The 461,373-nt window shown below is 39.9% G+C and carries 407 protein-coding genes, 20 tRNA genes, 6 rRNA genes, 14 pseudogenes, 4 riboswitches and 1 other annotated feature (2 of these 452 only partly in view); of the genes and pseudogenes, 126 read left to right on the top strand and 321 right to left on the bottom strand.

Annotation, left to right across the window (positions count from 1 at the left end):
* Positions 1–1,157, top strand: partial view of a solute symporter family protein gene (locus tag BSM4216_RS05135; protein WP_048622969.1) — the 3' portion only. It extends 370 nt beyond the left edge of the window; 1,157 of the gene's 1,527 nt are visible here — the last part of the coding sequence; the start codon falls outside the window, past its left edge; it ends in the stop codon at positions 1,155–1,157.
* 510 nt (positions 1,158–1,667) lie between these two features.
* On the opposite strand, the gene BSM4216_RS05130 is transcribed toward BSM4216_RS05135, so the two are convergent.
* The 13 genes from BSM4216_RS05130 to BSM4216_RS05070 form a co-directional block, all read right to left on the bottom strand.
* Positions 1,668–2,525, bottom strand: a complete 858-nt coding sequence (locus tag BSM4216_RS05130) for a TIGR03943 family putative permease subunit (protein ID WP_048622968.1) — start codon at positions 2,523–2,525, stop codon at positions 1,668–1,670.
* Positions 2,526–2,539: 14 nt separating this feature from the next.
* Positions 2,540–3,541 (bottom strand): permease, encoded by a 1,002-nt coding sequence (locus tag BSM4216_RS05125; protein ID WP_048622967.1) that lies wholly within the window; start codon positions 3,539–3,541, stop codon positions 2,540–2,542.
* A 332-nt stretch (positions 3,542–3,873) separates the two neighbouring features.
* Entirely contained in the window at positions 3,874–4,824 is a 951-nt protein-coding gene (locus tag BSM4216_RS05120; protein ID WP_048622966.1) for a CobW family GTP-binding protein, read from the bottom strand.
* Between the two features lie 495 nt (positions 4,825–5,319).
* Positions 5,320–6,168, bottom strand: coding sequence for an iron chelate uptake ABC transporter family permease subunit (locus tag BSM4216_RS05115; protein ID WP_040341361.1), 849 nt, complete (start codon positions 6,166–6,168; stop codon positions 5,320–5,322).
* On the bottom strand, positions 6,114–6,821 hold the full coding sequence (locus tag BSM4216_RS05110; protein ID WP_003354222.1) for a metal ABC transporter ATP-binding protein: 708 nt from the start codon (positions 6,819–6,821) through the stop codon (positions 6,114–6,116). The genes BSM4216_RS05115 and BSM4216_RS05110 overlap by 55 nt, the downstream gene beginning before the upstream one ends.
* Positions 6,822–6,913: 92 nt before the next feature.
* On the bottom strand, positions 6,914–7,843 hold the full coding sequence (locus tag BSM4216_RS05105) for a metal ABC transporter substrate-binding protein (protein ID WP_048622965.1): 930 nt from the start codon (positions 7,841–7,843) through the stop codon (positions 6,914–6,916).
* Between the two features lie 223 nt (positions 7,844–8,066).
* Positions 8,067–8,336, bottom strand: a complete 270-nt coding sequence (gene rpsN / locus BSM4216_RS05100) for a 30S ribosomal protein S14 (protein WP_048622964.1) — start codon at positions 8,334–8,336, stop codon at positions 8,067–8,069.
* A 634-nt stretch (positions 8,337–8,970) separates the two neighbouring features.
* Positions 8,971–9,744, bottom strand: coding sequence for a Cof-type HAD-IIB family hydrolase (locus BSM4216_RS05095; protein ID WP_048622963.1), 774 nt, complete (start codon positions 9,742–9,744; stop codon positions 8,971–8,973).
* Between the two features lie 619 nt (positions 9,745–10,363).
* Entirely contained in the window at positions 10,364–11,041 is a 678-nt protein-coding gene (tenA, locus tag BSM4216_RS05090; RefSeq protein WP_040341359.1) for a thiaminase II, read from the bottom strand.
* Complete coding sequence (locus BSM4216_RS05085) at positions 11,041–12,336, bottom strand: acetylornithine deacetylase (protein WP_048622962.1); 1,296 nt, start codon at positions 12,334–12,336, stop codon at positions 11,041–11,043. Before BSM4216_RS05085 ends, tenA begins: the two co-directional genes overlap by 1 nt.
* A gap of 101 nt (positions 12,337–12,437) precedes the next feature.
* A riboswitch (TPP riboswitch) is annotated at positions 12,438–12,543 on the bottom strand.
* Positions 12,544–12,750: 207 nt separating this feature from the next.
* Positions 12,751–13,365, bottom strand: a complete 615-nt coding sequence (locus BSM4216_RS05080) for a nitroreductase family protein (protein ID WP_048622961.1) — start codon at positions 13,363–13,365, stop codon at positions 12,751–12,753.
* A gap of 135 nt (positions 13,366–13,500) precedes the next feature.
* Positions 13,501–13,695 carry a YezD family protein gene (locus tag BSM4216_RS05075; RefSeq protein ID WP_048622960.1) on the bottom strand — a complete coding sequence of 65 codons (195 nt, stop codon included), beginning with the start codon at positions 13,693–13,695 and terminating at the stop codon, positions 13,501–13,503.
* Between the two features lie 462 nt (positions 13,696–14,157).
* Entirely contained in the window at positions 14,158–14,487 is a 330-nt protein-coding gene (locus tag BSM4216_RS05070; protein ID WP_244878045.1) for a hypothetical protein, read from the bottom strand.
* 276 nt (positions 14,488–14,763) lie between these two features.
* Here BSM4216_RS05070 and BSM4216_RS05065 point away from each other — a divergent pair, with 276 nt between their 5' ends.
* On the top strand, positions 14,764–16,179 hold the full coding sequence (locus BSM4216_RS05065; protein ID WP_048622959.1) for an MFS transporter: 1,416 nt from the start codon (positions 14,764–14,766) through the stop codon (positions 16,177–16,179).
* 626 nt (positions 16,180–16,805) lie between these two features.
* On the opposite strand, the gene BSM4216_RS05060 is transcribed toward BSM4216_RS05065, so the two are convergent.
* From BSM4216_RS05060 to BSM4216_RS16670, 4 genes and pseudogenes are all read right to left on the bottom strand, one after another.
* Complete coding sequence (locus tag BSM4216_RS05060) at positions 16,806–18,008, bottom strand: GTP-binding protein (protein WP_048622958.1); 1,203 nt, start codon at positions 18,006–18,008, stop codon at positions 16,806–16,808.
* Positions 18,009–18,195: 187 nt separating this feature from the next.
* Positions 18,196–19,088 (bottom strand): annotated as a pseudogene (gene folE2, locus BSM4216_RS05055) (GTP cyclohydrolase FolE2).
* Between the two features lie 126 nt (positions 19,089–19,214).
* Positions 19,215–19,364: a 50S ribosomal protein L33 gene (gene rpmG, locus BSM4216_RS05050; RefSeq protein WP_048622957.1), complete on the bottom strand. Its 150-nt coding sequence runs from the start codon at positions 19,362–19,364 to the stop codon at positions 19,215–19,217.
* Between the two features lie 15 nt (positions 19,365–19,379).
* Positions 19,380–19,526, bottom strand: a complete 147-nt coding sequence (locus BSM4216_RS16670; protein ID WP_156179221.1) for a hypothetical protein — start codon at positions 19,524–19,526, stop codon at positions 19,380–19,382.
* Positions 19,527–20,416: 890 nt separating this feature from the next.
* Between BSM4216_RS16670 and BSM4216_RS05040 the strand changes: the two genes are divergently transcribed.
* Genes BSM4216_RS05040 through BSM4216_RS05030 form a run of 3 tightly spaced genes read left to right on the top strand, consistent with a single transcriptional unit; the run spans position 20,417 to position 22,848 of the window.
* A complete protein-coding gene (locus BSM4216_RS05040) occupies positions 20,417–21,145 on the top strand; it encodes an ABC transporter ATP-binding protein (RefSeq protein WP_048622955.1) in 729 nt (242 codons plus the stop codon).
* Positions 21,142–22,170: an ABC transporter permease gene (locus BSM4216_RS05035; protein WP_048622954.1), complete on the top strand. Its 1,029-nt coding sequence runs from the start codon at positions 21,142–21,144 to the stop codon at positions 22,168–22,170. The genes BSM4216_RS05040 and BSM4216_RS05035 overlap by 4 nt, the downstream gene beginning before the upstream one ends.
* Positions 22,171–22,182: 12 nt before the next feature.
* Entirely contained in the window at positions 22,183–22,848 is a 666-nt protein-coding gene (locus tag BSM4216_RS05030; protein ID WP_048622953.1) for a TetR/AcrR family transcriptional regulator, read from the top strand.
* Between the two features lie 194 nt (positions 22,849–23,042).
* On the opposite strand, the gene BSM4216_RS05025 is transcribed toward BSM4216_RS05030, so the two are convergent.
* Together BSM4216_RS05025 and BSM4216_RS05015 are read right to left on the bottom strand one after the other, a co-directional pair.
* On the bottom strand, positions 23,043–23,678 hold the full coding sequence (locus BSM4216_RS05025; RefSeq protein ID WP_048622952.1) for an FMN-dependent NADH-azoreductase: 636 nt from the start codon (positions 23,676–23,678) through the stop codon (positions 23,043–23,045).
* A 555-nt stretch (positions 23,679–24,233) separates the two neighbouring features.
* Positions 24,234–25,439: an MFS transporter gene (locus tag BSM4216_RS05015; RefSeq protein WP_048622950.1), complete on the bottom strand. Its 1,206-nt coding sequence runs from the start codon at positions 25,437–25,439 to the stop codon at positions 24,234–24,236.
* Positions 25,440–25,869: 430 nt separating this feature from the next.
* Between BSM4216_RS05015 and BSM4216_RS05010 the strand changes: the two genes are divergently transcribed.
* From BSM4216_RS05010 to BSM4216_RS04995, 4 genes and pseudogenes are all read left to right on the top strand, one after another.
* Entirely contained in the window at positions 25,870–27,048 is a 1,179-nt protein-coding gene (locus BSM4216_RS05010) for a CaiB/BaiF CoA transferase family protein (RefSeq protein WP_048622949.1), read from the top strand.
* A 115-nt stretch (positions 27,049–27,163) separates the two neighbouring features.
* Complete coding sequence (locus BSM4216_RS05005; protein WP_048622948.1) at positions 27,164–27,628, top strand: DinB family protein; 465 nt, start codon at positions 27,164–27,166, stop codon at positions 27,626–27,628.
* Positions 27,629–28,008: 380 nt separating this feature from the next.
* Positions 28,009–28,539, top strand: a pseudogene (locus BSM4216_RS05000) (YfiT family bacillithiol transferase).
* A gap of 615 nt (positions 28,540–29,154) precedes the next feature.
* Complete coding sequence (locus BSM4216_RS04995; RefSeq protein WP_048622947.1) at positions 29,155–30,687, top strand: glycine betaine uptake BCCT transporter; 1,533 nt, start codon at positions 29,155–29,157, stop codon at positions 30,685–30,687.
* A 126-nt stretch (positions 30,688–30,813) separates the two neighbouring features.
* On the opposite strand, the gene BSM4216_RS17075 is transcribed toward BSM4216_RS04995, so the two are convergent.
* From BSM4216_RS17075 to BSM4216_RS04980, 4 genes and pseudogenes are all read right to left on the bottom strand, one after another.
* Complete coding sequence (locus tag BSM4216_RS17075; RefSeq protein ID WP_244878044.1) at positions 30,814–31,053, bottom strand: oxidoreductase; 240 nt, start codon at positions 31,051–31,053, stop codon at positions 30,814–30,816.
* Positions 30,992–31,885, bottom strand: a pseudogene (locus tag BSM4216_RS17070) (aldehyde dehydrogenase family protein). Before BSM4216_RS17070 ends, BSM4216_RS17075 begins: the two are co-directional and overlap by 62 nt.
* A 22-nt stretch (positions 31,886–31,907) precedes the next feature.
* Entirely contained in the window at positions 31,908–32,144 is a 237-nt protein-coding gene (locus BSM4216_RS17215; protein ID WP_174521021.1) for an aldehyde dehydrogenase family protein, read from the bottom strand.
* Positions 32,145–32,480: 336 nt separating this feature from the next.
* A pseudogene (locus tag BSM4216_RS04980) lies at positions 32,481–32,918 on the bottom strand (class II aldolase/adducin family protein); the annotation flags it as partial.
* A 546-nt stretch (positions 32,919–33,464) separates the two neighbouring features.
* Between BSM4216_RS04980 and BSM4216_RS17065 the strand changes: the two are divergent.
* From BSM4216_RS17065 to BSM4216_RS04965, 4 genes and pseudogenes are all read left to right on the top strand, one after another.
* Positions 33,465–34,130 (top strand): alkaline phosphatase family protein, encoded by a 666-nt coding sequence (locus tag BSM4216_RS17065; RefSeq protein ID WP_244878043.1) that lies wholly within the window; start codon positions 33,465–33,467, stop codon positions 34,128–34,130.
* Positions 34,121–34,792 (top strand): hypothetical protein, encoded by a 672-nt coding sequence (locus BSM4216_RS17060; protein WP_244878042.1) that lies wholly within the window; start codon positions 34,121–34,123, stop codon positions 34,790–34,792. The genes BSM4216_RS17065 and BSM4216_RS17060 overlap by 10 nt, the downstream gene beginning before the upstream one ends.
* A 430-nt stretch (positions 34,793–35,222) precedes the next feature.
* Positions 35,223–36,478: pseudogene (locus tag BSM4216_RS04970) on the top strand (MFS transporter).
* Positions 36,479–36,923: 445 nt separating this feature from the next.
* A complete protein-coding gene (locus BSM4216_RS04965) occupies positions 36,924–38,141 on the top strand; it encodes a cytochrome P450 (RefSeq protein WP_048622945.1) in 1,218 nt (405 codons plus the stop codon).
* Between the two features lie 119 nt (positions 38,142–38,260).
* Here BSM4216_RS04965 and BSM4216_RS17210 read toward each other — a convergent pair whose 3' ends face one another.
* From BSM4216_RS17210 to BSM4216_RS04890, 14 genes are all read right to left on the bottom strand, one after another.
* Positions 38,261–39,835: a glycine betaine ABC transporter substrate-binding protein gene (locus BSM4216_RS17210; RefSeq protein WP_048622944.1), complete on the bottom strand. Its 1,575-nt coding sequence runs from the start codon at positions 39,833–39,835 to the stop codon at positions 38,261–38,263.
* Entirely contained in the window at positions 39,832–40,959 is a 1,128-nt protein-coding gene (locus tag BSM4216_RS04955) for an ABC transporter ATP-binding protein (RefSeq protein ID WP_003354191.1), read from the bottom strand. The genes BSM4216_RS17210 and BSM4216_RS04955 overlap by 4 nt, the downstream gene beginning before the upstream one ends.
* A 571-nt stretch (positions 40,960–41,530) precedes the next feature.
* Positions 41,531–42,169: an NAD(P)-dependent oxidoreductase gene (locus BSM4216_RS04950; RefSeq protein ID WP_048624403.1), complete on the bottom strand. Its 639-nt coding sequence runs from the start codon at positions 42,167–42,169 to the stop codon at positions 41,531–41,533.
* A 101-nt stretch (positions 42,170–42,270) separates the two neighbouring features.
* Positions 42,271–42,708, bottom strand: coding sequence for an Rrf2 family transcriptional regulator (locus tag BSM4216_RS04945; protein WP_048622943.1), 438 nt, complete (start codon positions 42,706–42,708; stop codon positions 42,271–42,273).
* A gap of 1,171 nt (positions 42,709–43,879) precedes the next feature.
* A complete protein-coding gene (locus BSM4216_RS04935) occupies positions 43,880–45,148 on the bottom strand; it encodes an insulinase family protein (RefSeq protein ID WP_048622941.1) in 1,269 nt (422 codons plus the stop codon).
* On the bottom strand, positions 45,135–46,352 hold the full coding sequence (locus tag BSM4216_RS04930; RefSeq protein ID WP_048622940.1) for an insulinase family protein: 1,218 nt from the start codon (positions 46,350–46,352) through the stop codon (positions 45,135–45,137). The genes BSM4216_RS04935 and BSM4216_RS04930 overlap by 14 nt, the downstream gene beginning before the upstream one ends.
* A complete protein-coding gene (locus BSM4216_RS04925; protein ID WP_048622939.1) occupies positions 46,345–47,625 on the bottom strand; it encodes a hypothetical protein in 1,281 nt (426 codons plus the stop codon). The genes BSM4216_RS04930 and BSM4216_RS04925 overlap by 8 nt, the downstream gene beginning before the upstream one ends.
* Complete coding sequence (locus tag BSM4216_RS04920) at positions 47,618–48,340, bottom strand: ATP-binding cassette domain-containing protein (RefSeq protein ID WP_048622938.1); 723 nt, start codon at positions 48,338–48,340, stop codon at positions 47,618–47,620. Before BSM4216_RS04920 ends, BSM4216_RS04925 begins: the two co-directional genes overlap by 8 nt.
* The gene (locus BSM4216_RS04915) at positions 48,337–48,516 is read right to left on the bottom strand and encodes a hypothetical protein (RefSeq protein WP_048622937.1); all 180 of its coding nucleotides are present in this window, start codon (positions 48,514–48,516) and stop codon (positions 48,337–48,339) included. The genes BSM4216_RS04920 and BSM4216_RS04915 overlap by 4 nt, the downstream gene beginning before the upstream one ends.
* Positions 48,517–48,527: 11 nt before the next feature.
* Positions 48,528–49,871: a subtilosin maturase AlbA gene (locus BSM4216_RS04910; RefSeq protein WP_048622936.1), complete on the bottom strand. Its 1,344-nt coding sequence runs from the start codon at positions 49,869–49,871 to the stop codon at positions 48,528–48,530.
* A 390-nt stretch (positions 49,872–50,261) separates the two neighbouring features.
* A complete protein-coding gene (locus tag BSM4216_RS04905) occupies positions 50,262–51,545 on the bottom strand; it encodes an IS110 family RNA-guided transposase (protein ID WP_048622726.1) in 1,284 nt (427 codons plus the stop codon).
* 268 nt (positions 51,546–51,813) lie between these two features.
* Positions 51,814–51,945 (bottom strand): subtilosin A family bacteriocin, encoded by a 132-nt coding sequence (locus BSM4216_RS04900; protein ID WP_048622935.1) that lies wholly within the window; start codon positions 51,943–51,945, stop codon positions 51,814–51,816.
* A 1,385-nt stretch (positions 51,946–53,330) separates the two neighbouring features.
* Complete coding sequence (locus BSM4216_RS04895; protein ID WP_048622934.1) at positions 53,331–53,729, bottom strand: GNAT family N-acetyltransferase; 399 nt, start codon at positions 53,727–53,729, stop codon at positions 53,331–53,333.
* Between the two features lie 292 nt (positions 53,730–54,021).
* Positions 54,022–55,527: a malate:quinone oxidoreductase gene (locus BSM4216_RS04890; protein ID WP_048622933.1), complete on the bottom strand. Its 1,506-nt coding sequence runs from the start codon at positions 55,525–55,527 to the stop codon at positions 54,022–54,024.
* 1,788 nt (positions 55,528–57,315) lie between these two features.
* Here BSM4216_RS04890 and psiE point away from each other — a divergent pair.
* Positions 57,316–57,731: pseudogene (gene psiE / locus BSM4216_RS04875) on the top strand (phosphate-starvation-inducible protein PsiE).
* Between the two features lie 827 nt (positions 57,732–58,558).
* Positions 58,559–59,953: an APC family permease gene (locus BSM4216_RS04870; protein ID WP_048622930.1), complete on the top strand. Its 1,395-nt coding sequence runs from the start codon at positions 58,559–58,561 to the stop codon at positions 59,951–59,953.
* Positions 59,954–60,214: 261 nt separating this feature from the next.
* Here BSM4216_RS04870 and BSM4216_RS04865 read toward each other — a convergent pair whose 3' ends face one another.
* Entirely contained in the window at positions 60,215–60,910 is a 696-nt protein-coding gene (locus BSM4216_RS04865) for a Type 1 glutamine amidotransferase-like domain-containing protein (protein ID WP_048622929.1), read from the bottom strand.
* Positions 60,911–61,850: 940 nt separating this feature from the next.
* Between BSM4216_RS04865 and BSM4216_RS04860 the strand changes: the two genes are divergently transcribed.
* Entirely contained in the window at positions 61,851–62,510 is a 660-nt protein-coding gene (locus tag BSM4216_RS04860; protein WP_048622928.1) for a cupin domain-containing protein, read from the top strand.
* A 163-nt stretch (positions 62,511–62,673) separates the two neighbouring features.
* On the opposite strand, the gene BSM4216_RS04855 is transcribed toward BSM4216_RS04860, so the two are convergent.
* From BSM4216_RS04855 to BSM4216_RS04845, 3 genes are all read right to left on the bottom strand, one after another.
* Positions 62,674–63,258 carry a transposase gene (locus BSM4216_RS04855; protein WP_061778487.1) on the bottom strand — a complete coding sequence of 195 codons (585 nt, stop codon included), beginning with the start codon at positions 63,256–63,258 and terminating at the stop codon, positions 62,674–62,676.
* A 129-nt stretch (positions 63,259–63,387) separates the two neighbouring features.
* Positions 63,388–63,918, bottom strand: a complete 531-nt coding sequence (locus tag BSM4216_RS04850; RefSeq protein ID WP_048622927.1) for a GNAT family N-acetyltransferase — start codon at positions 63,916–63,918, stop codon at positions 63,388–63,390.
* A 345-nt stretch (positions 63,919–64,263) separates the two neighbouring features.
* Positions 64,264–64,581, bottom strand: coding sequence for an IDEAL domain-containing protein (locus tag BSM4216_RS04845; RefSeq protein ID WP_169799162.1), 318 nt, complete (start codon positions 64,579–64,581; stop codon positions 64,264–64,266).
* Between the two features lie 1,149 nt (positions 64,582–65,730).
* On the opposite strand from BSM4216_RS04845, the gene BSM4216_RS04835 reads away from it, so the two are divergent.
* Positions 65,731–66,195 (top strand): DUF4879 domain-containing protein, encoded by a 465-nt coding sequence (locus BSM4216_RS04835; RefSeq protein WP_053083221.1) that lies wholly within the window; start codon positions 65,731–65,733, stop codon positions 66,193–66,195.
* Positions 66,196–66,206: 11 nt separating this feature from the next.
* Positions 66,207–66,551: a hypothetical protein gene (locus BSM4216_RS04830; protein ID WP_048622924.1), complete on the top strand. Its 345-nt coding sequence runs from the start codon at positions 66,207–66,209 to the stop codon at positions 66,549–66,551.
* A 338-nt stretch (positions 66,552–66,889) separates the two neighbouring features.
* Here the strand turns inward: BSM4216_RS04830 and BSM4216_RS04825 are convergent.
* The 7 genes and pseudogenes from BSM4216_RS04825 to BSM4216_RS04795 form a co-directional block, all read right to left on the bottom strand.
* Positions 66,890–68,359 (bottom strand): annotated as a pseudogene (locus tag BSM4216_RS04825) (4-hydroxyphenylacetate 3-hydroxylase family protein).
* 14 nt (positions 68,360–68,373) lie between these two features.
* A complete protein-coding gene (locus BSM4216_RS04820) occupies positions 68,374–69,168 on the bottom strand; it encodes an ABC transporter permease (RefSeq protein WP_048622923.1) in 795 nt (264 codons plus the stop codon).
* Between the two features lie 13 nt (positions 69,169–69,181).
* Positions 69,182–70,174, bottom strand: a complete 993-nt coding sequence (locus BSM4216_RS04815) for an aliphatic sulfonate ABC transporter substrate-binding protein (RefSeq protein WP_048622922.1) — start codon at positions 70,172–70,174, stop codon at positions 69,182–69,184.
* 62 nt (positions 70,175–70,236) lie between these two features.
* On the bottom strand, positions 70,237–70,977 hold the full coding sequence (locus BSM4216_RS04810) for an ABC transporter ATP-binding protein (protein ID WP_048624400.1): 741 nt from the start codon (positions 70,975–70,977) through the stop codon (positions 70,237–70,239).
* Positions 70,978–71,374: 397 nt separating this feature from the next.
* The gene (sfnG, locus tag BSM4216_RS04805) at positions 71,375–72,448 is read right to left on the bottom strand and encodes a dimethylsulfone monooxygenase SfnG (protein ID WP_048622921.1); all 1,074 of its coding nucleotides are present in this window, start codon (positions 72,446–72,448) and stop codon (positions 71,375–71,377) included.
* A gap of 135 nt (positions 72,449–72,583) precedes the next feature.
* The gene (gene ssuE, locus BSM4216_RS04800) at positions 72,584–73,141 is read right to left on the bottom strand and encodes an NADPH-dependent FMN reductase (protein WP_048622920.1); all 558 of its coding nucleotides are present in this window, start codon (positions 73,139–73,141) and stop codon (positions 72,584–72,586) included.
* A gap of 324 nt (positions 73,142–73,465) precedes the next feature.
* Entirely contained in the window at positions 73,466–73,945 is a 480-nt protein-coding gene (locus BSM4216_RS04795) for a hypothetical protein (RefSeq protein WP_048622919.1), read from the bottom strand.
* A gap of 323 nt (positions 73,946–74,268) precedes the next feature.
* Here BSM4216_RS04795 and BSM4216_RS04790 point away from each other — a divergent pair, with 323 nt between their 5' ends.
* Positions 74,269–74,598 (top strand): GlpM family protein, encoded by a 330-nt coding sequence (locus tag BSM4216_RS04790; RefSeq protein WP_082142255.1) that lies wholly within the window; start codon positions 74,269–74,271, stop codon positions 74,596–74,598.
* A gap of 563 nt (positions 74,599–75,161) precedes the next feature.
* Here the strand turns inward: BSM4216_RS04790 and BSM4216_RS04785 are convergent.
* The 3 genes and pseudogenes from BSM4216_RS04785 to BSM4216_RS17035 all read right to left on the bottom strand — a co-directional run.
* Positions 75,162–75,458 (bottom strand): hypothetical protein, encoded by a 297-nt coding sequence (locus tag BSM4216_RS04785; protein WP_048622918.1) that lies wholly within the window; start codon positions 75,456–75,458, stop codon positions 75,162–75,164.
* 1,142 nt (positions 75,459–76,600) lie between these two features.
* A complete protein-coding gene (locus tag BSM4216_RS04775) occupies positions 76,601–76,888 on the bottom strand; it encodes a hypothetical protein (RefSeq protein ID WP_048622916.1) in 288 nt (95 codons plus the stop codon).
* Positions 76,889–77,109: 221 nt separating this feature from the next.
* A pseudogene (locus BSM4216_RS17035) lies at positions 77,110–77,292 on the bottom strand (GNAT family N-acetyltransferase); the annotation flags it as partial.
* 140 nt (positions 77,293–77,432) lie between these two features.
* Between BSM4216_RS17035 and BSM4216_RS04765 the strand changes: the two are divergent.
* A complete protein-coding gene (locus BSM4216_RS04765) occupies positions 77,433–77,984 on the top strand; it encodes a glutathione peroxidase (protein WP_003353609.1) in 552 nt (183 codons plus the stop codon).
* Positions 77,985–78,161: 177 nt separating this feature from the next.
* Positions 78,162–78,234 (top strand) — tRNA-Val (locus BSM4216_RS04760).
* Between the two features lie 921 nt (positions 78,235–79,155).
* Here BSM4216_RS04760 and BSM4216_RS04750 read toward each other — a convergent pair.
* Complete coding sequence (locus BSM4216_RS04750) at positions 79,156–80,433, bottom strand: IS110 family RNA-guided transposase (protein WP_026678786.1); 1,278 nt, start codon at positions 80,431–80,433, stop codon at positions 79,156–79,158.
* Positions 80,434–80,688: 255 nt separating this feature from the next.
* On the opposite strand from BSM4216_RS04750, the gene BSM4216_RS04745 reads away from it, so the two are divergent.
* Complete coding sequence (locus tag BSM4216_RS04745) at positions 80,689–81,093, top strand: endonuclease domain-containing protein (RefSeq protein ID WP_174521043.1); 405 nt, start codon at positions 80,689–80,691, stop codon at positions 81,091–81,093.
* A 527-nt stretch (positions 81,094–81,620) separates the two neighbouring features.
* Here the strand turns inward: BSM4216_RS04745 and BSM4216_RS04740 are convergent.
* Both BSM4216_RS04740 and BSM4216_RS04735 read right to left on the bottom strand, forming a co-directional pair.
* Positions 81,621–82,673 (bottom strand): 2,3-butanediol dehydrogenase, encoded by a 1,053-nt coding sequence (locus tag BSM4216_RS04740; protein WP_048622912.1) that lies wholly within the window; start codon positions 82,671–82,673, stop codon positions 81,621–81,623.
* Positions 82,674–82,986: 313 nt separating this feature from the next.
* Positions 82,987–83,958 (bottom strand): phosphotriesterase family protein, encoded by a 972-nt coding sequence (locus tag BSM4216_RS04735; protein WP_048622911.1) that lies wholly within the window; start codon positions 83,956–83,958, stop codon positions 82,987–82,989.
* A gap of 745 nt (positions 83,959–84,703) precedes the next feature.
* On the opposite strand from BSM4216_RS04735, the gene BSM4216_RS04725 reads away from it, so the two are divergent.
* The 3 genes from BSM4216_RS04725 (at position 84,704) to BSM4216_RS04715 (ending at position 86,461) form a co-directional block, all read left to right on the top strand.
* Complete coding sequence (locus tag BSM4216_RS04725) at positions 84,704–85,432, top strand: alpha/beta hydrolase (RefSeq protein WP_048622909.1); 729 nt, start codon at positions 84,704–84,706, stop codon at positions 85,430–85,432.
* 89 nt (positions 85,433–85,521) lie between these two features.
* Positions 85,522–86,034 carry a YjcG family protein gene (locus BSM4216_RS04720; protein WP_003353623.1) on the top strand — a complete coding sequence of 171 codons (513 nt, stop codon included), beginning with the start codon at positions 85,522–85,524 and terminating at the stop codon, positions 86,032–86,034.
* A 4-nt stretch (positions 86,035–86,038) separates the two neighbouring features.
* Entirely contained in the window at positions 86,039–86,461 is a 423-nt protein-coding gene (locus BSM4216_RS04715; RefSeq protein ID WP_048622908.1) for a GNAT family N-acetyltransferase, read from the top strand.
* Between the two features lie 554 nt (positions 86,462–87,015).
* Here BSM4216_RS04715 and spoVIF read toward each other — a convergent pair.
* From spoVIF to BSM4216_RS04690, 5 genes are all read right to left on the bottom strand, one after another.
* Positions 87,016–87,279, bottom strand: coding sequence for a sporulation-specific transcription regulator SpoVIF (gene spoVIF / locus BSM4216_RS04705; RefSeq protein WP_003353626.1), 264 nt, complete (start codon positions 87,277–87,279; stop codon positions 87,016–87,018).
* A 144-nt stretch (positions 87,280–87,423) separates the two neighbouring features.
* Positions 87,424–87,588 (bottom strand): YjcZ family sporulation protein, encoded by a 165-nt coding sequence (locus tag BSM4216_RS16175; protein WP_061778486.1) that lies wholly within the window; start codon positions 87,586–87,588, stop codon positions 87,424–87,426.
* Between the two features lie 84 nt (positions 87,589–87,672).
* Positions 87,673–88,029 (bottom strand): stage V sporulation protein AE, encoded by a 357-nt coding sequence (gene spoVAE, locus BSM4216_RS04700; protein ID WP_048622906.1) that lies wholly within the window; start codon positions 88,027–88,029, stop codon positions 87,673–87,675.
* 161 nt (positions 88,030–88,190) lie between these two features.
* A complete protein-coding gene (gene spoVAC, locus BSM4216_RS04695; protein ID WP_003353629.1) occupies positions 88,191–88,661 on the bottom strand; it encodes a stage V sporulation protein AC in 471 nt (156 codons plus the stop codon).
* A gap of 16 nt (positions 88,662–88,677) precedes the next feature.
* Complete coding sequence (locus tag BSM4216_RS04690) at positions 88,678–89,151, bottom strand: YhcN/YlaJ family sporulation lipoprotein (RefSeq protein WP_082142254.1); 474 nt, start codon at positions 89,149–89,151, stop codon at positions 88,678–88,680.
* A gap of 463 nt (positions 89,152–89,614) precedes the next feature.
* Here BSM4216_RS04690 and BSM4216_RS04680 point away from each other — a divergent pair, with 463 nt between their 5' ends.
* Positions 89,615–90,235, top strand: a complete 621-nt coding sequence (locus tag BSM4216_RS04680) for a MerR family transcriptional regulator (RefSeq protein ID WP_048622904.1) — start codon at positions 89,615–89,617, stop codon at positions 90,233–90,235.
* A 1,093-nt stretch (positions 90,236–91,328) separates the two neighbouring features.
* Here BSM4216_RS04680 and BSM4216_RS04675 read toward each other — a convergent pair.
* The 4 genes from BSM4216_RS04675 to fabI form a co-directional block, all read right to left on the bottom strand.
* Positions 91,329–91,589, bottom strand: coding sequence for a hypothetical protein (locus BSM4216_RS04675; protein WP_048622903.1), 261 nt, complete (start codon positions 91,587–91,589; stop codon positions 91,329–91,331).
* A gap of 131 nt (positions 91,590–91,720) precedes the next feature.
* A complete protein-coding gene (locus BSM4216_RS04670) occupies positions 91,721–91,963 on the bottom strand; it encodes a hypothetical protein (RefSeq protein WP_048622902.1) in 243 nt (80 codons plus the stop codon).
* Between the two features lie 597 nt (positions 91,964–92,560).
* A complete protein-coding gene (locus BSM4216_RS04660; RefSeq protein WP_048622900.1) occupies positions 92,561–92,794 on the bottom strand; it encodes a hypothetical protein in 234 nt (77 codons plus the stop codon).
* A 118-nt stretch (positions 92,795–92,912) separates the two neighbouring features.
* Complete coding sequence (gene fabI / locus BSM4216_RS04655; RefSeq protein WP_048622899.1) at positions 92,913–93,683, bottom strand: enoyl-ACP reductase FabI; 771 nt, start codon at positions 93,681–93,683, stop codon at positions 92,913–92,915.
* 273 nt (positions 93,684–93,956) lie between these two features.
* Here fabI and prpE point away from each other — a divergent pair, with 273 nt between their 5' ends.
* Positions 93,957–94,697, top strand: coding sequence for a bis(5'-nucleosyl)-tetraphosphatase PrpE (gene prpE, locus BSM4216_RS04650; RefSeq protein WP_048622898.1), 741 nt, complete (start codon positions 93,957–93,959; stop codon positions 94,695–94,697).
* 20 nt (positions 94,698–94,717) lie between these two features.
* Here prpE and BSM4216_RS04645 read toward each other — a convergent pair whose 3' ends face one another.
* From BSM4216_RS04645 to BSM4216_RS04630, 4 genes are read right to left on the bottom strand one after another with little or no spacing between them, the layout of a single operon-like run.
* Entirely contained in the window at positions 94,718–95,635 is a 918-nt protein-coding gene (locus tag BSM4216_RS04645) for an RluA family pseudouridine synthase (protein ID WP_244878041.1), read from the bottom strand.
* A gap of 17 nt (positions 95,636–95,652) precedes the next feature.
* Positions 95,653–96,450, bottom strand: coding sequence for an NAD kinase (locus tag BSM4216_RS04640; RefSeq protein ID WP_003353645.1), 798 nt, complete (start codon positions 96,448–96,450; stop codon positions 95,653–95,655).
* Entirely contained in the window at positions 96,447–97,118 is a 672-nt protein-coding gene (yjbM, locus tag BSM4216_RS04635; protein WP_048622897.1) for a GTP diphosphokinase, read from the bottom strand. The genes BSM4216_RS04640 and yjbM overlap by 4 nt, the downstream gene beginning before the upstream one ends.
* A 56-nt stretch (positions 97,119–97,174) precedes the next feature.
* The gene (locus BSM4216_RS04630; RefSeq protein ID WP_082142253.1) at positions 97,175–97,549 is read right to left on the bottom strand and encodes a UPF0738 family protein; all 375 of its coding nucleotides are present in this window, start codon (positions 97,547–97,549) and stop codon (positions 97,175–97,177) included.
* 101 nt (positions 97,550–97,650) lie between these two features.
* On the opposite strand from BSM4216_RS04630, the gene BSM4216_RS04625 reads away from it, so the two are divergent.
* The 7 genes from BSM4216_RS04625 (at position 97,651) to BSM4216_RS16865 (ending at position 103,542) form a co-directional block, all read left to right on the top strand.
* Entirely contained in the window at positions 97,651–98,229 is a 579-nt protein-coding gene (locus BSM4216_RS04625) for a CYTH domain-containing protein (RefSeq protein ID WP_048622895.1), read from the top strand.
* A gap of 20 nt (positions 98,230–98,249) precedes the next feature.
* A complete protein-coding gene (locus BSM4216_RS04620; protein ID WP_053083219.1) occupies positions 98,250–98,882 on the top strand; it encodes a lytic transglycosylase domain-containing protein in 633 nt (210 codons plus the stop codon).
* A gap of 350 nt (positions 98,883–99,232) precedes the next feature.
* Positions 99,233–99,628, top strand: a complete 396-nt coding sequence (locus tag BSM4216_RS04615; protein ID WP_003353650.1) for a globin domain-containing protein — start codon at positions 99,233–99,235, stop codon at positions 99,626–99,628.
* A complete protein-coding gene (locus BSM4216_RS04610; RefSeq protein WP_003353652.1) occupies positions 99,628–100,482 on the top strand; it encodes a ClpXP adapter SpxH family protein in 855 nt (284 codons plus the stop codon). The genes BSM4216_RS04615 and BSM4216_RS04610 overlap by 1 nt, the downstream gene beginning before the upstream one ends.
* A gap of 328 nt (positions 100,483–100,810) precedes the next feature.
* Positions 100,811–101,467: a 5-bromo-4-chloroindolyl phosphate hydrolysis family protein gene (locus BSM4216_RS04605; RefSeq protein WP_048622894.1), complete on the top strand. Its 657-nt coding sequence runs from the start codon at positions 100,811–100,813 to the stop codon at positions 101,465–101,467.
* Complete coding sequence (locus tag BSM4216_RS04600; RefSeq protein WP_048622893.1) at positions 101,464–102,648, top strand: toxic anion resistance protein; 1,185 nt, start codon at positions 101,464–101,466, stop codon at positions 102,646–102,648. Before BSM4216_RS04605 ends, BSM4216_RS04600 begins: the two co-directional genes overlap by 4 nt.
* A 717-nt stretch (positions 102,649–103,365) precedes the next feature.
* Positions 103,366–103,542, top strand: coding sequence for a hypothetical protein (locus BSM4216_RS16865; RefSeq protein WP_003353655.1), 177 nt, complete (start codon positions 103,366–103,368; stop codon positions 103,540–103,542).
* Between the two features lie 151 nt (positions 103,543–103,693).
* Here BSM4216_RS16865 and pepF read toward each other — a convergent pair whose 3' ends face one another.
* From pepF to BSM4216_RS04470, 23 genes are all read right to left on the bottom strand, one after another.
* Entirely contained in the window at positions 103,694–105,511 is a 1,818-nt protein-coding gene (gene pepF / locus BSM4216_RS04590; RefSeq protein ID WP_003353656.1) for an oligoendopeptidase F, read from the bottom strand.
* A 112-nt stretch (positions 105,512–105,623) separates the two neighbouring features.
* Positions 105,624–106,826 (bottom strand): competence protein CoiA, encoded by a 1,203-nt coding sequence (locus tag BSM4216_RS04585; protein WP_048622892.1) that lies wholly within the window; start codon positions 106,824–106,826, stop codon positions 105,624–105,626.
* A 124-nt stretch (positions 106,827–106,950) separates the two neighbouring features.
* Positions 106,951–107,610: an adaptor protein MecA gene (gene mecA / locus BSM4216_RS04580; protein ID WP_003353659.1), complete on the bottom strand. Its 660-nt coding sequence runs from the start codon at positions 107,608–107,610 to the stop codon at positions 106,951–106,953.
* A gap of 395 nt (positions 107,611–108,005) precedes the next feature.
* Entirely contained in the window at positions 108,006–108,671 is a 666-nt protein-coding gene (locus BSM4216_RS04570; RefSeq protein WP_048622890.1) for a YcnI family copper-binding membrane protein, read from the bottom strand.
* Between the two features lie 15 nt (positions 108,672–108,686).
* Positions 108,687–110,336, bottom strand: a complete 1,650-nt coding sequence (locus BSM4216_RS04565) for a copper resistance CopC/CopD family protein (RefSeq protein WP_048622889.1) — start codon at positions 110,334–110,336, stop codon at positions 108,687–108,689.
* Positions 110,337–110,364: 28 nt separating this feature from the next.
* On the bottom strand, positions 110,365–110,937 hold the full coding sequence (locus BSM4216_RS04560) for a DeoR family transcriptional regulator (RefSeq protein ID WP_048622888.1): 573 nt from the start codon (positions 110,935–110,937) through the stop codon (positions 110,365–110,367).
* A gap of 919 nt (positions 110,938–111,856) precedes the next feature.
* On the bottom strand, positions 111,857–112,513 hold the full coding sequence (phoU, locus tag BSM4216_RS04555) for a phosphate signaling complex protein PhoU (RefSeq protein ID WP_003353664.1): 657 nt from the start codon (positions 112,511–112,513) through the stop codon (positions 111,857–111,859).
* A gap of 57 nt (positions 112,514–112,570) precedes the next feature.
* Entirely contained in the window at positions 112,571–113,344 is a 774-nt protein-coding gene (gene pstB, locus BSM4216_RS04550; protein WP_003353665.1) for a phosphate ABC transporter ATP-binding protein PstB, read from the bottom strand.
* Between the two features lie 25 nt (positions 113,345–113,369).
* Positions 113,370–114,173 carry a phosphate ABC transporter ATP-binding protein PstB gene (gene pstB / locus BSM4216_RS04545; protein WP_048624395.1) on the bottom strand — a complete coding sequence of 268 codons (804 nt, stop codon included), beginning with the start codon at positions 114,171–114,173 and terminating at the stop codon, positions 113,370–113,372.
* Between the two features lie 75 nt (positions 114,174–114,248).
* The gene (gene pstA / locus BSM4216_RS04540; RefSeq protein ID WP_048622887.1) at positions 114,249–115,133 is read right to left on the bottom strand and encodes a phosphate ABC transporter permease PstA; all 885 of its coding nucleotides are present in this window, start codon (positions 115,131–115,133) and stop codon (positions 114,249–114,251) included.
* Positions 115,130–116,035: a phosphate ABC transporter permease subunit PstC gene (pstC, locus tag BSM4216_RS04535; RefSeq protein ID WP_048624394.1), complete on the bottom strand. Its 906-nt coding sequence runs from the start codon at positions 116,033–116,035 to the stop codon at positions 115,130–115,132. The genes pstA and pstC overlap by 4 nt, the downstream gene beginning before the upstream one ends.
* 83 nt (positions 116,036–116,118) lie before the next feature.
* Positions 116,119–117,027, bottom strand: coding sequence for a phosphate ABC transporter substrate-binding protein (locus BSM4216_RS04530; RefSeq protein WP_048622886.1), 909 nt, complete (start codon positions 117,025–117,027; stop codon positions 116,119–116,121).
* 215 nt (positions 117,028–117,242) lie between these two features.
* The gene (gene pnpS, locus BSM4216_RS04525) at positions 117,243–119,021 is read right to left on the bottom strand and encodes a two-component system histidine kinase PnpS (protein ID WP_048622885.1); all 1,779 of its coding nucleotides are present in this window, start codon (positions 119,019–119,021) and stop codon (positions 117,243–117,245) included.
* A 240-nt stretch (positions 119,022–119,261) separates the two neighbouring features.
* Positions 119,262–119,657, bottom strand: a complete 396-nt coding sequence (spxA, locus tag BSM4216_RS04520) for a transcriptional regulator SpxA (protein ID WP_003353672.1) — start codon at positions 119,655–119,657, stop codon at positions 119,262–119,264.
* A 425-nt stretch (positions 119,658–120,082) separates the two neighbouring features.
* Positions 120,083–120,790: an amino acid ABC transporter permease gene (locus BSM4216_RS04515; RefSeq protein WP_003353673.1), complete on the bottom strand. Its 708-nt coding sequence runs from the start codon at positions 120,788–120,790 to the stop codon at positions 120,083–120,085.
* 46 nt (positions 120,791–120,836) lie between these two features.
* On the bottom strand, positions 120,837–121,490 hold the full coding sequence (locus tag BSM4216_RS04510) for an amino acid ABC transporter permease (protein WP_003353675.1): 654 nt from the start codon (positions 121,488–121,490) through the stop codon (positions 120,837–120,839).
* Positions 121,491–121,561: 71 nt separating this feature from the next.
* The gene (locus tag BSM4216_RS04505) at positions 121,562–122,368 is read right to left on the bottom strand and encodes a glutamate ABC transporter substrate-binding protein (protein WP_048622884.1); all 807 of its coding nucleotides are present in this window, start codon (positions 122,366–122,368) and stop codon (positions 121,562–121,564) included.
* A 22-nt stretch (positions 122,369–122,390) separates the two neighbouring features.
* On the bottom strand, positions 122,391–123,119 hold the full coding sequence (locus tag BSM4216_RS04500) for an amino acid ABC transporter ATP-binding protein (protein WP_048622883.1): 729 nt from the start codon (positions 123,117–123,119) through the stop codon (positions 122,391–122,393).
* Positions 123,120–123,944: 825 nt separating this feature from the next.
* Positions 123,945–124,880, bottom strand: a complete 936-nt coding sequence (locus BSM4216_RS04490) for an ABC transporter ATP-binding protein (RefSeq protein WP_048622881.1) — start codon at positions 124,878–124,880, stop codon at positions 123,945–123,947.
* A 4-nt stretch (positions 124,881–124,884) separates the two neighbouring features.
* The gene (locus BSM4216_RS04485; RefSeq protein WP_048622880.1) at positions 124,885–125,949 is read right to left on the bottom strand and encodes an ABC transporter ATP-binding protein; all 1,065 of its coding nucleotides are present in this window, start codon (positions 125,947–125,949) and stop codon (positions 124,885–124,887) included.
* A gap of 20 nt (positions 125,950–125,969) precedes the next feature.
* Complete coding sequence (gene opp3C / locus BSM4216_RS04480; protein WP_048622879.1) at positions 125,970–126,998, bottom strand: oligopeptide ABC transporter permease; 1,029 nt, start codon at positions 126,996–126,998, stop codon at positions 125,970–125,972.
* Positions 126,995–127,927, bottom strand: coding sequence for an oligopeptide ABC transporter permease (opp3b, locus tag BSM4216_RS04475; protein WP_003353683.1), 933 nt, complete (start codon positions 127,925–127,927; stop codon positions 126,995–126,997). The genes opp3C and opp3b overlap by 4 nt, the downstream gene beginning before the upstream one ends.
* A 148-nt stretch (positions 127,928–128,075) precedes the next feature.
* Positions 128,076–129,716, bottom strand: coding sequence for a peptide ABC transporter substrate-binding protein (locus BSM4216_RS04470; protein ID WP_048622878.1), 1,641 nt, complete (start codon positions 129,714–129,716; stop codon positions 128,076–128,078).
* Between the two features lie 401 nt (positions 129,717–130,117).
* Between BSM4216_RS04470 and BSM4216_RS04465 the strand changes: the two genes are divergently transcribed.
* Both BSM4216_RS04465 and trpS read left to right on the top strand, forming a co-directional pair.
* Positions 130,118–130,489 (top strand): DUF3899 domain-containing protein, encoded by a 372-nt coding sequence (locus tag BSM4216_RS04465; RefSeq protein ID WP_048622877.1) that lies wholly within the window; start codon positions 130,118–130,120, stop codon positions 130,487–130,489.
* A 48-nt stretch (positions 130,490–130,537) separates the two neighbouring features.
* Positions 130,538–130,777, top strand: a binding site (T-box leader).
* Positions 130,778–130,840: 63 nt separating this feature from the next.
* Complete coding sequence (gene trpS, locus BSM4216_RS04455; RefSeq protein WP_156179217.1) at positions 130,841–131,836, top strand: tryptophan--tRNA ligase; 996 nt, start codon at positions 130,841–130,843, stop codon at positions 131,834–131,836.
* 123 nt (positions 131,837–131,959) lie between these two features.
* Here the strand turns inward: trpS and BSM4216_RS04450 are convergent, their stop codons facing one another.
* The 10 genes from BSM4216_RS04450 to BSM4216_RS04405 form a co-directional block, all read right to left on the bottom strand.
* Positions 131,960–132,709 (bottom strand): YjbA family protein, encoded by a 750-nt coding sequence (locus BSM4216_RS04450; protein WP_048622875.1) that lies wholly within the window; start codon positions 132,707–132,709, stop codon positions 131,960–131,962.
* 93 nt (positions 132,710–132,802) lie between these two features.
* Positions 132,803–133,015 (bottom strand): YuzI family membrane protein, encoded by a 213-nt coding sequence (locus BSM4216_RS04445; RefSeq protein ID WP_003353688.1) that lies wholly within the window; start codon positions 133,013–133,015, stop codon positions 132,803–132,805.
* Between the two features lie 248 nt (positions 133,016–133,263).
* Positions 133,264–134,040 (bottom strand): DUF2268 domain-containing putative Zn-dependent protease, encoded by a 777-nt coding sequence (locus BSM4216_RS04440; RefSeq protein ID WP_048622874.1) that lies wholly within the window; start codon positions 134,038–134,040, stop codon positions 133,264–133,266.
* A 225-nt stretch (positions 134,041–134,265) separates the two neighbouring features.
* Positions 134,266–135,363: an ABC transporter permease gene (locus tag BSM4216_RS04435; protein ID WP_048622873.1), complete on the bottom strand. Its 1,098-nt coding sequence runs from the start codon at positions 135,361–135,363 to the stop codon at positions 134,266–134,268.
* The gene (locus tag BSM4216_RS04430) at positions 135,360–136,613 is read right to left on the bottom strand and encodes an ABC transporter permease (RefSeq protein ID WP_048622872.1); all 1,254 of its coding nucleotides are present in this window, start codon (positions 136,611–136,613) and stop codon (positions 135,360–135,362) included. The genes BSM4216_RS04435 and BSM4216_RS04430 overlap by 4 nt, the downstream gene beginning before the upstream one ends.
* Before the next feature lie 15 nt (positions 136,614–136,628).
* A complete protein-coding gene (locus tag BSM4216_RS04425; RefSeq protein ID WP_048622871.1) occupies positions 136,629–137,561 on the bottom strand; it encodes an ABC transporter ATP-binding protein in 933 nt (310 codons plus the stop codon).
* Between the two features lie 235 nt (positions 137,562–137,796).
* On the bottom strand, positions 137,797–138,426 hold the full coding sequence (locus tag BSM4216_RS04420) for a response regulator transcription factor (RefSeq protein WP_048622870.1): 630 nt from the start codon (positions 138,424–138,426) through the stop codon (positions 137,797–137,799).
* Complete coding sequence (locus BSM4216_RS15895; protein ID WP_061778467.1) at positions 138,404–139,525, bottom strand: sensor histidine kinase; 1,122 nt, start codon at positions 139,523–139,525, stop codon at positions 138,404–138,406. The genes BSM4216_RS04420 and BSM4216_RS15895 overlap by 23 nt, the downstream gene beginning before the upstream one ends.
* Before the next feature lie 189 nt (positions 139,526–139,714).
* Entirely contained in the window at positions 139,715–140,956 is a 1,242-nt protein-coding gene (fabF, locus tag BSM4216_RS04410) for a beta-ketoacyl-ACP synthase II (RefSeq protein ID WP_003353693.1), read from the bottom strand.
* Between the two features lie 37 nt (positions 140,957–140,993).
* A complete protein-coding gene (locus tag BSM4216_RS04405; protein ID WP_040341178.1) occupies positions 140,994–141,926 on the bottom strand; it encodes a beta-ketoacyl-ACP synthase III in 933 nt (310 codons plus the stop codon).
* Positions 141,927–142,170: 244 nt separating this feature from the next.
* Here BSM4216_RS04405 and BSM4216_RS04400 point away from each other — a divergent pair, with 244 nt between their 5' ends.
* Complete coding sequence (locus tag BSM4216_RS04400; RefSeq protein WP_048622869.1) at positions 142,171–142,413, top strand: hypothetical protein; 243 nt, start codon at positions 142,171–142,173, stop codon at positions 142,411–142,413.
* Positions 142,414–142,537: 124 nt separating this feature from the next.
* Here the strand turns inward: BSM4216_RS04400 and BSM4216_RS04395 are convergent, their stop codons facing one another.
* The 4 genes from BSM4216_RS04395 to BSM4216_RS04380 form a co-directional block, all read right to left on the bottom strand.
* The gene (locus BSM4216_RS04395; protein ID WP_003353696.1) at positions 142,538–142,723 is read right to left on the bottom strand and encodes a ComZ family protein; all 186 of its coding nucleotides are present in this window, start codon (positions 142,721–142,723) and stop codon (positions 142,538–142,540) included.
* Positions 142,724–143,701, bottom strand: coding sequence for a BMP family ABC transporter substrate-binding protein (locus BSM4216_RS04390; protein ID WP_048622868.1), 978 nt, complete (start codon positions 143,699–143,701; stop codon positions 142,724–142,726).
* A gap of 228 nt (positions 143,702–143,929) precedes the next feature.
* Positions 143,930–144,763, bottom strand: coding sequence for an NAD-dependent epimerase/dehydratase family protein (locus BSM4216_RS04385; RefSeq protein ID WP_048622867.1), 834 nt, complete (start codon positions 144,761–144,763; stop codon positions 143,930–143,932).
* A 178-nt stretch (positions 144,764–144,941) separates the two neighbouring features.
* Complete coding sequence (locus BSM4216_RS04380) at positions 144,942–145,679, bottom strand: hypothetical protein (protein ID WP_048622866.1); 738 nt, start codon at positions 145,677–145,679, stop codon at positions 144,942–144,944.
* 189 nt (positions 145,680–145,868) lie between these two features.
* Between BSM4216_RS04380 and BSM4216_RS04375 the strand changes: the two genes are divergently transcribed.
* Positions 145,869–146,051 (top strand): YjzD family protein, encoded by a 183-nt coding sequence (locus tag BSM4216_RS04375; RefSeq protein WP_003353700.1) that lies wholly within the window; start codon positions 145,869–145,871, stop codon positions 146,049–146,051.
* A 114-nt stretch (positions 146,052–146,165) separates the two neighbouring features.
* Here the strand turns inward: BSM4216_RS04375 and clpB are convergent, their stop codons facing one another.
* From clpB to BSM4216_RS04355, 4 genes are all read right to left on the bottom strand, one after another.
* A complete protein-coding gene (gene clpB, locus BSM4216_RS04370) occupies positions 146,166–148,763 on the bottom strand; it encodes an ATP-dependent chaperone ClpB (RefSeq protein WP_048622865.1) in 2,598 nt (865 codons plus the stop codon).
* Between the two features lie 104 nt (positions 148,764–148,867).
* The gene (locus BSM4216_RS04365; RefSeq protein ID WP_040341183.1) at positions 148,868–149,047 is read right to left on the bottom strand and encodes a YjzC family protein; all 180 of its coding nucleotides are present in this window, start codon (positions 149,045–149,047) and stop codon (positions 148,868–148,870) included.
* Positions 149,048–149,405: 358 nt separating this feature from the next.
* Positions 149,406–149,717: a metal-sulfur cluster assembly factor gene (locus BSM4216_RS04360; RefSeq protein WP_048622864.1), complete on the bottom strand. Its 312-nt coding sequence runs from the start codon at positions 149,715–149,717 to the stop codon at positions 149,406–149,408.
* A 75-nt stretch (positions 149,718–149,792) separates the two neighbouring features.
* Positions 149,793–150,554 (bottom strand): alpha/beta fold hydrolase, encoded by a 762-nt coding sequence (locus BSM4216_RS04355; protein ID WP_048622863.1) that lies wholly within the window; start codon positions 150,552–150,554, stop codon positions 149,793–149,795.
* Between the two features lie 362 nt (positions 150,555–150,916).
* Here BSM4216_RS04355 and BSM4216_RS16860 point away from each other — a divergent pair, with 362 nt between their 5' ends.
* A complete protein-coding gene (locus tag BSM4216_RS16860) occupies positions 150,917–151,066 on the top strand; it encodes a hypothetical protein (protein WP_169799155.1) in 150 nt (49 codons plus the stop codon).
* A 277-nt stretch (positions 151,067–151,343) separates the two neighbouring features.
* Here the strand turns inward: BSM4216_RS16860 and BSM4216_RS04350 are convergent, their stop codons facing one another.
* On the bottom strand, positions 151,344–152,198 hold the full coding sequence (locus BSM4216_RS04350) for a YitT family protein (protein WP_048622862.1): 855 nt from the start codon (positions 152,196–152,198) through the stop codon (positions 151,344–151,346).
* 127 nt (positions 152,199–152,325) lie between these two features.
* Between BSM4216_RS04350 and BSM4216_RS04345 the strand changes: the two genes are divergently transcribed.
* The 3 genes from BSM4216_RS04345 to BSM4216_RS04340 all read left to right on the top strand — a co-directional run bounded on the left by BSM4216_RS04345 (position 152,326) and on the right by BSM4216_RS04340 (position 154,087).
* The gene (locus tag BSM4216_RS04345; protein ID WP_048622861.1) at positions 152,326–153,195 is read left to right on the top strand and encodes a DegV family protein; all 870 of its coding nucleotides are present in this window, start codon (positions 152,326–152,328) and stop codon (positions 153,193–153,195) included.
* A gap of 111 nt (positions 153,196–153,306) precedes the next feature.
* Positions 153,307–153,438, top strand: coding sequence for a DUF3941 domain-containing protein (locus BSM4216_RS16165; protein ID WP_003353709.1), 132 nt, complete (start codon positions 153,307–153,309; stop codon positions 153,436–153,438).
* Between the two features lie 157 nt (positions 153,439–153,595).
* The gene (locus tag BSM4216_RS04340) at positions 153,596–154,087 is read left to right on the top strand and encodes a YajQ family cyclic di-GMP-binding protein (protein ID WP_003353710.1); all 492 of its coding nucleotides are present in this window, start codon (positions 153,596–153,598) and stop codon (positions 154,085–154,087) included.
* A gap of 290 nt (positions 154,088–154,377) precedes the next feature.
* On the opposite strand, the pseudogene BSM4216_RS04335 reads toward BSM4216_RS04340, so the two are convergent.
* Positions 154,378–155,793: pseudogene (locus tag BSM4216_RS04335) on the bottom strand (sigma-54 interaction domain-containing protein).
* Between the two features lie 434 nt (positions 155,794–156,227).
* On the opposite strand from BSM4216_RS04335, the gene BSM4216_RS04330 reads away from it, so the two are divergent.
* On the top strand, positions 156,228–157,589 hold the full coding sequence (locus BSM4216_RS04330; protein ID WP_048622686.1) for an IS4 family transposase: 1,362 nt from the start codon (positions 156,228–156,230) through the stop codon (positions 157,587–157,589).
* A gap of 106 nt (positions 157,590–157,695) precedes the next feature.
* Positions 157,696–159,843 (top strand): YhgE/Pip domain-containing protein, encoded by a 2,148-nt coding sequence (locus BSM4216_RS04325; RefSeq protein WP_048622860.1) that lies wholly within the window; start codon positions 157,696–157,698, stop codon positions 159,841–159,843.
* A 246-nt stretch (positions 159,844–160,089) separates the two neighbouring features.
* On the opposite strand, the gene asnB is transcribed toward BSM4216_RS04325, so the two are convergent.
* Entirely contained in the window at positions 160,090–161,940 is a 1,851-nt protein-coding gene (gene asnB, locus BSM4216_RS04320; protein ID WP_048622859.1) for an asparagine synthase (glutamine-hydrolyzing), read from the bottom strand.
* 155 nt (positions 161,941–162,095) lie between these two features.
* Between asnB and BSM4216_RS04315 the strand changes: the two genes are divergently transcribed.
* The gene (locus tag BSM4216_RS04315; protein WP_048622858.1) at positions 162,096–162,656 is read left to right on the top strand and encodes a DUF2777 family protein; all 561 of its coding nucleotides are present in this window, start codon (positions 162,096–162,098) and stop codon (positions 162,654–162,656) included.
* Between the two features lie 237 nt (positions 162,657–162,893).
* Here BSM4216_RS04315 and BSM4216_RS04310 read toward each other — a convergent pair whose 3' ends face one another.
* The 3 genes from BSM4216_RS04310 to BSM4216_RS04300 form a co-directional block, all read right to left on the bottom strand.
* Positions 162,894–163,277, bottom strand: coding sequence for a YisL family protein (locus tag BSM4216_RS04310; protein WP_048624391.1), 384 nt, complete (start codon positions 163,275–163,277; stop codon positions 162,894–162,896).
* Between the two features lie 196 nt (positions 163,278–163,473).
* Entirely contained in the window at positions 163,474–164,376 is a 903-nt protein-coding gene (locus BSM4216_RS04305) for a fumarylacetoacetate hydrolase family protein (RefSeq protein ID WP_048622857.1), read from the bottom strand.
* 27 nt (positions 164,377–164,403) lie between these two features.
* A complete protein-coding gene (locus BSM4216_RS04300; RefSeq protein WP_048622856.1) occupies positions 164,404–165,570 on the bottom strand; it encodes a DUF418 domain-containing protein in 1,167 nt (388 codons plus the stop codon).
* A gap of 240 nt (positions 165,571–165,810) precedes the next feature.
* On the opposite strand from BSM4216_RS04300, the gene BSM4216_RS04295 reads away from it, so the two are divergent.
* The 6 genes from BSM4216_RS04295 to BSM4216_RS04270 are packed head-to-tail and all read left to right on the top strand — an operon-like array spanning position 165,811 to position 167,707.
* Positions 165,811–166,032, top strand: a complete 222-nt coding sequence (locus tag BSM4216_RS04295) for a spore germination protein (RefSeq protein WP_003353720.1) — start codon at positions 165,811–165,813, stop codon at positions 166,030–166,032.
* Positions 166,033–166,045: 13 nt separating this feature from the next.
* Positions 166,046–166,273: a spore germination protein GerPB gene (locus BSM4216_RS04290; protein WP_048622855.1), complete on the top strand. Its 228-nt coding sequence runs from the start codon at positions 166,046–166,048 to the stop codon at positions 166,271–166,273.
* Between the two features lie 15 nt (positions 166,274–166,288).
* The gene (gene gerPC / locus BSM4216_RS04285) at positions 166,289–166,909 is read left to right on the top strand and encodes a spore germination protein GerPC (RefSeq protein ID WP_048622854.1); all 621 of its coding nucleotides are present in this window, start codon (positions 166,289–166,291) and stop codon (positions 166,907–166,909) included.
* On the top strand, positions 166,884–167,063 hold the full coding sequence (locus BSM4216_RS04280) for a hypothetical protein (protein ID WP_003353724.1): 180 nt from the start codon (positions 166,884–166,886) through the stop codon (positions 167,061–167,063). Before gerPC ends, BSM4216_RS04280 begins: the two co-directional genes overlap by 26 nt.
* A gap of 7 nt (positions 167,064–167,070) precedes the next feature.
* On the top strand, positions 167,071–167,487 hold the full coding sequence (locus BSM4216_RS04275) for a spore germination protein GerPE (protein WP_048622853.1): 417 nt from the start codon (positions 167,071–167,073) through the stop codon (positions 167,485–167,487).
* Between the two features lies 1 nt (position 167,488).
* Positions 167,489–167,707 (top strand): spore germination protein, encoded by a 219-nt coding sequence (locus BSM4216_RS04270; protein WP_003353726.1) that lies wholly within the window; start codon positions 167,489–167,491, stop codon positions 167,705–167,707.
* Between the two features lie 87 nt (positions 167,708–167,794).
* On the opposite strand, the gene addA is transcribed toward BSM4216_RS04270, so the two are convergent.
* Both addA and addB read right to left on the bottom strand, forming a co-directional pair.
* Positions 167,795–171,565: a helicase-exonuclease AddAB subunit AddA gene (addA, locus tag BSM4216_RS04265; protein ID WP_048622852.1), complete on the bottom strand. Its 3,771-nt coding sequence runs from the start codon at positions 171,563–171,565 to the stop codon at positions 167,795–167,797.
* Entirely contained in the window at positions 171,565–175,047 is a 3,483-nt protein-coding gene (gene addB, locus BSM4216_RS04260; protein WP_048622851.1) for a helicase-exonuclease AddAB subunit AddB, read from the bottom strand. The genes addA and addB overlap by 1 nt, the downstream gene beginning before the upstream one ends.
* Before the next feature lie 515 nt (positions 175,048–175,562).
* Here addB and BSM4216_RS04255 point away from each other — a divergent pair.
* Both BSM4216_RS04255 and BSM4216_RS04250 read left to right on the top strand, forming a co-directional pair.
* Positions 175,563–176,567 carry a transposase gene (locus BSM4216_RS04255; protein WP_156179197.1) on the top strand — a complete coding sequence of 335 codons (1,005 nt, stop codon included), beginning with the start codon at positions 175,563–175,565 and terminating at the stop codon, positions 176,565–176,567.
* Positions 176,568–176,664: 97 nt separating this feature from the next.
* Entirely contained in the window at positions 176,665–177,147 is a 483-nt protein-coding gene (locus BSM4216_RS04250; protein WP_156179199.1) for a hypothetical protein, read from the top strand.
* Positions 177,148–177,431: 284 nt separating this feature from the next.
* Here the strand turns inward: BSM4216_RS04250 and BSM4216_RS04245 are convergent, their stop codons facing one another.
* The gene (locus BSM4216_RS04245; RefSeq protein WP_048622850.1) at positions 177,432–178,163 is read right to left on the bottom strand and encodes an FUSC family protein; all 732 of its coding nucleotides are present in this window, start codon (positions 178,161–178,163) and stop codon (positions 177,432–177,434) included.
* A 132-nt stretch (positions 178,164–178,295) separates the two neighbouring features.
* Positions 178,296–178,919 (bottom strand): TVP38/TMEM64 family protein, encoded by a 624-nt coding sequence (locus BSM4216_RS04240; RefSeq protein WP_003353731.1) that lies wholly within the window; start codon positions 178,917–178,919, stop codon positions 178,296–178,298.
* 253 nt (positions 178,920–179,172) lie between these two features.
* On the opposite strand from BSM4216_RS04240, the gene BSM4216_RS04235 reads away from it, so the two are divergent.
* Positions 179,173–179,565, top strand: a complete 393-nt coding sequence (locus BSM4216_RS04235) for a YhjD family protein (RefSeq protein ID WP_048622849.1) — start codon at positions 179,173–179,175, stop codon at positions 179,563–179,565.
* A 187-nt stretch (positions 179,566–179,752) separates the two neighbouring features.
* Here the strand turns inward: BSM4216_RS04235 and BSM4216_RS04230 are convergent, their stop codons facing one another.
* Positions 179,753–180,310, bottom strand: a complete 558-nt coding sequence (locus BSM4216_RS04230; RefSeq protein ID WP_048622848.1) for a competence protein ComK — start codon at positions 180,308–180,310, stop codon at positions 179,753–179,755.
* Positions 180,311–180,502: 192 nt separating this feature from the next.
* Here BSM4216_RS04230 and BSM4216_RS04225 point away from each other — a divergent pair, with 192 nt between their 5' ends.
* Positions 180,503–180,733 carry an IDEAL domain-containing protein gene (locus BSM4216_RS04225; protein WP_048622847.1) on the top strand — a complete coding sequence of 77 codons (231 nt, stop codon included), beginning with the start codon at positions 180,503–180,505 and terminating at the stop codon, positions 180,731–180,733.
* 376 nt (positions 180,734–181,109) lie between these two features.
* On the opposite strand, the gene BSM4216_RS04220 is transcribed toward BSM4216_RS04225, so the two are convergent.
* From BSM4216_RS04220 to hemE, 9 genes are all read right to left on the bottom strand, one after another.
* Positions 181,110–182,381 carry a M48 family metallopeptidase gene (locus BSM4216_RS04220; protein WP_048622846.1) on the bottom strand — a complete coding sequence of 424 codons (1,272 nt, stop codon included), beginning with the start codon at positions 182,379–182,381 and terminating at the stop codon, positions 181,110–181,112.
* 361 nt (positions 182,382–182,742) lie between these two features.
* A complete protein-coding gene (locus BSM4216_RS04210; protein WP_048622844.1) occupies positions 182,743–183,408 on the bottom strand; it encodes an enoyl-CoA hydratase-related protein in 666 nt (221 codons plus the stop codon).
* Positions 183,409–183,984: 576 nt separating this feature from the next.
* The gene (locus tag BSM4216_RS04200; protein WP_048622842.1) at positions 183,985–184,899 is read right to left on the bottom strand and encodes an NAD(P)/FAD-dependent oxidoreductase; all 915 of its coding nucleotides are present in this window, start codon (positions 184,897–184,899) and stop codon (positions 183,985–183,987) included.
* Between the two features lie 413 nt (positions 184,900–185,312).
* A complete protein-coding gene (locus BSM4216_RS04195; RefSeq protein WP_048624390.1) occupies positions 185,313–186,050 on the bottom strand; it encodes an MBL fold metallo-hydrolase in 738 nt (245 codons plus the stop codon).
* Between the two features lie 357 nt (positions 186,051–186,407).
* Positions 186,408–188,789 carry a YhgE/Pip domain-containing protein gene (locus tag BSM4216_RS04190; RefSeq protein WP_048622841.1) on the bottom strand — a complete coding sequence of 794 codons (2,382 nt, stop codon included), beginning with the start codon at positions 188,787–188,789 and terminating at the stop codon, positions 186,408–186,410.
* Positions 188,790–188,854: 65 nt separating this feature from the next.
* Complete coding sequence (locus BSM4216_RS04185; RefSeq protein WP_048622840.1) at positions 188,855–189,427, bottom strand: TetR/AcrR family transcriptional regulator; 573 nt, start codon at positions 189,425–189,427, stop codon at positions 188,855–188,857.
* A 168-nt stretch (positions 189,428–189,595) separates the two neighbouring features.
* Positions 189,596–191,017, bottom strand: coding sequence for a protoporphyrinogen oxidase (gene hemY, locus BSM4216_RS04180; RefSeq protein ID WP_048622839.1), 1,422 nt, complete (start codon positions 191,015–191,017; stop codon positions 189,596–189,598).
* 23 nt (positions 191,018–191,040) lie between these two features.
* Positions 191,041–191,973 (bottom strand): ferrochelatase, encoded by a 933-nt coding sequence (gene hemH / locus BSM4216_RS04175; RefSeq protein ID WP_048622838.1) that lies wholly within the window; start codon positions 191,971–191,973, stop codon positions 191,041–191,043.
* Between the two features lie 69 nt (positions 191,974–192,042).
* On the bottom strand, positions 192,043–193,080 hold the full coding sequence (gene hemE, locus BSM4216_RS04170; protein WP_048622837.1) for a uroporphyrinogen decarboxylase: 1,038 nt from the start codon (positions 193,078–193,080) through the stop codon (positions 192,043–192,045).
* Positions 193,081–193,495: 415 nt separating this feature from the next.
* Between hemE and BSM4216_RS04165 the strand changes: the two genes are divergently transcribed.
* Both BSM4216_RS04165 and BSM4216_RS04160 read left to right on the top strand, forming a co-directional pair.
* Complete coding sequence (locus BSM4216_RS04165; protein ID WP_048622836.1) at positions 193,496–194,014, top strand: antibiotic biosynthesis monooxygenase family protein; 519 nt, start codon at positions 193,496–193,498, stop codon at positions 194,012–194,014.
* Positions 194,015–194,269: 255 nt separating this feature from the next.
* Positions 194,270–195,661 carry a membrane protein gene (locus tag BSM4216_RS04160; protein ID WP_048622835.1) on the top strand — a complete coding sequence of 464 codons (1,392 nt, stop codon included), beginning with the start codon at positions 194,270–194,272 and terminating at the stop codon, positions 195,659–195,661.
* Between the two features lie 136 nt (positions 195,662–195,797).
* Here BSM4216_RS04160 and BSM4216_RS04155 read toward each other — a convergent pair whose 3' ends face one another.
* Positions 195,798–197,018 carry an ABC transporter permease gene (locus tag BSM4216_RS04155; RefSeq protein ID WP_053083217.1) on the bottom strand — a complete coding sequence of 407 codons (1,221 nt, stop codon included), beginning with the start codon at positions 197,016–197,018 and terminating at the stop codon, positions 195,798–195,800.
* Entirely contained in the window at positions 197,015–197,752 is a 738-nt protein-coding gene (locus tag BSM4216_RS04150; RefSeq protein WP_048624388.1) for an ABC transporter ATP-binding protein, read from the bottom strand. The genes BSM4216_RS04155 and BSM4216_RS04150 overlap by 4 nt, the downstream gene beginning before the upstream one ends.
* A 1,122-nt stretch (positions 197,753–198,874) precedes the next feature.
* On the opposite strand from BSM4216_RS04150, the gene BSM4216_RS04145 reads away from it, so the two are divergent.
* Both BSM4216_RS04145 and BSM4216_RS04140 read left to right on the top strand, forming a co-directional pair.
* Positions 198,875–199,297, top strand: coding sequence for an HIT family protein (locus BSM4216_RS04145; protein WP_003353755.1), 423 nt, complete (start codon positions 198,875–198,877; stop codon positions 199,295–199,297).
* A gap of 116 nt (positions 199,298–199,413) precedes the next feature.
* A complete protein-coding gene (locus tag BSM4216_RS04140) occupies positions 199,414–199,932 on the top strand; it encodes a tryptophan transporter (protein WP_048622834.1) in 519 nt (172 codons plus the stop codon).
* A gap of 170 nt (positions 199,933–200,102) precedes the next feature.
* Here BSM4216_RS04140 and yhzF read toward each other — a convergent pair whose 3' ends face one another.
* On the bottom strand, positions 200,103–200,291 hold the full coding sequence (yhzF, locus tag BSM4216_RS04135; RefSeq protein WP_003353757.1) for a membrane protein YhzF: 189 nt from the start codon (positions 200,289–200,291) through the stop codon (positions 200,103–200,105).
* Positions 200,292–200,485: 194 nt separating this feature from the next.
* On the opposite strand from yhzF, the gene BSM4216_RS04130 reads away from it, so the two are divergent.
* Complete coding sequence (locus BSM4216_RS04130) at positions 200,486–200,842, top strand: YtxH domain-containing protein (protein WP_048622833.1); 357 nt, start codon at positions 200,486–200,488, stop codon at positions 200,840–200,842.
* A 322-nt stretch (positions 200,843–201,164) separates the two neighbouring features.
* Entirely contained in the window at positions 201,165–201,740 is a 576-nt protein-coding gene (locus BSM4216_RS04125; protein WP_082142248.1) for an HTH-type transcriptional regulator Hpr, read from the top strand.
* On the opposite strand, the gene BSM4216_RS04120 is transcribed toward BSM4216_RS04125, so the two are convergent.
* Together BSM4216_RS04120 and BSM4216_RS04115 are read right to left on the bottom strand one after the other, a co-directional pair.
* Positions 201,737–202,072, bottom strand: coding sequence for a DUF1878 family protein (locus tag BSM4216_RS04120; RefSeq protein WP_003353760.1), 336 nt, complete (start codon positions 202,070–202,072; stop codon positions 201,737–201,739). The genes BSM4216_RS04125 and BSM4216_RS04120 overlap by 4 nt on opposite strands.
* Before the next feature lie 257 nt (positions 202,073–202,329).
* Complete coding sequence (locus BSM4216_RS04115) at positions 202,330–203,442, bottom strand: RNA-guided endonuclease TnpB family protein (RefSeq protein ID WP_003353982.1); 1,113 nt, start codon at positions 203,440–203,442, stop codon at positions 202,330–202,332.
* An 87-nt stretch (positions 203,443–203,529) separates the two neighbouring features.
* Here BSM4216_RS04115 and BSM4216_RS16160 point away from each other — a divergent pair, with 87 nt between their 5' ends.
* Positions 203,530–203,670, top strand: a complete 141-nt coding sequence (locus BSM4216_RS16160) for a ribbon-helix-helix domain-containing protein (RefSeq protein ID WP_003352379.1) — start codon at positions 203,530–203,532, stop codon at positions 203,668–203,670.
* A gap of 415 nt (positions 203,671–204,085) precedes the next feature.
* Entirely contained in the window at positions 204,086–204,271 is a 186-nt protein-coding gene (locus tag BSM4216_RS04110; RefSeq protein WP_003353770.1) for a hypothetical protein, read from the top strand.
* Positions 204,272–204,313: 42 nt separating this feature from the next.
* On the opposite strand, the gene BSM4216_RS04105 is transcribed toward BSM4216_RS04110, so the two are convergent.
* Both BSM4216_RS04105 and BSM4216_RS16155 read right to left on the bottom strand, forming a co-directional pair.
* Positions 204,314–204,400, bottom strand: a complete 87-nt coding sequence (locus tag BSM4216_RS04105) for a YjcZ family sporulation protein (RefSeq protein WP_040341153.1) — start codon at positions 204,398–204,400, stop codon at positions 204,314–204,316.
* A gap of 37 nt (positions 204,401–204,437) precedes the next feature.
* Positions 204,438–204,524 carry a YjcZ family sporulation protein gene (locus BSM4216_RS16155; RefSeq protein ID WP_061778555.1) on the bottom strand — a complete coding sequence of 29 codons (87 nt, stop codon included), beginning with the start codon at positions 204,522–204,524 and terminating at the stop codon, positions 204,438–204,440.
* Between the two features lie 438 nt (positions 204,525–204,962).
* Between BSM4216_RS16155 and BSM4216_RS04100 the strand changes: the two genes are divergently transcribed.
* Positions 204,963–205,838, top strand: a complete 876-nt coding sequence (locus BSM4216_RS04100; protein ID WP_048622832.1) for a peptidylprolyl isomerase — start codon at positions 204,963–204,965, stop codon at positions 205,836–205,838.
* A gap of 205 nt (positions 205,839–206,043) precedes the next feature.
* On the opposite strand, the gene BSM4216_RS04095 is transcribed toward BSM4216_RS04100, so the two are convergent.
* The 4 genes from BSM4216_RS04095 to BSM4216_RS04080 form a co-directional block, all read right to left on the bottom strand.
* Positions 206,044–206,238 carry a sporulation YhaL family protein gene (locus BSM4216_RS04095; protein WP_003353772.1) on the bottom strand — a complete coding sequence of 65 codons (195 nt, stop codon included), beginning with the start codon at positions 206,236–206,238 and terminating at the stop codon, positions 206,044–206,046.
* A gap of 283 nt (positions 206,239–206,521) precedes the next feature.
* Entirely contained in the window at positions 206,522–207,460 is a 939-nt protein-coding gene (gene yhaM, locus BSM4216_RS04090) for a 3'-5' exoribonuclease YhaM (RefSeq protein WP_003353778.1), read from the bottom strand.
* Between the two features lie 241 nt (positions 207,461–207,701).
* Entirely contained in the window at positions 207,702–210,662 is a 2,961-nt protein-coding gene (locus BSM4216_RS04085; protein ID WP_048622831.1) for an ATP-binding protein, read from the bottom strand.
* The gene (locus BSM4216_RS04080; RefSeq protein WP_048622830.1) at positions 210,649–211,893 is read right to left on the bottom strand and encodes a metallophosphoesterase family protein; all 1,245 of its coding nucleotides are present in this window, start codon (positions 211,891–211,893) and stop codon (positions 210,649–210,651) included. Before BSM4216_RS04080 ends, BSM4216_RS04085 begins: the two co-directional genes overlap by 14 nt.
* Before the next feature lie 261 nt (positions 211,894–212,154).
* On the opposite strand from BSM4216_RS04080, the gene BSM4216_RS04070 reads away from it, so the two are divergent.
* A complete protein-coding gene (locus tag BSM4216_RS04070; RefSeq protein WP_003353781.1) occupies positions 212,155–212,340 on the top strand; it encodes a YhzD family protein in 186 nt (61 codons plus the stop codon).
* Positions 212,341–212,489: 149 nt separating this feature from the next.
* Here the strand turns inward: BSM4216_RS04070 and BSM4216_RS04065 are convergent, their stop codons facing one another.
* The 7 genes from BSM4216_RS04065 to BSM4216_RS04030 all read right to left on the bottom strand — a co-directional run bounded on the left by BSM4216_RS04065 (position 212,490) and on the right by BSM4216_RS04030 (position 222,621).
* Positions 212,490–214,007 carry a coproporphyrinogen III oxidase gene (locus BSM4216_RS04065; protein WP_048622828.1) on the bottom strand — a complete coding sequence of 506 codons (1,518 nt, stop codon included), beginning with the start codon at positions 214,005–214,007 and terminating at the stop codon, positions 212,490–212,492.
* Positions 214,008–214,219: 212 nt separating this feature from the next.
* Positions 214,220–215,089 (bottom strand): Cof-type HAD-IIB family hydrolase, encoded by an 870-nt coding sequence (locus tag BSM4216_RS04060; protein WP_048622827.1) that lies wholly within the window; start codon positions 215,087–215,089, stop codon positions 214,220–214,222.
* A gap of 593 nt (positions 215,090–215,682) precedes the next feature.
* Positions 215,683–215,798, bottom strand: a 5S ribosomal RNA gene (rrf, locus tag BSM4216_RS04050).
* Between the two features lie 76 nt (positions 215,799–215,874).
* Positions 215,875–218,807 (bottom strand): 23S ribosomal RNA (locus BSM4216_RS04045).
* 260 nt (positions 218,808–219,067) lie between these two features.
* Positions 219,068–220,622: ribosomal RNA gene (locus BSM4216_RS04040) — 16S ribosomal RNA — on the bottom strand.
* Together the 16S, 23S and 5S rRNA genes form the textbook arrangement of a ribosomal RNA operon.
* A 352-nt stretch (positions 220,623–220,974) precedes the next feature.
* The gene (locus BSM4216_RS04035) at positions 220,975–221,325 is read right to left on the bottom strand and encodes a YlbF/YmcA family competence regulator (RefSeq protein ID WP_003353176.1); all 351 of its coding nucleotides are present in this window, start codon (positions 221,323–221,325) and stop codon (positions 220,975–220,977) included.
* 159 nt (positions 221,326–221,484) lie between these two features.
* Positions 221,485–222,621 (bottom strand): DUF445 domain-containing protein, encoded by a 1,137-nt coding sequence (locus tag BSM4216_RS04030; protein WP_048622825.1) that lies wholly within the window; start codon positions 222,619–222,621, stop codon positions 221,485–221,487.
* A gap of 132 nt (positions 222,622–222,753) precedes the next feature.
* On the opposite strand from BSM4216_RS04030, the gene BSM4216_RS04025 reads away from it, so the two are divergent.
* The 6 genes from BSM4216_RS04025 to BSM4216_RS04000 all read left to right on the top strand — a co-directional run bounded on the left by BSM4216_RS04025 (position 222,754) and on the right by BSM4216_RS04000 (position 227,633).
* Positions 222,754–223,293, top strand: coding sequence for a hypothetical protein (locus tag BSM4216_RS04025; protein WP_048622824.1), 540 nt, complete (start codon positions 222,754–222,756; stop codon positions 223,291–223,293).
* On the top strand, positions 223,194–224,099 hold the full coding sequence (locus tag BSM4216_RS04020) for a YheC/YheD family protein (protein WP_082142246.1): 906 nt from the start codon (positions 223,194–223,196) through the stop codon (positions 224,097–224,099). The genes BSM4216_RS04025 and BSM4216_RS04020 overlap by 100 nt, the downstream gene beginning before the upstream one ends.
* 56 nt (positions 224,100–224,155) lie before the next feature.
* Positions 224,156–225,532 carry a YheC/YheD family endospore coat-associated protein gene (locus BSM4216_RS04015; RefSeq protein WP_048622822.1) on the top strand — a complete coding sequence of 459 codons (1,377 nt, stop codon included), beginning with the start codon at positions 224,156–224,158 and terminating at the stop codon, positions 225,530–225,532.
* Positions 225,516–226,703, top strand: coding sequence for a YheC/YheD family endospore coat-associated protein (locus BSM4216_RS04010; RefSeq protein ID WP_048622821.1), 1,188 nt, complete (start codon positions 225,516–225,518; stop codon positions 226,701–226,703). The genes BSM4216_RS04015 and BSM4216_RS04010 overlap by 17 nt, the downstream gene beginning before the upstream one ends.
* A gap of 217 nt (positions 226,704–226,920) precedes the next feature.
* Positions 226,921–227,109 (top strand): hypothetical protein, encoded by a 189-nt coding sequence (locus BSM4216_RS04005; RefSeq protein WP_048622820.1) that lies wholly within the window; start codon positions 226,921–226,923, stop codon positions 227,107–227,109.
* A 305-nt stretch (positions 227,110–227,414) separates the two neighbouring features.
* On the top strand, positions 227,415–227,633 hold the full coding sequence (locus BSM4216_RS04000; RefSeq protein ID WP_048622819.1) for an alpha/beta-type small acid-soluble spore protein: 219 nt from the start codon (positions 227,415–227,417) through the stop codon (positions 227,631–227,633).
* A 141-nt stretch (positions 227,634–227,774) separates the two neighbouring features.
* On the opposite strand, the gene fumC is transcribed toward BSM4216_RS04000, so the two are convergent.
* The 18 genes from fumC to BSM4216_RS03910 all read right to left on the bottom strand — a co-directional run bounded on the left by fumC (position 227,775) and on the right by BSM4216_RS03910 (position 249,058).
* Positions 227,775–229,148 carry a class II fumarate hydratase gene (fumC, locus tag BSM4216_RS03995; protein ID WP_048622818.1) on the bottom strand — a complete coding sequence of 458 codons (1,374 nt, stop codon included), beginning with the start codon at positions 229,146–229,148 and terminating at the stop codon, positions 227,775–227,777.
* A 248-nt stretch (positions 229,149–229,396) separates the two neighbouring features.
* Positions 229,397–230,260: an aminodeoxychorismate lyase gene (gene pabC, locus BSM4216_RS03990; protein WP_048622817.1), complete on the bottom strand. Its 864-nt coding sequence runs from the start codon at positions 230,258–230,260 to the stop codon at positions 229,397–229,399.
* Positions 230,257–230,856, bottom strand: a complete 600-nt coding sequence (gene pabA / locus BSM4216_RS03985; protein WP_048622816.1) for an aminodeoxychorismate/anthranilate synthase component II — start codon at positions 230,854–230,856, stop codon at positions 230,257–230,259. Before pabA ends, pabC begins: the two co-directional genes overlap by 4 nt.
* A complete protein-coding gene (locus BSM4216_RS03980; RefSeq protein ID WP_048624386.1) occupies positions 230,853–232,253 on the bottom strand; it encodes an anthranilate synthase component I family protein in 1,401 nt (466 codons plus the stop codon). Before BSM4216_RS03980 ends, pabA begins: the two co-directional genes overlap by 4 nt.
* Positions 232,254–233,099: 846 nt before the next feature.
* Entirely contained in the window at positions 233,100–233,702 is a 603-nt protein-coding gene (leuD, locus tag BSM4216_RS03975) for a 3-isopropylmalate dehydratase small subunit (protein ID WP_048622815.1), read from the bottom strand.
* A gap of 13 nt (positions 233,703–233,715) precedes the next feature.
* Positions 233,716–235,128, bottom strand: a complete 1,413-nt coding sequence (gene leuC / locus BSM4216_RS03970; RefSeq protein WP_048622814.1) for a 3-isopropylmalate dehydratase large subunit — start codon at positions 235,126–235,128, stop codon at positions 233,716–233,718.
* Between the two features lie 102 nt (positions 235,129–235,230).
* The gene (gene leuB / locus BSM4216_RS03965) at positions 235,231–236,331 is read right to left on the bottom strand and encodes a 3-isopropylmalate dehydrogenase (RefSeq protein ID WP_048622813.1); all 1,101 of its coding nucleotides are present in this window, start codon (positions 236,329–236,331) and stop codon (positions 235,231–235,233) included.
* Positions 236,332–236,349: 18 nt separating this feature from the next.
* On the bottom strand, positions 236,350–237,894 hold the full coding sequence (locus tag BSM4216_RS03960) for a 2-isopropylmalate synthase (protein WP_003353196.1): 1,545 nt from the start codon (positions 237,892–237,894) through the stop codon (positions 236,350–236,352).
* Positions 237,881–238,906: a ketol-acid reductoisomerase gene (gene ilvC / locus BSM4216_RS03955; RefSeq protein WP_003353197.1), complete on the bottom strand. Its 1,026-nt coding sequence runs from the start codon at positions 238,904–238,906 to the stop codon at positions 237,881–237,883. Before ilvC ends, BSM4216_RS03960 begins: the two co-directional genes overlap by 14 nt.
* A gap of 17 nt (positions 238,907–238,923) precedes the next feature.
* Entirely contained in the window at positions 238,924–239,445 is a 522-nt protein-coding gene (gene ilvN, locus BSM4216_RS03950; protein WP_048622812.1) for an acetolactate synthase small subunit, read from the bottom strand.
* Positions 239,442–241,157 carry an acetolactate synthase large subunit gene (gene ilvB, locus BSM4216_RS03945; protein ID WP_048622811.1) on the bottom strand — a complete coding sequence of 572 codons (1,716 nt, stop codon included), beginning with the start codon at positions 241,155–241,157 and terminating at the stop codon, positions 239,442–239,444. The genes ilvN and ilvB overlap by 4 nt, the downstream gene beginning before the upstream one ends.
* A 355-nt stretch (positions 241,158–241,512) precedes the next feature.
* Positions 241,513–243,180, bottom strand: coding sequence for a dihydroxy-acid dehydratase (gene ilvD, locus BSM4216_RS03940; RefSeq protein ID WP_048622810.1), 1,668 nt, complete (start codon positions 243,178–243,180; stop codon positions 241,513–241,515).
* Between the two features lie 19 nt (positions 243,181–243,199).
* Entirely contained in the window at positions 243,200–244,102 is a 903-nt protein-coding gene (gene ilvE, locus BSM4216_RS03935; protein WP_003353203.1) for a branched-chain-amino-acid transaminase, read from the bottom strand.
* 459 nt (positions 244,103–244,561) lie between these two features.
* The gene (locus tag BSM4216_RS03930) at positions 244,562–244,786 is read right to left on the bottom strand and encodes a hypothetical protein (RefSeq protein ID WP_061778483.1); all 225 of its coding nucleotides are present in this window, start codon (positions 244,784–244,786) and stop codon (positions 244,562–244,564) included.
* Positions 244,787–244,897: 111 nt separating this feature from the next.
* Complete coding sequence (locus BSM4216_RS03925) at positions 244,898–246,847, bottom strand: transglycosylase domain-containing protein (RefSeq protein ID WP_053083216.1); 1,950 nt, start codon at positions 246,845–246,847, stop codon at positions 244,898–244,900.
* Positions 246,848–247,332: 485 nt separating this feature from the next.
* Positions 247,333–247,998, bottom strand: a complete 666-nt coding sequence (gene modB / locus BSM4216_RS03920) for a molybdate ABC transporter permease subunit (RefSeq protein WP_048622808.1) — start codon at positions 247,996–247,998, stop codon at positions 247,333–247,335.
* Entirely contained in the window at positions 247,999–248,811 is an 813-nt protein-coding gene (gene modA, locus BSM4216_RS03915) for a molybdate ABC transporter substrate-binding protein (protein WP_048624385.1), read from the bottom strand.
* Positions 248,812–248,857: 46 nt separating this feature from the next.
* Entirely contained in the window at positions 248,858–249,058 is a 201-nt protein-coding gene (locus BSM4216_RS03910; protein WP_048622807.1) for a twin-arginine translocase TatA/TatE family subunit, read from the bottom strand.
* Positions 249,059–249,287: 229 nt separating this feature from the next.
* Here BSM4216_RS03910 and BSM4216_RS03905 point away from each other — a divergent pair, with 229 nt between their 5' ends.
* Positions 249,288–250,073 carry an arylamine N-acetyltransferase family protein gene (locus tag BSM4216_RS03905; RefSeq protein ID WP_048622806.1) on the top strand — a complete coding sequence of 262 codons (786 nt, stop codon included), beginning with the start codon at positions 249,288–249,290 and terminating at the stop codon, positions 250,071–250,073.
* 347 nt (positions 250,074–250,420) lie between these two features.
* Here the strand turns inward: BSM4216_RS03905 and BSM4216_RS03900 are convergent, their stop codons facing one another.
* The 7 genes from BSM4216_RS03900 to BSM4216_RS03870 all read right to left on the bottom strand — a co-directional run bounded on the left by BSM4216_RS03900 (position 250,421) and on the right by BSM4216_RS03870 (position 257,311).
* Entirely contained in the window at positions 250,421–250,609 is a 189-nt protein-coding gene (locus tag BSM4216_RS03900) for a 4-oxalocrotonate tautomerase (protein ID WP_048622805.1), read from the bottom strand.
* 19 nt (positions 250,610–250,628) lie between these two features.
* Positions 250,629–251,420: a 2-keto-4-pentenoate hydratase gene (locus BSM4216_RS03895; protein ID WP_048622804.1), complete on the bottom strand. Its 792-nt coding sequence runs from the start codon at positions 251,418–251,420 to the stop codon at positions 250,629–250,631.
* Positions 251,421–251,432: 12 nt separating this feature from the next.
* Positions 251,433–252,443: a 4-hydroxy-2-oxovalerate aldolase gene (dmpG, locus tag BSM4216_RS03890; protein WP_048622803.1), complete on the bottom strand. Its 1,011-nt coding sequence runs from the start codon at positions 252,441–252,443 to the stop codon at positions 251,433–251,435.
* Positions 252,444–252,456: 13 nt separating this feature from the next.
* A complete protein-coding gene (locus tag BSM4216_RS03885; protein WP_048622802.1) occupies positions 252,457–253,341 on the bottom strand; it encodes an acetaldehyde dehydrogenase (acetylating) in 885 nt (294 codons plus the stop codon).
* 19 nt (positions 253,342–253,360) lie between these two features.
* Entirely contained in the window at positions 253,361–254,146 is a 786-nt protein-coding gene (locus BSM4216_RS03880; RefSeq protein ID WP_048622801.1) for a 2-keto-4-pentenoate hydratase, read from the bottom strand.
* Positions 254,147–254,403: 257 nt separating this feature from the next.
* On the bottom strand, positions 254,404–255,777 hold the full coding sequence (locus BSM4216_RS03875) for an IS1380 family transposase (protein WP_048624384.1): 1,374 nt from the start codon (positions 255,775–255,777) through the stop codon (positions 254,404–254,406).
* Positions 255,778–255,868: 91 nt separating this feature from the next.
* On the bottom strand, positions 255,869–257,311 hold the full coding sequence (locus tag BSM4216_RS03870) for an aldehyde dehydrogenase (RefSeq protein WP_048622800.1): 1,443 nt from the start codon (positions 257,309–257,311) through the stop codon (positions 255,869–255,871).
* A 263-nt stretch (positions 257,312–257,574) separates the two neighbouring features.
* Here BSM4216_RS03870 and BSM4216_RS03865 point away from each other — a divergent pair, with 263 nt between their 5' ends.
* The gene (locus BSM4216_RS03865) at positions 257,575–258,339 is read left to right on the top strand and encodes an IclR family transcriptional regulator (protein ID WP_048622799.1); all 765 of its coding nucleotides are present in this window, start codon (positions 257,575–257,577) and stop codon (positions 258,337–258,339) included.
* 67 nt (positions 258,340–258,406) lie between these two features.
* A complete protein-coding gene (locus BSM4216_RS03860; RefSeq protein ID WP_048622798.1) occupies positions 258,407–259,210 on the top strand; it encodes an IclR family transcriptional regulator in 804 nt (267 codons plus the stop codon).
* Positions 259,211–259,451: 241 nt separating this feature from the next.
* Here BSM4216_RS03860 and BSM4216_RS03855 read toward each other — a convergent pair whose 3' ends face one another.
* The 6 genes from BSM4216_RS03855 to BSM4216_RS03830 form a co-directional block, all read right to left on the bottom strand.
* Positions 259,452–259,751 carry an MFS transporter gene (locus BSM4216_RS03855; protein ID WP_048622797.1) on the bottom strand — a complete coding sequence of 100 codons (300 nt, stop codon included), beginning with the start codon at positions 259,749–259,751 and terminating at the stop codon, positions 259,452–259,454.
* Between the two features lie 161 nt (positions 259,752–259,912).
* Complete coding sequence (locus BSM4216_RS03850; protein ID WP_048622796.1) at positions 259,913–260,662, bottom strand: MFS transporter; 750 nt, start codon at positions 260,660–260,662, stop codon at positions 259,913–259,915.
* A gap of 48 nt (positions 260,663–260,710) precedes the next feature.
* Positions 260,711–261,286: a transposase gene (locus BSM4216_RS03845; protein WP_244878040.1), complete on the bottom strand. Its 576-nt coding sequence runs from the start codon at positions 261,284–261,286 to the stop codon at positions 260,711–260,713.
* Positions 261,287–261,402: 116 nt separating this feature from the next.
* The gene (locus tag BSM4216_RS03840) at positions 261,403–262,152 is read right to left on the bottom strand and encodes an ABC transporter permease (protein WP_048622795.1); all 750 of its coding nucleotides are present in this window, start codon (positions 262,150–262,152) and stop codon (positions 261,403–261,405) included.
* On the bottom strand, positions 262,149–262,904 hold the full coding sequence (locus BSM4216_RS03835; RefSeq protein WP_048622794.1) for an ABC transporter ATP-binding protein: 756 nt from the start codon (positions 262,902–262,904) through the stop codon (positions 262,149–262,151). The genes BSM4216_RS03840 and BSM4216_RS03835 overlap by 4 nt, the downstream gene beginning before the upstream one ends.
* A 232-nt stretch (positions 262,905–263,136) precedes the next feature.
* Positions 263,137–264,558, bottom strand: coding sequence for a SpoVR family protein (locus BSM4216_RS03830; RefSeq protein WP_048622793.1), 1,422 nt, complete (start codon positions 264,556–264,558; stop codon positions 263,137–263,139).
* A gap of 369 nt (positions 264,559–264,927) precedes the next feature.
* Between BSM4216_RS03830 and BSM4216_RS03825 the strand changes: the two genes are divergently transcribed.
* The 4 genes from BSM4216_RS03825 (at position 264,928) to BSM4216_RS03810 (ending at position 267,497) form a co-directional block, all read left to right on the top strand.
* Positions 264,928–265,176 (top strand): YhdB family protein, encoded by a 249-nt coding sequence (locus tag BSM4216_RS03825; protein WP_048622792.1) that lies wholly within the window; start codon positions 264,928–264,930, stop codon positions 265,174–265,176.
* Positions 265,177–265,609: 433 nt separating this feature from the next.
* Positions 265,610–266,038: a disulfide oxidoreductase gene (locus BSM4216_RS03820; RefSeq protein WP_003353225.1), complete on the top strand. Its 429-nt coding sequence runs from the start codon at positions 265,610–265,612 to the stop codon at positions 266,036–266,038.
* The gene (locus tag BSM4216_RS03815) at positions 266,035–266,505 is read left to right on the top strand and encodes a thioredoxin family protein (protein ID WP_048622791.1); all 471 of its coding nucleotides are present in this window, start codon (positions 266,035–266,037) and stop codon (positions 266,503–266,505) included. Before BSM4216_RS03820 ends, BSM4216_RS03815 begins: the two co-directional genes overlap by 4 nt.
* Before the next feature lie 83 nt (positions 266,506–266,588).
* On the top strand, positions 266,589–267,497 hold the full coding sequence (locus tag BSM4216_RS03810; RefSeq protein ID WP_048622790.1) for an RluA family pseudouridine synthase: 909 nt from the start codon (positions 266,589–266,591) through the stop codon (positions 267,495–267,497).
* Positions 267,498–267,528: 31 nt separating this feature from the next.
* Here the strand turns inward: BSM4216_RS03810 and BSM4216_RS03805 are convergent, their stop codons facing one another.
* On the bottom strand, positions 267,529–268,362 hold the full coding sequence (locus BSM4216_RS03805; RefSeq protein WP_048622789.1) for an aldo/keto reductase: 834 nt from the start codon (positions 268,360–268,362) through the stop codon (positions 267,529–267,531).
* A 195-nt stretch (positions 268,363–268,557) separates the two neighbouring features.
* Between BSM4216_RS03805 and BSM4216_RS03800 the strand changes: the two genes are divergently transcribed.
* From BSM4216_RS03800 to BSM4216_RS03780, 5 genes are all read left to right on the top strand, one after another.
* Positions 268,558–269,175: a DUF47 domain-containing protein gene (locus BSM4216_RS03800; RefSeq protein WP_003353229.1), complete on the top strand. Its 618-nt coding sequence runs from the start codon at positions 268,558–268,560 to the stop codon at positions 269,173–269,175.
* Between the two features lie 16 nt (positions 269,176–269,191).
* On the top strand, positions 269,192–270,190 hold the full coding sequence (locus BSM4216_RS03795) for an inorganic phosphate transporter (RefSeq protein WP_048622788.1): 999 nt from the start codon (positions 269,192–269,194) through the stop codon (positions 270,188–270,190).
* A gap of 522 nt (positions 270,191–270,712) precedes the next feature.
* On the top strand, positions 270,713–272,014 hold the full coding sequence (locus BSM4216_RS03790) for an NCS2 family permease (protein ID WP_048622787.1): 1,302 nt from the start codon (positions 270,713–270,715) through the stop codon (positions 272,012–272,014).
* Positions 272,015–272,458: 444 nt separating this feature from the next.
* Positions 272,459–273,574: an IS4 family transposase gene (locus BSM4216_RS03785; RefSeq protein WP_048622499.1), complete on the top strand. Its 1,116-nt coding sequence runs from the start codon at positions 272,459–272,461 to the stop codon at positions 273,572–273,574.
* A gap of 225 nt (positions 273,575–273,799) precedes the next feature.
* Entirely contained in the window at positions 273,800–275,194 is a 1,395-nt protein-coding gene (locus BSM4216_RS03780) for a peptide MFS transporter (RefSeq protein ID WP_048622786.1), read from the top strand.
* Between the two features lie 674 nt (positions 275,195–275,868).
* Here BSM4216_RS03780 and BSM4216_RS03770 read toward each other — a convergent pair.
* From BSM4216_RS03770 to BSM4216_RS03725, 11 genes and pseudogenes are all read right to left on the bottom strand, one after another.
* Entirely contained in the window at positions 275,869–276,729 is an 861-nt protein-coding gene (locus BSM4216_RS03770; protein ID WP_048622784.1) for a DUF421 domain-containing protein, read from the bottom strand.
* Positions 276,730–276,762: 33 nt separating this feature from the next.
* Positions 276,763–276,969 carry a DUF1657 domain-containing protein gene (locus BSM4216_RS03765; protein ID WP_048622783.1) on the bottom strand — a complete coding sequence of 69 codons (207 nt, stop codon included), beginning with the start codon at positions 276,967–276,969 and terminating at the stop codon, positions 276,763–276,765.
* A 195-nt stretch (positions 276,970–277,164) separates the two neighbouring features.
* Complete coding sequence (spoVAD, locus tag BSM4216_RS03760) at positions 277,165–278,178, bottom strand: stage V sporulation protein AD (RefSeq protein WP_048622782.1); 1,014 nt, start codon at positions 278,176–278,178, stop codon at positions 277,165–277,167.
* A gap of 236 nt (positions 278,179–278,414) precedes the next feature.
* Positions 278,415–278,621: a DUF1657 domain-containing protein gene (locus BSM4216_RS03755; RefSeq protein ID WP_003353240.1), complete on the bottom strand. Its 207-nt coding sequence runs from the start codon at positions 278,619–278,621 to the stop codon at positions 278,415–278,417.
* A 1,030-nt stretch (positions 278,622–279,651) separates the two neighbouring features.
* Positions 279,652–281,136: a PH domain-containing protein gene (locus BSM4216_RS03750; RefSeq protein ID WP_048622781.1), complete on the bottom strand. Its 1,485-nt coding sequence runs from the start codon at positions 281,134–281,136 to the stop codon at positions 279,652–279,654.
* 16 nt (positions 281,137–281,152) lie between these two features.
* The gene (locus tag BSM4216_RS03745; protein WP_003353243.1) at positions 281,153–281,653 is read right to left on the bottom strand and encodes a PH domain-containing protein; all 501 of its coding nucleotides are present in this window, start codon (positions 281,651–281,653) and stop codon (positions 281,153–281,155) included.
* Positions 281,654–282,104: 451 nt separating this feature from the next.
* Positions 282,105–282,358, bottom strand: a pseudogene (locus BSM4216_RS16660) (DUF444 family protein); the annotation flags it as partial.
* A 797-nt stretch (positions 282,359–283,155) separates the two neighbouring features.
* Positions 283,156–284,316, bottom strand: coding sequence for a sporulation protein YhbH (gene yhbH, locus BSM4216_RS03740; protein WP_048622780.1), 1,161 nt, complete (start codon positions 284,314–284,316; stop codon positions 283,156–283,158).
* Between the two features lie 528 nt (positions 284,317–284,844).
* Entirely contained in the window at positions 284,845–285,825 is a 981-nt protein-coding gene (locus tag BSM4216_RS03735) for a polysaccharide biosynthesis protein (RefSeq protein ID WP_048622779.1), read from the bottom strand.
* Positions 285,826–285,939: 114 nt separating this feature from the next.
* Positions 285,940–286,569 (bottom strand): DUF1796 family putative cysteine peptidase, encoded by a 630-nt coding sequence (locus BSM4216_RS03730; RefSeq protein WP_048622778.1) that lies wholly within the window; start codon positions 286,567–286,569, stop codon positions 285,940–285,942.
* A 416-nt stretch (positions 286,570–286,985) separates the two neighbouring features.
* The gene (locus tag BSM4216_RS03725) at positions 286,986–287,891 is read right to left on the bottom strand and encodes an NAD-dependent epimerase/dehydratase family protein (protein ID WP_048622777.1); all 906 of its coding nucleotides are present in this window, start codon (positions 287,889–287,891) and stop codon (positions 286,986–286,988) included.
* 573 nt (positions 287,892–288,464) lie between these two features.
* On the opposite strand from BSM4216_RS03725, the gene BSM4216_RS03720 reads away from it, so the two are divergent.
* Positions 288,465–288,806: a hypothetical protein gene (locus tag BSM4216_RS03720; protein WP_048622776.1), complete on the top strand. Its 342-nt coding sequence runs from the start codon at positions 288,465–288,467 to the stop codon at positions 288,804–288,806.
* Positions 288,807–289,011: 205 nt separating this feature from the next.
* Here BSM4216_RS03720 and BSM4216_RS03715 read toward each other — a convergent pair whose 3' ends face one another.
* From BSM4216_RS03715 to BSM4216_RS03705, 3 genes are all read right to left on the bottom strand, one after another.
* Positions 289,012–289,953, bottom strand: a complete 942-nt coding sequence (locus BSM4216_RS03715) for a hypothetical protein (RefSeq protein ID WP_048622775.1) — start codon at positions 289,951–289,953, stop codon at positions 289,012–289,014.
* Positions 289,928–291,181 carry a glycosyltransferase family 4 protein gene (locus BSM4216_RS03710; protein WP_048622774.1) on the bottom strand — a complete coding sequence of 418 codons (1,254 nt, stop codon included), beginning with the start codon at positions 291,179–291,181 and terminating at the stop codon, positions 289,928–289,930. The genes BSM4216_RS03715 and BSM4216_RS03710 overlap by 26 nt, the downstream gene beginning before the upstream one ends.
* A gap of 296 nt (positions 291,182–291,477) precedes the next feature.
* Positions 291,478–293,373: a PrkA family serine protein kinase gene (locus tag BSM4216_RS03705; protein ID WP_048622773.1), complete on the bottom strand. Its 1,896-nt coding sequence runs from the start codon at positions 293,371–293,373 to the stop codon at positions 291,478–291,480.
* 446 nt (positions 293,374–293,819) lie between these two features.
* Between BSM4216_RS03705 and BSM4216_RS03700 the strand changes: the two genes are divergently transcribed.
* The gene (locus BSM4216_RS03700) at positions 293,820–294,026 is read left to right on the top strand and encodes a hypothetical protein (protein WP_048622772.1); all 207 of its coding nucleotides are present in this window, start codon (positions 293,820–293,822) and stop codon (positions 294,024–294,026) included.
* Between the two features lie 97 nt (positions 294,027–294,123).
* Here BSM4216_RS03700 and nfsA read toward each other — a convergent pair whose 3' ends face one another.
* The 6 genes from nfsA to BSM4216_RS03670 form a co-directional block, all read right to left on the bottom strand.
* The gene (nfsA, locus tag BSM4216_RS03695; RefSeq protein WP_048622771.1) at positions 294,124–294,873 is read right to left on the bottom strand and encodes an oxygen-insensitive NADPH nitroreductase; all 750 of its coding nucleotides are present in this window, start codon (positions 294,871–294,873) and stop codon (positions 294,124–294,126) included.
* Between the two features lie 398 nt (positions 294,874–295,271).
* Positions 295,272–295,745 carry a tRNA (uridine(34)/cytosine(34)/5-carboxymethylaminomethyluridine(34)-2'-O)-methyltransferase TrmL gene (gene trmL / locus BSM4216_RS03690; RefSeq protein WP_003353261.1) on the bottom strand — a complete coding sequence of 158 codons (474 nt, stop codon included), beginning with the start codon at positions 295,743–295,745 and terminating at the stop codon, positions 295,272–295,274.
* A 56-nt stretch (positions 295,746–295,801) separates the two neighbouring features.
* Positions 295,802–296,665: an amidase domain-containing protein gene (locus BSM4216_RS03685; protein ID WP_048622770.1), complete on the bottom strand. Its 864-nt coding sequence runs from the start codon at positions 296,663–296,665 to the stop codon at positions 295,802–295,804.
* A 65-nt stretch (positions 296,666–296,730) separates the two neighbouring features.
* Complete coding sequence (gene queG, locus BSM4216_RS03680; protein WP_048622769.1) at positions 296,731–297,864, bottom strand: tRNA epoxyqueuosine(34) reductase QueG; 1,134 nt, start codon at positions 297,862–297,864, stop codon at positions 296,731–296,733.
* 112 nt (positions 297,865–297,976) lie between these two features.
* Positions 297,977–298,050 (bottom strand) — tRNA-Gly (locus tag BSM4216_RS03675).
* A gap of 162 nt (positions 298,051–298,212) precedes the next feature.
* Positions 298,213–299,556 (bottom strand): ISLre2 family transposase, encoded by a 1,344-nt coding sequence (locus BSM4216_RS03670; protein WP_048622768.1) that lies wholly within the window; start codon positions 299,554–299,556, stop codon positions 298,213–298,215.
* A gap of 286 nt (positions 299,557–299,842) precedes the next feature.
* On the opposite strand from BSM4216_RS03670, the gene BSM4216_RS03665 reads away from it, so the two are divergent.
* From BSM4216_RS03665 to BSM4216_RS16140, 3 genes and pseudogenes are all read left to right on the top strand, one after another.
* Positions 299,843–300,175 (top strand): nuclear transport factor 2 family protein, encoded by a 333-nt coding sequence (locus BSM4216_RS03665; RefSeq protein WP_048622767.1) that lies wholly within the window; start codon positions 299,843–299,845, stop codon positions 300,173–300,175.
* A gap of 262 nt (positions 300,176–300,437) precedes the next feature.
* Complete coding sequence (locus BSM4216_RS03660; RefSeq protein WP_048622766.1) at positions 300,438–300,944, top strand: GNAT family N-acetyltransferase; 507 nt, start codon at positions 300,438–300,440, stop codon at positions 300,942–300,944.
* 410 nt (positions 300,945–301,354) lie between these two features.
* Positions 301,355–301,560 (top strand): annotated as a pseudogene (locus BSM4216_RS16140) (IS1595 family transposase); the annotation flags it as partial.
* Positions 301,561–302,007: 447 nt separating this feature from the next.
* On the opposite strand, the gene BSM4216_RS03650 reads toward BSM4216_RS16140, so the two are convergent.
* From BSM4216_RS03650 to BSM4216_RS03585, 17 genes and pseudogenes are all read right to left on the bottom strand, one after another.
* Positions 302,008–303,351, bottom strand: coding sequence for an APC family permease (locus BSM4216_RS03650; RefSeq protein WP_048622764.1), 1,344 nt, complete (start codon positions 303,349–303,351; stop codon positions 302,008–302,010).
* 319 nt (positions 303,352–303,670) lie between these two features.
* On the bottom strand, positions 303,671–304,306 hold the full coding sequence (locus tag BSM4216_RS03645; RefSeq protein WP_048622763.1) for a LysE family translocator: 636 nt from the start codon (positions 304,304–304,306) through the stop codon (positions 303,671–303,673).
* Positions 304,307–304,442: 136 nt separating this feature from the next.
* Positions 304,443–305,075: an FMN-binding negative transcriptional regulator gene (locus BSM4216_RS03640; RefSeq protein ID WP_048622762.1), complete on the bottom strand. Its 633-nt coding sequence runs from the start codon at positions 305,073–305,075 to the stop codon at positions 304,443–304,445.
* 152 nt (positions 305,076–305,227) lie between these two features.
* A pseudogene (locus BSM4216_RS03635) lies at positions 305,228–305,788 on the bottom strand (nucleotidyltransferase family protein).
* A gap of 405 nt (positions 305,789–306,193) precedes the next feature.
* Positions 306,194–306,868: a CoA transferase subunit B gene (locus BSM4216_RS03630; RefSeq protein WP_048622761.1), complete on the bottom strand. Its 675-nt coding sequence runs from the start codon at positions 306,866–306,868 to the stop codon at positions 306,194–306,196.
* Positions 306,869–306,906: 38 nt separating this feature from the next.
* The gene (locus BSM4216_RS03625) at positions 306,907–307,596 is read right to left on the bottom strand and encodes a CoA transferase subunit A (RefSeq protein WP_003353279.1); all 690 of its coding nucleotides are present in this window, start codon (positions 307,594–307,596) and stop codon (positions 306,907–306,909) included.
* Between the two features lie 1,032 nt (positions 307,597–308,628).
* The gene (locus BSM4216_RS03620; protein ID WP_048622760.1) at positions 308,629–309,819 is read right to left on the bottom strand and encodes an MDR family MFS transporter; all 1,191 of its coding nucleotides are present in this window, start codon (positions 309,817–309,819) and stop codon (positions 308,629–308,631) included.
* A gap of 93 nt (positions 309,820–309,912) precedes the next feature.
* Positions 309,913–310,221 (bottom strand): hypothetical protein, encoded by a 309-nt coding sequence (locus BSM4216_RS03615; RefSeq protein WP_156179215.1) that lies wholly within the window; start codon positions 310,219–310,221, stop codon positions 309,913–309,915.
* A 48-nt stretch (positions 310,222–310,269) separates the two neighbouring features.
* Positions 310,270–311,658: an amino acid permease gene (locus BSM4216_RS03610; protein WP_048622758.1), complete on the bottom strand. Its 1,389-nt coding sequence runs from the start codon at positions 311,656–311,658 to the stop codon at positions 310,270–310,272.
* Between the two features lie 212 nt (positions 311,659–311,870).
* A tRNA-OTHER gene (locus BSM4216_RS16655) sits at positions 311,871–311,948 on the bottom strand.
* Positions 311,949–312,162: 214 nt separating this feature from the next.
* Positions 312,163–313,866 carry an AlwI family type II restriction endonuclease gene (locus BSM4216_RS03605; RefSeq protein WP_048622757.1) on the bottom strand — a complete coding sequence of 568 codons (1,704 nt, stop codon included), beginning with the start codon at positions 313,864–313,866 and terminating at the stop codon, positions 312,163–312,165.
* Positions 313,867–313,884: 18 nt separating this feature from the next.
* A complete protein-coding gene (locus BSM4216_RS16965) occupies positions 313,885–314,964 on the bottom strand; it encodes a DNA adenine methylase (protein WP_218016367.1) in 1,080 nt (359 codons plus the stop codon).
* Positions 314,939–315,781, bottom strand: coding sequence for a DNA adenine methylase (locus tag BSM4216_RS16960; protein ID WP_218016366.1), 843 nt, complete (start codon positions 315,779–315,781; stop codon positions 314,939–314,941). Before BSM4216_RS16960 ends, BSM4216_RS16965 begins: the two co-directional genes overlap by 26 nt.
* A gap of 297 nt (positions 315,782–316,078) precedes the next feature.
* Entirely contained in the window at positions 316,079–317,245 is a 1,167-nt protein-coding gene (locus BSM4216_RS03595; RefSeq protein ID WP_048622577.1) for an IS256 family transposase, read from the bottom strand.
* A gap of 912 nt (positions 317,246–318,157) precedes the next feature.
* Entirely contained in the window at positions 318,158–318,355 is a 198-nt protein-coding gene (locus BSM4216_RS17025) for an ATP-binding protein (RefSeq protein ID WP_244878039.1), read from the bottom strand.
* A complete protein-coding gene (locus BSM4216_RS16650) occupies positions 318,301–318,489 on the bottom strand; it encodes a hypothetical protein (protein WP_156179213.1) in 189 nt (62 codons plus the stop codon). The genes BSM4216_RS17025 and BSM4216_RS16650 overlap by 55 nt, the downstream gene beginning before the upstream one ends.
* 730 nt (positions 318,490–319,219) lie before the next feature.
* Positions 319,220–319,302: transfer RNA gene (locus tag BSM4216_RS03585), tRNA-Leu, on the bottom strand.
* Positions 319,303–319,516: 214 nt separating this feature from the next.
* Between BSM4216_RS03585 and BSM4216_RS03580 the strand changes: the two genes are divergently transcribed.
* Positions 319,517–320,560, top strand: a complete 1,044-nt coding sequence (locus BSM4216_RS03580; RefSeq protein WP_048622401.1) for an IS30 family transposase — start codon at positions 319,517–319,519, stop codon at positions 320,558–320,560.
* Positions 320,561–320,899: 339 nt separating this feature from the next.
* Here BSM4216_RS03580 and BSM4216_RS03575 read toward each other — a convergent pair whose 3' ends face one another.
* From BSM4216_RS03575 to BSM4216_RS03440, 28 genes are all read right to left on the bottom strand, one after another.
* Positions 320,900–322,075 carry an amidohydrolase gene (locus BSM4216_RS03575; RefSeq protein ID WP_048622755.1) on the bottom strand — a complete coding sequence of 392 codons (1,176 nt, stop codon included), beginning with the start codon at positions 322,073–322,075 and terminating at the stop codon, positions 320,900–320,902.
* The gene (locus tag BSM4216_RS03570) at positions 322,062–322,601 is read right to left on the bottom strand and encodes a GNAT family N-acetyltransferase (RefSeq protein WP_156179211.1); all 540 of its coding nucleotides are present in this window, start codon (positions 322,599–322,601) and stop codon (positions 322,062–322,064) included. The genes BSM4216_RS03575 and BSM4216_RS03570 overlap by 14 nt, the downstream gene beginning before the upstream one ends.
* 23 nt (positions 322,602–322,624) lie before the next feature.
* Positions 322,625–323,395, bottom strand: coding sequence for an amino acid ABC transporter ATP-binding protein (locus BSM4216_RS03565; protein WP_048622754.1), 771 nt, complete (start codon positions 323,393–323,395; stop codon positions 322,625–322,627).
* Positions 323,392–324,090, bottom strand: coding sequence for an amino acid ABC transporter permease (locus BSM4216_RS03560; protein ID WP_048622753.1), 699 nt, complete (start codon positions 324,088–324,090; stop codon positions 323,392–323,394). Before BSM4216_RS03560 ends, BSM4216_RS03565 begins: the two co-directional genes overlap by 4 nt.
* A gap of 27 nt (positions 324,091–324,117) precedes the next feature.
* Positions 324,118–324,822 carry an amino acid ABC transporter permease gene (locus BSM4216_RS03555; protein ID WP_048622752.1) on the bottom strand — a complete coding sequence of 235 codons (705 nt, stop codon included), beginning with the start codon at positions 324,820–324,822 and terminating at the stop codon, positions 324,118–324,120.
* A 34-nt stretch (positions 324,823–324,856) separates the two neighbouring features.
* A complete protein-coding gene (locus BSM4216_RS03550) occupies positions 324,857–325,696 on the bottom strand; it encodes an amino acid ABC transporter substrate-binding protein (protein ID WP_048622751.1) in 840 nt (279 codons plus the stop codon).
* A 332-nt stretch (positions 325,697–326,028) separates the two neighbouring features.
* Entirely contained in the window at positions 326,029–326,289 is a 261-nt protein-coding gene (locus tag BSM4216_RS03545) for a glutaredoxin family protein (RefSeq protein ID WP_048622750.1), read from the bottom strand.
* A gap of 13 nt (positions 326,290–326,302) precedes the next feature.
* Positions 326,303–327,643, bottom strand: coding sequence for an LLM class flavin-dependent oxidoreductase (locus tag BSM4216_RS03540; RefSeq protein WP_048622749.1), 1,341 nt, complete (start codon positions 327,641–327,643; stop codon positions 326,303–326,305).
* A complete protein-coding gene (locus tag BSM4216_RS03535) occupies positions 327,633–328,664 on the bottom strand; it encodes an LLM class flavin-dependent oxidoreductase (RefSeq protein WP_048622748.1) in 1,032 nt (343 codons plus the stop codon). The genes BSM4216_RS03540 and BSM4216_RS03535 overlap by 11 nt, the downstream gene beginning before the upstream one ends.
* A 144-nt stretch (positions 328,665–328,808) precedes the next feature.
* Complete coding sequence (locus BSM4216_RS03530; protein WP_048622747.1) at positions 328,809–329,714, bottom strand: LysR family transcriptional regulator; 906 nt, start codon at positions 329,712–329,714, stop codon at positions 328,809–328,811.
* A 656-nt stretch (positions 329,715–330,370) separates the two neighbouring features.
* A tRNA-Leu gene (locus BSM4216_RS03525) sits at positions 330,371–330,453 on the bottom strand.
* Positions 330,454–330,461: 8 nt separating this feature from the next.
* Positions 330,462–330,535 (bottom strand) — tRNA-Cys (locus BSM4216_RS03520).
* A 5-nt stretch (positions 330,536–330,540) separates the two neighbouring features.
* Positions 330,541–330,615, bottom strand: a tRNA-Gly gene (locus tag BSM4216_RS03515).
* Positions 330,616–330,618: 3 nt separating this feature from the next.
* A tRNA-Gln gene (locus BSM4216_RS03510) sits at positions 330,619–330,690 on the bottom strand.
* A gap of 16 nt (positions 330,691–330,706) precedes the next feature.
* Positions 330,707–330,782 (bottom strand) — tRNA-His (locus tag BSM4216_RS03505).
* A 10-nt stretch (positions 330,783–330,792) separates the two neighbouring features.
* A tRNA-Trp gene (locus BSM4216_RS03500) sits at positions 330,793–330,866 on the bottom strand.
* Between the two features lie 5 nt (positions 330,867–330,871).
* A tRNA-Tyr gene (locus BSM4216_RS03495) sits at positions 330,872–330,956 on the bottom strand.
* A 5-nt stretch (positions 330,957–330,961) separates the two neighbouring features.
* A tRNA-Thr gene (locus tag BSM4216_RS03490) sits at positions 330,962–331,034 on the bottom strand.
* Positions 331,035–331,038: 4 nt separating this feature from the next.
* Positions 331,039–331,114: transfer RNA gene (locus BSM4216_RS03485), tRNA-Phe, on the bottom strand.
* Positions 331,115–331,124: 10 nt separating this feature from the next.
* A tRNA-Asp gene (locus BSM4216_RS03480) sits at positions 331,125–331,200 on the bottom strand.
* Between the two features lie 59 nt (positions 331,201–331,259).
* Positions 331,260–331,333, bottom strand: a tRNA-Met gene (locus BSM4216_RS03475).
* A 10-nt stretch (positions 331,334–331,343) separates the two neighbouring features.
* A tRNA-Val gene (locus BSM4216_RS03470) sits at positions 331,344–331,419 on the bottom strand.
* An 8-nt stretch (positions 331,420–331,427) separates the two neighbouring features.
* Positions 331,428–331,499 (bottom strand) — tRNA-Glu (locus BSM4216_RS03465).
* 9 nt (positions 331,500–331,508) lie between these two features.
* Positions 331,509–331,600 (bottom strand) — tRNA-Ser (locus BSM4216_RS03460).
* A gap of 3 nt (positions 331,601–331,603) precedes the next feature.
* Positions 331,604–331,678 (bottom strand) — tRNA-Asn (locus tag BSM4216_RS03455).
* Between the two features lie 8 nt (positions 331,679–331,686).
* Positions 331,687–331,802, bottom strand: a 5S ribosomal RNA gene (gene rrf / locus BSM4216_RS03450).
* Positions 331,803–331,948: 146 nt separating this feature from the next.
* Positions 331,949–334,881: ribosomal RNA gene (locus tag BSM4216_RS03445) — 23S ribosomal RNA — on the bottom strand.
* Positions 334,882–335,141: 260 nt separating this feature from the next.
* A 16S ribosomal RNA gene (locus BSM4216_RS03440) occupies positions 335,142–336,696 on the bottom strand.
* A gap of 344 nt (positions 336,697–337,040) precedes the next feature.
* Here BSM4216_RS03440 and BSM4216_RS03435 point away from each other — a divergent pair.
* Complete coding sequence (locus BSM4216_RS03435; protein WP_048622401.1) at positions 337,041–338,084, top strand: IS30 family transposase; 1,044 nt, start codon at positions 337,041–337,043, stop codon at positions 338,082–338,084.
* 215 nt (positions 338,085–338,299) lie between these two features.
* On the opposite strand, the gene BSM4216_RS03430 is transcribed toward BSM4216_RS03435, so the two are convergent.
* Entirely contained in the window at positions 338,300–339,163 is an 864-nt protein-coding gene (locus BSM4216_RS03430) for a nucleotidyltransferase-like protein (protein ID WP_048622746.1), read from the bottom strand.
* Positions 339,164–339,296: 133 nt separating this feature from the next.
* Between BSM4216_RS03430 and BSM4216_RS03425 the strand changes: the two genes are divergently transcribed.
* A complete protein-coding gene (locus tag BSM4216_RS03425) occupies positions 339,297–339,653 on the top strand; it encodes a YgzB family protein (RefSeq protein ID WP_003353819.1) in 357 nt (118 codons plus the stop codon).
* Between the two features lie 36 nt (positions 339,654–339,689).
* Here the strand turns inward: BSM4216_RS03425 and perR are convergent, their stop codons facing one another.
* The 5 genes from perR to BSM4216_RS03400 form a co-directional block, all read right to left on the bottom strand.
* Positions 339,690–340,130, bottom strand: coding sequence for a peroxide-responsive transcriptional repressor PerR (gene perR, locus BSM4216_RS03420; protein WP_003353818.1), 441 nt, complete (start codon positions 340,128–340,130; stop codon positions 339,690–339,692).
* A gap of 105 nt (positions 340,131–340,235) precedes the next feature.
* Positions 340,236–340,787, bottom strand: coding sequence for a cob(I)yrinic acid a,c-diamide adenosyltransferase (locus tag BSM4216_RS03415; RefSeq protein ID WP_003353817.1), 552 nt, complete (start codon positions 340,785–340,787; stop codon positions 340,236–340,238).
* Positions 340,788–340,789: 2 nt separating this feature from the next.
* Positions 340,790–341,734: a D-2-hydroxyacid dehydrogenase gene (locus BSM4216_RS03410; RefSeq protein ID WP_048622745.1), complete on the bottom strand. Its 945-nt coding sequence runs from the start codon at positions 341,732–341,734 to the stop codon at positions 340,790–340,792.
* A 298-nt stretch (positions 341,735–342,032) separates the two neighbouring features.
* Positions 342,033–342,503 (bottom strand): thioredoxin-dependent thiol peroxidase, encoded by a 471-nt coding sequence (gene bcp / locus BSM4216_RS03405; protein ID WP_003353815.1) that lies wholly within the window; start codon positions 342,501–342,503, stop codon positions 342,033–342,035.
* A gap of 157 nt (positions 342,504–342,660) precedes the next feature.
* Positions 342,661–343,059 carry a potassium channel family protein gene (locus tag BSM4216_RS03400; RefSeq protein ID WP_003353814.1) on the bottom strand — a complete coding sequence of 133 codons (399 nt, stop codon included), beginning with the start codon at positions 343,057–343,059 and terminating at the stop codon, positions 342,661–342,663.
* Between the two features lie 186 nt (positions 343,060–343,245).
* Between BSM4216_RS03400 and BSM4216_RS03395 the strand changes: the two genes are divergently transcribed.
* Complete coding sequence (locus BSM4216_RS03395; protein WP_048622744.1) at positions 343,246–344,547, top strand: glutamate-1-semialdehyde 2,1-aminomutase; 1,302 nt, start codon at positions 343,246–343,248, stop codon at positions 344,545–344,547.
* A 536-nt stretch (positions 344,548–345,083) separates the two neighbouring features.
* On the top strand, positions 345,084–346,169 hold the full coding sequence (locus BSM4216_RS03390) for an FUSC family protein (protein WP_003353812.1): 1,086 nt from the start codon (positions 345,084–345,086) through the stop codon (positions 346,167–346,169).
* Between the two features lie 82 nt (positions 346,170–346,251).
* Here the strand turns inward: BSM4216_RS03390 and BSM4216_RS03385 are convergent, their stop codons facing one another.
* The 6 genes from BSM4216_RS03385 to fabL form a co-directional block, all read right to left on the bottom strand.
* Positions 346,252–347,997 carry an ABC transporter ATP-binding protein gene (locus BSM4216_RS03385; protein ID WP_048622743.1) on the bottom strand — a complete coding sequence of 582 codons (1,746 nt, stop codon included), beginning with the start codon at positions 347,995–347,997 and terminating at the stop codon, positions 346,252–346,254.
* Between the two features lie 389 nt (positions 347,998–348,386).
* Entirely contained in the window at positions 348,387–349,664 is a 1,278-nt protein-coding gene (locus BSM4216_RS03380) for an IS110 family RNA-guided transposase (RefSeq protein WP_026678786.1), read from the bottom strand.
* Positions 349,665–349,847: 183 nt separating this feature from the next.
* Positions 349,848–350,393, bottom strand: a complete 546-nt coding sequence (gene ntdP / locus BSM4216_RS03375; RefSeq protein ID WP_003353809.1) for a nucleoside tri-diphosphate phosphatase — start codon at positions 350,391–350,393, stop codon at positions 349,848–349,850.
* Between the two features lie 134 nt (positions 350,394–350,527).
* Positions 350,528–350,788, bottom strand: coding sequence for a YgaB family protein (locus tag BSM4216_RS03370; RefSeq protein WP_048624381.1), 261 nt, complete (start codon positions 350,786–350,788; stop codon positions 350,528–350,530).
* Between the two features lie 211 nt (positions 350,789–350,999).
* A complete protein-coding gene (locus tag BSM4216_RS03365) occupies positions 351,000–351,296 on the bottom strand; it encodes a gamma-type small acid-soluble spore protein (RefSeq protein WP_048622742.1) in 297 nt (98 codons plus the stop codon).
* A 70-nt stretch (positions 351,297–351,366) separates the two neighbouring features.
* Positions 351,367–352,116, bottom strand: a complete 750-nt coding sequence (fabL, locus tag BSM4216_RS03360; RefSeq protein WP_048622741.1) for an enoyl-[acyl-carrier-protein] reductase FabL — start codon at positions 352,114–352,116, stop codon at positions 351,367–351,369.
* A 308-nt stretch (positions 352,117–352,424) separates the two neighbouring features.
* Between fabL and BSM4216_RS03355 the strand changes: the two genes are divergently transcribed.
* Positions 352,425–352,628: a hypothetical protein gene (locus tag BSM4216_RS03355; protein WP_048622740.1), complete on the top strand. Its 204-nt coding sequence runs from the start codon at positions 352,425–352,427 to the stop codon at positions 352,626–352,628.
* Positions 352,629–352,715: 87 nt separating this feature from the next.
* Here the strand turns inward: BSM4216_RS03355 and mutY are convergent, their stop codons facing one another.
* On the bottom strand, positions 352,716–353,801 hold the full coding sequence (mutY, locus tag BSM4216_RS03350) for an A/G-specific adenine glycosylase (RefSeq protein ID WP_048624380.1): 1,086 nt from the start codon (positions 353,799–353,801) through the stop codon (positions 352,716–352,718).
* Between the two features lie 277 nt (positions 353,802–354,078).
* On the opposite strand from mutY, the gene BSM4216_RS03345 reads away from it, so the two are divergent.
* Positions 354,079–355,065, top strand: coding sequence for a metal-dependent hydrolase (locus BSM4216_RS03345; protein WP_048622739.1), 987 nt, complete (start codon positions 354,079–354,081; stop codon positions 355,063–355,065).
* Positions 355,066–355,239: 174 nt separating this feature from the next.
* The gene (locus BSM4216_RS03340; protein ID WP_048622738.1) at positions 355,240–355,407 is read left to right on the top strand and encodes a small, acid-soluble spore protein K; all 168 of its coding nucleotides are present in this window, start codon (positions 355,240–355,242) and stop codon (positions 355,405–355,407) included.
* 718 nt (positions 355,408–356,125) lie between these two features.
* Here the strand turns inward: BSM4216_RS03340 and BSM4216_RS03335 are convergent.
* Positions 356,126–356,452 (bottom strand): YfhH family protein, encoded by a 327-nt coding sequence (locus BSM4216_RS03335; RefSeq protein WP_003353800.1) that lies wholly within the window; start codon positions 356,450–356,452, stop codon positions 356,126–356,128.
* Positions 356,453–356,761: 309 nt separating this feature from the next.
* Positions 356,762–357,568, bottom strand: a complete 807-nt coding sequence (gene recX, locus BSM4216_RS03330; RefSeq protein ID WP_048622737.1) for a recombination regulator RecX — start codon at positions 357,566–357,568, stop codon at positions 356,762–356,764.
* Between the two features lie 133 nt (positions 357,569–357,701).
* On the opposite strand from recX, the gene BSM4216_RS16125 reads away from it, so the two are divergent.
* Both BSM4216_RS16125 and BSM4216_RS03325 read left to right on the top strand, forming a co-directional pair.
* The gene (locus BSM4216_RS16125; RefSeq protein WP_082142242.1) at positions 357,702–357,821 is read left to right on the top strand and encodes a YfhE family protein; all 120 of its coding nucleotides are present in this window, start codon (positions 357,702–357,704) and stop codon (positions 357,819–357,821) included.
* A gap of 163 nt (positions 357,822–357,984) precedes the next feature.
* Positions 357,985–358,176, top strand: coding sequence for a YfhD family protein (locus tag BSM4216_RS03325; protein WP_048622736.1), 192 nt, complete (start codon positions 357,985–357,987; stop codon positions 358,174–358,176).
* Positions 358,177–358,315: 139 nt separating this feature from the next.
* Here the strand turns inward: BSM4216_RS03325 and BSM4216_RS17205 are convergent, their stop codons facing one another.
* The 15 genes and pseudogenes from BSM4216_RS17205 to BSM4216_RS03260 form a co-directional block, all read right to left on the bottom strand.
* Entirely contained in the window at positions 358,316–358,447 is a 132-nt protein-coding gene (locus BSM4216_RS17205; RefSeq protein ID WP_255288016.1) for a hypothetical protein, read from the bottom strand.
* 148 nt (positions 358,448–358,595) lie between these two features.
* Positions 358,596–359,372: a yteA family sporulation protein gene (locus BSM4216_RS03320; RefSeq protein ID WP_048624379.1), complete on the bottom strand. Its 777-nt coding sequence runs from the start codon at positions 359,370–359,372 to the stop codon at positions 358,596–358,598.
* A gap of 304 nt (positions 359,373–359,676) precedes the next feature.
* Positions 359,677–359,961, bottom strand: a complete 285-nt coding sequence (locus BSM4216_RS03315) for a dihydrodipicolinate synthase family protein (protein WP_255288017.1) — start codon at positions 359,959–359,961, stop codon at positions 359,677–359,679.
* A gap of 18 nt (positions 359,962–359,979) precedes the next feature.
* The gene (locus BSM4216_RS03310) at positions 359,980–360,390 is read right to left on the bottom strand and encodes a DUF3021 domain-containing protein (protein WP_048622734.1); all 411 of its coding nucleotides are present in this window, start codon (positions 360,388–360,390) and stop codon (positions 359,980–359,982) included.
* Positions 360,387–360,845, bottom strand: a complete 459-nt coding sequence (locus tag BSM4216_RS03305; protein WP_003354722.1) for a LytTR family DNA-binding domain-containing protein — start codon at positions 360,843–360,845, stop codon at positions 360,387–360,389. The genes BSM4216_RS03310 and BSM4216_RS03305 overlap by 4 nt, the downstream gene beginning before the upstream one ends.
* A 780-nt stretch (positions 360,846–361,625) precedes the next feature.
* On the bottom strand, positions 361,626–362,198 hold the full coding sequence (locus BSM4216_RS03300) for a GGDEF domain-containing protein (RefSeq protein ID WP_053083214.1): 573 nt from the start codon (positions 362,196–362,198) through the stop codon (positions 361,626–361,628).
* Positions 362,199–363,455: 1,257 nt separating this feature from the next.
* Positions 363,456–364,838: a 23S rRNA (uracil(1939)-C(5))-methyltransferase RlmD gene (gene rlmD / locus BSM4216_RS03295; protein ID WP_048622733.1), complete on the bottom strand. Its 1,383-nt coding sequence runs from the start codon at positions 364,836–364,838 to the stop codon at positions 363,456–363,458.
* Between the two features lie 360 nt (positions 364,839–365,198).
* A complete protein-coding gene (gene yknW, locus BSM4216_RS03290) occupies positions 365,199–365,858 on the bottom strand; it encodes a YknW family membrane protein (protein WP_048622732.1) in 660 nt (219 codons plus the stop codon).
* Between the two features lie 18 nt (positions 365,859–365,876).
* The gene (locus tag BSM4216_RS03285; protein ID WP_048622731.1) at positions 365,877–367,073 is read right to left on the bottom strand and encodes an ABC transporter permease; all 1,197 of its coding nucleotides are present in this window, start codon (positions 367,071–367,073) and stop codon (positions 365,877–365,879) included.
* Entirely contained in the window at positions 367,070–367,750 is a 681-nt protein-coding gene (locus BSM4216_RS03280; protein WP_048622730.1) for an ABC transporter ATP-binding protein, read from the bottom strand. The genes BSM4216_RS03285 and BSM4216_RS03280 overlap by 4 nt, the downstream gene beginning before the upstream one ends.
* Positions 367,747–368,949: an efflux RND transporter periplasmic adaptor subunit gene (locus BSM4216_RS03275; protein WP_048622729.1), complete on the bottom strand. Its 1,203-nt coding sequence runs from the start codon at positions 368,947–368,949 to the stop codon at positions 367,747–367,749. The genes BSM4216_RS03280 and BSM4216_RS03275 overlap by 4 nt, the downstream gene beginning before the upstream one ends.
* A gap of 73 nt (positions 368,950–369,022) precedes the next feature.
* Positions 369,023–369,237: pseudogene (locus BSM4216_RS16115) on the bottom strand (helix-turn-helix transcriptional regulator).
* A gap of 112 nt (positions 369,238–369,349) precedes the next feature.
* A complete protein-coding gene (locus tag BSM4216_RS03270; RefSeq protein WP_048622728.1) occupies positions 369,350–369,973 on the bottom strand; it encodes a YIP1 family protein in 624 nt (207 codons plus the stop codon).
* 200 nt (positions 369,974–370,173) lie between these two features.
* A complete protein-coding gene (locus tag BSM4216_RS03265) occupies positions 370,174–370,653 on the bottom strand; it encodes a stage II sporulation protein M (RefSeq protein WP_082142239.1) in 480 nt (159 codons plus the stop codon).
* A gap of 637 nt (positions 370,654–371,290) precedes the next feature.
* Positions 371,291–372,574 (bottom strand): IS110 family RNA-guided transposase, encoded by a 1,284-nt coding sequence (locus BSM4216_RS03260; RefSeq protein ID WP_048622726.1) that lies wholly within the window; start codon positions 372,572–372,574, stop codon positions 371,291–371,293.
* Between the two features lie 488 nt (positions 372,575–373,062).
* Here BSM4216_RS03260 and BSM4216_RS03255 point away from each other — a divergent pair, with 488 nt between their 5' ends.
* Entirely contained in the window at positions 373,063–374,232 is a 1,170-nt protein-coding gene (locus tag BSM4216_RS03255) for an ISL3 family transposase (protein ID WP_048622725.1), read from the top strand.
* Between the two features lie 461 nt (positions 374,233–374,693).
* Here the strand turns inward: BSM4216_RS03255 and BSM4216_RS03250 are convergent, their stop codons facing one another.
* Both BSM4216_RS03250 and BSM4216_RS03245 read right to left on the bottom strand, forming a co-directional pair.
* Positions 374,694–375,737: an IS30 family transposase gene (locus BSM4216_RS03250; protein ID WP_048622401.1), complete on the bottom strand. Its 1,044-nt coding sequence runs from the start codon at positions 375,735–375,737 to the stop codon at positions 374,694–374,696.
* A gap of 529 nt (positions 375,738–376,266) precedes the next feature.
* Positions 376,267–377,628 (bottom strand): IS4 family transposase, encoded by a 1,362-nt coding sequence (locus BSM4216_RS03245; protein WP_003353499.1) that lies wholly within the window; start codon positions 377,626–377,628, stop codon positions 376,267–376,269.
* 454 nt (positions 377,629–378,082) lie between these two features.
* On the opposite strand from BSM4216_RS03245, the gene BSM4216_RS03240 reads away from it, so the two are divergent.
* Entirely contained in the window at positions 378,083–378,283 is a 201-nt protein-coding gene (locus BSM4216_RS03240; RefSeq protein WP_003354701.1) for a helix-turn-helix transcriptional regulator, read from the top strand.
* Between the two features lie 994 nt (positions 378,284–379,277).
* Here BSM4216_RS03240 and pdaA read toward each other — a convergent pair.
* From pdaA to cax, 5 genes are all read right to left on the bottom strand, one after another.
* A complete protein-coding gene (pdaA, locus tag BSM4216_RS03230) occupies positions 379,278–380,066 on the bottom strand; it encodes a delta-lactam-biosynthetic de-N-acetylase (protein WP_003354699.1) in 789 nt (262 codons plus the stop codon).
* Positions 380,067–380,234: 168 nt separating this feature from the next.
* On the bottom strand, positions 380,235–381,791 hold the full coding sequence (locus tag BSM4216_RS03225; protein WP_048622724.1) for a fumarate hydratase: 1,557 nt from the start codon (positions 381,789–381,791) through the stop codon (positions 380,235–380,237).
* Between the two features lie 280 nt (positions 381,792–382,071).
* Positions 382,072–382,251, bottom strand: coding sequence for an SE1561 family protein (locus BSM4216_RS03220; RefSeq protein ID WP_003354697.1), 180 nt, complete (start codon positions 382,249–382,251; stop codon positions 382,072–382,074).
* Between the two features lie 156 nt (positions 382,252–382,407).
* Positions 382,408–383,208 (bottom strand): YfkD famly protein, encoded by an 801-nt coding sequence (locus tag BSM4216_RS03215; protein ID WP_048622723.1) that lies wholly within the window; start codon positions 383,206–383,208, stop codon positions 382,408–382,410.
* Between the two features lie 223 nt (positions 383,209–383,431).
* Positions 383,432–384,484, bottom strand: a complete 1,053-nt coding sequence (cax, locus tag BSM4216_RS03210) for a calcium/proton exchanger (protein WP_048622722.1) — start codon at positions 384,482–384,484, stop codon at positions 383,432–383,434.
* Between the two features lie 544 nt (positions 384,485–385,028).
* On the opposite strand from cax, the gene BSM4216_RS03205 reads away from it, so the two are divergent.
* Complete coding sequence (locus tag BSM4216_RS03205) at positions 385,029–386,993, top strand: heavy metal translocating P-type ATPase (protein WP_048622721.1); 1,965 nt, start codon at positions 385,029–385,031, stop codon at positions 386,991–386,993.
* A gap of 229 nt (positions 386,994–387,222) precedes the next feature.
* Here BSM4216_RS03205 and BSM4216_RS03200 read toward each other — a convergent pair whose 3' ends face one another.
* Both BSM4216_RS03200 and BSM4216_RS03195 read right to left on the bottom strand, forming a co-directional pair.
* On the bottom strand, positions 387,223–387,588 hold the full coding sequence (locus BSM4216_RS03200; protein WP_048622720.1) for a hypothetical protein: 366 nt from the start codon (positions 387,586–387,588) through the stop codon (positions 387,223–387,225).
* A gap of 12 nt (positions 387,589–387,600) precedes the next feature.
* Positions 387,601–387,873, bottom strand: coding sequence for an arsenate reductase/protein-tyrosine-phosphatase family protein (locus BSM4216_RS03195; RefSeq protein WP_425304157.1), 273 nt, complete (start codon positions 387,871–387,873; stop codon positions 387,601–387,603).
* Between BSM4216_RS03195 and BSM4216_RS03190 the strand changes: the two are divergent.
* Both BSM4216_RS03190 and BSM4216_RS03185 read left to right on the top strand, forming a co-directional pair.
* A pseudogene (locus BSM4216_RS03190) lies at positions 387,873–388,118 on the top strand (arsenate reductase/protein-tyrosine-phosphatase family protein); the annotation flags it as partial. The gene BSM4216_RS03195 and the pseudogene BSM4216_RS03190 sit on opposite strands and share 1 nt — an antisense overlap.
* A 192-nt stretch (positions 388,119–388,310) precedes the next feature.
* Entirely contained in the window at positions 388,311–388,532 is a 222-nt protein-coding gene (locus BSM4216_RS03185) for a DUF1128 domain-containing protein (RefSeq protein WP_040341556.1), read from the top strand.
* 15 nt (positions 388,533–388,547) lie between these two features.
* Here the strand turns inward: BSM4216_RS03185 and map are convergent, their stop codons facing one another.
* The 6 genes from map to BSM4216_RS03155 all read right to left on the bottom strand — a co-directional run bounded on the left by map (position 388,548) and on the right by BSM4216_RS03155 (position 392,567).
* The gene (gene map, locus BSM4216_RS03180; RefSeq protein WP_048622719.1) at positions 388,548–389,321 is read right to left on the bottom strand and encodes a type I methionyl aminopeptidase; all 774 of its coding nucleotides are present in this window, start codon (positions 389,319–389,321) and stop codon (positions 388,548–388,550) included.
* A 210-nt stretch (positions 389,322–389,531) separates the two neighbouring features.
* Positions 389,532–390,047 carry a type 1 glutamine amidotransferase domain-containing protein gene (locus BSM4216_RS03175; RefSeq protein ID WP_003354688.1) on the bottom strand — a complete coding sequence of 172 codons (516 nt, stop codon included), beginning with the start codon at positions 390,045–390,047 and terminating at the stop codon, positions 389,532–389,534.
* A gap of 76 nt (positions 390,048–390,123) precedes the next feature.
* The gene (motB, locus tag BSM4216_RS03170) at positions 390,124–390,876 is read right to left on the bottom strand and encodes a flagellar motor protein MotB (protein WP_048622718.1); all 753 of its coding nucleotides are present in this window, start codon (positions 390,874–390,876) and stop codon (positions 390,124–390,126) included.
* Positions 390,863–391,666, bottom strand: a complete 804-nt coding sequence (gene motA / locus BSM4216_RS03165; RefSeq protein ID WP_048622717.1) for a flagellar motor stator protein MotA — start codon at positions 391,664–391,666, stop codon at positions 390,863–390,865. Before motA ends, motB begins: the two co-directional genes overlap by 14 nt.
* 185 nt (positions 391,667–391,851) lie before the next feature.
* Positions 391,852–392,244, bottom strand: coding sequence for a DnaJ family domain-containing protein (locus BSM4216_RS03160; protein ID WP_048622716.1), 393 nt, complete (start codon positions 392,242–392,244; stop codon positions 391,852–391,854).
* Between the two features lie 80 nt (positions 392,245–392,324).
* Positions 392,325–392,567 (bottom strand): hypothetical protein, encoded by a 243-nt coding sequence (locus tag BSM4216_RS03155; RefSeq protein WP_003354683.1) that lies wholly within the window; start codon positions 392,565–392,567, stop codon positions 392,325–392,327.
* 602 nt (positions 392,568–393,169) lie between these two features.
* Here BSM4216_RS03155 and BSM4216_RS03150 point away from each other — a divergent pair.
* Positions 393,170–394,039 carry a YitT family protein gene (locus tag BSM4216_RS03150; protein ID WP_048622715.1) on the top strand — a complete coding sequence of 290 codons (870 nt, stop codon included), beginning with the start codon at positions 393,170–393,172 and terminating at the stop codon, positions 394,037–394,039.
* A 114-nt stretch (positions 394,040–394,153) separates the two neighbouring features.
* Here BSM4216_RS03150 and hmpA read toward each other — a convergent pair whose 3' ends face one another.
* Positions 394,154–395,365 carry an NO-inducible flavohemoprotein gene (gene hmpA / locus BSM4216_RS03145; protein WP_048622714.1) on the bottom strand — a complete coding sequence of 404 codons (1,212 nt, stop codon included), beginning with the start codon at positions 395,363–395,365 and terminating at the stop codon, positions 394,154–394,156.
* A 198-nt stretch (positions 395,366–395,563) separates the two neighbouring features.
* Here hmpA and BSM4216_RS03140 point away from each other — a divergent pair, with 198 nt between their 5' ends.
* Entirely contained in the window at positions 395,564–396,010 is a 447-nt protein-coding gene (locus BSM4216_RS03140) for an RrF2 family transcriptional regulator (RefSeq protein WP_003354680.1), read from the top strand.
* On the opposite strand, the gene BSM4216_RS03135 is transcribed toward BSM4216_RS03140, so the two are convergent.
* Positions 396,011–396,370, bottom strand: coding sequence for a DUF488 domain-containing protein (locus BSM4216_RS03135; RefSeq protein WP_048622713.1), 360 nt, complete (start codon positions 396,368–396,370; stop codon positions 396,011–396,013).
* Positions 396,371–396,501: 131 nt separating this feature from the next.
* Here BSM4216_RS03135 and BSM4216_RS03130 point away from each other — a divergent pair, with 131 nt between their 5' ends.
* The gene (locus BSM4216_RS03130) at positions 396,502–397,761 is read left to right on the top strand and encodes an aminopeptidase (RefSeq protein ID WP_048622712.1); all 1,260 of its coding nucleotides are present in this window, start codon (positions 396,502–396,504) and stop codon (positions 397,759–397,761) included.
* 188 nt (positions 397,762–397,949) lie between these two features.
* Here the strand turns inward: BSM4216_RS03130 and gltC are convergent, their stop codons facing one another.
* Entirely contained in the window at positions 397,950–398,852 is a 903-nt protein-coding gene (gene gltC, locus BSM4216_RS03125; RefSeq protein WP_048622711.1) for a glutamate biosynthesis transcriptional regulator GltC, read from the bottom strand.
* Between the two features lie 335 nt (positions 398,853–399,187).
* Between gltC and gltB the strand changes: the two genes are divergently transcribed.
* Both gltB and BSM4216_RS03115 read left to right on the top strand, forming a co-directional pair.
* Positions 399,188–403,804 carry a glutamate synthase large subunit gene (gene gltB / locus BSM4216_RS03120; protein ID WP_048622710.1) on the top strand — a complete coding sequence of 1,539 codons (4,617 nt, stop codon included), beginning with the start codon at positions 399,188–399,190 and terminating at the stop codon, positions 403,802–403,804.
* Positions 403,805–403,824: 20 nt separating this feature from the next.
* Entirely contained in the window at positions 403,825–405,297 is a 1,473-nt protein-coding gene (locus tag BSM4216_RS03115; protein WP_048622709.1) for a glutamate synthase subunit beta, read from the top strand.
* Positions 405,298–405,356: 59 nt separating this feature from the next.
* Here BSM4216_RS03115 and argF read toward each other — a convergent pair whose 3' ends face one another.
* Complete coding sequence (argF, locus tag BSM4216_RS03110; protein ID WP_048622708.1) at positions 405,357–406,310, bottom strand: ornithine carbamoyltransferase; 954 nt, start codon at positions 406,308–406,310, stop codon at positions 405,357–405,359.
* 267 nt (positions 406,311–406,577) lie between these two features.
* Between argF and BSM4216_RS03105 the strand changes: the two genes are divergently transcribed.
* The 7 genes from BSM4216_RS03105 to BSM4216_RS03080 all read left to right on the top strand — a co-directional run bounded on the left by BSM4216_RS03105 (position 406,578) and on the right by BSM4216_RS03080 (position 416,069).
* Positions 406,578–407,084, top strand: coding sequence for an acyl-CoA thioesterase (locus tag BSM4216_RS03105; protein ID WP_048622707.1), 507 nt, complete (start codon positions 406,578–406,580; stop codon positions 407,082–407,084).
* A gap of 550 nt (positions 407,085–407,634) precedes the next feature.
* Complete coding sequence (gene mreBH, locus BSM4216_RS03100) at positions 407,635–408,639, top strand: rod-share determining protein MreBH (RefSeq protein WP_048622706.1); 1,005 nt, start codon at positions 407,635–407,637, stop codon at positions 408,637–408,639.
* Between the two features lie 277 nt (positions 408,640–408,916).
* Positions 408,917–409,020, top strand: a riboswitch (SAM riboswitch).
* Positions 409,021–409,102: 82 nt separating this feature from the next.
* Positions 409,103–410,965, top strand: coding sequence for a bifunctional homocysteine S-methyltransferase/methylenetetrahydrofolate reductase (locus tag BSM4216_RS03095; RefSeq protein WP_048622705.1), 1,863 nt, complete (start codon positions 409,103–409,105; stop codon positions 410,963–410,965).
* Positions 410,940–414,392: a methionine synthase gene (metH, locus tag BSM4216_RS03090; RefSeq protein WP_048622704.1), complete on the top strand. Its 3,453-nt coding sequence runs from the start codon at positions 410,940–410,942 to the stop codon at positions 414,390–414,392. The genes BSM4216_RS03095 and metH overlap by 26 nt, the downstream gene beginning before the upstream one ends.
* A 51-nt stretch (positions 414,393–414,443) precedes the next feature.
* Positions 414,444–414,620, top strand: coding sequence for a hypothetical protein (locus BSM4216_RS16855; protein WP_003353850.1), 177 nt, complete (start codon positions 414,444–414,446; stop codon positions 414,618–414,620).
* Positions 414,621–414,832: 212 nt separating this feature from the next.
* The gene (locus tag BSM4216_RS03085; RefSeq protein ID WP_048622703.1) at positions 414,833–415,399 is read left to right on the top strand and encodes a beta-class carbonic anhydrase; all 567 of its coding nucleotides are present in this window, start codon (positions 414,833–414,835) and stop codon (positions 415,397–415,399) included.
* Between the two features lie 265 nt (positions 415,400–415,664).
* Positions 415,665–416,069, top strand: coding sequence for a thiol-disulfide oxidoreductase DCC family protein (locus tag BSM4216_RS03080; RefSeq protein WP_048622702.1), 405 nt, complete (start codon positions 415,665–415,667; stop codon positions 416,067–416,069).
* A gap of 219 nt (positions 416,070–416,288) precedes the next feature.
* Here BSM4216_RS03080 and BSM4216_RS03075 read toward each other — a convergent pair whose 3' ends face one another.
* The 11 genes from BSM4216_RS03075 to BSM4216_RS03025 form a co-directional block, all read right to left on the bottom strand.
* Positions 416,289–416,471 carry a hypothetical protein gene (locus BSM4216_RS03075; RefSeq protein ID WP_048622701.1) on the bottom strand — a complete coding sequence of 61 codons (183 nt, stop codon included), beginning with the start codon at positions 416,469–416,471 and terminating at the stop codon, positions 416,289–416,291.
* Positions 416,472–416,827: 356 nt separating this feature from the next.
* On the bottom strand, positions 416,828–418,177 hold the full coding sequence (locus tag BSM4216_RS03070) for an oligosaccharide flippase family protein (RefSeq protein ID WP_003353856.1): 1,350 nt from the start codon (positions 418,175–418,177) through the stop codon (positions 416,828–416,830).
* A gap of 305 nt (positions 418,178–418,482) precedes the next feature.
* Positions 418,483–419,412 (bottom strand): SDR family oxidoreductase, encoded by a 930-nt coding sequence (locus BSM4216_RS03065; protein ID WP_053083212.1) that lies wholly within the window; start codon positions 419,410–419,412, stop codon positions 418,483–418,485.
* A gap of 75 nt (positions 419,413–419,487) precedes the next feature.
* Complete coding sequence (gene rraA / locus BSM4216_RS03060) at positions 419,488–419,967, bottom strand: ribonuclease E activity regulator RraA (protein ID WP_048624374.1); 480 nt, start codon at positions 419,965–419,967, stop codon at positions 419,488–419,490.
* A 102-nt stretch (positions 419,968–420,069) separates the two neighbouring features.
* A complete protein-coding gene (locus BSM4216_RS16645) occupies positions 420,070–421,212 on the bottom strand; it encodes a PucR family transcriptional regulator (protein WP_061778485.1) in 1,143 nt (380 codons plus the stop codon).
* A 3-nt stretch (positions 421,213–421,215) separates the two neighbouring features.
* On the bottom strand, positions 421,216–421,956 hold the full coding sequence (locus BSM4216_RS16640; RefSeq protein WP_048622699.1) for a XylR N-terminal domain-containing protein: 741 nt from the start codon (positions 421,954–421,956) through the stop codon (positions 421,216–421,218).
* A 17-nt stretch (positions 421,957–421,973) separates the two neighbouring features.
* Complete coding sequence (locus tag BSM4216_RS03045; RefSeq protein WP_048622698.1) at positions 421,974–422,237, bottom strand: 2Fe-2S iron-sulfur cluster binding domain-containing protein; 264 nt, start codon at positions 422,235–422,237, stop codon at positions 421,974–421,976.
* A 360-nt stretch (positions 422,238–422,597) separates the two neighbouring features.
* On the bottom strand, positions 422,598–423,518 hold the full coding sequence (locus tag BSM4216_RS03040; protein WP_048622697.1) for a catechol 2,3-dioxygenase: 921 nt from the start codon (positions 423,516–423,518) through the stop codon (positions 422,598–422,600).
* A 21-nt stretch (positions 423,519–423,539) separates the two neighbouring features.
* Positions 423,540–423,977 carry a GlcG/HbpS family heme-binding protein gene (locus tag BSM4216_RS03035; protein ID WP_048622696.1) on the bottom strand — a complete coding sequence of 146 codons (438 nt, stop codon included), beginning with the start codon at positions 423,975–423,977 and terminating at the stop codon, positions 423,540–423,542.
* Positions 423,978–424,192: 215 nt separating this feature from the next.
* Positions 424,193–424,672, bottom strand: coding sequence for a flavin reductase family protein (locus BSM4216_RS03030; RefSeq protein WP_048622695.1), 480 nt, complete (start codon positions 424,670–424,672; stop codon positions 424,193–424,195).
* Positions 424,673–424,709: 37 nt separating this feature from the next.
* Positions 424,710–426,218 carry a 4-hydroxyphenylacetate 3-hydroxylase family protein gene (locus BSM4216_RS03025; RefSeq protein WP_048622694.1) on the bottom strand — a complete coding sequence of 503 codons (1,509 nt, stop codon included), beginning with the start codon at positions 426,216–426,218 and terminating at the stop codon, positions 424,710–424,712.
* Positions 426,219–426,641: 423 nt separating this feature from the next.
* Between BSM4216_RS03025 and BSM4216_RS03020 the strand changes: the two genes are divergently transcribed.
* Positions 426,642–427,085 (top strand): ferritin-like domain-containing protein, encoded by a 444-nt coding sequence (locus tag BSM4216_RS03020; RefSeq protein WP_048622693.1) that lies wholly within the window; start codon positions 426,642–426,644, stop codon positions 427,083–427,085.
* A gap of 207 nt (positions 427,086–427,292) precedes the next feature.
* Here BSM4216_RS03020 and metA read toward each other — a convergent pair whose 3' ends face one another.
* From metA to BSM4216_RS02965, 11 genes are all read right to left on the bottom strand, one after another.
* Positions 427,293–428,201 (bottom strand): homoserine O-acetyltransferase MetA, encoded by a 909-nt coding sequence (gene metA / locus BSM4216_RS03015; RefSeq protein ID WP_003353864.1) that lies wholly within the window; start codon positions 428,199–428,201, stop codon positions 427,293–427,295.
* A 211-nt stretch (positions 428,202–428,412) separates the two neighbouring features.
* The gene (locus tag BSM4216_RS03010; RefSeq protein WP_048622692.1) at positions 428,413–430,587 is read right to left on the bottom strand and encodes a DNA topoisomerase III; all 2,175 of its coding nucleotides are present in this window, start codon (positions 430,585–430,587) and stop codon (positions 428,413–428,415) included.
* A 348-nt stretch (positions 430,588–430,935) separates the two neighbouring features.
* Positions 430,936–432,828 (bottom strand): PTS fructose transporter subunit IIABC, encoded by a 1,893-nt coding sequence (locus BSM4216_RS03005; protein ID WP_048622691.1) that lies wholly within the window; start codon positions 432,826–432,828, stop codon positions 430,936–430,938.
* 12 nt (positions 432,829–432,840) lie between these two features.
* A complete protein-coding gene (pfkB, locus tag BSM4216_RS03000; protein WP_048622690.1) occupies positions 432,841–433,755 on the bottom strand; it encodes a 1-phosphofructokinase in 915 nt (304 codons plus the stop codon).
* A complete protein-coding gene (locus BSM4216_RS02995) occupies positions 433,752–434,504 on the bottom strand; it encodes a DeoR/GlpR family DNA-binding transcription regulator (protein ID WP_003353868.1) in 753 nt (250 codons plus the stop codon). Before BSM4216_RS02995 ends, pfkB begins: the two co-directional genes overlap by 4 nt.
* A 264-nt stretch (positions 434,505–434,768) precedes the next feature.
* Positions 434,769–435,527 carry a class I SAM-dependent methyltransferase gene (locus BSM4216_RS02990; protein WP_048622689.1) on the bottom strand — a complete coding sequence of 253 codons (759 nt, stop codon included), beginning with the start codon at positions 435,525–435,527 and terminating at the stop codon, positions 434,769–434,771.
* A gap of 70 nt (positions 435,528–435,597) precedes the next feature.
* Positions 435,598–436,125, bottom strand: coding sequence for an NADPH-dependent FMN reductase (ssuE, locus tag BSM4216_RS02985; protein ID WP_048622688.1), 528 nt, complete (start codon positions 436,123–436,125; stop codon positions 435,598–435,600).
* 162 nt (positions 436,126–436,287) lie between these two features.
* Complete coding sequence (locus BSM4216_RS02980; protein WP_003353872.1) at positions 436,288–436,716, bottom strand: acyl-CoA thioesterase; 429 nt, start codon at positions 436,714–436,716, stop codon at positions 436,288–436,290.
* A 235-nt stretch (positions 436,717–436,951) separates the two neighbouring features.
* A complete protein-coding gene (locus BSM4216_RS02975) occupies positions 436,952–438,319 on the bottom strand; it encodes an ISLre2 family transposase (RefSeq protein ID WP_003355652.1) in 1,368 nt (455 codons plus the stop codon).
* Between the two features lie 367 nt (positions 438,320–438,686).
* Entirely contained in the window at positions 438,687–440,027 is a 1,341-nt protein-coding gene (locus tag BSM4216_RS02970) for a glycosyltransferase family 2 protein (RefSeq protein ID WP_048622687.1), read from the bottom strand.
* 371 nt (positions 440,028–440,398) lie between these two features.
* Positions 440,399–441,760, bottom strand: coding sequence for an IS4 family transposase (locus tag BSM4216_RS02965; RefSeq protein WP_048622686.1), 1,362 nt, complete (start codon positions 441,758–441,760; stop codon positions 440,399–440,401).
* A 322-nt stretch (positions 441,761–442,082) separates the two neighbouring features.
* On the opposite strand from BSM4216_RS02965, the gene BSM4216_RS02960 reads away from it, so the two are divergent.
* Positions 442,083–445,214: a sensor domain-containing protein gene (locus BSM4216_RS02960; protein ID WP_048622685.1), complete on the top strand. Its 3,132-nt coding sequence runs from the start codon at positions 442,083–442,085 to the stop codon at positions 445,212–445,214.
* A gap of 348 nt (positions 445,215–445,562) precedes the next feature.
* Here BSM4216_RS02960 and BSM4216_RS02955 read toward each other — a convergent pair whose 3' ends face one another.
* The gene (locus tag BSM4216_RS02955) at positions 445,563–446,174 is read right to left on the bottom strand and encodes a flavin reductase family protein (RefSeq protein ID WP_048622684.1); all 612 of its coding nucleotides are present in this window, start codon (positions 446,172–446,174) and stop codon (positions 445,563–445,565) included.
* 475 nt (positions 446,175–446,649) lie between these two features.
* Here BSM4216_RS02955 and BSM4216_RS02950 point away from each other — a divergent pair, with 475 nt between their 5' ends.
* The 3 genes from BSM4216_RS02950 (at position 446,650) to BSM4216_RS02945 (ending at position 448,169) form a co-directional block, all read left to right on the top strand.
* On the top strand, positions 446,650–446,931 hold the full coding sequence (locus tag BSM4216_RS02950) for a hypothetical protein (protein WP_048622683.1): 282 nt from the start codon (positions 446,650–446,652) through the stop codon (positions 446,929–446,931).
* A gap of 445 nt (positions 446,932–447,376) precedes the next feature.
* Entirely contained in the window at positions 447,377–447,757 is a 381-nt protein-coding gene (locus tag BSM4216_RS16095; protein ID WP_082142237.1) for a YmaF family protein, read from the top strand.
* Between the two features lie 338 nt (positions 447,758–448,095).
* A tRNA-Pro gene (locus BSM4216_RS02945) sits at positions 448,096–448,169 on the top strand.
* 302 nt (positions 448,170–448,471) lie between these two features.
* Here the strand turns inward: BSM4216_RS02945 and BSM4216_RS02940 are convergent.
* Both BSM4216_RS02940 and BSM4216_RS02935 read right to left on the bottom strand, forming a co-directional pair.
* Positions 448,472–449,923, bottom strand: a complete 1,452-nt coding sequence (locus BSM4216_RS02940) for an amino acid permease (protein ID WP_048622682.1) — start codon at positions 449,921–449,923, stop codon at positions 448,472–448,474.
* Positions 449,924–450,088: 165 nt separating this feature from the next.
* Positions 450,089–450,276, bottom strand: a riboswitch (Lysine riboswitch).
* 466 nt (positions 450,277–450,742) lie between these two features.
* Complete coding sequence (locus tag BSM4216_RS02935; RefSeq protein ID WP_234395458.1) at positions 450,743–451,240, bottom strand: competence protein ComK; 498 nt, start codon at positions 451,238–451,240, stop codon at positions 450,743–450,745.
* Positions 451,241–451,461: 221 nt separating this feature from the next.
* Positions 451,462–451,565: riboswitch (TPP riboswitch) on the top strand.
* Between the two features lie 111 nt (positions 451,566–451,676).
* Here BSM4216_RS02935 and BSM4216_RS02930 point away from each other — a divergent pair.
* The 5 genes from BSM4216_RS02930 (at position 451,677) to BSM4216_RS02910 (ending at position 456,576) form a co-directional block, all read left to right on the top strand.
* The gene (locus tag BSM4216_RS02930) at positions 451,677–452,408 is read left to right on the top strand and encodes an ABC transporter ATP-binding protein (RefSeq protein WP_048622681.1); all 732 of its coding nucleotides are present in this window, start codon (positions 451,677–451,679) and stop codon (positions 452,406–452,408) included.
* Complete coding sequence (locus BSM4216_RS02925) at positions 452,401–453,168, top strand: ABC transporter permease (protein WP_048622680.1); 768 nt, start codon at positions 452,401–452,403, stop codon at positions 453,166–453,168. Before BSM4216_RS02930 ends, BSM4216_RS02925 begins: the two co-directional genes overlap by 8 nt.
* A 16-nt stretch (positions 453,169–453,184) precedes the next feature.
* Positions 453,185–454,186, top strand: coding sequence for an ABC transporter substrate-binding protein (locus tag BSM4216_RS02920; RefSeq protein ID WP_048622679.1), 1,002 nt, complete (start codon positions 453,185–453,187; stop codon positions 454,184–454,186).
* Positions 454,187–454,742: 556 nt separating this feature from the next.
* The gene (locus tag BSM4216_RS02915; protein ID WP_048622678.1) at positions 454,743–455,627 is read left to right on the top strand and encodes a permease; all 885 of its coding nucleotides are present in this window, start codon (positions 454,743–454,745) and stop codon (positions 455,625–455,627) included.
* 97 nt (positions 455,628–455,724) lie between these two features.
* On the top strand, positions 455,725–456,576 hold the full coding sequence (locus BSM4216_RS02910; RefSeq protein ID WP_048622677.1) for a TIGR03943 family putative permease subunit: 852 nt from the start codon (positions 455,725–455,727) through the stop codon (positions 456,574–456,576).
* Between the two features lie 95 nt (positions 456,577–456,671).
* Here BSM4216_RS02910 and BSM4216_RS02905 read toward each other — a convergent pair whose 3' ends face one another.
* Positions 456,672–458,033, bottom strand: coding sequence for an amino acid permease (locus BSM4216_RS02905; protein WP_156179209.1), 1,362 nt, complete (start codon positions 458,031–458,033; stop codon positions 456,672–456,674).
* A gap of 721 nt (positions 458,034–458,754) precedes the next feature.
* On the opposite strand from BSM4216_RS02905, the gene BSM4216_RS16090 reads away from it, so the two are divergent.
* Positions 458,755–458,907 carry a YpzG family protein gene (locus BSM4216_RS16090; RefSeq protein WP_081473049.1) on the top strand — a complete coding sequence of 51 codons (153 nt, stop codon included), beginning with the start codon at positions 458,755–458,757 and terminating at the stop codon, positions 458,905–458,907.
* Between the two features lie 187 nt (positions 458,908–459,094).
* Here the strand turns inward: BSM4216_RS16090 and BSM4216_RS02895 are convergent, their stop codons facing one another.
* The 3 genes in view from BSM4216_RS02895 to pxpB are tightly spaced (each overlapping or abutting the next) and all read right to left on the bottom strand, a layout consistent with a single transcriptional unit that may run on beyond the window.
* Positions 459,095–459,850 (bottom strand): LamB/YcsF family protein, encoded by a 756-nt coding sequence (locus tag BSM4216_RS02895; RefSeq protein WP_048622674.1) that lies wholly within the window; start codon positions 459,848–459,850, stop codon positions 459,095–459,097.
* Positions 459,843–460,814: a 5-oxoprolinase subunit C family protein gene (locus BSM4216_RS02890; protein WP_048622673.1), complete on the bottom strand. Its 972-nt coding sequence runs from the start codon at positions 460,812–460,814 to the stop codon at positions 459,843–459,845. Before BSM4216_RS02890 ends, BSM4216_RS02895 begins: the two co-directional genes overlap by 8 nt.
* Positions 460,781–461,373 carry the 3' portion of a 5-oxoprolinase subunit PxpB gene (gene pxpB / locus BSM4216_RS02885; protein WP_048622672.1) on the bottom strand. The gene runs 133 nt beyond the window's last position, so 593 of the gene's 726 nt are visible here — the last part of the coding sequence; the start codon falls outside the window, past its right edge; its stop codon occupies positions 460,781–460,783. The genes BSM4216_RS02890 and pxpB overlap by 34 nt, the downstream gene beginning before the upstream one ends.

The following is a 461,373-nucleotide window of genomic DNA, read 5'->3' as shown; positions in this document are numbered from 1 at the left end:
CCATTGCCATTGTGATCTTTTATATGATCGCTCAACTTGTCGGAGCGGGAGCACTCATCCAATTATTGCTCGGCATTGATTATTGGATCGCCGTTTTAATTGTCGGCATCATGATGACAATTTACGTGCTGTTCGGCGGAATGACCGCCACAAGCTGGGTGCAAATCATCAAAGCCGCCTTGTTAATGCTTGGAACGGTCATTATTTCTTTCTTAGTTTTAATGAAATTTCATTTTAATCTGTTCAATATGTTTACTGAAGTTAAAAACGCTACACCTCATGGCGAAAACTTTTTGCATCCTGGAATTAAATATAAAGATCCGATCGATACGATTTCGATTACGCTGGCATTAGTTCTTGGAACAGCAGGCCTTCCTCATATTTTAATGCGCTTCTTCACCGTAAAGGACGCAAAAACGACCCGCAGTTCTGTCGCTGTGGCCACATGGGTCGTGGGATTGTTTTACATTTTGACCATCTTTCTTGGCTTCGGCGCCGCTGCCTTTGTCGGGTCCGAAAAAATCATTCAAGCGAACGCAGCGGGGAATATGGCCGCTCCGTTGCTGGCGCAAGTGTTGGGCGGAGACTTCCTCATGTCTTTCGTATCTGCCGTCGCTTTTGCAACGATTTTAGCGGTTGTAGCCGGGCTCGTTTTATCGGGGGCTTCCGCTTTTGCACATGATATTTACGGGCAGATTATCAAAAAAGGAAACATAACGGAAAAACAACAAGTGTCAGCTGCTCGTTATTCTTGTATTTCCGTCGCTGCATTATCCATCATTTTAGCTTTATTTGCTCAAAAAATGAATGTGGCCTTTCTTGTTTCATTAGCATTTTGCGTGGCAGCCAGCGCAAACTTGCCCGTCATTCTATTTACGATTTACTGGAAAAAGTTTAATACGGCAGGAGCCATTACAGGAATGCTTTCCGGTCTGGCTTCATCCCTTATACTCGTCATCATAAGTCCAAACGTGATCGCTCCGGAACCAGGCGCCGCGATTATAGTCGGAAAACCGCTTATTTCATTAACCAATCCTGCCATCATATCCGTGCCAATCGGATTTTTAGGAGCTTATTTAGGTACCGTTTTGTCGCCAAAACGAGATGACAAAAAATTCGCTGAAGTGACGGTCAAAGCCAATACAGGCTTAAAATAATTTTCTTTCATCTATAGGAAAGTCATCAATCCGTCACCAGAAGCTGTTCCTGTTTTGCGGCATTTCTTCCTTTGCTTTCGGAAAATCTATTTTCAAACGGATCTATATCTCGGTAAAAAGAAAACACGCAACCCTCTTCTTTTCTCTATACTTGAATCGACCTGAAGCAAGCAATAAAGAATGGGGTTGCGTGCAGTACGATTTTTACATGACTCTTCCCTGATTAAAAGATGGTCCAGTCATTTTGATAGAATGAACAAATTTCGGAGGATATACTTTCATTTCTGCGTTTCATACAAATAGTGCTTATGGACTCATCGAAAAGATGGAATGATGTGATTCATTATATCAAAATTCAAAATTCCATGAAAAAGAACAAAATAAGACATAGCAACGGGGAAGCAAATTCGCTGCAGCGCACCTATTGCCCAAACCGCCTCCTGAATGGTCTTATCATGATGTATTACACAGATTAGATTTTTAACCCAACACAACCATGAAATGGAAAAATCATTCAATTTGCTTATATGTTTCGTAAACATAAGGATTTTTCGGTCGAGGAACAACGTGAATATCTTCTAACTTTAACTTAGGCAATATATTATTTTGATAATTCACTTTAGATAAAATACCGGTTACTTTGACCCATGTATCTTTTTTATATTTGGCCAGATTGTCTCCCTCTACCAATAATCCATAGACAGAAGCATCGGCTATGCAGCAAGAAACAACAAACCGGGCAACCACTAATTGATTGGGACGAAATTGTTCTTCGCGATACACAAATCCTGTTATTTCCACTTTTCTCCCTACCATATGATCCAGGTTCTCATCGATCATACTGAGGGTGTCAACATAATGGGCATCATTTACAACGATTGTACTTTTTCCTGCTGATCCATCGTTTGAACCGTTTAAATCCCCACTCTCGTTCTTTGCAGAATGGGCACTGCTGCTGCCGGAAAGATTTTTAGAATCATCTTTTTGCTTCACCAAGCTATACTGGATGCCTTTATTCTTCACAGCGGAGCTTTCCATAACATGGTTTGAAAAAACAAATCCTATAAGAAGAGGAAAAAACATCATGGAATACAGACCTATATTTTGGGCAAACGAAGAATTTTCTTGATGATCAATACCACACTGGCAATGATAATTTGTCTCCTCATCAGAAGTGCTTCGTACAATTTGAATAATGCCTAAAATCAAAAATAATAAGGTGGAACATGAGATTAAAGGTAACATTCTGGGAGAAATATAATTCAATATTTGATCGGTTAATAACAATTTCAGCCATAATAAAGCAAATCCTATTAAAATCAGCCCTCGAAGATAAGCATGAAATCTTTCGCTAAAAACGTTTTTCAAGCTCCTTCTCTCCCCTATAAATACGCTGTTTGTAAATAAAGAACGGAAAGATAAACCACTGCAACCATAAACAGAATGAGAGTCAAAACAAACGGTGTTTTAAAGTAAGAAAATAACATCAGAGTATTCTTCAAATCTAACATCGGTCCAAATACTAAAAAGGCCAGAATCGAACTATAAGAAAATGTATTCACAAACGTTTTGGCTACAAAGGCATCAGACTCTGAACAAATAGAGAGAAGATAGGCCATTCCCATCATGATAATAGGAGACGCATGATCATGGTGGCTCAACGATAACAGCCAATCTCTTTTCACGAAAGATTGAAAAATGACGACGCATAAAGATCCAATGATCACATATTTGCTTGTTTCAAAAAACTCATCTATTGCATGATATAAAAACTGTTTTCCTTTATTAGGATAATCCTCTATCTTTTCCTCCCCTTGTACGACTACCTCTCTCCTATTTCTTATAGGGTTGTAGCGGCGAAAACAGATAAACATCAAAATGCCAAGGACAATGGAAATGAAAAAAGCCAGTCCCATTCGGAGGTATACGATTTCTCGTTGACCTTGAAAAGCATAATAGGTAGAAAAGAAAACAATCGGATTTATAATAGGAACTGCCGTTAAAATCGTGACTCCGATATACGGCGGCATCCCCTTCTGAATGAATCGCCGAATGACCGGGATGATGGCACATTCGCATATTGGAAATACTAGACCTAATAGTGCAGCCGGCAATAACATGAAAAGTCCTCGTTTATGAAATATCCTTTGGATGACCTTTTCAGGAATAAAAATTTGTATCAAAGCGGAAAAACAGACGCCTATAAGAATAAAAGGAAAGGATTCCAACAAAATACTCAGAAAAATTGTCATTTGATTTTTGATAGAATCCGGCAAGGCAATGTCGATTTTGGATGGGTCATGAATAAACAAATAGATCAGACAAATAAATAACAAAAAACCAATAATATTTCTTACGAAAGTGTACAAATAGGAAACGATCATTGTTTTTCCTCCGCCAATCTTGATCACTTTTTTAATAGTCTATGAAAAATCGGATAAAAAATGACAGAAACTAATAGAAGATTCCCTATCAAATCAAACATAGCTTTTCCCCAAGGAATAGAGCAAAAGACGCAAAACGATCAACCCATTTCAACGGACGGAAAAACCCATTTAAATTTTATATATTGGTGTATGGAAATGTTTCCCTTGCCACCTCTCAAAAAAGACAAACCCAACTTGAGAAGATGAGTTTGTCGACATTTAGAAGAAAACCTTTTTAGGCAAAAGAAACCTCCAAATAGCTTCTCTTCCTATATGACAAAAAGTTATGGTCATGAAGAGAACTCATGTTCAAACTGTTCTTTTATTTTTTGAATAGCGAAATGTCCTATGAAAATCATACTCGGAATCATATTTTGATTTCTTGTACGAATAGAGTACATTCTCACGTTTTTAGGTGAATATTGTACTTGATAGAAATCTTCTTTCCCCTCTAATCTGACAATTCCTTTGGCGCGATACAACTCATCGGGAAGAGAGTTCAGCCATTTCACCAACGTTTTTTTAGATGCAGCAGACACATTTTCAATTCTCACTGCTTCAATGAATGCATGATGATGAACGTGTTCATGAACATCACCTTTTCTGTCATGAGACAAATGATTGATCGTAAAACGCTTCATAAATACTTCAGTAATAGGAATTTTTCCAAAAGTAGTAAAGTGAATGGGAACTTCTTCTGACACCAATTGATGAAGCTTTTCTTCGATTTTATGAAGTTTATTTTTAGACACTTGGTCTAATTTATTCATAACAATATAAGTTGCACATTGAACTTGATCTTTCAGAAGCTGAATTAACTCTGAAGACGAGGAGAAAATGCTAAGATGGGATAAAAAGTTTCCTGCATCAATGACGCTAATAATGGAGAAAATGTCAAATACTTTACTATATGTTGGCTGTAACAGAACTTCCATTAATTCAATCGGATTTGCTACTCCTGTTCCTTCAATGAATAAAACATCAAACGTTTCCCGTTCTTTCATTAGCTGATCTAATGTTTCTTTAAAATTGGATTGAATGGTACAACAAATACATCCGTCTAATATTTCAATGACACGCTGATCTTCGAATAAATGGCTTTCGACATTGACCGACCCCAGTTCGTTCAGAATGATAGCCGGTTTTTGATTTCTTTTTTTGCATGCTTCCATTAGATTCAGAAGAACTGTAGTCTTTCCGCTTCCTAAAAATCCAATCATAATATAAACGGGTTTTTTCATTTTGCTGCTCCTTTTCCAATAAAGATTTAAATCGCATTGAGATTAGATGTTGATCGCAATACTTTCTTAAACTGAAAAAGTCTTCAACAAAGCAGTTTTAAATCGGAATGATTACTATTTACCGAACCTATTACTATATATATTCTTTTTTGCGGCTGACAGAACGAAAATAATCAATGAAAAACAATGTAAAGATTGAATGAAGAAAGCCATTTCTATATAAAACATTTTGTTTTTTCAGAAAATATTAAACAAGATTAAGTTAAACCTATCGGGCTTCTTCCATCCTTCTAATCAAACGGAGGTCTTGTCATCTACATCTTTATAACTAATATCTCTCAAAAGAGATAGCCAGGCAGAATGCGAGCATAAAGTATAAAAGCTTAAGCAAGAGTCCTTGCTTAAGCTCCTTGACACATACCATACTTGATCTTTCAAATATTTGAACAGAAAAAGTTGGAAAGAACGTAATGAATTCATTTTGTTCTAGGAATATCAGGAATCCATATTTTTAGGTTGATGTGTTATGAATCTCTTTATTTGTAATAATAATTTTTGAATCACAAATCCAACCAATAAAATGACAACAAGCAATAATGTAATCGTCGCCCCGGGTGGAGTCCCCAGCTTATAGGATGAAATAAGTCCGGAAAAGATGCTGATTCCTGCTACTGCAATCGCTGTGATGAACACCATTTTAAATCCCTTTGCCATTCTGATAGCAAAAGCAGCGGGCAGAACCAATAGTGCTGAGACTAGAAGCACTCCAACCATGGGGATAATAATTGAAATGCACAATCCTGTCATAACGCTAAAAGACAGCGATAAAAGGTTCGTATTCACCCCACTGGTGAAAGCAGTATCTTCATCGAATGTAAGCAAATATAAAGGCCTTCTTAAAAAAAGAAAATAAAGCAACAAGAGTATTGTGACTCCTATCATTTCATATAACTGCCGATCCGTAATGGTCACAATCGAGCCAAACAAATATTGTTCAATATTTGTGGTCATTCCGCCTTCTGTCAAGCTTAACAGGAACAAAGCGAATGACAAACCTGCTGCCATTAAAATAGCGATGGATACTTCTGAGTAGGTTCGATACGCCCTCCTCATATATTCAATTCCAATGGCTCCTGCGATAACGACTAAAATACTGGACAGTATAATAGGCGAATGGATGAAATATCCAATGGCTACCCCGGCTAGAGAAATATGAGATAATGTATCAGCCATTAAAGCTTGTCTCCTTAAAACAAGGAAAACTCCGAGCATTGGAGCGATAATGGCAATTAATCCGCCAGCCCAAAACGCCCGTTGCATGAATTCCAGGTTAAACATTTCCATCCGCCTTGCTCTCCCCTTTCTAAATGGATGATTTTATCTAAATACGGTTCTACTTCATTCTGCTCATGAGTCACCATAATGACCGTGCGATGATGTTGTTTGACTTGGTGATGCATAAATTTATAAAAACCTTGCCGGCTTTCATAGTCCATTCCTGTTGTAGGTTCATCCAATACGAGTAAATCCGGATCAGATGCCAATACTCGTGCAATACAAATTTTTTGTTTTTGACCACCTGATAAATCCCCGATTTTATGATGGCGAAATTCCCACATTCCCACCATTTTTAACGCATTTTCTACTTTTTTATGATCGGTTTGACTCAATCTCTTTAACCACTTCCCGCGTCGAAACCTTCCCGATTGAACTAACTCTAATACGGTGCTTGGAAAACCAACATTAAAAGAGGCGATTTGTTGAGGCACATATCCGATGGTTAATCGTTTTCCTTGAATATTTTGTTTGCTGATGGTAACCGTTCCTTCCCAAGGCTTTAGCAAACCTAGCATCACACGCAGCATCGTTGATTTAGAAGCTCCATTTGGTCCTGTAATTCCTACAAATTCCCCGCTATGAATCTCAAAGGACACTCCATTTAAAACGGGAGTATGCGAATATCCAAATACAACATGATCTAAAGATACTAATTTCAACAGCTTCTCCCCCTTTCCTATAGAACAAATAAAAAGTGGGCGCCTATTTTTCAAAGACGCACACTTATAAAATTAATGACTTCTGCACAAAATTATGGATTCATTAATGATTTTTTCAAAGAGTCTAGATTTCTTTTCATGATTTTCACATAATTAAGACCTTTATCTTGCTCTTCTTTGGTTAAACCTTCTAAAGGACTTAATACCTCCGTTTTCGCACCTACCTCATTCGCCAAAGTCTGAGCTACTTTAGGTGAAGCAATCTCTTCAAAATAAATGATTTTCACCTGATGCTTCTGGGCAAATTTTTTGAGTTCCGCTAATCGTGCCGGACTAGGCTCTTGTTCAGGAGTAAGTCCCGAAATGGGAACTTGTTTCAGCCCATACTCTTTAGCTAAATAACTAAAAGCAGTATGTTGTGTAATAAATTCCTTTTTTGGTGCTTTTTCAAGTGTCGTGCGGTATAAATGATCAAGTTGTTTCAGTTGCTGAATGTATTCTTGACTGTTTTTTTCGTAATAGGCTTTATGTTCAGGATCTTTTGCCACAATGGCTTTCGTAATGTTTTCCACTTCTTTTTGAGCTAATACCGGATCCAGCCATACGTGAGGATCTAAATGAGATCCTTTATCTCCTTCTTCTTCCTCTTTAGCCCCTTTTATCAAAGAAATCCCTTTACTAGCATTCACAAATTTTACATTATTTATACTTTTTTGGAGATCAGGAGCCCATGTTTCCAGCTCAGGGCTGTTATAAATCAGCAGGTCTGATTTTTGAATTTTTTCGATATCTTTAGGAGATGGGTCCCAATCATGCGGCTCTACATTGGCAGGAATTAAAAGATCTACTTGCGCTTTGTCTTTTGTAATGTTTTTCGTAAATTCATACATAGGGTAGAATGTAGTCGCAATATGTAGCTTAGAATCTTTCGAATTAGTTCGGCTTTCATTGTTGCTACATCCTGCAATCGCTAATGAACACATCAGCAATGCCAAGAAAACCTTGAATCGGAAGCGTTTCATCCTCTTTTCTCCTTTTTTATCGATTTATCTTAAATGGAATGGATATTCGCAAATCAAAATGATTACGATTTTGTCGTGTTAGAATAATACTATTAGAACTACAGTGTAGTCAAGTAAAAGTTCTATTCTTTATTCTTTTACTTTCTTGAAAAAGAAAAGAACACGATTATTCATTGCAAAAATGATTTCACTTCTAAATCTTAGTCCATTGAATCAAAGAAAATTACCAGCTTGATTTTTTCACGCCCGGAATCTGACCTTTATGAGCATACTCACGAAAAGCAATGCGGGACATTTTAAATTTTCTTAAGTATCCACGTGGCCGCCCAGTTATTTCGCATCGATTTCTCAATCGCGTTGGAGATGAATCACGCGGTAACTTTCGCAATGCCTCATAATCTCCTTTTTCCTTTAATTCCTTGCGCAGGGCGGCATATTTCTCAACCATTTCTTGACGTTTTTTTTCTTTTACGATCTTTGATTTTTTAGCCATTTTTTTCATCCTTTTAAAAAAATAAGCCTTTTCATCATCCAACATTCATCAATTGATAATTATAATCATTACGATTTACTAGATAAGCTGCTTATTTGCTTATTATGAAAGTATACATACATAATGATCGTTTCAGAACCAGTGCATTGAATCCCTCCTTTTTGTTATAAATCGTAATGATTACGATTTATAACGTATTATAAACGAACTTTGCTGCCATTACAATATATTCTCAAGAAAGATTTTTACGCATACAAACGTAAAGACAATAGAGAAAATGTCTTCCCTCTTATTATTGAAACGTCTTGGCTATTGAATAGCCTAATGGAAAACAACATCATGATTCTTACAAGGAAACAATGACACGTTTAAGATAAAACTTTTATTCATTGTGAATTAACCAATAATAAAAGGCTTGCAGACTGTCAAGCAATTTTGACTTTGTCGACAAGCCGTCATTTTAAAAACCAGATCGAATTCTGCTTTAAACTGTAAGTATTTTTTTAGTTTGAACCCTTTTCTTCTGAAAAAAATTGCTTCTTTAGAGGGCAATGTATAGCGTCTGACAAAAAAGCCGTTCAATATTCCCCTATAAAATGGTAAGAAATACACACCGATTGAACTCATCGTACCGTTAAATCAGCTCTAAATACTCCAGCCCGTATCGAATACCCCCATCATTCACGTGCTTGGTCATGAAATCAGCAAAAGGCTTTACCTCTTCATGGGCGTTTCCCATCGCAATGCCCATTCCAACATAAGAAAGCATTTCTTTATCGTTTAAACCGTCTCCGAATGCTACCGCGTCATCAGGGGATAGTTTCAAGTGCTGCAGCATAGCTGCAATCCCTTTTGCCTTCGATAAATCGGAAGGAAGCACATCCATCGACAACGGATGCCAACGAATAAAAGAAAGATCGTTAAATTTCTCAAGGTAATGAGTCTCTTCATGTTCTTGGCAATAGAGCAATGCTTGATAGATACTAGTATCCTTCCAATAATACGGTTGGAAACCAGGCGACTCCAGCTTGAGAAATTGAAAACTTTCGACTACATGGGGATGCTGTTTTTTGTTCGCATAGCATTCTTTATGGCTCAAATAAACGATGGGATGGTTGAATCGATGGGAATATTGCTCCAATTGTTCCAAACTGGCGGGATGAATCGGTTTTTCAAAGATGACTTTCCCTTTATATACAACGTACGAACCGTTAAAGCTTACAAAAGAATCAATTCCTAATTCTTCAGCAATATGACGAAAATGAAATGGGGCTCTACCAGTCGCAAAAGACACTTCAATGTTTCGCTCTTTCAGCTTTCGAATGGCCTCTTTTGTGTCAAGAGGTATGGTCGAATCTTTATTGACTAATGTGCCGTCAATGTCGAAAAAGACGATTTTATAAGACATAGTCTCTCTCCCTACATATTTTTTGAAAATGGCATTTTTTCACCCAATCACGATTTATCCGACCATTTTCATGGCTTAATTCAATCATCCCGCGAACAGAAGCTCCTTCCATTCATTTTATAACAAGAACGCAGCAAGAATGTCCAAACACGACACAAAATTGCCCGTATAGGACTTGTATGTATGTAACCTTCCATTTTAAGCAGGTGCCTATAAAAAGAGTTTAATTAATGCTTTGTCATTTTGATGATGAGGAGGATTCAATGTCATTATACGCATGAAAAATGACTTGGGTAAGGTTCCTCTAAGCCTATCCAACATATTCGCCACTGTATTGAAGATCTCCTTCATATTTAAAACTTTTCTTTATCTATAAACCTCCCGCTTTTCCCGGGAGGCTGGAAATGGTTTGCTGAATGCGTTCTAAAACGAAAAAATCCTTTGAAACGTCAACTTTCATCAACACCAATCATCGTTCGGGATATCTATAGCTGTCATTTCAGCTATCATTTTCGGCATAATCCATAAAATTTTTTACACCATCTATTTCATATATAAAATAGTACTCATCGCACAGCGTGAGGGTTTTATGATATTCCGGCAAGTCGTCAGTACTTTATCATTCCCGTTCAGTTGGCCACATTTCCTCGTTGTAAGCCATCTCCCAAAACATGTATTCAAATCGAGTCGTGTTCAAGAAAATTTCTTCCAGTCTCGCAAGTTCTGATTCTTGTTTTCCTGCTGCAAGATCATCGAGAAGATGGATACACCATTGAGCGAGTTCTCCAAATTCCTCCGAGCTGTACATTTGAATCCATTCTCCATAAAGTTCATGATCACTAGCCCCCGGCAAACGGCTTAATTCTTTACCAATCTCCCAATAGCTCCACATACAAGGAAGTATAGCGGATACAAGTTCCGCAAGCGTACCATTTTGGCCGACATGCAGCATATAATGCGTATAAGCCAGTGTAGTGGAAGAAGGTTTGGCTTTTTCAAGCTCCTCTTCGCAAATGTCAAATCGTTTCGCATATTGGCGGTGAAGAGACATCTCCTCATTGATGGTGGAATGCAAAAGCGCTGAAAATTTCCCCATTGTTTCTACATCATCAGCCTTAACGGCACCCAATGCAAATAATTTGGAATATTGAATCAAGTATAGGTAGTCTTGAATCATATAAAATCGAAATTTTCTTGGATCAAGAGAGCCATCTCCCATTTCCTGTACAAAGGGATGAGAATGATTCTTTCTCCAAATAGGTTGTATTTTTTCGTATAATCTTTTACTAAATTTCATCATAGCCACTCCTTTTTTCCATCGGATTTCGTATGACACCATTGATAAATAAAGGTCAACATGACTTTCGTATAATCGACCAATTGATCAATCGATATATGTTCATTCACAGCATGAGCGTTGTGCAAATCACCCGGTCCATAAATCGCTGTAGAAATACCGGCTTCACCTAGCCATCCACCGTCAGTGACTGTTTGGGACACATCTATGATAGGATCGGTTTTACAAACGTCTCGGTGCGAACGGGCTAACAATTGTACTCCGGGATGCGTAGGATCCACTTCCAGCGATGGAAAAATTTCACCGCGATCTTCAATCATGGAAGTGCCCCCCCATTTAAAAGTGGGGGGATTTTCTCTTAACCACACATCTCCTTGAGCTACCATTTTTAGATGCTCCTCGATTTCTTTTGCAACCTCTTCATAAGATTCATTCGGATAATAATGGACCGTGATCCATAATCGGCATTCATCCGCAATAAAAGCGGCATGTCTTCCGCCCTCAATCACTGCCGGGTTAATGGTATTGGATCCCGGAGGGAATCCCGGATAACTTTTCGTTACAGCCCAATGACGTTCCAGCTCCTGTAACCCCTCTATTACTTTCATCATTTTTTCAATCGCGTTTGCGCCAAACAATCTCCCACCGGCATGGATCATGTTTCTTCTCATTGCATCGTGAAACGTTTCTTTACTTTTAACAGTGATCCAGCCGGTAATAACACCGCCTTGTCCTTGAATATGTAAGTCGCTTGTATCTACAACAACTGCAAAATCAGCCTTGTACCCGCGTTTACAGCATTGCAGCGTTCCTGCTTCGCCTACTTCCTCCCCAATAACCGATTGAAAGATGAGATCCCCTGGCAATTCAATCTCTGCTTCACGAAGCAATTGAATAGCAAACAGTGCTCCGGCTAGCCCGCCCTTCATATCTGCAGCACCACGCCCCACTACTACTCCGTCTTTCACTACTGGTTTAAAAGGATTCACTTCCCAGTCCTCATTTTCATCCACTTCTGCGACGTCAATATGACCATTTACAATCAGACTCTTATAATTTTGGGAGTTCTTTCCTTTTAAAACTCCCACCACATTAGGATCACCGGGATAAACATCCCACATATCAATCTTAAAACCTAGGTTCTTCAAGAATTCTGCCACAAATGATTGCGCTTCTTTTGTATTTCTGGCCGGCGGGGCAGGAGTTCTAAAAGAAATAAGCTTTTTCAATAGATCAATCAATTCTTGTTTTCGTTGATCGACTTGTTCAACAATCCGATGTAAATTTTGGCTCACCGAATACTCTCCCCCTTATATGCATAAAAAAACCACTTCTTGTTCAAAGAAGTGGCGACGGCATCATCCAATCGAAAAACAAAGCATGTCTTTCGAAAAAGATGACGACAACACCGCTTCCCTACGCTAGTATTACCTAGTTCAGGTGATAAGGGTTAAGGCCATTATGCCTCTCTCAGCTTTTCAAAAGCACCCCTAGTGGTGTATAACGATTCGATTTTATAAAAATTTTCCCGAAAATCGTAATAATGACTATTTTTGTTCATTTTAACATATCAAGACTACTTGTTCAATTGCACAGGAGGATTCGTATGACCTAGCAGCCCCAATATTTTTCCAATAAGCAAACTCTACTCTGATTTAGAATGAAATCCACACTGAAATGGATTATAGAAACCCTTCATCTTAAGAATTTTACGAGCTCACTTTCCCTTCAAAAACCAATTCTTTTAAAGGTTTTCTCGTATTTGGATTTTCACGCTTCTGCAAGTTTTCATCAAGTATTTCTTTTTCGCCTTGATAACCAATAGCAATCACGGCATGTAGATCAAAATTTTGCGGAATATTTAACAATCTGCGAGCCTCCTCTCGATCAAATCCTCCAATGGCATGTGTTACAAGACCGAGCAAAGTGGCCTGAATTGCTAAATATCCCCAAGCAGCGCCAGTGTCGAACGCATGTGCACCATTAGGATCACCATTCTCTCTTTGTTTGTTTGAAGCAACTAGAACAAGAACGGGAGCTTTTTCTGCCCAAGTTCGATTAAAAGGATGAAGAAATTGGTGGAAAGTTGTTAATTGCTCAGATGTTTTCGCCACAATAAAACGCCAAGGCTGGTCATTATAGGAAGAAGGGGCCCAATGAGCTGCTTCAAGTACACTATACAAATCTTCATCAGAAACTTTTCGATCGGAAAATGCGCGAGGAGACCAGCGATTTAAAAATAAAGGATTAACGGAATGCGCAGCTTTTCGAAATTCTTTCACTTCATTGTATAGCTGTTCGACAGGATTTACAGTTAAACTCATTTAATATACCCCTTTTCAAATTTAAATGATGATTACGAATCTTCGTTTCTGTTTCGTTCTAAAGCCGTTATAAACTGTCTATTCTTTCAGTCGGCCTATCCGTGCTTAAAAGGCTTAAGGTTCGATAAAAAATTTTTACCGGAATGATCTTTTAGAGGCTGATTTTTGAATATCAGTGACTCGATTTTTTGTAAGAGGAAATCTCTTTTTCTCCGTAATATCCAATTGGGTAATCTCTCCTTCATGTATCGTAATTAATATGGATCCATAATCTAAATTATTAATTGCTGCAAGAATTTCGTTTAGCTTTGAATCGTTATAAGTAGACATAAGGTTCCTCCTCATTCATTATAAATTCTATTATTCTTATTAATTAACTCGCCTTTAACGTAATAAAAGTGAAAACATTCTCTCTTAAGAATAAACCGTTGTCGAATAACCAAAGTCTTGCGGGCGTTCTTTCGCAAATTCAATTGAGATAATAGAATCTTCTAACGATCGTTTGCTATAGGGAGTTTGAAAATGGGTCGTATAGCGGCTTCCACACTTCCGCAGGAAGAAAATAATTGAAATTTCCGTAAACGAAAGACATCTACGTTTTCACTTTTTAAAAAAGAAAACCCCCTATGTTGCCATTCTGATCCTTGCGGCAAATTATAGGAGGTTCTGGTTGTCCAGTCACCTATCAATAGAAAAAATGAAAATAATAAGGATTCTTTTCTGTTTATGGCTTGAAATCGGCCAGTGATTTCTTTTAGAAAATGCCAGTTGTGTCTTGATATCTCGCTTGAATTATTTAGTATGAAAAAATTCAATCAATTTTTTTGTAAGTCCCCCATTTCCAAAACGGATAAATTTATGCTGCCCGGATCCATTTTCTGTCTCCCTGACAAATTTAAGAAAAGCTAATATATAGATTCGTCGAGAAATAATCTCTTCCAACCCATGTTCATAAAACCAGTGATCAATGGTGTTATAGACCCCTCTATTGATGCCGTATTGTTGATGGCACCAATGAAAAAAACTCAAATCCGGCATATTTAAATACTTGTTCTCCCTTAGGGAGTTTTTCTTTTCTTTTCGAACGGGTGGCTCCCAATAGATTAGATTGTTATTTGGCATATAGATTTCCTCCCTAATGTAGTGATTAATAAGCTAAAGAGATTCAAATACGCCTTGTAAAAAGGAACTCAGATGTTATGCTGGAATACTATAATCAATACTATTCTTATCGGAATTAATTGATTTATTTTTCTAAATATTAGCAACAGGCCATTTAAAAGTCAATACCTTAAAGTTTTATTTTCATTTTTTCCATTCTATATTAAAAACCAACTTGATTTATAGGAATAATGCGTTTAAAATAAATCTCAAACTTTATTGGAAAGGAGTAAGGAGATGAGTATTCGGGAATACAAGATTCATTCCAGACAGGATATTATTGACTTTGTCAATTCCAATCCCGTCACCCCAAAAGGAAAGAAAATTATTTTAGTCGCATTAGGAGGGATTTTTGTAGATGCCTATGATTTCACTAGTCTGGGCATTGGAACAGATCAATTAAAAGAGCAATTTCATCTCTCCCCCACGGAACTGGGGAGTCTTACGGCGATCATGGCTTTAGGTGCTTTGTTAGGCGCTACACTCGGAGGATATTATACAGATAAGTTTGGAAGAAATAAGATGTTTCTTATAGACTTGTTTTTTATGGTATTTTCTGCTTTAGGAGCAGCACTTTCCCCTAATTTATTCTGGCTCGCCATCTTCCGTTTTTTGATGGGGATAGGCGTCGGGTTAGATGTGCCAGTTGCTTTAAGCTTTATTGCTGAGTATAGCAATTTGAAGAAGAAAGGACAGTATGTAAACTTGTGGTGCCCGTTATGGTACTTAGCCGCCACCGTTACAGGCTTCGTTGTTTTCCCTTTTTATTTTTTTGAACAACAAGAAGACCTTTGGAGATGGTCGGTTGGTTTTGGAGCAGTAGCCGCTCTTATCGTCTTGATCACAAGATATCTGTTCATGAATGAAAGTCCGATGTGGGCAGCCTATCACTTGCCTCTAAAGGATGCAGCAAATGTTTTGGAGAATACTTATAAAATAAAAGCTGTGATTGTTCCCAATAAGGACCAAAACCTTGAAATTCCTGCAAAAAAACTATCGTATAAAGCGATTTTCCATGGAAAATATAAAATACGTACATTATTAGCCTCTGTAATAACTTGCACACAAAGCATGGAATATTTCGCTGTTGGTTTTTATATCCCTACCATTTCTTCTATGATTTTTGGAAAAGATTTGATTTACGCCATTATTGGGACGATATTTTTTAATATATTTGGGGTCATAGGGGGATTTACTCAATCATACCTTACAGAAAAATTAGGAATTCGAAGACTTGCGATTATAGGTTACGTTATCGCTGCGGGCAGTTTATTGACCTTAGGTATAACGGGTAATCAATTCTCTGTCATATTACCTACAATTTTTCTCGCTTTATTTATATTTGGTCACTCTTTTGGTCCAGGTTCACAAGGAATGGCGATGGCGACTCTTTCCTATCCTACGGAATTGCGTGGTTTAGGAACGGGCTGGGGACAAGGTACAACCCGTGTCGGAAGTATATTAGGCTTTTTTATATTTCCTGTCGTCCTGTCTTTGGTAGGTTTTCAAACTACCATCCTTTTCTTGACAATTATCCCCACGATTGGATTGATCGCAACCGTTTTAATAAAATGGGAACCTATCGGAAGAGATATCGAAAAGGAAGCAGTTGAAAACACAATCTTACCACTAAGTGAAGGGAAAGCTTTTTAAAGGAAGTATCTAGTTTTCATAATACCAGCAGATCGGCATTGTCTCATTTGCAGACAGATAATTAGGAATATTCCGTTTTTTAAGCGATATTATGATGACGCTCACTAGTGTTTGAGGTGCTGAGGCTGTATAACATTTGGGGAATGGAAGATTCACGTTTTAGATTTAGGATGGACATCAAGATATCCATTCCCCTTAGCGTAAAGTTTCTCATTTGCTTTATGACCATATTATTTCAAACAAAAAAATATATATAATCCCATGTTATTGGCTTATCCTTGTTTTTTACAATAAAAAAAGCATGTAGACAAAGCTTTAAGTGCTTCGCTTTGTCTGCATGCTGATCTGTCCGTCATATGGATGCATTTGTAGGACTAAAACTTCTTCTCATTTATTCGTCTTGCAAGAAAGCGTTTTTCTAAATTTGTCCCTATTCTTTTCTAATTGTTCTAATTCTCTTTCCTTATATTGTTTTTAGATTCTTCCATGAATCTTTCATAAGAAACAAATTTTCTTAACAGCATAACTTCTCCTTTCTATGTATTATATGAATATAAGAAAGAGTGAACCGATCATTGCTCATAAAATTCTATAAACTGTCTATTTGGCAAAAAAACACATTCTTTTTATCGCTGCTGCAAATTCCAATGAAATGGATCTTCCAATAATTTCCGATCACGATCAAACTCATCAGGAGTTAGAAGGCATTTATCTAAATCTTCTATCAATTCAGGTGGGTTTAAATCTCTACCTATGAAAACAAGTTTCGTATGTCTATCTCCAAACTGAGTATCCCAATCATCTAATAGTTGAGGCTCTTCTCTAAAAATCTGTTCTTGTTCCCGCTTAGGCAGGGAGGCTACCCAATAAGAAATAGGTTCTATGGATACAGAAGGACCCGCCTGCGACAGCAGCAATGCCAAATCATTTCGAGTTGCACACCAGGCAATCCCTTTCTCTCTCACGATATTTTTGGGCATAGAGTGTATCCAATTGTTAAATCGTTCTGAGTGGAAAGGAAGACGCCTTGCATATACAAAAGAAGAAATGCCATATTCCTCTGTTTCCGGTGTGTGATTTTGATGTCCACTTGTTAATTCTTTTATCCAACCAGCGGAAGAACTTGCTTTTTCAAAGTCAAATAGACCCGTATTTAATATCTCATTTGGTCTGATTACTCCATTGATCGTACGGATGATTTTAGCATCCGGTTGGAGAGTTTTCAGTACATTTTCAAGTATGTCCAAATCCTCTTTCGTCACAAGATCACATTTATTGATGATCAGAACATCACAAAATTCAATTTGATCAATCAGTAAGTCTGCGATTTCTCTCGTATCGTTTTCTCCTACCGCTTCCTTGCGATCCAGTAAACTGTCGCCTGATTGAAAATCGTGCCAAAAACGATAAGCGTCTACTACTGTTACCATAGTATCTAATCGGCAAAATTTAGTTAAATCAATTCCCATTTCTTCATCAATATAAGAGAAAGTTTGGGCAACTGGTACAGGCTCACTAATCCCGGTAGACTCGATGAGAATATAGTCGATGTTTCCTTCGTTAGCGATTCTCTCAACCTCTATTAATAGATCTTCTCGAAGTGTACAACAAATACAGCCATTAGACATTTCAACAAGCTTCTCATCCGTTCGAGACAACCCTCCACCCTGCTTTACCAGATCTGCATCTACATTAATTTCGCTCATATCATTTACTATTACGGCAACTCTTAAGCCATCCCTATTGTTCAAAATATGATTGAGTATCGTGGTTTTGCCAGAACCTAAATACCCGCTCAATACTGTAACCGGTATTTTCTTTTTATTCATCATCATTCCTCCTGAACATTGAAAATGATTTGAAGCGTTCTTTTCGACCAATAAATTCAAAGAAACGAATACTTTATTTTACATTTCGTCGCAAGAACTGTTTATTGATAAGGAGATTACCATTGTTGCCGTTTTAATTTATAAATGAAAACGCGGGATTTTTTCTAAACCATTAATCCGTTTATCATTATTTTTGAACGGTAATGGAAGCTATAGCATCATGCAGATGAATAGATTCCTCATTTCTGCATTCGATTGTAAACGATTCCATCCACTCTATTTCGTAAAGATCTGCCGCCACAAGACGTACCATATCTTCTACAAAACGCGGATTTTCATAAACTTGTTCGGTTACTATCTTTTCATCTGTTCTCTTCAATACAGGATGAATACATGCACTCGCATTAGATGCTGCTGCATGTAATAAAACTTTCTTCCAGTCCGTTTCATCTTGATAACGAGGTGAAAGTTGAACCTCATGGCCACATATCCCCGCTGATTATGGGCCCCGTACTCACTTATTTCTTTTGAACAAGGGCATAACGTTGTAATTCCGCAAGTTAATGCCGCTTCATTTGTAAAGCCCGATTGCTGATGGTATTGAGTCACCATTTTTGCATGGGCATGGTTAAGACCTGTTCACTCCGAAGAAGGTCCTGTACGTTCATAAAACCACGGGAAACTCACTTCTATTTTCGTATCTTTTTGCTCTATTCGTTGTGACAACTCTCGTGCAAAATCATGTAAAGTAGAAAAATTCAACGTAAATCCTTTATGCCTGTATTGTTCTAACTGTTCCATAAACCGACTCATGTTGTTCCCTTTCTGGTTATGCGGTAGACTGGAAGTTAAAGAAAACGTCGCTATGGTCGTTTGTTGTTTCGGAGACAGTAGACTATTTACGTTAACAGGCAGTTTTACGTTGCTGATACCAACTTGATCGATAGAAATTAAGAAATGATTCTTTTGACTTTGTATATCTACCATCTCGTGTTTTTGAGTTGGTTTTATTTTTGTACCCGGTGAGACAGATCCAAACAATCTATGCCTTTCTTTTTTTGGCGGAAGTTGAAAATTCATGTTTTCACCCTGTCTTGCGATGATGGTAAAGCGATGTCGTCTTTTCATATAATTCCCACATAAAGAAACATCCTAGCGATAAGAGAATCGATACTACGTTCATTTCTTGAAAAACTGAGTTTGACGTTATTTCGTTTCCCGATGCAATGTATATCTTTTTAAACGCGGTGAATACTTTCTTAATTCTAAACGCTCTGGATGTGTACGTTTATTTTTCGTAGTAATATAATTTCGATCTCCAGTTTCTGTGCAAGCTAATGTAATTTTGACTCTCATTTTCTCTCCTTTAGGTTAATAAGATGCTAAAAATGGTGGAATTGGATCCTTAAATAAAGACCAATCTTGTTGACTCTCTTCTTCCGTTAGCAAACACTGATCCAACGATTGTTCAATGGCTAATTGGTTCATATGAATACCAATCATGACCAATCCCGTCATTCGATCACCTTATGTTTCACCCCAACTTATTTGAATACTTTCTCCATAATTGTCCCATCCACTACGTAGAAATACTCTTTTTGATAATCGAAATCATTACGATTTAATGATTGTCACGATACCCCCAGTTTGCTGAAAATACGGTTTTGCCTCCGGCTCTGCCAAATTCCCCTGCTAATCAAAAATTTTAAAAGAAACATCTCTTCGATCCGATCGTTCCTTATCTAAGTAAATGCGGCTTTCTGTTGCCTTTAGCTGTATGAATGAATTTTATCTATTTGAGACTCCCCCCTCTTTTTATCCAGCAACCATTCCCAAAATCACAGTATCGCCAAGTAAATGTTTATGTATTTGGGCACTTATTTTTTCCAAACGATACTTCTATCTTTGGAATGTTTTCATTGGACTAACCTGTTTATTCCACCAATAGATAATTGATCCTTACTAGCACATTTTAAAACGTAATGATTCCGATTTGCAAGATAAAAATGAAAAAATGTGAAAAATTTCATAAAAAGGTATGGTACATCTATAAGATCGGTTCCACTTACATAAAAGATATGATCATTAAAAAATGAATTTCTTTCAACGAAGAGATACGATTTCGATTCCGTGGATCGAATACTTTTATGAAGCATATAACGTTCTATTTCTACCACTCCTATTTTCCTATCGTTTTGAAGCAGCTGCTCACCTGTCTTATGAACAGAATAAATATAATTTTCCAAATTCATACTATTAACGTTTTCCCCTTCTAAACCATATCAAAAAAGGAAAAGATACTGCCAACAGTGAATGGTCATTAATAATGAGTGATTACTCACTTTACAAAATCCTTTTTTCCGTTTAGTATAAAAGTGAGTAATCACTCAAGAAAGGAAGGAGACTCTATGCCCGAAAAACCGTGTATTTCTTTGGAACACGTGTCTAAACGTTTTGGGAAAAAGAAAGTCATTGAAGATGTATCATTAGAAGTTTTCAGAGGGGAAATTTTTGGAATGCTTGGACCTTCTGGGGCTGGAAAAACGACAATTGTCAAAATGATCGCTGGAATCGATGAACCTACCGAAGGAACGATCGATGTGTTGAATACAAAAATGCCAAACCTTCATGTCATGAAACAAATTGGTTTTATGGCACAGTCTGATGCCTTATACAATGAATTAACAGCCCTTGAAAATTTACAGTTTTTCGCTTCTATTTATGGATTAAAAGGGAAAAAGCAAAAGCAGCGTATCAACGAAGTCATGCAGCTGGTGAATTTAACAGATCATTTAAAAAAGAGCGTCAGCCAATTTTCCGGTGGGATGAAGCGGCGTTTGTCACTTGCCGTTTCTTTATTACATGAGCCGGAAGTTTTAATCCTAGACGAGCCAACAGTCGGAATTGACCCATTGCTTCGCCAAGCCATTTGGGATGAACTGGACCGAATTCGACAAAACGGAACAACGATTGTCGTAACTACTCACGTCATGGATGAAGCAGACAAATGTGGACGTCTTGCCATGATTCGCGACGGTCGCCTCATCGCGTTAGGCAGTCCGGAGGAATTAAAGAACCGGACGAATTCTCGAACCATTGAAGAAGCATTTTTATATTTTGGAGGTGCACGACAATGAGAGTCCGCGCGATCGTCATTCGTATCATTCGCCAATTTTTCCGAGACAAACGTACACTTGCGCTCATGATTGTGGCTCCCATGTTTATCCTTTTTTTAATGAATCTTGTGTTTAATGGAAAAGATTATAAACCAACGATTGCGGTTGATCCCAACGTTCCTGAAGTTGTTGTTGAGAAGTTAGCCAAACATGATGCGGATGTTAAAGAAATGACAAAAACGACCGCTCATCATCAATTAAAAACGCAGCAAGTGGATGCTTTTATGGAAATGGATAAGGGAGCTCCAAAGATGACGTTAGAAGGAAGCGATCCCAATGTGAATAAAGCTGTCCTTTTGACGGTGCAAAAAGCGATGCAAGAATTAGCTCCTCAAACACCATCCATGCATTTAAAAACGTCTTATTTACACGGTTCAGAAGATATGGCGTTATTCGATTATTTCGGACCGGTGTTAATCGGCTTTTTCATATTCTTTTTCGTATTCTTAATCGCAGGTGTTTCTTTCCTTCGCGAGCGCACAGGAGGAACATTGGAACGAATACTAGCCACTCCTTTAAAACGTTGGGAAATCGTAGTAGGGTATGTCATCGGATTTGGGATTTTTACCACTTTTCAGGCGAGCTTAATCTCTTGGTTTGCGATTGATATTCTTGACATGATAATGGAAGGCTCATTCTTATACGTCCTTTTTATTACATTTTTATTGGCCATGACCGCTTTAACTTTGGGAACGTTGCTGTCTGCCTTTGCTAATAATGAACTGCAAATGTTTCAATTTATACCGTTGGTCATTGTCCCGCAAATTTTCTTTTCCGGGTTGTTTAACCTAGAAACCATGCCAGAGTGGCTTCGTTCATTAAGCGTTGTTATGCCTCTCACATACGGAGCGGATGCGCTTCGGGAAATTATGATTCGCGGCAACGGCTGGAATGAAATTGCCCAAGACGCCTATGTATTACTTGGCTTTTCCGTTTTGTTTATGATATTAAATGTGATAGCATTAAAAAAATACCGAAAACTGTAAGGGGTAGTATGAATGAACGAGCAACAGTGGATCAAAGAGCTGTTGAAAGTGAACGGTGAAGATGTCAAACTGAGCGAAAAGCAAATAAAAATTTTAGAAGCGGCCATTGAAATTTTCGCTGAAAAAGGATATGCCTCTACTTCGACGAGTGAAATCGCCAAAAGGGCAGGCGTGGCTGAAGGAACGATTTTTCGCCATTATAAGACGAAAAAAGACTTATTATTAGCGATTGTGAATCCAACACTGATTAAATCCGTTGCTCCGTTTTTGGCAAAGGAATTTGTGAAAGAAGTATTTGAAAACGAATATCAACATTTCGAAGATTTTATTCGAGTGCTTCTCAAAAATCGTTATGATTTTGTTAAGAAATATTTGCCTGCAATTCGTGTATTCTGGCAGGAAATTGCATTTCTTCCTGAAATCAAGGAGCAATTGCAGTTTATTTTTACGAAACATGTGTATGAGAAGTTTAAAAAAATTATTGAACATTTCCAAAAAAAGGGAGAGATTGTCATGATCCCTCCAGAGTCTGCCATTCGGATGATCATTACAACCATAGTTGGATTTTTCATCACTCGGTTTATCGTATTGCCGCATCACAACTGGGATGATGAAACGGAAAAAGCAGAAATTGAACGAACCATTCAATTTTTGATGCATGGGCTTCAGCAAAAATAAAAGGACCGTGAAAGTTTATCACAAATGACAAAAACAAAATCTTTTCACTTATGACGATCCTTCCATTCTTATTTAAAATCAAAAGAAAAACGGATCTTGCATAAAGAAAGGCTGGTTCAACATCGCTAAAAGAGTATTGAACCAGCCTGTTTTTTCATATATCGGGTGTGGAAGCAAAAGCCTGATGGTTGAAATTAGAATGTATGAGCTAAATCTTTTGCACGAGCAATGGCTTTTTCTTTGATTTCTTGCGCTTTTTCAGGCATAGCATTTTGTCCTTCAATAAATAAACCTTCAAAAGAAGGAACACCAAAGAAATTCATTACCGCTTGCAAATAACGATGACCCATTTCCATATCGGCTGCAGGGCCTTCTGAATAAATACCGCCCCGTGCTTGGATATGTAGTGCTTTTTTGTCTGTTAGCAAACCGATAGAACCTTCTTCGGTGTATTTAAATGTTTTTCCAGCTACTGCAACCGAATCAATGTATGCTTTCATAACGGGCGGGAAAGAAAAATTCCACATTGGAGTGACGAACACATATTTATCAGCGGCTACAAATTGGTCGCATAACTCAGCGAGGCGTCCCACTTTTGCTTGTTCATCTGCAGAAAGTTCTTCAAATTTTTTTCCAGAGCGAAGTTTTTCCCATCCGTTTAATACATCCGCATCAATTTGTGGGATATTTTCTTTGTAAAGGTCAATGTGTATAACTTCATCATTTGGATTTACTTCTTTATAAGTGTCGATAAACGCTTTTCCTGCAGCCATGCTGAAAGATTTTGTTTCATCAAATGGATGTGCAGTAATGTATAAAACTTTTGCCATTATGTTTCCGCCTTTCTTTTGTTGTGATATTATTAAAGATATTTTATTGTTGTCTTAATGACAACAACATCATACAAAAGATTTTTTCTTTAAATTAAATATCTTTAATTCGAGATTATAATACCTTAATTTCATTTTTTTGTCCACCAATTTTTATTCAAAAAATGATCATAATCCATTGACTATTTACAAATACTAATTCCATCATGATGGAAGTGAAAACAGCCAGTAAAGATTGTCACGAACCAAACAAAACAGGTGATACAAATGAAAATTTTTTTGCCAATAGTTGCCCATATCCTAACAGCTTTCTTAACTATATTCGTGAATAGACGAAAAGAAAAACACCAAGATCGAAAACTCTATGTATGTTTAATGATTGGCGGATTTGTCTGGTCACAACTTCAAACTGAATACTTGATTTGGCGTATTAATAAAAAGATCGAGCAGGATTGTAACAAGTGAACCGATCAGAAAGAATTGGCCGATGGCGTTATGAAAACGATACGTGACCATCTTAATTCCTAACTCTTTCTTCCTCACTTTGAATTCGTATCAAATGGATGTATTTTTCTTGGCCATTAGAGCTAGAACAGCAGAAATAATATTTAATCCAGCAGTGAAAATATAAACAAATTGAACTGTGCAATGATCAGCGATCCAACCCATTAAAAGAACAGAACATCCATACGATACAAATGTAAGGGTTCCAAAAGCAGCCAATACCTTTGGCAGCCATTCTGCGGTTGTATGAGACTGTAAAAGAGTTCTTTGTGCAATGTTTCGTAATTGATAAGGCGGCCCCATTAATAAAGCTATTGCTAATGCAAACCAAGGATTGGCGGATAAAGCAAATATCATCGTCAATACGCCGATTCCTAAAGATCCGATCAACATACTGAATATGATCCAATTTTCAATCTTTTTTGACATCTTCCAAATAAGTACTCCTCCGAGAATGGTTCCCGCAAAATGACTGGTATTGATAAATCCCCACCAATCCTCCCCCTTATGCAATACTCCTTTTACGAATACTAAAATGATGGATCCAGCCCATATACTTTCTCCAAGACCACTGATTATCTCCATTAAGGATAACGTACGAAGGAGGGGATTCGTCAAAATTATGCTCCATCCTTCTTTCATACGATCCCATGGTTTTGGCTTTTTTTGATTGGATGGAACGATCTTGGAAGGGTCTTTCACAAAGAAAAGAGCCAGCGCCGAAAGGAACATCATGATGGTAGTAATCCCTAACACTTGAAGAATTCCCAATCCGGCAACCAAAATCCCGCCCAATGACCAACCGACTAGTAATACCATTTGATCCGAAGTGGCTAGTAAACTGTTGGCCTTCATCAATGAATCAGGTGGAACTAATCGAGGGGCAAGTGCATTTCTTGCCGGAATCCCCCATCCATGAAGAATTGAAATACCTAATACTAAAAAAAGAACCGTTGGAATCAGCCAGTGAGAAGGTAAGGCAATGAATAGAACACACATGAACCCGAAACAAATAGCTTGCCCCATTTCGGACATCCATAAAAGAAAATCAAGCCGAAAACGATCCATAAGCAGAGGCGCCGAAAATCCGCTCAGCGCTTGTGCACATACCCGCAAAACAGGAAACAGTCCTGCAAAGGCAGCTGAACCCGTACTATTATAAATGAAAGTTACTATAGCTAAGATATACAATGAATCTCCCAAGTTAGCAATGGATTGGCTAATCCAAAGCAACCGGAACGATGAAAGTTGATTCACTTCGCTCCCTCTTTCAATAGAATTTTGTTTAGTACTACTACATAGCTACCGTAGGAAGATTGTCGCCATTCTTAATCCCAAACATCAGTGAAAAGCACTACACTCTACTGTTGTATCAAGAGTCTTTGATGGAATAAGAACCGTTTGACCATCTACCTTCAAGATGAATACATTCGTTTCCCAAATTATAGGATCTATCGCGATTCCTATTTGTTGTTTTCTTCTTATTCAACCAGCTGGAGCCATTCCATTGATCATTCTTATTCGTCAGAAAAACAAACGAATTATCATATGAAAAGGGGTTCTATATGATTTTCCTTTAAAGTAAAATATTTACATACAAAAGAGGGTCTTTTGGAAGAAGTTTTTTCACTTACCGTCTTCAGTTTTAAGATCATTATAATGAAATATTCAAAAAGTTGGTGTTAGAATGACTCTTTTGCATGATTTAAAAATACTAGATTTTTCAAGTCTACTGCCTGGACCCTATGCATCCATGATGTTAGCAGATTTAGGGGCTGATGTGTTGCGAGTCGAGTCTCCAACAAGGCATGATTTGATAAGGCAATTTCCTCCAATGGATGGTGAACAATCAACATCTCACAGTTATTTAAATCGTTCGAAGCGCTCGATCGCACTGGATTTAAAAAAGCAAGAAGCTGTGGAGATAGTAAAGCGCCTAGTGAAAGAATATGACATTATCATTGAACAATTCAGGCCAGGTGTGATGGATCGGTTAGGTGTTGGATATGAAGCTTTAAAGAAAATTAATCCCCGAATCATTTATTGTTCCATTACAGGATTTGGGCAATCAGGCCCTTACAAAGATCGTCCTGGACATGACAACAATTATCTATCTCTATCAGGTGTAGCCGACGGTATGAGAAGAAATGGAGAAAAACCAATTGCTTCAGGTATACAAGTAGCGGATGTTGCGGGCGGGTCGCTGCATGCCGTCATTGCCATTTTAGCAGCCGTTTACTATCGAGAAAAAACCGGGGAAGGTCAATGGCTGGATATAAGTATGACGGCTGCTGCATTCGCCTTAAATGCCATTTATGGTTCAGGAGTTTTGGCAGGAGGTGTGGAAATAAAACCAGAATCAATGCTGTTAAATGGTGGGACTTTTTATGATTATTATGAAACAAAAGATGGCCGCTATTTTTCAGTTGGGAGTCTTGAACCACCGTTTCGGAAAGCATTATGTGAAGGGATTGGGAGACCTGATTTAATCCATCTTGCAATGAGCGAAAATCTAGAAGACATTCATGTTTTCAAAGAAGAGGTTCAAAAGACATTTCAACAAAAAACGTTTAACGAATGGTGTGATATTTTCTACGACTTTCAAGCATGCGTAGAACCAGTCCTTACCTTTTCTGAAGCAAGTGAACATCCCCAATTGAAAGCGCGAGAAATGATCGTAGAAGTTCCTAAAAAGGATGGAACGACTCAAAAGCAAATCGCATGCCCGATCAAATTTTCAGCTGGAAAAGCCCAATATAAACATGTAGGGAGTCTATTAGGAGAACATACAGAGGAAGTATTAGAAGAGTTAGGTTATACGAGAGAAGAAGTGCTTAAGTTAAAAGATAAAGGAATTTTTGGCTAATTTATAAAAAAGTTGAATAGTGTTTTAAATATGCTTACATGTGTTTCAAACTAATTTTTTTGCAAAAAACTTTTTCATGGAAGCAATATGCTTTCTCTCAAGGAGGAGTTAAACTGTGAACCGCACAAGCCAGCTTGTTCAATATTTTTTGGCCCATCGCAGCGTTACAGCGGAACTAGTGAACAAAATCGAAAAGGAACATTATGACTATAAACCAACGCCGACCTCCATGTCAGCAAAAGACCTCGTTACACATATACTTGTGACATTTTATAAACTTGCAAAAGTCGCAAAGAGCGGCAATCCAGCAGTGCTCAAAGAAAAAATCGAGGAAACCGAATCAGACTTGCGCAAAATGGCAGAAATCTATACAGAAAAAACTAAAAGCTTATTAAAATCGCTTACAGATGAAGAATTAGACCGCATCCTTGACCTTACGGAAAGTTTTGGCATGAAAATCCCTGCCCATCAATTTCTTCAAACAGCGATGGATCATGAAATTCATCATAAAGGGCAGCTTTTCGTGTACGTACGTGAAATGGGACATACCGAACTTCCTCTTTTTGTGAAACGAGGTTAAAACAGTTGAAAAAAGGGCTGACTAAACATCTCCTTTTTCGATGTAGAGTCAGCCCCTCATTATTATAGTGACAAGTTATTTGCCACGTGATTCACTCTGCAATAATACGGATTAGCCCAATTTCGGTTCGGATTTCCGTCACCATATCTTTGCCTAGAACCCTGTTGACTTTCGAATCATTTCCAAGCATGCTTTTATCTTCTGCTCCTAATAGCGGGATAGATCCGTTTATTTCATCCAATTCGGGAAAGCAGAGATTCATTTGATTATCATTTTATCTCTTTTGATCATGACTATTTAATAGAAATGATGGTGGGTTATTTTTTTGTTTATGATATTATTTTTTATATTTTAAAAAATTAAGAAATGGAGGATCCAAAATGGAAAATTTACGATATCCGATCGGACGATTTGAATTGCCGCAACATTTCGATCAAGAAATAAGAAAGCATTTTATTCAAGAATTAAAAGAATTTCCAAACGTCTTGAACCAAACTGTCAAAGATTTAAATCCTGAGCAATTAAATACTCCTTATCGGGACGGCGGTTGGACAGTGCGGCAAGTCATCCATCATCTAGCAGACTCCAATATAAACGCATATACTCGGTTTAAATTCGCTTTAACAGAAGATCAACCAACGATTAAGCCTTTTAACGAAAAAAAGTGGGCAGAACTTCCTGACAGTTTGTAAACAGATCCTACTGTTTCCATCACCTTGCTGAAAGCCGTACATAGCCGCTGGGTTGATTTGCTTCTCTCGATGGATGAAAAAGATTTCTCACGTTGTTTTATACATCCAGAAAATGGAAAAACGGATTTAAACCAAGCCCTTGCATTATATGCTTGGCATTCGAAACATCATCTGGCTCATATAACTTCTTTACTGGATAGAATGGATTGGAAAAAATGAATATTAGTATGCTTTTATCCCTTATTCTTGAAAAAATTATTCATCATACTTTATCTTCCTAGAACCCTGTTGAAAATAGGGTTCTTTTTCTCTTTGGTTGATTTTTTCCTTTATAAAATTAAAGTGATTGGTTCCTATCAACAAGATGGATTGGCCATGTACATAACTTGATAGTGTTTCAGACGCTTTAATTTTCATGGGCAAATACGAATAAAAGAGAAATAAACTATACAGTTTTTCTTCCTCATGACTTACGTGTGTTTGATAAGTTTATGGCAAACGAAAAATGTACAGTTTTGGCCATTACATCCTACATCTCTATAACTATAACTTGATACGGAGTGGTGGTCATGACAGCCGCTTTCCTGCAAAATGATGTAATTTTCTCTTTTTCCACAAAATCATGGCCATAGAAGTCCCTGTCAAGAAGCGTGGTGATATATATATTCAGTCGAACGAATTCTCTTATTTGCCGTTTAGTATATTGTTAAACAGCCAAGTAGATTTGAATTATGATAGAAAGTATGTTTACAATAATAAAGGGGTGATGTTAAAAATAAACAATAAATTTTAATTTGTCTTATTTCATTTTGAATTTTTTAAAGGGGGAAGATCGTGAAGAAAACAACAAACATTTTTTGGATTTCGCTGATCATTGGAGTTTTTTTTGTCCTTTGGGGAGTCGTCACTCCAGACAATTTAATACGTGTGATGACAACAGTACAAAGTTATTTACTTGACCGTTTTGGCTGGTTCTATGAATATACGGCTACTTTCTTTTTAATTTTTTCTTTACTCCTAGCTTTTAGTCGTTTTGGAAATATTAAACTTGGAAAACAAGACGAAAAACCTGAATTTAGTACTCCCTCATGGTTTGCTATGTTATTTGGTGCTGGAATGGGAATTGGACTTTTATTTTATGGAGTGTCAGAGCCCATCTCACATTATGCAAATCCTCCATTTGGAAAATCTCAAACAGCTGAATCTGCAAAAATAGGCTTACAATATACGTATCTGCACTGGGGTTTTCATGCATGGGCCATCTATGCAGTCGTAGCGCTTGCCTTGGCTTATTATAAATTCCGAAAAAATTCTCCCGGTTTAATGAGTGCAACTTTATATCCTCTACTTGGCAATAAAGTCAACGGTCCAATTGGATATATAGTGGATATTGTGTCAGTATTTGCTACTGTATTTGGTGTTGCTGCATCTTTAGGGTTAGGGGCAGCACAAATCAATAGTGGATTGCACTATTTACTTGGATTACCTATTAACTTTAAAGTTCAATTGATTATTATTATGATCACAACTTTCCTTTTTATAACCTCTGCAGCGACAGGAGTTTCAAAGGGAATTAAATATTTAAGCAACATAAATATGATCTTGGCAGTTATCTTGTTTCTATCTATCCTATTCATAGGCCCGTCACAATATTTAATAGAGTTATTCACCACAACTTTCGGTGCATATCTTCAAAATCTGCCAAGCATGGGATTGCGTTTTGCACCATTTAATTCACAACACAATCAATGGGTAAAAGACTGGACAATTTTTTACTGGGCTTGGTGGATTTCATGGACGCCATTCGTTGGAACTTTTATTGCTCGTGTATCCAAAGGACGTACGGTTCGTGAATTTATTATTGGCGTATTAATCGTCCCAAGTTTGGTTTGTTCACTATGGTTTGGAGTAATGGGTGGAACTGGCATTTACTATGATTTTATAAAAGGATTAGATGTTGCAAAACAAAGTTTAGAAACTTCTTTATTTTTTGTATTACAACAAATGCCTTTTGGAGGACTTCTTTCCGTCCTTTCAGTCATTCTAATTATGATCTTTTTTGTTACATCCGCTGATTCCGCTACATTTGTTCTTGGAATGCAAACGACGAATGGAAGTTTAAACCCTCCTTTCCTCGTTACATTTACTTGGGGAATCATTTTAGCTGCAGTTTCTGCAATTTTACTATGGACAGGGGGTCTAGTTGGTATGCAGGCCGCCATTATTGTGAGTGCTTTACCGCTAGCGATTATTCTTCTGTTTATGTGTTATGGACTAGTCAAATCTTTTCGTCAGGAATATTCTACAATAAAAGAAAAAAAACAGTATCAAAATTCGGTTGAAACACCAAAACAAAAAACCTCTTAAATTTTTTCCGATTATCGTTCCTATCTGTTTAAGGAACCTTGGTCAATTCAGATAATAAGGAAGCTGGGTTTCCTACCCCAGTTTCCTTTTTGATTCTTTTATACTATTTTCCTGCCAATGATCATATTAGGTTTCAAAATCCTTTATTTTGGCATTTGGGTGTAAAAATTTTTCTGGTACAAATTCTTTCAACGTTTCACCGTTTTTCACTTTGTTCACCCAATCACTATTTGCAAGGGCATCACGACCAATGGTAACGACATCCGCTTCTCCTTTTTCGATCATTTCATTTGTTTTTTCAGGATCATGAAGATTCCCATTGGCCATTACAGGCAATTGGCCATATTTCTTTGCTAATGCCAGCAAGGGTAGGACCACCATTTTCTTTTCCTTCTCCATCAGAAAATGCAGGGGTCCATGCCACATCTGAAAGGATCGTAGGAGCAATGACATTCCCCTCAACTTTTCCTCGTAAAGCGTATCGTGCCCCTTGTTCAATGCTTTGGTCAATTAAATTTTGGATCACCTCTACTTGTTTATGGTTAATAAGTGGACCTACCACTACATCTTTCTTTCTTGGGTCTCCATATTTAATTTGAGAGGCTTTATCCACAAAAGCTTTTATAAATGCATCATATACCGGGCGTTCGACAATGATCCGATTCAAGGCCATACATATTTGTCCACTGTTTAGAAATTTGCCAAATGCCGCAGAACTAGCAGCTCTTTCAACATCCGCATCTTTCAGTACAATCATGGCGTCATTTCAGCCCAGTTCCAATGCCACACGTTTAAGATGTCTTCCGCAAAGTTCCCCAATATGGCGTCCCACACGTGTGGAACCTGTAAACGAAATAATCTGAGGGATAGGATGTTCGACAAAAGCATCTTTAATTTCTGAAGAACTACAAACAGCGATATTGAGCAACCCTTTCGGAATTCCTGCATCCTCAAAAAATTTGCCTATAAACAATCCGCCAGAAATCATCGTTTGCAAATCCAGCTTTAGCACAACGCCATTCCCTGCTGCCAAGGCTGGAGCAAGAGAGCGCATGGTTAAATGAAACGGAAAGTTAAAAGGACTAATAATCCCTACCACTCCTGCAGGGTCGAGATAAATTCGATTTTCTTTTCCCGGAATCACAGAGGGCATGATTTTTCCCTGCATACGAAGAGGAAATGTTGCGGCTTCTTTCATAATGCCGATTGCTGCATCAATTTCAATATTCGCTTTTGTATGGGTCGTTTTCTTCCACTAAAATTTTCACCAATTCTTCTCTTCGTTCTTTCACCAATTCTATCGCTTTCTTCATGATGGCTACCTTTTGGTAAGCATTGACCTGTTTCCATTCTTGTTGCGCTTTTTGAGCCGAACGATAAGCTTCATCAATATCCTCAACACTAGCCAATCGAATCTCAACTAGGGTTTCTTCAGTTATATGGATTTTTATCTGCATAAACGGTTTTACCTTTTCCCTCTCTCCATTGACCATTTATAAATTGTTTATTCCATTGTTCATACATGTCCTATCTTCCTTTCGGTGTGTTTCTATGTTGAGTTTGTGCTAGTAGGAATATTGGTTAAAATCACAATATTCCTAACTTAGGTGACACTCATTATACACCAGCTTTTCTTATTATCAAAGGAAGAAGCCTTATACCTCAGAGGCTTTCTTGGAAATGTTTTATTTTTATCTATTGAAACCCTCCCATTGTTATAAGTAAAAGAAATAGAAATGAATATCATTAAACATCAGAAGACACTTCTTATGGAGCCTTAATATGATAGTCATCTACGACATTGGAACTTGTGAAACAACTCGTCCTTCAATTCGATCAAAAATGTCATCCAAATTATGACCTGTAATCGTAAGACCATGATTTTTTAGCCCGATGATAGCTCTAGATGGATCATCTGCCTTCCTTACTAAATCGGCTACCGTTTCAGCTAATTGAATGGTACCACAGGGGTAATTAATTTCGGATGCCTGTACTCTATCCATCCAAGCATGTATGTGAACGATGGCACCTACACTTGGATGCTCTTTATAGATCATCCAATGCTCAATCGCATCAACCGAAGCCCTTTTGGGAGAAAATATTAGGCGGCACACTAATTTCCATCGTGGTTTTCTCGGGATTAAATCCCTTTATAAACAAAATATCCCACCCAATCATCCGCATATCAGCTTTATTAATTCCACTGTCATCCAAAAGCTTTTATCATCGTGGTTTTTATGATGTTAAAAACCATTAATTTTTGTTCATTTCTTCTAAAGCCTCTTCATAATCAAATTCAACTAATGCCACGATCATTTTTCTTATTTCTTCCACAATATCCTTTATCATTTGCACCATGACTGTTTTGAAAAACTCCTTTCTTATATTTATACATAAAGCGATATATACATCCCATAAGAAAAAGGAATAGGTAAAAAATAATTTACTCAAAAGGTTTTTTTACTATGCAGCTTTTTTTGACAGCTGCCTTTTTCCTTAAAACAAAATTAGGAAGTGTATCCAAACGTTGATTGTCCCGTAAACGAATAGTTAGGTTGTCATTTGCCATACTATAACTTGAATTAAACGAAACAGATAACTATAAAAAGGGTTGAGTCACTTTGAAAATAATCACTTTAATACTATCGGTAACTGGATTGATTCTCCTATTATTTTTCTTGTTTTCAAACAACTCCTCTAACTCCAATTTTACAAAAGTTGAAAACCAGGTTACACAGCCTAAAAGACCTGTCATTTTCTTAATGATTGACTCTTTGATGGATGAACCTTTACAGAGAGCGATGAAAGAAAAACGGGTTCCGGCACTTGAATTTCTTATACGGAATGGACAGTATTACCCAAATGTGGTTAGTTCCTATCCCACCATGTCCGTCACGATCGACAGTACATTGCTGACCGGAACGTATCCGGACCATCATAATATCCCCGGGCTCGTCTGGTATGACGAAAAAGAAAAACGGATTGTCAATTATGGCAGCGGAAAAAAAGAAATTGTTGCTCTTGGTACCAAACAGGTTTTAAAAGACATTTTGTATCATTTAAATAATCAACATTTAAGCAAATTGGTTACAACGATTCATGAAGAGTTGGAAAAGAATAAAAAACATTCTGCTTCGATTAACGGTCTTATATACCGCGGCGATTATGAGCAAACTCTTGACGTTCCAAAACCTATTTCCTTCTTTCGTTTATTGCCTAAACAATTAAAGACAAATGGACCGATCTTGTTTTCGTTCGGACGGTTTTCACAATTTGATCCGAACAACCGTTATAACCATTTCTGGCAAAATGTTGGATTTAATGATCACTTTTCCGCACAAGAAGTCAAATACCTGATTCAAAAAAAGAAACTTCCTGCTTTTACAATTGCCTATTTGCCAAGCAATGACCATACTGTTCATAAAATGGACCAATGGCTATAAAGGGAATTGAAAAAGCCGATAAACAGCTTCAAAACATTTTAAATTCTTATGACTCGTGGGACGAAGCGCTCAAAAAAGCAGTGTGGATTGTCATGGGAGACAGCGGTCAATCCCCAATTGGAAAAGACAAAAACCAATCCCTCATTTCATTAAACTCCTTATTACAGAATTACCGAATTTCTAAATTGGGTGAACCCATCAAGGAAAATGATCAAATTGTCCTTGCTGTGAATGAGCGGATGGCTTTTATCTACACATTGGATCACAACATTTCTTTTTCTGAGATTGCTTCTAAATTAAAACACGATTCAAGGATTGGTTTTATTGCGTGGAAAGAAAATGATTGGATTCATGTGGCGAATGAAAAAGCGAAAGATACCTTTCAATTCCGCCCTAACGGCAAATTTACGGATCCGTATAACCAGTCTTGGACGTTGGAAGGGGACGCTTCGATCTTGGATCTGGCGATAAAGGAAAATGACATCCAATACGGAAATTATCCGGATGCCCTTGCCCGCCTTTATAGTTCTTTTCATTCCCACAATGGACGATATCTGATTGTTGATGCAAAACCGGGGCACGAATTCATTAGCGAAAAATCTCCTACCCATATTGGCGGAGCCGCACACGGTTCGTTACACAAACAAGTTTCGGTTTCCTAGATATTTTTTTGAATCTTACCTGTTTCTCGAAATTTTAATATCATATCATTCAAAAAATTTAAGAGTTCCGTATTTCTTTTTCTTACCGCCATAACATAACTACTTTCGGCACATTCTCTTTTTCATTCTGGAGGTAGATAGCTCCATTAAAATAAGTATGTTTTAGAGAAATCTGTTTTTTTACTGTATATTCCTGGAACAACATTGACATCTCCACACTTTAAGGCAATAATCACATCTCAAAGGTTAGAATTATATTCCATTGATAACATTTACATTGGAGTTTTTTTACATTTTGTCAGCAACACAGGAGAATCCCAAATTAAAAAATTTATTTTTTTGTAAAGAATGTTAAATTTTAAATCTTATGTCTTTTCAAACGAATTTTTAAGTAAAATGTGAGATAGGTAGGGCTTACTTGGGGGGCAAAATGATGAAAAAGTTTACAACAGAAGAGAACAGCTGGGTTTTCTATGATTGGGCAAGCTCTGCTTATTCTCTTATCATTACGACAGCTGTCTTTCCTTTATATTATAAAGCGGCTGCCCAAAATGCCGGCGTCAGCGCTGCTGATTCTACGGCTTACTTAGGCTACACCATCTCCATTTTCACCTTTATTATAGCCATGTTAGGGCCTATTTTAGGGACCATTGCCGATTATCAAGGATTGAAGAAACGGTTTTTTGCGTTCTTTTTTGCCCTAGGTGTATCCTTTACGGCTTTATTGGCTTTTATCCCAAGTGATCAATGGCTTATCTTGTTAATCATTTATACCCTGTCTGCCATCGGATCGAACGGGGCCACTGTGTTTTATGATGCTTTTCTTGTCGACGTAACCACAGATAAACGCATGAATCGTGTATCTGCTCGCGGCTTTAGCTTTGGCTATATCGGCAGCACAATCCCGTTTATCGTAAGCATCGCGATCATTATTTTAGCTCAAAGTAAAATAATTCCGCTTTCCACCGCATCTGCAAGCAAAATAGCCTTCCTTATGACCGCCATCTGGTGGGGATTATTCACCATACCGATGTTTCGAAACGTCCGGCAGCCTTTTATATTCAACGTGAAGCGAATCCCATTGCAGAGAGCTTTAAACGGCTTCTGAAAACACTAAAAGAAATCAAAAAGTACCGCACTCTGTTTTTATTCTTACTCGCGTATTTTTTCTATATTGACGGTGTCGGTACCGTCATTACGATGTCCACAGCGTATGGAACGGATTTAGGCATCCGTTCTTCCGATCTGTTAGTGATTTTGTTTGTCACCCAAGTCGTTGCTGCTCCGTTTGCCATTCTGTTCGGGAGATTGGCCGAAAAATTCACAGAGAAAAAGATGCTTTATGCAGGCATTTTCGTCTATATCATCGTTTGCATCTATGCCTACTTCTTAAAAACAACGTTGGACTTCTGGATATTAGCGATGCTTGTTGCGAGCTCTCAAGGAGGCATTCAATCGTTAAGTCGCTCATATTTTGCGAAGCTTGTTCCCAAAAAGAACGCCAATGAATTTTTCGGATTTTATAACATCTTCGGAAAGTTTGCTTCTATTTTAGGTCCATTATTAGTCAGTTTCACAGCACAGCTCACAGGAAACACCAATGCAGGTGTGTTTAGCCTTGTTATTCTCTTCATCATTGGCATGATCATTCTTGCCCACGTTCCTGATACCAATGTTTCCAATTGAAGAAACCAAGAAGCACGTAAGTAAAACTACGACTATTAAGATGAGATTATATTCATTCCTTCATACCGCTGAATAAAAGTTTCATTATATATCTTTCGTTTTTAAAATCCCTCAACTTCTATATTACATTTCAAGTAAATCCTCTTTTTCCTTCCTTTATTGGCTGTCATATAGACTAACTAAATTTATAGTGGTTCAACTTGATAGATTTTAGTTGGAACGCAAAAAAGCGCCATAAACGTTATGCAAATGGAACCAACCTCCACCATGGTAAGTAGAAAGACCAATAGGAGATATGGATCAAAACCAAATTTTTAGGCATTTTGATTGATTGACATTTTTTGCATAATATGTCTGTTGATAGTAATTTTTTAGAATGTTATGGTAAAAAGGAAAAACATTACTGGCGAATATTCCCGATAAAAATTAAAAGAGAGATGAAATCATGGCCACTGCAAAGAAAACCTCCTACGAAACAAAACGTTACGCAAATCTGATTCCTATGAAAGAGATTCAATCTGTACAAGATCAGTTGTTTCCTTTTACTATTTATAACACTTTGCGAAAAAAAACACCGGTAAGATATGACCCCATTCGAGAATGTTGGGATGTATTTCGATACGAAGATGTTCATTTCATCTTAAAAAATCCTGCATTATTTTCCTCTAATCGTGGGATCGGCGACAAAAGAAACAGTATATTGATAATGGATCCGCCCAAACATACAAAAATGAGAAATCTTATTAATAAAACGTTTACTCCCAAAGCTGTCAACGAGCTCTCTCAACGAATTCAGGACGTTACAACCTCCCTGTTGGACCAAGCAAAGGAAAAAGAAACATTGGAAATGATTCGTGATTTTGCCGCTCCGCTTCCCGTCATTATCATTGCGGAAATATTGGGAGTCCCGGCAAAAGACAGGGAACTTTTTAAAAACTATTCTGATATTCTTGTGTCTGGAGCCGAGGATGATTCGGACGAGGCCTTTAATATGATGATGAAAAGAAGACGTGAAGGAGCCAAGTTTCTGAATGACTATTTTAAAGAAATCATACAGGAGCGACAAAGAAGCCCAAAAGATGATTTAATTTCTTTATTATTGGCAGCAGAAGTGGACGGAGAAAGACTAAAGGAAGAAGAGTTGCTCAAATTCTGTATTTTATTATTAGTCGCGGGTAATGAAACGACAACGAATCTCATTGTGAATGCTGTTCGATATATGGTAGAAGATACAAATACTCAAGAAACAGTCCGAAAAAATTTTTCTTTGGTTCCCAACTTAATTGAAGAAACTCTTCGATTCTATCCTCCAATCCAAGCAATTGGACGTACTGCGACGGCAGATGTCGAAATTGGAGGCCATACGATTCGCAAGGGATCTCAAGTGATTAGCTGGGTAGCGGCAGCTAATCGGGATGAGCAAAAGTTTGAACAACCGGATCGTTTTATGCTGGAACGCCACCCAAATCCACATTTAGGTTTTGGATATGGCATCCATTTTTGTTTAGGCGCTCCTTTAGCTCGACTGGAAGCAAAAGTTGCTCTTTCTGTATTATTAACCACTTTCTCTAAACTAGAACTAGCAAAACATACAGAACTTGAGCCCATTCAAAGTCCATTTGTATTTGGCGTGAAAAGTTTCCCAATACAATTTAGTCTCTAATTTTATAGCATTTTTTATCCAGTTGTGAATCAACTTAAAAGGCCCTCTCATAAGCCGGTTTAACCGACTTATGATAGGCCCCATTTTCATTCCTCTCTACATTTTTTCTCATAAGAGGATTACTTTTGAATCAGCCCCTCCTCCTTTAAAAATTGTTCAGCCACGTCATCATAATCTTTCTTTTTCAAATCTACTTCTGCATTTAATTGTTGCATTTTTTCATTTGTGATCTTTCCGGCAAGCAAATTGATCACTTTTTTCAATTCAGGATGCTTTTTAAGAACTTCTTCTCTTATAACGGGCGCTGCATTATAAGGAGGAAATTGATGTTTATCATCTTTTAACACATATAAATGGAATGCTGGTATGCGTCCGTCAGTTGTAAAAGCATCAATAACATCTACTTTATGATTTTTTAAAGCACTATACATAATTCCCGGATCCATGGACATGGTATTTTTAAACTTAATTCCATATTTCTTTTGTAAACCAGGATATCCATCTTTTCGTTCTAAAAATTCAGGATCGGAAGCAAGAGTTAATTGGGGTGCTTTTTTCGCAAGATCCGAAATGGTTTTTACATTCCATTTTTTCGCATCCTCATTGCGAATGGTAAGTGAATACGTATTATTAAATCCAATTGGTTTTAACCAGATTAAATGATACTTTTTCTCATACTGTTGTTTTACATGATGATAGACTTCATTTGGATCTGTTGTATGGATTTTTTCTTTTAGGATGTTCATCAATCCAGTTCCAGTGTATTCAACAGCTAAATCATAATCGCCCTTTCGCATTCCTTCAAATACCGGCACCGTTCCGCTAATAAAAGACTTATATTGAACATGCAAATTGGTGCGATCTTCTATCAATTTTCCATACATATGAACCAAAATTTCTTGTTCCGTAAAATTTTTTCCCGTAATCACAATTGTATTTTCTTTTTGTTTTGCTTGATAAATTCCGAACCCTGATACGGCTGCAATCACAAGGACTAGAATGGAAACAAGAGAAATTTTGGCGCCTTTCGACCATTTTTTTCTTTTTATTCCAGGTTTTGCTCGATTTTCAACTCGTTTTAATATTTGGTCAAATACAATCGCAATAATCGCTGAAGGAATAGCACCGGCTAAAATAAGAGCGGAATTATATGTTTGCAATCCTCTAAAAATGAAATCACCTAATCCGCCAGCTCCAATTAAACCTGCCATCGTCGCTACACCAATGACCAATACGGCTGCTGTACGGATTCCTCCCATGATAACACTTAGGGCGAGAGGCAATTGAACGATCCATAATACTTGTCTGCTGGTCATTCCCATTCCTATACCAGCTTCAACGATACTGCGATTTACCCCTAATATTCCTAAATACGTATTGCGAAGTATGGGAAGAAGTCCGTATATCGTCAATGCTACAATAGCGGGCGGCTTTCCGGTTCCAATAAAGGGAACTAAAAATACTAACAAAGCCAGACTTGGTATCGTTTGTATGGCCGAGGCGATGCCCATGATAGGATCGGCCAACTTTTTATGCCTTGTTAAATAGATCCCTAGTGGGACAGCAATGATAATGGCAAGCGCAATCGCCACTAGCGACAAATACATGTGCTCTAATAACAGTCTCCCAATGTCATTCCATTTGTTTACAAATACATCTGCTGTTTCTTTCCAAAGACTATTAATGCAAATCACTCTCCTTTATTCATCGCCAATTGACTGACAACATAACTGACAATGCTTGAGCGATTTATGATCCCTTTCACTTTATTTTTTTCATCTAAAACAGGTACAAATCCCGTTTTGGATTCGTTCACCATTTGCAGTGCTTTTTCTGGAGAATCGCTGGTTTTCAAAGTAGGAAAGTCCTTCTGAACGATATCAATAAGATGCAATTGTTCATCTTTATAAGCTTTTCTCATATCCCAAATATTCACGACGCCGTAATATTGATTGTATCGATCGACTATCACCAAATGGTCTACCCGTTTGTTGCGCATATATTTTAACGCTTCCGCTAATCCTCTTGTCGGATAAGCTGTAATGGGCGGAATCATCAATTCTTCTAAATCAGGTATATTAGAGGCATCTTGCAAACGTTCCTCTCCAATAAATTGGCGGACAAATTCATTGGCAGGGTGGCGTAAAATGACCTCCGGCCGATCTAATTGAACAATTTCTCCATCTTTCATGAGACAGATGCGATCCCCGATTTTGATCGCTTCATCCATGTCGTGAGTCACAAAGACAATCGTTTTTTTTAATTCTTGCTGAAGTCTGGTCAGCTCCTCTTGCAATTGTTCACGACTGATTGGATCGAGGGCGCTGAACGGTTCATCCATTAAAATCACTTCAGGATCGGCAGCCAATGCCCGTATTACACCAATTCTTTGTTGCTGCCCGCCCGATAATTCATCCGGATAACGGTCCCCCACTTCCTTAGGATCTAAACCAACCATTTCAATTAATTCATCCACTTTTTTCATGTAGCGTTTTTCGTCCCATTTTTTTAGCTTTGGAACGAGAGCTACATTTTCGCGAATGGTCATATGCGGCATTAATCCGATTTGCTGAATGACATAGCCAATATTTCTCCTCAGCTTCACCGGATTTTTCTTTGCAATGTTTTCGCCATTGATGAAAATCTCACCGCTTGTAGGCTCAATCAAACGATTCATCATTTTCATCGTCGTCGTTTTCCCGCTGCCGCTAGGACCAATCAACACAAACAATTCGTGGTCATGAACGGTCAAGTTAAGGTTTTTAATGGCGACAAAACCGTCCTCATACTTCTTTGTCACATTCTTAAATTCAATCAACAACAACACCTCCCCTTTTTCTATACCCTTCTAACAGGTAGATTAAACGACAAATTTTTTGCTGTTCCCCCATTCACGAAAACCAGTTGCTATTATTTTTCGACATTCGTATGGTCCGCATGTATGAAATTGTCATGAATCTTTTTCGAAAGAGCGCCTATTTCAAATTTTTGATCAAATCAACATCATCGAGATCGGAATTGGAGTGGTCTGAATGACAAGGGCACTTGCAATGAATAGGGGAGCCTATTTAAGACAATGAAGAATCATCACAGCGGACTTTCTTGATCGGGATTAAAAAACAAAACAGTAATAGCACCACCAGTCGCCATTTGCGGCCATTCTCCCGCTTTCATTCACTGTCCATTGTCATTTGCTTGTGGTCTGCCCATTCTTCCACCTATTTTTTGCATTTGTATGCTTCTCTTGAAGAATTGGTGCTGAGCTTGATTGATGTGCATCGAGGGAAGAAATGCAAATAGGCGCCTGTCCTTTGTTGGGACAGACTCTTTAATGATGATCGATTGTCTATTTCCAAACTTCTTATTTCAAATGCAAACATTAACCCTGATTATTCAGATTCCGAAACTACCGTAAATCTTTCATTGATATGTTGCGGATTTTCAATTTCATCTACAAGCGCAATGGCAAAATCAGCATAACTTACATAACTTTTTCCTTTGGAATTGAAAATCAAATGATCTTTTCCTTTTTGATAGCTGCCTGTTCTTTTCCCTTCATAGTCAAATTCAGCAGCCGGGCTGATAAACGTCCATTTAATAGAATCCGTTTGCTGCAAAATTTCCAAACTTTTCGCTGCGTTTTCAGCAGTAGGATAAATAAAGTCCGGGAAATCAGGAGTTTTGTATAATGGAGTGGTTTTTTCTTCATCTACATATAAGCTACCTGCGCCGCCGATCACTATTAATCTTGTATTCGGAGCGTTTTTCAAAACTTCAATCAAAGCGTTGGTTGCATCAATATAAAGATGTTCTTGTCCAATGGGTGCAGCAAATGCATTGACAACGACATCATATGCTTTCAAATCTTCTGTAGTAAGATCAAAAAGATCTTTTTCAATCACGCTCACATTTTCTTTCACTTTCGATGCATTTCTAACAATGGCTGTCACATCATGGCCTCGATTTAAAGCTTCTTTCAAAATAAGGTTCCCTGCTTTTCCAGCTGCCCCAATAATACCAATTTTCATTATATTTTCTCCTTTCAAGTCGTTTTTTTGTTTTTCTTTATTCCAACGATGAAGGTCAAACTTTAGATGTAAACAATTTGGATACAACTTAATTAAAAAAATTAGCATGAATCAGCGCTAATTTTTTTCCCCAGTTCTTCCGTTAATTCCTTTAAAGTGGTTCGTGCCAGTTCTTTTTCCATGGCTAATTGGGCTTTCCTTACATGGGAACGAAAAACCGATTCCACATGCGCTCCGACTTCACAATTCGGATTAGGATGTTCGTGAAAATGAAACAGTTCATTCTGTTCTACTACCTCAACAGCATGATAAACATCCAGCAACGTAATGTCATCGACATCCTTTAAAAGATAAGTGCCACCCACACCGGGCCGCACATCAATCAATCCCGCTTTTTTTAATTTCGATTGGATTTTTCGGATGAAAGCTGGATTTGTATTCACACTGCCCGCAATTTCTTCAGAAGTAAGCATAGGATACCGATGCACCAACAACAAGATGTGCACCGCCACTGAAAAACGGCTGCTGATTCTCTTCATGATTGTCCCTCCATCGTCGTTGTAACCATTATAAATACAACATGGCGATTGTGTCAACCAATAGGTTTTTATTTCCAAATTTTAATAGAAAAGTAAACTTAAGCATTCTTAAGTAGAGTTAAGTCCAAAATAAGAAAAGAGCCATGTTGCTTCCCAATTGGTAGAATTAACAGTGAACCGTTGATTACAAGAAAGAGATTTTTTGCTTAAACCAACAGAAAAAAGTGATTTCATTTGCCGAAAAAATTTTAAAAAAACAGACGAAAATGAGCAACACTATTTCGACTGTTTCGGCAGAGGTGGGGACTCGTTCGTTTAGACGCGTTCCTGCAGGGAAAGGCTCATTAAAGCTCAATACACGTGTACTCAGCAACTCATATATACCATTTCTAATTTTCAATTGCCGAATGTCAAATATGTCCTAATGGACTAATGAAGACTTTCCCTTACTATAGAAATGACTCCATTTATTTAACAAAATGCTGCCAGTTAGCTGAATGAGCAGTAAGGCTATAAGAAATATAATTTCACTGGGTCGAAACGTAGTTAACCAGGATATACTTATCATGAAGAAAGCTAAACTTAAAATCTTTTGCATATTCCGTTGTTTTTTTAACATTTTTATCAGGTATGTCCTAAATTGAGTTGCAAGGATAATCATTAAAATAAACAATAATAGCCATTTTATATATGGGATCGATCCAATAATCATAAATGAATGATCATCAAATTGTATGTGATTAACAATGCTAATGAAAAAGCCGAACACTGCTACTTGATATAAGATTGCTCCTATCGCGATGGTTTGGTTGACATTTTTATAATTTCTGCGTAAATTTTGCAAGTCTAGAAAATATTTTTCACAGTAATATTGTTCATGTGGACGGCAGCAGTTTTCATGCTCTTGTTGAATGATTCGAAAAGATTCTGTCATCTTTTTTATAGACTTTTGAAGGCTATATAAATATAAAGAAGCAGGTAAAAGTACAATAGAAGTGCATAAAGCTAGTGATAAAATTATTAAATAATCATTCTTCAAAAACTGAAAATAGAAAGCTACCATTTTAACCGCATGTTGAATTAATCCAATATATTCTAATAACATATACAAAAACATCAGGGACGCAATGACTATAAGGGTCTCTTTCTTTATTTTCAAACTTTACCACCTCTATGTATATGAGATATAAACTTTTTTCGCTTCAATAAAAAAGTGCATCAGTCGTAAAAAATCATCATCCCGCATGTTTTCAACGATTTGATATACCTTTAAAAGAGAGCAATCATAGTACGCATAGTCAGAAATCCAATCAAATAGCTTTCGTAAATAATCACTCTCATAAATAATGTTATTTAAGAAAACTTCTTTTCCATAGGAAAGCCATTGAGATACCTTTTTCCTGTCATTCAGAATATTAGCATTCCATGCTTCAAACAATATTTCTGACTTCTCGCCTTGTAAATCCAATATTATAAAACTTACATCTTCAGTAAAATGGGTATGCATTGCTAGATTTTGAAGAAATATTTTGTTAGATTTCTGCAGCTCCTGAATAAAGGGAGAACCTATGTGGAATAAAGCCCGCAAAAAAATTTCCCAGTATACCTTCTGTTTTAACAATAGTTCATTGTCTTTGGAACGGGGCAGTAGAACTCCTATCATAAATCCCGAGATTCCTATGTTGCTTTTATAATTTTGAAAAACATCCTTTGAAAGCAAGTCGCAATGGGGTTCCAAATGTCTGCTTAAGCTGCAATGCTCCTGATTATTTTCATAGCTTTCAAGTTTATGAGAAATTATATCATCTAACTCTTCTCTTCCGCCTATTATAAATAATTTCATATTTTTCGGTTGATAAAATGTTTGATAAGCAGTTTTTAATTCTTTCGTTGTCAGCGAATCTATATCACTGTGATTACCCGCCGGGTATATACTTACAGGGGATCCATTGCACAATAAGTGCAGCATTCTATAATGTTTGTCTACCCATTGATCCATTTTGGCTGTGTCGATTTCATTCTTTATAACTCGCTTTTCCTGCTCAACTATTGCATCATTCAGTTGGTGCTGGTTTAAAATCGAAAACAATTCCTCTAAATTTTCAGAAACAAACTCAGGCCTTGTATTGAACATGAAATTTGTATCTGTATATGTGGTAAATGCATTTAAAATTGCATTTCTTTTAAAGAAATCCTCATACACATTATGATTGCCTTTCCAAAACATTAGATGTTCAAGAAAATGGGCTGTACCATAAGGTAAATATTGGATATTATTCTGCGATTTTAGCATATAATCTCTGCTTCCAAAGTTCACTTGAATGTTAACCAATCTCATATATGAATTCGGATATTTTATTCGATAGATAGTCAATTTGTTTCTTAAAAACGCTTTTTCTGTCATAGACTCTAATTTATGAAAAAAATCAAATTTCCCCAATTTTACTCCCCCTTAAAACATGTGTACCAATGTATTCCACATTATCACAAAAAAAATTGGATAAGCTTTCACATGTAATTTTTGAGAGTTCTAGTTCAATATCATCTAGTGAAACAGCGAATGTTTTTATCATATTTAAATAGGACACTGTCCCTTCAGGTGTATCAAGCAAATAAAAGACTTCATTCTTAAAAAACTGTTTTGTCTTTTCTAAGTAGGCAGAATCGATTTCAAATCTTAATATATTTTCTATCATTTCATCTACTGTTTGTTTTTCGTATTTACAAGGTACGCAGACAGAGACAAGTAGGACGTTGCACATCATATCGTAACGACTTATAACATGATAAGGTGCTATATTTTTTTTCCTTAATCTTTCAAATAATTTGGAATGACCATATTTACCAAGCATCCCGTCAATTAATTGCATGTTTAAATAATCTTGAAAACATTCTATATTGACACAAGAAAATCCTAACGTAATAATCGTCTGGTTGATAGAATCTTTTCGAACCTCAGTTTCGTAAAAATTGCTATTGACTATTACTGGTTTAGAATGAAGAAATCTGTCTTCTTTTTGAAATGTCGATCCATTTAAACGGAGATTCCCCAAAATAAAAATATGTTTGTCTTGTTGTTGGAGAAAATCCAGATATTCCTCTGCTTTTCGCAAAAAAGAGAAATCAAGATTTTGATAAATATCTATGTTACCGAAAACATCTGTTCCGTACCTTTTATTTTGAAAGGCAGTTTCCAAAAGACGAGCCGTAGAATATGCGAACGGATTTGCAAATTGTCTTTGGATTTTTGCAATTAGATCTTGCTTAGCTTTTCTCATTAAATCCTCTGTTAAATCCTTCGTATGAATCAAAACATTAACAAGTTCATCAACAATGTTTTCTAAATCTTGATCATAACAGTCAGAATACTTAGGATGAATGATTCTTGTTCCATATGTTTTAAGCTGATTATTAAAAAAAAGGCTTGTCGAGCAAACAAATCGTTCAGCAACATCAAAACCAAACTTTTCAACCAGTATTTTCTTTTTCAAGGAACTAAACCAATAAAAAAATAGAGTATTTTCTTCAAACTTTACTGAGTCCTGAAGCTTATCATAGAAATAGACTGCAATAGACACAGTTGAAAATTTTTTTGTCGGAAACAAACTGATTTTCCACTCTTTATCTAATTGTATCTTATCCAATAAAATCACCTTCTTGCTTGTTTAGCATATACCAAATGAATATCGTCAGGATCGGGATGGATATTAGAGAAAAAAAAGTTCCAACTATTGCTGGCAAAAACAGAGGGAAACAATAAAAATACGACCGGTATTTCTTAAAGTCACTCCATAATTTTTGTTCTGTCTCCCAATCGAAATTTGGTCTATATTCATCTGCTTTTAGACGGATAAATGCTCCCGCTAGAAGCAATTCTACACATTGAGCTATACTCCAAAATGAAATAAGTGTTTTAAATAATATGGAAAAAACTAAGATAATTGAAACATATCCAGTCAGCAGCAATCCTATGTAGAAAGCATATTTCTGCCAAAATAGTGACCATTTCTTAATAGGCAATGCTAATAATAGTTTTCTATTATGTTTTTCAATCGAATAAAGCAATGCAATTGGTGAACAGGTTAACAATAATGCAACAGCAATGAAAAAAACCGTAGCCGATCCAACCATTTTTAATTTCATTAGGTTATAGGAGAAGAAAACAATAAAAGCAACCATTACGGCATAGTTTAAAATCATTGCTTTAGATGAAAGAAATCTGTTCCATTCCCTTTTATAAAAGGAAAATTCGATATGTCGTGATTTTGAATTTTTATCAGACTGGTTGGAAACCTGCAAGAATTTTGGAAAATCTACAACGATCACCCAGCCTATATGGATGATGCATACCAATATATACAATATTGGCAAACGGTACATGGAGCAAAACACAAGCAGCAGAGCTGCAATATGAGAGAACATATACAGTGTTTGTTTTCTATTCAACAAATTTCCTAATGCAATGCCAATCACAATAGAATATATGGTTAAAAACAAAAATTTGCATAACCAAACCAATAAATCGTTTGCAGATAGATGGTGGTCAACAAATAAAACAATAGGGAGTATAATGAAAAACAATGTTCTTCTTAAACACATATCAATATAAAGAAAAAGTATTTGCGAAGTCCAAAAAACACGTGGCCGAATAGGCATGATGCAAATGACATCCATAAATTTTTCTTTCCACTGCGTATTTACAGATAGAGAAGTGATATATACGTTTATAAAAAGAAGAGCTCCCACAATATAACCTTTTAATAAAATACTTTCGTTTAAATGCGCCTGTTTGATTAAACCAATTTCAAATAGAACAAGAATGCCAAGACCAATTATTGTTTGGATGAAATCTTTTCTCTTATATTTTCCATAGTACTGTTTAATGAATAAATGAAAGATGAGCAAGAAATCAGTCATTTCGGATTACCTCAAAAAATTCCTTATGTAAATCTAAATTTTCATTTATTTTTACTACAGAAAGGATTTTCTTATTATGCAAAATAATTGCATAGTCACAAAACCTCTTTACGATTTCAAGAAGATGGGATGAAAAGAGAATAGTTCCTCCATTCTTACAATACTTTTTCATTTTTTGATGAAATACTTCTATGGACTCTACATCTAAACCGACAAGTGGTTCATCGAGAATAAAAAGAGGAACTCTCAGCAACAGACCTGTTATTAGAACAACCTTTTGTCGATTTCCAAGCGATAATTCAGAAATACGTCGGCTAACATATTTCGTAAAATGAAACTCTTCAGCTAATTGAAGAAATTCTTCTTCTTTATATATTTTTTGATAAAGCTTATGAACGAATTTAACATATTCACGAGCAGACATCTCTGTGAACAGCATTGGATAATCAGCGGCAAAATATCGTTTTTTTTTAGATTCATGCCATTGATGTAATTTTGCATCAGGCTCCACTTTTATATCATCCATTTTAAAAAAGCCACTAAAAGAACGATTTATTCCGGTTAAAGTATTTAACAAAGTTGTTTTTCCAGCGCCATTGACTCCTAGCAATCCGTAAACATACCCCTGCTTCAAAGAAAGATTGATATCCTCCAAAACAAAGTTGTTTTTTTCATACCATACGGATAGATGTTGAATGTCTAAAATAGGATTCATCGTTTCACATCCTTTGTTGCTCGAACGACAAACACAATGGCTATGATTAGAGAGAAAACGGCTAAACCCCAATTACCTTTTACGAAATAAGTAATAGCTGCCGCAAAAAAGATCAATGAAATAATATATTGAAATACCCTCCGTTGACTTCCGCGATTTTGTCGATTTTCTGACATGAAAAACCCTCCTAAACAAGCTGGAGAATATCCTCCAGATTCTCATTTTTTGCCCAAGAACAAGTATTTGTACGATGATGTTTGTTAGCATTTAATCCTTTCAAATAGCAGCCTCCACAATATCCATTAAAAGGACAGCCTTTCTTACAATGTTCACTAAATTTGGGAGACTGTAATTTCCATAATTTGTGGACAATTGGCGATTTAAATATATTTTCATATGAATCTGTTAAAATATTTCCTAAAGAGAATGTTTTCGGAAATAAGGCACATGGCCGAACATTGCCATATGGATCTACCACTATAGAACGCCATCCAGCTCCACAATTACTTACCCTTTTTCTTTCATATGGAATAATCGGAATTAAATCTTTGAATTCTTCAAGTAGTTCCTTTTCATAGGATAAGAACTTTTGATATACATTTGCGTTCACAGTGGGAAGTTCTATATTTTTTCCTCTACCAAAATCATTCACCCAATTATAAGTAAATAACTTAGCTCCCAGTTCTTTTACTAAACTGGCCATTTCACGTATTTCCCACATATTATCTTCAAAAACAGACATAGCAACTCGAACAAAAATGCCATTATCGCTGAGTAACTTAATCGTTTTACAAGTCTGTTCAAAGGCATGCTTTTTTCCCCTGAAACGATTATGTACTTCCGGCCGGACACTATCTAAGGAAATGCCCACAATGATCTTATGTTTATATTTTATTAAAAGATCTGCACTTTCTTTCCTTAATAATGTTCCATTTGTTAAGATCGCTACCTTTTTAAATTTGTTTAATGCATATGCTAGAATCTCGTTTGCTTTTGGATGGACAAATACTTCCCCACCGGTAATTTCACAGGTTAGTACACCGTTTTTATATAACATATCTGTAACTTTCTTAAATTTTTCTAAAGAAATTGTCCCTTGTGCTTGAGGGGAACTTTCTAGATAACAATGTTCACATTTTAAATTACATTTGTGTGTTAGTTCAAATGTAGCATGTAATGGCATTGGATATTCATTGCTTCCGCTTACTTGTATAAGTTTGTATTTAGCCTGATCCATTATTTTTATAACTTGCTTTTTCAAAAGCATATGGATCATATCATAATACCATCCCTCATGGTCATGTATATTTTCATTGTATTTATCACATTGTGCTTGTAAGATTTCTTCAATCGTTTTGGTGCCATCCATACGCATGCAAATCTCATAAGCAGTTTGATTTAAATCTAGATACTCAAAATCCGAAGCGGAAACATCTTCTCTTAAATAATCGATTTCAAGAACACCGCCTGATGGTAGTTTATGAATTCTTATATGATCCCCTATATAGGGATATTTATTTTTTAAGGCCATTTCCATCCCTCCCTCTATAAACTTTAATTTTCTTCAAAATTCTCGCGTTTTCTTTAAATTTCGCTAACACATAATAGCTTCTTCACCTCAAATGAGTGTAAATTTCTTGTATTTATTCAATATATTTACATGGTAAGGTGCATCCTATAATACAGATTTACAATATCTGTAATATCATGTATGACCGTGCAAGAAGTCTCCACACTTCTCATGGTCGCTCACCCTCCCATGTATCACTGGATTTTAAGATCCACACATTCCTTCGTCCTGCGTACCCATGAGGTGGAGGTTGGATATGCTCCTTTACAGGGTCTAATGCCCGAATGGTGAAAATATACTCCAACTCTGCACTATTGGTGTTTGTCAGAATAACAAGTCGTTTGAAAGCTTTTATGCAGCCTGTAATGCTTTTATTTGAGGTAATCCCTTTAATAGCTTTAATCCATCAAACTCACACTGTTTCTTACCAATGGCAAATAACACACGTAATAATTTACAACACAAGGCAATCAGAGACTGTTGTTTTTTTAACGGCCTGTCTGGCCGATTGGTATAGTAATGATGCAAGGCTTTAAATACAGGATTATGGGCAACCAATGGTCGAATGGCCAGGTATAATGCTTTTCGTAAACGTCTTCGACCCCTTTTGGTTATGCGTGTTTGCCCTTTATACTTTCCTGAACTGTGTTCTCTTAAAGAAAGCCCTGCCAGATTGACTAATTGTTGCGGATGATTGTACTTGGTTAAATCTCCTACTTCCGCAAAGAACAAAGCAATGGTAGTGTAACTAAGTCCCGGGATATTGGTCATTTGTTTCGCACCTGGTATGCTTTCAACAACACCTTCTAGTTCTTCATCTAGTTGTGCTAACTGTTTCTTGTAAAGCTCATATTGATCCAATAGGCAATCCAATTCTCTTTTTGCGAACTGGATTCCTGTCTCAATCCCAACGCTCTTTTTCGCTACTTCTACGAGTCGGGTTGCTCGTTTCAGCCCAACCCCACGCTGTACATACGGTTTCCATTTTTGCAGCACTTCTTCTGGTGACAACTTTTGAATATGAGAGGGAAATGGAAACATGCGCAAGGTATAAAAGGCTGCTTTACCTTTCCAATCTCCAAACACATCGAAAAACTCTGGGAAAAAGCGCTGAATGACGTTTTCAATCCGCCCTTCAATGATCATAAGCTGTTTGATGAGCTGATCTCGTAATTTGACGCCTTCCCTTAGTTCAGCGTATACGCCCTCTAATAGGTTCGGTACGGAGTATCGCCCATCTTTCATTAACTGTGCAATGACACGAGCATCTTTTGTATCGTTTTTTGTAGGCGAATTGTCATCAAGCTCTTTACTTTTTTTGACGTGCATGGGATTCACTAGCACTACATCATATCCTTTTGCCTTAAGAAAGTAAGCAAGATTTAGCCAATAATGACCTGTTGGCTCCATTCCAAAAATCACGTGGTCCTTATGATTTTCTTTTTGAATATGATTAACCCAATCTAATAAGGTTTGAAAGCCGTGTATACGATTTTCAAAGATCAATCTCTTGCCAAATTCTAAGCCTCGGTCATCTTGAAAACGGGCAACGTGCTTTTCTTTAGCTACATCAATACCTACAATGAGAGTTGATGGTGTAATTTGAGAGATTTTTTGATTTTGTGTATAATTCATTTTGAGTCCTCCTTGGTTTATTGAAATTCGGGGTCAACGCGCATTGACACCCTGTACTATACCAAGGGGACTTTTTTTTATCAAACCTCAAATTTCCTCATTACAGGAATGCTCCTTATAAAAAATTTATTTTTATATTCTGTATTGTACAATTTACAAGGGGGGCGTCCCAATGATGTCTGAGCCTTAACAAATGCATGAACTGGTAAATTAAATATTTTATTCATTGTGAAGGCTTGACACCTATTTGGAACAATCCCCTAAAATTTTACCCCACAAGCCCGAAAGTACCAGAAATAGCAGCAACCTCAAAATCAGGTACCGGTCCATCAGCTAGACATAATGCACCAATGGAACATGCTGAGCATCCTTTGTTCTCTACAATTACTCCCCTTTTCATAACACATTTCCTCCTTTTGTTATATTAGTTAATTTCAGTAATACCCGGGTACAATTTAATGGTAAATTACCAAAATTGTTAATTCAATATAATAATTTGAAAAATCTGTTAATGATGTTTGACTTTTCTGTTAACAACGTATTGATGATGCAAAAAATAATAAAATGTATTCATATCAAGCGGGATAGAACAGACTGGTAGAGTTAAATTGTTACATAAGTGACAACTATACGAAAGGGAGCAAGTGCTAAAGAAGAGGTATTGTGAAAATGGCAAAGTATTCAAAAACATGGAGAAAATCATTTTTGTCTAGAGAATTGCTTGACACAAAAGGAAAAAGAAACAACACAAAAATAGCTTCCACTTTTGTACGAAATATCTCAACAACCAGGATTTTATTAACGAATACACAAAGTAATAGGGTTTCATAATGATTCCGATTGGTCTCGAACCAGCAGCCCCACCCTGTCATGGCTAATAATCTACGATTGATAATGAACAAGTAGGTTAAAATCCAAGGTTTCCATTTTTCAATATAATAGTTTCTGTTCAAAAATGAAGATTGTTAATTGTTTTCATCAACAATCCCGTCAAAACTGAAAGATGGAATATAATTCTAGTAATTACTTTATTATACCATAAATGAGATGTATAATAATTACAATACTGTAACTATTTGTAGGATAGGGATCCTAAAATGAGCAAAAAGAGATAATACTATAGCGATGCCATAATTGCCCTTATACTTGTCGCAATCCTTTGTCTAGTCATTTTATCAATACCGGTTTCAATCTTTTTCTTTGGTTTGAAATTTTTAAATTCCCTTCCTGAAGTGAACATTGAAAATGGAGGATTCATAAAAAATTTATGGTTCACCCTGAATTTTATCGGTTATGTGACCGCGTTTTTTCTCGTTGCAGAACTATTGTCTAAAAATTTAAATGAAATTAAAAATAAGTTCTTATCTACAGTTGTTAAATATGCTTTCACATTCACTTTATGTTGGTTATTTGCCGCTATTTACACACTGTTCTCCGAGAAGTTGTCAGCAAGCAATCTAGGCGTCTTGTACATAGCCATATTCTAATTCGCACTTGGGATAATAGTGGAAATACTATACTTCTTTGTTTACCAGTTACCTAATAAAAAAAGTAATTTAAAAATTTAGAGCTCTTTTAATATAGATCATCATATTGAATGAATGAAAGGCTCTAATGTCAATCCGTTGGGTGCACTATCGAGCGCCCTCTTTTTTGTAGTTGACTGGATGACATAAAGCTTTTCAAGGTGCAGCTTCGGGCTGTCGGGCTGAATAAATCGGCTTTTATTTTTGATAAAGCCGTATTAAATGATCTTGTGGATTTTTACAAACAAAATCACAGCCATCAACGCTTACGGCGAATAATAAAACCATTATCAACCTTATCAAAACCAACTTTTGGATAATAATCCATTGCACTTGGTGCCGATAACAGGATAAGGGCGACCTCTTCACCGATAATTTCCCTTATCCTCTCTATGAGTTCCTTGCCAATCCCGCTTTTTTGATAATCTTGATCGACAGCCAAGTCAGAGAGGTAACAACAATAACTGAAATCCGTTAAAGCGCGGGCGATTCCAACCAATCGATTATGGTCCCAAGCTGTCAGAATAAGATTGGCATGGTCCAACATCTTCTGAATCCGCTCTTTTTGACCAATCGGGCGAGTAATGCCACTATTCCTAAATACTTGTATAACGTCTTCCGCTTTTACCGGTTCATTGTATTTATAAACTATTTCCATTTAAATATACCCCCTTAGACAGCATTATACGAAATATTCAAGCAGTTAGAATCACGCCGATTTTTCATTATACCTTTCTTTTGTTGCATTATTTTTTTCAAGCTGCGATCAATACTGATTGCAAAATCCCTTTCTTGCCCACTAGTTACATCGTTAAGTCACCTATTAACCCCTTCTTCTGTCATCAATTGACTTCTGTCGACTAAACCAATCAAGGTACTTGAAAAAACGAAAGGAAGCATCCATTGCTAAAACGGCAAATGATGCTTCCTTTCATATACGGTTTTTTCGGTTACGCCGGATTTGCTTGTTTTTTTTCCTCTAATCCAAGCGTCCGCGCTGTATATGCATGAATTTCATGAATAAGTTCTGGTTTTTGCAAGAGTGACAAGCCATAAGAAGGAATCATTTCTTTTATTTTCGGTTCCCACGCATTTAGATGTTGCGGGAAGCATCTTTTGATCACATCAAGCATAACGTGAACGGCAGTAGAAGCACCCGGAGAAGCACCGAGCAATGCAGCGACCGAACCATCAGCGGCGCTAACAACTTCTGTACCAAATTGAAGCGTTCCTTTGCCGCCGGTCTCCGTATCTTTGATCACTTGTACACGTTGACCCGCTACTACAATATCCCAATCTTCGCTTTTGGCGTTCGGGACAAACTCTCGCAACTCTTGAATCCGCTTTTCTTTCGATAACATAAGTTGTTGGATCAGGTATTTTACCAATGACATATTTTTGACGCCTGACGCCAACATCGTTACGAGATTATGCGGTTTTACGGAAGCAAATAAATCCAGATTTGAACCGGTTTTTAAGAATTTTGGCGAAAAGCCGGCAAACGGTCCAAAGAGCAATGATTTTTTGTTGTCGATATATCGTGTATCAAGATGCGGAACAGACATTGGAGGAGCACCAATTGCAGCTTTGCCGTATACTTTTGCATGATGCTGCGCTACAACCTCCGGATTGTTACATACCAGGAATAATCCGCTTACCGGAAATCCTCCAATATGCTTACTTTCAGGAATGCCGGTTTTTTGCAGTAAAGGCAGACTTCCGCCGCCGGCGCCGATAAAGAGGAATTTTGCAGTATGGAGTTCGACAGTACCGCTATCGAGATTTTTTACTTTCAATTCCCATAATCCGTCGCTGGTACGTTTAATATCTTGGACTTTATGTTTGTAGTGGATATCGACGCCTTGATTCTTTAAGTGGTCAAACAACATACGCGTTAATGCGCCAAAGTTGACGTCTGTTCCGGATTCGATTCTTGTTGCCGCTATCGGTTTATTGATTGTCCGGTCTTTCATCATAAGTGGAATCCATTCCTTCAGTTTTCCCGGATCATCGGAAAATTCCATCCCTTGAAACAGAGGATTGCCGGACAATGCTTCAAAACGTTTTTTCAAAAACTGTACGTTTTGTTCCCCTTGTACGAAACTGATATGGGGCAATGGCCGGATGAAGTCCTGAGGATTACGAATTAGATTGTTTTTTACAAGATAAGACCAAAATTGTTTTGAAACCTGAAACTGCTCATTAATTCTGATAGCCTTGCTGATATCTATGGATCCATCCGGTTTTTCGACAGTGTAGTTCAACTCGCACAATGCAGAATGTCCTGTTCCCGCATTATTCCATTCGTTAGAGCTTTCCTCACCTGCCTTGTCGAGCTTCTCAAAAACTGTAACTTCCCAATCCGGTGCTAATTCTTTCAGCAGCGTTCCCAACGTCGCACTCATGATGCCTGCACCAATTAAGATAACGTCTGTTGTAGTATGTCTGTTACTCATATTTAAAGTCCCGTCCTTATACCCTAAGATTTACAGAAAAGATGTATGCGCTCACAACAAGCCATAAAGCAGCCGTGTCACACATCTTTTCTGGATCAAATATAACCAATTATAGTGTATCACTATTATCAAAAGATTAAAATATTTATTTACAATTATATGATTAGTTATAACCTATTTAAAAGCTGGTAAATTTCAATGGTGACATACTGTGTTGCCGCTAAGAAGCGATAAGCAAGGCACCGGGAAACACAAAAACCAAGGCTTTAAACCAGCTTTATTCATAGGCTGAGTTTTGGTGTGCTGTTACCATTGAACCGACATTCTTGTAGTTCCTTAATTGCGCTATACTGGTTTATTTTGCACATGAAAAATGATCTCTTTTCCGACAGCAGGTTTTTCGATACCAATTTATTAAGCTTTCGAGCAATTGGTAGCTTTTCGAGGATAACAAAGAACAACCCTTTCGCAATCTGATTCGATTAAAGCCGTATTTAGAGTGTTTCTTGTATTCTTCCAACGAGATGTTCTTTTTTCGCCCACGTTTTGTACCCGCTTTCATAAATTGGCGTGTCGCTGTCAAAGCTACACCGATATGCCGCAAAGGAACCAAGCTGCTTGCCGCATATTGAAACCAACGCCTTCTTGGTCCGTCCGATATGTTTTTTGAAGCAGCAATTCCATCAATATAATATTTCTTCTATTTCATATCTTTATAGCTGCGCCATCAACATCTTTGTAAATTATGAATCCGTTTTAATCCAGCCTTTATTGGGGTTGACAGAGTTTTTCTTCTAACAGGTGCAAAGAAAAAAATCGCTTATTTTCCAAAAATATTTTACCATCAACCCCGTCCATTGGAAACCGAACCGTACAAAGCGGTTCAATCATCAGTTCATCATTTTCCAATTTATTGCATTCCTATTAGGAGAACTGATCCTTCTCGAGCATCAGGGTCTGAAAAAATAACCGCAATCCGTATTGTCGCGGGGATAATATCCAAAGAATTCCATTGAAGAATCAGCATATATTCATAAAAATCAATGCTCCCTTTTATTGATTCTTTCTCTCTTGTAACCAAATAAACAATTAACATCTAGAAGGACATAAATAATAAACCCCGTTATCTAATTGCATTTCATTCAAAAAAACCACCTTCTTGCTTGTTTAGCATATACCAAATGAATATCGTCAGGATCGGGATGGATATTAGAGAAAAAAAAGTTCCAACTATTGCTGGCAAAAACAGAGGGAAACAATAAAAATACGACCGGTATTTCTTAAAGTCACTCCATAATTTTTGTTCTGTCTCCCAATCGAAATTTGGTCTATATTCATCTGCTTTTAGACGGATAAATGCTCCCGCTAGAAGCAATTCTACACATTGAGCTATACTCCAAAATGAAATAAGTGTTTTAAATAATATGGAAAAAACTAAGATAATTGAAACATATCCAGTCAGCAGCAATCCTTTTTATTTCGATCGTCATTTATTAAGGAGAAAACACTCTTCATATTAGATAGATAAAACAGGATTCTCCTTATATCATTCTTACATTAAAAAAGGAGGGATATGTATGTTAAGTTTTTTACCTTGCAATCGAAAAAAGGGGAAAAGAACGCTATCCATTCCAAAAAATGCGGAGTACAAATCACGAGTTGCAACAGTGTAATCAAATCTTTCAACTTTGACTATCCAGGATGAAAAAGTGAAGCAGGTCCACAAAGATGGATTACATATCATAATGATTTAGGCAACAGCAAAAATGTTATGTTGGAGGTGTATAAATGAGACAATTAAATCCAAAAAAATATTCCAATTCGACGATCCCGGCAATTTTTCAAGCTATCCTAAATATAGCATTGATTTTACTTGCCGTTGTTTTATGTTTTTTGCTTGGTAAGGAGATCGTTTATTCTATTCGTTTTGTCGTCTTTAATCAAGGAGTTGAAATCCACTATCATCTTCTTGAACGCTTCCTGATATTCTTCTTGTATTTCGAATTCATTTCGATGATTATAAAAATTTCCAAGGGAATTATCACTTCCCGCTGCGCTACTTTGTATATATTGGCATTACTGCCATGATACGCTTGATCATTGTATGTCATGAAAATCCCATGAATACATTTTTGTACACTTTATCTATTTTAGCTTTAGTGATCAGTTACTATATTATTAATTCTAAAAGAAAAACGGATTGAAGTGATTGATAGGGAGATGACACTCTTATAATCTTTTAACCGCAAGCCAATCGAACTATTTGAAAAGTTTTATTTGGATGGAGAATGAATTCCTGCCTTGTTGGATCAGAAAATCGACCGTGTTTTTAAGATCACTAAGTTTAGCTTTCACACTATAAACAGAATGATGGCTTTCTTGTCCATTCATCCGCTTTAGTGGCGGCATTCCCCTGTAACAACTCAACTACACAACTAAACCTGTTCATTTTTGTGAATAATTTCACATAACGATCTCATAGCCACACCCTCTCCTCTGACATCCTATACACATGAATGAAAGATTCAGTAGAAATGAAAATAAGCATTGCATCAGCTTTTTTCTTAGTCATGTCAGTTAAAGCTGATTTAAGCGTTCCGTTTTGACGGAACGCTTTTGTGATTTTTCGGCCCTTTTTACTTTACGCAACAGCATTTCATGCTTATCAATGAAAGACAGATGGATCACGCTTTTAAAGCCCAATAGTTGACTATTCATATCAAGGGCAATCTATTGACCTCGTAAATGTTGAAATTGTATCAAGATACGATTCTAATCATTTTGTCCACTGTTGGGAAAATCTTTATTTAACTTTTTTCTGAACGGAGTGTAAATAAACACAAGACTGCCGGTGAGTTTATGAAAATTGAGGGCTTTATAATAAAGAACATCCTACTAAAAAACAAAATTAACAAAATAATTATAATTGATGAAAAAATATTATTTTAATAAAATGAGTTGCATAATTATTCTACCCTATGTATTATTAATCGTATCTATTACATGAATCACTAAGAAAGGGTAAACAGCAATGACAGAAAAAAAGAAGATCGGTGTATTGGGTTTAACGATCATCAGTACAAATACCATATTAGGTTTAAAAAATATTCCTTTTGCGGCTACGGTTGGACCGTCTGCTATCATATTTTGGGTCTTAGCCGCGTTCTTATTCTTTATTCCGATTAGTTTAATCGTGGCGGAGTTGGCGACAACCTATCCCGAACAAGGTGGAGTGAGTGCGTGGGTAAACCGTGCTTTTGGCCAAAAAGCAAGCTTTTTATGCAGTTGGTTTTATTGGGTGGCAAATTTCACTTATTATCCATCCCTATTACTTGGAATCATCGTGAATATTGCTTATGCCATCAATCAACAGCAAATGATCCATAACAAAATATTAACAACAGTGATATCCCTAACTATTTTCTGGGTTATTACGTTATTGACATTGCGTGGCACCCGAATGAGCGAGAAATTGGCGGCCATCGGAACCCCGCTTGGATTAATTGTGCCAGTCATCTTAATTTTCGGCTTTGGATTCGCCAGTATTTTAAGCGGACATCATTCAGCAACAGAATTTTCAGTACGGACGATGACGCCTAATCATCTTTCATTAGATACAGTGATGTTTTTGTCAACATTGATGTTCGCCTTTGCAGGAATGGAAATGCTGGGTACCATCGCTGGCGACGTAAAAAATCCGCAAAAAACATTTCCAAAAGCCATTTTGATTTCTTCAGTCATCATTGGAGGAATCTATATTCTTGGGACCATCGCTTTTCAATTTGTGTTTAACATCAAACCGGATCAAACGGCGACGGCTTTATTCTTATTTGCGGATCAAATGACAAAACAGTTCCATTTACCGTTTTCATTATCGCAAATGCTTGGGATTTGTTTTGCCATTTCAACGATGGGTGCATTGTCTTTTTTAATTTTGAATCCGAGCGTCATGTTCTATAACAGCGGAAAAGCGATTCTGCCCCCATTTCTAACAAAAATGAATAAAACAGATATGCCCGCCAACCTGATTCTTTGGCAAGCTGCAGGCGTATCCGTTATATTAGTGCTTTCCGGTTTTGTTCCGACTATATCGAAAGCTTTGAACATGCTGGTCCTTATGGCCACTCTTGCCTTCTTTATTCCTTATCTCTTTTTAATTTGTGCTTATATCAAATTGCGCAAGACGGACCAGGCAACAGTCAGACCGTTCAAAATAAAGAAAAATGCATTAGCTTATGTGGTTGCAGGCATTGGATTGATTTCCGTTACAGGAACCATCATATTAACTTTGATTCCCGCTCCGGACACGACCGTATCACAATATGCACCGCTTATAGTAGGACCTATATTCTTTGCCGCTTTAGGTTTTTGGTTTTATCGAATCGGAAGAAAAGAAAAAAAGGAAGTCTTGAAAAAAGCGAGTTAATATCCAACTTCCATTTATTTGCATGATATTGCATATTCATGCTCCATTATGAAATAAAATAGATCTTTCCTTCATAGAGAACACTGTAAAAGGAGATGATGTTTTCAATCATCTCCTTTTTGAATGAGCGAACTCTTCCTTCCCATTCGGCCATTGATCATCATAGAAAACACGGATTTAAATGCTCGCCAGTTGAACCTACTATGACAAAGAATCTCTATCGTCGAATCATCTTTCTATATATTTTATACCGTGTTTTAGTTATGACAATTTTAATATCTCATTCCCCGAAACTTTATAAACTCCGCTTCCAATAATGGACATATGATTATGATCGTCCAACCTAATGGCAGAGAAATCCGAAATGCAATATAATTCGTTATCAATCTTTCCAGCAATATTTAAAACCATTTGTTCGTGGATTTTATTGCTGTGTTCGAAATGGACCTCGACACTGAAACTTACTAAATCGAGACCATTATATAGGTGCACTTCTTCTACTTCATGGATAGGTGTAAGGATTGCTTTTCTGCACATATTTATGGCACCAGCACTGATTCCGATTACGACTCCTTTAAATTCTTTTAAAACGGATTGAAGATTGTGATGAACGATAAAATTATACTGCCGCAAGGTATTTCCACCCATTAAATATAGAACTGAAGCACCCTTTATTTCTTTTGACATTGCTTCTGGATCCATATCACTGTATAAAGTGACTGATTTTTTAAAATGAATTTGGGCTTTTTCAAAAAACCGTAAAGTTTCTTCAACATATTTTTGAGTGGTTATCTTTTCATCAGGTGATGTTGGAATGAATACTATTTTCTCTTCTTTTATATCTCTTTTCATGAAATCAGCCAGTTTTTCATCAAAATGATGATGAAAATCGATCTTGCTTAATAAATACCTAATCACTAAATCACCATCTTTTTCGACAATACCGTAAAAATACAAAATTCCTTTCTCTACGAATCTTTCGTCATCAAACTAGATATTAGCGAAATGGATATCTTCTATAAAATTGTACCTTTTTCTCATGATAACTGTCGTTTCAAAAGGACTTGCTTTTGCATGTAATATACTACAAACATTAGAAGGTGTTTCATAGATGCATCATCGTCCTAGACCTATTGTGTGTCCGCCAATACATCGTGTCCGAGATCATTTTGTCCCTCGCCAAGTGCCCTACATTCATCCAGTCGTAAATGTCAATAGATACAACATCGTCAATGTACCTAAACATATTTACAGGCCTGTTACAAGAAATGTGGTTGTTGACCCTGGTTACCCTAATAAATGCTGCTATTAATGCAGCAAACTGCCTTCTTTTTGTAGTAGGGCATTTTCATAATATCTCATAAGTGAAAAAAAAAAAAACGATCCACGATCTTAGACATATGCTCTAGCTTTCCGCACTGCCAACGCGTTTTTCGCACCCATGTGGCGGTATCGAAACTATCTTACCCGCCTATCCTTTACGATAAAATTTGCATTTTAAATAAGGACAACTTCATCAATATCTATACAAGATTTTCCCTAAGGCAAGACGATTCTGGCATGTCGGAAAAGATCTTGGCGTTTTTATTTTTTGGATATAATACAATATTTGTAAATAAAACCATTATTTTATCATCGACATTAATAAACCAAAACTGATATCATTCTTCTCGGGCTTTGATTGGTAAAAATTCAAAGCTCTGCCAACACAGCCACTTTTGGGCACCGATTTTATATCGGTGCCTTTTCATTTAATGATTACTGAGTTTCGTATCATCAAGTGCTGTGTTGCAAACTTTTTGAGTTCTTCCATCATGATAGGTACACGCACTGCTTAATACGCATTGACATAAATTAGTTTGTAATCACGATATTCAAATAAAAGGATGAATGAACCATGGTTTTGTATATGGATTACACATCACCTCACACTCAATTCACTTTCGATGTAAACAAAAGCAATGCGTTCACAAAAGATAAACACAACTTTATCAATGTATTAGGGATCGAACAGTTAAACACATTAGAAAATATTTCTTTATTGGATATTTTCTTAAGCAAAAATAATGTGATCGAGCCACATTATCATCAAAATGCGGCAGAGCTGGTTTATTGTATTTCAGGAGCTGCCGTCGTTTCCTTATTCAATCCATTTACCAAACAAATCCATAACTATCCCATAAAACCAGGCCAAGTGGCCAATGTTCCACAAGGATGGTGGCATTACGAAGTAGCGACGAAAGATCATACACATCTTCTAGCCATATTTAACGCACCGACTCCTGAAGTGATTTTAGGTTCAGATCTTTTGAAATTTACCCCACCAAATATCATAGCCCACACCTACTGCCTCAATGAAAATGATTGGAAAAAAACGATCGCTCCTATTCAACCCAATACCTTTATAGGACCATACAAAAACTGTCATCGCGAGCAATATCAAAAGGAACAAACTAGATTGGCCCATCATAGCCAGAACGAAATCCGTCATTCCTCTCATTATCCATACTATCAACCATATCAGCAGCCTCATCATTCGGGACACAACGAATATTGAAGCACCAACGGAATTCCCGATTCATGCTTTTTATCCGTATGGATTTAAGGGGGAAGCAAATTTCTCCCTGTTCTGTAGAATTTTCTAATATTTTTCCGGTTTGACCACTTTAATGATTAAAATGTTTGTTTTATAAGTAAACATCTATTAATTAGTTACAACCTCAACTTTCGCACACAGAAATATGGAGACAGTCCTTGATATAACGAGGTAAAGAAGTAATCCAATTGGACAGTTGACACTGAAAAATGTCCATACTCAAATAAACCTTAGCTTCAGCCAAAGTTTGGAAAAGAGAAATCAATTGTAGTAAAGCCGTTTTAAAGTCCATCTCCTTTACTTCGTCACATAGAAACAAGAATAAGTTGCCCATGGTCTTCGGATCCTCTTCTTTCCGAAGTTGCCAAGCAATCAAGATATACCGAGTGAAGACAATGGTAGTATGGCTAATCATCATGTCATAGGAACGACCTTGAAACTCTTTGGCTAAATGTAAAAACGATTTACTGAATTTAAAAAAGGTTTCAATGTCCCAACGCATCCCATAGATTCGAACGATTTCTTCATTAGACAGCGTGGTATCTGTACTCAAAATGGCTAGCCATTCACTTTTTTCGTTATCATAATGGTGACACCTTTCTTTCTTTGGTTTTTTTGGTTTGGTCACCAATAGTTTACCAAAAGAAAGAGGTGTCTTTTTGTTTTTTAGACGAATTTTTTCAGTGTCAAGTGAATATGAGATACCCAAAGAAACCTATCAAATCAAGGATTATTCATAAATTTTTCACTGCGAAAGTTGAGTTACAACCTAATTCTGCTGCTAATCCCGCACCACAGATGGAAGTCCAGCTCTTCCTTCACAGTGTGCATCAAGAATTCATTTTTGATCAAACCACTCCTGTTCTAAAATGCTCATCTCCCATAAGCTCCAATAATCATTTCCTGTTTTTCTGCAATCTCTGAGCAATCCTTCTTTTTTAAAACCAACCTTTTCATAACAAGCGATCGCAGATTTATTAAAGTCAAATACGCCAAGACTAACTCTATGCAATTTTAGTTCTTCAAATGCTATTTTCAATAGTTCTTTTACCATCAATGAACCTATCCCTTGACCTCTTAAATTTTTTTCTCCCACTAAAACTTTCCCTATTCTTGCTGATTTATTTTTCCTGTCTATTTTCCCCAGAGAAATATGGCCGATCACATTCCCTGTTTCTTTATGTATCACTTTATAAACCAAAGTATCAGAGGTATCACGATTTGCATTCTCAATGTACTTTTCTAATTGACTTTCGTTCAGCGGGTAATCAAATTGAGGTCCTCCCCACTGAAGTAAAAATTCCGGTGAATCAATCCAACGAATCAGCTGATTAAAATCTGGACGTTCAAAATATTCAAGTTCAATCATTACACCGCTCTCCCCCTTCAACTAATTTATTATCCTTAACATCTAGAGACGATTAAGGATTTCTTATTCACTAACTCTCCCCATGCGTTTTTTTGTCTTTCAGCAACTGCCGCCTTTCCCTATCAGTTCGACAATCTTTGCTATAATTCCTTTTCTATATAAACTCTTTGCCTTGTACAAAGATCATTAGGAGAATCTATTTATCCATACATTACATTAAATGTAGACGCGCCTCACAATGGACAAAAAGCCCTTACTCAATGGAAGAATAAGGGCGCTTTTTTAAGCAATTTCGCTTTTTTTAAAAATTAACTTTTAAGGAAGGAGTCATTTCTTTCATCCTATTCATGGTCTCGTCTGCTTGTACAGTTTTGTTAGAGTCCTGTTTTTCTTCTTCATTAGTTCCTCGAACCATTGCCGGTCATGTTGATCTAATGCCATATCAATCAATTCTTTTAAATCTTCAGGGTGAATCATATCCGGAATAAGGTTTATTTCATATAGCGAATAGGTTCCCAGTCGCTTTTCGATTGGCTCTATTTCACCATTTCGGACACAAATCGTTTTTTGAATTTCCACTGAATAATCAAAAATCCACACTACATAACCGATCACATCATATTCAGATAAACGCACCTTCACCCAATCTCCTACTCGTACCATGATCCATTCTCTTCCCCTCATTCAGTTTTCATTCTCACCATCTAAAGCAATGCCTCACTTCTAAATAATCCAGATCCTAAATCACTCCGATACGCTCTTCCGTAACACCCATCGCCAACAATAAATGTAACTACTTACATTTACTCTCGCTTTTCAAAAAAATACTCATCACGACAACACACATTGATATTCGAACTTACAAACCACCATTTCATTTTGCAGATGTAGTCTCTTTACAAGTACAGCTAAATAAATTCTCACTAAAAGTAGCCGTTTTATGGTTTCGTCATTATTTTGGCTTTAAGCTCGTCCATAAAGAAAACATCAAAAACGACAAAACGTTCCAGTCCCGAATCACGTTTTGGACAAAGGAGCTTTTCTAATTTCAAAATAGTGATTTTGTTTCTTAAATACGCAACAAACCCGGAATTTTCGATTCCAACCTCCTCTTCAGCAAAAAAACCGTTTGAATTGTCCCATTTCACCAGCTGAGTAAAGACATTTAAATCTGAAGCAGTAGAATTCTTTTTGATTTATTTAGTTTATGTTTATGAAATGTTTGATGTTTGTGTCGTTGTGACTGTCTGCTTTTTATACTTGCCTTAAGACCTTAGGAACCCCCACCTAGCCGCGTTCATCGTGTTATTTTTTAACCTGTTGTTGTTTTCAGAAAAGGGAAAGATTGTATAAATGATAAAAAAATTTCTGATGAAAGAGGAACTTGAAAATGGATTGGTTTTGTTAGTGGATTGACAAATTGAGCCCAATTTTTATGGATCCGTAAATAAAATCATGGATCAAAAAAGATATGGCATTCAGGAAAGCGGATAGTGGGCAGAACGGACTAACAACGTAGTTCCATTCATATCCGGATGAAATGAATATAAAAGACTTTTTCCTGCCAGTATGGTGTTAGAATCAAAAACTGTTATCCAAAACTTTGCAAACTACAACTCTATTAAACATATGGATGCGGCCCTTCATGAGCTTTTATTGGAATTATTAGAGATTAACTTTTCAAAGAATTAACAAAACATAAATATAGTACTTTTTCCCTTTTTTTAGTACAAAAGGTTCAATTTTTTAAATTTTTCGTATAAAATAATTATAGTTGGTTGTTGGAAAAACTATAAAGGGGAGGAAATATTTATGAAAAAGGTACTATCCGTATTCTTAGTAAGTTTACTAGCTATTCCATTTATGTTTAGTGGAACAGCACATGCAGCTCCAGCCCCAGCGTTAACAAACATTCAATTTATTGGGGTAACATCAGACGGAGAAAATGGAAATTGGGAAAAAATTGGTTTTAACCAACAGTCTGCGAGTATACCGATGAGTGGCGAAAATGGATATATTGCAGTCTATGTTGAAGGAACCATTCAAGCTGGTACATTAAGAATATATAACAACGGTAATAATATCACATCTAGTACATTCCAGGCATTACCAGATGATTATGTAACGGATTCAAACAATATCGTTATAGGGACCATAAAATATATAGGTATCCCACTTTCGGCAGTTTCATCGGGTACCTTTACTGTATCAGCAAATAATTATTATCCACCTAATAATACAATTTATGATAATCTATTCATTACAGTTAATAAATAGGGGGTAAAAAAATGCAAATCAAACCAAATGACCCAAATTTTGCTGCCTATACTCGATTGACATTATTTGCTGAATTTCAAAAAAGCATAAAGGATGGAACTGAATTTGTCGGTGGAAAATCGAAGGATATTTCTTTTGAGCAATTTAACGAACTTTTGAATGAAAATAAAGTTGTAAACAAGGAAAACGCCGGAGAAATGTCTAAATTTCATAAAGATGCGCTTCAAATACAAATGAATTATAGTAAAGACCCTGAATTTACATTAAAAGTAAAAGATATTATATCCAAGGCATTTCAATTAGGCCTTGTCGACAAGGATGAAACTTTAATAAATAAAATCGATACAAAAGCATAAGAGGAATTTACATTTTTTTGCTATATAATAGCCATTAGACATTGGTGATGCAAAAATCAATTAGAAAAAAGCTTTCATTATTGGAAATGACATCACATATCAGAAAATGCTGGTCTGTAATGAATGTTCATTTCACGAAATTGCCCTTACTAGGGGCTTTTCTTTTTTAACAACTACAGTACTTGTACTTATGTTCATAAAAAAGGAAAACGCCTAGGGAGAGTCGCTCCTCTCAGACTTTTCTTGATTCTCTCCATCCTGCGGGGGAGCTTACTCTCCCTTATGTGCGGGATAAAGCGAAACTTCCTTCAGAGAGCTTTTAGTGCATCAGCCCGTTCTCATGATCGTGATCCATTTTTGACGTGAGACTTACTTTGCAAAAACTCCCAAACCGGCTTTGTATATTGCTGTTTTTCCGCATTCGTATATATATTGGCCAAGGCTCTTACAGGATCTCCTGCATAATATCTTTCGTATAATTCGTGTCTGGAACCCAATTGGCTCCCAAACAAGTCCCAAGCCAGCTTAAACAGTTTGACTTTTTCTTCGGCTCCCACGGTTGCTCCGGCAAAATATTTATGCATTAATTCTGAAATGGGCCCGTTTATTTCTTCCAATGTAGACGGAACTTGAACGAAGCCCCCCGCACCGATTTGCTGTAAAATTTCGATCGCACGCGGATAATATTGAGATCCTAGAATGCGCGCTGTATCAATTGGTTTAAGAGCAGGAATAAACGTGCCGGTCTCGTCCCTTTTAGCTTGCGCCTCCGAGGCAACCAACAGCGAATGAATCGTTTCGACTTGGGTAATGAGTTCCCCCAATTTTTCTTGAATATGCAAATATCCGGAAACCCCAATCGCTTATGCAATGGCGATGGCGACACCGGTCACAAACTCAAGTTTGCTTAACAGCCTCACGACCGTTTGATGAAAAGCGAGAGAATTAGCGGTCCGATTCATCCGAAACTTCCATACTGCTTCCGCATTCCCGTGAATGAGCACTCTTTCCCAAGGAACTAGAACGTCGTCAAAAAATAATACAGCATCCATTTCGTCGAAAGAAGCGCTCAAAAGATGATCTTGTTCACGATCAGAAATGAACGGTTCCCGGCATACGATATGCAGTCTCGGCGAATTGGCGGGAACGATCAAGGCATGTGCATGTTTCGCATATTCCTCTTTGATTTTATGAAAAGGGAATATAAGAAAATCGTGTGCATAAGGAGCGGCGGTAGCTATCATTTTGGCACCCCTTAAGATCAAACCGTCCTCCGTTTCTTTAACGATATGCAGAATGCGATCGGCCGCATCGAAATCTTCCAATCCTTTGGAACGGTCTACCTGTGGATCGAGCAATGCATTGGCTACAAACAAATCATTGTCCCGTGCCTTCTCGTAATAATCCGCAATCTTATAAGCAAACCGCGGATCCAACTGGGCCAGCTGCTCTCTGGCAGCATACCACCCGGTTACGAGTGAGCGGGCGTATTCCGAAAGACGGCTCATCACTCCATGCGTTTCATCCGCCCAATATTTAAAAGCGATGCTTCTCTTCCGCAAATCGTCTTGATTTCGAGGTACAAGAAATGAACTATGGACATATGTGTCTGAACCAGGCGGTTGAAAGCCGACCAATTGCTTCTCTTCCGGATGATCGAGCATATTGAACAACCGCTCGATGGTAGACAGCGTTCCCGTAAAGGCGGGGTGCGTAGTGACATCCTCCACGATGCTCCCATTCAGCCACACGTTCCTTCCATCTTTCAAACTGTCCAAATACTTTTTGCCACGTGTCTTGTTTATCATGCTATTCTTATTCATTAAACGTTTCCCCTTTCCAAAGATTGGTAGATGTCTTGCCAAGCAAGAATTCGACGTCCTACCAGCTCCAAGAAATAATCGGTGCATTTCCCAAACAAAGCAAACAATAAAATGCTGGCCACGATAATAGCTGGTCGCCCTGTCGTTTGACCATCCATCATAAGAAAGCCTAATCCCTTGCTTGCCCCCATGATCTCCGCCGCTACAACAAACATCCATCCCAATCCAAGCCCGCTTCTCAGTCCTACAATGAACGAAGGCAGAGCCGCAGGCAGAAAAAAATGACGAATCAATCTCCAGCCATGATAACCGTGCACTAATCCTACTTCCAGTAAACGTCGGTCCACTCCTTGAATACCAGACACTAAATTAAGATAAACCGGGAAAAAAACACCTAAAGCAATCAAGGATATTTTGGAAGTCTCGCTTATGCCCATCCATAAAAGAAATAACGGTACCCAAGCCAAGGAAGGGATATTTCGCAAGGCTTGGATAAGCGGATCCAACAAATACCGAAACGTACGAAAATATCCGTTCAATACCCCAAACAATAAAGCAACAGCCGTTCCAAGCAAAAATCCCACGCTTACCCGATATAGTGTAATTCCGACGTGTTCCATGAGCTCTCCTCCCCGAAACAAATCTACGATGGTGGAAACAATCTTCAAGGGAGAAGGCATAATATTAGGGGGAATCAAACCGTTAATAGAAAGGGTTTGCCACAAGATGATGATGAATATTGGAATGATCAGCCCCATACCTGTGATAAAGAAATGTTTCTTCCATTGACGCAACCGCTTGCCTCCTTTACTTCTTGTTGATGTTTTCGATATACTCCGGATCAATTAAGTTGTCGGCCGTTTTCTTAATATCGACGGATTTTTCCATTGCACCGCTTTTCAATAACACTTCTCCCGACGCTTCAATGGTCCGTTTGTGAACCTCCCCAATGACCGGATTGGTCAAATCTGTCCGGTGGATCACTTTTGCGGCGACTTTATCGTTTTGTTTACTTTCTGCTGCCACTAATTTCTCAAACTCGTCCGGATTTTCTAATGCCCATTTTCTAGCCTTTTCATAAGCTTTAAGCACTTTTTTCACAATCTCGGGATGGTCTTTTGCAAACTCTTCCCTTACATTAAGAAATCCGTACGTATTCCAATCCGGGTGGCGGAAAAACAATTTTGAGTGTTTCTCTATCTCTGTTTGCGCCATATACGGATCGAGTCCTGCCCATGCGTCTACATCCCCTTTTTCTAAGGCCGTTTTACCATCGGGGTGTTGCAGTTGCACGATTTCTACATCTTTTTCGCTCAATCCCGCAGTACCCAATGCCCGCAGCAAAAATATGTAAGGGTCCGTTCCTCGCGTAACAGCTATCTTTTTACCTTTCAAATCTTTTACTTTTTTTATAGGAGAATCGGCACGAACAACTAAAGCTGTCCACTCTGGCTTAGAAAAAACATAAATCGATTTGATTGGGTTTCCATTTGCCCTTCCGAGTAAAGCCGAAGCTCCAGATGTTGATCCAAAGTCAATGCTCCTGCTATTTAAAAGCTCCAGCGATTTATTACTACCGGCGCTAAAAATCCATTCAACTCCGATTCCATCCTTCCGTAAATCATCTTCCAACCATTTCTTTTCTTTCAGAACTAGACTCACCGGATTGTAGTAAGCATAATCCAGTTTGACAGTTTTCACTTCGGATTCTTGGGAAACGGAGTGACTACAGCCATCAAGAATCCATACCAGCGTCATAACGAAAATCATAACGGCCATTTTATACGTTTTTGAGATCATCCGAAAGATCCCTCTTTCAATGGATTGAATTAGAATAAAAAATATTCAACATTTATAAACTATTATTTGGAAGAGAACATAAACGCAGATTCTAAAGTCTCTTTAGTCACTTTTCCCATAAGACGATCCAGAATGAGCTTTTCATAATAGGCAAAGCCAGTATTTCTTTCTCTCGGACGGGGTAAATCTACCGGTATATCAAGAGAGATAGCCCCATTTTCGATCAAGACGATACGATCTGCCAAAGCGACGGCCTCGCTGACGTCGTGTGTGACCAAAACGGCAGAAAATCGTTGCTGATGCCAAATTCGTTCAATCAATTCTTGCATTTCGATACGTGTCAGAGCATCTAATGCGCTAAGTGGTTCATCCAATAACAGGAGGCGCGGATTACCCGCCAACGCCCTCGCAAGAGCGACACGCTGGCGCTGTCCGCCGGATAATATGCCGGGCCATTCTTTCGCTTTATGTTCCAACCCTACGAGCTGTAGTGCTTCCTCTGCTCTGTCTTTGTCTCCGTTTCTTGCACCGATTTGTACATTTGCTATCACTCTTTTCCAAGGAAGCAATCTAGCATCTTGAAAAAGTATTCGCGTATCGGGATGAACTCCTTTGACTCTTTTATTGTCAAGAAGCACTTCCCCTTCTGTCGGAACATCGAGTCCAGCAAGAAGCCGCAGCAGAGTGCTTTTGCCGCAGCCGCTGCGCCCAATAATAGCAACAAATTCCCCAGGTTCGATTTCCAAATTTAAATGATTCAATACTTGGACATTATTAAATCGCTTGCTGACCTCTTTGACCATTAAATGGAAACCTATTGACCCTACCCCCAATCCTCATTCCTCCCTATATCAACAACCAATTTTACGAATATTCATAATTATAGTGATGTAGATTTGTCCGTCTAAATATTCCATCATCCCGCTGCTGTTTATCAAGGATTTAGAAAATACCGCAGAAATGCCCCTTTCTTTGTATAATGGAGCACTTACAAATGCAATCCCAGCCGCATCCATCCCGTTTTAGCGAGCATTTAAAGATTTGGAAACACATTGTTTTAATCAATGATTTTGGTAATTGGTCGAATATCTTTTTCAACAATAGAGGGGGATTCTTCTCGCAAGTCTTCTTTCTACATTTAGTTGTACATAACCATTCCTTGCTACGTTCAACATCACACTTTTCATAAAAAGTCCATTTTTATACAGCATCCACGTTTAAGATGGCTTCCTTTTCTCGAACCAATGGAATCACTTTTTCCCCGAATAATCGGATTTCTTCGTCATAATGAAGGAATCCGGTTAAGATAAGGTCGACTCCGATTTTTTTGAGTTCGATTATACGATCCGCCACCTGTTCCGCCGTACCGATCAATCCGGTTTTAAAACCGTCGTTGTATTGAACCAAATCGTTGAAATCCGAATTTGCCCACATTCCTTCTCTTTCCGGAGAAGCTTTGCCGGCAAAGCGTACTTGGCTGCGGAATCCTTCCACAGCTTCGCCATCCGCATAAGCAATAATGTCACGAAGCACCTGTTTAGCTTCCTCTTCTGTATCTCTCACAATCACAAATGCGTTGACGCCGAATTTCAGCTTACGGTTATTTGCAGCCGAGAGCGAATTCACCTCATCAATTTGTGCTTTAATGCCTTCGATGGTATTTCCGTTCATGAAATACCAGTCAGATACTCTGGATGCCATCTTTCGTGCGGCGAAAGAATTTCCTCCTTGGAAAATCTCCGGAACTCTCAAAGGCTTCGGCTTTAAAGGAGCGCCGTTTATTCGGTAAAAATCACCGCGAAAATGGGTTTCCTCCTCCGTCCACAATTTTCGAAGCACATTGATAAACTCCTCGGATCTCCGATATCTTTCGTCATGGTCTAGCCATGGTTCGCCATATGCGTTAAATTCTCCTTTAAACCACCCGCTCACAATATTAATCGCAGCACGTCCATGGCTGATTTGATCAATGGTGGAAATCATTTTGGCTACCGTCCCCGGATGCCATAAGCCGGGAAGCACCGCCGAAATCAATTTTATCTTCTTCGTTACCGCCGCTAAAGCGGATGCCAACGTGATAGCCTCCAATTGATTTTCCGCACCATAGCTTGCCAGAAATCTCGTTTGAAGCAACGCATATTCAAATCCTGCTTCTTCAGCTATTTGAGCGTATCTGGCATTATCCTCAAAGGACCAGCCTGTTTTTTGAGGAATTTTGGAAATCACCAATCCGCCGCTAACATTCGGAACCCAATAAGCAAACTTCAAAGACATTTTCTTCACCCCTGTTTAAAAATGGATCGCGATAGAGTTAGATCTCTTCTAGAAAATGAATAAGTTTATTTTTAATATTCAGAAATATTTTTGTATAAAACTAGCTGCTTTCTTGCTTCGTTAGCCTTTGACGGTTTACTTGACCTTTTCCGGCAATCCGCTTCTTAATTCTATTTCTTCTAGCAATTCTGCGACTGCTTCATCTAATCTGCGAATCAATTCTTCCGATAGATGATAGCCGTTGTTTCCGTTTCGGGTTATCCAAGTATCCACTGCATACACTCCACCGATAATGTGCCTTGCGCCCAAAGTGGATAGTACCGGCTTCAGCGCATAATCGATGGACAAAAGATGAGCGATTGAGCCGCTGATAAACAGTGGCAGAATGATTTTTCCAGATAAAGCTTTTTGCGGAAGTAAATCGAGGTAGGTCTTTAATACTCCCGTATACGACGCTTTATATACCGGACTCGCGATGATGATCACCTTCGCTTCCTCTACTTTTAGATTCGCTTTCCGTATAGCGTCGCTGTCAAAATTGGCTTTGATCAAATCGTCCGCCGGCAATTCCGCAACTTGTATATGTTCAATATCAACCCCTTCTCGCAGCAACTTTCGTTCAACATATTGAATGATTCCGTTCAGTCTCGATGTCAGCGAAGGATTCCCGTTAATAATCGCGATTTTCCCCATTTAAACTCCCCCTTATTTTTCTAAATAATAGCATTAATTTTATTAAACTTATAAATCATACCTGTTTAGTTTGATTTATTGTATATTATCACCGTCCCTACTAAGTGTCAATATCAAAAAGAAAAAAAGTCGCTATATTCCGTCAATTTGTCGGATGGACGAACTGAAACCATTCCAAATCTTTTTGTTTTCGATATGAAAAATTCACTTAAATGATAAAGCCGATAAAACTTTGAAGAAGATCACTATTGCGCTTTTAAAAAAATGCTTTTGCAAAGACAGTGCTTAACGACTGGAAAAAATTTGTACCCCAACAAAAATCATTCATCGGATATAAGGTGATTTTCTTTTTTCTACAAATAATCCTTCAATTTCTTCCACACTCTCAATGACACGATTGGAAATTTCATTACTCACAAAATACATATAATAATCGTAGCCAAAATGTATTTCAAAATAATCATCCGAAACTAATTTACACCAAATGTTTTCCCTAAGAATCATTTTCATTACTTCGTTTAAATTTAAGGACCCTATACTATCTCCCTCTTTTAGATTCAGGTTTAGATCTTCAGAATATATCTCTAGATCACGAATTTTTAAGTTCTTGATATTCTTTTCTTTTAAAATTGTTTTTACAGCTTTTATATATTTCTCCTCTACAAGTAAATATTCATTTAAGGAAAATAACTTACCTTGAAACACTTTATTAATATCTGAAAAACTAGTCCACTCTTCTCTAGTGTACACATCGTTCGTATCTCTGTACTGAGGATTGTATTTAGTCACTCGAATCGAATCCATACTTAAATCTCCCATTCTATTTCAATATTCATCATAAGTGCCAGGATCTTGTAATTCTCTTTCCTAAGTTTTCATCACTCTGCTGCCTTCCAGCACATACACTATACAAAAACGACATATCTTTGCACGTGCTTTTTTAAAAATAGCCTACTCATTCCAGCGGAAGTTTATCTCATCAGTTAAACGTATTTTTTAGTATTTCTAAGAAACACCATTGGTTATGATATATTCATAAAATAAACAAATGATCATTTTCAAGAGTTTACTTCCAATTTTTTTATGTCATAATTACTTAAAACGCAATTTTTTAGGAGTGCCATACAATGTTGGAATATGTTTCAAAGTTTATCTTAGGCGGCTGCATCCTTGCATTTGCGACTTATTTCAGCAAATCCAAAAATTTGTTTATATCTGGTTTGATCACTGTACTTCCACTCATGACATTGGCCAACATGACGCTGCAAATGAAATTCATGAGTTCAAAGGAGTTTCATACAGCTCAAAAAAGTGGTATTTTCGGTGCGCTCGGTTTAGCCCTTTTTGTATTTTGTGTTTTTCTCTTGACTTATTGGATGAAGCCGTCTTATGCCGTTTTGCTTTCCGTATTCATTTATGCTGCTTACCTCTTCATGTCTAAAATAATGATAGCTTAATTTACCTAAAAACCTACTAGAGACTTTTTCTAGTAGGTTTTTGATTAGAATTATATGGATCCGTTTGGACCAACTTTTTTATCACTTCTGGATGTATGTAACTAGGTTGAACCTGTACGAAGATTTCAAGACGCTTTCTCTTCATTTTAAAATCTAAAGGGTGAACCTTGATGTCTGCAATAAAGTCAATCGTCCAAAGTGAAATTTAGGAAAAGAAGATCTGACAATGCGCTTACAATCATTTCAACTAATACCCAGCTTTCATTTTCCTGCGGAATGAAATGGGGATCTTTTTAACTTTATGATGAAACATTTGTCATTCAATTGCTTATCTCCACTCTTTTCTTCAAAAAACCGTCTTGCCCTTTTTTGTTACTTTCAATATTCATAATGGAACCCCTAATCATTCTTCGACTCTTGCAAACCAATGTTCACCTTCTCATATGTTTGCCATATTTGTTTTGTCTAATCAATGACTTTCTTGAAATCATTGCCATATTCCACCTTCATCATCTCTATCGCTGGACAATTTTTTCTTCATCCTAGTACTCGCGGCGCCGTTCTTATCGTTTCTTATGCACATTCTTTTTCCTTGTTAGTTCCTCGAACCATTCTCGATCATAATGATCTAATGCCATATCAATCAACACGGGTAAATCATCTGGATGAATCGTTTCAGGGATCGGTTTTAATAAACCTAGTGAATATTTCACCGGATCCTCCCGAGTGATCATGATGATCCCGTCTCGAACATAAATCGTTTTCTGAATAACGGCTGAATAACCGTAAGTCGCAATGACAAACCCAATCACGTCATAATCCTTTAAACACACCTTCACCCAATCCCCTACTCGCACCATAATTCGTTATCCTCCCCGCTCATTCAATAAAATTCTGGCCACCGCGAGCAAATGGAGTATCATACCATCATCCACGTTCTGAACCAGCTTCCCGGTTTCTTTTATCATTCTAGATGTATAAATTCCAAATGGACGTTTCATATTTGCATGCTTCAATCGTTTTGCAGAAACTTTTTTCCGACAGATTCAATCGGACTTCTGATGCTGCAATCCCAATCTTATGGTGATGTGATCATACTGAAGTTCTTTTTGACTGATCGATCTGCGACCAATTTTACCAATGCTGAAATGGACATTCCGCTGTTCGGCTTCTTTCTAAATAAGTCCGAATTTTACTTAGCTAAAACTTCTTTTTTGAATTCATCCTCTTCTGCAACAGCAAACTCGCTTAAGCAGTCCCAAATTATCAAGTACTTGGTCTTTTGAGATTCCATCTCTCGCTGAGAATAAACAAACAGATCTTTTGTGAAAGAACGGTTGAAATCAACCGCAGTAGAATGAATTTTTTATTTAGTTTATGTTTATGAATGGGTTAGTGCTTGTGTTGTTGTGACTGTCTGAAAGATCTTGGTGTTGATGACAAGATTCATGTCTTCATTCCAAATGCCGCAAGCCATTTAGATTTCAGCTTCATACAGATATCGGCCAGCCGGTATTATTTTTTGTGTTTAATTCCCTTTTGTCACGTCTGCAAAGCTTCGGAAAGGAAAAAAATCCTGATGGAGGAACGCGATGAGAAACCTGGAGGTAAGGTTAGTTAATAAAATACTACTTTATGAATAAACAGACTTGATTATTTCACGCCATAAGCCAATGATCTATGCTTTATCGAGGTGCTTTGAGAATGGGGAGTTTTTTGAACGTGGAAAAAAATTATTCTTATTGGCAGACTGGCTTCACACCAAAAGAAAACCAAATAAAAACCAAAAAACAGACTCCATTATTGCAGGAAAAATCGTCAACAAATATCTCGATCTTCCTGTATCAGCAGATAAAAAAACACACCCTATTTGGTGTGATATACAATTCAAATATATATGTAAACGATCATCTACAGATTCTCTTCCATGCAGAGTGGTAATAGATAAGTTTTTTACTATTATACCTTTTCATTTTGCATGTTTCTGTAAGGGAGCTTACCATTATAATGAATTCTTTAACTCAAAATTATATTTTTTATTAATTTTCTTTGCGATTGCCCCCAGGAAATCTTCAACATTCATTTTTTCTACTTCGTTCGTATACCAAGCAAGTTTGGCTCCTTTATCTTCTCCGTCATAATGAACTTCTAAAGGCATGTAACGATTCATCGAATAAGTAAAGTCAAATTTAATATACAGTTCTTTGCCTTTTGGGCTCTCCAGCTTTACTTTATAAACAGGATTTTTATATTCCGGTTCTAGTTTAACCTTTTTTATCTTTGTTAACATGATCATAACTCCTCGAAAAAATTTTTTATTAAACACTATTTATATCGGAGGAATTAGGAAAAGGTTTATTCTTTTTAGAGTAGACACTCCGCTTACTTCCATTTCCTCTGATGCAAGTTCTGGAGGTCATTCACTCCATTGGTATCACTGAAACAGTTCGATTGAAAATTTACTATCTCTTATCCTTAGAATTATAAAGATCACCATTCCATTCGTATCGCTTACGGTCTTGGATACAAACCTTTTTGACAGTCCTTATCATTCTTCTGTTTTCTATGAAACTCATAGTTATTCTGTAAATGATCTTCCCACTTTCCGTTAATCTTCACGTTCTGCTTGGAAAGCCCCTCTTTATGGAATCCTGCCTTCTCTAAAACTCGAATCGACCCGATATTTTGCGGCATTTAGGCAGGCACTCTCTTTCAAATGTTTTGATTTATGGGCAGGCATTTCCAAACATGCCATTGTGAGCAATTTTTTTGCCTATCTGTATTTTTATATTATAATAATTATTAAATAATAATAGATGAAAGAGGTGTTCCCCATGTCCATTTATCAATTTGAAGTAGAGAATGCATACGGTGATAAAGTTTCTTTAGAAGAATTTAAAGGAAAAGTGCTCTTAGTGGTGAATACGGCTAGTAAATGCCGCTTTACATACCAATTTGAGGAATTGCAAAAGCTGTATGAAAAATATCAAAAGCAAGGTTTCGAGATACTGGGATTTCCATGCAACCAGTTTGATCAACAAGAGCCTGGAACAAGCGACCAAGCGGCTTCTTTTTGCCAATTAAAATACGGCGTCACGTTTCCGATGTTTGCAAAAATCGATGTAAACGGAAAAGACGCTCATCCTTTGTTCCATTATTTAAAACAAGAGGCGCCGTTCCAAGGATTTGATGAATCGAATATGACAGAAAAGCTATTAAAAATAAAACTGGCAAATGACTATCCTGAATGGCTGGTCGGCGATGATATTAAATGGAATTTCACCAAATATTTAATTAACAAAAACGGTCAAGTCGTGGATAGATATGAACCATGGGAAGAACCGGTTGATTTCGAGCAAAACGTTCAGAAATTATTAGAAGAGTAAAGGGAACATAAGACAGCAAAACCCTGTCATTAAATAAGTGCTTTTCATGCATAAAATGGAAAACCTTTGATTTTACAGATATAAAAATACGAATGCAAAAAAATAGGATAAAAAGTATTGACTATTTTTTATGCATCCAATAAAATAAGACATGTCAGTTAAACGATACTGATTGTCGATTCCGTAGCTCAGCTGGGAGAGCGCCACCTTGACAGGGTGGAGGTCGCTGGTTCGAGACCAGTCGGAATCATTGAACGAGCGTCAAGCCGTGACTTTCAATGGTTTGACGCTTTTTTGTTTACGTTGACATAAGCGCAAACTCGTCCGAAAGGTTTCACCCTACTTAACCCGGTATGTTGCACGCTTCGAAAAGGAGCGTGTTTTTTCATGCGAAACAATGAACGAACATGTCGTGAGGAAAACCGCGATCAACCTAGACGATCTTTCCGAAACGTTCTTTGCAATCAAAAAGGCGGAAGATCAAGCGCCTAACACTCTAAAAAAATACCGCGACAACTATTCGTGTTTTACCGAGTATTTAGATAAATGCGGAATTCCACGATCAATTAACGAAATTACTCGTGATACTATTCGATTTTTCTCACAAATTAATGAAATTTTTTCTATATCCTCTTTTTATGGACTGAATTTCACCCTTGTTTACTTTATCTAATAAAGGTCTATATATTTTCTCATAATTACCAAATTTTTCTTACATACCAATTATTGTAAAATTTATTGTGTTGCTTCTTTCAATGTCACGTTAAATTCTTGCGACATGATATCTTCCCTCCCTCTATAAATGTTGATATATCAACGGTTTAACCCGTTGGTGGGGTGTCAAAAAAATAATTTTCGACACGCATACTAACAATATTTTTATATTATGTGAAACTATTCCATCCTATGGGTACGCTACGCGGCCACTACTGGGTAATAATGGTAAGTAGTGCTAGAGAATGATGGGATGCACAATGGATCTCTGCGTAACTTATGATGACGTACCCTCCCATGTCTCTTGGCATCTGTGTGCCTACATTCCTTCGTTCGGTCTAGTCATAAGACAGAGGCTAGCGAAGCTCCTTAAGGGACTCGAGGTCGAATGGGAAAAAATAATGCCAGCTTCTCCGTGTCATCCTGTTGTCTAGGTCTGTTAAGAAGATGTAGAACTTTACATAGCCTCTGCGAGACTAGGGATATCCTTCATCATTCGCTGTGCGTCGAACACTTTGTGCTTGGTACAGATTCCATGTAACACTTTTAATAGCTTTCCGCATAGAACCACAATGGATTGCTTCTTGCGTAACGGATTCACCTTACGGTTTGTGTAATAATCATGTAGCTTTTTAAAGGCTTCATTATGGCGAATCATCGGCATCATCACTCGGAAAAGGAGGGAACGTAGCTTTCTTCTTCCCCGTTTGGAAATACGCTTTTGGCCTTGATGCTGACCAGAGGAATTTTCACGTAATGTTAATCCCGCGAGTTTTATTAGTTGGCGTGGATCTTTATAGTGTGAAAAGCTTCCGATTTCAGCTAAAAGATCGACAATGGTCGTATCCCCTAATCCTTGAACTGTTGTAAGCCATTCATATTCTACAGATGTTTTGACAAGTTCAACTAATTTCTGAGTAATGCTTTCGATTTCTTGTTCTAACTGGTGGTAACGACGAACGAGTGTGGCGATTTCAAAACGGGCCATCTCACGTCCTTCTGTTACTCCAATTGATTGAGCCGCGACTTGAATGAGTTGTGTCGCTTTTGGTCTTTGAGGAGATTTTAACCCCTCTACCTTTCGGTAAATGTCCAATACCTCATCAGGTTGTTTCTGGTGAAGATCACTCGGGAATGGAGTACATTCGAGTACGGCCAAGGCCATTTTTCCGAATGACGGAAAAACTTGAGTGAACTCAGGAAAATAGCGATCCAACCATCGGATCATCATGTTTTTGACCGAACCTAGCTCCTCTGTCAATTTCCCTCGAAAAGTAGATCCTACTCGGAGTTCAGCTTCTTTTTCTTTTAAAATACGTGGATAGCTAAAGCGTCCATCTTTTAAGAGTCTTGCGATCACTAATGCGTCTTTACGGTCATTCTTCGTTTGAAGATTGTCATCTAATTCCTTAGAACGTTTGACATGCATTGGATTTGTTATAACGAGGGGTATCCCACGCTCCTCCAAGAAATAAGCGAGATTGAGCCAATAATGACCTGTTGGTTCTATTCCAACTAAGACTTCTGTTTTGTCATGATCCTTCATGGCCCTTAATATTCGTTGATAGAAGGACTCAAATCCATCCCGAGATTGGGATACAGAGAATGATTTTTGAAGCACACGACCACGATCATCCACAAAACAAGCGAAATGTGTACGCTTCGCAATGTCGATACCGACGACAAGTGTTTTTTCAGTGACTTGATTAATTTTTTGATTTTCTATACAATCCATATGGAGTCCTCCTTGGTTAACAAATTAGGGGTCAATTCTAGCAGATTGACACCCCGCATCATACCAAGAGGGCTCTTTTTGTTCAAGTCCCCGAAAACCTTCTAACAGGAATGCTCCTTATTAGTAGTTATCTTCCCAATTTGTTTTCTATATAGTTCTCGAAAAACCTTCAAAGATTTTAAAAAGAACCCGCGTATAAATTGCCTGTTCCCGGAAAGATAAAAATGGACATACTAATACATTGAGGTGATTAACATGGTAGATTACATCGTATTTTTCGGCCTTATAAGCGTTGGTCTTGTCTTTTATATCCTCGCCTTAAAACTCGAAAAAGATTATTCGGTCATCGGCGATCTTGATCGTCAAAAATGCGAAAGTCCTATCGAATTGCGACTTTACGATGCGCTGTCCCTAAACGGCTATTATGTAAAAACGCAAGTGCCATGTGGTAAATACCGGATCGATCTTGCGCTGCCAACGTATAAAATCGCTATTGAATGCGACGGTAAAGCGTATCATTCAACACCCGAACAAAAAGCACATGATCGACGTAAAAACGCTTATTTGCGGAAAAACGGCTGGAAAGTGATGCGGTTTAGCGGCCGGATGATTCACCGAGATTTAGCGAAAGTACTCGAAAAGATTAAAAGCGAAATATAAAAAACTTCTGCTTATACTTACATTGTTCCATAATAATTTCCATTGAATTAACAATGTTGCTTTCGTATCAGACCCCCAAAGTTTTTTCTGTGCGCACGTCTGAAACCCATAAAATTCACAGAATTTCCAGACGTCTTTTCGAGAGGCATGCGGTCACAAAAAATCCGGCCATTACATTAATGATTGTACGTTTATAACGAAATTTAGCGCGTTTATCATGATGTAGACACTTGAACTTATGAGGAATTTTTTAAAATGATAGAATTTTCATACCTTTAAATGCGTACTAATTGGATTTTTGCAGCTCCTATCCAGTGAATCAAATGATTCGAGGAGCTTCTTCCCGTATTTTTACTGATTGCAAGAACATATTAAAATAAGTAGAATGATAAAATATAAAAAAAGAAAGGCGCGCGACCTCCGATGTTGGGAGCATCAGAGGTCTGACACCTCTCACGAAAACGTCTGATCAAAGGGTAGCGCAAGATAACTGCTTTCTAAGGGGATATTGCTGCAAGTTTCAGAATTTATTCTGGTTTGACTAAAATTTTCACTTGATCTTTTTCTTTGATGAGTTTTTCAAATCCTTCTTCTACAATTTGATCCAGTTTAATTTTTTTCGTTACAAGCTTTTCAGCTGGGAAATAACCTTGTTTCATTAAATTCATGACTGCCGGGAAGATATCGCGGTATGCAATGACTCCCTTTACGTTTCTTTCTTTTAAAACGATGTTATTGGGCAAAAGGTTCGCTTCTTTTTCCCAAATACTAACGATCACTGTTTCTCCTTCGAACGCCGTACTGTCAACGGCTTGTTGTAAAACAGCCGGCACTCCTGTTACTTCAAAGGAAACATCGACGCCTCCATCGGTCAGTTCGAGAAGCTTTTGGACGGGATCTTCATTTTTCGGATTGATGACAACAGTTGCGCCGAGTTCCAACGCTTTTTGAAGACGTTCTTCGGAAACTTCTACGGCATATATTTCGGAAGCACCGGCTGCTTTTAAAGCTTCAATGACAAGAAGCCCGATTGGACCTGTTCCAAAGACAGCCGCTTTATCACCGGCCTTAATTTTGCTCGATCTTACGGCGTGTAAAGCTACAGCTGCCGGTTCCACAAGTGCCCCTTGTTCGAAAGAAAGGCCTTCTGGCATTTTATGAACCATGTATTCATCTACTACAGTATATTCAGAGAATCCACCGCCTCCTCCGGCTAAACCGTGGAATCCTAAATTTTCGCAGAGATTGTATTTTCCTTGTTTACATGCAGGACATTTTCCACAGCGAAGAATGGGTTCTACAACGACAGGATCTCCTACTTTTACTTTCGTAACTCCTTCGCCCACTTCCACTACTCGTCCCGAAAATTCGTGTCCCATAATGATAGGAGCTACATCTTTACTGATAGGATGAGGTTCTTTGACAGGAATAAAAATAGGACCGGCAACGTATTCATGCAAATCACTGCCGCAGATTCCTGCCCATTCCACTTGGATTTTTACTTTTCCTTTTTCTACTTTCGGTTCTTCCACTTCCTCCACTCGAATGTCGCGAACGTTATGCCATCTTGCACCTTTCATGAGGATTCCCCCCTCTTTATTTTCTTTACACGTTCATTGTATCATCAAAACTCCTTTTATTTTTATCTATTCAATAAATTTCAAAAATAGTTCAAAAATACTAGAATTGGATTCTGTCATTTTCATCGTGCGCCGATGAAACAGGGTTTATATTAGGAAAGACCTATCCATTTCCATATAAAAGAGAATGACTCCATTCGAACTGCTAAATGGGGATGAAACCACCATTACAGGAGCCATTCTCTATGAAAAGGATGAATATAATAAATTGCCCAATGACAACAACCTCTTTTTAAGAAGTGATATTTATGATTTAGGAGAATACTCTTTGAATATTTCGTACAAAAATTTTATCGATTTGTTCATCGGTTAATCCGCCTTGCTTCATTTTCGGAAGGATATTTTCGAAAAGATGTCCGGGCTGCCAGTTTTTCAGAGCTTCTTTCATTTCCGGAGGCATTTGCGGCGGTCGTCCCAGCCAAACGTTGACTGTGTCGTGCGAGAGGAACAAACGGTCTTCAAATCCGAGCGCAATCAATCCCATAAACGTTCCAATCCGGCGGTCATCCGTTGGAGCTCCAACCAAATTTTGCAGTCCAAAGCGGTCAAAGGCAACGTTGACTCCATAATCCAGCGTCCGAAGTTGGTAATCGATATCGTTGTTCCCACACATGTGTCCGATGATAATTTTTTCCGGAATGCCGCCGTTTTCGACTAGAAGTTTGGCTTGCTCCGGTCCCATTGTGCCCTCTTGTGTATGGGTGACAATCGGGACGCCGGTTTCTTTTTGAACTTGCGCCGCTGCTACAAAGAACATTCGTTCATAAGGTGTGATTTGATCCTTGCTGGAGGCAAGTTTGATCACCCCTGCTTTTATACCCGATCCTTCAATTCCTTCCGTCACTTCGGTTTTCAGCAAGTCGTAAATTTCTTGTTCGGCTGTGCCAAGCGCTTGGCGGAATTTAAAATACGCCGGACCGCCTTCCCCTTCATAGTAATAGCCTGATGCACAAATAATGTGAATGCCGGTTCTTTCTGATAACGCTTTCAAAATTGTCGCATCACGTCCGCAATCACTAGGTGTCGGGTCAATTACCGTCTTCACGCCGTGTTTTTTCATAATCGCTGCCGCACGGGACGCTTCTTCCAACAGCGTTTCTATTGATCTCCCCACCAACGTCCGGTCTCCTTGAAATCCCGCGTAATCAAAAAAGAAATGTTCATGCATCAACGTTTTTCCCAACTGTTCAGGAGCCAGCTCTCCTGTTACTGTTTGAATGCCCATTCCCCTGATCCCCCTCTTTTTAAATCGCTTTCATTCCATTTTACTGACCAATTGACAGGTTTATTCGAACAAGACAAAAACTCGTCCGTTTGCTGAGTGATAATTTTCCGCCCAGGAATCATGGGAGTTCTATGAATTGCAATCTTTTTTAAAAGATCTTTGGAAAAAAATACAACCTCAGCTTCATTGACAATCGAACAAACGTTCTATATAATTCTCCACAAGGAGGTGCGACCAAATGGAATCCCTTTTCAGAAGAAGCATGCGGGAGCGGTTCCCCATTACGATCATTTACGAATCCAAATACGGAAAGTTTTCTCAGCGAACCATTCTTGTCCTCAACCTAAATGAACACTCCATTCTCGCCTACTGCTTTATGCGCCAAGACTTGCGAAGATTTTCCATCGACCACATACTGTCCGCGTTACCAGGCCGTTTCCCACAAATGAAACGTTCAAAAAGACGGTCAGCCGGCTGAAGCAGATCATCCCCTTTTCTGACAAAAATTCGTTGACGATATAACGAACTAGAAGAAACTTTTCTTTTTTCCCATCTGCAGGAATAAAACTTATAAGAAAATTTTGCATTTTTATGGTAAACTAGATAGGCAAACGTTTAGCCAATGGGTTGTTTTCGTCATCTTCCCTCATCCGGTGGCCATTGTTCCAGAGAACCAAAACAAATACGGGACCCAAAGGAATGCCCCGAAAAAAATGCTTGACTTTATTTACTGGAGGGTTGACAAATGTCTCAACAACGCGGAACGGTTACAGAACATACTATTTTTTCAAAAGAATTGAACGAAGAAATCCCTGTTCTTGTCTATTTGCCCCCCTCTTTTTCGCCGCTTTCCAAATATTCTTTGCTAATCACACAAGATGGCAAAGATTATTTTCAATTAGGAAGAATTCCTCGTTTAGCCGATGAGCTGCTTGGGAAAAAAGAAATTGAAAACATTATTATCGCGGGTATTCCTTATCGAAATGTTCAGGATCGTCGGAGGAAATACCATCCGGATGGGGAACAGAATGCGGCTTACATCCGCTTCCTTGCCCATGAATTGGTACCTTTCCTCGACGATGCTTACCCCACTTACCAAATGGGCATGAGCCGCTGTTTAGCCGGAGATTCTTTAGGGGCAACGGTTTCTTTAATGGCAGCGCTTCAGTATCCGAATATTTTTGGAAAAATCATCCTTTATTCTCCATATGTGGACGAAAAAGTTTTGAAAACCGTTGAGAACAACGACCAAATGCATCTTTTGGATATTTATCATATCATCGGCCAACAAGAAACAGCGGTGAAAATGACAAACGGACAGGTAAAGGATTTCTTAAGCCCGAATCGGGAGCTCCATTTGCTGATGGAAAGCAAGGGATTAAATCCATTTTATGATGAGTTCGATGGGCACCATTCTTGGAAATATTGGCAGCCTGATTTAAAAAGAGCTCTTCGGAAAATGTTTGCCATTTGAATTTTCAAACTATAAGTTTTGAATCATTCGAAAATTTGTTATAATAAACTACATATGTCTAATGAAGGCATAGCGAGGAGGATGAAAATATGAAATATGGAATTGTGATATTCCCGTCGAAAAAACTCCAAGATTTGGCCAATTCCTATCGAAAAAGATATGATTCCCACTATTCGTTAATCCCTCCGCATCTGACTTTAAAAGATCCATTTGAAGCGGATGAAGCCAAAATTAGCGAAATCGCACAAAAACTAAGCGGGATTGCCAAAAAATCAAAGCCCCTAACGTTGCATGTCTTCAAGGTAAGCTCTTTCCAACCGGTTAACAACGTCGTATATTTTAAAGTAAAACCGACGGAAGAATTAGAAAAACTGTATCAAGATATTCATGAACAATTTCCTGACGATGATACGAAATACGCTTTTGTGCCTCACATTACGATCGCGCAAGATTTATCGAATGATGAGCATTCCGATGTTTATGGATCGCTTAGGATGCTTGGCATTGATCATACAGAAACAGTAGACCGATTCCATTTACTGTATCAACTGGAAAACGGACAGTGGACAGTGTATGAAACATTCTTATTAGGAAAGGAATAAGCCCATGCAAGTGAAAGTCGTCGAAACAAAACATGAGCTTGAACAAGTCTTTCAAATTAGAAAAAAAGTATTTGTGGAAGAACAACATGTACCAATAGAAGAGGAAATCGACCAATACGAAAAGGAAGCAGTCCATTTTCTCCTTCTTCATCATGGAGATCCGGCAGGCGCCGGAAGGTTCAGGATAGTGGATGGCAAAGGAAAAGCAGAGCGGATTTGCGTTCTTCCTGAAACGCGCGGATCAGGTGTCGGAAAAGCGATTATGGAAGCCATCGAGGAATACGCTAGAAGCCAAAACGTTCCGGCATTAAAGCTTAATGCCCAAGTCCATGCCATCCCTTTTTACGAAAAGCTTGGATATAAAGTTGTCTCCGAAGAGTTTATGGATGCCGGAATCCCTCATAAGACAATGCTGAAAGAATTCTGACCTGATAAGTTGTGTCAAACACCCTATCCGAGCACTGCAATCGCTTCCTTCTTCATTTCAACGCACAAAAAGTGAATACTATCTATAGTATCCACCTCCCATTATGTGCAGCGCCCTCTAAACGGGTGCCTCGTTTATGTATGATGTCAATGAACGTCATGGATGTCCGGCATTTTACCAACGTAAATCGATCTTTTTTCTCATATCTTGTTCTTTTTCTGTCATGGTACTAGAATGTTTTTTCTTTTTTGGCAACGGTAGTTTTTTATCAAGCATCTTCTGAAACGGGGATTTCATTTTTATAGGATGAATGCTTTGAATTTGATAAGGCCGTGCCATTTGATTTCTAATCCGTTCATGATACTGGATAGTATGAAACGAAAGATTAGGATTGATATAGCCCACAATCATTCACTTCCTTTTCTATAGTGGGTGCCGCAAATCCATAAAACGGGGGATGCTGCCCCCGTCTATGTTCGATCACTGTTTATATATAACATTCCAAAAATTCAATTATTTTTCAATGTTTTCATCACTTAGTGGCAGTCAGCAAGTTATTTCCCTGACTTTTTGTTCATCATTTGGGAAATTGTATTGAAATCTAATTTTTTCCCATCTTTTATAATCGTTCGAACAATTTTATCCTCCATTTCTTTGGAAACAGGTTTGTTCGCGATTTGTGAAACTCGGCGGATGACATGGCGAACGGTTTTTTCATCTCGAAAATCAGCATTTTGTAGAGAATTTGCCAATTCAAAGACATCCTTCATATTGACGCCTGTTTTCTTTTCGATATTCTTAAAAAATTGATTATCCATTTTCTCTACCGACCTCCTTTTGGCTACTGCTATCATATTCAACCCTTAGCGTTTCGTGCACCAAAAGAAAGCCTGAATTCCTCAACAATTGAAAAAGCAGAGAGCCAGTTGCCCTCTGCCTTTCCATATAGGTGAACCCATTAATTAGCAGAAACTTGCGCCAACTATGATTAATAAGATGAAAAGCACGACGATTAGCACAAACGTAGAGCCGCCAAAAAAACCACCGTAGCCATAGCCGCCGTAGCCGCCACAACCGCAGCCACCAAAGCCGCCGTAGCCACCGTATCCTCCAAATCCGAAGCCCATGATCGTCACCTCACTTTGTGATTTCATTAATAACATATGTGGAGGTGTACGTTCTTGTATAGGCTTTTGCCACGAAAGTTTTGATTATCCCTTTGGTTTAAATAGCAGTGCACCGATAAATCCAAAAATGACGGCAGCGGAAATTCCTGAACTCGTTACTTCAAACATTCCTGTTAATACCCCTACAATGCCGTGACGTCTTGCCTCTTGCATCGCTCCTTGTACAAGTGAATTGCCAAAACTGGTAATCGGAGTAGTGGCACCCGCACCGGCAAAATCGATCAACGGTTCATACAGTCCAAATCCGGACACAATAGCACCTAAAACAACCAATAAACTCATCGTATGACCCGGCGATAATTTTGCAACGTCAAAAAGAAGCTGACCGAGAACACAAATCGCTCCACCGACGACAAAAGCCCAAAAGTACATGGCGATCATATGGATCACTCCTTTTCTGTTCAATTTGTTATGTCGCTTTCATCGGCCAACGCCTCTTACGGCATTTGTGAACAATGAAATCGTATGGTTCATCTTTATTTTTGCGGTGTAAAGGCGCCTAAAAATAGGCAGATCTATCGAACTTGAATGTTTCATCCTTATTACAAAACGCCGAATTTGAACAAAAGTGTTTTAATTAAAGCGATCACAAAGGCTGAAAAAACACCGAACACAATGACCGATCCGGCCAATTTAAACATATTGCCGCCTACTCCTAGAACGAATCCTTCAGTTCGGTGCTCAATGGCTGCAGAAATAACTGAATTTCCAAATCCTGTAACCGGAACCGCGCTTCCTGCGCCTGAAAATTGACCGATTCTATCATAAACCCCAAATCCCGTCAGGAGCATCGACAGGAATACAAGGGTAGCAACGGTCGGATTTCCCGCTGTTTGTTCTGTAAAATCGAAGAAGTAAATATAAAAATACGTGATCGCTTGTCCGATGGCGCATATCAGCCCTCCTACGAAAAAAGCCCGCACGCAATTTTTTAACACTGGTCTTTTCGTTTCATATTTTTTTTCAATTTCTTCATATTCCTGTTGAACCATGGTTTTTTGCTGTTTCGGCATTTGAATACTCCTTTCTTTATGTAAGTTCTTTTGACAGTTTTATTATTTTCCGAAAACGCTTGTTGGCTTCTTTTTTGGATATTTTTCCTGCATCTAAATCTTCCTTCAATCTAACGGATTCCAAAAATATTTTATAGTCGCTTGAGACAACGAAATGATCGTGTGGATATTGTTTCTCAAGTCTCTCTTTTAAATTCTTTTCGATGGTTTTCATTTTAAATCTCGACAAATGCCTTACTTTATAAGCAACCAGTATATCCTTTTTCCCTTCCACCACAGAAACATCATAAATTTCATTCATCCGGCTGACTTCTTTTTTAATGACAGCTACTTTCTTAGAGGAAGAGTCGGATAATTTTATCGGTTCGGGATCCGTCGTTTTCATCAACGCCAATTGACTGTCTTTTGTGTGATTGCTGCCCATGCCGCCGCATCCGGAAAGACAAAGGAAAAGAACAAATATGGCCATAATTCCTTTTACGATGTTCATAACGTCATCTCCTCAACATTGCTTGTTAACTAAGTCTTATTTTTTTCCAAACCCGTTATTTTATAATGGAAATGGTTAACAACTATAAGATCCGCATCTTGTAAAAGCCATGTTCTCCCATCACGACTAACAATGAGTGCACTGTGGTTGTTCAAATAATCCAATTGATCATAAAAAATGGTTTTGAATTCAGTTCACTTACATGACAAAATCCATGATTGGATCCTGGCTCATTAAATAATGGATAACTCAATGGCTAAATTCATTAATGAGGATGAGCTACTTAGTTTTATTATGAACAAAGAAAAAACTGTTTTCGTTCTAGGCGAGAAAAACACACAATTAAAACATGAATTGTATAGATTACAAATGAGTTGGATAAAGGTTGAAACGAGATTGTGTGATGACTTTGAAGGACACGATATGACCCGTGTTGAATATGTGTATCCGAGGGGATTGGGACATGAATAGCGATAATGTAGGGAAAGAATACAGTACTAAAGATATAGCGAATATGGTCGATATAGCGGAATCGACGGTAAGAAAATATGCACAAGCATTGGAAAAAGCAGGTTATAGATTCAGGAAAACCGAGAATGGATCCAGGATCTATACGGATAACGATGTGTTTGTTTTCAAAGAAGTAAAGAGTTTATCTAAAAAAAGTGCTGTGCCAGTGGAACGTATGGCGAAAATGATCGTAATCAATCAGAAACAAAAAATACAAAGTGAAGCGGAAGGCGAAACACTTAAACAAGTCCAGTCAAATCAACAAGAATCAAGCGATATAACACAATATGATAACCGATTCAATGAGTTAATGAATCAATTGGATAAACTCAACATGATGGAAGATATAGTAAAAGAGCTTCGAGAACTCAATGAGCTCAATAGACAATTAACGGAACGATTTCAAGAACAAGAAATATTCATCAAAGAGTCATTGGAGAAACGTGATCGACAACTCATGAAATCATTGAATCAAGCTTTAGAAATCAGGAAAGCTAGAATCGAAGCCGCCATGGCAGAAAAAGAGAAACAAAAAGGTTTTTTTTCACGTTTGTTTTCCAAAAAACGGAAATAAAAATAAGAAGACCGAACTGATTGTGAATCGACATTCAAAAATTTAAGAAATATGTGTCTTAAATGAGGAACACAAGCGGGATTTTCTTTCGTTATGTGTATAAATGACTTGCTAAATGCAAAAATTCCGCTTCATTTTTGGGGACAGATTCGGGGATCTACCGCTCAAAATCAGAAGGAAAAATTTCTTTTGCTCATTTTAAACGTTGAATAATGAGGTTGCCAGGGCAACAGTATGCTGCTCTTCAACCTCTTTTTCAACACTGCCAAAATAATCCCTTGAGTTATTGGAAACAATAACTATATATTATAGACGATTTTGTTCCAATCCAGCGCCAATAAAAATGAGTTTTTAATTTATTAGATATGTGACACTGCCTTCTTATTGAATGTTTGGTAGCACTCTCATTTTAAAGGAGATCCTTCGTGCAGGGCTATTTTTATGCTGATCTCATTTTATCTGGCACCACGGGTGATTTAATATTTTTTTATTGGTTTTTTATAACTCACTCTCAAGAAGATCAAAACGTTTACTCCAAAATTTCTCAAAAAAAGCAGCCGTTCTGTAGCTTGAAATAATGATGCGGTATTTAAGCAACACGTGTGAGTTTTTCCATTTACAATCTTATGGACTAATTCGCTCGCTCTAAAATCTTCACTTGTTTTGAAATAGAAGCCAAAAACAGATCAAACGGTTTCGCTAGTAGCTGTCCTACTTTCAGAAACAGCTAATGCATAAAACTTTCATTTAAATGATCATCTTTATTATGGTTAACCAATTAGTTAAATATAACAGATATCACACCTATATTAAACCATTTGGTTAAAGAGAAAGAATTCATTCTTTCAAATTCAAACAGCTTTCTTCAGATACAAAAAGATAGTTAGGTTTAGGTTCAAATTTGCATTAATTGTCGAAATGATAGACTGATAGCAATATTATTTTTCGAATATTCAAATAAACGCTTCGGCAAAAAGCCGCATTACGTTCAAAAGTCGTATCAAACTAAATGATCCCATTACCCAAAAATAATCTCTAACCATACTTCAGTAAATCATGATTTCTTTTCTCCTTCATGATTCACCCTTTCTTTTTATTTTAAAAACACAGCGCCAATCCATAAAAGGACGGTGGCACAAATATCCATGATCATCTCTTTCTTTTTGTTCGTTATCACCGCCACCATTAAGTCTACCAGCGCCACTAGCGACAATAAAAATAGTTGAATAGAGATACTGACTCTTAAAAGCCCGCCAATGAAAAGAATAAGCGCGCACACAATCCCTATGTTATATTCGTCGTATTTCTTTAAAAGTTTGCTTTCTTTTATCTTTTTATCCATCTTTTTATCCATTATCCTTCTCTCCATTTTCTGCTTGCTTATTGCCTGAGGAGCTGTTATTCCTCTAAATATTTCCCTTTTCCTATCGTGCCTTTTTCAATTGAATCATGATCATATGCCACAACAAAAAACTTTAGTAGGGATCAAACCGCCATTGCAAAAATATTCGTAACGAACACCTTTTTCATCTTTGTAGGAAACAACCATATAATAAGTCCCTTTTTACTGTCATAAACCATCTTTTTAGATCCTATCCGGTCGGCATATCCTTTTTCCTCGATATGATCCATTATGGTTTTTTGTGCTGCAGCTTTTTGAAAGTAAAACTTGTCCGTTAGAAAACCTCCTCCGATCAGGATGAGAAGCACGAGCATAAGGCCCTTCATTTTTGCTCTCCATCCAAAAATATCCTTTTATTCCAAAATAAAATAATATTATCATTTTATTATAAAGCAAAAAACGAATAGGAGATAAAAACGAAACTACTATGTATGCTTTTTCTTTTTCTTATTCTTTTTATGTTTTTAGAGTTCTTTTAACGAATTCTCCGTTTCTGCCTATTCAGACTTATCTTCAAAACCTTTTAATTTCTCAAATAAAAAAGATTCACCCGGCGGCGAATCATCGCATGATTGATTCCTTATTTTTTGCTGCGTCTCAAATCTCCCATTCTTAAGATATAAGCCAGTAGATTTTTTCTTGCATGCCGCTTCATATGATTTTCCTTATTTCTCCATAAAAAAGCCTCCTCAATCGTAAACAGAATCATTTGTTTTCTTTTTCTGTCTACCTTGAGGGGATCCAAACAGACAGGTTTTTATTTCGATTTATCTTGATACTTTCGATCCTTTTTTAATAGAGTGCTCCGGTAAAGGATTCTACTATTTTCAATGAATGAATGCTGACTGAAAATTTTTAAGTAGGCTATCTGCTCCATTGGACGATTCCTCATTTGATTACTTTCGTTTGATGTCTGTGTGGCATCATCCGCTATGATGATTAGAATCGTCTTTATGGTCATCCAATTTGTCCGCTTTAACGAAGGTATTGTCCTGTTCTTTTGCCGCGTTCAAGATAGGTGGTTCTGCAACAGTCTCGTTCCTCTGTATTTCCATCGTGTACTGCTTTTGCATCGGAGTGTTCGGCAGGGGAAATTTAGGCTGACTGATATACAATAATGGCGGTCTCGACTGTTTGATTCTTTGGCTTTGTTCCATTCTCAACCCTCCATTCTGATCGAACCTTTCTTATTGTATGCTGCGACCGCCCATTTGTTGATAAATAAAAAAGCTGGCTTGAAAAGAGCATCCTTTCCAAGCCAGCCCATCGACTCGATTAAAGCGCCGTAATATGAAAACCAGAATCCACATGTATATTTTCGCCGGTGATTCCACGTGACATGTCGCTGAATAAAAATACAGCCGTGTCGCCAACTTCTTCTTGTGTAGTAGTTCTTCTAAGCGGCGAGCGTTCTTCAATAACTTTTAAGATCGAGTTAAAGTCGCTGATCCCTTTTGCCGATAGCGTACGAATAGGTCCTGCCGAAATCGAATTGACACGGATTCCATATTTCCCTAAATCCGCAGCCAAATATCTCACGCTTGCCTCCAAAGCTGCTTTAGCCACACCCATCACATTATAGTTGGTTACCACTCGTTCACCGCCTAAATACGTCATTGTGACGATGCTTCCACCGTCTGTCATCAACTCTTTCGCTTCTCTGGCGACGGCGGTTAATGAATAAGAAGAGATATTTTGAGCGAGAAGATATCCATCTCTGGAAGTGTCCACATAGTCTCCGCTTAAATCCTCTTTATTGGCAAAGGCAATGCAATGCGCAAGACCATGAATGACCCCGACGCGATTTTTTATTTCCGCGAAACATTTTTTAATATCTTCGTCATTGGTGACATCACACGGCAAAACAAGCGAGTCCTCGTTTAAAGATTCTGCCAGTTCCTTCACGCTTTTTTCCAAACGTTCTCCTGCGTATGTAAAAATAAGACGCGCCCCAGCTTGATGAAGGGAACGAGCAATGCCCCATGCGATGCTCCGCTTATTCGCGACCCCCATCACCACAAACGTTTTTCCTTTTAAAAGATCCATGTTCCGTTTCCTCCTAATACAAGTTATTAGAACCTGATAAAAAGTTTAGCATGTTTCCATACAGAAAAAAAGCCCTGATAAAAAGGCTTCCGGATTCTGCATGTGAATCAAAAAACACTGCGTTCTATCCGTTTTCCTTATTGCTTTTTCAATTCCTTTCTTTTTCCACGTATTATGTTTTATTTTGAATAATGAAAAAAGACGAAATATGTACTTCTCAATGGACAAAAAGGAAAGAATAAAAAGAAACACGACGACTTGGGGGAATTGAAAATGAACATCGATATTATTGGAGACATTCATGGGTGCTTTCAAGAATTGGTAGAGCTGACCGAAAAACTTGGATACGACTGGAAAAAAGACATTCCTGTCCATCCAAAGGGAAGGGTGCTTTCATTTGTTGGAGATTTGACGGACAGGGGGCCTCAGTCTCTGAAAGTGATAGAAACAGTCTACCTGCTTTGGAAACAAAAACTTGGTTATTATTCGCCAGGCAACCACTGCAACAAGCTCTATCGCTACTTTCTCGGAAATCGTGTTCAAATTTCCCATGGGTTGGAAACGACTGTAGCCGAACTGAAGGCTCTCCACGAAAAAAATGCCGCCCATTATCGGCGCATGTTCATGGAACTCTATGAAAATGCCCCTCTTTATCAAATTCTAGACGAAAGCCAATTGATCGTCGCTCATGCCGGCATTCGTGAACAAGATATTGGAAAAAACAATCAACGCGTCAAAACTTTCGTCTTGTACGGCGACATTACCGGTGAAAAACATGCGGACGGAACTCCCGTTCGCAGAGACTGGGCCAAATATTATCGAGGAAAAGCCTGGATTGTTTACGGACACACTCCTGTAAAAGAACCACGAATTCTTAACCGAACTGCCAATATCGATACAGGGGCTGTATTTGGCGGAGCCCTCACCGCTTTTCGTTGGCCCGAACTCGAAACGGTGAGCGTTCCTTCGACGATGCCCTTCGTCCCCGAAAAATTTCGAGAAACGCTGGATTAACTCTTGAGATTCCACTGAGACTAGAGGTCGATCTTAGTATGGAAAGCAAGAATTTGTTTCATATCCAACGGCAACGGTTCACTAAACTCCATATCCTTTTGGAATACAGGATGGTGAAATTGAAGATTGGCGCAATGGAGCGCCTGTCTTGAAATGAAGCTCGTATTCCCGCCGTAAAGATCATCCCCCAACAGCGGATGGCCGATAAAAGACAGATGGACGCGAATTTGGTGCGTCCGCCCGGTGTCCAGTGTCAACTGGACGTGGGCGAATTGGTCGTATTGCCTAAGTACTTTGTAATGTGTACAGGCATACTGGCCATCTTCTCTTACAGTGCGTTCAATAATGCTCGACTCTTTTCTTCCAATGGGCTGTTCGATCGTTCCTTGTTGGTTTAAAAAAATCCCTTCCGCAAGGGCTTGATACGTTCTTTTCACCCCCTGCCTTTTTTGCATTTCGCTGAAAAGATGATGAATATGGCGGCTTTTCACCGCCAGCACCAAACCAGACGTATGGCGGTCAAGCCTTGTCACAATATGGGGAGCCGCCTGAATCCCTTTCTTTTCATAATACCCCAATAGTGCGTTTGCAAGGCTTCCCGATGGATGCTCCCGGGAAGGAATCGTATTCATTCCTGCAGGTTTGGAAATCACGAGTAAGTATGGATCTTCATACACAATCGAAAGCGGAATGTTATCTGCCTGCAAACTTTCAGATGGCGTTTCCGGGGGAAATACGACAATCAGTTGCTCCCCTTTTTTCAAGCGATAGCGAACATTTTGCTCCTTGCCATCAACCATTATTTTTCCACCCGAAAATTTGATTGCGGTTAATGCTCGCTTGGAAATATGCTGTTTTCCTAAAAATTCTCTAATGAGAAGACCATCGGCATCTTCATGGATGACCCACTCAAGCTTGAAAGGCATAAAGGTTTTCATATTGCTCCTCACCGTTGTTAATCTTCGGAAATAAAAGAATCACGCACCCGCTTCCAAAACGGAAAAGGGCGGAAACGGGCAAAACGGATCGTTTCATTCGCTACCCGATATTGAATCGATTTAACATCCTTATGTAGAAGCGTTAAATGATCGATGGTAATCAAAAAATCCATTTTATTAACCGGCTTTAACATACAAGTATGATGAGAAGGCAAAATAAGCGGAGAGCCGACTGTCCGGAATACCCGATTATTAATGGAAGCCATTTCTGCAATTTGAATCGCCCTGATAGAAGGATGGATAATGGCTCCTCCCAGCGCTTTATTATACGCTGTGCTTCCCGAAGGGGTCGATACGCAGAGTCCGTCTCCCCGAAAGCGTTCAAAATGGGATCCTCTGATTTCCACATCCATCACTAAAGTACCGTCCACGCTTTTCACCGTCGATTCATTCAAAGCCAAGTATCTCGTTTCTTTTCCTCCGTGCTGGTAGCGAATAATGATTTCAAGAAGGGGATATTCGACCACTTGAAAGGGGGTTCTTGCGATCGCGATGACCAGTTTTTCGATTTCTTCGGGAACCCAGTCGGCATAAAACCCCAAATGTCCCGTATGTATTCCGACAAAAGCCGTTTTGGAAAGCCTTGAACTGTAGCGATGAAAAGCATACAGCAGCGTGCCGTCTCCCCCTACTGAAATGACAATATCAGGCTGGTTATCGTCATAGGTTAAATCAAAATCCTGCAAATACGTTCGGATTTTGTGCATAAGCGCATTGGACTTCGCATCTCCTTTGGACGTGATCGCAAATTTCATTTTTCTGTCCCCCCTTTTTGATCCGATATTTTGTCATTGTGATCCTTTTTCGCTTCTTTCTTCTTTGTGAAAAAAGCCTGGGCTTCTTGAATTTCTTCTCGAATTTGCGACATTTCCTCATCCAATTGAAAGGCTGCTTCGGCCGCTCTCTGCAGCCTCATTTTGATTTCTTTCGGAAAACGGCCTTTATATTTATAATTTAAAGAATGCTCGATCGTAGCCCAGAAATTCATGGCCAACGTACGAATTTGAATCTCGGCTAAAATCTTTTTCTCTCCATAAATCGTTTGGACGGGATATTCGATGATCACATGATAAGAACGGTAGCCACTTGGTTTTTTATTTGAAATATAATCTTTTTCTTCTACAATCGTAAAATCTTTTCGCATCCGCAAAAGTTCTACCACTTTCATAATATCGTCCACAAATTGGCACATCATCCGCAAACCAGCTATATCCTGCATTTGCGTTTCCAATTGATCCAGCGGAATCCCTTTTTGATTGGCTTTATCCAAAATGCTGGCGATCGGTTTCACCCGCCCGGTAACAAACTCAATAGGAGAAGGAATGTTCATCAATTCAAATTGTGACCGCAGCCCTTTCAGTTTCACCTTCAGCTCATCTACAGCTTGCTTATAAGGCGCTAAAAATTGATCCCAGTGATTCACTTTCTTCACCTCACAAGAGGAAAATATTCTTTTCCCCTATTCTATATAACCGGCCGTTACTTTTCGAAAAAAACAGATTCTACTTTTGCCACCATTTCTTCTCCATAATTGCTGTTTCCTTCTATGTTGTGGATTAAATAGGAAAGTTCATCAGAAAATTGAGTTAATTCCAATATTTCTCCTTCAATATCGGCTTTCACTGCTGCGTCCGTTTGCAGCGCTTTATGTAAATCCGCCCAAACAGGCTCGTGTATGTAAAGATATATATATTCGTCTTTATCTTCCGCCAAATAAATAAAAGCGAATTGATCGGAATCGACGATCATTTGTCCGCTTGCTTTCAAAGCAGGAAAAGTCTCCTTTTGATCGGTTTTCAGAATGAGATTTTTTCCATCCCATTCGGACTTTGTAAAGTGAATTTTCTTTCTCATCTTTTGTCTCCCTTCCAGGACTTTTGATGCAATCATTGATGTTTTTCATGATTCAAGACATAATTATATTATCATTTTTTAACGGAAAAGAGGAATGTTTCATGCCTAAGCAGCTAGAAATTGAGTTTAAAAATCTGTTGACCGAAGAGGAATTCCATCGTTTGGCCGACCGTTTCCGCGTCAGCCAAAATGACTTTTTTTCGCATAAAAACCATTATTTTGATACACCTTCTTTTTTATTAAAAGAAAAGAAAATGGCTTTGAGAATTCGCGAAACTAACAACCATTTTGAACTTACATTAAAACAGCCTTACGAAAAAGGCCTTCTTGAAACCAATCAAACTTTAAATTCGGAAGAAGCGACCATGATGCTGACTTCCGGCATGATCCCCGATGGAGAAGTGAAGTCGGCATTGATTCAATCTTCTGTTCCACTTTCAGAATTAAAATGCTTCGGCACTCTGACTACTTGCCGTGCTGAAATTCCTTACAAAGATGGCATTCTCGTATTGGACAAGAGTTGGTATTTAAATACTCAAGATTTTGAGCTAGAATATGAAGTAGAAAATTATGATGTCGGAAAAGAAAAATTCTTATCACTATTGCAGCAATACGGTATCCCGGTCAGAAAAACGGAAAATAAAATCAAACGTTTTTATAACGCACTGATGTCGAAATAACGAAGCAAGGAGGAAGGATTATGGTCAATAACAATTGGTTGGGGCTTATCACGCAATTGAACGCTCTTGGCAATATCGCCTCTTCTCCCGTTCAATCCATGTCGTCACAAACACTTTTTCAAGAGGAACCGCTGAATTCATTTGGCGTCATTTTCCAGGAAGCGTTAAAAGAAGGCTTGGAAATCATAGAAGATTATGAGAACCATCATTCGGCTCCTCCTTTGATCACTAAGCCCGGCGCAGATGTGATCGCTTCTACAAACGATTCTTCTGTAAAAACGGATTTTGATGAATACATAACGAAAGCGGCTGAAACGTACCACGTTCCGAAAAAACTGATTCAAGCCGTCATCAGGCAAGAGTCTAATTTCAATCCAAACGCCGTCAGCCCTGCCGGCGCAATGGGATTGATGCAATTGATGCCCGCAACGGCAAGGTCGCTTGGAGTCAGCAATCCAATGGATCCCGAAGAAAATATTTTTGGGGGAACCAAATATTTGCGGCAGCTTCTCGATCGCTTTGACAATAATATTGAGCTTGCTCTAGCCGCTTATAACGCCGGTCCCGGAAACGTAGAAAAATACGGAGGCATCCCGCCGTTTCAAGAAACAGAAAATTATGTACGCAATATTGCTCAACAATTTTATGCATAATATATAATATAAATCCGGCATGACAGTTTCCATCTTCTTGAACAGGATATGAAAGAGATTGAGCATCTATTCGACCTTATTTCAGAAGCTGGGAGCTGAAATCTATCGCCGGTCTTTTTTCCGCTTTTCCACTAAATGTGATATACTATTTTTGAAAAATGTTTATCTTTTTGCAATTTGTATGTGCTTTTATGTGCAAATACGTTGCGGCGAAACTTAGGTGCATTTTGAACGCCAACGTTGATGAGGGCACCGAACCCACCGTTAAAAGCTATTTGTTTGAGTTCTCTTTCTATCACTGATACAATAAGCTTAAAATACTAACACTAAGGATTGAAGGAGCCTGAATAATGGTTGAAAATGCGGTAACGCCTTATGATGTCATCGGTGAAAAGAAACTTTCCGATTTAGTAGACGCTTTTTATGCCAATGTGGCTAAAGACCCTGATTTATCCCCTATTTTCCCTGATGACCTAACCGAAACAGCCAGAAAACAAAAACAATTTTTGACCCAATTTTTAGGGGGGCCTCCTTTATACTCTCAAGAACATGGACACCCCATGTTAAGAGCGCGGCACATGAATTTTCCGGTTACACCGAAACGTGCAGAAGCCTGGCTCAATTGCATGAAAAGGGCAATGGATAAAGTGGGACTGGCGGGGGAATTTCGTGAATTTCTCTTAATGCGACTGACGCTGACGGCCCATCATATGATCAACACACCCGAAGAACAAGGTGAAGTATAGTGGAACAAATATTTTTTTTCCAAAATTGCTGCAGCAAAGAAAAGAAACCGCTGGAAATCTACTTTTTTATTGATCCGTTGTGTCCTCAATGCTGGGCGTTGGAACCGATTTTAAAGAAACTGCACATTGAATATGGACAGTATTTTCGTCTTAGACACATATTAACGGGAAAATTGACAGCATTAAATATCGGCAAAAAAAGGCATGAAAACATGGCCCAATATTGGGAAAGAACAGCAAGCCGGACGGGGATGTCCTGTGACGGAACTCTCTGGCTGGAAAATCCTATTTCCTCTCCTTATATCGTTTCTGTAGCCATTAAAGCAGCCGAATTGCAAGGCAGAAAAGCCGGAAGCCGATTTTTAAGAAAGGTGCAAGAACGATTGTTTTTAGAAAAACAAAATGTGACGAAGATGGATGTTCTTGTACAAAGTGCAGAAGAAGCGAATCTCGATGTAGAAGAATTTAAAAACGATTTGCATGCCGATCCGGCAGTAAAAGCTTTTCAATGCGATTTAAAAATCACCTCGGAAATGGAAGTAGATGAAATTCCAACTTTGGTGTTTTTTAATGAGAATATCGAAGATGAAGGAATTAAAGTTACTGGAACTTATCCATATGAAATTTATGTTCAAATTATCCAAGAGATGCTGCCGGAAACGCCTGAGCCTTTATCTCCACCCCCGCTCGAAGTATTTTTGAAACATTATCAATTCGTGGCCACTAAAGAAGTGGCTGTTGTCTATGATTGGGAGACGGCCGATGCTGAAAAAGAGCTTAAGAAGCTTATGCTTCAAAGAAAAGTGGAAAAAATACCTGCAAAGCACGGGGTTTTTTGGAAATATATCGGTTAAAAAGCAAGTGTTCTTTTACAAAAGGATCACTTGCTTTTTATTTTTTATGAAGAAATTTTTCAAAATGCATTTTGAAGCAGTGTATGTACACGTTGCAAAGCATTGTGAATGAACGATCTTCTTTTACTTTACACCGTTTCCATTCCATCCTGCACAGAATTCCACCATGCTTTCCTCTCTCCCACTGAAGCCCACCCTCTTTTGGATTTTTTGTTTCTCATCATTATGAACATTTTGTTAATCTTTGATATAGTAGTGATGAATCCTTTTTTTCATTTGAATCGTATACAATAGAAGAACGACAAATATAGACAGGAGTTGCCGAAAAGTGAAATGGATTTTAGATCTCTTGATTCGGATTCTCATTACCATACCGTCGATGATCTTCATTTGGGCGCTCGTATATTTTCTGTTTCATCATTTATTTTGGTTATCATCGGCAGTTTCCATTTTTGCCGGTTTCGTGATCTACCAATGGCTAAAATGGATGATGACTGGAAAGTTTTTGAAACAGCAAGGTTTATCAAGAAAAGAATATCGCTTTATCCGCAAAAATTTAAAAGAAGCGAAGCTAAAAATGAAACGTCTTCAAAAAGCTTTTCTAAGTGTTCGCCAAATCGATACGTTCAGACTGTTTTATGACATGTACAAATTAGTCAGAAAAATATATAGTCTCATAAAAAAAGAACCGAAGCGATTTTATCAGGCAGAGTCATTTTTTTATGTTCATCTGGATTCAATGGTAGAACTCATTGAAAAATACGCCTTATTAAATACACAGCCCGTTCAAAATAAAGAAATGATACAAAGCGTTCAAGAAACGAAGCGCACTTTACAGGAATTGCATCATGTAGTGGAGAAAGATTTATATCAACTGCTTTCAAACGATATGGATGAACTCCAATTTGAACTGGAATATGCAAAACGCTCCCTCAGACATAAACACCCGCTCTCACGTCATGAAAGGAGAAACAGCACAAAATGACAGATGAAAAAAAATCGTTAACCCCTGAACATTCCAGTGATGGAATCGATGATTTACTTGCCAACCCTTTTGGAAGCAACGAATTTATATTGGATCAAAAAGAGAATCAAACGGAAGTCGGCCATAAAGCCGATTCTAACCGTTTAGTCGACATTTTGCCTGAAGAGCATCGTCAAAAAGCATATGAACTGAGCAAACAAATTGATCCCACCGATCATCGAGCCATCATTTTATACGGAACGCAAGCGCAATCTAAATTACTCCATTTCTCGCAAACGATGCTTGAACATGTACAAAATAAAGACATTGGCGAAATCGGCGATATTTTAAGCGAATTGATGCAAAAGCTTGAACAAGTAAAACCTGAAGAGCTGCAGCCGGAAAAGAAAAACTTTTTCCTGCGGATGTTTGGGAAAATTTCTCATTCGGTTCACGAAATATTATCCAAATATCAAAAAACGAGCGCTCAAATCGAACGCATTAGCGTGAAACTCGATCTTGCCAAACAAACATTGCTTCGTGATATCCAATTGTTAGAACAATTGTATGAGAAAAACAAAGACTATTTCCATGCTTTGAATATTTATATTGCGGCAGGCGAGTTAAAATTAGAGGAACTTCATACGAAGATCATTCCGGAACTGAGGAAAAAAGCGGAAACATCCGGCGACCAAATGGCTTATCAAGAAGTAAATGATATGGTGCAGTTCGCTGATCGACTGGAAAAACGTCTGCACGATTTAAAATTAAGCCGTCAAATTACGATCCAAAGTGCACCACAAATTCGATTAATTCAAAATACAAACCAAACATTAGCTGAAAAAATTCAATCCTCGATTATGACGGCGATTCCGTTGTGGAAAAATCAAATCGCGATTGCGTTAACGCTGATTCGCCAACGTCATGCAGTAGAAGCTCAAAAACAAGTCAGCAAAACAACGAATGAATTATTGCTGAAAAATGCTGAAATGCTAAAAGCAAACACCATCGAAACGGCTCAAGAAAACGAAAGAGGCCTCGTCGATATTGAAACACTGAAAAAAACTCAAGAAAACTTGATCTCGACATTAGAAGAAGTGTTGCACATACAACAAGAAGGCCGCGCCAAACGTTACAAAGTCGAGCAAGAGCTTTCCACAATGGAAAACGAACTAAAACAAAAGTTGCTGAATTTAAAGTGAAAAAATTAGAAGCGGGGAAACATCTTCCCCACTTTTTTATGAATGGAAACCTTTACGTGCAAGGTAGATACAAAATCAGCCTTTCATTGAACGAATGGACATAGCATTTCCACCATATCAACGAAGAATGTTCTCTCGGATAGCTCCTTTTAAAAATAAAGCCTAAAACAGTCTATGTCCGATCTTCCTAATACCGCCTTTCTCCCCTCCTATCGACTCCCCTCATCTAAAAATCTATTCGACTTACCTGTTCTCCAGCCTATTAGTACTTTCTATTCTTCCGTCCAAAAACAAACATTCATTCATTAAACAACAGCCATTCACCGGAGCTTTGTTGCCCCCAAAAAGTAGGATTAAAATGACCATAAGATGAAATGAACACTATTTTAGTAGATTTTCGTCAATGTCCATCACAAAGAGAAAAGGCCTTGCAATGACAAACTGCAAGGCCTTTTCTCGAACAAAGGGGATGGGAGAAATTTTTCACGGTCAAACAAAGGGGTATATGTTTGCTTGTGATCAACTTCACGTTTTTAATATATCAATTATTTTTTTAGTTTTCAAGAGTTTGCTCGAATTTTCACAGATTTGTCAAATTCCGAATAAATGTTAGAAAAAGAGCACATCAAGATGGGCTCTTCCCCTTATTCGAATGAATGGGATGCCCTTTTCATAATAATGAAATAGAGCAAAAAACAGCGAAGGAGGCTGTTTCGATTGAAAAAACTTCCCATTCTATTTCTTACCATTCTGCTTCTATTGACATTATTGATCAATTTGCTTGGACTTATGAAATTAGTACCCCTTTACATTACTTCCCCCATTTTATTTATTGTGATTTTTCTATTTATTAGTTATCTGAACGATCGAAAACGTTTTAAAGGATTTCGTTAAAAACTATGAATTTCTGCGGGGAAATGATGGAGAATTTCAAAGAAAGAAGTAATGTTTTCCCAATGCTCAATGGGACGTTCACCATCCCTGTTAATCGAAAATAACCATCAGCGGAGAGAAATCCCCACTGATGGCCGTTATTTCTCCTTTGTTATTGCTCTAATAATGATTCGAGTTCGGACAGCTTTTCTTCAAATACTTTCAAAGCCTGTTCAATTGGTTCAGGTGTCGTCATATCAACCCCTGCTTTTTTCAGCACTTCAATTGGATAATCGGAACTGCCCGCTTTTAAGAAATGATTGATGTAACGATCAACTGCCGGTTTACCTTCGGTTAATATTTGTGAACTTAGAGCTTGGGCTGCACTGAATCCAGTTGCGTATTGATATACGTAATAATTGTAGTAGAAATGCGGAATCCGCGCCCATTCTAAACCGATTTCTTCATCGATGGTCATCCCCGTGCCAAAATACTTCTTGTTCAATTCATAATATTCCTTAGTCAATAGCTCAGATGTCAATGCTTCGCCGTTTTGTTCCTTCTGATGGATAATATGTTCAAATTCAGCAAACATGGTTTGACGGAAGACTGTGCCTCGGAATCCTTCCAAATAATGATTCAAAATATACATCCGCTCTTTTTCGTCTTTCAACGTTTTCAATAAATACTCATTTAAAAGCGCCTCATTGCATGTCGAAGCAACTTCCGCCACAAAGATGGAATAATCGCCATACACAAACGGCTGATTTTTTCTCGTATAGTAGCTGTGAACGCTATGACCGAATTCATGTGCAAGCGTAAACAGATTGTTCACATTGTCTTGCCAATTCAAAAGAATATAAGGATTCGTTCCATAGGATCCGGAAGAATAGGCGCCACTTCTTTTCCCTTTATTTTCTACAACATCCACCCAACGATTCTCAAAGCCTTTTTTCAAGACATTCAAATAATCGTCTCCAAGAGGAGCTAAACCTTTCAATACATAGTCTTTGGCTTCCTCGTAAGTTACATTCAGATCGACATCTTGAACGAGCGGCGTATAAAGGTCATACATGTGAAGATCATCGAGTTGTAACACTTTTTTGCGCAAATCCACATAGCGATGAAGCAAGTGAAGATGTTTATTCACTGTCTCCACTAAATTATCGTACACTTTCTCCGGGATGTTGTTAGAAGAAAGAGCCGCTTGGCGGGCACTTTCATAATTACGAACCCTTGCATAAAAATTGTCTCGTTTTACTTGGCCGTTCAATGTGCTGGCAAATGTGTTTTGAAACTTTCCATATGTTTCATAAACCGCTTTAAAAGCTTCGCGGCGCACTCTGCGATCTTTTGATTCCAAAAATTGAATAAAGCGGCCATGGGTGATTTGCACTTTTTCCCCATTCTCGTCTTCAATGGCCGGAAACTCCAAATCGGCATTATTTAAAACGCCGAACGTATTGCTGGAAGCACTCATTACCTCTGAAGCTTGGGCCAACAACGCTTCTTGATCGGCATCAAGAACGTGAGGGCGCTCGCGGTTGATTTCTTCAATGGCGTGGCGATACAGTTTTAATTCTTCTTTTTCTTCTAAGAACTTTTCAAGTTTGCTTTCATCGATGCTCAATATTTCCGGAACGACAAAAGAAAGGCTGCTGGCTACTTGTGAATACAAGCTTTTCGCACGCGCATCCAGCCCCTGATAAAATGAATTTGTCGTATCTTCATCATATCTCATATGAGAATAGGCATATAATTTTCCCATCCTCAGCAGCAATTCATCTTGAAAAGTCAGGAGTTCATACAATTGATCTGCACTTTCTCCCAACTTTCCCTTAAAGGTAGCTGCTTTTTTCGCTAATTCTTTAACGGCTTCGAATTCTTTTTCCCATTCTTCATCGGAGGCAAATATATCTTCCAGCCTCCATTTCAGCTCTTCCGGCACTTCATTGCGAGAAGGCAACGTCTTTGCCTGTGTTTCTGTCATCAATATCCCTCCATCGAAAACGTCAGCATTCCATTCGTTTTTGTTCATCTCTTCGCATGAGAGTTTCACTATATATTTTACACTTATTGCCGAAATTATCCTGCTTGAGTGCTCAAATTTGGAGTGAATTTAATATAATCTCTTTATATTTGTTCAGCAATAGCCTCTCCTCTTGATACTGCTTGTCCACCGTGGAAGCGTCGATTGCTTTCTTTTGCACTTTAAATTTTCCTCCCCCTATATTCAGTAAAATATCCATGCTTGCAAGTAATTGAAAATATTGAAATACCGTCTTTTCTAGTGTTATCGGTTCAATAAGGGGAAACTCGCGAATCACCAACTCCCCTTTTTTTACACGTCTTAGTAAAACCACTAATCCTTGTTTAATATGAACGGTTTGACCGATCTTGACACGGTAAAGCAAATCGGACCATAAATAATATTGCCATTCGACGGGATGGCTTCGAATCCAGATGCTATGTTTGACGGGAAGTCCTATGCAAGAATGAAGAAGTTGAGGATTTTGGCCGTTGAAATAAACGGTTTTCAAAAACGGATCACGGAAAGCTTTGGAATAACGAATTTTACGGCTGATCCACCGTCGTTTTTCCTCAAGCCACTGAGCCATGGTAAAAAAGCGCGAGACACTCGGTTTACGTAGAGAGAACGGAAAAGCAAGCTGATCCATCAATAAGCTCACTTGTACGCCGAAAAATTTGACCGGCGAAAACGGAAAGAGGAAAAGATAAAAATGAAACATTTTCGTTTCTGGTTGGAAGGCAGGAAACCAATACCCCCAGTGCGGTGAGTATTGAAAAAACATTTGTTGAAAAGAAGTAAAAGAAAAAAGACGAAAACAATCTTGTGAAACGGTCTGACCTCCGTAAATCCAAAGCGGCTTTAAGCCGTGTTTTCGATAAAAGTCCGTTCGTTTTTGAAAAAGAGAGACAGAAAGGGGAGAACACTGGATTTCAATTGCCAAAGGCGGATTTTTCAAAAGCAAATCGGGGCGCTGCTGAATGGAGGGTAAATAAGCTTCTAATTGGACATCGAGTCGTTGATTTAGAAGCCATTCATAAAGAAGAAGTTTGCTCGATAAATGCCGTTCCGATTCCCGCTCAGAAGAAGCAGGACATTTTTGGTTGGAAATATGAGCAAAATGAGGGATCTTCGTTGAACCGATTTTTAATGTGAGCGGAGAGCGGCAACAAGGGCAATAAAAACGTTTTTCCTTTTTCCATCGCTTTAAAGCCTCCTTATCACGGCAAGACAATAAATGAACGGCTGTACCTTTTTCATCATAGGCAGTAAACACCTCCTCACCTCCCAACCTTAAGATTACGACATTCATGCTTCAAATCCCTGCGCCGTTTAAAAAACCGAAAAACCGTACAAAAAAACCGATTTCGTATGAAATCGGCATCATTTTGGACATACGGTTAAGAGAAATACTTTTGCAGTGTACGGAATACATCGTTTTCTATAATGACTTTTCCGTATTCCTCCAGAACATGGATCGTCGTATTGGTTTCTTTCCCAAATTCAAGCAAAATGCTTAAATAATTATCGATATCTTCTTCCGTAAACAATTCCTCAGGAAATTCGACATATACATAATATTTATCGTCATAGGCAAAAAGCTTTGTTTGCAAATTGTCCAGACCTGGCTGGGCAGCAAGTCCGATCAAGTCTTCAAAATCATTAAATACCAGCAAAAATTCTAAAGAATCTTCTTCATCACCGTCTAACGGTCGAATGTGGAAATGCTGGTCTAAAAGCTCTTCAAAACGCTCATCCATCGGGAATTCTCGCAGTTTCTCTTCTGGAATGGGCAATTCTAAACGTTGACCGTCTTTGGAGATTTGCGCTTTCGTCACTAAGATTTCAAGCCCTTTTTCCAAAGCTTGCACTTGGATCCAGAGCGGACCTTCCACAGCGAAATCTTCTTCCTCATGCACTTCATCCATTACTTCCCAAAAGAGTTCTTCACTGCGTTCCCGGTTATACCAGATTTCTTCGCGGTCAAAACCTCTTTCTTCTATATCAACATACGAAATGTAAAACTTGACTGTATTTTCATTTATACGTTCTATGTCCATTGATTACCTCTCCCTTCTGGATATAAGGTGATGAAGGGACTGCACCCCCGAGCACTGCTCTGTTCGTTGGTGATTGCATTACAATTATTTTTACCTTGTACTTCTATTTTATGATAAAACATCAGGAAAGGGAAATAAAAATCCCTCCCAATACGAAAATTCCTTGCTTTGCCTAAAACATAATGAACTGTGTTTTGTCATTCTATCTAAAATTTTTAAAATATTCAAGTGGAAATGATTGATTTGACCTAAATGAATTTTCTTTTTTAGAAAGAACAACAAATTAGCATAAAAAACCGTTCGTTCCACACGCTTTAAAAAAGAATGATCCAATCTCTTCCCTTCTTTATATTCAAAAGGGACAGGCATCCCCTGTCCCTTTTAAAAAATACTTGTTATGAGCGTTTTTTTCGACTTGCCACTATCAAGGCTATCAAGGAAAGGACAACAGCAGCGATCGACAGCACGACAGAAACGGTTTCTGCGGACGACCCATTGTGATCTGTTTGTTTTTTCTCATCGGAAGGAGATGTAACAGATGAATCATGGTCGTGACCTTGCTCATCGGATTGCACCGTTTTTTGCGGCGATGCTGTAATTTCCGTTACAGAATGCGGTGTATCTGTGTTTTCCGCTCCTGTCCACTCTACAATGCTTCCATCCTTATAATATTGATACGCATTCCACGCCACTTTCGTTTCCTTATCCGGATTCTTGGCGATAAATTGAAATTGCTCAAATTGTCCCGGCAATATTCCATTGCCTTTCGCTTCCCAAGTCACCGTATTGACTTTTCCGGAAGAATCTTTTTCTGTTTTTATATTCCAGTTTGGATCCGGCTGATAAGACTCAAACTCCACTCCTGCCGGTATTTTTAAAACCACTTTCGTTGTAGGAACATTTTTTTCAACCGGAATTTTGATCGTATACGTTTCCCATCCTCCCGGTGTGGATACTTTTGGATTCACTGTCACATGGGCGCTGGCCATGCCGTTGAAAAAGAAAAAGGTTGCCGCAAGCAACAAAGCCGTTTTACTGATCTTACGAATCCATTGTTTCATCTTAACCACTCCTTTTTATTTTTTATCGCTTATATAAAGTTGAAAATCAGCATCAATCGAATCAAACGTTTGGGTCAAACCATGAATGTGTATTTTCCAATCCCCTTCCATAGGGATCGTTCCAGTTACATAGCCGGATCCCATGGATTTGGTTGGTACTTGAATCGTTGTATTTCCCATATCCATATCTAATGAATTCAATGTCATCACCACTTGCTGAAGCCCTTGAACGGATTTCCCTTGATTATTAACAATATTGATATAAAATGAATTTTTCCCAACGTCAGCTGGGTCTACTTTCAAAGAAACTACATAGCCGTTTTCTGTTTTCTTTGTTTCATGAAAAGCTCCATTTGCCTCGAAGGCAGTAGGCATATTGGCCAACATGGCGGCAACGGCTAACGTCAAAATTCCGACGGAGAATTCTATCCAAACCGTCCGCCCTAATATTTTTTCTTTTTTTCTGCCTCGAACCCAATGATAAGCAGCAAACGCCATGATCACTACAAATAAAAAGACTTTCGCCAGAAAAAAGCGGCCATATGTCGTTGAAATAACGGAATGCCAGTTAGGAATATGAATCGAGCCGCTGTAAAGTCCCGTTGCAAGAATAATCGCTGAAATGACCATACCCCAAACGGAAAAACGATGAATGGCCTTCCAATAAGAAGACTTATGATCTTCTTGATCCTGTTGAGACAAACTGGCCGGCAACAGAAAACAGATGGACAACAACGATCCGAGCCAAATCGATGCTGCGGCTAAATGGAGAAAGTCAGCCATTAACGCCAACAATCGATGTTCAGCTGTGGCCGCATGTCCAATGAATGCCTTTGTTAAAAGCAGTCCGAACCCCACCATCCAAGAAGCGATCAGCCAGCCGCTGCGGTCATGGCGCAAAGCCTTTATCAGAAAAAGATACAGAAAGATTAAAAGGATCCATTGCGCTAAAAAAACAGGTCCGAAATTCGTATAAAATAGTGTATTTTTGACATATGAAAACTGAAAAGCGTTCAACCAGCTTACATCGGCGTCCAATTTTGCCTGCAACGGCAAGGAAAGGAGGATGCTGACAGTTATTCCGACAGCCGATATCCAAACTAGCAAATTCCTGCGGCTGAGAAATGATTCGAGGCTATTTTTTCGAGGGGGCAAAATACATAACTGAAAAAAGATCACCCCGATCAATAGAGCATAACTCACATACTGCAGCCATCGAATTAAAATCATATCCGCTTTTGGAAAGTATCCTTTTGTTTCGTTTGCCAACGGTGCATTGCTTTGGCTTCCGTCTCCGATCCGGAATGGAATCGTCCCCTCCACAGGATGCCCATCGCCGGAAATCACTTTCCAACGGATCACGTATGTACCTTTTGGTAGATTCTTTTTTAAGCTGGCTGTCAATATAGAAGGATGGTTTTTCTCAACATGTCCGTCCCCCCTGTCGACTCTTTTTCCTTTCTCATCCAATACTTTCAATGAATGAAAAACGGGCTGTACGGCTTCATTAAACGTAATTTTTACATTAGCTGGTCCCTTATCCAATACCTCATTCTCTGACGGGGAAGATTGAATGATATAGGCATGAGCCTGCGACAACGAAGGATGAAAAACACACAGCATAAAAATAATGAATATCGCTAAACCGATTTTTATACTTTTCAAAGTCTCCAACTCCCAATGTGATCATGCCTTAATCGCAGCAGCTTGAGCTGAAACCTTTCATTTTTCGTTGAATATTTTGGATGGCTTCGTCAAAGGTATAAATTTGCCCGCCAAAACCTGTTTGAAATTGTCTAATTTGTTTCAGTGATTGAAAAACAAGGACTTGAGGATAGCAGCAATGCATATCAATATCGGCATCCATTAAATAGAAAGCTGTTTTAGCGCTGATAGTCGTATCGTTGAGAAAATCCTTGCAAAGAATTTGCGAAACGTCTTCTTCGATATCGTCATATCTCAACAGTCCGCAATGTGGACAGCAAGTTTCTTCAATACGCTGGTCCACCCTGATAATTTGGACACTATGCCGGCTAGTGGATGGTTTATGACAATAAGAACAGATGTTGTGAGACGGTTGCGTCTCTTTTCGTATTGTAATCCCTCTCGAAGTTTTCACAATCTTTTTCTGATCCATTAATGCATTGATGTCCCTATAAACAGTCATTTCTGAAACGTTTAACCTCTTGCTTATTTCCGCTACACTTAAAAATTCTTCCGTCTCAAGCCATTTTACAATTTGCCGCTGTCTTTCAACCGGAATCATACAATTCCTCCTTCCTTTTCAAAGGTAGCTTTCTTTTCCCCACATTTCAATATGTATGATCAAAAATATGTGAAAAAATGATGAAATTTTTTATTTTCTCACATATTTTCACATAACTTTTTGTTTCAATCAACCAACACTAGAATTTTTTCATTCTCCTTAAAGAAATCAGCTATTGGATTCCTTTCATTTTGCTTTCAAATCCTAAGTTTTCCAAAATCGAGTAGGAGGGAGCGATTAACTCCCGTCCTCTCACACCACCGTACGTACGGTTCCGTATACGGCGGTTCAATTAAGATAATTGACGCAAGTCTTTATAACTTCCGTGAATAGCTGTTCTCTTTATGCCAGTGGTCACTCCACCCTCCAAGAGGTCTCCCACGGGATTCACCGCTTCCTCCCTCAAGTGAGGTACTACGTTTTCTGTGTTCATCATGACTCACTGAATACCAAGGGCTATTCTCTCTTAATTGTTCGGTCCTTCTTAGTTGTTCTAGACCAACTAATACTATGACCTCTGCTGACTTCTGACGGTTCAGCTACTTATCACTAAGTAGGTTATGAAGAGTACTTCACATATCCGCCAGACCTCCCCGGGTAAGTACATGCACTTTCACACCATCTATCCGCCTCATTTACTCGATATGACCTTCGACAGAAAGAGCTTTGTTTTGTTATGCAAACTCACTCAATCATACCTAGCCTTATATGAGGTTCGTGTTCCTCGGACCGGTGTTTTGCCTCCAGCTTCCTTCAGATTCCGCGTCACCACGGACACCCTTGCTCTTGGCTAACCTCTACTTCTGTCTTCGGGGTTCGGGACTTACACCCTATAGTTCATGTACATGCCGGGCGCACATAAAAAAGCACGCTTTTTAATCAGCATGCTTTAAAGATTTATTGCTTCACAATGGTGCTGCTATTTATTTAATTCGACGATGGTACCTGTCTTCAAATACACAATCCATTCGCAAATATTTGTCACATAATCTCCGATTCGTTCCAAATGCTGAGCAGCAAGCAGGAGATGCGACGCTTGATGAATTTGTGATTGATTTTGTTTCATGTCTTCCACTAAATCTAATACAATCTGTGAAAAATAACGGTCTACCATGTCGTCCCTTTCGGACACTTTCACCGCCGTCAGCTCGTTTAAGGAAATATAGGCTTCAAGCACTTCGTGAACCATTTCTTTCACACATTCTGCCATTTGGGGGATTTTAATGAGCGGTTTTAAATAAATTTCATTTTCCAAACGGATGGTGATTTTTGCAATGCTCACTGCATGGTCAGCCATCCGTTCCAAATCGGTTGCCACTTTCAACATGGTCGCAATCTTCCTTAAATCAGTGCCAACCGGCTGCTGCGTTGCGATCAACTCAAAGCATTTCTTTTCAATTTCAATTTCATAATCATTGATCTTCGGATCGTTATGGATGACATTTGTTGCTTGCTCCGAATCTTTTTCGACCAGCGAATGCACGCTTTTAAAAATCGCTTCTTCCACCAGAAGTCCCATTTTTAACAACGTCTCATGCAGCTCCTGCAAACGAATTTCAAATAATTTTCTAGGCACTTTAGCCGAACCCCCTATCCTTTTTCTCGACCGTTTTTGTCCTGTCTGAAAAATAAATCATCCAAAACGACCGGAAATATAGTCTTCTGTCTCTTTTCTTTGTGGATTAGTAAAAATCGTTTCCGTATCGTTAAATTCAACAACTTGACCATTTAGGAAAAAGGCCGTTTCGTCCGAAACACGCGCCGCCTGTTGCATATTGTGCGTCACTATCACGATGGTGTAGGACTTTTTCAACTCTAAAATCAATTCTTCTATTTTTGCAGTAGAAATAGGGTCCAACGCGGAAGCCGGTTCATCCATTAAAATGATCTCCGGTTCGACCGCAAGCACCCTCGCTATGACCAAACGCTGCTGTTGTCCACCTGAAAGTCCCATGGCGGAAGTATGAAGGCGGTCTTTAACCTCATCCCATAAAGCAGCATATCGAAGACTTTTTTCCACTATTTCATCTAAGTCGCGAGTCTTTTTTATTCCATGGATCCTTGGTCCATAGGCAACATTGTCATAAATGGACATAGGAAACGGATTGGGCCGCTGGAATACCATGCCGACACGTTTCCTTAATTGAACGACATCTGTTTTAGGGCTGTATATTGGTTTTCCTTCAATGATGATATCCCCTTCGACGCGAAATCCAGCTATTTGATCGTTCATACGGTTCAAAGTACGCAAAAAAGTGGATTTGCCGCATCCGGATGGACCAATCAGTGCAGTAATATGATGTTTTTTCACTTCAAAATGAATGTTTTTCAACGCATGGAAGTCACCATAATAAACATTGACATTACGGGCCTGAATAATGGATTGTTGTTGGGTCGCAATGGCCATCTTGTTCTCTCCTCCGATTGAAACTTTAACCGAAATTTCCAGTAATATAGTCTTCCGTTTGCTTCTTTTTCGGGTTTGTAAAAAGTTCTGTTGTTTCCCCGAATTCAACGAGTTCCCCCATATAAAAGAAGGCCGTATAATCGGAAATCCGTGCGGCTTGCTGCATATTGTGCGTCACAATGATCACCGTGTAATCTTTTTTCAATTCTTCGATTAATTCTTCTACCTTGCCCGTTGAAACAGGATCAAGTGCCGAAGCCGGTTCATCCAGCAATAAAACGTCTGGCTCCATCGCTAAAGCTCTTGCTATGCATAACCGTTGCTGCTGGCCTCCTGATAAAGCCAACGCGGAACGATGAAGCCGGTCCTTCACTTCATCCCACAATGCTGCTTTCCGTAAGCTTTTTTCAACGATTTCCTCTAACAGCTGTTTATTTTTGACGCCATGGTGCTTCGGTCCGAAAGCCACATTCTCAAAAATGGATTTAGCAAAAGGATTAGGCCGTTGAAATACCATTCCAATCCTTTTCCGGATATCAAATACATTCGCTTGCGGATGATTTAAATCGATGCCTCTGTATAAAATTTCTCCTTCTATTCTGCATCCGGGAATTTCATCATTCATACGGTTTAAACTTCGCAAATAGGTGGATTTGCCGCATCCAGATGGACCGATAAGAGCCGTTACCCGATTTTCCATAAAAGAGGCGCTGACATTCTTGATCGCCAGATGGTTTCCGTAAAAAACACGTAAACTATTCGTTTTTAAAACGACGTTTTCACTCTTTAATTGATTTTCAGAACTGCTGTTGGGGACTGTCATTTTCATAACTCCTGAGCGAACGTTGCTGCTCGCTTTATTTTCTTTCATCAGTGTTGTCGTCGCCATTCTGTTCTTCCTCCCTTAGCTTGATGTCATCCGCCGATAAATTCTTTTTCCAATCCAACGGGCGCTGACATTAAAGACTAATATAAATAACACAAGCACAGCAGAAGCCCCGCTAGATACGGCATTAACATCCGGTATCACCGCTTCGCCGTTTACTTTCCAAATATGGACAGCCAGAGTTTCAGCAGGACGCAGCGGATTTAACGGAGAGGTTGGGCTGAATGGATTCCAATTGGTAAAATCCAGATTAGGAGAACTCATTCCTGCGGTATAAATGAGAGCGGCCGCTTCACCGAAAACTCTTCCTGATGCCAAAATAATACCGGTAATGATTCCAGGCAGTGTAGCCGGCAGCAAGACGTGTTTAATCGTTTCCCATTTGGAAACGCCGAGGGCTAGACCTGCTTCTCTTTGTGAAGATGGAACTCCCCTTATCGAATCTTCCACTACCCGCACCATAAGAGGCAAATTAAACAATGTTAATGCTAATGCACCGGATAAGATGGAAAATCCCCAGCCCATCGAAATCACAAAAAAGAGAAAACCAAACAATCCTACTACGATGGACGGTAAAGACGATAGTACTTCGATGACCGTTCTCAAAATATTCGTCCATATATTTTTTTTCGCATATTCCGCCATGTAAATTCCGGCACCAAGTGACAGAGGGATACTAATGAGCATCGTCAACACCAGTAGATAAAGTGAGTTAAACAACTGAGGTCCAATTCCGCCGCCCGCTTGAAAACTTTCCGGAGGCGATGTAATAAAATGCCAGGAAATATGCGAAAGACCTTTTAGCAATATATAACCAAGAAGCCCTGCCAACAGAAGCACGAGCAATAGCGCGATGATATAAAATACAACCGTTGCTACACGATCAGCTATTTTCGCTTTCATTCAAAAGTCCTCCTGCGTCCCAAAATCCTTACAATCATAATAAAAATTAAAGACATCAATAATAAGATGAGCGCCAAAGTCCACAACGCATTATTCTCCACTTGGCCCATAACGGTATTTCCCATACCCATTGTCAAAATACTCGTCAAGGTGGAAGCTGGTTCCATCAACGATTTTGGAATCACGGCCGAGTTTCCGATGACCATTTGAACAGCCAAAGCTTCTCCAAACGCACGAGCCATTCCAAAAATCATAGCTGTCAAAATGCCAGGGCGCGCTGTCCTGAGTACTACCTTATAAATGGTTTGCCATCTTGTGGCCCCCAATGCGAGCGATGCTTCCCTTAACGAAGCCGGAACCGCCAGAATGGCATCCACCGATAAACTCATCATCGTCGGCAAAATCATGACGGTCAATACGATCGTCGCCGCGGCAATACCAAATCCGCTGCCTGAAAAATGATCTCTTAAAAAAGGGACTACCAAGCTTAATCCAGTAAATCCATAAACTACGGAAGGAATACCGACCAATAATTCAATGACCGGCTGCAAAATTCTTTTCCCAAATTTCGGGGAAATTTCCGTCATAAACACAGCCCCGCCGATAGCAAATGGAGCGCAAATTAAAGCAGAAAACAGTGTGACGGCAAACGATCCTGCAATCATCGGCAATGCGCCGACTACCGGTTTCCCTTCCTTATCCAGCTTCCCCGGATCCCAATCTTTTCCAAAAAGAAAGTCGGTAATGCTTGCTTTATTGATGACAAACGTGCTCAATCCTTTTGATGTCACAAAATACAACATAGAGGCCGCCACAAAAACCATAAAGGCGACGCATAAAAGTGTCACCATTCTCCCGCGCCGCTCAATCCATATTTTTGATTTCGCACGAGCACTCTTCATTTTTGTCCACTCAACTACTCTGTCGCTCAATTCGGTTTCCCCTTTCCAATACAAGTAAGAAAAAGGGAGAGACCCCCCAAAAATTATTTTTGGGTGATCGTTCCCTTTGCATCACGTTCAACTTTCATTCCGGATACCGGTATATAACCTAATTTTTTAACAAGGCTGTTTTGAACATCATCGGACATCATATAATCAAGAAAATCTTTTGTTAATCCGGATGGTTCGCCATTTGTGTACATATGTTCATATGCCCAGATTTTCCATTTTCCTGATTCTACATTTTGTTCCGTCGGTTCAACCTCGTCCACTTTTAAAGCAGTCATTTGATCGTTGAAGTAAGAAAATGCTAAATAACTAATTGCTCCTGGAGTTTCGCTAACGATTTTTTGAACCGTTCCTGAAGAATCTTGTTCTTGGGATTTAATCGGTGTTGCTCCATCCAATGCCGTTTTTTCAAACACAGCTCTTGTTCCAGATCCTTCTGCACGGTTGATGACAACGATTTTTTGATCTTTACCGCCAACTTCTTTCCAGTTTTTCACTTTTCCAGTAAAGATGTCGATTAATTGTTTTTTCGTCAGATTATCTACACCCACATCTTTATTGGCAACGGGCCCCATTCCTACAACAGCGACTTTATGATCAACTAGTTTGCTGGCGTCAATACCGTCTTTTTCTTCAGCAAACACGTCGGAGTTCCCAATATCGACAGCACCTTCTTGCACTTTGCTTAAGCCTGTTCCGCTTCCTCCGCCTTGTACATTGATCGTTGTACCGGAGTTTTTATTCATATATTCAGTAGCTGCTTCTTGTACAAGAGGTTGTAATGCAGTAGATCCTACCGCTGTAATGGAACCAGATTGGGCTGTTCCATTGTTATTGTCGGTTTTGCTAGTGCCGGCATCCTTGTTTGAATTGTTGCCGCATCCTGCTGCCGCGAAGGCAAATAGCAGTACCATTGTGAACAATGCGATAAAACTTTTTCTCATTTTTTTCCCCCTATGAATTAATAAGGTTCTGTTCTCTCTTACAAGTTTTAAGATAATGGGGCGGTATTAAGCCTGTATTAATAGAATGTTAAGAAATTGTAAAGACGGTCATATTTATTGTTTTGAAGCTGTAAAACTAAGGTCTTATCTATGATCAAAAGCGATTAAATGTAATGAAAAAACCGCACCATGAATGAGATGGGTGCGGTTCATAGTTACGATTTTATTTGCTTTTTCGGCAAAGTAATGGTGAATGCCGTCCCTTTTCCTTCCTCGCTTTCTACTTGAATAGTGCCATGATGGGACTCCACTAAATGCTTGACAATGGCGAGACCAAGACCTGTTCCTCCAGACTGACGAGATCTTGCTTTATCCACGCGGTAAAAACGTTCAAAGATCCTAGGCAAATCTTGCTTGGAAATGCCGATTCCCGTATCTCTTATGACAATGTCCACTTCTTTTTCTCTTTCATGCAGTTCTATATCGATGTACCCGCCTTCAGGTGTGTAAGCCGCGGCATTCGTTAAAAGATTTAATATGATTTGCTGCAGCCGATCTTTTTCCGCTTCGATCACCACTTCTTTATGATCCGGAAGACTCAGATGAAGCCGTTTTTTATGAATCGTCTCTTGGATGGTTTCCGCTGTCTCGTTAATAACCTGTGATACGTTGAGAGGCTCAGGCTTTAAAGGCAATCTCTGCTGTTCAATTTTGGATAAATCCAGAATGTCTGAAATTAAGCGATGCAGCCGGTCACTTTCATCATAAATGATTTTTAAAAAAGTACGGCAAGTTTCTTCATCATACATGGCCCCGTCTAACAAAGTTTCCGCAAATCCTTTTAATGAAGTCACCGGTGTTTTTAATTCATGGGAAACATTGGCTACGAACTCGCTGCGGATTTTTTCGAGCCGGCGAATGTCTGTAATATCGTGAAGAACGGTTATGACTCCTTTTACTTCTTCATGATCGCCCACATATGGGGCAATATGCGCATCCAGTATCCTTTCTTTCGGATAATAAATATGCACTTCTTCATGAATGTGCACTCCTTCTTTTAATGAACGGTCTATCAGCTGGCTAAGACCAAAGTTTTTCCCCGCTTCGATATGAAGCTTTCCAATTAAATTTTCAGAAGAAGCACCGATAATTTTTTCCATCGCCCTGTTGACAAGAGTAATTCTTCCAGCAGGGTTAATGAGCATGACGCCGCTTACCATATTAGCCAATACCCCAGTCAGCCGCTGCTGGTTTTCACGGATTTCTTCCATCTGCTGCTTTAAACTGATGGCTAAGTCATTGATCGCATTCACGAGCTGTTTCAACTCGCCGCTCGCCTTTGTTTTCACTCTGCTGTCATAATCTTTTTCAATTAGGCGATTCGCAACTTGAATGCTCGCTTCAATCGGCCGTGTAAACCGTTTAGCCATTCTGAATCCGATGAATCCGGAAACCGTTAAGGTCATCACCATGGCCAAACCGAGACTGATCCATAGTTGATCGAGCGTGTGTTCAATTTTTTTTAAAGTAACGGAAATCCGTACAACGCCAATGGACTTTCCGTCTTTTTGGATCGGTTTCGCTATGTAAATCATGCTATAGCCAAGCGTCGGGCTGCGGCGAATAGATTCCCCATATGAACGATGTTCGCGAATCACTTCACGAAATTCGGGACGGTTTGAATGATTTTCCATTTTGCGAGGATCACGGTCGGAGTCTGCAAGCACTTTCCCATCTGCTCTAATAATCGTGATCCGCGGATCGTGATAATAATAATAGTGGTGAATATAGTTTTGAAGCTCATTTGAATGTTGAAACATGGACTTGGTGTCAACCGTTTTGACAATGATATCAGCGGTCTGGGACAATTGGTTTCGGATCATATCCATGTAAGTATTTTTCATGATGTCCGCAATGACAAACCCAATCCCAAGGAGAACGGCCAACAAAAGCGCAAAAAAGGTTAAGAAGATTCTAAGCCAAAGTTTATTCATGTGGATGTCTTTCTCCTTTGTCCAATGAAAATTGCCTCTTTTTCTTGTTCTTTTTGTCTATTATAATGGGATCGAAAGAAAATGATTCTTCATCTTGACCACCTTATCCATTTATGATTACCATCCATTGTATAATTCTTGGAGTCACATGTCACTAGGATATGGAAAAGCTCACAAAAATAGGGCTGATTTTCTTAAAGAAAACCAGCCCTATCGAAAAACGTCTATCGAAGCAAAAGCTTAGTTCACCATTTTTTGAGCTTCCAACAATTGGAATGTCCGTACTTTTCTAGGTAAAAAGCGTCGAATTTCATCTTCGTTGTATCCCACTTGAAGGCGCTTTTCATCCATAATAATCGGTCTTCTTAACAGACCAGGGTTAGCCTGGATCAATTCAAACAAATCTTGAAGCGGAAGAGCGTCCAAATCAACGTTTAATTTTTGGAATATTTTCGAACGGGTAGAGATGATCTCATCCGTTCCATCTTCCGTCATTCTTAAAATACTTTTAATTTCTTCAATGGTGAGAGGTTCGGAAAAAATATTTCGTTCCGTATATGGAATATCATGCTTTTCCAACCATGCTTTTGCTTTTCGGCAAGATGTACAACTTGGTGAAGTGTATATTGTTACCATTCCTCAATCACACTCCTTAAATTTTAATAATACTTGCTTCATCTTGAGGAATATCAATAAATGAATATTTTAAAGATAAAATAATTTTGGAGCGAAGATACATTATGTATTATACACCATATTCAATATTTTTGATATAGATTTCCTAAAATTCTCTAAAATATTCTTTTTCTTTCCTTCCTCATTCATTATTGTCCGGCAAGATATACGGATGACAGACAGAATTCGATTCCTCTTTACTTCAGCCATTCACATTTTCCAATCGAGTAGGGAAGGTGGCGCAGTTCTTGTTGATTTCGTCCATCACTGGCGTTTACTCTTTTACATTTGGCAGAAATCCAGCAAAATCCATCTAAAGCTTAAAACAAATCTTACTTACTATAAAAAGAAGTATCCCAATCGCTTTGAGATACCTTTTTCCGCTTTTAAATCATGTTTTCAGTCGTGTTGGCGAGCTGCTTGGCGGTGGAGCGATCCGGATCAAGGCGTTTTTCAAGTTTTCTGGCCAAGATGGACAGCAAATAGTTGACGATGAAATACATAAATGCGGAAAGAAGCAGAATCGGGATAATGTATTTTGCGCCGCTTTCCCCGCTGTAGATGCCTTTTGCGTTGTGCAAAAGTTCCGGCAGCGAAATGATAATCGCAAGAGAAGTATCTTTTAACAGCGAGATGAACTGGCTCACAAGCGGCGGGATCATTTTTTTCAAAGCTTGCGGCAGGATGATATGCCACAGCGTTTGGATATAATTAAGGCCTGATGAACGGGCGGCTTCAATCTGCCCTTTTGGAATCGAGTTCAAGCCGCCGCGCACGATTTCGGCTATCATGGCCGATTCGAACACTGTCAGGGCTGCAATCGCCGCCATCGTAACGCTCATTTTGATGCCGACTTCCGGCAAGGCAAAATATGTAAAGAAAATAATCAAAATCAGCGGCAAGTTCCGGATGACTTCCACTATAAGCGCAACCACACTCGATAAAACCGGAATTTTTGTGTAACGCAAAATGCCGAGTACACAGCCGAAGATGAAGCTTAAAATAATGGACACAACGGCAACTTTCAATGTCACCGCAAAGCCTTGCAGTAAATATGCCAAATTTTCGCCTGAATAAGCTCCGGCAAAGTCCATAACGTTCCCCTCCTTGTATCGTTCCAAATGATTTGTTTATGCGTCGTTATTCGCTTCTTGCCAGCCGGCGTTCCAGGTAGTTGACCAGCAAGCTGAGCGGAATGGTCAGGACGAGATAAAACATGCCGACAAAAATATACGTATCAAACGTAATCCACGTTTTTTCGTGGATGATATCGGCGTAGTACATAAGGTCGAGCCCTGCAAAAACCCCAAGAATGGAAGAGTTTTTAACCAAGTTCAGGAATTGGTTGCCGATCGGCGGGATTACGATTTTGATCGCTTGAGGCAAAATAATATAACGCATCGCCTGGATGTAAGTCAGGCCTGTGGAACGCGCAGCTTCAAGCTGTCCCCTATCGACCGATTGGATGCCGGCACGCACGGCTTCTGCAATAAAGGCGGCTGTGTAGATGGAAAGCGCAATGGTCCCTGCGATAAATCCGCTTAAGTTAATATGGAAATAACTGAGCCCGTTGTAGAAAAAGAAACCGATCAGAATTAACGGAATGTTGCGGACTACTTCCACGTAGAAGGCGCCGATAAAATTCAGCAGCTTGACAGGGGCCAGCCGGAAAACGGCAATGATGTTGCCAAGAATGAAACTGGCAATCAGACCGATAATGCTGATTTTAATCGTATTGACGAAGCCCTGCATGTATAAATCTAAATAGTCAGTAAGGATCGAAAAATCGAGCATACCTGTTTCACTCCTTTACGGTTCAATCAGTGGAAAGGGATGGGCGAATTTGCCCACCCCTTTCCGGATTATTATTCTTTGATCCATTTGTTTTTGATTTTGTCGTATTCTCCGCTGTCTTTCAGTTCTTTTAAAGCCTTGTTTACAGCTTTCACGAGTTTCGTATTCCCTTTTTTCATCGCAATGCCGTACGGCTCATTCGTAAATGTACCGCCAACGACCTGATAATCCGGATCTTGAGCAGCCATGCCATAAAGAATCGAATTGTCGGTTGTCAGCGCATCGCCTTTTCCTGATTTCAAAGCTGTGAATGCTTCCTGGTAGTTTTCAAACTCGAGCACTTGCGTGTCGGGTGCGGCTTTCTTGACGTTGTCCCCGGACGTCGCACCTTTTACCGTCAATACTTTTGTCCCTTTTTTCAAATCTTTGACGCTATGAATCTTGCTGCCTTTTTTCACAAGGAGCGATTGACCGGCGTCAAAGTAGACATCCGAGAAATCGACGACTTTTTTGCGGTCCGGCGTGATCGTCATAGTGGCGACGACCATATCTACATCACCGTTTTGCAACATCGGAATCCGTGTTTTGGACGTGACTTCCTTGAGTTCCACTTTTACCTTATCGCCGAAAATTTTCTTGGAAATCGCTTTAGCAATATCAATATCAAAACCTTCCACTTTTCCGGTTTTCGGATCTTTGTAGCCAAATAAATATGTATCATATTTGACTCCGACAACCACTTTCCCCTTGTCTTTGATTTGCTGGATCGGATCATCGCTGCTGCCGCTCGTCGTTTTTGACTTGCCGCAGCCCGCCATCAAAGCGGCCGCTAAAACAAAAATCAAGCCCACTGTAAACCATTTTTTCATCTTTCTCATTCTAATCCCCCTCTATATATATTTAATGATTGAGAACACGGTTCAAAAAGGTGCGCGCCCGTTCCGCACGCGGGTTTTTGAAAAATTCTTCCGGCGTGTTGTCTTCGATGATCCTCCCCTGGTCCATGAAGATGACGCGGTCTGCTACTTCACGGGCGAATCCCATTTCATGCGTGACGACCACCATTGTCATGCCGTCTTTTGCCAACGACTTCATAACATCGAGCACTTCCCCGATCATTTCCGGGTCAAGCGCGGAAGTCGGTTCGTCAAACAGCATAATGCTCGGCTCCATCGCCAGACCGCGAGCAATGGCCACACGCTGCTGCTGGCCGCCCGATAATTGCGATGGGTACGAATTCGCTTTATCCGGGATGCCCACTCTTTCCAGGTAACGCATAGCCCTTTTCTCCGCTTCCTCTTTTCCCAAGCCGAGCACTTTAATCGGCGCAAGAGTAATATTTTGCAAAACGGTTTTATGCGGATACAAATTGAAATGTTGGAAGACCATGCCGATATTTTTTCGCAATTCGTTGATGTCAGTTTTTTTGTCATTTACTTTAAGATTTCTGACGAGAAGTTCGCCATCCGTAATCTCTTCCAAACGATTGATGCAGCGGAGCATCGTGCTTTTCCCCGATCCGGAAGGACCGATCACCACGACGACTTCTCTTTCATTGATTTCAAGATTAATATCTTTTAAAACATGAAAATTTCCGTAATATTTGTTCACATGTCGGAACGAGATCACATCAACACCTCCTTTGTTGTATTCCTTTCTCGATGAAGTCTTCCATCATTTAAGAACATTGCACTACTTTATTTTAGAGTATATCAATTTATTAAAATAATATCAATATTTCTTCAATTTAGATTTATCTGCTTATTGAAATCGCTTTATTATGTCTATTTGTTCAAACATATTCGGAAATAGCTGCAATAAAACTTTTAAGAGAAAATTACTCTGTTCATTTTTCATACTGAAATAAGAAGGAAAAGCGAACGGATTTCGAGATAATCCGACTATGTCCTGTAATATAACATAGCCAAAAGATAAAAAGCTCAAAATTGCTCGGAGCCAAGAGATGTTTATTTTTATTTTGGCGACGCATCCTGGAGATGACTTCGACAAATCAAGAAAGAATCCAAACAATCGGAATGCCGAAAGAACCTGCTCTCTCACAAAAAAGGTTCGCAAAAATGAAATGAGCCACATATGGAAACAGATAAATGGATCTTGGACAACAGGAACTGCGAATTTAAATCATCGCTAAAGACATTAGGCACAAGTGTAATGTCCTTTTATCCCCCGCTGATGATGTATACGATGATGAAAAACGGGTAATCCGTATTCTTTCACCGGAAGTTTGCCGTCCTCTTCCTTCAGATTCCGCCTCAATGTACGCTCTTCCGTTAAGCTATCGCGGCTGTTGCCTTCTTAATTGGAACTTTAGACAGATACATGTGTGCAAATAAAACACGATCCCCTGAAAAAGGATCGTGTTTCCTCATATAAAGAATATCGCTTTTCGCAAACGTTCTTAAGATGCACCATTCAAATCTTTTGAATGCAAAATTACTCGTTTAGACTGTTTTTATACTGATGCCACTCTTTTTCTGAACAATAGACAAAATGTCCGGGAGTCACTTCCCGCATTTCCAATTGATCATCAGGTCCGTATTGGTGGACGCTCGGATCATACAAAATTCTTTTTCGCGAACGTTCACTTTCAGGATCCGGCAGCGGGATGGCCGAGAGAAGGGATTGTGTGTAAGGATGAAGAGGATTCCGATACAGTTCCTCGCTTGGTGCCAGTTCCACTAATTTGCCAAAATACATCACACCAATTCGATCGCTGATATATTTCACCATGGACAAATCATGGGCGATGAATAAATACGTCAGCCCTTTTTCTTTTTGCAATTTTTTTAGTAAGTTGACTACTTGTGCTTGAATGGAAACATCCAACGCAGAAATCGGTTCATCCGCAATAATAAATTCCGGTTCCACTGCAAGAGCGCGTGCAATTCCAATTCTTTGCCGCTGTCCGCCTGAAAATTCATGAGGATATCGGTCTGCATGATCTTTTTTTAATCCAACTGTTTCCAGTAATTTATATACTTTTTCCATTCGTTCTTCTTTGGATTTCGCTAATCCGTGAATATCGATGCCTTCCGCGATGATATCAGCGACTTTCATCCGTGGATTCAGGGATGCATAAGGATCTTGGAAAATCATTTGCATTTTCCGATTGAATTCTTTTAATTCCTTTTTCGATTTTCTGCCGTGTACATCTTTTCCTTGAAATAAAACCTTACCGCCTGTCGCTTCATATAGACGAATGATCGTTCTTCCTGTCGTTGATTTTCCGCATCCCGACTCTCCAACAAGGCCAAGCGTTTCTCCTTTATAGATATCGAACGATATATCATCTACCGCTTTTACCATGTTCGGTTTACCTTCGTTAAAATAAAGTTTCAAGTTTTGGATTTCCAATAATTTTTCTGCCACCTTTCTACACCCCCTTCACGAGCAACGGTTCCTTATAATTGCCTGGCATCAAGCGGATACGCTGTTTCACGATTTCAGGCGGCTCCACTTCCGGTGCTTCCGGATGAAGCAGCCACGATTTCACTAGATGGGTATCCGAAACCTTATAAACAGGCGGTTCATATTTAAAATCAATTTTCAAAGCATATTCGCTTCTTAAAGCGAAAGCATCGCCTTTAGGTGGACGAAGCAAGTCCGGGGGAGTACCGGGGATCGCTTTTAATTCCTCATTCTGATCGATCTCCATGCTCGGCATCGAAGCAAGAAGCCCCCATGTATACGGATGTCTTGGATCATAAAATATTTCGTCCACTGTTCCAATTTCAACTATTTGCCCGCCGTACATGACCGCCACACGATCCGCTACATTGGCGACCACTCCTAAATCATGGGTAATGAAAATGATGGAAGTCTCCATTTTTTGTTGTAAATCTTTCATCAATTCTAAAATTTGTGCCTGGATGGTCACATCTAAAGCCGTCGTTGGTTCATCGGCAATGAGAATTTTCGGATTGCATGCAAGCGCAATGGCAATCACAATTCGCTGTCTTTGTCCGCCTGAAAATTGATGAGGGTATTGCTTAAAGCGCGCTTCCGGTTGAGGTAAACCAACCAAATGCAGAAGATCAATCGCCTTTTTTTTCGCTTCTACTTTTGACAGCTTTCGATGTTTTCTTAAAGGTTCCATAATTTGTTTTCCGATGGTCATCGTCGGATTCAGCGATGTCATCGGATCTTGAAAAATCATCGAAATTTCTTTTCCCCTGATTTGATCCATTTCCGAATCCGATAATTTCGTCAGATCTTTTCCGGCAAATAAAATTTCTCCTTCTTTAATCGAACCGAACGAGCTGGGAATTAAACGCATAATGGCTTTAGTGGTCACCGACTTTCCCGACCCGGATTCTCCCACGATGGCCAGCGTTTCTCCTTTTTTTAATTCAAAATTCACCCCCCGAACAGCCTGAACCTCTCCTGCATGCATATCGAAGGAAACATGTAAATTTTTAACTTCGAGTATATTTTCCATTTCGATTCTCCTCTTTCTTCTTACTTACGCATCTTCGGGTCTAACGCATCGCGCAATCCATCTGCCAATAAGTTAAAGCTTAAGATCAACAAGCTGATGATGACAGATGGAATGATGAGCATATAAGGATTCGTTTGCAAGGATTTGAATCCGTCGTTCACCAATGAGCCGAGAGAAGCTTCCGGCGGCCGAATCCCCAAACCGATAAAACTTAAAAACGCCTCGGTGAAAATGGCATTCGGAACCGTAAACATAGTGGTAATAACAATTTGGCCCACTATATTGGGAATCAAGTGTTTAGCTATCAATCTCTTATTGGAAGCCCCCAGCGTTCGGGAAGCAAGAACAAATTCTTGGTTTTTCAATTTCAATATTTGTCCGCGGACAATTCTCGCCATATTTACCCAGCCGGTAATGACCATCGCCAATGTGATCGACATGATTCCCGGCTGGATCACGAGAATAAAGAGAATGACAATAATTAATTGCGGAATTCCCATCAACACTTCGCTGATCCGCTGCATAATATCATCCACTTTTCCTCCGTAAAAACCAGAGATGCCTCCATATAAAACGCCAATCAGCAAATCGATGGCCGCAGCTAAAATACCGATGTAAATCGAAATGCGAGTTCCATACCAAGTTCTTGTCCATAAATCCCGTCCCAGTTCATCCGTGCCGAACCAATAATATTCTTTTACATTTTTGGCTTTGTACATATCAAATCCGTCTTGATCCTTTCCGTTGAACGGCAGCCACGAAATTTTTTCCAATCCAGGAATTTTAGGCGGAAGTTTCGCATGAGCGACATTTTGTTCTTTATACGTGTGTCCGGACAGGCTAGGCCCAATAATCGCCATCACTGAAATCAAAATGATCAAAATTAAACCGACAACAGCTCCTTTATTTCCTTTCAGTCGAATCCAGGCATCTTGCCAATTATTCAAGCTTGGACGTTCGATAGTTTCTAATTGTTCCTCTTTTCTTTCAACAGGAACAAACAGTTCGTCTGAGAGATGATTCAAGTCTGGCAAACGATCAGCATTCATGATTTCTTCCCTCCTGTCAAACGGATACGCGGATCAATCACTCCGTACAAAATATCCACAACAAAAACCATAAAAATAAACAGAGCGCTGTAAAACAAGGTGGTCCCCATAATCATGCCGAAGTCATTCGTCATAATCGAACGGACAAATTGATCCCCAAGACCAGGAATTCCGAAAATATTTTCAATAACTAAAGATCCGGTTATAATGTTCACAATCATTGGACCAAGCAACGTGATAATGGGAATAAGCGCGTTTCGTAGCGCATGCTTCAAAATAATATCCCGCTTCCCGACCCCTTTTGCGCGGGCAAGCATAATGTAATCCGACGATAAAATTTCCAAAAGCTCCGTTCTCATAAAACGTGCTACTGTGGCAATAACGGGTACGGACAGAGCAAGCGACGGCAACACCGTGTACTTGAACCCGCCCCAATCCGCTACCGGAAAGATCGGAAACTTCACCGCCAAAAAGTATTGCAGAAAACCCGCAAAAACAAAGGAAGGAATGGAAATCCCCAGAACGGCAATGGTGGTAGCTCCATAATCCACGATTGTGTTATACTTTAAGGCTGCGATGATTCCAAGCAAAATGCCGACAATGGTGCCAAACACGACAGCCTGAAACCCTAAAACGGCGGAAGGACCAATCCGTTCTGCAATCATCGTCGACACCGGACGGTTATTATATTGGAATGACACTCCTAAATCTCCTTTTACTAAGTTCCCCATATAGCGAACATATTGAACGGGGAGCGGATCGTTTAATCCGTATTTTTCCAGAATGATTTTTTGTTGGTCTGGTGAAAGTTTTTCTTGATTATGCAACGGGGATCCAGGCAGAAGCTTCATAAGAAAAAACGTGACCGTTGCAATCACAAACATCGTCACAAGCATATAAACAATACGCCTGATGGTATATCTTAACATCCGATAACCTCCATTCCTTTTTCATTATGACAAAACTCAACAATTTTTTGTCAATTCCTTATATTCAGAATGATTTTCCCACTAGGGAAAAAGGAGAGTATATGCTCTTAAGCACACACCCTCCTTTTTCAAGGTCAGCTTCATTCCTCTACTGAATCGATACCCACTTGTAAGATAGTTCAGGGCCTACTTTATGTTTCAACAATCCTTTTACATACGGACGTTGCAATACTGCTCTTCCTCTTTGATAAACAGGAGCGATGGCTGCATCTTGATCCAAAAGGATTTTTTCCGCTTTTAGCATCGCTTCCCAACGTTTTTCCGGCTGCAGAGCATAAGTCGTTTTGGCTTCTTGGACAAGCTTGTCATATTCAGGATTAGAATAATGCATTTCATTGTTTCCGCCGTCGGTTACAAACATATCGATGAACGTCATCGGATCGGCATAGTCTGGTCCCCAGCCGGCAAGCGAGAAATCATAATTCATTTTGGCTTCAAGGTCAAGTTTTTGTTTGAACGGCTGTTGTTTAATATTAACCGTTAATCCTTTTAAGTTCTTTTCCAGCTGTTCTTTTAAATATTCGCCTGCTTTTCTGGACAAGTCATCGTCATAATTTAACAGTTCTAAAGTGATTTTGTCTTTGCCCAACGCTTTTTTCGCTTTTGCCCAATATTTTTTCGCTTCTTTTACGTTGTACGTATTAAAGTTTCCATTCTCATCTCGGAAATATTTTCCGTTTGGCCCCTTGACAAATTCTGCCGGAACAAAATAATCAGCAGGGATAGATCCGTTATTTAAAACGACTTTGGTAAATTGATTTTTATCAAAAGCCATGCTGATGGCCTTGCGGGCATCCACATTTTTCAATACAGGGTTTTGTTCATTGAAACGCAGGAAGAAAACAGTTGCTTCTTTTTCATATTTCAAATCTTTGTCATTTTTATACTTATCAACAAATTCAGAATCGAGATTGACGCGGTCAGTGGCATTGCTTTCATACAAGTTCACTCCAGTTTGCGTATCTTTGATGACTTTCACATTAACTTCTTTCAGTTTTACAGAATCTTTATCCCAATAATTCGGATTTTTCTTCATTTGCCATTTGTCGTCATGCTTCCAAGAAGACAGAACAAACGGGCCGTTGTAAACAGTGGTATCAGCTTCTAAACCGTATTTCTTGCCTTGTTCTTTAACATATTTTTCGTCTTGAGGCAAGAATGTTCCAAACGTTAGAAGATTTTTAAAGTAAGGAACCGGTGACTCAAGCTGAACTTGAAGCGTTTTATCGTCCAGCGCTTTTACTCCCAATTGTTCCGGCTTCATTTTTCCTTCATTGATCGCTTGTGCATTTTTGATGTCATACATTATGTATGCATATTGAGAGGCAGTCTTCGGATCCACTACTTTTCTCCATGCATATACGAAATCGCCGGCTGTTACCGGGTCTCCATTGGACCATTTCGCATCGCGTAGTTTAAATGTCCATGTTTTTCCATCTTTGCTGACTTGCGGTTCCCCTTCCGCTATTCCTTCTACAGGTTCATCGTTTTTTCCTAAACGATAAAGCCCTTCCATTACATTATTTAAAGCAGTAAAGGAAACAACATCAGTTGCTAACGCAGAATCCATCGTCGGTATTTCCTGCGTTTCAACCAGATTTAATACTTGATCTTTTTTGGCATTGTCCCCGTTTTTGCCGCCATCGCCGGATTTACTGCCGCTGCATGCAGTCAACACCGTGCCAAGAGCAAGCAAGAGAACGAGAAAAAGAGAGAACTTCTTTTTCATAGGGAATTTGACCTCCTTTTATGATAGTATCTTCCTATTTTTTCGAAAGATTTGATAATTATTATAATCTATTTTAACTTTTTTGCAATAACTAATTTTTTTACATTTCGATATACACTATCTTATTAGAATATTAATTAAATAATGATTAAACAGAATTCCTTCTTTAAATTAAAATGATAACGCTTTAATATGTTTCCTTAGTTTAAACTTTTAAATTGATTTTCTATTCATGATATGGATGTATTTTTCTAAAATAATATGAGAATCATTTCATGAAAATAATGGATTTTAAAGTGGACCGATCATTGTCTGCCGTTTTCATCACAAGTATACTTAAAGGTAGAAACGGCGATTGCAACCTGCAAAAGATTGTTACGATATCATAGGGAGCGTTGTTCATGAAGACGGTTTTTATTTTATTCTTTGTTAACATATTGATTTCTGCCTTGTATTCTTTGATAGATCCGCAATCTTTTTTTACTAGCTTTGTCAACTCCACGTTTTTGATCGGTCTCTTTTTCTTGACGATCGGTCTCTTTCTTTTCGTTTATGGTGGAGGTTTTTTTGACGGAATCATGAATAGCTTTAAACAAATAAGAAAAATGTCCAAAGAAGGCCAGTATGTTTCACAATTTGACCCAGTCGATCAAACGGTAGTTTCACGTTTAGATGCTGGCAAAAGAAAAATTCGTTTCACGAATCCATTGATCATCACAGGCAGTTTTTTTGTGGTTTTAGATTTGATGATTGCCTTTCTCTTTTCCCCTTGAGCCGCTTGAATCCTTGTTAAAAATTCGTTATAATTAGGAACACACATAATTGAAGCGATGAGAAAGAAGAGTACAGCCGATAACCGGTTTTCCAGAGAGTTTGTGGTCGGTGGAAACAAACAATCGGACGGCTGGAATGGACTTTCGAGCTCCCTTTGCGAACGGCTTCAAGCTTAGTAGTGAAGAGGCGCATTCCGTTGCGTTAAAAGGATTCCATGTGAATGGAAACAAAGTGGCTCCATGCGAGCAACTTAGGGTGGCACCGCGGAACAACCATTCGTCCCTAATCTTTACGGACGAATGGTTTTTTTATGGATCAAAAAATTTTAGGATGCATGATGGAGGTAGAAAATGATGAAAACAATTTTTTCGGGTATTCAGCCTAGCGGAACGATTACGCTGGGAAACTATATTGGGGCAATGAAGCAATTTGTTGAACTGCAAGACGAGTACAACTGTTATTTTTGCATTGTGGATGAGCATGCCATTACCGTTCCGCAAGATCGTCTTGAGCTTCGCAAAAACATCCGCAGTTTAGCGGCATTGTACTTGGCGGTCGGTCTTGATCCGGAAAAGGTGACTCTTTTCATTCAATCCGAAGTTCCGGCCCATACGGAAGCCGGTTGGATTCTTCAATGTATTTCTTATATCGGCGAATTGGAGCGTATGACACAATTTAAGGATAAATCAGCCGGCAAAGAAGCGGTTTCCGCCGGTCTTCTCACATACCCTCCACTAATGGCAGCCGACATTTTATTGTATAATACCGATTTAGTGCCTGTTGGAGAAGATCAAAAACAACATATTGAATTAACGCGAGACTTGGCAGAACGATTTAATAAAAAGTACAACGATATTTTTACCATACCGGAAATCCGCTTGCCGAAAGCCGGAGCGCGTGTCATGTCTCTCCAAGATCCTACGAAAAAAATGAGCAAATCCGATCCGAATTCAAAAGCGTTTATCACCTTGCTTGACGAACCAAAACTCATCGAGAAAAAAATCAAAAGTGCCGTTACCGATTCTGAAGGAGTTATCCGCTATGATCGGGAAGCTAAGCCCGGAGTTTCCAATCTGTTGTCGATTTATTCCGTTCTCGGAAATATTTCCATCAAAGAGTTGGAAGAAAAATACGCCGGTAAAGGGTATGGAGAATTTAAACAAGATTTGGCGGAATTAATTATCGAAGAGCTAAAGCCGATTCAACAACGTTATGCTGAACTCATCGATTCTGAAGAACTGGATGAAATTCTCGACCGCGGTGCAGAAAAAGCGAACTATGTGGCCAATAAAATGCTGCAAAAAATGAAAAACGCCATGGGGCTCGGAAGAAAAAGAAGAAGATAAAAATCCGGCCGCGGGACTCATCCCGCGGCCGATCATTTTTCATGAAAGATTCAAAAAAATAGCAGAAAGATGGCACTCATCTCCCGCCTGGAATAACCTTTTGCTCCTGCAAAGCCTCGTCGTTTAATTCACTTTCGAAGAACCATTTTCCATTTCCCACAGTTTTTCAAAAAAGGCTTGTCCCCGAATAATATTTTCGCAAAGCTGCATATGTTTTTCGGTCCAGCCTACTTTCGTTTCTTCATAGAGAGCGTTCCATGCTTCATCGAAATTCATTTCTTGAATTTGCGCATATTTTTCCGGCGCCCATTCTGTATACCAATAGCGAATTTCCGCTGTATTTTTGGAAGACTGAAGTTGATCAAGAGCCATAAACAAAAGTTGTTTCAGCTGTCTTTCTTTCCTGGTCAGTCCGAACATTTGATCCGGAAGAGGAGAAAGAATATGATGTTCTTTCTCTTTATGAGCTAATTCCCATTCGAAGTTTGCTTCTTCTTCATTTTCAATCATTTCGTATACTAATTGTTCCTGACGGGGAATCAAACGGCTTTTTCGAATCGGGATAGTGTAGCCCATAGTATCGACAGCCAAAATACCGGCTCCGTCTGTTACAACGAATGCATAATCCAACTGGATGCGTTCATGGTTTTTTCTTAAATAGGCTTTTTGATAGACTTCATTTAATAAGTCTTTCGGCAAATCAGACATATCATTTTCAATAAAGTGGTATAATAGCTTATTTACTTTCAAAAGAGGCACCTGGTCTAATAATTCAATGGCGTCCTCTTTCCTCCATTCATGAAACGGACAGACATTATATCCGTTTTCCTCGCCTTCAAACCAATTTACCCAGACATCATGCAAGTACAACATGTAGAGACCCCCTTACATCTTCTTCATTTGTCACACAGTATGGGCAAAAGAAAGTTAAATTATTCCTGTAGGGGGATGTTTTTGAATGTGTTCTTATTTTTTCTTCTTTGGCTGTGGATAGTAAATGGAAAGACTGATGATGATCAATCCGAGTACAAACAAATAACAATTCCCTTTTTTCGCAAGAAATTTCACGTATTCAACGAACGTCAGCCCTGCAGCCATTAAATTCACATACAAGATTATGCTGACCCCGCCGGCCACTGATAATCCGAATCCGAAAAGCCAAAAAAAGATTCTTCCCACCTTTTTCCATCCTCGCCGCCATTTTCTCTCTGTTGGCTTGTCCAACGTTTTTGATTCATGTATATTCCTGAAATCCCGTTATTATGCGAAAGCGATATTTCCTCGACATGCTTTCTTTTTTCAAAATCAAATTTTCACATTCATAAATGTGATCAACGAATTTCCGTTGCGTTAAAACCGTTTAGACATTTTTCAACCTTACTGAAAACAAAAAATCCCCCTTTATATGGGGAGATGGAAACAGGTGATCATTGATTCCATTCTTTCAAAAAAGTTTCGGCAGGCAAAGCAAGCATTTCCTTTGTCCCTTTCTTCCATTTTTTTGCACATTCCTCAACAATGGAAAATCCCGTCGCATAGCCAAGCATAGACGGCAGCATGCCTTTCCCATATAAAATTCGATCATGAACAGGATTTTGTTTGGACAGCATGAGGTGATCTTGTACATAAGAACGCCACCATTTTTTTATATCAGCCGATGTATATTGTTTGCACCAAGAAGCATTCCATTTTTCTCCTACATATTCCTTCACGGCAAACTCCGCCAGTCCTTCAAACAAAATGGAATCTAAAAGTCGATACTCTTCCTCTCTTTTTTCCAATTTTTCCATCCGAGCACAATGATGATATTCATGAACAAACACGGCTTCCCATTGTTCTTTGTCAATGTCGGGAGATAAAAACAAAAACATCTTGTCGCCTAGAGCCAGACCCGATTTGTTCGGTCTGTCTCCAAAAAGGGAAAAATTGGATTGAACAGGAAACAAATAAATGCCGATATCAGGGCCATTCCAAAGCTGTTTATATTTTAAAAAAAGACGTTCCATTTCCTTCCAAGCTTTTTTCTGTACAAGACCCTCAAAAGTGGGTCTTGTTCGTTTGGAAGGCGCAAACATGCCGTGCTTCTGTAAATAGCGATAAAACGAAATCGCTTCCCGTTCTGAGATTCCATCGATCTTGCTCATCCATTCGAGTGGTTCGTCCCAATGATTCATTAGCCATTCTTTCGTATTGTATACACCCATGAAAGGCATCCTCCCTTTTTATGTATTTATATTTATGTTCAAAACCATTCAAAAGACACAAAAAAGCAAGGCCACTAAGCCCTTGCTTTCCAAAATGATTCAGGGAGGATTGCTCTCTAATCTATGTTTTTCTTCACAAGGTTAGCGAAAACGAAATCGTCTCATTTTTGTTCCAATCATTGGCCAAATTTGTCCGTATCATCTTCTATTTTATGAATGGTCCCGTTAAACATGCCTTCGCTCCATCAAGTTGATCCCGATTCCCATTAACACCACTCCCATCATAAACAGAATGCTGATCGGATATAACAATTCGCTGAACGAATAATGATAGATGGTCGCTTCTTTCAGCGCCTGCATGGCATAGGTCACCGGCACAAACTTTGAAATGGCCAGAAGCACTTGGGATGAAACGATCTCAATCGGCCAATAAGCTCCACCGACCATTGCCATGCTGACCGCTAGAATTTGCAAGATGGCCCGAAACTGCGGAACGCTCTTGCAGATGCCGGTAAGAAATATAGAAAGAGCCACAACGGAAAATACATAAGGAATCAAAATGACCAGCGTTTTGGCAAAACCACCATAAAAATCAACGCCTATTGCATAAAAAACAGAAAAAACCATCAGAACTTGAATGTACCCTAAGACAAAGCAAAACAATAAATTGCCTGTGTACATTTGCCATTTTTTAATCGGGGAAAAGATCATTCGGTCCCAAATTCCCTCTTTTTTCTCCTGCAATATATTCACAACTTGAAAAGCAATGGTATAAATCACAAAGAATAAAGCGAAACCGAATAAGCTTTGCAGATGAGGATCAATAATCACCGTACCGTGATCGTGCAAACTTTTTTGTTTGATTTGAAAAAGCGGTTGATCTAAATCTTTAAGAACTCGCTCTTTCATTTCCTTTGGCATCTTTTCCAATTCGATTTTGATGTGGCGATTTTGGAAATACTCGTCTTGGACCTTTTCTGCATACCGCTTGATCAGCTGTACGTTTCCGGTTTGTGAGGTGACCACAAGACGAAAGTGATCTTTTGACAAGATGATGCCAGCTTCTGCTTTTCCTTCGCCAACCATTTGTTGAACGTCCTTTTCCGTTGTCAATCGAAAATCAACTAAATTGAATTGATGGAATTCGTGCAACACCGTCTTTGTTTCCTTCTCGTTCAATTGGCTGGCTACAGGAACGATCATTTTCGTATCGTTTGCTTTTCCGACGATAAAAGCAAAGCCGACACAAATGACAGAAATCAAGAAATAGCCCCACGGTTTTCTCAAAAACATTTGCCATTTTGCCAGAAGAATCGCTTTCATGCAGGCATCTCCTTTCTAGGAAATATCATCCACCCGATGATGAATAAACAAATACTTAATGCAAGCAAATATCCAAAAGAGCCAACGACTTCAGTAAATCCGTAGCCTTGCAAAAGCTTCAAATAGGCATTCATTCCCGCCCCATTCGGAGTCGCATTGCCTAGCCATCGAAACACATTGGAAATCTGTCCGACGGGGAAAAAGCTGCCTCCGACAAATGCAAAAACGGAAACAATGGCGGATGAAAAAAACGTAGACGCCGACTCCGATTGGCTGCGGAAATTGATGGCCATCATCAACACTGCCAATCCGCCCACAGATGCGCTTAACGATATGGAAATAGCCAGGAAGGAAAACCAATTAGGCCACTTCACTCCGTACACAATTTCTACCGCCCCATATAAAATCAATATTTGCAGCAACGCTAGAACAAAAGCGGATAAAAAAGTTCCGAATACGTATTTAAAGATCGGAATATTAGCCAAAACCATCCTGTCAAACGCATGAGATTCTTTCTCTTGAAAAGCATAAGTCGATACTTGAGAAACGATATATAATACAAACATTACGCTCATTCCCACAGTATAATAGGTAATGGCTTTCATAGGTTTTCTTTTCGTTACAGACTCCATCGAAATTTCCGCAGGATGATGATTGCCGTTGAAACGAATTCCGTTTTTCGTCATTGCCGTGTTAGTGGTCAACTGGTCACGGTACGACCTAACAATATCAAGAGCGGCCAGTGCCGCCATTTTCCCATCATTTTGATAGAAAGTCAGCTGCGGAACTCGTTTTTCTCCTAAAAAGACATGCCGGTACACATTATAAGAAAAATGTTTCGGAACAACGATCACAGCAGATACATCCCGTTTTTTCCTGATATCGTCAAGATCGGTCCTGCCTTTGATGCTCACTTCCATATATTTCTTCACATTGGGACTATTAAAAATGCCTTTTAATTGTTCAATAGGCGAAAACGATTGGGTCCCCTCTATCAAATTCTGTTTTTGCTGCTGTGGAATCGAAGATTGCTTGATTTCTTGAATCAATTTTTCCTTATCCTTTTGTTCATTTCCTTGAATGATGATGGCCACTTTTCCTTTTATCGGTTCATCGCCGCCATCCATAACGCTGCCAAGAGCGACGCCTAAAATCGTAATTAATAGAAACGGCATTCCCAACAGCACAAGCAGCTCCTGTCGGTTTCGCAGTAATAATAGCAATTGTTTTTTCACAAGCGATGCGATCATGTTCTTCCCCCCTTATTAGTCTCTTAATGCTTTTCCGGTAAGATGCAAAAATACATCTTCCAACGTCGGTGATTGAACATCGATAGAAGTAATGACCGTATCCGTACTCTCCGCGAATCGAAAAATTTTTTGAAAAAGGTTCACCTGTTTCGGAACGATAATCGATACTGTTTGATTTCCCACTGAGACTTTTCGTATGGTCGGTTCTTGGTTTAAAACATGGACGAATTCTTCCTTGAGCCTCTCCGTTTTGATCACGATCGTCTTTTCGGCCGAAAGAATATTTTTAATCTCCTCTTTGGTTCCGGAGGAAATGATTTTCCCGTTGTCCATGATATAAATCCGATCACATAGGAACTCGACTTCTTCCATATAATGGCTTGTATAAAGGACCGTCATTTTCTTTTCTTCGTTCAGCCGCTTGACAGTTTGTAAGATGAAATTGCGAGATTGCGGATCAATTCCAACGGTCGGCTCATCCATGATGATCAATTCCGGGTCGTGAAGCAATGCTGCCCCAATATTCAGTCGTCGTTTCATCCCGCCTGAAAAATGTTTCGTCAAATCATGCTGCCGATCTTTAAGACCAATGATGTCCAATACTTCATCCACTTTTTTCTTTTTTTCTTTTCCTGAAAGCCTATACATTCTTGCGAAGAATTCCAAGTTTTCTCTTGCTGATAAATCCATATATAAGGCGATCTCTTGCGGAACAATCCCGAGAATCGAGCGAAGATAAGCCGGATGCTTAATCACGCTTTCGTTATTCAATCGAATATCTCCAACCGTAGGAGGAATCAACGTTGCGATCATGGAAATGGTTGTAGATTTTCCAGCGCCGTTTGGTCCCAAAAGCCCTACCGTCTCGCCTTTGTTCAGATACATATTGACCCCGTCGACAGCCGTTATTTTTTTAAATTTTTTCGTGATATTGACCACATCAATCATGTTTTCTTTCTTCCCCTTTCGTTTTTCTATTTACATGGTACTGAGTTTGCGATCGGGAAAACACTATCTTCCGTCATCTCTTCTTTTCCAAAACTATGACCTCCGTCATTGTTTAACAATGGTTGCGACAGGAAACTCCGCTTCTATCAGCGTTTGATTTCGTAATGTCATTTTTTGTAGACATATGTTTTTGGCGATAAAAAAATGTCGGTATGCACCGACACTCTTTTGTTTATTAGCAAAGCCCATTTTTCACGGCAAAAATCGCCAATTGAGTACGATCTCGAAGATGCAGCTTTTGCAAAATTTGCGAAATATGATTTTTGACGGTTCCCACCGATAAATAAAGCTCGGCGGCAATTTCCCGATTGGATTTTCCTTCTCCCACTAAAATGGCGATGGTTTTTTCACGGGGCGACAGCGGAAGCTCTATTGCTGGTTTGGGATGGTTGAATAATTTCGGCACCACTTTTGCCGCCACTTCCTCATGAATGGTGATTCCTCCACTCATGCAGCTGTGAATAGCTCGGATGAACGCCTGCGGCTCCGCCGATTTCAGCAAAAATCCACTGGCTCCGTCCCTTAAAGCGGCCTCGGCATATTCTTCATCATTAAAAGTGGTAAGTATCAGTATTTTCACATGAGGCCATCGCTTTTTGATTTCTCTCGTTGCTTCCAATCCATTCATCACCGGCATGCGAATATCGATCACTGCCAAATCAACGTGATTCCGTTCTAAACATTTGAGAGCTTCCAGACCGTTCTCTGCTTCTTGAATCACTTGAATTTCCGGATCTTGTTCCATCATCATTTTTAATCCTTGCCTTACGATGGGCTGATCTTCAACCAATAATACTTTCCACATTACGGTTTTCCCCCTTTAACGGAAAGCTCCCTTCCACTACAAAATCCGTTTCCGTATAGTAAACCGTCAATTTTCCGCCAATTTCCTTTAATCGTTCTTCCATATTGGATAAACCGAATCCAAAAGTAAACTCTTTTTTTTCAACCACTTTATTCGAAATGGAGAATTCCAGTTTTCCAATCGCGTCGAACCCTAATTGCAGCTCCACTTCTTTTGAATGAGAATGGCGCATGGCATTTGTCAATGCTTCTTGAATCACTCGATATAAAACTATACTTTCTTGATTGGTCAGAGGTGTGGATAAAATCCCTTTTTTGATGGTTAAATTCAAAAAAATGTGGCTCTCCGCTTCTAACTTGCGTATAAGTTCTAAAACGGTTGCAATTCCTTCATGCTCCTCTGTCCTCAAAGCTCTTACCGCCTGCCTTGTTTCTTCTAAACTATCTTGTACCAATCCCTTCAATTCTTCAAAATCTTCTCCTTTCTGCATGGATAAAATTTGCAAATGCATAAGCAGTGCAGTGAGTTTGTGCCCAACAGAGTCGTGAATATCCCGGGCAATTCTTGTTCGTTCCTCCAGCCTTGCCGTTCGCTCCGATTCATAAGAAATACGCTTTAATTTTCGAAACTCCCCGACCAGCGTTTCATACAGCTTTTGTTTTTCCTTCAGAGCTGCAAAACTGCGATTTAAACTGAACGTTAAAATGGCAAAGAGAGAAGAAACTAAAAGAAAGGGGCTTTTTTCCGGTACTTTCCAATAAAGAAATAAAAAAGACAAAATCAAATAAGAGCCGAACGAGTAAAGAAAGTCTTTGGAACTTAGCAATACGGCTCCTTCCATCATCAAATACAAAAACAAAAAAAGGATATACACCTTCGTTTCCGAAGATGCGAAGAACCCGAATGAAAAGAGCAAAATCCCCATCACACCATGCAAAACAGCTGGTTTAGGCACGACGGATAGCAAAAAATAGCCGATCAACAAAAGGGAAAACAAAAGAAGCAAAACGGCAAAATGTTGAGTCGGCTCAAACTCCTGATACAAAAAGACAACACTTATCAAACTAAAAATCACGAATCGGATCCAAAAAAAGGACACTGTCATTTCTCCTAATCGTCTTTTTTTCAGTTTACTATACCGCTCAGGTTTTTGAATATATTTTTTGGAATAGTAAAAATGATTTTCCATCAAAAAAGGACAGAACGGAAAAACACATTCTGTCCTTTTTGAGGGTTTCCATCATCTTATCCTACACATGCAAAATGAATCGTTTAAGACATAAACCCATTACTGTTCATATTTTTTAAAAACAATCGTGGCATTATGTCCGCCAAATCCGAATGAATTACTGATGGCTGCGCGAACCGTTTGTTTTCTTGCTTCATGTGGAACGTAGTCGAGATCGCAATCCGGATCTTTTGTTTCCAAATTGATAGTCGGCGGCATGATATCATTTTTTATTGAAAGGACGGTGATGATAGCTTCCACGCCCCCGGCCGCACCAAGCAAATGCCCTGTCATGGACTTAGTGGAGCTAACAGCTAGACGGTATGCATGTTCACCAAAAACCGTTTTAATGGCCGCCGTTTCAAATTTATCATTGTACGGCGTGCTTGTTCCATGGGCATTAATGTAATCAATATCTTCCGGTTTTAAACCGGCATCCTGGAGCGCCTTTTTCATAGCCCGCGCTCCTCCTTCTCCTCCCGGGGCAGGAGCTGTAATATGATAAGCGTCGCCTGTCATGCCATAACCAACGATTTCAGCATAAATTCGCGCTCCTCTTTTTAATGCATGTTCCAGTTCCTCCAAAACAATAATTCCTGCACCTTCCCCTATGACAAAACCATCGCGATTTGCATCAAAGGGGCGGCTGGCCGTTTTTGGATCCGGATTTGTAGAAAGAGCAGTATTGGCGCTGAAACCAGCAATACTCATACGAGTGATAGGAGCTTCTGTACCGCCCGTCACCATCACATCGGCATCTCCGCGCTGAATCGCTTTAAAAGCGTCACCGATAGAGTTTGTGCCGGTTGCACAAGCTGTCACCGTACAGGAATTAATTCCTTTGGCACCAAGTAGAATAGAAACTTGGCCGGCTGCCATATCAGGAATCATCATCGGAACAAAGAACGGGCTGACTCGGCGGTAACCTCTTTTTTGGAATGTTTCAAACTGCTGTTCAAATGTTTCCATGCCGCCGATGCCGGAGCCGATCCACACTCCCACTCGTTCTGCATTTGATTCATCAATGACTAGATCAGCATCTTTTACAGCTTGAATGGCAGCAGCTACGGCATACTGAGTAAAGCGGTCCATTTTTCTTGCTTCTTTTCGTTCTAAATAGTCTTCCGGATTAAAATCGTTTATTTCAGCTGCTACTTTAGCAGGAAATTCATCAGGATTCACTCTTGTCAGAGGCTTAATCCCGCTTACTCCGTTTATGATATTTTCCCAAGAAGTTTCAACATTTAATCCAACAGGTGTAACCGCACCAAGCCCGGTTACAACAACACGTCTTTTCTCCATTACCCCATCTCCTTTACGAGTTCAAGAAGATTTATTTTTACCGTCCCCATCTTAGAAGAACAGCTCCCCATGTCAGACCACCGCCAAATCCTACCATCACGATAACCTGATCATCTTTTATTTTACCAGCTTCCAGTTCTTCCACAAGCGAAATTGGAATAGAGGCAGCAGAAGTATTTCCGTATTTATGAACGGTTTTCGACATTTTTTCAACAGGAAGCTCCAAGCGTTGGCGAGCAGATTCCATAATCCGAATATTGGCTTGATGAGGAATTAGAAAATCGACATCTTCTTTCGAAAGTCCCGCTTTTTCTATCACACGAATGCAGGATTCTCCCATTTGTCGAACCGCAAACTTGAACACTTCCCGACCGTTCATATGAATATATCGGTCTTGGTACAAATATTTCCCTCCGGATCCATCCGCACCGAGATCAAAAGCGAGAATTCCTCTTCCTTCAGAAACAGGTCCTACTACGGCTGCCCCAGCTCCATCGCCAAATAGTACAGCTGTATTCCGATCGCTCCAGTCAGTGATTTTCGAAAGTTTTTCAACCCCCACCACTAACACGTAACGGTAAGTACCTGAAACGATAAATTGTTGGGCGGTTGCCAGCCCGTACATAAAACCAGCACAAGCAGCACTAATATCCATCGCCGCCGCATTGGTTGCCCCCAATCGATCTTGGAGCATGCATGCGACCGTTGGAAAGGGCTGATCCGGAGTGACAGTAGCCACTAAAATTAAGTCTATTTCTTTTGGAGAAATTCCGGCATGTTCAATGGCGTTTTTCGCAGCTTCAAACGCCATATCGGATGTATCCATATCGTCTCCGGCAATTCTCCGTTCTTCAATTCCCGTTCTCGTACGGATCCATTCATCAGACGTATCCATGATTTTTTCTAAATCTGTATTTTTTACAACCTTTTCTGGTACGTAGCGACCAACTCCAATAATTCCTGCGTTCAACACGCTTCCCTTCCTTCTTAAAACTTTGTTCAACGAGCGCTCATTGCGAAAAATACGCTTTGAGTGCCTATTGACTTATAGAAAGTGGTATAAGCACATATTATTACCTGGTACTAATCTTAACAAAAATACTTTTGTCTTGCAAACTTTTTTCCTCAACCCACTATATCTATGGGACTCTATCCATTCCGTTTTAATTGAGACACATAAACTAAAAGGTAGAAGGAAAGGGGGCAGCTAACTTATGAGTACGGAAGAGAAAGAGAAGCAAAAAACCAATATACATCCTTTTGACAAACTAATGTTTGGCCAACATGAACGTAACGGCGAAAAAAAATCGGAGAACAAAAAAGATGAGATGGATCTGGAAAACGTTGATTTTATGGAATTGATGAATCAAATGGATATATTGATGTCCTCTTTTGAGCATTTTAAACCACTTTGGAATAAAGTCACGCCGTTATTGGAAAAATGGATCAAGAAATAAAGAAACTTTTTCATTCGTCCAACAGGAAGGATGAAATTCATGAACTTTTAAAACTTGCGGCAAAAAAGCGGTCTATGATTTAGGGGAGAACCCAATTATCATAGGATTCCCCCCTTTTCCATTCCTATTCTTTCAAGGCTTCTTTTTTCCCTAATTCATATGCTTCGTTCATCACTTTCAAAAACAGATCCATAAAAGGCTGAATCAACTCCATGGAAAGTTTGATTCCCGCTTCCTTTAATTTTTCTTGCGCCTCAGGTAAGTATTTCATGGCCATTTGCACGAATTCCATATTTTTTTGTTCATTCATTTAAATGCCTCCCTTATCACTTTTGCTTGGCAGCTTTCCTGTTTTGGTATAAATGGCGATATCGCGATTCAACCGTTCTCGGAATGGTTTATCAACCACGGGGCTCCATTTACCCATCGTAATGACACCGTCTTGAAAATCAAAATACAAATTTCCAGGAGGAAGCTTTCCTTCTGCAAAACGCGCGGCGGCTACTTCATAAAGTTTATCAACATGCTGTACAGTACTTGTAAGCACCGTATACTTTCCCAAATCCGATTGGTCAGACACATAGCCAATGGCATATAATCTTTTTTCTTTCAATTTTTGAATAACCGGGACACTGTAGCGGTCGCCGGCCGGATACACGACATCCGCCCCTTTGTCAATCAGCCCATCAAGCAAATGAAGCGCCTGATCTGTGTCATCCCAATTTCCGACATATTGTTTAAACACTTGAACGTCAGGATTTTCATATTTGGCGCCATCCACAAACCCTTTGATCTCCGGCTGCCATTTATAGGTAGCAAGAACAGCAATCTTTTTTGTTTTTGTTTCATGGGCGGCTGTCATTCCTCCAAAAAATCCCATAGCATAACCTTCAAACTTGAGGCTTGTCGTATTTTTGCACTTGGCATTCCCATTAAAACTGACAAAATGGATATTTGGAAATTTAGAGGCTATTTGATTAAAATCTTCTGCATATTCACTTCCATGTCCAAAAATTAAATTAACCCCTTTATGCGAAAATTCCTCTACTGCTTTTTCCGTCAGCACTTTTGAGTTCATCCATTCTTTGTAATAAACATCCACACCGAAACGGTTTTGAATGCGAAGCATACCACTGTATCCTTTTGTACCCCATACTTGATCATTTATGGTTTCCGGTACCAGTATTCCAACTTTTTGAAGATGTCCTTTATCATCTTCTTTCTTGCAAGAAGTTAGCAAAGCGAATAAGATCATGACTATAATTACAACTGCGACTTTTTTTGCCATTCCGAGAACTCCCTCTTTTCAAACCCTACTTCAGGTAAAAGCTGTTAAAGCATAAAATATGCGTTGATGCTCTAACATATTAAAGGGAGTACGTGTATAAAAAGAGAAAAATCCATAAAGCACGCCTCCTCCAACTCTTTTAAAAGAAAAATGAGATTTACGAATCTTTCCCATTTCCTCAATAGGAAAAAGTACCCGATTTGGACCAGTCTTTATTCTACACTTCTTCTAAAACTTAAAAAAGGGGAAATCACAAATCTCTCGTTTTTTTATATGAATAATTTGCTTTTGTACTGCTTCGTCTATAGGTAATTTGTTTTCAACCTGCAAGGTTTCAAAAGGATAGGCATTTCGTGATTGATCTTTACAGCGTTTTTTTAAAGCGTTTATTTGTTCTTCGTCATGGATCACACGGCTCATAACCGCTTCCCAGCTCGACGGATTGGCATTTACCAGGATAAAAGTATTAGACTTTTCTTTTTGCCTGTTGATGACGTCGACGGCATCCTCTACGTATAAAGCATCCTCAAGATCCTCATCAATGCAAGCTTGTTCCCATTGAAAAGCAGGATTGGTCATCGCTTCCGCCAATAAAAAAGAATTGGGCTGGCGAGGGCCGAAAACGGTCGGTAAATAAAAAACAGTTACGGACGCTTTTTCTTTTTCAGCTTGTTTTCGGAGTTCCTCCGCCTCCACGTATAAATCATGTTTTTCTTTTCTTTTCAACCAAATAGATGGATACAGAAAGATAAAATGATGTTTTTTCCAATCCAAACTTTTTTCAACAACGGGCTTGATCGCCTTCCAAGCGTTTTCTTTTCGGTGGTAATAACCATCATAAAAAGAAAAAACGAGATAAGATGGGGATGGTATGTGCTCAGGTCTTTGAATATGATGAAATTTTTGATATTGAAAATTAGCATTTCTCCCTATCTCCAACAATCGATCCTCATCCAGCTCATCTTCATCGCAGCCAAGGACCGTCATTCCTTCCTCTAAAAAGACTCGGCACAATTCAAATCCAATAAATGAATTGCCGGAAAACACAACTGCATCATTCATAGGCATCCCCCCTTATTCCCCATATAGCTATTTTATGCTTCCCAATCTTAGCTGTTAAAGGATCTTTAGTAAAAAATGAACTTAAGCGAGGAAACTCTTTCATTTAAGCTTCTTTTGGTAGAGCATATGCGATCTTTTTTAAAGGATCCTTCTTTTTTATGAACCGTTCGTTTCCGGTTTATAATTCTTTTTCATGCTCGCGAAAATATCGCAAACATTTTCGAATAATAAGCGGCCGCTTCTCCGGCAAAAAGAATTCGAGTTTTACCGGCAAATGGTTCCTCATCCGTTCTTTACAAACGGATTGGACGACTTCCAATTGTCCTTTATACGATAGGTGTCCAATGATTTCTATAAAATAAAGGGGATTTTTCGTTTTGATCAGCGGAATGACCGTATCCTTTTGGATCACTTTTTCCCATTCCTTTTCTTCGACCTGATAAGCCACAGAAATTTCCTTCCTGAACTTTTTCAAGAAGAACTTCTGTTTTCTTTCTTGCTCATTATGCAATCGTAGGGAAATGCACGGAGTGATGACGACTGCACAGCGCAAATTGGACTGAATACCCGTTAACATGTTTTTTAGTAAAAGCGCTCCGGTTCCCTCAGCTAGAATATGAATACGCTGATTGATAATCTCCTGTCTTTTTATATAGTGGTATAAGTTCAATGCAGATTCCACGGCCTTTTCGCTTCCCCAATGGGCCCCAAAAAAGTTGGAATAAAATACCAGATAGCCGGATTTCGTCAACTGGTCAATCCAATCCCTCCTAGTTTCGTTTTCCATCCAAAAACTCCCTTTTTCTGTGACATAATGATTTTGATCTCCTAGAATCATAACGGCAAAACCGTTCGGCTTTACTGGATAATGAACAATGCACCACTCTCTATCATGCTGAAATATCTTTTGCTGCATGATCAACTTCTCCTTTTGCATAGTGAGTCTTAATATTGTATGAAGGCAACAGATTTTTCGATAAGAAATCAGCCTATTCAAAACGGAGGAGTTTCAAATGTGTAAGAAAGATTTCATCATCGAACGGAAGTGTGGTAAGATAGAGGTATAATAGGTACATACTGATTTATAAAACGAGGTGAATAACCGATGCGTTTCATTATGACACTGGTATGGGCATTTCTTTTGTCTTTAATGCTCGTATATGTTGTGGGAGCAATGGCCGGAGCAGCGTTTAATTTCAGTCTCAGCCTTCTTTTAACGTTTGTCTTTGCGATTCTGATCTTTTTGTTAAGCTCGCTGATTCCGGACGAACCGGTTGAAAAACATTGAGTCCAAAAGGGGCGGCCGATGAGGTCGCCCCTTTTGGCTTGTGGCATCTTTCATCAATGGCCAAAATGGATACTTCAGCCATGAAGGTGTGAGCGAACAGATCCCCCCGTCTATTTAAGAAGAACGGACAATGAGCTCTCCGTTTTCTTCATCAATCACCGCTTCTTTATTTGGCAAAATATCTCCGGCAATAATCGCCCTTGCCAGCTTAGTCTCTACTTGATGTTGAATGAACCGTTTCAATGGCCGGGCTCCATATACCGGATCGAATCCCTCTTTCGCAATGAGCTTCTTAGCGTTTTCCGTGACTCTAAGATCCAATTCCTGATCTTTCAGTCGTTGTTTTAGTTCACCGAGCAATTTTTCCACAATGGCTTCTACGTTCTCCATCGTCAACGGTTTAAACAAAATAATATCATCCACACGGTTTAAAAATTCCGGGCGAAAGTGATGCTTTAATTCGTTCAATACTTTTTCTTTTGTCTCCGGTTGAATGTCTCCTTCTTCTTTTCGATCTAACAAGTAGGAAGAGCCTAAGTTGGAAGTCATAATGACAACCGTATTTTTGCAATCAACCGTTCTTCCTTGTGAATCCGTGATTCGACCGTCATCCAGCATTTGCAGCAAAATATTAAATACTTCCGGGTGCGCTTTTTCTATTTCATCCAATAAAACAACCGAATAAGGTTTACGGCGAATGGCTTCCGTAAGTTGGCCCCCTTCTTCATAGCCGACATATCCAGGAGGAGCACCGATTAAACGCGAAACAGAAAATTTTTCCATATACTCGGACATATCGATCCGAATCATTTGCTCTTCGCTATCGAATAATGCCTCTGCGAGTGTCTTTGCCAGCTCTGTTTTTCCGACGCCTGTCGGACCGAGAAATAAAAACGATCCGATCGGACGATTTGGGTCTTTGATTCCCGCTCTTGCCCTTAGTACAGCATCACTCACCAGCTTCACTGCTTCTTCTTGGCCGATTACTCTGTTTTGGAGAATTTGTTCTAATCGCAGTAATTTCTCTCTTTCTCCTTCTACAAGCTTGGTAACGGGTATGCCTGTCCAACGGGAAACGATCCCCGCAATTTCTTCTTCTGTCACCTCTTCCCGAAGAAGCCGATTCTCGTCCTGTTTCGTTGCGGCTTCGTTTTCCAGTTCCTTCAGTTCTTTTTCTACTTGGGGAATTCTGCCATGGCGCAATTCAGCTGCTTTATTTAAGTCATATTGGTTCTCCGCCAATTCCAGCTCCCTGCGAAGTCTTTCCAACAGTTCGCGTTTTTCCTGAACTTTTTGAATAGCCTCTTTCTCTTTCTGCCATCTTGCCCGCATTTCGTTCGCTGTTTCTCTTAAATCCGCCAATTCTTTTCTTAATATCTCAAGGCGTGCTTTGCTGGCATCATCCGTCTCCTTCATTAAGGCAGCTTCTTCAATTTCAAGCTGCATCACTCTTCTCGTCACTTCGTCCAATTCTGTCGGCATCGAATCGATTTCCGTCCTGATCAAAGCGCACGCTTCATCAACCAAGTCAATCGCCTTATCAGGAAGAAACCGATCGGAAATATAACGGTTAGAAAGCGTTGCGGCGGCTACAAGAGCCCTATCATGGATATTAACGCCGTGGTGAATTTCAAACCGTTCCTTTAAGCCCCGTAAAATCGAAATCGTATCTTCCACTGTCGGTTCTTGAACGAGAACTTGCTGGAAACGACGTTCAAGCGCCGGATCTTTTTCAATATATTGACGGTATTCATCCAATGTTGTGGCCCCAATACAATGGAGTTCGCCTCTCGCCAGCATCGGTTTCAACATATTCCCTGCATCCATGGCTCCCTCTGTTTTTCCGGCGCCCACAATCGTGTGCAGTTCATCAATAAACAACAATATTTTCCCTTCGCTTTTCTTAACCGCATTTAAAACCGCTTTTAACCTTTCTTCAAACTCGCCCCGAAATTTGGCTCCAGCAATCAGCGCGCTCATATCCAAAGCAAAAATGGTTTTATCTTTCAATCCTTCAGGGACATCTTTGCGGACAATCCTTTGGGCAAGGCCTTCCACAATCGCGGTCTTCCCAACACCCGGTTCACCGATTAAAACCGGATTATTCTTCGTTTTCCGCGACAGAATCCGGATCACATGGCGAATTTCGCTGTCCCTGCCAATGACAGGATCCATTTTTCCTTGTCTCGCTTCCTCGACAAGATCCCGTCCGTATTTTTTCAATGCTTCATAGACGGCTTCCGGATTTTGGGTTGCCACTTTTTCATTCCCCCTTATCTCTTTAATAACAGCAGCCAACTGCGACTTTGACACTTGATGTTTATGTAAAAACTGTTTCCAGTCGTGATCCGGTAAATCCATGCTTGCCAAAACCACATGTTCTACCGAAAGATAATCATCCTTCCATTGCTCCCGCACCTTGTCTGCTTTTTGAAAAAGCATCTGCAGATGATTAGAAAGATAGGCGCCGTACTGGACGCCTTCTCCGCTGACTTTGGGGCATTCGTCCAACCGCTTTTGAAAATAATGGATGATTTCTTCTTTAGACAACCCGACCCGCTCAAAAATATGGGCCATTAAACTATCGCTTTTGTTCAATAACGCATAAAACAGATGAGGTAAGTCCATTTCTGTATTTTGTTGTTGCTCTGCCAATTTTTGAGCTTCCGCCATTCCTTCCTGGAGCGCATACGTCATCCGCTGGATATCCATATGGGTCCCTCCATCCGTTTTTCATTCCTTTTCCAACATTCATTATTCACTTTTCCGATTTAACTGTAAAGCCATCCGTCTCCGGATGGCTTGCTTGTCGTACATTACGGTTTCCGTTTATACGTCCATATTCGTTCGTCATTTGAGTTTTCCGGGAATCGGTCGCCTTTTGCCAATTTTATTTGCTTTGGATTCACCACATTGCTTCCGGTATCCCCTACTTCTACATAAATTCCGTTATTTGGCGCTTTTTCTCCGGGATGAAATTGCCTTTTTTGTCCCAACGTATGCCCCCTCCGCATAAACGACGTTGTTTTTTGACGCATAATTGCGCCTGTACATAGAATTTGCCTCCCGCCATTATCTATACACGGTTATTTTCGTCATCCAGTCCAACCATTATCATTACTCGTTGTTTCCAATAAAAAACACATGCGAGAAAATGAATATAAAAGGTGCCCAACCTTTAGATAGAAGGAGCAAATATTTTTGCCAGGACGACAATAATGGACGAATCATTTGTCGGATGGTTCATTCATTTACAGAAAAAACACCTGCGCACCAATGCGCAGGTGGTTATTCTTACTCATCAGTTCCACTTCTATAAACGATTTTCTTTGGAACTATACAAAGATTTATTGATTAATCAGGAATTCCTAATGCGATTTTAGCGTAGCGAGACATTCGATCTTTTGTCCACGGTGGATTCCAAACGATATTCACATCGACATCCTTAATTTCAGGAATATCGCTCAACGCATATTTCACTTGATCCACAATGGTGGAAGCAAGCGGACATCCCATTGCTGTCAAAGTCATCGTGATCGTTGCTTTTCCTTCTTCGTCCATATCTATACCATAAACTAGGCCAAGATTCACAACATCAATGCCGATTTCCGGATCGATGACCTGTTCAAGTGCACCGAGAATATTCTCTTTTAAAGCCTCATCCACTTCCCTCACTCCTTTTTCGTTATTTAACACTATTTTAATCAAAACCTACGGTAGTAATCAAATCATTCATTCTGATTACAGTTTTTCGGAAAACCATTCCACTGTTTTTAATACTCCGGAACGAGACACTTTATGGCCGCTTTGTTCGTCCAGCATAAAAAAGAAGTCTTCGGGATGATTTTCATATTGATCCCGGTTGGACAAATAAAAATCATAGGCATTTTGAAAAGGAACGATCGGGTCATTTTTTCCGTGCCAAAACATCAAAGGACGCCCTTTGAGTTTTTCCGGCTGCTGGCTTAAATCGTAGGTCCGCAGCCTATTAAAGGTTTTTTCCAATTCCTTTTCCGTAAAAGGAATATGGTATCCACGCTTTTGAATTTCGCTGATTTGCCGGCGGGCATAATCCTCATACACCGGAGACCCCATCAAACTGACGGCCGCCTTAATCCAAGAATACTGTGTTAAAGCTCCTAAAGTCACTATTCCTCCCATGGATGTGCCGGCAACGCCAATCCGATCCTCATCTATCCTTTGTTCATAATGATTTTTAATCGCTTCTATTTCTTGGATGGTGTTTACCACAATGTCCCAAAATCGATACGTTAGGTCCCTTTCCGATATGGATTCTTCCCTCTCTCCATGAAAAGAGGCTTCCGGCAAAACAACCCGATATCCTTTTTCGCTTAGATAATAAGCGTAATGAAGATTATGTTCTTTTGCACTTTGAAAACCATGGATGAATATGATGAACGGTATTTTTTGATCCAACAATGATTGTTTCACTACATGCAAGACCGGAATATTGTTCACATATTCTTTTCGAACGATCATCATTTTGACGAATCCTCCCTTCCCTTTCTTTATGTATCATAATCGAGAGTCCAAAAATTTCCTATACTTTTTTCATTTTTCTTATTTCTTCGTTCGTCATGTTGAATCAATTTTATGAATAGATTAAAAACAACCTAATCTGACAGAGTGGTGGGTAAAAAAAAAGGGACTTTTGCAAATGATTCATGACATAAAATGCGATTCCTCAGGCCGATCGATGATGACCAAAAAAACATTCTCGCACCCATGAACGAACGATGCAGGAGCTGGAAAGGCAGGGAGAAAGTACGTGTGTGGAGCACTAGATGATGAGGAACAATGTAAAAGAACGAATTTTCGTTCATCAATAAAAAGGGGTGGATCGAATGGGCAAACGGAATAAATCAAAACGATTTATCCATGACGGGAAAAACTCCGTTCAACAACATGCATTGAAAATTCCCTACCATATGACATATGCCGAAGCAGAAGCCGCAAAAATGAACAGTTCCCGAAATGACATAGAAGAAATTTAGCTACGATATCATCACGAACTTTCAGCTGAACTAAAAAACGTCAAGGAAATACAATACTTGTCTAACGAAATACACCCTTTCTTAATACCAGCCTTCAAGCCGCGCAAGGGGCCCGTCATTCATACAGGACGGAGCCTGCTTGAGCGGCTCATATCACAGTCCTGCTTGAACCGGCCCAGACTCTTCCTCATCCAATTTTATGGAAAAGATTTGCTGCTGTTTATAATGCGAACGGCGATACATATAGATTCCACTGTCTGGAATTCAGCTTGATGTTTTAGTCTTTTCGGAAGAAGCCGACCACTTCCGCTGTTTCCACAATATTGGTAAAAGCCTTGGGGTCGACACTTTGAATGATTTTTTTCAAATCGTACAATTCATAGCGTGTGATCACGATCATCATCATTTGTTTCTCTTTATTGGAAAAAGCCCCTTTCGCCGGAACAACCGTTATTCCTCTGACCAGTTTTCTGTAAATCGCTTGTTTCATTTCTTCCGGCTTGTCCGTGACAATCATGGCTGTCAATTTTGCGTATCGAGTATGGATCGCATCAATGACTCGGGTGGAAACGTATAAAGAAACAATCGTATAAAGCGCTTTTTCCCATCCAAATACGTATCCCGCTGTCAAAACAATAGCCCCATTCATCAGAAAAAAATAAGTGCCAACCGGCTTATCTTTCATGCGGGAAAGGACCATCGCGATAATATCAAGACCTCCAGTGGAGGCCCCGTATTTAAGTGTCAAACCGATCCCGACAGCCGCTATCACGCCTCCAAAAACAGCATTCAGTAAAATATCATGAGACAACGCTTTAACCGGGAGAAACTGAAGAAAAAAAGACATCAACACTACAGAGAGAAAGCTGTAACAGGTGAAAGATTTTCCAACTTTTTTCCAACCCAAAATGGCCACCGGAATATTTAAAATCAATAAAAAGATACCTGTCGAAATGTGAATCTTCGTAAACTCCTGCAAAAGATTGGACAATAATTGCGAAATACCGGTAAACCCGCTAGAATATACGTTTGCTGGAATTAAAAATAAATTCATTGCCAGTGCGTTTAAAAAAGCACCGAATACGACAATTACGATTTTTTTTGCCTCATTCCCTATTTTGATGGTATCCATTTTGTTTCCTCCTGATTGATCTTGCCTGATGTACTTATTCACCTTATGCTCTTTCCATAAGCATTGTCAAGGGGAAAAAGAATAGATACACTAAGGTTAACAACTTTTGATTGGTAGGTGATTATATATGGCAATTCGTTTATTTACCGACAGCGGCAGTGATCTTCCGCTTTCTTTTTTTCAGGAGCATTCCGTTACGTTAATACCGTTGATCGTTCAATTAGAAAACAAGGCATATGAAGATATCCTTTCAATTGATCCCAAAACCATTCATGATGCGATTCGGAATGGAGCATCTCCCAGTACTTCACAGCCTTCTCCCGACTTTTTTATGAAGCATTTTACAGAGCTTGCTGAAAGCGGGGATTCAGGTATTTATATTGCTTTTTCCTCCGAATTATCCGGTACCTATCAAACGGCGGTCATGATCCGGGATCAAGTGAAAGAAACTTATCCATCCCTTGATCTCACCATTATTGACTCTAAATGTGCGTCTCTCGGCCAAGGGCTGGCAGTGATCGAAGCCGCTAAAATGTTAGAAAGCGGCGCCTCAAAAGAATCCATTGTCGAAGAGATCACATTCCGCTGCCGGCATATGGAGCATCTTTTTACGGTAGAAGATTTAGATTTTCTGGCAAGAGGCGGAAGATTATCCCGGGCCTCCGCTTTCTTAGGTGGTCTCCTAAATATCAAGCCGCTTCTGCATGTGGAGGACGGAAAATTAGTGCCGATCGAAAAAATCCGAGGCCGAAAAAAACTGTTTAAGCGGATGCTTGATTTAATGGAAGAGCGCGGAGCGGATCTTTCATCCCAAATGATTGGAATCAGTCACGGCGACGACGAACAAACCGCGCTCGAAGTAAAACAAATGATCGAAGAGCGCTTTGGATGCCGACATTTTTTCATTCACTCAATCGGAGGGGCCATCGGTTCCCACGCCGGGCCTGGTACTTTGGCTATTTTCTTTTTGAACGAACTTAGAAAAAGCGACTTTTAATATGTCATCAACACTAAAGATCTAACATATTCCGTTCTCCGTTCCTGTTACACATATTATCAACTTTTTGGGTGATACTATCCCTGAAAATGTGAAGGAAGGAGAAAAATCATGCCAAGAACATCCGACAATGACAAAAAAGCAAGAGATCGGCAAGCATCTCGTGAAGAAAAGAACATTTTAGAAGAGAAAAACCGAGAAGCAGGGAAAAACCAATACTCGAAAAAAACCGATCATTTATGATCGACCTTTCTCTTATGGTGTCTTTACAGACCGTCGTGATTGCTAAAGGGGCCGCATCCAGCGTTTTTCTCACCTGGATGTGGCCCCCTTTATTGATTGTGATTTTGCAATTTGTTTACTATAATGGAAGAAATCGTTTATAGTCGGAGGTTGTTTCATGGCAAAAGAGAATTCGTTTGACATTGTATCAAAAGTGGATTTTTCGGAAGTTACAAACGCAATCAACATTGCACTAAAAGAAATCCAAAACCGCTATGATTTTAAAGGTAGCAAAAGCGATATTTCGCTTGAAAAAGATGAGCTGGTACTAGTCTCAGATGACGAGTTTAAACTCAATCAATTAAAAGACGTTCTTTTAAGCAAATTAATTAAACGAGGCGTACCCATTAAAAATATCGATTATGGCAAAATCGAAGGAGCTTCCGGCGGTACAGTACGCCAACGGGCAAAATTGATACAAGGGATCGATAAAGAAAACGCCAAAAAAATAAACACAATTGTAAAAAATTCAGGTTTAAAGGTAAAATCACAAATTCAAGAAGATCAAATCCGTATCACGGGTAAAAACAAAGATGACCTGCAAAAAATCATCGCTGCCATCCGTGAAGCGGATCTTCCGATCGATGTCCAATTTGTCAACTTCCGGTGAAGGCGAAACATCCATCATCACGTTTTCAGCATATGCCGGTTATAAGAATCAGATTATTTATTCCCAATCGTTTGATTGGGAATTTTTTAGTTCTGATCCTATTCTTTTGTGCAAATTTTTTTCATCCCCACAGATATATTTTGTCGAGCCGATTACACAGGTTTTATGCCGATAAAGACGAACTGTTTTAACTTGTTATATGCACAATAAATTTTTGTAGAAATCAAAATGAAAAAGATCTCGGATAAAGTCCCATTAATGTGGCAGTTGCTTACAATTGAGAGAGAGAATTATAAATGTTGATATGGTTTTAACTTAATTCGATATTTTTTTAGCTTCCTGACAACATTGGATTGGCTGATTCCTAAGAATTCCGCCATTTCGTATGTTGTTTTACATTGCTTAACGGCACGTCTTAGCCACAAAATTTCTACTTCTTCCATTGCTTCTCGTAAAGTTTTCCCTTTCATGTTTTTCAATAATAAAGAATCTGTTTTCTGTGTACGATCCATTTGAATGTCCAAGGGTAGATTGTCTGGATGGATGATATTGGTTTCCGAAGTAATTACAAGGCGTTCCATCATATTTTGAAGTTCCCGCACATTTCCCGGCCAGTGGTAATGAATAAGCTTATCAATCGTTGCAGGATGAAGAGATTTTCTCATACGATACTTTTCATTGAATTTTTGCAAGTAGTAATAGGCCAGCATTGCAATATCCTCTTTCCGTTCCCTTAAAGGAGGTATGGTGATCGAGATGACACTTAATCTGTAAAAAAGATCTTGTCGAAACGAGCCATGTTTTATCATTTCCGATAAATTTTGATTGGTTGAAGTAATTAAACGGAAATCGACTTTTTTCGGTCTTACTCCTCCAATTAGAATGACTTCTTTATCTTGAATCACTTTTAACAATTTTGACTGCATAGATAAAGGAATTTCACCGATTTCATCAAGAAATAATGTCCCTTGATCAGCTAGTTCGATTAACCCCGTCTTGCCCTTTTTACTGGCTCCTGTAAAAGAACCAGGTTCATATCCAAACATCTCAGACTCAAATAAAGATTCGGGAATCGCACTGCAGTTTACATCGATAAAAGCTTCATTTGCTCTTTCACTTGCTTGATGAAGTGCACGAGCAAAGTGAGTTTTTCCAACACCGGATTCACCTAAAAAGACAACCGAAGCATCTGTTTTGGCAACACGCTTAATGAGCTGCCAGATTTGCTGGATGGTTTTGCTTTTCAGAATAGTATTGCCTTCGATTTGTTCATTGTCTCGAAGTTCTTGAATTTCCGTTTCATATCTTTCAATCTTTTTTTGTAATTGTTTAAATTCCTCTTTTAATTGTTCGATTTCCGTTAAATCATGTGAAAAGCTGATTACCCGAATAATTTCATTCGATCGATCAAAAATGGGAAGACCGATAGCCATAACAGAACGCCCGGTTTTTGTATTTTGCATGACGCGCACTTCTTTCCTCTCGTTTAAAACTTTTATCGTAACGGAAGGAGAAAAAATATGATCTTCTTCAAGCTAATAAACAGACTTTCCAATTAAATCATCAGTGCTGCTTCCATAAATGGCGTAGTTATTGGGGCTGGCGCGCAGCACAACGCCATTTCCGTCTGTAATCACAATATTATCTTTTGATTTTTTTACAATCGCATCCAGTTCAAGCTCAAGTATTTCGGACTGCATATCCATTAGACAATCTCACCTTTTCAAAACATTTCAATAAATATTGTTAATATTATATAAAATCAGAATATAACGATCGATTTTCAAATGAATTATTTTTATTTCCGTTCCAAATCGTAATCTGTTCAACGGTTTGTGTTTAAAAGCAATTTTTATGTAAACTCACGAGCGATTTGTCAGATAATCTCACATAAAATCGATAAATGTCGTTCATGTGTCGATGAAATACTTTAAAATTTTTATCTCTTCCTCTGTTTTTGAAAAATAGGATTTAATAACTCAGCTTTCGCAGTCCAAAATCTTGTTTAAATGCTTGATGTAAATGGTTTTGGGAAGTACAAAATTATCATTTGACATTTTTTAAAACATAAAGAAAGACACCTATTCTTTTGGTAAAATATTGGTGACGAAACCAAATCCAAAAGAAAGGTGTCACCACTATGATAACGAATAAAGACTACTTTGCGCAATTACCAAAAGAAATTAAACAAGGATTTTCCGAATTAAATATTGGATATCATTTAAGAAAAGCGAATATTACGAAACTTTCCGGGTATTCTTGTCTTACTGTTTTCAAACTGATTTTTCTTTTAGTCTTCCAATATAAGAACTGGTTTCGTGCTTTTATGAGTAAACGATCTCAGGATCTGCCCGGAAAGGATACAGTCTATCGCTTTTTAAATACACCAACCTATCATTGGAGAAAGTTTCTGCTTTCATTAAGCAGTGAAATGATCCGTCTGCTTCAACCATTAACTTCAAAAGATCGTGTCACAGCTTTTGTGATTGATGATTCTGTCTTTTCAAGAAACCGTAGTAAGTCGGTTGAACTGTTGGCTAAGGTTTTTGATCACTCTACCCATCAGTACTTGAAAGGGTTTCAAATGCTTACCCTTGGCTGGACCGATAGTTTTACTTTTATTCCCATTGATTTTGCTCTTCTAAGTTCACCGAAAAAGGAAAATCGCCTGCAAGAAATCAATACCAATATTGATAAACGAACATCTGGCTATAAGCGTCGCCAGGAAGCTCTGAAATCAAAACCGGACGTGGCTTCAGCTTTACTTGATCATGCGCTTGAAAAAGGGATTATAGCTGACTATGTTCTCATGGATTCCTGGTTTACACAAGCGCCTTTAATTGAGAAGATTACGAACAAAGGGTTATTTGTCATTGGCTTGGTGAAGCAATTAAAGCAGCGATACGTTTACAATGGTGAACGTTTCACACTGAATCAACTTTACAAATTGGCAAAACCTCACATGGGTAAAAAAGACATTCGCGGATCCGTTTATGCTACTTTAGACAATGGAATTCCAGTAAAAATTCTATTTGTACGAAACCGTAATAAACGGAGCGAATGGCTTGCCATTCTCAGCACAGATACAACATTAGAAAATGAAGAGATCATTCGTATTTACGGCATGCGTTGGGACATTGAAGTCTTCTTCAAATGCAATAAATCCCTTTTAAATTTAGAGAAAGAATTCCAGGGACGTTCCTACGACATGTTAATTAGCCATACAACCATTGTTTTTACACGATATATTCTCATTGCTTGGCAAATGCGAAAAGAGGAGGATCCTAAGACGATTGGCAACCTTTTTTACATCCTTTGCGAAGATGTAAAAGACATAGATTTTATTACTGCCCTTCAATCACTTATTGACCTTTTCCAAACTTTGGCGGAAGCCGAGGTTTCTTTGAACATGGACATCTTTAAAAATCAAATGAATAAATGGTTGGCCACTATACCTAATTATATCAAGCAATGCTTAAATATTTCTGTGTGCGAAAGTTGAGTTAATAATTAAAAGAAATTCAGCCGTTTAAAGCATAAGTATTCACCCGATCAGCCATCCTACATAAAAAAGATGGTTCATATTCCTTCTCAGTTGGTGAAGTTAGATGAATAAAGTCATACAAATATACAGCATGGATATTAAAAATATTGTGAAAAACTGGGCTGCTTCTGTGATCATTTTGGCTCTTATCATTCTTCCTTCTTTTTATGCTTGGTTCAACATTAAGGCGTCTTGGGATCCGTATGGCCATACAAAAGGGATTGCGGTTGCGATAACCAATAATGACAAAGGCACCACATTACAAGGTCGCTATTTGAACGTTGGAAATGAAGTAGTCCAATCACTGAAAAAAAATCAAGCTTTAGGATGGAGATTTGTCGATGAAGAGGAAGCTTTACAAGGGGTAAAAACAGGCCATTATTATGCCAGCCTTATCATTCCTCAAGATTTTTCCGATAAACTCACGTCGATTTTAAAGGAAACACCCGAAAAACCCGTGATCAAGTTTACGGTCAATGAAAAATTGAATGCAATTGCCCCGAAAATGACGAAAACGGGAGCAAGCACGATCGTCGAAAATATAAATGAAGAATTTATCAAAACATCCAGCAAAGCCCTTTTCACCGTTTTTAATCAATTAGGCATAGAATTGGAGAGGGAATTAGGTACAATAGAACATTTAAAGCATTTTCTTTTTTTCTTAGAAGCAAAGCTTCCGGAAATTCATCAAGCGGTGGATACAGCTTATGAAGATGCCGTAAAAGCACAATCGATTGTCCGAAAAGCTCAAAATGCATTGCCGGTTGTTTCCGTGTTGACCAAAGATGGAATGCAGTTTTCTAACGGACTGTCAACCTTTCTCATAACTACTAGAAACACTTTAAAGAAATCCGAACCAACCATAAAGCAGGATTTGATCACGCTAGAGCAAACAGCTATGACGTTGCATGATGTTTACGACACACTTCAAAACCAGCCCATTTCCCTTTCAAAGTTGCAGTCGGATGCCGATCAATTACAGCATCGTTTAGAACGAGGCATCGATTTAATCGACAGTTTGACAAATGTAATGGAAAACATGAATCACCTTGGCCATTCGCAAGAACTGAATCCAATAATCAATAAACTCCAACAAGTCAAGAGTCAGTTTCAAACCGAAATTCGTCTAAGCAATGAAGCGTTGGATCTAGTCAAAAGAGGAGAAAATCCTGGATCTGATCTGTTATCGCGTCTTGATGAGCTCTCTCAACAGTCTTCTGATACTTTATCCAACTTAATGGCGAACTATGATTCTGTCGTAGTTCCCGCTGTTCGAAACGCTATTTCTCGTGCGATCAGGGACAATCAATATGCCGGCCAGTTATTGAAAGAAGCCAACGCAAGCTTGCCGGATGCCTATAAAATAGTAGCCGATGCTTCGAAGGGGATTCATTTTGGGATAGAAGAGATCTCCTTCGCCCAAACACACTTGCCCGAGTCTGAACGAAAGATAAGAGAAATGGCAAACAGAATACGGGATTTTGAGCAAAAACATAATATCCATCAAATCATTCAGCTGTTAAAAAATGATGTGGAAAAAGAAAGTGATTTTTTCAAGAAACCGGTGCTGTTGGAAGAACATCCCCTCTTTCCTATTCCTAATTACGGATCCGGCATGTCCCCCTTTTATACAGTGTTATCATTTTGGGTAGGGGCCATGCTGTTAATATCGTTATTATCCGTTGATGTTACCAGCAGCGAAAACTATAAAAGCTGGCAAGTATATTTTGGCCGCTTGCTTACCTTTTGGACGATTGCCTTGCTGCAATCCCTCGTTGTATCAATCGGAGATTTATATATTCTCCACGTTTTTGTGAAAGAAAAAACGATGTTCGTACTGTTCAGTGTATTCATCGCCTCAATTTTTATTTTCATCGTCTATACATTGGTCTCAATGTTTGGCAATGTCGGGAAGGCATTAGGAATCATATTGCTTGTTTTTCAAATTTCTGCATCAGGCGGAACGTTTCCCATTCAAGTTGCCCCGCCTTTTTTTCAAAAGATCCATCCATTTTTGCCTTTTACTTATGCTATCAGCTTATTGCGGGAATCCGTTGGCGGGATGCTGCCGGATATCGTAAGAAAGGATCTATTCATCTTGTCCATTTACGGTTTGATGATGTTCGTATTCGGAATGACATTGAAAGCTCCTCTATACCGATTAAGCAAAGTCTTTGTTCAAAAAGTCAAACAAAGTCATCTGATCCATTGAACATCGTTCTAAAAAACGATGCCAAAAAATGAATGAATACCGCATGAATCAGGAATCTCTTTCAACCGTTGTTGCCAAAGGATTTCGCTCCAATATCATTTGCAGCATAAACTGAATTTTTTAATTTAGAGAGCACTAGTCGAAGGCTTTTATTCATCATACCGATCTTCATATAGATCCTTTCTTATTTTGGATGCTAAATATATTGAAGGGAGCCTGCCTGAGCCGGGCCCCCTCTATTTTTTGTTATCGATCTACAATTTGAATATGATAATCTTGAAACCAAACATGAATTTGACCGAGATGCGCCAAAAGCTGAGGCCCTGTCATTAATTGGCCGTACCATGGCACTTGAAAAGCCCTTCCTTCTGTTTCAACCAGTTCTTCCAATGTTTTTTTATCCAACAGTTCATGCAAAATGCTCGACCGGTCCTCCAACAGTTGAGAAACCCATTCTTTTACAATTTTTGTATAAACGGGATGATGGGTTTTAGGATACGGGCTCTTTTTACGATAGAGCACTTCTTCAGGTAAAATCCCTTCCAACGCTTTACGAAGTAATCCTTTTTCCCTGTTGCCGTACATTTTCATTTCCCACGGAATATTCCAAACATATTCCACCAAGCGATGATCAGCGTATGGAACCCTTACTTCCAGACTGGCTCCCATACTCATCCGGTCTTTTCTGTCCAAAAGTACCGGCATAAACCAAGTCAAATTCAAATAAAACAATTCCCTTCTTCTCGCATCAATCGAATTTTCCCCTTCTAAAACAGGAACCTCTTTCACCGCTTCTCGATATTGATGGAGCACAAATTCTTTTAAGTTTAATTTTTTCCTCCATTCATCATTTAACAGCTGTTCTCTTTCATTCGTTGCTCTCATCCACGGGAAACCTTCGCGATTAAAATCGTCCGATCGATGAAACCAAGGATATCCTCCGAAAATTTCGTCTGCGCATTCCCCTGATAACCCGACGACAAAACTTTTTTTAATTTCTTGTGAAAACCATAACAAAGAAGAATCAACATCTGCCATTCCCGGAAGATCTCTAGCATGAACGGCAGCCGGCAAATAATTTTTCAACGTTTCCTGTGAGATGACGCAATTATGGTGAATCGTCCCTAAATGGTCGGAAACTAGTTTAATCCATGGACCGTCTGCATTAGGCTGAAAATCATTGGCTTGAAAAAATTGGTCATTCTCTTCATAATCGATGGAATAAGTGTGAAGAGTGCCTTTCCGTTTTTCCTTAAACGAGCGTGAAGCAATGGCCGTGATGGCGCTGGAATCGACTCCCCCTGATAAAAACGTACAAAGCGGTACGTCCGATACGAGTTGGCGAGTGACCGCATCTTGAACGAGGAAGCGTACTTTTTCAATCGTTTCTTCCATTGAATCTTGGTGAATGTCGCTTTTCACGTTCCAATATCGCCAAATGTTCAGCCCTTCTTTTGAGAAAGCCAAAGCGTGCCCCGGCTTTAATTCTTTTATGTTTCGGAAGACACCTGACCCGGGAATTCGTGCAGGACCAAGACCCATCACTTCCGCCAATCCTTCTCTGTCAATTTCCGCTCTCGTATCCGAATGGGCTAAAATCGCTTTTATCTCCGAACCAAAAACGAAGCTTGATCCGATTAAAGTATAAAAGAGCGGCTTAACACCGACACGATCCCTCGCAAGAAACAGCTTCTCCTTCTCATGATCCCATATGGCAAAAGCAAAAATCCCATTTAAGTATTCCAAACAATCTTCTTTCCATTCTACGAAAGAAGTAAGTAATACCTCTGTGTCAGAGTGGCCTTGAAATGCATATCCTTTTGATAAAAGAACTTTTCTGATATCTTCCGTATTATATAACTCGCCATTGTAGATGATCGTGTACGTTCTTTCGTTGTGTGTTTTCGTCATGGGCTGCCTGCCACCATCAGGATCCACCACAATCAACCGTTTATGGCCAAACAATAGATGATCCTGCTGAAAATAATTCGTCTGATCAGGTCCGCGATTTTGCAATGTTTCTGTCATATTCACGATTTGTTCCGTAAAAGGCCTTAAATTTTTTTTGAAATCTGCCCATCCTGTTATCCCGCACATAGTTGAGTGCCTCCTTTGAAAAAATAGAATGGATATTTGCCTAATCATTCTATTCAAAGGACCCGTTATATGTTCATTGTCCTTTTCCATGAATGAAAAGGTAGGAAATTGTCAATAAATGAAAATATCCGTTTAATACGACAGGAGAATCATCAATGGGAAAGTGGGACAGGAATCAGTTGTTGGAACAACAAATCCGGTCTTATCAACAAGGAGTGGTGGAATATATACGTCAAGAATGGATCTTTTTTGATGACGAAAGTGATGAAGCCATCAATTTAGATTTGTTTGAACAAAAAGAAGTGCAGCTTTACCGCCAACAACAATGGATCCATGGAATTCTTACCGGTGACGGTGCCGTTCAAACTGAATCGAAGCTGATTATGCTGCATGATTCCGATCAGCTGAGGATAAAAAAAAGTCTAGTCTATTCGTTGGAATTGCTGTTGGATGAATTAAACGATGACGCCTTTTTGCACTTCCTTTCCGGATTGAACAGCATGCAGTTTTCCATTTATGACTGTATTTATTGCTATAATCACTTGTCCTTTTTAAATCGGAATGACATTCGTCAAGGAACGAATTTTATCATTTTCGATAACGGTGACCAAATATGCTCCGTACACCATCATTTCAGCTATATGGAAAAAAGAAGCGATCGATTTGAATTAACAATCAATACCGGAAAAAGAATTATTTTAGAAAAACTGGAATAAAAAAATCCCGGAATCATTACGAAAACGGGATTTTTTTCTTTCAAACTTCGTTATTCCGTTTACATACGCTAAAAAAGAGATGGAAACTTCGCCTTACTTAACTTGTCCATCTCCATCTTTACAACATAAATGCCGTTATTTCAAAATCGGATCTCTTTAACGCAAACTTTCAAAAAGCAAATATTCTCTTTTCTAAAAGTGGCCGGACATCGTTTGAAAAGATCCATCCGCTCTTTTTTAAGCGAAGAAATGAAAGCCAAGCGGAAGCTTAAATCCAATATAAAATACGGCAATAAAAGCCAAAATCAGAATGATCCAATAAACCGTTGCACTCTTTCCTTTTTTTAAACGAACCAATGTCATTTCCATCATACCAATCACGATCAATCCAACCAACAGTTTTATTCCGTACAGCATTTCATTGATGGCATGATTCTTCATAAACAGGAACAAACCCGTCAGAAAGACAAATACATAAAATAAGCGCAAGATCATATGCGTTATATTCAAACTTTTTTTGTTTTGACCTCTCGACAGTCCAAGAGCAACGAGAAACAATATAATGGCGATGACCCACGTCGTAATATGCAAATGGGTATTATAAAAAAGAACACTTTCCATGAAGATGTTTCCTCCCTCTTTTTCTTTCATCCTTAAAAGGCTAATCATTTTCAAAACGTTTTTTCCATTCATATGGATTTTAGAAGCTTGAAACACCGTTCACCCGGTGGAATTCGTCGGCAACACCATTTGCCAAAACAGACTTTTCCTAATCACCGTCGCCGTTAAATGTTCGTCGGCTGATTCAAATTCCCTATTACTGCACTTGGTTTTTCAGTGTTCCGATGCCTTCAATGGTAATTTCAACAACGTCTCCGGCCTTTAAGAGTTTCGGAGGTTGAAAACCAAGGCCTACACCAGCAGGAGTTCCCGTCGCGATCACATCTCCGGGTTCCAATGTCATCCCTTTAGAAAGGGTTTCTATTATTTCTTCAATCGAGAAAATAAAATGTCGTGTATTAGACATTTGCCTCACTTCTCCATTCACTCTTGTTTCTATGCCCAAATTGCCTGGATCCGGCACCTCGTCTTTCGTGACAATCCAAGGTCCCATCGGGCATGAACAGTCAAGGCTTTTTCCCAGAAAATATTGTACATGACGCTTTTGCAAATCCCTTGCCGTCACGTCATTAATGATGGTATACCCGAAGACATAATCTAAAGCTTCTTCTTTTTGAATTCCTTTTCCTTTTTTTCCAATAATAACGGCCAATTCACCTTCATAATCAAGGGCTTCCGTCACATCCGTATAAGCAGGAATCGGATGCAAATGGCCAGTGACGGTTGTCGGTGCTTTCGAAAAAACGATCAGATGTTCAGGCACCCCATCTTTTCCACCCAATTCCACCGCATGATCTCGATAGTTTTTTCCAATGCAAATCACATTTTTTAATGGCCGCGGAATGGGTGCCAACAGTTCCACATCTTCCCATTTGAACGCCCACGGACGGTTGCGTTGACCCTGTTCCCAGTTTAATAGAGTATGTACTTTTTGCAAGAAGAGATCTCCTAATCCTAACGCCTCTACAAGCTGTTCAGGAAGATCGGAATAGCCGTTTCTTTGTTCATCCATTTTTTTTACGTCCAAAATCAATTGTTTTTGTTCATCGTAAACGCCATAGCCATCATATTTCCCCGTACGGAAACTGACCCATTTCATGTCCTTCACCCCCATCTATTTTCCCCGTCATGCTGTTTTTCTGCCGTAGACCAGCATTTTCCACACGTTTTCCAAAGGCCCTTGTTGAAATTTGGAGAGCCACATTTCCGATAAAATCAATTGGATGAGATAAAGGGTAAATGCCAGCCACGAGCCGGTGATTAAATCCATTTTACCATATAAAGCTAATCCATAATGGTAAAAAAGCAAAGACCCTATCACCGATTGAAATAAATAATTCGTCAACGACATTCTTCCCGCCTGTGCGATCCATTTGCTGTATTTCTGGCCGTATGGATTGCGGACAATGATCATGACAGCTAATGCATAAGCAACGGAAAGCAACGGTCCGCCAAGCGAATCTTGCACATATTGATAAGCCATGTTCTGACCAAAAAAGAACGGAAGCAATTTCAAGAAGATTCCTGCTGCCATGAACATAAGCAGCAAAGTAAGATTGAGCTTTTTATGCTTTTCAATCGATTCAACCAAATGAAGTTTTCCGGCCCCCGCCCCTATCAAAAACATAGGAAAAATAGACAAAAGCACCGAAAAAAAATGAGTCGAGCCGTTGACAGAATACCAATCAACGAGACGCTGCTTCGTAATACTCCAAAAAGAACCGGTACTGTATGCTTGAATAGAATGTTGAATACCGTTCATATCCGACCAAAAAGCAGTGCTTTCAGGATTTATGATCGATGTCATAATCAATAGAATGCTTAAGAATAAATGCGGAATAAGATATAATACGCTGCCAAATATGATTAAGGTACGTCCTCGTCCTTTCATAAACAAAAGCAAAAGAAAGCCGCATACCGAATAATTCAATAAGATATCTCCAGACCAAATAAATACGATATGAAGAATTCCTGCCACCATCAGCACCAACAAACGTTTTGACTCCAGCAAAAAAAAGTTCTGTTTCAATCTTTCTTGCTGCAAAGACATGCTGTATCCGAACAGCATGGCAAACAACGGATAAAAACTCGCTTGGACCAAAACATCGATCCACGCATAATGGGCATAATCGCTCGGGCTATTCCACCAATGATAAGGATCATAATAAAGATAAGGAGAATGAAATGAAATCATGTTGACTAAGAAAATGCCAAGCAGCGATATCCCTCTCATGACATCCAGCGACAATATCCGCTTATTGGGATGAAGCGGCGTTCTATTTTCCTCCCCCATTACCATTCCTCCAAATCATCATTTTCAAACATTCAGGCAATCCGACCAGTTATTTTTTCTATAGGCTTATGTATCACATCTTCCCGACCCCCACATATAATAAAGCAGAACGCGCAGCTTAGCCAGATGCTGAATCCTTGATTCAGACAATAACAGCCATCAAATTCGAATAGTCTATTGATAATCAAACGGTGAACTTATGATCAGAATCAAGACTCTCAAAAAAGGATGTGAACGGCGATGCCAGCTTATGTGGGTGCCGTTCAAGTGATAAATGTCAGCTCGAGTGGCGTCTTTCATATCGGGGATGTCATACAAATTCGCCCCATTTCCAATACGAAAACCTTTTCCGGCGCCGGATCATTCAATACCGGAGACGGCTTGGCCATTTATAACCAATATTCAGCCACTAACACATTGGACAACGATGGAATCGACCAAGGCATAAACTTTAACCTTTAAAGAGGGATTTTTTATGAATATTTACGTCCAACAATCAATTCAAATTCGTATGATCAAAATCGGCAGCCTGACCAATTCATCCGTACTTCAAATCGGTACGCTCGGCTCCAGTCGGTCTATTGCCAATTTATATAATACCGGCGGTTTTACAGAACCGGCCCCCGAATTGTCACAAAACATTCTCAACAAACCATATTCCTCATTGCCCATACTTGTCCCGCTGCAGCCGCCTACTGCGTAATGTTGAGGTGATAAAATGTATAATTACTCTTCTATTTTCCATCAATTATATCAATATATCGGAGAGCAGCATCAAAAAATTGAAGTGCTGAAACGGGAAATACAATCCATTAAAGATCAATTGCAAGACATGAAAAAGAAGCCGGTTATGAACGTGGAAAAAATGGAATATCGATTTGATCAGTTGAAAGTCGATACGTTAGAAGGGACGTTGAATATTGGTATGAATCCCGCAGATACGGCAGAAATGGCTGATATGGCTCTTCCCTTTTCTGACCAATCGGCCCTGCCTCCGCTTGAGTACGCCCAACTGCTTTTAAACACGTATGCTGCCATGAATGAATATATTAATAATGAACTGCCGGACTGGCTCCGCCATCAGGAAGTTCTTCAAAAACGAAAAGTAGAGCCTTCCGTTTACTCAGTCATCAAAACCGATCTTGCTAAACAATTGCCGGAACGTATACAATTTTATATTCAACAGCTCGCTCACCGTCATAAAGACTCTTCTCTCATACAACAAGAGGTGCTCGAAAAAACAAAATTGGATATTCAACAAGCTATTGTCCGCTTTTTAACTGCCATGCCTGACCAGAAAGGTGGAACATTCAATGAACCTCCAAGTCAGCAATCATGAATTAAAAGTTGCCAATATTAAAATTACTGGTGTATCCAGTTCTTCGCTTGTATTAATTGGAGATGCGAACCAAATCCAACTGTTTTCCGCTTTCGATACCCCTCCGGAAGCTTTGATCGTGGGACCTTTTGTTCCATTTTCACCTAGGGGGTAATCGTCTTATGCCAGTCCGATCTTCTGTAGTAGACAATATTCATTTAACGACTCTTCTCTTCAGTTCGGTTTTCAATATCGGCGATGTCGAAAATATCGCATCAAGAGCCAATGTATTGGCCGTTCAGCATACAAAGCAATTTTTCTTTTTAGATGAATATCCTTTTTTATCTTTTCCGATTTTTTCGGAACCTCTTCATTTTCAGCTTGGAGAACCGGGACACTCAGTCCAAACGTTCCATGTAAACCCCGTCATCCATGTTGGAAATCTTTCCATCATCGGAACATCTGCGTCTGCAGTGATTCAAATTGGTTCGCTAGTTAACGGTGTTTTTGATTCAAGAGTAAAACATATTCGTCATATTGAAAACATTGAAAACGTTAAAAACATGGAGACGAAAAATCTTATGCCAAAGGATGTTTGATATGCCGTCTGTAATCGGATCTGCCCAATTCATACACGTGAGCAACGGAGTGGTGCAATTTGGCGATACCGCTTTTATTTCGCCAAAATCAGCCTCAAGAACGTCGGCAGGCGCCGGCGGTTTTAATACCGGACCATTTATCGTGACCTATTCAGGGCTCAGCACGAATCCAACTATAACAACAAGTGTCTTCGACCAGCCTCTTGCTGGAAATAATTGATCATAAAGATACAGCCGGCTAAAAGCCCCTTCTTTTTACGGCTTTCAGCCGGCTTATTGATGATCCGTGAAGCAGATGTGGTTCCTTTCATAATCGGTCGTTTATCTCTATAAGACGGCCACCGTCAAAAAAGTATAAATAGGCTTCAGAAAGCGGCCGCTTTAAAATTTGCTCCACCGCTCTTGTATATAAAGCTATTTGAATACGATAGCGATTTTCCAATACTTGAACAACATCCTTCCCGCCTTTTACGAATCGGTCCATTCGATCTGTTTTATAATCCAACAAAACAAGCTGACCATTCTCCTCGAATAAGCAATCAATGATGCCTTGAACTAAAACGGAATCCGCTACATCCTTCCATTTTTCGTTCAATTCCTTCGCTTCTATCGCCATACTAAATGGCACCTCTCGCCAAATTCGATCAGCGCGGATAAGGCGTTTTCCGACAGAAGTTTCAAAGAAACCTAGAATTTCTTCAATATGAATCGCTTCCGCTTGTTCAGCGGTAATCAATTCTTTCTGTCGCAGCTGAGCAACCAATTCAATGATCGATTCCTTCGTTGGAAAAACGCTTAGCGGAATATGCTGCATGACAGCATGCATGGCCGTTCCTATTTCAGCGGGTGTTAATTTTTTTTCTTGCATAAACTTCGGCCGCTCAAAAATAGGTTTTTCATGTCGGCGAATAAGATCGGTACCAGCTGTTTCGTCAGGCATTTCAAATAATCTTTTCAGTTCGGAAACCGATTGTTTAGAACGAAGCCGCACTGAATCAGCAAATGGATATTTCCACTCCAATTGCTTTGTAATCTCTTTTTGAAATGAAGATTCAAATGGAACGATTTTTCCTTTTTCCACCAGTTCAGCCCATCCGTTTTCTTCTTGACTCTCGTTCGTTACTGTTTCTTTAAACTCATCTTTATGGTAAAGATGGACCAACCATTTTGAAGGATGATGCCAAATTTCTTGTATTTCCGAAGGAGAGTCCGTTTCATCTTCATGAAGTAAACATGCGTCTCTATGACGGACAAGCGCCGGACCGATCCAATCCAAATAACAATTGGCATTGGCCCTGTCGTATTCGCTCAATAACCAGTCTGGCCTGCTTAGTGCCTTTTTCCAAGAAGATATGGCCTTTTCGGCATTTTTTAACGTTCCTATTAAATATAACTTTTCTTTCGCACGGGTTAAGGCAACATATAGCACCCGCATTTCCTCAGCTATTGATTCCAACCTTTTTTTTCTTTTAAAGGCCATTTGAATAATCGTTGGATAACTGATTCTTTTTTCAACATTTACATAGCTGCTGGCAAAACCGTACTCTTTGTCCATTAAATACGATTTTTTAAGATCCTCGAAGTTAAACTGTTTGCCAAGACCGGCCACAAAGACGACAGGAAATTCCAGTCCTTTGCTTGCATGTATCGTCATAAGTCGAACGACATCTTCTTGTTCGCTAAGAGCTCGTGCAGCTCCTAAATCGTCCCCGCGTTCATTCATCCGTTCAATAAAGCGCAAAAACCGGAACAGCCCTCGAAACGATGTGCTTTCATATTGGCGAGCGCGATCGTATAATGCCCTTAAATTGGCTTGCCGCTGTTTGCCTCCAGGGAGCCCGCCCACAAATTCATAAAATCCTGTATCACGATATAGCTGCCAGATCAGTTCTGAAAGACTTCCCGTACGTGCCTTCGATCTCCATTTAGGAAGCTCTTTTGCAAATAAACTCACTTTTTCATGGAGTTCTTCTTCAGACGGTTTCGGAACCGCTTGAATAAAGGCTTTTAGTGCATCATAATAGCTTCCTTTTTTAGAATGAAGGCGGATTTTTGCCAATTCATCTTCTGAACAGTTTACGATCGGCGAGCGAAGAACGGAAGCAAGAGGTATATCTTGATAAGGATTGTCGATGACTTTTAAAAGAGACATCATAATAGCGATTTCCGTCGCATTGAAATATCCAGTAGACAAATCGGCATAAACGGGTATTCCGGCCTTTTTAAATTCTTCCATGATCTCTGGCGCCCACGTCATGGACCGCAATAAAATAACGATATCCCGGTATTGGATCGGGCGATGAGTTTGCGTTTTCGGATCAAAAATAGGTTTTCGTTCCAAAATTAATTCCCGGATTTTCCCCGCCATCCATCGCGACTCGATTTGCGATTGCTCCAAATCTTCTTCGTCGAATAAAGCTTGATCCGCATATTCCTCGGTCGAAACAGCGCGTTCCTGTTTTTCTCCTTGGTCCATCAAGACCACTTCTACCGGATATTCTTCCTCTTCAGGATAAGATGAACCTTTAACAAGTTCCGCCTGTTCATCGTATTCAATTTCTCCCACTTTAGCACCCATGATCTGTTTAAAAAGAAAATTCGTTCCTGCAAGGACTTCATACCGGCTGCGAAAATTTTTCGAAAGGTCGATTTTTAGCCCGCTTCCTTCCCCGTCTGCCGTAAACCGGCGGTATTTCTCTAAGAACAGATTTGGTTCTGCCAGTCGGAAACGATAAATAGACTGCTTCACATCTCCAACCATAAACAAATTTCCGTCTGTCTCCGGTCTCTTGGAAACGAGTTGAAGAATGGCTTCTTGAACTAGATTCGTATCTTGATATTCATCCACCAATACTTCTTTGAATCGATGTTGATAATACAAAGCGGCTTCCGAAGGTACTCGCTCGCCATTAGATTCCGATTCCGTCAAAATCGCCAAGCAATAATGTTCCAGGTCGGAGAAATCGACCAGCCCTTTTTCTCTCTTTTTTTCTTGGTAGCGGTTCATAAACGCTTTTACTAAATAAGCCAATGTTTCGACAACGTCTTTCATCTCTTTCAAATCCCGTAAATAGTAGCGAGGATTTCTTGAAAAATAGTCGTCTTTTATCTTTTGTATGATTTTCTTCGCCTGATCCCGTATGTTTTTTGATTCATCCACGAGGGTTTTGTCGTACTCTGATCCTCGGCAGCTTTTTAATCTATCAAAAGTCACGTTTTGAAACTTTTCGTATAAATCTTGCCAAGAATCCTTTGCGGCTAAAAGGCTTTCGACCATCTCCAGATCAATCAAAAAGTTTTCCGCCCGAGGAGCCGGACCACCCGGCCTCTTCGTCAGCTCTAATCCCTCGCGAAGGAGCTGGAAGGCAATTTCCAACTGCAGTCCAATTTCAAATTTCAGTGCCCCTAAAAACGGCAATTCATCTATGGAATCCTCTTCATTCACATCATACATATCGGCTAACTGTTCCAACCATAATTCCGGATTCGGATGAGATTGTGAAAAAAAATACAACTTATTCACTAAATCCTGAAGTTCTGCATCGCTACGGTCGTTGGAAAAAGTTTCAACCAATTGGTAAAAGCGATCGTTTCCTTCTTTTCCGTATTCTTCTTCAAAAAGTTCATCGAGCGCTTCCTCTCGAAGAAGCGTTCCTTCCATATTCTCAACAATCCGAAACGCCGGATCGATATCGATCAAATAGTAAAATTTTTGAATCACTTCTAAGCAAAAAGAATGAAGAGTGGAAATGGACGCTCGGTTCAGAAGGCCTAATTGTTTACGCAAATGCTCTGAATTTGGCTGCTGATTGGCGGCTTCTTCTAAAGCCTGTCCAATTCGATGTTTCATTTCTGCAGCAGAAGCATTTGTAAATGTGACCACCAATAATTCATCCACATCCACCGGATTTTTGCGACTGGTGATTTTTTGGATAATCCGTTCCACCAAGACAGCCGTTTTTCCAGAGCCTGCCGCTGCGGCCACTAATATATCTTGTCCGTCCGCCATGATCGCTTTCCATTGATCGTCTGTCCAACTTACATGATCCGGTTTTAACGGAATTGGATATTTGCCCATCATTGCTCGCCCCTTTCGCGTATCAACTTTAATACATCTTCATCTTTTAGAGGTATGATGATTCGATATCGATTTTCCTCAAAACTTGGGTCAAACTGGCACAGTGAACGGAAAGAACAAAATTCGCAAGGTGTTTTCTTTTTATATTTGTATGGGGCAATATCGATTTTCCCGGAGACAATATCATTGCCGGTCTTTTCATAGAACTTCCGTACATATTTTCTCAGCGATTCAAAATCATTATCAGAAGCTGCTTTTGAACGCGCGTTAAGCGTTCCGTCTTTTTTCAGTCCGGCGGAAATGATGGCCGAATCCCCCGTTTCCAAAGTTTGATCCATCAATCGGACCACGTTCGGATCGCTTAGCACAAGTCCTTTCATTTTGTATTGTTTAAAAATTTCTTCTTCCACCTCGTCCATCGTCAGCATTTTATTCGTTTTCAGCATCGGATTATGGACATGGAAATACAACACTCCGGCAGGCAATGCAGGGGTTCCTATCAACTGTTCCGAATTCGCCAACACAATATCTAAATACGTCAACATTTGAAGAGCAAGACCATAATAAACTTCTGTTAAATCAAGATCCTTGCTGCTGGATTTATAATCAATCACCCTTAAAAATACACTACTGTTTTCTTCCGCTTTATCAACACGATCGATTCTTCCTGCCAGCTCCATTTTGATGCCGTTTTTCAAAGTGAACGTAAAAGGCGGAAGTTCTGCTTTTGGTCCAAATCCTAATTCCAGCCCGATTGGCTCAAACCCGCTTGCCCGTGAATGTTCGCTTAAAATGTAAGAAGCCTTGCTGATAATAGATTCAAGCTTTTTCTTAATATAATGATAGCGGTTCGAACTCAATAAAATTTGATTTTGCAGCTTTGGCGCCAAATATTGAATCGATTCTCTTGCCAATTGCGCACACTGATCTTTCGTCAATGTCTTCCAGCCGAGACCTCTTTTTTTCACTTCATCGGCCATCCATTTTAACGCTCCGTGGAACAGCTCACCGATATCGGGAGCTTCTAAACGGAACACCTCTCGTTCTCGAAGACCGAGCCCGAATCGAGCAAAATGGGAAAACGGACAGCCATGGAAAAGCTCCATTCTCGAAACGCTAGCCAAAATATGGTCTCCGTAAAGCTCTTTGCTTGTTTCCTCTGTTAAATTCTTCGCTTCATTTCGATAAAACAAACTGGACAAAATTCTCCTTGCCTTCCACTTCCAATCTTGGTGGCTCATATAAAAATTGTAGACATCCCACCAAATGGAATACATTGGATAATTCCGTAATTTAAGCTGAATTTGAGACGTTAAATACGAAATAGCCGTCCCCGGATGGGAAATGTAAGACAGTTGATCCTGCTCCTCCAGTTCGGAAGGATCGTTCAACAATAGCTGTTCTTTTATATTCGGATATATTTCCTTCATTCTTTTGATGTAGAGGGAAGGAAGCAAAGCTTTCCCTTCTTCATTAGCGATCGGGTAAGATAGATAAAGTTGTTCAGATGGAGTTGTAAACGCTTTGTAAGCAATAAACTCTTCATTCAGCAACCTGGTTTTGCTCGTTGGTGCAAGCTTCATCCCTAATGAAGCCATCCGTTCCCTCTCTTCATCCGTCAAAATACCTTCCTCTGCCATTTTGGCCGGCAAAACTCCATCGTTCACTCCGACGATAAATGCGGTCTTGATATCCGAAAGACGTGACAATTCCAAATCGGCGATGATGACTTGATCGGCAGATGGTGGAACATTGGTAAATCGCATCGATTCAATGCCCGCTTCGAGGATCGTTGCGAATTTCTTCAGCGTAAAAGGCTGGTCGCCAAGCATCTCTACAAACTCGTCCAGCAATCCAATGATAGCATTCCACGCTTGTTCATGATCACGAGCTGCCAGTAAATCCCCGTTTTCTTCAGCTTCCATACTGAGTCTTTCCAGTTTCGCCGGAATATCCAGTTCTTCAAAATACTTATAAAGCGCCTCGCAAAAATCTCTTCCGTTTTTCGCTTGACGAAACCGTCGATCGAGCCGTAAAACAGGCGTTCGAATCATAGCCCGCAATTCGTTTATTTCTTCCTCTATTGCCCGCTCCTCGTCCGTTTGCGGTGCGTCCGTCAGCTCAAGTCCTCTGTATCTTCTGTAAACCCAGCGTTTTTTTGTTGTCCACAGTTCCCCTTTCACTCCGTGAGCCAAACAATAGTTTTCAAACCGGTCTATTTTTTCTCTTATCTGCTCTGCTTTCATCTTGAAAGGATAAAGAAGCTCTGTTTTGACAGCGCGAAAAACCGGTTCATAACGCCAAAAGCTAGTTAAAATTTCAAGACTGGAACGAATCAATTCAATAAAAGGATGATTTAACATGGTTCTTTTTTGATCAATAAAAAACGGAATCTCGTAGTCATAAAAAATAGTTTCAATCAATTCCTGATAATCTTGTCCGTTTCTGACCAACACTGCTATCTCTTTATAACGATGATGATGTTCACGGACAAGTCTTCGGATTTCTCTTGCCACTCCTTCAATCTCTGCTCTCCTGTTCGCCGCCTCGAAAACAACGGGCGCGCCTTCCCCAATAAACGGCTTGGCCGGCCTTTTGTCAAAAAAGCGTTCCAAATGAATAAGACTCTGTTCCTTGCTGCGAACAAACTCCGTCATCATGATATTTTCTGTCGATATCCCGGAATCGCGGGCCATTTTCCACAAGGAAGCATAAGTTTCGCCAGTCATCCGGAACAAATCCGTTTCTCGCGGAAGTTCTTCTGAATAAGGACGGTCCAGTGTCAGCGCAATCGAAACTTGAGATGCAGCTTTCATCAATTCGTAGATCACCAAGTATTCTTGGGGAGTAAAACTGTGGAATCCATCGATATAAATTTGAGCGTCTTGCAAATACTCCGACTTTTGGATGGACTCCGCCAATAATTGAAAATAATCCTCCGATGCAATATAGCGGTCAACGAGATGATTTTCAAACTCTTCGTAAATCAAGTGGAGATCGTGCAATTTATCAATCAAAAGCTGGGCCTCTCCATTTTCCTCAAACTCCGTTCTCCTGGCCGCAAGTTCATCAGTGCCAACGCAATAGCGTTTCAGTTCAATAAGCGCTTTTTCCACATGCTGAATAAACCCCGATTTGTCTGCTGCTTTAGCAAAAAGCCGCAGATTCTCTTTTCTTTCTTCGATGATTTTTCGAATCAGCATATTTAAACCGGCTGAAGACAAGTGAATCCGAGCGAATCCTCCCGTTTCTTGAAGAACTTTCCATGCAAGACGCGAAAAACTATAAACTTGAGCACGCATCATGCCGTTCAATCCCGGAGTATTCACAAGCGTATATTCGGATAAAAAAGTCATTTGATCAGGGACTATATAAATAATCGGCTTTCCAGATGGATTTTCGATTAATTGGTGAGTAATTTCATCTATTATGAACTTCGTTTTTCCGGTTCCGGAACGTCCTAAAATAAAACGAACAGACATGCGATCACCTCTCCGGTTTTATGGTACCTTGACTGTCATACCCATTATAATACATTAAAAAAACGCCGTATCTCTTTTTGAAATAACCTAATTCTTTGTTTTGTCCGGTCATTGATTCCTGTCATTCGTACCAACATCTATTGTTACCAGAATAACAAACATACGTTCGTATTGTCAAATACAATCTTGTTCTACACATAAATTTCACTTTTAAAGAATTATCCGGTTCGACAAAAAGGAAAGTTTATTAAAGGGGACCCGCAGCTGAATATGGCAGATTTATCTATCACCTTTGCAAAAGTGATCTCGAGTCCTAACCGATCTTATTGTGAGCGGAAAAACAGAACGATTCTCATACGCATACAGTTATTTTGTTATTTTTTGCGCTGCTGGGAATATTGCAGCATGACTGGTACAAAAAGAGGTTGCAAAAAAAAACTTAGACGGAATAAATAACACTAACATTAAATTTAGGTTATAATAGACCTGAATTTTATTTAAGTTGGTGATTATTTATGCGTACCAAAAATAGATTAAATCCAATCGAATCAAAATACTTTAGACCCGAGATAACTAATTGTCCAGAATGTGGTAATAAATTAGTATACTGTCACCCTGTTTGGAGAAAAACAATTTCTACCCTAAAAGGTGAATTTAAAATCATAAATCTAGGATACCGATGTGAGAATAACTCCTGTTCTAATGACACCGTATATCGTTCAGCTGAAGCCGAACAATTAAGTATGAAGCACATTACTTATGGAATGGATGTCATCGCATATATCGGATATTTACGGTTTAAAGAACATAAGACTCGATCTGAGATAGCTACTATCTTATCGGAAAAAGAAGTAAAAATTTCTGAGAGGCAAGTACAGAAACTTTATGAAAGATATGCGTTATTACTGCGGGCAAGCGTTAAAGAAAATATGAAAGAGACATTAGAAAATATTGTGAAAGAACATGGAGGACTTGTCTTATCTATTGATGGTGTCCAACCCGAAAAAGGTAACGAAACATTGTATGTCATCCGTGAAGTTCTTAGTGGTACTATTTTAGCTGCACATAATTTAAAAAGCAGTGCTTCTCAAGAACTGATAGGTATTATTCAACCCATTTTAGACTGGGGTTATCCAATCCAAGGTTTTATCAGTGATGGGCAACAATCCATTCGTTTAGCAATTGAACAAATAGTTCCAGATATTCCGTATCAATATTGTCAGTTTCATTACTTTAAAGACATAGCCAAACCATTAGTTGAAAAAGATAGAAAACTAAAAACGAATATCAAAAAGAAGCTAAGGGGAATAAGGGAAGTTGAAAGAAAAATTGAAAATTCTCCATCTAAAAACATAGAAGAAGAGGTAGCAAGTGACTATATTGCGGCTATTCGATCCGTTCTTCTAGAAGATGGTAAGCCACCATTCGAATTACCAGGCACTTGTGTTTTTGAACGAACGAATGCGATTAAAGATTCGATTGAAAAATGCCTGGATAAAAAAGGGGACTCCTCTACTTGAAAATTTGTTCAGAATAGTCAGAAATGTGGATAACTATAAGGAAGATTATCAACTCGTAAAACGTTGGGATACACGATTTAAAAGGATTGCCACCATTATGGAACCTTCTGAGAATAAAACAAGTTTTTGGGTCGAAAACAGATTGAAGCAATATTTAAACCAAATGGAAAAAGAGCTTAATCGGAAAGAAGATCAACCGTTTGTAGAGAACCTATTAAAGTATAGTAAAGGATTTTGGAAAGGACTTTTCACCTTTTATGATTATCCACTTATACCGAGAACGAATAATGATTTAGAACTCTTTTTTAGAAGAATAAAGCAAAAACACCGAAGAATCACAGGTAGTCGGACTTGGAATCGATATATTATCCGACACGGTGAAAACATTGTATTTGTAGAAAATGTCTCTAATGAACAGGAAGGGCTACAAATGATAAAAAATGTTAATTATTCAGCATATAAAACTGAAGCGAATAAATGGGAACAACGTATTGGCGAGCATATAAAACAAAGAAGATTCAAAAAAGAACCAAATGAATATTTAAACACTATTGAAGAGAAATGGAAAAGGCACAACTAATTTATTGTGTTGGTTGTGCCGTCTAAGAAAAAAAACGGAGCCTGCAGGATCCTGAGGTTTTACGGACGACTAAAATCGTGGATGGAAGAAGGAATCACGAAGGGGTGATAATGAAATAGCCAAACGAAATCAATGCATTTTTGCTCTCTGTTCCTACCAACATAGATTTTATACTCCGGATTATGATCAAATGCTACTATACGATCCACAGTCATGAAACAGCAGTTTAAGCTAAACCTTACTGAGAAATTAAAAGCCGTTGTCAAAGCATGTATCCAGCCGATTCAAAGAGAGGCGGCAAGCGGGTGTTGTTTCAGAACAGAGAGTAGATGCTGTGCATGCCACATAGCCGGAAAGTAAAATTTTTCATTTGAAAGGTTCTCATAATTCTTATGAAATGCAATATTTGCTATTGTTTTTCCGTCATTCCAATTGCGGAGGGAAGACTCCAACAAGAAAAGGGCTCCTGCGTCAAGCCAGACTGCCAAGGATTTCAGTTTATCCGCTAATATTTCAGGCAATTCTTCCACTTCTTTCATTGCTTTTTTTGTTAAATTAGGCGGATGGAAGAATTGTTGCAGCAACAGAGCCACGGCTACCCCAATGATGGAATCTCGGATTCGATCCAATCCATATCCCTCAAGCTTATGCTCAAATGCAAAAACGAGCAGTACGCTTAGTGCAATTTGGTGCAGCATAATGCCATCAGCCCCTAAAAGGAGAGGGATGACAAGACTGACCAGCATGACAATAGCCAATGACCAGGCATTCGCATGCAAAGAAGATGCGAGAATGAAAACAGACGCTGCCCCGATGATCGTTCCGACGATTCGAGCGATTCCAAATTGGATCGTTTTCATGATCGTCGTTTGTAAACAAAGAATGAGTGAAATCGGTCCTAAATAAGGATATTTTGAACCAAATAAAATGGCCGATTCCCATGAAACGGCTGATCCAATCACCATTTTGAGAATCAGGCTTATTTTTTCTGGCATTGTCAGCTTTATTTGCCCCACCTGCATCCCTCCTGATATGTAGCAAATATCAGGAATTAGTTTGGTTTTTCCAACACGATTTATGCAATGACGAAAAGGACCGTCCTCCACTGAAATCCGTTTTCAAGCAGGAGAACAGTCCTTTTTTCTTTTTTATGTACCAGGTTGCTTTCCCTTTTTGTGTTCTTTTTCATTCAATCGCAATTCCAGCCATTTCCCTGCAAGCCAAAGGATAAAAATCACGATCACCACGATCACGGTCCGAAGCGGCTTTTTAATAAGGGAAACGACATCATGGCCAATGAAGCTGATCGTGAATATCATCACCATTTTACCAGCCACTACAGCTATGAAATACTGGTATTTTTTTATATTGGAAAGCCCGGCCACTATATTGATGAGAGCAGACGGCGTAAACGGAAAGCACATCAATAAAAAGAGCGGGCCAAACCCATGTCTTTCCAGCCAGTTCATCAATTTGCTTACCTTCGGATGATTTTTCAGAAAGCGAAGCATTCTTCTTTGCCCGAATTTCCTGATCAATCCAAAAACAAGCAAAGCGCCGGCAACAGCTCCAACCCAGGAAAACAAAAATCCTAACCAGAGACCAAAAGCGTTGGCGTTGGCCATTACAAATAAAAACAGAGGCAAAAACGGAAAAAACGCCTCCATCATGGGAAGCAAAATTCCTGGTATCGGCCCAAATGAACGATATTTTCGGATTAAGTCCATTACGTGTTCAAGTGTAAACCCATTTGTCAGAGTCTCAAAATCCATTTAATTCCTTTTCCTCTCATTCAATCCTCTGTTAACCCCTATCACTATCATTTTTCCACATTCATTATCAAAAATCCGGCAGATTTTCCGGACAAAAAGAAGATGACTTTATTATTTTATCATAACGAGATCATTTATTTTAAACATTTACACCTAAAAAGCATGGAAAAGAGTCATGGCGTGAATACTTGAAATGATGGCTTCATCTCAGTAAAATATATACGAACAAATGTTCTTTTAGGGGAGAGTAAAGATGACAAGGATTCCTCCTGATGACCGTGATGTTTTAGAACAAGCTATTTATTTGCCTATGCTTTTAACCGTTTTAAATAGAGATCTAAAAGTGGTGGAAAAAAGCCCTTTTAAGCTGAGAAATCCTTATATAGATTGGATCGCCCAAACGATAAAAGAGGTACAAAAAGATTTGGCGAACACCCGCAAATATATGCGGGACCGCCGCATGAAAGCGGAAAAAGTCCGATCAGATGATTTATTTACGATGTATGTATTTTTATATAACGGCTATGAAGAGTATCATAATTACTTTAATCCGAGACTTCGCAATAAAGTAGAAGAGTTAATGAAATATTACTTGTTCGAACGATATCATAACCCCTCTAATTCAGCCAATCCATCAAACGGATAAAAACAAACTCTTATTTCGCATAAAGGGAAGATCCGTGTTTAAGAAAGATCATGCTGGCAAGAAAGGCCTATTCCTTTACATTTCGCAATGGATCACTCGTCCACCTTTGAGGAATAAACCTTTCCGTCAGCACATGCCTTTTACTTTTAATGGAGCAAAGAACAAAGTGTTCCACTCTGGACTTCTTTTACCTGAAATGATAAGGGTGATAGCCTTCTAACGCCATTCTTTTGTCTGCATTCATCCCATATTTTTTTTCAATATGCTGCATTCTTTGTTCAAAACGAATTCTCAGCATGGCGGTACGCATAAACTGTGATTCAAAGGAGCTTCTAGAGATGGGGAGACGAAGTGATTTTCCATTGCTGAAGGTGACGGATGTTTCATAGGCATCAGCTCGGTCATAAGCCGCCACATGTTCGTGGTTGATCCATATGCAGTCGCTTTTTGCAGGAGACAATGTAGGAAACAAATAAATCGCATGAAACGGGTCCACAATGATCGGAGCTTTATGGGTAATGCCGATTAATTGTCGGGTCCCTTCTCTCCTGCCTGAATAAGACGCTCCATAGTACTTGCAGCTTCTTTTGACGACATCGAAAGGCTTCATCGTTGAAATATATTCATCCTCTACTTCCATAATTTTGGAATACACTTTTTGTCCATATTCTGCCGGAAGGATGATCATAGTTAAGGGATTGATCTCGTATTCTAACATCATTTTGTTTTTCTTTTCCTTTTCCATAGCCATTTTCTCCTTTCTTCTTTTTCCATTTTTTGATTAGCATACCATCTTTTCAAATGAATGTCTCATTCCTTTTCAAAAAACACCGATTTTTCATTTTTCAGGTAAAATTTTTCAAAAAATTATAAAATTTCAGTTGAATATTTGTCTCAAATTCCATATAATAAAAAAAAGGCATTCGAGGTGAGCGAAATGGAAAGTAAAAGATCTTATACCGAGATGATGAAGTCGAATGGAGCGCCACTCAGCCACGAGAATATGATTGATGTTTACATCGATATGCTTTTGAATGAAATCTTGTTGAACAAGGAAAAGAAACAGCTGATGGAAGAAATCGACAAAACATTGGATGCAAGAGATCGAGAATCCTTCCTTGAACTTTCCGCCAAATTGATTGAATTAGAAAAACGCTTTGGTATTTAAAAAGATACTTCTCTACATTAATCCTCACGTAAAACCAACTCATAATCATCATAAGGATTTCCCCGGACAAACGGTAAATATCCCGTATCCTTAACAGATACGGGAACCTTTTTGAGCATTTCCCCCACTTGTTTTTGTAAAAAACCGACATTCCACAATCATTGTGAACGAGAATGCAAGTGCCATGAATAGAAACGAGTCATTAGCCATTCGTTTTTATAGAAAGAGAAACAATAAATCCGGAAAAAATGTAATCCCTTGGTAACCAACAACAAAACCCAAGGGATTAGCGACTTGTCTATAAACTTCATCCTTTTAGAATAAATTATCACATTCTACTTTGGTCATGAACTGTCATTTTTCCGGCTGTCCCAAATTATTTCTGTTTTATTGGATAAGTTTCCACCATATGAATCCGTTCAAGCATCGTAGGATGGGTATAACGAAAAATTTTCACCAGAAGCGGCGGATTCACTTGGCTCAGTCCCGATTTTGTCAATTCCTGAAATGATTCTATGGCTGCTTCCTTATTTTTCGTCATTTCGATTGCATAGCGGTCCGCACGCGTTTCTTCATACCTGGAAGCCAGATTGGAAATAGGACTGGATGCAAACACCAATATGGAAATAATCAACAAGAAGAGCGGTAATGTTCTTAATTGAGAGATCGATTGGATATGGAGCTTTTGGCCATGGCGATCAATCCATCGCGCCATCCATTTGGCTGTAATCCAAAAACCGACGAACGCGAGAAGCAAATAGCCGGCAATGCCAAAATAAATATGCTTTTCAACATAATGGCACATCTCATGAGCCATGATAAACAAAATTTCATTGTCATTCAGCTTTTGAAGAGTCGTATCCCATAAAACAATCCGAGAATGAGAACCTACTCCCGTCACATAAGCATTTAAAGCATGAGTTTTCTCCGACATATCCACTTCATACACATGATTCGCCGGAATATGGGCTTTATCAGCCAATGACAAAATTTTAGATTCCAATTGTTTGTCTTTCATCGGATAAAAGTGGTTATACAAAGGATCAATCCATACCGGCTGTACGTACATTAAAAAAAAGGTAAACGGAACAAATAAGATCCAAGAAGCAAGCCACCATTTTTTGGGAAACCGCTTCATGAGCCCATACAAAATCGTCACTAATACCAACATGATCAAATAATTGACCCAAAAATCGATCACGTTGTCTTTCATCCATCCGCCGAATTCTTGAGCTGAGATATGATAGGTTTTCGAAAAATGATACGACAAATATCGAATGGGAAACATTAATACAAATGTGAGGAGAGATAACCAGAATAAATAAACAGCATTCCGAACGAACTGAAATCGGGATGCTTGATTGGCCCATTTTTCAAAAACAGTTGAAACTCCAAAGATGAGAATAAACAAATAAAGAAGCCATTCATAAGGTGTGGACAAAAAGAACAACAAATCCCGAATTTTTGAATATTCCTCGCTTAGAACTAATTCACGAGAATTTAAAAATGTCGCCGGATCGGCGCTCGTTCCTTTATATATATCCGGTACACTGCTGTTGGCAAATACAAACAAGTAATAATATATGCATAAGCCAAACAATAGATAGGCAGCTATTGCCCACAGACCCCATTTTTTCAACTCTCCCATCCCCCTTTCCTATCTTTGTCCCTTACTATTATGTGTAGTTTGGATTCATTCAAAATAGAACAAGCAATTTCTTTGCACAACTCTTCCCAAATTTTCGTTGTAAAATAGGACAAAAACATTTTACCGTTCCTCTTAACGGAAAGAAGCATGGCTCTTTCAAGAAAAATCCCCCATGATCTATTCATGGGATAATGGTCAAACAAATAATCACTTTCTTGCCTTTCATAAAACAAAAAGCACATGCCCATTACCGCCCCAAACACTGGATAGGTTCCATGACGGCGCCGTTTCAGACCTATAAGAAAAAGGTAAAACCGCAAGTATGCGATTTTACCAGTTTAATAAAAGAATGGACGATATTTTAAAAAAGATTCGGGTGACCACCGTTTTTCACAGCCGCCTTAATTTTCCGAAGCTCGTCCGCCTTGAAAATGGAAAGTTCTTCTGCGAAGTCCTTCACCCGTTCGAAAAGCTTTTCAGGGGGTGATACCCTTGTCAATAATCCATATGCATAAGCATCATGGGCATTTAAAATTTTAGTTGTTAAAATCAGTTCTAAAGCCTTGCCTTCCCCAATCAGTTTAGGAAGCCTGCGGACAGCTCCTGCATAAGGAATCGTTCCAGGGTTCTTTTGATTAAAGCCAATTTCGGCATGTCTTGAAGCAAAACGGAAATCACATGCGAGAATCAAATCAAAACCTTCATCAAAAGCCGCTCCGTTAATGGCCGCAATAGTTGGCTGAGGAAGTTCCTCCACCTTCAACAGCACTTCTCGGATTTTATTTTGAAATTTTCTTTTCTGTTCATCTGAATAAAGAGCTTCTTCGCCCCAATCGACTCCTGTACAAAAAGCTTGCTCACCTTCTCCTTGTAAAACCACGATGGAAATATCGGTACGCACACGAATTTCATCCAAATATTGCTCCAAATCCTTCAACATCTCTTCATTTAAGGAATTGGATTCTTCAGGACGATTAAAAGTAATGTACGCAATGGAGCCTTCTTGCTCGTATTTAACGAAATCCATCTGATTCGCCTCCAATTCTAGAACATACACAATCTATCTTTCTTTGATTTTTCTTTTTCCAATACCATTTTTATTTTATCGGAAAAAAGGTTCTCATGAAAAGTGTGGACCATTATTTTCTATAGAGCAAGAAAAAACAGAATCCCAGCTGTTATCACCGGCTCTTCCATACAACATATGTACAGCAAAAGTTTTATCATGAACTTTCTTGCCTGCATTCTTGCAAAAAAGCCTCAAACAGAAAAAAGCAAAGTAAAAGCCTTTTTTCCGGTTATTGGAAAGTAGCCGTGCATCTCGATTCAAATAATCAATCCCACGAATAGTCCACAACAAACAGATGCTAAGTTAGAATCGATGAAATAGAACACATTCTTATCCATTATGTTCTTTTTTTGGTAAAAATCAAGATAGAAACGGAGGTCAAACCTCCCTAAATAGTCTCCCAATCGAAAGTCATGATTCGATCCTCGTACTTCTCTGCTGTGCGAACGAATGAATACATCCTCCTGAAGGGAAAAGTTTTTTAAAACCATTACACCGCAATATTTCAAACAAATAATACGAAATCATCTGTATTTAATGCATATTCTCCAGCACATTTGAAATCAAGCTTTTATGAATCCAAATGGCTGCTTGGATCCCGTCTCCCATCGCAATGGCGGTTTGCTCGGAATGAACCGTTACATCGCCTGCCGCCCAAACATATTTGACATTAGTCATTTTTGTGCGCGGATCAGTGAGAATATGCCGATTTTTATGAAGTTGTACCCCTAATTTTTCAGCTAAGGCTGAACGAACTTCATTTCCGCCGAATCCAAGAAAGCACCGTCCCGCCGGAATCCATCCTCCATTCATAAGATGAACACCTTTAAATTGGGAACCATCGGCCAATACCTCTTTTATCGGCACCGGCACATAATGGATATTCTTATGTCTTAGCTTTTCCATCACACGTTGGCTGATGCCTGCCTGTTCATGGTCAACGTAGAAAATATCAGTGGTAAAATAAGTAAGCGCCAACGCTAAGTTGGCTCCAGCATCTCCTGACCCCATCACAATCACTCGCTGCCCTTTTACTTCAAAACCATCGCAGTCCGGGCATATATAAGCGCTGATTCCTAAACAAGGAATGATATTAGGAAACGGAGGAAGACGATCCATGACACCGGTAGCAAAAAGAAGCCTTTTGGCTCGAAAAGACGAACCATCATCACAAAACAACAGAAATTCATCCGACTCAGAACGGGCATCGACTACCCATCCCTTCCGAAATTCGATTCCTAATTTTTCCGCTTGATTTCTTCCAATGGTTCGCAATGTCCGTCCGCTGACACCATCGGGCCAGCCTAAAAGGTTATGAAAGCTGCGGCATAATACGGAGCGGCCTTGATCAGCGTCAATGACCAACACACGATGTTGATAGCGTCCTAGTTGAATGGCCGCCTGCAGACCAGCAATGCCTCCGCCAATAATAATGCAGTCATAAGTCATGGAAAAGCCCTTCCTTCCATTTAAAATGAAATCAGCACCTCTTCATTCTTTATAGTATGAAAAAAACAAATCATCATCCTTGCAAGTTTTTTCCTAAACCATTCATTAGCCGTAAAGCTCAAATTTTCTTTTTCCAGAACTCGAATCATCCGCTCGCCACATCACAGGCGAAAACAAGCGTTAAACATGAAGGAAGAACAACAATTACAAACGCTCAGCAAGAGTTTGAAACTTTGCCATCACGACTATCACAAAATTCAAATTCCGCACGGTTTTAAAACTGATCAGAAAAACTTTTTTATCAATATACTCCTTCTCATTCTTTCATATGTTTTTCATTCCCTAAAATGATCAAAAATAGATCAAAATCAACGTAAAATTTTCAGAAACAAGACTGGGCGAACTGGATTTTGTCACTTTTTAACCATTATTTGCAAATCTTTTTCTGCCAATATGACCGGTCCATTAAATTCACTTTCAGCCTCTTCTTTTAACTGATGCAAACTGCCGTACTGTGGCAAGTGGGTCAACACTAGTTTTTTCGCCCCCGATTGTGCTGCCAACCTTCCTGCTTCAGTACTTGTCATATGTCCGGCCTGATTTCCGTTCATTCCGCTAAACAAATTACTTTCACATAAAAGCAGGTCGCAATCTTTCGCAAAGTCCACAAATGCTTCTTGATAAGCGGAATCAGCCGTATAAACCAATGTGCCTTCATCTGATGCTATTTTCATCGCATAACAAGGAACAGGGTGACGTGTTTTTAAAAAACTTACGGAAAAAGGGCCGATGGAAAGTTCACTGTTTTCGTCAATCACCGAACCTTTTGTGATGTCTTTATACGTTAATGATCGATAGTCTTTACTTTCATGATGGCCATAGATAGGAAGCGTCTTGATTTCTTTATTGAAGTATTTCCTAATAAGTAAAGCATGCTGCAGTACACCGATATCCGCTACATGGTCAGCATGATAATGGGAAATCAGCACGGCATCCAAATTTTCTGGCTCTATATGGTTTTGTAAAAAAGATAGGACGCTGCTTCCGCAATCGATTAAAAGATTGAATCCGCTTTGCTGCAATAAATAACCTGAACTCGCTTCATTCGCTTTTGGATATCCGCCCCACGGGCCGATGATCGTCAATTTCATGTTTTCAATCACCTCTTCCATTAGTAAAACTTCTGTCAGCGTGATCCCCGCATTAATCAAATGGACATTTAGGGAGAGTTTGCTGCACTTTGACCTCTTCCTGTCCTTTATGATCTGCGTAAAAGGCATACTGCTTATATTGCTCTGATAGCTGCAGTGCTTTCACTCGATAAAAAGTAAAAAAATTCAACACTTCAATAGTCCTTTCACTATACTAAAAACAAAACATGTCCTTCCACTCTATTGTAAACTAATTTTGATTCTTCCTCAGAAAAATCCATAAAAATTCTGAATCTTTATCGCGTTAAAAAAGGCTGTCGGCATGCCGACAGCCCAAGGAATGAACACACTCAATCATTATGCTTCTTCCGCTGCTTGCAAATGATCAGCATATTGGCGCTTAAACACGATCATCATAAAGAGAAGTGTAATGGCCATGAATAACGCCATAAATAACAAGAGAATAACATGATTGTGCCACATATAAGCAAAATCTCCGCTTGAAATGACCGCCTTGAATGCATTGACGCTATAGGTCATCGGCAAAAAGGCGTGAACCATTTGAAACCATTTTGGAACTAATTCCAACGGGAAAGTACCGGCACTTGTCGTTAATTGGCCGACTAAGATTAAAACAGCAACAAAACGGCCAGGGTTATCACCAATCGTTACTAACATTTGAACGATCGCTATAAAGACTAAGCTGGTTAAAATCGTAGTGGCAATAAACAACGGTACGCTTTGAACTTTCAACTTTAAGCCAAGAAGCAGTATGGCCGCGGTAATCAGCGCCTGCAATACTCCGATAAGCCCCATCATGGCAAATTTGCTAAAAAACCAGGATACACCATTTTTAGGTTTGCCAAGAGGTGTTCGAACAGGATAGACAATGGTCATCATTAATGCTCCGACATAAAGTCCGAGTGAGATAAAATACGGAGCCAAACCAGTGCCGTAAGTAGGTACTTTATTAATCGGTTTTTCTTTGACGTTTACAGGTTCTGCCATCATATCGGATTGGTTTTTTCCCGCTTTCATAGAATTGGCTTGTTTGGAAGCGTCGTTTAACTTATCGTGCATTTCTTTTGTACCATTTTCTAATTGACCGGAACCTTTTGCGAGCGCATCGGCCCCTGCTGCCAATTGTTTAGTGCCGTCAGAGATTTTTTGTGAGCCTGATGACAACTGAGAAAGGCCTGTATTTAATTGATGGGCGCCGTTCGTCAGTTTGGCAGAGCCGGCTGCTGACTCGCCCATTTTTTCATTAAAAATCCCCATGTTAGAGATTAGTTGGCTTTCACCTGCTAAAAGCTTTTGACTCCCCGCATTTAATTCGTTGGAACCATTCGCCAGCTGATGAATGCCCGATTGAAGGCTTTCTTGGCCGGCAGTGATTTGTTTTAACCCACCATTCAGTTTCTGAATATTGGGAGCAAGTTGGCTGTTGATGGCGCTGTTAAGAGATTGAGCACCAGTCGCCAATTCCTTGCTTCCAGATTTTAATTGGCTGAAACCGCTGGCTACTTGCTGCTGGATCATCTGCTTTTGCTGATTGACCGATTGCGTTGGATCCGGAAGCTGTTGTTGAAATTGTTGAATAATAGAATTGACTTGATCAGCCGGTAAACCTTGCGCCAAGAGAGTCTGCTTTAACTGACCGATCATTTGCTGCGTTGCCTGCTCTTGTTTTTGAGCAGAATCATCCAAAGCGCTGTTTAGTTGGCTCACTAATTGTTGCTGGAAGCTGTCTACACCCGAATTTAACTGCTCAGCTCCAGCAGCCAAATCCTTAACGCTGCTTTGCAGTTTCGGCATTTGACCTGAAAATTGCTCAACACTCGATTGAGCTTGTCTCGTTCCATTTAACAGCTGGCTCATTTTGCCATCAACCGTATTTAAGCCTTGAGACAACTGACCGATTCCTCCGGCTAATTGTTCCGTTCCCTTTTGGACATCTTTAGCGCCCTGGTACAGTTTGTCGTGGCCAAAGGCAAGCTGATTCAATGCGGAAGATAATTGTTCAGCGCCGTTTTCGAGATTTTGCGAGCCTTTATCGGCGGAAAGGATGCCTTTATTAAATTCTAACGACTTTTCTGCCAGTTTCTCCAAATTGCCTTTCATCTGCTTTGCTCCGCCCGCAAGCTGGACAGCGCCTTTATTCAATTTTCCAGCGCCTTTGCTGGCTTCGTCCATCCCTTTTCCAGCCTCGCGAATTTTTCGAAACATCGTATCGGCATAAGTTTTTGTCACATTTTTTTGAATCGATGCGCGTATTTCTTTCATGGCTGTTCTTCCCATTTGCGCCGATAAAAAGTTATAACCTTCATTCGGAACATATTTCAAACTCATTTTTTGGGGATGATCTTCTAACAGAGTCGTAGCATCTTTTGAAAAATCTTTCGGAATCTCCACCAATAAATAATATTTTTGATGTTTTAAATCTCTATAAGCCCTTTCCCGGTTATTGTCAAAATGAAAATCAAAATCATCGTTCTTTTTTAATTTTTTTACTACTTCGTCGCCTAATTGCAGCTTTTCTCCGGAAAAATCGGCGCCTTTATCGCGATTTACTACGACGACGGGAAGTCGTTCCAAATGTCCATAGGGGTCCCAAAACGCCCATAAATAAATTCCTGCATAAAGGATCGGGATAAATAAAATGGCAAAAATCGGGATCAACAAATTTTTTCGATCTCGGAAAATCTCTTTTAACTCAGCCACAATCAATAAACGGTTCACGACAATCCCCTTCCCAATTTTTCATTTTTCATTTCATCATCATCGAGAAAAAGAGAAAGATTTTCCTATTTGGACAGTCCTTGAAAAAAATACAAGTCAAACAATCGAGCGATTTCATCTTTTTCAAGGGGGTCATGATCCCTCTCCCAATCAAAAATAAGCGAAATATACGTTTTTAGAATGACAAAAGCTGTCACTTCAGGATTGCAATTCTTAATTTCTCCGTGTTTTATTCCCATTTCGATTTTATCTCGGATGTAATCTAAAATGGAACGTTCGATTTTATCCATCACCTCTAAAACGACCGGTGTCCCCATTTCTCTCGCCTCTTGAAAGAGCTTGATGGTGAGTTGATGTTTTCTCCGAAAATCGAGCACCTGATACAAAGCACGATGAACTTTTTCAACGAATGAATCTTCTTCATCAAATGATTGTTCTGCCGCTTCTTTCATTTCTGCAATTAATGAAGAAACAATTTCGTGAAATAAGTCTTCTTTATTTTTAAAAAAATTATAAATAGTCCCTTTTCCAACATTCGCAAGCTTTGCTACTTGATCCATCGTAGTGGCCTTGTATCCAAATAATGAAAACGACTTGGCCGCCGCATCCAGAATCTGCTTTTTTCGATCGACAGACACTTTATCACCTCGCAAAATGACCAAAATAATAATTTAGTCATTTAGTTTTAACGAAAAATACTATATCACACTTGATCATTCTTTGCAATGATATCGATACGTCAAAATACTGCTTTTTTCCAAATTTTTTCATCAAGAAGACAAAAAAATAGACCGCCAATCAGCGGCCTATTTCCCATTCATCCCTAAAAAAGCCAATACTTTTTCCACAGCTTCTTCGCCTTGGTCGATGCAATCCGGAACACCGAGTCCCTCATACGAGCTTCCTGCCAAAAAAAGACCCGGCAATTCCTTTTGCGTACTTTGCTTAATCTTTTCCATCCGTTCTATATGTCCTACCGCATATTGCGGCATGGCGTTTTTCCAACGGGTGACAATCGTGAAATCCGGTTTCATGGAAATATTCATCGTCTTATTTAAATCTTCCAATACAATTTTTTCAAGTTCCGAATCTGATAAGTCCACTACCGTTTCGTCACCGGCACGCCCTACATAGCAGCGCAGCAATACTTTTCCCTTTGGAGTCGTGTGAGGCCATTTTTTATGAGTCCACGTACAGGCCGTAATGGTGAAATCGCTGTTTCTCGATACCACAAATCCTGTTCCGTCTATGTCTTGTTCAATCGCTTCCGAGGGGAAAGCCATCGCGATGGTTGCGACCGAAGTGGATTTCATATCTTTCAATGGAGAATAGAAATCGTATTGTGGAAGCATATCCGGAACAACTCCATGAGGTGTGGCAAGAACTACGCTATCTGTGCGAAGTGCTTCACCGTTATGCAAAAGCAAACGATATTGGTCTTCCTCTTTTTCAATTTTCACCACACGTGTTCCTTTTAACACTGAACTTTTTATCAACTGACTTTCTACAGCTTCCACTAACGTTTCCAATCCGTGACGGAAAGTGAGAAATCCGCCTTTTTTTTGCCCGCCCGCTGGCTTTTGGGAGGAGTTTGGCGTCGTTTTTTTCATTCCTAAGATTAAACTGCGATATTTTTGTTCTATTGTGTAAAATTGTGGAAAAGTAGCCATTAAACTCATTTGGTCGATATCCCCTGCATAAATTCCGGATAAAAGGGGTTCAACCAAATTTTCCACCACTTCATCCCCGAATCTCCTTCTAAGAAATGGTCCCAAAGCTTGATCTTTTTGCGGTTTGGAACGAGGCAAAAGAAAATCGAAAGCGGCTCTTAGTTTGCCGGTAAAAGAGAATAATCCGGTTACAACAAAAGGGAATATTTGTGTTGGAATTCCCATAACAGAACCGCCGGGAATGGGATAAAGCCTTTCATTTACTAGCACATAAGATTGACCGGTCGCATTGCTGACCAATTGATCCGCAATCCCCACATTTTCTGCCAGTCTAGTTGCACTTTTTTTTCGAGCCAGATAAGAATCAGGCCCTCTTTCAATTACAAATCCATCTTTGCGGATCGTTTGGATTTTTCCTCCGAGTCTAGGGGAGGATTCAATTAATGTGACTTCCAATGGAAGTTTTTTTTCTTGAGCCGCTTTTTGCAAATAATAAGCGGCTGTTAATCCGGTAATTCCTCCGCCTATGACCGCCACTTTTTTTGATTCACTCACCATACATCGCCTTCTTCTAAAACTTCTTATTTATTTATGTGTTTTAAAACAACCGTTGCTAAAGCATCAATAAATTCCGGCTTTGCATTAGGCATTTCCGGCCGATAATAGGAAGCACCAATCTCTTGTGTGACTACTTTACATTCATAATCGTTGTCATATAATACTTCCAAATGATCGGCAACAAAACCGACTGGCACATAGACATACGCTTTATATCCTTTTTTCTGATGCAAATCTCTTGTCAAATCTTGGACATCCGGTCCAAGCCATGGTTCAGGGGTATTTCCGGCACTTTGCCATCCGATGGCATAATCTTTGACCCCCACCTTATCAGCGATCAATTGAGCTGTTTCTTTCAGTTGTTCTGGATAAGGATCGTTAAATTGCAATATTTTTTCTGGAAGACTATGAGCAGAAAAAATCAGGACAGAAGATTTGCGCTCCTCATCCGGCATTTGTTCGTAAACTTTTTTGATTTGATTCACCCAGTAATCGATGAATTTCGGCTCACGATACCAACTTTCAATCGAGCTGATCCTTGGTCCGCCAAGCTTTTCTGCCTCCGATTTTGCCCTTTCGTTATACGATTTCACGCTGAAAGAAGAGAAATGCGGAGCAAGTACAATCGAAACGGCTTCTTCTATACCGTCTTCATGCATTTGCTTTACGGCATCTTCAATAAATGGTTCGATATGCTTCAACCCAATATATAATCGAAATTCCACTTGATCTTGAAGTTCATTTAATCGAGCTGTTAGTTTTTCAGCTTGTTCATTCGTAATTTTTGCAAGCGGGGAAATTCCCCCAATCGCCTTATAACGTCTTCTTAAATCCTCCAGCATATCCTCCGATGGTTTTCTTCCATGTCGAATATGCGTATAATACCGTTCAATATCCTCTTCATTGTTTGGAGTGCCGTATGCCATAACAAGTAATCCTATCTTTTTCCTTTCCATAAGAGCCACCTCAATTAATTATTTTGTCAAAATGAAAGGAAATTTACAAAAAATAAGTTTCTTTTATTTTTAAACTCTTTTTGAACTGTAATCATGAATAAATTCGGTTAGCTTTTTCAAAGTATCCGGCTGAACTTCAGGAAAAACTCCATGACCAAGATTGAAAATGAATCCCGGTGTTTCCAAACCTTGATCCAAAATCCGTTTCACTTTTTCTTCGATCACTTTCCAAGGAGCAAGCAGCACTGCCGGGTCTAAATTGCCTTGAAGCGATTTTGTCACTCCCAATTCTCTTGCTTTGCGAATCTCCATTCTCCAATCAAGACCAATGACGTCTAAAGGAAGGTCGTTCCATTCTTTTACTAAATGAGTTGCACCAACTCCGAACATGATAAGCGGAACATGCTCATTTTTTAGTTCACTAAAAATTTTTTGCATAGCTGGCTTCACGTATACACGGTAATCTTCTTCATTGACAGCTCCTACCCAAGAATCAAAGATTTGAACGGCGCTTACTCCCGCATTGATCTGCGCCCGAACATAAGCGATAGTCATATCGGCCAGCTTGTCCATCAAAGCGTGCCAAGCGACAGGTTCCGCATACATAAACGCTTTAGTTTTGTTGTAATGTTTGGATGGACCTCCTTCAATCATATAACTGGCCAACGTAAAAGGTGCACCGGCGAATCCGATCAATGGAACCGTCAGCTGCTCTTTCGTTAAAATTCGAATGGTTTCCAGTACATATGGCACATCCTGTTCCGGATGGATTTGGCCAAGTTTTTCCACATCCGCAAGAGAACGAATCGGATTGTCAATAACCGGACCTACTCCCGATCGAATGTCTACTTTCACTCCAATCGCCGGCAGAGGCGACATAATATCTTTATAAAGGATGGCTGCATCCACATTGTATTGTTCAACAGGCAATCTTGTCACATAGGCGCATAATTCCGGTTGATGTGTAATTTCAAACAATGAATATTTTTCTTTTAATGCCCGATACTCAGGCTGCGAACGGCCCGCTTGCCTCATATACCAAACCGGCACATAGTCTGTCGGCTCTCCTTTAGCAGCCTTGATTAAAGTATCATTTACCATTCTCATGTATTTATCTTCCACCTTTCATATGAGTAAAGTCGTATTCAAAATGAAAAAGCTATGAATGATTTTCAAGAGAAATCACATTTTTACATTTAAATAAATATAGGTCGTTGCAACCGGCGATCCTTCATTCTCACGATCTATTACATGCTTTACACTATAGTGCTTTTTGAGTAAATTGTATAGGCAAGCGAGTGAAATGTCATAAAACCGCCGATTTTGTTTATAATGTTTCATTGAACTCATAGTATGGAAATTTTAAACTAAATATTGGAAAGTTCATAAAAGCAGATAGCCCTTTTATTCTGATACATGGGCAAAATGCCAATGAGAACGATGGACTAAAGGTGGATTCCATGTCCTTTCCAATTGCGCAGTTCACAAAAGTCCTTTCCAAAAAAGAAAATGGGGTGAAAAAATGAATATTTACATGACCACCGGGACGTTCGATTATTTACGAACGATTCTCCAAAAATATGAACACGAAACGATGATCCTTATGGAAAACGAAGAAAGCGCTTTACTCCTTCACGAAACCGAGAAAAAATCCGTATTCCAATCCCCCAGATCGTATGAAGTGATTGATTCATCTGGCCTTTTAGACAAAAAAAGCGGTTTTTTTGTCATGAACCATATTCCCGTTACGGATGAAGGCCGCCCTGTTTTTGAATACCGATTCAAAAACAGATCGGGCAATCTTGAAAAAATGCCGGGCTATAAAGCCTTTAGACTCCTTCGCCCTTTGAAATCAGATACATATATTGTATTGACTTGCTGGAAAGACGAACAGTCTTTTCAAAACTGGAAAAAATCCCAAGCGTTCAAAAAAGCCCACTCTAAACAAGAAACTGAAAAAGAACCAAAGAGTAAAATCACTATTTTCCCTCGTCCTTCTTACGTCAAAACCTATTTAATACCGAAAGAAGAACAATCGTAATCCACGTCGTGATGGTCGCTACAACTAAACTTTTTACTGCAGTCTTAGATCAAGCTCCAAAGTGATTATTTAAACTACGCTGTCGGACTGCTAAAATTTCACATTTCCAAGGAAATAACGTCTTTCTTTTTTCTTTCAATCATTTTTTTATTCGACGCTCCTTTCATTCACAACTTCTAAGGATGATTCATACTTTGAAACAAAATAGTGTGATAAACGCCTAGCGAAGTCTGTGAATAAAGGAGTAGATACAACATGCCAATCGACTTAACGTTGATTCATTGGGTGTACGTTCTTTTTATCGCACTCGTGATCCTTTTCATGATTCTCCGCAAAGATACGACGATCTTATGTATTATCGGCATCTTTTTCATCGCTTTTACAGCTACCGGATCAGTCACCGCGTCGATCATCAGTATATTTACCAGTTTCGTATACGCAATCTCGGAGCTGTTGCCGACCATTCTCATCATTTCCATGATTGTCGCCATGAGCAACAGCTTAATGAAAACTGGAATCAACGAAGTCATCATTGCTCCATTTACAAAATTCATCCGTTCTCCTGACACAGGATTCTGGATCATCGGATTACTAATGTTGTTAATTTCCTGGTTTTTTTGGCCGACACCGGCAGTTGCTTTATTGGGAGCTGTACTTGTTCCGGTTGCGATACGAGCAGGGTTGCCTGCCATCGGCGCGGCAATGGCCATGAATTTATTCGGCCATGGAATCGCCCTTTCCGGCGATTTCGTCATTCAGGCAGCTCCTAAATTAACGGCCGACGCAGCAGGAATTGCCGTACAAGATGTGATTCATGCCAGCCTCCCTCTCGTAGCCGTTATGGGAATCTCCGCCACACTAATGGCTTTCATTCAGCTAAAAATCGATATGAAAAAAGGAAAGCTTTCGAGCAGCAGCCTCGTTTCCACCAACCGTCAAGAGAATAAAATCGACACCTCCCTTTCCTTCAGAACAAAGCAAATATTTGCGATCCTGATACCACTCTTTTTTGCCATTGATATATTTTTCCTGTTTTTTTATCACTTACAAGGCGGAGACGCAACAGCACTTATCGGGGGAACCGCCATTATCATTCTCTTCCTGATCGCGTTGATCAGCTATAAAGGGAAAGGGTTAGAAAAAACCACCCTTTTTTTAATGGAAGGATTCCAATTTGGTTTTAAAGTATTCGCACCTGTTATTCCCATTGCCGCTTTCTTTTATCTAGGCGATGCCGGTTTTTCGAAAATAATCGGCGACTACCTTCCTCATACATCCAATGGCATTGTCAACGACCTTGGCGCTTCTCTCGCTGCCCTTGTCCCCTTGACGAAAGAAATGGGGGCCGTGACTATGACCGTCATCGGGGCCATTACCGGCCTAGATGGTTCAGGATTCTCCGGCATTTCTCTTGCCGGATCAATCGCTAAAATTTTTTCCCACTCTCTATCAGGCGGAACAGCCGTTTTAACGGCTCTCGGCCAAGTAGCAGCGATTTGGGTTGGAGGAGGCACTTTAATTCCTTGGGCTTTGATTCCTGCTGCGGCCATATGCGATGTCGATCCTTTTGAACTGGCACGAAGAAATTTAATTCCCGTATGCTTCGGCCTCTTGGTGACAACCATTGTCGCAGTATTCCTATTATGATTTTCAGCAGACGGCATACCCTTAAGCTATGACCGCCATCTAAGAAGCAGTACCACGAAAAAACATTGCTGCATCACGAATGAATTCCCTTTTTTCAAGTACTTACGAAGTCTAAACCAGATGCCAGAAAACGGTCTTACAAGTTTTCCATTTTAGCTAGCTTGCGGGGAGTGTATATTTCGGTAAACAAAAAGACGAATAAGACGGCTGCTCCAAGTATGATTCCACTTTCAAACCATGAACGAAAAAACGCCGCCCCCGCGAACAAAAAGGCCTGCAATCCAAGACACTGCCTCAAAAGCAGCATAAAAGCTGTTTTTTTTCTTTCTTTCGAAACAGGATACAACATCATCCAAATTTTTTCATCGTGGTGACGGATCAGCGGAAAAAGCTGGAATCCTGTTAAATAAATAAACAAGAGCGCCATGATGACTTTGAATAGTAATGAATGACTGAAAATGATCAAAAGCAAACCAATGAGCGTCAAGCGGACAAACAATCCAATGTATTCATTTACACGAACAAAAGTACGTGACAACAAATACGTATAAACATGATGGGGGCCATATGGAATCTTTTTAAACAGAAAGTCCAGCCATTTTCTTCTTTTTACGTCTCCTTGCAGATTAGGGACCGTCGTAAACAAGTTGGCAAAGCGATAAAAAGCCATCATTCTTTTTTCTTCTAGTTCCACAAGCATTTCCCATTTTAAAATATGCTGCCTGCTCTTGTTTTGAATAACGCCGGCATAAACGATCAAAAGAAACGCTCCAATGACGAAAAGAAGCCAGTTTGTCCGGTTGAACAGCGGATATAAAAAGACTGCATTGAGAACAAAACGAACGATCAGATCAACAAGACGTATATTTTTTTCTTGAAACTTCTGCACGTTCCAACGGACAAACAAATTCCAAAACTTCAAAATGAATAAGATCACAAGCCACAAAAAGAACGATGCATAGCTTACTCCCTTGACTTTTACATACATGGGCATTAAAGCAGCAAGAAACAAAATCAGCCAATAACTTTGAAAGACAAAACTAGATACAATGGCTTTTTGAAAATAGCCTTTTAATCGTTCCTCCATCGGAAGCAGAAAGACGATATCCGCTCGCATTAAGTACGTGTAAATCGGAGACCACGCCAGAATAGCCCCCAATAACAGCGCCATGATAAACGGGGCTGGAAAATGAGGTTCCAACGTTTTTACCCATTGACTGTAATAGTAGACACCGGCTCCGACCCCAAAAATCAGTACAAATAGCAGATGATCATTGAATATATAGCGCAAATATTTGCGCATCTCGGATAAATAGCCGTTTAATCGCTCTTTCCATAATTGCTGAACAGTTTTCATTTTTCTTCTTCCTTTGTCAGTTGAATATAGAGATCATCGAGAGAAGCTCCCTGCATGCCAAACTGTTCCTGCAAGTCCTGAATGGTTCCTTTTGCGCGGATTTCCCCGTTATGTAATATGATAAACGAATCGCAATACTTTTCGGCTGTTGCTAAAATATGAGTGGACATTAATATGCCCGCCCCTCGTTTCTTCATTTTTTCCATCCACTCCAATAACGATTGAATTCCGAGCGGATCAAGCCCTAAAAACGGTTCGTCAATAATATATAAATGAGGTTCCGTTAAAAAGGCGCTCATAATCATTACTTTCTGTTTCATTCCTTTGGAAAAATGAGCAGGAAACCAATGAAGCTTTTTTTGCATTCGAAATTCCTTTAAAAGCGGATCTATCCTCTCTTTGTATTCTTGTTCTGTTAATCCGTAAGCCATCGCCGTCATTTTCAAATGCTCTTCCAACGTTAATTCTTCATACAACACCGGCATTTCCGGTATATAAGAAAACTGTCTGCGATATTGCTCCGGGCTGTCTTTCAAAGATAGTCCATTGATGATAATCTCTCCTTGCCTCGGTTCCATTAAACCGATAATATGCTTAATAATCGTACTTTTTCCCGCGCCGTTTAAACCAATCAAACCAACGATTTCATTTTTTTCAATAGAAAAAGACACATCTTTTAACACAGGCTTTCTTGTATAACCGCCAGTCAATTGGTCGACTTTCAATAGCGACATTCTTCCACATCCTTTCTGTTTTTGATTGCCCAAAAATTCGTTTGAAAACTCTCCATCCTCCTCCAATAGAAGAAAATTTGTGTTCCATTCATTTCGTTATGGTGACATTCAGATCACTTTAAAGAAGAAGCACTTATTAAACCATTTAACAAAAACATGCGGTATTTTGTTTCTAAGTTCATCTTATTTTAACAAACATTTTCGCAAAAACAGCTATTTTAAGTCTACCCACAACTATTTTAGACTTGATAAATGATTCTTGACAATTTTTCAGACAAAATTTCATCACTTGTATGTATAAAGAAAAAATTTCTGTGCATTCTAATATTCGAAGGGGTCAACCAAATAGTAAAACGGGGTGGTTGTGAAAGACCAGTACCGCATTTTCCTATCTTATGGTCAATTGATTCGCCTTCAATAAAATGAGGTGATTACGGCAGACAGTAAAGTCGCACGATCCACAAACTCCAATGCAAATAAGTATGAAAGACCATAAAGTCTTCATTCACAAATTTGCCAAAAACGGGTTTGTGTTAGATCTAAAAAGTGTCAAAGCAAGAAACATTCCAGCAAGGGGATGATTAGCTTGAACACGAAAAACGACTTTTGCACTGCAGATCAGCAATGACCAATCCCCTTCAAGGGACAGGATGCATAAGCATCCTGTCTTCTTTTATGTCCTCAACATAAAAATCATCCATTTGAACCCTATCAGATCAGAAAATAAAACAGCCATGATCTTACGTTTAAAACATTCCGGTCCGCTCCGCTTTGAGCCATTCTTTTATAGAAAATGCTTTGGAGTTGGCACTAAAAGAAAAGGTTCTTTTAATGATTCAAGATCGTTTTCTAAACTGCGCTGCTTTTTATTGGCGGCAAAATATCCCCTCAGTCCAAAGCTAACCGGAGCATTATTCATGGCTCCCATTTCGAATGCATGGTTCCCTATTTAGATCCCCCCGCTTTTATGATAAAATACATTCAAATCCATACCATTTCATCGAAAAAATCCAAAAATGCCAGTGATTTTTTGACTCGACGTGTGTCCATAAGATTTGATCCATTCTGCAAAGAGCGGCATACATGCCATTTATCATGAAATGAAAGAAAGGATGAGTGAATATGAGCGATTGTATTTTTTGTAAAATTATGAACGGAGAAATCCCGTCAGCAAAAGTGTATGAAGATGAAAATGTATTTGCTTTCTTGGATATCAGCCAAGTAACAAAAGGGCATACACTGGTCATACCAAAAATACATAAAAAGAATCTCTTTGAGCTAACTCCAGAAATTGCTGGATCGCTTTTCCAAGCTGTGCCCAAAATAGCGAATGCTATTCAAGAAGCCTATCAACCGATCGGGCTAAATTTATTAAACAATAATGGAGAAGCGGCCGGACAATCAGTCTTTCATTTCCACATCCATTTGCTTCCTCGTTACGGAAAAGGAGATGGATTCGGGGCTGTATGGAAATCGCATCAAAACGACTATACTTTCGACGAACTTCAAGACATCGCATCGACCATTCATCAGCATATAAAATAACATATGAAACGAGATATCTTATTTGAGAGCAAAGCAAAGAATTTGTGGTAAAATGAATTCGTACCACTAAAAATCGAGTTTTAGTGTAGAGAAGTTTAGCAGAGGAGAGAAGAGAATTGAATACGAAAACACTTGTCAGTTTAGCCATTTTAGTGGGTATGGGAGCAGTTCTTCATGCAATCATCCCTGCTTTTTTCTTAGGCATGAAGCCAGATATGATGCTTACGATGATGTTTCTCGGCATTCTATTATTTTCAAACGCCAAAAATGTTTTGCTGATTGGTTTAGCTACGGGAGTCATTTCCGGATTGACCACGGCATTTCCCGGAGGATTCCTTCCGAATCTAATCGATAAACCGGTTACGGCGTTCATTTTTTACGGATTGCTTGCCCTTACGGCAAAGTACAGCAAAAACACACTCGGAGCAGCCATATTGACGGCTGTCGGCACTATTGTCTCCGGAACAGTCTTTTTGACTTCAGCCTATTTGATTGTCGGTCTGCCCGGACCTTTTACCGCTTTATTCGGAACCGTCGTTCTGCCTGCTATGGCCTTAAATGCCGTTGCCATGTTTATTATTTATCCTATTGCCCAATCGATAATGAAACGCTCAAACGTTGGGCATCAAGCTTAAAAGCATCGATTTAATGAATAATGCCTGGCCACTTCCTAACCTGCCGTCATGCTTCTAAGGCTACGGAGGCGGCCCGGCATTTTTGTGTATTATGGCCGAAAAACCATATTCGATCCAGTCTCCAGCCACCATCGTTTTTCCCTCACTTATCCCCTGTTTACCAATTCTTTTCATGTTACATAAAGGAGAATGATGATCACAAATACGAAAACAGTTCCGGCTCCAAGTGCGCCGACACGTTTTTTCACCATCTTTTTCGGGGGATATATACCCGGCCTGGACAATAATAGAAGCGAGCGACACAGACCAAGAAACAAAAGAAAATCGAGAATAACCGCAAAGAACAAAACCCCTCTCATGTAAATTCCTCCTTCACCAGCCCGCTGACTGATCTTCCGGACATAGAATGTTGATTTTCTTCAAAAGAAGTCTGTATACTCTTCTTAAGGGATTCGAATTTAATGAATATTCTATCCTATTCAACTGCAACTGAAGATATGAAATGAGGGACTTCAATCTCAAAATGCGAAATATCAGCCAGAGGTGAATGATTATGAAACGATCGAATTGGTTGGCGGGCTTTTTAGTCGGAGGGGTTGCAGGCGCCATTACAACGCTCCTTACCACTCCTTCTTCTGGAAAAGACGTCAAAAAAAATATGTTAAAAACAAAGGATTTTATGAAAGAAACAGCGAAGGAAGTCATAAGCAATACCGAACAGGTAAAACAAGCGGTCACTCATTTTATACAAGAAGGAAAAACGGCTTTCCCTCAGATCTCTAAAGAAATAAAAGAAAGCATCGAATTATGGCAAAAAAGCATTCAACCAAATAAAAAGGCAATTGAAGAAGGAATTCACAACGTCCAAATTTCCGTCAAAAACCTGGAGGAGACAACGAAAAAGAATTGATAACACCCAAATCCTCATAGAATCCATTCTCCAAGCGTGAAGTATACAGGGCTTTTTGACTAGCACTTGTCGTCCTTACGGCAGGTGAAGCGTAAGTCCTGCCACATTCGGAATACATCATAAGTTTTTTCAAGAAAACAAGGTATTTTCTTATAACAGCATGCGAAACTTATGAAAGTGGACAATCTTGTTTATTGGATTGTCCACTTTTTTGAAAATTTAGTAAATTTATATCTTTATTAATTTTTATTTTATTGGCATAATATTGTTAGAGAATACTTTCAGAAAAACCTGTTCAATTTTAAAAAGAAGGTGATAGAAAGTGAAAAAACAAGAAGTTTCCATACATGAGGTAATGCTATTTTCCCAAAGAGTAGCACAGTTAAGCAAGGCCCTTTGGAAAGCGGTTGAAAAAGATTGGCAGCAATGGATCAAACCGTATAACCTTAACATTAATGAACACCATATCTTATGGATCGCCTATCATTTAAAAGGAGCCTCTATTTCTGATATCGCTAAGTTTGGCGTCATGCACGTTTCCACAGCCTTTAACTTTTCAAAGAAACTAGAAGAACAAGGCTATTTAAAATTTTCCAAGAAAGAATCGGACAAGCGAAATACGTATGTTGAGTTGACAAATGAAGGGGAAACGATCCTTCATGACCTGATGGAAAAATTTAATCCGGAAGCCAATTCCGTCGTGCAAGCGGCACTACCCCTAAATAAACTGTTTGGTAAATTTCCTGATTTTTTAGAACTCAGTGTGATCATTAAAAATTTGTACGGGGACGATTTCATGGAAATTATCGAAACCTCCCTTCAAAACATAGACGAAAACTTTCAGAAGGAAGATACCTTCATTTCCACGAACGAATCCAGCGAAAAAATAACGAGTTAGTTGGAAAGATTTTTGTACAGCTGAATCATTAATTCTTTATAGAGCCCTTGTTTTATGCATGCTGCGATGACCTCTTTACAATCCAACTTGGAATGAAGCCTTTTTTCAAATTCTTGAAAAAGCGGAACATGAAAAACAAATCCGTCCGCTTTTTGCTCTTGATATTTCTTGTTCAACTCCTCACAAAGTTCGAAAAATTCGGCCGTTTCCTCTTTTGTGAGCCGATTTTTTATAATCAGCCAATCAAATTCATGTCGGTTCTTATCGACCATCTGAATCAACAGTTGTTGATGGTATTCCAACATTTCCAATCGTTTTATAATATCCTCCATGTCATTTCACCATACCACAAATAGACGCTCTATTTCGAACAGTCAATTATACTTACCGGGCCATTCAATATTATCTTACAGTAAAACTTGAATTTAAGCTATTCCAAAAGACAAGATGAACGGTATGTTTGGTGCTTGTGAACTACCCTCCACTTATCAACCTTACGGTTTGATTGAAGTGGGGGCTTCTCGGGTAATCCCGTCTAATGACAGAAAATTGACCGAGCTAACCCTCTCGTTCCGAAAGTTATTATTCTTTATGCTAATAAGCGTAATCCCTCATTTTTGATATTGATTGCTGAATTGTGATCGCGATCTAATACAAAGCCGCAAGAACATTTATATACACGTTCAGATAATGGCATTTCTTTTTCCTTGCCGCAACATGAACACTTCTTAGTGGAGGGAAACCACTTATCAATTTTCACAAGTTGTTTCCCCTGTTCTTTTAGCTTATACGCTAAGAAAGTAGTGAACATCCCCCAGCCGTTATCATGAACGCTTTTTCCAAAGTTGAGGGCTTGAGACATGCCTTTCATGTCTAAGTCCTCAATAATCACAGCGTCATAGTTTGTTGCTAATTCTTTTGACTTATGATGAAGAAAGTTTCTGCGCTGATTCGCTGTCTTTTCATGTAGCTTAGCCACTTTCAGGTGTTGTTTTTCCCATCTTGCAGAACCTTTCTTTCTTCGAGAAAGAATTCGTTGTGCTTTTGCTAATTTATCTAAGGCTTGCCGATAGTAACGTGGGTAATTGGCTTTCTTACCCTGTTCACTCTCGACATATAGACCATCCATAGCAAAATCCAAACCAACAACTTTCTGTATTTTAACTGGACGAATATCTTTCTCATATTCTGTCAAAATTGAAATGTAGTATTTGCCTGTCTTTGTTTTAGAAATAGTGCAAGATTTGATTTTATAATCAGCAGGTATCTCTCTATGCTGTTTCATTTTTATTGGCTTTTTGATTTTTGGCAGTTTGATATGACCATTTTCTAGCTTAATATTTCCGTTGACCATATTAGTTGTATAGGATTGTTTTGCTTTACGATTTTTGAACTTTGGAAAATCCGCATTTCCTTCAAAGAAATTCTTATAAGCAGTCTGTAAGTTCATTTGTGCATTTGCCAAAGCTAAAGAATCCACTTCTTTTAGGAATGGAAATTCACTTTTATATTTTGCAGGGGTCGGAAACTTTTGCTTTTTAAGCAATTCTTTATCATCCTTGAACTTTTCATACGTTTCTTTGCGTTCAGCTAACATCTTATTGTAGACAAAGCGAACACAACCAAATGTCTTAGCTAATAATGCGGATTGTTCTTTGTTTGGTAACAAACGAAACTTGAAAGCTTTGTTTTGCTTGGCCATATCAATTCACCTCACTTTGTGCGGAAAAATTTCGTATATATTGATTATATCGTAAAAAATCCGTACAATCAATATGAGGTGATAATCATGAGAGAAGAGAAAGAACGTGTAGAAATTCGTATGCCTAAGACGATATTAGAAAAATTGGAGCAATATCAAAAAGAAAATGGGATTCCAACTAGAACAGCCGCAATCTTAGAATTGTTGAGAAAAGGATTGGAAAAATAACTTTGGCTAAAGCCAACCGAAATTCATCTCCCACCTACTCATTGGTGCTATTCACACCTTCACATTCCTAGAGGATGGGAGACTTCTTTCGGAAAGACGTTAAAAGAACGCTGATCCAAAAAAGCTTGCTCAACGGCCATCCAAATCATTTATTTTCTATTGATTTTTTGCTTATTTCGTCGTAAAGTATGGTAGCATCCTTTTCGCAATCATTTTTAGGTTTATTGATCCGTTTTCACACCTGACATAACAAAAGTTTCTAATTATTGAAAATTTTGTTTAATTCCTCGGTTTACAAAACCATTTTCATTCGAAATAATACACATCATCTGAGTCGTTGTCTTTTAACTTTGAGGTGCCTAAATATTCTATTTATCACCCTGATGAATAAGGTTATGAAAAAGGAGGGAGCATCATGTCAGTAATCTTCGTGTTCATATTATTTTCTATTTTCATTTTATACAATATCAATAGACTTACCAACACGCTATGTATGCAAAAAGACATACCGGAAGATCGCCAGCCGAAAGTGTTTAGAACGATTAACATTTTAATCACTATTCTGCTCATTTCTTCTTATATCGAAATTCTCTATACATAAGTGGAAATCAAGCCAGGCATCGCCTGGCTTTTATTCCAATATCTAGTAAATCCAAGATGCACCGATGATAATAAGCAAAATGAACAACACAACGACAAGTGCGAATCCTCCGCCATATGCTCCAGACATATCCGAGTTCCTCCTTTATTTTCACATTTTTCATTTGTTAATATAGCCATGCTGCACCAACAATGATGAGAAGGATGAAGAGCACCACAATTAATGCAAACCCTCCGCCATAAGCTGCACCCAATACCGATCACCTCCTTACACATTGGTCTATATCATACTATTCATTTGTTTTATTTTTGGTTTAGGCCTTTTTCCCGCTTGAAGACGACTGTATAGGTCATCAGATGATTAAACCTGATTAGAAAGGATTTAACAATATGGCTTCGACAACAGAAGTTTCCATACATTCTTGTTTTCTGCCAAATTCTAATCCGGATTTTTCAACTGACTAACCCTATTAGGATCTACTCTTTCAGCGGAAAGCTTTTCATTCCCGCCATACCTCCTTTTCTGTTATTTGTATCGTATGTAACCCGGTATATTTTGACTGAAGCAAACGCCTATTTTCTTGTCGGTCATAAAAAAGAAAAACTTTGGTAATTCCGCATAATTGTGATATAGTATGTCTATGTGGATAAAGAATATAAAAATGAAATTAAGTGTAGGAGTTGTTGAACGAATGAAAAAATGGATTCTCTCTTTGTCGTTGGCAGCCGGGATGATTGTTCTTGCTGCATGCGGAAACGGCGGAGATGATACCGTTGTAAAAACGAATGAAGGAAATATTACAAAAGAAGATCTGTACAACGCTATGAAAGAAAAATATCCTCAACAAACACAACAAGCGTTGCAAGAATTGGTGTACAAAAAAGTTTTATCTGAAAAATATAAAGTTTCGGATAAAGAGCTGAATGACGAGCTTCAAAAAACAAAAGACCAACTTGGTTCACAATATGAAGCGTTCCTCGCCCAATACGGCATGGACGAAAAGGGATTTAAAGACTACTTAAAATTGGAACTATTAGAGCAAAAAGCGGCAACGGCCGATATTAAAATCAGCGATCAAGAATTGAAAAATTATTATAAAAAATGGCAGCCGGAAATCAAAGTCCGCCATATATTAGTCGATGATGAAAAAACGGCAAATGAAATAAAAGCGCAGCTGGATAAAGGGGCCAAATTCGAGGATCTTGCCAAAAAATACTCCAAAGACACAGCTTCCGCCAACAATGGAGGAGATTTAGGATGGATCGATTACCAAGGCCGCAAGCAATTTGTTCCTGAATTCACTAAAGCGCTTGATACTTTGAAAGTCAAAGAAATAAGCAAACCGATTAAAACAGAATACGGCTACCATATTATCCAAATTACAGATAAGAAAAAGAAAAAACCGTTTAACGAAGTAAAAGATCAATTGAAAGAAGAACTGAAACTCTCGAAAGTCGATCAAACTAAGATGCAGAAAAAACTTAACGAAGTGCTGAAAGATGCTAATGTAAAAGTCGAAGACAAAGACTTTAACGGTTTGTTTTCCGAAGCAACCTCCAATAAATAATAATGTGAAATAATAATGTGTGCTGCTTTTTTGAAACGGAACGCCTTTCGTTTCAGAAAGGCAGCATTTTTTTGAAAGCGAACAAGTGTAGCATGCCTTTTCTTCTTCTCGCAATCAATTTTTCATTCGCCTTTTTTCCACGATTCGGACTAGCCATATAAAAAGGCGCTCCAAAAGAAGAATTCTTTTGAAGCGCCTTTTACGTTTATGCTCCTTGTTGTTCCTGATCTTGTTTCTGTTTCTTTTTTTTCTCTTCTTGCATCCTCTTTATAAATACTTCGCCTTCTTTTTCGATCCATTCCTGGTCTGCCTTCCGATCTTCTCTCGCCGTTTTAATCACCATAAATGCACTAATAAATATTCCTGCCACAACGAAATACATCCAAAACGGTACCGTCATTTTCCACCTCTCCTAACTTGTCCGCATTTACTACATCTTATGAGACGGAAACGTTGCCTATTCCTATAATTTTTTCCATTATCCTCTGTTACCGCCAACTAGACGTCATTCAGGTCTCCCGCAACGAAACGTCATGATAAAGAAAAATATCAGAATGGAATGGGGAGAAAGAGAGCCGCACGATCTATCTTTTCCACTTTCAAAAGGAATTCTTCCCTTAAAAAAAGACCTCTAAAAAGAGGTCTCTTCATCGCTGAAATAGGAATGAAATCGAATATACTAATTAAAACTTTGGCTTATAAAAAGAGCGGTTATCCATAGCGAAAATTCGCTCGGAAAATTCTCCCGGTTTCGTTTTTTCTAAAGCTCGATCCAGCATATTCATCTTCGCATCAATATTATCAATGTAATGAAGAATTTCCGCTTCTTTGATTAACGGCGGCTTCGGGCTCCCCCATTCCGGCTTTCCGTGGTGGCTTAAAACAATATGCTGGAGAATAAACACCTCTTCTCCTTCGATGCCCAGCTCTTCGGCCGCCTTGGCAATTTCATTGATCATGATCGTGATATGCCCCAACAAATTTCCTTCAGCCGTATAGGTAGTCGCAACGGGGCCCGACAACTCAATGACTTTGCCCAGATCATGAAGAATCACACCGGCATAGAGCAAATCCCGATTTAAAGAAGGATATAAATCCGCAATGGCCTTTGCCAGTTTTAACATGGAAACGACATGATAAGCTAATCCGGATACAAATTCATGATGGTTTTTAGTAGCTGCCGGATATTGATAAAAAGGCTCAGAATATTTTTTCAGCAAGTAACGAGTGATCCTTTGGATATTAGGATTTTTCAATTCAAAAATAAACTGAGTGATGATTTCTGCCATCTCATCCGAATGCATCGGGGCCGACATAACAAAGTCTTGAATTTTGACTCCTTCATTTTCGGAGGCCGGTCGGATTTGCCGAATTCTTAGTTGATTTCGCCCGCGGTAATTTTGAATATCTCCGAGCACTTTTACAATCGTTTCCGCCCGATATTGTTTTTCATCCTGTTCTGTCGCATCCCATAGTTTCGCTTCAATTTCACCGCTTTTGTCTTGAAGAATCAGGTTTAAATACGGTTTTCCATTGACGGCTGTGCTTTTCGTCATGGATTTAATCAATAAATAACAATCGACAGACTGTCCTGCCTCATAATGGATAATTCCCTGAACCATTCAGTTTTTCCTCCTGTACACCGGCAATGGATTTAATCGACACCATTATATCACATAAACAGTATTTGATTATTCATCCTGAAGGAAGCGAATGTAAAAGAAAACTCATGGGCAGCCATTCGTTCAAAAATGGTTCCCAAATATTTTTTAAAACTTTATATAAAAATTCCGTTTCACCCAATCGGCAAACAAATATATGGATAGGCAGACGACGATTCTGCAGCCAGCTCATTTATTTTGATCATTTTGTTACGTTCGCCCAGTCAGGTTCTTCTAAATGAATAATAGAAGTTTCCGGAAAATACATTTTAACATGTTGATGGCATGTAAAAATCAATATTTGTGTATGGCGGCTAACCTCTTTTAATACTTCTGCCACTGCGGACATTCGTTTATGATCAAAATGGACAAAGGCGTCATCAATGATGAGCGGAAATGGATATTCTTCCTGCAAGACGGAAGCGAGAGCAAGACGAAGGGACACATACACCTGTTCACCGGTGGCCTGGCTTAATTCTTGCGGTTCAAAAAACATCCCATCTTTTCGTTTTACGTAAAACTTTCCTTCTTCATTCGTATAAAGGTGAATATACCGTCCATTTGTCAACATGCTTAAAAGTTCTTCTGCTTTTTGCAAAGCAAGTGGAAGTTTTTGATCTTTAAAATGCTTCACCGTTTTAGCAAAGATATGTTTTGCAATCGCTAGCTGCGCCCATTTTTTTGCTTTTTCGTTTACTACCGACCGCTGAAGATGGAAAAGATGAAGCCGTTCTGCGTAAGTCCCGCCCTCTTCTAAAACCTTTTTCTCATACTCCCATTTCGCTAGATCTGCCTGTACTCTTTTTTTCTCCTGTCCTAGTTCTTTCAACTTTTCTTCGACTTCTAGTTTGGCTTTTTTCCATTTTGCGGGCTGATCGAGCGGAAATAGAAGGTCCGGGCTGTCAGGCACCTGACGATGGATGAGTGCTAAACGTTCTTTCAACTGTTCAAGTTTTTTCCATTGAGTCCCCTTTTTCCGAAAATCTTCTTCTGTTTCCGTATTAGCGGACGCAAACAGTTTCTGAATTTCCCTTTCAAATTCAGCTTTTTCCTTTATCACTGCCTGAAGCTCCTCTTTATACTGCTCTGCTTGTTTGCTCGTTTCCTTTATTTGCAAGGCTTTCTCTTTATTTCTTTTCAACTGTTCTTTTAATTGAAACAGCACATATTCTATATCGTGGTCCGGTAAACCAAGAGTCTTTGTCCATCGATGCAATTGATCTTTCCATCTTTGAATAGACTCTTCCATTTCTTTCATTCTTTCTTGGCATATTTTTTTCTGACGAATGATGTCTTTCATACTTAAAAGTTTTTCAAACGCCTCATCCAAAATATTCCATTCCATTGTTTTCGGAAAACAAAGCTTGTGCTGAATTCTTTGAACTCTCAACAAGTTTTCAGAAAATTCCCGCTCCCATTCCTTTTTGTCCGAAATCAGCTTACTCTTTTGCTGCTCCAATTGTTCCAGTCTCATAATCGATTGTTTCCATCTGTCCCGCAGTTCGGTTTGTTTTCGATACATAGAGGCCTCTTCTTTTGTCAGAAGATACCCCATTTCCTGAATTTCTTTCTTACGTTGATTGATTTCCTTTTTTAGCTCTTTTTCTTGTTCTTCCAAAAGATCCGGAGTTTTTTTCGTCCATAATAAAAAGGCGGCAACAAATCCAAAAAAAGGTACTGAAAGCAGAAGCCACTCGTGTTGAATGACAAGCCATAGAGCTAAAACGATTGAAAAAACCAAAACGAAACCGGCGGCAAGAGGCTGCTTATTCCTCTTTTTTGCCTGTTTTTCTGTCTCGATTTTTTGTAGTTGTAGTTCAAGCCAACGAATTTCCTTTGCCAAAGATTCTTTTTCAGTTTGGTTTTCCGCTTTTTTTTGCAGCGTTCGAAATTCTTGCTCCGGCAATAACTGCTCCTCAATCTTCTCACATTCCTTTTCCGCCGTTTGAAGCTCGCTGCGGTTAGTTTGCAAAGCTTTTTCGATGTGCTCTTTTTGCGAAATGAGACGAATAAGCTTTTGAATTTCCTCCTTAATTCGTCGTTTTACATCCATACTCGTATCAATCTGATAAATTTCTTCGTCCGTGAAATGTTCAAAATGAAGATACGTCTTGAGCTCTTCCAATTGACTGTTTAATTCTGAGATCTTCATTTGATCATTTTGCCAATCTTCTTGCCACTTTTTATACTCGGCACTTTGATTCACACTTGCCTCAATGGCCGCCTCTTCCTCCAGGGATAAAAGGTCGTTTTGCCATCGCCGGATTTGCTTTTCTTTCCAATCGATCTTTTCTTGTAAAGCAGAAATCATCCCTTCTAAATGATGGAGCCGATCCAAATGCTTTTCAAGCCGGGAAATGCCATCCACCGGAAATGCCACTTCTCCGATGGCTTTCATTTCTTCTTCCAACCGCTGTTTTTCCATAAGCAGCGGTCTAATGGTTTCTTCTCTTGCCAGTCTTTCCAAATATGCTTGACATTTCCCTTCTTCGACGGACAGCTTTGATAAATGCTGTTTTTGATTCTCGATTTCTACTAAAACATGAAGATATTGGTCATTTTTCTTTTTCCCTTTTTTAACATCTGCCTCCAGTTCCTTCAATGTCTGTAATTCTTGATTAATAACCGGATTTCGTCCGTTTGGCTTATAAAGCTTTTCCATTTCTTTCTGCAGTTTTTTCTCCAGCCGGTATAAGGAATCTGTCCCGACGGTTCCGGCGGAAAATAAAAAGCGGCCGATATCTTCCTCTTTTAATTGGTGAAGTTTTTGCAGACCATGGACGTCAAATGAAAAAATAGAACGGTAAAAGTTCTCATCCATTCCATTTAACAGTCGACGTAGAAGATCTTCACCGCCTATCGTTCCATCGTCGAGCCTTACTGTCACCGAACTGGAGGATGTTCCTTTCACTCTTTCAATGACTGCTTTGCCCATATTCACGGTTTCAAGCGTCAATTTCCCACCATATTTGGAATGGGTTTTCGGTTCATAATTCTTTGCTTGTCTGGTAGGAAATCCGAATAAAACGGCATGGATAAACGCCATAATGGTCGATTTTCCCGCTTCATTTTCCCCGTAAATGAGCTGCAATGATTTCAAGTCTTTTAAATGAAAATTTTCTAATTTTCCAAAGCCGTATATATGAAGATCAGAAATTCTCACCGCTTATTGCTCCTTCCTCTGCCAATCCTTCTTGAATCAAGCGTTTCGCTTCTTCTAACATTTCTTCTTTTTCATCCTCCGTCAGATCAGTTAAGAAGCGGGTCGTTTTATAATGAAAATAAAGAGAGGAAAGCGCCTCTTCCCAATCTTCTTTTGTTAAAGACGCCGTCTGCTTTTCAAATTCCCGATAAAAAGGATGATTTTCTTTGAATTTCAGAGGATGCTGCGGATCGATGATAAACCGATGTACCCAAACAAACGACTCATTTAGATCTTCGCCGTCTTGCAGAGCTTCCAATAATTCTCCGCTCGTGATTTTATCTCTTATTTCTCGATTGGGCTCATTTTCCAACTGAATTTCCAACATGACACCTTGATTCGTTTGACGGTTATCCTCCATCATCTGCTTCAAACGCATGAAAAATGAATGAAAACTTTCCTCTTCCGAAAGCTTCATGACTTCTTTTTTCCATTGAATATCAGCCGTTTCAATAAATTCAAGGCGCGTTCCGGTTTGATCCAATTCAACGAGATAGCAGCCTTTCGCTCCAATTTCTTTTCGATGACGTCCTTGAATGTTCCCGGGATAGAGAATATAAGGATCTTTATGTAAAATCTTTGTTTGATGAATATGTCCAAGCGCCCAATAATCAAATTGTTTTTCCAGCAGATCATTGACTGAAAATGGGGCGTAAGGTTGATGGCCTGATTTTCCGCTTTCCTCATAACCGTGAAGCAAACCGATATGAAAATCCGCTCCGTCTTGCTTTTGGTACTCGTTTATTTTCCGCTCCCATACATGGCGTTTATCATAACTGAATCCATACAAGTGAACAATCGCTCCCGCTTTTGTCTGATGGCGAATGGCTTCCACTTGAGAAGAAAAAACATGAACATTGGATGGCAATTCCAGCGACACCCATTGGCCGTTTAAATGATCATGATTTCCGTGAAGAATATAGGCGGAAATGCCATGCTGTTTTAATCTATTCATTTCTGTTTGCAGCCGAGCCTGTGCTTTAATGCTTCTGTCTTCACCGTCGAATAGATCACCCGATATAAGAACAAAATCCACTTCTCTCTTGATGGCTTCATCTATGATTCTATGAAAAGAACGAAAAGTACTTTCGCGTATTCTTGCAAATAACTCCGGAGGCAGGCGCTGTTCCAAACCGATAAACGGACTATCCAAATGCAGATCCGCCGTGTGAATAAATCGAATTTGTTTCACGATGGCATTCCCTCCAAGCCAAAAATCGAATGTATGTTCTTTCATTATACTTTTATTATGAAAGATTTTCTATTGAAATCTAGCCTCATCACAGTGAAAACTGAAAGATATTTTGGCCAATTTGCAAAGGAGACAGATTATCCGACAATCTATTCAAAAACTTATCCATTGAAAAATAAGCGAGAATCGTTTACAATATTTAAACAAAATATTGTAAATATTCTTTATTTTTAACTAGATGTATATTGGGAGGTTTCTGCATTGAAAGAATATACGCTGACTGTCTTCCAAAAAAATGGTGAAAAGTTGTTAGATGATACGTTTGAAGCAGCCAACGACCATGAGGCTAAAGAAAAAGGCAGCCAAATTCTAAAGGAAAAAGGCTTTTCCGATTACACGCACCGATGCACATCGTCAGCAGGAAAACTTTTGCTGTTTCACTCATAAAAAAGAGCCTCTATGAGAAGGCTAAACTTCTTCAACTTTGAAATTCAGCATGACTTTCTATCGATTCTTTCATCAATCTGCCTTGATGTTAATAGTTCTCTCCCGCAAGTCTCCATCATGTTTTTCCATGCAAATCAAAAACAGCCTTATCAAGAAGGCTGTTTTTTGCAGAAAAGCTGCTGTAAAATCTGAAGCTTTTTTTCTGTATATTCTTCGTAACGTTCATTATACGATTTTGGGTCTTTCGGATTAGCAAAACGTTCAATCTTTCCAGTATCCGGATCGATAAATTTGCTTGCTGCCCCGCATCCTAATCCAATAATAGTCTGCACTTCTTCCATGATCAAAATGTTATAGATGCTTTCTCGCCCCGGTAAGGCATATCCGACATTTTCAAGGTTCCCTAAAATGTTTTTTTGCCGGTACAAATAATAAGGAACATAGTTGTGCGCTGCGGTCCAGTCTTGGGCCAATTTCATCATTTCTTCTGCTTCTTCCCGGCTTGCCACCGGATATTTGTCTTTATTTTGGGTCATGACCGATGCACGTTTAAACGATAGGGTATGAATCGTCAGAGATTCCGGCATCAGTTTTTCTGTTTCATCTAATGAATGTTGAAATTCCCGCACTCCTTCACCAGGAAGGCCGATAATCAAATCCATGTTGATATTATTCATTCCCATGCTTCGAGCCAAGTGAAATTTTTCAATCGTTTCCTCCACTGTATGGTGGCGGCCAATGGCTTTCAACGTTTCTTGAATGTAAGATTGCGGATTGATGCTGATCCGGTCAATATTCCATTTTTTTAGCACTTCCAGTTTTTCTGGCGTAATCGTATCGGGTCGGCCCGCTTCAACGGTAATTTCTCTTACGTTCTCAACACTCGGAAATGATCGATACATTTGTTCATATAAAAGATCCATTTCTTCTGCGGTGATCGAGGTCGGCGTACCTCCTCCATAATAAATCGTTGTGATTTTTATACCGTTTTCTTTTAAAAATTGGCCGATTTTCTCCATTTCATAATGAAGACCGCCTAAGAACGAAGCCACTCTCCCTTGTTTTCCCTGGATTGCAAAAGCAGGAAAAGTACAGTAAGCGCACTTCGTTGGGCAAAACGGTATGCCAATATAAATGCTCACTTCATTTTGCAAGTGATAAAGATCAGGGACAATCGTGAGTTGTCGATCCACAATTTTCTCCATTAATTGAATCTTTTCATCCGTAATTAAATATTCTTTTTTTAATTGTTCATGGGCCTCTTCTTTAGAAATCCCGCTCCGCAATTTTTTATGGAACAGCTTTGTTGGACGAATGCCGGTTAAAAATCCCCACTGCTGCCGGATTCCGGTATATTGTTGCAGCACTTCAAGAAATGCGCGCGATACAGCCTTTTTAACTTGCTTAAAATATTCTTTTTCCGTTTGGGTTGGATCCGCCGCTTTTTCTATTGAAGATTGATAGATCTTCGCGGAGTCTGGCGCCGATAAAGCCATTTTTACTTTTATGACTGAATTGGCTTGGATATCCAATTTCACTCTGAGGATCTCGTCGGGAAGATTCTCCTCTTCCAAAAGAATATCGGTCTCTTCAAAAAATAAATTGGCAATTAATTGAAGAGGTCTATGCAAACGTTCATCAACTGTGCCTGTCACAAGAATGTTCAATCGAATCACCTTTCAATATGTAAACTATTCTTTAGTTTACTGAATGAATCGTCCATCGGTCAAGGATCCATCCATCTGTTCACTTAAAAGCCTACAGATAAAACAGAACAAATCCATATTTCCCTATTTGAAAAATCTCGAATAATTCCCATATACTATTAACCATAAAAAAGAACGCCCTTTGTCGAAACAAGGGCGATGAAAGATGCGACTTATTTTAAGTGATCCATTTTTTCTAAAAATCGGATCGGCCGCTGTCTCCTAAATAACTCTTTTACGACATAAGATACCCCATTTTCCTGATTGGATCTTGTCACCCAATCAGCAGCTTCTTTTACATGATCAGGAGCATTGCCCATGGCGACCCCAAGACCTGCATTGTGCAAGAGAGGCAAGTCGTCGATGCCGGACCCTATCATGACCACTTCTTTTAGCGAAACATTTATTCTTTCGCATAAGTACACCAGTCCTTGAAACTTTGATACCCCACTTGGGACAATATCGAAACGGTTTTGATCCGTGCGGATGACAGCCACTTCATCATACATGCCTTCTATTGCTTTTTTTGCATCTTCCAAATCTCTAGGATTCTGAAAAATGATTTCCATTTTGGGAGGAGAGACCGGCTCTTTTTCCAAATAGTCGCTTACAGACTCCACAAAGTATTGAGGGTATAGCATACGATTATTCGTGCGCTGCCAAACCGTTCTTCCAACTAGAGAATCGGGCAAATCCATTTTATTGCTGACAGAAAATTTTTCGTGTGATAAGCAAATACGACAATGAAAGGATTCTAAAAAACGGGTGAGTTCATACGTAATATCTTCTTGAATTCGTTTCAATAAGATTGGTTTATCGAGTTGCTTTGCTACAAAAGCTCCTTGATGAGCAATTAAACAGCTGTCTACTTTCAGCGATTTAGCGACTTTTTTTACGGAAGGATAATGTCTTCCCGATACTAAACAAATATAAATTCCTTTTTCTTGCGCATATTCAATTGCCTCTTTCGTCATCTTATTTAAACGGCCATTGTCCTGAAGTATTGTTCCATCTATGTTTACCGCCAGTAAACGATAGACCATCGATGTTCCCCCTTATTATCGAACCGTCTCTTTATACTTTTATGAAGGAACAAGCAGAATTAGAACTTTTTCCCGCTCGCTATGAATGAACAGACTGGCAGCCAAGGCAAAATGACCCAAGGGCACCGCCTTTTTGATGATCGCGAAATTCACTCGCTTTCCGCGGGCGATCCGCGAGCCTCCTCGCTCGTTCCTCGCTGCGGGGTCTCGCCTGGCTCGCTTTTCTCGCAGGAGTCTCGCCAATTTCGCGATCATCGCAGTAAAATGTAACTTAGACAAATGCAAAAAAATCACCTTTTCCATTTATGCGGATGAAAGAAGATCATATGAAAAACGGACTGCTGAAGCCGGTTACAATTGTTCAGATCGGGACAGAAAACCTATTCAATCTTGGATACTTCATTCATCAAAGCTAATCGGTCGTTCCGAGATTTTGCATGGGCTGACCAAAGTGAACATCGAATATGGGGCTGGCTGCCATCTCCCATAACTTTCTGAAACAAGCGTAAAAGAACCGCTTGCTTTAGAAAGAAGGTCCCAAAATAGAGAAAACCCGACGAGATAAAATATTTTTTCTCGTCGGGTTATTGTTTGCCTGGCAGCGTCCTACTCTCGCAAGGGGAAACCCCTCACTACCATCGGCGCTGAAGAGCTTAACTTCCGTGTTCGGGATGGGAACGGGTGTGACCTCTTCGCCATCGCCACCAGACGGTATGTAGTTGTCGGAACGATTGTTCCTTCAAAACTAGATAGAAGAAGCAGTTTCACCGATTTCGCGCTTTCTTTTGGTTAAGTCCTCGATCGATTAGTATCCGTCAGCTCCACGTGTCACCACGCTTCCACCTCGGACCTATCTACCTGATCATCTTTCAGGGATCTTACTTTCCGAAGAAATGGGAAATCTCATCTTGAGGGGGGCTTCATGCTTAGATGCTTTCAGCACTTATCCCTTCCGCACATAGCTACCCAGCGATGCCTCTGGCGAGACAACTGGTACACCAGCGGTGCGTCCATCCCGGTCCTCTCGTACTAAGGACAGCTCCTCTCAAATTTCCTGCGCCCGCGACGGATAGGGACCGAACTGTCTCACGACGTTCTGAACCCAGCTCGCGTACCGCTTTAATGGGCGAACAGCCCAACCCTTGGGACCGACTACAGCCCCAGGATGCGATGAGCCGACATCGAGGTGCCAAACCTCCCCGTCGATGTGGACTCTTGGGGGAGATAAGCCTGTTATCCCCGGGGTAGCTTTTATCCGTTGAGCGATGGCCCTTCCATACGGAACCACCGGATCACTAAGCCCGACTTTCGTCCCTGCTCGACTTGTAGGTCTCGCAGTCAAGCTCCCTTCTGCCTTTGCACTCTGCGAATGATTTCCAACCATTCTGAGGGAACCTTTGGGCGCCTCCGTTACCTTTTAGGAGGCGACCGCCCCAGTCAAACTGCCCACCTGACACTGTCTCCCACCCCGATCAGGGGTGCGGGTTAGAATTTCAGTACAGCCAGGGTAGTATCCCACCGGCGCCTCCACCGAAGCTGGCGCTCCGGTTTCCAAGGCTCCTACCTATCCTGTACAAGCTGTACCAAAATTCAATATCAGGCTGCAGTAAAGCTCCACGGGGTCTTTCCGTCCTGTCGCGGGTAACCTGCATCTTCACAGGTACTATAATTTCACCGAGTCTCTCGTTGAGACAGTGCCCAGATCGTTACGCCTTTCGTGCGGGTCAGAACTTACCTGACAAGGAATTTCGCTACCTTAGGACCGTTATAGTTACGGCCGCCGTTTACTGGGGCTTCGGTTCGCACCTTCAAGCAAAGCTTTAAGCGCTCCCCTTAACCTTCCAGCACCGGGCAGGCGTCAGCCCCTATACTTCGCCTTACGGCTTCGCAGAGACCTGTGTTTTTGCTAAACAGTCGCCTGGGCCTATTCACTGCGGCTTCTCGGGGCTATGCACCCCAAAAAGCACCCCTTCTCCCGAAGTTACGGGGTCATTTTGCCGAGTTCCTTAACGAGAGTTCTCTCGCACACCTTAGGATTCTCTCCTCGCCTACCTGTGTCGGTTTGCGGTACGGGCACCTTTTTCCTCGCTAGAGGCTTTTCTTGGCAGTGTGGAATCAGGAACTTCGGTACTATATTTCCCTCGCCGTCACAGCTTGAGGTTAGTGGCAACGGGATTTGCCTCGCTGCCCCTCTTACTGCTTGGACGCACATCCAGCAGTGCGCTTACCCTATCCTCCTGCGTCCCCCCATCGCTCAAACGGAAAAGAGGTGGTACAGGAATATCAACCTGTTGTCCATCGCCTACGCCTGTCGGCCTCGGCTTAGGTCCCGACTAACCCTGAGAGGACGAGCCTTCCTCAGGAAACCTTAGGCATTCGGTGGAAGGGATTCTCACCCTTCTTTCGCTACTCATACCGGCATTCTCACTTCTAAGCGCTCCACCAGTCCTTCCGGTCTGGCTTCTCTGCCCTTAGAACGCTCTCCTACCGCGGACACCCGAAGGTGTCCACCCGCAGCTTCGGTGATACGTTTAGCCCCGGTACATTTTCGGCGCAGAATCACTCGACCAGTGAGCTATTACGCACTCTTTAAATGGTGGCTGCTTCTAAGCCAACATCCTGGTTGTCTAAGCAATTCCACATCCTTTTCCACTTAACGTATACTTTGGGACCTTAGCTGGCGGTCTGGGCTGTTTCCCTTTTGACCACGGATCTTATCACTCGCAGTCTGACTCCCAAGGATAAGTCGCTGGCATTCGGAGTTTGTCTGAATTCGGTAACCCGATGAGGGCCCCTAGTCCAAACAGTGCTCTACCTCCAAGACTCTTTCCTTGAGGCTAGCCCTAAAGCTATTTCGGAGAGAACCAGCTATCTCCAAGTTCGATTGGAATTTCACCCCTACCCACACCTCATCCCCGCACTTTTCAACGTGCGTGGGTTCGGGCCTCCAGTAAGTGTTACCTCACCTTCACCCTGGACATGGGTAGATCACCTGGTTTCGGGTCTGCGACCCCATACTCATGCGCCCTGTTCAGACTCGCTTTCGCTGCGGCTCCGTCTTTCCGACTTAACCTCGCATGAGATCGCAACTCGCCGGTTCATTCTACAAAAGGCACGCCATCACCCGTAAACGGGCTCTGACTACTTGTAGGCACACGGTTTCAGGTTCTCTTTCACTCCCCTCCCGGGGTGCTTTTCACCTTTCCCTCACGGTACTGGTTCACTATCGGTCACTAGGGAGTATTTAGCCTTGGGAGATGGTCCTCCCAGCTTCCGACGGGATTCCTCGTGTCCCGCCGTACTCAGGATCCACCAGGGAGGGAACGAAGTTTCGACTACAGGGTTGTTACCTTCTCTGACGGGCCTTTCCAGACCTCTTCGTCTACCTCGTTCCTTTGTGACTCCACCATTGGTGTCCTACAACCCCAGAAGGCAAGCCTTCTGGTTTGGGCTGTTCCCGTTTCGCTCGCCGCTACTCAGGGAATCGCTGTTGCTTTCTCTTCCTCCGGGTACTTAGATGTTTCAGTTCCCCGGGTTGCCTTCCTTACCCTATGGATTCAGGCAAGGATGCTGCCCCATTACGGGCAGCGGGTTTCCCCATTCGGAAATCTCCGGATCAACGCTTACGTACAGCTCCCCGGAGCTTTTCGGAGTTAGTCCCGTCCTTCATCGGCTCCTAGTGCCAAGGCATCCACCGTGCGCCCTTTCTAACTTAACCATGTTGGTTTTATCCTAGATGGCGATACTCGGTTTATGCTGCTTCTTTTTTCTATCTAGTTTTCAAGGAACAACTTGGAAGGATGAAATCCTTCAAAACTGAACAAAACGAAAGCGTACAATTGATATCTGTCCAGCTCCGGCTCCTAGGTGCTCGAGGTCACAATCCATCTTGCTGCGGTGGTTGAAATACTACCTCCTCGCAAGCTGTCTTGTGCTTGTCGCACCTGAACAGTCGCCTCTGCTTTTCTTCTTCCTTAGAAAGGAGGTGATCCAGCCGCACCTTCCGATACGGCTACCTTGTTACGACTTCACCCCAATCATCTGCCCCACCTTCGGCGGCTGGCTCCCGTAAGGGTTACCTCACCGACTTCGGGTGTTGCAAACTCTCGTGGTGTGACGGGCGGTGTGTACAAGGCCCGGGAACGTATTCACCGCGGCATGCTGATCCGCGATTACTAGCGATTCCGGCTTCATGCAGGCGAGTTGCAGCCTGCAATCCGAACTGAGAATGGTTTTTTGGGATTAGCTCCACCTCGCGGTTTCGCGACCCTTTGTACCATCCATTGTAGCACGTGTGTAGCCCAGGTCATAAGGGGCATGATGATTTGACGTCATCCCCACCTTCCTCCGGTTTGTCACCGGCAGTCACCTTAGAGTGCCCAACTGAATGCTGGCAACTAAGGTCAAGGGTTGCGCTCGTTGCGGGACTTAACCCAACATCTCACGACACGAGCTGACGACAACCATGCACCACCTGTCACTCCGTCCCCCGAAGGGGAACCCTCTATCTCTAGAGGTAGCGAAGGATGTCAAGACCTGGTAAGGTTCTTCGCGTTGCTTCGAATTAAACCACATGCTCCACCGCTTGTGCGGGCCCCCGTCAATTCCTTTGAGTTTCAGCCTTGCGGCCGTACTCCCCAGGCGGAGTGCTTAATGCGTTAGCTGCAGCACTAAAGGGTGGAAGCCCTCTAACACTTAGCACTCATCGTTTACGGCGTGGACTACCAGGGTATCTAATCCTGTTCGCTCCCCACGCTTTCGCGCCTCAGCGTCAGTTACAGACCAGAGAGCCGCCTTCGCCACTGGTGTTCCTCCACATCTCTACGCATTTCACCGCTACACGTGGAATTCCGCTCTCCTCTTCTGCACTCAAGTCTCCCAGTTTCCAATGACCCTCCACGGTTGAGCCGTGGGCTTTCACATCAGACTTAAGAGACCGCCTGCGCGCGCTTTACGCCCAATAATTCCGGACAACGCTTGCCACCTACGTATTACCGCGGCTGCTGGCACGTAGTTAGCCGTGGCTTTCTGGTCAGGTACCGTCAAGGTACCGCCCTGTTCGAACGGTACTTGTTCTTCCCTGACAACAGAGCTTTACGATCCGAAGACCTTCTTCGCTCACGCGGCGTTGCTCCGTCAGACTTTCGTCCATTGCGGAAGATTCCCTACTGCTGCCTCCCGTAGGAGTCTGGGCCGTGTCTCAGTCCCAGTGTGGCCGATCACCCTCTCAGGTCGGCTACGCATCGTCGCCTTGGTGAGCCGTTACCTCACCAACTAGCTAATGCGCCGCGGGCCCATCTGCAAGCGGCAGCTTGCGCCGCCTTTCAACCTTCCTTCATGCGAAGGAAGATATTATCCGGTATTAGCCCCGGTTTCCCGGAGTTATCCCCGTCTTGCAGGCAGGTTGCCCACGTGTTACTCACCCGTCCGCCGCTAACTTTCAAAAAGCAAGCTTCTTGAAAGTCCGCTCGACTTGCATGTATTAGGCACGCCGCCAGCGTTCGTCCTGAGCCAGGATCAAACTCTCCAAAAAGAAATTTGACTTGGCTTGTTTCGATTGAAACATTGGTTTACGCTTCGTTTTGTTCAGTTTTCAAGGATCATCGCATCGTATCTTTCATAGTATGGCAATCATTGTTCAATCGCTAATTTCTATTGAACTTTCACTTACTATCGAAGTGACATATAGAATAATAGCACCTATATTATAATAAGTCAATAATTTTTTTTACTTTTTTTCATTGAAACTACATGAAGACAATGACAATCCCATAAGGTTTCTCTTTTTGATTTGCCATATAAAAAGAACAAATCACAATAGTGGAGGATAAAAAATCCCCCCACTATCGGTATTTCTATGCGAAAACCATCAGCCGCTCTTTTCTTTATCCATTGAACGGTCCGTATAATTCGTCGAGCGGTTTCATTATAATTTTGTTCAGTTCATTGATAACCGTACTCATCCGCTGTTCTGCGTCCATTAATTGTGCAATTTTTCCGTTCTGCTGAACAAGAGCTGCCGCTTTTTGTGCTTGAATCACTTCTTCTTCCGAAATGTTTTGCCCCATCATTTGTTTTTCCTGCAAACGCATTTGAATATTGCGGAAGTTCTCAAATAAATTTCTTGCTGATTCATCATTATTCACTGCATAAAATAATTTTTTTAAATTCACGTATTCATCGCTTTGACGCAAAGCTTTTTCCAAGCCTCGAGCATTCTCATAAAGATTTTCCATGCAGGACCCTCCTCCTGTTTGGCTATGCCATCCACCCGTAAATGGGACAACAACATTGCCATCAGCCGTTTTTTCTATATTTTCTTTCACTAAAACTGCCACTCAACTATAGCAAATTATGAACTAGAAAGCGAGAATGTTCCTGACAACTTTGATTTCTTATGGAAACAGCAACGTCACAAACCCTTGCAGCAAGCCGATGACTCCTCCCAGCAATGCACCTAAATAGGTAATAGCCTTTAATTCTTTATTAGCTATTTCAATCACCATTTTTTCAATACGCTCGAGAGAAAAAGACTCTACCTCTTCACGGACAATATCCGCGATCCGTAATTTTTCTACAATGGTTTGGATACGATTCGAAAAAAATGGGGCTGCTTTTTCAACTAGCCGTGGGATATATTGCTTTAAAATTTCTTCTTCATAAGAATTCAGCAGATCAGAGAGTGTTTTTTGAAAAAATGTTTCCGTATTTAATTGACGAACGATAAATTCCGTTCCTTTCTCTACCGTGTTCTTATCCAGCCATTCCGACAAAATACGCTCCCATTTCCATTCCAACATTTTTTCGAACTCAGCCCTTATGATAGAAAGAAGTATTTCATTCGTCCCTGGATTGCGTAAAAATTTCATCATTTCAGGCAGTATTTTATCGACAATCGAGGAATTGCCCAAAAGCATTTGAAGCATACTTCCCATCATGCCTCGTTCCGCCAAAAAGTCATCCAGCATTTTTTTCACTCTTTGTTTACCTTCCGAACTTGAAAAGTAGTTCATTGCATGTTGTAAAATATAGGCACTCACATCCGGAAGTTTTTCTTCCAACTTTCGAATCGTTTCAGGCGAAAGGACATCTTTAATAATCTGGCTTGAATAAGAATTCCCCACTTCCACAATCGTTTTTTCCATTTTCTTTTTCAGATATCTTTCCAATCGCTTTTCCGGATCTTGTACCCCGGCCAATTCCATCCATTCTTTGATCGTTTTTTCCGAAGTGAACAATCGTTTTGCTTCTTGTTGAACAAGCGAGGTCATATCTTGAAGAAATTGCGGATCTTGAAATTTCTTTTGAATGCTTTGCGGCGTAACTAAATGATCGGATACCATTTTCCCAAGCTGAAAAGCAATTTCTTTTCGCCGTTTCGGAATCAATCCGGGTGTAAAGGGAATATGCCATTTCCCGATATACAGACTGCGATGGGGGCGAAACAGCATTAAAATGGCAATGGCGTTCGTAATTCCGCCAATAACGGCTCCAATTATGACCATAAATAATACAAGTAAAGAACCTGACATTTCGTATCTCCTTCCCGAGTTTTCGACATATGAACCTTTTACGCTCTTCCTTCATACGATGAAAACATCAGCAATTGCCCATTGCTTCATTATAAAATTTCACACGGAAAAAGTGCAAACGGGGAATCGCTCATGTTTTTCGACTTACATGTAAAAATAGAACAATGGCAAGATGAAAAATCCGTCCAAATTTCGTTTTTTCCAACTGAAGCGTTAAACATAAACCCATTGAAATTATGTGTAGGCCATTGGAAGTTCGATCTTAAAAAACAGGATGCGGAACGGACCAATGAGAGTTGGTTTCAAATGAAAAACGACGGTAAAAGAAATTTATTCTTTTTAGAGCGAAAATGGCAAGGCTACTATGCGGCGGATTCGGCCACGCTTTTTTTAGGTCCGGTGATTGCCATCTTAACGGAAATAAAAGGCTCAAAAGGAAACATACAATTTCCTTCTATTGAAGAGTTTTGCAAAGAAGTGGATCAAATATTCCGAAAAAAAGGCGGCTTTATGTATGTTGCCAACTTGAACGACTTTTATAAGAAAACAGGCTATTATCGAGAAGAACATGAATGGAAAAAAGAAACCCTTCCGATTCCGGATGTCATCTACAACGGATACACTCGCGAAAAAAAGAATCTTCTCGTGCGTTTCGAAACGTTAAGAGAGTAGTAAAGAAGCACTGCATTTGCTTTTTTAACGAATCATTTTTGGATAAGTGGAAAGTTTTTGAGTTTCTTCAAGAGAGTGACGATATCCGTCCTTATCTACCAGAAACAAAACTTTTAACGAAAGATTCTCTTTTGCAAATGCTGGCAAATTCACCGGTTTATATAAAACCGATCGCAGGAAGCCAAGGTAAAGACATTATTTATGCTGAACAAAAAGATGGAAAAATGTTCATCCGATCAACCGGAGAAATGCTTGATATGGATGAAACCATAGAAATCCAACCTTTTCTAACAAAACTATTCCACTCGTTAGACCCCTCTTCGTTTCTCATTCAAAAAAAAATTGACCTTCTTACGCCACAAGATTGTTTGCTGGATTTTCGATTGCTTTGCCATTGGCAAGGCGATCATGGCTGGAAAGTAACATCCATTGTCGCTCGAACCGGGAAAAACAAAGCAATTGTTTCCAATATTTCTCAAGGAGGGCATTTGGAAAAACCAAAAACCATCTTAAAGAAATTTTTCCCGACCGATTTTTTTCATATATATCAAACGATGATACAACTTGCTGTAAAGGTGGCACAAGCTGTACATCAGCGTTCAGATGGAAACTTTTTCGAATTGGGAGTAGATATCGGAATCGATCAAAAGGGGAAAATTTGGCTCATTGAGGTGAATTCAAAACCGTCCAAAAAAGAAGCCATTCATACGAACACTTTTCGCCCGTCCGCAATGGCTATTTTTTACATTGCAGGAAAAAAGTGGAGAAAAAGAATGGAATTTGATGAACAGAACCGTGATGAATGAAATGACTGAAGCAAACTTTCGTTCGTTATACGAAAAATTCTTCATGAGGTGGTCTAATGAAAAAATTCTATCGTCTCGAAATCGTAGAAGATGAGAAAGAATTTATTTATCTCCCAAAAGATTTGCAAAAACCTCCGTCTGAAAAAATCAGAATTTGTTTTGGTACGAAAGTAGAAGAAAATTTGTCCAACATCCATATGAACAGACGGAATATCCTATCCATTAGTTCTGCTCTTGCAGAAAAACTGTTGGTCCCATCTCAAGCAAAATCGTGTCACTTATTTATATCCGGAGATACGTATATCATTGGTCCTTTAATCGGCATTTTTTCATCTGGATTCACCCCTTTCCCTCTTCGGCCAATAGGCAAGAGAACAGAGTTTTTTGCAAAACTGCTCTCCTTGCAAGACTCCTTGGGTGTGATTACGTATGTTTTCGGGGAACAGCAAATCGACTGGGACAGCGGGATCATTTCCGGCTATTACTTTTCGGAAAATAAATGGAAGATCAACCAATTTCCCTTTCCAAACGTCATCTATGACCGGCTGCCGAACCGTAGAAGCGAAAAAAATCCTTCTTACCGAAAAGCCAAGAAAAAACTGCAAAAGGATTATTTAATTCCTTGGTATAACCCGGGGTTCTTCAATAAACACGAAATTTTTGAATATTTGAAACAAAATAAGGATGCCAATCCATATCTGCCGGAAACAGAAGTTTTCACATCCATAGACCAATTAAAAGCCATGCTAAATCGTTGGAAAAATATTTATTTGAAGCCAATGAACGGCAGTTCAGGAAAAGGGATCTACCAATTTATACAGGATAAGGACCAAGTTTATTACTGCCGCTTTCATGACCAAAAAGGCAACCATTTGCTAAAAGTCAAGAATTTGCATGAATTTGTTTCTTCTCGTTTTTCGAAACGGACTTTCCCGCAAATGCTTTTACAGCAAGGAATTTCTCTTTTACGCCATGACAATAGACCGCTTGATTTTCGCGTCCACACCAATAAAGATTTGGACGGACAATGGAAAGTGACCGCAATGGCCGCCAAAGTAGCCGGAAAAGGAAGCGTGACAACCCATTTAAAAAACGGCGGAGAAGTAAAAAGCTTAGAAGAAATTTTTCCGGAACCAGCTTTATTGGAAACTTACCAGTCAAAATTAGAACAGGCCGCCCTAACGCTTTCTCAAGCGGTGGACACTCAAATAGACGGAATCGTAGCCGAAATCGGATTCGACTTTGGAATTGATCGAGAAGGACGAGTATGGTTTTTTGAAGCCAATTCCAAACCTGGAAGATCCATTTTTATTCATCCAGATTTAAAAAAATTCGAGCAATTAACTCGCAAAATGTCTTTACTGTTTAGTGTTTACTTGATGGAAAAATCCATTTTGGATGAAGAGGAGCTTTCCTATGAACATTTATTATGATGCCGATCATCAAAAATGGTGCCACAATAATTCCGATCACACCTTTTTTATTTTTGGTTCCGACGAGTTGCATCCTCTTAAAAATGGCCATAAAACGGAAAAAGAGTTTACCGTTACTCCAAAAAAAGGAAAAATCGGGCCATTGGTTGGAATTTTAACCGGTTGTGCAGCGGACGACTCTTATTATGGAAACATTCCGCTTTTTAAAAACATACAAATGGCACTGCAGGCAAAAGGGGGGCTTTCTTATATTTTTTGCCTTGACGGAATTAACGACGATTTTATCGACGGCTCCATTTATCACATAGAATCAGAAACTTGGCTCGATGCCAGGTTCCCCTTTCCCGATTTAGTCTACAATCGAATGCCGAGCAGAGCAAAAGAAAAAAGTCGCTCCTTTCAAAATTTCGTTCGCATTCTGGGAAATAAAGGCATTCCTTTTTTTAATCCTTCTTATCTTAATAAATGGGAAGTATACCAGGCCTTTAAGAAAGATAAATTTTTATCCGACTATTTACCAGAAACCCGTCCCTTTCAAAATTTGGACTCGTTTCATTCCTTTTTGTCAGAAAAAAAACGGTTGTACGCAAAACATCGATCCCTTTCTCAAGGAAATGGAATTGATTTGTTAATATTTGAGGAAAACGGAGCCGTCACTTGCCAAAATGTACATCAAAAACGTCAATATCCTTCCATTGAATCGTGCTATGCTGACAGAAAAGAGGAATGGACAGGACAATATATTCTTCAAGAAGCGGTGGAAACAGAAAAAATAAATGGAAATAAATACGATTTTCGCGTTCTTGTTCACTATCAAAACAAAAACTACATCGTTACTGGTATCGGAGTCAGAGTATCAACCAAACAGCAGATTACCACACATACGACAAACGGCGGAAAACGAATACCCTTTCAACATCTTGCCTCCCCGGCATTGGAAAAACAAATTTCAGATCTGGCCAACGCCTGCGGCCATCAACTTTCTAAAGAGTTTGATTTTTTCGGGGAATTCTCAATGGATATCGGCAAGAAAAAGACAGGAGAATTAGTATTATTTGAAGTCAATGCAAAGCCAATGAGTTTTGACGAAATTGAAATTGAAAAGAAACGATTAGAACATTTAACGCAATTATTTTTCGAAAAAACAAATTTTGAAGGCACAAAAGGATGATTGGAGTTTTCCCCTCAATAAAAAAAACGCTTTTCCCATTTATTAACGCACTTTATCTGTCGAAAAGTGCCTTATTTCTGTTTTCTGCGCATCTATAGATCACTACAGCCAACAGCTGATCAATCGCGAAACAATACCGAAAAAACAGGTTTTGTCCAGCCAAAAAGAATACTCTTCCTCCTTCTTCGGCAAAATAAAAACTAAGGAGGAGATGAAAATGGGAATAAAAAAACAGGAAGCATCCTTTTTGCCGGACACCAACTTTGAAGGAAAAGATGAATTATTTTTGGATGTGGATCGCATGATAAATGAAGGGCTTTCCGGAGGATCGGTTCATTTGCATGGAAATAGGGCGAATATCGAAGAAGCCCATCCATTCGTAGAAGAAGATCCTCCGAACCAATAATTTTAACAAAGAAGATCCCGCCGCAATAGACGAGTCGTCGGCAACTCTATTGCAGGAGGGATCTTCGTTTCAGGAGTCGGCACGTTTTGATAAAGAAGCGGGTTTCTCCTTTATAAAAGGAAATAACTACCTTGCCGATCTTCGAATAATACAAAAAAACCGAAACATAATACTAGTACAGCCAGCCAATCATAACATTCATTCACAACATCTCGGGTTAGCCAAGCGGAAAAGGAAAATTGATTCCTTTAGTCTGGTGCAATTCCAACCTAACCCAAAAAATACAATAAGGAGATGAACTTAAAATGGCAACAAATAGAAGCAATAGCAGCAACCAATTAGTAGTAGCAGGCGCTCAACAAGCTATCGACCAAATGAAATACGAAATCGCTCAAGAATTTGGAGTCAATCTTGGAGCAGATACGACTTCCCGCGCTAACGGTTCTGTAGGGGGAGAAATTACAAAACGTTTGGTTTCTTTAGCTCAACAACAAATCAGCGGTTACCAAGGTCAACAACAATAACTGAATAGGATATGGCTGTGGAGAGGCATCTTTTCTGATGCCTCTCCTTCTTCCATTAACGATTAAAGTCAACTAAGTAACCTTTCACTAAATCATAGACCTTCTTTCAAAAAAAGAACATAACTAGCTTAAGGATTTCGCCTACAAATGAATCATTCTGGATGGGTCCACCCATTCATCAAATTGTTCTTCTGTTACATATCCAGTTTTTAATGCGGCTTCTTTTAATGTCGTCCCCTCTTTAAACGCCAATTTTGCAATTTCGGCTGCTTTTTCATAACCGATATATGGGTTTAAGGCCGTGACCAACATTAAAGATTGATTCATTAATTTATCGATCACTTCTTGATTGGCTTCTATACCACGGACACATTTCTCTTCAAAAGAAACCATTCCGTCTGCCAATAAGCGGATGGATTGGAGAACATTATATATAATAACCGGTTTAAAGACATTTAATTCAAAATTTCCCTGACTGGCGGCAAATCCAATTGTAGCATCATTGCCAAAAACTTGTGCCGCTATCATGGTAATTGCTTCGCATTGAGTAGGGTTTACCTTTCCTGGCATAATAGAACTTCCCGGTTCATTAGCCGGGATCGTCAATTCTCCCAGTCCGCTTCTCGGCCCGCTTGCAAGCCACCGAATATCATTGGCGATCTTCATTAAATCCGCCGCCAACGCTTTCAATGCACCGTGGAAGTGAACGATTTCATCATGGCTTGTCAAAGCATGAAATTTATTATCAGAAGATCGGAACGGATATCCTGTCTGTTTCTCCAGTTCTTTTGCCACTTTGGGGCCAAATGTGGGGTCTGCGTTGATTCCTGTTCCAACTGCGGTTCCCCCAATAGCCAGATTTAGAATGTAGGCACTGGAATCTTTCAGCATTTGTTCCGTCCGCTCCAACATGGTCCGCCAACCTGAAATTTCTTGCCCAAGCGTTAATGGTGTAGCATCCTGTAAGTGAGTTCTTCCGATTTTAATCAATTTCATGTATTGAACTTCTTTGTCTTTCAGTGTGGCCTTTAATTGCTGCAACGCAGGGACAAGCCGTTTTTGAAAGGCATTGTACACGGCAATATGCATAGCTGTAGGAAATGTGTCATTTGAACTTTGAGACATGTTGACATCGTCGTTTGGATGAATCGTTTCTTCATTATGCAACAGTTCATTCCCGCGATGAGAAATAACTTCATTGACATTCATGTTCGTCTGAGTGCCGCTTCCTGTTTGCCAAACAGACAACGGAAAATGTTCATCCCATTTTCCTTCTAAAATCTCATCGCATACTTGCACAATAGCTTCTTTTTTGGCAGCGCTTAATTTTCCTAACTCATGATTCACAACAGCCGCTGCTTTCTTTAAATGAGCATAAGCATAAATGAGATCAAGAGGCATTTTTTCTATACTAATTTTAAAGTTATTTCGACTTCTTTCTGTTTGCGCACCCCAATATTTGTCTTTCGGAACCTTCACTTCGCCAAGGGTGTCCTTTTCAATACGATACTCCATTTCCCATCCTCCTAACATGACCGTTCTTTTTAACTGTTAAACCATTTTTATCATAGTCATATCATAAGAATTCTGTCAATTTTTTGGTTTTAAAAAATTTCATCAAATTCTGTTTTTGGCTCCCTTTATGCAATTGCAAATTTTCTATCAGATCTTTCAAGATACGCTATTCTTAAACACAGCTTCCAAAGCCCGATCTTTCTTTCCCCTAGCCTTGTGTTCAAATGTCGAAAAAGATTATTCACTACTTAAACGGACAATGCTTTTGCTGACCATAAATAAGAGCAATAACGCTGATATTCCTCCCAAAGTGTACGCACGTATTTTCCTCGGATTCCCGGATAAAAGCGATCTCCCATTTTTCGAACTGGAGCAATTTCAATAATGGAATTGGTTAAAAAGATTTCTTCTGCATGATCCAATTCTTCTGGAAAAAAATATCCCTCTTGCACCGGAATATGAAGTCGCTCTGCCAATTTCATAATGAATCGTCTCGTGACGCCATCTAAAATTCCTGTTTGTAAACAAGGAGTAAAAATCGTTCCCTCTTTTACCCAAAAAAAATTGGATACAATGCCTTCCGCTAAATGCCCTTCTTTCGTCAAAAAAATGCCTTCTTGTTCTCCATTGCTTCCCATTTCCCATTTTGCGGCCACATTATTCAGAAAGTGGTGAGATTTTAATCGTTTTCCCGTTTCCGGCGTGTTTCTCGGCAATGTTAATAAGACTGCTTCTTTTTCTTTCATGGCATGGAGACGCTTGAAGGGCCGCTGGAAAACGAAAATAGTCGGTCGATGATATGGTTCGATTTGCATTCCCATCTCTCCGAGTCCCGCCGAAACATTCAAACGCACCGACGAATCCGGCAGCCCATTGCGTCGGCAAAGTTCCTGAATAATGTCCAACGCTTTTTTCCTCGTAATCGATGCACGAATACGCAATTCTTTTAATCCTTCATTAAGGCGTTCAAGATGGTCATCTAAAAGAAAAGGATGACCAGAATATGTAGGAATGGTCTCAAAAACGCCGAGACCATATAAATATCCATGATCAAACGGCGAGATCATCGCTTTTTCTTTTTCTATAAACTGACCATTGAGATAGACGATCATCTTGTCAGTCCCCCGTTCGCATCCTGCTTCCGATAAGTATTGAAAAAATTGGACAGAAGCTGCTTACCGAATTCCGTTAAAATCGATTCTGGATGAAATTGGACACCTTCTATGGAATAGGATCGATGACGTATCGCCATAATCTCCCCTTCCTCCGTCCAAGCCGAGATTTCAAAACAGTGCGGAAGAGAGTCTTTATCCACTATAAGCGAATGGTATCTAGTGGCTCGAAACGGATTAGGAACATCGCGAAAGATGGTGCGGCCGTCGTGAAAAATGGCAGATGTTTTTCCGTGCATTTGTTTTTCGGCCCGAATAATGTTTCCGCCAAAAGCCTGCGCTATCGCTTGATGGCCGAGACAAACTCCAAAAATGGGAATACGGCCTGCAAAATAGCGGATAGCCTCCAAACTTATCCCCGCTTCATTTGGCGTGCAGGGCCCAGGTGAAATCATTAAAAAATCAGGAGAAAGGTTTTCTATATCGCGAATCGAGAGACAATCGTTTCTTTTTACAATGATCTCTTCTCCTAACTCCCCTATGTATTGAACGAGATTATAAGTAAAGGAATCATAATTATCGATCATTAAAATCATGTGAGCGCCTCCTTTTTTTCTGCCATTTCTTTTGCCTTCCATAGTGCCGCCGCTTTTTTCAATGATTCTTTGTATTCATATTGAGGTCGGGAATCCAGAACAATACCTGCCCCAGCCTGCACATAGGCTTTTCCATTTTTGGCAATCATTGTCCGGATCACAATATTAAGATCCATATCGCCATTCAACCCGATCCAGCCGATCGATCCTGTATAAACTCCTCGGCGAACATTCTCCAATTCTTCTATAATTTCCATCGTCCGAACTTTCGGTGCACCTGTGATCGTCCCTCCCGGAAAAACGGCATCAATCACGTCAAAAGCATTTTTTTCTTCTGCCAATATCCCTTCGACTTCAGATACTAGATGCATGACATGGGAATATTTTTCGATCGTCATCAATTCATTGACCCGAACAGTGCCGTACTGACATACCCGTCCTAAATCGTTTCGTTCCAAGTCCACCAGCATGACATGTTCCGCTCGTTCCTTCACGTTTCCGAGCAATTCATTCGCCAAAATCTGATCTTCCTCCTCGCTCTTTCCTCGAGAACGGGTGCCGGCAATCGGACGCGTTTTTACCCTTTGTCCGGTCTTTTTCACCAACAACTCCGGAGATCCGCATACTATTTGAAAATCGTTGGAGTGTATATATCCCATATACGGAGAAGGATTGATGCTGCGTAATGTTTTGTACACTTCAAGAGCCGGGACATGCAGCGTTTTCGCTTGGCGAACGGACAAATTGACTTGAAAGACATCCCCGCTGGCAATATATTCTTGAATTTTTTCCACTGCATGAATAAATTCTTTTTCCGACAGCGACACTTCAAGATCTTTTCCCGAAATAGCAGGAACAGGAGATTCGATCTCTTCGCTTTCCTTCAGTTCGGATTGCCACATTTCCTTCCACGTATCCAAACCATATCGACTATCCTCAGATTCAGCTAATGTCATCACCCACAGACAATTCGTTTCATGATCAAAAACGACCCATTCTCGAAAAAAATAAAAATATAGAAGCGGAAGGCCCAGATCATCTTGCGCTAAATGGGGCAATTTTTCAATAAGGCGGGCATAATCATAGCTTATAAAGCCTATTAATCCGCCTTGAAATTCAGGCAGTCCCGGAGCCGGATCCAGTTTATAAGGCCGCAGCCATTGTTCAATCATTCGAAGCGGTTGACCTTCCATCCATTTATCGCGGCCATTCATTGTCACCTGAATCCCATTTTGTTGCCCTTCAATCACGGCAAAAGGTTCAATTCCAGCGATGCTGTATCGGCCGGATCGTCCACTTTCCAGCAAAGCATAATGCGACTTTCCCTTTACTAATTGGCAAAATTTCCGAAAAAACCGTTCCTTTGAATAAGGGATCATGTCATAAAACAATTTCATTCGTTTGCAACCTTCTTTCTGTTTGGCATTCGGCTCTTTCACATAAAAAGAGCCCTTGTTCCATTTATTATACATGCAAATAGGATAACCATTGAAAAAAGGCTCATCATGATTTAAGAAAGAATCTTATTTTCTCATGGAATCGAGTAGGAGGGAGCGATTAACTCCCGTCCTCTCACACCACCGTACGTACGGTTCCGTATACGGCGGTTCAATTAAGATAATTGACGCAAGTCTTTATAACTTCCGTGAATAGCTGTTCTCTTTATGCCAGTGGTCACTCCACCCTCCAAGAGGTCTCCCACGGGATTCACCGCTTCCTCCCTCAAGTGAGGTACTACGTTTTCTGTGTTCATCATGACTCACTGAATACCAAGGGCTATTCTCTCTTAATTGTTCGGTCCTTCTTAGTTGTTCTAGACCAACTAATACTATGACCTCTGCTGACTTCTGACGGTTCAGCTACTTATCACTAAGTAGGTTATGAAGAGTACTTCACATATCCGCCAGACCTCCCCGGGTAAGTACATGCACTTTCACACCATCTATCCGCCTCATTTACTCGATATGACCTTCGACAGAAAGAGCTTTGTTTTGTTATGCAAACTCACTCAATCATACCTAGCCTTATATGAGGTTCGTGTTCCTCGGACCGGTGTTTTGCCTCCAGCTTCCTTCAGATTCCGCGTCACCACGGACACCCTTGCGTTAAGCTAACTGCTACTTCTGCCTTCGCAGCTCGGGACTTTCACCCTATAGATTACACCCATGCCGGGCGCACACGAAAAAGCTGCCGGGGCCAACCCCCGGCAGCTTTTCTAGTCATCACTTCGATGAAGATTAGGCCTATTTCGCCTGTACTGTTTTATCCCTTCTCTCCTCATAAGCTCGAATTTCATCTTCTAAATTAAGAGTGACGGCAATTTCATCCCATCCGTTTAACAGCATTTCCTTCCAATAAGGATCCATCATAAACGTAGCCAAAAATCCTTTTCGATCCGTCACATGCTGGTTTTTCAAATCCACAAAGAGACGGTAGCCAGGTTCTGATGCTTTTTCCAACAGCAGAGACACCTCTTCTGCCGTTAATTTTATCGGCAATAGTCCGTTCTTCAAACAATTATTATAGAAAATATCAGCAAAGCTGGGGGCAATAATGATTTTAAAGCCATAATCCATTAAAGCCCACGGAGCGTGTTCACGGGAAGAGCCGCAGCCAAAGTTTTCTCCTGCCACTAAAATACTGGCGTCTTTATATTGAGGATCGTTTAAAATAAAATCTTCCCTCACATTGCCGTCGTCGTCAAAACGCCAATGATAAAATAAAAACTGGCCAAAACCTTTGCGCTCAATTCGCTTTAAAAACTGTTTCGGTATAATTTGGTCCGTATCGACATTCGTTCTATTCAGAGGACAAACAATCCCATTATACTTATTGATTGGTTCCATATGGCTACATCTCCTATTGATAAATTCCAGTTAGTTTGCGAACATCCATAAATCTTCCCGCTATGGCTGCAGCCGCTGCCATAGGAGGGCTGACCAGATGGGTTCTAGAACCATTTCCTTGGCGCCCTTCAAAATTTCGGTTAGAAGTGGAAGCACAACGCTTTCCTGCTGGAACAATGTCCTCATTCATCGCCAAACACATGCTGCATCCGGATTCACGCCATTCAAATCCTGCTTCTGTAAAAATTCGATCTAACCCTTCTTCTTCAGCTGCTTTTTTGACAGTCTGAGAACCAGGTACGACTATCGCTTTCACGCCATTATGGACTTTCCGCCCTTTGACAACCTCTGCTGCTGACCGCAAGTCGCTCAGCCTGGAATTGGTACACGATCCGATAAAAACATAGTCGATCGGAATGTCTTCCATTCTCGTTCCCGGCTTTAAGCCCATATATTCGATCGCTCTTGCCGCCGCTTCACGGTCTTGTGCTCTTTCGAATTTTTCGGGAAAAGGAACAATTCCACTTATTCCTGTACCCATCGAAGGATTTGTTCCCCACGTCACTTGTGGTTCAATTTCTGAAGCATCAATTTCGAGCGTTTTGTCGTAAACAGCCCCTTCATCCGTCGCCAATGTCTTCCAATATTCCACTAATTTTTCAAATTCCTCGCCTTTTGGAACATACTTTCTACCTTTTAAATAATTAAATGTCACTTCATCCGGACTAACGAGACCGGCACGGGCTCCTGCTTCAATGGACATATTGCAAACAGTCATCCGTTCTTCCATGGAAAGTTTGCGAATGGCTTCACCCGTATACTCGATAATATAGCCGGTTCCGGCATCAATTCCAAATTTGGATATGATGCCCAAAATCAAATCTTTGGCCGTCACGCCAAATCCCAGTTTCCCGTTCACTTTGATTTGCAGCGTCTTTGGTTTTGCTTGCCAAAGAGTTTGAGTCGCCAATACATGTTCGACCTCGCTTGTCCCGATTCCAAATGCGAGAGCGCCAAATGCTCCATGAGTAGAAGTATGGCTGTCACCGCATACGATGGTTTTCCCCGGCTGCGTCAACCCAAGCTCAGGACCGATCACATGGACTATTCCTTGATCCGGATGGTTGATATCCGCCAATTCAATGCCAAACTCCTTACAGTTTTCATATAATTTTTCCATCTGCGTTTTTGAAATAGGATCGTTTACAATATGTCTGTTCATCGTAGGAACGTTATGATCCATCGTAGCGTATGTCAGATCGGGCCGTCTCACTTTTCGATTTTTCATGCGGAGTCCTTCAAAAGCTTGAGGAGATGTGACTTCATGTACTAAGTGCAAATCAATATATAATAAGTCCGGTTTTCCTTCCTCACGATGCACCACATGCTGTTCCCATATTTTTTCAATAATTGTCTTCGGCTGCAATGGCTGTCCCTCCTCTATGAATTGGTATGGAAACTAGGTCAAATAAACGCTTCTTTCCACAGTCTCAATGTACATGGACAATTGCTATCGATTCATAATCTGTTAAGCCATGGTAGAAGCAATCGCACGATCTTCTTGAACTCGCTTCACAACCAGATCAATCATTTTTTCCGTTCCCACTACACGGCTTCCCGTATGGCGTAAATCAAACGTTCGATATCCATCCTTTAATACATCGTCCACCGCTTGTTCTATTGCTTCTGCTTCATGATTGAATCCAAAAGTATATTTCAGCATCATAGCAGTAGATAAAATCATCGCTAGCGGATTGGCTTTGTCCTGTCCTGCAATATCAGGTGCTGATCCATGAACCGGTTCATAAAGCCCGAATCCGTCTTCCCGTAGACTGGCCGACGACAGCATGCCTAAAGAGCCGGTAATCATAGACGCTTCATCGCTTAAAATATCTCCAAACATATTTTCCGTGACCACTACATCGAAGTCTTTCGGGTTATGAATAAGCTTCATAGCGGCTGCATCAACATACATGTGTTCATATTCCACCTCCGAATAGCGGACAGCTGTTTCTTCTACTACTTCCCTCCACATTCGGCTTGATTCCAACACATTTGCTTTATCAACGGATACAACTTTTTTCCTTCTTACTTTAGCGATTTGAAACGCTTTGTCTACAATTCTTTTTATTTCGTCTTTTGTATAAAGCAAAGTATCAACAGCCACTTCTTGATTTTCTCCCCGCCGCTCGCTCGGTTTTCCGAAATACAATCCGCCTGTCAGTTCCCGGACAATCATTAAATCGACATCCTCAACAATTTCCTTTTTCAGAGGAGAAGAAGAAAGAAGGCTTTGAAAGGCTTTTACCGGGCGTAAATTAGCAAATAGACCAAGTTCTTTCCGAATCTTTAACAGTCCTTTTTCCGGTCGCAGATGGCTGGGGAGGGAGTCCCATTTAGGACCTCCCACCGCTCCCAGCAATACCGCATCACTCTGTTTACAGAGATCAATCGTTTTTTCCGAAAGAGGTATTTGTTCTTGATCAATTGCAGCCCCTCCGATGTTGGCAAATTCCATTTCAAATTCATGTCCAAACCGACCGCCAACCGCTTTTAACACTTCGACTGCTCCTTTTGCCACTTCTCGGCCGATTCCATCACCCGGCAGAACCGCAATTTTCTTTTTCATTTCAACCCCTCCAGTAAATTAAATCGACACATTTGCTTTTTGGATCGCTTTTAAACTTTCAAGCGAAAGAATTCTATTGACGGCATTTAAGTATGCACGGGCTGAGGCTTCCAACACATCTTGTGCTGTTCCCCTTCCGCTTGTTTCCAGTCCATCGCAAGAAATTCGGACATAGACATCGGCAAGAGCATCGCGTCCCCCTCCAACCGAGTTGATCTTATAGTCTAATAGCTTTACTGACCGGCCGAAAATCCGTTCAATCGTGTTATAGATCGCTTCCACACTTCCCGATCCTGTAGAGGCTTCACTCACTTGTGAACCGTCCGCCAGCGTGACAGCAATCGTCGCTGTTGGAATATTGTCAGTGCCGTATTGAACTTGTACGCGGTTCAATGTATATTTCATTTCCGTTTCCGTTTGTTTATCCGTAAGAATGGCGAATAAATCAGCATCTGTAATTTCTTTCTTTTTGTCCGCCAAATCTTTAAATACTGTAAAGGCTTCATTCAATTTTTCATCGGTCAATTCAAAGCCCAATTCAATGGCTTTATTTCTGAAAGCATGGCGGCCGGAATGTTTGCCCAGAACTAATCGGTTTGAATTCACGCCAATGAGTTCAGGAGTAATGATTTCATACGTTGTTTTTTCTTTTAATACCCCGTCTTGATGAATGCCTGATTCATGAGCAAAAGCATTATCACCCACTACCGCTTTATTTGCCGGCACGATCATTCCGGTCAATTTGCTGACAAGATCGCTCGTTCGCTTTATTTCATTTAAAACAAGACCCGTTTTCGCTTGATAATAGTCGCTCCGTATATGAAGAGCCACAGCTACTTCTTCAAGTGAAGCATTACCGGCTCGTTCCCCGATGCCGTTGATCGTTCCTTCGATTTGACTAGCTCCGTTTTCAATCGCAGCAAGCGAATTAGCCGTGGCCATTCCGAGATCGTCATGGCAATGAGCAGATAAAGTAATTTTGTCAATATTCCGTAAATTATTCCTTAAAAATTGGAACAATTCTCCATACTGCTGCGGCGTAATGTAGCCAACCGTATCTGGAATGTTAATGATCTCCGCCCCGGCTTGAATAACCTCATTGAGAATACGGACTAAGAACTCGCGGTCTGAGCGACAGGCATCCTCTGCCGAAAATTGAACTTTCGGGAATTTTTTCTTCGCATAGGAAACAGCCCGAACCGCTCTTTCCACTACTTCGTCTTGAGACATTTTCAGTTTATACTTCATATGAATGGGTGAAGTGGCAATAAAAATATGGATGCGAGGTTCTTCAGAATCCTTGAGGGCTTCCCAAGCAGCATCGATATCACTTTCTGTAGATCGAGCCAATCCGGTAACGGAACTGTCGCGGATCGTATCGGCAATCAATTTTACTGCTTCCAGGTCTCCTTTAGAAGCAGCCGGGAAGCCTGCTTCAATGCAGTCGACTCCCAGCTTTTCCAATTGTTTAGCAATTTCTATTTTTTCTAATGTGTTCAAATTCACTCCAGCTGATTGCTCGCCATCTCTTAATGTCGTATCAAAGATTTCAATTTTTCGCACCGGCTCCCACTTCCTTCTTTGATGGTTTTTTGACAAATGGCATCATTTCTCGAAGTTCTCTGCCCACTACTTCAATCAGATGATTGTTTTCCCGTTCGTTAATGGCATTGAATTCAGGGCGGTTCAATTGATTTTCCAAAATCCATCCTTTCGCAAACTTCCCGGTTTGAATATCGCTCAATACTTCTTTCATCCGTTTCTTCGTTTCTTCATTGATGACTCGTGGTCCGGAGACAAAATCCCCCCACTGTGCCGTATCCGAAATGGAGTACCTCATATTTTCCAATCCGCCTTCATACATTAAATCCACAATGAGCTTCAATTCATGCAAACACTCAAAATAAGCAATTTCCGGCTGATATCCAGCTTCTACAAGCGTTTCAAATCCAGCTTTCACTAATGAAGTCATCCCCCCGCATAATACTGCTTGTTCTCCAAAAAGGTCTGTTTCTGTTTCTTCTTTAAAGGAAGTTTCCAAAACCCCGGCACGAGCCGCACCAATTCCTTTTGCGTAGGCAAGCGCTAAATTTTTAGCATCCCCTGTTACGTCTTGGTGAACACCGATCAAAGCCGGAACACCAGCGCCTTCTTCATATGTCCGTCTCACTAAATGTCCGGGCCCTTTTGGCGCAACCAAAAAGACATCTACATCTTTCGGCGGTACAATTTGACGAAAGTGAATATTGAATCCATGAGCAAATACAAGCGATTTTCCAGCAGACAAAGCCGGTTCAATTTCATTTTTGTATACTTCCGGCTGGCGCTCATCAGGAAGTAAAATCATAATAAGATCGGCTTCTTCACTTGCGGCTCTCACCGTTTTTACGTCAAAACCATCTTGTTCCGCTTGTTTCCATGATTTACCTGGACGAAGTCCGATCACCACTTGATAGCCGCTGTCTCGAAGGTTTTGAGCGTGAGCATGACCTTGGGAACCATATCCAATGACAGCAATCTTCTTTCCATTTAAAACTGATTCTTGAATGTCTCCGTTATAATATACTTTTACCATTTTTTTCATCCTCCTGTTTAATTTAAGATGGTATATTGCTTGAAATCAGTGACTGATTTTTGTGAACCTCTCGGCAATGCCGTGATCCCGGTCCTGGATATTTCTTTAATCCCATATGGACGAAGCAAATCAATGATCGTTTCTACTTTTTCAAAATTTCCGGCAATTTGCACGGTAACACTGTCTTTTGCTACATCGACGATCGTTGCCCGGAAAGGTTCAATAATTCCTTTGATTTCTCCTCGTGTTTGAGGAGTGCTGATAACCTTAATTAATGCCAGTTCTCGAATGACGATCGCTTGATCAGTAATATCGGAAACTTTCAAAACATCAATCTGTTTATTCAGCTGTTTAGTCAATTGCTCCATTTTTCTGTCATCTTCTACATGAACGACAAAAGTCATTTTTGAAATTCCTTCTGCCTCTGTCGGTCCAACCGTAATACTTTCAATATTAAATTGCCTTCTTGTGAACAGACCGGTGATCCGGTTCAAAACTCCGCTTTGATTTAGCACTGATACGGTCACAATGCGCCTCATGGTTTCACCCCAATCATTTCATGTAGTCCTTTTCCCGGTGCTATCATAGGAAATACTTTTTCCATCGGCTTGATTCGACAGTCGACTAATACCGGTTGACGATCATTGAATGTCTCGCGAATGACTTCTTCCGCTTCTTTTTCGGTTGAAACCTTAAATCCGCGAATACCATATGAATCAGCGAGCTTCACATAGTCAGGCTGCACAGGAGTTAAGGATTGGGAATAACGTTCTTCATAAAAGGCTTCCTGCCATTGCCGAACCATTCCTAACGCCTGATTGTTAAAAATGAAAATTTTTATAGGCAAATCGAATTCTTTTATGACCGCTAATTCTTGAAGCGTCATTTGAAATCCGGCATCTCCAACGATCGCCACCACCGTTTCTTCCTCTTCAGCAAACTGCGCTCCAATGGCCGCCGGAAGACCAAATCCCATCGTTCCCAGTCCTCCAGACGTGATCCAACGGTTCGGACGGACAAATCCATAATGCTGGGCAACCCACATTTGATGCTGGCCCACATCTGTTGAAACAATCGCTTCACCTTTCGAAAATTTATGGATCATTTTCACTAAACGCTGTGGTGAAATTCCCTCCTCATCGTCTGAAAGCCAAAGCGGAAAATTACGTTTGTATTTTTCCAAGTGAAGAAGCCATTCATTGATTTCCGGAATTTCCTTATCCTCTTTCAACAATTGGCTCAAGGCTTCTTTTACATCACCTACAATCGGGATATGCGTTTCGACATTTTTTCCGATTTCTGCTGGATCAATATCAATGTGCGCCACTTTCGCTTTTGGAGCAAAATGCTTTAAATTTCCCGTTAAGCGGTCATCAAATCTTGCGCCAAAATTAATGAGCAAATCACATTCATACATGGCCATATTGGCCGTATAGGTTCCGTGCATCCCCCCCATTCCAAGAAACAAAGGATGATCAGCCGGAAATGATCCTAAACCAAGCAGTGTATTAACAACCGGTATATTGGTTTCCTCAGCAAATGCCAACAGTTCATCGGAAGCTTGAGCATGAAGCACACCAGCCCCTGCCAAAATCACTGGTTTTTGCGACGTTGCAATCGCTTCCGTCAATTTTCTGATTTGCAAAATATTCGGAACGATTGTAGGCTGATATCCCGGCAACTCCACTGTATGATCAAAAGAAGGACGTGTTTCATTGTTGGCGATATCTTTTGGAATATCGATCAATACAGGCCCCGGTCGGCCAGTGGTCGCAATATGGAAGGCTTCTTTTACGATTTTCGGCAAGTCATTCAAGTTACGAACTTGATAATTGTGCTTAGTAATTGGCATCGTGATGCCGATAATATCTGCTTCTTGAAAGGCATCTGAGCCGATTACATTTGTGGCGACTTGACCTGTAAAAATAACAAGCGGCAACGAATCCATCATGGCATCTGTAATTCCCGTAATTAAATTGGTTGCACCAGGTCCCGATGTAGCGATGACAACTCCTGGTTTACCTGATACTCTCGCGTATCCTTCAGCGGCATGAATGGCTCCCTGCTCATGTTTTGCCAGTATATGGCGAATCGGATTTTTATATAACGCATCATATATTGGCAATACAGCTCCACCAGGATATCCAAAAATGATTTCCACGTTTTCTCTTTTTAATGATTCAATCAGAATTTCTGCACCTGTCATTGTCCCCGTTACAGATTCCGTTTCCGCTTTTGCATTAGCCCTCATTGATTCTCCCTCCAACTGGTTGGTTTCATCCTTTAGACTTTTTGACTCAAAAAGAAAAGCCTTTTCACTCCTTGCGCCTACCAATCCTATAGCGCAGGGGTGAAAAGGCTGTATTCTTTCCACGGTACCACCCTGATTCATGACATTCTCACGAATGCCACCTCATGAACAATGACTGACACATTGTTCTTTTTGATAACGAGTATATTATACTCGGCCAATCCTAATAGTTTCCGTTCAGATCGGCACTCAGAGGGGATGTCGCTGCAGGTAGTATTACCGGCTCTCAGCAACAACCGGCTCTCTGTGAATACGGAATTCCTGCAACTTTTACCTCGTCATCGATTTGCATCGATTAAATTTTCATGATCCCGCCTGTGCTGGCGGAAGTGACAAGTTTGGAATATCTCGCCAAATAGCCTTTTTTAATTTTCGGTTCAGGCTGAACCCAACGTCTCTTTCGTTCTGTCATTTCTTCTTCTGTCAGCAACACATTGATCGTTCGATTTTCCAGATCGATCAAGATTTGATCTCCATTTTCAATGAAAGCAATTGGACCGCCTTCAGCAGCTTCAGGGGATATATGACCTATAGAAATGCCACGGGAAGCACCTGAAAATCTTCCATCCGTTATGAGAGCCACTTTTTTATCGAGCCCTCTTCCGGCAATCTCTGAAGTAGGAGCAAGCATTTCCGGCATCCCCGGTCCGCCTTTAGGTCCTTCATATCGAATGACAACAACGTGCCCTTCTCGGACCAATCCGCTGTGAATTCCTTTCAACGCTTCATCCTGCGAATCGAACACGATCGCTTCTCCAAGGAAAGTCTTGATGGAAGGATCTACAGCCCCTACCTTAATGACGGCTCCATCCGGAGCAATATTTCCATACAAGATGGAAAGTCCGCCGACAGCACTGTATGGATTTTCCTTTCTTCTGATGACTTGATCATCCAATATTTTGGCATCTTTTACATTTTCATACAAAGTTTTTCCGGTAATCGTGATTCTATCTTTATGGATTACTCCATCCATTTCACACAATTCTTTAATGATTGCGCTAATGCCCCCTGCCCTGTGAACATCCTGCATCGAATAGTCCGAGGCAGGACTGATTTTGGCTAAATAAGGAACTTTCTTGGCAATTTCGTTGATTCGCTTTAAATCGTACTCAATTTCGGCCTCATTTGCGATGGCCAACGTATGAAGAACCGTATTAGTGGAACCGCCCATTGCCATATCAAGAGCAAACGCATCATCAATAGCTTCTGGTGTAATAATATCTCGCGGTCGGATGTCTTTTTCGATCAACTCCATTAAATATTGGACGGCTTCCTTGATAAGCTTGCGCCGCTCCGAAGAAGTGGCGACAATCGTTGCATTGCCCGGAGGTGTCATGCCAAGCACTTCCATCAATGAATTCATTGAGTTAGCAGTAAACATCCCCGAACAAGAACCACAAGACGGACAAGCGTTTCTTTCAATTTCCCCAAATTCTTCTTCCGAAATTCTTCCGGATAATCGTGCTCCGACTCCTTCAAACACCGAGGAAAGCGACAGCGGTTTTCCTGCTTTTGTTCTGCCTGCTTCCATCGGCCCTCCGGATACGAAAACGGAAGGAACATTCGTCCGAACCGCCGCCATTAGCATACCAGGTGTTATTTTATCGCAATTGGGAATAAAGAATACTCCATCAAACCAGTGGGCATTGATGACTGTCTCTGCCGAATCGGCGATCAGTTCCCTGCTGGGCAAGGAGTATCGCATTCCGATATGCCCCATGGCGATTCCATCGTCTACCCCGATCGTATTAAATTCAAACGGGACACCGCCAGCCTCTCTTATGGCATCTTTGACCACTTCCGCAAATTCTTTTAAATGGACATGTCCCGGAATAATATCGATATACGAATTGCACACACCGATAAACGGTTTGTTTAAATCTTCTGTTTTGACCCCTGCCGCGTATAAAAGGCTGCGATGAGGGGCTCGGTCAATCCCTTTTTTTATCATGTCACTGCGCATCCATATCTCCTCCGAAGCCTCAACCAGCATGAACGCTTGTTTCTGAATACACTTTTACTCCGTCCGTTGTTACATATTCACGGAATGCATCCAACAATTTCTTCGTATATTCACCAGGTTTTCCGTCCCCGATCACTCTTCCGTCCACTTTCACTACCGAAATGATTTCCGCTGCCGTACCTGTTAAAAAGACTTCATCCGCCGAATATACGTCGTGACGCGTCATCGTTTCTTCCCTGACATCAAAGCCCAATTTTCTTCCAATCTCAATAATTGTATTTCTTGTAATTCCTTCCAGTGCACCGACGTAAGCAGGAGGTGTTTTTACGACTCCGTTCTTTACGATAAAAATATTATCCCCCGAACCTTCCGCCACATAACCTTGATCGTTTAACATCAACGCTTCACTGGCGTTTGCCAACTGTGCTTCAATTTTTACAAGAATATTATTTAGATAGTTTAAAGATTTTACTTGAGGTGGAAGCACATCCGAACGATTTCGTCGGCTTGCTACCGTCACAATTTCAATTCCAGTCTCATATAATTCTTTAGGATAAAGAGCAAGCGGTTCAGCTATGACAATAATTTGAGGTCCTTTACAGTTGTTCGGATCCAGACCCAAGTCACCGACCCCTCTCGAAACGACCACCCGAATATACGCATCTTCCAACTCATTCTTTTTTAGCGTATCCACAATGATTTGAGTCATTTCTTCCTTTGTTTTAGGGATATTCAACATAATGGATTTGGCGGAGTCGTAAAGCCGATCAATATGTTCTTTTAATCGAAATACCACTCCCTTATACATCCGGATGCCTTCAAATACGCCATCTCCGTACAAAAAGCCGTGGTCGTACACTGAAATGACCGCATCTTCTTTTTTTACCAATTTGCCGTTTAAATAGATCCATTGCTCACTCACTTTTGTTCACTCCTTGATAGTTAAAAAATAGAAATTAAATGGCGGAAAAATTTTTGAATAATTTTATTTATCTGCCGTATCAGAATATTGTTTAATTGAGGTAAATAATACAGCTGTTTTTCGTTCTGGTCAATACCTTTATGGTTAATTTTTTGACTTTTTTGAATCATCCGTTTATTTTGTTACCGCTTACAAATGCGCTATTCTCTTATTTTCGCTCGTTTTTAAATTTTTTTCTATCATTCCTCTCTCTATCACCGTTCTTTTAAAAGAGCACTCCACCAAAACTGCCGGACCGCTGGAACAAAACCATTTTAAAAAATTTCAACTTCCCATTGGGATAACAGATAAACCCGGCTTTTCTCTCTCCTTTCAAAACGAATGGTCCCAACCAATCACTTCCCCACATCGTGAAAAAAAGTAATTTCCGTGACTGTTTCTTTTTTGCCGTCCCAAAAGTCAAAATGACCTAGGAGCATCCCTGTTTTCATGTAAATCTTTATATCGAACAAGCTGGTGATCGCGAAATTCACTCGTTTTTCCCAGGCGATACACGACCTCCCTTGCTTGAACCTCGCTGCGGTGTCTCGCTCGGCTTGCTTTTCCTGCAGAAGCCTCTCCCATTCCGCGATCATCCCAATTAGACAAAAGCAAAAAAACGTCTTTTCCATTAGCAAGCGCCAACCCTAACACTCCGCCCGCTTCAAAATAAAACTCCCGAAAACAGAAAAAACCCGACGAGAGAAAGGTTTTATCTCGTCGGATTTATTTGTTCAAAAGGGGCCTTTATGGCCTTTAAAAAAGCTTCTTCCATTCTTCGATGAGTTTTTCTTTCCAATCTTTTTTCTTCTTTTTCTCTACTTGTTTTTGAATAGGCGTTACATCAAATGATTCATTTTTTATATACGGCAGCGTTTTTTCCATGACCTCCCGAAATACTGGGACTACTCCATCAGAACTGTTGCTGGTCAAGTAATCGTTGTTGTTGTCAAAGCCAAGCCAGACAGCTCCCACCACGTTTGGCGTATACCCAATAAACCATTGGTCCTTTGTTCCATCCACGCCTTCAATCGGCACCTGAGTAGAGCCTGTCTTTCCGGCAATCTTATACCCTGGAATCGATGCTTTTCTTCCAGTTCCTTCTGCGACTACGTTCAACAGCATAGAATTCATTTCATCAACTACTTTTTTACTTGTAACGCGCTTTCCTTCGCCTTTCCACTCTGCTACCACCTTGCCGTCAGGGTCCACAATTTTTCTGATAAAATGTCCTTCTTGGCGAACCCCACCATTGGCAAACGTCGAATAGGCGGACGCCATTTGCAATGGCGAGACCCCTTTATACATTCCGCCAAGAGCGATGCTCAAGTTCCGGTCTTCTTTTTCAAGAGGGATTCCGAAACGTTTTAAAGCATCCACGCCTTTATCCAGTCCAATCTCGTTTAAAAGCCAAACAGCCGGTACATTCAGCGATTTTTCAACCGCTTCGTACATTGGAACTTCTCCTTTGTACACTCCGTCATAGTTGGAAGGCTCATAATCGCCGAATTTCATTTTTTCATCTTTCAGCATGCTCGTTGGTTCATATCCTTCTTCTAAAGCCGGTGTATAAACAGCGAGAGGCTTAATCGTAGATCCAGGAGAAGTTTTCATTTGCGTAGCATAGCTGAAACCACGGAATACATGTTCTCCACGGCTTCCTACAACCCCTAAAACCCCTCCATTATGTGGATCTAACATAACGACCGCGCTTTGAACATCCCCGCCATGTACACCTTTTGGAAAAAGCCAATCCTCCTTATACACTTTTTCCAATTGAGATTGGATATTTTGATCCATCGTAGTGTAAATTTTATATCCCTTCTCCAAAAGATCTTTTTGAGAAAGGCCATAGCGATTGACAGCTTCTTCAATAACGGCATCGCCAAAATAAGGATATTTTTCTTTTAGCGGGTCCTTGCTTCCGTCTTTCAATACGATGGTCGTACTTTTGGCTTTATTCGCTTCATCTTGTGTGATGTACCCATATTTGACCATTTGGTCCAGTACGACGTTGCGGCGTTTGATGGCCGCTTCGTAATGATTGTACGGATCAAGGGCGGACGGAGCCTTAATGAGACCGGCAAGCAAAGCTGATTCACTCAAATTCAAATCTTGCACATTTTTTCCAAAATACTTTTCCGATGCATTTTGTACTCCCCATGCACCTTGCCCAAAGTAAATGGTGTTTAAGTACATTTCCAGTATTTCTTTTTTCTTGTACACTTTTTCGATTTGGATCGCAAGAAAGAGTTCTTCAATTTTTCGCTTTAACGTTTTTTCCGGTGAAAGCAGCGCGTTTTTCGTCAGCTGCTGCGTAATCGTGCTTCCACCTTGGACCGCTCCTCCATGCAGTATATCTTGCACAAACGCTCTCAGCATTCCTTTTAAATAAAATCCGTTATGGTTGTAAAATTGATGGTCTTCAATCGCAACCACAGCGTCTTGCAAAGAATCCGGTATTTTCTTGATCGGCACACTATCTGAGCGATTAGCTGATAATTTACTGGCAACGTCTCCGTCTTTGTCATAAATAATCGTTTGCTGGGATAGACCTTTTTTTAAAGACTCGACATCTGCTGATTTCATAAAATAGATCACAAATCCCAGTAATAAAAGAACGCAAATAGAAAGAAGCAAAATAAACACTTGGGTTAGATGGAATTTTCTCCAAATGTTCTTCATTGTATCTAAAGATGTTCCCATGTCTTTTTTGGTTCCCCCTGTTGTTTACACTAGTCCATAAAGGATTTTAAATCCGCTTTGATTACTTGATTCCACTTCTTTTTAGTGACATGTTTTTGCCAAACGGATTTCATTTGCTCAAGGCTGTTTTTTACAGCCGTAAACAAAAGTCCATGGAGCAATGAAAGCACCTTACGCTGAGAAACATTATAACATAATGAATTTCAACAAAAGTCGTTCTTTTCGAGAGAAAAAATTCCGATAACGACATGATTTTCCTCTCCTTAACGGCCCGTTTGAGATTTATGTCTCATTGATTTTACTCTTGTTCCTGTTTTTTTGTCTAGATGATTATTTCCCATTCCGTGTGGAAAAATCAAACTTCTGCCAGGAAACTTGTAAAAGGGAAAGGGAAAAGCCGAAAGCAAAATCTCAGGGGAACGAGGGGGAAAGCGGAAACTCAGTAAGGAACAAGAAATCATTCGACCTAGGATTCTCCGATTCTATTAAGATGATTTCTTCTTCAGCATCTGGACGACAAACAGTAATACAAATGAAATCGACATCAACACGATAACCAACGTCCACGCTGTTTTCATATCCCCGCTTTCCATCGCCATATAAATGGCGATGGCGGTGGTTTGAGTTTTTCCAGGGATATTGCCTGCGAACATAAGCGTAGCGCCAAATTCGCCCAATGCCCTTGCAAAGCTTAAAAAGATTCCCGCCATTACCGCTTTCCATATAAGCGGCAGTTCAATATAGATTAATATTTGCAGCCAAGATGCACGGTCTAATCGGGCAGCTTGAATGATTTCTTGATTAATTTCTTGAAATCCGATGCTCAGCGATTGGTACATGAGCGGAAAAGATACAACCGTAGCAGAAATTAAAGCAGCCCACTGCGTAAACATAAGCGGTTGGCCGAAAATCGACTCAACCGCCCGCCCAAGTATAGAATCCCCGCCAAGCAATACGATTAATATAAACCCTACAACGGTTGGTGGTAAAACAATCGGTAAAAGAAACAATAGCTCGACCAGCAACTTTCCTTTAAAAGAATAGGCAGTCATCCATTTTGCCGCCGCCAGCCCGAAAATAAGCACGATAATCGTTGCTCCAAAAGCGAGCTTTAGGGATAAAAAAATCGGTTCCCATAAAGAACTTGCCATTTATGAATGCTCCTTGGAAGGGATTAAATAACCGTATTTTTTAAACACATCTTGGCAGTGCTTGTCCTGTAAGAAGCTAGCAAAATCTTTCGCCCATTGTTCATGTTTATGCTTAATAACCGCCATTTCATAATCAATAGGATCATGCAGTTTTGGATCTGCTACTATAGCCGTTTTCACTTTTTTGGAAGACAGAGCATCTGTTTTATAAACAAACGCTGCATCAACGCTGCCGGTTTCCACATAATTCAGAGCCTGTCTGACATCCTTCGTATAAACGATTTTATCGTCTAAATCATCCCATAATTTTAAAGATTTCAACGTTTGTTCGGCGTATTTGCCAGCGGGAACAGTCTCCGGAGTTCCAAGGGCGATTTTTTTCACATTTTTGCTCGTCAAGTCCTTGATATCAGAAATCGATTGCGCTCCCTCTTTTGGCACAGCTACAACAAGTTCATTTTTTAATAACAAAACGTCCTTGCTGACAAGGTTCTTTTCCTTTAATTGATCAACGTTATCTGCGGATGCCGATAAAAACAAGTCTACCGGAGCTCCTTGAGAAATCTGTTGCGCTAACGCTCCAGAACCACCGTAGTTTACAGTAACATGAAAATCCTTATGTTTTTTTTCAAACTCGGCAATGAGCTCATCAAGAACGGGTTGCAAACTGGCCGCTGCTGAGACGGTAATGTTCTTCGTTTCTGCTTTATCTTGTGTTCCCGCCGTATCCTGCGCTCCTCCTGACGACTTTCCGGAACAACCTGCTACAATCAGCAGTACAGCTACAGTTAAGAGACTAAAAATTCTTTTCATCCTCATCCTCATTCTCATCCTTTCCATCCAGAAAAAAAATCCCGATTTATCGGGAATTTTCATCTTTCACGACTGCATTTTCTTTTTCTTTCCCTTCCTCCTCATCATCCAAAATACCTTTCATGCCTTTTTTAAATTCATGAAGGGTTTGTCCGGCGGCTTTTCCTAATTGAGGGAGTTTAGCAGGTCCAAAAATCAACAACGCAACAATAACAATAAGAGCAATCTCACCAAATCCCAGGTTCATGTATGACTCCCCTTTGCCTCATGATCCCCTTAAAGAGGGAACCTAATGAAGTTGTTATGTGACACAATTTTTATTAATTTTCATTTATTTTTATTATACAATACCACTTACATCTTTGCACTACTTTGACCATGATGACATGTCTTCAAATAATGTCTGAACAACGAAACAGTGAAATGGTTGCAGGTTTAAAACTGAAAAGACTACAATAAGTTCAGGGGTGATCCACATGGCAACAGCAAAACCGGGGGCTGAAAACAACAGCACTGTTGAGAAAATAAGCAGTACACTGAGACAGTTCGCCAGCCAATATCCTTTCGAAAATCTTGATGTCGTCACTCAAAATACGATGCCAATCACAGAAACTTTTCTTTTTCAAAAATTTTCCCAATATCGGGGCGGGTTGTGCTATGAGCTAAACCCATATCTTTATTTGCAACTGAAGGAAGAAGGATACAATGTAAAATTAGTTTCCGGCACCATTTCGAACGGAAACCATTGGGCCCTTGATGGCACTCATGTTTTAATTCTTCTCGATCTCGGAGATTCTTTATGGTTGGTAGATGCCGGATTTGGCAATCAACTTGCTCTATCCCCCATTCAGATTGACGGGATGGCTGTATCCTCGGCAGCAGGAAGTTTTCGAGCTCGCCGTTTACAAACTCCAAAGGGTACACATGTGCTCGAAATGAAATCGGAAGAACACTGGATCATCAAATATGCATTTTCGTTGAAGGAGCTCCCTTGGGAAAAATTGACGGATATCAAAGAACAAATTACGTTTCATGAAAAATCCCCGTTTAATAGTTCTCCATTAATCGCCCAATGTTTTAGCGATCAAACTCTTTCCGTCACGGATAAACAGATGAGAGTCCGCTTTTCCAAAACAGGACAGCAAAAACTGGTTAAATTCAACGATCCAATAGAATTCATGGAAGCCGTGAAGACACTTTTTTCAAATTCCATTTTTGAAAAAACTTCAGAATACATGAAAAAAGCGGAAAAACATAGTTAGAAACTGACATTTTTCCGCTTTGTCAACTTTTTCTAGAAATCCATTCATTGTTACCTCGTCTTCTCATCGTCGTTTTCCATTATTGCTTTTTCTCAGCAAGATTCCCGATTCGGTCTTTTTATTGATTCGTATATTGGTTAAAACATGATCTTTTAATTACATGCAACCGCTTTTTAATAAATACAGGCAGCAGATGGTTATCATCATGAAATTGATATTCACTACAAATCAGCTGCTTAAGAAACTGTAAAGTCCCCTTTTAAAAAAGAAAACGATCCATTTTTATCTGAATAAGACAATAGGGTCTTTATGATATGGAACAAAAGAATACTTTCTCTTGCGGTTCTTTATTTGCTTTCCGCTTTTGTTTTGCCTGCGGTGCCCCAATGTGTGGGAGGGATCTCCGTCACAACGACACGTATACTTTCCAGCGGCGCATCTAAAGTACCAGCGACACAGTCTGTGACATTTTTAATCACGTCTTTGATTTTCTCTTCTGATCTGCCTTCAAGTAAATGAATCTGAATAAATGGCATTTGAAAATCCTCCTCAAAATTAGTCGCGGACTGCGAAGGAAACGTCCCCTAATTGATCCAACTTTCCATGGACAACATCTCCGTTTGCAAGCATAATCGCCTCTGTGATCGCTCCTGCCAAAATGATATCTCCTGCTTGAAGCTTTTTGCCGGAACGGGCCAGCATATTGGCAAGAGCTGCGATGGAATTGGCCGGATGATTCAATATCGCGGCACCCGCACCATTCGCTTTTAATTCCCCATTGATGTACAATACAGCACCGATCAGCTCCAAGTCCGTAGTCAAAGAAGATAAAGGCGTCAACTTATTTCCAATGACCACACGGGAAGCGGATGCATTATCGGCAATGACATCAGGAAGTGTAAATTGAAAATTTTTATATCTGCTGTCTATAATTTCAAGAGCCGGTGCGACATAAGCCGTTGCCGACATCACTTGAGCACTTGTGACGCCAGGGCCTTTTATATCCTCTCCAAGGAAAAAGGCGATTTCGATTTCCACTTTTGGATGGATGAATTCGGAAAAAGAGACGGTTTCTCCGCTTTCAATCAACATATCATCCAAAACATAGCCATAAATCGGCTCATTGACTTTCATTTGCTGCATTTTAGCAAAGCTCGTTAGCCCCATTTTGGGCCCGATTATCCGATGTCCGTTTGCTAATTTCAAATTGACCAGCTCTTCCTGAATTCGATACGCTTGCTCAGGCGTCAAGTCTGGAATTTCAGAAGTCAGCCGGACGACTTCTCTTTTTTCTTTTTCAGCATTGATTAAAAATTCCGCCAATTCCCGGTATTTTTTCCTATCCAAATTCCTTTCCCCCTAGATGAATGTTTTCACTTTTGATGCTAGTTCCGAAGCCACTTGTAGAATCATATCTTCTTGTCCCCCAACCACTTTTCTTTTGCCCAGCTCCACCAAAATGTCTCTTTCGTCTACTTGAAAACGCTCTGCCGCTTCCTTAGCATGCAATAAAAAGCTGGAGTATACCCCGGCATAACCTAAAATTAAACTGGCTCCGGTAATTTCTTGAGGACGAGGCATATAGTCTGCCACAATATTCGCTGCGTCCATAATCTTATACAGATCAATGCCGGTTCGATGACCCAATCGATTCAGCACTGCGACCATCACTTCCGTTTGTGTGTTTCCGCTTCCCGCTCCGAGCGCCCTCAGACTGCCGTCAATATATGTTGCTCCTTCTTCTATAGCGGCTAATGTATTCGCCATCGCTAGCGACAAATTATTATGTCCGTGAAAACCAATGTCCACTCCCAGTTCGCTTCGCAACGCGGCAATTTTCTCTTTTACCTCGTGAGGCAGCAATGCCCCCGCCGAATCTGTTACATAAACGACTTCAGCTCCATAGCTTTCAAACAATTTCGCCTGTTCCACCAGTTTGGAAGTAGGCGCCGAATGAGCCATCATCAAAAAACCAACTGTTTTTAAACCAAGATTCCTCCCTAATTCAATATGTTGCTTGGCAACATCGGCTTCTGTCACATGTGTCGCCACACGAACCATATCTGCTCCTGCTTGGACCGCTTCTTTTAAATCTTCTTTAATGCCAATTCCCGGCAAAAGCAAAACAGAAATTTTCGATTGCTGACATTCTTCTTTTGCTGCTGCAATTAATTTCATTTCGTTCACTTTTGAAAATCCGTATTGCAAAGAAGATCCGCCAAGACCATCCCCATGGGATACTTCAAAATATGGGACTCCCGCTTCATCCAGTGCACGAGCTGTCGACCGCACTTGTTTTTCGGTAAAAGCATGTTTCATAGAGTGGCTTCCGTCCCTTAACGTCACATCTACAACCGTTAAATGTGCCATTTTCAATCCTCCTTCACTGTTTCTGCAACTGCGACAGTTTTTTTCCGGCAAATTCTTCCGCTACTTTCCGGGCAGATGCCGTCATTATATCCAAATTCCCTGAATACGGAGGAAAGAAGTCTCCCGCTCCTTCCACCTCTATAAATACAGATACTCGTTTGCCTTTAAATATCGGTTCGGTTCTCAGTCTATAACCCGGGACATACTCTTGAACTTTGGTTACCATTTTTTTAATCGATTCAGTGATTTCTTTTTCTTTTCCTTCTTCCTCTACCAATGCATGAATGGCATCGCGCATCATGATCGGCGGTTCTGCCGGATTTAAGATAATAATCGCCTTGCCTTTTTTCGCTCCACCAATCACTTCGATTCCTCTTGCCGTGGTTCTCGTAAACTCATCAATATTGGCTCGTGTTCCCGGACCCGCACTTTTGCTGGCGATCGTCGCGACAATTTCTGCGTATTCTACAGAAACAACGCGGCAAATGGCATGGACAATAGGAATGGTTGCCTGTCCTCCGCATGTAATCATATTGACATTCGGCTGATCTAAATGCTCAGTTAAATTCACGGCAGGAACAGCAAACGGACCTATAGCAGCAGGGGTTAGATCAATCACCTGTTTTCCAAGCTTCCCTAAAACTTGATTATGGTAATCGTGAGCTTTAGCCGTTGTAGCATCAAAAAGAATATCCGCCAATTCTGGATGCTGCAAAAACCCTTCAATTCCATTGCTAAAAACGGTGTAACCGCGTGTTTTGGCTCGTTTCAATCCCTCTGAATCCGGATCGATTCCAATCATAGTGGACATTTCGAGAACTTCGCTTTTTTCGATCTTATACATTAAGTCAGTGCCAATATTACCGGAGCCAATAATTCCAACCTTCACTTTGTTCACTTGAAAGCCCCCTTTGTTTTTAATCGCCAAATTTCATACTAATCTCGCCTATGTGGGACAGTTTGGCGTGAAAATAATCTCCAGGCTCAGCCGCTACCGCTGCGGACAAAGCTCCCGATAAAATCACTTCGCCTTCTTTTAATGAAATGCCATAATCATGCAATTTGTTGGCAAGCCAGGCAACGCATTTTGCCGGATGGCCCATGGCAGCTGCACCTGCACCTGTATTTATCAATTCGCCATTTTTATACAGAGCCATCCCAATGATTGTTAAATCAAGATCTGCTATGGAAGTCGGGCTCCCACCAAGCACAAAAAACCCGGAGGAAGCGTTGTCTGCTACTGTATCTACTAATTGAATATCCCAATCGCGAATTCGACTATCGACAATTTCTAATGCCGGCACTATATAATCAGTGGCCAGCAAAACGTCTACTTCCGTCACATTTGGTCCAGTTAAGTCTTTCTTTAGCACAAAAGCAATTTCTGCCTCGACTTTCGGCTGGCAAACTTTTTGCCATGAAAGTATCCCATGGTTTTCTAAAATTATTCCATCCAGCAAATGCCCATAATCAGGTTCGTTGACCCCCAATAACGTTTGCATAGCAAGAGACGTCAACCCAATTTTTTTCCCAACAATCTTCTCGCCGGCATTGAGCTTTTTTTGTATGTTCAGCAGCTGAATCTGATAAGCTTCTTCTTCCGTCAGTTGTGGATATGTCTTGGTGAACGGCTCGATCCCTTTCCTTGTTTTCTCTGCATCCAACAATTGCTGTGACAGCAGTTGAATCTGATTTTGTGCCATTTTATCACCCTTATAATTTTATACAAATATTGGATAATTCAGTGTAAAACCTGAATCCGTGATGAATTGAAATCGACTTTGATTTTGTTGTAATTTTGATGGATTGATAATCCATAAAACCCTTTTTATGCTTATGACCTATGTCATCTCTATTTCCGAAAATGGAACAAATCTCTTTTTTTAGGTATACGAACCAAAAAAATAGACAAAAAAGCACAGGGAGTGACGTTGGACATCAGTGCCCGAACATTCGTTCGTTATCTTGCCTCTCTCCATTTCTGATAGACGTTCAGTAGGGGCTCGCTATAGCCACTCCTTCGCGTCCGTTTCATCCAGATCTGTCGTGATCGACGGACGAGTCGCCCTGCCATCGTGATCACCGTCTGAATAATCGTCTTGATGCGGCGGCGTTTCACTTTGTGGTGCAACGGATGTCTCGGATCGCTTAATAGATCTTGTCCAATCAGACGAAGAAGATTGTAAACGAAGGCTCCCATGACCAACACGAGCGCATTCGTTTTCATCTTCCCAGATGGAAGCCGCTCTAAATCTAAGTCGCTCTTCAGTTCGCTATGAAACTGTTCGCCTGTCGCATGGTCATGATACAACGCGAGCACATCGCTCATTCGAACATGCTCGTATCCTTTGAGCCGCACCCAATAGCTTTCCACTTCATAATCAGGAACGAGCATCAGCTGTCCATTGCGTTCCATCGTCCGTTCCGTCACTTGGGTGACTTGAACGTACGTATACGTGTTTCCATCGATCGCTGCCTTCTGTGGAAGGCATAGCTCATAGGTTTGTACTCCTTCGCTTTGTCCATCATCGACACGTTTGCCCTTTTGCGAAGCGATCTGGAACCAAAGCGCTTTCGATTCTCGGCGTAAGTTTCGCTTGATGACAAAGTCCACGTCTTCCTTTAGGCATACGTGCCCATTCGCTTCTGCATCGTTTCCTGCATCCATGCGAACAAGCAGACGAGATGAAGTCAGTTGACGAGCTCGACGGATAGCGGTGACTAAAAACGAGGGCATGTTGTCTTGCACATGTTGTTTCCCTGGACGCAACTCGGCATGAACGAGATCCCCTTCCTTCCCTGCATACGCAAACAACGGTGTAAAACCGTCAAATCCTTTATACGTTCGACTGACTCCTTCTTTTTTCGTATCGGAGTTGTCAAATGGGGAACCATCTATATCAAGGGGAAGCCATGTCGTCTTTCCTTTGGTCCAACAAGGGGACAAAGTGGCATGTCGTTGAATCAACAGACGTATGGACTCCTCCCAAAGAATCGTTTCGGTCATCGGAAGACAAGCGAGCTGATCGAGTCGTTGTCGCAAGGTTGGAGAGGAAGGCACGTGCTGAATCCCCATCGATGCCGAAAAGATATCGTCCTGACGATACGCTTCGATATGATCGAAATCCGTTTTTCCTGTGGCAAGCAAGCCAATCATCGAGCGAATGACATCGCTATGGGAAATGTGCACTTCTCGACGAACCGTTGGAAGCCGAAGTGCGTTTACCCGTTTATCCAGTTTCGTTCGATGGAGTAAGTAGCCAACGAGAGCAAGCCCAGCACTTGGGGTAATCGCTTCATCTGTCAATACAAACCGAATCGGGAAATCTTTCATCACATCACCTACTTGATGAAGAATCGTCAACGTCGTTTTTCCTTATCGTATCAACGGTTTGCGACCATTGTAAAGATGTTTTGTCACGGATTCAGGTGTAAAACTCAAAGCTGTGCATTCCGCCTTCCCTGCCGATTCCGCTTCTTTTCATGCCTCCAAAAGGTGTGCGTAAATCGCGCAAAAACCAGGTGTTGACCCAGATGATTCCTGCTTCTATTTGCCTGGCCACCCGGTGGGCACGGCGCAGATCATTCGTCCAAATCGTTGCGCTTAATCCATAGTGGGTATCATTCGCCTGTTCAATCGCTTCCTCTTCTTTGTCAAAGGGGAGAACGGTGACAACCGGACCGAAAATTTCCTCTTTGACACAGCGGGAATTCCGATCCAATCCAGCGATAATAGTTGGCTCTAAATAATAACCTTTGTCCAATCCCGCCGGACGTTTTCCGCCTATCACAATGTTTCCGCCTTCTTCTCGGGCAATTTTAAGATAGCTCGATACTCTTTCATAATGTTCTTTCGAAATCAACGCTCCCACTTTGCTGTTAGGATCTAAAGGATCACCGACCGTAAGTTCTTTTGTTTTTTGAACAAACTTCTCCATAAATGCATCCAAAACCGGACGTTCGACATAAATGCGAGAGCCAGACAAACAAACTTCACCTTGATTGATAAAACTGGATTTGATGGTAGTTTCAATGACTTCATCCAAATCCGAGTCCGCAAAAATAATATTGGGGTTTTTCCCGCCTAGTTCATAGGACAATTTTTTCAACGATTTGGCAGCTGATTGCATAATGACGGTTCCCGTTGACGTTTCACCGGTAAAACTGATGGCATCTACATCCGGATGTTCGGAAAGAGCTGCGCCTGCTGAATCGGGACCAAAACCATGCACTATATTCACGACTCCATCCGGAACGCCTGCTTCTTTACAAATTTCCCCCAATAAAGTCGCTGTCATCGGCGTCCATTCTGCCGGTTTCATAACAGCCGTATTTCCGGCAGCCAAACAAGGAGCTAATTTCCAAGTCAACAATAACAACGGCAGATTCCAAGGATTAATCAATCCAACAACTCCTACCGGACGGCGAACGGCATAATTGATCGCTATATTGTCTTGTTCATAGGCTTCCGTACCCACTGAAATCATATAGTCGGCGAAGAAATGGAAATTATAAGCGGCTCTCGGAATATCCAGTTGTTTGGCCAACCAAAGCGGTTTTCCGGTATCCAACGTTTCCAACATGGCTAGTTCATCGATTCTTTCCAAAATAATATCGCCAATTCTGCGGATGATTTTCGATCTTTCTTGTGTGGATATTTCCTTCCAAGGTCCATTTAATGCTTTTCTTGCAGCGGCGACGGCAAGATCAATTTCTTTTTTTCCGCCTTCCGCCACCGTCCCGATCACTTCCTCTGTTGCTGGATTAATATTTTCAAACGTTTTATGATCCACAGAAGAACAATACTTTCCATTGATAAAATGCAAACAATCCATCGTTTTTGTTTCGGCTGATACGGATGCCATCATTCATACCCCCTGTTTATTTGCTGAAAATCAGTTGCTTTAACATAAGGGTAGAAAATAGCGGAAACGCTAACAACTTGGTTGTTCTTCTATGCGAAACAAAGATGAAAATTTTAAATTTATTTAATATTCAAAAATTATATGATAAAATAATATCATTCCTCTCGTTCATCTACCGAACAAGTTGCTAGCTGTTATGATAGCGCTTTCAATTATCTTAAGCCTTGATCGTCATCGTTACCCATATTTAGAAAGGAGCTAATCGAATGGCAAAAACCAAGAACAAGTCCAATTCTTTAGATAACGCTTTAAAATTATTGGACTTATTTTCAATGGATGTATCAGAGCTTGGAGTAACCGAAATCGCCAACAAGCTGGGCATTGCCAAGAGTACTGCCCATCGACTCCTTATTACATTGGAAAGCGAAGGATTCGTTATGAAAAATAGAGAAACGAGTCGTTATCACTTGGGAGTTCCCTTATTGGCATTAGGAAATCTTGTAAGTTCCCGTTTGAAGATATTGGAAGTAGGCCGACCTATTATACGGCAATTAGTCGAAAAAACCGGAGAAAGTGCCCATATTGCCATTTTAAAAAAAGGGGAAGTTTTTTACCTTTGCAAAGAAGATTGCAAACACCCCGTTGAAATGCTGACGCATATTGGCCGTAAAAACCCTCCTCATTGCACAAGCGCAGGCAAAGTCATTTTTGCTTACAAGCCTAAAGATTTCATAGAAAACTATATAAAAGAACACGGTCTTCATCCTTATACACCATATACGATCACTCATCCGGAAGAATTTTTACGCGTATTAAAACAGATCAAACAGCAAGGATATGCGATTAGTAAAGAAGAGCTCCATGAAGGAATCACTTCCATCGCTGCTCCCATAACGGTCAATCAGCAAGTGGCTGCTTCTGTCAGTATCGTCGGATCGATCAAACGAATTCATCCTACCAACTATCATTCGCTGACAAAATCAGTGATTCAAGCAGCGGACCAAATTTCTCACAAATTAGAAACGTTATAGCTCCCTTCATCCCATCTGCCTTCACTAATCTGAATATGATTCCATTTTTGAAAAAGGAGTGACCAAAGTGCAAAAGGATGGTGCCAATGAAAAATATTTTTTAGGATCGGTCAAAAATGCTATAAGAATTTTAAAATTATATTCACGTCCAAAACAAGAATATGGAATTACAGAAATCGCCCGCCAGTTGGACATCCATAAAACCACCGTCCATCGGCTCGTCACCAAACTTTGCAGCAAAGGCTTTCTAGAACAAAATCCCCATACGAAAAGATATCATCTTGGTTTATCCATCCTCGGTTTAAGCGGACTGGTCACCACTCATTATGAAATATACAGAGTGTCTTTGCACGTGCTCAAACCACTCGTTGATGAGTTGGGAGAAACGGCTCACCTTGCCATATTGGAAGATCAACATATCGTCTATCTTCATAAAATCGAATGCCGTCATCCTGTTTCTCTTATGTCCAATATCGGTCAACGAAATCCTGCTCTTAAAACCGGAGTGGGAAAAGTGATATTGGCTTATCAACCTGAAGAATATATCCAACATGTGATCGCGAAAAGCGGACCATACCATTGTGAAAAAACAGAAGCACAAATTCGGGCAGAACTGGACCAAATCAAAAAACAAGGGTATTCAATCGCCAAAGAAGAAATAAGTAAAGGAATTGTGAGTATTGGAGCACCCGTCAAAGATTATACCGGAAAAGTCATTGCGGGTATCAGCGTAGTGGGGCCATTAGATCGAATAAAGAAAATGAAAACTGGCTTTCTAGTAGATAAAATAATGAAGGCAGCCGCTGAAATTTCCGAAAATCTCGGATTTTATGAAACAAAGCAAAAAGCAGCTTCATTAGAGCGGAATTGAGAGGAGAAATTTTTTAAATTCACTTCGGATTTGTCCATAAAAATTACCTTAAGAGCGCAACGATTCGCTTAGATAAATGACTATTTCATTTATTTAGATCAAAGATGTTATGGCGGTGTTCTTTTAACTAAAGTGAATCGGTTATTTTTTGTCCGTCAAAATCCCAATCCCGCTCAATGATTAGGCAGAGTATAAGAATACCTACGGTGTTGCCCTTTATGTATTTTCGATAAACTTAGTTTCATATATCTATTTTCTTTAAACCGGATTTGCTTGGTAATAACATAAGCCCTCCTGAAGCGATGATCACCATTAGGAAAATCCACGCTATCGTATAACTTTTTTGCCAGTCCACGATCAATCCGAATAGAACGGGAGCTGCTATAATGGCAATTTGGTTTAAAGTAAGACCTATGCTCACGGTGTAGGCGATTTGATCTTCCGGTCCGTTTTCGGAAACATAAACGATATAGAGACTGTACCAGCCCATTCCAAAGAAACCTAATACAATACTGATTCCGACAAGGAGCCAGCTAGACACCCCTTCATCCAGCCACAAAAGAGAAAATAGATGCTATGGCCACGACACTATGGCCACGACAATAGAAAGAATGAGAGGACGAACTCGATTTCCTTTTAACCAATTGTCACCTACCCACGCCAATACCACTCTGCCTAACATTCCGGAAATTTGCACCACAGTTAAATACAATCTGCTTTTGTAAGGGAAACTTTTAATTCGTTTGTTAAAAATCCCATAAAATGAGCAACCAATATAAATTGGAGAGATACAAGTGAAACTCCCACAAAGAAAACAGGGTAAAGAGTTTTATTAAAACAAATCGATTTCCAGTTTTCTTTTTCTTCAGGATTTTCACTCTCACTTTTTGCCGGTTCCGCATCTTGATAGAGTAATAGAAATAAAAATCCACTGACAATAGCTAGACCCGCTTGGACTAAAATGGCCGTTGACACTCCAAAATGAATGGACAGCCATGGAATGCTGGCAGCCGCAATGGCTCCGCCTAATGGAATGCCTGTTTGTCTGATTCCCAGTGCCAGTCCCCTTTCTTTTACCGGAAACCAGTGGACGATGGCCTTGCTTCCCCCCGGTTGCGAAGCGCCATACCACGCCCCCACGATCATTAAAATCATGATTAAGTAGATATAATGATGAGAAAGCAACGTCGCCCCCATCGTGAGTCCAAGCAACAAACTGCTAATCCCTAAAATCCACCGTTCTCCGTATAGATCAATGGCTTTTCCTAAAAACATCATCGAAAACAAAGGACCGACATTGATAGCCGACACTAAAATGGCTGTTTGCGTTGGAGTTAAAAGATCCATTTTTCCCCAATAAGTGGATAACGGACCCATACCTTGAGTAATCATTGCGGCCGTCATTTGTATCCAAGTAGCCAAAATTAAAATCTGCCAACGATTCCTGAGCATATAAACATCCTTTCTAATGGGGTCAGACCCCTTTAATATTTTAATACTTTAAAGATTTTGAATATTGGAGAATGGATTTTCTTTCATATGCTCTTCCACATACTGCTGATAGGTGATTCGTGAGCGATCTTTTGTGAAATAGTACAACGTTTTTTGTTTGTCGACATTGGGATTATCTTTCCCTGTAATATATGAATGGTAACTACTCCAAATGTAATCTTCCGGCTTTTCTACTAAATTTGCTCTGACTGGATTAAGATGAATATATTGGCTTACTTTAAGGAAATAATGATCATTTTCAATGAGTTGGGCTTTATAGCGTCCTTGAAATACATGGCCAACAAGATCGTAACGACGATTAAAATACATGGCATACTCTGAATGAAAGTCTCTCATGATGAAGTGAAGGGGATCATGAATCGTTTCTAATTGAAGATGAACGTGGTTTTTCATTAAACAATAGGAATGAAGAATGAAGGGGTAACGATTGCGGACAATGCGGAGATATTTTAAGTAGGTTCGATAATCAACTATATCTCGAAAAATAGCTTCTTTCCGGTTTCCACGAGCCGTTACATGATAAATGGCCCCAGGATACCACACACGCGGCTTTCTTGCTATCATAACCACCTCTATTTCATTTGAATATTTCGTACATTTCCATTATAATGACTTTTCAAACTCGAAAGCAAGAAAAAAATGGTGCCTGACCCCTTTGTAGCTTTAAAGCGAAAAAGGGGTCAGGCCCCTTTTAATTGTTGATGTTTGTTAAATAGGCCTGGATTGGTGAGGAATCCTAAAATAATAGAAGTGAGAGTGGCGGCGGACATGATCATAAATACAATTAATAGTTGAAAGCGGACCGCTTGGACAGGGTCGGCTCCAGCTACGATTTGCCCCGTCATCATGCCGGGCAGTTGAACAAGTCCAATGGTTCTTTGGCTTTCGACAGTTGGAATGAGGCTTGAACGAATAGACTGTTTTAAAATGGGATAGATGGATTGTTTTATACTGCCTCCAAGCGACAGCACAAGCAAGACTTCTTCTTTTCGCATCTCCAGCTCACCTTTTAGACGATTTAAGAAAAGATTCGCGATGACCATGGAGTTTCCGATAATCATGCCGCTGATCGAAATAATATACGGCGGAGTTGCCGGCACGATATGTAATCCAAGCAAGAACGCTTGTGTAATGATTTCAACGATAGAAATCGTTACGAAAATTTTCCAAAAAATATAAGGTAAACCTTGTCCACGTTTCGCTGCATTTTTTGCCGCTACTATAATCATGAGCAGAAGCATCACGATGATGACAAGTGGATTATGAAAACCGAACACAGCTTTTAAAATATATCCAATCAAAAACAATTGTATAGTAGCCCGGATACTGGTGATCACCAAGTCACGGCCAAGCCCTAATTTAAAAGCGGTTGATAGAAAAAGCGAGATAATCACGAAGCTAAAACTTAACAAAACGGTAAGCAAATTCATTTATTTTCCCTCTTCATGTCTAAAAATTGTTTGGTTTTGGCTTCTTTAGGTTCAGCAAAAAATTGTTTGGTCGGGGCAGCTTCAATTAGTCTTCCATCCATAATGAGCCAAGTTTGATCGCCGACACGTTCCGCTTGTGCTAAATCGTGAGTGACCCAAAGAATCGTCGTTTGCTGTTCACGATTCAGTCTTAAAATGAGTTCTTCAATCTCATGTCCAGAGATGGAATCAAGTGCGGAAGTGACTTCATCAAGCAATAAAACGGAAGGATTGTTGACCAATGTTCTAGCTAATGACAATCTTTGCCGCTGTCCGCCTGAAAGCTCTTTTGCTTCCCTTGTTAAAAGATCTTTCGATAATCCAACGTATTCCATATATTTTTCAGGATTGTTCAAAGTTCGACCTTGCAAACGAGCAGGCAGTGTAAGGTTTTCTAATGCAGTCCCTGTCAGCATAGGTGCACTTTGAAAGTCAATACCAACTTGACGCCTAAGTTCTTGGACTTCCCACTTCCGAACTTCTTTCCCCTGAATATGAACCTCCCCTTCATCAGAAGTGATAAGCAAATTGCATAATGATAAAATCGTGCTTTTTCCTGATCCTGAAGGTCCTATAATCGTTAAAATAGATCCTTTTGGAACTTTCCCGCTTATTCCCTTTAATACATGGATCGCCTCATTATGATTCATAAAAGTTTTATGGACGTTTTTCAATTCAACCTCTGTGATTATTGGATTGCCTGCATTCTCCATCTTTTCTCAATCCCACTTTTATACATTTTTAAAAAATATTGAATTCAATTCCATCTTACGATATTTTTCACCTTATCTTCAAAAATTTATTTTATCCTTTTTAGAATTTCACAGTAAAAAAGGTATAACGCCAATCAACACACGTCATACCATTTAAGTTGCACAAATTCTTTATTTTTAATCTATCTTGTTAACCTCTTTTATACTTTAAAGCATCAAGGGGGTCAGGCCCCTATAAATATTTTCTTTGAATGCTTCGGCCGTTGTAGGTAAACAGCATGGCCCGTTCTTCTACGACTGTTTCCATGTGAACGGGGCGGCCCCATAATTGATAAATATAAGGAAGCACTTTTTCTAAATAATTCAAGTCAAGTTCAATCCCTTCATACCAGTGCTTTAAATACAATTCCCCATTTTTTAAATAGTCGCCATCGTTGACGGTTATATAGGGAAATCCGCCATTTACCCGCATATTCACCAGCTGATCGCGAACATTTTTCCACTCTTTATCCACAATCTTGTAATCGTGGCCTTGTTTTTGGAAAAGAAACATGTCTTCGCGCATCACCAAATCCTTTGTTAAGTAATTGCGCAAAAATGAAATATCCGATTCAATTTCTCGAACTTCAAATATCTTATCCCGGCCGGAACCAGGAACAACCCCGTGTTTTTTCATTTCATCACTAGGATGGTTCCAACGTTCTTCAATGTCTTCAAAAATCTTCAAACCGAGGTAATACGGATTAATGCTTGTTCGAGATGGCTGAACGACACTGGCATTTAATTTGGCAAATTCAATGGCTTCATCTGAAGTTAAATCTAATTCCCGGATAATTCGTTGATGCCAATACGAAGCCCAACCTTCGTTCATAATCTTCGTTTCCAGCTGCGGCCAAAAATATAGCATTTCTTCTCTGATCATCGTCATAATATCTCGCTGCCATTCTGTTAATTCCCGGCTGTACTGTTCAATAAACAACACTAAATCCTTTTCAGGTTGAGGAGGAAATTTTTTCTTCTTTTTTCCGCCATCTTTCCTTACCGGCTTTTTCTCATCCAGCGACCATAAGTCATCGTATGGAGAGGCCGGTTTTGAATCTTCTTCCTCCTCCCACTCCTCTAAATCTTCTATACTCCACGCCAGTTGAGGTCTCATGAGAGACGGATCAATATGTTCTTCTATCGCCAAAACGGCATCAATAAATCTCTCCACTTCCTTTTTTCCGTACTGAATTTCATAATGACGTATCCGCTCTGCTGTCGCCGCCATACTTTCGACCATATCTCGATTGGTGTTTTGAAAACGAACATTGTTTTTGAAAAAATCGCAGTGTGCCAATACATGGGCAACGATTAATTTATTTTGGATAAGAGAATTGGTATCAAGCAAAAACGCGTAACAAGGATTGGAATTGATGACAAGCTCATAAATTTTGCTTAAACCTAAATCATAATGAAGCTTCATTTTAAAAAATTGCTTTCCAAAACTCCAATGAGAAAATCTTGTCGGCATCCCATATGCACCAAATGTATAAATAATTTCAGCAGGGCAGATCTCGTACCTCATCGGGTAAAAGTCCAGTCCAAAACCGCTGGCGATTTCCGTAATTTCCTCGATGGCGTATTCCAACCGTTTTTGTTCATTTTCCAGCATTCGCTTTCCCCCCTTTGTTCTTATAACAATTTATGAGAACAAAGGAGGTTTGATGAAAATAGAATAAGAAAGTGGCGAAGCCAGCCATTTACGTCCATTCCAATTTCATCTTGAATCGCTGCCTTCACGCCTTTTCCAAAAAACAAAATGTGAAGGGCGCAAAAGGTGAAGCGAATCAATTTGAACAGCTCATGTAAATGAGACAGCAGCAATGTCACTTCTTTTGATCGTCGCCATAAAAAAGCATCTAGTCAACAAAAGCCGATTGCATATCCAATTTGTTTTACAGACCGACCAACATTTGCTTTGTGGATGTTGACGAAAATCACATACACTAATAACAACTCCTATACAAGGAGGGAAAGCCGCTTGGACAAAGTCGATTACGATCGTGCTTTATTCTATATCCACCGGTCAGAATGGGATAATTTGCTAATTTTAATGGTGCGCACAAGAGACCATTTTTTAGCTAAAAAAATTGAACATTTCTTGCATGCGAATTACTTTTCCCATGATTATTTTGTGATAGAGCGTCGTTTATATGCATTGCTTCACTATATTGAGCATGCGAACAACACGTATAGCGTCACACATCCCTTTGAAGAAGCATTTTTTTAGTCCTGAGAATTCCACCAAACCAAAGGCTTGCCTCTTAAAGGTAAGCCTTTCTGTCATCCATTTTCTTACATATATTTTTATTTTGCTCATTCGGGGCGTCTTGAATTATATTCTTGTTATTGTAAGTTATTCTATTTCTTTCACAGCTCTATCTTTTCCAAATTGGCAACAAAAATATTGCAGGTTTGGAAATTGGTCCTTGCTTTTCCTCATTATTTTTAAGAACCTATTGCTCCCGTTTTACAGTCCTTTGGTATGAACAAGAAAATCTTTTGAAAGAAAACTACAGCGCAAGCAATCCAATACTTTTCAACTATTTCCTGTTATAAAAAAGTGAACATGCGGTTACTTTTGATTATTTTATGTTTTGTACGTTTTCTTTTTCTTCAATCAATACTATAATTTTGAGAAGAGCTTATCTGAGGAGGATATTATGAAAAATTTGAAAGAAAATCTATTATTTCTCGCTTGGGGAGCTTCTGTCATCGCGATGATGGGAAGTTTATACTTTTCTGAAATCAGGGGTTATGAACCATGCGAACTTTGCTGGTATCAAAGAATTTGTATGTATCCGCTCACTGTATTTTTAGGGATGGCCGTTGTAAGAAAAGATTATCGTATGGCAATCTATTCTTCTGTCTTATCTGCCATTGGCGGGTCCATTTCTTTATACCATTATTCTTTACAAAAAATATCATTTTTCTCCGATCATGCACCTGCTTGCGGGCGAATCCCCTGCACGGCGGAATACATAAATTGGTTTGGGTTTATCACCATTCCTTTTTTGGCGCTTGTAGCCTTTATCATTATTTTTGTTTCAAGCGTCATTGTATATAAAAAATGGAAGGAGGAAGTACATTGAAAAAGGTAATCATATTTCTGGCTATTGTGATCGTGTTATTTGCGGCCATCTTTTTTATCACCAAATATCAGCAAAATGAAGAAGCCAAAAACAATCCATATGGCAAGACCGATCTCCATCCTGAAACCATTGACCAATTGCATGACCCGAATTATCAAAATTTGATTTTGCCTGATGAACTGAAAAAGAAACTGGATCAAAAAGAAAGTTTGGTCGTTTACTTTTACAGTCCAACATGCCCTCATTGCAAAAAAACGACGCCGATTTTAATGCCTTTAGCAAAAGATATGAACGTACACGTTTATCAATATAATTTGCTCGAATTTGATCAAGGATGGGATGACTATCACATTCAATATACCCCAACCATTGTGTACTATGAAAAAGGAAAAGAAAAATCTCGTCTTGTCGGAGAACAACCAAAAGAAAAATTACGGAGCTTTTTAGAACAAACAATCAAAAAATAAAATTCACGATCCCTAGGTTTTATCCTAGGGATTATTGAATCATTAAGGGCGGTAATTCACACCAGAAAGGACGATCCCATAGAATGAAAACAATCAGAAAAGGGGAAATTGGAGAAATCACCATCCCTAAAAGCTTCTCCGGTCTTACAATTGCTGAATTTTTACAGCAAAAATGGAAAATACCCAAAAAATTGCTTCATGAATGGCGTATGAACCAATCCATTTCTTTAAATGGAAAACCTGTATCACTGTCCGTGGTACTACAAGAAAAAGACCGCATTCAGCTGCCTTTATTTAATCAAAGTCCCTTGCCCGTTCCCCCTTCCTTTCAGCCCATTGAAGTTCTAATGGAGGATGATCATCTCATCATTGTGAATAAACCAGCCGGGATCACCACTCATCCCAATTCACCTGAAGATGCTGATACGTTGTTACATATGGTGGCAGGGCACTTGTGCGTGAACGGAGATATAGGGTTTGTACGACATGTGCACCGATTGGACAAAGATACAACCGGAGCTATTTTATTTGCAAAACATCCTCTCAGCTATTCGACTTTATCTTATTTGCTCGAAAAAAAAGAAATCAAGCGGACATATGTGGCCATCGTTCACGGAATTCTTTTTCAAACGAAGGGGACGATCAACAAGCCGATCGGAAAGGATCGCCATCACCCAACACGAAGAAGGATTTCCCCATCCGGCCAGTCAGCGATTACTCATTATGAAGTTTTGGAAGTCGATCGAAAACAAAAATTAACCTTGATCCGATGCCGGCTTGAAACAGGCAGAACTCATCAAATCAGAGTTCATTTCAGTTCCATTGGACATCCGCTTGCCGGCGATATTCTCTACGGCGGTAAACCGGTCTTCCATCGGCCTGCTTTGCACTCGGAAAAAATGGAATTTATTCATCCTTTTACAGACGAAGCCATTCAATGTCATGCATCTCCGTTGGATAACGTGTTTGACGGTTTTCCAATCATCGAATAAAGAGAGTCGATTTCCGACTCTCTTTTTCACTTTAAAAATCAAAATTGTCAGGATCAGCCCCGTAGCGATGATTTTTATTCAAGCTGTTAATCTGCGCCATTTCCTCTTGGGAAAGTTGAAAATCAAATAACTCAGCGTTTTCTTTAATTCGTTTCGGATGCACTGATTTTGGAATAATCACCACTTCGTTTTGCAGATGCCAGCGCAGAATCACTTGAGCTTCCGTTTTCCCATGATTTTTCGCTATTTCTTTAAGGATCGGTTCTTGATCAAGTATCCGTGCTCTAGCTAACGGAGACCAAGCTTCCACTGCGATTTCATGATCACGGCAGAATGTACGCAAAGGTTCCTGGCTCAAATGTGGGTGGAGCTCCACTTGGTTGACCACCGGTTTTTCTTGGCTGTTCGCCATTAAATCTTCAAGATGATGGATTTGGAAATTGCTGACACCGATTGCCTTTACAACTCCTTCATTATATAAACGTTCCATTGCTCTCCATGTTTCTAAATATTTTTCTTTTACCGGCCAATGGATTAAGTAAAGATCCAAATAATCCATATCTAATTCTTTTAAAGAACGCTCAAATGCCTTTAACGTTGAATCATATCCTTGGTCGCTGTTCCATACTTTTGAAGTAATAAATATTTCTTCCCGAGATAGACCGGATTCTTTCACCGCTTTTCCAACAGCATCCTCATTTTGATAAAAAGCTGCCGTATCGATCATTCGATATCCATAATCAAGCGCTGCTTTGACAGCGTTTATCGTTTCGTCTTTGTCAGTCATCTTATATACGCCAAGACCAACATAAGGCATTTTTACTCCATTATGTAATGTCACATGATCCTGTAAACTGCTTACCATATAGAACCCCCACTTTCATTTTTTACTTTATTTTAACACAGGTGCCTGACCCCCTTGGTACTTTAAAGTAGAAAAGGGGTCAGGCACCTTAAAAATATTTTCGAACAAGTTTCGACATTAACTTTTCTCTTTCTCCTTTTTAAGCTAAAATAATGCATGTTCAGTACTTTTTTAATCTATAGGAGGTTCCCAACAATGTTTAAAGGTAAAAAAGACAAGTTTAATGTACTTTTGGCCAATATTTCAAGCAATTTGCTGGAAAGTGCCAATTATTTTGCAGACTATAAATTGAATAATGAACAAGATTTGAAAGCTTTTTCGGAAGAGATGAAAAGATTTGAAACGAAAGGTGATACATTTGTTCATCAAGTGATTACCGAATTAAACCACGTATTCATCACTCCAATTGAGAGAGAAGATATTTTAGCTCTTGCGATGACTATGGATGACGTTCTTGACGGCTACGAAGAAACCGCCGGCCTTTTTGAAATGTATTCCATTACTCATTTTGATGAATATATGATGAAATTTATAGACGCTCTTCGCAATTGTGCAGTTGAAATCGATAAAGCGGTCGGCCTCCTTTCTACTAAAACTTTGCCGGAAATCCGCCAACACGCCATTAAAATCAAAGAATATGAAACATTTTGCGACGGTATTTGGCGAAAATCCACCAAAAACTTATTCGATGTTGAAAAAGACCCCATTAAACTGATTAAATTAAAAGATATTTACCAAGGGTTTGAAAATATTGCTGACCATTGCCAAAACGTTGCCAATACTCTTGAACAAATCATAATGAAAAATGCATAAGGAGCGTTTCAATTAAATGGACTATATATTAGTTACAACAATCTTGATTGTCATTGCTTCATTATTATTCGATTTTATCAATGGTTTTCATGATACGGCAAATGCCATTGCAACCTCAGTCTCTACAAAAGCGTTGAAGCCACGTCAAGCTATTTTTTTAGCGGCTATCATGAACTTCTTGGGAGCGATGACTTTTACCGGTGTCGCTCAAACTATCACAAAAGATATTGTTGACCCTTTTACATTGAATAACGGATCTGTTGTCATTATTTCAGCTTTATTCGCTGCTATTTTATGGAATTTGATTACTTGGTATTTTGGAATCCCTAGCAGCTCCTCCCATGCTATTATTGGTGCTGTTGCAGGTGCAGCCATTGCGGCATCGGGTTTTACAGCCATAAAATATTCGGGATTTTTAAAAATACTTCAAGCCTTAATCTTCTCGCCAATCATTGCATTTACTGTGGGTTATATCATTTACAGCATTTTCAAAGTGATTTTCAAAGAAAATAATTTAGCGAAAACGAATAAACGATTTCGTCTCATTCAAGTGGTAACTGCGGCGATTCAAGCCTATACACATGGTACCAATGATGCCCAGAAAGCGATGGGGATCATCACTATGGCTTTAATCACGAACCATTACCACACTACAACCGATATTCCCCTTTGGGTACAGATCAGCTGTGCTGCCGCAATGGGGCTTGGAACATCCATCGGCGGTTGGAAGATCATCAAAACCGTCGGCGGAAAAATAATGAAAATTAAGCCAGTCAACGGTGTATCTGCTGATCTAAGTTCTGCGCTGATTATTTTCGGGGCAACTTATATACACTTACCCGTCAGCACCACACATGTTATTTCCTCTTCTATTTTGGGAGTAGGGTCTGCTCATAGAATTCGCGGAGTAAAATGGGATACAGCCCAAAGAATGGTCATTACTTGGGTGATTACATTGCCCGTTTCAGCTGCCCTTGCCGCCATCATTTTCTTTATTTTAAATTCGTTTTTTTAACATAACCTTAAAAACCTCTCTCTTTTTTAGGCGAACGCCGAAGAAAGGGAGAGGTTTTTGCCTTTCAAAGAATCTTCCTAAAATGTATGAATTCGTTTTCAAACCTGCCTTTCTTAAGTATTCCTCCCAAACAGTTAAGAAAACACGTATCTTCGCAAAATGGTAATCAACAAAAGAAACGCTATGATCATCATGATCATGACAAGCACCTTTTCGGCTTTATCTCCCGGCATATTCAAACACCTCTTTTATTTTTTATGATATCCAATGTCCGTACACTTTTTTCAATAGGAAATCTCAATCGTTTTCCGTTTAAAAGTTTTTTCAAATAATAGAGTTTGGATCGCAACAAAAGCAAAAAACTATATCGATAAAAAATTTTTCAAGGTTTTCCTATTGCTTTACCCAATAAAAACGAATATTATAATATTTGTGTGTTTAAATTGTTCGTATTTAATCCTGATCATTGGAAGGACTACGAACAGATGGATGAAAGTATACTAATTGGAGGATTTCACAACGATGTTTCAACTAAAAGAAAACGGCACAGACGTTAAAACAGAAGTAATCTCAGGACTTACGACATTTTTAACGATGGTCTATATCGTGGTCGTGAATCCTGTCATTCTTCATAATGCCGGCGTGCCTTTTAATCAAGTTTTTATTGCTACCATTATTGCCGTCATTGTCGGTACTTTATGGATGGGGCTCATGGCCAATTATCCTATTGCAGTCGCTCCTGGAATGGGGTTAAATGCTTATTTTGCGTATTCTGTCGTTGGCTCTCATCATGATATTACTTACATGACCGCTTTTTCGGCAGTATTTGTTTCTGGAATTTTATTTGTCATTTTATCATTAACCTCATTCCGTGAAAAATTGATTGAAATGATTCCTGATAACTTGAAACATGGAATAACAGCAGGCATCGGACTATTTATCGCTTTTCTGGGTTTACGGATGACGGGAATCATTGCGGATAATAAAGAAAATTTAGTAGGCTTAGGCGATCTTCACAGCCCTTCATCGCTCTTGGCTCTTTTCGGTTTGGCCGTCACCATTATGTTAATGGTGTTGAATGTGCGTGGCGCTTTGTTTATCGGAATGATTCTCACCGGAATCGTTGCTTATTTTACCGGTCAGCTAAATTTTCATGAAGGAATCGTTTCCATGCCATCGTTTCCCGAAAAGCTTGCCATCAGTAATCCGATCGCTGCCTTTGGTGATGTGATCCATTACAGCTTGTATTCCGTTGTGTTTTCATTTCTGCTTGTGACCATTTTTGATACAACGGGAACCATTATAGGAGTCGCACATCAAGCGGGATTAATGAAGGGACATACCTTGCCGCGCGCCAGACAAGCATTATTGTCTGATTCCATCGCAACGACTGTTGGGGCCGTGTTCGGTACCAGCCCTTCAAGCGCTTATATCGAATCATCGACAGGCGTTGCAGCTGGAGGAAGAACGGGTTTAACATCAGTTGTTACCGCCGTTTTGTTTGCGATTGCAGCATTTTTTGGCCCATTAGTAAGCGCCGTTTCCGAAATTTCCGCTATTACTGCACCGGCTTTAATCATTGTAGGCAGCCTGATGATGAAAAATATATCTAAAATCAATTGGAACGAACTGGATGAAGCATTTCCGGCCTTTTTCATTATTTTAAGCATGCCCCTTACATCCAGTATTTCAACGGGAATTGCTTTCGGATTTATCTCTTATCCTTTGTTAAAAGTCATTCAAGGAAAATGGCGCGCCGTACATCCTTTGATGTACTTGTTTGCCGTATTATTTTTCTGTCAGCTGGCATTTACATCCCATTAAGTCCTTTCTTGAAAAAATCGCATGACATAGGATTTCCCACGATCCCCTCTCCATTTTCGGGAAGGGGATCTATTGCCTTCACAAACTATACCCGTTAAGAAAATATAAACAACAAACCTCTGTTTCTTTTCTATCAGAAAATAAAAAGAATAATAAAAATAGTTTTACTTTTATTTTCTTTTTCCATATCTGTCCATGTAAAATTATTGAAAACATTGATTTTACGCAATTCTTCCAATTTTTATCTTAATTTTCCTATTTTTTTATTGATTTATAAAATTATTTCTTTTTCTACATATATTGACACTAGCATTGCAGTAATTAAATCTGATGATTCAAAATACTAAGAATGTTCAATTTTTTATTGATTTCGAAACAAAAAAATCCTTTACAATGGAAGTACAGGTGGTTCCTGCCCAAATCCAATCGTAAAGGATAACCATTATGGACAAGAATACACTAATTTTATCATTTGGTAAATGGGTTTCACCCATAAATATTCAAAAACTTAGCGAACAAGTCAAAGAATTGAAACAGGACTATTACACAAAAAAGCTGACAACAGAAGCTTATATTAAACTTTTATTGGTAGCCCAGCTGCTCGAATTTAAGAGCTTAGAGGAAATGAGTGATGCACTTGTAGACGAAGATCTTCAAAAAGCACTCGGATTTGAATCGATAAGTGCCTCTCAGCTATCCCGAAAAAACAATCAGATCCACCCACTAATTCTTGCAAATTTGTTCTTGGATCTTGTTTGGAAAATTCAACGGTACCATTATAAAAACGGAAAGAATATGCCACTGAAAATCATTGATTCAAGTACACTCCCGTTGAACTTGACCCATTATAAATGGGCAAAATTCCGGAAAACAAAAGCTGGTGTAAAGCTACACTTACGGCTCGTTTTCATGGATAAAGACACCGTCTATCCTGAAAAAGCAGTGATTACGACAGCAAAAGAACATGACCGAAATCAACTCGAAGTCCTAGTGGATGATCAAGAAGCCATGTATGTGTTTGACCGCGGTTATGTGGACTATGAACGTTTTGATCGGATGACAGATGATGGCTATTTCTTCGTTTCAAGACTGAAGAAAAACGCAGTCATTCGTGAAGTCTATACATTTTCACTTCCTGATGATTGTCACGTTCTATCCGATAAAATGGTCTACATTGGTACCACACAAAATCGTACTGAAAATGTCTTTCGTCTACTAGAAGTTATGGACACAAAAGGGAACTTACTTCGTTTCATCACCAACCGATTTGATTTAAAACCAGAAGAGATAAGTGATATTTACCGATCTCGCTGGGCTATTGAACTCTTTTTCAAATGGCTCAAGCAACACGTAGAAATTAAGCACTTTTATGGAATGAGTGAAACAGCTATTCAAAATCAAATTTTCTTAGCCCTGATCACGTATTGCTTACATGTTCTCATTCAATTGGAGATGAAAAGTAAGAAATCCCTACTTCGAATTACTCGTTGGTTAAAGAGAGCTCTGTGGAAACCAGCTTATGTTTGGTTGCGAAAATTTGATGGGCGAGCCAGTCCATAATCTCCCTTTTGTCGTTGTCGCTCTGGTTTAACTGTATATATTTACCAAATGGGCAGTGCCACCTTTCTTTAGGTTTTGTCTTTTTGGCACAAATTCACAAAAAATAATTAACAGAAAATTCTAACTATATTTATGCAATGCTAATGATATATTGATTATTAAATATTATTAAATTAATATATTGCACATAGTTTAGACAATTTAAATATTTATAGGAGGACGTCTATGGGAACCATAGTACAACAACAAGATTATAACATTCCTGAGCCAAAGAAAAAGTCGAAACATCCCCCTGGATTGTATTTGCTATTCATGACGGAAATGTGGGAACGCTTCAGCTATTATGGAATGAGAGCCATCCTTGTTTTATATTTAACTGCATCTGTTGCAGCCGGCGGTTTAGGGATGAAAGAACAATCGGCCATGCTCATCTATGGTTTCTTTACTGGGGCCGTCTATTTTATGCCGTTGCTCGGTGGATATTTATCAGACCGTTTTCTAGGTCGAAGGCTGGCCGTTACAATTGGTGGACTGACAATGGCGCTTGGGAATTTGGCCTTATTTGCCCATCAAAACCACACCTTTCTTTATACAGGTTTAGCCCTTCTAATTATAGGAAATGGCTTCTTCAAACCGAATATTTCTACTATTGTCGGTGACCTCTACTCTGAAAACGATCCCCGCCGTGATGCTGCGTTTACCATTTTTTATATGGGTATTAATGTTGGGGCCTTCTTCTCCCCGCTCATTGTTGGTTATGTGTCAGAAGATTTGTTTGCTAAAACGATGAATGGTTTTATCCAATACGGTTATAAGTATGGATTCCTTGTATCGGCCATTGGGATGATCATTGGACAAATTATCTTCAATGCGCTTGGCAATCGATTTTTAGGCGATATCGGTAAAAAACCGACTGGTAAGCCGAAAAAGAGCAATAAAGGAATCAAACAATCTCAACCGCTTACGAAGAAAGATAAAGAAAGAACAGCGGTGATCTTTATCCTTGCTGCGTTTGTCGTTTTCTTCTGGGCAGGATTTGAACAAGCCGGAAGTTCTATGACACTGTACACTCAAAAATTTATTGATCGGGAAATATTCGGATGGACGATTCCTGTATCTTGGTTTCAATCTGTAAATCCTCTGTTTATCGTCCTTTTAGCTCCAGTTGTTTCTGCCTTTTGGATGAAGTTAAACAAATCCAAACGCGGCGATTGGAAGATCCCGACGAAAATGGCGGTCGGCATGATGCTGCTTGGATTGGGATTTTTTGTGCTTGTCTTAGCCGTGATGAAAACGGGCAGCGATCCGAATGATATTCAACATAAAGCCAATTTGTTATTTATTGTGTTTACGTACTTATTCCATACGGTTGGCGAACTGTTCCTATCACCAGTTGGTCTCTCAGTCGTGAGCCGAATCGCTCCGGTCAAACTGGCTTCCTTATTGATGGGGGTTTGGCTCTCTGCCAGCGGATTTGCTAACATTTTAGCTGGAAAACTCGCCACTTATACAGACTCTCTAGGGTACTTGGAAGTATTTAGTCTTATCGGAGGAATTGCTATTCTACTAGGATTAGTCTTACTGACATTGTCTAATAAATTGACGAAAATGATGGATTAACGAATCGAACGTTTCATCAGAAAATAAAAAACGTATGTAAACAAAACCGCCGGCTGATCGCTTGGCGGTTTTGTTTTTTAGGAAAAAACATCTGAGATCGTTGACTGGCCAAAAAGATGAATGTCTATTTTTTCTCTCTCTTTTTAAAGTTTGCTTACACCTTTAAATATAATGAGAAAACTTCCTTAAGTATTCTAATGTTAAATAAAATGATCCGTTTCAAAAAAGAAATTGTCGTGAACATAAAAAATGACAAAAATCATATCAATCATACTGACTTTCAAAAAACGAGATGACGATATACGAAGGTCGTAGTGTTTATTGGAGATACCCGTCTTTGCCAGGCTAATGTAGTTCTCTAAAATTGTAGATGTTTTGTATCCTTTTGTGAATGGAGGCTTGCTTTAAATAATACATCGTATAGAAAATCCTGTATTTCAAAAAGTTGATGGAATCATTTCTGTGTCAGAGTATTCTTGTTGTGGCAAGATGGTTTTCTTACGGATGATCCTGATCAAGATAAAAAGTCCTTCTTCGGTATTTACTGAAATTCACCATCCAGCGGTCGTTATCAGCTCTTCCAGGCTTCTTGCTGTATTCATCGATATTTTTTTCTTTATCCATAAGACATAGGATTGAATCAGCCAAAATAAACGATTCTTCATGCACACGTTCTAATTTCTTAATATAGGGGATACTTTCTCAATCGCTTTTTGCAATTTTTCGCTATTTTTCCTGTATAGTTCCTTAGCTTCTTTATTTTCGGTTCCAAGGGCAAATGACTCTAAATCGGCCTGGCATTTTTTCATAGTGGCGAGAATCAATGGTCTTTCTTGCGGAGATGGAACTTTAAGCTTATCATCATAAAGATCGACCGTTAATTCGCCATAGGAATTGACCTGTCCAAGAAAAACATTATCGATAGTCACTCCCAGTTTTTCCAGTTCCGTGATTAGCCATCTCCTGCTTCGGCCAATCGTGGTGAGCGGCTCATCCAGTATTTTTCCGTCCATAATAACCGTCTGAGGCTCCTTCACCGTAACAACCGACATATTCAAATCTTTTGCCGTCAAAGGTTGATTTTCTTTCTTCAATAAGACAGATAAGTCTCCCGTTGGCTCTAAAACGGCAAATTCCACATCTGACACCTGAAAAACGTTTTTCTTTCTAAGCAATTCCAACAACTCATCTGTCGAGTATCTTTCCTTTTTTAAATTGTCTTCCATGATTTTTCCATCTTTGATAAAAATCGTCCCTTTTCCTTCAATAAAGCCGCGGAAACCTTTGCTCTTTAACGATAACAGGCCCGCCAAAAAGGGGATAGCCGCACAAGTGATGATCGCTATGATCCCTAATGAGATTTTTTGCTCAAGTCCAGTCACAACCTCTGCTCCTATACTCCCGATGGTGATACCATTTACATATTCAAAAAAAGAAAGTTGAGATATTTGTTTTTTCCCCAGCCATTTTGTGATTAAAAAAAGAATAATCATAAACAATATGGACCGTATCACAACATCTAACCAATTGGGCACAACGCAACACCTCCATCAAAAGAATAGGTGATCTTAAAACCCTTTGTACTGAGTTTCTTCTCGTTCCAACTCTCCAACACGTTTTTTGATATCTTCCACCACTTCATGGACGATCATCATTGTTTCATGCAATGTACGTTTTGATTCGTCATCTTGGGTGCGCAATGCTAAACTGGACAGGCTGGCTTCTACACCTTTAAGGCTGGCCATACATTGTTTCACTTCCGATGCAATGGTCATCGTATCCTCTCCTTACACCTTTTAGTTTTAGGCATCCCCTATTTACATATAAACAGAGAAAATTTTCTAAAAACCGAAAAATGATTTTCCATACAAAAATTGAGATTTTGGTGTCGCAGCCGTTTATTGACAGCTTTTTTTCTCCAAAAAGAAGTCAATTAACAAAAAAGCTTCTTCAGATAAGAAAAATGCCATTTATGGCCCGTTTTCGTATTCAATCGACACCGCATGTGCGATACAAGGGATGGTTTCGTTTTGCTGAAAGGATAAGGGCGATAACAAAGCACCCGTTGCGACCACTAGCATTCGTTTTAACTCCCCTTTTTTCATTCGGTTTAACAAATGGCCGTAAACGACGGTCGCGGAACATCCTGCACCACTCGCTCCAGATAAGACCGGCTGATCTTCCCGGTAGATCATGAGCCCGCAATCTTGATACTGTTCTTCACGAATAGGGGTGCCGTGTTTATGAAATAGTTCAAGTGAAATATCATGTCCAATTTGACCAAGGTCTCCTGTCACTATTAAATCATAGTAAGAGGGGTCAACATTTCGTTCTTTTAAATGAGCTTCTATCGTATCCACAGCTGCCGGAGCCATTGCCCCACCCATATTCAGCGGATCGGTCATCCCCATATCAATAACACGACCAATCGTAGCAGACGTAACCCTAGGACCGTCACCAGTACTGCTTAACAAAGCAGCTCCAGCACCGGTTACCGTCCATTGTGCAGTGGGCGGTTTTTGTCCACCGTATTCCGTTGGATAACGGAACTGCTTTTCAACCGCTGCATTATGACTAGAAGCACCTGTTAACAAATAGTCGGCTCCTTTGTTATTAACAATATAAGCACCAAGAGCCAGTCCCTCCATCGATGTTGAACAGGCTCCGAACAAACCGAGAAAAGGCACTCCTAGCGTGCGCATAGCAAAACTGGTAGGGGTAAGCTGATTAATCAAGTCTCCCCCCAGGAAAAACTGAATTTGCTCTTTTTGAAGACCGGCTTTTTCGATGGCTTTTTGACAGGCTTCTTCTAAAAGGATCTTGTGGGCTTTTTCATAAGAATCTTGACCTAGCCATAAATCGGAATGAAGCAGATCAAAATCTAATGCCAGCATTCCGTTCGCTTCAAAAGGTCCACCAACTGTACCAGTAGAAATAATGGCGGGCTTTTGATCGAAAACCCAAGTACGATGCCCCGTCAACATCAAAAACCACCTCGCTTTATTAAGAATCATGATCATAAACATTGGAATAGCCTGCCCGATAAGGCAAGCTTCATTACAGTCTTTCAGTACTGGTCTTTTTATCTGATTCAGATATTCGGTATATCCTAAACTATATCAATTGTTGTTTTGCCTTTAGATCTATGTGCTCATCACGTTCCGTTTAAAGGTGTAAAAAGGTTGGTTGATCCAACCAACCTTTTTATCTAATTTGTACATTATTGTTGTTTGTATTGAGGTTCTTCTTGTTCAATTTGTTGAACACGAGCAGAAAGGCTGTCAACTAGTTGCTGTGTTTGTTTGGCAGCATCTTGATAAAGTTGTTTAGCTTGTTGATTATCGGTTCCTAGTGCAAAGGTTTCGAAGCTCGCTTGTGCACTTTTTAATCCGGCTAGAGTTTGTTTCACTTGACTGATGATAGTCACAGGTGATTCCTCCTTCAATTTAAGTTACACTTTTAGAATGATAAAAAAGATCTTTTTTTATGTTTTCTAATTTTATCCATCTGTAAAGATCCATAGTGGGTTAAATTCCTTTCATATCCTATATAACTTAGTTCAACCCGTTTAAACTCCCTGAAAGGCAACGCAATGGATTCGAAAAAACGAAAACAGGCAAAGAATCTAATTTGAAGGCAGCATCCTGACAACGCAGATAAAATTCGCCTATCAAGACAGGAAAACGATGGATGATCATGAATAGCCAAACACAAGTTCTTCTTTTGGTACAAAAAATGAGAATGCCAAAGAAAGAAGATAAGGAATAGAGCGAAAAGCTGTGGAGATATTTAATTCCGTAAAAAACGAGAAAAGCTGTTTAGCGTTTCTAAACAGCTTTTTCACCGTTTTTCTTTTTGATTCTATACTAAATCCTGGGGGTAAGAGATTTTTCTTGAAAAATAAATGCTGTTACGAAGATTCTCCTTTAAAAGGATCGTCGACAACGACATCGAAAAGAAGATTTCGTATATGAAATCTCCTTTTATCATAAAATTGCTTGGTTGAAAAACTTTAAAATCCTTTCGCCAGCAAAAGTCCAAAATGCCCTGCTGTCAAAAGATAATTTCTTCAGTCCATGATGATGAAATGCAAAAGGATTTGGTACCATTAAAAATCAAAACAAAATTCTTAGACCGTAGAAGGGAGTTTAAAAATACTTACTTTTTTTTAGCTTCGCGCATCTTGCTAAATAGTATTAGAATCAAAGGCACAACAATAATCCTAATAATGAACGTTCGTGTTTCTCCTTGCCTTAAATCCGAGAAATACCCCCAGACTATGGATAAAATGAGCCCGAAAATTAGTGGTGGTAGTATAGATTTCAAAAAACTCTCTCCTTTTCATTTTTCACGGTTATGTAAAAATAACACCCCATGATGAAATTTTATCTCTTTTATATAACCAATTCTTTAAATTGTATTAATCCTAAATTTTATTCAATACATGAAACCTTATATTATCCCTTGTTTCCTCCGTTCTTTCCATACCATTGATAGCAGCTAATTGCCACATCTTTCGGAATATCCGAAATTTTCGACACTTGAACGGATTTAGAACGTGTAAAAATTTCAAGAGAAGCGAGGCCAAACTTACGCTGTAGTACTGATTCTGTTACTTTTAACTCTTCAATTTTCATTCGGGTTGTGATAAATAATTTCGTGGAAAAAGATCCACTTTGAAGTTGGATAAAAGGGCCACTAAGCTTGTAGCCATTAGATAAACCACTTAATAGTTGGGAAATATGAGTAAGAACTAGAAAAGCAAGCGGAACATACCAGAGTCTTGGCCAGAAGTAGAATATCGCTCCTGCTGCGATCCAAATATAGCTAGTCCGCACTAATTTTACAAAAATAGCTGACCGAGGAAGATTCACCATGTCCGTTTCCACTTTAAATGTAGGCAAAATCTCAGATATCAGTAGTAAAGCTTTGTTTTTATGAATAAAAGGAAAGAGTATATTGGCCGTTTTCATCTCTTCATCATCCTCTTCAGCTGTGCTTACAATTCTCACCTCCACAATTCCCAAGATTTTTTGAAGAAATTTTGTATTTAAAATGATGGCTTCAACTTTTTCCTTTGGAATGGAAAATTCAGTCTGATGAAACAAACCTTTTTTAATAAAAATTCGCTGCTGATCAGAAGTAACCTCAAAATTTCTATACCGAATGAAAGTCCTTCCCCAACCATAAGCCATTGATAACACCAACAGAGCAAGAATACCAACGGCCGTTAATAACCAAGATTTTTGAAAGAAGGAGAGAACAGCCTCTATATATGGGTCTATTGACAAAAAATCATTTAAATTCGAATAAAAGGTATAAAGCAGCGAAATAAAAATAAGTAAATGAAGCGACGTAACGGAAGCCACAAATATTTCTTTAGAAGTCATTTCATAATGCTTCTTCCTTGAGGAATGTTCCGGCAGGTTCGCTTTTAATGTCCCCTCATTAGGTTTACTCACGTCTCTTTCCAAGTAATCGGCATGACTAAAATATTTTTGTATTCGTTCGGCTTCTTTGCAGGTGATCATTTCAAGTTTGACGGAGGATTTATTGCCGACTGCACCTGTATCCAGCAAGAGAGAGGTGAGTCCGAACAAACGATGAAACAAAGGTGTATTCCGACTGATGCCTTGAATCCGCTCCAATGGAATATAACGGCTTGCCAAGATAAATCGTCCTTCATGAATGCACAATTCCGTGTCCGTAAATAAATACTTGAAATGGAACCATTCTAACAATACAGAAACGACTTTATAAATCAAATAGAGAATTCCGGCTAAAACTCCCAATTTGAAGAAAATAGAATCTGAATCTGAACGTATATAAATCATAAGACCAATAACAAAAAAAACCAATTCCTTTACGGACTTGCCAATCGAATAGACGATCCATAGCGGATGTATTCGATGAGCTTTATTATTTGTTGTTTCCCTGTTCATGGAGGAATAGAACCCCCTATTCATTTGATTCACTAATTCCCGCTAAAACAGCAATCTTTTCCCGTAATTCCGCTGCTTTCTTTTCAGGAACAGCCGGTATTTCATGCACAGAAGCCATCGTCCCTATCTTTATCGTCGACAAATCAAATTTTCGCAAGAGCGGACCTTGATTCGTATTGACGTATAACACTTTCGTCATAGGTATGATTAAATGAGTTTTCTTTAATACTCCTCCATACTTCAATTGTATGTATTTCTCGTCGACTTCGTAGCGCCAAGTTCGCTGTCGATAAATAGGTACAATCACGATTTCAACGATGGAGGAAATAATGAGGAGTATTAAAAGAACATAGAGAATAAGACCTATCCAACTTTTCCACCCATAATATTGCTGAAGATACAGAAGGATTAATAGGATGCAAAGTGCAATGAAATACGTGATGGCGTCACTTATTCGCCACATCTTCACAGCCTTCGGCGAAATTTGTTGTGTTGGTTCCTTTATCATCCCAGTCATAATCTCCTCCTTTCTGTCGAATTCTAGAAAATTGTACAATGAAACAGTTTGCGCCAAAAAAACAATCCTCTTTATATCACCAATTTCTGTTTCTCATAAACATTATTTAAGATATTTATTAATATTCAAACAATTAACTTCAAAATAAACTGTACGATGTAAAATGGACGTTTCCTCCAAAGTGGTGCAAATATCGTGAGCTTCCCACCTAACCATTATAGTAAAGGAAAAATATTTTGTGTAGATTTTTTACAAATTTTGATAAAAATATGAAATTTTTCTGTGAAAATAATGGCGGCACACATTTACTTTGACAATACTTCTTAATATCAAAAAAATAAATGAAAGCTTCAAATGGATCCTTTTTGAAAATAGCCGCAAGTGGACTCGGCTCAACAAAGGAGATGCCAGATACTTTAAATTTTCATTTAAGAAGAAACGAAATCAAAAGCTAAAAAAGAATCGGTCTGCCGGGAATGAAAAACGCTATTTTCAATAAAAATTGGAATACATCTTCTTTTTGCTTTAAAATGAAATAACGGAATTTTTCGTCTTTGATGATTTTATAAGCGAACATTAAGGTGGAATGGCAGCTGTACTAATGGACTTCTCCGTAGCCAAACATTTTAGACACAGCCAGATTTCTTTGACGAGTTTGATGCACCTTGCGTTATCGGAAGTCAAGTTGTCCCCATCTGAAAAATGGAGTTAGACTATTTTCTTCCTGTTTCAAGAAAGCCTAATCAATCGAGTAGGAGGGAGCGATTAACTCCCGTCCTCTCACACCACCGTACGTACGGTTCCGTATACGGCGGTTCAATTAAGATAATTGACGCAAGTCTTTATAACTTCCGTGAATAGCTGTTCTCTTTATGCCAGTGGTCACTCCACCCTCCAAGAGGTCTCCCACGGGATTCACCGCTTCCTCCCTCAAGTGAGGTACTACGTTTTCTGTGTTCATCATGACTCACTGAATACCAAGGGCTATTCTCTCTTAATTGTTCGGTCCTTCTTAGTTGTTCTAGACCAACTAATACTATGACCTCTGCTGACTTCTGACGGTTCAGCTACTTATCACTAAGTAGGTTATGAAGAGTACTTCACATATCCGCCAGACCTCCCCGGGTAAGTACATGCACTTTCACACCATCTATCCGCCTCATTTACTCGATATGACCTTCGACAGAAAGAGCTTTGTTTTGTTATGCAAACTCACTCAATCATACCTAGCCTTATATGAGGTTCGTGTTCCTCGGACCGGTGTTTTGCCTCCAGCTTCCTTCAGATTCCGCGTCACCACGGACACCCTTGCTCTTGGCTAACCTCTACTTCTGTCTTCGGGGTTCGGGACTTACACCCTATAGTTCATGTACATGCCGGGCGCACCTAAAAAACCCACAGAATTTTAAAATTTCTGTGGGTTTCCATTATTTTAACAGGTTATTAAGAAAGCTCCGATGCCGATCTCTCCGATGCACTCAAAGCTTTTTTGTTTATGAGACTTAAGCCAACACTTTGGACTGATCATCGTTATGAAAAAAGCTTTTCATGGCGTGGAAGACATCTTCTTTCTGTTTTAAAATGAAATAACGGAATTTTTCGTCTTTGATGTTTTTATAGGCGGACATTAAAGTGGAATGGCGACTGTACTGATTGACTTCTCCGTAACCAAACATATTCGACACAGCCATGATTTCTTTGACGAGTTTGATGCACCTTGCGTTATCGGAAGTCAAGTTGTCCCCATCAGAAAAATGGAAAGGATAAATATTATACCGAGAAGGTTGGTATTTTTCCTCAATTAGTTCCAGCGATTTTCGATAGGCAGAAGAACAAATCGTCCCCCCGCTTTCGCCCTTGGAAAAAAACTCTTCTTCCGTGACTACTCTTGCTTCCGTATGATGGGCGATAAACTCAATCTCTACCGTTTCATATTTCGTTCGTAAAAATCGGGTCATCCAAAAGAAAAAACTCCTAGCCATGAACTTTTCCCATATCCCCATAGATCCACTCGTGTCCATCATGGCCAGCACCACTGCTTTGGAATGGGGCTTTTGCACTTCGTTCCAAGTTCTAAATTTCAAGTCTTCCGGAATAATCGGATGGAATCTTGGCTCACCCTTTAATGCATTTCTTTTAAAAGCGGTGAGCATCGTTTTTTTCTTATCAATATTCCCCATCAATCCCGTTTTGCGGATATCGTTGAATTCAATTTTCTCAACAGTATGATCTTCTTGTTCCTTTTGCTTTAAATTAGGAAGTTCCAGCTGCGCAAAAAATGCCTCTTCTAAATCAGCCATAGAAACTTCCGCTTCATAATAATCTTCTCCCGGTTTATCCCCTGCACCTTGGCCTTTTCCAGGTCCTCGTTCGCTGCTGCCATCCCTTGCAATGACATCTCCGACTTTACTGTCTCCGTTTCCTTGGCCGACGTGCTTGTTCTTATCGTAATTATAACGGATTTTATACTCGTCTAATGAGCGTATCGGTATCTTCACTACATCCCTGCCATTGGATAAAATGATGCTTTCTTCCGTAATTAAATCGGGCAAGTTGTTTCGAATAGCTTCTTGCACTTTCTCTTTATGTCGCTGTTGATCTTCATACCCTTTCCGATGGAGGGACCAATCTTCTTTTGAAATCGCAAACTGATGGTTATCCATTTGATTCTTTTCCTCCCCTCCTAAAATGGTTTTCACTTTTTTGATAATTTTTCATACAATATGATGACTGTCATAATCAATACACTTTGATCCTACAGGTTGATTACTTTATCCTATGCAAGAAACACAAAGAGTTGACAAAAAGATCATCCAAAAGGAGAAAATCCAGGTTGGACAAGCAGATCGAATATGACGGAACGGGCTGCTCCTTTCATGATCAGCTCTTTTTCTGGTTTATCTGATATAGAGCAACACATTTGAATTCCATTAATCTTATGATGTTGTCAGTACAGTGGTCTTTGCCCCTCATTCTTACAAAATGACCATTAGCCAACTTGCTTGATAAAAAAGATTCTGCGAATAAACGCAGATTCAAGGGAACAAATCGTATTGGTTTTCCGTAGAATAAGCTGACTATTGTTAATCGTTCTTATTCCTTACTTTGCATTGTTTTGGTACACAGATACCTAATTCGTTCTAAATGAGAAAGGCAAACGGTGCTACCCTTTTTGAATAGCACCAATGCCTTTATTTTAAAAATCCGCCTTCCACCAACATTTGTTTGATTTCTTCTTTTGTCATCAAAAATTCTTTGGAAGAATAATTTCCTTTTACAGGTAAACAATCAGCATAAAACTGTTTTAACCCAGGGATGTTGATCGTAGGAAGAACAATTAAGAAGTCTTCATCATAGACGACTGTATTTTGGCTTTCATGTTCAGAAATCAGAACTTCATGGAATCTTTCTCCCGGTCTAGCTCCAAATTCGACAACTTTGACATCTCTCTCCCCGGACTCTTCTATCAACACTTCAGCCAAATCCAGAATTCTCCATGCGGATGATTTCATGACAAAAATCTCTCCGCCTTTTCCTATTGTTGCAGCTTTTATTAACAACTTGATTGCATTTTCCCTGGTTAAGAAGAAACGTGTCATTCTTTTATCCGTAATTTTGATCTCTTTCTTTTTGATTTGATTCATAAATAATTGAAGCACACTTCCATTACTTCCTAGAATATTTCCGCTTCTTATACAAATAAATTGGGTATCCGAACTGATCTGATTCGCATATACCACTAATTTTTCACCGATGGCTTTTGTCATCCCATAGAAGTTAATGGGGTCTGCCGCTTTATCGGTCGATACGTTGATGACCTTCTTTACTCCATTTTCTAATGCAGCTTCAATTACGTTTTGAGTACCTAGCACGTTTGTTTTCAATGCCTCGAGAGGTTGTTCTTCACAGACGGGGACGTGTTTTAAAGCAGCTAAATGAAACACATAATCGACGCCTTCAAAAGCTTTGACTAACGCTTCCCTGTCTCGAATGTCACCGATGCAAAAGCTCAATCGAGGGTCTTCAATCGCTCTGCTCATCTCTACTTGACTGGCTTCGTTTCTGGAAAGAACAATGATTTTTTTAGGGTTTAGCGATAATAACTGGTTTATGAGCTCATGCCCCCATGAGCCTGTCCCGCCGGTCACCAAAATCACTTTATTTTGAAACATCTACTTGACCTCCTGATAGATTCATTCTAGATGAAACACCTGTTGTTTCAGGCGACTGTTCCGTTTAGGAATCTTCCATTCTTGTTACGGTAGAATTGTCCCGTATTTAGTCCCTTATTTTCCGCTCAGTTGAACTCCGTCGAACATCATTTTCCAAAAATGATCATTCGCATTCCAAATGTCCCGATTCGGAAGTTCAACCACGCTGACTCTTTCAATAGGCCAATTTTTTTCGGTCAGGCCGCTGACATCGGTATGATTGACGATGAGTATTCGAAAATCATGTTTCACCATTTTGGATAAAATGGACTCAAGCTCTAAGACCTCTTCAAACGTGCCTTCTGTTCGAACAAAAAGGATCCGTTTGCTGGTCTCCATTTTCTCTAAAAAGCGCTTTATCCGTCTATCAAACTTTTCTCTAACTTCAGGGTAACCGCCCAAATGTGAAAGTGTATTTTTTCCAACTTCAAAATCATGATTAGAAACTATTTGATAGCCGTCATCCGATACACAAATTAGCTGATCAGAAGCATAACCTATTATTCTTAAATTAGGCAGGTCCATAAAACCGACAAATCGATTTTTCAAAAGACGATTGACATTTGATAACGAAGGAGATGCCATCCAATCCAACACTCCCGAAAAAGGTCTCAAATTATTTTTCTTAAGCTGAATGGATGTCAAACAAAGATCTCCTAAACTAAATACGGAATCATAAGTTCCTTTAATATCTTCTAAACTCATATTCCCATCTCCTTAAAAAAATGAAAAACGTATTTCCAATGTGAGGTCCCGTTATGCATTGCATAGCACATTTTTTATTTCCTCAATTCCCCAAAAACGAATGAAAGCTTATCCAACTTGAATCCAGAAAAGACGAATATTTTTCTAATATCCTATCCATAGTTAATTCCGCATCACGAAAAAATGAGAGGGCAGAAACTCGAACGATGGAAAAATGTGTATTTAATCCAGGTTTCAATGAGAAATAGAACAAATTTTCCATATTCGACTAATCCGCAACAGGGAGGAATACGAGATTTTATAAAAAATCATTTCTAATGGTCGTCCATCATCCTATTTTGTATGAACATTATGTGCAAACTTTTATAGCAAAACAAAAAATGTTTTATCTTTCAAAAGTGTTTGACTGACGATTTTCATGAAAAGGTATAAGTTTCTGTTAATCCGTTGAAAATATCAACCTGAGGATTCCATTGCAACAATTGACGCGCTTTTTTATTATCGAGACAGCTATGTTTAATATCGCCTGTTCTTGCATGTGTATAGATCGTCTCAATTGGGGATCCGTAAATTTGCGTCAGCATTTTCACTAAGTGATTGACGGATACGCTTCTTCCGGTGCTGACTTGAATCGTTTCCTGATCCCCTTTCTCCACAGCAGCGATATTTGCACGAACGACATCTTTTACATAAACAAAATCTCGCGTTTGTTCTCCGTCACCGTGTATCATTAAAGGCATTCCTTTTTTGATTCTGTCTAAAAAGATCGCAATGACTCCTCCTTCTCCTTTTGCCGATTGCCTAGGGCCATATACGTTGCCAAAACGGAGAATGGTGTAGGATAGTCCATAAAGCTGATGAAATAAGCGGATATATGACTCGGCTGTCAATTTCGATAAACCATAGTAAGAAATAGGCATTGTCAAGTCCTTTTCTGAAATCAAATCTTTTTGTAAATTACCGTAAACCCCTGAGGTAGAGGCAAAGATGATTTTTTTCACAGAGGCTTCACGACAAGCTTCTAATATATTGATGGTTCCATTGATATTCATGTCAGCATCATATTTTGGTTCACGAATCGACTGTCCTACATCTGCCTGAGCTGCCAAATGGAATACGACATCCGGTTTTTCTCTCTTAATAATTTGTTTGGCCCCTTGACTGCGTATATCTTCGATATGCATGACGGCAAGCGGATGTACATTTTTCAATTGTCCAGATACTAAGTTGTCCAATACATGCACCTTCGCACCTTGAAGAAGCAGTTCTTCAACAAGATGAGAACCGATAAAACCGGCCCCACCAGTTACAACAGCCTTCATGATTTATGCTCCTTATAACTTTTTTATCATCGTATGAAGCTTTAAAGAAAGTGGTACAAGGAGTATGCCTAATGTACAGAAAAATAGTTTGGAATAAGAAAGGGATACAAAGCGTAAAACGAGTCCCATCAAACAAATTGGATGGAATCGAAAAAAAAGAAGGATAGCGATGGAGGAAAGACTTTTTAGAAAACCGTTTTGCTGCTAAAGACATTACAGAATTGTCTAAATGGAGAAATTTATAATCTAGCATAAGTCTTATTTCATCTCTATTATCTGCAATGGATCACACCCTCTATAAGGACTGATCGGCAAACTCTATAGCCGTTTCCCGATTGGATTTACCTTAAGGTATCGATCCTATCTCTTAAAATCAATAGATTCTCAAAGTCAAACAGTAGTAGAATTTTTCTCCATAGTATTCTCTTTTTTGTGTTAGTTAAACGGCTTGGCCTGCCATTATCTACTACCTCTATCAACTTGAATTGAAATGATCAATCCAACTATTATATCTACCCTTGCAAATCCTTGTTGTGAGAATAAGATGATGGAAAAAAGGAGGGTAATAAATTTATGGCAGGTACAAAGACATTTGTGAATGATAGCCCGGCTACTTTGCAGATTACTCTCTTTATTCGTGAAGGAGATGAACCATTAAACCAATATGGGACCGTTTCCTTTATACTTGATCCCGGTGAAACAGAGGTCATTACCTATGGAAATGATATAAACTCTTTTCTAAACGGAATTTTATTATTTACCATTTTCAAAGGAGACCTTTATAGCAAAACTCAATTCGTCATTGAAAAAGAAAGTGAACTTGACGATCTTCTAAATACAAACAGTATGATTACGATCACGAAAAACCAAACAGACTACGAAATCTCCGGAAGCAATCCAACCCTTGCGCAATAACAGACTTATTTTTATTTTTGGCTCCAATAAAAGTTTCCTACCATTCGAGGGACTGATGATTCTTCATACAAAAAGTCCCGCTCTCACGATAAAAGTGAGGCGGGGCTTTTTTGGTGATATAAATCCGTACTTGAAAAGATCCTTTTGGAAACTCTTCTCACCTAAGTTTTTTAAGCAGCCCAATGAAGAACTAGTACGAATGGATTTAATGGACGTCCCTCATCACAGGGTTAGGGATCACATAGTCCGGGGGTAGAGAAGCTTTTATTGATTCCCAAACTTCGTGATCCACAAAGACTTCAGGAGTCGACAACGGAGTCGAAAACAATGAATTATAAAAATCCCCGCTCATCGGTTTAAACATTTCTTTTATCACTGGATTAGGCAGTACATAGTTTTCCGGCAATGAATGTTTAATGTGCTTCCAAACACGATCATCCACAAACATGTTCGGTGTGGAAAACAAAGTCGAAAACAATGAGTTATAAGAATCTGCTCTCATCGGTTCAAACATTTCTTTTGTCACCGGGTTGGGAAGCACATAGTTTTCCGGCAATGAATATTTAATGTGCTTCCAAACTCGATCGTCCACAAACACATCTGGAGTGGACAACGGAGTCGAAAACAATGAATTGTAAAAATCTCCGCTCATTGTTCCAAAAATTTCTTTTGTCACTGGGTTAGGGAGTATATAGTTTTCCGGCAATGAATGTTTAATGTGCTTCCAAATACGATCATCCACAAACACTTCCGGAGTGGACAACGAAGTCGAAAACAATGAATTGTAAAAATCTCCGCTCATCGGCTCAAAAATTTTTTTTGTCACTGGGTTAGGAAGCACATAGTTCTCCGGCAAAGAATGTTTAATGAGTTCCCTAATCCGATGATCCACAAATATTTTCGGAGTTGGAAGCGGAGTTGAAAATAAAGAGTTATAAGATTCTCCGCTCATTTTTGGGATGGCATCCTTTGCGACGGGGCTAGGCGATGCAGACTCTTGCGGCAAAGAACCTACCATTGATTTCTCTTCCGTACTGTCCTCAGTCCTTTGAAGCCATGCCTGAAATTCCTTTGGAAGAAACGACTGAAGTTCCTTAGGAAGCAAGGTGAGCAAAGAACGTTTAATGAAGTCTATTAGCCGAGACATTCTCTTCGTCCTTTCTCAATTTAGATATAGCGCTATGGTAAACATCCAGTACGTTGCTAACCCCTTTATCTAAAGCCCAATGGTTCCTTCCCCATTTGCTGGCATTATTCCCTAAAGTTTTCCTTAACTTTTCGTCGTCTAGTAATAAATTTAAATTTTGGTATAAAGCTTCACTGTCTCCCGCAGGTGATATCAATCCTGTCACTTGATGCTCCACTATTTCCGGCAATCCCCCTGCATCACTAACAATCACAGGCATTCCGGCAATTTGAGCTTCGACTACTGATAAAGGTTGGTTTTCCAAGAGGCTTGGAAGAACATAAATATCTGAATTAGCCAATAAAGCAGGAATATCATCTCGACTTCCAAAAAACAATACGTCTTCTTCTAAACCTAAGGCTTTAGTTTGGACTCGTAACTCTGCTTTCTTGTCTCCGTCTCCCACAATCCAACAAACCCAATCATTTCGACTTTCTTTCAATTGGCCAAGAGCGGATATGAGATGGTGAACCCCTTTCAGTTCCACAAGCCGCCCTGTAAAAATGATCACTTTTTTGTCATCCGGACGTTTTACAGGAGATTTCTCCTTCATTCGTTTTATAAAATTCTCTACATCGTATCCATAGTGGTATACTTTGATTTGTTCATCAGGAACAAGAAACTCATTCGTTAAAATATTCTTTAACCAATTATTGGCTACGATCGTAAATTCAGCAGATGACGCTCCAGTACGTTCGAGCTCATCAAAATATGCCCGAGCCATGTGAGAAGTCGGTGATTTATGAATGGTGGTTAATTGGTGTCTAATCTCATGAGCCACACAACCATGCAGGGTAGCGACTAATGCAGGTCCTTTAGGTCTCACCCTCTGAATACTTGCAGTGGAAATGACATCTTGTGTATGGATCACATCATATTTGTCCAAACCTAAATAGGCAGCAGCTAATTCAAAAAAGTAACGTTGAAATTCCGTATATTTTATCAATGGATTGATATGAATAGCCGGATAAACTTGTTCGTTTAGTTTTGCGTTAAGCAAAGGAAGCACCTTATCCTTTTCTAACCTTCGATCTTCATTCACAATGTAAACATACTCATTATTCTCACTGTAACCTAGCAAATCCACTTCATGTCCTAAAGACACAAGCTTTTCTTTAAGCTGCTTCATATAGCCCCATACTCCCCCTACGTGCGGAACGGCCCAGTACGTAGCAAGCAATATTTTCATAAATACATCTCCTTCTGTTTTGGTCTATACGTATCATATTGAGAAAATAAATCTATGGTATAGACAGTTATCTTTCTATTTGCACAATATTTTCTGACAACCTCTTTGGAGGGAGTAGCAGCGATTTAAATAAGCCGGGCTTTTGTACATTTGAAAACCCTTTTTCCTAAAGAAAGACAGCTCTTTACTCCCTTCATTAAAAAAGCCGGACCTTCCAAATCTTTGAAAGGTCCGGCCAGATCTTTTATTCTTTTTCAAAAAATATTGAGGCTCATAACCAATTTAACCGCAAATGTTTAACGGTTTAGCAAGCTGCCTACATAGCGCAGAAGTTCATTGGCTGAAGTTGAATTATAACCGTAGTCGTCAATCAGCCTTGCAACCACTTCGTTAATTTTCTTGAGCTGCTGCTCATCCGGCGTCTTGGTGGAAGTTGTAATTTTCACAACATCCTTTAAATCAGAAAATAATTTCTTTTGAATGGCTTCACGCAAGCGATCATGCGAATTGTAATCAAACCGTTTACCTTTTCTTGCATAAGCCGAAATGCGGATCAGAATTTCTTCTCGAAATGCTTTTTTCGCATTTTCAGAAATGCCGATCTGTTCTTCAATAGAGCGCATTAATTTTTCATCCGGATTAATTTCTTCTCCTGTAAGCGGATCACGGAGTTTCGTTTTATTGCAATACGCTTCTACATTATCCAAATAATTATCCATCAAGGTTTTAGCGGATTCTTCATATGAGTAAACAAAAGCTTTTTGCACTTCTTTCTTGGCGATTTCATCATATTCTTTACGGGCTAAAGAGATAAAATTCAAATATTTTTCCCGTAGTTCGTTCGTGATGGAAGGATGCTGATCTAATCCTTCCTTTAAAGACCGCAGCACGTCAAGCGCATTAATAGATGGCACTTCTTTCCGAATGATGGTGGATGAAATCCGGTTAATGACATAACGCGGGTCAATTCCGCTCATTCCTTCATCTTGATATTCTTTCTTTAATTCGTCTACATCTGCCGCATTAAAGCCTTCTACATTCTCTCCATCATATAGACGCATTTTTTTGATTAAATCAATATCTCCCCTTTTCGGTTCTTTCAATCGAGTTAAAATCGTAAACATCGCTGCGACTTTTAACGTATGCGGGGCTATATGGACATCGGCGACATCGCTTTCGCGGATCATTTTTTCATAGATCTTTTCTTCTTCGGACACTTTTAGATTGTATGGAATCGGCATGACGATAATCCGTGAATGCAGCGCCTCATTTTTCTTATTGGAAATAAAAGAACGATATTCGGTTTCATTCGTATGTGCCACTATTAATTCATCTGCCGAAATCAAAGCGAAACGTCCTGCTTTAAAGTTGCCTTCTTGCGTCAAAGAAAGCAAATGCCATAAAAACTTTTCATCGCATTTCAACATTTCTTGAAATTCCATCAGACCACGGTTTGCTTTATTCAGTTCGCCGTCAAACCGATAAGCTCGGGGATCAGACTCTGAGCCATATTCGGCTATCGTCGAGAAATCAATACTTCCTGTCAAATCGGCGATATCTTGAGATTTCGGATCTGACGGGCTGAATGTGCCGATTCCGACGCGTTTGTCTTCTGAAAAAAAGATTCTTTCTACCAACACATCTTCTATTCTTCCACCGTATTCTTCTTCCAATCTCATCATATTCAGAGGAGATAGGTTCCCCTCAATCCGAATTCCGTATTCCTTATAAAAATCTTCTCTAAGATGTTGAGGAATAAGGTGTAGAGGATCTTCATGCATGGGGCATCCTTTAATCGCGTAAATCGCGCCTCTTTCAGTACGGGAATAGGCTTCCAAACCCCTTTTCAACATTGTGACAAGCGTCGATTTCCCCCCGCTGACCGGCCCCATCAACAACAATATCCGTTTCCGGACATCAAGCCTTTTCGCCGCCGGATGAAAATATTCTTCCACTAATCTTTCCAGCGCTTCCTCCAGTCCAAATAATTCATTGCTGAAAAATTTATATCTCTTTCTTCCCCCAACCTCTTCAAACCCCGCATCTTTTATCATGTTATACACTCTTGAATGGGCTGACTGAGCGACCCACGGCTTTTCCTTCACAATCTCTAAATACTCAGCAAATGTGCCTTCCCATCTTAGCTTTTCTTCTTTCTCCCGATACTGCTCAACCTTTTTTAAAATATCCAATATAAACATCCCCCTGTCCTTATTGAGAGAACGATTAATATAATCTATGCCGTCGGATATTTAAACATGCCCAAAACACAAAATCGTTGTCGTTTCAAATGATGTTTCCCGTCTCTCTGCCGAATTTCTCTCTCTTATTTTTTAAGCGCATTCACTTTTCCAATTCTTTACGATATAATATCGATAAATCGTCAGAACGTTAATAAAGGAGGAGTTATAATTTTATGAAATTTCTGCTTATTATGGTGGTTATCCTCTCGTTTCTTACCGCTATTTTTACTGCCGGCTACAATGACAAGCCAGGGGTAAACAAAAAGTAATCATGGAGTTTTGATCTCTTACATACAACTAGAAACGTGGCAGAACAAGTGGCTGGGCGGTTTGTACGCTCAGCTTTTTTCACCAATAATTATTCAGAATATTTTTTTAATAAAGGAGGGAATATGATGACTGAAGAACAAAAAAACCTTGAGCAAATCATCGATGATTTGAACCATACTGTTCAAAAGCTCTCAGAACAAGTGGAGCAACTTCAAAAAGAGGTTGCTGTATTGAGGGAAAATCAAGACAAACCCGTTTTTAATCCTGCTATCATCAGTCAAATCGGCGGTTATGTTCTAGTAGCTATCGTATTAATCGGTATTTTTTGGTGATCATTGAACTAAGGGTGCCGTTTCACAATCAATACGGCACCCTGATATAAGTTGCGCCGAAAGGCAAGATGATCATCCAACAGAATGGGGAACTTTCCTAGCGCAAATCCATTTTTTGTTTTTCCACAAATTCTTTCATATACATTCTGACTCTTCTGGAAAGCATATTGGACATTTGGCCCGTCCAAGTATCTTTTCGAACCCCTCCCGTTCTTTCTTTATAATAGTCGGCAACTACTCTGTTATATTCTTCTAAATCTTTTTGGATCTTTTCTTTATCGCTGTTGTAAAGATTTTCTTGGTAAACGTGATGAAGCGGAAGACGCGGCTTTTTATCCGTTTCCTGATCCGGATAGCCAACGGCCAATCCAAATAACGGTATCACCCTTTCAGGAATTTGCAAAAGCGCTTTCACTTCTTCGAGACGGTTGCGGAGTCCGCCGATATAACAAATGCCTAAGCCCATTGATTCTGCGGCAATCACAGCGTTTTGCGCCGCTAATGCCGTGTCTATTAAACTGACCATAAATTTCTCAGTGCTTTCAAGCGAAGGAATGACGTCTCCTCCTTCGATTTCACCAATAACCTCATGGCGATAAAGATCGGCGCAAAATACAAAAAAATGGCCATTTTCCGCTACATAAGACTGATTCCCAGACAGTTCCGCCAACTTTTGTTTTTTCTCCGTGTCCGTAACCCCAATAATCGTATACGCCTGAATGAAACTGGAAGTAGAAGCTGACTGAGCGCAACGAACAATCGTTTCGATCTGTTCCGTAGTGAGCGGCTGCTTCTTAAACTTTCTTACAGACCGATGAGCCAAGATCGTTTCAATAGTGGTATTCAACGCTGCTACATCCCCTCTCTAAAGATAAAATAGAAACTTTTTCCTAAATGATTCTCTCCTGCAGTCATGAAAAGCTACATCACTTTCAGACTTCGTTTTTGAAAAAACGACGCAATCAAGAAAATCCTTCCGATCAAAGAGGACATATTCTTTCAATCTGTTGTTGAATCTCGTGATTACCGGACGATCAAAATGTCACGAGACAAAGGGAGAATGAATGAAATCTTTGCCATTCTCATTTGGTTGTGATAACGAACCAAAAAAAGCCAAATCCCCCATTCTCCTCCCGAAATCAAATGAAGCATACCTTATCCAGCTTTATGTATTACTATAACCCTTATCGGAAAAATTTCAAATGATTTAAAACAGAAAAAAGAAACAGGGACATGCCCGGTTTCTTATGTTAAATGAGGAAATTGCTGTTGTCTTAACGCTTCATATACTAAAATAGCCGCCGTATTCGATAAATTAAGAGCTCTTACTTTATCGTTCATAGGAATCCTCAAGCAACGCTCTTTGTTGGCTGCCAGCAATTCTTTCGGTAAACCGGTCGTTTCTTTTCCAAAGATAAAATAATGATTTTTGCTCGTATCGCTAAAATCAAACGAATTATAATATTGCTCGCCGAATTTCGTTATATAATAATATTCTCCATCCGGATTTTTCTCAAAAAATTCATCGAGTGAATCATAATAAATGATATTGACATATTTCCAATAATCAAGTCCGGCCCTTTTTAACATTTTGTCTTCCGTTGAAAAACCAAGCGGGCGGATTAAATGGAGTGTTGTGTCCGTAGCCGCGCAAGTTCTGGAAATATTTCCTGTATTCGCAGGAATTTCTGGTTGATACAATACTACATGATTTGCCACAATGCTTTCACCTCTAAAATAAAGTCTGCCATTATTATAGCATATACGATTCCCCGTCAACTTTGATCGTTTATGGCAAAAAACTTATATTGAATGTTGGGAGTGTAAGCCGTTGAATCTTCATAGCTCCAATATCTCATGCGGCTATTGGAAGTATGAGCATTGACTAAAGGCATTCCATAGTCGTCTTTAGCGGTGACAATGGTCGTATGATCAAACCGTCCATCTCCTTGAAAATCGTAGCAAATCACATCTCCCAGCTGCAATTCAGCGGCATTGCGGACTTCATTCGCTTTTAGCCCCGTCTTGGATCGGCCTAAATACATTCGAAACGAATGGGCGACCGACCAACTGTAACTCCACGAACCATTTTGCATCCACCAGCCTTGGCCCCGATTCGGATATCCTCTCATCGGTGCGCCGCCGGCTTTTAAACATTGCGAAATAAAATTAGTACAATCGACATGAAACTTTTTGTAAGCGGGATTATAGCTATTCCACCATCTTTCCGCATATTGAACCGCTTTTAGCCGATTATATTCAAATCCCGCCCGCTCTGCCGCGTCCTCCATTTCCTCTATCGGCTCAATCGAATATCTTTCGGTATCCCAGGAGGGAATGATTTCTTCATCCTTGATCACAGTTTGTTCCAAAAAAATAGCTTTTCGATGTTCTATTTCTTCTTCCATATAAAAAAAACGATTTTGTTTAATCAAATATTGAAAATGAAGAGTGTAAAACACTTCACGATCTGTTTTATGGACAATCTGTCCTTTTCCTTTCACTTTTAAGATTTTCGCATTCCGTCGTTCCAAAAGCTCCCTTTTTCTTTCCCATTTTTCATCGGAAACATTCCTCTGTTCATTTTCAACAACTTGTTCCAATCGATTTTGCAAAAGTTTTTGAAGCTGTGATTCCATAAAAAAATCCCTCCCCGTTAAAGCCTATGTGGCGATATCAGGGAAGAATCCACTAAAATCTCTATTTAGGAAGAAAAATATTGCAGCCCTTTCTCGATTTCTTTCAAAACATCGGGATCCGTTTCCGTTTGTTTCGCTTCCAAAAGCGCTGACTTTGCTTGATCGCCGCCTATTTTTCCAATCGCCCAAGCTGCGGTCCCCCGTATCACAGGACGAACGTCTTTTTGCAAAACTTCCACTAAAGAAGGAATGGCAGTTTCTTCTTTAAAATGGGCAAGGGCAATGATGGCATTCCGCTGGATTGGCTTTTTCCCTCTCCACGAGCCGGAAACCATGCCAAATTTCTCTTTAAATTCTTTATTGCTGATGTCAAGCAACGGTTCAAGCAATGGTTTTGCTGTTTCAGGATCCGGTTCCATTTCTTCGTGCAAATGAAAATCAATCCCTTTATTTTCAGGGCAGACGGTTTGACATGTATCACAGCCGTATAAGCGGTTGCCGATTTTATCTCGATATTCATCCGGAAGAAAATCCTTTGTTTGTGTAAGAAAAGCGATACACTTTTTAGCGTTTAACTGTCCTCCTTGAACCAACGCCCCCGTCGGACAAGCGTCCAAACATTTTGTACATGTACCGCAGCGGCTTTCCAACGGCTGATCCGGCTCAAAAGGCAAATTGGTAATCATCTCTCCCAAATAAACGTAAGAACCAAATTCCGGGGTGATAATCGAACAATTTTTCCCGCTCCAGCCGATGCCCGCTCTTTCCGCTACAGCACGATCGGATAATTCGCCCGTATCGACCATCGATTTCATCCTGGCTTCTGGAACTTTGGAACGGATAAATTCCTCCAATTGTTTGAGGCGATTTCTTAAAATCACATGGTAATCCAATCCCCAAGAGGCCTTACAAAAAGTTCCGCGTCGAAGCCCCTTTTTTCCTTTTGGCGTTTCTTTCATTTTTGATGGATAAGCCAACGCAATCGCGATAATGGATCGTGGCTGGTCAAATATCAAGGCGGGATTAGTGCGTTTATCGATATCAGGCTCCTCAAATCCCGATTGGAATTGAAGCTCCTGCTGACGGATCAGACGATTTTTCAATTCGGTAAAAGGCTCTGCAGAAGCAAAACCTATTTTATCGATGCCTATCTGTTTGCTATAGGCAATAATATCCTGTTTTAATTGATTATAATCCATCACGGATCACCTTTCAGTCGAAAAAGAGTCGGCTATATTTTAACCATATAACAAAAAAACGCAATACTTTGTTTCTTACAAACAAAATACTGCGTTGATCACGAAATGTATATGGAGCGGGTGATGGGAATCGAACCCACGACAACAGCTTGGAAGGCTGTGGTTTTACCACTAAACTACACCCGCAATTGCTATCGAACAATAATTATTGTACATGATCCGACAAGATTTTGCAAATATTTTTTTCGTTTTGATTGAGTCAAGTATTTGTGGGCAGTTTTTTTCTCCCTAACAATGAAAGCGGATTCACCATTTTAGGGTACTCTCTTGATAAAAAATTTGTCTTTTTTAAAATCCGGCCAACTCCTTTAAAGTCTTGTACACTGGAATATTTGCCTTACCTTTTAGGTATAGGAGATTGTCTCTTGTGACTTCACCAATTGTACTTGTCACCTTTTCTACGTAATGTTTTGGTGGATTCTTTTCCTCCTTGGTTTCTGTCCATCTTTCGACTTTCCCAAATAATGTTTTCAATGCCAGATTGTCTAGGAAAGCCACCAATCCAGTAATCATGGCACTTACGCCTTTTTCTACCCAGCTACGTCCATTTTTGAGCCTTTTTGCGAAGACACTCATCGTTCCCTCGGCACTTCCCATTGGACGCATTCCTTTGGTGTCAATACCTTGTTCTTGGAGCCACTTCCGGTAATCCCCGAGGGCTTCAGGATATTTTTCTAGTTGACGAATCAATTGGTCAAGACGTTCTTCCTGATCCTCTGTCTCTAGTGTTCCAACAGCACTGTTTAATTCCGTAAGTAGTTTCTGACTGTCATAGGACGCTAGTGCCTTTTGCATTTGGCGATAGCGAGGATGCTTACGGAATAAGCTGCGAATATCCCTTGCCACGTGGAAACGGTCAATTGAAAAGAATGCCCTGCCTTTAAAATGGTCTCGACAGGCTGTAATCCATCCGGCACCATCCCCGTTTATTACTAGCTTATGGACAGTTGGGTCATACTCGAAGTTTTCAATGAGAAAATCCTCAAACGCCTCCCAAAATGGCTGGTTCCCACGGTGAATAAAATGGCGTTTGTCTTTCAAACTTACTCGTTTTCCGTTGATTTCCCAGCCCTGATGAACCGCTGCAATTTTTTCTTCCTTGCCCCGTTTTCCTTTTCCTTGACGTTTCACATATAGGCCGTCCACTTCCACGAATAGGACAGGATAGTTTACAGGCTGTCGCTCTTTTGGGATACTTTCAATCTGTAACAGGTGTTGACGTATAGCTTCGTGACTAATCACTCGGTATCCTAAAAGTGTTTCAAGCGTGTGTTCTGCCTTTCGATAGGATGGCCCTGTAATGGCAAGCTCTAGAGCCGCTTCTTCTATCAGCGGACTAAAGGAGCCGGTCCCTTCGAATTCCAAAGAGCGATCAAGCAGATAGACATATTCACCTTTCTCCCTGTCTCGGTAGTAGTTCCGTTTCACCTTTATTTCTCCAAAAAGACTGATAATAGTGGTGATACGCTTATCGAGTAGACGATAACGCTTTTTATTTCGTTCTTCAGCAATCTGCTTGTCCATGTCCTCTAATAGTGTTTTCATGACCTTTGAGAAGGTTTCCTGTAATTGCCTCCAAACTAATTGCTCAATCTGTTTTAAATTTGGATATACTGTGTTATTCTTTTGCATGAGGGGTTACTCCTTTGTTTGTGATTTAGTTTTGGTTGACTAAGATTCTACCAAGGAGTAACCCTCTTTTTCATGTTATTTGCTTATTAACTACCGCGCTTTCGCTTGGTGGCCCCCTCATTTGTTGAGCGTTCTAACGTTCCCTCAACAAATGAGGGGGTTAAATTTTGCCCACAATAATTTTACTCATACTTTCGTTTTTTTCTTTTTTGTTGATTTTTCTTTTTCACCCCCATTACGGACAAAGTATAATGAGATGCAATAATCAATCCAAAGGAGGATAAAAATAGAAAACAAATCCGCTTTAAAAAAGCATTTATGTCAATTAGAACAAATGTTGTTAAAACCGGAAATTCGTTCAACTGACGATTTTTTTGAATCCGGAAATCCAGGGAATATTTGGCATAAAAAGGATTGTGTCGATGAGGGCGGACTTAGTATAAGGAAAATGACTCTTTATGATTTTGAGATAAATCCTTTATCAGAAGATGTAGTATTAACGACATTTCGTGTAAAAGATGATACAAGAATGCAAGATACTTTACGCAGCTCGATTTGGAAATTTCGTGATGGAAGATGGCAAATGTTTTTCCATCAAGGAACGTTAATAAAATCGTAATCATGATTGTGGAGTCGTTGCAGAAATATTAGAGTGAGTTCTTTTGAAATATCAATATGAAAGGTCCTTGTGAATAAAAATATCTGCTTTCAAACTAGAATTTTTCTGAACTCCCGGACTATGTATGAAAGAGTTTATCGTGATTTCATTTGACTCGCTCAAGTTTCATATTGATTTTCTGTATATCATCCTCTAGCATAAAATACAAGTGACTAAGATTGTCCTAATAAATCAATTTGTCCGTAATGTGGGAGTGTTGTTCATGTTATCAGATATTACCGTGAGAGATGCCGAATTCAGCGATTTGCCTGCCATTGTAGAGATATACAACTCTACCATTCCAAGCAGAATGGTAACGGCTGATTTAGAACCTGTTTCTGTTCAAAGCAAAACACAGTGGTTTAAAGAGCACTCTCCTTCTTCCAGACCTTTATGGGTAATAGACCATCAAGGAAAAATAGGCGGATGGTTGAGCTTTCAATCGTTTTATGGAAGACCGGCTTATCACTCGACAGCAGAAATCAGCATTTATCTTCACCCGGATTTCAGAGGAAAAGGACTTGGAAAATATATGCTCCAAAAAGCAATAGATGCTTGCCCAAGACTTCAAATAAAAACCTTGCTTGCGTTTATATTTGGACATAACAAGCCGAGCCTTCAACTTTTTTCACATTTTGAATTTGAAAAATGGGCCCACCTGCCAAACGTCGCGGAATTAGACGGCGTTGAAAGAGATTTAATCATTCTTGGGAAAAGAGTCACTTCATGATGCATCGTGCTTAGTCATGAGTAGCACAATAGATTTTGTCAAAATAATCAATAGACGCGAAATGTTAAGCAACCAATTCAGACACTGGTCAAAAAATGATTCACTAATATAAAAAAGGAATATTGGGTCATTTTGAGAATCATATGAATATAACGAAACGATTGAAACCTCCGGTCGTATCCGCCATAACATTCGAATATATCTTAGAAATGCGGAATATTCGCCTTGGCGGAAACACCGAGCAAACGCAACGAATTGGATGAGCGGATAAGCCTTGTGCTGCGGATGTATTTATAAAACAAAGGCTATGTGAAATAACTCTGTTGATTTTTGATAAACAAACAAATGTTCTACAGTATAAAAAGAACATTTGTTTGGATGTTTTATAATCATTAATAGCAAAAATTTGAAAATTAAATTCGTCTGAACAACATCGTTTAAAAGGGTTCTTTATCCATTCTCTTATATCATTTTCAGCAAGTGAACCTGTTTTTCAAGAACAAACTGTACGCAAATTAAAGATGGCTATACTTGTGTACACCGTGGTTCTAAACAAGTTATGCGTTTCGGTAAGTACAAGGTTAAACTTGGACTAAAAGAAACGGAAAAAACAAAAGGAGAATAGGAATAATGAAAAAATTCAAAATATTAATGAAATTAACCCCTTTCCTATATGGTCTTTTTATCTTAGTCGGCTTGATTATGGCAATGTTAAGTGTATTAGACCATAATGTACAAATATTTTGTTTATCTTTATTCCTGATTTTGCAATCAGTACTTGCATTAACATATACTATGTTATTTAAAAAAATTTGGCAGAAATAACTTTCACTTTTAAGTTATTAAGATATTCACTGTTTAACTCACAAACCATTCATCAGTGAAGCCCTTTTTTAAAGGTTCCATTCAATTTTTAGATCAAAAAACAGAGCGGACCGGCACGCGAGAAACATCGGCTCATTGCACGCCATTTTAACACAAAACCCTCGACAATTCCTACTGAAGTCATCGAGGGCTAAGAAGTTTTTTCAAAAGATATTAGTTTCTTGCGTCTGTTAAATACTTAATTATTTTTAATTTTGTTTAATGATTTATTACGCATATAAATTGGAAGACCTAAAGCAGTTAAACCGAGACCACATAACGCTAGGATCGTTTGTGTGAATAAGGTGTTGATCACGATAAATAACCCGCCAATAATCGCTATGATAGGGATGACAGGATATAACGGCACCTTGTAAGGCCGCACAAGATTCGGTTTTTTTTTGCGCAAAATGATGACAGCAAGAAAAGTCATCGTATAGAATATCCAAATCACAAACACTAACATATCCGTTAACGTATTAAATCCACCTATTAGCATCATCATGACCGCAACCAACAAGATGAATATTCCAGAATTATATGGAATTCGCGTTTTATTTGATAACGTAGCAAACCATTTGCTAAAAGGCAATTGATCTTCTAATGCCATTGCATAAGGGATTCTCATTCCGGTCATCGTATATCCATTAATGCTGCCAAATACCGAAATTAAGATACCGATGCTAACCAATTTTCCACCCATCGTACCAAAAAGAACGTTTGCTACATTAGACGCAGGCGTATCAGTCCCTGCTAGAGCTGTTGCCGGCATAACTAAGAGGAATGCAATATTAATTAATAAATAAACGATCGTAACGCTCGACAGCCCTACTATAATTGCTTTAGGCAAATCTTTCTTGGGATTTTTCATTTCTCCAGCGATATTCCCTACATGAATCCATCCATCATAGGCAAACATGGTTGCCAGCAAACCAGAACCAAGGGCCGATATAAAAGCTTTATCTTGTCCTGCTTCAATCGGGAAAAGTTGAAAAGATACATTCCCTTCGTGCAGCAATCCAAAAATAGAAATAAGAGCTAAAGGAAGTAATTTACATATAGTAAAAACAGTCTGAATGCCCCCAGCAGCTTTCGCACCTAAAAAGTTCATAAGGGTGATAAAGGTAGCTGTAAGAATTGCTATTCCCACAATCATCATTCTATGTTCATTCGCATGGAATCCAAACAGACTAACCGTTTGGGTCCCGAAAATAATCGCAAGTGCAGCAATGTTGGCTGGAAAGTAAATAATCGTTTGTGCCCACCCCAATAAAAATGCCGTTAAATTGCCATATGTACGCTTTAAATAGGCCATCATGCCGCCTGTTTCCGGAATGGCTGCCGATAATTCAGCTGCCGTTAATCCTGCACAAATAGTTAACACTCCTCCAATCAGCCATGCAAGCAGCCCTAAACTTGCTGTCCCGGTGGCACCATATACTGCAGTTGGCTTAAAAAAAACACCGGCTCCAATTACAGTACCAATAACTGTAGTTAAAGCAGCCAAGAAACCAATTTCTTTTTTTAGCTCCTGTTGTGACAAAGTACTCACTCCTGTTTTATTGTGTTTAAGATATATGACTTTTAAGACTTGCACAAACAACAGTCATGATACACATAAAATCTCCAAAAGAAAAGGGCATTTGGTAAATTATCATTTCTACACAAAATGCCCCATTTTACTGAATATTATTTATGGTTTGAAACAAAAAAGATAAGTACTTTTCATAAAATTTCGTTTTTTAAGCAGAAAGTTTTCTTTTTCTATCTCAACTATTGTCATCAATAAAATTCATGAAATGTCCGCTATGTTGCATAACCTTATTAAAATAATGAAAAGAAGCTGAATAAGGGAATCAACATCATCGTGACGCTTTTGTTTGAAATAGTTTGATACCTAACCCTATAAAAACAATCCCCGTTAATTTGTTTAATAAGTCTGCTATCTTTGCATTTTCTCTTAGTTTTTTAGTCGCGAATGAAGCAAAATAAGCAATGATAAAACACCAAATAGTGCCTGTCATGATAAACGAAATTCCTAAAAGAATAAAAGGAACGGGGCCATAAGGATTATCTGGATGAATAAATTGTGGAAGAAAAGAAATAAAGAATAACGCTACTTTTGGATTTGTAACATTTGTGATAACACCCTGCATGTATATCATTTTTAATTCCATGTGCTGCAATACAGAAGATTCAAAATTCAGCGGTGATTTTTGACGCAACATTTTTATGCCAAGATAAATCAAGTAAGCAGCACCTATTAATTTTATGGCTGTGAATAGCACAATAGATTTTGCTAAAATAATAGATAAACCAAAAGCTGCTAATAAAGTATGGATGAAAGAACCCGTTGAAATTCCAAGGACAGAGTAATAGCCTGCTTTTCTGCCTTGTGATGCACTTCGGCTGATAATGTACATGGTGTCAGTGCCAGGAGTTACATTCAATAATAAGGACGTAAGCAAATAAATACCGTAACCAGTTATTCCAAGCATTCGCACACCTTCTTTTGCATTTATTGTCATAAAGCGAACATGAAATGAAACCTTTTCTTCGTTCGGCCGTTAAAACAAGTTCTCAGGGCAACAAAGTATGTAAAACTTATACAAACGCTTCAATTTGTTGATGTAATTATCTTTGCAGTTTCATATTCTGTTCCATCATTTTTACGATTTCTGCTGACTGATATTGGCCGCTTGTTTTTAAACCATTTATAACGTTTTGTTGCCTTTCTATTGAGTGATTCTGGCTCAACTTCCATTTCCCTTCCATCTTATTAATGGAAATTTCAAATACAACGATACCGTTCATTAAACCATCTATAAATTCATCATCAAATGGAGTGTCCCAAGGGTCGGGGTCGGGCATAGATGATTCATAAAAATGAACCATCTTTTCCATCCGTTCCACCATTTCTTCTTTTTTCTCTATGATTTGAACGGTCCCATATACATGGACTGCTACATAATTCCAAGTAGGCACCGTGTTAGGCTCTTTATACCAAGAAGCGGAGATATAAGCGTGGGGACCTTGAAAGACGACAAGAACCTCTTTGCCGTTTAATTTTTTCCAATGAGGATTCTGTTTCGCCATATGGCTAATCAACACACCGTTATCCCCCGTTTTTTCATCCAGGAAAAAAGGCAAATGCGTTGCTGACGGCCCGCTTTCTTCCTGAGAAAATAAAATTCCAAAACTGTTACCTTTAATAAAATCTACTAATCTTGATTGATCATTGACCCTAAAAGCTGTTGGTATGTACATTCCAATTTTCCTCCAATAGTTTTTAATAATTATACATATAAGTAAATATAAATACAAAAAATATTTCCATTTGATCTGTTTTCGCTATAGCCGCCTATACATCGCTTCGCGTCCCAAAATTCTGTTCTTCTAAAAGGATTTAATTAGCATTTTCAATATAAAAAATTTTGCCAAATAGCTTTCCAATTCTTTTTCGTTATCCGTTCTTCGTAAACCTTTGCTAATTCTTTTAACTCTTTAAAATAGGGAGTCGGCTTTACTTCCAATTTCACCACGTCATTTATTCCCCAAGGAGCATCCAAGAGGCTGTCCTCTTTTTCATCCAATTTTACTCCTAAAGAGGTTGCTGTTTCTGGAAACTTGGATATCGCATCGATGGAAGAGGAGTACGGAGGAATACTATTGACAACGTGCATCCTTGCCTCATTTTTCACTGACCAAGGAATGTCAGGGAGGATATTTCTTAATCTCATTTCTAACTTCTTTTCTTCTAATTCGTCCGTATTGCCATCATCATAATAGATGACATCGATATCTGAAATAGGCGTTCTTTCTTTAAAGCCGTGTAACACATCCTATATTTTCGAACGAACAAATCCGGCACAGACCCACCAATCAGGTAAATGCAATGATTTTACTGCTCTTAATATATCCATCATCCACTCATCTTCTTTTATCAGTTGAATGATCTCTTTCTCATTTTGGATCATCATCCGTTCATCCCCTCCAATCAAACGTATACTTCTATCATTATAAAAGCAAAATGAATCTCGGCTGTAACCTCTTGTTATGAAGCCGCATTCAAAATACCTAGCCTTTTATAAAACTCTTGCTTCACGAGATCATAAATTTAACGCTTGTTTCTTTCGGATTCTATAGACTGCACCTATGCCAAGCGCACAAAAAAAGACTTCCGCAATCGTAGAAGTCTCTTGAAAAAAGAATGGAAAAGGATTTCCAGTGTTTAGAGTCAACTTGCACACCAAAAAGGGAAGAAGACATTAAATCGTCCTCGTCTGCCATTTTCCTGTAAAAGGAGGGCAGGCTTATGAAAATGGTTCCGGTTGTGCATTTCTTCGATTTTTTACGATTTTGAATCCTTTTATTCCCTCAATCAATTAAAAAGCGTTTAGCAAAATATCGTCAGGAACAATTAAATTTGGTTCAGTAGATTCAATGATTTCCTCCACAGTATATCCTTTTGCAACTTCCACTAGCTTTAATCCTTCTTTTGTGACATCGATTACGGCTCGGTCCGTAATAATCCGGTTGACCACGCCTTGTCCTGTTAATGGCAAGGAGCATTTTTTAAGAATTTTCGGTTCACCATATTTATTCGTATGTTCCATAATCACGACAATCCGCTTGGCACCATGGACCAAATCCATGGCTCCTCCCATCCCTTTAATCATTTTTCCGGGTATCATCCAGTTAGCCAAATCTCCTGTTTCTGAAACTTCCATGCCCCCGAGAATCGCTAAATCAAGATGCCCGCCTCGAATCATGGCAAAAGATTCTGCACTGCTAAAATAAGATGCGCCCTTTATTGCCGTCACGGTTTCTTTTCCCGCATTAATGAGATCGGGATCTACTTCCTCTTTCTTAGGATAGGGGCCTATTCCTAATAAACCGTTCTCCGACTGCAATACGATCTGTTTATGTTCGGAAACATAGTTCGCGACCAACGTCGGCATCCCTATCCCCAAATTAACGTAATACCCGTCCCGGATTTCCTTTTCCGCCCTGCGAGCAATTCTTTCACGTATTTTCGTTTTATCTTCTTTCACCACCATGTTTTGCATCCCTCCTCTTTAGGTAAATCCATCACTTCTTAACGGCTGACGGTTAATCGTTCTATTCGTTTTTCTTGTTGGCCGACTACAAGATGTTGAACATAAATTCCCGGCGTATGAATTTGATCCGGATCGAGTTCACCGATTTCGTATAATTCTTCTACTTCCGCAATCGTCACTTTTCCGGCTGCTGCCATCATAGGATTGAAGTTTCTAGCCGTCTTGTTGTAAATAAGATTTCCCATTTTGTCTCCTTTTGCTGCTCTAATCAAGCTAAAATCGGCCGTCATCCCGTATTCCAATAAATATTTCTTGTTTTGGAAGGTTCTGACTTCACGTCCTTCCGCAATGGGGGTGCCTACACCAGCAGGAGTATAGAATGCAGGAATTCCGGCTCCTCCTGCCCTAATTCTTTCCGCCAAAGTTCCCTGCGGAATCAGTTCCACTTCCACTTCTCCCGATAAAACTTGTCTTTCAAATTCTTTATTTTCCCCAACATAAGAACCGATGATTTTTTTGATCTGTTTATTTCTTAAAAGCAGCCCCAATCCCCAATCATCTACACCACAGTTATTAGAAATCACTGTTAAATCTTTTACACCCGATTCGGCGAGCGCTTTAATCAAATTTTCAGGAATCCCTACGAGACCGAAACCGCCCACCATAATAGTCATGCCGTCTTGAATATCTTGAATCGCCTCTTCAAAACTATTAAATATCGTTTTCATGTTCTTTCCGGACTCCTCCTTCTGCGATTCTTCTCTTATAGAAACGATGGCGTCATCTTGACTCCCGCCAATACGCGAATACTAAAAAATGGTCTGGCAGTTGTTTCTATCTTACGGTTCATTTAATGAAAAAATGACAACATCTCATTTGAACGACAAACCCCTCTCTTTTTAAGCACAAACTTTTTTGGTCAGCTAGCAGCAATTGGATGACGTGGACGTTGTCACTCTTCATCCGTTTATGTCTTTCATCGACTAGAATCGAGTAGGAGGGAGCGATTAACTCCCGTCCTCTCACACCACCGTACGTACGGTTCCGTATACGGCGGTTCAATTAAGATAATTGACGCAAGTCTTTATAACTTCCGTGAATAGCTGTTCTCTTTATGCCAGTGGTCACTCCACCCTCCAAGAGGTCTCCCACGGGATTCACCGCTTCCTCCCTCAAGTGAGGTACTACGTTTTCTGTGTTCATCATGACTCACTGAATACCAAGGGCTATTCTCTCTTAATTGTTCGGTCCTTCTTAGTTGTTCTAGACCAACTAATACTATGACCTCTGCTGACTTCTGACGGTTCAGCTACTTATCACTAAGTAGGTTATGAAGAGTACTTCACATATCCGCCAGACCTCCCCGGGTAAGTACATGCACTTTCACACCATCTATCCGCCTCATTTACTCGATATGACCTTCGACAGAAAGAGCTTTGTTTTGTTATGCAAACTCACTCAATCATACCTAGCCTTATATGAGGTTCGTGTTCCTCGGACCGGTGTTTTGCCTCCAGCTTCCTTCAGATTCCGCGTCACCACGGACACCCTTGCTCTTGGCTAACCTCTACTTCTGTCTTCGGGGTTCGGGACTTACACCCTATAGTTCATGTACATGCCGGGCGCACATAGAAAAAGCCAATGCTTTAAATAGTTCAAAGCATTGGCTTTTCGTTATGCCGAACATCGATGGCAGTTTTAAAATGAAAAATTTTATTAAATGGTTAGTTTATCCGCAGATACTGTCTTTTTTAATGCACTCATTTTTTTAATTTATTTCTTGAAAACATTAATGCAGGGATTCCGGAAATGGTCGTGATAAAAATAATCAAGAACATATAAAAAGAATGATGAACACCAAAAGATTCAAGAAGTAAACCACCTAACCAAGGACCAATTACATTTCCCAAACGATTAAACCCAATGGCTCCAAAGTAAGTACCTTTTAAACCGGGTTTTGCAATATGATCGACTAACAAGTCCGTCATTGTAAACATCATCACTTCTCCAATAGTGAAAAAAATGACGATTATAGACAAAATGAGTGGATTGGACGTAAAAGAAAAAGACAGCAAGCTTAAACTAATAAAAATATTGCCTAATATTATGGAATTTAAGGGATGAAATTTGTTCATCACTTTGACAATAGGATATTGGACAATGATCACTACAATCGCGTTTAAGGACAAAAACAAAGAAAAAAGTTTTACGCCATTTTTCATTTGTTCAGCAAAATACTGCGGCAACGTTGATGAAAATTGCGAATAGCCTGAAATGGATAATATGATCCCCAATAATACAGCAAGGAAAACAGTGTCTTTTCTTGTCACATGAAAAGCTGTACTCAACTTGATTTTCTCTTCTTTTTCATCCTTCGTGTCGATCGTATAATGGCTAAATGAATAAACTAAAGACATTCCATAAATAAAGTAAATGAATCCGGCTATTAAAAATGGAAAAGTGCTTTCAGCTGAACCCAACTTTAATCCCAAAATGGGGCCAAATACAACACCAATATTAATGGCTGTATATCGTAAGTTGAATATCTGTAAACGATTTTCTTCTTTACTTATATCAGATAACAACGCTTTTGATGATGGTTCAAATATGGACTGACAAAGACCATTTAATGCATTTAAAACAAAAAAAGCGATGACTTTATCCGCAAAGAAAAAACCCACAAAAACTAAAGACCAACTAAATATGGATATTAATAATACTGTTTTCCTCCCCAAAAAATCAGATAAAAATCCTCCGTAAAAACTGGATACAATGCCCACTAATGAACTTACAGCTATGATCATACCTGTTACGGCAGGAGATAAGTGTTTTACTTGCGTAAGATAAATAGCCAGAAAGGGTATACTCATGGAAGTAGACATTCTGCCGAATAGAGTACCCAATATGATATTCCACCCGAGTGGATGGATCTGTAATCGTTTTTCTTTCAAAAACAGACACTCCTCATTTTATTTTTATAATATTTTAACATTGTAAATAATTCCGTTTCTATTGAATTTGTTAAACGATCTTTTTACTCCTTTTCATTTCTTCGTTTGAATGAAAGTTCTTCTCATTATTTTTATACGCTTCAAATCATCTTCAAAAACACAAATCCTCATACAAGGCATATGATCCCTGGCTATTTTCGTTGTATTAAAAACAAAAAAAGACTTCAGCATTTCTGTTGAAGCCTTGATTTTACTACCTTTTTCGATGCCGGCGCGGGAGTCACCCTTCACTAGTGAAAAAGCTTTTGAGTCATGCGCCAATTCCGCCATACCCTGAATTCGTCTTATAGTATTTGCCAATATCTTTGAATCATGTAAATAAAGGGTCAAATAATCAATCATCCTCTTTTCACTCAATAAAGTATTGGATTAAAGGTGAAAATCCCTGTACTATTGCCTATTTTCAGCTCTAAAAATAAATTTATAGCATAAAAAAATCACCAGAATCAGTCCTATACTTATAAACAGACCTATTCTTTCTTTGGCTAGGATTAGAGAACCGGACATCCCCAACAAAATAAAAGCAATTCCTATGTAGGAAGTAAAAGGATACCCAAAAACTTTGAACGTTCCTTTGTTATTTGCATATGTCGGATGTAGTTTTATGTGTGATGCAAGTATCATGACCCAGTTTAATATCAGAATAACTCCTGCAGAAGTAGTCACATATTCATACATCGTATTTGGTAATAAATAAGAAAAAAGAATAGAGATGCTTAGACCAATAGCTGTTATTAATAGGGCTTTCTGTGCTACGCCACGACTGTTTTTTTCTTTCAGAATTTTCGGTGCGTCGCCATCCTCTGCTAAAGAAACCATTACACGACTTATGGAAAAAAGGGCACCAACCATTGTAGAAAATGCAGCGCTTATAATGATCATATTAAACAGAGAATCCAAATAAGGAATTTGAAAAGCTGAAAGAGCTGTAACAAAAGGACTCTCCGACTCATCAATTTTTGTCCAATTCACCATATTTAATACAAAAAATAAAGACAATATATAGATGGATACAAGTGTAATGATTAATCCAGTGCCGGCTTTAGTAATATCTTTTTTATTGTCAAGCTCCGATGATGCGACTCCAACCACTTCAATACCGCCAAACGAAAAAAAGATAAAAATCATCGCTGACCATAAACCTTTTACACCGTTCGGAAAGAAACTGCCCATTCCTGGATGAAAAGAAGAAACACCTTTGGGATGAACGACTCCCAATATAAACAAAGCCCCAAAACCAATGAAACAAATGAGAATGGATAGCTTAACTACTGCAAACAGTGACTCTATTTGGCCAAAATTCTTTACTCCTAAGAAATTAATCGCAAATCCCAATGCCGCATATATAATAGAAAAAATCCATAATGGAGTATGCGGAAACCAAAATTGAGTAAAAGTCGATAACGCCACAATTTCGCTAGACATGATTAAAATTCCTGACAGCCAATACATCCATCCAGAAACAAAACCAGCTGAACGGCCATATGCTTTTCTTGCATACGTTCGGAAAGATCCTGGCTCTGGATCATTGACGGTCATTTCCGCCAAAGCACTAAAAACAAAAAAGATGGTGATGCCCGCAATTAAATATCCAAATAAAATAGACGGCCCCGCAATTTTTATAGAAAGCCCAGTTCCCAAGAAAAAACCGGCCCCTATAATGGAACCAATCCCTATTAAGGAAAGCTGCCACCAATGAAGATAAGGTCCTTCCCCTTTTTTCATTTGCTTTTCTTTTTGGCGATCTACAGCTTGTAATAAGTGATGGTGATTTTTCATAAAATCCCCCTATAATTCGTTAAATACAGACGTGCATTAGTCTCTATTTAGTATCTCCACGCTTTTGTATATTAAACACCTCCGTTAAAGTAGTGGGCGTGTCGTCTTGTTATCCACACAATTTGCCTTTTGCTTTACCTTCTAAAAAACAAAAAAGTCAATGCTCTGAACGGCTCAAAGCATTGACTTTACAGGCTTTTCGTTATGTATGATGCCGATGGTGGGAGTCGAACCCACACTCCTGCAAGGGAACACGATTTTGAGTCGTGCATTGGTGGCAATTCATCAACAATATTGGGCTAATAACGTTTGTCATAAATTTTTAAGTGAAAATCTCAAAAAACTTGTTTAAAACTTTCTGCCTGATGAATGTTTATTTCACCATAGACCGGACCCCAGTCCTTTTAAGAACTCCAGTAAAATTCTCTTTTGCTTATAAAAATAAAGCTGATATTTGAAAATTCAATTGAAAAACTGATAAAAAATAATAAGTTCAAATTTTTCTTATGAAATTTCCCTTAAATTATTCGCAAAGCAATTAACTTTTTCATTAATAATTTTCTTCCAAGTTGGGGCATCTGTAGCATCACAATTTTCACGACAACTATTTATAAGATCTTCAAACATTTTATAATTGATTCTTCGTTCACCATCTTTAAATCCATTTTCAAAAATGATAATAAACTGTTCCAGTGTAAGTGGCAGAATTTCTAAATCTATTTTTCTATCGTCTTGTTGATACCACACTCCAACACGAAATGTTTCAGCAGTATTAGTATCAATCGTATTTGCCAAAAATAAACCGTATACCTTTTTACCTTTTTCCCTATAGCAATCTACCATATCTGCAACATGTTTCCTAACAGGTGCTCCCTCCATTGCTTCTTGTCTGGAAGAGCTTGATAGTGTTACTTCGCCGACTATAACAAAATCATCAAATTCAAATATTAAATCAGAACCTCCACCACTAGCATGTCCTAATGGATAAAATTCTTCATCAACCCGAAAACGTCTTGCCTCCCATGGCGAATTTTTCAAATGATTTATAGCCAAAAACGCTCTCCACAATGCCCATTCAAAATAAGCCGGTCCTTCTCCTTGAGGAATTTTGCTTCCTTTTTTAATTGGTTTAGTTAAAGCCTTTAAATATTCTAGGATATCTTTCCATTCATTTACTTGATTATTGGCAAATTGTTTTTCTAATACTTTTAGCCAATCTTCTTCTAATTTTAACCGTAATTGGGATAAATCTTGTTCATCCATTGTTGTTAAATTGGGCAGTTCTACCATTTCACCGTTATTTTTCAAAAGAGCAGCTGTTGAATTAATTGCTTCAATTGCTTTACTTACATTATCTGTTGGTAATATTGCACCGTTCCATAAAATATTCAGATAATCTCTATCTGGTATTGGCTCATATGGTTTAGACAAAATTTGTTTAAAAATTGTATACTTATGTTCCGCAATTTTGAGTGAACTTCCATTTTCTACAAATAATCCAGTCAATTTTAAATATCTAAAATTAGAATCAGCATAATCCTTGAGTGTACCTGAACTCTGACCAGCCAAGGTCGAAGCAACCTCATCACGATAAGCATTTATAAAGCGTTTTCTATCCCTTGCTACTTCAATTTGAGAAAGTTGCTCACGATATTCTCTTATTTTATTTACGGCATTATCTACGTCTTCGATTCTTCTTGTAACTTGTACAATAGATGTCATTTCATCTTTCGTAATTTTAGCTTCTAAATTTTGCTCTTCTAATTTTTTTAACACTTCTAATACAATCCTCAAAGGACTAAACACAGGGTCAGGAAAAGCTTCGATAACTGATGGAATTTGATGAGCCAACAAAGCCCTCAAAAAGACTTCTTGTTCCGCTGGTAGCGTATTTGCATTAATTAATCTCAAACCGTTCGGTGTTATTGTAAAAGGTCTATCAGACTCTGCATGTCTGATGAAACCTAATTGCATTAAAGCAGCTCTCCATTTTCTTCCTACATCACTGGCGTCATTTCTTGGATTATCTTCTAATCGCTTTACAAAAACAACACCCTCTTCATGTAAGAGCCTGGCAAATTCTTGTTCATTACTTTTTCCTATTAAATTACCATGTAATGAGGAATCTACCAGTACACGTAATCCATCTTTTAGCCTTTTTGCATTTCGAATAGTTGTGTTCCCTATATACCATGCTTTTTTTGTCATAAACCTCTTCCCCTAAAATCAATAACCAACAAATAAATATTCTTCAACATTATTTTTGTTATTTCCAACTTTGTGCCCTTGATTCCCAAACGAATATTTATGACTGATAGATACTACATCAACATTTTTTTTATATTTTTCCATTAATAAAACTATATCTTCTTTTGTTGGTAAAGAATTGGATGAGTATGAAACAATTAATATACTGTTTTTATGAAATTCGAATAGCTTGTCAAAAGCTTTGAAAGCACCATCTAAAGTTTTAAACGGTGTAGGATAACTTTTAAACTTTTTAGTCTTTGTGTGCCATTGCATTTCTACACCTTGCCAATCTCTTAGCAATCCTTCGACAAAATGATATCTCCTTACATATTCATTATCGCTCAAAGGACTATAATATGGAGGGTCAATATAAATCAAATCTGCATGTTTTTTTAAAGTCATTGCATCTCCATGACTGGATATATTTTCTTTTCCATTATCAAACACTGCTCCATTTACTGATTCAACAGCCTCCATAAACTGTTCTCTTAAAGATAACCTTAAATCACGCCTTCCATCATCATAACGGAGACCAGTATAGGTAAAAATTCCTCGTGGCCGCTTTTTTAAGCAGGCACGAACTAACGCTGCATATACAAGTGATTTTTTCATATTGTTTTCTAATTTTTTTATATTAGCTCTAACCAAATCAATAAAAGCGTTGTCTTCATCACTAAAATACAAGTCTTTAAATGTTTCTGATACAAAATTATCAGTTGATGTATCTTCATTTAATATTATTTCTAAATCCTCGTTAGTTAGGGTAACATGATTATTTTCAACTAAAGCTTTGGCAATATTTGCAGAAAAAGCCATATAATCGTTGCTAAATACTTGCTTGTTTTGAGTTTTAAACATATAACTAACTACACCACTACCGCTGAACAAGTCTAAAACACTATCAAATTGAAATTGAGATGCTACTCCCCATATATATTCTATTAGCTTTTCCTTACTACCCATGAACCTAGTTGAAGGAAACTTATTCATTTGCTCAGGTAATTCAATTGGTTCTGCTATTATTTTACTTTCATTTTCTAGGTTCAATTTTGACAAGTACATCCTCTCCTGTTCTCTTTGATGCTTTACTGCTAATATTCCGTTTAGTTTGATGTACACTTATTTCATAATCCTTATACAATTCATGAACTAATGGGTGATTTGAATTTGTCAAAAGAATGTAGCACCCCAGATCCTTTAACCGTTTCACTTCATTAGCCAATTCTCTTTGGTCTTCTATATAAAATTGTTCTTTAGTATAACGTTTAAAATCAGAGTACTTTGATACAGGAATATAAGGTGGGTCTAAAAATATGAAGTCCCCTGGCTCTGCGTATTCTTGAAGCACGTCTTTATAATCACCGTGAATAATTATGGCATTTTTTAATACTTCGCTTGCAGCTTGTAGGTTTTCTTCATCACAAATTTTAGGATTTTTATATTTTCCAAACGGAACATTAAATTCTCCTTTTTTATTCACTCTATATAAACCGTTATAGCATGTTCTATTTAAATACAAAGTTCGGGCAGCTCTCTCAATATTTGTTAATGTTTCAGGGTTTAATGCTCTAATTCTATAATAAAATTCTTCATCATTTTTCATTTCTTTTAACAATTCTATTAACTCATTTACATTCTCTGCGATTATTTTATATAAATTAATCAATTCTGGATTAGAGTCCGAAATAATTGCTCTTTCGGGAGAAAGCTCAAAGAATAAAGCGCCTCCGCCTACAAAAGGTTCTATATATTTATTGTATTTTTTGGGAACGTTAGGTACAAGTACATTAAGCATTTGAGATTTACCGCCTGCCCATTTTAATACTGGCTTTGCTTTAATATATTTCCTAACATCAAATAAAGTCTGTTGCATTTTTTATCATCCTCGTAACATTAATTGTACAATATTACAACTTAAAAAGCCCTATTAAAAGGATATATCTATATGGCATTCTATATAACATTATATCAAGAGAAAAAGAAATACAAATAAACCCATTAATACTATTTGGTACCGTCAAGAATTTTGTGTTATGTAAGATAGATAGGGTATCTCTGAAATGGATTTGGAATGGATAGGGGTTCGATTTCCTCCACACAGGAGACTGAATATTCAGTCTCCTGTGTGGAAAGGGAGAATCCCTTTATTTTGTTCGTTTACAATATTTGGTTAGTTATAACGTTTTTCAAACATTTGTTGAAGGGTTTCATAGGCTTCAGCAAATCCTCGTAATTTTCGTCCTGCCCATTTCTCATTAAAATCTTGGATGGTCAAATACACGACTTTTTCAGCGGCTTCTAAACTACTCAAACTGTTCATCGGCTTTAGACGTTTCCGAATCTCTTTGATCGTTCGTTCAATGGCATTGGTCGTGTAAATCACACTTCGAATACTGCTTGGATAATCCATAAATGTAAGGAGGACATCCAACTCATTGGCCCAAGATTGAACTTCTCTCGGATACTTGTTCGACCATTTCGACTCAAACTGTTGAAACATCTGTAACGCAATCTCCTTATTCGGTGCGCGATAAATCAGTTTGAGATCCTCTGCCACTTCAAATTGATCTTTTTTCCGAACACGATTTAAGGTATTACGTACTTTGTGAACGACACAGCGCTGCACATCGGCTTTCGGATAAACAGCCTTAAAGGCTTCCTCTAGCCCCGGAAGGCCATCAAATACGCCCAGAAGCACTTCCTGTACGCCTCTTTTGTAGAGCTGTTGAAGAATCTCTTGCCATCCATAGGCACTCTCCTGTCCTCCTACGAAAAAATCAAGAATTTCGCGATATCCTTCTTCGTTGACCCCCAACACCACATAAATCACTTCTTTCTCCACGGTATCGCGACGAAGTTTTACATACAATCCGTCTAAATATAAGACAGAATAACGTTTGTTCAGGGGACGTTTGTGCCATTTCTCAATGTCTTCTTTCACGATATCGGTCATACGACTGATCGTTGAAGGAGAATAGGCCTTGCCTAAAATTCGTTCAATAAACTTGCCAATTTCACGCGTACTCATACCACTTTGATACATCTTGATGATGGCTTCCTCGAGCCAGCCCGTATGGCGTTGGTAAGGGGTGAACAGCTGCGTTTGAAATTCCCCCTTTCGGTCTCTTGGAACAGAAAGTCCTTCGATACGACCATACTGCGTGTCTAGGTTTCGATGGTAATAGCCGTTTCTTCTATTCGACGTTCCCTCTTGTTCCATTTCGAGGAAAGTCTGGATTTCTTCCTTCATGATCAGCTCTAATTTTTCCTTTACAAACTCACGAATAACGTTTTCCAGTTGATTCATCCAATCTATATTCGATATACTCTTAGACATAGGTAGGGTACTCCTTTCTCTAGATGATTGGTCAAATCAGAGAATACCCTACCTTTTTCTTTTGGTCTAACTAAATGCTTGACACAAAATTTTATACATCATCTACTATTTGTAGATTTAAAAATAGAAATATAAAATATGAAAGATTGATATTATAGGGAATGAAAAATTTGGAGGTTAGAGGTATTATGAACATCAATTCTCTCAACTCATTGCACAGTTCGAGAAGATTGCTACTCAATTAAAGCGTCAAAATGACCTTCAAAGAGGAAAATTATCAAACGAATTGCCAATGTGCTTGCTAAGTAGGGTGTTTTTAGATGTGTATTTGGAGAGATTAAGTTATGAATGAAGCATTTAAAAAATATAATTTTGGTTTTTGGGTTTGTGGGTTAAATATAGCTTAATTTGTTTGACAATGTATTAACAACCCAACCATTTTCCGTCTTAGTCAGATAGTAATTGTCTTTGTGTCCCCCCTCTTTGACTATAAACTCTTAACTTAAATTTCACACCGATATTTTACGTAAATTTCCTCCCTTCTATATATACGTTCATTTTATCACCATTACATATAGTTTGGCTATCAAATTTTTTATCTTTTAAAAATTTTGTTGCCCTTTTTTCCAGTATAAAATAATTCTCAAACTTCACCCGTCTGATTATTTCCATTTTCCAACAATCCTTATGAGTTATTCACGGGAGAATACTTTTGATGATTATCTTGAATATCTTTAACAAACAAATTTGCATATTTCTTTGTTATTTCCATTGATGCTGACCGCGCAAAGAATGAAGTGGAGCACCACCATTTTCTATACACATTTTGGCAAAAATATTTTAAAAATGTCAACATCGATTGAAAATTCTCGAATTTTAACGAATTGAAATTCTACATTTTGAACGTTTAGTTCAATAACTAGGCAGGATAAAGGCCTGCTTTTTTTCTTGGAGGCGGTAAGAATCGCTTTTGATATTAAAGGCAATGGCGTGGATTAATGGATGATCTAAAATGGCTGTCTCTAATACATCGTCTCCGAATACTTTCCCCCATTTTAAGCGTCTTCTAATAAGTGCTCCAGTTGGTGGGCTGTGTGGAGCCCCAACCAAGCTTTTGTAATCGTTCTATTAACATGTCCTTCATCATACAGTTTCACTTTCTTCCAATGCTGCGTAAGCACAGCGAAAGGACGTTTGTTTTCTTTTGGAGATGGGGTAGAAGATGAAAAGTCGTTGGTCGCCAAACCTTGAACACCTTTTATTTTCTGTCCTTTTTCGTTTGAATGGATCCCCTCATAGTGTTCCATTTGATCTTTTATAAGGAACAAGTTTACTTTTTTGTTGGCTTTGCGCTCTGGAAACTTGTCCTCCTTGAGATACCTTATGAACTGTTTTTCGATCAAACCCTGTTTCTTTGGCAACCCGCTTAAAGTTGTACGCCCTCACTTTGACCAAAAGAGGCTGGAGGATTCGTGCTGGTAACTCTCTAGAAAAGAATAGATTTAATAGAAACCGTCTTCCGCAGGACTTGCATCTGTATCGACATTTTCTCAAAATGAGAAAGCAATATTTTCAAAGACCTTTACATCACGAATCCTTTAAATCCGATAATCATGGACAGAGGAAGTTTCCTTCTGAGAACAGTGGCATTTTTGGACTTTTACAGACGTATAAATATAGATTTCCAAGTGAGTGACTTGATCCTCCACATGAGTGATTTCAACATCTTCATCCTAAGCAGTTTTGTAATAAAATGAGAATGCATTATGAAATCTCCTTTTTTATGTAGTTACCAACTATCATTTTAAAGAGAGATCTTCATCTTCGTAATTGCTTTTATTTTGCCCTAAAAGTCTCTTAACCCCAACATTAGTAATTGAACCAATAACAAAAAAAGTCCTCCACAATACTGTGAAGAACGTTGATATTTCGGTACTATTCACGTTTAAATTACTGTAAAATGCACTGTAACGATGCCGATGGTGGGAGTCGAACCCACACTCCACAAGGGAACACGATTTTGAGTCGTGCGCGTCTGCCAATTCCGCCACATCGGCCTAATGTTTTTATCGTTGTTTTTCAGACAAGTACTATCTTAATACATTTTATATAAAATGTCCATATCTTTTTTTACAAATATAAAAGTGTTTTAAAAACATATCATTTGGCTAGTTGTATAATCAAATGCAACAAGCATAAAAAATGAAAAACCATAGATAAACCACGTATGATTAAGTCGACTAAAACAATATCGATACGGAGGATTTATCTATGGCAATTACTAATTCTACCATAGGAGCTCGGCATTTCAAACACTTAACGGCTTATGACCGTGGGAAAATTGCGGCCTTACACGCTGCTGGTAAGACTCAACAGGAGATTGCAGATTATGTTGGTTGTCACAAAAGCACCATCTCCCGTGAGTTAAGAAGAGGTACAGTGCCACAAAGAAAAAGCAACGGGAAAATTGTTCATGTCTATTTTCCAGACACAGGTCAACTTCTCTATGAGAGAAACAGGAAAGCCTGTGGCCGCAAGCTAAAACTAGACGATGCCATCGAGTTTATTAAGTATGCCGAAACTCAGATCCTTGATAAGAAATGGTCTCCTGATGCGGTATGTGGGAGAGCCAAACGTGATGGGAAATTCAAAGACAAAATGGTTTGCACCAAGACCCTTTATAACTATATTGATCTAGGACTTATAGGCGTTAAAAACATTGACCTACCTATGAAAATTACCCTGAACACCAAGAAAAAACGTAACCGGAAGAATAAGAAGATCTTAGGACGCAGTATCGATGAGCGACCAATTGAAGTCAATGAACGCCAAGAGTTTGGTCACTGGGAAATTGATACGGTTATAGGCAAGAAGACTAAAGATCAGGCCTTATTGACTCTTACTGAGCGCAAAACCCGTAAAGAAATAATTTTGAGAGTGACAGCCAAGGATAGTCTATCCGTTTCAGAAGTCATATCTCAGTTGAAAGTGTCTTATGGTAATCGGTTCTCTAAAGTGTTTAAAACCATTACGGCTGATAACGGTTCTGAATTTGCTGACCTCGGCCTTAGTGTTGAAAAAGATCTAACAGAGGTTTATTTTACACACCCTTACACATCCTGTGAACGAGGAACCAACGAGCGTCATAATGGCCTTATTAGGCGCTTCATACCAAAGGGGAGACCCATTTCCTCTGTGGCAGACGAAACCATTACCTATGTTGAAAATTGGTGTAACCATCTTCCAAGGAAGATCCTCAATTATCGTACACCTGAGGAGTGTTTCCAAATAGAGTTAGCTGGCTTAGCTTCTTAACCTTAAGCCAGCTAACCCAAAGGGTTGGTTTTTAGCAACTTGACAAAGAGCCTCTGCGGGCATGGCTACCAGCCATGAAGCCAGGTATACGGTACTGGCTGGGCCAACCAGGCTACCATGCCCGCCACTCCACGTCAAGTTGCGCAGAGTGTCCCGATTCTACTTAATCATGGGTTATCTGGTCTTTCAATACTTGTTGCATTTAATATTGCAATTTAAGAAACATATCATTTTTTAAGAATGGCTCTTTTGTTATAAAGAATCCCCCTCTATGCAGACTCTTAAGAACATGAAAAATGCCTTTTTGTTAACAGTCTACGTCGGGGGATTCGGCCTATTTCAGAAAGTCGAATGGCTCTTTTGTTTCTCCTTAATTTGGCTGTATTCAATAAGCAGGTTTTTAGCTGTTTCATATAAAAAATAAGCAGCTTTGATAATGGCCTTTTCATCAACAGTAAATGATGGATGATGCCAATCTTCGTTTCCGTTTGACCCGAAAAAGGCAAATGTTCCGGGAATTTGCTGTAAGTAGTAAGAGAAATCTTCTCCGGCCGTTGACGGTTCCGGATCAATGACACGAAGGGATAGATTTTGCGCTGATCGGCGTGCCGTTTCAGTCACCTTTTCATCATTGATGAGCGGAGGCGGTCCAGCAAACCAGCGAATCACAAATTCCTGTGAATAAACCTTCGCAATATGCTCCACCACTGTATAAAAGCGCTCTTTCACTTCTTCACGAATGACGGAATCAAATGTCCGGATTGTGCCATCAAGCGTTACATCCCCCGGAATGACATTCCATGTGCTGCCACCTTCTATTTTTGTCACGCTGACCACTGCGCTTTGAAAAGGTGATACATTCCGACTGACAATCGTTTGCAGAGCGGTAATAAGCTGTGCGGACGCGATAATAGGATCTTTTCCTTTATGCGGCAAGGCTGCATGAGACCCGGTCCCGCGAATGACCACTTGAAATCGATCAACCGCTGCCATCAATGGACCGTTTTTGAGCCCGACCGTCCCTACCGGCAAATCCGGTTTGTTATGAAGACCAATGATTGCATCGACGTTTTCAAGTTGACCGTCTTTGATTACCTTATCTGCACCTGCACCTGATTCCTCAGCCGGCTGAAAGAGAAAACGGATTGTTCCATTTAATTCGGACTGATGCTTTTTTAATAAATAAGCGGCACCAATGGCAGCCGCAGTATGAAAATCATGGCCACACGCATGCATTTTTCCTTTTATTTTGGACGAAAAGGGCAAACCTGTCTTTTCTTCAATTGGAAGTGCATCGATATCCGCGCGTACGGCAATCGTAGGCCCGAGTGTTTTCCCTTTTATGTCCGCAAAAACACCCGTTTTTAGCGAAGTTTCTCTGATGTCAATATCCTCTTCACGAAGCCACTTCTCGATCGATTTTGTCGTTTCAAACTCCTCTTTCGACAACTCCGGATATTGATGCAAATGGCGTCGGATCGCAATTAAGCGGTCTTCCAGACTAGATGGACTCATAAACGGATGCCTCCTTTTTAATATCAAATCGAAAGCACTTAACTAAAATATCATGGTTTTGAAAGTCCTTGGACTTATCTCGTTTAAATCCGAGCCATTCATACAACTGTATGGCTTTTTGCATTTTATCGCTTGAGTGCAAATACAAATTTGCCGCTCCTTTTGATTGCGCGTATCGAATACTCTCTTTCAACAATTTTTGTGCAATTCCATGTCCTCTTGCCTTCGGATGAACCGCCAACAGCCGTACGATCGGAGAAAAGATGTTCAGTTCCGGCCGGTCATACGCCTTTTCCGAGGACTCGAACAGCTGCAGCGTCCCGAGAATATCCTGCCCGCTTCTCGCCACCAAAATCCGATCCACATCCGGATTATCCACAGAAAACGCAATATGGTCTAAATATTCGGCCCAAACATCCGGATCTTGATATTCAGACTCATACTGGCGATAGCTGTCAATTAGAAGCTGACGAACTACTTCTTTTTCCTCAACCAACATGTCACGTATCTGTACATTATGGATCACGTTTACAATCCTTCCCTTCTTATTTAATGTGCTGTTTCCTGAAGCCAGCTGACAGACGTTTCCCCTGAAATCCGCTTTAAAAATTTTCGTGTCCGTTCTTCTTTTGGCTTTGTAAAAATCTCATAGGGCGAGCCTTTTTCTATAATCAATCCGCCATCCATAAACAACACTTGATCCGATACATAGCGGGCGAAATTCATTTCATGTGTCACAATAAGCATGGTAATCCCTTCATCGGCAATATCTTTAATGACAGTCAGCACTTCTCCGACAAGCTCGGGATCAAGCGCCGAAGTCGGTTCATCGAAAAGAATCACTTCCGGATTTAACGCAAGAGCACGAGCAATGCCGACACGTTGCTGCTGACCTCCCGAAAGTTGACTTGGAAAATAATTTAATTTATCCAATAATCCGACTTTTTCAAGCACCTGTTCGCTCCGTTCCCTCGCCTCCTCTTTATTCATTTTTTTAGCCACAATCAGTCCTTCCATTACATTTCCAAGGACTGTTTTATGAGCGAACAAATTATAATGTTGAAAAACCATCGCTGATTGTTTTCTTAATGAAAGAATTTCTTTTTTGTTTGCTTTTACTGCTTCAACCTTTACATCACCTACCTGAACGATTCCTTCATCCGGTTTTTCAAGAAAATTTATGCACCTTAACAGAGTCGTTTTCCCGGAACCGCTTGGACCTAGAATTGTGACGACTTTTCCTTTTTCGATAGTCAAATTTATCCCTTTTAAAACTTCATGATTCCCAAATGCTTTTTTTATACCGTGTAAATAAATCATCGAACCCCTCCCCTAGCATAGGATGTGGCTTTTTTCTCCAATAACAATGAAATCGATTCAACTAGAATTGTAACCACCCAATAAATGATTCCCGCTGCGATGTATGCTTCGAGGAACTTTAAATTATTTGATGCAACAATTTTTGCTGCTCCCGTCAATTCTTTTTCTGAAACTATAAAGGCAATAGAGGTTGTGTGCAAAAAACCGATAAAAATATTAGTAAAATTAGGAATGGATTGCGACAAAGCCTGTGGAAGAATAATGCGAACCATCATTTGAAACGTGCTCATACCAACTGAATACGCTGCTTCAGCCTGGCCTTTCGGAATAGAAATAATGCCTGAGCGAATGACTTCAGATAAGTAGGCGCCGGCACTTAATGAAAGAGCTGTCAGTACAAATACACTAACGGGAATAGATGAAATGGCTAATTTCGGATCTGCCGCTTGGAGGAGCATCGGCAGCCCAAAATAAATGAGCATTATATGCATAATAATTGGAGTTCCTCGTAAAAACGAAACATATCCATTTGCAACAGCAGACAACCCCTTTACTTCATACACGCGAATAAGAGCTACAACCAGTCCAATGAAAAATCCAACAATAATTGGTATGACTGTCAGCATCAAAGTTAGCGGAAGTGCTTTAATAATTTCCTTCAATGCCGTCCATATAAAAGGAATATCAATGACCAATTCCATCCCTCCTTTACACCGTTTTGGCTATACCGAAGAAACTTCCCCGGACTTATGTCGAATTACCCGTTTTTCAAACCAACGGAATATTTTTTCAAGAAGGACAACCACAATGTAATAAACAACTGAAAGTGAAATATATACTTCCAGTGCGTGAGTTGTGGAAGCAATCAATGTTTCTCCTCGACCAACCATATCCATCACACCGATCGTAAAGGCTAAAGATGTATCTTTCAGCGAACTAATAACGGTGTTGGCAATATTCGGGAATGCAATACCAACGGCTTGAGGAACAATGATGCGGAAAAAATTTTGCGACTCACTCATCCCGACAGAATACGCAGCTTCCGTTTGTCCATAATCAACGGCTTGCACGGCTCCTCTAAATATTTCGGAAAAAACGGCGCCATTATTGAATGCATAAGCAACAATGACAGAATATAAAGGATCCACTTTTGACAGATCGATATTGATTAATTGAAATAATGAAGGGATACCGTAAAAAATCAAAAATAGCTGAATTAATATCGGTGTGCCACGAATAAAAGAAACATAGACGACCACCAGCTGCGACAAAATTGGAATGCGGAAAAGCCGCAAGATAGCGGCTATGATTCCTATAATGATTCCAAGTACAATAGAAACGGCTAAAATTTGAAGAGTGACACCCAAATATTGAATAAGCTGTGGTATAAAATCACCGACTAATGTAATGTCAAATGCTTTACCCAATCCTTAAATCCCTCCTTTTATTTCATCGTTCAAATTAAAACCCAACTGAGTAATCCGCTCCCAGCCATTTTTGGCTCAATTTTTTCACAACGCCTTCCTTCTTAAGTTCTCGAAGAGCTTCATCAACACGTTTTTGAAGTTTCGTTTCATCCTTTCTAAATAAGAAATACACTTTCGAGTCGGAAAGGGTATTGCCCACTACTTTTTCTTGTGCATCAGCTGATTTGTTCAAGAAATCAACGGCAAATGGTGTTGAAATGGTCGCATCTGCCCTTCCTGTACGTATTTGGTTGACTGTATCATCTGATCCTTGGCCGGAATACACTATATTAATGCCTGCATTATGATCTTTATTGTATTTTTCTAGAAAAACGGCCGCATTGCTTGTGGCACTTACGACGACTTTTTTACCTCTTAAATCTTTAATCGATTTAATATCGTTATTATCTTTATGAACCACTACTTTTAGAGGGAAAACATTGTAAGGAACTTTGTTAAACAGGAACTTGGCTTTCCTCTCTTTATTTACTTCCATTTCATGGGCAATAAAATCAATTTTTCTTGTTTCAAGACTTAATAATAGATTAGAAAATTCCATCGTTTTAAATTTAAACTGATATTCAGGAAGTTTTTTGTCAATTTCACGAACGAGCTCTACATCATATCCAGTCAATTTTCCGTTTTTATCAAGGAAGCATATATTAGGAAACTGTGTTCCGGTACCAACGATGATGGTTTGTACCCCTTTTTTTGTATCTTTGGAACTCGAATCTGCATTGGCATCAGTTGATGAAACTGCTCCTTCTTTTGGCGAGCAAGCTCCCAGAAAAAATGTAAATAGCAATGTCACAATAAACCAGATCTTTTTCTTCATCCTCTTTCCTCCACTCACCATTTCTGCTCACAATCGGTTCTTAATAATTTTTGCCGAAAAGGGCAGTGTTAGCTCATTTTCTCGCATCGTTTGTTGTAAAAAACGGAAAACACTTGATGAAAGAACACACATCCTTTTTCAACAAATAGCAATCAAAAAGTAATAGATTGCCAACTGTAGTAAGCTAGTTTGATATAAAAAAATTTATATTGTACTCATGAATATGCCGGCACGCTTATAAAGCTTTATCGCAAAGACAGGCGCACATTTATTAATCATCATTAAACAAATTCATTTAGTCGGTTTTAAATCAAAAATGAAACATATGATTACTAATGAGTACTCAATGCTTTTTCAAGATTTGTGATCCCGATTTGCGTGATACCTTCGTACACGTCTCCACGACCGATTTCAACAATTGGTACATGGCGGATACCATATTTAATTTCTAAAATATCACGGAGTTCATCATGATTGGTTACATCCACCGTTTGATAACGAATACCTTTTTCTTCTAAAAATTGTTTTACTTCTTCACAATAACGACATCCTTCTTTTGCCCAAACCACTACTGATAACGCTTTCTCTCCCATTTATCGTTCCTCCCTAGTTAATAAAATGATTTTCTTTTTTGTTTGCATAGCGATTTTCTTTAAACGGCAGTCCTAAGTTTCCTCTTAATGTTTCACTTCTGTACTCCCTGCTGTAGTAGCCGCGTTCTTCCAAAATCGGAATGACGTGCCGGATAAAATCGGTTAAGCCGCTGCCAAGAACAGGCGGGCCAAAAATAAATCCATCCGCTCCATTTCCTTCCACCCAGGCAATCAATTGTTCGGCTACTTGCTCATACGTACCGAAAAAAACGCTTTTCGGTGTCGTAACTTGCAAGGCCACTTCTCGAAGCGTTAAGTTCTTTTCGCGGGCATTTTGCTTAATTTGATCGGTTGTCGACCGGAAGCTATTTTTCCCGACATCGCCTATATCAGGAAACGGCTCATCAAGCGGAAATACACTGAAATCGAAGTGATCAAAGTATCGTCCTAAATAATCGAGAGCTTCTTCAATCGACACAAGGTTTTGAATCGCTTCGTATTTTTCTTCCGCTTCTTCTATAGTTGCACCGACAATCGGATGAATCCCCGGGAAAATGAGAATCTCGTCTCTGCTCCGTCCGTTTGCTTCTGCCCGCAGTTTTACATCCTTATAAAAAGCTTGGGCCTGTTCGAGAGTTTCTGCATTGGTAAAAACAGCATCCGCCTCTTTTGCAGCCAAATTTTTACCGGCTTCAGAAGAACCTGCTTGGAATATGACGGGCTGCCCTTGACTCGAACGTTCAATATTTAACGGTCCTTCGACAGAAAAGAAACGACCTTTATGATTCAATACATGAACCTTATTTCGATCAAAAAACTGTCCGGTTTGCCGATTTCGTATAAAAGCATCGTCTTCCCATGAATCCCACAATCCTTTTACTACTTGCAAAAATTCTGCCGCTATCTCATATCGAAGAGAATGCGATGGATGTTCACCTTTATTGTAGTTCTTTGCAGATCCCTCTAAAGGAGAAGTGACAACATTCCATCCAGCACGCCCCCCGCTGATTTTATCCAGCGATGCTAACTGGCGGGCAACCGTAAATGGCTCACTGTAAGTGGTTGATATCGTACCGACCAGCCCTATTCTCGATGTTACTGACGCGAGAGAAGATAAGATGGTGATGGGTTCAAACCGATTCAAGAAATGAGGAATGGATTTTTCATTTATATATAGTCCATCAGCAACAAAAGCAAAAGAAAATCCGGCTTCTTCAGCTTGTCGAGTAATAGACTTGTAATACTGAAAGTTAACACTGGCATCTTTTGGAACACTTGGATCTTTCCAGGCGTTCATGTGACTTCCCGGGCCGTGCAACATAATCCCCAATTGAATCTGTTTTTTATGAGACATAAGTTTCACCCTCTTCTTCGGTTAAATAATCGTCATTCGAGCCGTTTGGACTTAACAGCTGAAAAGACCGAATCCGTTCTTCTACCTTTTGAACAGGGGAATGCAAAATAAATTCATCCACTTGATAGGATGCATGGAATTTATTTAAGACTTTTTTTACATAGACAGAGGTTCCGGCAATGATATAGCTCGCTTGTTCTTCCACTTCATAAGACTGCTCCGCTTGTTTGCCGAAAGCATGTGCTTGTTCCAATGTAGAAACCGTGACAATACGGCCGCTTTGCAGATGGACTTTATACATTTTTTGATCTTTCGCCAGTTCTTCGGCCTCTTTTTGCGAATCGGCAGCGACTGCTGCAAGGGATAGCAGAAAACGTCCGTCCGGATAGCCGTTGCGATAAACGTGCGCCGATTCTTCCAGCACCTTTACGTCGCCATTAATAAACAAGGCGAATACAAAAGGAATTTGAAGGTCAGCTGCCAGCTGAGCGCTTCTGGGACTGGCCCCGAGTAAAAAAAGGTTGGGTTTTTCCGGCGGTATAGGTGTCGCTTCAATACCGGCGAGCGGATGATCTTCATCCACTGAATTTTCAATTAATTTTTTCAAAAAAAGAAATCTTTCTTCAAAATCTTGTCCGTCATTCACGGTGCCAAACTGCAACGCCTTTGTCGATAACGGCAGGCCGCCCGGAGCCTTCCCGATCCCAAGATCGACTCTTCCGGGAGCAAGAGTAGACAAAACATGAAAATTTTCCGCAACTTTAAAAGGACTATAATGTTGAAGCATGACTCCTCCTGATCCGATGCGAATCGACTTCGTTCTGGCAAGCAAATATGACATTAAAACTTCCGGAGACGACCCCGCTACCTGTTCCGAATGATGATGCTCTGACACCCAGAAGCGCGAGTAACCCCATTCTTCTGCTTTTTGGGCCAGGCGAACGGTTTGCTGCAAGGCGTCAACAGCTGAAGAGCCTTCAAGGATCGGGCTTTGATCTAACAATCCAAGCTGATAACTCATATCCAATTTCCTCCTGTTTTTATTCTTAGTTTACAGGTGTGATTAATTTGTTTTATTTGTTGGTATTTATCCTATCACCGGAAATAGCGAAAAAGCAATACTTCAAGCGATAGAAAGATTTAAGCGATTCATTAATAAAATTTATCAATTTGTTCGAGAGAATGATGAAACAGCATTCTTTTCAAATTGTTCAATCGACAAAAGAATGTCATTCCATAAAAAAGGAGGCTCCGGTCCATAATATGTTCCATGAATATGCTGTTTCAGCATCATCAAATGATCGACATTGACTTCCACCAGCTGGCCTGTTTCCAGTTCATGTTTAACGCATAAATATGGCAGAAATCCGAACCCGTTGCCGCTTTGAATGAGTGATTTTGCCACTTCAAGATGATCCACGTGAAATTCAATTCGCGGTTCCACGTTCGCCACTTCAAAAATTTTGTGTACACGATTCCAGTCGAACGCTCCGCATTCAAAAAAGACCATTGGTTCAAGAGCCAATTGCTGTGCGGATAACTTTGACTGAAACTGAAAAGGATGTCCCGGCTTTACGACAAGCCGTATTGAATTGTCAAGAAGCGGTTGATGCTGCAATGCTTGATGCGACACTTCTTTCATGAACGCCACATCAATCTGCTTTTGGAGCAGCTTATCTACTAGCACCTCGTTAGACGCTGAAATAAATTTAAACCGGAGTTCCGGATGTGCTTTTTTCCAAAGCGGCAGTGCAATGGGGATAAAATATTGAGATGTAATGATATTGGCCCCAATGACTACCTCTTCCTGATCCGCTCTTTTTTTCAATAGTTTTTTTCCTTGCTGAAAAGTGCGGATAATCTGCTCAGCATACGGAATAAACATTTCCCCCTTTTCCGTCAGCTTGATGCCTCTACCCTCCCGTTCAAACAGTTCTGTATCCAATTCTCGTTCCAATGCTTTGATCCGCGCCGTAACCGTTGGCTGTGATAAAAACAAAGCGTTCGCTGCTTTATGAATGCTGTTAAAATGGACGACATACATAAAAGCTTCAATATGATCAATGTTCATCTTCTCCACCCCTTTTTTAATAAAAAATAAAAAGCTCCCGAACATAGATGCATCAGGAGTTATTGAACGTCAATTCTACGGTATTTTGTTTTTTTATTTTAATCATATTATTCCGATTAGTAAAGTATATTTTAAAAAATTCCATAAATAAAGTAAATTCAGTTAATTGAACCGTAAGAGATTCGTGCTTTATTCCAACCTATAAAAGTACCTCCCCCTTTAATACATACGCCTTTGACTCTTTGCTCTTTTTTTTGATTACGAGAACCGATGTTTTGCTGATATCCGTTTCACCAAAAAGCTTAAAATCCTTATCAATTGAGCTTAAAATCTATATTTTAGGAGAAATAAACCTTCATGCGATTACAAAAGCGATTTTTACCGCCTTCTATAATAGAAAAAACAGGCCTTTATCCAACCTGTCATCGAATGAACGTTCAAATTAGGGAATTTCATTTCGTGGCTGAAAAGATTCAACCCCAACATTTAGTATAGAACCGGAATTTTAAGAGACTAAGAAATAAAGCTTTATGTTCACTCATCTAGTCAACTACAAAAAAGGGGGCACTTCGATAAGTGTATTCCAACAATTGACATAGAGCCAAATATAAAAACAAGGGGTTCCACTATGTGGAACCCCTTATCTCTATATTCGATGCCGATGGTGGGAGTCGAACCCACACTCCACAAGGGAACACGATTTTGAGTCGTGCGCGTCTGCCAATTCCGCCACATCGGCTTATTATATGGAGGCGGCAACCGGATTCGAACCGGTGATAAAGGTTTTGCAGACCTCTGCCTTACCACTTGGCTATGCCGCCTTCATTGGAGCGGAAGACGGGACTCGAACCCGCGACCCCCACCTTGGCAAGGTGGTGTTCTACCACTGAACTACTTCCGCGTACTGGGCTAGCTGGATTCGAACCAGCGCATGACGGAGTCAAAGTCCGTTGCCTTACCGCTTGGCTATAGCCCAATGATTCCTTTTAATATGGGGCGACTAGTGGGAATCGAACCCACGAATGTCGGAGCCACAATCCGATGCGTTAACCACTTCGCCATAGCCGCCATTATAATATGGCAGGGGCAGTAGGAATCGAACCCACACCGGAGGTTTTGGAGACCTCTGTTCTACCGTTAAACTATGCCCCTATGAATGGTGGAGGGGGACGGATTCGAACCGCCGAACCCTGAGGGAGCGGATTTACAGTCCGCCGCGTTTAGCCACTTCGCTACCCCTCCACTGATGCCGGCTGTAGGACTTGAACCCACAACCTACTGATTACAAGTCAGTTGCTCTACCAATTGAGCTAAGCCGGCAACATGGTGGCTCGGGACGGAATCGAACCGCCGACACAAGGATTTTCAGTCCTTTGCTCTACCGACTGAGCTACCGAGCCGATGATTTCATGGCGGTCCCGACGGGAATCGAACCCGCGATCTCCTGCGTGACAGGCAGGCGTGATAACCGCTACACTACGGGACCATTGTTTTAAGATATGCTGACACGTTGATTATGTATGAAAGAAATACTATGTCATTCAATTGCGGGGGCAGGATTTGAACCTGCGACCTTCGGGTTATGAGCCCGACGAGCTACCAGACTGCTCCACCCCGCGACGATATAGATGGTGGAGGTTGACGGGATCGAACCGCCGACCCCTTGCTTGTAAGGCAAGTGCTCTCCCAGCTGAGCTAAACCTCCATTGAGGATGACCCGTACGGGATTCGAACCCGTGTTACCGCCGTGAAAGGGCGGTGTCTTAACCACTTGACCAACGGGCCAACTTATAATGGCGGAGAGCAAGGGATTCGAACCCTTGAGACAGCGTTAACCGTCTACACGATTTCCAATCGTGCTCCTTCGACCACTCGGACAGCTCTCCATATGGCTCCGCAGGTAGGATTCGAACCTACGACCGATCGGTTAACAGCCGATTGCTCTACCACTGAGCTACTGCGGAATAATATCGCCTGGCAGCGTCCTACTCTCGCAAGGGGAATCCCCTCACTACCATCGGCGCTGAAGAGCTTAACTTCCGTGTTCGGGATGGGAACGGGTGTGACCTCTTCGCCATCGCCACCAGACGGTCACCATGTATTGTCGGAACGATTGTTCTTTAAATTTCAATAGGAATTTTAAAGAATTTATAGGTCTTTTTATAAAGCGTTATCAAGATATCTTCCTTCAAAACTAGATAGAAGAAGCAGTTTCACCGATTTCGCGCTTTCTTTTGGTTAAGTCCTCGATCGATTAGTATCCGTCAGCTCCACGTGTCACCACGCTTCCACCTCGGACCTATCTACCTGATCATCTTTCAGGGATCTTACTTTCCGAAGAAATGGGAAATCTCATCTTGAGGGGGGCTTCATGCTTAGATGCTTTCAGCACTTATCCCTTCCGCACATAGCTACCCAGCGATGCCTCTGGCGAGACAACTGGTACACCAGCGGTGCGTCCATCCCGGTCCTCTCGTACTAAGGACAGCTCCTCTCAAATTTCCTGCGCCCGCGACGGATAGGGACCGAACTGTCTCACGACGTTCTGAACCCAGCTCGCGTACCGCTTTAATGGGCGAACAGCCCAACCCTTGGGACCGACTACAGCCCCAGGATGCGATGAGCCGACATCGAGGTGCCAAACCTCCCCGTCGATGTGGACTCTTGGGGGAGATAAGCCTGTTATCCCCGGGGTAGCTTTTATCCGTTGAGCGATGGCCCTTCCATACGGAACCACCGGATCACTAAGCCCGACTTTCGTCCCTGCTCGACTTGTAGGTCTCGCAGTCAAGCTCCCTTCTGCCTTTGCACTCTGCGAATGATTTCCAACCATTCTGAGGGAACCTTTGGGCGCCTCCGTTACCTTTTAGGAGGCGACCGCCCCAGTCAAACTGCCCACCTGACACTGTCTCCCACCCCGATCAGGGGTGCGGGTTAGAATTTCAGTACAGCCAGGGTAGTATCCCACCGGCGCCTCCACCGAAGCTGGCGCTCCGGTTTCCAAGGCTCCTACCTATCCTGTACAAGCTGTACCAAAATTCAATATCAGGCTGCAGTAAAGCTCCACGGGGTCTTTCCGTCCTGTCGCGGGTAACCTGCATCTTCACAGGTACTATAATTTCACCGAGTCTCTCGTTGAGACAGTGCCCAGATCGTTACGCCTTTCGTGCGGGTCAGAACTTACCTGACAAGGAATTTCGCTACCTTAGGACCGTTATAGTTACGGCCGCCGTTTACTGGGGCTTCGGTTCGCACCTTCAAGCAAAGCTTTAAGCGCTCCCCTTAACCTTCCAGCACCGGGCAGGCGTCAGCCCCTATACTTCGCCTTACGGCTTCGCAGAGACCTGTGTTTTTGCTAAACAGTCGCCTGGGCCTATTCACTGCGGCTTCTCGGGGCTATGCACCCCAAAAAGCACCCCTTCTCCCGAAGTTACGGGGTCATTTTGCCGAGTTCCTTAACGAGAGTTCTCTCGCACACCTTAGGATTCTCTCCTCGCCTACCTGTGTCGGTTTGCGGTACGGGCACCTTTTTCCTCGCTAGAGGCTTTTCTTGGCAGTGTGGAATCAGGAACTTCGGTACTATATTTCCCTCGCCGTCACAGCTTGAGGTTAGTGGCAACGGGATTTGCCTCGCTGCCCCTCTTACTGCTTGGACGCACATCCAGCAGTGCGCTTACCCTATCCTCCTGCGTCCCCCCATCGCTCAAACGGAAAAGAGGTGGTACAGGAATATCAACCTGTTGTCCATCGCCTACGCCTGTCGGCCTCGGCTTAGGTCCCGACTAACCCTGAGAGGACGAGCCTTCCTCAGGAAACCTTAGGCATTCGGTGGAAGGGATTCTCACCCTTCTTTCGCTACTCATACCGGCATTCTCACTTCTAAGCGCTCCACCAGTCCTTCCGGTCTGGCTTCTCTGCCCTTAGAACGCTCTCCTACCGCGGACACCCGAAGGTGTCCACCCGCAGCTTCGGTGATACGTTTAGCCCCGGTACATTTTCGGCGCAGAATCACTCGACCAGTGAGCTATTACGCACTCTTTAAATGGTGGCTGCTTCTAAGCCAACATCCTGGTTGTCTAAGCAATTCCACATCCTTTTCCACTTAACGTATACTTTGGGACCTTAGCTGGCGGTCTGGGCTGTTTCCCTTTTGACCACGGATCTTATCACTCGCAGTCTGACTCCCAAGGATAAGTCGCTGGCATTCGGAGTTTGTCTGAATTCGGTAACCCGATGAGGGCCCCTAGTCCAAACAGTGCTCTACCTCCAAGACTCTTTCCTTGAGGCTAGCCCTAAAGCTATTTCGGAGAGAACCAGCTATCTCCAAGTTCGATTGGAATTTCACCCCTACCCACACCTCATCCCCGCACTTTTCAACGTGCGTGGGTTCGGGCCTCCAGTAAGTGTTACCTCACCTTCACCCTGGACATGGGTAGATCACCTGGTTTCGGGTCTGCGACCCCATACTCATGCGCCCTGTTCAGACTCGCTTTCGCTGCGGCTCCGTCTTTCCGACTTAACCTCGCATGAGATCGCAACTCGCCGGTTCATTCTACAAAAGGCACGCCATCACCCGTAAACGGGCTCTGACTACTTGTAGGCACACGGTTTCAGGTTCTCTTTCACTCCCCTCCCGGGGTGCTTTTCACCTTTCCCTCACGGTACTGGTTCACTATCGGTCACTAGGGAGTATTTAGCCTTGGGAGATGGTCCTCCCAGCTTCCGACGGGATTCCTCGTGTCCCGCCGTACTCAGGATCCACCAGGGAGGGAACGAAGTTTCGACTACAGGGTTGTTACCTTCTCTGACGGGCCTTTCCAGACCTCTTCGTCTACCTCGTTCCTTTGTGACTCCACCATTGGTGTCCTACAACCCCAGAAGGCAAGCCTTCTGGTTTGGGCTGTTCCCGTTTCGCTCGCCGCTACTCAGGGAATCGCTGTTGCTTTCTCTTCCTCCGGGTACTTAGATGTTTCAGTTCCCCGGGTTGCCTTCCTTACCCTATGGATTCAGGCAAGGATGCTGCCCCATTACGGGCAGCGGGTTTCCCCATTCGGAAATCTCCGGATCAACGCTTACGTACAGCTCCCCGGAGCTTTTCGGAGTTAGTCCCGTCCTTCATCGGCTCCTAGTGCCAAGGCATCCACCGTGCGCCCTTTCTAACTTAACCATGTTGGTTTTATCCTAGATGGCGATACTCGGTTTATGCTGCTTCTTTTTTCTATCTAGTTTTCAAGGAACAACTTGGAAGGATGAAATCCTTCAAAACTGAACAAAACGAAAGCGTACAATTGATATCTGTCCAGCTCCGGCTCCTAGGTGCTCGAGGTCACAATCCATCTTGCTGCGGTGGTTGAAATACTACCTCCTCGCAAGCTGTCTTGTGCTTGTCGCACCTGAACAGTCGCCTCTGCTTTTCTTCTTCCTTAGAAAGGAGGTGATCCAGCCGCACCTTCCGATACGGCTACCTTGTTACGACTTCACCCCAATCATCTGCCCCACCTTCGGCGGCTGGCTCCCGTAAGGGTTACCTCACCGACTTCGGGTGTTGCAAACTCTCGTGGTGTGACGGGCGGTGTGTACAAGGCCCGGGAACGTATTCACCGCGGCATGCTGATCCGCGATTACTAGCGATTCCGGCTTCATGCAGGCGAGTTGCAGCCTGCAATCCGAACTGAGAATGGTTTTTTGGGATTAGCTCCACCTCGCGGTTTCGCGACCCTTTGTACCATCCATTGTAGCACGTGTGTAGCCCAGGTCATAAGGGGCATGATGATTTGACGTCATCCCCACCTTCCTCCGGTTTGTCACCGGCAGTCACCTTAGAGTGCCCAACTGAATGCTGGCAACTAAGGTCAAGGGTTGCGCTCGTTGCGGGACTTAACCCAACATCTCACGACACGAGCTGACGACAACCATGCACCACCTGTCACTCCGTCCCCCGAAGGGGAACCCTCTATCTCTAGAGGTAGCGAAGGATGTCAAGACCTGGTAAGGTTCTTCGCGTTGCTTCGAATTAAACCACATGCTCCACCGCTTGTGCGGGCCCCCGTCAATTCCTTTGAGTTTCAGCCTTGCGGCCGTACTCCCCAGGCGGAGTGCTTAATGCGTTAGCTGCAGCACTAAAGGGTGGAAGCCCTCTAACACTTAGCACTCATCGTTTACGGCGTGGACTACCAGGGTATCTAATCCTGTTCGCTCCCCACGCTTTCGCGCCTCAGCGTCAGTTACAGACCAGAGAGCCGCCTTCGCCACTGGTGTTCCTCCACATCTCTACGCATTTCACCGCTACACGTGGAATTCCGCTCTCCTCTTCTGCACTCAAGTCTCCCAGTTTCCAATGACCCTCCACGGTTGAGCCGTGGGCTTTCACATCAGACTTAAGAGACCGCCTGCGCGCGCTTTACGCCCAATAATTCCGGACAACGCTTGCCACCTACGTATTACCGCGGCTGCTGGCACGTAGTTAGCCGTGGCTTTCTGGTCAGGTACCGTCAAGGTACCGCCCTGTTCGAACGGTACTTGTTCTTCCCTGACAACAGAGCTTTACGATCCGAAGACCTTCTTCGCTCACGCGGCGTTGCTCCGTCAGACTTTCGTCCATTGCGGAAGATTCCCTACTGCTGCCTCCCGTAGGAGTCTGGGCCGTGTCTCAGTCCCAGTGTGGCCGATCACCCTCTCAGGTCGGCTACGCATCGTCGCCTTGGTGAGCCGTTACCTCACCAACTAGCTAATGCGCCGCGGGCCCATCTGCAAGCGGCAGCTTGCGCCGCCTTTCAACCTTCCTTCATGCGAAGGAAGATATTATCCGGTATTAGCCCCGGTTTCCCGGAGTTATCCCCGTCTTGCAGGCAGGTTGCCCACGTGTTACTCACCCGTCCGCCGCTAACTTTCAAAAAGCAAGCTTCTTGAAAGTCCGCTCGACTTGCATGTATTAGGCACGCCGCCAGCGTTCGTCCTGAGCCAGGATCAAACTCTCCAAAAAGAAATTTGACTTGGCTTGTTTCGATTGAAACATTGGTTTACGCTTCGTTTTGTTCAGTTTTCAAGGACCCATCTAATGATAGCGACTTTTCAATAATATCATACAACTAAAGTCACTGTCAATATTTTTTTGAGCCGTTGCTGTTTTCAATCACATCCAGCAGCGACGTTTATTACTATAACAAGAAAACATAATTACGTCAATCACTTTTTTTGTTTTTATGAAAAAATTTTATAGAAGGCTAGTTGTATAATCAAATGCAACAAGCATAAAAAATGAAAAACCATAGATAAACCACGTATGATTAAGTCGACTAAAACAATATCGATACGGAGGATTTATCTATGGCAATTACTAATTCTACCATAGGAGCTCGGCATTTCAAACACTTAACGGCTTATGACCGTGGGAAAATTGCGGCCTTACACGCTGCTGGTAAGACTCAACAGGAGATTGCAGATTATGTTGGTTGTCACAAAAGCACCATCTCCCGTGAGTTAAGAAGAGGTACAGTGCCACAAAGAAAAAGCAACGGGAAAATTGTTCATGTCTATTTTCCAGACACAGGTCAACTTCTCTATGAGAGAAACAGGAAAGCCTGTGGCCGCAAGCTAAAACTAGACGATGCCATCGAGTTTATTAAGTATGCCGAAACTCAGATCCTTGATAAGAAATGGTCTCCTGATGCGGTATGTGGGAGAGCCAAACGTGATGGGAAATTCAAAGACAAAATGGTTTGCACCAAGACCCTTTATAACTATATTGATCTAGGACTTATAGGCGTTAAAAACATTGACCTACCTATGAAAATTACCCTGAACACCAAGAAAAAACGTAACCGGAAGAATAAGAAGATCTTAGGACGCAGTATCGATGAGCGACCAATTGAAGTCAATGAACGCCAAGAGTTTGGTCACTGGGAAATTGATACGGTTATAGGCAAGAAGACTAAAGATCAGGCCTTATTGACTCTTACTGAGCGCAAAACCCGTAAAGAAATAATTTTGAGAGTGACAGCCAAGGATAGTCTATCCGTTTCAGAAGTCATATCTCAGTTGAAAGTGTCTTATGGTAATCGGTTCTCTAAAGTGTTTAAAACCATTACGGCTGATAACGGTTCTGAATTTGCTGACCTCGGCCTTAGTGTTGAAAAAGATCTAACAGAGGTTTATTTTACACACCCTTACACATCCTGTGAACGAGGAACCAACGAGCGTCATAATGGCCTTATTAGGCGCTTCATACCAAAGGGGAGACCCATTTCCTCTGTGGCAGACGAAACCATTACCTATGTTGAAAATTGGTGTAACCATCTTCCAAGGAAGATCCTCAATTATCGTACACCTGAGGAGTGTTTCCAAATAGAGTTAGCTGGCTTAGCTTCTTAACCTTAAGCCAGCTAACCCAAAGGGTTGGTTTTTAGCAACTTGACAAAGAGCCTCTGCGGGCATGGCTACCAGCCATGAAGCCAGGTATACGGTACTGGCTGGGCCAACCAGGCTACCATGCCCGCCACTCCACGTCAAGTTGCGCAGAGTGTCCCGATTCTACTTAATCATGGGTTATCTGGTCTTTCAATACTTGTTGCATTTAATATTGCAATTTAAGAAATTTTATAGAATCGATGATAAATATGAATTCCTTTCGTTTCTGCCTGAACAATCCGCACATAATTTTGATGAATTAAATACTCCAAGAGGGTTTCCAAATCGATAGCGTAATATTTTACTTCCGGATGGTTTATCAAATCATCAATAGACCAGTAGTCTTTTTTTCTTAAAACATTTAGAAAATGAGAAACACCGGATTCCGTATGCGAATGAATAAGAAATTCACTCGCCAAGAAAAGAAGTTCCAACCGTTTTTCTATATTTTCGTTGCTGGTCAGCAGTTCTTCGTATAGTTTGTAAATTTCAGGATTCAATTGTTTCACTTGATCCCACATTGTCTGCTCCGGTTGAAATCCTTTTTCGATGATCGTCAAGCATGCTAAATGATAAAGAGAGCGGGAAATATGATGATATGCATCCATGTAATGCCCGTTATGAAAAAATGCTTTTCCATCTGTGTAGGACTTGATAATCTTTGAAAATTCAATCGCCATTTTCAAATTTCTTTCATTGGCAGAAGGTTCTCGCAACTCATTTTTCAATCGATGAACATAGTCGTTCCGGTCAAACACAATTTTCCCATCGGAAAGCCAGTTCAATATTTTTCGATTCGTTCCTAAAAGAAGCCATTCCTTCAACTGCTCTTCGTCCACAATATAGAGAGCGGCTTTCTTATCTTGATATGCATAATGTTTAACCAGCAAATTTTTTTCGACTTCTTTTGCAATTACTAATAAAATGTTGTCAAATGTTTCTTCTTGATAATTCCATCCTTCTCTTTTTTCGATGGATAAAATGCCAAGCGTATTTTTTGAGCTCGCTCTCTCTTGATAAATGGGCCGAAGGATATCCTCCATAAAAAATTCCTCCATTAAATTTTTTCATTCTACCAATTTCGACAAAAACTGCTGATTTTCCTTCTATTCCTTTTAAAACATTAACCGACTTCAAAGCGTAAAGTATGATATAGTTACGTTAGGAGGGGATGGGATGGCCAAAAATTATAAAAGTAAGATTAACCGTATTCGAACTTTTGCACTTTCGTTAATTTTTATCGGTTTTTTGATAATGTACATAGGTTTATTTTTTCGAAATCATCCATTGATCATGACGATTTTTATGATGCTGGGATTTTTAAGCATTATGGCGAGTGTCGTTGTGTATTTTTGGATTGGAATGCTTTCGACAAGGGCGGTTGTGGTGGTTTGTCCAAACTGTAGAAAACAAACAAAAATGCTTGGCAGAGTAGATATGTGCATGTATTGCCGAGAGCCCCTTACGCTCGATCCTTCTTTGGAGGGCAAAGAGTTTAATGAGGAGTACAATCGAAAAAAACGAAATAAATAGCAAAAAAAGAATTGTTCCTTTTTAGAACAATTCTTTTTAATGAACTTCTTTTTTGGCACTGCATTCCGGACAAATCCCATAAATCTCCATCCGATGGTGACTAACTTTAAAACCAGTAACATGCGAAGCAAATTGTTCAACCTCGTCCAGTCCTGGATAGTGAAAATCGACAATTTTGCCGCACTCTTCACAAATGACATGGTAATGGTCAGTTGTTACAAAATCAAATCTGCTGGATGAATCGCCATAGGTCAGCTCTTTCACTAATCCAACTTCACGAAATACTCGCAAATTATTATAAACGGTTGCCACACTCATATTGGGAAATTTACCTTCTAACGCTTTATAAATTTCATCCGCAGTTGGGTGTGACATGGATTGGACCAGGTATTCAAGTATTGCATGACGCTGAGGAGTTATACGTACTCCAGAATCTTTTAACGTTTCTAAAGCTTCTTTAAGATGTTCCTGCGCCACCGTCATGCACCTCACTTTAACATAAAAATCGTTCTCAATTTGTAATCTTTATAATAAGTGTACTAATGAAATAGTGATTTTGTCAATGTTTTCAATCCAAAATTCTCATGATTCTATAGAAAGTTTCTTCTCTTTTTGCCCAAGTTTAGCGTTTATATATCTTGCTGCGACAAACAATAGATCGGAAAGTCGATTTAAATAAGCCAGAACAAGAGGATTTACCTTTTCTACTTTTACCGCTTTTCGTTCCGCTCTTCTGACAACAGAACGGGCTGCATGAAGCGCGGCTCCCGCGGGATGGCCCCCGGGCAAAATAAAATTATTTAATGGTTCCAATTTCCCATCCCATTGATCAATCATCTTTTCGAGAAATTGGATATTATTTTCTTTTAATTTCCACTTCACTTCTTTTTCGGGAGGAGTAGCCAATTCTGCACCAACGTAAAAAAGTTCTGTTTGAATTTGCTGTAAAACATTTGCTACTTCTTCTTTTCCGTCAAATGATTCATGCACGAAATAGCTAAGCGATAAACCAATGAGCGTATTCGCCTCATCGCATGTCCCATATGCTTCTACGCGGGCATCGGTTTTTGAAACTCTTTGCCCGTAGATAAGCGAAGTTGTCCCTTTATCTCCTGTCTTCGTATAAATTTTCAACGCTAGTACCCCCTGTCCAGATCGACCACATTCCAAAAATCTTTTCTTCCTGTAATATATGTAGATAAGTTGTGTTTTAATATTTCAAACGCTCTTGGCAAGTAATTTTTCGACATCGCTGATATATGCGGCGTTACCGTAATATTATTCAATGTCCAAAATTCATGTTCCGGGGGAAGGGGTTCTTTTTCAAAAACGTCCAAATAAATATGGGCCACTTGATTCTGTTTTGCAGCATTTAACAACACTTTTTCTTCTACAAGGTCTCCCCGCCCGATATTGATAAAGACAGCTGTGTCTTTCATGGTTTGAAAGTGATTTTCCCTTAAAAGATAACGGGTTTCCGGCGTGCTTGGAAGGACAGAGACAATGAAATCGGCCGTGCCAAGCGCAATGTTCCAATCTTGAAACGTATAGATGCGATCAAAATAGTCCACTGGTTTCCCGCTTCGATTAACTCCGCTTGTTTTCATTCGAAATGCTTTGGAAAGCCTGCCAATTTCGCTTCCGATGGCACCCGTCCCCAATACAAGCACTTCTTTTTCCGCCAATTCTTGCAAAGGCAGTTTTTTATTCCAAAATTTTTGTTTTTCGAAATCAGCGAGCTCAGGGTATCTTTTAACATGTTGGAGCATGAGACCTAATGTGAATTCAGCCATTGGGATTTTATGAATTCCCCTGGCATTTGTCACGAGGATATTCTTTGCTTTGATAGCTTGAAACGGCATTTTTTCAAGGCCTGCCGAACAAACCATAATCCATCGTAGACGCGGCGATGAATGAATGATTTTTTCTGACAAATCTTCGCCGTATGTGACGATGACTTCAGCATTTTTCCATTCCGCTTCAGAAATTTTTCGATAAAATTGAAAATGACAATCGGGAAATTCATTGATTAATTGTTCTCTTAAATCAGCCGGCGGAAAAAATGAAAAAACAACTTCCACTTTTTTTGCTCCTCTCCACTTGATTTTGTCTATTCCGTTATGGAAATTTTAGATTTCTTATCGTTAATTGGCCTCCACGCCCATTTTACCATGATTTACTGGAAGAAAATACAAATAAGAAAAGCGCTGAAGCAAATTTGTAAGAATAGCTGCTTTCTCCCGATATTTTTGTTCAAAGAAAAATGGACCGGTGGATCCGGCCCTAAACATTTATTTCATGAGGAGGTATGCCCTTACTTTACAGTATGTTTTAATCTACATAATGCATGGACAATTGCCTTCTCATTCTAAAAATAGGCTACGAGAGCTCATTTTTAATAAATTCCAGCGCTTCTTCAACATGTCCTTTTACTTTTACTTTTCTCCATTCTTTTGCAAGTCTTCCTTGTTGATCAATAACAAATGTCGAACGCTCGATTCCCATATATTCTTTTCCGAAATTCTTTTTTAACTTCCAAACGCCATAAAGTTCGCATACTTGATGGTCTTCATCGGCCAACAGCAAAAAAGGCAAATCGTACTTTTCAATAAATTTTTTATGTTTGTCCAAAGAATCCGTGCTAATTCCCAGAATCACGGCATTCAATTTGGAAAATTCATCATGATAATCCCGAAAGTCACACGCTTCTGTCGTGCAGCCGGGAGTCATATCTTTCGGATAAAAATACAGCACCACATTTTTCCCTTTGAAATTCGATAATTTTACCTTTTCGCCATTGCTGGCCGGAAGTTCAAAATCAGGAGCCGCTTCACCTATTGCCAATGTCATATGTAATCCCTCCATTCGTTTTGAACTTAGCGTATCCAATTTTAAAATAATTTGCAATTGAATTTATCCCGCAAATCTCCTTTCTTGACGGGGGAAACGTCTCCTATTCATCCAATTAGTCCTACTAACCATCCGCTCGGCTGATGGAAGTTTCACATTATTTCTCCCAATCAATGAAAGTTTTCACGACAAAAGCTGCCGGAATGGTATAACCCAGCCATGCCTCCACTAGCGCAATCCAGCGCCCTACACCGTTTGGAACTAAATCTCCGTAACCGACTGTGAACAACGTAATACCGCTGAAATAAAGAGAGGTATGGAGCTTTTCGAAAAAACTTTCGCTGTACGTTCCTTTTCCGGTCAAAATGGCATAACCTTGCATTTCTAAAAGCAAATAAAGAAGGCCAAAACCGATCATGATCGTCACATATAATAATCCCAATAAGAGAAAGTTTTCAAAAGACAATTTTTTATACTTCCATCTAGAAGGAACAAACAATTCGCGCAAACTTAGTGTCATACAAATAATCACTGCGGCCATTAATAAATACGGCATCCGATAACCCTCCTGTTACCTTTCACCGACCGATAGAATGTTATTAAAACGAAAAGAAGAAGATAAAGAGTGATCCTGAAACGCTTGCCGCTGAAAATTTCATTTTTATGAAAATGGGTAGGAAATATGTAATAATATATATGAAACACTTAATATTAGTTATGACACGGCAGGAGGAATACTTTTATGGACTTTACCCATTCAGAACGTTTACATAAAGAAGCGCTGGAACATATCGTCGGCGGCGTTAACAGTCCGTCCCGCTCCTATAAAGCAGTTGGCGGTGGAGCACCTGTTGCGATGGAAAAAGCAAAGGGCGCTTATTTTTGGGATGTTGACGGCAATAAATATATTGATTATTTGGCAGCCTACGGTCCTATCATTACAGGACATGCCCACCCCCATATTACCGAAGCGATTCAAAAAGCAGCGGAAAATGGGGTTTTATACGGAACGCCGACTCCTTTTGAAGTGAAATTTGCCAAAATGTTAAAAGAAGCCATACCTTCGCTGGAAAAAGTTCGTTTTGTCAACAGCGGAACCGAAGCTGTGATGACCACGATCCGCGTCGCAAGAGCCTACACCGGAAGAACCAAAATTATAAAGTTCGAAGGATGTTATCACGGACATTCTGATTTAGTGCTAGTAGCGGCAGGATCAGGGCCTTCTACTTTAGGAACACCTGATTCAGCGGGCGTTCCGGAAAGCATCGCAAAAGAAGTCATTACCGTTCCATACAATGATGTCGCATCGTTCCGTGAAGCCATTGATAAATGGGGCAATGAAGTAGCAGCTGTATTAGTTGAACCGATTGTCGGAAACTTTGGTATCGTAGAGCCGAAGCCGGGATTTTTAGAACAAGTGAAAGAATTAACGCACAAAGCAGGCGCTCTGCTTATATTCGATGAAGTCATTACGGCATTCCGCTTTATGTACGGGGGAGCTCAAGATTTGCTGGGAGTCATTCCTGATTTAACAGCCATGGGAAAAATTATCGGCGGAGGCCTTCCAATTGGCGCTTACGGCGGAAGAGTGGATATCATGGAAAAAGTAGCTCCTCTCGGTCCAGCTTATCAAGCAGGAACGATGGCCGGAAATCCAGCTTCTATTTTGGCGGGAATTGCCTGCTTGGAAGTATTAAAGCAAGACGGTGTCTATGAATACCTCGATCGGCTCGGGGCTATGTTGGAAGAAGGAATCTTAAAAGCAGCACAAACGTATCAAATCCCGATTACGATTAACCGTTTAAAAGGTGCGCTTACGGTATACTTTACAGATGAAAAAGTCGAAAACTATACTCAAGCGCAAGCAAGCGACGGTGAACGGTTTGCCCGCTTTTTCAAACTGATGCTTCATCAAGGCATTAACCTAGCTCCTTCCAAATATGAAGCTTGGTTTATTACTCTCGCCCATACGGAAGAAGATATTCGGACAACCATCCAAGCAGTAGAGCGAGCTTTTGAAAAAATGTCTCAAGAAATAAAATAATATCCAACTGGTAGTTTCATGTTGAAACGACTATCATGTTTGCAAGCGTCCTTTGACAGGGCGCTTTTTCTTATCCCCCGTAAAAAAACGGTATTCTCAGCTATTTGCCAACGGAGGTCAAGGGCAAATCGCCAGTAAATTTATTCAGTTTTAAATAGACGCTAATTCCATTTACTCCATTAAGGTTCAAAAAAATCTTCTGCTCCCGTCTTGACCGTTCCTTTTAATCATCTCGCCGTTTTTCGCTTTGTTTTACTTATCTTTAGAAAACAAGAATGACCAATTCATGAAAAGCAAAAACTGGATAAAATTTTATTTTTCAAAAAAGGCTACATCTCTTGATATTCTTATTTTTCCATTGTATAGTACAATAATGTTTCAGACGATCCATCACAAAAAAGGACATTCAAAGTAGGGATAAATAGAGAAAATCAAACATCATATAAAAAGGGAGATAATATCATTCCCAGGTCAGCGTTTGACGTTTTGAAGCCATTTTCATTACATGTAAAAACTTAAGAAAGGAAAAATGCGCTATGAAGCTTGGTGCCCGCATATTAAAAACAGGAATTGCGATTGTCCTTGCGTTGGCCATTGCTCGCGCTCTTCAATTGCCATCTCCTGTTTTTGCCGGAATACAAGCCGTTTTTGCAATACAGCCAACTATTTATCGATCTTATAAAACCATTGTCGAACAAGTTCAAGGAAATGCGATTGGTGCTGCCATTGCCATTCTGACTGTCGTTTTCTTCGGCAACCATATCGTATTTGTCGGTCTGGCTTCTATTGTCGCGATTCTCATTATTTTAAAATTAAAACTTGATAATACGGTCGGTTTGGCACTAGTGACTATTATCGCGATTATGGAAGTTCAAAACGAACAGTTTATCCAATTTGCTCTCCTCCGTTTTGGAACCATTATGCTTGGAATTTTAGCCGCTTTTGTCGTCAATTTAATTTTTATGCCGCCCAAATATGAGACGAAACTTTTTTTGCATATAAACAACGTGACAGAGGACATTTTGAAATGGATTCGCTTGAGCACTCGAAATGCCTCTGACTATCAACTGTTGAAACTCGACATATCCAAGATTAGCGAGCGATTATACAAAACGGACGAGTTATATAAATTGTACAAAGAAGACAGAAATACATTTAAAATCAGCCATACTGCGAAAAATCGCCGACTTGTGATTTACAGGCAAATGATCATTGCTGTCAAAAAAAGCTTTGAGATTTTAAAACGGCTTCACCATTATGAAAATGAAATCCAGCAGCTTCCAGAGGAACTTCAAAAAAGAATTCAAGAAATGCTCGATGCGTTAATCAGCTACCATGAGCAAATATTATTGAAGTTTGTTGGAAAAGCGAAGAAAAAAACGGAGCTGGAAGAAGTCCATGATGTGTATTTAAACCGCAAGGAATTTATGGATGCATTTTTAGACGAAATTATTGAAGAGTACTCCGGAAGCAAGGATACCCAATCCTTCCATTTGCTCTACATCGTCACCTCCATCTTAGAGTATGGCGAACAAGTGGAGCATCTGGATATGCTGATTCACAGCTTCCAAAGTTTTCATAAGTCGGAAAATGAAGTGAAAATAAAAGAAGAAAACGAGTAAAAGTCAGGAAGAAACGAAATATTCTCTCCTGACTTTTTCTTTTTTTGTTTCAAAAAGTCCTTCTGTATCCCATGATTACGTTCTAATTCAGCTGTTGCACTTGAAAGAGTTTATAGTAGCTCCCTTGTTTTGCCATAAGTTCTTCGTGAGTGCCCGATTCAACGACTTGGCCATTTTCAATCAAAATAATTCGATCCGCATGAGTTATAGTAGAAAGCCGATGAGCAACAATAAAAGTGGTCCGATCCTTTGCCAACTTTTCCAGTGCCTCTTGAATTAAATGTTCGCTTTCTAAATCAAGCGCTGAAGTAGCCTCATCCAATATCAAGATGGGAGGATTTTTCAGAAACACTCGGGCAATTGCGACTCTTTGTTTTTGCCCGCCTGAAAGCTTTACCCCTCTTTCGCCCACTTTCGTGTCATATCCATCGACTAAATTCATAATAAAGTCATGAGCGTTTGCGGCTTTAGCTGCAGCGATCACTTCTTCTTCACTTGCATCCGGACGTCCGAGAAGGATATTGTTTTTAACAGAATCGCTGAACAAAATATTATCTTGAAGCACCATTCCGATATGATCACGTAAACTCCGAACTTTAAAATCGCGAATGTCTACACCGTCCAATAAAATTCTTCCTTTTGTCACATCGTAAAAACGCGAAATCAAGCTTACTAGCGAAGATTTGCCCCCTCCGCTCATTCCGACAAGAGCAACCGTCTCACCCGCTTTAATCTCAAGATCAATATCTTTCAACACTTCCGGTTCATTTTCATCGTAAGCAAAACTTACATGATCAAATACAATATTTCCTTTTACATCCTTGCATTCAATGGCATTGGGACGATCCGTAATATCATATTTCTCATCGATCAGCTCAAACACTCTGTCCATGGAAGCTATGGCCTGAGTTAAGGTGGTAGATGAATTGACAAGCCTTCTTAAAGGATCGTATAAACGATCTACATAAGAAATAAATGCGGCCATCGTTCCGACTGATAAATGGCCGTGAATCACTTGAAACCCGGCATAAGCAATGACAATCAAAGGAGCTAAATCGGTAATGGTATTCACGACTGCAAATGATTTGGCTGTCCAATTCGTTTGATAGAGGGCTTTATCCAAAAAATTTGAATTTTGGTCTTTGAATTGATCTTGGGCAAAGTCCTCGATGGCAAAACTTTTAATAACAGGCATTCCCTGCACTCGTTCATGCAGAAAACCTTGCATTTCTGCCAGCGCCTGCGAACGCACTCTTGTCAGTCTTCTTAAATTTCCAAAAAAATATTTGACGGAAAAAGCATAAAGAGGAAATACTAAAAGCGAAACAATGGTCAATTTGACATCCATCGACAGCATGAGTCCAACAGCGATGAAAATGGTTGCCAAATCGAGCCAAATATTCATCAATCCTGTAATCACAAAATCCTTCGTCTGTTCTACATCATTAATTACCCGGGAAATCACTTCGCCCGCCCGATGATTAGAATAATATTTAAAGCTTAACTTTTGAATGTGCTCAAAGAGTCGGTCTCGAATATCATACAACACTCTATTTCCAGTGCTTTGGGCTAAATATTGTCGAAAATATTCAACAGGCGGCCGCAATACGACAAAAATAAAAAACATGACTCCCAGTACAAAAAGAAGCTTATGGATTTTGATATCGGTGGATAATTCACGATTTCCTATGATATCATCAATCACATATTTAATGAAAAGCGGAATGAGGAGCGGTATGGCAAATTTGATGGCCCCGATAAACAAAGTTGAGATAATTTCTCGCCTGTATGGTTTTACAAAATTCATATATCTACGTATGCTTCCCAAATTTCCCCCTCCCTCTATAAATGTTGATATATCAACGGTTTAACCCGTTGGTGGGGTGTCAAAAAAATAATTTTCGACACGCATACTAACAATATTTTTATATTATGTGAAACTATTCCATCCTATGGGTACGCTACGCGGCCACTACTGGGTAATAATGGTAAGTAGTGCTAGAGAATGATGGGATGCACAATGGATCTCTGCGTAACTTATGATGACGTACCCTCCCATGTCTCTTGGCATCTGTGTGCCTACATTCCTTCGTTCGGTCTAGTCATAAGACAGAGGCTAGCGAAGCTCCTTAAGGGACTCGAGGTCGAATGGGAAAAAATAATGCCAGCTTCTCCGTGTCATCCTGTTGTCTAGGTCTGTTAAGAAGATGTAGAACTTTACATAGCCTCTGCGAGACTAGGGATATCCTTCATCATTCGCTGTGCGTCGAACACTTTGTGCTTGGTACAGATTCCATGTAACACTTTTAATAGCTTTCCGCATAGAACCACAATGGATTGCTTCTTGCGTAACGGATTCACCTTACGGTTTGTGTAATAATCATGTAGCTTTTTAAAGGCTTCATTATGGCGAATCATCGGCATCATCACTCGGAAAAGGAGGGAACGTAGCTTTCTTCTTCCCCGTTTGGAAATACGCTTTTGGCCTTGATGCTGACCAGAGGAATTTTCACGTAATGTTAATCCCGCGAGTTTTATTAGTTGGCGTGGATCTTTATAGTGTGAAAAGCTTCCGATTTCAGCTAAAAGATCGACAATGGTCGTATCCCCTAATCCTTGAACTGTTGTAAGCCATTCATATTCTACAGATGTTTTGACAAGTTCAACTAATTTCTGAGTAATGCTTTCGATTTCTTGTTCTAACTGGTGGTAACGACGAACGAGTGTGGCGATTTCAAAACGGGCCATCTCACGTCCTTCTGTTACTCCAATTGATTGAGCCGCGACTTGAATGAGTTGTGTCGCTTTTGGTCTTTGAGGAGATTTTAACCCCTCTACCTTTCGGTAAATGTCCAATACCTCATCAGGTTGTTTCTGGTGAAGATCACTCGGGAATGGAGTACATTCGAGTACGGCCAAGGCCATTTTTCCGAATGACGGAAAAACTTGAGTGAACTCAGGAAAATAGCGATCCAACCATCGGATCATCATGTTTTTGACCGAACCTAGCTCCTCTGTCAATTTCCCTCGAAAAGTAGATCCTACTCGGAGTTCAGCTTCTTTTTCTTTTAAAATACGTGGATAGCTAAAGCGTCCATCTTTTAAGAGTCTTGCGATCACTAATGCGTCTTTACGGTCATTCTTCGTTTGAAGATTGTCATCTAATTCCTTAGAACGTTTGACATGCATTGGATTTGTTATAACGAGGGGTATCCCACGCTCCTCCAAGAAATAAGCGAGATTGAGCCAATAATGACCTGTTGGTTCTATTCCAACTAAGACTTCTGTTTTGTCATGATCCTTCATGGCCCTTAATATTCGTTGATAGAAGGACTCAAATCCATCCCGAGATTGGGATACAGAGAATGATTTTTGAAGCACACGACCACGATCATCCACAAAACAAGCGAAATGTGTACGCTTCGCAATGTCGATACCGACGACAAGTGTTTTTTCAGTGACTTGATTAATTTTTTGATTTTCTATACAATCCATATGGAGTCCTCCTTGGTTAACAAATTAGGGGTCAATTCTAGCAGATTGACACCCCGCATCATACCAAGAGGGCTCTTTTTGTTCAAGTCCCCGAAAACCTTCTAACAGGAATGCTCCTTACATCAAAAAATCAATATTCTTCTTTATTTTTCCATGGAAAAAGGGGCTGACTCATCTTTAGGATCAGACCCCATACCTTCTTTTATTTAAGAAAAGATATTTATCGTACCATATGTCTACAAAATCAGGTGCAAATGGACCTTTGCGCTGTTCAATCCATTTGATTAGCTTGTCCACATTCCGCTTTAAAATATGGTCAATCACATCAGGATAACCCATTTGCTTTCGATGTTCAGCGTATTCATCTTCATCCAGGAGGGAGTAGGTCATATCGGGAAACACTTTAATGTCGAGATCATAATCAATATACTTTAACGCTTCATAGTCATAAACAAACGGAGAACTTAAATTGCAGTAGTAATAGATCCCATCTTCTCTTATCATACAAATAATATTGAACCAATGCTCAGCATGAAAATAACAAATGGCCGGCTCTCTTGTCATCCATGTTCTGCCGTCGGACTCCGTAACGATGGTTCGGTCATTGCCTCCAATGACAAGACGTTCTGTCGCTTTTAAAACCAACGTTTCTTCCCAAATCCGATGAATATGGCCGTCATGTTTATAACTATGAATTTGTATGGTTTCTCCTTCAGCGGGAAATACCATGATTGTCCCCTACTTTCGTATCAAAAAAATTTCACCAGTCTTTTCCCTAAGAGGAGGAAAAAACAATTCTACTTTCATATTATAACGATTCACCATTAAAATTAAAACAAAAGAGCCACGGTTTTCGCCGCCGCTCATAATTTCACGCCTGTTTGCTCTTGATAAGTACGAATCACTTCATCCGTTTGGGCTTCAAAGACCTTTTGTATTTCCTTTAATTTTTTTCTCATCTCGTCCATTTCACTTTCAAGGTTTTCCATTCCGGCAATATCCTGAAGTTCTTTTAATTCTTTCTCCATTAGCTGGCACCGCTCTATTTCCTGTTGCAATAACAACAGTTTCTCCATCGTTTTCATTTGTTCCTTTACTAATACATCAAAACGATCTAACATCATCATCACCCCTCAAACGGTCACATCCTCCTCTATTAACTTCTTCCCAGCCGCCCTTTTTCCTTTCTCTTTTTCTGTCGGTTCTTTAACGTTTTTATCGAAAATTTTAACTTTTCATTCACAGGATGATTTCATATAATGGGGATTGATTCCATCTTTTCCAACTAAAAAAAAGAAGAGACACATACTACTATGTATCTCTTCCCTTGTGTACTTATTGATTTTGTTGATTTGAGCCGCTTGAATTTTGCGCTTTGCGACTTTCTGCTTGTTGATTTTGTTGTTTCACTTTTTGCACATCTGTTTCAGAACCAAACTCAGTCGCAAAAGAAGAAGATTGTTGCGATTGAGATTGGTTTTTCGCAGACGCAGCATTTTGTTGTCTTACTTGCTGTGCATCTGTTTCAGAAGCGAATTCTGTTCCAAATTTAGATCCTTGAGCAGATGCAGCGTTTTGTTGTTTTACTTTTTCCGCGTTTGTGTTAGATGTGAATTGGTTTTGTTTTGCCATCATTATCACCTCCACGGTTATTAATTTGTCCATCGAGGTGAAAAATATCCAAACAAAGTTAAAAATATTTTTATACGAGCAATGATCTGCCTCCGTCGACAATAATGGTTTGTCCGCGAATCATCGAGGCTTCTTTCGAAATCAGAAACATAACCGTATTCACAATATCTTCGATTTCCACCATTCTTCCGGCAGGTGTATTCTTTTTCGCATCCTCCAGCATGTCTTCTCTATTCGGAAAATGCTTTAATGCTTCCGTATCAACGGCGCCGCCTGATACCGCATTGACCACAATATTCTTTTTCGAAAGTTCCACTGCAAGATATCTCGTCAAAGCTTCAACCGCCGCTTTTGAAACGCCCACAGCGGTATAATTTTCCAAGTAGCGGATGGAGCCGAGAGAGCTGATGCTGACGATGCTTCCTCCTCCATTGATTTCCATCAATTTCGCCGCTTCTTGTGCACAAAAAAGGAGCGCCTTGCTGTTAATATCCATGGTCCAGTCCCAATGCTTCTCTTCCAACTCCATCAACGGCCGCTGAACACCGGAGGCCGCATTGTTAATAAATACATCCAAACGGCCAAATTCTTCTTGAATTTGCTGAAACATATCACGTATTTTTTCGACATCCCCCACGTTGGCTTTTACAACCAGCGCTTTTCGGCCCAGTTTTTCAATTTCTTCTGCTGTTTCCAAAGCTTTTGATTTGCTGCGAGCATAATTTACCACTACATCATAGCCTTTCCTCGCTAATTCTATCGCAATCGCTTTCCCGATTCCTCGGCTGCTTCCTGTTACTAATGCAACTTTATTGCTCATTTTTTCATCCTTTCTTCCCTATTCCCGTTTTTTATAAAACAAGTTAGCCTATGTATCATTGCCTTCGGATGAAGATCTTCATTTCTTCTCTGCTTAAAGTCAGTCAAATGTGTTGTTATCCGTTTGTTATTACTCTTGAAGAGGATGTGATGGACCGTTTATGCAGCATGAAACATCCCCTCTATTTTACTTTTTATTGGAAGGTCGGACAACTCTTTTTAGATGTCTACATTCGTATAAAAAAAGCGGTATAAAAAAAGCTGTTTCATTGAAAACTAACAGTACTTGATGGAAACGGAGGTAGTACAATGTATACCGGTCGCGACATGACAACATTATCGATGACGCCAAAAAATAAATGGAAAACAGAGGAACTTTCTTATTTTCATCACGCTTTCCAACAAATCATGCCTTATTTAAATGCAGAAGGACAGACGCTTCATCGTGAAATTACGGAAGAAATTATGCGGCGCGGCGGCCTCACAAAAGGTGTGGAATCCGGATTAGAATAAACACGGCTTCTTGTGATTTTCTGATTAATAAAATACCGTCAAATAAGAGAATTCACGTCACCCCAAGGCTTATGCTTGGGGTGATTCTCATTCTCGTATCGTTCTTTTGTATTCTTTCCAAATCTTTTGATGGGATACCGGAAATGCAAAATCCTGAATCTCTTCGGGTTTGACCAGCTTCACTCTTTCGTCTTCCGGTATCTCATTTTGTATCTCGCCGGCGTAAACATCAATGTCCCAAGTCAAATGAGAAAAAACATGCTGGATTTTTGCAAATGTGCCGTTATGGATCAAAGAGTCTACTTTGTATGTTTCTTCCAATAATTTACGGAGTCGCGTTTCAGGATCTAAAAATGAGGTCATTTCAAAATTAGGGAATTCCCAAAGATTTGCAAGTAATCCGGTTGCTTCCCGCTTATGGATCAAAAATTTACCTTCTTTGTTTTTCAAAACAACCGCTCCGATATGAACAAGCTTCATGTTTTTCTTTCTCGTTTTGACGGGGAGTTCTTCTTGAACCCCTTCTTCAAATGCATGGCAATGTTCTCGAACCGGACATAATAAACAAGACGGAGATGTCGGAGTACAAATTAAAGCGCCCAATTCCATTAATGCTTGATTAAACGAAGAAGGATCTTCCGTATACATAAGATGATGAATGGCTTCTTCAAATATCTTTCGAGAAGCCGGTTTAGCAATGTCTTCCCAAATAGATAAAATTCTAGAAGCGACTCTCATGACATTTCCATCAACGGCAGGATAAGGTTTACCGTATGCAATGCTTAAGACAGCCCCCGCTGTATACGGGCCTACACCTTTCAAAGAAGTCATCTCTTCCAATGTATCCGGGACTTTCCCTCCATATTTTTCCTTTACTTCTTTTACTGCTGAATGAAGGTTTCGAATTCTTGAATAGTACCCTAAACCCTCCCAGGCTTTTAAAACTTGTTCTTCCTCCGCTTCCGACAAGGCTTCTAAAGTTGGGAATTTTTCCATAAACCGTTCAAAATAAGGAATCACGGTGTCTACTCTTGTCTGCTGAAGCATGACTTCTGAAACCCATATTTTATAAGGATCACGCTCTTTTCTCCAAGGAAGATCCCTTTTTTCACGTTTATACCATTCCAGTAAGTCATGTTGAAATTTTTCCGTATCGATCTCTTTTAAATTCATGCCCTTCACTGCTTACCTCCGTGATGTTAATATTGAGACAAAATGGGAATGCTATGAAAAAAATTAAATTGAGACGTTCACAGACAATCGTGGAATCAAAATATCTTTTCGTTCAGTACATTAACGGTAGTTGTTCAATTAGCTTGTGGGAAAGAAGCAAAATCGGCCGCCATCAGCTTTTGAAATTTTCTCAAATGGCAATATCTTGCATTGCAATCCGTTTTTATTCCCATTATCATTTTTTTAACAAGGATGGATATCAAAGGAGGAAATCCTTTTGGATACTGGAACACACTTCGTGATGGGAATTGCGCTAGGGGGCTTATCCACACTGGATCCTGTCATTTCCCATGGCACCGTTTCGTCAAACGTTGTTTTAGCATCAGTTATCGTCGGATCACAAATTCCTGATATCGATACCATTTTAAAATTGAAGAACAATGCCGTCTATATTCGAAATCACCGCGGAATTACCCATTCGATCCCCGCTGTTCTATTGTGGCCTTTATTGATTTGTGCTGTATTGGGGCCTCTTTTTCCGGAAGTCAATTTGTTTCATTTATGGATGTGGGCCCAATTAGCAGTCTTTCTCCATGTTTTAGTCGATATTTTTAACGCATATGGCACACAGGCACTGAGGCCGTTTTCCACCAAATGGCTGGCGCTTGGAACGATCAATACTTTTGATCCTTTTATTTTCGCGGTTCATGTGGTCGGGATTATTCTATGGATTAACGGATTCAACCCCGGCATCACGTTTTTAAACATATATGTACTGATCCTATTCTATTATATAGTAAGATTTATAGTCCAACAGACTATCCGTTCAGCAGTCAGGCAATTGATACCGGATGCAGAAGAAATTATCATTGCTCCGACGATCCGTTTTTTTATATGGCGGATTGCTGTGAAAACACCTGACTATTTCTATGTGGCAAGAGGCTATCGCCGGTCGATTACCATTTTGGATAAATTCAAAAGAACGCCTATGCCTGATACTCCGCTCTTAGAGGCGGCAAAAAAAGATAAAAACTTATCGGCTTTTCTAAACTTTTCACCCGTTTACCGCTGGCAATTGTCCAAATATGATGACTGTTATGAAATTAAATTTATCGATTTGCGTTATCGAAACAATGGGCACTATCCTTTTGTCGCCGTTGTGCAGCTTGATCTAGATTATAACATCATCGGATCCTATACCGGATGGGTATTCAGCGAAGAAAAACTGCGAAAAAAATTGGATTTCATCCCGAATTCCCATTAAATACGTACATTCTTCATACAAAAGAAAAAAAGCGCTCCCTGCTTCTTAGATAGTTGACGTCGCCGTGATTTCTACTATGTATTTCTTCCTTGCAATATCATAATTTGTTCGTATTTTACCGATACTAAAAAAGCAAAGAGAGGATGATCTCTTTGTAAAAAGGAGGCTACGGCGATGCGGAACAAAGCTAAAAATTTCCCGAACCTAAACAGCCATAAATTCGAGGGCGAGCCTCGAGCAAAGGCGGAATACGCTTCAAAGCGGGCGGACGGAACAACCAACACGCATCCTCAAGAACGTATGCAAGCTTCAGGCCAAAGAGAATGGTCTAATGAGCCTTAGCATGATTTCCAATTACAATCCGTTTCTTTCATGAAATCCTGCGACTCCCATCCCTTACTATTGGGATGGGAGTCTTTATGTGCGCCCGGCATGTACATGAACTATAGGGTGTAAGTCCCGAACCCCGAAGACAGAAGTAGAGGTTAGCCAAGAGCAAGGGTGTCCGTGGTGACGCGGAATCTGAAGGAAGCTGGAGGCAAAACACCGGTCCGAGGAACACGAACCTCATATAAGGCTAGGTATGATTGAGTGAGTTTGCATAACAAAACAAAGCTCTTTCTGTCGAAGGTCATATCGAGTAAATGAGGCGGATAGATGGTGTGAAAGTGCATGTACTTACCCGGGGAGGTCTGGCGGATATGTGAAGTACTCTTCATAACCTACTTAGTGATAAGTAGCTGAACCGTCAGAAGTCAGCAGAGGTCATAGTATTAGTTGGTCTAGAACAACTAAGAAGGACCGAACAATTAAGAGAGAATAGCCCTTGGTATTCAGTGAGTCATGATGAACACAGAAAACGTAGTACCTCACTTGAGGGAGGAAGCGGTGAATCCCGTGGGAGACCTCTTGGAGGGTGGAGTGACCACTGGCATAAAGAGAACAGCTATTCACGGAAGTTATAAAGACTTGCGTCAATTATCTTAATTGAACCGCCGTATACGGAACCGTACGTACGGTGGTGTGAGAGGACGGGAGTTAATCGCTCCCTCCTACTCGATTATGCATCCGACTTGCGTCTTAAAAGCGAAATTGGCAAAGCTTCTTCCTGGCCGCTCCCATTCAGACGGTGCCCCCAAGCGAAAACTCCTTTTAAATAGTCGATTTTAAAATAGTTCCCCGGATCTTCTGCAATCTCATATACTTCACCCGGTTTAAAATCATCCGGATTGAGAAGGTAAGCTTCAGCCATTGCCGCCTTCCTCTCCATCACAGCCAATTCATTCACCATTCCCAATTGTTCGGCCTTGCGGGCTTTTTCTTTTAAACGAGAGATTTCCTGTTTTAATTCATATTCGCTCATTTCGCTGTAGCGTTTTTCCACCATTGTCCACCTTCTCCCATACTTTTTGCTCATAGGTTCATACACCAACACTTATAAAAGAAAGAACCATTTTCAAAGAAGCCTCAAATAGCCCTTTCAATAATTCTTTTTCATTTTACCGCACCTTTGTCTTGAATCGCTAATGATGAAAAAAGATAAAAGAAAATAACGTGTCCAATTATAAGAAAATGTCAATTGCCGTGGTGCTAGTATTTTTCTCAAGAATGGATTCAAGGATAAAAAAGATTGGCTCAGCTTGGTATTCTTTGTCTAAAAATGGACGTTCCAGCAAGCAAAGAAGCGGAACAATTTTCAAATAAAATCATTCTTTTCCCTGAACTGCTCGACCGCTTGCTGAATGTCTTCCATTGAAAATCCTTTTCGATACAAATATTGCTGAACTTTTCGAAAACGCTCGTTCTCGCTTTCGCTCCGATAGCGTCTAAATGCCTTTTCCATCTGGTAAAACAGCGCTTCTTTTTCATTTTCCTCGTCTTTTTGTATATTGTCAGCGAGCGCTTCGGAAATGACCTCACCGGAAAATCCTTTACGCCTTAAAAGCTGAATCGCTTTTTGCTTTTTTTGAAGAAAAGCTTCATTAGAATTCCGTTGAAATACTTTTCCGATCAGTTTTTTTGCTTTGTTTACTTGCTCCTCTTTTCCATACAGCTCCAGCACTTGTTCCACAATACTCTGATCCACGCCTTTTTGCGCCAGTTCCCCCGCCACCACAATCGGCCCTTTATCTGTTGTCTTCATTTGAGTATGGACATAGGCCTTGGCAAAATCGCGATCATCGAGATAATGTTGTACATACAGCTTTTGGACCACGAGATCAATGACCTCGTCGTTGTATTCTTTTTTTCGCAAAAATTCTCGAATTTCTTTCTCAGTTCTCATTCTTTTTGCCAAATAATAGACCGAATCTTGGTATCCCTTTCGAACCTCATCCGCATGCAAAATTTCAGCGATGTCCTCTTCCTCTATCTCCATCCCTTTTTTAAGTCGGAAACGTGCCAAAACGGCCTCATCCACACTAAAGGCAAAGGCTTCATTGATAAAAATATTGTACCGCTCTTTGTTATTTTGCTGGACGGATATTTTCGTAATTACCTTCACTCTGATTTCACCTCTTTACGCCTCTGTATAACATTATAAATTTTTTGCTTTGTTGTAAAAACCATTGGTATGACTCTCAAGAAAAAGGAAAACATAAGAATAAACAATATTTTCCACGAAAGGATGATCCAATTTGGATAAGAGAAAGCAAAATAAAATAAAAAGCACACTTTCACGCGCTCAAGAAATTTCCTATGCACGCGATTTTAAAATGGCAGATCGCGCCGGCGGATTTACGAAAAAAGAGCGATAATATTTATTGCTAAAAAATGAAACTTGGCAGAACCAATCGGGCATTGCGGCAAATTTCCTTTCTACTTAAAAGCTAAAGGGGACACCTGGATAAAAAGAACCCATTCGGAAAAAGTATAAATGCGGAGCTTATTGCCGCCACTTTTATGAAAGGGGTTTTTGAAATGGGCCGCGCACATCATCAAAAAACAAGAGACAAAAATAAACAAAAGCTTCCTCAAGTTCCGAAAAACTTAAAAACAGACGGCAGAGATGTGGAGTATTCACAAGAATTGGCGGATCACGCTGACTTGGAAGCACAGTCACGATCCGACGCCGCTGATCAACGGGTAAATTCACAAAAGAAGAAACTATAACACCAAAAAGCACCAGTCCATCCCGACTGGTGCTTTTCCAAAAAATATCCACAATATGATTGTGGATATTGTGTGTATATTCATAATTTTATTTATATTAAAATTATTCAACCGGTAAAACAAGACATCTCCAATTCCATTAATCCCGCTTTTTTTCACGCATGATTTCTGCTTCCATTTGAGCATAATTAGTGATTTTAGGATAACCGTTTTTTTGCTTTGCCTGATTGTTGCGCTGCGCGTTGGCATTTCCGGCCTTTGTTTTTCCCATATGATCATTCCCCCCTCCTTTTTTATTTTTTCCTTTCTGGAACGAGATATGCTGAACGGTTTTGTCTCATCAAACATCAACAGATGCTTTCCTTTTTTCAAAAGCAGCCAAAATAATGGAGCGATCCACCATAACGAAAAATCCGCTCTTATTCGTCACGGGTTCGTTTTATCTTTTTATCTTCGACATAAGGTTCTCGTTCAAAAGGATGGAGATCGCCGAAAGTAGTCATGATTCCTTCCTCGTCAAGAGCTTCTTCGAATATCTCATGTTGATCATTTGGGTACACCTTGATCCCTTTTCCAACGATATTATTTCCGATAAAATTCTCATAATCTTCTACATATCCAACATTTTCTTCCGACTCAATATACATATCATTATAATGAAGCGGAGATTCAATAAAATCCGACGGCGTTTCTGAAGTTCCCCATTCCGCCACTGCTTGCCAAGAATCTTCCGAATCAAAAGCAACCGATTCATCTCGATCGTCACCATCAAATTTCCCGAATGGAGGCGTTAATACTTCTTCTTCCACCGGACGAGAACGTGATGTTTCCTGATCCGGTGAATGTTCTTTACATGTGGTTGCGGTTATGAGTGCATCCAATCGTTCATACGGTATCTCTTTTCCGCATTTCTCACATATTCCATACGTTCCATTCTCTATGGCTTCAAGCGCGCGACGAATATTCCGCCATTCGAGTCGGGAATGCTCGTCCAGCGCCAAATCTTTTTCCCTTTCAAAAAGCTCTGTACCTTCATCCCCAGGGTGGTTATCATAGCTGGACAGTTCGCCCACCGAACTGTGAGGATGCCCGCTTTCTAGATTATAACGATCGTTCATTTGTAACCTTTTTTCTAAATCCTTTTTTGCATCTAACAGCCGCCCCCGAAAATCGGTAATTTGGTCTTGTGATAGCATCCCTTCCACTCCTTTCTTCTTTCCGTAGTATGCAACCAATCCAAAAAAACATTCATCCCCGGAATGAGAATCCATCATGATGGATCATCCGCATTTTGAATCCATTACCTATGTAACCTTATCTTGTTTCCAGCTGCAACATTTTATTCTGCACTATATTGGTACAATCTCTTGTTGAAAATTTCATTTCATATCCAATTCGAAAAAAACTTGGCAAAATAATACCCCCTGATAGAAAGCAAACGTTCAACATGAAAACTTCAACGGCCCGTATCTGTCGATGAACAGATCGGGCCGTTCTTGATTATGACGATGATAAAACTCCAGCTTTTTGCAATATTTTTTTCAGTTCTTCCTTTTTAAGCGGATCAAGTGGTCGGGCAGGCGGTAAAACATACGTTGAAACATTGATGCCTCTCAGTGCAATCGCCTCTTTCACTACATTGACAAACGGCGAATCCAGTTTATACAAAAGAGGCAAGTAAGCCAAGCGCTGGTGGAGCTTTAAGGCCGTTTCCATTTCTCCATTTTGAAACGCTTGATAAATGCCTAGCGATAATTCCGGTGCAAAATTGACACTTGAAGCAATTTTGAAGGGAATGTTTTATTATATTTTCTTTAAATCTTCATTCATTCGTTTTGCTAAGTTTTTGTAATATAAATAGTAGCTGACCCAAATGACTATATAGATGGCTATAAAAATAGCTGCTGAAATCAAGATGCTTTTTATATCAAAGGGGAGCCATCCAATTCCTAAGGACAAGCTAAAATACAGCACGATGATGGTAATAAAATGCAAAGCCGTTTGCTGCGAAAGACGGAGTGATTTTATTTCAAAATAAAGCGGAGATACGGTAAAAAACCATCCACAAAATATGGATCCCAGCGAGTTTTTAATAAAAATTTCACCATCAATAACATGTATATGACCGAAATAGATGATACCGCCGGTGACCATGACGGACACAAAGGAACCGATCAATATTCCAATGATGCTTCTGTATAAAAAAGCTTTCATTCTTTTTTCCCCCTGTTCATTTTTAATGCTTTTTTAATTGCTTGGACATAATGCCGCGAAACATACTCTTTCTCTCCTGATTTAAAATAAACGCATAGAGTGCCGTTGAACGATGCTTCAAATCGACTCAACTCATGGAGATTGGCAATAACGGACTTAGAAATGCGAACAAATTTGTTAGAGGGAAGCAATTTTTCGAGCTCATACAGCTTTTCCTTCAATTTAAATGTTCCTTTAGCCGTGACAGCCTGAACAAAATCTCCTTCTGTACGAAAAAAATGAACTTCATTTGGCTTTAAAATATAATTCATATCCCCATTCTTACCCACGATAAATTCCGTTTCCATTCCTTTTAAGAAATCAAGAATTTCTTTAATTGTGTCATCGACTTCTTTACAGTGAATGGTCACGGTCGTCTCATCGTAGTCATTGTCAATATCTAAAGACACTTTCATTCCCCCATCCTCCTTCTATACATACATTTCTTGCTACTTAAATTGTATTCGTCCTTTCAATGGCTGTCTTCATAATAAAGCTAAAAGGTCATTTTCCAATGCTATCCGGCAAAAATCGTCCTGTCAGATGCATTCTTATGAGAAAATTATTTATTCCAAAAGAGAATTTCTAACTTATAAAGAACATGTTGTAAAACACTTAATCCATACATTCATACATAAAAAATCCATCACCTCGGAAATACCTAAAATAGATCTCCAAGGGATGGAAACAATCTCTGGAACAGCAGATATTCTGGTTTTATGAATTCGATCCACACTTCCAGCAAACTTGTAATCAATCATTTAAAACGTTTTCGTTTTGATTAAACAATCACAACATATAAAGTTTTTCACTCTTTTTTATATAGAGATATCCTTAAAGAGTTGAACGAAAATCTAAATAAGATTGATTCTCTTTGCCCATCATTGACGGATTAGTAGCAACAACTGCAATCGCAAAAGGATTTTATTTTTCCTTTTCGCACTACTTTAATTTGATTTTGGAATTTTATTTAGGGAAGAGAGATCGATCAACATTCAATTCCTTCCCTACAATTCAGTTCGATTTTTCAAATTTTCGCAACTTTTCATTGTGCCTTATTGTCAAACAAATAAAGCAGTTTGATTTTCGACATATGTAAAACAACACTCTCTTTATCAGACTTAAACTATTTGTTTATGTGAATTTTTCAATTTGACTTAAATAAAAAAATAATCACCCGTCAATGCTCTCTACAATCATAGTCCTAATTGAATCAACTTCTGCTCTTTCTTTGCCTTTTTATCTTGATACATATTTTTGTCAGCTGCAGCAAATAACTTCTCCATTTTTCCGATGGAATACTTACTAAAAGCATATCCCATCGACATTTTGATTTTTATATCTTTGCTGTTTCTGTTGTACTCACTAATTTCTGCGGAAAGATTTTGACAGAGATGTTCAACTTCTACTTTATCTGCATCTTTTATGATAACAGCAAACTCATCTCCACCAATCCTTGCAACAATCGCATTCTCCGAGAAAAATTGGTTTAATAACTTAGCAGACTCTTTTATGAGAAAGTCACCTTTTTTATGGCCGTGGTTATCATTCAAATACTTTAACTCATCCAAATCACACAAAATAATGGCCACAGATGTATTTACGTGATTATTGTATTTCTCCATACTTTGCTCAAAAAATTCTCGATTGTATATATTTGTTAAAGCATCATGGGTAATTCTATATTCTAAATCCTGCTGTAATTTCACTTTTTCATCTATATTCCTGATAATTCCGTGAATGGCTATTAATTCTCCCTTTTCAAACATAGGCGTTGTATATTCTTCAAACCACCGATAGTTCCCTTTGTCATCTTTCCAACGATGAACAAATTATAGAAGTCTCCCCAAAGCAGGTCAATATACCTAATCATTTCTATTTTTCCACTTTCCTATCCTCTTTTCTCAAGTCATAATCAACCCATAAGAAATATTAACTCTCCTCTAGTACAGTTGAGAAACAAACACAATCGAGTAGGAGGGAGCGATTAACTCCCGTCCTCTCACACCACCGTACGTACGGTTCCGTATACGGCGGTTCAATTAAGATAATTGACGCAAGTCTTTATAACTTCCGTGAATAGCTGTTCTCTTTATGCCAGTGGTCACTCCACCCTCCAAGAGGTCTCCCACGGGATTCACCGCTTCCTCCCTCAAGTGAGGTACTACGTTTTCTGTGTTCATCATGACTCACTGAATACCAAGGGCTATTCTCTCTTAATTGTTCGGTCCTTCTTAGTTGTTCTAGACCAACTAATACTATGACCTCTGCTGACTTCTGACGGTTCAGCTACTTATCACTAAGTAGGTTATGAAGAGTACTTCACATATCCGCCAGACCTCCCCGGGTAAGTACATGCACTTTCACACCATCTATCCGCCTCATTTACTCGATATGACCTTCGACAGAAAGAGCTTTGTTTTGTTATGCAAACTCACTCAATCATACCTAGCCTTATATGAGGTTCGTGTTCCTCGGACCGGTGTTTTGCCTCCAGCTTCCTTCAGATTCCGCGTCACCACGGACACCCTTGCTCTTGGCTAACCTCTACTTCTGTCTTCGGGGTTCGGGACTTACACCCTATAGTTCATGTACATGCCGGGCGCACATTAAAAACGCTCAGTCATACGACTGAGCGTTTACTCGATACAATATGGACTTTTGTTGAGAAAACAAAAATTCTAGTTTATTGTGAATGCCAAGAGTTTATTTATGTTCTACAGCTTCTGTTCAATCATAATAAACTCCTGCTACTCTCCACCCCTTCAACCCGCATTCCTACGCTACCTATATTTTTCCATTCATAATAAAGTCATGCACGAATCTCTCATTTTCTCGATTTTTGCTTCGATTTTTTCTGGCAGAACTTTATTATGTTTGAAAATAAAGTCGTGATAGAAAATAGGGGAAAAGGCTTGAGGGAGATGGGTTTCTCCTTTTTACTCACACCTTTTCCCACACTTTTGCACAACTTTGTTTTCATTTTGGCAGGAGTTTATTGTGAATGGCAAGAGTTTATTTTGGCTTTACAACTTTAATTCCAACTGTGTGACAGATTCAACATGTGCGGTCATTGGGAACATATCGACGGGTTGGATGTGATGGATTTTGTACAATGGGCTTAGCGTCTGCAAATCTTTGGCTAACGTGGAAGGGTTGCAGGAAACATACACAATTCTCTTTGGTTTGATGTTCATGATCGTTTTCAAAAATTCACGGTCGCATCCGGATCTAGGCGGGTCAACGACCACAACATCGGGAATCCATCCTTGTTTTTTCCATTTTGGCAGCCATTCTTCGGCTGTTCCGGTTTCATAGACGAAATGTGACATGCCATGTTTTTCAGCATTTTTACGGGCATCTTCTATTGCTTCCGGGATGACATCCATACCACGTACTTCTTTAGCGTCTTTTCCAAGCCACAGTCCGATCGTTCCAACCCCGCAATAAGCATCTAACACTTTTTCCTCTCCTGTGAGCGAAGCTGCTTTGTTCACTTCGTTGTAAAGCTTGATCGTTTGTTCAGGGTTTAATTGGAAAAATGCACGCGCGGACAGTTCATAACTGAATTGTTCCAATTGCTCTGTAATGGAAGGCTCTCCATACAATAAATACGTTTTCTCTCCGAATATCAGCGATGTCTTTTTTGGATTCACATTTTGCATAATGGAGACAACGTTTGGCAGTCTTTTTTTGATTTCATCCACAATGAGTTGTTTTTTCGGAAGTTCTTTATGAGTAGTAATGAGAACCACTTGAATTTGGCCGGTTTTTGTCCCAATTCGAGTGACGATGGTTCTAACAGCAGGAGTTTTGGTGTGTCCGTCAAAAATAGGAATGTGCAAGTCGGACAAAATTTCTCGAATAATCTGCGTCGCTTTATCCGTTTCTGGATGCTGAACGATACATGTTGAAATATCGACCAGCTTATGAGAATTCAATTGATAAAGCCCTGAAATCACCCGCTCCTTTTGCTTTCCAAGCTGAAATTGGCTTTTATTCCGGTAGTGCCACGGGTCTTCCATGCCGATGGTTGGCCGAATTTCGATTTGTGTTATATCAAACTGGGTATGGCGTTCAAGAGCTTGAATTAAGATATCCCGCTTTTCGACCAATTGTCGTTCGTAGGACAAATGCTGCAGCTGGCAGCCTCCACATATCTCATAAACGGAACATGGGGGTTTTACACGAAAAGGGGATTTCTTTCTGATTTTTTTGATTCGCCCTTCCGTAAAATTGGGATGCACATTTGTCGCTTCCACCACTACTTCTTCTCCCGGCAGCGCACCGGGAACAAATACGACTTGCCGTTTAAAATATCCAACTCCTTCTCCGTTGATTCCAAGTCTTTTAATCGTAAGCGGAAAAGTCTGGTGTTTTTTAATTTTCACTTGTTGATTGGAACTCACGTTTCTTCACCCGCTTTCTGTTCTTAAAGCGCATGCAGCCAATATTACGGTCTTCATTATGAATCATCTTTTGTACTCATGACAACTATTTATTAATGGAACCAGATATGATTTGTCTCATTCTACCATCTTTATTTCATGAAATCGAATTTCTGCCCTAAATTCCTTTATGATTACTGCTGCAGAAAAACAAGAAGATATTAGATTAGAAGGCGCAATTTCTAAAGCAAAAACGACGGGAATTGCCAAAAAATAGAAAAACCGAAAACAGAGAAAATAAATGACATAAAAAAGAGGTGTATACTATTGTCCGTAGTAAACACCTTTTAATTTTGTTAAGTATATAAGATAATCCATCGTTTACTGACCAGGAAGGAATGCTCCTAAACTGCTAATGCCGGCCACGATGACGAATAAAATAACGAGAAGAATCACCACTTTATTTTTGCTTAATCCTGCTGCTATATGCAGACCTATCCCTAGGACGACATAGTACCAAATGCGAAAAACATCGAAGTTTTGAGCTATAGCATTCAACGTTTTATTTCCCGTAACGAGAGGGGCAAGACTGGTAAAGGAAGTGACTTTATCTGCACCCACCGCCAGGTTAATGATTTCATTTATAATACCGCCTATGACAGAAATCACACTTGCATACATTATAATGGCAAAAAGTTTTTTATACTTTGTATCATTCCCCATCAACATCATGCAGATTTTATAAAATAGAGCTGTTAATAAAAAGCCAATGATGCCTGAAAATATGCTGACTATAACGGCAGTTCCAATCGTAAAAGCGGCCGGAACGTGAATATCCAAATCCTTTAAATCGGAACTGTTTAAACCTATATATCCGCCAATCCCCCCCGCAACCGCAAACAACACCGTCATATAAAACAGAGGGAGTCCTATGGGCGCGTTTGTTTTCATTCTTTCAAACTGAACGGCAGGAGAAAAAATCATGCCGCTTAAAGAAGGTTTTTTCATGATCTCTTCATTCACTTCTACTTTTGTTTCCATCTGATCTCTTCCTTTCCATTATTCATAACGCAAAGCTTCAATGGGCTCCATTTTAGCTGCTTTATTAGCCGGAATTAATCCAAAAATGATGCCTAAAACCATGGAGAATAATACTCCTCCTATGACCACTTGAGGCGATACGAGAGGCGGCCAATGGGCAAAGGCGGATATGATGTAAGCTCCCCCTACTCCTAAACCGATGCCAATCATTCCGCCTAAAAGGGTTAGCATCATCGATTCAATCAAAAACTGTAATAAAATCTTTCCTCTTGATGCTCCTAATGCTTTTCGGATCCCAATCTCCCTTGTCCTCTCTGTGACGGATACTAACATAATATTCATTACACCTATTCCGCCAACAAGCAAAGAAATGCTCGCTATTCCGGCGATAATCATGGTCATAATATTCGTTATTTTCGAAATCCCTTGTTTTAACGTTTCCAGATCAAAAATGACATATTTCCCTTTTAGATCAGCTGATTTCGTATGATTGAGCATATTGACTGCTTTTTTACCGGCCAGCTCTAATTGATTCACATTCTTGGTTTGAATAGTAACGGATTGTATATTCTCAGTTCCAAACAGCGCAGGCCAAAGGGATATCGGCATAAGCACTTCTGGTGAATCCAAAAATGATTGATTTCCCGTCTTATAAACGCCAACAACCTGAAACGGCTGCCCCTTGATCGTAATAATGGAACCGACAGAACGTTCTCTTTTAAAGAATTCTTGTTCTGCTTTCTCATTGATCATCACAACATTATTCGACTGAGAAAAATCATGTTCAGACAACATGCGTCCTTTTGTTACTTGTACCGAATGAACCGCAAAATAGTCATGAATAATTCCTGTTATACTGGCATTGATTGATTTATCTCCAATCATGATCGAATCCATGCTTGTATTAGTAGGAATAACGTGAGAAACCTCAGGTATCTTCCTTAATTGAAATAAGTCCTCTTGTGTAAAAGTAGGAGAGTCATTTATAGATAGATCCGATAGTTCGTCCTCATCCGGTTGAAATTGAATTTCTAACGTATTATTGCCCGAACCCGCCAATTGGGATTTTAATGCTTCAGAACCTCCCTGTCCGATCGCTACTACCGCAATAATGGAACCAACCCCAATAATGATTCCCAACATGGTTAAAATAGAACGCATTTTGTGAGAGAGAATAGAAGTGAGCGCTATTTTAATGCTATCTAACAAATTCATAGACTATACCTCTCGTCTTGTATGATTTTTCCGTCTTTAATATGGATATGGCGTGAAGTATAAGCAGCTACCTCTTTTTCATGTGTGACGATGATAATGGTGATTCCTTCTTTGTTTAATTGAGTAAAAATGTTCATGATTTGCTCACTAGCGGTAGAATCTAAAGCTCCTGTCGGTTCATCGGCCAAAATTAACGTTGGTTTGGTCGCAATCGCTCGAGCAATCGCCACACGCTGTTTTTGTCCTCCCGATAGTTGATTAGGTAAATGATTCATACGATCAGCCAATCCCACTTTTTCTAAGGCTTCTATCGAACGTCTTTGTCTTTCTTTTTTTCTCATTCCGCCATAGAGAAGAGGGAGTTCGACATTGGCTAAAGCTGATAAACGAGGCAGCAAGTGAAATTGTTGAAATACGAATCCGATATATTGATTTCGAATAAGAGCCATTTTAGATTCTTCTGCCTTCAAAACATCGATATGATTAAGGATATAGCTTCCACTGGTGGGGCGATCTAAACAACCGATAATATTCATAAGTGTCGATTTTCCTGAACCGGATGGCCCCATGATGGAAACGAATTCCCCTTGTTCAATCTCCAGGTTGATATTTTGAAGAGCAGCTACTTCTAAAGATCCTTGCGAGTAGTTCTTTTGAATATTTTTTAAGCTAATCATTTAATCTCCACTTCCATGCCCGAATCCATCGTGTGAGAAGGATTTTTCACTACTTTTTCCCCTTCTTTTAAACCATCTACTACTTCCGTCCATTCTCCCGTGCTAATCCCAGTAGTAATGTTTCGCTTTTGCACTTTTCCTTTTGACATGACATATACAAAGGTAGAACCATCTTTTTCCTGAACACTGTTTTGCGGAACGGTCAATACTTTTTTAGAGGACAAGACGACCTGAATGGCTACATGATACCCTGGAGATAATCCCTCTTGAGAATGAAGTTTTGCTTTAAAGGTATAATAAGAAAGATTGGACGTCGATTGTCCTGCTTCTCCGGAAAGCTGTCCGGTTCCTTGATTCGTTTCTGCGGGAAATTCACTTACCTCCACAATCTGTCCATCCCAAGATTTATTGGGCACAGCATTTGCGGTTACTTTAATCGGCTGGTCAGCTTGTATTTGTGCTTTTTGCAATTCCGTTAAAGTTCCTTGAATTTGAAATGGTTCTTTCGAGACAATATTCATGATAGGCGTTCCTTGAAGACCCATCGTTTCTGAAGAAGTTCCTTCATCTGTAATCCCAGTACTTTCTTCTAAATCTTGATGCAAATTTTTCACATAACCATTTATAGGACTATGTATCGTTAATTGATTTAATTTGGATTGCAATTCCTCTTCTTGTAATTGATTTTTTTCCATTTCTAACTCAATGGATTTCTTCTGATTTTCCAGCTCTTCTAGTTGAGATTCTAATGATGAAAGGGAAGCATTGTCGCTTGCAGCCTTTTTTTCTTTTTCCAAAGCTTTGATTTTGTCGTTCACTTGATTGTAATTCAACATCGTTATTTTTTTATCAATGCTTGCTTGTTTTAATTGTAGATTTAAGTCATCATTTTCATAAGTGAACAGCTTTTGGCCTTTTTCTACCTCTTGGCCTTCTTTTACATAGATTTCCTTTATCTTCCCTTTGGAAGGATCGAGATAAATTGTTTCTACTTTTCCTGGCACAACTTGGCCGGAAATCAGTTTCGTATTACTAATTGGTCTTTTTGTGACACTCATCAGCTGAACGGTCTTTGTCACGTTCTTTCTTTTTTCCATAAAAATCACATTTATCGCGACCACCAAGAGGATTAAAATAGCAATCCCTGCCACAATCCATTTCTTTTTTGTATTTACTTTTTCTGTTCGTTCTAGTTCCATAATGTTACTCCCTATTAACAATGATCCTCTTTTTAAATGTTGACCCAAAATAGATTCATAGATGATAAGATTCTTAATATTCCATCATTAATTTGCATTTTTTATACAAAAATAATCTATCGACTGTTGTATTCAGATTCTCTGATAACCTGAATGCCAATTCTAATGTTGGATCGTATTTATTACTCTCAATAGCATGTATAGTTTGCCTAGTTACACCACATTTTTCGGCTAAGCTTTTTTCGATATTCCCTTTCGATTCCGGAGATACTTTATTTTATTATGCAAATTATAATCACCTACATGATACACAAATTACTTTATCTGTAAAAAAACATTTCTTTAATAAACATTAAACTAGTAAAAATCAATAGTATATTTACAAAGGAGTAATAAAAAATCACAAAAATACTGAACAAAGTGTAGTAATAGCAAAATAAGATATTACAACTGTTAAACTGCTACTTTTAGGCATCTTCCCTAATTTAACTAAACTAAAATATACTATTACCAGTGTCCATATCTGGAAAAAATCTATTCCATTTAACAATAAACCAATTTTTCCATCAAAATGAAAAATTGCATTAATAGATGTTAATCTAATATGGGTTTGAAGATGGAAATAGTGTTTTGGAATAAAATTAATTATATTTGCAAGTATGGTTAAAGGATATAAATAGGTAAAGAGCTTAAATAATTTTTTATAAGTAAGCTCTGATAAAAAGAATTTACCAGCTAAATAAAACAAAAATGAGTTTGTTGCTATTGTAAATATAGGAAACAAAGCTCCTATGATTACTATCATTATGGACATAAAACTTCTAATACTACTAGGTCTTAAATTGGAATAAGTTTGATGATTCAAACTATTAACAATACGATCAATTGAATCTGAAAGAGTTAAATAAATTAAAAGCGTAGATATTATAGTAATAGTAAATAAGAAAAATACAAAGTTTTTTCTCTGTTCAATCTTTTCTAAACCCTGATTTGTATTAAACATTAATTCGACAGTTGTAAACATAGTTTATACTCCTAATTCTTTTTATAACATTCAGCACATAAAATTTGTTTTCCACGTTGAGCTATCATAGCGTCCAATCGTCCTACGGGCATCACAAATTTATTAGGTAGGCTTAATATAACTGAGAAGTTTTCGTTACTTTGTATACTTTTATTACAGTTCGAACATGTTAGCTTTAAGTTTTTATACATTTTTCTCACTCACTTTATCAGAGTAGGTGTAACAAACGCCTCTAACAACCCAGCCACTAGAAGACCTAATACAATTACAGAGCTAATAAATACCACAGTTCTTATAGACATATACCTCCTATTTTTAAAGATTTTATACGTTAAGGACAAACTCAAATATGTAGCCACAATAAACATCGGCATCTCAATGCTGCCATGAAGCAAAATCAGTCCTATCATTTTTGGTGCAAACAATATATTTTTAACTCCTATACCAAATATAAGTGCATTTTGCGCTAATAGTAAGATTGGCATCATCCCCATTGAAATTACCCCTGTCAATATAATCAAGAATGCTACTTTCAAATTTTGACTATATATGCTCAAAAAAGAAACATTAACTTGTTTAAATTCCTGAGGATGAGGGCTCGCAGTTAAGAAACCTATTAAAAAAAACAAGATGAATATTCCTAAAGATATCCCTAAGAATAGAATGTGTTTTACTTTCATATTGGCACCATTACTTTCTATTATTAAAAGGTTCCGTTGGGAATCAAAGAATTAACCTGTATTAAACAGAATAAGAATCAGCGGCAAGTAAAGCAGCTTCAGCCCATGCTGGAACAGAAGCAATCCAGCCACCAGAAACTAATAAACTAACAATTACAGATGTGCCTCCTGCTGCTACTAGCGCCCAAACTAGCCAGCTTGGAGGATTATAGATTCCTAATTTATTTAAAATAGTTACAACGTTTGAGTCTGTACCTCCCTCTATAAACTTTAATTTTCTTCAAAATTCTCGCGTTTTCTTTAAATTTCGCTAACACATAATAGCTTCTTCACCTCAAATGAGTGTAAATTTCTTGTATTTATTCAATATATTTACATGGTAAGGTGCATCCTATAATACAGATTTACAATATCTGTAATATCATGTATGACCGTGCAAGAAGTCTCCACACTTCTCATGGTCGCTCACCCTCCCATGTATCACTGGATTTTAAGATCCACACATTCCTTCGTCCTGCGTACCCATGAGGTGGAGGTTGGATATGCTCCTTTACAGGGTCTAATGCCCGAATGGTGAAAATATACTCCAACTCTGCACTATTGGTGTTTGTCAGAATAACAAGTCGTTTGAAAGCTTTTATGCAGCCTGTAATGCTTTTATTTGAGGTAATCCCTTTAATAGCTTTAATCCATCAAACTCACACTGTTTCTTACCAATGGCAAATAACACACGTAATAATTTACAACACAAGGCAATCAGAGACTGTTGTTTTTTTAACGGCCTGTCTGGCCGATTGGTATAGTAATGATGCAAGGCTTTAAATACAGGATTATGGGCAACCAATGGTCGAATGGCCAGGTATAATGCTTTTCGTAAACGTCTTCGACCCCTTTTGGTTATGCGTGTTTGCCCTTTATACTTTCCTGAACTGTGTTCTCTTAAAGAAAGCCCTGCCAGATTGACTAATTGTTGCGGATGATTGTACTTGGTTAAATCTCCTACTTCCGCAAAGAACAAAGCAATGGTAGTGTAACTAAGTCCCGGGATATTGGTCATTTGTTTCGCACCTGGTATGCTTTCAACAACACCTTCTAGTTCTTCATCTAGTTGTGCTAACTGTTTCTTGTAAAGCTCATATTGATCCAATAGGCAATCCAATTCTCTTTTTGCGAACTGGATTCCTGTCTCAATCCCAACGCTCTTTTTCGCTACTTCTACGAGTCGGGTTGCTCGTTTCAGCCCAACCCCACGCTGTACATACGGTTTCCATTTTTGCAGCACTTCTTCTGGTGACAACTTTTGAATATGAGAGGGAAATGGAAACATGCGCAAGGTATAAAAGGCTGCTTTACCTTTCCAATCTCCAAACACATCGAAAAACTCTGGGAAAAAGCGCTGAATGACGTTTTCAATCCGCCCTTCAATGATCATAAGCTGTTTGATGAGCTGATCTCGTAATTTGACGCCTTCCCTTAGTTCAGCGTATACGCCCTCTAATAGGTTCGGTACGGAGTATCGCCCATCTTTCATTAACTGTGCAATGACACGAGCATCTTTTGTATCGTTTTTTGTAGGCGAATTGTCATCAAGCTCTTTACTTTTTTTGACGTGCATGGGATTCACTAGCACTACATCATATCCTTTTGCCTTAAGAAAGTAAGCAAGATTTAGCCAATAATGACCTGTTGGCTCCATTCCAAAAATCACGTGGTCCTTATGATTTTCTTTTTGAATATGATTAACCCAATCTAATAAGGTTTGAAAGCCGTGTATACGATTTTCAAAGATCAATCTCTTGCCAAATTCTAAGCCTCGGTCATCTTGAAAACGGGCAACGTGCTTTTCTTTAGCTACATCAATACCTACAATGAGAGTTGATGGTGTAATTTGAGAGATTTTTTGATTTTGTGTATAATTCATTTTGAGTCCTCCTTGGTTTATTGAAATTCGGGGTCAACGCGCATTGACACCCTGTACTATACCAAGGGGACTTTTTTTTATCAAACCTCAAATTTCCTCATTACAGGAATGCTCCTTTAAAAGCTAAAACAATAGCGATTAATAAAGATACAACAAATAATGCAAAATATAAATTTCGTTGTTTAGTAGAAAGCATACTAATCATCTCTAATCCACCTTCCCATTTTTAGTAAAAATATCCAACGGAACCCAAAACAAATATTACCATTTATCTACTTTTTCTGCAACCTTTTTTACTGAATTTTTACACAAATAAACAAAAAATACTATAATCCCCCTATATTTCGCTTAATAGTTCATTTTGCTTTAAATAAAAGATTCTATACTAAATATTGGGGTTAAGGATTTTACAGGCAAAATAAAAGCACTTACGAAGATCTCCCTTTAAAATGATAGTTGGCGACTACATCGAAAGGGAGATTTCGTAAATGCATTCTCATTTTATCACAAAACTGCTTGGGTTAGAAGATGTTGAAATCACTCATGTAGAGGATCAAATCACTCACTTTGAAATCCATATTCAAACGCCTGTAAAAGTTCAAAAATGCCCCTGCTGTCAGAAGGAAACTTCCTCTGTCCATGATGATCGGATTCAAAAGATTCGTGATGTAAAGGTCTTTGAAAAATATTGCTTTCTCATCTTGAGAAAGCGACGATACAGATGTAAGTCCTGTGGAAAACGGTTCTACGAACCCTATTCTTTTCTAGAACGTTACCAGCGCCACACGAAACGACTTCTCCAAGCACTTTTGGTTAAAGTGAGGGAGTATAACTTTAAGCAGGTTGCCAAGGAAACAGGAATTGGGCATTCCACCGTCATTCGGCTCTTTGACAAGTACTATTCCTATGACAATAAGGCCCTCCCGAAAGTTCTGGCCATTGATGAATGGAAAGGGACTTCTGAAACGGGCAAGTACCAATGTATCATTGGCGATCCTGTAAACCGAAGGGTTTACGATATCATTCCTAACAGGAATCTATCCACCCTAAAGGAATACTTCCGTACACTTCCAAGGGAGAAAATACAGATGGTGGTCATGGATATGTGGCAGCCCTACAAGACGCTCGCTTTGAAAAGTTTTGATAAACCGATTCTGGTGGTCGATCGATTCCATTATGTTCGGCATAATGTATGGGCATTGGAACGGGTAAGGAAGAGAGTCCAGAAAAACTTTCAAGAGAAGGATCGTAAATCCATGAAGAAGTTGCGTTATCTGCTTCATAAGCCACATGCCCATTTGAATGCAGATGAAACGGAACAGCTGAACTATTTCTTTTCACTGGCCCCTGACTTAAAGAAGGCCTATATCGTAAAAGAGACCTTCCATAAGTGGCTGAAGGAAAGTGACAAAACAAACGCCAAAAGAAACCTTGAGCACCTCTATAAGGTCATAGAGGAATCGGGACTCGAAGAATATCAATACATGAAAAGAACATTCAAAAACTGGGAAAAGGAGATCTTAAATTCCTTTCTCTTCCCCTACACCAACGGATTTATTGAGGGGATCAACAACAAGATAAAAGTCATTAAACGAATGTCATTTGGCATTCGGAATTTTAAGAGACTAAGAAATAAAGCTTTATGTTCACTCATCTAGTCAACTACAAAAAAGGGGGCACTTCGATCAGTGTACACCAACAATTGACATAGAGCCATAAAAAACAAAAAGTTGATAAGAGAACTGTTTATTCTCAATCACTTTTTGTTAAGACTGGGCAATTATAAAATTTCGTAAGCAATAAACATCTGCAATTGTTAATTTACTAGTTTATTAGAAAATCTAATGAAAAATAATGGGAAGGTAAAAAATTCTTTACATTCATTATATATAAAAAAATCTTAAATTGCAATATTAAATGCAACAAGTATTGAAAGACCAGATAACCCATGATTAAGTAGAATCGGGACACTCTGCGCAACTTGACGTGGAGTGGCGGGCATGGTAGCCTGGTTGGCCCAGCCAGTACCGTATACCTGGCTTCATGGCTGGTAGCCATGCCCGCAGAGGCTCTTTGTCAAGTTGCTAAAAACCAACCCTTTGGGTTAGCTGGCTTAAGGTTAAGAAGCTAAGCCAGCTAACTCTATTTGGAAACACTCCTCAGGTGTACGATAATTGAGGATCTTCCTTGGAAGATGGTTACACCAATTTTCAACATAGGTAATGGTTTCGTCTGCCACAGAGGAAATGGGTCTCCCCTTTGGTATGAAGCGCCTAATAAGGCCATTATGACGCTCGTTGGTTCCTCGTTCACAGGATGTGTAAGGGTGTGTAAAATAAACCTCTGTTAGATCTTTTTCAACACTAAGGCCGAGGTCAGCAAATTCAGAACCGTTATCAGCCGTAATGGTTTTAAACACTTTAGAGAACCGATTACCATAAGACACTTTCAACTGAGATATGACTTCTGAAACGGATAGACTATCCTTGGCTGTCACTCTCAAAATTATTTCTTTACGGGTTTTGCGCTCAGTAAGAGTCAATAAGGCCTGATCTTTAGTCTTCTTGCCTATAACCGTATCAATTTCCCAGTGACCAAACTCTTGGCGTTCATTGACTTCAATTGGTCGCTCATCGATACTGCGTCCTAAGATCTTCTTATTCTTCCGGTTACGTTTTTTCTTGGTGTTCAGGGTAATTTTCATAGGTAGGTCAATGTTTTTAACGCCTATAAGTCCTAGATCAATATAGTTATAAAGGGTCTTGGTGCAAACCATTTTGTCTTTGAATTTCCCATCACGTTTGGCTCTCCCACATACCGCATCAGGAGACCATTTCTTATCAAGGATCTGAGTTTCGGCATACTTAATAAACTCGATGGCATCGTCTAGTTTTAGCTTGCGGCCACAGGCTTTCCTGTTTCTCTCATAGAGAAGTTGACCTGTGTCTGGAAAATAGACATGAACAATTTTCCCGTTGCTTTTTCTTTGTGGCACTGTACCTCTTCTTAACTCACGGGAGATGGTGCTTTTGTGACAACCAACATAATCTGCAATCTCCTGTTGAGTCTTACCAGCAGCGTGTAAGGCCGCAATTTTCCCACGGTCATAAGCCGTTAAGTGTTTGAAATGCCGAGCTCCTATGGTAGAATTAGTAATTGCCATAGATAAATCCTCCGTATCGATATTGTTTTAGTCGACTTAATCATACGTGGTTTATCTATGGTTTTTCATTTTTTATGCTTGTTGCATTTGATTATACAACTAGCCTATATAAAAAAATACATTAAGTAAAAAGTTTTTTACATAAATGCTGTTATGTTTTCCTCTGTGAGTTGATAGCACTAGAAATCTTTGTCCAAACGTCTAATCTAATTGAAATATTTAGTAAAAATGCAGGTCTACCTATTCAGAGAAAATCCGTAACATATTGGAGTTATGGCAAAAAATTTGTGAAAAGTCTTCAAGCACTTACCGGAATCGCCTTGTAGGTGATTTTATCAAAAAGGTCATCACTGGATGCTTAAAGGGCGGATAAGATCCAACTGACGGTAGAAAGAAAAAGAAATGTGGCCTCTCGAAGAAAGAATGAAAGTTATTATTTAAAAATGGTTGCCTCGGTGGCAAAGCTTTAATGTAACAATCGACCTTATCAAACATCGACTCGTGTGTAGTTTAGTTGTTCATAATTAACTCAACTTTCGCACACAGAAATATGGAGACAGTCCTTGATATAACGAGGTAAAGAAGTAATCCAATTGGACAGTTGACACTGAAAAATGTCCATACTCAAATAAACCTTAGCTTCAGCCAAAGTTTGGAAAAGAGAAATCAATTGTAGTAAAGCCGTTTTAAAGTCCATCTCCTTTACTTCGTCACATAGAAACAAGAATAAGTTGCCCATGGTCTTCGGATCCTCTTCTTTCCGAAGTTGCCAAGCAATCAAGATATACCGAGTGAAGACAATGGTAGTATGGCTAATCATCATGTCATAGGAACGACCTTGAAACTCTTTGGCTAAATGTAAAAACGATTTACTGAATTTAAAAAAGGTTTCAATGTCCCAACGCATCCCATAGATTCGAACGATTTCTTCATTAGACAGCGTGGTATCTGTACTCAAAATGGCTAGCCATTCACTTTGGTTGTTTCGATTCCGCACAAACACGATTTTCACTGGTAAACCCGTATGAAGGGTTGCGTGAATCGAGCCGAGTGTTTCTTTTTTGCCAATGTCTCGTTTCGCTTTTCGATACAGTTGTTCCAAGGTTAAACGTTCTCCGTTGAAAAGATACCGTTGTTTCAGCTGTTTGACCATACCAATGACAAAAAGGCCTTTGGAGTGAATCTTCTCCACCAACGGGGCATGAGTAAACCATGTATCCATGAGCACATAATCAGCGAAAATTCCTTTATCCAATGCATGTTCTACTAATTTCAACACCATGTTTGGTTTTGCTTCCAATGCCTCGAGCCGTCGTTTGTAGCCTGTGGTTCGTTTATCAATGGACGAATGGATTTCGTTCAAGCGATTCTTTTGGTTCGCTGAACTCAAAAGAGCGAAATCGATAGGTACAAATGTAAAGCCATCGGACCATCCGAGCGTTAATAGTTGAAAACCATTGACAAACTGACGAGTGGAATGATCGAATACTTTAGCTAGAAGCTCAACCGATTTACTACGGTTACGAGAATAAATCGAATCGTCTACAATAAACACGGTAACACGGCGCTTCGAAATCGTTTGTTTCACACGACGAATCACTTCGGAGCTCAGAGATAGTAAAAAGGTTCTCCAGTTATACGTAGACGAGTTCAAAAAACGATAAATGGTATCTTTTCCTGGTAAATCGGCAGCCTTTTTGCTTTGTAAGGCGTGGTACCAGTTTCTGTATTGAAAAACAAGAAGAAATAATAGTTGAAAAATCGATAAACAAGAATAACCACAAGCCTTGATAATTCCTGCTTTTCTTAAATGATTACCAATTTGTAATTCAGAAAATCCGTCTTTTATTTCTTTTGGTAATTGCGCAAAATACTCTTTTTTCGTTATCATAATGGTGACACCTTTCTTTCTTTGGTTTTTGGTTTGGTCACCAATAGTTTACCAAAAGAAAGAGGTGTCTTTTTGTTTTTTAGACGAATTTTTTCAGTGTCAAGTGAATATGAGATACCCAAAGAAACCTATCAAATCAAGGATTATTCATAAATTTTTCACTGCGAAAGTTGAGTAATTAACCTTATGTTGTTATATCGTCTCCTACTTACTTAGAGATACATCAATGGCTGCGCAAACGTTCTGTATTTCTTTTTCGACTTCCTCTTTATCTTACCCATGTAAAGAAAAAACTAAGTATTGATATATATGAAAGAGGACATCCTAACCCAAGCCTTTCGTTCAATCATGCAAAAAACTTTTGACACTTTTGTCTGAAAATTATATAATAAATATGTCAAAAACTTTTGACATAACAAGTATTAAGTATTATAAAAAAAGGACGGTTAACGTGATGGAGAATCGAATTCGATTGCTTCGAGAACAAAAAATGCTATCTCAAGCCCAATTAGCTGAACAATGTAATGTAACAAGGCAAACTATAAATGCCATTGAAAATGACAAGTATGATCCAACTTTAGAGTTAGCATTTAAGTTATCCAAAGTCCTCAATACCACTGTAGATGAGTTATTTTTATATGGGAGGGAAAAATAAAATGAGGAAAGCGGATGAAATGGAACGATATCAAGCTGATAAATCGACAAAAATTTTATCCTATTTCTATTCCTTAGCTCTATTAATATGGACTTTTTATGATGTCATAACTAAGGGAGAACCAGGAATACAATTTATCATTTTGTGCGTAGGCGTTATCATTTTCTTTATTTCATTGCGAATTTTTAAGAAAAAAATGTAGAAAACATTAACCTATCCCCTTCAGTTAATTGAATAAACTGTTTATTAAATAAAAAAAGGTGTTGATTGATGAACCATAACCCGAATATTGGACAAGAATGAAAACTGTGCTCCTTATTCGGGTTTTTCTATGTATTCAAAATAAAAAACTGTTAATAATGCTTAGATCGTTGGCGATTTACCTATGAGGCGAACCCTTTGATAAAAAATGTCTTATCTATATATGCATATGGTCAAACAGACTATTTATCCTGTATTCAATGGAAGTACAAATGAGATACTTACCCATTATTTATCCGCTTCTTTATAGATGGATATTGTTTTTAGAACCTTAGAAAAACTTAAAGAAGCTATATTCAAATCAATTTGCCCTGAAGCGTTCCTTCATTCAAAAAAAGGGTTCCATTACAATTATCCCTTTTTTCAATATAAAGTAATAAATGAGGGGATTCATCAAATATTTAGAAAGGAAATGGTCGGGATAATGCTCAACTGAATTCTTATTCTGCTATTTAAAGGGTGAAGTGAAATCTAAAAGATGTGAAACTGTAAGCATTAAAGCAGTCAAAAGCATCATCATGGTTGTTGTCAAAAGGAATTTAAAAATGACCCCGGTTCAATACCGAGATCATTTCTAAACAGTTTAGGCATTTCCAATACTTACCATATTTATAGGATGGTTATTTCAACCAGTCCTTCTATCCAAATTTATGGACGACACCTCCCCAAAAATATGGTTTGCGAGAGCCAACTCAATCCCGATCATAGTCCGCTGCTGGTGGGAGTTATGGGATCACTTCTTTTTGTTTTGGCTTTTTGTTAAATAATCCAAGCTTTTAAATTGATAGCCTTCTTTTTTTAAATCTTGGATGACTTTTTCTAAAGCTTCTGCGTTGTCTTTCGATACAGTATGAAGCAATAAAATCGCGCCCGGATGAGCCTGAGCCATGATGTTTTGATAGGCGTATTTCCACCCTTTTTGATTATTGGTCTGCCAGTCGACAAATGCAAGCGACCAAAGAACATGGGTATATCCTTCCTCTTTCGCCAAAGCCAATGTTCTCTCACTTAAAATGCCCCGCGGTGGACGCATATAGTTCATCTCTTTTTGCTTTGTCAATTTGGCTGTTTCCTCTTTTACTTTCTTTAATTCCAGCTTTAGTTTTTCGTCGCTCACTTGCGTTAAGTCAGGGTGGCTCCAAGAATGATTTCCAACGATATGCCCTTCTTTCACCATTCTTTGCACCAGTTCGGGGGCTGTTTTTAAATAGTGTCCTGTTACAAAAAAGGCGGCCGGCACATGTTCTTTTTTGAGCACGTCTAAAATTTGAGCTGTATAGCCATTTTCATATCCATTATCAAACGTTAAATAAAGAATTTTTTTGTTGCTTGGCCCTTTATAATAACTCCCGTACTTGGCCAACAGCTCGTCATATTCCTGTCCCGCTTCTGCCGGTTTTCCGTTTTGAGCTTTTTTAAATCCCCAATGAATAGGTTGATTAGAAAGCGCCGATGCAGGCGTCGCCATGAAACATGCCAGCAAAAGCGCGCTTATCCATACTATCAGTGTACGTCTTCGCATGTTATCCTTCCTTTACAACGTATTTCTTGTTGCTTTCTTGCCATGAAATGCAGGATCTGTCTTGCCTATTTTTTGTGAAAAAAAAGGATTCATGCCGACTTTTCCATTCCTTTTTCTGTAAGTTGTAAAATAAAAAAAGGATGACGAAAAGTCATCCTCCCGATAGGATTATTGAAATACAGGTTCTTTCAATTGCGCCAATTTTTCCAATGAAGATTTCTCCACATCTTCATGCAGGCTATTTCCGTGGGAATCCATCGTGACAACGGCCGTAAATCCTTTCACTCTTAAATGCCACATGGCTTCAGGAATGCCAAATTCCATTAAATCCACGCCTTCTACTGATTGAATGCAATCCGCATAATATTGCGCAGCACCGCCAATAGCATTCAAATATACGCCGCCATGTTCTTTTAACGCCGCCAACGTTTTCGGTCCCATGCCACCTTTTCCGATCACGGCGCGGATGCCAAATTTTTTCATAATGTCTCCTTGATAAGGCTCTTCGCGAATCGAAGTAGTCGGACCAGCCGCTTTGACATGCCAATTTCCTTCGTCATCTTTCAGCATGACCGGACCGCAGTGATAAATGATTTGGCCGTTTAAATCAACTGGTGCATCATGATCCATTAAATATTTATGAATGGCATCACGGCCTGTATAGATCATGCCGTTAATTTGAACAACGTCCCCTACTTTCAGCTGGCGTATTTGTTCTTCCGTAATCGGCGCTTCTAAAGTAACGACATTGGTTTGCGCTGAATCCTCATTGGAAGCTGCCGTTTCTTTTTCCGATTCCGAAGGTTCAAAAGTGACTTTTTCTCCATCTTGATACAACCATTCGGAAATGGCCCCAGTATTCGGATCGATCTTCACACCGAGACGGCGAAATGCCCAGCAATTATAAGCTACTGAAACGAAAAAGCTGGCGGGAATTCGGTTCATAACGCCAATTTTGCAGCCAAGAAGGGTCGTTTCTCCTCCAAATCCCATGGTTCCGATCCCCAACTTGTTAGCGTTTTCCATGATGTACTCTTCCAGCTTGCGCAAATCTTCATTCGGATTGACATCATCCACCGGTCTGAATAATTGCTCTTTAGCCAAATCATATCCGGATGAACGATCTCCTCCGATTCCGACTCCAATAAATCCGGCGCTGCAGCCTTGTCCTTGAGCTTGATAAACGGCATGCAAAATACATTTACGAATGCCGTCCAAATCACGTCCCGCTCTTCCCAATCCTTCCAATTCACAAGGCAAGCTGTATTGAATGTTTTTATTTTCGCATCCGCCGCCTTTTAAAATCAAACGGACATCTATATAATCTTCTTCCCACTGCTCGAATTTAATGACAGGCGTCCCGGCTCCAATATTATTTCCGGAGTTCTTGCCCGTTAAGGAATCGACCGAATTAGGACGCAATTTCCCATCTTTTGTCGCCTGTTCGATCGCCTCATAAATCGCCTGTTTTAACTTGAGTTGGTTCACTCCGACTGGTGTTTTGATTTTAAAAGTAGGCAGTCCCGTATCTTGGCAAATAGGCGAAACATTGTCATCGGCCATTTGAATATTTTGGGTAATAGTAGCTAAGCTCATAGCCGCTCTTGTACCGGCATTTTCTTTCCTTTTAGCAGCCAAAATGGCTCGGCGGACATCTTTTGGCAAGTTAGTGGAGGTCTCTACAATCAATTGGTACATACTCTCTTTAAACTTTTCGAAATCCATGTTTTCCCCTCTCCCTTTTACTGCAAAAAATATGTATTGACAAAATAGACAAAAAATTTCCCCTATCATTATACTTTGTGAGCTGAAGGTTGAAAAGACAAATATGGAATCGGTTACAAAAAAGTTTATGGAAACGCCGTGCTTGCAGTCACGAAAGATGCCTTGCAAAGCTCTTCTTTTTTCATGCAGCACTAAATGGGTGAAACGTTCATAAGTGGAAAAAACGAGCGAAAAGAACCTATCCCTTAAAATAAATCAAGCAGCCGAAAAAAAACGGCTGCTATCTGTCACGAAACTGCTTGTATTTTTCTTCTATTTCCTCGACGATTTGAATTAATCGATCGATATCTTCAATATCCGTTGATTCTGGTTCCAATGAATCCAATACCGTCAAAAACATGTTCAGTCTCTCTTTTAAATAGCTCAGCTGTTTATTTGTATCATAAATTGTTTTCCCCACTATTTTCTCTCCCTTCTTTTTTATCATAATCAAGCTTTTTCAAAAAAGCAATTTGCATCGCAAGAAACCCTGTTTCCAACAAAAGACCAGACACCTAACACAAGCGGATGATAATGGTTCATCCTCCTGCTTTGGTTCTGGCCTTCATTATTCTTTCTATTTAGGTTCGCTCGATGTGACGAAGGCAAACGTCACATGGTCCTGAATGGGAATCCACGCTCCAATTCCTTGTGAGGTTACATTCTTGACAACAATCGATCTTTTCATTCCTTTCAGTACAATAAATACTTCTCCATACGTAACTTTTCCTTTTTCATTCACCGCGGGTGCGTATGCATATAAATAGCCAAGCCTTTGTGCCGGGATATTATAAACCTGGCTTTTTTTCGTACCGGCTCCAATCGTTGTTGAAAATGAAAGTGGAAGTTTTGTTTTTTGTGCCGCAGTCAGCATCATCATTTTCTGAACATCATCTGCATGTGGAATTTTAGCGGTTAAACCGCCTTTAATCTGTTTTTGCATTTCCTGTACATAATGAATTTTGTAATTGGCATTACCGCCGCGGTTATCAAAATAATTCGTATTGATTTTTTGATATTCCCAATTGGGAACCGTTTCGCTCGATTCATAATTAAGAGGCCATTCCCCCAAATAAATAGTGGCTCTCAATCCGATAGCAAAGGGTGTTTTGTTAATGGAAGTTTCATTCAACATTCGAATTAAATCGGGATTTTCAATTTTCACTTTAGATGTACTCAGCAAATCCTTCGTAAATTCGCTTGGCTGCAAAGATGGGAGATCTTGCGTCGGGTTCGGATAGGTGTTTTCTTTCGCTATATTCATCACAGATGAAGGCATTTGATAATGCCGATTGTCGCTTTTTATGGCCGCCTCCGCAGCCGTTACGGTGAACAGGGATAGAAAGAAAGTTATCAGGACAATGCGGTACACTTTCATGAATGCTTTACTCCCTTCTCTTCGATGTCTACTTTTTTATAGAGTTTCCCATATTCTTTTTCCTATCCCTTTTTCAAGAAAAAAGAGAACGGCTATGATAGGTAAAAAAGCTTATGAAAATGAAAAACGCTGACTTATTGTCAGCGTTTAAGAATAAACCAATCTCTTTCATTAAAATAGAATTTTTAATCACTGCTTATTCTTCCATACCAGATTTTGTTTGCTACAGCAAATAAAATCCTATTCCCATTATGAAATAGGCGGCTATTAATGTCAGCCCTTCAAACCAGTTCGACTCTCCGTCGTTTTGGATGACAATCGTCAACAAGACGGCCGTGACCATGGAAATTAATTCTGGCAACGTAAAGATTAACGGCATAGAATGTTCAAAAAACATCGATGCAAGCACCAATATCGGCGCTACAAACATAGCTACTTGGAGTGTAGAGCCGATGGCAATTTCCACTGCGATATCCATTTTATTTTTCATGGACATAAGAACGGCAGAAGCATGCTCCGCTGCATTTCCGACTATGGCGACTATAATGACCCCGATAAACAATTCACTCCAGCCGAATTTGTCCGCCACAACTTCAAATGTATGTACCAGATTTTCAGAAACGTAAGCCACTGCAATCGTCGCCAACGCCAATATAACCATGGCTTTCCCTTTTTTCCATTCCGGCTCTTCATGCTCTTCCTGACTTTCTTGTGTGGAATGATACACTCCGCGATGAGTAACCAATTTAAAGTACAAGGCAGCCAAGTACAAGAGAATCATGATTACTGCAATCCCAATGCTTAATGAAAAAGTTTTGTCTCCAGTCATCTTTAATGAAAAAATTTCCGGGATAACAAAGGCCACAATGACAGCAAACATTAACAGCCCGGAATTATGTCTGGCGTCATACACATTAAACTTTTGCCTTTTAAATTTCAGTCCCCCTAAAAAAAAGGAAAGCCCGGCAACTAAAAGCAGATTTCCTAAAACCGAACCAGTCAAAGAAGCCAATACAACTTCAACAAGACCCGCTTTTAAAGAAAAAATAGAAATAATTAATTCAACGGCATTTCCAAATGTCGCATTTAAAAGTCCGCCAATTCTGGGCCCGGCAATAATGGCCAAACTTTCTGTCGCTCTGCCCATATAACTGGCCAATGCAATAATGGTGAAACAATAAACGACAAACATCATGACAGCTGGCCAATGAAGCAGAGCCCCTATAACGGACAAAGGAACCCCGGCAAATACCATAATGGCAAAAATTTTATTCATAAACAAACCTCATTTCTTTCTAAATAATTTCACGAGTACAGGAATCCGGTATTGAATTTTTCCAAGAAGGTTGGTCTTAAGCAAAACGCTAAAAAGGCTTGTCAGATGTTTTTCCAAGTTTCTATTATAAATTTTTTCACTTCTTATGAAAGCCGTTAACCTTTTAGTCCCTTTTTCATAACATTTTTGAATATACCATTTTTATACATTATACATCAAATTTTTTTGTCTTACCTTTTTATCACTATTCATTATTTTCAATTTCATTGCTTGTAAAGAAGATGCAACCCCTTTTTCCGAATCAAAACTTCTTTTTCTGGAATGAGTTCTATCCCGCTTTTTCAATATAAGAAATCTTTCTGGTTTTTATTCTTCACATCTGAAACAATGTATGTTAATATATAGCTACATTATAATAATTTTAATTTAAAAAATATATTAATCACCTTATATTACTTATTTTAATGCTATTATCAATATAATGAAGGTGATTATTATTCTCAATTAAAAAGAGTTTATTTTCAATTAAACAAGGAGGGTCACGATGAGCGCAGATGCGAATGCTTTGACAAATAAAAAAATCGTTCAAACGAAAATGGCGAAGTTGGAGAAACTGAAACCGCATCTTGAATTAATGGCAGCTTTATTAAGCGGTTTGCTTATTTTAGCAGCTTGGATAACGGAAAAAAATCATGCCGGACTGGTTCCAAGTGTGCTCTACCTGCTGGCGTTTGCTATCGGCGGTTTTGCCAAAGCAAAAGAAGGCATTGAAGAAACCATAAAAAATAAAGAATTAAATGTAGAAATATTAATGATTGTTGCAGCCATCGGATCGGCGAGCATCGGGTACTGGACAGAAGGAGCTGTTTTAATTTTTATTTTTTCTGTCAGCGGAGCTTTAGAAACGTATACCATGAATAAAAGCCAAAAAGAAATCTCTTCCTTAATGGATCTGCAGCCAGAAGAAGCGTGGCGAATCACCAACGGAAATTTGGAACGAGTTCCCGTTTTCAGTCTTAATATCGGCGACTTGATTATCGTGAAACCGGGTGAACGTATCCCTTCTGACGGCCGGATCGTAAAGGGAAGCTCTTCTGTAGATGAATCGGCGATTACTGGGGAATCCATGCCCGTAACGAAACAACTGGGTGAAGAAGTTTTTGCCGGAACCGTCAATATCAATGGCTCCATTACTGTTGAAATTACGAAACGATCGAATGAAACTCTATTCCAAAAAATCATTGAGCTTGTCCAATCTGCTCAAAGCGAAAAATCACCGTCACAGCTTTTTATTGAAAAATTCGAAGGGCGCTATGTCAAAGTGGTGTTGGCGGTTGTCTTGCTGATGATGTTTCTACCGCATTATTTGTTTGGATGGAGTTGGAATGAAACGTTCTATCGTGCAATGGTCCTTTTAGTTGTCGCTTCTCCGTGCGCCCTAGTCGCATCCATTATGCCCGCTACTCTTGCGGCTATTTCTAATGGCGCCCGGAACGGAATCTTAGTAAAAGGCGGTGTTCACTTAGAAAATTTAAGCCATTTAAAAGCAATCGCATTTGACAAGACCGGTACGCTGACAAAAGGAAAACCGGAAGTAACAGACATCATTGTCCGGAACGGCTTAGAAGAAGCGCATCTTATTCAAATGGCCGCTTCAATTGAAAATCAATCGAATCATCCGCTTGCACAGGCTATCGTAAAATTTGCCGAAGACAAGGAAATTCCGCTTTTAGAAGTAGACCAATTGGAAGACGTGGCCGGTTCTGGTGTAAAGGCAGCGATGGGAGGAGAAGAATGGAAAATCGGCAAAGCGGAATTCGTCGGTAAGGATGAGGCGCTTTCTTTCGCAAATGGAAAAGCAAAAGAGTTGGCGTCAGAAGGAAAAACCGTCGTTTTTGTCCGCGATTCGAACGGAATTGCTGCTCTCTTTGCTTTGAAAGACAGCATTCGGCCCGATGCCAAAAAAGCCATTGATCTTCTGCGCCAAGAAGGAATTTATACGATTATGTTGACCGGAGATAGCGATAAAACAGCGTACACCATCGGGAAAGAAGCTCACTTAGACGGTTATATTGCCGAATGCCTGCCCCAGCACAAAGCGGACTATGTGAAAAAAATTATGGAAAAATACGGGACGGTCGCAATGGTTGGCGACGGCATTAATGACGCCCCTGCCTTAGCAACCGCAAACGTTGGAATTGCCATGGGAGAAGGAACAGACGCAGCGCTTGAAACGGCTGATATTATTTTGATGAAAAATGATTTAGCCAAAATTGCCAATGCGATTCAGCTTTCCAAAAGAATGAATAAAATCGTAAAACAAAATATCGTCTTTTCGATCGCAGTCATTATGTTGTTAATTTGCTCCAACTTCCTTCAAATTCTCGATCTTCCTTTCGGAGTGATCGGTCACGAAGGAAGCACGATCTTAGTGATTTTAAACGGGCTTCGGCTTTTGAAATCTCCAAAAGAAAAAGCGTTCGAAGCACAAGAATTAAAAGCTTATTAAAAAACGAGAAATCGAAAAGGGGAGCGGCCAAAACGCTCCCCCTTTTTTATGAGTTGCTGCATAAAACGTATTGAAGTTATGGAATCGATCAAGCGGATTTTCAGGTTCAGCAGCTCCGGCTTTATCATTCTGTTCGCTTATTGCTCTCTGTTATCTTTTTGACCGTTCAAGGCCTTTCATGACCTTTTCATCCAGATACCCTTCAGCGCACGATCCCAACCATAGTCCACTACTTTCCGCTTTCCGTCGTTTCCTTTTCGTTATGGATGTCTTGATAGGATGCATCCTTTTTTTCAGGCAAAAACGTATCTTTTGCTTCCGTCAGCAATTCCTTCACTTGCGGTGTTAAATCACGAAGATCCTCCACTTTTTCACGGATAAAGCCAACATCTTCATTCACTTGTTTGACCGTTTCTTTAGCTTTTTCTACTATCTCCTTAGTGGAAGAAATGATGCGATTTGGATCTTTTGCGATTTGGACAACATATTGGCACACTTTAGACATTTTAGAGCGTGTGGACTTGTCCAATAAACTGACAGCAGCCCCTGCGGCAGCACCGATGAACATTCCTGCAAAGAATTTATTTCTCCCCATTTTTTTACCCCCTTAAAGGTTATGTTCCTTTTTAATTAGCGCAAGCAGACGGTCGCAGCCTTTTTTGATCAGCTCATAAACCTCTTCAAAATTACCGGTGAAATAAGGATCAGGTACATCCTTTTGCTCAGATTCTTCCACTAAGTCAAGCAAACGAATGATGTGTGTAGTGGAAGCATCTCCAGCAAGCTTATGTAAATCATCCACGTTGCTTTGATCCATCGCCACAATATAATCGAATTTGTTTAAGTCTTCTCGCTGTACAAAAGAAAGGAAGGGTTGGATTGATTCACGTCTTGTTTGTCTGCTTAGGAAATATTTGTCGTTCTCCCATGGCTGAGGCGATGTTTCGTGACATGGTAAAACGAGAAAAGTTAGATCAAAAAATTGCGGTTGACTCAGCTGGCATCGGCGGCTGGCATATCGGAGAATCTCCTCATCATGGAACGTTGTCCATATTAAAAAAATATCAAATTAACCATGAAGGGCTTGTCGCCCGCCAAGAAAAGCAAATGGTATTATCATTATTCTACAAAATTTTTCATTGAAAAACGACAAAGAAATAGTGGTATTTCTTTGTCATTGTTCATAGAACACGAACGAAAGCGACCTTTCGGCTTTCAAACCATAGATCCTATCTCTTCTCGGCTCGGTTTGACAGGAATGAAAAAACATGAAAATATATGAATAAGTACTAGCCGAAAAGGGAAAGGATGGATCAAGTGGATCTCTCAAAAAACACATTAGAAAATATTGAGTTTATGGTGGAAAAGATTAAAGAAAAGCTAAAAATGGTCAACGGTGATGCTTTAAAATCTACTAATTTTAGTTCCGACAAATATGAAGAACTAAAAGAAATTTATGAACTAGTACAGAGAAAAAATCATTTCAGCCCTAATGAGATGCAAGCGATTGTGGAAGAACTCGGATATTTGAGAAAGTAAGGAAAAACTGCCGGTTTAGTGGGAGCCGGCAGTTTTTTCTTCCTCTTGATCGGTTAGTATGAGAATTCCGTCCTTTGTAACAGCGATCGTATGCTCATATTGAGCAGACAGCGATCCATCCATTGTTCTAGCCGTCCAGCCATTAGCGTCCATTTTCGTTGCCCAATGGCCTATGTTCACCATCGGTTCAATCGTAAAGACCATCCCTTCTTTTATGCGCGGACCTTTTCCAGGGAGGCCGAAATGAGGAACATCCGGTTTCTCATGAATGACCGCACCTATTCCATGGCCGATAAAATCTCGAACGACAGAAAAACCTTCCGCCTCCACATAAGTTTGAATAGCGTGGCCAATATCTCCAATTCTATTTCCTATTTTCACCTGTTCGATTCCTTTATATAACGCTGTCTTCGTTACATCTAATAATTTTTGGGTTTGTGGATCGACTTCTCCAACAGCATAAGACCAAGCCGAATCTGCCAGCCCGCCGTTTAACCGGACCACCATATCAATCGTGACAATATCTCCTTCTTTTAACGCTTGTTTCCGGGGAAATCCATGACATACTTCATCGTTGACGCTCGCGCAAGTTGCATATTCGTAGCCACGATATCCTTTTTGTTCCGGTGTCGCTCCGTGTTTTTTCAAATATTCGTCCACGAAAACTTCAATGTCCCAAGTTGTCACTCCCGGCTTAATCAGTTTAGCTATTTCTTTATGGGTGGAAGCAAGAAGCTTTCCCGCTTCATGCATTTTTTCAATCTCACGTGGAGATTTCAATACGATCATGAAAATCCTACCTTTCTTTTTTGCTCCGTTTCATTTCTCAAGTTTAAGGAAACGCACAATGATATGTTTCAATATTCTATGTTTATTATATGTTTTTTTTCTTTACTTTTACAAAAAAAATGAAGGGTTTGACTCGCTGACACAATCATTTCTCGTCGTGTCAGCAAGTCAAACCCTTGACTAATGCCTTCTTCATGTCGTAAAAATGTTCTATTGCAAAAGTTTCAAGGATTCGCGATTAAACGCCGGAATATCGTCTGGTGTCCGGCTCGTTACTAATTGGTTGTCGCTTACAACCACTTCTTCATCTTTATAATGAGCGCCGGCGTATTCCATATCAACACGAATGGATTTATAGCCAGTAGCCGTTTTTCCTTCCAGAGCTTTCGCCGTGATGAGGAGCTGTGGACCATGGCAAATCGCAAATACCGGTTTTTTAGAATCCATAAAATCTTTAACAAATTGAACAAACCGGTCATCGGCACGTAATATGTCTGGTGAAAATCCTCCCGGGATCAACAAAGCATCGTAATTTTCCACTTTCGCGTTATCGATGCTTTCATCGATCGTAATAACAGCGTCGCCATGTTTGCCTTTTACCGTTTTCCCTTTTTCTTTTTCAATATTGACAATTTCATGGCCTGCTTCTTTATAGGCTTTTACAGGTTCAGTGTACTCAGAGTCTTCCACCATATCTGTTACCAATACGGCAATTTTTTTACCCATCGTTTGTTCTCCCCCTTTACGACTTTATCCGATATTTATTGTACCCCTTCTTTTGTTTATTAAACAAACATTATGCTTATTGCTGTACGTTCTTCTGTTGATTGATCGGCATAATGAGTACTTCCACGCGTCGGTTTTTAGCCCTTCCTTCCGGGGTAGAGTTGTCTGCAACCGGCTGGTATTCGCCGTATCCTTTGGCACTAAATTGGCTCGGGTCCAATTTCGGATTTTCCAAAAGAATTTTCATAAAATTGATGGCCCTCATAGCGCTTAATTCCCAGTTGGATTCAAATGAAGCCGTTTTAATCGGAACGTTATCGGTGTGTCCGCTGATAATGATTTGATGAGGAGGATTCATGACAAGTAAATTTGACAGTTCTCTAGCCATTTGAACGTCCTCTTTCCGAATGGTCGCTTTTCCGGAGTCGAATAATACATTATCTCGAATTCTCAACAAAAGTCCCTCGCTTGTCAAGGACGTGGTAATTTTATTCGTCAAATGTTTTTTTTCGATATATTGATTGATTCTTCCCTCTACTTGTTTTAATTCTTTTTCATCTTTTTTGTTCAGAATGTCATCTTTATTCGCCTTACCGTCGGGGGACGGAACCGGAGTTTGAATCGTATCGGAAAAATCCATGACCCCTGTGCTGCCTTGAAATATATCATTAAAGGTCTGCGCAAATTTTTGAAACTTTTTCGCATCGACCGCACTCATGGAAAAGAGGACAATAAATAGCGCCAAAAGCAATGTTAGCAAGTCAGAATAAGGAAGCAGCCAAGATTCACTTATACGCTCATCGTCATTCCTTTTTTTACGCTTCGCCATTTTGACTGACACCTTCCGCTTCCATCATCATATTCTTTCGTTCCTCTTGAGGCAAAAAAGAAGACAATTTTTGTTCAATAGTGCGAGGGGCCTCTCCTTCGATGATCGATAAAATTCCTTCTATCATCATTTCTTTTAATTGAACTTCTTGCTGCGATTTTCGTCTTAATTTATTGGCAAATGGATTCCACAATACATATCCGGTAAAAATCCCTAACATGGTAGCCACGAATGCTGCCGAAATGGCATGCCCTAATGCATCCGTATCCGACATATTTCCGAGGGCAGCTATTAATCCGATTACCGCTCCAAGCACCCCAAGCGAAGGAGCATATGTACCCGCTTGCAAAAAAATGGAAATTCCAACTTTGTGGCGTTCCTCCATCGCTTCAATCTCTTCCGTTAAGACATCGCGGATGTAGTCGGCATTTTGACCGTCGACCGCCAGACTTAAACCGTTCTTCAAAAAAGGGTCTTCTATCTCGTCCAGTCTTGATTCCAAGGCAAGAAGACCTTCTCTGCGGGCAATTTCCGCCCACTCCGAAAACAAACGAATCACCTCAAGCCGACTCATTAATTTTTGCTCTTTAAAAATAATCGCAAACAATTTTGGAACTTTTTTTATTTCGTTCGTTGGAAAAGCGATGGTCACAGCAGATATAGTCCCTGCAATAATGATCAAAAAAGCGGCGGGATTCGCTAATACCGAAAGGTTGACCCCCTTTAACACCATACCGACCCCAATGGCAATAATTCCGAGTATTACTCCAATAATTGTTGTCTTATCCATCATTCTCACCCTATTTACTAAATTTCTATTTCTATTGTCATGGACCGCCAATGAACGTACTGCTATTTTTAAGGTTTCATTTACTATATCGACTAAAATTGACAAACCTTAACGCAAAAAGGACAATTCATTGAAATCACGATGGTTTTTTCCTACGTTTAAACCAAGGTTATGACTTCTTTACATCAAGAATTACTGTTTGATCCGATGATCCTTTTTTCGATCTTCTGCTCATATCTTTTAAATAGAGACGAATTCGTTTTTATTTTTCTTTTAGAAAGCAGTTGATTGTATTGAATCAGCCGCTGGGACCATTGTTTTTCCAGTCTTTTTCTTTCTTGTTCATCATGGCATTGCCGGATCAGTTCTTCGATTGTCAAAAACTCTTTTCGAATCTCCTGTTCTTCCTCCATATATCCTGCGTTTTTCATGATTCGATAAGCCATTCTCAAGTCTTCCGGAATTTCCACCATGCTGTCCATTTTCAACGGCTTCCCTTTCCCCGGAAGATCATCGAACGCTCCTTTTTCGTAAGCTGCCTTGATTTTTTCTTCCGCCAGTAAAGTAAAATAATCCACTAAAACTCCCCCGTGTTAAAATTGTACTATATTTTCCATTCCGAAGAACGAGCTCTGTTACAGCCATATCCTTTTTACCATTAAAGAAATTCCAAAAAAACCAAGCCTATACCTCCGATAATAAATATTAATGAAAGAAAAAGCAGAGAAGTTGAACCAATGGGTGCAGTGAATAAATCCAGTATTTCCAAAAATATTGCGGTTTTTTTGGCGCTTGGAGATAACTCTTTTATTTCCTTCCAGCTATCTTTAAAATAAATCACTCCAAACGGTAAAAGAGCAATTCCTACTACTAATAATGTAATACCTACTGCCGTTGTCAAATCACTTCCCTCACTATCTATGAAATAGATCTTTTACTGCCATTGATTACACGTCATAACGAAAAACATCGCCCAATCCCCTCCATCTGCATTCTTGCGTGTTGCATAAAAGTTTTAAAAATAAAATAAACTCGTCGAAAGTCCAAATTTTTTAAATATAGGGGATCAATATGGTATACTTATGTTAACGAGCACGTAATTCATGTTTTATCTGTTCGATCCCTATCATTGTCCACAAGTTTTGCACATTTATTTTCCTCATGAAAAAAAGGTTTCATATTTTTCACTTTTAATTTATCACATTTAGAATGAGCAGCACTTGGAAGACGATCAAATCATCATTTTTGTATATATAGTGGCAGCATGATGGAAAAGTTGTCCCTTTTATAGAAAAGGATACTGTTTCCCCATTAAAAATCTTCTGTCCTACCGAATGATTTCGGTGTTCATTCAAACTTCCTTTATTCCCGCTTTTCTCTGCTGTCTGCCTATTTCGGAGATGATTCTTGATTCGAAGCAACGTTCCAATATATTGGTGACGTGCATGAATAAAGTTTCAAAACAACCTATAAAAATAAATGGTATAGAAAGGAAAGATGCGAATGGAGAATGTGGAATACCAAAAGTTATCCAAAAAATCTATTTTGATTAACGGCATTTTTATTACATTAGGCGCCATTTTAATGGCAGTGGGATTGGAAATCTTTTTAGTTCCTAATCACATCATCGACGGCGGCATTACAGGCATTTCCATTATTTTGTCCCACCTATTAGATGTAAAACTGGGTATTTTCCTGTTTGTTCTCAATATTCCTTTTTTTATCATCGGGTACAAACAATTAGGAAAAAGATTTACGATTTCCATATTATACGGGATTATCGTTCTATCCGTTTTTACTTCGCTGCTTACTCCTGTTGCCGGTATTACTGACGATATCCTTTTAGCAGCCGTTTTTGGGGGAATTACGATCGGAGTAGGGGTCGGTCTTGTCATCCGGTTCGGGGGCGCCCTCGATGGAACAGAAATATTAGCGATTTTAATCAGCAGCAAATCGGCATTATCTGTCGGACAAATTGTCTTGTTCTTTAATATTTTTATCCTTGGAAGCGCCGGATTTGTTTTCGGCTGGGATCATGCCATGTATTCCCTTATCGCTTACTTTATCGCATTCAAAATGATCGATATCGTGGTAGAAGGATTGGAGCAATCACGTTCTGTCTGGATCATCAGTGATCGTGATACCGAAATTGGAGAAGCGCTCTTAACCAATTTAGGACGAGGCGTCACCTACTTGAACGGGGAAGGCGGATATAAAGGAACGGGCAAAAAAGTCATCTTTTGCGTCATCAACCGCTTGGAAGAGGCGCAATTAAAATCAATCGTCGACCGAATTGATCCGAACGCCTTTCTCGCCATCGGTGAAGTGGCGGAAGTAAAAGGTGGACAATTTAAAAAAAGAGGGGTCCACTAACATCTAGCGGGATGCCCAATCAAGGCAAGAAGCGGAGTCCACGCAAAAACTCCGCTTTTTTTCTGCGTATACTCCGTTTAATGGCTTTTTCTCAAAGCCTGTTCAGGGAAGACGTTACATGGATTTTACTTCCAGTTGAAGAGCCGGACCGAAAAATTCATAACGGACGTTTTCCGCAGAAATCCCGATATCCGCTAAATGCTGAATAACGGACTGCATAAATGGAACCGGACCGCATACGTAACAGATACTGTTTTTCGGAAGCACTCTTTGCAAAAACTCTTTGTCGATATGTCCAAGGTGATCGCATATCGTGCTTTCATTTTCTTTCGACGAATAGGCAATATAAGATTTGCCGTTCTTAAGTTGGCTGATATAGCGATCGACTTCATCTGAAAAAGCACGTGCTTTTTCATTGCGTGCAGCATGAATAAACGTTACTTCTCGTTTGCTGTTTTCTCTCGCCAACGTTTCCAGCATGCTCATCATCGGAGTAATGCCAACGCCGCCGCTTATCATGGCAACCGGATTCGTTTCTTCCTTATTTAATACAAATTCTCCTGCGGGAGCACTCACTTCGATCACATCGCCTTCTTTGGCCTGTTCATGCAAATAAACTGATACTTTTCCATACGGTTCATGATCAGCTTCCTTTTTCACGGAAATGCGGAAATAATCATGAAAAGGACCGCAAGATAAACTGTATTGGCGATTAAACAAATACTTTTCTCCCGGAATTCTCAATCGAACGGTAATATATTGCCCCGGTAAATAGGAAGGAACCGGAACGCCGTCTTTCGGTTTTAAATAAAAAGAAGTGATCAGGGAACTTTCAGGCACCTTTTTTATAATTTCAAATTCTTTGAAATCTCTAAAACCGCCTTTTTGATTTTCTGCTTCTTCATAAAGTTCCTTCTCTACTTTTATAAAGACATTCGCAATTTCTTGATATGCCTCTTCCCAGGCAGACAAAATTTCATCGGTTGCAGCGTCCCCCAGCACTTCCTTTATCGCTGCCAACAAGTTTTCGCCTACAATCGGATATTGCTCCGGTTTGATCCCCAAGCTGCGGTGTTTATGAGCAATCAGCTTCACGGCCGGAAGTATCGCTTCCAATTCGTCAATATGCTTGGCAGCGGCAAGTACCGCATTCGCCAGCGCGGTTTGCTGCCGGCCTTTCTGTTGATTCGCATGATTGAAAATATTGAGCAGCTCCGGATGGTTGGAAAACATTCTTTTGTAAAAATGAGAAGTAATCTCTGTTCCTCTTTTTTCCAAAATCGGGACAGTGGATTTCACAATGTCAATTGTTTCTTGAGATAACATATTTTTCATCTCCTGAAAAGAAGTATTTTATTTGCATCTTTAAAATAGAGGAAATTAGTGCTGAAAGCAATATCAAAAATACATCTTTAATAGAACGTTCACATTTAGTGTTTTTTATTCAAATGGGGTATAATATAGTGATACTAAGAGTTGCCTTGAAATAGGGAATTTAGAAATGAAAATGTTTAGGTGATGTCATTGAGACTTACTTCTTATACAGATTACGCATTAAGAGTTCTGATATTTTTAGCAGCCAAAGGCAATGATGAACTGTCCAGCATTCGAGAAATTTCCGAAGTATATGGAATTTCCAAAAATCATTTAATGAAAATCATTTACGGACTTGGGAAAATGGGGATTATCAAAACGATCCGCGGACGAAATGGCGGAATACGGCTTGCAAAGGAACCAAAGGATATTAATATCGGAGCCGTTGTGAGACAAACAGAAGAAGATTTTCGTATTGTTGAATGTTTTGATTCCGACCATAATGTTTGTGTGATATCCCCTGTCTGTACTTTGCGGCACATATTGCACGAAGCCCTGGCCGCCTATCTTCACGTTTTAGATCAGTATACACTGGCCGATTTGGTCGCTGACCCTAAAAGCTATCGAATACACTTTATGAAACAGAGCGAAACGTAATTACGTTTCGCTCTGTTTTTCCAAAAACTCTTTCAGTACAACTGCATGATTGCGAACCGGTTCTTTTGCAGCGTATAATAATGTGACAGTATTATTTTCACCCATTTTCACGAGTTTTAAAATCGAGTTTTGCCGATCTTCGCTTTGAAGTTCATTCCAATACATTTCTTTAAAATCCAAAAATTTGCTTCGATGTTGATGAAACCATTTCCGCAATTCATGGCTTGGTGCTACTTCCTTCATCCATTCATCGATTTGTGCTTTCTCCTTTGATAACCCCCGCGGCCACAGCCGGTCAATCAATATTCTTTTCCCATCTTGTTTTGAAGCCGCTTCGTAAACACGTTTCAATTGAAACAAAAATATTCCCCCTTTCCATTGGCATTATGGCACAGTTTCTTCTCAACCGAAAGCGAGAAACGAGGGTTGCTTTGATTCAACTGAAAGTCTTGATACAATAAAGAGGACACTTTAGCAAAGAAGGGGATTAGATGGAACTATTTCAAACAAAATTAGAAAAATATGCAGAATTGGCCGTAAAGGTTGGCGTCAATATTCAAAAAGGACAAACCCTTGTCATTAATGCTGGTCTAGAAGCGGCTGACTTCGTACGGCTTATTACCAAAAAAGCTTATGAAGCCGGCGCCAAACATGTCTATGTCGATTGGCACGATGACGCCATCTCCCGAATGAAATATGAGCTGGCGCCAGATGAAGCGTTCGACGATTATCCGATTTGGCGGGCAAAAGAAAAAGAAGAACTGGCTGAACAAGGAGCGGCGTTTATTTCCGTACTTTCTTCCAGTCCCGACCTTTTAAAAGGCGTGAATCCGGAACGAATCAGCCGCTATCAAAAGGCAGCTGGACAAGCGTTGACTAAGTTCCGCCAATACATTCAATCGGACAAAGTCAGTTGGACGATCATCGCTGCCGCTTCACAAGCATGGGCCAAAAAAGTTTTTCCAAACGAAGAAAAACCTGTGGAAAAATTATGGGAAGCCATTTTTGATGCAGTAAGAATTGGACAAGCGGATCCCATTGCGGCTTGGCAAAAACATGATAAGATTCTTCATGAAAAAGTTGAATATTTAAATCAAAAAAGGTTTCATAAGCTTCATTACAAAGCACCCGGCACCGATTTGACCATTGAGCTCCCTGAAAACCATATTTGGGTGGGAGCTGGAAGCATCAATGAAAACGGTGTGGCATTTATGGCCAATATGCCGACGGAAGAAGTATTTACCGCGCCCAAAAAAACGGGAGTCAATGGATATGTATCTAATACCAAGCCGTTGAGCTATGGAGGAAATATTATCGATGGCTTTACCATTACATTCAAAAACGGAAGAATTGTCGATGTGAAAGCGAAAGAAGGAGAAGAAATACTAAAGAAACTGGTAGAAACAGATGAAGGATCTCATTTTTTAGGAGAAGTAGCGCTTGTACCCCACCACTCACCTATCTCTGAATCGGGAATTCTTTTTTACAATACATTATTTGACGAAAATGCCTCCAATCACCTCGCGATCGGAAGCGCTTATGCTTTTTGCATCGAAGGCGGAAAGCAAATGTCGAAAGAGGAATTGGAAGAAAACGGACTGAATACAAGCATCACCCACGTGGACTTTATGATCGGATCAGAATCCATGGATATTGACGGCATCACCAAAGACGGAAAAACCGAACCGATTTTCCGCAATGGAAATTGGGCATTTAAAAAAAATTCCTTTATTGGAACGTTCCATTATTAAAAATAACTTTGATTCCATTCAATCTGAATCTAAGTGGAATGAACTTGCTCCACTTTAATAGGATTTAAAAGGCTCTGTTCGAATCCAAAATTTTCGTCCTTCCTAAACAAATCGGCGATCAGCCTTTCAGAAAGGCGCTTGATTAAAAGGAACCAAGAACAGAGCCTTTCTCTTTTTCCCCCTTCATCCTAAAAACTAAATTGATTCAACCGTTCATAATATTGTTTGAGAAAATCAAAAAAGAGTTTTTCCGTCGGCGGAAGATCTCGGCTTTTCGGGTAAATAACCCCGACCGTCCTGGTTATGATCGGATCGCTCACCGTGATGCTCACGGTTTCAGGGCTGGATTGCTCATCAAGCGTTGATTCCGGAAGAAGACTAATCCCAAGTCCCGCTTCCACTAAGCCTTTTATCGTATAGATATCTTCGCTTTCGAATGCGACATCAGGCTCAAATCCCACTTGCCGACAAGCATCCATCACCATTTTTCTCATATCGTAACCTGTTTGAAAAAGTACGAATGGCTCTTTTCTCAATTCATAAAGCCGAATTTCTTTTTTTTGGGCCAAAGGGTGATGAAACGGAAGTAGAGCTCTCATCCTTTCAGAAAAGAAAATATGGGTGTTTATTTTGGAATCCGTCGGAACCGGTGAAACAAACGCCAAATCAATTTCCCCGTTTTCCACCAGTCCTCGCAATTCCTTATTGGATCCTTGCCAAAATTTAAATCCAATCTCCGGATATTGTTTTCTAAATGCGGATATTACTCTCGGCAGCGTTTTAGCGGCCAATGAATTAGGAAAACCAATTCGGATCATTCCCTGTTTTGGATTTAAGTAGTCTTTGACTGCTTTAACCGATTTGTCGATCTCCTCCATTGCATTTTCAATATGTTCTAAAAAAATTTTGCCTATATGAGTTAACTTGACATTTCGACCATCTCTGGCAAACAAAACGACTCCGAGCTCATCTTCCAGCCGAGCGATCTGTCTGCTCACCGCCGACTGAGCAACATGAAGCTGATTGGCTGCCTCAGTCACATGTTCTTGCTTGGCCACTTCTATAAAATATTTAATTTGGCGCAGTTCCAATCTTCTTCTCCCCTTTTCTTTTTTTCATGATCTGTCGTAAAATTACCGTCTATCAAGCAAAAACTATATTAATATCAAAATTAGATTGTTTTATTCTTAATTATATATTGTTAGCATTAATAAAGAAATATACAATATAAGTACTGTTATCTGAAAAATAGAAACAATTCAAATTTACCTGCTTTTAACCGTCCGCAAAATTTCCACCTTCAAAGCTCAAAATCCGCGGGTGACGAAAAATCAAACTTTTTAAAAAAATCATCCGCAAAAGCCCACCGATGGAAATTTTTTAAGACCTGCTCAGTAAATCTTTTCACAAAATGGGGGTGCAGCCGATGAAACACTATGGCTATCCAAAAGAACAAGGTCTGTACAATCCGCAAAACGAACATGACGCTTGCGGAATCGGATTTATAGCAAATATAAAAGGAAAACCTGCTCATTCCATTGTAAAGCAGGGTATATACATGCTGTGCCAATTGGAACACCGCGGTGGCCACGTGAATGAAAAAACGGGAGATGGAGCGGGAATTATGCTTCAAATCTCGGATTCATTCTTTAGAAAAGAATGCGAAAAGCTTAATATTCATTTACCAGAAATGCATAAGTATGCAGTAGGAATGTTATTTATGCCACAAAACCAATCCGAACGGGAACGCGCTAAATCGCACATTGAACGGATTGTTGGCGAAGAAGGACAGTCGCTGCTCGGATGGCGTGAAGTTCCAACCGATTCTTCCGTCATTGGTGAAGGCGCTTTAAAAACGGAGCCTTTCATCATGCAATTGTTTATCGGGCAAAACGAAGAGATCCAATCGGAACGAGATTTTGAATTAAAATTATACATCATTCGAAAACGTATTGAACGAGCGATCGCAGAGGATCCGGCAATTAACGGCAGCTTTTATGTTCCGAGCCTGTCGACAAGAACGATCATATATAAAGGAATGCTTCTTCCGGAGCAGATCGATCAATACTATCTGGATCTTTCCGACGAAGCCTATACTTCTGCTTTCTCCCTTGTTCATTCTCGATTCAGCACCAACACATTCCCCAGCTGGGAGCGTGCTCATCCATACCGTTATTTAATTCATAATGGAGAAATCAATACCCTGAGAGGAAATGTGAACTGGATGCGTGCCCGCGAAAAGGCAAGTTACTCTAAAGTGTTCGGGGACAACTACGAAAAGATTTTGCCTATTATCGACGAAAGCGGAAGCGATTCCGCCATGTTGGACAATACACTTGAATTCTTGACATTATCGGGCCGTTCGCTTCCTCACGCTGCGATGATGCTGATTCCGGAACCATGGGATCATGATAGGCAAATGGAAGATCCAAAGCTTGCTTTCTATGAATACCACAGTTGCCTAATGGAGCCTTGGGATGGGCCTACTTCGATCTCCTTTACGGACGGTCGAAAAATCGGAACCATTTTGGACCGCAATGGACTGCGTCCTGCCCGCTATTATATAACGGAAGACGATTTAATCATCTATTCTTCTGAAACAGGAGTCGTACCTGTCGAAGAGGAAAAAATCATTTCCAAACAAAGCTTAGACGCGGGGAAAATGCTTTTGATTGATCTTGAAGAAGGCCGCATCATTTCCGACGAAGAGATCAAAGCAAAAATTGCTTCTGAAAAACCTTACCGCAAATGGCTCGACGAAAATCTTGTCCACCTATCCGATCTAAATGATTTCGAACCGGTGGAAACGCGTTTAGAATCCGAAAAAATTGTAAAATGGCAAAAAGCCTTTGGCTACACGTATGAGGAACTGACGAAAAATCTTAAATCAATGGCGACGGAAAAAAAGGACCCGATCGGATCCATGGGATATGATGCCCCGCTCGCCGTTTTGTCGGAACGTCCTCAGCTTCTCTACAATTATTTTAAACAACTGTTTGCACAAGTGACGAACCCTCCGATTGATGCCATTCGGGAAGATATTGTGACTTCAACTATGACGCTCCTTGGCAGAGAAGGAAATCTTCTCGAGCCTTCCGAACAGAGCTGCCGGAGAATTCGGCTTGAATCACCTATTCTTTCTGAGAAAGATTTAGCTGCTTTAATCGGCAATCGGTTTAAAGAATTTCGTGCGAAAACTCTGTCTATTTTATTTGACGCTTCTTCCCCTCAAGCCCTTGAACCGGCTTTAGACAGGCTGTTCCAAGAAGCGGAAGAGGCAATTGAGGAAGGGTATTCGTTGTTAATTTTATCCGATCATGGAGTGAACGAAGATTTCGCTGCCATCCCTGCTTTGCTCGCAGTCAGCGGTCTTCATCATCACTTAGTGCGAAAAGGGCTTAGAACGAAAGTAAGCCTTATTGTGGAAACGGCTGAAGCCAGAGACACTCATCACTTTGCTTGTTTAATCGGATACGGAGCAGATGCAGTTCATCCATACCTTGCCATTTCGTCTATTGAAGACATGGTGGAAAAAGGCATTATTAAAGAAATAAACGCTGAACAAGCCATCAGCAACTATTTGCAAGCGAGCATCGACGGGGTTGTCAAAATCATGTCGAAAATGGGTATCTCCACTATTCAAAGCTATAGAGGCGCCCAGATTTTTGAAACGGTTGGCATCGGAAAAGAAGTAGTGGACCGCTATTTTACCGGTACCGCTTCCCCATTAAGCGGGATTACGCTTCATGTGATTGCCGAAGAAACCCTGCTCCGCCACCGCCAAGCATTTCATAAAAGTGAATTCCAGGATACTTCCCTTGATTCCGGCGGAGAATTTCAATGGAGAAGAACGGGAGAAGCTCATGCTTTTAATCCGAAAACCATTCATACTTTACAACAAGCAGCACGGCAAAATAGCTATGAACTATATAAAAAATACTCAAAAATGATTTCAGAAGAACAAACATTTTTCCTTAGGGGTCTTCTTGATTTCAACTTTGGCAAAAGACCCGCAGTTCCTTTAGACGAAGTGGAACCTGTCGAATCCATTCTCAAACGCTTTAAAAGCGGTGCCATGTCGTACGGTTCCATCAGTAAAGAAGCTCACGAAACGCTGGCGATTGCGATGAACCGCATTGGAGGTAAAAGCAACAGCGGCGAGGGCGGCGAAGACCCTTCTCGTTACACGCCGGATGAAAACGGAGATTTGCGCCGGAGTGCCATCAAACAAGTGGCATCTGGACGATTTGGCGTAACGAGTCATTATTTAGTGAACGCCGAAGAAATTCAAATCAAAATGGCACAAGGCGCTAAACCGGGTGAAGGAGGTCATTTGCCGGGAAAAAAAGTATACCCTTGGATTGGGGACGTTCGTGGTGCCACACCCGGAGTCGGACTTATTTCTCCTCCTCCTCACCATGATATTTATTCTATCGAAGATTTAGCCCAATTGATTTACGATTTAAAAAATGCAAATCCGAAAGCTCGCATCAACGTGAAATTAGTTTCCAAGAGCGGTGTAGGAACAATCGCAACCGGCGTGGCCAAGGGGCTTGCCGATGTCATTTTGATTAGCGGATATGAAGGCGGCACAGGCGCATCGCCGAAATCAAGCATTAAAAATGCCGGAATTCCTTGGGAAATCGGCCTTGCCGAAACACATCAAACCTTGCTGATGAACGGTCTCCGTGATCGCGTAACCCTTGAAACAGACGGCAAAATGATGACAGGCCGAGATGTCGTCATCGCTGCTCTTTTAGGCGCTGAAGAATACGGATTTGCCACTGCACCTCTTGTCGTGCTTGGGTGCATTATGATGCGGGTTTGCCATATGGATACTTGCCCTGTAGGAGTCGCAACCCAAAATCCAGAACTTCGGAAGCGATTTGCCGGTTCGCCTGATCATATCGTGAATTACATGCACTTTGTCGCCCAGGAAATCCGCGAAATTATGGCACAATTGGGATTCCGGACGATGGACGAAATGATTGGACAAAAACAATTCTTAAAAGTTCATGAACGGGCCAAACGTCATTGGAAAGCCAAATATCTAGATTTGTCACCGCTTCTGTATGTACCGGAAGAAGCAAAGCATCAATCCCAGCACAAAACGCAGAACCAAAATCATCAACTTGAAAAAACGCTTGATCTTCAAAAGTTGGTTCCCGCTGCTCAACCTGCAATCGAATGGAAAAAACCTGTAAAAGGAAGTTTTCCAATCCGCAATATCAATCGGGCTACCGGAACCATTTTGGGATCTTTGATTACCCAAAAATACGGAGCTGAAGGTCTTCCTGAAGATACGATCCAATTTACATTCAAAGGTTCGGCCGGACAAAGTTTCGGTGCTTTTGCTCCTAAAGGGTTGACATTAGCGGTAGACGGAGATGCCAACGATTACTTTGGAAAAGGCTTATCGGGAGGAAAACTGATTGTTCGCCCTGATTCATCTTCCAGCCTAGTTCCGGAAGAACAGACTATCGCAGGAAATGTTTGCCTGTATGGAGCGACCGGCGGTGAAGCTTATATCAACGGAAAAGCCGGAGCCCGTTTTGCCGTTCGAAATTCCGGAGTCGACGTAGTGGTCGAAGGTGTAGGAGACCATGGCTGTGAATATATGACCGGCGGCAATGTCGTCATACTCGGCGATGTTGGGAAAAACTTTGCAGCCGGAATGTCCGGCGGCGTCGTATATATCTATGAAAAAATGTCTGGATTGACGAAACGTCAATGCCGAGAATCATCTCTTCTGTTTGAATCGTTGTCAAAAGAAGATGAGGACTTAGTGAAATCTCTTATAAAAAAACACGTTGACTACACAAACAGCCCGTTGGCCAAACGAATTCTCGACAATTGGAGCAAAACATCCGGCCGCTTTATAAAAATAATTCCTAAAGAATATAAAGAAATGAAACAAAAAATCCAACATTTCCTTTTGGAAGGAAAGACGCAGTCTGAAGCTGAATACGCCGCTTTTCTTGAAAGTACTGTCGAAAAAAAGACCATATCTGACGATCAGCGAATGATAGAAGCCATCAATTAGTAGAGAAAGGGGTTAGAAGCATGGGAAAAGCAACAGGTTTTTTGGAATATAAAAGAAAAAAAGCACCGGAACGTGATCCAAAAGTTCGCATCAAGGACTGGAATGAGTATCAGCTCCCTTTCTCCGAGAACGAATTAAAGATTCAAGCCGCCCGCTGCATGGATTGCGGAACCCCCTTCTGTCATACGGGAATGGAATTAAGAGGGATGCCTTCCGGCTGCCCTCTTTATAACTTAATCCCCGAATGGAATGATTTGGTATATCAAAACCGTTGGCAGGAAGCATTAGAACGGCTTTTGAAAACAAACAACTTCCCTGAATTTACCGGACGCGTTTGTCCTGCACCTTGCGAAGGATCATGTACTGTCGCCCTTTCCGATGATCCGGTGGCAATCAAATCTATTGAAAAAGCGATCATTGACAAAGGATTCCAGGAAGGATGGATTAAGCCAAACCCTCCCAAAGTGCGTACGGGGAAAAAAGTGGCCGTAGTCGGATCAGGTCCTGCCGGTCTTGCGGCTGCCGATCAGCTGAATAAAGCTGGTCATACGGTTACCGTATTTGAAAAAGACGATCGTGTCGGAGGACTGCTGACATACGGGATTCCTTCGATGAAGCTTGAAAAATCTACCGTAGACAGACGCGTGAATTTACTGAAACAAGAAGGCATTACGTTTGTGACAAACACGGAAATCGGAAAAGATATCAGCGCCGAAGAACTAAAGGAATCGTTTGACGCAGTCCTTTTATGCGCCGGCTCTCAAAAACATCGCGACATATTAATAGAGGGCCGTGAATCAAAAGGCATTTATTTTGCCATGGATTATTTAACGAAAAGCATTAAAGGATTGTTGGACGGAACAGAAGTGATTTCTGCGGAAGGAAAAGATGTTATTGTCATCGGCGGCGGAGATACGGGAGCTGACTGTGTAGCAACGGCTTTGCGTCAAGGAGCCAAAAGCGTCGTCCAATTTGGAAAGCATGAAAAAATGCCTGATTCACGATTGGAACGCAATCCATGGCCGGAATATCCGAATACTTTTAAATTAGATTATGCCTATGAAGAAGCCGCTGCGATTTTCGGAGAAGACCCACGCGAATATTTAATTCAAACGAAAAAATTTGTGGCTGATGAAAATGGCCATGTGAAAGAATTGCATACGGTTCAAATGGAAAAAACCTATCATGAAGACGGAACCTATACAATGAAAGAAATTCCGGGAACGGAAAAAGTATGGCCGGCTCAACTAGTATTAATTGCCATTGGATTCACCGGAACTGAACCAAAACTTCTTGATGCCTTTCAAGTAGAAAAAACAAGCCGGAATACTGCGAAAGCAAAATACGGCCAATATACAACGAACGTGGAGGGCGTGTTCGCTGCCGGAGATATGCGCCGCGGGCAAAGTTTGGTCGTTTGGGCCATTCACGAAGGCCGTGAAGCAGCTCGAGAAATCGACCGTTATTTAATGGGAGAGACCTTTTTGCCATAACCTGAAATACGCACAAAAAAAGAGGCCGACCTTTAAGTTCGCCTCTTTTTTTGTACTTTTTAATCTTGCAACAAACTATAGAGAACGGCTTTCTGAGCATGCAAACGATTTTCCGCTTCTTGAAAAACAATCGATGACGGCCCATCCATAATGTCCGCTGCTACTTCCTCTCCTCTGTGAGCCGGTAAGCAGTGCATAAATTTACAGTCCGGCTTAGCATATTGGAAAAGTCCTTGATTTACCTGATAAGGAATAAATATCTTCTTTCGTTCTTCCTGTTCTTTTTCCTGTCCCATACTGACCCACACATCTGTGTAAATAAAATCAGCCTCTTTCACTGCTTCTTTCGGATTTTCCAAATAGGTTATACAAGCTCCCGTTTTTTCTGCCAATGCTTGTGCTTTTGTCATGACTTGCGGGTCAGGCTCGAATCCCTTTGGAGTCGCCACAACACATTCCATTCCTGTCAAAGCCGCCCCTATCATTAAAGAGTGGGCAACATTGTTTCCATCTCCTACATATACTAACTTGACCCCTTTCCACTCTCCTTTCCATTCGTAAATCGTCAACAAATCTGCAAGCGCTTGACAAGGATGTGATAAATCCGTCAATCCGTTGATGACAGGAATGTCGGCTGCTTTCGCCAGCGACTCGATTTTGTCATGTCCGAACGTCCGGATCATGATCCCATCCAGATATCTCGACAATACTTTTCCTGTATCCTCGATTGTTTCTCCTCGTCCTATTTGAGTATGCTGCGAATCCAAAAACATTCCATGCCCCCCGAGCTGGATCATGGCAGCTTCAAAAGAGACTCTCGTACGGGTCGAATTTTTTTCAAAAATCATCCCGAGAATTTTCCCTTTTAAACTTTCAGAATAAGCGGAAGGATTTTTTTTCATATCAGCTGCTAATTCTATAAAATAAGAAATTTCATTCGGAGTAAAATCAGCAAGAGTCAGTAAATCTTTTCCTTTCAATTGTTCGGCTGTCACCGTATGAACGATTGCCATTTATAAACACTCCCTTTCCAATGTACCATCCTTTTTTGAAACTTTTTTAATTGATCATGTCAATATTAAAAACTTTCGTAAAATAAAAACCTTTATAATTAATATTTATACACAATAAAGAATTAAAATACAATCATAAATATCGCTATTGCAAAAAATTTATTTATATAATAAAATCAAAATGCATTGTTCGTAAGTTTCATGTTAAGATTATAAGTGAACGTAACATTTTATTAGCAACTCAATAGTCCACGAGGTGAAAGATTCATGAAAAAGAAAATACCAATGCGTGATACTCTAACAGTCAAAACAAGTTTTGTCCTTCCACCGGATACAAACCAACATGGTACTTTATTCGGCGGAAAGTTGATGGCATACATAGACGATATCGCCTCTATAACCGCAACTAAATTTGCAAGAAGACCGGTTGTAACTGCTTCAACGGACTCCGTAGATTTCCTTAAACCAATTAACAGCGGTGACTCTGTGACATTAGAAGCTCGAATCACATATACTGGTCGGACAAGCATGGAAGTATTCGTAAAAGTAACATCCGAAAATTTATTAACGGGTGAAAAAGCAGTTGCGGCTCTCTCTTTCTTAACTTTTGTTGCCCTTGATGAAAACGGAAAACCGACAGAAGTGCCTGAAGTGGTTCCGGAATCTGAAGAAGAAAAATGGCTGAATGAAACAGCTCTCAATCGGGCAGAACATCGGAAAGCACGGAAACTTCACAGCCAAGAACTAGCTGAATTTTTCTCCAAAATGGAATAAGTAATTTTTCAAAAGGCCGGAATTCTCCAATCCTTCAATCTTGATACTATACTACACTTGCTCTCCGCTCACATTTCTACAAGGAATTCCGGCCCTTTCCTTTTTTTTTCGGCTCCTCCAAAACCGTGAAACATAGTCCTACAATCCTCCTAAGTCGGAATAAGCTCATTAGATTTATAGAATAGTCCGATTTTCATTCTTTAAAAATGGCATTTCAAAATGATAAATGCCTCTATTAACGTAAACACGTCCTGAAGAAAACTTGAATGGCGAAATTCTGCTGCGACATTCTTTTACATAAAGTTACAAAGATTAAGTTTTATAAACAACAGCAAGCACATTCCCCCCTCCCCTTATGTCGAAAATGCTGATAGATTCGTTCATCCCGCCATTGTTACAAATCTTCTACATTTGTAACAACATATTTTGACAATAAAACCCATATACTTTTCAACAAAAAAACTTGTATACTTTTATAGGATAAAGACGATATGATTCTTCTGAACATGCGTCAAATTTGTTTGGCTTATTCGAAATGGAGGTATAAAAGGTGCTTTCTCAAGATATTGGAATTGACTTAGGCACGGCCAATACCCTTGTATATAGTAAAAATAAAGGAATTATTATAAACGAACCCTCTGTAGCAGCGATTGATATACATACGAAACAATTATTGGCAATAGGTTCAGAAGCAAAAAAAATGATCGGAAAAACCCCCGCCAACATTTCCGTTATTCGTCCATTAAAAAATGGGGTTATTGCTGATTTTGAAGTGACAACGGAAATGCTAAAAAGCATCATGAAAAAAGTAAACAAAGCGCTTGGAATCACCTTGCGAAAGCCGAATGTCGTGATCTGCGCCCCATCTGGAGCGACAACAGTCGAAAAAAGAGCGATTGAAGACTCTATTCGAAGCTGCGGAGCGAAAACCGTCCATTTGATTGAAGAACCGATTGCAGCGGCCATCGGAGCAGATTTGGCGGTAGATGAACCGATTGCTAATATGATTGTCGACATCGGTGGAGGCACTACTGAAGCGGCCATTATTTCCTATGGCGGAGTGGTGTGCAGCAATTCGATTCGAATTGGCGGAGACAAAATGGACGAAGATATCATTCAATATGTACGGAAAGAGTACAACCTGCTAATCGGCGAACCGACCGCAGAAATGCTGAAAAAAGAAATTGGATATGCGCCCATCGATCATAATATCCAAGAAATGGAGATTCGCGGAAGGGATTTAGTAACGGGACTCCCCAAAACGATTACTATTACTTCCTTAGAAATTCAGAAAGCGATAAAGGAAACCGTTTTACAAATATTAGAAACAGTTCGTGCTACGCTGGAAAATTCACCACCGGAACTTAGCGGTGACATTGTTGACAGAGGAATTATTTTAACAGGAGGAGCTTCCCTGCTGAACGGTTTAAAAGAATGGTTGGCAAGCCAGATGATTGTCCCCGTAAACCTCGCACCAAGTCCGCTCGAATCAGTCGCCATTGGTACAGGCCGGTCTTTGCATGTCATCCCTCAGTTAAAAAAAGTAAAAAATTAACGCTTGTTAAAGAAGTCTGTCTCTCCGATTAAAAAAAAGCAGGCCCTCATCCCTCCTGCTTTTTCGGAGGCAGACTTTTTTTCGATCTTATTAAGCCCCTCATATAAACCTTCTTTAGACCGCCGGAGATAAGACTTTTCTGATTTCTTTTCTTCAGGATGAATGATTTCAGCTAGCTTTTGAACACGCGATCTGCCAAAAATTCTCTTGACCGCTGCCTGAAGAAAAGCTATTATTAATTTAATAAATCTGAAAATACGAAAAAAATTTCATAGATTTCTTATCAAGAGAGGTGGAGGGACTGGCCCGATGAATCCTCAGCAACCAGCCGAATTGGCCAGGTGCTAAATCCAGCAAACTTTCGAGTTTGGAAGATAAGAAGGATCATTTTGGACATCATCCATCAAAAGCCTTCTTACGGAAGGCTTTTTTCATTTTATCCGTAATGAGAGGAGGAATACGCATGGGATTTTTGGATCGATTGAAAACAGAGATTTTAACAGCCGATGGCGCAATGGGCACGCTCCTCTATTCATATGGAATTGACTATTGTTATGAAGAATTGAATATTGCCAAGCCAGAAATCATTTCAAAAATACATGAAGAGTATATTCTTGCCGGGGCCGATGTCATCCAAACCAATACTTACAGTGCCAACGCTGTAAAACTGCGTCGTTACGGACTGGAAGAAAACGTCAAACAAATAAATAAAGCGGCTGTCCGTCTTGCCAAACAAGCAGCGGCTGATCATGGAACGTTTGTTTTCGGTACAATTGGGGGCATTCGCGGCTTCCGTAAAGATACCTGCTCACTGGCTGATATAAAAGAGGCCTTCCTAGAACAGGCAGAAAGTTTATTGAATGAAAATCCAGACGGACTGCTTCTCGAAACTTACTATGACTTTGAAGAATTGACAACCGTCTTAAAAATAGCTCGAAAATTAACAAACATTCCAATTATCGCTCAAGTGTCCATGCATGAACCCGGTGTCCTTCAAAACGGTCTATCTCTGAATGAAGCTCTCCACCGTTTGGAAGATCACGGGGCAGATCTGGTGGGTGTGAACTGTCGACTTGGACCTTACCATATGATACAAGCACTTGAAAAAGCTACATTGCCCAAAAAAGCGTATCTTTCCGCTTATCCTAACGCCAGCCTGCTGGATGTGAAAGACGGCCGAGTGATCTACGAATCGGAAGCCGAGTATTTCGGAAGAGCGGCGGTAAAATTGCGCAATCAAGGAGTCCGTCTTATCGGGGGATGCTGCGGCACAACGCCGAAACATATTGAAGCCGTCAAAAAAGCATTATCAGGTCTTTCTCCCATTCATCAAAAATCGGTGAAACCCGAAAAACCGATCATTGTAAAAGAACCACCGGCACCGCTCGATCCCCCTCTTCACGAACTAGCGAAGAAAAAACGGACGATTATCGTAGAATTGGATACTCCGAAACATTTGGATACTTTTCAATATTTTCAAGGGACTCAAGTACTTAAAGAAGTCGGAATCGACGCGATTACAATGGCCGATAATTCGTTGGCTTCACCGCGGATCAGCAACATGGCAATGGCGGCTTTAGTAAAGGCCAACCAGCGTATTCGCCCGCTCGTACATATAACCTGCCGAGATCGCAATTTAATAGGACTGCAATCGCATTTGATGGGCCTCCACACCCTAGGTATTCATGATATTCTTGTCATTACAGGCGATCCGACAAAAGTGGGTGACTTTCCCGGTGCCACAAGCGTATACGACGTTTCCAGTTTGGAACTGATTTCATTAATTAAGCAATTGAACAACGGGATTTCTTTTTCCGGGAAACCATTAAAACAAAAAACTCATTTTTCCGTTTCCGCTGCTTTTAATACGAATGTCCGCGTACTGGAAAAAGCAGTCAAACGGATGGAAAGAAAAATAGAATGCGGAGCCGATTCGTTTATCACACAGCCGGTTTTTACAAAGGAAAAAATAAAAGAAATTTACGAAGCAACGAAACACTTAAATGTCCCTATTTTCATCGGAATTATGCCATTAACAAGCCTCAAAAACGCAGAATTTTTGCATAATGAAGTGCCAGGCATAAAATTATCCGATGAAATTATAGAGCGAATGAGAGCATTCGACGGAGATAAAGAAAAATCCCAGCAAACGGGGATTGAGATCGCCAAAGAATTAATCGATACTGCTCTTCGGTATTTTAACGGAATTTATCTCATTACTCCTTTCCTTCGTTATGAAATGACAGCCGATTTGGCTCGCTATATTCGGGAACAAGATGCAAAAAAGGGAGAGACTGTACATGCCGAAATTACAACATCCAATTGAACACGAACTAGAAAAACGAATCCTCATCATCGATGGAGCAATGGGAACCATGATTCAACAAGCCGGCCTTACACCGAACGATTTCGGAGGCGAGCAGTATGATGGCTGTAATGAATATTTAAACATCACAGCCCCTCATGTGGTCGAGTGGATTCACCGCTCTTATTTGGAAGCCGGTGCCGATGTTATTGAAACCAACTCATTTGGCGGAACACCGCTTGTTCTGAATGAATACAATCTCGGCGATAGAGCTTATGAAATTAACCGTCGGGCAGCCGAAATCGCCAAAAAAGCTGCTGCCGAATTTTCAACACCGGAAAAGCCGCGTTTTGTGGCTGGTGCTATGGGGCCTACGACCAAAACGTTATCTGTAACCGGCGGCATCGATTTTGAATCGCTCAGCAAGCATTTTGAAATCCAAGCAAGAGGTCTGATTGACGGCGGCTGCGACCTTCTCCTTCTTGAAACCAGCCAAGATATGCTCAACGTGAAAGCCGGTTTTCTCGGCATCCAAAGAGCTTTTAAAGCAACGGGAAAAACTCTTCCTTTGATGATTTCAGGCACGATTGAACCAATGGGGACTACATTGGCCGGCCAAAACATCGAAGCTTTTTATCTCTCTTTAGAGCATATGAACCCTTTGTCTGTTGGATTGAACTGTGCAACAGGACCGGAATTTATGACGGACCATATCCGTTCGCTCTCCGGACTGGCTCAATCATTTGTCAGCTGTTATCCAAATGCGGGATTGCCGGATGAAGAAGGAAAATATCACGAAACTCCAGAATCCTTATCCAAAAAAATTGCCGGGTTTGCTGAAAAAGGATGGCTAAACCTAGTAGGCGGCTGCTGTGGAACGACACCAGAGCATATTCGAGCGATCAGCGAAGCCGTCAAACCGTACCCGCCCCGAAAACGGCCGAATCAGCCCCACGGCCATGCCGTATCAGGCATCGAACCACTTATTTATGATGATTCGATGAGGCCTCTTTTTATCGGTGAAAGAACGAATGTCATTGGTTCTAGAAAGTTCAAGCGGCTGATTATCGAAGGAAAATATGAAGAAGCGTCCGAAATTGCCCGCGCCCAAGTCAAAGGCGGCGCCCACGTAATCGATATCTGTCTTGCCAATCCGGATCGAGACGAACTAAGCGATATGGAAAATTTTATAAAAGAAGTAGTTAAAAAAGTAAAAGTCCCGCTTGTCATCGATTCCACAGATGAAAAAGTCATCGAAAAAGCCCTTACCTATTCACAAGGCAAAGCGATCATCAACTCGATCAATTTGGAAGACGGCGAAGAACGATTTGAAAAAGTCGTTCCTCTGATCAAAAAATACGGTGCAGCGGTGGTGGTCGGCACCATTGACGAAAAAGGAATGGCCGTGACAAGAGAACGAAAATTAGAAATCGCTGAACGATCTTATGATTTATTAGTTCATAAATGGGGACTTCAACCGGAAGATCTCATTTTTGACCCGTTAGTTTTTCCCGTGGGAACCGGGGATGAACAATATATAGGATCAGCACAGGAAACGATCGAAGGAATCAGGCTAATCAAGGAAAAACTGCCGCGCTGCTTGACCGTTCTTGGCATCAGCAACGTCTCTTTCGGCCTTCCTCCCGTCGGACGCGAAGTATTAAACGCCGTTTTTCTCTACCATTGCACCCAGGCGGGGTTAGATTACGCCATCGTCAATACCGAAAAGCTGGAGCGCTATGCATCTATTCCGGAAGATGAAAGACATCTGGCCGAAAAACTGCTGTTTGAAACCAATGATGACACATTGGCTGCTTTTACCGCATTTTACCGTGATAAAAAGAAGGAACATAAAGTTCAAGAACTTCCGAAAACAGTAGAAGAACGTCTTCGCTATTATATAGTCGAAGGTACAAAGGAAGGTCTTATTCCTGATTTACAAAAAGCGCTTGAAATCTTTGAAACGCCTCTGGACATCATCAACGGACCATTGATGGACGGAATGGCGGAAGTCGGCCGTCTTTTTAATGACAACCAGTTGATTGTCGCTGAAGTATTGCAAAGCGCTGAAGTAATGAAAGCAGCCGTTGCCTTTTTAGAACCGTTCATGGAGAAATCAGACAATGACAGCGGAAAAGGAAAAGTCTTGCTGGCCACCGTTAAAGGCGATGTCCATGACATCGGCAAAAATTTAGTCGACATCATCTTAAGCAACAACGGTTTTAAAGTCATCGACTTAGGTATTAAAGTAGCTCCTTCTGAACTCATTCAAGCTGTTCAAAAAGAACAACCCGACATTGTCGGTCTTTCCGGTTTGCTCGTAAAATCTGCCCAACAAATGGTGATGACCGTTCAGGATATGAAGCAAGCTGGAATCAACGTACCGGTGCTAGTCGGCGGTGCAGCACTTTCCAGACGTTTTACCGAAACGAAAATATCGCCTGAATACGAAGGACCCGTTTTATACGCGAAAGATGCCATGGAAGGCCTTTCTCTTGCCAACCGTCTGCAAAATGAAGAAGAAAAGCAAGATCTTTTATTGGAGCTTGAAGCCCAGCAAGTCAAAAGAGCAGAAACGGAACGGAAAAAAACATCCATTCAATCAGCCGCTGTTGCGGTCATGGAAAAGACAAATAAAACGGTGCGTCAAGATGTACCGGTCTTAATGCCAAGAGACACGAAAAAACATCTTTTCGTTGATTATCCCATTGCGTATTTGAAGCCTTACATTAACTTGCAAACATTGATCGGCCACCATCTTGGTTTGAAAGGAAAAGTAGACAAAATGCTTGCGCAAGGCGACGAAAAAGCAACGGCGTTAATGGAAATGATCGATGATTTTCTTTTCTCAGGTATTTTAAAACCTAAGGGAATGTATCAGTTTTTCCCGGCCCAATCGGATGGAAATGATGTGATCATTTATGATCCCGCCGATCAAAAGACGGTGATAGAACGTTTTTCCTTCCCTCGTCAAAAGAAAGAACCGTATCTTTGTCTTGCCGATTATTTAAAACCAAAAGAAAGCGGATTGATGGATTATGTCGGTTTGTTCGTCGTCAGCGCCGGATTTGGTGTTCGTGATAAAGCGAATGAATGGAAAGCAAAAGGAAAATTTTTAGCAAGCCATGCGCTGCAGGCGACAGCGTTGGAACTGGCAGAAGCGTTTGCCGAACGCCTTCACCAAGAAATGCGTGATTTCTGGGGATTTCCGGATCCAACTGATTTTACTATGAGAGACAGATTTGCGGCCAAATATCAAGGACAACGTTATTCTTTTGGTTATCCGGCCTGTCCGAATTTAGAAGATCAAAAGAAATTATTTAGCCTACTTCAACCGGAAGAAATAGGAATACGTTTAACCGACGGCTATATGATGGAACCGGAAGCTTCCGTGTCTGCGATTGTTTTCGCCCATCCGGATGCCCGCTACTTTAATGTAGAATCATGAATATTTCCCGCCTCTTTTCTCCATATTAAAAAGAAAAGGAGTTAGGAATAAATGGCGAAAGGCAAGCGCAAGGATCATCCTCTTATCCCTAAACAGCCGGCATATGGCATCCATTCTGATATTAATGAATACGCTCCGGGAGACTCCGTCAATGAGCATTCGGATCAAGAAGCTGCCAATGAACTAATCGGCAGATCAGAAATCGGCCAGCAAAATGAAAATTTGTAAAAGAAACAGCTTCCGGTAGTTTCCGGAGCTGTTTTCTTAATGAACATGGCCGCATATTCGTCTTTCCTTTTCACAAACCCAAAACTTCTTTTCCGCTTCCCTACCTTAGGAACATTCCCCCCTTTTTTCCCGTTCATTCACGAAAACTATTCATTCCTTTTTATTTCCGCTAAAATAAAAGAGTATCAAATCATAACCGGGAGGGGTTCATTATGTCATTATTGGATGACATTCTATCATTTAACGAGAAGTTTGTTGAAAATAAAGAATACAAAAAATACGAAACATCCAAATTCCCAAATAAGCGGTGCGTCATTTTAACTTGTATGGATACACGTTTAGTAGAACTGCTTCCGAAAGCGCTGAACATAAAAAACGGCGATGTCAAAATGGTGCGCAGTGCCGGCGCTCTTGTAGACGAACCTTTCGGAATGGTCATGAAAAGCTTACTAGTAGCTGTTTACGAACTGCAAGCGGATGAAGTATTCGTGATCGGCCATTACGATTGTGGAATGGGTGCATTAAAAAGCAAAACCATCTTGGCGGATATGAAAGAACGCGGCATTAAAGAAGAAACGTTCTCGACATTAAAACACGCTGGAATCGATCTTGATCACTGGTTGAACGGGTTTGAAAGCGTAGAAAAAAGCGTATCGGAAAGCGTACATATGATTAAACGGCACCCGTTGTTTGCAAATGATATTCCTGTTCACGGACTAGCCATTGATCCATCGACAGGAAAACTAGATTTGATTATTAACGGCTACGAAAATGTTTGAACAGAAGCAGCTCTTTTATTCGAATAACCATTTGCCTCAGCGTTTTTCAAAATAAATGGTTGGCAGTCGGGGATCTTTCTCCGGCTGTTTAGGATTCAAGCTGCTCTCTTACAGATCAACCATTTCGATCCATTTGTTCACCAAAATATGTTATCCTAAAGAGAAAGAAGCTCAAGAAAAAGTCTTAATCAATCAGCTCCATGTTTGGAGACATTGTGTTTATGGAAATCCAAGGACAGCTATCAATTGAAGGAGAGCGATCCTCATGGTTTTGAAAGACCGCTGGAAAATCGTCGTATTGTACGACGGCTGGTGCGGACTTTGCACTGGTGTTGCCGATAAATGGTCCAAACTTGATTGGTTCTCGTTAATCGAATTTCGGTCCTTTCGCGATCATTATCAACAGGAACATATTGCGCTTGATAAACTGGCGACAGAAATGCATGCTCGGCTGAAAAACGATTTTCGATATGTAAAAGGGTTTGACGCATTTTGGCTAATGGCCAAAAGAACGCCATCTTTATGGTTATTTCTTCCATTTTTCTATATTCTGAAGGCTAGCGGATTAGGCGAATGGGCATACAAAAAGATCGCCAAAAAAAGAAAAATCGTCCCAGATTCGCTTTGCCATGGCGACGTTTGCGAAAAACCCTCTAAAGGAGACGCTTAAATAAACCTCCCCCATCTCTTCATGTCGGTAGTATTTCGAATCGGCGTTTTATTGCCCTAAACCATTAGGAATGTTTAATAGGACTTTTCCCCAAAAGAACCATCCGCTATAGGTTGACGTTTCTCCTAAATATTTATCATTCCTTTTTCAATGCTTTTCTTGTTACCCCAGCCGAATCCAAAATGAGTGCTTTGAAAACATTCTTTTTATTTTTAGTAACTAATCGAAAATAATTTTCAATCCCAAACCGGCAGGAAATTCATGTAAAATAACGTTAGATATCCCCCCATTATCTTTCGAAAGGAGCGACGCGGCATGGCGTTTATGTGGTTTACGGTCATTGGCTTTATCGTCATTTTCATCGGCTTTTTCGGCAGCTTTCTGTTCCATGAACTCCGCCAAGTGCTCAACTCCAGTGATGCTTCACGCATAGATAAAATTCCTGAATCATCAAGAAACATAAAAAGTATGTGAAGAAACTAAACGGGAAGCCGATTTCATTTTTATTAATACCAAACTCGGCTTTCCTTGTTCTTGTTTTCCAGAACCAAATCGATTTCATTCAGGAATTCCTTTCAACTTCTCATGAGAAAACCACAAAATCAGAAATTGATTGAATCCTATTCTGTCAACAGGATCCACCCATCTATGCAAAAGGCCAACCGTTTAGGAAAAATGATGAAAACATTCCTTACACGGAAGACAGAAAACGAGGTAGATCAAGCTTGTTTTCAATCGATTTTTTGCCCAACAAACAGCTAGGCTCTTCTGTTGCCCCAGTTCATTTCGGAAAGAGAACTTTGCTTTTTTGAAAAAGAAATGTGCAGCTTTTTATATATGGTGGTGTAATGAAGAAAAGCAAGCAATACTGCTTCAATATTCATGCCGATAATGACTCCGGCCATCTGCAAGTGACTGTTTGATCCAAGCCAAAAAATAAATAAATTGGAAATGAGTGTTGACCATACCGAATGATAAAATGCGTCTTTCACTAAATTCATGCCAATTAAAAAAGCCTGCATAGGGATCGCCAAATAAAAAAATAAAAAATAAGGGATCATCAACTGCAAGTAGTAATAAGCCAGCAAAGAAGTGCCAAATAGTTTCGTTAACGCTCCGCCGTAAAAATACAAAACAAACGATACAGCCAATCCGTACAGCATAGTGATGACAATAACATGTTTCAATAGTCCTTGCAATTTGCCGATTTCCCCTCTAGTATATGCTTCGGAAACAGTCGGAACGAGCATGACGAGCAAAGAATGAGCGATAAAAGCGGGAAAAAAACCGATCGTCGACGCAACTCCAGCCACCATACCGAATTGTGCCGTAGCCGTTTTCTCTTCAACACCTCCCAACATTAAAGCATATGAAATGAGAAAAGGCTGAATGGCATTAATCACCGAATTAAAAATGCGCATCCCCGTAGTCGGCAATGAAATTCCCAATAACTTTTTGGTAACGGTTTTTCTCGCCATTTCTTTATAAGGAATATTTTTCATCTGCCTCATGTAGAGAACATAGGCACGCATAAGATATAAAAACACCACTATTTCACTGGCTATCAATGTTCCCAGCGCTACTAATATCGATGTTTCCCGATCAAAATCAAAAAAGCGGTATACAACGACCAGCAATAGCAGCTGAAAAAACTTTCGCACAAAATTGGCGAACGCAATCTTTCTCATTTGCTGTATTCCCATGAAATATCCTCTTGCAACAGAAGTAAAGGAAATAACGGGAATGAGAATAAGCGTCAGCCAACGAATCATCGGATGGTAACCGTGAAAAACGGGAAAAAACGTAAAAACAATCACAGCGGACAGCATTAAAACACTGGTGGTAACCGTCGCCAGTCTCATGGCATGCTGGAGAGTACTCCTATGATACTCCCTCTGTAGTTCCGCAATATATTTGGAAACAGAAACAGGCAGTTCTAAGCTGGCAATTACGACAAAAAGAAATACGGAAGGCAAAATCGCCATGTATTTCCCCATCCCAATTTCACCAAGTTCTTTTGTCAACACCATATTCGTTAAAAATTCAAGCGTCTCCCCAAAAAATGCTGTCACTGCCAGGATCAATGTTCCTTTAAAAAATGAAGTCATACGTCCTCTCCTTCTCTAACCCCTGTCCACTATTGAACATATGACCGCAAATAGAAAAAAAGAACAGCTGTCCAAAATCTATCAATCTATGATCCGAAGAAAGTTGTGTAGTGGCCCCTTTCGCTTTTAATACATATGAAATCGAATATTCACAAATGGTTCTATTTTTGAACCAACTGCTACTCTTTGGTGTGAAAGTGTATAAAAAACAAACGGATAATCTTCCTGATGTCTAATACACAAAAAAGAAAGCCCGCATTTCAGCGGACTTCCCACTTTCTTCAGTTTTGTTTCACAGTAAAGGTTTATGATCCCGTTATAATACCGCCATTGACATGGACCACTTGACCTGTCACATAACTGGAATCATCGGATGCCAAAAAGACGTAAGCGGGCGCTAATTCAAAAGGCTGGCCAGGTCGACCCATCGTCGTGTCTTTTCCAAATTTGGTCGCCACATATTCCGCCGAGTAGCTGGAAGGGATCAACGGTGTCCAAATTGGTCCGGGAGCAACCGCATTCACTCTAATCCCTTTTCGAACTAAATTTTTGGCAAGGGCCCGTGTAAATCCTACAATCGCTCCTTTTGAAGCCGTATAATCCAGCAAAAGATCGTTTCCTTCATACGCAACCACAGAGGCTGTATTGATAATGGAGCTTCCTCTTTTCAAATAATACAGCGCCGCTTTTGTTAAATAAAAAAAAGAATAAATATTTGTTTTAAACGTCAAATCCCATTGTTCCGACGTTATATCAAGAAGGCTATTCTGCGGAAATTGAACAGCATGGTTATTGACTAAAATATCAAGTTTTCCAAACGCATCAACCGCTTTACCGATTACTTCGCGGCAATGCCTTTCATTTTTCAAATCTCCCGGAATCAAAAGACAGCGACGTCCGGACTCTTCGATTTTTCTTTTTGTACGAAATGCGTCTTCGTTTTCATATTCAGCATAATAGGCGATGACTACATCCGCTCCTTCTTTTCCAAACGCAATGGCCGCAGCCGCTCCGATTCCGCTGTCGCCTCCGGTGACAACCACCGTCTTATTCTTTAATTTCCCGCTTCCTCTATAATCCGGATCATCTACCGTTGGCCGCGGAATCATAAGCGATTCGACGCCAGGCTGAATCGGCTGATGCTGTGGCGGAATACCGAATATTTCACCCTTATTCCTTCTCCAATCCGTTTCTGGACTGAATAGTCGGCGATCATAGGGATGTCCGTACATCATCATCAATCCCCCATTCCATAGGCTGTTATCTTAGTTTATGACCGACCGGAAAAAGAGTGACCGCCAAAAGAAGCCTTATACAAGCGGACGTGGAGACAATACTACTCCATCTTCGTCAGCATACACATAATGACCTGGAACCCATTCTACTTCCCCGAAATGAAGAACAATATCCCGTTCCCCTTTTCCTTCTTTTTTACTTTTCACCGGAATGCTTCCTATTGCAAGAACCCCAATTTCTAGTTCGGCAAGATCGGCGGTATCCCGCGCGCAGCCATTAATGATCACACCCGCAAGCTCACGATTTTGGGCAATTTCACCTAAGCGGTCTCCCAACAAAGCACAGTTCCGAGAGCCACCCCCGTCCACTACGAGTACACTCCCTTTCGGAACGGATTGAAGCGCTTCCTTCACTAAAACATTATCCTCAAATACCTTTACCGTTGCGATCGGGCCTGAAAAACGCTTTTTTTTGCCATAAGAATGAAAGGCCAATTTGCATGCTTGCAGCTCTTCATTGAACTCATCCCAAAGATCGGCTGTTTTAAATGTCATTTCCCTCACCTCTAAAATTATGTAATATTCTTTATAATTCGACATTTTTGATAAAATTCCTTTTATGGACAAAAAAATAAAAGCCAATCAGCAAGAAAAACATTAAATCTCTAATTCTCCCATGATCATAAGAGCTTGAATGGCCAGCAGAAGATGAAAATTGCCGACGGGATCGCGAAGTTCTTGATCAAGCAATGTTTCAATTTTATGAATGCGGTATCTTAAACCGCTAACGGATAAAGATAAATCAGCAGCCGTTTGTTCCAAATTCCCCCCATTTATTAAAAAAGAGTAAAGAGTGCGAACTAGCTCGACATTTTTATCATCGTTTTCCATTAATTGTCCTAAATATCGGACAGCGATTTTTTTGATTTCTTCTTCGTTATGGGAATTGATTAACGGCCCGATAACGCCAAGTGATTCAAACGTAACGAATTGGCCGTGATTGGTAGTCGTTTTCAATGCCACCAAAGCCTCTCTATACGCTTCTCTTGCACATAAAATATCTTTCGTTTTTGTGCTGATTCCTCCATAAAATTCGATCATGATAAACCTATTGGATAGCGATTTCAACAAAGACTGAACGAGTCCCTCAATATCATCTTTTTTCAATTGTTCCTCCGTAATAAGGAGCACAATACTTTTCGCTCTTTGTCCGATTAACACATTTAAGCGGCGGAAGTTAAAGAATTCAGATATTTCTTCCATTATTTTGGCATAATATTCAAGTTCGAGATTGCTGTGTTCGTTTTTAAATCTATACTTGATCACGCCGATATAAAAAGGGAGCGATAAATCAAGATGGATAAAGCTTCCTTTCGTGATTAAATCTCCTTTCGATTGATGATGGCCGCTAATGATCTCTTCTAAAAAATATCCTTTTAATCTTTCAAAGGATTCAAATTTTGTTTTTTCATTTAATAGTCTTAAAGAACAAACAGAAGCCACACGTTCGATCACCATTTGCGCAATCGTGGGATTATACTGGCTGCGATCGTAAAAAATAAACGAACAATAGCCAAAGACTTGATCTTGTAAAAAAACGGGGGCCGTAAGCCGAAAATAATGATGAAAAGGAATGACCTTTGTCGTTTGATGAAAATCGATAGTGGAATGGCCATGATAATGATCCTTCACATATTGACAAAATTCATGCGATATGATCGCCAAAGATTCCGGAGAAAGCCCTTCATAAGCCAAAGTCTGGAAACTTATGTTCTCTAATACAATAGGTATTCCTACCAACTCCTAAACTTTCTGAATAATCGATTCCAGCCCGTTGCCTTTCATAATCTCTTTTGTCAGTTCATTATGAACCTTTGTTGCAAACGTTAATTGGTTCCGTTCTACTAAAAGCTTTTCATATGTGAGTTCCAGTTCTTTCACTATGGGAGGGTCATTTAAATATTGTTGCATCTCCATACTTTCTTCTTCTCCCCAGTGAGAAAGCGTTTTGCCCACCCAACGGCATTCCTTTTCTCCAGTCCCTAAACAGCTGATTTCTTTAAAAAGCACCATTTCTCCGACTACTTCGGATACATATCCGCTAGCGTATCCCGTTAGAGTAAAACAAACCGGATATTTAGATGGTCCAAACAAACGCACATGGTCCTCTGCTTCAAAAGAATTCTTCCAAATCCCCTCCATCAAAATGACCCGCCGTCCATTTTCGTCTTTCACCTGAAGATGGAGCGTTTCCGCATCGACATGCCCTTTCATCGAGTGCAAAAACGGTCCATACTGTATAATCTCTTCCAAAGAATGGTCAGCATATTTTTTTAACTCTCTTGCATCTTCTTTGCCGAGTTCCCAGCCGTGGCGGAAAAAAAATCCTTTCATTCTTTCCAATCCGATATTTCGAATTAAATCTTTCCTTAAAGAACTAAAAGATTTTGTCGTGACGATAATGGAGCGGTTTTCGCCCATATACAGCAAATCATTCTTCAATTTCAGCTTCAATTTTTCCAAAATCGTTTTTTCCACAATCACCCTGTTCCACCTTCTTTTTAAGCTAATTCAGCTTCTATAGGACTGTACGCATACGTTTTGCAAAGAAGAGCATACCCTTGTTCGCGTTCTTCATCAGATAAAGCGTCTTTTGAGCAGACATCGACTTCATAGTCGCCTTTTAACACTTTTACTTTGCATAAACCACAGCCGCCGCTGGCACACCCAAATGGCAAATAAACGCTTTGAGAACGAGCCGCTTTCAGCAAATCTTTATCTTCAGGGCATAAAAACGTTTTTCCACCAATCATAATTCGATGCATTTATTACCACCCCTTTTTTATTCCGGATTTTCCATCTATTTAAACAGAACATGATTGTCCGCATATGGATTCAAATCATTCGCAATCAACGAGCATGCGATCCTTTTTAGCCAACGCTCCGGATATGATGAATCTCTTCTTTTTACTTTATGGATAAAGGAAGTTATGACGAAAAAACGAGCAGCCCACTATCGGGCAGTTATTCATCAACCGTCCATAGTGAGCTCCGAATAAAATGGACATCCGGTTTCCTCATCAGGGATCTCTCATTTTTTAAGCGCTTTCATTCTGTTTTCTTTTTCCTCGGCATTTTATGCGAAAATCAATCGCTGCCATTCTTCATCGATCGGAGTGCCGGCCTTAAGTTAAGGCTTTGTTGAACGATTCTACCAATTCACGGCGATGATAAAAAATGCCTGTGCCGATTTTGTCTTCTGTCCAAGTAATCGTTGGAAAATCGGTATACGCCATGTATCCGCTTGCAAAAGCTTCGTTTCGGTTACCGGATGGGTCAAAAAAGTAAACTGTTTGGCCGCGAGTAATTCCGTGGCGAGTCGGGGTCACTTCTATTTGGATTTCATTTTTCGAAAGAATATCAGCTGCTTTCAACACTTCATACCAGTTATCCACATAAAATCCGGCATGGTGGAACTTGGCGTCAGGCCCTTTCACAAAAGCTAAATCATGGGCTTTATTGGTCGTGGAAAGAAAGCTTCCTACTAAATCTTCTCCATCCACGCTGATGATTCTCTCGCTTTGTTTAAATTCAAGAACCTCTGTAAAGAATCTTGTAGCCGTTTTCAAATCATCTCCTGTTAGCAGCGCATGATCCAGTCGATGAGGAGCAATTCCCTTTAAACCTTCCGGCCACGGGTCCGGATTGACGGAACCGGTTTTGACTCCGACAAATTCCATATCTGTGTAGAGCTCCATCATGTGTCCGGTTGGAATTTGAAAGCGGACTGCTTCTCCTTCCGCTATTCTTGACCCTTTTGGCACTCGAGTAAGTGTACAACCGAATTGTTCGATTTTATGCTCCAGTTTTTCCAGTTCATAAACATCTTTCACCTTAAAGCCCATATGATCCATGCCGGCCGAGTCCGATTTTTGCAAAATAATGCTGTGATGATCATATTCGTCCCATGCTTTTAAATACACACGGTTTTCATCTCGTGCGGTTACTTCCAAACCGATCACATTCGTATAATAATCCACAGATTTTTCTAAATCATAAACCCGAAGCTCCAGTCTCCCTAATCTTATAATTCCATTTCCATTCATCTTTTTCTCTCCTTTCCCATTTCATTTTACGGAACTTGATTCTCTTAAAAAGTTTAAAGCGGCTTCACAGCACAATCGGTCTTCCTCTTCTGTACCTCCGCTCACTCCAATCGCTCCTGTCAACTTTCCCTCTACCCAAATAGGGTATCCACCACCGAAAATGACGAGATTTTCAGTATGAACGATTCCTAGTTTTAAACTCGGCTCATCTTTAATCTGTTCATACCATTCATGCGTGGGAATCCCGAACGCAGCGGCTGAATACGCCTTATTTTGAGAGATTTTAATGCTTAAAATAGGCGCTCGATCCATGCGGGAAAAAGCGATGAGATTCCCGCCTTGATCCACCACCGTAATATTGACGGCAATTTGTAATTCTTCTGCCTTTTTTTGCGCTGCTTGAATCAATTTCCAAGCCAGTTCATTGCTGATTCTTTTTTCATCTAGAAATCCCGTCATCCTTTCCCCACTTCCTTTTGAATATCAAAGTTCCTTATGCTATTAGCCATCGCGAACAAAAATTATAAATATTAAAAATATTCAAAATATTAATTTGATTATATGTTACTGTCTAATCGTTTTGAAAACAACAGCAGAAACTGTTTAAATATTTCTGATTATTCAAATCCTTCTGTTGGTTTTAAAAGTAAGATACGATTGAAATAGATTCTTTCCTATCGCTTTGCCGCCATTTCATTTTCCAGTTTTCGATATTTTCCACTCCAGAAAACCAGCGGCTCTTTCTCCTCGACCACTATTCCGACCACTTCTCCAATGAATAATATATGATCTCCCGCCTTCACTTCATCCACAACTTTGCAAGCCACTTGAGCTGCCGCCCCTTTGATTACCGGTTGATCTTCTAATCTTTCAAATTCTACAGGTGCCTTTTCTTTTAATTGGCCGGCAAAATTCATGGACAATAATTGTTGATCTTCCGCCAAAATATTCACAGCATACCGTTTCGTTTGTTGGATCTTTCGAAGCATTTGTGCTTTTTCTGCGATGGATATAACCACGAGCTTGGGGTTAAGCGATACAGACATAAAGGCATTTGCCGTCATTCCGTGGATTTCCCGATCGATTTCCGTCGTCACCACCGTCACTCCGGTAGCAAATTGGCCCATTGCATTGCGAAACAAACGATCATCCATTTCTATTCACTCCTTCTATAAATTGAAAATGATTCACTTACAAATTCCTAGTTTCCACCGCTTGTTTTGGATTCATCCACGTTTCATTGACCCAACCGTTCAGATCATAGTCGCTGAGCGCTGAATCGACAAACGATTTAAACTTAGCAGAGTTGCCGATCGCATCGGCAATTTTTAACGTTTCCAGACGAATCGCCTCATGATTGCCGGCATAATTGATTTCATATAATTCATGTCGGCCTCCAAATTCGCTTAAGATCGAATCCCAAACCAGCTTTAATAATTTGACTCTTTCTTCAGCGCTGATCCCTGATCCCCGATAATAACGATCGAGATACGGGCGGATTTCCGGATTTAAGAAGTCATTGGCGCCAGACGGCAATTGAATTAATCCTCCGGCAACCACCTGTTCAAAAATCTGTTTCACCCTTGGCCAAACCATTGGAGCGAGAACACGATAAGCGGCACCATACGATAAATTAGGAACGACAATTCCATTTTTTCGTTCGCAATTGGCGGCCATCGCAGTCGAAATGGCCCAAAACATATTACGGAATGCCAGCACTTCTCCGATATTTGCCTGTACACCTCTGAATTTGTTTGTTCCGGCAGATTCTGTCGCTTTCATTAAAAGCCCGGCCATAAAATCCAGTTTTACCGCAAAGCGAGTGCACCCTTGGAACGTAAAGCGATTGACAAATCCCGTTTCAACGAAAAATCCGTTTGTTACTTTTAAATTGTTGTATGTCAGCACGTTCTCCCACGGGACGAAAACATTATCAAGCACAATCACAGCATCATTTTCATCGAAACGGCTTGAAAGCGGATAGTCAAACGGCGATCCTGATTTTTTGGCTGCGAGTTCGTAAGACTGGCGGCTGATCATTTTGACTCCGGGAGCATTCATTGGCACAAAGAATATGAGAGCATGGCTGTAATCGTTATCCCCCAAATCTTGACCGTAGTTGGAAACAAAATTATAGTGCGTTAAAGCTGCACCTGTCCCTACCATTTTGGCACCGCTTACAACAATGCCGTCATCACGCTCTTTCACGGCACGTACAAATACATTCTTATTTTCATGAAGAGGTTTGGAACGATCGACTTGAGGATTCACAATGGTATGATTAATAAACGGAACTTCTTTTATGGTTTTTTCGTACCAGTGGCGGGCGCTATCTTCAAATCCTTCATAGTAGTCGGCAAACGCTCGTAAATTGGCAGTAAAAGAGGCTTTATAGTCCGGTGTTCGGCCCATAAATCCATAATTCAGTTTAGACCACTCTGCGATCGCATCCCTTGCTCCAATTAAATCATCGGCATCTTTCGGTTCTTTAAAAAATTTATGGGTTCGGATTCCTTCTTCGGTTACCGTCGTCAATATCGGCTGCTGTTTTTCGTCATGAAGAGCATCATACATCCGCGCGATCGATCGGGCTGAGTTTTGGTAAGCAGGATGTTCCGTTACATCATCAATTTTTTCTCCGTTTAAATAAACCACTCTGTTGTCTCTCAGACTTTCCATGTATTCTTTTCCATTCATCATAATGATTCACTCCTCCTGTTTTTTCATCATTTTTTTCGTATGCCAAGAAAACTTGGTATTGATTTCATCTTAATCATTCAAACAAATAGAAACAACAGCATTTGCTGACTAAAAAAATCCGTTTTTAAAACAGCAACGTGTAAGGATTTTTTCCTATCAATTCCATTCTATTAACATTGAATAACGGTCATCGTTCAGCGCGCCAAACCAAAAGGACTTACATGACCATTCCCGATTTAAATGGTGGAGGACCACTGAACGCATCATCTTCCCCACCTTTTCAACCTTTCTAAAAAAGTGTTTATCTGTACCATCGTCATGCTTTCCGGCAGCTTTTCATTTAAAGACATTTTATATAAACACTCACCTCATTTTTACATTCGCCATAGTATAAAGGGAGTAAACGTTGGGGAGGTAGTCTATATGGACACAAATAACGATCCATCCACCAGACTTTACAGACAAGTGGACAAATTCGTACAAAAAATTGAAAAAGCCATAAATGGACAATATAGCGCCATTCAATGTTATGCCAAGTTAGCCAACATGGCTCCGACAAAAAAGGAAAAAGCTAAAATTTTGGAAATTCGCAGCGATGAAGTCAGACATTATCAACGATTTACACAGTTATATATCCATCTGACCGGCAAGCAGCCCAGTCTAAAAAAACCGGAAGAATGTCCGAGTACCTATGTGGAAGGATTAAAATATGCTTTGGAAGATGAACAAAATACAGTCGACTTTTACCTGGATATAATGGAAAAAAGTATGGATCCGTATATAAAAGAAGTGTTTCGACGTGCAGCTGCAGATGAACAAAATCATGCGGTTTGGTTTTTATACTTTTTGGTCACGAATAAAGGATAGACGTTCTAATCCATTTCGGTAATATTTTTAATGGGCGAAACGTGCTAACCTTTCAGTAGATGAAAGTTATTTCCAACCGATCATGGATCATATTCTTAAATCAATGATAATGGCCGAAATCCGTACCCAAATAAAAAGGTATGGCTGTCAATAAACAGGAGTTCTACTGTTATTGATACAAAAGCCATACCGTTTGAACATTTCTTTTTATTCCCAAATATACGGTGTCTCTTGGTACACATAATAGTTCAGCCAATTGGAGAAAAGCAGATGAGCGTGAGAACGCCAAGTATTGCGCGGCTGTTTATTAGGATTGTCATTAGGAAAATAATGTTCCGGAATATGAATATCAATCCCTCTTTGTATATCGCGTTTATACTCTTCCGCCAGCGTTTCAGTTTCATATTCCAAATGTCCGGTAATCATAATATGCTTCGCATCCTTCGAAATAATGAGAAGAGGTCCGGCTTCTTCTGATGACGCCAGCAGAAGCAAGTCAGGATGTTCTAAGATTTGCTGTTTCTCAACGTCTGTGTAGCGAGAATGGGGAGCTGAAAACACGTCGTCAAACCCGCGGACAAGTTTGACAGTCGGATAATGTATGGTATGTTCATAAATACCCAAACATTTTTCGGGTAATTCAAACTTTTCAATACCATAATGGTAATACAGAGCCGCCTGTGCTCCCCAGCAGATGTGCAGTGAAGATGTAACATTGGTTTTGGACCATTCCATAATTTCCGTTAATTCTTCCCAATAATTCACCTCTTCGAATTCCATCGTTTCTACCGGGGCCCCTGTAATAATCATCCCATCATAACGACGATTTTTAATTTTCGAAAAAGTTGTGTAAAACTGGTCCAAATGATGCTTACTTACATTTTTGGATTTATGTGTGGCCGTATGTAAGAAGGTAATATTGACTTGAATCGGCGTATTTCCCAGAAGTCTCAGAAGCTGTGTCTCTGCCTTCTCTTTTTCCGGCATCAAGTTCAGAATCACAATATTAAGCGGCCGTATATCTTGAGTACGAGCCCTTTCGTCATCCATTACAAAAATATTCTCTTTCTCTAAAATCTCTCTTGCTGGCAATTCTTTTGGAATATTAATAGGCAATCGGCACACCCTCCTGTTTCGAGTACTTTCACTAAATTATAATACAAGAAAGCCAAACGGGAAAGAAAAGGATTTTTTCGAATCATAGGAAAAAGGTCCATGATCTTTTTCTCCTGATATTCAGACACAAAAGAGTATGCCGAAACCTGAAACGAAACGTGATCTCTCCGTAAAAAGCCATCTAAGAAGAGAAATCACGTTTCACATTATTTCATTTCAGTTTTAGCTTCTTTAACGCATCCGCAAGTGCGGTATTGACAGGTTCTTCTTTTGCTTGATTTTTTAAATAACGCGCCACGTCTTTTTTCGAAGCTTGATTTTGTTTTTCTTTTTTTCTTCTTTCGTTAAAGGTCGCCCATTTTTCTTTAAACCCGCAATTCATACAGACAAAGAGCTGCCCTTCGCCTTCTCCTCGGAGCTCTAGTCGCTTATGGCATTGCGGACAGCGCGCATTTGTTAATTTGGAAATTTGTTTTCGATATCCGCATGTTCTGTCTTGGCAAACGAGCATTTTCCCCTTTTTCCCGTTCACTTCCAAAAGCAGCTTTCCGCACTCTGGACATTTTTTTCCTGTCAGGTTATCATGTTTAAATTTCTTATCACTCTGTTTAATTTCTAACGTCACACCTTTGGCATAGGTGCGGATTTCACGTAAAAAGGCTTGCTTCGACAGCTTTCCTTTAGAAATCGCCTCTAGTTTCTGCTCCCATTCGGCGGTTAAGGCTGGCGATTTTAATTTGTCAGGGACAAGATCCAAAAGCTGTTTTCCTTTTGAAGTGATATGAATATCTTTTCCTTTCTTTTCAATTAAAAAAGTATGAAACAGCTTTTCGATAATATCCGCTCGTGTCGCAACCGTCCCTAATCCACCTGTCTTCCCAAGAGTTTGAATCAAATCTTTTCTTTTGTTTTCCATATATTTAGCCGGATTTTCCATCGCTGATAAAAGCGTGCCTTCATTAAACGGAGCAGGCGGTTTGGTTTCTCCTTCCGTTGGCTGAAGATCGATGACAGGAATCCACTCTCCCTCACGGAGTTCCGGAAGCAGCTGATCTTCGTCTTCTTCGTCATCTATTTCTTTTCCATATATTTCTTTCCAGCCTATCGAAAGCACTCTTTTCCCTTTGGCTGTAAAGATCTCATCGCCAATACGTGCTTGAATCGATGTTTGTTCATATTCAAACGGCGGATACAGGACCGCCAAGAATCGTTTGACAATCAAATCATAAATTTTCCGCTCTTTGTCGCTTAGCTGATCCAAATTGGGCATTTCTTCTGTCGGAATTAAAGCATGGTGGTCAGATACCTTTTGGTCATTTACAAAAGAAGCGTTGCCTTTGATCGGACGAACTAATAACCGTGCTGTAAAAGTGGAGTAAGGTCTGACGCTGACCGCATCCACACGCTCTTTCAACGTTCCCACAATATCGCTTGATAAATACCGTGAATCCGTCCGTGGATAAGTGACCAGTTTATAGCGTTCGTAAAGCCGCTGCAAAACGGAAAGAGTTTCTTTTGCTGAAAATCCGAATCTATTATGGGCGTCGCGCTGCAATTCCGTTAAATCATACAATGCAGGCGGATAACTTTTTTTATGTGTTTTTTTCACAGAAATGATTTCTGCCTTTTTCCGGGCTAATTTCACCAAAATGGCATCGCGTTTTTCTTTGGAAAACGTCTTTTGATCTTTTGATCGAGAGTCTTGCCATGTCAACGCAAAATGGTCCGTAACCGCTTTGATGCCAAAAAATCGCTCTGGAACGAATGACTTGATTTCTTCTTCTCGGCGAGCAATCATGGCAAGCGTCGGTGTTTGAACACGTCCGCAAGAAAGCTGGGCATTAAATTTTGTCGATAGTGCTCTAGTGGCATTGATTCCGACAAGCCAATCCGCTTCTGCCCGAGCTACAGCGGAAGCATATAAGTTTTCATAATCTTTTCCGTTCCGCAAATGCCGGAACCCCTCTTTGATCGCTTTATCGGTGACAGAAGAAATCCATAAACGTTTTATCGGCTTTTTTACTCGAGCTTTTTCAATAATCCATCGGGCGACTAGCTCTCCTTCCCGACCGGCGTCCGTTGCGATGACAATCTCTTTTATATCTTTTCGATTCATCTGCGTTTTCACTGTTTGAAACTGTTTGCCCGTTTTTTTGATCACGACCAATTTCAATGTTTCAGGCATAATCGGCAAATCTTCTAATCTCCATGTTTTATATTGGTCATGGTAAACTTCCGGATCAGCCAGCGTCACTAAATGACCTAAAGCCCAAGTGACGACGTAATGGCTGCCTTCCAAAAAACCGTTTCCTTTTTTCTTACAGTTAAGAACCCTCGCAATGTCCCTCGCTACCGAAGGCTTTTCTGCTAATACCAAGGTTTTCATGAATTGCATCCTTTCTTGCGGTCAAAGTGATATAGTATATGTATCATACCACCAAACAAGCATGGCGACAATGAAGCAAGATTTTACGAAAGTCCTCCTATACAATCTTTATGGCAATCGTATATCTGAATTTTTATCCGCCTCTCACCCATTTCTGAAAAACGAGATTGCTCCTCTCGGCAACAGCGCCTTGCCATCATTACATAGTGCAGTCTTCCAGTTCAGCACCTTCTTTTTTAGCATCAAACTTTAGATAGACCGACTTGGGCGGCTTCTGAATCCCGCACATCGGAAAAGTGTTTATAGAAAAATGAAGCCCCGTGCCTTAACAGCACGGGACTACATGTTTTATTTCGTTTGCGATTTGACCGGTTTTTTTAAGAATCCCACAATCAAAGCCGTCACAATCGAACCGATGAGAATCGCAAGAATATACAAGAAGACGTTTCCTTGAACAACCGGGAAGACGAAAATTCCGCCATGCGGAGCCGGAAGCCCAATATGAAAAGCCATAGTCAGCGCCCCGGCTACTGCGGAACCGATCGCCGTTGCCGGAATGACCCGCAGTGGATCCGATGCAGCAAACGGAATGGCACCTTCTGTAATAAAGGAAATTCCCATGAAATAGCAAGTAAAACCAGCTTTTCTTTCTTGATCCGTGAATTTATTTCGGAAGAAAGTCGTTGCAAGGGCAAGCCCGAGCGGAGGCACCATACCGCCGGCCATAATGGCTGCATGCGGATAGAAGTTTCCCGCTTCAATCATTGCTAGTCCAAATGTATAAGCCGCTTTGTTGATCGGACCTCCCATGTCAATGGCCATCATAGCGCCAAGGATAAGTCCCAGAATAATTAAGTTGCCTGTTCCCAATCCGTTCAGCCAATGTTGCAATCCGGTGTTGACGTCGCTTAACGGTTCCACTAAAAAGTACATAATCAGCCCCGTCAAGAAGACCCCCAAGAGCGGATAGATCAAGACAGGTTTCAAACCATCAAACACCTGCGGTAAATTTCTAAATACATATTTAATGCCTACAACGATGTAGCCAGCCAAAAATCCGGCAATCAAGCCGCCTAAAAATCCGGCATGCCCATTATAAGCCATCAATCCCCCAACCATTCCAGGCGCAAATCCAGGACGATCGGCAATACTCATCGCAATAAAACCAGCCAACACAGGCACGATTAACATAAACGCGTTTTGACCGCCGATTGTATTGATGATTTCGGCAAATTTATTGTATTCCGGACTTTTCGGATCAGCGGAATGAATGCCAAACATAAAGGAGATTGCAATCAAAATACCGCCGCCGACTACGAATGGAAGCATGTTGGAAACGCCATTCATCAAATGCTTGTAAAAACCTGCCCACCTCTTTGAGCTATTTTTTCCGGAATCCGGACCGTCATTTTTTCTGTTTTTTGCGTGATAAATCGGTGCATCTTTTTTGATTGCTTTTTCAATCAACTCTTCAGGACGACGAATTCCATCCGCAACCGGAACTTCAATCACCGGCTTTCCGTCAAAACGGTCCATGTCCACTTTTGTATCCGCCGCAACAATGATCGCAGGCGCTTCTGCAATTTCTTCCGGAGTCAAAACATTTTTTGCTCCGCCAGATCCGTTTGTTTCTACTTTTATATCAACGCCCATTTCTTTTGCTTTCAATTTTAAAGCATCTGCCGCCATATACGTATGGGCAATACCCGTCGGACAAGCGGTAACGGCCAATACTTTCCCTTTCGAAGCGGAAGAAGAAGCCGTTTTTTGTTGCTCTTCTTCATCTTCACGGTCGAACGATTCAATAAGAGAGAGGACCTCGTCTGCTGATTTGGCTTGCATCAGCCCTTCCCTCACCTCAGGATGCATCAACATGCCGGACAGTCGGCTCAATGCTTCTAAATGGGTTTGATTGGCACCTTCCGTCGCGGCAATCATGAAAAATAAATAGGCTGGCTGGCCGTCAAGCGACTCATAGTCCACACCGTTTTCTGATTTTCCGAACACAATAGCGGGTGTTTTTACCGCGGCCGTTTTGGCATGGGGGATGGCAATTCCTTCACCGATCCCCGTTGTGCTTTCTTCTTCTCTCTTTAAAATGCCTTGTTTAAAAGCCTTCTTATCGTTTAATTTTCCAGCTTTATCGAGAACGTCAATTAATTCATCGATCACGGCTTCTTTGGAATGGGCTTTTAAATTTAGTTGAATTGTATCTTTTGTCAACAATTCTGTTATTTTCATCACCTATTCCCCCTACATGATCCTTTTGACCTTGACTTGGTCAAAAAGTTGTTCAACTTGATCTTTCGTGCAAAGCCCGATGGAAAAAGCAGTCGCGCTTCCTGCAGCATTGGCAAGCTGAAAAGATTTTTCAAGACTGTAGCCGCGCTCTATGCCAGCTAAAAATCCGGCGACCGTAGAATCTCCGGCCCCAACCGAACTTTTCAGCTCGCCTTTAGGTACAGTCGCCTGCCAAACGCCTTGTTCATTTAAGAGGACAGACCCTTGTTCAGCCATGGAAACGATCACATTCTGCACGCCTCTCTCAAGCAGCTTCTTTCCATAATAGACAGCTTCTTCCACCGTCTTGATCGTGGCTTGAAATATTTGTCCAAGTTCATGATGGTTCGGTTTAATGAGAAACGGACGATAATCCAGCACCGGTTCCAACAAGTTTTTCTCAGCATCGACAACAAGCCGAACGTCTTTTCCTTGAATCGTTTCTGCAATCGTTTGATAAAAGGTTTTCGGAATGGAAGCCGGAATGCTTCCTGCCAAAACTAGTACATCGCCGCTTGTTAAACCAGCTACTGTCTGTAAAAGTTTTTCTAAATCAGCTCTTTGAATATCCGGACCGTTCGCGTTGATCTCCGTTTCTTGATCAGCCATAATTTTTACATTAATGCGGCTCAATCCGTCTACAGGAACCAAGCGGGAAGAAATGCCTTCTTTCCGAAGATATTCCTCAATATAGCGTCCTGTAAATCCGCCGCCAAAACCTAAAACCGTACTGTCTATATCTAATCGCTTCAACACTCTCGATACGTTGATTCCTTTGCCTCCCGGGAGAACGGTTTCGTGAGTGGATCGGTTCAAACTCCCCGGTTCGAGGCGATCCATTGCCAGGATATAATCTATGGAAGGATTTAATGTAATGGTATAAATCATGTTGTCACAACCTTTATCATCGTTTGATTCGCAAAACTTACTTTTTGATCGTCCTCAAGAGAATTTGTGATGATGATGACTTCATCTATCTCCGCAATTTTTGAAAAAGAAATTTCGCCAAATTTTTCTTCATCCGCCAGTACATACGCCTCCCTTGACAAGTCGATTGCCTGTTTCTTCACTTGGGCTTCTTCAGGATCAGGTGTGGTGAGACCGTATTGGGGATGGACACCGTTCGTACCAATAAACGCCTTGTCAAAACGATATTGTCGAATCGATTCAATGGCCCCTCTGCCAACCATAGCATTTGTCTTCGGCTTGACAAATCCTCCAATTAAATAGGTTCGGATGCCTTTCTTCAAAAGAAGTTCGACAAGATTTAAACCATTGGTCACAACAACAATATCTTTCCCTTCTAACCATTCAATCATTTGCATCGTCGTTGTGCCGGCATCCAAGTAAATACAGTCGCCATCTTCCACAATGCTTGCCGCATATTGAGCGATTTGCTTTTTTTCTTGAATGTTTTTGGATGATTTTTCAGGAACGCTTAACTCCGTCAACTTTCCTTGAAGTCGAGCCGCGCCCCCATGAATGCGCTTTAAAAACTTTTTCTCTTCCAGCCACGTCAAATCTCTTCTAATCGTAGACTCGGAAGCATCCGTTAAAGCTGTAAGTTCGCTTATTTTTACTATTTCTTTTTCTTTAAGCGCTTGCAAAATCAGTCGGTGTCTCTCTTCCGTCAGCACAAAACCACCTCTGAATCCTTTCTTTCTTTTTCTCTACACTTATATTGTAATGGAACCGATTACAAGCATCAATAAATTTCTATCAAATTCTTTCATTTTTAATCAAAATTATTCACAAGATCGACGATTTCTTTCAGGAAGAAAGAACGACATTTTTCTTGATAAAAAAAGCCTCTCCTCCTTTTCACACTGCTAAAGAACGAAAGGCTTTTGTGGATTATAGCCTCTATTCCAAGACCTAGTACTCTTCCTAAAACGAACCTTCTATTCCTTAAGACCTACGACCCGAATCCTTTTATAATCAGCCATCCATTGACCGTTTTTGAACATTTTTTCTTTCAAAAGCGCTTCTATATCTAAAATAATCTCTTCTTTTGTTTCATCGTCCAGATCTTGAAACATCGGATTTCCAAACATTTTAAGCCAATTCCGCAAACCTTCCTTGCCCAATAATGGAGTAGGTCTGTCAAAATGAAACGCTGCGGCTACCCGAAAACCATATTGCTCCATCAAAAAAGTGTATTCGCCAATACTTGGATAATACCACGGAATGCGTGCATCAGGGTTTTTTATTCCTAATTTTCTGAATATTTCAATCGCAGCATTGACAATCATTTGGACATTCCCTTTTCCGCCGAACTCTGCCACAAATCGGCCTCCTTTTTTCAGCGCTTTGTAAATGCCTTCAAGCGCTTGTTCCGGCGGTTTAATCCAATGAAGAACTGCGTTGGAGAACACGGCATCAAACTCATCCTCAAAAGGAAGATCAAGCGCATTCGCTTGCTGAAATTCAAGATGAGGATACTTTTTTCGTGCTTGTTCGATCATGTTTCCGGATGAATCTATTCCAATCACATCCACCCCTAACATATACAGTTGATTAGCCAAATCTCCAGTTCCACACCCCAAATCTAAAATGCGCTCTCCGTTTTGCGGAGCCAACAAGTCTATCAACTCTGTCCCATTTTTCGAGACAAAAGAATGTTGGTTATCATATAGCTTGACATTCCAATGATCTGTCATGTTCCCATCCCCCTCACTCATTTTTCTGTATTTGCTTGAAAAGAAACCCGCCTATATCGGCAGGTTTCGGTTATGACGGAGAAAATCTGATAAAATCAGCCAAACTGTTGTTCAGTCTATCCTGAATATCCAAATCGATGACGACTTCTCCATTTTCCTTCATCTGCACATGCGAGTCGTGAATGTAAACGCCGCGGGCAATTTGAGTGGCCCCGATGACTGAAAGAAGCGGATTTAGAACATATTCAATCGTCAGCAAATGCGACATCGTTCCTCCCACCATGATCGGAAACACTGATTTTCCCTTTAAAATATCCATTGGCAGCAAATCGATAAACGCCTTCAATGCACCCGGTATGGATGCTTTGTAAACCGGGGATATCACGACGAATCCATCCGCTTCTTCGATTTTTTGCTTATATTGTTGGATAGCCGTACTATGAAAATCAGCATAATAAACATCCTCAGCCGGCAAGTCCCGAATGGATATCACTTCCGCTTGATGTCCGATCGATTCTAAACGGTTTTTTAAAAAATCGGCAATCGAATCAGATCGGCTGGGCCGCAGCGGGCTGCCAACCAAAATCACGCATTTCATTTTTTTCCCACCTTTACTGGACAACGATGAAATCGCCATATTCAATCCTGTTATTTTTTCTAATTTCCCCCATTCTTACTATATCATACTTTGAAGCAGGACAGGCCGGCCGACGTTTTGCCGGCAAGAAGAAAAAATCTTCGTGTTTTAAGAGCTTGTCTATTATTTTTTCTTTATTTCTTCATATTTTTGAAACCAATCAGGAAATGCTTTTTTAAATTGAACAGGCTTGAATTCGCCTTTTTCATCTTTGCGAACCACGATGTGCGTCGTACTTCCTTCCGCACATACTTCCCCATCTCCGTTTACGATTTGAAAACCGTATTCTGTCTTTAAGCCTTGATTTTTTTCAACCCACGTCTTAACAAACACTTTATCTCCGAGCTTTAATGATTTTCTATAAGTAATATTCAGATTGTATACCGGAGCATAATACCCCGCTTTTTCCATGTCCAAATAGTCAAAGCCGACATCCTTTATGAGCTTTTCCCTTCCCAATTCAAGCCATTTAATATAGTTCGCATGATAGATGACGCCCATCATATCCGTGTCAGCATAGGATAGTTCAATTTCTTTTACCGCTATATACATTTCATGATTTCCTTTCTACGTCAAAATCGTCCATTTTTTTCTATCATATCACATGGCTTGAATCAGCGTCTCTTTTTCCATCCTTTATGAGTCAGTCAAGACTTTGTGGGAATTTTTTTGGTTCGCTGAAAATAGATGTAAGTCATAGGTTAGCGAACCATTTTTTTGAATTTCATCCGTAAGCGCTTTCGGACTCTCATCCCTTGCCATGACAGACGAATATGTATACCTTTTTTTACCATCCCTTGAATTCAGACAGGGCATGATAGATCGGAGTCCCGGACGATTGCTGTAAATATGGCACGTTATTCCGCGTTACCTCTGGAAGAAGACGGCGGATGCGTTGTTTCGCCTTGTTCACGATCGTCTGTTTGGTAGATGCCGTTTCCTCCGCCGGATGCGACGATTCTTCTCCTAAACGATGTCCGAAAAGACGAATCCCATCCATCCGGGCAATCATTGCCTTGAAAAACGCCCTGAGTCCCTTGTCTGTCCAACTGCGGCGGTATTTCACCCGATACGCCAGCTGGCTCATCACGCTTTCAGCCCTCCCCATCGGATACATGCCCGTTGTGTCCACTCCTTGCTCCTTCAGCCATTCCCGGTAATCACGGATGCATCCCGGCATCGATTCGATCCGGTGGATCAAGGCAGCCAGCTGTTGTTCTTTCGCTTCGTCCCCCAGCGTGCCGAGGGCGCTGTTCAGTTCCACAAGCAGCTTCTCTTCATCCTGCTTCGCCAGCTTTTGCCGAATCGCCTGCCACCGTGGATGGCCCGAGAGGCATTGGCGCAACTCACGCGCCACGTGGAATCGATCCAATTGGAAGCAGACCCGTCCTTTGAAATACTCCCGGCACGCGGTAATCCATGGAGCGCCGTCCCCGTTGATGACAAGAAGATCCCGACACGGATCATAGGCATATTCGTTCATCAAAAATTCCTCGAAGCCTTCCCACACCTCCCCCTTGCCTTCATGGACGTAATGGCGCTGATTCACGAATTCGATCCGTGAGCCGTTGCGCTTCCATCCTTCGTGAACGGTCAGGATTTTGTCTTCCTTGGCCCGTTTTCCCTTCCCTTGGAGAGAGACAAACAGTCCATCGGCCTCCACAAACAGCACCCGTCCATATCGCTGGTCAACCGGGCAGTGCAGCGGAACTTCAGCCTCGAGCACCAACTGGCGGATCGTCTCATGGCTCATCACCGGATACCCGACCATCTGGGCAAGCGTATGAGCCGCTTTGCGATAGGAAGAGCACTCCACAGCCAATCCCATCGCCGTTTCTTCTAGACAAGGGCTGATTGACTGCGATCCATCAAACGCTAAAAAGGAATCAAGCAAAAACGTGTAACGGTTTTGTTCTCGGTCTAAATAGTAGTTTCGCTCAAAGGTAACTTCGCCAAACAAGGTTTGAATCGTGGTGCGTCGTTTGTCTTTCAAGTGGTACCGGCGCTTGTCCCGGGTTTCCGCCAATTGTCGGTCGATGTCCTCCAACAGAGCCGTAAACAGCTCGGTGAAGGCGTTTTGCAAGGCTCGAAACAAATCAAGTTCGATCTCTTTCCATGTCAACGAATTTGTGGTAAGATGTTGTTGAATATTCATGGGACTCTCTCCTCCTGTTTGATGGTGTGAACAATGATCATCTTACCAGGGAGAGAGTCCTTTTTTCATGTTTCCTGCTTGGGATCCTACCGCACTTTGCTTGGTGGCCCCGATGAGGGGGATTGCGAACCTACGTTCCCAACCCCCTCATCGGGGAATTCTAAGAATTTCTCCCACAAACATTTTACTCACACATCCTTTATCCACTTCATTTTTGAATAAAACGACTATTTTTAGATGCAAAAATATCACAGGAAACAAGAAGGAGACTTTTCCCCATAGAAATTTCACGGAAGATGCGTCAGATAGTAAAAAAAGAACTCTCTTCTATCAGAGAGACACTAAATAAAATGAGCGGTAATCGTCTTTACTTCCAAACACGTTTCCATTTGAAAAACTCTTGCAAGTAACCCATCACAGAAACCGGCGACATCACCATTTGATAACAAAGAAGAAATAAAACAAAGCCTAATTTATTTTTTCTTACCTTTAGATGAAGATTTCGAAATACGTAATGTTTTTGATAGTGATAAAGCAAGGCATAACTAGCGATGCTTAAAGGCAAAACCGTTAGCGTCATGGGGCCTGCAATCCAGTAAACGCCCAAAAAGGCCAATATGAATCCCGGAATCCAACAAAAAGTGTAAACAACATCCAGATAAGGCATCACGAAGTTAATTCCGGTTAAGTACTTCCAATATAATTTCGGCTGTCTCCATGGTTTGACTTCACTTAATCCTTCAATCATTCCTCTTGCCCATCTAGAACGTTGTTTCGCAAAGCGGCTAAAGGTAGTGGGGACATCTGTAAAGGCAACAGCCAGAGGTTCATAATACACATTCCAATCATTACGTAAAAGTCTCCACGTTAAAACTATGTCTTCTCCAATAGCATCCGGCCATCCTTGTACTTCGCGTATACAGTCAGTCTTGAATAAACTAAAAGCACCTTGCGCGACCAATGTACCTTGATATAATCCTTGTAATCTTTTAATTGAAGCAATACTCAGAAAGTAATCCCACTCTTGTATTTTCGTCCAAATCGTTTCGCGGCTGTTTCGAACAAGCACCGAACCAGCGACCGCACAGACATCCAGAGGACTGCTTTTGATTCTGGCAACTAAATAGCGAACAGCAGATGGATGAAGCAATGTATCGGCATCTAAAGTGATCACATAAGGTGTCGTCACATACCGTAATCCCTTATTCAAGGCATGAAACTTTCCCGGCTTTTCTTCGTGTAAAATGGTCATGTCCAAATCGAATTCTTGTTTTGCTCGCAAAATTTCTTGATCCGTGTGATCTGTTGAATGGTTATTAACAACGATTATGCTCATTTTTCCACCATAGTCCTGAGCGGCCACGTATCGCAGCGTGTTATAAATGGTTTTTTCTTCATTATAAGCTGCGATAAGCAAAGTCACTGGATCAGAAGGAAATTCATTCTTAAAAGCTGGTTGTCTATCAAGCAATAAACTTATGACCAAAAAAGCATTCATGTAACCGGGAATATAAGCAATTCCGCCAATCACGAGGAGTGCCAAAGGAAAAGAAAGAATGGAAGAAAGATCTTTCAACCAAGGGAGAGAAAGATAAATAGAAAAAAACATCCATCCAATGGAAACAGCATGGCTTATCCAAAACTTCCTTTTTACACTAATATAGAATCGCTCCGATTTTGGTTCGGTACGGGATAAATTCGGTTGCATACGTCTACCTCGATGTATAGTCTATTCATCCCAATTCGTTCAAGCGCTTCCTGAACGCATCACTTCTTACAATATAAAATGATTTGCATACTTTCTTCAAATTCAATTAATACAAAAAGTACCTATCCTTTCCAAACCTCTCAGATTTTATGATTTCCAATCGCTTTTTCATAGTAAAAAACGAAAAAGAAATATCCACAGGTAAGTTGCGCAAAAAATCCATAAGAAAATCATTTTTTGATTGCTATAACGCTTTCAATAAAATTTTTATAATGCCCTAATTTCATGCAAAAAAAACGAAAATTTGAAAAAACTCGACTCAATCAGCCTTTGTCAGTTGTCATTTGTAGTATTTTGTATTAATATGTAACTCAACTTTCGCACACAGAAATATTTAAGCATTGCTTGATATAATTAGGTATAGTGGCCAACCATTTATTCATTTGATTTTTAAAGATGTCCATGTTCAAAGAAACCTCGGCTTCCGCCAAAGTTTGGAAAAGGTCAATAAGTGATTGAAGGGCAGTAATAAAATCTATGTCTTTTACATCTTCGCAAAGGATGTAAAAAAGGTTGCCAATCGTCTTAGGATCCTCCTCTTTTCGCATTTGCCAAGCAATGAGAATATATCGTGTAAAAACAATGGTTGTATGGCTAATTAACATGTCGTAGGAACGTCCCTGGAATTCTTTCTCTAAATTTAAAAGGGATTTATTGCATTTGAAGAAGACTTCAATGTCCCAACGCATGCCGTAAATACGAATGATCTCTTCATTTTCTAATGTTGTATCTGTGCTGAGAATGGCAAGCCATTCGCTCCGTTTATTACGGTTTCGTACAAATAGAATTTTTACTGGAATTCCATTGTCTAAAGTAGCATAAACGGATCCGCGAATGTCTTTTTTACCCATGTGAGGTTTTGCCAATTTGTAAAGTTGATTCAGTGTGAAACGTTCACCATTGTAAACGTATCGCTGCTTTAATTGCTTCACCAAGCCAATGACAAATAACCCTTTGTTCGTAATCTTCTCAATTAAAGGCGCTTGTGTAAACCAGGAATCCATGAGAACATAGTCAGCTATAATCCCTTTTTCAAGCGCATGATCAAGTAAAGCTGAAGCCACGTCCGGTTTTGATTTCAGAGCTTCCTGGCGACGCTTATAGCCAGATGTTCGTTTATCAATATTGGTATTGATTTCTTGCAGGCGATTTTCCTTTTTCGGTGAACTTAGAAGAGCAAAATCAATGGGAATAAAAGTAAAACTATCGGTCCAGCCAAGGGTAAGCATTTGAAACCCTTTCAAGTACTGATGGGTAGAGTGATCAAAAACCTTAGCCAACAGTTCAACCGACTTACTACGGTTTCTTGAAAAGACAGAATCATCAATCACAAAAGCTGTGACACGATCTTTTGAAGTTAATGGTTGAAGCAGACGGATCATTTCACTGCTTAATGAAAGCAGAAACTTTCTCCAATGATAGGTTGGTGTATTTAAAAAGCGATAGACTGTATCCTTTCCGGGCAGATCCTGAGATCGTTTACTCATAAAAGCACGAAACCAGTTCTTATATTGGAAGACTAAAAGAAAAATCAGTTTGAAAACAGTAAGACAAGAATACCCGGAAAGTTTCGTAATATTCGCTTTTCTTAAATGATATCCAATATTTAATTCGGAAAATCCTTGTTTAATTTCTTTTGGTAATTGCGCAAAGTAGTCTTTATTCGTTATCATAGTGGTGACACCTTTCTTTTGGATTTGGTTTCGTCACCAATATTTTACCAAAAGAATAGGTGTCTTTCTTTATGTTTTAAAAAATGTCAAATGATAATTTTGTACTTCCCAAAACCATTTACATCAAGCATTTAAACAAGATTTTGGACTGCGAAAGCTGAGTATGTAAAAAAAGTATAATAAGAAAGTTTCTACAAACCTTTTATACACACACTTATTAGATAAAATAAATGTGTATTTTTTCGTGAAAAAGTTAAAAAATTATCAACATAAAGAAAAATAAGATAGATGAATTTGAGATTATACTAAAAGGGGTTTCAATATGTCAAATTCTACTTTATTAGAAATGATTGAGAAAGCTTTTCATCAAATGACAGATTTTGCCCTCCTTTTTGAAGTCATAGATGGAAAGTTTCAATTGCTGACAGCAAATGAAACAGCTTTTAAAGTCGGTATCAACAAAGAAAAATACGGAAAATTTGCGGAAGAAGTGCTTCCCGATCCGTATGCGTCAAACCTCCATGATGCGTTAAACAAAGCGTTCATTTCAGCCCGCTGCTTAGAGTATAATAACGGAATTCAGTCTATCATCGGTCAGAATGTAAGTGAATTGGCGATCACCCCTATTTTCAATTCTCAAGGAAAATGTACTCATATGATAGTGATCGGAAGAGTTGAAAACAAACGAAAAAAAATCGAGGAAGACTTCATTCCTTTGCGTTCCATTTTTGAATCTTTTTTCGCCGCGACATCGGATGGGATATTGATAATGGATTCCAATTGGAACATCATCCGCGCCAACCCTTCCTTTACCTCGTTATTTGGTTGGAAAGAAGAAGATGTCGTTGGGCTCCCTATTCATCATTTAAAGCTCACGCCGGGTCATTTTGAGGAAGAATGCCACAATCGGACCACCCTATTGCAAAAAGAAAATAATTTCCTTTTTCATCGAACAACATGGAAACGAAAAGATGGCAGACTGCTTCATGTGAACACTTTGTATTCCTCCATAAAAAATAAAAACGGAGAAATCATAGGCTTTATGGGGATTTTTAAAGAGATATCGGAACAAACGGAAAAAGAGCATCAGTTCAAAGAAAGCCAACAGTATCATCAATCTGCAGCAAAAAACCATCCCGTTCTTATCTTCCAATTGGATTTGAAGGGTCGTATTTTAAAGGCCAATCACTCGGTTGAACAAGTGACCGGATATAGATGGAAAGATCTTATGAACTGTTCATTTGCTTCCTTAATAACACCTGATAGTCTGGCGTCTGCAATGGAACATTTCCATGCTGTCTTGCAAGGAGAAATCAGACACTACCAATGTTCCATTTATAATCAGAAAAAAGAGCGTGTATTGCTTAAACTAACCAATATTCCGATTATTGTGAACAATACTGTAACCGGTGTATTGGGGATTGCCCAAAACATGACTGAACAAAAGAGCAGCCAAAATGAACGAATTCGTGCAAAAAAAATTCCAGACCCTTTTTCTAATATAATCGAATCGATTGTCAATCTCCAAAAAATAAATCAAAAATCGACATACGATTATTCAGAAAATGAAGTGCTTGGGAAAAATCTTTCTGTGGAGATTCCTGAAAATAAGACGTCATTGAAAAAGTCATTCCAGATCGAGTTAGACGGAACGTCCGAACTGGTTGACACGATTTTTGGCCGTAATGATGAAAATTTAACAGATGTGGATAATAATCTCTCGCTTATCGATAATGAGCAAGTGAAAACGGCCTATATAATAGCGTTTTTACAAAATTTTATCGTGAAAGAGGAAAGAAAATTACAGGAATATGAAGCGAAGTATCGATTAATTGCGGAAAACACGACCGACCTCGTTTCTCTTCTTGACGCTGATATGAATATTTTATATTCTTCTCCTTCACATCGTACCGTTTTAGGAATCGTTCTAAATGAAGGAAGCGAATTCCCTTATAAACTTGTTCACAAAGAAGACATCGAACGAGTGGTTAGGTGTTTCCAAAACGTTTTAAAAACAAAAGAGCATAGTTCGGTGGAATTCCGTTTTAAACATAAAGAGGGTTCTTTTATTTGGCTAGAAACAAAGATGACACCCGTGTATGGCGAGAACCAGGAGCTTCATCACATTCTTTGCGTTTCAAAAGAAGTGACAGAACGAAAACAATATGAAGCAGAATTAGAAAACATGGCTTTCCATGATTATCTAACCGGTTCCTACAATCGCCGCTTATTTATGGAACGCCTCCACCATACGATGAATCAAGCTAAAAGCCGTCAAGAACCGTTTTTTGTCATGTTTTTGGATTTAGACCAGTTTAGATGGGTGAATAATACGTTAGGACATGACGTAGGAGACGAGTTATTGATCCAGTTTGTGAAACGGGTGAAAGCATGCATTCGTAAAGAAGATACATTGGCGCGATTGAGCGGAGACGAATTTGCGATCTTGCTTACAGGAATTTCGATCGAAGATGTGGGCAATCTGGCAAAACGAATTTTATCGGCACTGCAAGAGCCATGGAAAATCAAAAACCATGAATTTAAGACGACTTCTTCTATTGGAATTGGCATCTATCCAAATTGCGGCGGAGATATCTCCACATTATTAAAACATGCAAATCAAGCTCTTCACAAAGCGAAACAATTCGGGAAGAACAATTATCAATTTTGCGGCAAGCTAACGGATTTCAACGATTCATTCGAAAGTGATATTCAAAGAGCCATCCTTAATAACGAATTTTATTTAGTCTATCAGCCGAAATTTAATCTATTAACGAAACGGATTGAATCTTTAGAAGCCTTAATTCGTTGGAACCATCCTCAAAAAGGAATGATCGCCCCGAGTGAATTTATTTCTCGTGCGGAGGAATTAGATTTAATTGTTCCCATTACACATTGGGTTCTTGAACAAGTTGGGAAGCAAATGAAGAAATGGCAATTGCTTGGTTTTCATAAGGTTCCCGTTTCCGTCAACATTTCGCCTCAGCATTTTGAAAAAGGAACGTTAGTCGAAGACATATTAAACTTAATAAAAAAAGCAGAGATCGAACCTCAATATCTTATATTAGAAATGACAGAAAGCACGATGATTCAAGATTTCGATACGACAATTCAAACGATCCAAAAGCTGAAGCAAATGGGAGTCCAAATTGCCATTGACGATTTTGGAACCGGTTTTTCTTCTTTGTCGTATTTAATGAAATTGCAAGTCGACGTTTTAAAACTAGACAAATCATTTGTCGAAGAATTAACGAATCAAAAAAATGCTTCTCTTGTACATTCTATTATTTCCCTTGCCCATAATTTAAATTTACGTGTAGTGGCCGAAGGAATCGAAACCGAATATCAGCTTCAAATCCTTGCGCAATACGGATGTGACCTTGGACAAGGGTACTTATTTAGCAAACCTTTAAAGAGTGAACAAATTGAAAAAAAGCTTCTAAAAAAAGAATAAAACGGACTTTACTCTGAAAGATGAACTTATTCACTTATAAGTAATTTTATTCCTCCGGTTCCATTTAGCCCCTCTTCAGGGTGAAGAGGGGCTGTGTTTTTCCAATGAATAACATCGCTATTCCGGTATTTATCGTTTTGCATCTTTCTATTTCCGTGGAATCATGATATCACACTTGTGTTTGTCCGCCATTCCCTCGATAATGACCTTTCCCGCTTTATCCAAAGCGATTTTTTCATCCGAATCATTGCGCCATTCCTTCAAAAGATACTCTTACAAATTCTGACGTTGGAAACTAAGGATCATAGCCTTAACGCCAAAAATGAAATCTCCTTCGGTTTCCTCTTCTCATTTCGGCCGTTCGATAGAGAAAAAGTCTCCAAGTTTTGCATAATCGCTTCCGGCTAATCGGCTGACAGCTTTCAATTGGCGGGCATCTATTCTTCCCTTATGATAAAGATTTTCGTCAATATGGTATTGAACAATCTTTCCTATAATCAAATCACAAGCAGCGTTTTCTCCGTTGCCGCCAAGTTCGAGCGATTGTTCCAACACACATTCCATTCGAATTTTCGCCTCTTTGACTCCCGGAACAGAAATTTTTGTGCTTTCAACAGGGGTCAGTCCGGCCAACTCAATTTCACTTTCATCCGGCGGAATGGTAGCAGCCGTCAGATTGACTTTTTCCACATTGCTTTCATCCACAATATGAACAACAAATTCACCCGTTTCTAAAATGTTTCTCGCCGTATCCTTTTTCATTCCATTGTTTCTTTGCACCGAAATGGACAAAAGCGGTGGATTAGCGGCCACGATATTAAAGTAACTAAACGGCCCGCCATTCAATACACCCTCCTTAGATAAAGAGGTAACAAACGCAATGGGGCGGGGAATAATTCCTCCCGTTAAAAACTTATAATTTTCCTTTTCCGGCAAAGATAATGGATCGATCGTTAACAAAGATTTCTTCCTCCTTCTTTTTCCGAATTATAAGACAAACAGCACGATTCCTCTTCTTTTCTGGGCTCCAATTATTTTGAAAGCATCCATTTTCTACAAGTTCCGAGGAAGGCCGGGTGGTTCATCACATTTTGGAACATTTCATGGTGAGCCCCAATTCAATGTTTTCGACATCAGCCTTCCTCTTCATTCGAATATATTCTGCTCTCTAATATTTCGAAATCAAGATATATAGCTAAAAATTTTATAATTAGAATGTCACTCATTATAGCAAATGAAAGAAATGGATTCAAGGAAAGTGAAGAATCAAGAAGACTGTTTGTCGTTAAAAGCCTTTTAGAAAATATTCTGCAAGACAGGCTGCATTCCTGTATGGATGTCCCAAACTTCAATATCCGGGTCTACTAGCACCTAAATGGTTTATTTCCTGACAAATAAACAAATACTACTCATACGAAAGAAAGGGATGAAATGAATGAATTTCCATTTTCCTGTCATACAAACAAATGTCTGGGATGCTTTCATCGCTGTACCTGTTGTATTCATTCTAACTCAAGTTATAAAGATTTTTTTGAAAGTCCCTAAAAAATATGTACCGGCGGTAGCGGTCATCATTGGATTGCTGTTCTCTGTGTTCATCAGCCATCGCCACCACTTGATCGCGGGCATTTTTATGGGATGGTTCTATGGCTATGCCGCTATAGGAAGCTATGCGTCACTGAAAACAACCTTATTATCGTTCCGAAACAATCTGTAAATTTTTTAAAGGCACAACCAGAAATTTTGTTTCTCGTTCATCTTTCCATTCTTTGCAGCCAAACTCTTAAACATTCCAAGCCGTCTATTTAACGATGCCAAGGATGTATTCAAATCCAGCTCTCATGCCCGTTTCGTATTTAATGAACGTCTCGGCTCTCTGCTTAGCCCCATCGCACCTTCATTAAACCTTTATTCGGAATCGTTTCATTTCCGTTTGGAACTTTGGGTCGTTCCAGTTTATGAATGCCATTTTATCCAACGATATTACACCATCTGTTCGAATGTCTGTTTGATTGTCGAACATAAGTGTGGATGTGCGAATGATGGTGCTCACCCACCACTATCATTCCGCCAAACTATCGTTCTATCCACTTCAGGCAAATCCCCACTCTTTTTTAGACTTTTTCCCATACAATATAAAAAAATGAAAAGGAGTTTTGCTGATGGAGATACCCGTTTCCGGATACACGTATCATTCGAATGATTCTGCCCCCGTTCATTCCTATCCACTTTACGTCAACTCATGGGACGGAAGGCTTATCTCTCTCCATGTCCACAGCTTTAGAGGAGCTACCTCTTATAACGCGGGGCATAACCATAGATTTATCGGAATTACTGAACCCGCCCTAAACACATCTCAACATACACATAGATATTTTGCTTTTACTTCTTTTAATGATGGACATCGACATATGATCCGCGGGGTTACTGGTCCGGCTATTCCACTTTCTGAAGGCGGTCATTATCACAAATTCGAGGGGGTAACCAACATAGAAGGAATTACACCTCATCGACATAGATATAGCGGAAGAACAAGTTCATAGTTTATTTCGCAGATGTGAATTTAAAGGTAATCCACATATCCACACCATGTTTCATAACTTCGCAAACAACAATTCCCACAAATCGGAAGTATAACCATTATTTTTTCATCGACAAAGTTCGACATAATCTGATATTCTTTCAATTGCGATAAGGTTTTGGTTGGTAAACCACGAGGTCTACCACACCTACCTATTGAGCACCGATTTTCCGTCGGTGCTCTTTATTTTTACTATTATAACGATCAATCTGTCGCAAAAAATTTCGAAAATAAAAATAACTTTTAGGCAGTTCACAAAATCAGTGATAAGGTATATAATAATCAATGTCGAAAAAATACCGGGAAGTAGCTCAGCTTGGTAGAGCACTACGTTCGGGACGTAGGGGTCGCAGGTTCAAATCCTGTCTTCCCGATCCAAAAAGAACCTTTGATCTCTCAAAGGTTCTTTTTTTACGCCCACTCGCCCAATACTGAAAACGGTAGAATGAAACGAATTTCTCGACTTTATTCCTTCATGTTTGAACACAGTTTTCTTTCCATTAATCGTTCGTCACGATACCTATTCTGTCTAATTCACGGAATACCACGGGTGTCTGTTCTCCTTTTTTATTGGCCAACGGTGCAAATAAACAGACATAAACTCCAATAGATCCCGTAGTCAAAGAAAAATCCCAGCATGGATGGACCATGCGGGGATAAGCATTCTTTACAAAACTTATTTGAATTGAACATCCTTTAATGAAATCACTTTTGTTTTCTTTACAATCTTATAGCCAAACCAAAATACGAGAAAAACAGGAATGCCAATATAGGAAACTAATATGCCGTGCCAATCAATTTTATCGCCGATAAAGGCAGAGTAATTTTGCCCTAAAATAACGATTGTGCAGAGTACAAAAGCAAAAATAGGACCAAACGGGAAAAGCTTCGCTCTGTAAGGAAGATCTTCCAACTTGTAGCCTTGGGCAACATAAGCTTTGCGGAACCGGTAATGGCTGACAGCAATACCAAGCCATGCGATAAATCCCGTCATGCCGGAAGCGTTTAGCAGCCATGTATACACAACCCCGTCTCCGAAAAGAGATGCTAAAAAGGCGAGACAGCCGACCAGTGCGGTCACAATCAAGGAATTAACGGGAACTCCTCGTTTATCCAATTTAGCTAAAAATTTTGGCGCACTTCCTTCCATAGCCAAATTCCACAACATTCTTGTAGAAGCATACATTCCGGAGTTTCCGGCAGATAAAACCGCCGTCAAAATTATGGCATTCATGACAGATGCCGCAAAAGCAACCCCTGCTTTTTGAAAGACAAGCGTAAACGGACTGACAGAAACGTCGTCGTTTGCAAGGTTTGGATTTGTATAAGGAATTAGAAGGCTAATGACTAAAATAGCTAATACATAGAATAAAAGAATTCTCCAAAAGACTTGCCGGACCGCTTTTGGAATATTTTTTTTCGGATCATCGGTTTCACCGGCCGTAATCCCAAGAAGCTCAGTACCTTGAAAAGAAAATCCGGCCGCCATAAAAATGCCCAGCATCGCCATAAATCCACCGTGGAAAGGAGCATCGCCGATCGTAAAATTCTTAAATCCAACGGCTTCTCCGCCAATAATGCCGAAAATCATTAAAGTGCCCATGACGATAAAGACAATGACCGTCACTACTTTAATAAGGGAAAACCAATATTCCGCTTCCCCAAAACCTCTTACTGCTAAATAATTCAATATAAACATAATCAATAGGAAAAGTCCGCTCCAAAGCAATGAGGGGCTATGCGGAAACCAAAATTTCATAATCATGGTAACAGCAGATAATTCTGCCGCAATGGTAATGGCCCAGTTATACCAATAGTTCCAGCCGAGGGCAAATCCTAAAGCAGGATCAACAAATTTAGTCGCATACGTACTAAAACTTCCAGTGATCGGCATATAGGCAGCCATTTCCGCTAAACTCGTCATCAAAAAGTACACCATAATTCCAATAATCAAATAAGACAATAACGCTCCTCCAGGCCCTGCCGTATGAATCGCTCCGCCGCTGGCCAGAAACAATCCGGTACCGATTGTGCCCCCAAGAGAAATCATCGTTAAATGACGCGATCGAAGTCCTCTTTTTAACTTGCCCGTCTCCGTCGCATTTCTACTGTCTTGTATTTTCACCATTCAACTAAACACTCCTTTGCCATCATTCTGCTGCAGATAAAAAGCGGTGATGACTGCCTAAACAGATTCATTATTAAAACTCGTTGATCCTTATTGGCTTTAAATAACAAAAGCGCCACCGAAGAAGATTCGATGGCGCAAATATAGAAATACCCCTCATCATACTTCTTCAGTAGTGCTCCACGCTTTACGGGCAAAAAGCGTGACAGTTCTGTTCCTATTCGGATACAGCCCCAGCCCGCGCCTTCTGAGAACAGGACGGACTTCGGCGGCCTTTCCTTTCCTTCGGAGTCGTCAATGTTCTCAGCATCTCGTCCGAATTACTCATAAAAGCCGCGACCTCTACCCCATCAATTGATGAGGATTTAACTCGTTATTCAATTATCACACTAAAAATTATAGAATAATAACGAAAAATAATGCAACTACTAATTATTTCGTTTTTACGATCATTGATTCCATTTCCTCCAAAAATTCTATTATTCTTTCTTGTTATCGGTGGCATAATCATATTTTCTCATTTATGATCGTCCACTAGATTTTAGAACTTTTGACCCAATTCAATCTTCATCTTGTTTTTGCACTATTAAAGAATTTCCATACACGATTCGGTAAAATAAAAGAAGCTGATTCACAGCAAAATCCTTTCTAAAAGAAAAACAGCTCTAGTGAATCAGCCTTTCAGTACATCAACCCCACAAAAAGAAATCGTTTGCAAAATTGTGCAAAAACAAATCAGAAAAACTGATGAAGAAAGAATCGCTCCAAAAGAGCTGATCCTAAAAATAGGATTCCCTTATGGCAAATGAAAAGTAAATTTTAAATCTTCTCCGTTTCCTTTTTGATTGCTGAAAACCCTTTAATATGTACAAACGGAGGATCAGAAAAGTGCATTAAGCAGTCCGCTGTTTTTTCTTTTTGACGCTTGAAAGTGTAAGAGGAACAATTGACGGTAATTTCCAATCCGTTAAAAAATCGAACCATCAACGCATTCTCCCCTGCCTCTCTCCAATCTTTCACATGACGCGGAAAAACCCATATACAATCATATCGTTCAGGTGATTTAGTAGGAAAGGCGTAGAGCATTTCATCCGGAGAAATCATCAGAGGAGTTTTTTTATAGTGACCTAATTTTCTTCGGACAGCACGAATTCTTCCCTCATAAGTGGAACAACGACAAATGCAGGCATCATCCAAAATTTCCAGCGGACGTTTTTTGCTGAAAAACGTGCGGTCCACTTCATAAATGATGGATTCATGTTCAAGATCATAAGCCGGAGCGATTGCCATCGTTTTTTTAGTAATTAAATTTACCACTTTTTTCAAAGAGATTCTCCCCTTTCCAATTTTTAACCATTATACTCCATAACGGATAATAATTATCTGAATTTATATAATTTTTATAAATTTTTCATATTTTAAAACAAACCTTTCATTTATACTGAATGAAAAAGTTTTTTATAACAAAATGTTTCGATTACGTTTTACTTTTCTGAATGATTTTGCTAGGATAGACTATAAGAATTTAATAGTTGCTTACAACACACTAGGGGAGCCGACAAGGCTGAGATTGAACGTTCGTTCTAAACCCTTTGAACCTGAGATGGGTAATGCCAGCGTAGGGAAGTGGTGGAGTCTTTTTGAAATGGACATTGAAGATGAACCCGCTCTTTAGGCTGAAGAGCGGGTTTTTTTCATCATTCCCGCCTCAAAGAGAAAAGGAAAACTCAAGAGGAAAGGAGGAACACGAAAAATGTCTGTGTGTTTAGAAAATGTTTCCTATACCTATCCCGGTGAAACAAAACCGGTCATCTTTAACTTTTCCGCTCATATCGAAAAAGGAGAATTTGTTTCATTAATCGGAAAAAGCGGGACAGGAAAAAGTACACTATTAAAACTGATTGCCGGCTTGTTTCCATGTGAGGAAGGGATCATTTCCGTCAACGGAAAAACACCGGGCCCCGGTAGTGTTGGTTATATGCCCCAACGAGATTTACTACTTCCGTGGCGTACCGTGATAGACAACATCATGCTCCCTTTGGAAGTTCAAAATAAGCGAAACTTGACGAAAGCCGATGCTGAAGAATGGCTGAAACGCATTGGCTTGATCCGTTGGAAGAACGCTTTGCCAAAACAGCTTTCCGGAGGCATGAGACAAAGGGTGGCATTTCTGCGAACACTTTTTATGGGAAGCGAAGTTTTGCTCCTCGATGAACCTTTCGCTGCTCTTGACGCTTTGACAAAGAGAGAAATGCACGATTGGCTGTTATCGATTTGGAAGGAATTGGACAACACCATCTTATTTATCACACATGACTTAGAAGAAGCCATTTTGTTAAGCGATAAAATTTTGCTGTTACACGCTGACCATAAAGTGGAAGAAATCATCGTGGATTTGCCTAGACCTAGGAGTGTCGACATGGTTTATTGGCCAGAAGTACAAACCTATCGAAAAACAATAGAAAAGAAGATTGCCAATGAGTAAGTTAAAGAGATTGTTAGCAGATTATGGAGCATTCGGGCTCTTGGTCATCATTGCCGTTTCTCTATGGGAGTGGGCGGCAAGAACCGGAAAAGTCCCATCTTTTATCATTCCTGCTCCTTCCAAAGTGTTAGAAATGCTATACGAACAGAAACAGGCTTTGTTATGGATACATACACCGGCAACGCTGAAAGAAGCTTTGATCGGTTTTGCTTTTTCTTTCGTAGGCGGGATCACCATAGCACTCGCCATGCACTTTTCCAAGCTGGTAGAAAAAATGCTTTATCCTTTTGTCTTGTTTTCTCAAACGATTCCTGTTATTGCCCTCTCGCCCATCTTTGTCCTTTGGTTTGGATACGATATTTGGAGCAAAATCGCTGTAACGGTGCTGGTTGCTTTTTTCCCTATCGTGATCAGCTGCTATGATGGATTCAAAAATATCGATCAAGATTATGTGGATCTGTTACGGTCCATGGGCGCGTCCAAATGGAAAATATTTAAAAAAGTAGAAGTTCCCTTCGCCATGCCTTCTCTTTTTTCTGGCATTAAGATGGCCGTTATTTATTCCATCGTTGGTGCAACCATTGGCGAATGGCTTGGAGCCAGCGAAGGACTCGGATATTACACGAGAAGAATGTCAGGAAATTTAAATGCCGAAGGAGTATTTGCAGCCGTTGCTTTATTAACGGTTCTAGGATTGGTTTTATTTAGTATAGCCACTTTCATTGAAAAAAGCTTTTTAAAATGGAATAGAAAATCATAGAAATGGGTGTTGAGTCATGAAAAAAATCATCCGATTGATTGGTGTAAGTTTATTGTTCGTTTTGATTGCAGCGGGTTGTTCCTCACAACAAGATACAGCAAAGACTAAGGATGGAAAGCAAAAGGTAACGATCATGCTGGATTGGTATCCAAATGCTGTCCATTCCGCCATTTATACAGCGAAAGAAAAAGGGTATTTTGCCAAAGAAGGGCTTGATGTTGACATTAAAATGCCAGCTGAAACCAACGATCCGTTGAAACTTGTCGCGGCAGGAAAAGTCGACTTAGCGATTAGCTACCAGCCGCAATTAATCGTTTCCCGTGCTGAAGGAATTCCGGTTGTATCTTTAGCGGCCATTGTCAGACATCCACTTGATTGTATAATGGTTCCAACTAACAGCTCAATCCACCGTCCTAAAGATTTGGAAGGAAAAAATATCGGCTATTCATCTATCGATATAGAACAAGCCATATTAAATACGATGATCCAAACAGACGGCGGCAATCCAAAAAAAGTCAAAATGACGGATGTCGGCTTTGATTTAATTCCGGCGATCACCTCCAAGAAAGTAGATGGCATTATTGGCGGCTATATCAATCATGAACGCATCCTTTTAGAAAAAGAAGGACATCCTGTTCGGATATTTAACCCGGCTCAATATGGCGTTCCTGATTATTATGAGCTTGTTTTGGTTGCAAGCGAAAAAGGACTTCAAGAAAAGAAGGATGTGTATAAAAAGTTCTGGAAAGCTGTTGCAAAAGGGCAATCAGAAGTTACTAAAAACCCTCAAGCCGGTTTAAAGATTCTGCTTGACCATGAAAACGACAGTTTCCCTCTTGATAAACAAGTAGAAACAAAAAGTTTGAATATCCTGCTTCCTTTAATGAACAGCAAAGACAAGCCATTTGGTTATCAAGATCAAGAAGTTTGGGAACATGTTAACGATTGGCTTTACAGAAATAAGGTGATCAAAGAAAAGATTGACGTGAAGAAAGCCTTTTACAATATCAATCAATAAATAATCGATTGAACAAAACCCACGATAAGAAATCTTATCGCGGGCTTTGTTCATTGAAGCCCATTTCTTTCCGCTAATCTCCATAACGGCGATGTCTGTCGTATCGGTCCAAATTCAAAGTCTCGCATAACGCTTCTCCTCTTTTTCCGTTGACCATTTTCTTTTAACCGGGATATTTAAAAGTTTGTCTAATTGTCTACTATTTTCCACTCGTATGAACCGATCCATTTTGATATGATGACATATGGCATTCTTTTGCTTTGTAGACATGCAACATCGTCGTCAAGAATGACTCTCATATTTCCCATGGACCATTGATAAATTCTTATACTGTCCGACAGATTAACAGATTGCTTGACTGTTGATATGGATAGTGATTTGATAAAAACATCTAATAATATTATTGGATCCAATACGAAGGAATTGAAACAGAGTTCTTTCAGATTCATGATGGATCATTTACACTCTTTCTTTTAAGCTTCTTTTTATTGTGCTTGAGTGTATTTCTACCCTTTGTTCGTCTAGACTTACACTAGAATATTCGAGGTGGAAATCAATGAGTCAAACATTATTACAAATGAATACCATTTTCATCAGTATCATCATCGAAGCTTTGCCGTTTGTTGTCATCGGCGTATTTTTGTCAGCGTTGATTCAAATGTTTGTAACAGAGGAAATGATCGCCAAAATGATCCCAGCCAATCGTTTTGCTTCCGCCGCTCTTGGCTCTTGTATTGGATCGTTGTTTCCAGGCTGCGAATGCGGCATCGTTCCCATTACACGACGACTTGTACAAAAAAATGTTCCTCTCCATGCCGCCATTGCTTTTATGTTGAGCGGCCCGATTATAAATCCTATTGTCATATTTTCAACTTTCGTCGCTTTCGGGGACAGTTGGAAAATGGCGCTGTATCGCTGCAGCTTAGCCATTGGAGTTTCCATAGTCGTAAGCATTGCCATTTCTTATTTATTTAATGACCAACAATTAAGAAAGGTGATGGATCATCTTTCTCACAATCACTCACATGGATCTCATAAAATGAGCCTTCGCTCGAAAATAGTTGGAACCATCGACCATGCCATTGACGAATTTTTCTCTGTTGGGAAATTTTTAATTTTTGGGGCGCTGATTTCATCTGCCATGCAAACCTTTTTCAAAACGAGCGCTTTGCTTGAATTCGGTCATTCGAAAGTAACGGCCGTTTTGGTCATGATGGCGCTGGCTTTTATCCTGTCGATTTGTTCAGAAGCCGATGCATTTATCGCCTCTTCTTTTTCCGGGCTTTTCGGAACAGGTCCGATTATTGCTTTTTTAGTGTTTGGAGCGATGGTGGATATCAAAAATTTATTCATGATGCTTGACGCTTTTCAAAAATGGTTTGTGTTTGTGCTTGTTTCACTGATTGCTGTATGTGTTTTTGTCGGAGCATTAATCATTTAGCTAAGTGGCTTCTTTCACAACAATCCTGTTGCTTCAATCAAATGTAGAACCTTTTTAAACAGTCGACAGAGGAGACTTTGTATAGGAGGTGTTTATCGTGCTCAGGATTATTATTTTATTCGGCTTCACGTATTTTTTTATGATGCTGCACGCCAAAGGAGATATCAGCAAATATATTAATATGAAATATTCGTATCTTTCCTTCAGCATGATCTTTTTGATGGGCTTTTTAACGTTGTATCAATTGATTCAATGGGCAAGAGGCGATAAACGTAAAGATCACAATCACGATCACGACCATGGCCACGATCATTCCCATGACGAAGATACGATTTTGAAAAAAGTATTCACTTATACTATGATGCTGATTCCCATCATAACGGGCATTTTTTTGCCGGCAGCAACATTGGACTCCACAATCGTAAAAGCGAAAGGTTTTCACTTTTCTTTTATCGACAACGATACCGATCAATATGCCAACCATCAAATTTTGCGTCCAGATGCCAGCCCTTATTACGACAAAATTGCCTATAATCAAATGGACAAAAATGATTTGAAAAAATATGGGTCCGAAAACCGGATCGTTCTGGACGATAAACATTATTTTCGAGCGTTGGAATCCATTTATAACCATCCGGGCAATTTTATTGACAAAAAAGTTGTTTTAAAAGGATTCGCATATCGAACAGATGACATTGAAAACAATCAATTATTTGTTCTCCGCTTCGGGATTATCCATTGCATAGCCGATGCCGGAGTATATGGAATGCTTGTCGAGTTTCCAAAAGACGTGAAGTCCCAAATACACAAAGATGAATGGCTGCAAGTAGAAGGAACGCTGGAAACCACTTATTATCAGCCATTTAAAGAAAATATTCCTTATTTAAAAGTAACCAAATGGGAAGAAATACCAAAACCGAAAGATCCTTATGTATATCGGCAATATTAATCTCACGACATCCGTAGATATTTCGGCCGCCGATGCCCGAAAAGAACCCCGTTCCAAATTCGGAACGGGGTTCTTGCATCTAAAGGACTGAAATTTTACAACGCGCCTTTTTGTTTTCTCTTCGTAATTCCATACGCAATGGCCAGAAGAATAAACCATACCGGGGTGACAAACAAAGCTACCTGCGTATCATCGGCCAGTCCGAGCACGACAAGAATAAATACAAAGAAGGCTAGCACAATCCAGTTTGAAACAGGAGCAAACGGCATTTTAAATGAAATTTTCTCAGCCTCTTCCGGTTTTAATTTCCGGAATCGCAAATGAGCGATTAATATAACGCCCCATACCCATATAAAGCAAATGGTTGAAATGCTCGTCACCAACGTGAACACTTGATCCGGCAGCCAATAGTTTAATAAAACACCGATCAAAAGCACAAGCGTTGATGTGATAAGAGCAGGTGCAGGAACGCTTTGATCATTCAGCTCTTTCAGCTTCTTCGGCGCTTTTCCTTCGTTTGCCAGCGTATAAAGCATTCGGCTAGTGCTAAAAATACCACTGTTGCAGGAAGAAGCTGCTGAAGTCAGCACGACAAAATTAATAATACCTGCAGCAGCAGGAATGCCGATAAGCGAAAACACTTTCACAAATGGACTGCTGTTCGGATCGACCCCATTCCACGGATAAATCGACATAATGACAAGTAAAGCGCCGATGTAAAAAATCAAAATGCGAATGGGTATATTGTTAATCGCTTTTGGCAAAGTAACTTCCGGGTTTTCCGCTTCACCGGCTGTCACCCCCACAAGTTCAATTCCAACATAGGCGAACACGACCATTTGGAAAGCCAGCAGAAATCCGGAAACTCCATTCGGAAAAATCCCGCCGTGGCTCCAAAGATTAGAAAACGTAGCATGGGTGCCGTGGCTTTTATATCCGGTAAAAACCAAAATCAACCCAATGACTATTAAGGCGACAATCGTCACAACCTTAATAATCGCAAACCAAAATTCCATCTCTCCGAACGCTTTTACTGTTGCCATATTGATTGCAAACAATACAAGAACACATATAAGCGCAGGGATCCATTGAGGCAAGTCGGGGAACCAGAATTTCACATACAAACCTACGGCTGTGATTTCGGCTATTCCGGTCACAATCCAACAAAACCAATAGGTCCAACCTGTAATAAACCCTGCCCACGGTCCGATAAACGTTTCAGCAAAATCCGTAAACGAACCTGTCGTCGGCCGATAAAGCAGCAATTCTCCCAAGGCGCGCATCATGAAAAAGAGCATAATCCCCGTGATCAAATAAACGAGCATAATAGAAGGCCCGGCAAAATGGATCGATTTTCCTGAACCCAAGAACAGCCCTACGCCGATTGCCCCCCCAATAGCAATTAGCTGAATATGCCGGTTCTTTAAACCACGCTGCAAAGATCTGTTATCTGACATTTGTTTCATCCTTTCTTTTCATACGCACTGCTTCCGTGTAATGGAAAGTTTTGTTTTTCCTGTTCCTTAAAGAACGTTTTTCGCCTCAGCTACACTGCCGATTGGACAGAATGGCAAGAGAACAAGTGATATGCAAATAAAGGGGGCTTGTCCGCCGAAAAATTATTTTCAGCAAACAAAAAAAGAGTTTTAGGAAGACTTTCCTGTTTCACACTCTTCCTTCACTCCACCACTCATGCTATTTCTTACTATTATACAATAAAATTCAACAAAACCAGAACCATTTTGAAAAGAATCTGAAAATTCCTTAAATATAAAACAGAAATATCCGGTGAAAGCCCCTCTACTTGCCCTTTCCTCGATCTTTGAAATGAAAACACCTATGTTATCGAAAAATTTTCCCAACTATTGCCATAATCCATCATTTTCAACATATCCTCCTTTTGTTTTATTTTAATTATTAGAATTTTTTATTTTTTCTTTATTGTATTACATGTCACAAAATCTTACAAGTTTTTCATTCCTTATCAATGGCTTTAGCCGCTGAGCATCTTTTGACGGCGCTATCGGCAAACAGTACGTTTTTCCTTCCTCTTATTTTATTTTGGGAAAATTGGAAAAGCACTAATGCTTCATCGAAAGAATATTTCTTTCGATGTTACAAAACCTATATATGATATTCCTCGTTGAATATCGCCTATCCTTTCAAAGAGGTGATAAGATGAGTTATAAAGATCAGCTTGATCCGCACTCAGAACTTTTTCACCACAATTGGACAAGACCGAAACGCTCCAAATCACAAGTGAACGGGCATACTGAAATGTCAAAAACCAATTTTATTTTAAGAAGAAACGCGAAAGCACACCGCTGGTAAACTCTTGAATTCACCAGGCTGGTCCACCGGTACAACAGTGGGACCAGCCTGAAAGTTTAAGAAGAGCTTCGGTACGGTGTTGCTATTGATTCTTCTATCACAAACGGGCTAAAAAGCGGAAACGATTAATCCTTTTTCTTTTTTGTCTCGGTAAAGGCGCCATTCTCTTTTCTTCCTTTATCGAATTCTAGACGGTCTCGATTTTAATTCCTTCTGCTTGAAATATTTCATGAATACGCTTGGCAAATAAAAGAGCATTCCGTCCGTCTCCATGGAGGCAAATCGTATCTGCTTGAATCCTGATTTCATGTTGATCGGCTGTGGCCACTTTTTGTTCTTTTACCATTTTCACTACTTGTCGGATGGCGGCTTCTTCACTCGTAATCAAAGCATTCGGCATGTTTCTCGGCGTTAATGTTCCATCTTTTTGATAAGTGCGATCAGCAAACACTTCATGCGCGACTTTAAGACCGATCGCTTCACCTGCTTTCGTCAATTCACTGTTGGAAAGTCCATACAATACGATTTCAGGATCGATCCGGTAAACAGCCAAGGCAATAGCATCCGCCAGTTCTTTATGGACGGCGGCCATATTATAGAGCGCACCATGCGGTTTCACATGATGGAGTTTTCCACCATTCGCTTGAACGAATCCTTGCAATGCACCCACTTGATAGACAACCAGCTGATAAGCCTCTTCAGGGGTAATCTGGGTATTTCTTCGGCCGAAGCCGTGTAAATCCAATAAACCGGGATGGGCGCCAATACTTACGTCGTGCTCTAATGCCAGCTTTACGGTTTGATCCATGATGTTCGGATCGCCCGCATGAAAACCGCAGGCAATGTTGGCCGAGGAGATATAAGCCATCATTTCTTTGTCATTGCCAAGAGTATACCGACCAAAACTTTCTCCCATATCACAATTGAGATCCACTTTAAACATAGGCAACATCCCTCCATTTTAATTTGACAGCCGCTTTTAAATACGCAAGCTCTCGATGGACTTGGATCAGTATTTGCTGCGCTTCTTTCAAGCTAATCTCCTGAAATTGGATCGTATCTCCGGGCCGCATTTGACTCAGTTTCGGCAAATCCGCCTGAATCACCTGGCCAATCTTTGGATAGCCGCCCGTTGGTTGTCTGTCGGCCATCAAGATAATGGGCTGACCGTTCGGAGGCACTTGTATGGAGCCAAACGTTGCTCCCTCTGTGATTAATTCCTTGTTTTTCTTCAAACTTAAGGAAGGTCCTTCTAAACGATATCCCATTCGATCCGACTGAGGAGTAATTTGAAACGTCTCGGATTGAAATCGGGAAATCGCTTCTTCCGTAAACCAATCATATTGTCGGCCTTTCACAAATCGAATCGTATGGTCTTCCGTTCCTATATAATGGCGATAGCTGTTTCCAATCCCCCAAGAAACAGGAAGGATCCGGCTGGGCTGTCGAATCGGAATCCTGTCCCCGGACTCGAGTTTTCTTCCATGAAACCCGCCAATTTTTGCGCTTAAATGAGTACTTTTGCTGTTTAAAACAGGGGGAAGATCAAATCCCCCTTTTACGGCTAAATAGCAGCGGCTTCCTTTCACCGCCGCATGGAACCGAAGAACATCTCCTTTTTTCACAGAGATCGGTTTACCGTGTGCAATCGCCTCTCCATTTTTTTCAGGCAACATATCCGCACCAAATAAACTGATCACCATATCTTCCTCAAACAGCAATGTCGGTCCGACGAAATTCATTTCTAATACCGCTTCGTTTTCAGGATTCCCTACCGTGATATTCGCTATTTTCATGGCAAAAGCATCCATGGCGCCGCTTACAATAAAACCGTAGGACTGGTATCCGAATCGCCCCAAATCCTGAACAACCGTTAACATTCCTCCTTTTGTGACGTGAATTCCCATGTTTGATCCTCCCAATTTTCATAAACGTCTTTTGTAATCGGAACAAATCGAATCTCATCACCCGGAAGCAAAAAGGTGGGCGGATTTCGATCAGGATGAAATAAAGAAATTGGAGTTCTGCCTATTATCTGCCAGCCTCCAGGTGTTTCTATCGGATAAATCCCTGTTTGATATCCGGCAATTCCAACCGAACCTGCCGGAACTTTCAGTCGGGGTGATTTTTTTCTTGGAGTCGCGATGGATGGATCCATTCCTCCCAAAAAAGGAAACCCTGGGGCAAAGCCAAGAAAATAAACGTGATAGCTGGCGGATGAATGAATTTCAATCACTTTTTCGACTGATAAGCCGTTTGATTTGGCCACTTCTTCTAAATCAAGACCAAATTCCTCATCATAACAAACGGGAATGCACACTTTTCTTTTCGGAATCTTATACTGGATCCCATGATTCATTCGCTCCTTCAATTGTTGGCAAACCTGCTCATACGGATCATTCCCGCCCACTTCAACCGGATTGTAAAAAACCGTTAAAGTTGTATATGCAGGAACGGCCTCTAAAA

The sequence above is a fragment of the Bacillus smithii genome (assembly GCF_001050115.1).
Taxonomy (GTDB): Bacteria; Bacillota; Bacilli; order Bacillales; family DSM-4216; genus Bacillus_O; species Bacillus_O smithii.
The sequence above is the reverse complement of the archived record's forward strand: the minus strand, read 5'-3'. Positions and strand labels throughout refer to the sequence as shown.

Coding starts and splice junctions, on each gene's coding strand:
- BSM4216_RS04615 (WP_003353650.1), top strand. CDS start 99,233: ATGGTTGAAAATGCGGTAACGCCTTATGATGTCATCGGTGAAAAGAAA.
- clpB (WP_048622865.1), bottom strand. CDS start 148,763: ATGGATATCCAGCGGATGACGTATGCGCTCCAGGAAGGAATGGCGGAA.
- BSM4216_RS04015 (WP_048622822.1), top strand. CDS start 224,156: ATGAAAAAATTCTATCGTCTCGAAATCGTAGAAGATGAGAAAGAATTT.
- BSM4216_RS16165 (WP_003353709.1), top strand. CDS start 153,307: ATGCCAAGAACATCCGACAATGACAAAAAAGCAAGAGATCGGCAAGCA.
- BSM4216_RS04570 (WP_048622890.1), bottom strand. CDS start 108,671: ATGAAACAATGGATTCGTAAGATCAGTAAAACGGCTTTGTTGCTTGCG.
- map (WP_048622719.1), bottom strand. CDS start 389,321: ATGATCGTATTGAAATCTCCACGTGAGATTGAAAAAATGCATGAAGCG.
- BSM4216_RS04920 (WP_048622938.1), bottom strand. CDS start 48,340: ATGAATCCTATTTTAGACATTCAACATCTATCCGTATGGTATGAAAAA.
- BSM4216_RS02905 (WP_156179209.1), bottom strand. CDS start 458,033: ATGTCAGATAACAGATCTTTGCAGCGTGGTTTAAAGAACCGGCATATT.
- BSM4216_RS03605 (WP_048622757.1), bottom strand. CDS start 313,866: ATGACAAAAAAAGCATGGTATATAGGGAACACAACTATTCGAAATGCA.
- pstC (WP_048624394.1), bottom strand. CDS start 116,035: ATGAAGAGTGCTCGTGCGAAATCAAAAATATGGATTGAGCGGCGCGGG.
- BSM4216_RS03255 (WP_048622725.1), top strand. CDS start 373,063: ATGCATTCTCATTTTATCACAAAACTGCTTGGGTTAGAAGATGTTGAA.
- BSM4216_RS04505 (WP_048622884.1), bottom strand. CDS start 122,368: ATGAGAAAGATGAAAAAATGGTTTACAGTGGGCTTGATTTTTGTTTTA.
- BSM4216_RS04915 (WP_048622937.1), bottom strand. CDS start 48,516: ATGTCAGAAAATCGACAAAATCGCGGAAGTCAACGGAGGGTATTTCAA.
- BSM4216_RS04165 (WP_048622836.1), top strand. CDS start 193,496: ATGAATATTTACATGACCACCGGGACGTTCGATTATTTACGAACGATT.
- asnB (WP_048622859.1), bottom strand. CDS start 161,940: ATGTGCGGGATAACAGGATGGGCAGATTTCAAAAAAAATTTAAGGCCT.
- BSM4216_RS04725 (WP_048622909.1), top strand. CDS start 84,704: ATGTCTCAACAACGCGGAACGGTTACAGAACATACTATTTTTTCAAAA.
- BSM4216_RS03640 (WP_048622762.1), bottom strand. CDS start 305,075: ATGTACATACCAACAGCTTTTAGGGTCAATGATCAATCAAGATTAGTA.
- hemY (WP_048622839.1), bottom strand. CDS start 191,017: ATGGTGAGTGAATCAAAAAAAGTGGCGGTCATAGGCGGAGGAATTACC.
- BSM4216_RS03025 (WP_048622694.1), bottom strand. CDS start 426,218: ATGATGAATGGAAAAGAATACATGGAAAGTCTGAGAGACAACAGAGTG.
- BSM4216_RS05035 (WP_048622954.1), top strand. CDS start 21,142: ATGAGAGTCCGCGCGATCGTCATTCGTATCATTCGCCAATTTTTCCGA.
- spoVAD (WP_048622782.1), bottom strand. CDS start 278,178: ATGTTGACGGGGCATCGTACTTGGGTTTTCGATCAAAAGCCCGCCATT.
- BSM4216_RS04350 (WP_048622862.1), bottom strand. CDS start 152,198: ATGGATACCATCAAAATAGGGAATGAGGCAAAAAAAATCGTAATTGTC.
- BSM4216_RS03750 (WP_048622781.1), bottom strand. CDS start 281,136: ATGAACAGGGAAACAACAAATAATAAAGCTCATCGAATACATCCGCTA.
- BSM4216_RS03810 (WP_048622790.1), top strand. CDS start 266,589: ATGAAAACAATCAGAAAAGGGGAAATTGGAGAAATCACCATCCCTAAA.
- BSM4216_RS04275 (WP_048622853.1), top strand. CDS start 167,071: ATGCCAGTCCGATCTTCTGTAGTAGACAATATTCATTTAACGACTCTT.
- spoVIF (WP_003353626.1), bottom strand. CDS start 87,279: ATGGATAATCAATTTTTTAAGAATATCGAAAAGAAAACAGGCGTCAAT.
- BSM4216_RS03850 (WP_048622796.1), bottom strand. CDS start 260,662: ATGCTCAGGAATCGTTGGCAGATTTTAATTTTGGCTACTTGGATACAA.
- BSM4216_RS04380 (WP_048622866.1), bottom strand. CDS start 145,679: ATGCAGCAAAAGATATTTCAGCATGATAGAGAGTGGTGCATTGTTCAT.
- BSM4216_RS05105 (WP_048622965.1), bottom strand. CDS start 7,843: ATGAAACGCTTCCGATTCAAGGTTTTCTTGGCATTGCTGATGTGTTCA.
- BSM4216_RS04720 (WP_003353623.1), top strand. CDS start 85,522: ATGAAATATGGAATTGTGATATTCCCGTCGAAAAAACTCCAAGATTTG.
- BSM4216_RS03880 (WP_048622801.1), bottom strand. CDS start 254,146: ATGGCACAAAATCAGATTCAACTGCTGTCACAGCAATTGTTGGATGCA.
- BSM4216_RS04420 (WP_048622870.1), bottom strand. CDS start 138,426: ATGTGGAAAGTATTATTGGTTGAAGATCAGCCCATCGTAAGGCAAGGA.
- BSM4216_RS02920 (WP_048622679.1), top strand. CDS start 453,185: ATGAAAAAAATCATCCGATTGATTGGTGTAAGTTTATTGTTCGTTTTG.
- BSM4216_RS16670 (WP_156179221.1), bottom strand. CDS start 19,526: ATGACGGGATTGGTCATGATTGGTATTCATATGAACCAATTAGCCATT.
- spxA (WP_003353672.1), bottom strand. CDS start 119,657: ATGGTAACAATATACACTTCACCAAGTTGTACATCTTGCCGAAAAGCA.
- BSM4216_RS04860 (WP_048622928.1), top strand. CDS start 61,851: ATGGTTTTGTATATGGATTACACATCACCTCACACTCAATTCACTTTC.
- BSM4216_RS05125 (WP_048622967.1), bottom strand. CDS start 3,541: ATGATCGTTTCCTATTTGTACACTTTCGTAAGAAATATTATTGGTTTT.
- BSM4216_RS04675 (WP_048622903.1), bottom strand. CDS start 91,589: ATGGATAAAAAGATGGATAAAAAGATAAAAGAAAGCAAACTTTTAAAG.
- BSM4216_RS04435 (WP_048622873.1), bottom strand. CDS start 135,363: ATGAAAGCGATTCTTCTGGCAAAATGGCAAATGTTTTTGAGAAAACCG.
- BSM4216_RS04255 (WP_156179197.1), top strand. CDS start 175,563: ATGCGTACCAAAAATAGATTAAATCCAATCGAATCAAAATACTTTAGA.
- BSM4216_RS02915 (WP_048622678.1), top strand. CDS start 454,743: ATGAGTCAAACATTATTACAAATGAATACCATTTTCATCAGTATCATC.
- BSM4216_RS04625 (WP_048622895.1), top strand. CDS start 97,651: ATGCCTAAGCAGCTAGAAATTGAGTTTAAAAATCTGTTGACCGAAGAG.
- BSM4216_RS04250 (WP_156179199.1), top strand. CDS start 176,665: ATGGAACCTTCTGAGAATAAAACAAGTTTTTGGGTCGAAAACAGATTG.
- BSM4216_RS03320 (WP_048624379.1), bottom strand. CDS start 359,372: ATGCTATCACAAGACCAAATTACCGATTTTCGGGGGCGGCTGTTAGAT.
- BSM4216_RS02970 (WP_048622687.1), bottom strand. CDS start 440,027: ATGCAACCGAATTTATCCCGTACCGAACCAAAATCGGAGCGATTCTAT.
- modA (WP_048624385.1), bottom strand. CDS start 248,811: ATGAAAAGAATTTTTAGTCTCTTAACTGTAGCTGTACTGCTGATTGTA.
- BSM4216_RS05065 (WP_048622959.1), top strand. CDS start 14,764: ATGAGTATTCGGGAATACAAGATTCATTCCAGACAGGATATTATTGAC.
- BSM4216_RS03435 (WP_048622401.1), top strand. CDS start 337,041: ATGGCAATTACTAATTCTACCATAGGAGCTCGGCATTTCAAACACTTA.
- fumC (WP_048622818.1), bottom strand. CDS start 229,148: ATGGAGTATCGTATTGAAAAGGACACCCTTGGCGAAGTGAAGGTTCCG.
- BSM4216_RS16860 (WP_169799155.1), top strand. CDS start 150,917: ATGGGCAAACGGAATAAATCAAAACGATTTATCCATGACGGGAAAAAC.
- BSM4216_RS03780 (WP_048622786.1), top strand. CDS start 273,800: ATGGGAACCATAGTACAACAACAAGATTATAACATTCCTGAGCCAAAG.
- BSM4216_RS03910 (WP_048622807.1), bottom strand. CDS start 249,058: ATGAACCTGGGATTTGGTGAGATTGCTCTTATTGTTATTGTTGCGTTG.
- BSM4216_RS02940 (WP_048622682.1), bottom strand. CDS start 449,923: ATGGTGAAAATACAAGACAGTAGAAATGCGACGGAGACGGGCAAGTTA.
- BSM4216_RS03540 (WP_048622749.1), bottom strand. CDS start 327,643: ATGTCTCATAAAAAACAGATTCAATTGGGGATTATGTTGCACGGCCCG.
- BSM4216_RS03010 (WP_048622692.1), bottom strand. CDS start 430,587: ATGAAAACCTTGGTATTAGCAGAAAAGCCTTCGGTAGCGAGGGACATT.
- BSM4216_RS03875 (WP_048624384.1), bottom strand. CDS start 255,777: ATGAAAGATTTCCCGATTCGGTTTGTATTGACAGATGAAGCGATTACC.
- BSM4216_RS04510 (WP_003353675.1), bottom strand. CDS start 121,490: ATGCTCGATTTTTCGATCCTTACTGACTATTTAGATTTATACATGCAG.
- ilvN (WP_048622812.1), bottom strand. CDS start 239,445: ATGAGGCGCATTGTGACCGTATCAGTGCTAAATCAAAGCGGAGTTTTG.
- pepF (WP_003353656.1), bottom strand. CDS start 105,511: ATGACAGAAACACAGGCAAAGACGTTGCCTTCTCGCAATGAAGTGCCG.
- BSM4216_RS04810 (WP_048624400.1), bottom strand. CDS start 70,977: ATGGTCAAAGAGGTCAGCAAGCGATTTAATAATGTCCAAGTATTGAAT.
- BSM4216_RS03095 (WP_048622705.1), top strand. CDS start 409,103: ATGGGATTTTTGGATCGATTGAAAACAGAGATTTTAACAGCCGATGGC.
- BSM4216_RS04895 (WP_048622934.1), bottom strand. CDS start 53,729: ATGGAAATAGTTTATAAATACAATGAACCGGTAAAAGCGGAAGACGTT.
- BSM4216_RS02980 (WP_003353872.1), bottom strand. CDS start 436,716: ATGTATATAGCGGTAAAAGAAATTGAACTATCCTATGCTGACACGGAT.
- BSM4216_RS04375 (WP_003353700.1), top strand. CDS start 145,869: ATGCGTTTCATTATGACACTGGTATGGGCATTTCTTTTGTCTTTAATG.
- BSM4216_RS04485 (WP_048622880.1), bottom strand. CDS start 125,949: ATGGAAAATATACTCGAAGTTAAAAATTTACATGTTTCCTTCGATATG.
- BSM4216_RS03395 (WP_048622744.1), top strand. CDS start 343,246: ATGGACTTTACCCATTCAGAACGTTTACATAAAGAAGCGCTGGAACAT.
- bcp (WP_003353815.1), bottom strand. CDS start 342,503: ATGACATTGGCAATAGGTGAAGCGGCTCCTGATTTTGAACTTCCGGCC.
- BSM4216_RS04470 (WP_048622878.1), bottom strand. CDS start 129,716: ATGAAAAAGAAGTTCTCTCTTTTTCTCGTTCTCTTGCTTGCTCTTGGC.
- BSM4216_RS04095 (WP_003353772.1), bottom strand. CDS start 206,238: ATGACGGTACCGTTTTGGATGTATTTCGTTGTGGCAGGAATATTTATT.
- BSM4216_RS04395 (WP_003353696.1), bottom strand. CDS start 142,723: ATGAATGAACAAAAAAATATGGAATTCGTGCAAATGGCCATGAAATAC.
- fabF (WP_003353693.1), bottom strand. CDS start 140,956: ATGGAGAAAAGACGTGTTGTTGTAACCGGGCTTGGTGCGGTTACACCT.
- BSM4216_RS04785 (WP_048622918.1), bottom strand. CDS start 75,458: ATGGTGCGAGTAGGGGATTGGGTGAAGGTGTGTTTAAAGGATTATGAC.
- pdaA (WP_003354699.1), bottom strand. CDS start 380,066: ATGCGAAGACGTACACTGATAGTATGGATAAGCGCGCTTTTGCTGGCA.
- BSM4216_RS05025 (WP_048622952.1), bottom strand. CDS start 23,678: ATGGCAAAAGTTTTATACATTACTGCACATCCATTTGATGAAACAAAA.
- BSM4216_RS04195 (WP_048624390.1), bottom strand. CDS start 186,050: ATGAAATTGACGATCATCGGCCCGTGGGGCGGATATCCAAAAGCGAAT.
- BSM4216_RS03530 (WP_048622747.1), bottom strand. CDS start 329,714: ATGAACATTGATCATATTGAAGCTTTTATGTATGTCGTCCATTTTAAC.
- BSM4216_RS03425 (WP_003353819.1), top strand. CDS start 339,297: ATGGCCAAAAATTATAAAAGTAAGATTAACCGTATTCGAACTTTTGCA.
- BSM4216_RS04325 (WP_048622860.1), top strand. CDS start 157,696: ATGAATAAAGTCATACAAATATACAGCATGGATATTAAAAATATTGTG.
- BSM4216_RS03225 (WP_048622724.1), bottom strand. CDS start 381,791: ATGGATTTCGAAAAGTTTAAAGAGAGTATGTACCAATTGATTGTAGAG.
- sfnG (WP_048622921.1), bottom strand. CDS start 72,448: ATGTCTTTGAAGTTTGCTTATTGGGTTCCGAATGTTAGCGGCGGATTG.
- BSM4216_RS04155 (WP_053083217.1), bottom strand. CDS start 197,018: ATGAAAACTGTTCAGCAATTATGGAAAGAGCGATTAAACGGCTATTTA.
- BSM4216_RS04515 (WP_003353673.1), bottom strand. CDS start 120,790: ATGGACTTTGCCGGAGCTTATTCAGGCGAAAATTTGGCATATTTACTG.
- BSM4216_RS03545 (WP_048622750.1), bottom strand. CDS start 326,289: ATGGGAGAGAAAGCGTTATCAGTAGTGGTTTGGGCAAAAGAAGGATGT.
- BSM4216_RS04900 (WP_048622935.1), bottom strand. CDS start 51,945: ATGAAAAGGGGAGTAATTGTAGAGAACAAAGGATGCTCAGCATGTTCC.
- BSM4216_RS04670 (WP_048622902.1), bottom strand. CDS start 91,963: ATGAAGGGCCTTATGCTCGTGCTTCTCATCCTGATCGGAGGAGGTTTT.
- opp3C (WP_048622879.1), bottom strand. CDS start 126,998: ATGAATGCTGATCGTTTGCCAGACTTGAATCATCTCTCAGACGAACTG.
- BSM4216_RS03115 (WP_048622709.1), top strand. CDS start 403,825: ATGGGAAAAGCAACAGGTTTTTTGGAATATAAAAGAAAAAAAGCACCG.
- BSM4216_RS04310 (WP_048624391.1), bottom strand. CDS start 163,277: ATGGAAAGTGTTCTTTTTTATAATACCCATTTGCATATTACGACGTGG.
- BSM4216_RS16160 (WP_003352379.1), top strand. CDS start 203,530: ATGAGAGAAGAGAAAGAACGTGTAGAAATTCGTATGCCTAAGACGATA.
- BSM4216_RS02975 (WP_003355652.1), bottom strand. CDS start 438,319: ATGAATATTCAACAACATCTTACCACAAATTCGTTGACATGGAAAGAG.
- BSM4216_RS03300 (WP_053083214.1), bottom strand. CDS start 362,198: ATGTTTGAAAAGGGAGAATTAATAGCCATTCACGGAATTATCAGGAAT.
- BSM4216_RS03715 (WP_048622775.1), bottom strand. CDS start 289,953: ATGTCTCGGCTAATAGACTTCATTAAACGTTCTTTGCTCACCTTGCTT.
- BSM4216_RS03580 (WP_048622401.1), top strand. CDS start 319,517: ATGGCAATTACTAATTCTACCATAGGAGCTCGGCATTTCAAACACTTA.
- BSM4216_RS04110 (WP_003353770.1), top strand. CDS start 204,086: ATGTCAGTAATCTTCGTGTTCATATTATTTTCTATTTTCATTTTATAC.
- gerPC (WP_048622854.1), top strand. CDS start 166,289: ATGTATAATTACTCTTCTATTTTCCATCAATTATATCAATATATCGGA.
- trpS (WP_156179217.1), top strand. CDS start 130,841: ATGATGAAAACAATTTTTTCGGGTATTCAGCCTAGCGGAACGATTACG.
- BSM4216_RS04620 (WP_053083219.1), top strand. CDS start 98,250: ATGGTCAATAACAATTGGTTGGGGCTTATCACGCAATTGAACGCTCTT.
- BSM4216_RS04890 (WP_048622933.1), bottom strand. CDS start 55,527: ATGAGTAACAGACATACTACAACAGACGTTATCTTAATTGGTGCAGGC.
- BSM4216_RS02925 (WP_048622680.1), top strand. CDS start 452,401: ATGAGTAAGTTAAAGAGATTGTTAGCAGATTATGGAGCATTCGGGCTC.
- BSM4216_RS04870 (WP_048622930.1), top strand. CDS start 58,559: ATGACAGAAAAAAAGAAGATCGGTGTATTGGGTTTAACGATCATCAGT.
- BSM4216_RS03275 (WP_048622729.1), bottom strand. CDS start 368,949: ATGGAACTAGAACGAACAGAAAAAGTAAATACAAAAAAGAAATGGATT.
- pabA (WP_048622816.1), bottom strand. CDS start 230,856: ATGATTTTAATGATCGATAATTATGATTCCTTTACTTATAATCTCGTT.
- BSM4216_RS04385 (WP_048622867.1), bottom strand. CDS start 144,763: ATGAATGATGCAGTTGTGTTTTCCGGCAATTCATTTATTGGATTTGAA.
- BSM4216_RS04560 (WP_048622888.1), bottom strand. CDS start 110,937: ATGATTCCGGTTGAAAGACAGCGGCAAATTGTAAAATGGCTTGAGACG.
- BSM4216_RS04450 (WP_048622875.1), bottom strand. CDS start 132,709: ATGTTGTACTTGCATGATGTCTGGGTAAATTGGTTTGAAGGCGAGGAA.
- BSM4216_RS04795 (WP_048622919.1), bottom strand. CDS start 73,945: ATGGATTCGATTCGAGTGACTAAATACAATCCTCAGTACAGAGATACG.
- BSM4216_RS04640 (WP_003353645.1), bottom strand. CDS start 96,450: ATGAAATTTGCGATCACGTCCAAAGGAGATGCGAAGTCCAATGCGCTT.
- BSM4216_RS03045 (WP_048622698.1), bottom strand. CDS start 422,237: ATGCATCGAATTATGATTGGTGGAAAAACGTTTTTATGCCCTGAAGAT.
- ilvC (WP_003353197.1), bottom strand. CDS start 238,906: ATGGTAAAAGTATATTATAACGGAGACATTCAAGAATCAGTTTTAAAT.
- BSM4216_RS03005 (WP_048622691.1), bottom strand. CDS start 432,828: ATGAAAATAACAGAATTGTTGACAAAAGATACAATTCAACTAAATTTA.
- BSM4216_RS03035 (WP_048622696.1), bottom strand. CDS start 423,977: ATGACGGGATTTCTAGATGAAAAAAGAATCAGCAATGAACTGGCTTGG.
- BSM4216_RS04965 (WP_048622945.1), top strand. CDS start 36,924: ATGGCCACTGCAAAGAAAACCTCCTACGAAACAAAACGTTACGCAAAT.
- hemE (WP_048622837.1), bottom strand. CDS start 193,080: ATGAGAATGGTAAATGATACTTTAATCAAGGCTGCTAAAGGAGAGCCG.
- BSM4216_RS05040 (WP_048622955.1), top strand. CDS start 20,417: ATGCCCGAAAAACCGTGTATTTCTTTGGAACACGTGTCTAAACGTTTT.
- BSM4216_RS02895 (WP_048622674.1), bottom strand. CDS start 459,850: ATGTTTAAAGTGGATCTCAATTGTGATATGGGAGAAAGTTTTGGTCGG.
- BSM4216_RS04425 (WP_048622871.1), bottom strand. CDS start 137,561: ATGATTGATGTGGTCAATATCACGAAAAAATTTAAAAAAATAACGGCT.
- BSM4216_RS03270 (WP_048622728.1), bottom strand. CDS start 369,973: ATGTTTACAACTGTCGAATTAATGTTTAATACAAATCAGGGTTTAGAA.
- prpE (WP_048622898.1), top strand. CDS start 93,957: ATGAACATCGATATTATTGGAGACATTCATGGGTGCTTTCAAGAATTG.
- leuD (WP_048622815.1), bottom strand. CDS start 233,702: ATGGAACCAATCAATAAGTATAATGGGATTGTTTGTCCTCTGAATAGA.
- mecA (WP_003353659.1), bottom strand. CDS start 107,610: ATGGACATAGAACGTATAAATGAAAATACAGTCAAGTTTTACATTTCG.
- spoVAE (WP_048622906.1), bottom strand. CDS start 88,029: ATGATCGCCATGTACTTTTGGGCTTTTGTCGTCGGTGGAGCGATTTGT.
- BSM4216_RS04835 (WP_053083221.1), top strand. CDS start 65,731: ATGAAAAAGGTACTATCCGTATTCTTAGTAAGTTTACTAGCTATTCCA.
- BSM4216_RS04120 (WP_003353760.1), bottom strand. CDS start 202,072: ATGGAGGATATTATAAAACGATTGGAAATGTTGGAATACCATCAACAA.
- BSM4216_RS03835 (WP_048622794.1), bottom strand. CDS start 262,904: ATGGAGAATGCAGGCAATCCAATAATCACAGAGGTTGAATTGAAAAAC.
- BSM4216_RS03630 (WP_048622761.1), bottom strand. CDS start 306,868: ATGGTGGTGAAAGAAGATAAAACGAAAATACGTGAAAGAATTGCTCGC.
- BSM4216_RS17060 (WP_244878042.1), top strand. CDS start 34,121: ATGGCTATAAAGGGAATTGAAAAAGCCGATAAACAGCTTCAAAACATT.
- pstB (WP_003353665.1), bottom strand. CDS start 113,344: ATGGCCATTGCGACCCAACAACAATCCATTATTCAGGCCCGTAATGTC.
- BSM4216_RS03730 (WP_048622778.1), bottom strand. CDS start 286,569: ATGAGTTTAGAAGATATTAAAGGAACTTATGATTCCGTATTTAGTTTA.
- BSM4216_RS03245 (WP_003353499.1), bottom strand. CDS start 377,628: ATGATAACGAAAAAAGAGTATTTTGCGCAATTACCAAAAGAAATAAAA.
- BSM4216_RS17215 (WP_174521021.1), bottom strand. CDS start 32,144: ATGCAGATAAAAATCCATATAACTGAAGAAACCCTAGTTGAGATTCGA.
- BSM4216_RS03905 (WP_048622806.1), top strand. CDS start 249,288: ATGGCAACAGCAAAACCGGGGGCTGAAAACAACAGCACTGTTGAGAAA.
- BSM4216_RS04235 (WP_048622849.1), top strand. CDS start 179,173: ATGACAAGGATTCCTCCTGATGACCGTGATGTTTTAGAACAAGCTATT.
- BSM4216_RS05115 (WP_040341361.1), bottom strand. CDS start 6,168: ATGGAAATGTTTAACCTGGAATTCATGCAACGGGCGTTTTGGGCTGGC.
- BSM4216_RS05060 (WP_048622958.1), bottom strand. CDS start 18,008: ATGAATAAAAAGAAAATACCGGTTACAGTATTGAGCGGGTATTTAGGT.
- BSM4216_RS04145 (WP_003353755.1), top strand. CDS start 198,875: ATGAGCGATTGTATTTTTTGTAAAATTATGAACGGAGAAATCCCGTCA.
- BSM4216_RS03685 (WP_048622770.1), bottom strand. CDS start 296,665: ATGGAATCACAGCTTCAAAAACTTTTGCAAAATCGATTGGAACAAGTT.
- BSM4216_RS04305 (WP_048622857.1), bottom strand. CDS start 164,376: ATGAAATGGGTCAGTTTCCGTACGGGGAAATATGATGGCTATGGCGTT.
- BSM4216_RS04715 (WP_048622908.1), top strand. CDS start 86,039: ATGCAAGTGAAAGTCGTCGAAACAAAACATGAGCTTGAACAAGTCTTT.
- BSM4216_RS03610 (WP_048622758.1), bottom strand. CDS start 311,658: ATGAAAAATCACCATCACTTATTACAAGCTGTAGATCGCCAAAAAGAA.
- BSM4216_RS03430 (WP_048622746.1), bottom strand. CDS start 339,163: ATGGAGGATATCCTTCGGCCCATTTATCAAGAGAGAGCGAGCTCAAAA.
- BSM4216_RS03830 (WP_048622793.1), bottom strand. CDS start 264,558: ATGCTGGAAAATGAACAAAAACGGTTGGAATACGCCATCGAGGAAATT.
- BSM4216_RS04280 (WP_003353724.1), top strand. CDS start 166,884: ATGAACCTCCAAGTCAGCAATCATGAATTAAAAGTTGCCAATATTAAA.
- motB (WP_048622718.1), bottom strand. CDS start 390,876: ATGGCGAAGCGTAAAAAAAGGAATGACGATGAGCGTATAAGTGAATCT.
- ssuE (WP_048622688.1), bottom strand. CDS start 436,125: ATGAAATGCGTGATTTTGGTTGGCAGCCCGCTGCGGCCCAGCCGATCT.
- BSM4216_RS04210 (WP_048622844.1), bottom strand. CDS start 183,408: ATGGATTTCGTTAAATACGAGCAAGAAGGCTCCATTGCGTACATTACT.
- BSM4216_RS04355 (WP_048622863.1), bottom strand. CDS start 150,554: ATGATGATCGTTCGAAAAGAATATGTGAACAATATTCCGGTCTTGCAT.
- BSM4216_RS04005 (WP_048622820.1), top strand. CDS start 226,921: ATGGGAATAAAAAAACAGGAAGCATCCTTTTTGCCGGACACCAACTTT.
- BSM4216_RS04105 (WP_040341153.1), bottom strand. CDS start 204,400: ATGTCTGGAGCATATGGCGGAGGATTCGCACTTGTCGTTGTGTTGTTC.
- BSM4216_RS03800 (WP_003353229.1), top strand. CDS start 268,558: ATGTTTAAAGGTAAAAAAGACAAGTTTAATGTACTTTTGGCCAATATT.
- BSM4216_RS04200 (WP_048622842.1), bottom strand. CDS start 184,899: ATGACTTATGACTGCATTATTATTGGCGGAGGCATTGCTGGTCTGCAG.
- BSM4216_RS03820 (WP_003353225.1), top strand. CDS start 265,610: ATGAAAAATTTGAAAGAAAATCTATTATTTCTCGCTTGGGGAGCTTCT.
- BSM4216_RS17065 (WP_244878043.1), top strand. CDS start 33,465: ATGGATGAACCTTTACAGAGAGCGATGAAAGAAAAACGGGTTCCGGCA.
- BSM4216_RS03365 (WP_048622742.1), bottom strand. CDS start 351,296: ATGGCAAAACAAAACCAATTCACATCTAACACAAACGCGGAAAAAGTA.
- BSM4216_RS03900 (WP_048622805.1), bottom strand. CDS start 250,609: ATGCCATTTATTCAGATTCATTTACTTGAAGGCAGATCAGAAGAGAAA.
- BSM4216_RS03305 (WP_003354722.1), bottom strand. CDS start 360,845: ATGAAAGTGTCTTTAGATATTGACAATGACTACGATGAGACGACCGTG.
- BSM4216_RS04100 (WP_048622832.1), top strand. CDS start 204,963: ATGAAAAAATGGATTCTCTCTTTGTCGTTGGCAGCCGGGATGATTGTT.
- BSM4216_RS03280 (WP_048622730.1), bottom strand. CDS start 367,750: ATGATTAGCTTAAAAAATATTCAAAAGAACTACTCGCAAGGATCTTTA.
- BSM4216_RS04680 (WP_048622904.1), top strand. CDS start 89,615: ATGAATAGCGATAATGTAGGGAAAGAATACAGTACTAAAGATATAGCG.
- BSM4216_RS03670 (WP_048622768.1), bottom strand. CDS start 299,556: ATGCAAAAGAATAACACAGTATATCCAAATTTAAAACAGATTGAGCAA.
- BSM4216_RS03735 (WP_048622779.1), bottom strand. CDS start 285,825: ATGTTTCAAAATAAAGTGATTTTGGTGACCGGCGGGACAGGCTCATGG.
- BSM4216_RS03200 (WP_048622720.1), bottom strand. CDS start 387,588: ATGGGGAGAAATAAATTCTTTGCAGGAATGTTCATCGGTGCTGCCGCA.
- metH (WP_048622704.1), top strand. CDS start 410,940: ATGCCGAAATTACAACATCCAATTGAACACGAACTAGAAAAACGAATC.
- BSM4216_RS16090 (WP_081473049.1), top strand. CDS start 458,755: ATGAGTTATAAAGATCAGCTTGATCCGCACTCAGAACTTTTTCACCAC.
- dmpG (WP_048622803.1), bottom strand. CDS start 252,443: ATGGCACATTTAACGGTTGTAGATGTGACGTTAAGGGACGGAAGCCAC.
- BSM4216_RS03615 (WP_156179215.1), bottom strand. CDS start 310,221: ATGATTGATTATTTGACCCTTTATTTACATGATTCAAAGATATTGGCA.
- BSM4216_RS05120 (WP_048622966.1), bottom strand. CDS start 4,824: ATGAAAAAACCCGTTTATATTATGATTGGATTTTTAGGAAGCGGAAAG.
- spoVAC (WP_003353629.1), bottom strand. CDS start 88,661: ATGCCGAAACAGCAAAAAACCATGGTTCAACAGGAATATGAAGAAATT.
- yhaM (WP_003353778.1), bottom strand. CDS start 207,460: ATGGTTCAGGGAATTATCCATTATGAGGCAGGACAGTCTGTCGATTGT.
- ssuE (WP_048622920.1), bottom strand. CDS start 73,141: ATGGGGAAAATCGCGATTATTAACGGGAATCCTTCGCTGACATCGAGA.
- pabC (WP_048622817.1), bottom strand. CDS start 230,260: ATGATCGTCTATCTCAATGGTCAGTTTATAGAAAAAGAAAAAGCGATG.
- BSM4216_RS03980 (WP_048624386.1), bottom strand. CDS start 232,253: ATGAAATTGTTTTATGACATGATCCCTTATTCAAAGGAACGGTTTTTT.
- BSM4216_RS05030 (WP_048622953.1), top strand. CDS start 22,183: ATGAACGAGCAACAGTGGATCAAAGAGCTGTTGAAAGTGAACGGTGAA.
- BSM4216_RS03645 (WP_048622763.1), bottom strand. CDS start 304,306: ATGCTTGGAATAACTGGTTACGGTATTTATTTGCTTACGTCCTTATTA.
- ntdP (WP_003353809.1), bottom strand. CDS start 350,393: ATGGTATTTCCCGCTGAAGGAGAAACCATACAAATTCATAGTTATAAA.
- BSM4216_RS03175 (WP_003354688.1), bottom strand. CDS start 390,047: ATGGGTAAAAAAATTGCCGTATTGGTAACAGATATGGTGGAAGACTCT.
- BSM4216_RS04295 (WP_003353720.1), top strand. CDS start 165,811: ATGCCAGCTTATGTGGGTGCCGTTCAAGTGATAAATGTCAGCTCGAGT.
- BSM4216_RS04830 (WP_048622924.1), top strand. CDS start 66,207: ATGCAAATCAAACCAAATGACCCAAATTTTGCTGCCTATACTCGATTG.
- BSM4216_RS03030 (WP_048622695.1), bottom strand. CDS start 424,672: ATGGATGATCGTTTGTTTCGCAATGCAATGGGCCAATTTGCTACCGGA.
- BSM4216_RS03250 (WP_048622401.1), bottom strand. CDS start 375,737: ATGGCAATTACTAATTCTACCATAGGAGCTCGGCATTTCAAACACTTA.
- BSM4216_RS04600 (WP_048622893.1), top strand. CDS start 101,464: ATGACAGATGAAAAAAAATCGTTAACCCCTGAACATTCCAGTGATGGA.
- BSM4216_RS04390 (WP_048622868.1), bottom strand. CDS start 143,701: ATGGCAAAAAAAGTCGCAGTTGTAATTATAGTCATGATCTTATTCGCT.
- BSM4216_RS04765 (WP_003353609.1), top strand. CDS start 77,433: ATGTCCATTTATCAATTTGAAGTAGAGAATGCATACGGTGATAAAGTT.
- BSM4216_RS17205 (WP_255288016.1), bottom strand. CDS start 358,447: ATGGGAAAAACAAAGGCCGGAAATGCCAACGCGCAGCGCAACAATCAG.
- BSM4216_RS04225 (WP_048622847.1), top strand. CDS start 180,503: ATGGAAAGTAAAAGATCTTATACCGAGATGATGAAGTCGAATGGAGCG.
- BSM4216_RS03805 (WP_048622789.1), bottom strand. CDS start 268,362: ATGGTAAGCAGTTTACAGGATCATGTGACATTACATAATGGAGTAAAA.
- BSM4216_RS04025 (WP_048622824.1), top strand. CDS start 222,754: ATGTTTTTCGACTTACATGTAAAAATAGAACAATGGCAAGATGAAAAA.
- BSM4216_RS04035 (WP_003353176.1), bottom strand. CDS start 221,325: ATGGAAAATCTTTATGAGAATGCTCGAGGCTTGGAAAAAGCTTTGCGT.
- BSM4216_RS02990 (WP_048622689.1), bottom strand. CDS start 435,527: ATGACAGATCATTGGAATGTCAAGCTATATGATAACCAACATTCTTTT.
- hemH (WP_048622838.1), bottom strand. CDS start 191,973: ATGGAAAGGAAAAAGATAGGATTACTTGTTATGGCATACGGCACTCCA.
- BSM4216_RS03215 (WP_048622723.1), bottom strand. CDS start 383,208: ATGAAAGTGTACCGCATTGTCCTGATAACTTTCTTTCTATCCCTGTTC.
- BSM4216_RS04465 (WP_048622877.1), top strand. CDS start 130,118: ATGAAGACGGTTTTTATTTTATTCTTTGTTAACATATTGATTTCTGCC.
- BSM4216_RS04060 (WP_048622827.1), bottom strand. CDS start 215,089: ATGGTCTATCGTTTACTGGCGGTAAACATAGATGGAACAATACTTCAG.
- BSM4216_RS04815 (WP_048622922.1), bottom strand. CDS start 70,174: ATGATCTCAAAAACGTATAAAATGGCCGTTATGATTTTCGTTATGACG.
- BSM4216_RS04440 (WP_048622874.1), bottom strand. CDS start 134,040: ATGGGTGTATACAATACGAAAGAATGGCTAATGAATCATTGGGACGAA.
- BSM4216_RS03130 (WP_048622712.1), top strand. CDS start 396,502: ATGGAACTATTTCAAACAAAATTAGAAAAATATGCAGAATTGGCCGTA.
- BSM4216_RS04160 (WP_048622835.1), top strand. CDS start 194,270: ATGCCAATCGACTTAACGTTGATTCATTGGGTGTACGTTCTTTTTATC.
- opp3b (WP_003353683.1), bottom strand. CDS start 127,927: ATGTTAAGATATACCATCAGGCGTATTGTTTATATGCTTGTGACGATG.
- BSM4216_RS03725 (WP_048622777.1), bottom strand. CDS start 287,891: ATGAAGGCTGTTGTAACTGGTGGGGCCGGTTTTATCGGTTCTCATCTT.
- BSM4216_RS04270 (WP_003353726.1), top strand. CDS start 167,489: ATGCCGTCTGTAATCGGATCTGCCCAATTCATACACGTGAGCAACGGA.
- BSM4216_RS02930 (WP_048622681.1), top strand. CDS start 451,677: ATGTCTGTGTGTTTAGAAAATGTTTCCTATACCTATCCCGGTGAAACA.
- BSM4216_RS03625 (WP_003353279.1), bottom strand. CDS start 307,596: ATGAAAACGATATTTAATAGTTTTGAAGAGGCGATTCAAGATATTCAA.
- BSM4216_RS03745 (WP_003353243.1), bottom strand. CDS start 281,653: ATGACTGGGATGATAAAGGAACCAACACAACAAATTTCGCCGAAGGCT.
- argF (WP_048622708.1), bottom strand. CDS start 406,310: ATGGCAATCGTTCATACGGTGACAGCCGAACAATTGAAAGGAAAAGAT.
- BSM4216_RS03080 (WP_048622702.1), top strand. CDS start 415,665: ATGGTTTTGAAAGACCGCTGGAAAATCGTCGTATTGTACGACGGCTGG.
- pstA (WP_048622887.1), bottom strand. CDS start 115,133: ATGAAAGCGAAAATAGCTGATCGTGTAGCAACGGTTGTATTTTATATC.
- motA (WP_048622717.1), bottom strand. CDS start 391,666: ATGGATAAGACAACAATTATTGGAGTAATACTCGGAATTATTGCCATT.
- BSM4216_RS04645 (WP_244878041.1), bottom strand. CDS start 95,635: ATGAAAACCTTTATGCCTTTCAAGCTTGAGTGGGTCATCCATGAAGAT.
- BSM4216_RS16095 (WP_082142237.1), top strand. CDS start 447,377: ATGGAGATACCCGTTTCCGGATACACGTATCATTCGAATGATTCTGCC.
- hmpA (WP_048622714.1), bottom strand. CDS start 395,365: ATGTTATCTCAAGAAACAATTGACATTGTGAAATCCACTGTCCCGATT.
- queG (WP_048622769.1), bottom strand. CDS start 297,864: ATGGATTATAATCAATTAAAACAGGATATTATTGCCTATAGCAAACAG.
- BSM4216_RS04690 (WP_082142254.1), bottom strand. CDS start 89,151: ATGAACATCGTAAAAGGAATTATGGCCATATTTGTTCTTTTCCTTTGT.
- BSM4216_RS04630 (WP_082142253.1), bottom strand. CDS start 97,549: ATGAGAAAGAAAATTCACTTTACAAAGTCCGAATGGGATGGAAAAAAT.
- BSM4216_RS03325 (WP_048622736.1), top strand. CDS start 357,985: ATGGGCCGCGCACATCATCAAAAAACAAGAGACAAAAATAAACAAAAG.
- BSM4216_RS04905 (WP_048622726.1), bottom strand. CDS start 51,545: ATGAATTATACACAAAATCAAAAAATCTCTCAAATTACACCATCAACT.
- BSM4216_RS16960 (WP_218016366.1), bottom strand. CDS start 315,781: ATGCAACAGACTTTATTTGATGTTAGGAAATATATTAAAGCAAAGCCA.
- BSM4216_RS16175 (WP_061778486.1), bottom strand. CDS start 87,588: ATGGGCTTCGGATTTGGAGGATACGGTGGCTACGGCGGCTTTGGTGGC.
- BSM4216_RS04530 (WP_048622886.1), bottom strand. CDS start 117,027: ATGAGAAAAAGTTTTATCGCATTGTTCACAATGGTACTGCTATTTGCC.
- BSM4216_RS03575 (WP_048622755.1), bottom strand. CDS start 322,075: ATGAGTCCATCTAGTCTGGAAGACCGCTTAATTGCGATCCGACGCCAT.
- BSM4216_RS03400 (WP_003353814.1), bottom strand. CDS start 343,059: ATGCCGTATTTATTAATGGCCGCAGTGATTATTTGTATGACACTAAGT.
- yhzF (WP_003353757.1), bottom strand. CDS start 200,291: ATGAGAGGGGTTTTGTTCTTTGCGGTTATTCTCGATTTTCTTTTGTTT.
- BSM4216_RS03660 (WP_048622766.1), top strand. CDS start 300,438: ATGTTATCAGATATTACCGTGAGAGATGCCGAATTCAGCGATTTGCCT.
- BSM4216_RS04950 (WP_048624403.1), bottom strand. CDS start 42,169: ATGAAAATTGGTATTATTGGGGCAGCTGGAAAAGCAGGGAACCTTATT.
- BSM4216_RS04315 (WP_048622858.1), top strand. CDS start 162,096: ATGGGAAAGTGGGACAGGAATCAGTTGTTGGAACAACAAATCCGGTCT.
- BSM4216_RS04340 (WP_003353710.1), top strand. CDS start 153,596: ATGGCAAAAGAGAATTCGTTTGACATTGTATCAAAAGTGGATTTTTCG.
- BSM4216_RS05010 (WP_048622949.1), top strand. CDS start 25,870: ATGACTCTTTTGCATGATTTAAAAATACTAGATTTTTCAAGTCTACTG.
- BSM4216_RS02950 (WP_048622683.1), top strand. CDS start 446,650: ATGAATTTCCATTTTCCTGTCATACAAACAAATGTCTGGGATGCTTTC.
- BSM4216_RS04790 (WP_082142255.1), top strand. CDS start 74,269: ATGTTGGAATATGTTTCAAAGTTTATCTTAGGCGGCTGCATCCTTGCA.
- BSM4216_RS03565 (WP_048622754.1), bottom strand. CDS start 323,395: ATGATTTATTTACACGGTATAAAAAAAGCATTTGGGAATCATGAAGTT.
- BSM4216_RS03790 (WP_048622787.1), top strand. CDS start 270,713: ATGTTTCAACTAAAAGAAAACGGCACAGACGTTAAAACAGAAGTAATC.
- fabL (WP_048622741.1), bottom strand. CDS start 352,116: ATGAGCAATAAAGTTGCATTAGTAACAGGAAGCAGCCGAGGAATCGGG.
- mutY (WP_048624380.1), bottom strand. CDS start 353,801: ATGAATTTAAAAGAGATCGATACGGAAAAATTTCAACATGACTTACTG.
- BSM4216_RS04230 (WP_048622848.1), bottom strand. CDS start 180,310: ATGGAAAAGGAAAAGAAAAACAAAATGATGTTAGAATACGAGATCAAT.
- BSM4216_RS04400 (WP_048622869.1), top strand. CDS start 142,171: ATGAGTACGGAAGAGAAAGAGAAGCAAAAAACCAATATACATCCTTTT.
- ilvD (WP_048622810.1), bottom strand. CDS start 243,180: ATGCGCAGTGACATGATAAAAAAAGGGATTGACCGAGCCCCTCATCGC.
- BSM4216_RS04845 (WP_169799162.1), bottom strand. CDS start 64,581: ATGGTACGAGTAGGAGATTGGGTGAAGGTGCGTTTATCTGAATATGAT.
- BSM4216_RS03925 (WP_053083216.1), bottom strand. CDS start 246,847: ATGGGAACATCTTTAGATACAATGAAGAACATTTGGAGAAAATTCCAT.
- BSM4216_RS03795 (WP_048622788.1), top strand. CDS start 269,192: ATGGACTATATATTAGTTACAACAATCTTGATTGTCATTGCTTCATTA.
- ilvB (WP_048622811.1), bottom strand. CDS start 241,157: ATGAGGGCTAATGCAAAAGCGGAAACGGAATCTGTAACGGGGACAATG.
- BSM4216_RS03150 (WP_048622715.1), top strand. CDS start 393,170: ATGGAGAATGTGGAATACCAAAAGTTATCCAAAAAATCTATTTTGATT.
- yhbH (WP_048622780.1), bottom strand. CDS start 284,316: ATGGATAACCATCAGTTTGCGATTTCAAAAGAAGATTGGTCCCTCCAT.
- BSM4216_RS03310 (WP_048622734.1), bottom strand. CDS start 360,390: ATGAAAGCTTTTTTATACAGAAGCATCATTGGAATATTGATCGGTTCC.
- BSM4216_RS04300 (WP_048622856.1), bottom strand. CDS start 165,570: ATGGGGGAGGAAAATAGAACGCCGCTTCATCCCAATAAGCGGATATTG.
- BSM4216_RS03765 (WP_048622783.1), bottom strand. CDS start 276,969: ATGACCATTGCATCGGAAGTGAAACAATGTATGGCCAGCCTTAAAGGT.
- BSM4216_RS03070 (WP_003353856.1), bottom strand. CDS start 418,177: ATGACTTCATTTTTTAAAGGAACATTGATCCTGGCAGTGACAGCATTT.
- BSM4216_RS16855 (WP_003353850.1), top strand. CDS start 414,444: ATGGCGAAAGGCAAGCGCAAGGATCATCCTCTTATCCCTAAACAGCCG.
- BSM4216_RS04150 (WP_048624388.1), bottom strand. CDS start 197,752: ATGTCGCTATTGAAAGTCGACCAATTGACTGGCGGTTATACAAGAAAG.
- BSM4216_RS04020 (WP_082142246.1), top strand. CDS start 223,194: ATGGAAAAAAGAAACCCTTCCGATTCCGGATGTCATCTACAACGGATA.
- BSM4216_RS03355 (WP_048622740.1), top strand. CDS start 352,425: ATGTATACCGGTCGCGACATGACAACATTATCGATGACGCCAAAAAAT.
- BSM4216_RS03265 (WP_082142239.1), bottom strand. CDS start 370,653: ATGAAAGTAAAACACATTCTATTCTTAGGGATATCTTTAGGAATATTC.
- BSM4216_RS03720 (WP_048622776.1), top strand. CDS start 288,465: ATGGCAGGTACAAAGACATTTGTGAATGATAGCCCGGCTACTTTGCAG.
- BSM4216_RS05070 (WP_244878045.1), bottom strand. CDS start 14,487: ATGCCAAATAACAATCTAATCTATTGGGAGCCACCCGTTCGAAAAGAA.
- BSM4216_RS03065 (WP_053083212.1), bottom strand. CDS start 419,412: ATGATGTACGGACATCCCTATGATCGCCGACTATTCAGTCCAGAAACG.
- pfkB (WP_048622690.1), bottom strand. CDS start 433,755: ATGATTTATACCATTACATTAAATCCTTCCATAGATTATATCCTGGCA.
- fabI (WP_048622899.1), bottom strand. CDS start 93,683: ATGGATCTTTTAAAAGGAAAAACGTTTGTGGTGATGGGGGTCGCGAAT.
- BSM4216_RS04735 (WP_048622911.1), bottom strand. CDS start 83,958: ATGGGCATTCAAACAGTAACAGGAGAGCTGGCTCCTGAACAGTTGGGA.
- BSM4216_RS04030 (WP_048622825.1), bottom strand. CDS start 222,621: ATGTCAGGTTCTTTACTTGTATTATTTATGGTCATAATTGGAGCCGTT.
- BSM4216_RS02960 (WP_048622685.1), top strand. CDS start 442,083: ATGTCAAATTCTACTTTATTAGAAATGATTGAGAAAGCTTTTCATCAA.
- BSM4216_RS03240 (WP_003354701.1), top strand. CDS start 378,083: ATGGAGAATCGAATTCGATTGCTTCGAGAACAAAAAATGCTATCTCAA.
- rpmG (WP_048622957.1), bottom strand. CDS start 19,364: ATGAGAGTCAAAATTACATTAGCTTGCACAGAAACTGGAGATCGAAAT.
- BSM4216_RS04000 (WP_048622819.1), top strand. CDS start 227,415: ATGGCAACAAATAGAAGCAATAGCAGCAACCAATTAGTAGTAGCAGGC.
- BSM4216_RS04740 (WP_048622912.1), bottom strand. CDS start 82,673: ATGAAAGGTGCAAGATGGCATAACGTTCGCGACATTCGAGTGGAGGAA.
- leuB (WP_048622813.1), bottom strand. CDS start 236,331: ATGAAAAAGAAAATTGCGGTTCTGCCGGGTGATGGAATCGGCCGAGAA.
- cax (WP_048622722.1), bottom strand. CDS start 384,484: ATGAATAAAATTTTTGCCATTATGGTATTTGCCGGGGTTCCTTTGTCC.
- BSM4216_RS03205 (WP_048622721.1), top strand. CDS start 385,029: ATGAGCGCAGATGCGAATGCTTTGACAAATAAAAAAATCGTTCAAACG.
- BSM4216_RS03700 (WP_048622772.1), top strand. CDS start 293,820: ATGACTGAAGAACAAAAAAACCTTGAGCAAATCATCGATGATTTGAAC.
- BSM4216_RS04290 (WP_048622855.1), top strand. CDS start 166,046: ATGAATATTTACGTCCAACAATCAATTCAAATTCGTATGATCAAAATC.
- BSM4216_RS03105 (WP_048622707.1), top strand. CDS start 406,578: ATGAAAAAGAAAATACCAATGCGTGATACTCTAACAGTCAAAACAAGT.
- BSM4216_RS04115 (WP_003353982.1), bottom strand. CDS start 203,442: ATGGCCAAGCAAAACAAAGCTTTCAAGTTTCGTTTGTTACCAAACAAA.
- BSM4216_RS03390 (WP_003353812.1), top strand. CDS start 345,084: ATGAAGCTTGGTGCCCGCATATTAAAAACAGGAATTGCGATTGTCCTT.
- pnpS (WP_048622885.1), bottom strand. CDS start 119,021: ATGAATAAACTTTGGCTTAGAATCTTCTTAACCTTTTTTGCGCTTTTG.
- BSM4216_RS04910 (WP_048622936.1), bottom strand. CDS start 49,871: ATGGCCTTAAAAAATAAATATCCCTATATAGGGGATCATATAAGAATT.
- pstB (WP_048624395.1), bottom strand. CDS start 114,173: ATGAAAATGACAGTCCCCAACAGCAGTTCTGAAAATCAATTAAAGAGT.
- BSM4216_RS04775 (WP_048622916.1), bottom strand. CDS start 76,888: ATGTTAACAAAGATAAAAAAGGTTAAACTAGAACCGGAATATAAAAAT.
- rraA (WP_048624374.1), bottom strand. CDS start 419,967: ATGACATTTAAAACAGCCGATCTTTGGGATGAGTTCAATGAAGAGCTG.
- BSM4216_RS03845 (WP_244878040.1), bottom strand. CDS start 261,286: ATGATAGCAAGAAAGCCGCGTGTGTGGTATCCTGGGGCCATTTATCAT.
- BSM4216_RS04010 (WP_048622821.1), top strand. CDS start 225,516: ATGAACATTTATTATGATGCCGATCATCAAAAATGGTGCCACAATAAT.
- BSM4216_RS04430 (WP_048622872.1), bottom strand. CDS start 136,613: ATGATCGCATCGCTTGTGAAAAAACAATTGCTATTATTACTGCGAAAC.
- BSM4216_RS03040 (WP_048622697.1), bottom strand. CDS start 423,518: ATGAATGGAAATGGAATTATAAGATTAGGGAGACTGGAGCTTCGGGTT.
- BSM4216_RS02965 (WP_048622686.1), bottom strand. CDS start 441,760: ATGATAACGAATAAAGACTACTTTGCGCAATTACCAAAAGAAATTAAA.
- BSM4216_RS03785 (WP_048622499.1), top strand. CDS start 272,459: ATGGACAAGAATACACTAATTTTATCATTTGGTAAATGGGTTTCACCC.
- BSM4216_RS03335 (WP_003353800.1), bottom strand. CDS start 356,452: ATGGTGGAAAAACGCTACAGCGAAATGAGCGAATATGAATTAAAACAG.
- BSM4216_RS03380 (WP_026678786.1), bottom strand. CDS start 349,664: ATGGATTGTATAGAAAATCAAAAAATTAATCAAGTCACTGAAAAAACA.
- BSM4216_RS05075 (WP_048622960.1), bottom strand. CDS start 13,695: ATGTCTACTTATAACGATTCAAAGCTAAACGAAATTCTTGCAGCAATT.
- BSM4216_RS04660 (WP_048622900.1), bottom strand. CDS start 92,794: ATGGAACAAAGCCAAAGAATCAAACAGTCGAGACCGCCATTATTGTAT.
- BSM4216_RS02890 (WP_048622673.1), bottom strand. CDS start 460,814: ATGGGAATTCACGTCACAAAAGGAGGAATGTTAACGGTTGTTCAGGAT.
- BSM4216_RS03340 (WP_048622738.1), top strand. CDS start 355,240: ATGCGGAACAAAGCTAAAAATTTCCCGAACCTAAACAGCCATAAATTC.
- BSM4216_RS03370 (WP_048624381.1), bottom strand. CDS start 350,788: ATGATGTTAGATCGTTTTGATGTATTAGTAAAGGAACAAATGAAAACG.
- BSM4216_RS05080 (WP_048622961.1), bottom strand. CDS start 13,365: ATGAGTTTAACTGTAAATCCTGTCGAACAGCTATACAATGAAGTGAAA.
- BSM4216_RS03285 (WP_048622731.1), bottom strand. CDS start 367,073: ATGAATTTGTTAGATAGCATTAAAATAGCGCTCACTTCTATTCTCTCT.
- yknW (WP_048622732.1), bottom strand. CDS start 365,858: ATGGAAACAAAAGTAGAAGTGAATGAAGAGATCATGAAAAAACCTTCT.
- BSM4216_RS04345 (WP_048622861.1), top strand. CDS start 152,326: ATGGCAATTCGTTTATTTACCGACAGCGGCAGTGATCTTCCGCTTTCT.
- BSM4216_RS04220 (WP_048622846.1), bottom strand. CDS start 182,381: ATGGGAGAGTTGAAAAAATGGGGTCTGTGGGCAATAGCTGCCTATCTA.
- BSM4216_RS04750 (WP_026678786.1), bottom strand. CDS start 80,433: ATGGATTGTATAGAAAATCAAAAAATTAATCAAGTCACTGAAAAAACA.
- BSM4216_RS04925 (WP_048622939.1), bottom strand. CDS start 47,625: ATGACTGATTTCTTGCTCATCTTTCATTTATTCATTAAACAGTACTAT.
- BSM4216_RS03870 (WP_048622800.1), bottom strand. CDS start 257,311: ATGATGGCATCCGTATCAGCCGAAACAAAAACGATGGATTGTTTGCAT.
- BSM4216_RS04240 (WP_003353731.1), bottom strand. CDS start 178,919: ATGGATTTTGAGACTCTGACAAATGGGTTTACACTTGAACACGTAATG.
- BSM4216_RS03710 (WP_048622774.1), bottom strand. CDS start 291,181: ATGAAAATATTGCTTGCTACGTACTGGGCCGTTCCGCACGTAGGGGGA.
- BSM4216_RS04850 (WP_048622927.1), bottom strand. CDS start 63,918: ATGATTGAACTTGAATATTTTGAACGTCCAGATTTTAATCAGCTGATT.
- BSM4216_RS03865 (WP_048622799.1), top strand. CDS start 257,575: ATGGCAAAAACCAAGAACAAGTCCAATTCTTTAGATAACGCTTTAAAA.
- BSM4216_RS03085 (WP_048622703.1), top strand. CDS start 414,833: ATGTCATTATTGGATGACATTCTATCATTTAACGAGAAGTTTGTTGAA.
- BSM4216_RS03535 (WP_048622748.1), bottom strand. CDS start 328,664: ATGAGTTATCAGCTTGGATTGTTAGATCAAAGCCCGATCCTTGAAGGC.
- BSM4216_RS05095 (WP_048622963.1), bottom strand. CDS start 9,744: ATGTCTTATAAAATCGTCTTTTTCGACATTGACGGCACATTAGTCAAT.
- BSM4216_RS03260 (WP_048622726.1), bottom strand. CDS start 372,574: ATGAATTATACACAAAATCAAAAAATCTCTCAAATTACACCATCAACT.
- rpsN (WP_048622964.1), bottom strand. CDS start 8,336: ATGGCTAAAAAATCAAAGATCGTAAAAGAAAAAAAACGTCAAGAAATG.
- BSM4216_RS04330 (WP_048622686.1), top strand. CDS start 156,228: ATGATAACGAATAAAGACTACTTTGCGCAATTACCAAAAGAAATTAAA.
- BSM4216_RS03840 (WP_048622795.1), bottom strand. CDS start 262,152: ATGAATTTGCTTACCGTTTTGTTAAGTTTTAGCTTCGTGATTATCTCG.
- addB (WP_048622851.1), bottom strand. CDS start 175,047: ATGTCTGTTCGTTTTATTTTAGGACGTTCCGGAACCGGAAAAACGAAG.
- BSM4216_RS03550 (WP_048622751.1), bottom strand. CDS start 325,696: ATGAAGAAAAAGATCTGGTTTATTGTGACATTGCTATTTACATTTTTT.
- modB (WP_048622808.1), bottom strand. CDS start 247,998: ATGGCAAGTTCTTTATGGGAACCGATTTTTTTATCCCTAAAGCTCGCT.
- BSM4216_RS04745 (WP_174521043.1), top strand. CDS start 80,689: ATGGTAGATTACATCGTATTTTTCGGCCTTATAAGCGTTGGTCTTGTC.
- gltB (WP_048622710.1), top strand. CDS start 399,188: ATGAAACACTATGGCTATCCAAAAGAACAAGGTCTGTACAATCCGCAA.
- BSM4216_RS03020 (WP_048622693.1), top strand. CDS start 426,642: ATGGACACAAATAACGATCCATCCACCAGACTTTACAGACAAGTGGAC.
- BSM4216_RS04945 (WP_048622943.1), bottom strand. CDS start 42,708: ATGAAGAGAATCAGCAGCCGTTTTTCAGTGGCGGTGCACATCTTGTTG.
- addA (WP_048622852.1), bottom strand. CDS start 171,565: ATGGGCAAATATCCAATTCCGTTAAAACCGGATCATGTAAGTTGGACA.
- BSM4216_RS04130 (WP_048622833.1), top strand. CDS start 200,486: ATGAAACGATCGAATTGGTTGGCGGGCTTTTTAGTCGGAGGGGTTGCA.
- tenA (WP_040341359.1), bottom strand. CDS start 11,041: ATGAAATTTAGTAAAAGATTATACGAAAAAATACAACCTATTTGGAGA.
- BSM4216_RS03595 (WP_048622577.1), bottom strand. CDS start 317,245: ATGTCTAAGAGTATATCGAATATAGATTGGATGAATCAACTGGAAAAC.